At 57.0% G+C, this 461373-nt stretch carries 415 protein-coding genes, 9 tRNA genes, 1 other RNA gene, 3 pseudogenes and 1 other annotated feature (2 of these 429 cut by a window edge); of the genes and pseudogenes, 237 read left to right on the top strand and 191 right to left on the bottom strand.

Translation table 11 applies throughout. The annotated features are described in order from the left end of the window. Positions 1-632, top strand: partial view of a phosphoadenosine phosphosulfate reductase gene (gene cysH / locus N7V53_RS06020; RefSeq protein ID WP_023479475.1) — the 3' portion only. Its footprint begins 103 nt before the window's first position; only the last 632 of its 735 coding nucleotides appear in the window; the start codon falls outside the window, past its left edge; it ends in the stop codon at positions 630-632. Positions 633-1468: 836 nt separating this feature from the next. On the opposite strand, the gene hpxZ is transcribed toward cysH, so the two are convergent. From hpxZ to N7V53_RS06000, 4 genes are read right to left on the bottom strand one after another with little or no spacing between them, the layout of a single operon-like run. Next, positions 1469-1852, bottom strand: coding sequence for an oxalurate catabolism protein HpxZ (gene hpxZ / locus N7V53_RS06015; protein ID WP_094419427.1), 384 nt, complete (start codon positions 1850-1852; stop codon positions 1469-1471). After that, positions 1849-3225: an AtzE family amidohydrolase gene (locus N7V53_RS06010; protein WP_279792647.1), complete on the bottom strand. Its 1377-nt coding sequence runs from the start codon at positions 3223-3225 to the stop codon at positions 1849-1851. Before N7V53_RS06010 ends, hpxZ begins: the two co-directional genes overlap by 4 nt. Further along, complete coding sequence (gene hpxX, locus N7V53_RS06005; RefSeq protein ID WP_279792646.1) at positions 3222-3413, bottom strand: oxalurate catabolism protein HpxX; 192 nt, start codon at positions 3411-3413, stop codon at positions 3222-3224. Before hpxX ends, N7V53_RS06010 begins: the two co-directional genes overlap by 4 nt. Positions 3414-3419: 6 nt before the next feature. Continuing rightward, positions 3420-5003, bottom strand: coding sequence for a gamma-glutamyltransferase family protein (locus N7V53_RS06000; protein WP_279792645.1), 1584 nt, complete (start codon positions 5001-5003; stop codon positions 3420-3422). 115 nt (positions 5004-5118) lie between these two features. Here N7V53_RS06000 and N7V53_RS05995 point away from each other — a divergent pair, with 115 nt between their 5' ends. The 10 genes from N7V53_RS05995 to N7V53_RS05950 all read left to right on the top strand — a co-directional run bounded on the left by N7V53_RS05995 (position 5119) and on the right by N7V53_RS05950 (position 16934). Further along, a complete protein-coding gene (locus N7V53_RS05995; protein WP_042717664.1) occupies positions 5119-5958 on the top strand; it encodes a MurR/RpiR family transcriptional regulator in 840 nt (279 codons plus the stop codon). 169 nt (positions 5959-6127) lie between these two features. Then, positions 6128-7369, top strand: coding sequence for an alanine--glyoxylate aminotransferase family protein (locus N7V53_RS05990; protein WP_279792644.1), 1242 nt, complete (start codon positions 6128-6130; stop codon positions 7367-7369). Further along, a complete protein-coding gene (gene hpxK / locus N7V53_RS05985; RefSeq protein WP_279792642.1) occupies positions 7366-8628 on the top strand; it encodes an allantoate amidohydrolase in 1263 nt (420 codons plus the stop codon). Before N7V53_RS05990 ends, hpxK begins: the two co-directional genes overlap by 4 nt. A 535-nt stretch (positions 8629-9163) precedes the next feature. After that, positions 9164-9880: an FCD domain-containing protein gene (locus N7V53_RS05980; RefSeq protein ID WP_023479491.1), complete on the top strand. Its 717-nt coding sequence runs from the start codon at positions 9164-9166 to the stop codon at positions 9878-9880. Next, complete coding sequence (locus tag N7V53_RS05975; RefSeq protein WP_023479460.1) at positions 9877-10890, top strand: ABC transporter ATP-binding protein; 1014 nt, start codon at positions 9877-9879, stop codon at positions 10888-10890. Before N7V53_RS05980 ends, N7V53_RS05975 begins: the two co-directional genes overlap by 4 nt. After that, entirely contained in the window at positions 10887-11954 is a 1068-nt protein-coding gene (locus N7V53_RS05970; protein WP_187801434.1) for an oligopeptide/dipeptide ABC transporter ATP-binding protein, read from the top strand. The genes N7V53_RS05975 and N7V53_RS05970 overlap by 4 nt, the downstream gene beginning before the upstream one ends. A gap of 11 nt (positions 11955-11965) precedes the next feature. Next, positions 11966-13480 (top strand): ABC transporter substrate-binding protein, encoded by a 1515-nt coding sequence (locus tag N7V53_RS05965; protein ID WP_263753196.1) that lies wholly within the window; start codon positions 11966-11968, stop codon positions 13478-13480. A 23-nt stretch (positions 13481-13503) separates the two neighbouring features. Further along, the gene (locus N7V53_RS05960; protein WP_023479449.1) at positions 13504-14448 is read left to right on the top strand and encodes an ABC transporter permease; all 945 of its coding nucleotides are present in this window, start codon (positions 13504-13506) and stop codon (positions 14446-14448) included. Then, a complete protein-coding gene (locus N7V53_RS05955) occupies positions 14448-15323 on the top strand; it encodes an ABC transporter permease (RefSeq protein ID WP_023479468.1) in 876 nt (291 codons plus the stop codon). Before N7V53_RS05960 ends, N7V53_RS05955 begins: the two co-directional genes overlap by 1 nt. A 9-nt stretch (positions 15324-15332) precedes the next feature. Beyond that, a complete protein-coding gene (locus tag N7V53_RS05950) occupies positions 15333-16934 on the top strand; it encodes a gamma-glutamyltransferase family protein (RefSeq protein ID WP_279792641.1) in 1602 nt (533 codons plus the stop codon). A gap of 563 nt (positions 16935-17497) precedes the next feature. Here N7V53_RS05950 and N7V53_RS05945 read toward each other — a convergent pair. Both N7V53_RS05945 and fadE read right to left on the bottom strand, forming a co-directional pair. After that, on the bottom strand, positions 17498-18268 hold the full coding sequence (locus N7V53_RS05945; RefSeq protein WP_023478982.1) for an amidohydrolase: 771 nt from the start codon (positions 18266-18268) through the stop codon (positions 17498-17500). 109 nt (positions 18269-18377) lie between these two features. Next, positions 18378-20825, bottom strand: coding sequence for an acyl-CoA dehydrogenase FadE (gene fadE / locus N7V53_RS05940; protein ID WP_076769432.1), 2448 nt, complete (start codon positions 20823-20825; stop codon positions 18378-18380). A gap of 237 nt (positions 20826-21062) precedes the next feature. Here fadE and lpcA point away from each other — a divergent pair, with 237 nt between their 5' ends. Continuing rightward, a complete protein-coding gene (gene lpcA, locus N7V53_RS05935) occupies positions 21063-21644 on the top strand; it encodes a D-sedoheptulose 7-phosphate isomerase (protein WP_023479022.1) in 582 nt (193 codons plus the stop codon). Positions 21645-21784: 140 nt separating this feature from the next. Beyond that, positions 21785-22552 carry a class II glutamine amidotransferase gene (locus tag N7V53_RS05930; RefSeq protein ID WP_279792638.1) on the top strand — a complete coding sequence of 256 codons (768 nt, stop codon included), beginning with the start codon at positions 21785-21787 and terminating at the stop codon, positions 22550-22552. On the opposite strand, the gene dpaA is transcribed toward N7V53_RS05930, so the two are convergent. Beyond that, positions 22523-23260, bottom strand: a complete 738-nt coding sequence (gene dpaA, locus N7V53_RS05925) for a peptidoglycan meso-diaminopimelic acid protein amidase (RefSeq protein ID WP_023479016.1) — start codon at positions 23258-23260, stop codon at positions 22523-22525. The two genes, N7V53_RS05930 and dpaA, sit on opposite strands and share 30 nt — an antisense overlap. A gap of 350 nt (positions 23261-23610) precedes the next feature. On the opposite strand from dpaA, the gene dinB reads away from it, so the two are divergent. From dinB to prfH, 3 genes are all read left to right on the top strand, one after another. After that, positions 23611-24666, top strand: coding sequence for a DNA polymerase IV (gene dinB / locus N7V53_RS05920; protein WP_279792637.1), 1056 nt, complete (start codon positions 23611-23613; stop codon positions 24664-24666). A gap of 208 nt (positions 24667-24874) precedes the next feature. Next, positions 24875-26014 (top strand): RNA ligase RtcB family protein, encoded by a 1140-nt coding sequence (locus N7V53_RS05915; RefSeq protein WP_279792635.1) that lies wholly within the window; start codon positions 24875-24877, stop codon positions 26012-26014. Next, the gene (gene prfH / locus N7V53_RS05910; protein WP_279792634.1) at positions 26011-26625 is read left to right on the top strand and encodes a peptide chain release factor H; all 615 of its coding nucleotides are present in this window, start codon (positions 26011-26013) and stop codon (positions 26623-26625) included. The genes N7V53_RS05915 and prfH overlap by 4 nt, the downstream gene beginning before the upstream one ends. A 45-nt stretch (positions 26626-26670) precedes the next feature. Here prfH and pepD read toward each other — a convergent pair whose 3' ends face one another. After that, a complete protein-coding gene (gene pepD / locus N7V53_RS05905; protein WP_124969583.1) occupies positions 26671-28128 on the bottom strand; it encodes a cytosol nonspecific dipeptidase in 1458 nt (485 codons plus the stop codon). Positions 28129-28384: 256 nt separating this feature from the next. On the opposite strand from pepD, the gene gpt reads away from it, so the two are divergent. From gpt to crl, 3 genes are all read left to right on the top strand, one after another. After that, positions 28385-28843, top strand: coding sequence for a xanthine phosphoribosyltransferase (gene gpt, locus N7V53_RS05900; RefSeq protein WP_023478997.1), 459 nt, complete (start codon positions 28385-28387; stop codon positions 28841-28843). 100 nt (positions 28844-28943) lie between these two features. Further along, the gene (gene frsA / locus N7V53_RS05895) at positions 28944-30188 is read left to right on the top strand and encodes an esterase FrsA (RefSeq protein ID WP_279792631.1); all 1245 of its coding nucleotides are present in this window, start codon (positions 28944-28946) and stop codon (positions 30186-30188) included. A gap of 57 nt (positions 30189-30245) precedes the next feature. Next, complete coding sequence (crl, locus tag N7V53_RS05890) at positions 30246-30644, top strand: sigma factor-binding protein Crl (RefSeq protein ID WP_023479000.1); 399 nt, start codon at positions 30246-30248, stop codon at positions 30642-30644. A gap of 134 nt (positions 30645-30778) precedes the next feature. On the opposite strand, the gene phoE is transcribed toward crl, so the two are convergent. Further along, entirely contained in the window at positions 30779-31855 is a 1077-nt protein-coding gene (gene phoE, locus N7V53_RS05885; RefSeq protein ID WP_279792630.1) for a phosphoporin PhoE, read from the bottom strand. 294 nt (positions 31856-32149) lie between these two features. Here phoE and proB point away from each other — a divergent pair, with 294 nt between their 5' ends. The 3 genes from proB to N7V53_RS05870 all read left to right on the top strand — a co-directional run bounded on the left by proB (position 32150) and on the right by N7V53_RS05870 (position 34705). Continuing rightward, positions 32150-33253: a glutamate 5-kinase gene (gene proB / locus N7V53_RS05880; RefSeq protein WP_023479003.1), complete on the top strand. Its 1104-nt coding sequence runs from the start codon at positions 32150-32152 to the stop codon at positions 33251-33253. Between the two features lie 11 nt (positions 33254-33264). Next, entirely contained in the window at positions 33265-34518 is a 1254-nt protein-coding gene (gene proA, locus N7V53_RS05875; protein WP_279792628.1) for a glutamate-5-semialdehyde dehydrogenase, read from the top strand. A gap of 111 nt (positions 34519-34629) precedes the next feature. Beyond that, positions 34630-34705 (top strand) — tRNA-Thr (locus N7V53_RS05870). A gap of 101 nt (positions 34706-34806) precedes the next feature. Here N7V53_RS05870 and zorD read toward each other — a convergent pair. Genes zorD through zorA1 form a run of 4 tightly spaced genes read right to left on the bottom strand, consistent with a single transcriptional unit; the run spans position 34807 to position 42671 of the window. Beyond that, complete coding sequence (gene zorD / locus N7V53_RS05865; RefSeq protein ID WP_279792626.1) at positions 34807-38049, bottom strand: type I Zorya anti-phage system protein ZorD; 3243 nt, start codon at positions 38047-38049, stop codon at positions 34807-34809. Continuing rightward, positions 38049-39731: a type I Zorya anti-phage system protein ZorC gene (gene zorC / locus N7V53_RS05860; RefSeq protein ID WP_279792624.1), complete on the bottom strand. Its 1683-nt coding sequence runs from the start codon at positions 39729-39731 to the stop codon at positions 38049-38051. The genes zorD and zorC overlap by 1 nt, the downstream gene beginning before the upstream one ends. After that, complete coding sequence (zorB1, locus tag N7V53_RS05855) at positions 39728-40468, bottom strand: type I Zorya anti-phage system protein ZorB1 (protein WP_279792622.1); 741 nt, start codon at positions 40466-40468, stop codon at positions 39728-39730. The genes zorC and zorB1 overlap by 4 nt, the downstream gene beginning before the upstream one ends. A gap of 13 nt (positions 40469-40481) precedes the next feature. Further along, the gene (zorA1, locus tag N7V53_RS05850; RefSeq protein ID WP_279792621.1) at positions 40482-42671 is read right to left on the bottom strand and encodes a type I Zorya anti-phage system protein ZorA1; all 2190 of its coding nucleotides are present in this window, start codon (positions 42669-42671) and stop codon (positions 40482-40484) included. A 364-nt stretch (positions 42672-43035) separates the two neighbouring features. Between zorA1 and N7V53_RS05845 the strand changes: the two genes are divergently transcribed. The 12 genes from N7V53_RS05845 to N7V53_RS05790 all read left to right on the top strand — a co-directional run bounded on the left by N7V53_RS05845 (position 43036) and on the right by N7V53_RS05790 (position 65780). Further along, positions 43036-43206, top strand: a complete 171-nt coding sequence (locus N7V53_RS05845) for a hypothetical protein (protein WP_279792743.1) — start codon at positions 43036-43038, stop codon at positions 43204-43206. A gap of 462 nt (positions 43207-43668) precedes the next feature. Continuing rightward, on the top strand, positions 43669-45330 hold the full coding sequence (locus N7V53_RS05840) for a ShlB/FhaC/HecB family hemolysin secretion/activation protein (protein ID WP_279792739.1): 1662 nt from the start codon (positions 43669-43671) through the stop codon (positions 45328-45330). Positions 45331-45341: 11 nt separating this feature from the next. Further along, complete coding sequence (locus N7V53_RS05835; RefSeq protein WP_279792620.1) at positions 45342-60008, top strand: hemagglutinin repeat-containing protein; 14667 nt, start codon at positions 45342-45344, stop codon at positions 60006-60008. Between the two features lie 4 nt (positions 60009-60012). Further along, positions 60013-60366 (top strand): hypothetical protein, encoded by a 354-nt coding sequence (locus tag N7V53_RS05830; protein WP_279792619.1) that lies wholly within the window; start codon positions 60013-60015, stop codon positions 60364-60366. 908 nt (positions 60367-61274) lie between these two features. After that, positions 61275-61646, top strand: a complete 372-nt coding sequence (locus tag N7V53_RS05825) for a papain-like cysteine protease family protein (protein WP_279792618.1) — start codon at positions 61275-61277, stop codon at positions 61644-61646. Continuing rightward, positions 61621-61908, top strand: a complete 288-nt coding sequence (locus tag N7V53_RS05820; protein ID WP_279792617.1) for a hypothetical protein — start codon at positions 61621-61623, stop codon at positions 61906-61908. Before N7V53_RS05825 ends, N7V53_RS05820 begins: the two co-directional genes overlap by 26 nt. A 462-nt stretch (positions 61909-62370) precedes the next feature. Continuing rightward, entirely contained in the window at positions 62371-62853 is a 483-nt protein-coding gene (locus tag N7V53_RS05815) for an immunity 42 family protein (RefSeq protein ID WP_279792616.1), read from the top strand. Between the two features lie 58 nt (positions 62854-62911). After that, a complete protein-coding gene (cdiI, locus tag N7V53_RS05810) occupies positions 62912-63262 on the top strand; it encodes a ribonuclease toxin immunity protein CdiI (protein ID WP_279792614.1) in 351 nt (116 codons plus the stop codon). A gap of 451 nt (positions 63263-63713) precedes the next feature. Next, a complete protein-coding gene (locus N7V53_RS05805) occupies positions 63714-64109 on the top strand; it encodes an SMI1/KNR4 family protein (protein WP_279792612.1) in 396 nt (131 codons plus the stop codon). A gap of 139 nt (positions 64110-64248) precedes the next feature. Beyond that, positions 64249-64647, top strand: coding sequence for a hypothetical protein (locus tag N7V53_RS05800; RefSeq protein WP_279792610.1), 399 nt, complete (start codon positions 64249-64251; stop codon positions 64645-64647). A gap of 231 nt (positions 64648-64878) precedes the next feature. Further along, entirely contained in the window at positions 64879-65346 is a 468-nt protein-coding gene (locus N7V53_RS05795; protein ID WP_279792608.1) for an SMI1/KNR4 family protein, read from the top strand. Between the two features lie 176 nt (positions 65347-65522). Next, a complete protein-coding gene (locus tag N7V53_RS05790) occupies positions 65523-65780 on the top strand; it encodes a hypothetical protein (protein WP_279792607.1) in 258 nt (85 codons plus the stop codon). A gap of 34 nt (positions 65781-65814) precedes the next feature. On the opposite strand, the pseudogene N7V53_RS05785 reads toward N7V53_RS05790, so the two are convergent. Next, positions 65815-66012: pseudogene (locus N7V53_RS05785) on the bottom strand (integrase core domain-containing protein); the annotation flags it as partial. 362 nt (positions 66013-66374) lie between these two features. Between N7V53_RS05785 and N7V53_RS05780 the strand changes: the two are divergent. Together N7V53_RS05780 and N7V53_RS05775 are read left to right on the top strand one after the other, a co-directional pair. Beyond that, positions 66375-66671 (top strand): Imm70 family immunity protein, encoded by a 297-nt coding sequence (locus tag N7V53_RS05780; RefSeq protein ID WP_279792605.1) that lies wholly within the window; start codon positions 66375-66377, stop codon positions 66669-66671. 503 nt (positions 66672-67174) lie between these two features. Next, positions 67175-67531, top strand: coding sequence for a hypothetical protein (locus tag N7V53_RS05775; protein ID WP_279792604.1), 357 nt, complete (start codon positions 67175-67177; stop codon positions 67529-67531). A gap of 63 nt (positions 67532-67594) precedes the next feature. On the opposite strand, the pseudogene N7V53_RS05770 reads toward N7V53_RS05775, so the two are convergent. Continuing rightward, a pseudogene (locus N7V53_RS05770) lies at positions 67595-67843 on the bottom strand (IS5/IS1182 family transposase); the annotation flags it as partial. A 23-nt stretch (positions 67844-67866) separates the two neighbouring features. Between N7V53_RS05770 and N7V53_RS05765 the strand changes: the two are divergent. The 8 genes from N7V53_RS05765 (at position 67867) to N7V53_RS05730 (ending at position 72348) form a co-directional block, all read left to right on the top strand. Beyond that, positions 67867-68355 carry a hypothetical protein gene (locus N7V53_RS05765; protein ID WP_279792603.1) on the top strand — a complete coding sequence of 163 codons (489 nt, stop codon included), beginning with the start codon at positions 67867-67869 and terminating at the stop codon, positions 68353-68355. Next, the gene (locus tag N7V53_RS05760; protein WP_279792602.1) at positions 68355-68621 is read left to right on the top strand and encodes a hypothetical protein; all 267 of its coding nucleotides are present in this window, start codon (positions 68355-68357) and stop codon (positions 68619-68621) included. The genes N7V53_RS05765 and N7V53_RS05760 overlap by 1 nt, the downstream gene beginning before the upstream one ends. A gap of 222 nt (positions 68622-68843) precedes the next feature. Further along, the gene (locus tag N7V53_RS05755; protein ID WP_279792601.1) at positions 68844-69317 is read left to right on the top strand and encodes a hypothetical protein; all 474 of its coding nucleotides are present in this window, start codon (positions 68844-68846) and stop codon (positions 69315-69317) included. 135 nt (positions 69318-69452) lie between these two features. Next, the gene (locus N7V53_RS05750; RefSeq protein WP_279792600.1) at positions 69453-69809 is read left to right on the top strand and encodes a hypothetical protein; all 357 of its coding nucleotides are present in this window, start codon (positions 69453-69455) and stop codon (positions 69807-69809) included. 376 nt (positions 69810-70185) lie between these two features. Next, on the top strand, positions 70186-70326 hold the full coding sequence (locus N7V53_RS05745) for a hypothetical protein (protein WP_279792598.1): 141 nt from the start codon (positions 70186-70188) through the stop codon (positions 70324-70326). Between the two features lie 145 nt (positions 70327-70471). Next, positions 70472-71167 carry a hypothetical protein gene (locus N7V53_RS05740; protein ID WP_279792597.1) on the top strand — a complete coding sequence of 232 codons (696 nt, stop codon included), beginning with the start codon at positions 70472-70474 and terminating at the stop codon, positions 71165-71167. A 312-nt stretch (positions 71168-71479) separates the two neighbouring features. After that, on the top strand, positions 71480-71863 hold the full coding sequence (locus N7V53_RS05735) for a hypothetical protein (protein ID WP_279792596.1): 384 nt from the start codon (positions 71480-71482) through the stop codon (positions 71861-71863). Between the two features lie 77 nt (positions 71864-71940). Then, complete coding sequence (locus N7V53_RS05730; RefSeq protein ID WP_124969559.1) at positions 71941-72348, top strand: hypothetical protein; 408 nt, start codon at positions 71941-71943, stop codon at positions 72346-72348. Positions 72349-72458: 110 nt separating this feature from the next. On the opposite strand, the gene N7V53_RS05725 is transcribed toward N7V53_RS05730, so the two are convergent. Then, positions 72459-73001 (bottom strand): RNA 2'-phosphotransferase, encoded by a 543-nt coding sequence (locus N7V53_RS05725; protein ID WP_279792594.1) that lies wholly within the window; start codon positions 72999-73001, stop codon positions 72459-72461. Between the two features lie 65 nt (positions 73002-73066). Then, positions 73067-73402, bottom strand: a complete 336-nt coding sequence (locus N7V53_RS05720) for a hypothetical protein (RefSeq protein WP_279792593.1) — start codon at positions 73400-73402, stop codon at positions 73067-73069. A 228-nt stretch (positions 73403-73630) separates the two neighbouring features. Between N7V53_RS05720 and N7V53_RS05715 the strand changes: the two genes are divergently transcribed. Beyond that, positions 73631-73900, top strand: a complete 270-nt coding sequence (locus N7V53_RS05715; RefSeq protein WP_263753161.1) for a hypothetical protein — start codon at positions 73631-73633, stop codon at positions 73898-73900. A 33-nt stretch (positions 73901-73933) separates the two neighbouring features. On the opposite strand, the gene N7V53_RS05710 is transcribed toward N7V53_RS05715, so the two are convergent. Then, complete coding sequence (locus N7V53_RS05710; protein ID WP_279792592.1) at positions 73934-74311, bottom strand: Imm10 family immunity protein; 378 nt, start codon at positions 74309-74311, stop codon at positions 73934-73936. A gap of 118 nt (positions 74312-74429) precedes the next feature. On the opposite strand from N7V53_RS05710, the gene N7V53_RS05705 reads away from it, so the two are divergent. Beyond that, complete coding sequence (locus tag N7V53_RS05705) at positions 74430-75050, top strand: histidine phosphatase family protein (RefSeq protein ID WP_279792591.1); 621 nt, start codon at positions 74430-74432, stop codon at positions 75048-75050. Here N7V53_RS05705 and N7V53_RS05700 read toward each other — a convergent pair. The 7 genes from N7V53_RS05700 to zinT form a co-directional block, all read right to left on the bottom strand. Further along, a complete protein-coding gene (locus N7V53_RS05700) occupies positions 75026-75592 on the bottom strand; it encodes a nucleotidyltransferase family protein (RefSeq protein ID WP_279792590.1) in 567 nt (188 codons plus the stop codon). The genes N7V53_RS05705 and N7V53_RS05700 overlap by 25 nt on opposite strands. Then, positions 75592-76530: an XdhC family protein gene (locus N7V53_RS05695; protein WP_279792589.1), complete on the bottom strand. Its 939-nt coding sequence runs from the start codon at positions 76528-76530 to the stop codon at positions 75592-75594. The genes N7V53_RS05700 and N7V53_RS05695 overlap by 1 nt, the downstream gene beginning before the upstream one ends. 9 nt (positions 76531-76539) lie before the next feature. Beyond that, the gene (gene paoC, locus N7V53_RS05690; protein ID WP_279792737.1) at positions 76540-78729 is read right to left on the bottom strand and encodes an aldehyde oxidoreductase molybdenum-binding subunit PaoC; all 2190 of its coding nucleotides are present in this window, start codon (positions 78727-78729) and stop codon (positions 76540-76542) included. 3 nt (positions 78730-78732) lie between these two features. Then, positions 78733-79683, bottom strand: a complete 951-nt coding sequence (locus N7V53_RS05685; RefSeq protein ID WP_279792588.1) for a xanthine dehydrogenase family protein subunit M — start codon at positions 79681-79683, stop codon at positions 78733-78735. Further along, complete coding sequence (gene paoA / locus N7V53_RS05680) at positions 79680-80234, bottom strand: aldehyde dehydrogenase iron-sulfur subunit PaoA (RefSeq protein WP_279792587.1); 555 nt, start codon at positions 80232-80234, stop codon at positions 79680-79682. The genes N7V53_RS05685 and paoA overlap by 4 nt, the downstream gene beginning before the upstream one ends. 293 nt (positions 80235-80527) lie before the next feature. Beyond that, positions 80528-81199 (bottom strand): hypothetical protein, encoded by a 672-nt coding sequence (locus tag N7V53_RS05675; RefSeq protein ID WP_023479008.1) that lies wholly within the window; start codon positions 81197-81199, stop codon positions 80528-80530. A gap of 332 nt (positions 81200-81531) precedes the next feature. After that, positions 81532-82173: a metal-binding protein ZinT gene (zinT, locus tag N7V53_RS05670; RefSeq protein WP_279792585.1), complete on the bottom strand. Its 642-nt coding sequence runs from the start codon at positions 82171-82173 to the stop codon at positions 81532-81534. Positions 82174-82505: 332 nt separating this feature from the next. On the opposite strand from zinT, the gene N7V53_RS05665 reads away from it, so the two are divergent. The 3 genes from N7V53_RS05665 to hutX all read left to right on the top strand — a co-directional run bounded on the left by N7V53_RS05665 (position 82506) and on the right by hutX (position 83865). Continuing rightward, on the top strand, positions 82506-82679 hold the full coding sequence (locus N7V53_RS05665; protein ID WP_023478999.1) for a general stress protein: 174 nt from the start codon (positions 82506-82508) through the stop codon (positions 82677-82679). 489 nt (positions 82680-83168) lie between these two features. Then, the gene (locus N7V53_RS05660) at positions 83169-83246 is read left to right on the top strand and encodes a hypothetical protein (protein WP_235180437.1); all 78 of its coding nucleotides are present in this window, start codon (positions 83169-83171) and stop codon (positions 83244-83246) included. A gap of 130 nt (positions 83247-83376) precedes the next feature. After that, positions 83377-83865, top strand: a complete 489-nt coding sequence (gene hutX / locus N7V53_RS05655) for a heme utilization cystosolic carrier protein HutX (RefSeq protein WP_279792583.1) — start codon at positions 83377-83379, stop codon at positions 83863-83865. 1 nt (position 83866) lies between these two features. Here hutX and N7V53_RS05650 read toward each other — a convergent pair whose 3' ends face one another. After that, complete coding sequence (locus N7V53_RS05650; RefSeq protein ID WP_279792732.1) at positions 83867-84154, bottom strand: SelT/SelW/SelH family protein; 288 nt, start codon at positions 84152-84154, stop codon at positions 83867-83869. 205 nt (positions 84155-84359) lie between these two features. Between N7V53_RS05650 and N7V53_RS05645 the strand changes: the two genes are divergently transcribed. The 5 genes from N7V53_RS05645 (at position 84360) to N7V53_RS05625 (ending at position 90414) form a co-directional block, all read left to right on the top strand. Then, positions 84360-86714: a TonB-dependent receptor gene (locus N7V53_RS05645; RefSeq protein ID WP_279792581.1), complete on the top strand. Its 2355-nt coding sequence runs from the start codon at positions 84360-84362 to the stop codon at positions 86712-86714. A gap of 65 nt (positions 86715-86779) precedes the next feature. After that, positions 86780-87832, top strand: coding sequence for a ChuX/HutX family heme-like substrate-binding protein (locus N7V53_RS05640; protein WP_279792580.1), 1053 nt, complete (start codon positions 86780-86782; stop codon positions 87830-87832). Continuing rightward, positions 87829-88647 carry a hemin ABC transporter substrate-binding protein gene (locus tag N7V53_RS05635; RefSeq protein WP_279792579.1) on the top strand — a complete coding sequence of 273 codons (819 nt, stop codon included), beginning with the start codon at positions 87829-87831 and terminating at the stop codon, positions 88645-88647. Before N7V53_RS05640 ends, N7V53_RS05635 begins: the two co-directional genes overlap by 4 nt. Next, positions 88647-89642 (top strand): iron ABC transporter permease, encoded by a 996-nt coding sequence (locus tag N7V53_RS05630; RefSeq protein WP_279792730.1) that lies wholly within the window; start codon positions 88647-88649, stop codon positions 89640-89642. The genes N7V53_RS05635 and N7V53_RS05630 overlap by 1 nt, the downstream gene beginning before the upstream one ends. After that, a complete protein-coding gene (locus N7V53_RS05625; protein WP_279792577.1) occupies positions 89635-90414 on the top strand; it encodes a heme ABC transporter ATP-binding protein in 780 nt (259 codons plus the stop codon). Before N7V53_RS05630 ends, N7V53_RS05625 begins: the two co-directional genes overlap by 8 nt. Before the next feature lie 623 nt (positions 90415-91037). Here N7V53_RS05625 and N7V53_RS05620 read toward each other — a convergent pair. From N7V53_RS05620 to ampH, 9 genes are all read right to left on the bottom strand, one after another. After that, a complete protein-coding gene (locus N7V53_RS05620; RefSeq protein WP_279792575.1) occupies positions 91038-91877 on the bottom strand; it encodes a glycosyltransferase family 8 protein in 840 nt (279 codons plus the stop codon). Continuing rightward, positions 91874-93256 carry a D-arabinono-1,4-lactone oxidase gene (locus N7V53_RS05615; RefSeq protein ID WP_279792573.1) on the bottom strand — a complete coding sequence of 461 codons (1383 nt, stop codon included), beginning with the start codon at positions 93254-93256 and terminating at the stop codon, positions 91874-91876. Before N7V53_RS05615 ends, N7V53_RS05620 begins: the two co-directional genes overlap by 4 nt. A gap of 106 nt (positions 93257-93362) precedes the next feature. Next, entirely contained in the window at positions 93363-94319 is a 957-nt protein-coding gene (locus tag N7V53_RS05610; RefSeq protein ID WP_279792571.1) for a D-2-hydroxyacid dehydrogenase, read from the bottom strand. Between the two features lie 86 nt (positions 94320-94405). Continuing rightward, the gene (locus tag N7V53_RS05605) at positions 94406-94942 is read right to left on the bottom strand and encodes a 2-oxo-tetronate isomerase (RefSeq protein ID WP_279792569.1); all 537 of its coding nucleotides are present in this window, start codon (positions 94940-94942) and stop codon (positions 94406-94408) included. A 57-nt stretch (positions 94943-94999) separates the two neighbouring features. Continuing rightward, on the bottom strand, positions 95000-95449 hold the full coding sequence (locus N7V53_RS05600; RefSeq protein WP_023478242.1) for a YetF domain-containing protein: 450 nt from the start codon (positions 95447-95449) through the stop codon (positions 95000-95002). A gap of 10 nt (positions 95450-95459) precedes the next feature. Beyond that, a complete protein-coding gene (locus N7V53_RS05595; protein ID WP_279792568.1) occupies positions 95460-95960 on the bottom strand; it encodes a hypothetical protein in 501 nt (166 codons plus the stop codon). Between the two features lie 314 nt (positions 95961-96274). Further along, positions 96275-97993 carry a GNAT family N-acyltransferase gene (locus N7V53_RS05590; RefSeq protein ID WP_279792565.1) on the bottom strand — a complete coding sequence of 573 codons (1719 nt, stop codon included), beginning with the start codon at positions 97991-97993 and terminating at the stop codon, positions 96275-96277. 653 nt (positions 97994-98646) lie between these two features. Continuing rightward, positions 98647-99618, bottom strand: a complete 972-nt coding sequence (gene hemB, locus N7V53_RS05585) for a porphobilinogen synthase (RefSeq protein WP_034812298.1) — start codon at positions 99616-99618, stop codon at positions 98647-98649. A 118-nt stretch (positions 99619-99736) separates the two neighbouring features. Beyond that, complete coding sequence (ampH, locus tag N7V53_RS05580; RefSeq protein WP_279792563.1) at positions 99737-100894, bottom strand: D-alanyl-D-alanine-carboxypeptidase/endopeptidase AmpH; 1158 nt, start codon at positions 100892-100894, stop codon at positions 99737-99739. Between the two features lie 190 nt (positions 100895-101084). Between ampH and N7V53_RS05575 the strand changes: the two genes are divergently transcribed. From N7V53_RS05575 to N7V53_RS05565, 3 genes are all read left to right on the top strand, one after another. After that, positions 101085-101618, top strand: a complete 534-nt coding sequence (locus N7V53_RS05575) for an isochorismatase family protein (protein ID WP_279792561.1) — start codon at positions 101085-101087, stop codon at positions 101616-101618. A 120-nt stretch (positions 101619-101738) separates the two neighbouring features. Then, a complete protein-coding gene (gene sbmA, locus N7V53_RS05570; protein WP_279792560.1) occupies positions 101739-102959 on the top strand; it encodes a peptide antibiotic transporter SbmA in 1221 nt (406 codons plus the stop codon). A gap of 12 nt (positions 102960-102971) precedes the next feature. Continuing rightward, positions 102972-104081: a DUF1615 domain-containing protein gene (locus N7V53_RS05565; RefSeq protein ID WP_094419478.1), complete on the top strand. Its 1110-nt coding sequence runs from the start codon at positions 102972-102974 to the stop codon at positions 104079-104081. On the opposite strand, the gene N7V53_RS05560 is transcribed toward N7V53_RS05565, so the two are convergent. Beyond that, positions 104078-104389: a DUF2755 family protein gene (locus N7V53_RS05560; RefSeq protein ID WP_034812308.1), complete on the bottom strand. Its 312-nt coding sequence runs from the start codon at positions 104387-104389 to the stop codon at positions 104078-104080. The genes N7V53_RS05565 and N7V53_RS05560 overlap by 4 nt on opposite strands. A 268-nt stretch (positions 104390-104657) precedes the next feature. On the opposite strand from N7V53_RS05560, the gene N7V53_RS05555 reads away from it, so the two are divergent. Beyond that, positions 104658-104876 (top strand): DUF2754 family protein, encoded by a 219-nt coding sequence (locus N7V53_RS05555; RefSeq protein WP_279792558.1) that lies wholly within the window; start codon positions 104658-104660, stop codon positions 104874-104876. Between the two features lie 3 nt (positions 104877-104879). On the opposite strand, the gene ddlA is transcribed toward N7V53_RS05555, so the two are convergent. Beyond that, positions 104880-105980, bottom strand: a complete 1101-nt coding sequence (gene ddlA, locus N7V53_RS05550) for a D-alanine--D-alanine ligase (RefSeq protein WP_279792557.1) — start codon at positions 105978-105980, stop codon at positions 104880-104882. A 105-nt stretch (positions 105981-106085) separates the two neighbouring features. Here ddlA and N7V53_RS05545 point away from each other — a divergent pair, with 105 nt between their 5' ends. The 6 genes from N7V53_RS05545 to N7V53_RS05520 all read left to right on the top strand — a co-directional run bounded on the left by N7V53_RS05545 (position 106086) and on the right by N7V53_RS05520 (position 112224). After that, a complete protein-coding gene (locus N7V53_RS05545) occupies positions 106086-106769 on the top strand; it encodes an extensin family protein (protein WP_279792555.1) in 684 nt (227 codons plus the stop codon). Positions 106770-106940: 171 nt separating this feature from the next. Next, positions 106941-108137 carry a multidrug efflux MFS transporter gene (locus tag N7V53_RS05540; protein ID WP_023478935.1) on the top strand — a complete coding sequence of 399 codons (1197 nt, stop codon included), beginning with the start codon at positions 106941-106943 and terminating at the stop codon, positions 108135-108137. Positions 108138-108328: 191 nt separating this feature from the next. Next, positions 108329-108589 carry an anti-adapter protein IraP gene (gene iraP, locus N7V53_RS05535; RefSeq protein ID WP_042712200.1) on the top strand — a complete coding sequence of 87 codons (261 nt, stop codon included), beginning with the start codon at positions 108329-108331 and terminating at the stop codon, positions 108587-108589. 101 nt (positions 108590-108690) lie between these two features. After that, positions 108691-110106, top strand: a complete 1416-nt coding sequence (phoA, locus tag N7V53_RS05530) for an alkaline phosphatase (RefSeq protein WP_034812311.1) — start codon at positions 108691-108693, stop codon at positions 110104-110106. A 90-nt stretch (positions 110107-110196) separates the two neighbouring features. Then, positions 110197-110517 carry a phosphate starvation-inducible protein PsiF gene (gene psiF / locus N7V53_RS05525; RefSeq protein ID WP_042712197.1) on the top strand — a complete coding sequence of 107 codons (321 nt, stop codon included), beginning with the start codon at positions 110197-110199 and terminating at the stop codon, positions 110515-110517. A gap of 183 nt (positions 110518-110700) precedes the next feature. Then, positions 110701-112224 carry an FAD-dependent oxidoreductase gene (locus tag N7V53_RS05520; RefSeq protein WP_279792554.1) on the top strand — a complete coding sequence of 508 codons (1524 nt, stop codon included), beginning with the start codon at positions 110701-110703 and terminating at the stop codon, positions 112222-112224. 37 nt (positions 112225-112261) lie between these two features. Here N7V53_RS05520 and proC read toward each other — a convergent pair whose 3' ends face one another. Further along, the gene (proC, locus tag N7V53_RS05515) at positions 112262-113068 is read right to left on the bottom strand and encodes a pyrroline-5-carboxylate reductase (protein ID WP_279792553.1); all 807 of its coding nucleotides are present in this window, start codon (positions 113066-113068) and stop codon (positions 112262-112264) included. Between the two features lie 130 nt (positions 113069-113198). On the opposite strand from proC, the gene N7V53_RS05510 reads away from it, so the two are divergent. From N7V53_RS05510 to ppnP, 5 genes are all read left to right on the top strand, one after another. Further along, on the top strand, positions 113199-113660 hold the full coding sequence (locus tag N7V53_RS05510) for a YaiI/YqxD family protein (RefSeq protein ID WP_023478951.1): 462 nt from the start codon (positions 113199-113201) through the stop codon (positions 113658-113660). 214 nt (positions 113661-113874) lie between these two features. Then, a complete protein-coding gene (aroL, locus tag N7V53_RS05505; RefSeq protein WP_034812317.1) occupies positions 113875-114399 on the top strand; it encodes a shikimate kinase AroL in 525 nt (174 codons plus the stop codon). A gap of 50 nt (positions 114400-114449) precedes the next feature. Continuing rightward, positions 114450-114641: a protein YaiA gene (gene yaiA / locus N7V53_RS05500; RefSeq protein WP_034812321.1), complete on the top strand. Its 192-nt coding sequence runs from the start codon at positions 114450-114452 to the stop codon at positions 114639-114641. Between the two features lie 224 nt (positions 114642-114865). Then, complete coding sequence (locus N7V53_RS05495) at positions 114866-115546, top strand: AroM family protein (RefSeq protein ID WP_034812323.1); 681 nt, start codon at positions 114866-114868, stop codon at positions 115544-115546. Positions 115547-115632: 86 nt separating this feature from the next. After that, the gene (gene ppnP / locus N7V53_RS05490) at positions 115633-115917 is read left to right on the top strand and encodes a pyrimidine/purine nucleoside phosphorylase (RefSeq protein WP_023478933.1); all 285 of its coding nucleotides are present in this window, start codon (positions 115633-115635) and stop codon (positions 115915-115917) included. A 78-nt stretch (positions 115918-115995) separates the two neighbouring features. Here ppnP and rdgC read toward each other — a convergent pair whose 3' ends face one another. Continuing rightward, positions 115996-116907 (bottom strand): recombination-associated protein RdgC, encoded by a 912-nt coding sequence (gene rdgC, locus N7V53_RS05485; RefSeq protein WP_023478948.1) that lies wholly within the window; start codon positions 116905-116907, stop codon positions 115996-115998. A gap of 99 nt (positions 116908-117006) precedes the next feature. On the opposite strand from rdgC, the gene mak reads away from it, so the two are divergent. Next, complete coding sequence (mak, locus tag N7V53_RS05480; RefSeq protein ID WP_023478952.1) at positions 117007-117915, top strand: fructokinase; 909 nt, start codon at positions 117007-117009, stop codon at positions 117913-117915. Positions 117916-118600: 685 nt separating this feature from the next. Here mak and sbcC read toward each other — a convergent pair. Together sbcC and sbcD are read right to left on the bottom strand one after the other, a co-directional pair. Next, positions 118601-121741, bottom strand: a complete 3141-nt coding sequence (gene sbcC / locus N7V53_RS05475) for an exonuclease subunit SbcC (RefSeq protein ID WP_279792545.1) — start codon at positions 121739-121741, stop codon at positions 118601-118603. Then, a complete protein-coding gene (sbcD, locus tag N7V53_RS05470; protein ID WP_279792543.1) occupies positions 121738-122940 on the bottom strand; it encodes an exonuclease subunit SbcD in 1203 nt (400 codons plus the stop codon). Before sbcD ends, sbcC begins: the two co-directional genes overlap by 4 nt. 197 nt (positions 122941-123137) lie before the next feature. On the opposite strand from sbcD, the gene phoB reads away from it, so the two are divergent. From phoB to N7V53_RS05435, 7 genes are all read left to right on the top strand, one after another. Then, positions 123138-123827, top strand: a complete 690-nt coding sequence (gene phoB / locus N7V53_RS05465; RefSeq protein WP_023481914.1) for a phosphate response regulator transcription factor PhoB — start codon at positions 123138-123140, stop codon at positions 123825-123827. A gap of 21 nt (positions 123828-123848) precedes the next feature. Continuing rightward, entirely contained in the window at positions 123849-125147 is a 1299-nt protein-coding gene (gene phoR / locus N7V53_RS05460; RefSeq protein WP_124969495.1) for a phosphate regulon sensor histidine kinase PhoR, read from the top strand. Positions 125148-125554: 407 nt separating this feature from the next. Continuing rightward, positions 125555-126874 (top strand): branched-chain amino acid transporter carrier protein BrnQ, encoded by a 1320-nt coding sequence (brnQ, locus tag N7V53_RS05455; protein WP_023481943.1) that lies wholly within the window; start codon positions 125555-125557, stop codon positions 126872-126874. An 85-nt stretch (positions 126875-126959) separates the two neighbouring features. After that, entirely contained in the window at positions 126960-128309 is a 1350-nt protein-coding gene (gene proY, locus N7V53_RS05450; protein WP_124969491.1) for a proline-specific permease ProY, read from the top strand. Between the two features lie 220 nt (positions 128310-128529). Then, positions 128530-130347, top strand: coding sequence for a maltodextrin glucosidase (malZ, locus tag N7V53_RS05445; RefSeq protein WP_279792542.1), 1818 nt, complete (start codon positions 128530-128532; stop codon positions 130345-130347). Positions 130348-130402: 55 nt separating this feature from the next. Then, positions 130403-133126, top strand: a complete 2724-nt coding sequence (locus N7V53_RS05440) for a DUF2339 domain-containing protein (protein WP_279792541.1) — start codon at positions 130403-130405, stop codon at positions 133124-133126. Next, positions 133123-134490 (top strand): DUF3999 domain-containing protein, encoded by a 1368-nt coding sequence (locus N7V53_RS05435; RefSeq protein WP_279792540.1) that lies wholly within the window; start codon positions 133123-133125, stop codon positions 134488-134490. The genes N7V53_RS05440 and N7V53_RS05435 overlap by 4 nt, the downstream gene beginning before the upstream one ends. A 329-nt stretch (positions 134491-134819) precedes the next feature. On the opposite strand, the gene acpH is transcribed toward N7V53_RS05435, so the two are convergent. Further along, the gene (gene acpH, locus N7V53_RS05430) at positions 134820-135401 is read right to left on the bottom strand and encodes an ACP phosphodiesterase (protein WP_279792538.1); all 582 of its coding nucleotides are present in this window, start codon (positions 135399-135401) and stop codon (positions 134820-134822) included. A gap of 93 nt (positions 135402-135494) precedes the next feature. On the opposite strand from acpH, the gene queA reads away from it, so the two are divergent. The 10 genes from queA (at position 135495) to N7V53_RS05380 (ending at position 146743) form a co-directional block, all read left to right on the top strand. After that, complete coding sequence (gene queA / locus N7V53_RS05425) at positions 135495-136559, top strand: tRNA preQ1(34) S-adenosylmethionine ribosyltransferase-isomerase QueA (RefSeq protein ID WP_023481885.1); 1065 nt, start codon at positions 135495-135497, stop codon at positions 136557-136559. Positions 136560-136717: 158 nt separating this feature from the next. Continuing rightward, positions 136718-137845 (top strand): tRNA guanosine(34) transglycosylase Tgt, encoded by a 1128-nt coding sequence (gene tgt / locus N7V53_RS05420; protein ID WP_023481912.1) that lies wholly within the window; start codon positions 136718-136720, stop codon positions 137843-137845. Positions 137846-137866: 21 nt separating this feature from the next. After that, entirely contained in the window at positions 137867-138199 is a 333-nt protein-coding gene (yajC, locus tag N7V53_RS05415; RefSeq protein ID WP_023481946.1) for a preprotein translocase subunit YajC, read from the top strand. 27 nt (positions 138200-138226) lie between these two features. Further along, complete coding sequence (gene secD / locus N7V53_RS05410; RefSeq protein WP_279792534.1) at positions 138227-140074, top strand: protein translocase subunit SecD; 1848 nt, start codon at positions 138227-138229, stop codon at positions 140072-140074. 10 nt (positions 140075-140084) lie between these two features. After that, positions 140085-141056, top strand: a complete 972-nt coding sequence (secF, locus tag N7V53_RS05405; protein ID WP_023481942.1) for a protein translocase subunit SecF — start codon at positions 140085-140087, stop codon at positions 141054-141056. Between the two features lie 232 nt (positions 141057-141288). Further along, positions 141289-141894, top strand: coding sequence for a response regulator (locus N7V53_RS05400; RefSeq protein ID WP_279792533.1), 606 nt, complete (start codon positions 141289-141291; stop codon positions 141892-141894). 14 nt (positions 141895-141908) lie between these two features. Then, positions 141909-142628, top strand: a complete 720-nt coding sequence (locus N7V53_RS05395) for an Hpt domain-containing protein (protein ID WP_279792532.1) — start codon at positions 141909-141911, stop codon at positions 142626-142628. Between the two features lie 291 nt (positions 142629-142919). Further along, entirely contained in the window at positions 142920-144032 is a 1113-nt protein-coding gene (locus N7V53_RS05390; protein WP_279792531.1) for an ATP-binding protein, read from the top strand. Positions 144033-144200: 168 nt separating this feature from the next. Beyond that, a complete protein-coding gene (locus N7V53_RS05385; protein ID WP_279792530.1) occupies positions 144201-145769 on the top strand; it encodes a glycosyl hydrolase family 18 protein in 1569 nt (522 codons plus the stop codon). Positions 145770-145966: 197 nt separating this feature from the next. After that, the gene (locus N7V53_RS05380) at positions 145967-146743 is read left to right on the top strand and encodes a lytic polysaccharide monooxygenase (protein WP_279792528.1); all 777 of its coding nucleotides are present in this window, start codon (positions 145967-145969) and stop codon (positions 146741-146743) included. A gap of 96 nt (positions 146744-146839) precedes the next feature. On the opposite strand, the gene N7V53_RS05375 is transcribed toward N7V53_RS05380, so the two are convergent. After that, complete coding sequence (locus N7V53_RS05375; protein WP_034814117.1) at positions 146840-147523, bottom strand: response regulator transcription factor; 684 nt, start codon at positions 147521-147523, stop codon at positions 146840-146842. Positions 147524-147756: 233 nt separating this feature from the next. Here N7V53_RS05375 and gspG point away from each other — a divergent pair, with 233 nt between their 5' ends. The 13 genes from gspG to N7V53_RS05310 are packed head-to-tail and all read left to right on the top strand — an operon-like array spanning position 147757 to position 157643. Continuing rightward, positions 147757-148179 carry a type II secretion system major pseudopilin GspG gene (gene gspG / locus N7V53_RS05370; RefSeq protein ID WP_023481896.1) on the top strand — a complete coding sequence of 141 codons (423 nt, stop codon included), beginning with the start codon at positions 147757-147759 and terminating at the stop codon, positions 148177-148179. Between the two features lie 14 nt (positions 148180-148193). Continuing rightward, on the top strand, positions 148194-148649 hold the full coding sequence (locus N7V53_RS05365; RefSeq protein ID WP_279792527.1) for a transglycosylase SLT domain-containing protein: 456 nt from the start codon (positions 148194-148196) through the stop codon (positions 148647-148649). Further along, complete coding sequence (locus N7V53_RS05360; protein WP_279792526.1) at positions 148637-149815, top strand: type II secretion system F family protein; 1179 nt, start codon at positions 148637-148639, stop codon at positions 149813-149815. The genes N7V53_RS05365 and N7V53_RS05360 overlap by 13 nt, the downstream gene beginning before the upstream one ends. Then, entirely contained in the window at positions 149815-151452 is a 1638-nt protein-coding gene (locus N7V53_RS05355; RefSeq protein ID WP_279792524.1) for a GspE/PulE family protein, read from the top strand. Before N7V53_RS05360 ends, N7V53_RS05355 begins: the two co-directional genes overlap by 1 nt. After that, entirely contained in the window at positions 151430-152116 is a 687-nt protein-coding gene (locus N7V53_RS05350) for a hypothetical protein (RefSeq protein ID WP_279792523.1), read from the top strand. Before N7V53_RS05355 ends, N7V53_RS05350 begins: the two co-directional genes overlap by 23 nt. 2 nt (positions 152117-152118) lie before the next feature. Next, a complete protein-coding gene (locus N7V53_RS05345; RefSeq protein ID WP_279792522.1) occupies positions 152119-152643 on the top strand; it encodes a hypothetical protein in 525 nt (174 codons plus the stop codon). An 8-nt stretch (positions 152644-152651) separates the two neighbouring features. Continuing rightward, the gene (locus N7V53_RS05340) at positions 152652-153200 is read left to right on the top strand and encodes a hypothetical protein (protein WP_023481910.1); all 549 of its coding nucleotides are present in this window, start codon (positions 152652-152654) and stop codon (positions 153198-153200) included. Further along, positions 153197-153715 (top strand): hypothetical protein, encoded by a 519-nt coding sequence (locus tag N7V53_RS05335; protein ID WP_279792519.1) that lies wholly within the window; start codon positions 153197-153199, stop codon positions 153713-153715. Before N7V53_RS05340 ends, N7V53_RS05335 begins: the two co-directional genes overlap by 4 nt. Then, complete coding sequence (locus N7V53_RS05330; RefSeq protein ID WP_279792518.1) at positions 153712-155577, top strand: secretin N-terminal domain-containing protein; 1866 nt, start codon at positions 153712-153714, stop codon at positions 155575-155577. The genes N7V53_RS05335 and N7V53_RS05330 overlap by 4 nt, the downstream gene beginning before the upstream one ends. Continuing rightward, positions 155577-156050: a type II secretion system protein gene (locus N7V53_RS05325; protein WP_023481933.1), complete on the top strand. Its 474-nt coding sequence runs from the start codon at positions 155577-155579 to the stop codon at positions 156048-156050. Before N7V53_RS05330 ends, N7V53_RS05325 begins: the two co-directional genes overlap by 1 nt. Continuing rightward, positions 156037-156393 carry a prepilin-type N-terminal cleavage/methylation domain-containing protein gene (locus N7V53_RS05320; RefSeq protein WP_023481897.1) on the top strand — a complete coding sequence of 119 codons (357 nt, stop codon included), beginning with the start codon at positions 156037-156039 and terminating at the stop codon, positions 156391-156393. The genes N7V53_RS05325 and N7V53_RS05320 overlap by 14 nt, the downstream gene beginning before the upstream one ends. Further along, positions 156380-156895, top strand: coding sequence for a hypothetical protein (locus tag N7V53_RS05315; RefSeq protein ID WP_279792513.1), 516 nt, complete (start codon positions 156380-156382; stop codon positions 156893-156895). The genes N7V53_RS05320 and N7V53_RS05315 overlap by 14 nt, the downstream gene beginning before the upstream one ends. Positions 156896-156899: 4 nt before the next feature. Beyond that, on the top strand, positions 156900-157643 hold the full coding sequence (locus tag N7V53_RS05310) for a prepilin peptidase (RefSeq protein WP_279792511.1): 744 nt from the start codon (positions 156900-156902) through the stop codon (positions 157641-157643). Here N7V53_RS05310 and N7V53_RS05305 read toward each other — a convergent pair. The 6 genes from N7V53_RS05305 to N7V53_RS05280 all read right to left on the bottom strand — a co-directional run bounded on the left by N7V53_RS05305 (position 157631) and on the right by N7V53_RS05280 (position 163601). Beyond that, complete coding sequence (locus N7V53_RS05305) at positions 157631-158800, bottom strand: hypothetical protein (protein WP_279792510.1); 1170 nt, start codon at positions 158798-158800, stop codon at positions 157631-157633. The two genes, N7V53_RS05310 and N7V53_RS05305, sit on opposite strands and share 13 nt — an antisense overlap. Beyond that, positions 158797-159588, bottom strand: coding sequence for an outer membrane lipoprotein-sorting protein (locus N7V53_RS05300; RefSeq protein ID WP_023481889.1), 792 nt, complete (start codon positions 159586-159588; stop codon positions 158797-158799). The genes N7V53_RS05305 and N7V53_RS05300 overlap by 4 nt, the downstream gene beginning before the upstream one ends. 30 nt (positions 159589-159618) lie before the next feature. Beyond that, positions 159619-161016 carry an FtsX-like permease family protein gene (locus tag N7V53_RS05295; RefSeq protein WP_279792509.1) on the bottom strand — a complete coding sequence of 466 codons (1398 nt, stop codon included), beginning with the start codon at positions 161014-161016 and terminating at the stop codon, positions 159619-159621. A gap of 9 nt (positions 161017-161025) precedes the next feature. Then, complete coding sequence (locus N7V53_RS05290) at positions 161026-161709, bottom strand: ABC transporter ATP-binding protein (protein ID WP_279792508.1); 684 nt, start codon at positions 161707-161709, stop codon at positions 161026-161028. A 175-nt stretch (positions 161710-161884) separates the two neighbouring features. Next, a complete protein-coding gene (locus N7V53_RS05285; RefSeq protein ID WP_279792507.1) occupies positions 161885-162766 on the bottom strand; it encodes a nucleoside-specific channel-forming protein Tsx in 882 nt (293 codons plus the stop codon). Between the two features lie 292 nt (positions 162767-163058). Beyond that, entirely contained in the window at positions 163059-163601 is a 543-nt protein-coding gene (locus N7V53_RS05280; RefSeq protein ID WP_054804395.1) for a DUF3251 domain-containing protein, read from the bottom strand. A gap of 153 nt (positions 163602-163754) precedes the next feature. Between N7V53_RS05280 and nrdR the strand changes: the two genes are divergently transcribed. From nrdR to pgpA, 6 genes are all read left to right on the top strand, one after another. Then, positions 163755-164204: a transcriptional regulator NrdR gene (gene nrdR / locus N7V53_RS05275; protein WP_023481939.1), complete on the top strand. Its 450-nt coding sequence runs from the start codon at positions 163755-163757 to the stop codon at positions 164202-164204. Between the two features lie 2 nt (positions 164205-164206). Continuing rightward, complete coding sequence (gene ribD / locus N7V53_RS05270) at positions 164207-165310, top strand: bifunctional diaminohydroxyphosphoribosylaminopyrimidine deaminase/5-amino-6-(5-phosphoribosylamino)uracil reductase RibD (RefSeq protein WP_279792504.1); 1104 nt, start codon at positions 164207-164209, stop codon at positions 165308-165310. A gap of 89 nt (positions 165311-165399) precedes the next feature. Continuing rightward, positions 165400-165870 carry a 6,7-dimethyl-8-ribityllumazine synthase gene (gene ribE, locus N7V53_RS05265; RefSeq protein WP_042712118.1) on the top strand — a complete coding sequence of 157 codons (471 nt, stop codon included), beginning with the start codon at positions 165400-165402 and terminating at the stop codon, positions 165868-165870. A 19-nt stretch (positions 165871-165889) separates the two neighbouring features. Continuing rightward, positions 165890-166309, top strand: a complete 420-nt coding sequence (gene nusB / locus N7V53_RS05260; RefSeq protein ID WP_023481929.1) for a transcription antitermination factor NusB — start codon at positions 165890-165892, stop codon at positions 166307-166309. 75 nt (positions 166310-166384) lie between these two features. Next, positions 166385-167362, top strand: a complete 978-nt coding sequence (thiL, locus tag N7V53_RS05255) for a thiamine-phosphate kinase (protein WP_023481916.1) — start codon at positions 166385-166387, stop codon at positions 167360-167362. Continuing rightward, positions 167340-167861, top strand: coding sequence for a phosphatidylglycerophosphatase A (gene pgpA, locus N7V53_RS05250; protein ID WP_128483515.1), 522 nt, complete (start codon positions 167340-167342; stop codon positions 167859-167861). The genes thiL and pgpA overlap by 23 nt, the downstream gene beginning before the upstream one ends. Before the next feature lie 513 nt (positions 167862-168374). On the opposite strand, the gene N7V53_RS05245 is transcribed toward pgpA, so the two are convergent. From N7V53_RS05245 to xseB, 4 genes are all read right to left on the bottom strand, one after another. Next, complete coding sequence (locus N7V53_RS05245; RefSeq protein WP_279792499.1) at positions 168375-169349, bottom strand: aldo/keto reductase; 975 nt, start codon at positions 169347-169349, stop codon at positions 168375-168377. 61 nt (positions 169350-169410) lie between these two features. Next, positions 169411-171273: a 1-deoxy-D-xylulose-5-phosphate synthase gene (dxs, locus tag N7V53_RS05240; RefSeq protein ID WP_279792498.1), complete on the bottom strand. Its 1863-nt coding sequence runs from the start codon at positions 171271-171273 to the stop codon at positions 169411-169413. 29 nt (positions 171274-171302) lie between these two features. Next, positions 171303-172202: a (2E,6E)-farnesyl diphosphate synthase gene (gene ispA / locus N7V53_RS05235; RefSeq protein WP_023481930.1), complete on the bottom strand. Its 900-nt coding sequence runs from the start codon at positions 172200-172202 to the stop codon at positions 171303-171305. After that, entirely contained in the window at positions 172203-172445 is a 243-nt protein-coding gene (gene xseB / locus N7V53_RS05230) for an exodeoxyribonuclease VII small subunit (RefSeq protein ID WP_054804400.1), read from the bottom strand. A 204-nt stretch (positions 172446-172649) separates the two neighbouring features. Between xseB and thiI the strand changes: the two genes are divergently transcribed. After that, positions 172650-174098, top strand: a complete 1449-nt coding sequence (gene thiI, locus N7V53_RS05225) for a tRNA uracil 4-sulfurtransferase ThiI (RefSeq protein ID WP_279792495.1) — start codon at positions 172650-172652, stop codon at positions 174096-174098. A 171-nt stretch (positions 174099-174269) separates the two neighbouring features. On the opposite strand, the gene yajL is transcribed toward thiI, so the two are convergent. Both yajL and panE read right to left on the bottom strand, forming a co-directional pair. Further along, complete coding sequence (gene yajL, locus N7V53_RS05220; RefSeq protein ID WP_023481913.1) at positions 174270-174863, bottom strand: protein deglycase YajL; 594 nt, start codon at positions 174861-174863, stop codon at positions 174270-174272. Next, entirely contained in the window at positions 174826-175737 is a 912-nt protein-coding gene (gene panE / locus N7V53_RS05215) for a 2-dehydropantoate 2-reductase (RefSeq protein WP_279792493.1), read from the bottom strand. The genes yajL and panE overlap by 38 nt, the downstream gene beginning before the upstream one ends. 138 nt (positions 175738-175875) lie before the next feature. Between panE and N7V53_RS05210 the strand changes: the two genes are divergently transcribed. Next, positions 175876-176367: a YajQ family cyclic di-GMP-binding protein gene (locus tag N7V53_RS05210; protein WP_023481915.1), complete on the top strand. Its 492-nt coding sequence runs from the start codon at positions 175876-175878 to the stop codon at positions 176365-176367. 39 nt (positions 176368-176406) lie between these two features. On the opposite strand, the gene N7V53_RS05205 is transcribed toward N7V53_RS05210, so the two are convergent. The 8 genes from N7V53_RS05205 to N7V53_RS05170 form a co-directional block, all read right to left on the bottom strand. Further along, positions 176407-177768 carry an MFS transporter gene (locus N7V53_RS05205; RefSeq protein ID WP_279792491.1) on the bottom strand — a complete coding sequence of 454 codons (1362 nt, stop codon included), beginning with the start codon at positions 177766-177768 and terminating at the stop codon, positions 176407-176409. Positions 177769-177914: 146 nt separating this feature from the next. Beyond that, positions 177915-178802 (bottom strand): heme o synthase, encoded by an 888-nt coding sequence (gene cyoE / locus N7V53_RS05200; RefSeq protein ID WP_094419519.1) that lies wholly within the window; start codon positions 178800-178802, stop codon positions 177915-177917. Between the two features lie 11 nt (positions 178803-178813). After that, the gene (locus N7V53_RS05195; RefSeq protein WP_023481940.1) at positions 178814-179143 is read right to left on the bottom strand and encodes a cytochrome o ubiquinol oxidase subunit IV; all 330 of its coding nucleotides are present in this window, start codon (positions 179141-179143) and stop codon (positions 178814-178816) included. Further along, positions 179143-179757, bottom strand: a complete 615-nt coding sequence (locus tag N7V53_RS05190) for a cytochrome o ubiquinol oxidase subunit III (protein ID WP_023481905.1) — start codon at positions 179755-179757, stop codon at positions 179143-179145. Before N7V53_RS05190 ends, N7V53_RS05195 begins: the two co-directional genes overlap by 1 nt. After that, positions 179747-181738 carry a cytochrome o ubiquinol oxidase subunit I gene (gene cyoB, locus N7V53_RS05185; RefSeq protein WP_279792488.1) on the bottom strand — a complete coding sequence of 664 codons (1992 nt, stop codon included), beginning with the start codon at positions 181736-181738 and terminating at the stop codon, positions 179747-179749. Before cyoB ends, N7V53_RS05190 begins: the two co-directional genes overlap by 11 nt. Positions 181739-181754: 16 nt before the next feature. Next, positions 181755-182702, bottom strand: coding sequence for a cytochrome o ubiquinol oxidase subunit II (gene cyoA / locus N7V53_RS05180; RefSeq protein ID WP_023481938.1), 948 nt, complete (start codon positions 182700-182702; stop codon positions 181755-181757). Positions 182703-183283: 581 nt separating this feature from the next. Beyond that, positions 183284-184759, bottom strand: a complete 1476-nt coding sequence (gene ampG / locus N7V53_RS05175) for a muropeptide MFS transporter AmpG (RefSeq protein ID WP_279792487.1) — start codon at positions 184757-184759, stop codon at positions 183284-183286. Between the two features lie 43 nt (positions 184760-184802). Continuing rightward, positions 184803-185381, bottom strand: coding sequence for a lipoprotein (locus N7V53_RS05170; protein ID WP_023481890.1), 579 nt, complete (start codon positions 185379-185381; stop codon positions 184803-184805). 297 nt (positions 185382-185678) lie between these two features. On the opposite strand from N7V53_RS05170, the gene bolA reads away from it, so the two are divergent. The 9 genes from bolA (at position 185679) to N7V53_RS05125 (ending at position 196081) form a co-directional block, all read left to right on the top strand. After that, positions 185679-185996, top strand: coding sequence for a transcriptional regulator BolA (gene bolA, locus N7V53_RS05165; RefSeq protein WP_034814127.1), 318 nt, complete (start codon positions 185679-185681; stop codon positions 185994-185996). A 349-nt stretch (positions 185997-186345) separates the two neighbouring features. Next, positions 186346-187644, top strand: coding sequence for a trigger factor (tig, locus tag N7V53_RS05160; protein ID WP_023481893.1), 1299 nt, complete (start codon positions 186346-186348; stop codon positions 187642-187644). Positions 187645-187929: 285 nt separating this feature from the next. Continuing rightward, on the top strand, positions 187930-188553 hold the full coding sequence (clpP, locus tag N7V53_RS05155) for an ATP-dependent Clp endopeptidase proteolytic subunit ClpP (protein WP_007373538.1): 624 nt from the start codon (positions 187930-187932) through the stop codon (positions 188551-188553). Between the two features lie 124 nt (positions 188554-188677). Further along, the gene (clpX, locus tag N7V53_RS05150; RefSeq protein ID WP_054804405.1) at positions 188678-189952 is read left to right on the top strand and encodes an ATP-dependent protease ATP-binding subunit ClpX; all 1275 of its coding nucleotides are present in this window, start codon (positions 188678-188680) and stop codon (positions 189950-189952) included. 184 nt (positions 189953-190136) lie between these two features. Continuing rightward, a complete protein-coding gene (gene lon / locus N7V53_RS05145; protein WP_023481941.1) occupies positions 190137-192491 on the top strand; it encodes an endopeptidase La in 2355 nt (784 codons plus the stop codon). 209 nt (positions 192492-192700) lie between these two features. Beyond that, positions 192701-192973: a nucleoid-associated protein HU-beta gene (gene hupB / locus N7V53_RS05140; RefSeq protein ID WP_034814128.1), complete on the top strand. Its 273-nt coding sequence runs from the start codon at positions 192701-192703 to the stop codon at positions 192971-192973. A 209-nt stretch (positions 192974-193182) separates the two neighbouring features. Beyond that, a complete protein-coding gene (ppiD, locus tag N7V53_RS05135) occupies positions 193183-195057 on the top strand; it encodes a peptidylprolyl isomerase (RefSeq protein WP_054804406.1) in 1875 nt (624 codons plus the stop codon). 146 nt (positions 195058-195203) lie between these two features. Continuing rightward, on the top strand, positions 195204-195578 hold the full coding sequence (locus tag N7V53_RS05130) for a helix-hairpin-helix domain-containing protein (RefSeq protein ID WP_279792480.1): 375 nt from the start codon (positions 195204-195206) through the stop codon (positions 195576-195578). A gap of 95 nt (positions 195579-195673) precedes the next feature. Then, positions 195674-196081, top strand: coding sequence for a YbgC/FadM family acyl-CoA thioesterase (locus N7V53_RS05125; RefSeq protein WP_279792479.1), 408 nt, complete (start codon positions 195674-195676; stop codon positions 196079-196081). A gap of 642 nt (positions 196082-196723) precedes the next feature. On the opposite strand, the gene queC is transcribed toward N7V53_RS05125, so the two are convergent. Together queC and N7V53_RS05115 are read right to left on the bottom strand one after the other, a co-directional pair. After that, on the bottom strand, positions 196724-197419 hold the full coding sequence (gene queC / locus N7V53_RS05120) for a 7-cyano-7-deazaguanine synthase QueC (protein ID WP_023478299.1): 696 nt from the start codon (positions 197417-197419) through the stop codon (positions 196724-196726). A gap of 65 nt (positions 197420-197484) precedes the next feature. Then, entirely contained in the window at positions 197485-199182 is a 1698-nt protein-coding gene (locus N7V53_RS05115; RefSeq protein WP_279792476.1) for an SgrR family transcriptional regulator, read from the bottom strand. 98 nt (positions 199183-199280) lie between these two features. On the opposite strand from N7V53_RS05115, the gene cof reads away from it, so the two are divergent. Next, the gene (gene cof / locus N7V53_RS05110) at positions 199281-200099 is read left to right on the top strand and encodes an HMP-PP phosphatase (RefSeq protein WP_279792474.1); all 819 of its coding nucleotides are present in this window, start codon (positions 199281-199283) and stop codon (positions 200097-200099) included. A 160-nt stretch (positions 200100-200259) separates the two neighbouring features. Here cof and N7V53_RS05105 read toward each other — a convergent pair whose 3' ends face one another. Next, entirely contained in the window at positions 200260-201312 is a 1053-nt protein-coding gene (locus tag N7V53_RS05105) for a PLP-dependent cysteine synthase family protein (RefSeq protein ID WP_279792473.1), read from the bottom strand. A 115-nt stretch (positions 201313-201427) separates the two neighbouring features. On the opposite strand from N7V53_RS05105, the gene N7V53_RS05100 reads away from it, so the two are divergent. The 5 genes from N7V53_RS05100 (at position 201428) to amtB (ending at position 207384) form a co-directional block, all read left to right on the top strand. Further along, positions 201428-201886: an Lrp/AsnC family transcriptional regulator gene (locus tag N7V53_RS05100; protein ID WP_023478271.1), complete on the top strand. Its 459-nt coding sequence runs from the start codon at positions 201428-201430 to the stop codon at positions 201884-201886. Positions 201887-201938: 52 nt separating this feature from the next. Next, positions 201939-203702 carry a SmdA family multidrug ABC transporter permease/ATP-binding protein gene (locus N7V53_RS05095; RefSeq protein WP_279792470.1) on the top strand — a complete coding sequence of 588 codons (1764 nt, stop codon included), beginning with the start codon at positions 201939-201941 and terminating at the stop codon, positions 203700-203702. Beyond that, the gene (locus tag N7V53_RS05090) at positions 203695-205473 is read left to right on the top strand and encodes a SmdB family multidrug efflux ABC transporter permease/ATP-binding protein (protein ID WP_279792468.1); all 1779 of its coding nucleotides are present in this window, start codon (positions 203695-203697) and stop codon (positions 205471-205473) included. The genes N7V53_RS05095 and N7V53_RS05090 overlap by 8 nt, the downstream gene beginning before the upstream one ends. Before the next feature lie 254 nt (positions 205474-205727). Beyond that, the gene (gene glnK, locus N7V53_RS05085; RefSeq protein WP_023478250.1) at positions 205728-206066 is read left to right on the top strand and encodes a P-II family nitrogen regulator; all 339 of its coding nucleotides are present in this window, start codon (positions 205728-205730) and stop codon (positions 206064-206066) included. A gap of 31 nt (positions 206067-206097) precedes the next feature. Continuing rightward, positions 206098-207384 carry an ammonium transporter AmtB gene (gene amtB, locus N7V53_RS05080; RefSeq protein WP_023478272.1) on the top strand — a complete coding sequence of 429 codons (1287 nt, stop codon included), beginning with the start codon at positions 206098-206100 and terminating at the stop codon, positions 207382-207384. A 74-nt stretch (positions 207385-207458) separates the two neighbouring features. Here amtB and tesB read toward each other — a convergent pair whose 3' ends face one another. Then, the gene (tesB, locus tag N7V53_RS05075) at positions 207459-208319 is read right to left on the bottom strand and encodes an acyl-CoA thioesterase II (RefSeq protein WP_023478293.1); all 861 of its coding nucleotides are present in this window, start codon (positions 208317-208319) and stop codon (positions 207459-207461) included. A gap of 213 nt (positions 208320-208532) precedes the next feature. Between tesB and N7V53_RS05070 the strand changes: the two genes are divergently transcribed. Beyond that, positions 208533-209102 (top strand): YbaY family lipoprotein, encoded by a 570-nt coding sequence (locus tag N7V53_RS05070; protein ID WP_023478266.1) that lies wholly within the window; start codon positions 208533-208535, stop codon positions 209100-209102. A gap of 37 nt (positions 209103-209139) precedes the next feature. On the opposite strand, the gene N7V53_RS05065 is transcribed toward N7V53_RS05070, so the two are convergent. Then, on the bottom strand, positions 209140-209454 hold the full coding sequence (locus N7V53_RS05065) for an MGMT family protein (RefSeq protein WP_023478280.1): 315 nt from the start codon (positions 209452-209454) through the stop codon (positions 209140-209142). A 170-nt stretch (positions 209455-209624) separates the two neighbouring features. On the opposite strand from N7V53_RS05065, the gene ffs reads away from it, so the two are divergent. Beyond that, an RNA gene (ffs, locus tag N7V53_RS05060) (signal recognition particle sRNA small type) lies at positions 209625-209721 on the top strand. Positions 209722-209760: 39 nt separating this feature from the next. Here ffs and N7V53_RS05055 read toward each other — a convergent pair. Next, positions 209761-212511 (bottom strand): LuxR C-terminal-related transcriptional regulator, encoded by a 2751-nt coding sequence (locus N7V53_RS05055; protein ID WP_279792465.1) that lies wholly within the window; start codon positions 212509-212511, stop codon positions 209761-209763. 228 nt (positions 212512-212739) lie between these two features. Between N7V53_RS05055 and N7V53_RS05050 the strand changes: the two genes are divergently transcribed. The 5 genes from N7V53_RS05050 (at position 212740) to N7V53_RS05030 (ending at position 218491) form a co-directional block, all read left to right on the top strand. Then, on the top strand, positions 212740-213702 hold the full coding sequence (locus N7V53_RS05050; protein ID WP_279792463.1) for a thiamine pyrophosphate-dependent dehydrogenase E1 component subunit alpha: 963 nt from the start codon (positions 212740-212742) through the stop codon (positions 213700-213702). A 10-nt stretch (positions 213703-213712) separates the two neighbouring features. Next, positions 213713-214732 (top strand): alpha-ketoacid dehydrogenase subunit beta, encoded by a 1020-nt coding sequence (locus tag N7V53_RS05045; protein ID WP_023478297.1) that lies wholly within the window; start codon positions 213713-213715, stop codon positions 214730-214732. Positions 214733-214734: 2 nt separating this feature from the next. Next, entirely contained in the window at positions 214735-216252 is a 1518-nt protein-coding gene (locus N7V53_RS05040) for a 2-oxo acid dehydrogenase subunit E2 (RefSeq protein WP_279792461.1), read from the top strand. Next, complete coding sequence (lpdA, locus tag N7V53_RS05035) at positions 216245-217642, top strand: dihydrolipoyl dehydrogenase (protein ID WP_279792459.1); 1398 nt, start codon at positions 216245-216247, stop codon at positions 217640-217642. Before N7V53_RS05040 ends, lpdA begins: the two co-directional genes overlap by 8 nt. A gap of 69 nt (positions 217643-217711) precedes the next feature. After that, a complete protein-coding gene (locus tag N7V53_RS05030) occupies positions 217712-218491 on the top strand; it encodes an acetoin reductase (protein WP_279792457.1) in 780 nt (259 codons plus the stop codon). 51 nt (positions 218492-218542) lie between these two features. Here the strand turns inward: N7V53_RS05030 and treR are convergent, their stop codons facing one another. Continuing rightward, a complete protein-coding gene (gene treR / locus N7V53_RS05025) occupies positions 218543-219490 on the bottom strand; it encodes a trehalose operon repressor TreR (protein WP_034811805.1) in 948 nt (315 codons plus the stop codon). 244 nt (positions 219491-219734) lie between these two features. Here treR and treB point away from each other — a divergent pair, with 244 nt between their 5' ends. Together treB and treC are read left to right on the top strand one after the other, a co-directional pair. Further along, positions 219735-221156 (top strand): PTS trehalose transporter subunit IIBC, encoded by a 1422-nt coding sequence (gene treB / locus N7V53_RS05020; protein ID WP_023478274.1) that lies wholly within the window; start codon positions 219735-219737, stop codon positions 221154-221156. A 16-nt stretch (positions 221157-221172) separates the two neighbouring features. Beyond that, positions 221173-222837, top strand: a complete 1665-nt coding sequence (gene treC / locus N7V53_RS05015; RefSeq protein WP_279792454.1) for an alpha,alpha-phosphotrehalase — start codon at positions 221173-221175, stop codon at positions 222835-222837. A gap of 10 nt (positions 222838-222847) precedes the next feature. Here treC and N7V53_RS05010 read toward each other — a convergent pair whose 3' ends face one another. After that, a complete protein-coding gene (locus tag N7V53_RS05010; protein ID WP_023478298.1) occupies positions 222848-223267 on the bottom strand; it encodes a GFA family protein in 420 nt (139 codons plus the stop codon). A gap of 112 nt (positions 223268-223379) precedes the next feature. Here N7V53_RS05010 and N7V53_RS05005 point away from each other — a divergent pair, with 112 nt between their 5' ends. Beyond that, positions 223380-223973: a hypothetical protein gene (locus N7V53_RS05005; RefSeq protein ID WP_023478260.1), complete on the top strand. Its 594-nt coding sequence runs from the start codon at positions 223380-223382 to the stop codon at positions 223971-223973. Positions 223974-223976: 3 nt separating this feature from the next. On the opposite strand, the gene N7V53_RS05000 is transcribed toward N7V53_RS05005, so the two are convergent. Next, positions 223977-225398, bottom strand: a complete 1422-nt coding sequence (locus tag N7V53_RS05000) for a PLP-dependent aminotransferase family protein (RefSeq protein WP_279792452.1) — start codon at positions 225396-225398, stop codon at positions 223977-223979. 84 nt (positions 225399-225482) lie between these two features. Here N7V53_RS05000 and N7V53_RS04995 point away from each other — a divergent pair, with 84 nt between their 5' ends. The 7 genes from N7V53_RS04995 to N7V53_RS04965 all read left to right on the top strand — a co-directional run bounded on the left by N7V53_RS04995 (position 225483) and on the right by N7V53_RS04965 (position 232721). Then, positions 225483-226094 carry a hypothetical protein gene (locus N7V53_RS04995; protein WP_279792451.1) on the top strand — a complete coding sequence of 204 codons (612 nt, stop codon included), beginning with the start codon at positions 225483-225485 and terminating at the stop codon, positions 226092-226094. 87 nt (positions 226095-226181) lie between these two features. Continuing rightward, positions 226182-226727 (top strand): GNAT family N-acetyltransferase, encoded by a 546-nt coding sequence (locus N7V53_RS04990; protein ID WP_279792449.1) that lies wholly within the window; start codon positions 226182-226184, stop codon positions 226725-226727. A gap of 236 nt (positions 226728-226963) precedes the next feature. Then, positions 226964-227215 carry a hypothetical protein gene (locus tag N7V53_RS04985; protein WP_023478273.1) on the top strand — a complete coding sequence of 84 codons (252 nt, stop codon included), beginning with the start codon at positions 226964-226966 and terminating at the stop codon, positions 227213-227215. Next, on the top strand, positions 227212-227430 hold the full coding sequence (locus N7V53_RS04980) for a hypothetical protein (protein WP_023478265.1): 219 nt from the start codon (positions 227212-227214) through the stop codon (positions 227428-227430). The genes N7V53_RS04985 and N7V53_RS04980 overlap by 4 nt, the downstream gene beginning before the upstream one ends. A gap of 214 nt (positions 227431-227644) precedes the next feature. Further along, on the top strand, positions 227645-228724 hold the full coding sequence (locus N7V53_RS04975) for a LacI family DNA-binding transcriptional regulator (protein ID WP_279792446.1): 1080 nt from the start codon (positions 227645-227647) through the stop codon (positions 228722-228724). 103 nt (positions 228725-228827) lie between these two features. Then, entirely contained in the window at positions 228828-231899 is a 3072-nt protein-coding gene (locus N7V53_RS04970) for a beta-galactosidase (RefSeq protein WP_279792444.1), read from the top strand. A 105-nt stretch (positions 231900-232004) separates the two neighbouring features. Continuing rightward, a complete protein-coding gene (locus tag N7V53_RS04965) occupies positions 232005-232721 on the top strand; it encodes a GntR family transcriptional regulator (RefSeq protein ID WP_279792442.1) in 717 nt (238 codons plus the stop codon). Between the two features lies 1 nt (position 232722). Here N7V53_RS04965 and N7V53_RS04960 read toward each other — a convergent pair whose 3' ends face one another. Beyond that, positions 232723-233922, bottom strand: a complete 1200-nt coding sequence (locus tag N7V53_RS04960) for an enolase C-terminal domain-like protein (protein ID WP_279792441.1) — start codon at positions 233920-233922, stop codon at positions 232723-232725. A gap of 277 nt (positions 233923-234199) precedes the next feature. Between N7V53_RS04960 and N7V53_RS04955 the strand changes: the two genes are divergently transcribed. Continuing rightward, on the top strand, positions 234200-235570 hold the full coding sequence (locus N7V53_RS04955) for a PTS transporter subunit EIIC (RefSeq protein WP_279792440.1): 1371 nt from the start codon (positions 234200-234202) through the stop codon (positions 235568-235570). A gap of 1 nt (position 235571) precedes the next feature. Here N7V53_RS04955 and N7V53_RS04950 read toward each other — a convergent pair whose 3' ends face one another. The 4 genes from N7V53_RS04950 to N7V53_RS04935 are packed head-to-tail and all read right to left on the bottom strand — an operon-like array spanning position 235572 to position 238873. Next, entirely contained in the window at positions 235572-236231 is a 660-nt protein-coding gene (locus N7V53_RS04950) for a methionine ABC transporter permease (protein WP_164483653.1), read from the bottom strand. Further along, a complete protein-coding gene (locus N7V53_RS04945) occupies positions 236228-237019 on the bottom strand; it encodes an ATP-binding cassette domain-containing protein (protein WP_279792439.1) in 792 nt (263 codons plus the stop codon). The genes N7V53_RS04950 and N7V53_RS04945 overlap by 4 nt, the downstream gene beginning before the upstream one ends. Then, on the bottom strand, positions 237016-237822 hold the full coding sequence (locus tag N7V53_RS04940; RefSeq protein WP_279792437.1) for a MetQ/NlpA family ABC transporter substrate-binding protein: 807 nt from the start codon (positions 237820-237822) through the stop codon (positions 237016-237018). The genes N7V53_RS04945 and N7V53_RS04940 overlap by 4 nt, the downstream gene beginning before the upstream one ends. 22 nt (positions 237823-237844) lie before the next feature. Next, complete coding sequence (locus N7V53_RS04935; RefSeq protein WP_279792435.1) at positions 237845-238873, bottom strand: isopenicillin N synthase family oxygenase; 1029 nt, start codon at positions 238871-238873, stop codon at positions 237845-237847. Positions 238874-239134: 261 nt separating this feature from the next. On the opposite strand from N7V53_RS04935, the gene N7V53_RS04930 reads away from it, so the two are divergent. Together N7V53_RS04930 and ykgO are read left to right on the top strand one after the other, a co-directional pair. Continuing rightward, the gene (locus tag N7V53_RS04930) at positions 239135-239395 is read left to right on the top strand and encodes a type B 50S ribosomal protein L31 (protein ID WP_279792433.1); all 261 of its coding nucleotides are present in this window, start codon (positions 239135-239137) and stop codon (positions 239393-239395) included. 3 nt (positions 239396-239398) lie between these two features. Continuing rightward, the gene (gene ykgO / locus N7V53_RS04925; protein ID WP_279792431.1) at positions 239399-239539 is read left to right on the top strand and encodes a type B 50S ribosomal protein L36; all 141 of its coding nucleotides are present in this window, start codon (positions 239399-239401) and stop codon (positions 239537-239539) included. Here ykgO and N7V53_RS04920 read toward each other — a convergent pair. From N7V53_RS04920 to acrA, 7 genes are all read right to left on the bottom strand, one after another. Beyond that, the gene (locus N7V53_RS04920) at positions 239536-240237 is read right to left on the bottom strand and encodes a GNAT family protein (RefSeq protein WP_279792429.1); all 702 of its coding nucleotides are present in this window, start codon (positions 240235-240237) and stop codon (positions 239536-239538) included. The two genes, ykgO and N7V53_RS04920, sit on opposite strands and share 4 nt — an antisense overlap. Positions 240238-240354: 117 nt before the next feature. Next, positions 240355-240858 (bottom strand): YlaC family protein, encoded by a 504-nt coding sequence (locus N7V53_RS04915; RefSeq protein WP_279792427.1) that lies wholly within the window; start codon positions 240856-240858, stop codon positions 240355-240357. Positions 240859-240961: 103 nt separating this feature from the next. Further along, on the bottom strand, positions 240962-241528 hold the full coding sequence (gene maa / locus N7V53_RS04910) for a maltose O-acetyltransferase (RefSeq protein WP_279792425.1): 567 nt from the start codon (positions 241526-241528) through the stop codon (positions 240962-240964). 75 nt (positions 241529-241603) lie between these two features. Continuing rightward, positions 241604-241822 carry an HHA domain-containing protein gene (locus N7V53_RS04905; RefSeq protein ID WP_023478287.1) on the bottom strand — a complete coding sequence of 73 codons (219 nt, stop codon included), beginning with the start codon at positions 241820-241822 and terminating at the stop codon, positions 241604-241606. 23 nt (positions 241823-241845) lie between these two features. Further along, the gene (gene tomB / locus N7V53_RS04900; RefSeq protein ID WP_023478264.1) at positions 241846-242220 is read right to left on the bottom strand and encodes an Hha toxicity modulator TomB; all 375 of its coding nucleotides are present in this window, start codon (positions 242218-242220) and stop codon (positions 241846-241848) included. 531 nt (positions 242221-242751) lie between these two features. Next, positions 242752-245901, bottom strand: coding sequence for a multidrug efflux RND transporter permease subunit AcrB (gene acrB, locus N7V53_RS04895; RefSeq protein WP_279792421.1), 3150 nt, complete (start codon positions 245899-245901; stop codon positions 242752-242754). Between the two features lie 22 nt (positions 245902-245923). Then, positions 245924-247123 (bottom strand): multidrug efflux RND transporter periplasmic adaptor subunit AcrA, encoded by a 1200-nt coding sequence (gene acrA, locus N7V53_RS04890; RefSeq protein WP_279792420.1) that lies wholly within the window; start codon positions 247121-247123, stop codon positions 245924-245926. 142 nt (positions 247124-247265) lie between these two features. On the opposite strand from acrA, the gene acrR reads away from it, so the two are divergent. Both acrR and mscK read left to right on the top strand, forming a co-directional pair. Beyond that, positions 247266-247919, top strand: coding sequence for a multidrug efflux transporter transcriptional repressor AcrR (gene acrR, locus N7V53_RS04885; RefSeq protein ID WP_279792418.1), 654 nt, complete (start codon positions 247266-247268; stop codon positions 247917-247919). Positions 247920-248041: 122 nt separating this feature from the next. Beyond that, entirely contained in the window at positions 248042-251395 is a 3354-nt protein-coding gene (mscK, locus tag N7V53_RS04880; protein WP_279792416.1) for a mechanosensitive channel MscK, read from the top strand. A 17-nt stretch (positions 251396-251412) separates the two neighbouring features. On the opposite strand, the gene rsmS is transcribed toward mscK, so the two are convergent. Beyond that, complete coding sequence (gene rsmS / locus N7V53_RS04875; protein WP_023478300.1) at positions 251413-251574, bottom strand: pleiotropic regulatory protein RsmS; 162 nt, start codon at positions 251572-251574, stop codon at positions 251413-251415. Between the two features lie 13 nt (positions 251575-251587). Beyond that, positions 251588-252115, bottom strand: coding sequence for a primosomal replication protein N'' (priC, locus tag N7V53_RS04870; protein ID WP_270222110.1), 528 nt, complete (start codon positions 252113-252115; stop codon positions 251588-251590). Positions 252116-252182: 67 nt separating this feature from the next. Between priC and N7V53_RS04865 the strand changes: the two genes are divergently transcribed. From N7V53_RS04865 to N7V53_RS04825, 9 genes are all read left to right on the top strand, one after another. Continuing rightward, complete coding sequence (locus N7V53_RS04865; RefSeq protein WP_279792413.1) at positions 252183-252560, top strand: DUF454 family protein; 378 nt, start codon at positions 252183-252185, stop codon at positions 252558-252560. A gap of 151 nt (positions 252561-252711) precedes the next feature. Beyond that, positions 252712-253263, top strand: coding sequence for an adenine phosphoribosyltransferase (gene apt / locus N7V53_RS04860; protein WP_023478292.1), 552 nt, complete (start codon positions 252712-252714; stop codon positions 253261-253263). 109 nt (positions 253264-253372) lie between these two features. Continuing rightward, positions 253373-255304 (top strand): DNA polymerase III subunit gamma/tau, encoded by a 1932-nt coding sequence (gene dnaX / locus N7V53_RS04855; RefSeq protein WP_139965494.1) that lies wholly within the window; start codon positions 253373-253375, stop codon positions 255302-255304. Continuing rightward, positions 254637-254701 (top strand) — a sequence feature (DnaX frameshifting element). (Overlaps the previous gene by 65 nt.) A gap of 82 nt (positions 255305-255386) precedes the next feature. Further along, on the top strand, positions 255387-255716 hold the full coding sequence (locus tag N7V53_RS04850; protein WP_023478246.1) for a YbaB/EbfC family nucleoid-associated protein: 330 nt from the start codon (positions 255387-255389) through the stop codon (positions 255714-255716). Further along, positions 255716-256321 (top strand): recombination mediator RecR, encoded by a 606-nt coding sequence (recR, locus tag N7V53_RS04845; RefSeq protein ID WP_023478251.1) that lies wholly within the window; start codon positions 255716-255718, stop codon positions 256319-256321. The genes N7V53_RS04850 and recR overlap by 1 nt, the downstream gene beginning before the upstream one ends. Before the next feature lie 109 nt (positions 256322-256430). Continuing rightward, positions 256431-258305 (top strand): molecular chaperone HtpG, encoded by a 1875-nt coding sequence (gene htpG, locus N7V53_RS04840; RefSeq protein WP_094419554.1) that lies wholly within the window; start codon positions 256431-256433, stop codon positions 258303-258305. 170 nt (positions 258306-258475) lie between these two features. Further along, positions 258476-259120 (top strand): adenylate kinase, encoded by a 645-nt coding sequence (gene adk / locus N7V53_RS04835; RefSeq protein ID WP_023478294.1) that lies wholly within the window; start codon positions 258476-258478, stop codon positions 259118-259120. 112 nt (positions 259121-259232) lie between these two features. Further along, entirely contained in the window at positions 259233-260195 is a 963-nt protein-coding gene (gene hemH, locus N7V53_RS04830) for a ferrochelatase (protein WP_023478268.1), read from the top strand. Between the two features lie 61 nt (positions 260196-260256). Next, entirely contained in the window at positions 260257-261561 is a 1305-nt protein-coding gene (locus N7V53_RS04825) for an inosine/guanosine kinase (protein WP_023478263.1), read from the top strand. Positions 261562-262084: 523 nt separating this feature from the next. Here the strand turns inward: N7V53_RS04825 and ybaL are convergent. Then, complete coding sequence (ybaL, locus tag N7V53_RS04820) at positions 262085-263761, bottom strand: YbaL family putative K(+) efflux transporter (RefSeq protein WP_279792406.1); 1677 nt, start codon at positions 263759-263761, stop codon at positions 262085-262087. Positions 263762-264279: 518 nt separating this feature from the next. Here ybaL and ushA point away from each other — a divergent pair. After that, positions 264280-265932, top strand: a complete 1653-nt coding sequence (gene ushA / locus N7V53_RS04815; RefSeq protein ID WP_124969333.1) for a bifunctional UDP-sugar hydrolase/5'-nucleotidase UshA — start codon at positions 264280-264282, stop codon at positions 265930-265932. Positions 265933-265936: 4 nt separating this feature from the next. Here the strand turns inward: ushA and ybaK are convergent, their stop codons facing one another. The 4 genes from ybaK to N7V53_RS04795 form a co-directional block, all read right to left on the bottom strand. Then, on the bottom strand, positions 265937-266416 hold the full coding sequence (ybaK, locus tag N7V53_RS04810; protein ID WP_023479038.1) for a Cys-tRNA(Pro)/Cys-tRNA(Cys) deacylase YbaK: 480 nt from the start codon (positions 266414-266416) through the stop codon (positions 265937-265939). 77 nt (positions 266417-266493) lie between these two features. Further along, positions 266494-267303, bottom strand: a complete 810-nt coding sequence (locus tag N7V53_RS04805) for a TraB/GumN family protein (protein WP_279792402.1) — start codon at positions 267301-267303, stop codon at positions 266494-266496. 84 nt (positions 267304-267387) lie between these two features. After that, positions 267388-269886: a copper-exporting P-type ATPase CopA gene (gene copA / locus N7V53_RS04800; protein WP_279792399.1), complete on the bottom strand. Its 2499-nt coding sequence runs from the start codon at positions 269884-269886 to the stop codon at positions 267388-267390. A 171-nt stretch (positions 269887-270057) separates the two neighbouring features. Beyond that, positions 270058-270354 carry a TM2 domain-containing protein gene (locus tag N7V53_RS04795; RefSeq protein WP_023479055.1) on the bottom strand — a complete coding sequence of 99 codons (297 nt, stop codon included), beginning with the start codon at positions 270352-270354 and terminating at the stop codon, positions 270058-270060. A 195-nt stretch (positions 270355-270549) separates the two neighbouring features. Between N7V53_RS04795 and cueR the strand changes: the two genes are divergently transcribed. Continuing rightward, the gene (gene cueR / locus N7V53_RS04790) at positions 270550-270960 is read left to right on the top strand and encodes a Cu(I)-responsive transcriptional regulator (RefSeq protein ID WP_023479078.1); all 411 of its coding nucleotides are present in this window, start codon (positions 270550-270552) and stop codon (positions 270958-270960) included. On the opposite strand, the gene N7V53_RS04785 is transcribed toward cueR, so the two are convergent. The 7 genes from N7V53_RS04785 to tesA form a co-directional block, all read right to left on the bottom strand. Further along, positions 270914-271651 carry a DUF3142 domain-containing protein gene (locus tag N7V53_RS04785; protein WP_023479070.1) on the bottom strand — a complete coding sequence of 246 codons (738 nt, stop codon included), beginning with the start codon at positions 271649-271651 and terminating at the stop codon, positions 270914-270916. The genes cueR and N7V53_RS04785 overlap by 47 nt on opposite strands. Then, a complete protein-coding gene (locus tag N7V53_RS04780) occupies positions 271621-273828 on the bottom strand; it encodes a hypothetical protein (RefSeq protein ID WP_279792396.1) in 2208 nt (735 codons plus the stop codon). The genes N7V53_RS04785 and N7V53_RS04780 overlap by 31 nt, the downstream gene beginning before the upstream one ends. A 21-nt stretch (positions 273829-273849) precedes the next feature. Beyond that, positions 273850-274311: an NfeD family protein gene (locus tag N7V53_RS04775; RefSeq protein WP_094192980.1), complete on the bottom strand. Its 462-nt coding sequence runs from the start codon at positions 274309-274311 to the stop codon at positions 273850-273852. Further along, on the bottom strand, positions 274308-275222 hold the full coding sequence (locus tag N7V53_RS04770; protein ID WP_023479088.1) for an SPFH domain-containing protein: 915 nt from the start codon (positions 275220-275222) through the stop codon (positions 274308-274310). The genes N7V53_RS04775 and N7V53_RS04770 overlap by 4 nt, the downstream gene beginning before the upstream one ends. An 85-nt stretch (positions 275223-275307) precedes the next feature. Continuing rightward, a complete protein-coding gene (locus N7V53_RS04765) occupies positions 275308-276162 on the bottom strand; it encodes a co-chaperone YbbN (RefSeq protein WP_124969323.1) in 855 nt (284 codons plus the stop codon). A gap of 59 nt (positions 276163-276221) precedes the next feature. Further along, positions 276222-276992 (bottom strand): SDR family oxidoreductase, encoded by a 771-nt coding sequence (locus N7V53_RS04760; RefSeq protein ID WP_023479062.1) that lies wholly within the window; start codon positions 276990-276992, stop codon positions 276222-276224. A gap of 28 nt (positions 276993-277020) precedes the next feature. Then, positions 277021-277644 (bottom strand): multifunctional acyl-CoA thioesterase I/protease I/lysophospholipase L1, encoded by a 624-nt coding sequence (tesA, locus tag N7V53_RS04755; RefSeq protein ID WP_034812447.1) that lies wholly within the window; start codon positions 277642-277644, stop codon positions 277021-277023. Here tesA and ybbA point away from each other — a divergent pair. From ybbA to N7V53_RS04725, 6 genes are all read left to right on the top strand, one after another. After that, positions 277615-278301, top strand: coding sequence for a putative ABC transporter ATP-binding protein YbbA (ybbA, locus tag N7V53_RS04750; RefSeq protein WP_023479090.1), 687 nt, complete (start codon positions 277615-277617; stop codon positions 278299-278301). The two genes, tesA and ybbA, sit on opposite strands and share 30 nt — an antisense overlap. Next, positions 278298-280712 (top strand): putative ABC transporter permease subunit YbbP, encoded by a 2415-nt coding sequence (ybbP, locus tag N7V53_RS04745; protein WP_279792395.1) that lies wholly within the window; start codon positions 278298-278300, stop codon positions 280710-280712. Before ybbA ends, ybbP begins: the two co-directional genes overlap by 4 nt. 183 nt (positions 280713-280895) lie before the next feature. Further along, on the top strand, positions 280896-282038 hold the full coding sequence (locus tag N7V53_RS04740; protein WP_279792394.1) for a porin: 1143 nt from the start codon (positions 280896-280898) through the stop codon (positions 282036-282038). A 396-nt stretch (positions 282039-282434) separates the two neighbouring features. Next, positions 282435-283271 (top strand): MetQ/NlpA family ABC transporter substrate-binding protein, encoded by an 837-nt coding sequence (locus tag N7V53_RS04735; RefSeq protein ID WP_279792393.1) that lies wholly within the window; start codon positions 282435-282437, stop codon positions 283269-283271. A 62-nt stretch (positions 283272-283333) separates the two neighbouring features. Further along, positions 283334-284353, top strand: coding sequence for a virulence-associated ABC transporter ATP-binding protein SfbB (sfbB, locus tag N7V53_RS04730; RefSeq protein ID WP_279792392.1), 1020 nt, complete (start codon positions 283334-283336; stop codon positions 284351-284353). Beyond that, positions 284346-285005: a methionine ABC transporter permease gene (locus N7V53_RS04725; protein ID WP_023479087.1), complete on the top strand. Its 660-nt coding sequence runs from the start codon at positions 284346-284348 to the stop codon at positions 285003-285005. Before sfbB ends, N7V53_RS04725 begins: the two co-directional genes overlap by 8 nt. 213 nt (positions 285006-285218) lie before the next feature. On the opposite strand, the gene mnmH is transcribed toward N7V53_RS04725, so the two are convergent. The 5 genes from mnmH to ppiB all read right to left on the bottom strand — a co-directional run bounded on the left by mnmH (position 285219) and on the right by ppiB (position 289589). After that, positions 285219-286292, bottom strand: coding sequence for a tRNA 2-selenouridine(34) synthase MnmH (gene mnmH / locus N7V53_RS04720; protein WP_279792390.1), 1074 nt, complete (start codon positions 286290-286292; stop codon positions 285219-285221). 377 nt (positions 286293-286669) lie between these two features. Beyond that, entirely contained in the window at positions 286670-287734 is a 1065-nt protein-coding gene (gene purK / locus N7V53_RS04715) for a 5-(carboxyamino)imidazole ribonucleotide synthase (protein WP_279792389.1), read from the bottom strand. Next, on the bottom strand, positions 287731-288240 hold the full coding sequence (purE, locus tag N7V53_RS04710) for a 5-(carboxyamino)imidazole ribonucleotide mutase (RefSeq protein WP_279792387.1): 510 nt from the start codon (positions 288238-288240) through the stop codon (positions 287731-287733). The genes purK and purE overlap by 4 nt, the downstream gene beginning before the upstream one ends. A gap of 128 nt (positions 288241-288368) precedes the next feature. Then, the gene (gene lpxH / locus N7V53_RS04705) at positions 288369-289091 is read right to left on the bottom strand and encodes a UDP-2,3-diacylglucosamine diphosphatase (protein ID WP_023479058.1); all 723 of its coding nucleotides are present in this window, start codon (positions 289089-289091) and stop codon (positions 288369-288371) included. Positions 289092-289094: 3 nt separating this feature from the next. After that, positions 289095-289589, bottom strand: coding sequence for a peptidylprolyl isomerase B (ppiB, locus tag N7V53_RS04700; protein WP_023479044.1), 495 nt, complete (start codon positions 289587-289589; stop codon positions 289095-289097). A gap of 174 nt (positions 289590-289763) precedes the next feature. On the opposite strand from ppiB, the gene cysS reads away from it, so the two are divergent. Further along, a complete protein-coding gene (gene cysS / locus N7V53_RS04695) occupies positions 289764-291149 on the top strand; it encodes a cysteine--tRNA ligase (RefSeq protein ID WP_139965484.1) in 1386 nt (461 codons plus the stop codon). Positions 291150-291276: 127 nt separating this feature from the next. On the opposite strand, the gene N7V53_RS04690 is transcribed toward cysS, so the two are convergent. From N7V53_RS04690 to folD, 4 genes are all read right to left on the bottom strand, one after another. Further along, positions 291277-292293, bottom strand: coding sequence for a substrate-binding domain-containing protein (locus N7V53_RS04690; protein WP_279792386.1), 1017 nt, complete (start codon positions 292291-292293; stop codon positions 291277-291279). A gap of 66 nt (positions 292294-292359) precedes the next feature. Beyond that, a complete protein-coding gene (locus N7V53_RS04685; RefSeq protein ID WP_279792385.1) occupies positions 292360-293862 on the bottom strand; it encodes a PTS transporter subunit EIIC in 1503 nt (500 codons plus the stop codon). Between the two features lie 727 nt (positions 293863-294589). Further along, entirely contained in the window at positions 294590-294802 is a 213-nt protein-coding gene (gene ybcJ / locus N7V53_RS04680) for a ribosome-associated protein YbcJ (RefSeq protein ID WP_023479056.1), read from the bottom strand. 1 nt (position 294803) lies between these two features. Continuing rightward, entirely contained in the window at positions 294804-295670 is an 867-nt protein-coding gene (gene folD / locus N7V53_RS04675) for a bifunctional methylenetetrahydrofolate dehydrogenase/methenyltetrahydrofolate cyclohydrolase FolD (RefSeq protein ID WP_279792382.1), read from the bottom strand. A 515-nt stretch (positions 295671-296185) separates the two neighbouring features. On the opposite strand from folD, the gene fimA reads away from it, so the two are divergent. The 5 genes from fimA (at position 296186) to sfmF (ending at position 301578) form a co-directional block, all read left to right on the top strand. Continuing rightward, complete coding sequence (gene fimA / locus N7V53_RS04670) at positions 296186-296740, top strand: type 1 fimbrial major subunit FimA (RefSeq protein ID WP_279792381.1); 555 nt, start codon at positions 296186-296188, stop codon at positions 296738-296740. A 94-nt stretch (positions 296741-296834) separates the two neighbouring features. Next, the gene (gene fimC, locus N7V53_RS04665) at positions 296835-297521 is read left to right on the top strand and encodes a type 1 fimbria chaperone FimC (protein ID WP_279792380.1); all 687 of its coding nucleotides are present in this window, start codon (positions 296835-296837) and stop codon (positions 297519-297521) included. Positions 297522-297542: 21 nt separating this feature from the next. Continuing rightward, on the top strand, positions 297543-300068 hold the full coding sequence (gene fimD / locus N7V53_RS04660; protein ID WP_279792378.1) for an outer membrane usher protein FimD: 2526 nt from the start codon (positions 297543-297545) through the stop codon (positions 300066-300068). A 4-nt stretch (positions 300069-300072) separates the two neighbouring features. Then, positions 300073-301068, top strand: coding sequence for a type 1 fimbria D-mannose specific adhesin FimH (gene fimH, locus N7V53_RS04655; RefSeq protein ID WP_279792377.1), 996 nt, complete (start codon positions 300073-300075; stop codon positions 301066-301068). A 9-nt stretch (positions 301069-301077) separates the two neighbouring features. Further along, positions 301078-301578 carry a fimbria assembly protein gene (gene sfmF / locus N7V53_RS04650; protein ID WP_279792376.1) on the top strand — a complete coding sequence of 167 codons (501 nt, stop codon included), beginning with the start codon at positions 301078-301080 and terminating at the stop codon, positions 301576-301578. A gap of 52 nt (positions 301579-301630) precedes the next feature. Here sfmF and fimZ read toward each other — a convergent pair whose 3' ends face one another. Together fimZ and N7V53_RS04640 are read right to left on the bottom strand one after the other, a co-directional pair. Continuing rightward, positions 301631-302263, bottom strand: coding sequence for a fimbria biosynthesis transcriptional regulator FimZ (fimZ, locus tag N7V53_RS04645; protein ID WP_023479072.1), 633 nt, complete (start codon positions 302261-302263; stop codon positions 301631-301633). A gap of 612 nt (positions 302264-302875) precedes the next feature. Then, on the bottom strand, positions 302876-303601 hold the full coding sequence (locus N7V53_RS04640; protein ID WP_071789467.1) for a response regulator transcription factor: 726 nt from the start codon (positions 303599-303601) through the stop codon (positions 302876-302878). Positions 303602-303958: 357 nt separating this feature from the next. Here N7V53_RS04640 and N7V53_RS04635 point away from each other — a divergent pair. Next, positions 303959-304035, top strand: a tRNA-Arg gene (locus N7V53_RS04635). Positions 304036-304219: 184 nt separating this feature from the next. After that, positions 304220-304687, top strand: coding sequence for an Hsp20 family protein (locus N7V53_RS04630; RefSeq protein ID WP_023479051.1), 468 nt, complete (start codon positions 304220-304222; stop codon positions 304685-304687). Between the two features lie 82 nt (positions 304688-304769). Here N7V53_RS04630 and N7V53_RS04625 read toward each other — a convergent pair whose 3' ends face one another. Continuing rightward, a complete protein-coding gene (locus N7V53_RS04625) occupies positions 304770-305003 on the bottom strand; it encodes a YnfU family zinc-binding protein (protein WP_308810495.1) in 234 nt (77 codons plus the stop codon). A gap of 287 nt (positions 305004-305290) precedes the next feature. Between N7V53_RS04625 and N7V53_RS04620 the strand changes: the two genes are divergently transcribed. The 3 genes from N7V53_RS04620 to N7V53_RS04610 all read left to right on the top strand — a co-directional run bounded on the left by N7V53_RS04620 (position 305291) and on the right by N7V53_RS04610 (position 309204). Then, complete coding sequence (locus N7V53_RS04620) at positions 305291-305512, top strand: hypothetical protein (RefSeq protein WP_023479079.1); 222 nt, start codon at positions 305291-305293, stop codon at positions 305510-305512. 281 nt (positions 305513-305793) lie between these two features. Continuing rightward, positions 305794-307197 carry a 6-phospho-beta-glucosidase gene (gene ascB, locus N7V53_RS04615; RefSeq protein WP_279792373.1) on the top strand — a complete coding sequence of 468 codons (1404 nt, stop codon included), beginning with the start codon at positions 305794-305796 and terminating at the stop codon, positions 307195-307197. Between the two features lie 123 nt (positions 307198-307320). After that, positions 307321-309204, top strand: coding sequence for a glucose PTS transporter subunit IIA (locus N7V53_RS04610; RefSeq protein ID WP_279792372.1), 1884 nt, complete (start codon positions 307321-307323; stop codon positions 309202-309204). A 147-nt stretch (positions 309205-309351) separates the two neighbouring features. On the opposite strand, the gene N7V53_RS04605 is transcribed toward N7V53_RS04610, so the two are convergent. Continuing rightward, positions 309352-309756: an H-NS family nucleoid-associated regulatory protein gene (locus N7V53_RS04605; RefSeq protein WP_023479043.1), complete on the bottom strand. Its 405-nt coding sequence runs from the start codon at positions 309754-309756 to the stop codon at positions 309352-309354. Positions 309757-310282: 526 nt separating this feature from the next. Between N7V53_RS04605 and N7V53_RS04600 the strand changes: the two genes are divergently transcribed. Both N7V53_RS04600 and N7V53_RS04595 read left to right on the top strand, forming a co-directional pair. After that, complete coding sequence (locus N7V53_RS04600; RefSeq protein WP_279792370.1) at positions 310283-310546, top strand: hypothetical protein; 264 nt, start codon at positions 310283-310285, stop codon at positions 310544-310546. Between the two features lie 70 nt (positions 310547-310616). Further along, positions 310617-311708: an NADH:flavin oxidoreductase/NADH oxidase gene (locus N7V53_RS04595; RefSeq protein WP_023479049.1), complete on the top strand. Its 1092-nt coding sequence runs from the start codon at positions 310617-310619 to the stop codon at positions 311706-311708. A gap of 59 nt (positions 311709-311767) precedes the next feature. Here N7V53_RS04595 and N7V53_RS04590 read toward each other — a convergent pair whose 3' ends face one another. From N7V53_RS04590 to N7V53_RS04565, 6 genes are all read right to left on the bottom strand, one after another. After that, complete coding sequence (locus N7V53_RS04590; RefSeq protein WP_023479060.1) at positions 311768-311965, bottom strand: hypothetical protein; 198 nt, start codon at positions 311963-311965, stop codon at positions 311768-311770. 107 nt (positions 311966-312072) lie between these two features. Then, a complete protein-coding gene (locus N7V53_RS04585) occupies positions 312073-313005 on the bottom strand; it encodes a nucleoside recognition domain-containing protein (protein WP_279792369.1) in 933 nt (310 codons plus the stop codon). 130 nt (positions 313006-313135) lie between these two features. Further along, positions 313136-313234 carry a YoaK family small membrane protein gene (locus N7V53_RS04580; RefSeq protein WP_279792368.1) on the bottom strand — a complete coding sequence of 33 codons (99 nt, stop codon included), beginning with the start codon at positions 313232-313234 and terminating at the stop codon, positions 313136-313138. 125 nt (positions 313235-313359) lie between these two features. Continuing rightward, positions 313360-313767 carry a helix-turn-helix domain-containing protein gene (locus N7V53_RS04575; RefSeq protein WP_279792366.1) on the bottom strand — a complete coding sequence of 136 codons (408 nt, stop codon included), beginning with the start codon at positions 313765-313767 and terminating at the stop codon, positions 313360-313362. A gap of 62 nt (positions 313768-313829) precedes the next feature. Continuing rightward, positions 313830-315065 carry an HDOD domain-containing protein gene (locus N7V53_RS04570; protein WP_279792364.1) on the bottom strand — a complete coding sequence of 412 codons (1236 nt, stop codon included), beginning with the start codon at positions 315063-315065 and terminating at the stop codon, positions 313830-313832. Between the two features lie 621 nt (positions 315066-315686). After that, positions 315687-317939 carry a TonB-dependent siderophore receptor gene (locus N7V53_RS04565; RefSeq protein WP_279792362.1) on the bottom strand — a complete coding sequence of 751 codons (2253 nt, stop codon included), beginning with the start codon at positions 317937-317939 and terminating at the stop codon, positions 315687-315689. A 251-nt stretch (positions 317940-318190) separates the two neighbouring features. Between N7V53_RS04565 and fes the strand changes: the two genes are divergently transcribed. The 3 genes from fes to entF are packed head-to-tail and all read left to right on the top strand — an operon-like array spanning position 318191 to position 323537. Further along, on the top strand, positions 318191-319396 hold the full coding sequence (gene fes, locus N7V53_RS04560; protein WP_279792360.1) for an enterochelin esterase: 1206 nt from the start codon (positions 318191-318193) through the stop codon (positions 319394-319396). A 27-nt stretch (positions 319397-319423) separates the two neighbouring features. Beyond that, the gene (locus N7V53_RS04555) at positions 319424-319639 is read left to right on the top strand and encodes an MbtH family NRPS accessory protein (protein ID WP_279792358.1); all 216 of its coding nucleotides are present in this window, start codon (positions 319424-319426) and stop codon (positions 319637-319639) included. Between the two features lie 10 nt (positions 319640-319649). Next, the gene (gene entF / locus N7V53_RS04550) at positions 319650-323537 is read left to right on the top strand and encodes an enterobactin non-ribosomal peptide synthetase EntF (protein ID WP_279792356.1); all 3888 of its coding nucleotides are present in this window, start codon (positions 319650-319652) and stop codon (positions 323535-323537) included. Positions 323538-324092: 555 nt separating this feature from the next. On the opposite strand, the gene fepC is transcribed toward entF, so the two are convergent. From fepC to fepD, 3 genes are read right to left on the bottom strand one after another with little or no spacing between them, the layout of a single operon-like run. Then, a complete protein-coding gene (gene fepC, locus N7V53_RS04545; protein WP_279792354.1) occupies positions 324093-324890 on the bottom strand; it encodes an iron-enterobactin ABC transporter ATP-binding protein in 798 nt (265 codons plus the stop codon). Then, positions 324887-325879: an iron-enterobactin ABC transporter permease gene (gene fepG, locus N7V53_RS04540; protein WP_279792353.1), complete on the bottom strand. Its 993-nt coding sequence runs from the start codon at positions 325877-325879 to the stop codon at positions 324887-324889. The genes fepC and fepG overlap by 4 nt, the downstream gene beginning before the upstream one ends. Further along, positions 325876-326880 carry a Fe(3+)-siderophore ABC transporter permease gene (gene fepD, locus N7V53_RS04535; RefSeq protein WP_279792352.1) on the bottom strand — a complete coding sequence of 335 codons (1005 nt, stop codon included), beginning with the start codon at positions 326878-326880 and terminating at the stop codon, positions 325876-325878. Before fepD ends, fepG begins: the two co-directional genes overlap by 4 nt. Positions 326881-326992: 112 nt before the next feature. On the opposite strand from fepD, the gene entS reads away from it, so the two are divergent. After that, on the top strand, positions 326993-328228 hold the full coding sequence (entS, locus tag N7V53_RS04530; RefSeq protein ID WP_279792351.1) for an enterobactin transporter EntS: 1236 nt from the start codon (positions 326993-326995) through the stop codon (positions 328226-328228). Between the two features lie 320 nt (positions 328229-328548). On the opposite strand, the gene fepB is transcribed toward entS, so the two are convergent. Next, positions 328549-329508: a Fe2+-enterobactin ABC transporter substrate-binding protein gene (gene fepB, locus N7V53_RS04525; RefSeq protein WP_279792350.1), complete on the bottom strand. Its 960-nt coding sequence runs from the start codon at positions 329506-329508 to the stop codon at positions 328549-328551. A gap of 185 nt (positions 329509-329693) precedes the next feature. Between fepB and entC the strand changes: the two genes are divergently transcribed. From entC to N7V53_RS04490, 7 genes are all read left to right on the top strand, one after another. Beyond that, positions 329694-330869, top strand: a complete 1176-nt coding sequence (gene entC, locus N7V53_RS04520; protein ID WP_279792349.1) for an isochorismate synthase EntC — start codon at positions 329694-329696, stop codon at positions 330867-330869. 9 nt (positions 330870-330878) lie between these two features. Continuing rightward, positions 330879-332477, top strand: coding sequence for a (2,3-dihydroxybenzoyl)adenylate synthase EntE (gene entE, locus N7V53_RS04515; protein WP_279792348.1), 1599 nt, complete (start codon positions 330879-330881; stop codon positions 332475-332477). A 10-nt stretch (positions 332478-332487) separates the two neighbouring features. After that, entirely contained in the window at positions 332488-333339 is an 852-nt protein-coding gene (locus N7V53_RS04510) for an isochorismatase (protein ID WP_279792347.1), read from the top strand. Next, complete coding sequence (gene entA, locus N7V53_RS04505; RefSeq protein ID WP_279792345.1) at positions 333339-334094, top strand: 2,3-dihydro-2,3-dihydroxybenzoate dehydrogenase EntA; 756 nt, start codon at positions 333339-333341, stop codon at positions 334092-334094. The genes N7V53_RS04510 and entA overlap by 1 nt, the downstream gene beginning before the upstream one ends. After that, positions 334094-334507 (top strand): proofreading thioesterase EntH, encoded by a 414-nt coding sequence (gene entH, locus N7V53_RS04500; RefSeq protein WP_279792726.1) that lies wholly within the window; start codon positions 334094-334096, stop codon positions 334505-334507. Before entA ends, entH begins: the two co-directional genes overlap by 1 nt. Positions 334508-334672: 165 nt before the next feature. Continuing rightward, positions 334673-336778: a pyruvate/proton symporter CstA gene (cstA, locus tag N7V53_RS04495; protein ID WP_139965465.1), complete on the top strand. Its 2106-nt coding sequence runs from the start codon at positions 334673-334675 to the stop codon at positions 336776-336778. A gap of 14 nt (positions 336779-336792) precedes the next feature. Further along, a complete protein-coding gene (locus N7V53_RS04490) occupies positions 336793-336990 on the top strand; it encodes a YbdD/YjiX family protein (RefSeq protein WP_000460621.1) in 198 nt (65 codons plus the stop codon). Positions 336991-337033: 43 nt separating this feature from the next. Here N7V53_RS04490 and N7V53_RS04485 read toward each other — a convergent pair whose 3' ends face one another. Next, positions 337034-337777, bottom strand: a complete 744-nt coding sequence (locus N7V53_RS04485) for a 3-oxoacyl-ACP reductase FabG (protein WP_279792339.1) — start codon at positions 337775-337777, stop codon at positions 337034-337036. 107 nt (positions 337778-337884) lie between these two features. Here N7V53_RS04485 and N7V53_RS04480 point away from each other — a divergent pair, with 107 nt between their 5' ends. After that, positions 337885-338478, top strand: coding sequence for a TetR/AcrR family transcriptional regulator (locus N7V53_RS04480; RefSeq protein WP_279792337.1), 594 nt, complete (start codon positions 337885-337887; stop codon positions 338476-338478). Between the two features lie 673 nt (positions 338479-339151). Continuing rightward, positions 339152-340228 (top strand): Fic/DOC family N-terminal domain-containing protein, encoded by a 1077-nt coding sequence (locus N7V53_RS04475; RefSeq protein WP_279792334.1) that lies wholly within the window; start codon positions 339152-339154, stop codon positions 340226-340228. Positions 340229-340719: 491 nt separating this feature from the next. On the opposite strand, the gene N7V53_RS04470 is transcribed toward N7V53_RS04475, so the two are convergent. Then, the gene (locus N7V53_RS04470; RefSeq protein WP_279792332.1) at positions 340720-341808 is read right to left on the bottom strand and encodes an oxidoreductase; all 1089 of its coding nucleotides are present in this window, start codon (positions 341806-341808) and stop codon (positions 340720-340722) included. Between the two features lie 162 nt (positions 341809-341970). On the opposite strand from N7V53_RS04470, the gene N7V53_RS04465 reads away from it, so the two are divergent. From N7V53_RS04465 to N7V53_RS04450, 4 genes are all read left to right on the top strand, one after another. Beyond that, positions 341971-343476 (top strand): sugar ABC transporter ATP-binding protein, encoded by a 1506-nt coding sequence (locus N7V53_RS04465; RefSeq protein ID WP_279792330.1) that lies wholly within the window; start codon positions 341971-341973, stop codon positions 343474-343476. Further along, a complete protein-coding gene (locus N7V53_RS04460; RefSeq protein ID WP_023479978.1) occupies positions 343469-344464 on the top strand; it encodes an ABC transporter permease in 996 nt (331 codons plus the stop codon). The genes N7V53_RS04465 and N7V53_RS04460 overlap by 8 nt, the downstream gene beginning before the upstream one ends. An 18-nt stretch (positions 344465-344482) precedes the next feature. Further along, entirely contained in the window at positions 344483-345547 is a 1065-nt protein-coding gene (locus N7V53_RS04455; protein WP_279792327.1) for a sugar ABC transporter substrate-binding protein, read from the top strand. Between the two features lie 310 nt (positions 345548-345857). Further along, positions 345858-347102 (top strand): LVIVD repeat-containing protein, encoded by a 1245-nt coding sequence (locus tag N7V53_RS04450; RefSeq protein WP_139965461.1) that lies wholly within the window; start codon positions 345858-345860, stop codon positions 347100-347102. 31 nt (positions 347103-347133) lie between these two features. Here the strand turns inward: N7V53_RS04450 and mtnK are convergent, their stop codons facing one another. Further along, positions 347134-348333: an S-methyl-5-thioribose kinase gene (gene mtnK, locus N7V53_RS04445; RefSeq protein WP_279792321.1), complete on the bottom strand. Its 1200-nt coding sequence runs from the start codon at positions 348331-348333 to the stop codon at positions 347134-347136. A gap of 102 nt (positions 348334-348435) precedes the next feature. Here mtnK and mtnA point away from each other — a divergent pair, with 102 nt between their 5' ends. Further along, on the top strand, positions 348436-349452 hold the full coding sequence (gene mtnA, locus N7V53_RS04440; RefSeq protein ID WP_279792318.1) for an S-methyl-5-thioribose-1-phosphate isomerase: 1017 nt from the start codon (positions 348436-348438) through the stop codon (positions 349450-349452). A gap of 227 nt (positions 349453-349679) precedes the next feature. Here mtnA and N7V53_RS04435 read toward each other — a convergent pair whose 3' ends face one another. After that, entirely contained in the window at positions 349680-350108 is a 429-nt protein-coding gene (locus N7V53_RS04435) for a hypothetical protein (protein ID WP_279792316.1), read from the bottom strand. A 205-nt stretch (positions 350109-350313) separates the two neighbouring features. On the opposite strand from N7V53_RS04435, the gene N7V53_RS04430 reads away from it, so the two are divergent. The 3 genes from N7V53_RS04430 to N7V53_RS04420 are packed head-to-tail and all read left to right on the top strand — an operon-like array spanning position 350314 to position 353269. Further along, positions 350314-351432, top strand: a complete 1119-nt coding sequence (locus tag N7V53_RS04430; protein WP_279792314.1) for an ABC transporter substrate-binding protein — start codon at positions 350314-350316, stop codon at positions 351430-351432. Between the two features lie 32 nt (positions 351433-351464). Beyond that, positions 351465-352493 carry an iron ABC transporter permease gene (locus tag N7V53_RS04425; RefSeq protein WP_164483650.1) on the top strand — a complete coding sequence of 343 codons (1029 nt, stop codon included), beginning with the start codon at positions 351465-351467 and terminating at the stop codon, positions 352491-352493. Further along, positions 352490-353269 carry an ABC transporter ATP-binding protein gene (locus N7V53_RS04420; protein ID WP_279792312.1) on the top strand — a complete coding sequence of 260 codons (780 nt, stop codon included), beginning with the start codon at positions 352490-352492 and terminating at the stop codon, positions 353267-353269. Before N7V53_RS04425 ends, N7V53_RS04420 begins: the two co-directional genes overlap by 4 nt. Here the strand turns inward: N7V53_RS04420 and N7V53_RS04415 are convergent. From N7V53_RS04415 to N7V53_RS04400, 4 genes are all read right to left on the bottom strand, one after another. Next, positions 353261-354385 (bottom strand): acyltransferase, encoded by a 1125-nt coding sequence (locus tag N7V53_RS04415; protein WP_279792310.1) that lies wholly within the window; start codon positions 354383-354385, stop codon positions 353261-353263. The genes N7V53_RS04420 and N7V53_RS04415 overlap by 9 nt on opposite strands. A 153-nt stretch (positions 354386-354538) precedes the next feature. Further along, positions 354539-355018 (bottom strand): tetratricopeptide repeat protein, encoded by a 480-nt coding sequence (locus tag N7V53_RS04410; RefSeq protein ID WP_279792308.1) that lies wholly within the window; start codon positions 355016-355018, stop codon positions 354539-354541. Between the two features lie 60 nt (positions 355019-355078). Next, positions 355079-356377: a sorbosone dehydrogenase family protein gene (locus N7V53_RS04405; RefSeq protein WP_279792305.1), complete on the bottom strand. Its 1299-nt coding sequence runs from the start codon at positions 356375-356377 to the stop codon at positions 355079-355081. Continuing rightward, entirely contained in the window at positions 356374-356802 is a 429-nt protein-coding gene (locus N7V53_RS04400) for a DUF2231 domain-containing protein (protein WP_279792303.1), read from the bottom strand. Before N7V53_RS04400 ends, N7V53_RS04405 begins: the two co-directional genes overlap by 4 nt. A gap of 283 nt (positions 356803-357085) precedes the next feature. Here N7V53_RS04400 and N7V53_RS04395 point away from each other — a divergent pair, with 283 nt between their 5' ends. The 7 genes from N7V53_RS04395 (at position 357086) to N7V53_RS04365 (ending at position 364502) form a co-directional block, all read left to right on the top strand. Further along, the gene (locus tag N7V53_RS04395; protein ID WP_279792299.1) at positions 357086-359182 is read left to right on the top strand and encodes a TonB-dependent receptor; all 2097 of its coding nucleotides are present in this window, start codon (positions 357086-357088) and stop codon (positions 359180-359182) included. Positions 359183-359220: 38 nt separating this feature from the next. Continuing rightward, the gene (locus N7V53_RS04390; RefSeq protein ID WP_279792296.1) at positions 359221-360132 is read left to right on the top strand and encodes an iron-siderophore ABC transporter substrate-binding protein; all 912 of its coding nucleotides are present in this window, start codon (positions 359221-359223) and stop codon (positions 360130-360132) included. Then, complete coding sequence (locus N7V53_RS04385) at positions 360129-361115, top strand: iron ABC transporter permease (protein ID WP_279792294.1); 987 nt, start codon at positions 360129-360131, stop codon at positions 361113-361115. The genes N7V53_RS04390 and N7V53_RS04385 overlap by 4 nt, the downstream gene beginning before the upstream one ends. Further along, on the top strand, positions 361105-362136 hold the full coding sequence (locus tag N7V53_RS04380) for an iron ABC transporter permease (protein ID WP_279792292.1): 1032 nt from the start codon (positions 361105-361107) through the stop codon (positions 362134-362136). The genes N7V53_RS04385 and N7V53_RS04380 overlap by 11 nt, the downstream gene beginning before the upstream one ends. Before the next feature lie 11 nt (positions 362137-362147). Further along, a complete protein-coding gene (locus tag N7V53_RS04375; protein ID WP_279792724.1) occupies positions 362148-362945 on the top strand; it encodes an ABC transporter ATP-binding protein in 798 nt (265 codons plus the stop codon). Continuing rightward, positions 362932-363678, top strand: a complete 747-nt coding sequence (locus N7V53_RS04370) for an IucA/IucC family C-terminal-domain containing protein (protein ID WP_279792290.1) — start codon at positions 362932-362934, stop codon at positions 363676-363678. The genes N7V53_RS04375 and N7V53_RS04370 overlap by 14 nt, the downstream gene beginning before the upstream one ends. A gap of 62 nt (positions 363679-363740) precedes the next feature. Beyond that, positions 363741-364502: a helix-turn-helix transcriptional regulator gene (locus N7V53_RS04365; protein ID WP_279792288.1), complete on the top strand. Its 762-nt coding sequence runs from the start codon at positions 363741-363743 to the stop codon at positions 364500-364502. Here N7V53_RS04365 and leuA read toward each other — a convergent pair. The 3 genes from leuA to N7V53_RS04350 all read right to left on the bottom strand — a co-directional run bounded on the left by leuA (position 364492) and on the right by N7V53_RS04350 (position 369358). Further along, the gene (gene leuA, locus N7V53_RS04360; RefSeq protein ID WP_279792286.1) at positions 364492-366162 is read right to left on the bottom strand and encodes a 2-isopropylmalate synthase; all 1671 of its coding nucleotides are present in this window, start codon (positions 366160-366162) and stop codon (positions 364492-364494) included. The genes N7V53_RS04365 and leuA overlap by 11 nt on opposite strands. A 354-nt stretch (positions 366163-366516) precedes the next feature. Then, the gene (melB, locus tag N7V53_RS04355) at positions 366517-367935 is read right to left on the bottom strand and encodes a melibiose:sodium transporter MelB (RefSeq protein WP_023479944.1); all 1419 of its coding nucleotides are present in this window, start codon (positions 367933-367935) and stop codon (positions 366517-366519) included. Positions 367936-368005: 70 nt separating this feature from the next. Next, on the bottom strand, positions 368006-369358 hold the full coding sequence (locus N7V53_RS04350; protein ID WP_279792283.1) for an alpha-glucosidase/alpha-galactosidase: 1353 nt from the start codon (positions 369356-369358) through the stop codon (positions 368006-368008). 234 nt (positions 369359-369592) lie between these two features. On the opposite strand from N7V53_RS04350, the gene melR reads away from it, so the two are divergent. From melR to N7V53_RS04335, 3 genes and pseudogenes are all read left to right on the top strand, one after another. Then, positions 369593-370510 carry a transcriptional regulator MelR gene (melR, locus tag N7V53_RS04345; protein WP_034813127.1) on the top strand — a complete coding sequence of 306 codons (918 nt, stop codon included), beginning with the start codon at positions 369593-369595 and terminating at the stop codon, positions 370508-370510. 139 nt (positions 370511-370649) lie between these two features. Then, complete coding sequence (gene hipB / locus N7V53_RS04340) at positions 370650-370913, top strand: type II toxin-antitoxin system antitoxin HipB (protein ID WP_023479979.1); 264 nt, start codon at positions 370650-370652, stop codon at positions 370911-370913. Then, positions 370913-372168, top strand: a pseudogene (locus tag N7V53_RS04335) (HipA N-terminal domain-containing protein). The gene hipB and the pseudogene N7V53_RS04335 overlap by 1 nt, the downstream one beginning before the upstream one ends. Positions 372169-372652: 484 nt before the next feature. Here N7V53_RS04335 and N7V53_RS04330 read toward each other — a convergent pair. Beyond that, a complete protein-coding gene (locus tag N7V53_RS04330) occupies positions 372653-374191 on the bottom strand; it encodes a methyl-accepting chemotaxis protein (protein WP_279792279.1) in 1539 nt (512 codons plus the stop codon). Positions 374192-374582: 391 nt separating this feature from the next. Further along, complete coding sequence (locus tag N7V53_RS04325) at positions 374583-374837, bottom strand: helix-turn-helix transcriptional regulator (protein ID WP_139965446.1); 255 nt, start codon at positions 374835-374837, stop codon at positions 374583-374585. Positions 374838-374943: 106 nt separating this feature from the next. On the opposite strand from N7V53_RS04325, the gene N7V53_RS04320 reads away from it, so the two are divergent. Both N7V53_RS04320 and N7V53_RS04315 read left to right on the top strand, forming a co-directional pair. Then, positions 374944-375171 carry a helix-turn-helix transcriptional regulator gene (locus N7V53_RS04320; RefSeq protein WP_128483415.1) on the top strand — a complete coding sequence of 76 codons (228 nt, stop codon included), beginning with the start codon at positions 374944-374946 and terminating at the stop codon, positions 375169-375171. A gap of 45 nt (positions 375172-375216) precedes the next feature. Beyond that, positions 375217-375660 (top strand): DUF943 family protein, encoded by a 444-nt coding sequence (locus N7V53_RS04315; RefSeq protein ID WP_279792274.1) that lies wholly within the window; start codon positions 375217-375219, stop codon positions 375658-375660. Positions 375661-375693: 33 nt separating this feature from the next. On the opposite strand, the gene N7V53_RS04310 is transcribed toward N7V53_RS04315, so the two are convergent. From N7V53_RS04310 to N7V53_RS04300, 3 genes are read right to left on the bottom strand one after another with little or no spacing between them, the layout of a single operon-like run. Next, the gene (locus N7V53_RS04310; protein WP_124969185.1) at positions 375694-376236 is read right to left on the bottom strand and encodes an acireductone dioxygenase; all 543 of its coding nucleotides are present in this window, start codon (positions 376234-376236) and stop codon (positions 375694-375696) included. Next, positions 376233-376922, bottom strand: coding sequence for an acireductone synthase (gene mtnC, locus N7V53_RS04305; protein WP_279792270.1), 690 nt, complete (start codon positions 376920-376922; stop codon positions 376233-376235). Before mtnC ends, N7V53_RS04310 begins: the two co-directional genes overlap by 4 nt. Beyond that, on the bottom strand, positions 376919-377533 hold the full coding sequence (locus tag N7V53_RS04300) for a methylthioribulose 1-phosphate dehydratase (protein WP_279792269.1): 615 nt from the start codon (positions 377531-377533) through the stop codon (positions 376919-376921). The genes mtnC and N7V53_RS04300 overlap by 4 nt, the downstream gene beginning before the upstream one ends. Before the next feature lie 116 nt (positions 377534-377649). Here N7V53_RS04300 and N7V53_RS04295 point away from each other — a divergent pair, with 116 nt between their 5' ends. Next, positions 377650-378810, top strand: coding sequence for a pyridoxal phosphate-dependent aminotransferase (locus N7V53_RS04295; RefSeq protein WP_279792267.1), 1161 nt, complete (start codon positions 377650-377652; stop codon positions 378808-378810). Between the two features lie 4 nt (positions 378811-378814). On the opposite strand, the gene dsbG is transcribed toward N7V53_RS04295, so the two are convergent. Beyond that, positions 378815-379561, bottom strand: coding sequence for a thiol:disulfide interchange protein DsbG (dsbG, locus tag N7V53_RS04290; RefSeq protein WP_279792265.1), 747 nt, complete (start codon positions 379559-379561; stop codon positions 378815-378817). Positions 379562-379925: 364 nt separating this feature from the next. Between dsbG and ahpC the strand changes: the two genes are divergently transcribed. Together ahpC and ahpF are read left to right on the top strand one after the other, a co-directional pair. Continuing rightward, on the top strand, positions 379926-380489 hold the full coding sequence (gene ahpC, locus N7V53_RS04285) for an alkyl hydroperoxide reductase subunit C (protein WP_023479935.1): 564 nt from the start codon (positions 379926-379928) through the stop codon (positions 380487-380489). Between the two features lie 180 nt (positions 380490-380669). Next, positions 380670-382232 (top strand): alkyl hydroperoxide reductase subunit F, encoded by a 1563-nt coding sequence (gene ahpF, locus N7V53_RS04280; protein WP_023479972.1) that lies wholly within the window; start codon positions 380670-380672, stop codon positions 382230-382232. 245 nt (positions 382233-382477) lie between these two features. On the opposite strand, the gene uspG is transcribed toward ahpF, so the two are convergent. The 4 genes from uspG to dcuC form a co-directional block, all read right to left on the bottom strand. Then, a complete protein-coding gene (uspG, locus tag N7V53_RS04275; RefSeq protein ID WP_023479942.1) occupies positions 382478-382906 on the bottom strand; it encodes a universal stress protein UspG in 429 nt (142 codons plus the stop codon). Between the two features lie 145 nt (positions 382907-383051). Next, positions 383052-383462, bottom strand: coding sequence for a nucleoside diphosphate kinase regulator (gene rnk, locus N7V53_RS04270; RefSeq protein ID WP_279792261.1), 411 nt, complete (start codon positions 383460-383462; stop codon positions 383052-383054). Between the two features lie 148 nt (positions 383463-383610). Continuing rightward, positions 383611-384414, bottom strand: coding sequence for a ribonuclease I (gene rna / locus N7V53_RS04265; protein ID WP_279792259.1), 804 nt, complete (start codon positions 384412-384414; stop codon positions 383611-383613). Between the two features lie 100 nt (positions 384415-384514). Beyond that, on the bottom strand, positions 384515-385888 hold the full coding sequence (gene dcuC / locus N7V53_RS04260; protein ID WP_094193105.1) for an anaerobic C4-dicarboxylate transporter DcuC: 1374 nt from the start codon (positions 385886-385888) through the stop codon (positions 384515-384517). A 347-nt stretch (positions 385889-386235) separates the two neighbouring features. Here dcuC and N7V53_RS04255 point away from each other — a divergent pair, with 347 nt between their 5' ends. The 7 genes from N7V53_RS04255 (at position 386236) to cspE (ending at position 393979) form a co-directional block, all read left to right on the top strand. Continuing rightward, the gene (locus N7V53_RS04255; RefSeq protein WP_139965440.1) at positions 386236-386643 is read left to right on the top strand and encodes a DUF2946 domain-containing protein; all 408 of its coding nucleotides are present in this window, start codon (positions 386236-386238) and stop codon (positions 386641-386643) included. A gap of 54 nt (positions 386644-386697) precedes the next feature. Next, a complete protein-coding gene (locus N7V53_RS04250) occupies positions 386698-387024 on the top strand; it encodes a copper-binding protein (protein ID WP_279792255.1) in 327 nt (108 codons plus the stop codon). 12 nt (positions 387025-387036) lie between these two features. Continuing rightward, positions 387037-388290: a TolC family protein gene (locus N7V53_RS04245; protein WP_279792254.1), complete on the top strand. Its 1254-nt coding sequence runs from the start codon at positions 387037-387039 to the stop codon at positions 388288-388290. Further along, the gene (locus N7V53_RS04240) at positions 388290-389729 is read left to right on the top strand and encodes an efflux RND transporter periplasmic adaptor subunit (RefSeq protein WP_279792723.1); all 1440 of its coding nucleotides are present in this window, start codon (positions 388290-388292) and stop codon (positions 389727-389729) included. Before N7V53_RS04245 ends, N7V53_RS04240 begins: the two co-directional genes overlap by 1 nt. Further along, on the top strand, positions 389726-392845 hold the full coding sequence (locus N7V53_RS04235) for an efflux RND transporter permease subunit (protein ID WP_279792252.1): 3120 nt from the start codon (positions 389726-389728) through the stop codon (positions 392843-392845). The genes N7V53_RS04240 and N7V53_RS04235 overlap by 4 nt, the downstream gene beginning before the upstream one ends. Before the next feature lie 170 nt (positions 392846-393015). Further along, positions 393016-393579: a lipid IV(A) palmitoyltransferase PagP gene (gene pagP, locus N7V53_RS04230; RefSeq protein WP_279792250.1), complete on the top strand. Its 564-nt coding sequence runs from the start codon at positions 393016-393018 to the stop codon at positions 393577-393579. A gap of 190 nt (positions 393580-393769) precedes the next feature. Beyond that, a complete protein-coding gene (cspE, locus tag N7V53_RS04225; RefSeq protein ID WP_007373839.1) occupies positions 393770-393979 on the top strand; it encodes a transcription antiterminator/RNA stability regulator CspE in 210 nt (69 codons plus the stop codon). Positions 393980-394035: 56 nt separating this feature from the next. On the opposite strand, the gene crcB is transcribed toward cspE, so the two are convergent. Next, positions 394036-394419: a fluoride efflux transporter CrcB gene (gene crcB / locus N7V53_RS04220; protein ID WP_279792248.1), complete on the bottom strand. Its 384-nt coding sequence runs from the start codon at positions 394417-394419 to the stop codon at positions 394036-394038. 89 nt (positions 394420-394508) lie between these two features. Here crcB and N7V53_RS04215 point away from each other — a divergent pair, with 89 nt between their 5' ends. Both N7V53_RS04215 and tatE read left to right on the top strand, forming a co-directional pair. Beyond that, complete coding sequence (locus N7V53_RS04215) at positions 394509-395297, top strand: deaminated glutathione amidase (RefSeq protein ID WP_279792721.1); 789 nt, start codon at positions 394509-394511, stop codon at positions 395295-395297. A gap of 128 nt (positions 395298-395425) precedes the next feature. Then, positions 395426-395623 (top strand): twin-arginine translocase subunit TatE, encoded by a 198-nt coding sequence (tatE, locus tag N7V53_RS04210; RefSeq protein ID WP_023479962.1) that lies wholly within the window; start codon positions 395426-395428, stop codon positions 395621-395623. 67 nt (positions 395624-395690) lie between these two features. Here the strand turns inward: tatE and lipA are convergent, their stop codons facing one another. From lipA to leuS, 15 genes are all read right to left on the bottom strand, one after another. Beyond that, entirely contained in the window at positions 395691-396656 is a 966-nt protein-coding gene (lipA, locus tag N7V53_RS04205; RefSeq protein ID WP_034813118.1) for a lipoyl synthase, read from the bottom strand. Positions 396657-396865: 209 nt separating this feature from the next. After that, positions 396866-397819: a YbeF family transcriptional regulator gene (locus N7V53_RS04200; RefSeq protein WP_023479963.1), complete on the bottom strand. Its 954-nt coding sequence runs from the start codon at positions 397817-397819 to the stop codon at positions 396866-396868. 307 nt (positions 397820-398126) lie between these two features. Continuing rightward, on the bottom strand, positions 398127-398768 hold the full coding sequence (lipB, locus tag N7V53_RS04195) for a lipoyl(octanoyl) transferase LipB (protein ID WP_094420487.1): 642 nt from the start codon (positions 398766-398768) through the stop codon (positions 398127-398129). 87 nt (positions 398769-398855) lie between these two features. Next, complete coding sequence (ybeD, locus tag N7V53_RS04190) at positions 398856-399119, bottom strand: DUF493 family protein YbeD (protein ID WP_017455881.1); 264 nt, start codon at positions 399117-399119, stop codon at positions 398856-398858. A 103-nt stretch (positions 399120-399222) separates the two neighbouring features. Continuing rightward, positions 399223-400434: a D-alanyl-D-alanine carboxypeptidase DacA gene (gene dacA, locus N7V53_RS04185; RefSeq protein ID WP_023479926.1), complete on the bottom strand. Its 1212-nt coding sequence runs from the start codon at positions 400432-400434 to the stop codon at positions 399223-399225. A 138-nt stretch (positions 400435-400572) separates the two neighbouring features. Then, positions 400573-401799 (bottom strand): endolytic peptidoglycan transglycosylase RlpA, encoded by a 1227-nt coding sequence (gene rlpA, locus N7V53_RS04180; RefSeq protein ID WP_279792245.1) that lies wholly within the window; start codon positions 401797-401799, stop codon positions 400573-400575. 10 nt (positions 401800-401809) lie between these two features. After that, positions 401810-402922, bottom strand: coding sequence for a peptidoglycan glycosyltransferase MrdB (mrdB, locus tag N7V53_RS04175; RefSeq protein WP_023479966.1), 1113 nt, complete (start codon positions 402920-402922; stop codon positions 401810-401812). Positions 402923-402924: 2 nt separating this feature from the next. Continuing rightward, positions 402925-404826, bottom strand: coding sequence for a peptidoglycan DD-transpeptidase MrdA (gene mrdA / locus N7V53_RS04170; protein WP_023479930.1), 1902 nt, complete (start codon positions 404824-404826; stop codon positions 402925-402927). A gap of 26 nt (positions 404827-404852) precedes the next feature. Beyond that, positions 404853-405320: a 23S rRNA (pseudouridine(1915)-N(3))-methyltransferase RlmH gene (rlmH, locus tag N7V53_RS04165; RefSeq protein ID WP_003858701.1), complete on the bottom strand. Its 468-nt coding sequence runs from the start codon at positions 405318-405320 to the stop codon at positions 404853-404855. Positions 405321-405323: 3 nt separating this feature from the next. Beyond that, the gene (gene rsfS, locus N7V53_RS04160; RefSeq protein WP_023479923.1) at positions 405324-405641 is read right to left on the bottom strand and encodes a ribosome silencing factor; all 318 of its coding nucleotides are present in this window, start codon (positions 405639-405641) and stop codon (positions 405324-405326) included. Between the two features lie 244 nt (positions 405642-405885). Beyond that, positions 405886-406503, bottom strand: a complete 618-nt coding sequence (locus N7V53_RS04155) for an adenosylcobalamin/alpha-ribazole phosphatase (RefSeq protein WP_279792243.1) — start codon at positions 406501-406503, stop codon at positions 405886-405888. A gap of 25 nt (positions 406504-406528) precedes the next feature. Then, the gene (gene nadD, locus N7V53_RS04150; RefSeq protein ID WP_279792242.1) at positions 406529-407179 is read right to left on the bottom strand and encodes a nicotinate-nucleotide adenylyltransferase; all 651 of its coding nucleotides are present in this window, start codon (positions 407177-407179) and stop codon (positions 406529-406531) included. Next, a complete protein-coding gene (holA, locus tag N7V53_RS04145; protein WP_270222187.1) occupies positions 407172-408203 on the bottom strand; it encodes a DNA polymerase III subunit delta in 1032 nt (343 codons plus the stop codon). Before holA ends, nadD begins: the two co-directional genes overlap by 8 nt. Further along, complete coding sequence (gene lptE, locus N7V53_RS04140) at positions 408203-408772, bottom strand: LPS assembly lipoprotein LptE (RefSeq protein ID WP_023479965.1); 570 nt, start codon at positions 408770-408772, stop codon at positions 408203-408205. Before lptE ends, holA begins: the two co-directional genes overlap by 1 nt. A 14-nt stretch (positions 408773-408786) precedes the next feature. Next, positions 408787-411369: a leucine--tRNA ligase gene (gene leuS / locus N7V53_RS04135; RefSeq protein WP_279792241.1), complete on the bottom strand. Its 2583-nt coding sequence runs from the start codon at positions 411367-411369 to the stop codon at positions 408787-408789. Between the two features lie 233 nt (positions 411370-411602). Between leuS and N7V53_RS04130 the strand changes: the two genes are divergently transcribed. Further along, on the top strand, positions 411603-412085 hold the full coding sequence (locus N7V53_RS04130; protein WP_023479977.1) for a zinc ribbon-containing protein: 483 nt from the start codon (positions 411603-411605) through the stop codon (positions 412083-412085). A 42-nt stretch (positions 412086-412127) separates the two neighbouring features. On the opposite strand, the gene N7V53_RS04125 is transcribed toward N7V53_RS04130, so the two are convergent. The 9 genes from N7V53_RS04125 to miaB form a co-directional block, all read right to left on the bottom strand. Beyond that, the gene (locus N7V53_RS04125) at positions 412128-412853 is read right to left on the bottom strand and encodes an amino acid ABC transporter ATP-binding protein (RefSeq protein WP_023479949.1); all 726 of its coding nucleotides are present in this window, start codon (positions 412851-412853) and stop codon (positions 412128-412130) included. Continuing rightward, a complete protein-coding gene (gltK, locus tag N7V53_RS04120; protein ID WP_023479932.1) occupies positions 412853-413527 on the bottom strand; it encodes a glutamate/aspartate ABC transporter permease GltK in 675 nt (224 codons plus the stop codon). Before gltK ends, N7V53_RS04125 begins: the two co-directional genes overlap by 1 nt. Positions 413528-413529: 2 nt before the next feature. Continuing rightward, a complete protein-coding gene (gene gltJ / locus N7V53_RS04115) occupies positions 413530-414270 on the bottom strand; it encodes a glutamate/aspartate ABC transporter permease GltJ (RefSeq protein WP_023480005.1) in 741 nt (246 codons plus the stop codon). Between the two features lie 158 nt (positions 414271-414428). Further along, positions 414429-415349: an amino acid ABC transporter substrate-binding protein gene (locus tag N7V53_RS04110; RefSeq protein WP_023479987.1), complete on the bottom strand. Its 921-nt coding sequence runs from the start codon at positions 415347-415349 to the stop codon at positions 414429-414431. A gap of 803 nt (positions 415350-416152) precedes the next feature. Next, entirely contained in the window at positions 416153-417691 is a 1539-nt protein-coding gene (gene lnt / locus N7V53_RS04105) for an apolipoprotein N-acyltransferase (protein ID WP_279792236.1), read from the bottom strand. A 5-nt stretch (positions 417692-417696) separates the two neighbouring features. Beyond that, a complete protein-coding gene (corC, locus tag N7V53_RS04100; protein ID WP_124971495.1) occupies positions 417697-418575 on the bottom strand; it encodes a CNNM family magnesium/cobalt transport protein CorC in 879 nt (292 codons plus the stop codon). Between the two features lie 103 nt (positions 418576-418678). Beyond that, entirely contained in the window at positions 418679-419146 is a 468-nt protein-coding gene (ybeY, locus tag N7V53_RS04095) for an rRNA maturation RNase YbeY (protein ID WP_277170417.1), read from the bottom strand. Beyond that, on the bottom strand, positions 419143-420189 hold the full coding sequence (locus N7V53_RS04090; RefSeq protein WP_206430679.1) for a PhoH family protein: 1047 nt from the start codon (positions 420187-420189) through the stop codon (positions 419143-419145). Before N7V53_RS04090 ends, ybeY begins: the two co-directional genes overlap by 4 nt. 141 nt (positions 420190-420330) lie before the next feature. After that, complete coding sequence (gene miaB / locus N7V53_RS04085; protein WP_279792232.1) at positions 420331-421755, bottom strand: tRNA (N6-isopentenyl adenosine(37)-C2)-methylthiotransferase MiaB; 1425 nt, start codon at positions 421753-421755, stop codon at positions 420331-420333. 173 nt (positions 421756-421928) lie between these two features. On the opposite strand from miaB, the gene ubiF reads away from it, so the two are divergent. After that, positions 421929-423101, top strand: a complete 1173-nt coding sequence (gene ubiF / locus N7V53_RS04080; protein ID WP_279792231.1) for a 3-demethoxyubiquinol 3-hydroxylase — start codon at positions 421929-421931, stop codon at positions 423099-423101. A gap of 34 nt (positions 423102-423135) precedes the next feature. On the opposite strand, the gene N7V53_RS04075 is transcribed toward ubiF, so the two are convergent. From N7V53_RS04075 to nagB, 13 genes are all read right to left on the bottom strand, one after another. Then, on the bottom strand, positions 423136-423720 hold the full coding sequence (locus N7V53_RS04075) for a hypothetical protein (protein ID WP_279792229.1): 585 nt from the start codon (positions 423718-423720) through the stop codon (positions 423136-423138). Between the two features lie 122 nt (positions 423721-423842). After that, positions 423843-423917, bottom strand: a tRNA-Gln gene (locus tag N7V53_RS04070). A gap of 34 nt (positions 423918-423951) precedes the next feature. Then, a tRNA-Gln gene (locus N7V53_RS04065) sits at positions 423952-424026 on the bottom strand. Positions 424027-424070: 44 nt separating this feature from the next. Beyond that, positions 424071-424147: transfer RNA gene (locus N7V53_RS04060), tRNA-Met, on the bottom strand. A 28-nt stretch (positions 424148-424175) separates the two neighbouring features. Beyond that, a tRNA-Gln gene (locus N7V53_RS04055) sits at positions 424176-424250 on the bottom strand. 38 nt (positions 424251-424288) lie between these two features. Then, positions 424289-424363 (bottom strand) — tRNA-Gln (locus N7V53_RS04050). Positions 424364-424386: 23 nt separating this feature from the next. After that, positions 424387-424471, bottom strand: a tRNA-Leu gene (locus tag N7V53_RS04045). A 9-nt stretch (positions 424472-424480) separates the two neighbouring features. Continuing rightward, a tRNA-Met gene (locus N7V53_RS04040) sits at positions 424481-424557 on the bottom strand. A 219-nt stretch (positions 424558-424776) separates the two neighbouring features. Continuing rightward, on the bottom strand, positions 424777-426441 hold the full coding sequence (asnB, locus tag N7V53_RS04035) for an asparagine synthase B (RefSeq protein WP_128483390.1): 1665 nt from the start codon (positions 426439-426441) through the stop codon (positions 424777-424779). 256 nt (positions 426442-426697) lie between these two features. Beyond that, positions 426698-427450, bottom strand: coding sequence for an HAD-IIA family hydrolase (locus N7V53_RS04030; RefSeq protein ID WP_023479994.1), 753 nt, complete (start codon positions 427448-427450; stop codon positions 426698-426700). A gap of 42 nt (positions 427451-427492) precedes the next feature. After that, positions 427493-428713, bottom strand: a complete 1221-nt coding sequence (locus N7V53_RS04025) for an N-acetylglucosamine repressor (protein WP_023479921.1) — start codon at positions 428711-428713, stop codon at positions 427493-427495. 9 nt (positions 428714-428722) lie between these two features. Continuing rightward, positions 428723-429871: an N-acetylglucosamine-6-phosphate deacetylase gene (nagA, locus tag N7V53_RS04020; RefSeq protein WP_023479974.1), complete on the bottom strand. Its 1149-nt coding sequence runs from the start codon at positions 429869-429871 to the stop codon at positions 428723-428725. Positions 429872-429930: 59 nt separating this feature from the next. Then, a complete protein-coding gene (nagB, locus tag N7V53_RS04015; RefSeq protein WP_023479948.1) occupies positions 429931-430731 on the bottom strand; it encodes a glucosamine-6-phosphate deaminase in 801 nt (266 codons plus the stop codon). Between the two features lie 327 nt (positions 430732-431058). Here nagB and nagE point away from each other — a divergent pair, with 327 nt between their 5' ends. The 5 genes from nagE (at position 431059) to N7V53_RS03990 (ending at position 439922) form a co-directional block, all read left to right on the top strand. Further along, on the top strand, positions 431059-433086 hold the full coding sequence (nagE, locus tag N7V53_RS04010) for an N-acetylglucosamine-specific PTS transporter subunit IIBC (RefSeq protein WP_279792226.1): 2028 nt from the start codon (positions 431059-431061) through the stop codon (positions 433084-433086). Between the two features lie 115 nt (positions 433087-433201). After that, the gene (locus N7V53_RS04005; RefSeq protein ID WP_279792224.1) at positions 433202-433633 is read left to right on the top strand and encodes a membrane lipoprotein lipid attachment site-containing protein; all 432 of its coding nucleotides are present in this window, start codon (positions 433202-433204) and stop codon (positions 433631-433633) included. Positions 433634-433716: 83 nt separating this feature from the next. Then, positions 433717-435384, top strand: coding sequence for a glutamine--tRNA ligase (gene glnS, locus N7V53_RS04000; protein ID WP_279792222.1), 1668 nt, complete (start codon positions 433717-433719; stop codon positions 435382-435384). A gap of 444 nt (positions 435385-435828) precedes the next feature. Next, the gene (locus N7V53_RS03995) at positions 435829-437226 is read left to right on the top strand and encodes an OprD family outer membrane porin (RefSeq protein ID WP_279792220.1); all 1398 of its coding nucleotides are present in this window, start codon (positions 435829-435831) and stop codon (positions 437224-437226) included. A 41-nt stretch (positions 437227-437267) separates the two neighbouring features. Continuing rightward, positions 437268-439922: a beta-N-acetylhexosaminidase gene (locus N7V53_RS03990; RefSeq protein ID WP_279792218.1), complete on the top strand. Its 2655-nt coding sequence runs from the start codon at positions 437268-437270 to the stop codon at positions 439920-439922. Positions 439923-440022: 100 nt separating this feature from the next. Here N7V53_RS03990 and fur read toward each other — a convergent pair whose 3' ends face one another. The 4 genes from fur to ybfF form a co-directional block, all read right to left on the bottom strand. Next, a complete protein-coding gene (gene fur / locus N7V53_RS03985) occupies positions 440023-440469 on the bottom strand; it encodes a ferric iron uptake transcriptional regulator (RefSeq protein WP_023479956.1) in 447 nt (148 codons plus the stop codon). 289 nt (positions 440470-440758) lie between these two features. Continuing rightward, the gene (fldA, locus tag N7V53_RS03980; RefSeq protein ID WP_023480004.1) at positions 440759-441289 is read right to left on the bottom strand and encodes a flavodoxin FldA; all 531 of its coding nucleotides are present in this window, start codon (positions 441287-441289) and stop codon (positions 440759-440761) included. Positions 441290-441452: 163 nt separating this feature from the next. Further along, positions 441453-441734, bottom strand: a complete 282-nt coding sequence (ybfE, locus tag N7V53_RS03975; RefSeq protein WP_023479957.1) for a LexA regulated protein — start codon at positions 441732-441734, stop codon at positions 441453-441455. A gap of 138 nt (positions 441735-441872) precedes the next feature. Further along, positions 441873-442637: an esterase gene (gene ybfF, locus N7V53_RS03970; RefSeq protein ID WP_279792216.1), complete on the bottom strand. Its 765-nt coding sequence runs from the start codon at positions 442635-442637 to the stop codon at positions 441873-441875. Between the two features lie 182 nt (positions 442638-442819). On the opposite strand from ybfF, the gene seqA reads away from it, so the two are divergent. After that, complete coding sequence (seqA, locus tag N7V53_RS03965; RefSeq protein WP_076769558.1) at positions 442820-443374, top strand: replication initiation negative regulator SeqA; 555 nt, start codon at positions 442820-442822, stop codon at positions 443372-443374. 24 nt (positions 443375-443398) lie between these two features. Continuing rightward, positions 443399-445039, top strand: coding sequence for a phosphoglucomutase (alpha-D-glucose-1,6-bisphosphate-dependent) (gene pgm / locus N7V53_RS03960; RefSeq protein WP_279792214.1), 1641 nt, complete (start codon positions 443399-443401; stop codon positions 445037-445039). Between the two features lie 385 nt (positions 445040-445424). On the opposite strand, the gene kdpE is transcribed toward pgm, so the two are convergent. Genes kdpE through kdpF form a run of 6 tightly spaced genes read right to left on the bottom strand, consistent with a single transcriptional unit; the run spans position 445425 to position 453212 of the window. Continuing rightward, entirely contained in the window at positions 445425-446102 is a 678-nt protein-coding gene (gene kdpE, locus N7V53_RS03955; protein ID WP_094420469.1) for a two-component system response regulator KdpE, read from the bottom strand. Beyond that, positions 446099-448786 carry a two-component system sensor histidine kinase KdpD gene (gene kdpD / locus N7V53_RS03950; protein WP_279792211.1) on the bottom strand — a complete coding sequence of 896 codons (2688 nt, stop codon included), beginning with the start codon at positions 448784-448786 and terminating at the stop codon, positions 446099-446101. Before kdpD ends, kdpE begins: the two co-directional genes overlap by 4 nt. A gap of 3 nt (positions 448787-448789) precedes the next feature. Beyond that, positions 448790-449365, bottom strand: a complete 576-nt coding sequence (gene kdpC / locus N7V53_RS03945; protein ID WP_139568544.1) for a potassium-transporting ATPase subunit KdpC — start codon at positions 449363-449365, stop codon at positions 448790-448792. A 12-nt stretch (positions 449366-449377) separates the two neighbouring features. Further along, positions 449378-451426, bottom strand: coding sequence for a potassium-transporting ATPase subunit KdpB (gene kdpB, locus N7V53_RS03940; protein ID WP_279792209.1), 2049 nt, complete (start codon positions 451424-451426; stop codon positions 449378-449380). Between the two features lie 20 nt (positions 451427-451446). Beyond that, positions 451447-453123 carry a potassium-transporting ATPase subunit KdpA gene (gene kdpA, locus N7V53_RS03935; RefSeq protein ID WP_279792208.1) on the bottom strand — a complete coding sequence of 559 codons (1677 nt, stop codon included), beginning with the start codon at positions 453121-453123 and terminating at the stop codon, positions 451447-451449. Then, positions 453123-453212 carry a K(+)-transporting ATPase subunit F gene (gene kdpF / locus N7V53_RS03930; protein WP_034813094.1) on the bottom strand — a complete coding sequence of 30 codons (90 nt, stop codon included), beginning with the start codon at positions 453210-453212 and terminating at the stop codon, positions 453123-453125. Before kdpF ends, kdpA begins: the two co-directional genes overlap by 1 nt. Positions 453213-454088: 876 nt before the next feature. On the opposite strand from kdpF, the gene N7V53_RS03925 reads away from it, so the two are divergent. The 8 genes from N7V53_RS03925 to nei all read left to right on the top strand — a co-directional run bounded on the left by N7V53_RS03925 (position 454089) and on the right by nei (position 460652). Further along, entirely contained in the window at positions 454089-454295 is a 207-nt protein-coding gene (locus N7V53_RS03925; RefSeq protein WP_023478218.1) for a YbfA family protein, read from the top strand. A gap of 102 nt (positions 454296-454397) precedes the next feature. Continuing rightward, on the top strand, positions 454398-455351 hold the full coding sequence (locus N7V53_RS03920) for a 2-thiouracil desulfurase family protein (RefSeq protein ID WP_034811748.1): 954 nt from the start codon (positions 454398-454400) through the stop codon (positions 455349-455351). Positions 455352-455358: 7 nt separating this feature from the next. Next, positions 455359-456771 (top strand): deoxyribodipyrimidine photo-lyase, encoded by a 1413-nt coding sequence (gene phrB / locus N7V53_RS03915; RefSeq protein ID WP_279792206.1) that lies wholly within the window; start codon positions 455359-455361, stop codon positions 456769-456771. A gap of 9 nt (positions 456772-456780) precedes the next feature. Further along, on the top strand, positions 456781-457524 hold the full coding sequence (locus N7V53_RS03910; protein WP_279792205.1) for a type 2 GTP cyclohydrolase I: 744 nt from the start codon (positions 456781-456783) through the stop codon (positions 457522-457524). Between the two features lie 11 nt (positions 457525-457535). Then, a complete protein-coding gene (pxpB, locus tag N7V53_RS03905) occupies positions 457536-458192 on the top strand; it encodes a 5-oxoprolinase subunit PxpB (protein WP_279792204.1) in 657 nt (218 codons plus the stop codon). Further along, positions 458186-459118, top strand: a complete 933-nt coding sequence (gene pxpC / locus N7V53_RS03900; RefSeq protein WP_279792202.1) for a 5-oxoprolinase subunit PxpC — start codon at positions 458186-458188, stop codon at positions 459116-459118. The genes pxpB and pxpC overlap by 7 nt, the downstream gene beginning before the upstream one ends. Continuing rightward, entirely contained in the window at positions 459108-459848 is a 741-nt protein-coding gene (pxpA, locus tag N7V53_RS03895) for a 5-oxoprolinase subunit PxpA (RefSeq protein WP_279792200.1), read from the top strand. The genes pxpC and pxpA overlap by 11 nt, the downstream gene beginning before the upstream one ends. 12 nt (positions 459849-459860) lie before the next feature. Further along, on the top strand, positions 459861-460652 hold the full coding sequence (nei, locus tag N7V53_RS03890; RefSeq protein ID WP_279792199.1) for an endonuclease VIII: 792 nt from the start codon (positions 459861-459863) through the stop codon (positions 460650-460652). Positions 460653-461026: 374 nt separating this feature from the next. On the opposite strand, the gene N7V53_RS03885 is transcribed toward nei, so the two are convergent. Continuing rightward, positions 461027-461373, bottom strand: partial view of a citrate synthase gene (locus N7V53_RS03885; protein WP_023478210.1) — the end only. The gene runs 940 nt beyond the window's last position; the window shows 347 of its 1287 coding nt (coding positions 941-1287); its start codon lies beyond the right edge, outside the window; its stop codon occupies positions 461027-461029.

The following is a 461373-nucleotide window of genomic DNA, read 5'->3' as shown; positions in this document are numbered from 1 at the left end:
CGCGCGTGGCGTGGGCGCTGGAAAACCTGCCGGGTGAGTATGTGCTCTCATCCAGCTTCGGCATTCAGGCGGCGGTCAGCCTGCACCTGGTCAACCAGGTCTGCCCGAATATCCCGGTGATCCTGACCGATACCGGCTATCTCTTCCCGGAGACCTACCAGTTTATTGATGAGCTGACGGAGAAGCTCAACTTAAACCTTAAGGTCTATCGCGCCGAGCAGAGCCCGGCCTGGCAGGAAGCGCGCTACGGCAAGCTGTGGGAGCAGGGCGTGGAAGGGATTGAGAAGTACAACCAGATCAACAAAGTCGAGCCGATGAACCGGGCGCTGGCTGATCTCAATGCGCAAACCTGGTTCGCCGGGCTGCGCCGTGAGCAATCCGGGAGCCGCGCGGAGCTGCCGGTGCTGGGCATTCAGCGCGGCGTGTTCAAAGTGCTGCCGATCATCGACTGGGATAACCGCACGGTGTACCAGTATCTGCAAAAGCAGGGGCTTAAGTACCATCCGCTGTGGGATCAGGGCTATCTCTCGGTGGGCGATACCCATACCACCCGCAAATGGGAGCCGGGCATGGCAGAAGAGGAGACGCGCTTCTTCGGCCTGAAACGCGAATGCGGGCTGCACGAAGGGTAACTCTTCAGCCGTTGTGGCCACAGCAATTTTGCAGCTGTTGTAGGCCGGATAAGGCAAAGCCGCCATCCGGCAAACAGGCCGCATCGGCTGATGGCATCACACTGCCGGATGGCGCTGACGCTTATCCGGCCTACGAGTAATGACCGCGGTTTTGTAACACTCGGGCCACATCGCATCACACTGCCGGATGGCGCTAACGCTTATCCGGCCTACGAATAACGACCGCGGTTTTTGTAACACTCGGGCCACACCGCATCACACTGCCGGATGGCGCTGGCGCTTATCCGGCCTACGAATAACGACTGCGGTTTTTGTAACACTCGGGCCGCACCGCATCACACTGCCGGATGGCGCTAACGCTTATCCGGCCTACGAATAATGACCGTGATTTTTGTACAATTGGGCCGCACCGCATCACACTGCCGGATGGCGCTGACGCTTATCCGGCCTACGAATAATGACCGCGGTTTTTGTAACACTCGTGCCACACCGCATCACACTGCCGGATAGCGCTAACGCTTATCCGGCCTACGAATAATGACCCCGGTTTTTGTAACACTCGTGCCACACCCCATCACACTGCCGGATGGCGCTATCGCTTATCCGGCCTACGAATAATGACCGCGGTTTTTGTACAATTGGGCCGCACCGCATCACACTGCCGGATGGCGCTGACGCTTATCCGGCCTACGAATAACGACCGCGGTTTTTGTACAATTCGGCCGCACCGCATCACACTGCCGGATGGCGCTAACGCTTATCCGGCCTACGATGAAGATCCTGGTGTTGTAGGCCGGATAAGGCGCAGCCGCCATCCGGCAATCAAACCGCACCACTTACTGCATCACACTCACATGAGCGGCGACAATCCGCCATCCGAACGGGAACTTCACCCATGTCTGCATCTGGCGGCCGATGCGCTCGCTGTTTTCGCGGGTAAACTCGGTGCTCGCCACCGCCATCTCATCGCCAAAGGTGGTGATGGTGGTATTGCGTAACACCCGCTCTAATCCGGCCGACGGGCGCGCCTGGCGAAAATCGCGGATCGCCGCCATGCCGTAAAGATTCTCCGTCGCTCCGTAGCGCACCGTACGCCCGTCATCCCAGAACAGCTCATCCAGCACCGCCACATCATTACTGATCAACGCCTGCTCATAGCGATAAAACGCCGCCGTCACCTCGTTGAGGATCAGCGGGCGGTCAATATTGTCGCGATTCATGTTCCCTCCTGCGGATAAAGAAGCCCGGCCTGCTCCAGCCGCCATGCTGCCTGTAAACAGCGCGCCTCCTGCCACGGCGCGCCAATAATCTGCACGCCAATTGGCAGCCCGCGCTCACTCTTCAGCGCCACGGTCACCACCGGCAGGCCGAGAAACGAAATCGGCTGCGTCAGCATCCCCATGCTCGCTTTGACCGGCAGGTCACAGCCGTTAATGCGCATTGTTGCATCACCAATCTGCGTGGCGCTGCACGGCGTGGCGGGAGCGAGCAGCAGATCGACATCCTTAAACAGCGCCAGCGTCTCATCACGAAACCAGGCCCGGAAGCGCTGCGCCTGCGTATACCACGCCGACGGCGTCATCGCCCCCGCCAGCAGACGCTCGCGCGAGTTCGGCTCAAACTTATCCGCCGCCGTGCGCAGGGCAGGCAGGTACGCATTACCCCCTTCGGCAGCGGTCAGCACAAACGCCGCCGAACGTGCCAGCTCCGCCTGCGGCAGCGTCATCGCGCGATCCGCTGCCAGCGCGCGAGCCACCTGGCTTAGCGCGTCGCGGGCATCGTTATCGCACCAGGTGGTGAAGAACCCCTCCAGCACCGCGCAGCGCAGCGGATCGTCGCGGGTAAGCTGCGTAAGTGCCGCCTCGTTCGGGCGATCCGCCTGGGCGCGATCGTCCGGATCGCGCCCCTGCAAGGCGTCATAAACCCGCGTCAGATCGTCGACGGTGCGCGCCAGTGGGCCGATATGATCGAGGCTCGGCACAAAGGGGTGGCTGCCGCTGCGCGACAAACGCCCGAAGGTTGGTTTCAGGCCATTCACGCCGCAGAGAGAAGCAGGCACGCGGATCGAGCCGTTGGTGTCGGTGCCGAGAGCGAAATTGACCATCCCCGCCGCGACCGCCGCCGCTGAACCGCCGGAGGAGCCGCCCGCTACGCGGGTGCGATCGCGCGGGTTGCGCGTCGCGCCGTAGTGACTGTTTTCGGTGGTGAAGCCATAGGCATAGGCGTCCATATTAAGCCCTCCGGCCAGCAGCGCCCCGGCGTGATGGAGCTGGCGCAGGGCAAAGGCATCCTGCGCGGCGGGCGCATCCTGGCTGAACAACTCCGCGCCAGCCAGCGTCGTCACGCCTGCAATATCAAACAGGTTTTTCACCGCAAACGGCACGCCCGCCAGCGGCGGCAGCGTCTCGCCCTGCGCGATCCGGCGATCAATCTGGTCTGCTTCAGCAAGCAGGCGCGGGGCGGTGATTTCAGTAAAGGCATTAATGCCCGGGTTAAGTTGATCGATGCGCGATAACGTCTGCTGCGCCAGTTCGTGCGCGCTGAACCACTTCTCGCGCAGCCCGCGCTGAATATCCTCAATCGACAGATTCATAAGCGGTACTCTCCCGCCCCTTCCTGACGAGGGGGCAGGGGAAACTGCATCAGCGGCTGCGCCATCGCCGCGATGCGCGCCAGCTGCACTTCAAGCTCTGCGCGGCGCGCGTCATCAAGCGGCACATCAAGTATCTGCTCCATCAGCCGGATCCACGCCGGCCAGTCTGTTGCGTTGTTATTCATCATCGCTCCTTAGAAACCTGCCGCGCTGCCGTTGCTGCGCGGATCAAACGCCCCCTCCAGCATGCCGTTGGCATGGCGCACAATCGCACCGGCATGGCCGGTCGCCTCGCTTAAACCGGGCAGCCACTCCACTTCATGGCCCATAGCGCGCAGTGCCTGCGCCGTCTCTTCGCTAAAACGGTTCTCCAGCTTCAGGCTGTCGGAGGTCTGCCCCCAGGTGCGCCCGAGCAGCCAGCGCGGGGCGCAGACCGCTTCCTGCAATCCCATTCCCTGCAACACATGGCGGGTAAAGATCGCCGCCTGAGTCTGCGGCTGCCCGTCGCCGCCCATCGTGCCGTAGACCATGGTGCGGCCATCGTTAAGCCGCGCCGCCGCCGGGTTTAAGGTGTGGAATGGCTGTTTGCCCGGCATCAGCGCCAGCAGATGTTGCGGGTCGAGGCTGAAGGCCGCGCCGCGGTTTTGCAGCAGCACGCCGCTCTCCGGCAGCACTACGCCGCTGCCAAACTCGTGATAGATACTCTGGATAAACGACACCGCCAGCCCGTTTTTATCCACCACGCCCATCCACACCGTATCCCCCGGTCCTTTGCCTGGGCCCCAGGGGGCGGCGCGCTGCTCATTGATGCTGGCGGCGAGCTGTTCCAGCGGTGCCTGCTCCAGCAGGCTCTGCACCGGCAGCGTGACGTGGCGCGGATCGGTGATATAGCGGTCGCGCAGGCCAAAGGCTTTTTTGGTCGCTTCGACAATCCGGTGGATGGTCTGCACTTCGCTGGCCTGCTCCATCGCCAGGTGATCGGTAATGCCGAGGATCGCCAGCGACACCAGCCCCTGGGTAGGCGGCGTCATGTTGAACACCTCGCCCTGGCTGTGCGCGAGCCGCAGCGGCACGCGGCGCTGGGCGCGATGAGCGGCGAGATCCTGCGCGGTCACCGGCAGGCCTAAAGCCGCCATTTCAGCGGCGATAATGGTTGCCAGCGGGCCGCGATAAAAACTGTCTAACCCCTCGGTGGCAAGCCGGGTTAAGGTGCGCGCCAGTTTCGGCTGGCAAAAGCGGCTCCCCGCCAAAGGCGCGTTGCCATCAGGTAAAAAGGTGTCGGCAAAACCGGGGACATCGACCAGTTCAGCGTATTTCGCCTGGGTGGCGCTGGCCTGTGACTGGGTAACGGGAATGCCCTCGGCGGCGTAGCGAATGGCGTCCGCCAGCAGGCGCGAAAGGGGAAGCTGCCCGCCGCCGAGTGAGGTGGAGAACGCCAGCGCCTCCTCCCAGCCGCTCAATGTGCCGGGCACGGTTAACGCTGCCAGCGGGCCGCGATGGGGAATATGCGCATTCCCGTCATAAAAGGCGGTGGTTGCGTGCTGGCCCGCTGCGCCGCTGGCATCGATCGCCAGCGGTTCGCCGTTCGGCGGCACGATCAGCCAGAAGCCGTCGCCGCCAATGCCGTTCATATGCGGGTAGACCACCGCAATGGTGGCCGCCGCCGCGACCATCGCTTCAATGGCGTCACCGCCGTGGCGCAGCACCGAGAGCGCCGACTCGCTGGCAAGGTGGTGGGGCGTTACCGCCATACCGGAGGGGGCCATATTACTCTGCATCGTCACGCTTCCTTTTTTGCGGGTATAGCAGAGTGCTAAGCAAGAGCTGTTCCAGATTGACGCGATACGTTTCACTGTGTCAGCTTTAGCTGAAACAAAAGTTGCAGGAGGCGTTATGCAGCAGCTCGATATGCGCTTACGCGCGTGTTACGACCACCTCTCGCCGCAGGAGCAGCGGGTGGCCGCCTTTATTCTCGACCACTTCGACGACCTGGTGAGCTACAACAGCGCGGAGCTTGCCCGCTTAAGCGGCGTGTCGAAAGCGACCGTCAGCCGCCTGTTTCGCCGGCTCGGTTACGACAACTTCAAAGCGATGCGCGATGAGCTGCGCACCCTGCGCCAGAGCGGGATGCCGCTGGCGGAAAGCCGCGAGGCGGTGCAGGGCAACACGCTGCTGGCGCGCCACTATAAGCAGGAGATGGCGAACCTGACCCAGTGGATCAACAGCCTCGATGCGGAGCAGTTTGCCGCCATTATCGCCGCCCTGAGCGCCGCCCGGCGGGTGGTGATTATCGGCTTTCGCAACAGCGCGCCGGTGGCGCTGCATCTGCGCCAGCAGTTATTGCAAAGCCGCGGGCAGGTGGCGGTGATGCCACAGCCGGGGCAGACGCTGGCGGAGGAGATTGTCGATCTCACCGGGGAGGATATGGTGGTGATGGTGGCGTTTCGCCGCCGTCCGCGCGGAGTGCGTCCGCTGCTGGAGACGCTGCAAAGCCGCGGCGTGCCGGTGCTGGTGCTGAGCGAAGCGCAGGCCAGCGGGCTGAAAGCCGTTAGCCGCTGGCATATCGGCCTGCCGCTGGAGAGCGTCTCGGCCTTCGACAGCTACAGCAGCGCCATGAGCCTGGTGAATCTGCTCGCCAACGCGCTGCTGCACACCACGCTTAGCGAAGGGCGCCAGCGCATTCACACTATCGCCGCGCTCTATCAGGATCTCGACGAACTCGAGCCGCGCTGATGCACTTTTTTGGTGCTTTCGCACCACGCTGATGACACCTCGCGGGGCACGCTGTGCCCCCGATTTTGTGGTTTACCCCGCAGTCCCGTCCCCTCCGTCTATGGCACATTAGTTGCAGAAATATCAAATAAGAACCTTTTGTTTCATTGACCGGATGAAGGACGTGCCAATGTTTGATCTCTCCCACAGTTCACAAATCAACCCGCCTCAACGCCTGCTGATGGGGCCGGGGCCGATCAATGCCGATCCGCGCGTGCTGCGCGCGATGGCGAGCCAGCTTATCGGCCAGTACGATCCGGTAATGACCGGCTACATGAATGAGGTGATGGCGCTCTATCGCGGCGTCTTTCGCACCGAAAACCGCTGGACGATGCTGGTGGATGGCACCTCGCGCGCCGGTATTGAGGCGATCCTCGTCTCTGCCATTCGCCCCGGCGATCGCGTGCTGGTGCCGGTGTTTGGCCGCTTTGGTCATCTGCTCTGTGAAATCGCCCGCCGCTGCCGCGCCGAGGTGCATACCATCGAGGCGCCGTGGGGCGAAGTCTTCACCCCGGATCAGATTGAAGAGGCGATCAAGCGCGTTAAGCCGCGCCTGCTGCTGACGGTGCAGGGCGACACCTCGACAACGATGCTGCAACCGCTCGATCAACTGGGCGAGATCTGCCGCCGCCACGATGTGCTGTTTTACACCGATGCCACGGCGTCACTCGGCGGCAACGCGCTGGAGAGCGATGCCTGGGGGCTGGATGCGGTCTCTGCCGGGTTGCAGAAGTGCCTTGGCGGGCCGTCCGGCAGCGCGCCGGTCACCTTAAGCCCGCGCATGGAGGCGGCGATCCGCGCCCGCCGCTGTGTTGAGCAGGGGATCCGCACCGAGGCCCACGAAGATGGCAGCGAGGAGATGATCTACTCCAACTATTTCGATCTCGGCATGGTGATGGATTACTGGGGGCCGGAGCGCCTGAACCACCACACCGAAGCCACCAGCATGCTCTTCGCCGCCCGCGAATGCGCGCGCATTATGCTGGAGGAGGGGATGGATAACCTCATTGCCCGCCACGAACTGCACGGCCGCGCGCTGCTCGCCGGTATCCAGGGAATGGGGCTTGGCGTGTTTGGCGACATCCGCCACAAGATGAATAACGTGCTCGGGGTGGTGATCCCGCCTGAGGTACACGGTGAAGAGGTGCGCCAGCGCCTGCTGAACGATTTCCATATTGAGATTGGCACCTCCTTCGGCCCGCTACAGGGCAAGATCTGGCGCATTGGCACCATGGGCTATAACGCGCGCAAAGATTGCGTCCTGCAAACCCTTACCGCGCTGGAAGCGGTGCTCAACCGCCTCGGTTTTCGTACCGTGCAGGGCGCGGCGATGCAGGCAGCCTGGGATGTGTATGAAGGAGCGCGCGCATGATGAATCAGGAGGAGGCCGCCTGCGCCGCCGCTCGGGTAATGGCGCGCTGCGACGCGCTGGCGCAATTAAGCGAAAGCACAGAGGGGCTGACCCGCGTTTATCTCTCGTCGGAGCATTTGCAGGCCAACGCGCTGGTCGCGCAGTGGATGCAGCAGGCGGGCATGAACACCTGGCAGGATGCGGTCGGCAATATCTGCGGGCGCTATGAGGCCGCGCAGCCGGGCGCGCAGGCGCTGCTGCTCGGCTCGCATCTCGATACGGTGCGCAACGCCGGGCGCTACGACGGCATGCTCGGCGTGCTGGCGGCGATTGAAGTGGTGGATGCGCTAAATCGCGCCGGGCTTCGCGGGGCGCAGGCGATTGAGATTATCGGCTTTGCTGATGAGGAGGGAACGCGCTTTAACATCGCCATGCTCGGCAGCCGTGGAGTGACCGGTAGCTGGCCCGCCTCGTGGCTCGCCTGCGAGGATGCGCAGGGAGTCAGCGTGGCGCAGGCGTTAGCCCTTGCCGGGCTGAGCGCCGATGCGATTTTTGCCGCCCAGCGGCCAGTGGCGGATTTCTCGGCCTACCTCGAGTTGCATATTGAGCAGGGGCCGGTGCTGGAGCAGGAGGATCTCGCCCTCGGCGTGGTGAGCGCGATTAATGGCGCGCACCGTCTGCACGCCCGCTTTACCGGTGAAGCGGGCCATGCCGGGACGGTGCCGATGCGCCATCGCCGCGATGCGCTGGCTGCCGCCGCCGAATGGCTGCTGTTTATTGAGCAGACCACCCAGGCCTTCGCGCCGGATATTGTCGCCACCGTTGGTACCTTGCAGTGCGAGCCCGGCGCGGTGAATGTGATCCCTGGCGCGGTAAGCCTGACGCTTGATATTCGCAGCCCGCAGGATGAGGCGCGCGACGCGCTGCTGCAACGCCTGCTGGCGCAGGCAGAGGTGATTGCGACGCGGCGCGGCGTGAGTTTTAGCTATGAGATTTTTTATACCATTGCCGCCACGCCCTGCGATGAAGCTCTGCGTGCGCAGTTAAGCGACGCGGTGCGGGAAGTGCAGGGGCGCACGATGTTGTTGCCGAGCGGTGCCGGGCATGACGCCATCGCCATCGCCGAACGCTGGCCGTCGGCGATGCTCTTTGTGCGCTGTGCGGGCGGGATCAGCCACCATCCGGCGGAGAGCGTGGCAGAGGATGATGTCGCCCAGGCGCTGCGCGCCTTTAGCCTCGCGGTCGGGCAGCTGATCGCTCGCCCGTCAGCCGTTGCCTGATGGCGGCTGCGCCTTATCAGGCCTACAACACCCGGCTCACACACGTATCCCCCCCGTAGGCCCGATAAGCGCAGCGCCATCGGGCAATACAAACTTCGCATTCCTCTCAGGCACCGCACCCGTAGGCCCGATAAGCGCAGCGCCATCGGGCAATACAAACCCCCATCTCTCTCAGGCACCGCACCGTAGACCCGATAAGCGCAGCGCCATCGGGCAATACAAACTCCCGCCCCCCTCACAGGCACCGCGCCATCGGGCGGTGCATTTGTGAACTTTTTGCTCTTTTTTGGTGCGTTTGTTGCACAAAAACTGTGCATTGCCCGTTTTTCTTCCCCTCCGGCGCTGCTTTTCCCGCCACTTCTGGCAAAAAATAAACATCTTTAAATCAATGTATTAACAAATATTTCAAAAATATAACTGAACCAATGATCTATTGGTTCGCAAATTGCTTAATAAACCCTGAGCGGCAGCAGGCATAAAAACCATAACTTGCTGTTATGAAATAAAAAGATAACGCGAACGCGGATGAACCAATATGGAAAAACCCTCACGCTATCTGGCGAACTCCAGCACAGCGCTTGAACAGCTTCGTGGCCTTATCCACCAGTATGAGTCAACACCAGGGACTCCTCTGCCGACAGAGCGCGAGCTGGCTGAAATGTTTGGCGTCGGGCGGCGCGAGATCCGCCGCGCCCTCGACGTGCTGGAGGAGGAGGGGCGCATCTGGCGCAAGCAGGGCAAAGGGACCTTTACCGGCCCCACCGCGCCTGCCTCGCCCGTTGCGCTACAAGGGCTGGTTCAGCAGACCAATATGCTGGAAGTGATGGAGTCGCGCTTACAGATTGAGCCAGGCCTGGCGCGGCTGGCGGCACTGCGGGCAAGCCCGGAGCAGCTGGCGCTGATGCAGCGCATGCTTGAGCGCATCGATAACGTCAGCGCCGAAGATCCGGACCTCAATGAACTGTGGGACAGCGCCTTTCACCGGGCGATTGCTGAAGCGGCGGGCAACCGTCTGCTGCTTGGCCTGTTCGACACCCTCGACGCCGTGCGCCGCGAACCCGCCTGGCACCACCTGCGCGAGCTGGCGCGTACGCCGGCGAAGGTCGACCGCTACAACGATCATCATCACCGCATTATGCAGGCGATCCGCGATCGCAAGCCGGCCGCGGCCGCCATGGCGATGCGCGAACACCTGCTCGATCTGCAATACGCCCTGATCCAGGCCATCCACATTGAGGACGATATGCCATGACGACGATCCCGTTTCACGATCCCGCGCCGGTGCTGCGGATAACCAACCTGAAGGTGCAGTTTGCCGGATCGCCGGTCAGCGTATTAGATGGCATCTCTCTGAGCGTAAAACGCGGTGAGACGCTGGCGCTGGTGGGCGAATCGGGCTGCGGGAAAAGTATTACTTCGCTGGCGTTGATGGGGCTGCTGCCCACCAGCGCACAGATTGTCAGCGGCGAGATGCACTTTCGCGACCAGGATCTGCGCCAGCTTGCTCCGCGTGACTATGCCGACCTGCGCGGCAACGCGCTGGCGATGATTTTTCAGGAGCCGATGACCTCCCTCAACCCGGCGTTCACGTTAGGCGATCAGCTCAGTGAAGCGGTGATGCGCCACCAGAACGTCTCGCGCAGCGAGGCGATGGCGGCGGCGCTACAAATTCTCGAAAAAGTCCAGATCCCCGCCCCGGAGATGCGCCTCAAAGCCTATCCGCACCAGCTCTCCGGCGGTATGCGCCAGCGCGTGATGATCGCCATGGCGCTGATTAATAACCCCCGGCTGCTGATTGCCGACGAACCGACCACCGCGCTGGATGTCACCATTCAGGCGCAGATCCTTGCCCTGCTCAACACCCTGAAGGCAGAAACCGGCACGGCGGTGTTGATGATCACCCACGACCTCGGCGTGGTGGCAGAAGTGGCGCAGCAGGTGGCGGTGATGTACGCCGGTCAGGTGGTGGAGCAGGGGAGCGTCGAGGCGATTTTTGCCGATCCGCAGCACCCCTACACCATTGGCCTGATGGGCTCGATCCCCTCCCTCGGCGCACGCAAAGGCCCGCTCTCCACCATTCCCGGTGCGGTGCCGCTGCCGGAGGCGATGCCGAAAGGGTGCCGCTTCGCCACCCGTTGCCCCTTTGCGCAGACGCGCTGCCATCAGGAAAAACCGACCTTACAGCCGCAGGGGCATGGTCACCTGGTGGCCTGTTTCCGCGCGCCCCTTGAACAGCATATCGCGCTGGGAGAAACCGCATGAGCACACCGATTCTTGAAGCCCACGATCTCAGCAAACGCTTTGCCGGGCCGTCGCGCCTCTTTGCACCAAAACGGTATGTCACCGCAGTCGATCGCGTCTCGCTGGCGGTTTACCCCGGTGAAACGCTGGCGATTGTCGGCGAATCTGGCTCCGGCAAATCGACCCTCGGCCGCCTGCTGCTGCGCCTGCTTGCCGCCTCCGAAGGCGAGGTTTATTACCAGGGCGAGGCGATCACCCATGCCAGCGGCGCGCGCGTTAACCAGCTGCGCCGCGAGCTGCAAATCATCTTTCAGGACCCCTTTGCCTCTCTTAACCCGCGCATGACCGTTGAGCAGATCGTCGGCGAACCGCTGTGGCTGCACCAGAAGATGGGCAAAAGCGATCGCCAGCTGCGCGTGGCGGAACTGCTCTCCACCGTCGGGCTGCCCGCCGCCTGGGCGCGTCGCTACCCCCATGAGTTTTCCGGCGGCCAGCGCCAGCGTATCGGCATCGCCCGCGCGCTGGCCTCAGGCCCGAAACTGCTGCTCGGCGATGAGCCGGTGTCGGCGCTCGATGTCTCGGTGCAGGCGCAGGTGGTCAACCTGCTGGAGAACCTCAAGCAGCAGTTTGGCCTGACGATGATTATCGTCGCCCACGGTCTGGCGGTGATCCGCCATATGAGCGACCGCGTGGCGGTGATGTATCTCGGGCAGATTGTCGAAATGGCGACGGTCGAAGAGATCTTCGACGCACCGTTGCACCCCTACACCCAGGCGCTGATCGCCTCTGCGCCGCAAACGCAGCCTGGCCTTGAGCGGCAAACGCCGCTGTTGCAGGGCGATCTGCCTAACCCGGCCAACCCGCCGCAGGGCTGCCGTTTTCACACCCGCTGCCCCTATGTCAGCGATGAGTGCCGCCAGCTTGAGCCAATTAACCAACTGCTCGACGGCGGCCGCCAGGTGGCCTGCCATCGCTGGCAGGAGATTAACCGCGATCGCAGCGTTATCCAGATTGCTCCGCCTTCCGCCGCCTTCCTGCGCCGCCGCGCGCTGTTTGAACAGGCAGCCTCTCACTCGTCCCGTTAAAGGAAACAATAATGATTGTGCGAAATTCTCTGTTGACCGTTCTGGGAAGCGTTATGTTGCTGGGCGCGGCGCTGCCGACCCACGCTGAAAGTGTGCTGAAAGTGGGCCTCGGCGCTGATCCCGATATGCTCGATCCGCATCTGGCGCGTACCTACTACGGGCGTTTTGTCTTTGCCTCGCTCTGCGACCGGCTGGTGGATGTCGACGCCAACCTGAAGGTAGTGCCGGGCCTCGCCACGGCGTGGACATGGAGCGAAGATGGTAAAACCCTGACCATGACTCTGCGTGAAGGGGTCACCTTCCACGATGGCGAGAAGTTTGATGCCGCGGCGGCGAAATTCAGCCTCGATCGCGCCCTGACGCTGCCAGGCTCGCTGCGCAAAAGCGAACTCTCCTCGGTGGAATCCGTTGAGGTGACCGGGCCGATGCAGATCGCTCTGCACCTGAAAACGCCGGACTCGGCGCTGCTGATGCAGCTCACCGACCGCGCTGGCGCGATGCTGGCACCAGAGGCGGCGAAGAAAGCCAATTTCGCCGCGCACCCGGTCTGCTCTGGCCCCTATAAATTCGACAGCCGCGTCGCGCAGGATCGCATTGTGCTGACCCGCTTCGATAACTACTGGAACAAAGGCGCGTACCACTTCGACAAAGTGGTCTATTTGCCAATCCCGGATGCCTCCGTGCGGCTGGCCAACCTGCGTGCGGGCGATCTCGATCTGACGGAAGGCGTTGCCGCCAGCGACGTGAAAACCGTGCAGAGCGACAGCAAGCTGCAACTGGCGAAGGTGACCGGCCTCGGTTATCAGGGCATCACATTTAATATCAATAACGGCAAAGTGCCGGCCAACGATCCGTTTAAAGATGCGCGCGTGCGCGAAGCTTTCTCGCTGGCTATCGACCGCGAGGCGCTCAACCAGGTGGTATTCGAGGGGCTTTATACCCCGGCAAACCAGGCCTTCTCGCCGGTCAGCCCGTATCACGTCAAGCTGCCGGTTGCGCCGCGCGATGTGGAAAAAGCAAAAGCGCTGTTGCAGGCCGCCGGGGTGAAAACGCCGCTGACCGTCTCGCTGCTGGTGCCGAATAACCCAACCTCGCAGCAGGTGGGCCAGGTGCTGCAAGCGATGACCGCCGAAGCGGGCTTTAACATCAACCTGCAAATGACGGAATTCGCCACCCTGCTCGACAGACAGCAGAGCGGTGATTATCAGCTCAGCTTCTCCGGCTGGTCCGGCCGCCCGGATCCCGATGGCAGCATCTTTGGTTTTGTACACAGCAAAGGCGCACTCAACGATGGCCGCTACAGCAACGCTCAGGTCGACACATGGCTGACCGAAGCGCGGACGCAGAACGATCCCGCCACCCGCCAGGCGCTGTATGAAAAAGTGGTGAAACAGCTGCAAACGGATATGCCGATTGCCTACCTCTACTTTGAGCCGCGCCTGTTCGGGCTGAACAAAAAAGTGCAGGGCTTTACCCCTTACCCGGACGGCATTGTGCGTCTGGCGGGTCTGAGCTTCGCCAAATAACCCGTCAGCCGTAAGGAGAGACCATGCTGGAACTGATTTGCAAACGCCTGATGCTCGCGGTGCCGACTCTGCTGTTGGTGAGCATGATGGTGTTCGGGTTGCAGAAGCTGCTGCCCGGCGATCCGATCACCGCCATGCTCGGCGAGGAGCGCGATCCGGCGGTGATCGCTCATCTGCGCGCGGAGCTGAACCTGGATGCGCCGATTCCGGTGCAGTATTTCCACTGGTTGACCCGCGCGTTGCAGGGGGATCTGGGCGTCTCTTTACGCACGCAGGAGCCGGTGACCCATCTGATTGCCGCCAAGCTGCCGGTGACGCTGGAGATGTCGCTGCTGGCGATGATCATCGCGCTGCTGGTCGGCATCAGTATGGGCATCCTTGCGGCGGTGAATAAGAACAGCTGGATCGATCACGGCACCAACTTCGTCGCCATCTCGGGAATTTCGGTGCCGCACTTCTGGCTGGGGATTTTGCTGATCCTCATCTTCTCGGTCAATTTGCAGTGGCTGCCCGCTTCCGGCTTTGTGCCCTTTGCGGAGGATCCGCTGCAAAACCTGCGCACGCTGCTGCTGCCGTCGCTGGTGCTCGGCACCGGCCTTGCAGCGACGCTGATGCGCCACACCCGCGCGTCGATGATTGCGGTGCTGAAAGCCGATTACATCCGCACCGCGCGTGCCAAAGGGTTACTGCCGAAAGCGGTGATCATGAAGCACGCCTTTCGTAACGCGCTGGTGCCGGTGATCACCCTGACAACGCTGCTGTTCGGCGAGTTACTCGGCGGGGCGGTGCTCACCGAGCAGGTGTTTACCATTCCCGGCTTCGGCAAGATGATTGTCGATTCCGTCTTCAACCGCGACTACGCGGTGGTGCAGGGCGTAGTGCTGGTAGTGGCGATCGGTTTTCTCGCCCTCAACCTGCTGGCCGACGTGCTGTATGTGTTGATCAACCCGAAAATGCGGAGCGAATAATGGCGGAACTCACCTCTGTCGGTGCGGCGGCTACGCTGCCGCGCAATGAAAACCGGGTGCTGAAGAAATTTCTCGCCAATAAAAGCGCGGTGCTTGGCGCGGTGATTGTCGGCATCTTTGTACTTATCGCACTGCTGGCACCGTGGATCGCACCGTTTGATCCGGTCAAAGCCGATTTTCTGGCGGTGCGTAAGGCCCCCTCGGTGCTCCACTGGTTTGGCACCGATGAGCTGGGGCGCGACATTCTCTCGCGCATGGTATGGGGCGCGCGCACCTCGCTGCTGGCGGGCTGTGTCTCGGTGGTGATCGCCGTGGTGATTGGCGTGCCGCTCGGTCTGCTGGCCGGGTATTTTCAGGGGATGTGGGATGGGGTGATTTCGCGCTTTATCGAAGCGCTGCTCGCCTGTCCGTTTCTGATTATGGCGATTGCCCTCGGCGCGTTTCTCGGCCCAAGCCTGACCAACGCGATGATCGCCATTGGCCTCTCGGCGATGCCGATCTTTGCCCGCCTGACGCGCGGTCAGGTGATCGCCATTCGTAATGAAGAGTATATCGACGGTGCGCGCGCCATCGGCCTGCCGGACCGCTGGATCATCGTGCGCTATGTGCTGCCCAACGTGATGTCGCCGATTCTGGTACAGGCCACGCTTGCCATCGCCTCGGCGATCATTACGGAGGCGAGCCTCTCGTTTCTCGGCCTCGGGCAGCAGCCGCCATACCCCTCCTGGGGCGCCATGCTTAACACGGCAAAAGGGTTCCTCGAGCAGGCGCCGTGGATGTCGATTTTTCCCGGTGTGGCGATCTTCCTCACCGTGCAGGGATTCAATTTACTCGGCGACGGGCTGCGCGACGCGCTCGATCCGCGCCACGACTAAGGAGTTTGCATGACTAAAGCGATTGATTTTAGCGTCGGTTACGCCTCACGCCGCGCGCCGATGATTGGCCAAAACGCGGTGGCAACGTCGCAGCCGCTGGCGGCACAGGCCGGAATGCGTATGTTGCAGCAGGGTGGTAACGCGGTAGATGCGGCGATTGCCGCGGCGATGGCGTTAACAGTGGTAGAGCCGACCGGCTGCGGCATCGGCAGCGATGCCTTTGCCATCGTCTGGGATGGCAAAGAGTTGCACGGGTTGAACGCCTCTGGCCGCTCGCCCGCCAGCTGGCATGCGGATCTCTTTGCCGGTCTTGACGCGGTGCCGGAGATTGGCTGGGATGCGGTGACGGTGCCCGGCGCGGTCTCTGGTTGGGTGGCGCTGGCGGAGCGCTTCGGCACGCTGCCGCTCACCACGCTCGCGCAACCGGCAATTGAGTATGCCCGTAACGGTTTTCCCGTCTCGCCGCTGATTGGCCATCTCTGGCAGCGCGGCTATGACAAGCTGAAAGATCAGCCGGGCTTTAGCGAGTGCTTTGCCCCTGAAGGCCGGGCGCCGAAAATCGGCGAGATCTTCCGTAACCCGGCGCAGGCGCGCACGCTGGAGCTGATTGCCGAGACTAATGGTGAAGCCTTCTATCGCGGCGAGCTGGCGCAGAAGATCGCCGCCTTTGCAAAGCAGCACGGTGCGCACCTGAGCGAAGCGGATCTGGCGAATCATGAAGCCAACTGGGTCTCGCTGCTGTCGCGCGACTTTGCCGGTGGATCGGTGCAGGAGCTGCCGCCAAACGGGCAGGGGATTGCGACGCTGATTGCCCTCGGCATTCTTGAGCAGTGCGATATTGGCCGTTACGATCCCGATTCGGTGCAGTCGCTGCATCTGTCGATTGAGGCGATGAAGCTGGCGCTGGCGGATCTCGATCGCTATATCGCCGATGAAGATCACCTCGAGTTTGCCGCTGACCTGCTGCTCAGCGACAGCTACCTGAAAACCCGCGCGGCGCTGATCGACCCTGATAAAGCCTCCGATTTTGTCTACGGTTCGCCGACGCAAAGCGGCACGGTTTATCTCTCAACGGCGGATGCCAGCGGCATGATGGTGTCGTTTATTCAGTCCAACTTTATGGGCTTTGGCTCGGGCGTGGTGGTACCGGAGACCGGTATCAGCCTGCAAAACCGCGGCTGCGGCTTTGTGCTCGATCCGAAACACCCGAATGTGCTGGCGGGCAGTAAGCGTCCGTTCCACACCATTATTCCCGGTTTTGCGATGGGCGCAGACGGCAAGCCGCTGATGTCTTTTGGCGTGATGGGCGGGCCGATGCAGGCGCAGGGGCATATGCAGATGGCGCTGCGCATTATGCAGCACGGCCAGAATCCGCAGGCGGCGATTGACGCTCCGCGCTGGCGCGTGGTGCGCGGGCGGGAGGTGATTGTTGAGTCGACCTTCTCGCACAATGTGATCGCTGCGCTGCGCGATCGCGGGCATCAGATTACCGTTGAGGATCCGCAGGCGGGGTACAATTTCGGCGGCGCGCAGGTGATTTACCGGATGCCGGAGGGGCAGTATGTTGCCGCCACCGAGAGCCGCAAAGATGGGCAGGCATTGGTGAGTTAAGGGGGCTCCGCTCCCGGGCATTAATACCGCGGCACCGATTGCCGGATGGCGGCATACAAACCAGCGCCGTTCCCGTAGGCCGGATAAGCGTGTAACGCGCCATCCGGCATTTTATCAGCGGTAATATTGCCGGATGGCGGCTGCGCCTTATCCGGCCTACGCGGTTCCAGCAGCGACTGTTTTTCATTGGGCGTCCATCTTACAGCGGTGGTGTTGACCCCCGCTGAAATCGGCGAACCGAAGCGTGAATGACAAGGTCTGGACGCCATGGATGGCGGACAGAGGCGAACCGAGACAGGGAGCGAGTCCCGGAACGGGCGAGCAAGTCGAGTCGAGCCGGCCGCAGTCAGGCACGCGGGAGGTGAGCGCAGTGCGCAGCACCGATTTCCTCGCGGGGCCGCGGGGATTGACAAGGGGGGAGCGGTCCCCCCCTTGTCCCGTTCACCGCATAAGAGGTCAATGAAACCCCACTACGTATGGTGAACGGAACCCTTCCACCAATGCCACATGTCAGGCTCATTGCCGGATGGCGCGGAAACGCTTATCCGGCCTACGGGAGGGCATCACTCTAAGGTGAAGGGATCGGCGTCCTGCCAGGCGGGGAACTGGGTGCGGTACTCTTTCAGCGCGGTGAGTGACATCTCGGCGTCGATGCGCGTTGCCAGGTGCGCGTCGGCGCTGGCGACGATCTCCCCCTGCGGGCTAATCACCCGGCTGTCGCCGCGATAGTGGTGACCATTCCCGTCGCTGCCAACGCGGTTACAGCCTGCTACCCAGGCCTGGTTCTCAATCGCGCGGGCCAGCAGCAGCGACTGCCAGTGCAGGGAGCGCGGCGCAGGCCAGTTAGCGACATAGAGCAGCAGATCGTACTCATCGCGGTTGCGCGACCAGACCGGAAAACGCAGGTCGTAGCAGACCAGCGGCATAATGCGCCAGCCGCGCCACTCGAATATCACGCGCGTCTCACCCGGCTGATAGTGGTGATGCTCATCCGCCATGCGGAAGAGATGGCGCTTATCGTAAAAATGCACTTCGCCCTGCGGCTCGACCAGCAAAAAGCGGTTCACCGCCCCGCGATCCGTTTGCAGCGCTGCGCTGCCGGCGATCAGGGCGTTAGTCTGCCGCGCCTTGTCGCGCATCCAGCTCACCACCTCTTCCTGCGATAACGACCGCGTGGCGGCTTCCATCGCAAAGCCGGTGGTGAACATCTCCGGCAGGACAATCACATCGCGCCCGCTAATCCCTTCCAGTTGCACATCAAAATGGCGCAGGTTCGCCGGGCCATCCATCCACGCCAGCGGTTGTTGTAACAGCGTAATTTTTAAACCAGGCACAATCACCACTCCCCTTCAGACAGCATCGGCACACTGTAGCACGCCAAAAAACGAAAAAAACCCGCAGGGTTGCGGGTTTTGTCGAAGGAGGAGGGGAGCCGTCAGGCGCTTAGGCGGCTTCGGGCTTGCGCAGCTTTTCCGGCGTGTGGATCACCGGTTGGGTCGCCAGCGCATCCGGTTCAAAGTCATCGACGTTGATGGTGCGCAGACGGCTCGCTTCCGCTTTAATCAGCAGCGCCGCTTCATCCTGGTTAATCAGCCCGCTTGCCAGCGCCTGGTTAGCCAGATCGTCCAGACGGGTAAACGGCAGGTTTTTACCCAGCGATTTACAGATGCGCTGATGAATCGGGTCGGCGGCCATCACATCAACCAGCGCCTCTTCCAGCAGCCCGACCGGGTTGTGCTCGCTCGGAGTCAGGTATTGACCGCGACCGATGCGCGAACGGGTAGCATTTGGCGTTTGCAGGATCTTCGCCACTTTATGGTCAAGCCTGTCGGACGGCGCACGGTAGTGGCGACCGGTCGGGAAGATCACAAAGCTCATCATGCCCGCCACGAGACGGTTCGGGAAGTTCTCCAGCAGGTCGACCATCGCTTGCTCAGCCTGATAGAGCGCATCCTGCACGCCCCAGTGCACCAGCGGCAGATCCGCTTCCTGGCGACCTTCGTCGTCATAGCGCTTCAACACCGCCGAAGCGAGGAACAGCTGGCTTAACACATCACCCAGACGGGCGGAGATGCGCTCGCGGCGTTTCAGGCTGCCGCCGAGCACCGCCATTGAGATATCCGACAGCAGCGCCAGGTTGGCACTCAGGCGGTTCAGGTGTTGGTAGTAACGTTTAGTGGCATCCCCGGTCGGTGAGGCGCTGGTTAAACCGCGCGTCAGGCCGAGCCACAGGCTGCGCATCTCATTACTGCCGACATGGCCGATATGTTTAAACAGCAGCTTATCGAACGCATCAACGTCGTTGTTCTGCGCGGCGGCCATCTCTTCCAGTACATACGGATGGCAGCGAATTGCCCCCTGACCGAAGATCATCATCGTACGGGTGAGGATGTTAGCGCCCTCAACGGTGATGGCGATTGGCGCGCCCTGGTAAGCACGGGCGAGGAAGTTGCCTTCGCCGAGCATAATGCCTTTACCACCGGCAATATCCATCGCATCAATGATTGCCTGCTGACCACGGTGGGTACAGTGATATTTCACAATCGCCGACAGCACCGCCGGTTTTTCGCCGAGCATAATGCCGTAGGTGATCAGCGACGCTGCGGCGTCCATCACATAGGCGTTACCGGCAATACGCGCCAACGGCTCTTCGATACCTTCCATCTTGCCAATCGCCACTTTGAATTGACGGCGAATATGGGCGTAGGCACCAATGCCCAGCGCGACCGATTTCACGCCGCCCGTTGAGTTGGAGGGCAGGGTGATGCCGCGACCGACCGAGAGACACTCAACCAGCATACGCCAGCCCTGACCGGCCATTTTCGGGCCGCCGATGATGTAATCAATCGGTACAAAGATATCTTTCCCGCGCGTCGGGCCGTTCTGGAACGGAACGTTAAGCGGGAAGTGACGACGACCAATCTCCACGCCCGGCGTCGAGGTCGGGATCAGCGCACAGGTAATGCCCAGCTCTTCCGCGCCGCCCAGCAGTTTGTCCGGGTCGGAGAGTTTAAACGCCAGGCCAAGCACGGTGGCAATTGGGGCCAGCGTAATGTAGCGCTTGTTCCAGGTAAGACGCATGCCGAGCACCTGCTCGCCCTGCCACTCGCCCATGCAGACCACGCCGGTATCGGGAATAGCACCCGCATCGGAACCCGCTTCCGGGCTGGTCAGCGCAAAGCAGGGGATCTCTTGCCCACGCGCAAGGCGTGGCAGGTAGTGATCTTTCTGCTCCTGCGTGCCGTAGTGTTGCAGCAGTTCGCCCGGGCCTAAGGAGTTAGGCACGCCGACGGTGATCGACAGAATGCCGGAGACGCCGGAGAGTTTTTGCAGTACGCGAGATTGCGCGTAAGCAGAGAACTCCAGCCCGCCGTACTCTTTTTTGATGATCATCGCGAAGAAGCGGTGCTCTTTAAGATAAGCCCACAGCTCCGGCGGCAGATCGGCCATCTCATGGGTGATCTGGAAGTCGTTCGCCATGCGGCACGCTTCTTCAACCGGGCCGTCGATAAAGGCCTGCTCTTCTGCGGTCAGGCGCGGCTGCGGGTAGTTGTGCAGCTTTTTCCAGTCCGGGTTACCGCGAAACAGATCGCCTTCCCACCAGGTGGTACCTGCGTCGATGGCCTCTTTTTCCGTGCGCGACATCGGCGGCATCACTTTGCGGAAACCGCGGAACACCGGCGCGGAGATAAAGGATTTACGCATCGGCGTGAAGTTCAACGGCAGGAGGATAAGCGCCACCGGCACCAGCATCCAGAGAGACCAGATGCCCGCCAGCCCAAGGGCTGCGGTCCATGCCAGCAGGATCACGCTGCTGAGCAGCAGATTAACGCGGTGATAGAAGAGCACACCGAGCAGAACGAGCGTTGCGACAATACTCAAAATCATCATAACGAAAAGCTCCCTTCTTGTAGGAGGTCTGACCACTTGTGATGTATTGTTTGTAGTGGATGTCATTTCTTTTAGCAATGTGTTTACAAAATAATTACAACCTGGTTCACATTGTTGAGGTCGTTTTGCGCACGGAAAATGAAAACGGCGGCGGGAGCGGCGGCTTTAGCTTCTCGGCTGAAAGCCTATCCGGTACACTGCGCAGTGTTATTTACATTTATGCTGAAGGATATCCTCATGTACCAGGATCTTATTCGTAACGAACTGAACGAAGCGGCGGAAACGCTGGCGAATTTCTTGAAAGATGAAGCCAATATTCACGCTATTCAGCGCGCGGCGGTGCTGCTGGCCGACAGCTTTAAAGCCGGTGGCAAAGTGTTGTCCTGCGGTAACGGCGGCTCGCACTGCGACGCGATGCACTTCGCAGAGGAGTTAACCGGGCGCTACCGTGAAAACCGTCCTGGCTACCCGGCGATCGCCATCTCTGATGTCAGCCATATCTCCTGCGTCAGCAACGACTTCGGTTACGACTATGTATTCTCCCGCTATGTAGAAGCCGTTGGCCGCGAAGGCGACGTGCTGCTGGGGATCTCCACCTCCGGTAACTCTGGCAACGTGATCAAAGCGATTGCTGCGGCGCGTGAGAAGGGGATGAAAGTGATCACCCTGACCGGTAAAGATGGCGGCAAAATGGCCGGCACCGCGGATATTGAAATTCGCGTTCCGCACTTTGGCTATGCCGATCGCATTCAGGAGATCCATATCAAAGTGATCCATATCCTGATTCAGCTGATCGAAAAAGAGATGGTTAAGGCATAAAGCAGGCTTTTTATTTGCCCTGTTCAAGCCGGGCAGTGCTCAACGTTCCTGCGCTCAGGCGCGGTCATCGCGGCGCTGCCCGTGTCTGACGGGCTGCAACAATAACGCCTTCTCAGATTGAGGCGGTTGTGGAGGTGACTATGTGCGAACTGCTCGGGATGAGCGCTAACGTGCCGACCGATATCTGCTTTAGTTTTACCGGTCTCGTCCAGCGCGGCGGGGGAACCGGACCGCATAAAGATGGCTGGGGTATCACCTTCTACGAAGGCAAAGGCTGTCGCACCTTCAAAGATCCGCAACCAAGCTATAACTCGCCCGTCGCTAAGCTGGTGCAGGAGTACCCGATCAAGTCCTGCTCGGTGATAGCCCATATTCGCCAGGCGAACCGCGGCGAAGTGGCGCTGGAAAATACCCATCCTTTTACCCGTGAACTCTGGGGCCGCAACTGGACGTATGCCCACAACGGCCAGCTTACGGGGTATAAATCTTTGCAGACCGGCAACTTCCGCCCGGTGGGGGAAACGGATAGCGAAAAAGCGTTCTGCTGGATGCTGCACAAGCTGACGCAGCGCTACCCGCGCATGCCGGGCAATATGGGGGCGGTGTTTAAGTACATTGCGACGCTGGCGCTGGAGCTGCGTGAGAAGGGCGTGTTCAATATGCTGCTGTCGGACGGGCGCTATGTGATGGCGTTCTGCTCCACCAATCTCTTCTGCATTACCCGGCGCGCACCGTTTGGCGTGGCGAAGCTGCTGGATCAGGATGTGGAGATCGATTTTCAGCGTGAGACCACACCGAATGATGTGGTCACTGTGATTGCGACGCAGCCGTTAACGGCAAACGAAACCTGGCACAAGATTATGCCAGGCGAGTGGGCGTTATTTTGCCTCGGTGAGCGTATAGTTTGATGCCAGCTGTGGCTGCACGGAGGTAGCCAGCGGCTTGCTGACCACGTAGCGTCCATCCACCACGGCGACAATCGGCGGCTGGTGGGTGGCCGCGAAGTAGTCATACCCCGGCTTTAACTGCTTCCAGAAATCCGCGTAGGTCGAATATTTGTGACGCTGCATATTCGCATCGGTCATGCGGAACGGATAGATGTTCACCTGCACGCTCGGCTGGCCGAAAATCAGCGCCGCGGTAACAAACTGGAAGATCTCATCAATGCCGGTATCCGTCATGGCGTAGCAGCCGATGGAGACGCAGGCACCGTGAATCATCAGGTATTTGCCTTCATAACCGTGGGCGCGGTCAAAGTTGTTCGGAAAGCCAATATTGATCGCCTTATAGAAACGGCTGTCCGGCTTAAGCTGGCTGCGCTGCACCGAATAGAACCCCTCCGGGCTTTTAAAATCGCCCTGACGGCGTTTAGGCCCAAGGCCGCCGGAGTAGTTGCAGATTTTATAGCTGTCGAGCAGCTGATACTGTTCGCCCATCTTGACGTAGAGATCAAGGGTGCGCTCTTCTTTGAAGATCTGAATATAGACCGGCGACCCCATCAACTGCTGTTTAAAATCTTTGCTTACCGGCTTAGTGGCACTGTTGCTGCCAACCAGGCCAGCAAAGGAGACGCACGGGATCAGAAGCATCGCAATGAACAATGCGATTTTGCGCATACAACGTGTTTCCTTGATAAAACGGATACGACTTTGCCAGAACGGCAAAAGATGCCCAGAATTCGGACAATTCTGTTTTGAGCGCTCACATTAGCACTCCGACATTTTTTCGCAAGCCCCGAATAGCGGTGATTCCGCGCCTGTCGATCCTGTTGGTTGTCTTTTCGCCATCGCGCAAAAAGTGTTCTGTTTTGCCTTTCAACCACCTGCGCAATTTGGCGACGGCTATTATGAAAGTAAATGCTGAGAATTAAATAGCAGATTGCCCTCTTTTCAGCGGTTTCTCGGCTGGCTTCTCATTTGCCTGAAACGTGCTGTATACTTATCCAGTGTTCTGTGAGGGTGTACGCATGCGCAAAATCATACATGTCGATATGGACTGCTTTTTCGCGGCGGTAGAGATGCGCGACAACCCGGCCCTGCGCGACATTCCGATTGCCATTGGCGGCAGCCGCGTGCAGCGCGGCGTCATCAGCACCGCCAACTACCCGGCGCGTAAATATGGCGTGCGCAGCGCGATGCCGACCGGGATGGCGCTGAAACTCTGCCCGCACCTCACGCTGTTACCCGGCCGTTTTGATGCCTATAAAGAAGCCTCCCGCCAGATCCGCGACATCTTCTCGCGCTACACCTCACTGATTGAACCCCTGTCGCTGGATGAAGCCTATCTTGATGTGACCGACAGCCCGCACTGCTACGGCTCCGCGACGCTGATGGCGCAGGAGATCCGCCAGACCATCTTTAATGAGACGCAGCTTACCGCCTCGGCGGGCATCGCGCCGGTGAAGTTCCTCGCCAAAATCGCCTCCGATCTCAACAAGCCCGACGGGCAATATGTGATTACCCCGGCGGAGGTGCCGGCCTTTCTGCGCACGCTGCCGCTGAGCAAAATTCCCGGCGTCGGCAAAGTGTCGGCGGCCAAGCTGGAGACCCTTGGGCTGCGCACCTGTGAAGATGTACAGAGGAGCGATCTCGCCATGCTGCTTAAGCGGTTTGGCAAGTTTGGCCGCGTGTTGTGGGAGCGCAGCCAGGGGATTGATGAGCGGGAGATCAGCAGCGAGCGGCTGCGAAAATCCGTCGGCGTCGAGCGCACGCTGGTGGAGGATATTCATCAGTGGGAGGAGTGCGAGGCGATTATCGAGCGGCTCTACCCGGAGCTTGAGCGGCGGCTCTCGGTGGTGAAACCGGATCTGCGCATCGCCCGCCAGGGGGTGAAACTGAAGTTCAACGACTTTCAGCAGACCACCCAGGAGCATGTCTGGCCGTGCCTGAATAAAGAGGATCTGCTCGCCACCGCGCGCCAGGCGTGGGATGAGCGACGCAGCGGGCGCGGCGTGCGGCTGGTTGGCCTGCATGTCACACTGCTCGACCCGCAGCTTGAGCGCCAGCTGGTGCTGGGGCTGTAACCCTACCAGAATTTGCGGTGGTAATTTCCCGCCCGCTTCTCTATCATCCCCGGCGTTTATTCATTCCCTATTGACTGCAAAGGAGGTTCACCATGACACACCATGCCCTGATTTCTCTTTGCAGACCTCTCCAGGCTTAATTTCTTCCAAAACTTGCCCCTGGTTTCGTCTGCCAATTCCTTTTATTTCTCTACATATGGATTGGTATATGGGCAACTCTGTTTGTCATATCTCAGACGCGATCTCCTATATTGCGTCGGAAAACCTGTGGATCGAAGGTTCAGCGATCCAACAATTACACACCACTGCGGCACTGCCGGGTATGACGCGCGTCGTCGGCATGCCGGATCTTCACCCCGGCCGCGGCTACCCGATTGGCGCGGCGTTTTTCTCCACCGGGCGCTTCTACCCGGCGCTGGTCGGGAACGATATCGGCTGCGGCATGGCGCTGTGGCAGACCGACCTGGTACGGCGCAAATATAACGCCGATAAGGTCGAAAAACGCCTCAGCGCGCTGGGCGATAGCGCCTCTGCCGACTGGCTGGATGAAGCGGTGCCGGATGCGTGGCAAAACCACCCCTGGCGCGCCGCGCTGGGATCGATTGGCGGCGGCAACCACTTTGCCGAGCTGCAACAGGTCGATAGCGTGACCGATGCGGCGCTGTTCGCGCAAAGCGGCCTTGATGAGCAGCGCCTGCTGTTACTGGCCCACAGCGGTTCACGCGGACTGGGGCAGCAGATTTTGCGCCGCCACGTCGACGCCTTCTCGCACGCCGGGCTGGTGGAGGGGAGCGACGCGGCTCGCCACTATCTTGCCGAGCACGATGACGCGCTTAACTTTGCCCGTATCAACCGGGCGCTGATTGCGCGGCGCATTCTCGATCATCTCAACGCTGATGGCGAAGCGCTGCTCGATGTGGCGCACAACTTTGTTGAAGCCTGCATCGTGGGCGGTGAAGCCGGTTGGCTGCATCGCAAAGGGGCGACGCCGGACGGGCATGGCCTGGTGGTGATCCCCGGTTCACGTGGCGATCACAGCTGGCTGGTGATGCCGAAAGTGAGCGAGGTGAGCCTCTATTCGCTGGCGCACGGCGCGGGACGCAAATGGATGCGCACCGAGTGCAAAGGTCGCCTGTCCGGGAAATTCACCCCGGCACAGCTGGCGCGCACGCCGCTCGGCAGCCGGGTAATTTGCCGCGATCGTCAGCTGATCTATGAAGAAGCGCCGCAGGCGTATAAGTCGGTTGAGAGCGTGCTTGAGTGCCTGGTCGACGCCGATCTGGTGACGCCGGTTGCGCGCTTGCGCCCGGTGTTAACCCTGAAAGTGAGCGGAGGGGCGGGCGAATGAGACTGTTGCAACTCTCCTCCGCGCAGGGGCCTGATGAGTGCTGCCTGGCAGTAGGTAAAGCGTTAACGCGGCTGATGGAAGAGGCTGAGGCGCAAAAGGTATCGCTGGCGGTGATCGAAACGGAAGCGGCGCGCCAGCCGGGCGCCTACCGCTCGGTGCTGGTCTCCCTCGATGGCGAAAATGCGCAGGCGCTGAGTGCGCGTTGGTGCGGCACGGTGCAGTGGATCTGTCAGAGCCCCTATCGCGCCAATCATGCACGGAAGAACTGGTTTATCGGCGTGGCGGAGTTTATTCCGCAGACGGCGTTGCAGGATAGCGCGATTCGTTTTGAGACGCTGCGCTCATCCGGGCCGGGCGGCCAGCACGTGAATAAAACCGATTCCGCCGTGCGTGCCACGCATATTGCCACCGGCATTAGCGTAAAAGTGCAGTCGGAGCGCAGCCAGCATGCGAATAAGCGGCTGGCGATGCTGCTGATTTCACACCGGCTGGAGCAGGCGCAGGATGAAGAGCGCGCGGCGCTTAAGTCGGAACGCAGGCTGTTTCATCATCAGATAGAGCGCGGTAACCCGGTGCGCACCTTTAAGGGGCCAGGGTTTAAAGCGCAGTAAGTAAAGGAAGGAAAATGTCCGCGCCGGGCGGCGCGGACAGCAGGCTTATTTAGCCGGGATAGATTTCAGCAGTTCGGTAAGCAGGATCCAGTATTGGCCCACGCTTTCGATATGCACTTGCTCATCCGGCGAGTGCGGGCCGGTAATGGTCGGCCCAATCGACACCATATCCATCTCCGGATAGGGTTTTTTGAACAGACCACACTCCAGACCGGCGTGGATAATCTGAATGTTCGGCATCTTGTTGAACAGACGCTGATAGGTTTCACGCACCAGCGCCATCACCGGCGACTGGGCATCCGGCTGCCAGCCCGGGTAGCCGCCCTTCGGCGCAGTTTTCGCACCGGCCAGCGCACCCAGCGACTCCAGCATGCTTACTACATAATCTTTACCGCTATCGACCAGCGAGCGGATCAGGCAGATGATCTCTGCGCTCTCATCCTGCAACGTAACTACGCCGACGTTCAGCGAGGTTTCCACCACGCCTTTGGCAACGTCGGAGTTGCGGATCACGCCGTTCGGCGTGGCGTTCAGCAGGCGGACAAACGCATCGCGCGACTGCGCGGTCAGCGCCGCTTTGTCGCTGCTTACGCTGTCGACCAGCACCACCAGATTCTTCTCTTTCGCTTCCAGCTCGTTTTTCAGGATCGCCTGGTACTCATCCGCCAGGGATTTCAGCTGTGCGGCTTTATCCGCCGGCAGGGCGATCACGGCGAACGCTTCGCGCGGAATGGCGTTACGCAGCGTACCGCCGGTGAAGTCGAGCAGACGCAGATCCAGCTCGGCAGCATGGGCCGCCAGGAAGCGCGCCAGCAGTTTGTTGGCGTTGCCCAGACCTAAATGGATATCGGCACCGGAGTGGCCGCCTTTCAGCCCTTTCAGCGTCAGTTTGACGGTTTCAAAACCGGCAGGCACCGCTTCGCGGGTCAGGGGCAGGGTGGTGATGAAATCGATACCGCCCGCGCAGCCCATATAGATCTCACCCTCTTCTTCAGAGTCGGTGTTGATCAGGATATCTGCCTGTAACCAGTTGGGTTGCAGACCGAATGCGCCATCCATGCCCGCTTCTTCGGTCATGGTCAGCAGCACTTCCAGCGGGCCATGTTGCACGGTGGAATCTGCCAGCACCGCCAGCGCAGAGGCCATACCGATGCCGTTATCCGCGCCAAGCGTGGTGCCGCGCGCTTTTACCCACTCGCCGTCAACATACGGGCGAATCGGGTCTTTGGTGAAGTCGTGTTCTGTGTCGTTGTTCTTCTGCGGCACCATATCGAGGTGCGCCTGCAGCACGACCGGCTTGCGGTTTTCCATCCCGGCGGTAGCCGGTTTGCGGATCAGGATATTGCCCACCTGGTCGCGCTCTGCGTGCAGGCCTTGCTCTTTCGCCCAGCCCATAATGTGTTCGGCGAGCTGTTCTTCATGGTAAGACGGGTGCGGAATAGAGCAGATTTTGGCAAAAATATCCCACAGCGGCTGCGGAGATAGTTGAGACAGTTCAGACACGATGAGTCTCCTTAAAAGCGCCTGCGGACAGGTTGCGTGCAGGTCGCGGGTTAGATAAACGAATCGCAAGACCCTCTTGCGAGATGCGGTTGAGAATACCACTTTATGGCGACAGCGCGAGCACGGGATTGGGGAAAAAGCGGCGGCGATACCGGGTAACACTGGTTTTTAGCGCGTCAGATCTCTATAATCTCGCGCAACCTATTTCCCCCTCGAACACTTTTTAAGCCGTAAAACACAGGCTGGGACACTTCACATGAGCGAAAAATACGTCGTCACCTGGGACATGTTGCAGATTCACGCCCGCAAACTTGCTGCCCGTTTAATGCCTTCAGAACAGTGGAAAGGCATTATCGCCGTAAGCCGTGGCGGTCTGGTTCCAGGCGCGCTGCTGGCGCGTGAACTGGGTATTCGTCATGTCGATACCGTTTGTATCTCCAGCTATGACCACGACAACCAGCGCGAACTGAAAGTGCTGAAGCGCGCGGAAGGCGACGGCGAAGGCTTTATAGTGATTGACGATCTGGTGGATACCGGCGGCACCGCCGTAGCGATCCGCGAAATGTATCCGAAAGCACATTTTGTCACTATCTTCGCCAAGCCAGCCGGTCGCCCGCTGGTGAACGATTATGTGATTGATATCCCGCAGGATACCTGGATTGAACAGCCGTGGGATATGGGCGTAGCCTTCGTTCCGCCAATCAGCGGCCGTTAATCCCTCCTGTTGTACACACGCCCGGTTCTGCCGGGCGTTGTTCTTTTTGGCGCGTCACGGGTTACAATGCCCTCCGGTGAATTTTAAGGAGCTGCGCGCCATGCCCCAGTCAAATCTTAGCGAAACGCTGTTCAAACCCCGCTTTAAATACCCTGAGACCTCGACGCTGGTGCGCCGCTTTAACCCTGGCGTGCAGCCGCCCGTGCAGTCCGCGCTGGATGGCAAAAACGTGCCGCAGTGGTACCGGATGATCAACCGGCTAATGTGGATCTGGCGCGGCATCGACGCGCGCGAGATCCTCGAAGTGCAGGCGCGCATCGTGATGAGCCAGGCCGAGCGCACCGACGCGGAACTGCTCGATACGGTGGTCGGCTACCGCAATGGCAACTGGATCTATGAATGGTCCGCGCAGGCGATGAGCTGGCAGCAAAAAGCGATGCAGGAGACGGACAGTGCGCTGAGCGGCCGCCACTGGCTGCACGCCTCCAACTTATATAGCATCGCGGCCTATCCCCACATAAAAGGCGATAGCCTGGCCGAGCAGGCGCAGGCGCTGGCTAACCGCGCCTATGAAGAGGCCGCGCAGCGCCTGCCGGGCAGCATTAAAGAGCTGGAGTTCGCCATTCCCGGCGGCGCGCCGGTCACCGGCTTTCTGCATATGCCGGAAGGCGAAGGCCCCTTCCCGACGGTGCTGATGTGCGGCGGGCTGGATGGTTTGCAGATTGATTACTACACCCTCTATGAGCGCTACCTGGCCCCGAAAGGAATTGCCATGCTGACGCTCGATATGCCTTCTGTGGGCTTCTCTACTAAATGGAAGCTGACCCAGGACTCCAGCCTGCTGCATCAGCATGCGCTCCAGGCATTGCCGAACATTCCGTGGGTCGATCACACCCGCGTGGCAGCATTTGGTTTTCGCTTTGGTGCCAACGTGGCGGTGCGACTGGCCTATCTCGAAGCGTCGCGCCTGAAAGCGGTGGCCTGCCTCGGGCCGGTGGTGCATTCCCTGCTCAGCGAGCCGCTGCGCCAGGGCGATGTGCCAGAGATGTATCTCGATGTGCTCGCCAGCCGTTTAGGCATGCATGACGCTTCCGATGAGGCGCTGCGCGTTGAACTTAACCGCTACTCATTAAAAACGCAGGGGTTACTCGGCCGCCGCTGCCCGACGCCTATGCTCTCTGGTTTCTGGCAAAACGATCCCTTCAGCCCGGAGGCGGAGTCGCGCTTAATCACCTCTTCATCCAGCAATGGAAAGCTGCTCGACATCCCGTTTAACCCGGTTTATCGCAATTTTGACGCTGCGCTGAGAAAGATTGTTGACTGGATCAACCATCAGTTCGGTTAATACTTTGAGAATTTCCATTGATTTGGTAAAACAGTTGCATCACAAAAGGAGATCGCAATGACGTTACCAAGTGGACATCCGAGAAGCAGGTTGATTAAAAAGTTTACTGCGCTAGGACCTTATATCCGCGAAGAGCAGTGCGAAGAAAACCGTTTTTTCTTTGATTGCCTGGCAGTTTGCGTGAATGTGAAACCCGCGCCGGAAAAACGCGAGTTTTGGGGATGGTGGATGGAAATGGAAGCGCAGGAGAAGCGCTTTACCTACCGCTACCACTTTGGGCTCTTCGACAAAGAGGGGCACTGGAAACCCACCGCCATCAAAGACCAGGAAGTGGTCGACCGTCTGGAAAAAACGCTGCGCGACTTCCACGAGCGCGCGCGGACGCTGTTAGCCTCCCTTGAGCTGAAGCTTGAACCTGCCGATGACTTCAAAGAGAAGTTAAAACTCCCCGCATAACGCCCCCGATAAAAAATGCCCGGCTGCTCTTCGCACGCCGGGCATGAACAGGTATTAACCTGCTTTCTCCCATCTGACGGGAAAAAAATGCCCTCAACCGAGGGCATTTCATATAACGAGGGTCACTACAGGGTTTAGAACTGGTAGGTCACGCCAACGGCAACGATGTCATCGTCAGCCAGGGCCAGTTTGTTGTCGTCTTTGAGCTGGTTGATTTTGTAATCGACCATCGCCGAGAAGTTTTTGTTGAAGTAGTAAGTGGCACCAACGTCGATGTAGTTCACCAGATCTTCGTCGCCGATACCGTTTTCCATATCTTTGCCTTTGCTCAGCACGTAGCCCACGGACGGACGCAGGCCGAAGTCGAACTGATACTGCGCGACGGCTTCAAAGTTCTGCGCTTTGTTGGCAAAGCCCGAGCTAACCGTGGAACTAATCGGCGTCATGTTGTATGACACGGAGTAGAAGGTCGCCAGATAGACGTTGTTGGCGTCATATTTCACGCCAGCGGCCCAGGCTTCGGCATTCTGACCACGGCCCAGCCCCAAGGTGTTCTGCGCGTTGGTACGGTCAGAGTTGGCGTAAGCACCAATAATCGTGACCGGGCTACCACCGAAATCATAGGCCAGAGAAGTACCCCAGCCGTCGCCGTTTTGCTTGAGCACGGCGCTGCGGTCGTTTTCATTTTTACCCTGATACTGCAGGGTCATGTCCAGGCCATCCACCATGCCGAAGAAGTCGGTGTTGCGGTAAGTCGCCACGCCAGTGGTACGCTTGGTCATAAAGTTATCGGTACGGGTCAGCGAGTCGCCGCCGAACTCCGGGAACATATCGGTCACGGAGGCCACGTCGTACAGCACGCCGAGGTTACGACCGTAATCGATAGAACCAAAATCTTTGATTTTCAGACCGGCAAAGGCCAGACGGGTCCTCTGGCCCGAGGTGAGTTCGTCGTTGTTACCGGCGAATTCAGATTCCCAACGGCCGAAACCGGTCAGCTGGTCGTTAATCTGGGTTTCGCCTTTGAAGCCGAAACGCACGTAGGTTTTGTCACCGTCGTTTTTGTTGTCATCACTGAAGTAGTGCATGGCTTTCACTTTGCCGTACACGTCCAGTTTGTTGCCATTCTTGTTATAGACTTCCGCCGCGTGAACAGAAGAAGCCGATGCAACAACGCCCAGTACCATTAATGCCAGAGTGCTCTTTTTCATTTTGAATTCCTGATTGAACTAACGCGCCACTATTCGCTGGGCTCTCGCCCCGTGAAAAACAGGAAGGGTTGTAACGCTCTGAAATGAAAGATTTATGACAAAGTAAGAGTAATTTGAAAAAGTTATGTTTTTTTGTGTTTGCCATAAAATTGTCAAACTCTGCCGCTACGCTTGCTGATCCCGCGCAACAAAAAAGTGGTCGATTCACGCTGGCGGTTGGCAAGCGCGCTCACTCCTGTTACAACGTCTGATTACTAATAAACTTCTTATTTTTTCTAAAAACGGCAGAGAATCATGAGTGACAGCCAGACGCTGGTGGTAAAACTCGGCACCAGTGTTTTAACAGGCGGTTCCCGTCGCCTGAACCGCGCCCATATTGTGGAGCTGGTGCGCCAGTGCGCGCAGCAGCACGCCGCCGGGCATCGCATTGTAATCGTTACATCCGGCGCTATCGCCGCCGGGCGTGAGCACCTGGGCTACCCGGAACTGCCCGCCACCATCGCCTCAAAACAGCTGCTGGCGGCCGTCGGGCAGAGCCGCTTGATTCAGCTCTGGGAGCAGCTCTTCTCCATTTACGGTATTCATATTGGTCAGATGTTGCTGACCCGTGCCGATATGGAAGACCGCGAACGCTTCCTCAACGCCCGCGACACGCTGCGCGCGCTGCTTGATAACAACATCGTGCCGGTGATTAACGAGAACGACGCCGTGGCGACCACGGAGATCAAAGTCGGCGATAACGATAACCTCTCGGCGCTGGCGGCGATTCTGGCCGGAGCCGATAAGCTGCTTTTGCTGACCGATCAACAGGGGTTGTTTACCGCCGATCCGCGCAACAACCCGCAGGCGGAGCTGATTAAAGATGTCTACGGCATTGATGACGCGCTGCGCGCTATTGCGGGCGACAGCGTTTCCGGCCTCGGCACCGGCGGCATGGGCACAAAGTTACAGGCCGCCGACGTTGCCTGCCGCGCCGGTATCGAGACGATTATTGCCGCAGGCGGCAAGCCCGGCGTGATTGCCGATGTGGTGAGCGGCACGCCGGTCGGCACGCGTTTTCATGCCCAGACTTCGCCGCTGGAGAACCGTAAACGCTGGATCTTCGGCGCACCGCCTGCCGGTGAGATCTCCGTTGATGAAGGGGCGACCGCCGCCATTCTTGAGCGCGGAAGTTCGCTGCTGCCGAAAGGGATTAAAAGCGTGACAGGCAACTTCTCCCGTGGGGAAGTGATCCGCATTTGTAATCTGCAGGGGCGCGATATCGCCCACGGCGTAAGCCGCTACAACAGCGATGCGCTGCGCCGGATTGCCGGCCACCATTCGCAGCAGATTGATGAGATTCTGGGCTATGAGTATGGCCCTGTCGCGGTGCACCGCGACGATATGATCACCCGTTAAGGAGCAGAGGTATGCTGGAACAGATGGGCATCGCGGCGAAAGCTGCGTCGTACAAGCTGGCATTGCTCACAAGCCAGGAAAAAAACCGCGTGCTGGAGAAGATTGCCGACTATTTAGAGGCGCAGTCCGAGGCGATTTTGCTGGCTAACGAGCAGGATCTGCAGGAAGCGCGCAGCAATGGTCTTAGCGAGGCGCTGCTCGACCGCCTGGCGCTCAACCCGGCGCGGTTAAAAAGCATTGCCGACGATGTGCGCCAGGTATGCAAACTCGCCGATCCGGTCGGCCAGGTGATTGATGGCGGCGTGCTGGACAGCGGGCTGCGCATCGAGCGCCGCCGCGTGCCGCTCGGCGTAATCGGCGTGATTTATGAAGCGCGCCCGAATGTTACCGTGGACGTCGCCTCCCTGTGCCTGAAAACCGGCAACGCCGCGATCCTGCGCGGCGGGAAAGAGACCTGGCGCACCAACGCCGCGACGGTGAAAGTGATTCAGCAGGCGCTGGAGGAGTGCGGTTTACCGGCGGGCGCGGTACAGGCGATTGAGAGCCCGGATCGCGCGCTGGTCAACGAGATGCTGCGTATGGATAAGTACATCGACATGCTGATCCCGCGCGGCGGGGCAGGGCTGCATAAGCTCTGCCGCGAACAGTCAACGATCCCGGTTATCACCGGCGGTATCGGCGTCTGCCATATCCTGGTCGACGAGACGGCAGAGATCGCCCCGGCGCTGAAGATTATCGTCAACGCTAAAACCCAGCGCCCGAGCACCTGTAACACCGTCGAGACGCTGCTGGTGCATCAGGGCATTGCCAGCACCTTTTTACCGGCGCTCAGCCAGCAGATGGCGGAGAGCGGCGTGACGCTGCACGCGGACGAGCAGTCGCTCGCCCTGTTGCAAAGCGGCCCGGCGAAGGTTGAAGCGGTAAAAGCGGAGCAGTATGACGATGAGTTTCTGTCGCTGGATCTGAATGTGAAGATCGTCGCCGATCTCGATGATGCGATCGATCATATTCGCCAGCACGGCACGCAGCACTCCGATGCGATCCTCACCCGCACCCTGCGCAACGCCAACCGCTTTATCAACGAGGTCGACTCTTCAGCGGTGTATGTGAACGCCTCGACGCGCTTTACCGACGGCGGTCAGTTTGGCCTCGGCGCGGAAGTGGCGGTCAGCACGCAGAAGCTGCACGCGCGCGGCCCGATGGGTCTCGAAGCACTGACCACCTATAAGTGGATCGGTTTCGGTGACGATACCATTCGTGCGTAAATAAAGTCGGGTGATGCAAAAGTAGCCGTTTGATTCACAGGGGCATTGACGCATCACCCGCTTAGTTTTAACCTTCTAACCCGTGATTCACGCTCGTGGACACCTCGCAGGGCCGATATAGCTCAGTTGGTAGAGCAGCGCATTCGTAATGCGAAGGTCGTAGGTTCGACTCCTATTATCGGCACCACTTCAAAACTTTCCCGGTCTACCGAAATCAACCTAAGCCCGTATGCTGAGGTTTCTAATATGTTTACGCCAGCGCGAAATGTAATGGTGTTGATATCTTATTCATGCTCCTTTGAACATTTCTTCGAAATCGGCACCGCTTAAATCTGGGGAAGCACAAAGCATATCTCGCGCAAGTGCGCGCCTGCGGTTGAGTAAAGCATCCAACGTTTCTTCAAACGTTGTGACATCGTTGTCCGTGACCGTCGGATAATACACATACACATCTTTTGTCTGCCCAATACGATAGGCGCGATCGGTCGCCTGATCTTCCTTCGCCGGATTCCAACAGCGAGTGAAATGAATAACGTGATTGGCTTTCTGGACATTAATTCCGAAGCCAACTGCTACTGTGGAAAGAATAATCACGCCAAAGCCCGGTTGAGCCTGAAAATCATCAATCAACCGCTGGCGGCTATTCTGGCTCTGGCTTTTGGTACTGGTATCACCATTAATAATTACCGGACGTAAACCGAATCGCTGCTGAATAGCATGCTGAATTTCTCGTTGCAGATTGCGAAGCTCTGTAAAAATAATCACTTTGTCTTTACTGGTATGTTTTATTTCATCCAGCTTATTCAGCATCCAGTTAAGCTTCGGTGAGCTTTCTCGATAGCGTGGCTCGGGACTAACGACTGCCGGATGTGCACAAATGAGTTTTAACCGCTGTAATAACCCCAGCATCCCCGCCCCTGCCTGCTGCATTCCCTCGCTCAGGGCCTGTTGTTGCTGCCAGTTGGCAACCGAAGAGAGATACAGTTGCTTTTGAGGTGCGGAAAGAGGGAGTCGCTTACAATCGGCCACTTCAATTTTTTGCGGCAAATCCCGTGCTACCTCTTCTTTAGTTCTGCGCAATGTTTGAGGTTCAATCAACGCTCGTAAACTTTCTAGTCGTTCCGTATCACGGCCCGCTTCGTTTTCGATAGGGCGAACATAATATTTGCCAAATTCATTGAGCGCCCCTAATAAGCCCGGTTGTGCGAAATCAAACAGGCTCCACAAATCTACAAGGGTGTTTTCGACAGGAGTACCTGTACAAGCTACTTTGAACCTGGCTTGAACTGCGTTGGCGGCATGTGTGATTAACGCAGCAGGATTTTTTATTTTTTGCGCCTCGTCGCATACCATGATGGACCAGGGTTGGCGTGCCAGAGAAAACTCTTGATCGCGAAGCGTTTCGTAGGTTGTCAGTATGATTTTTGCCTCACCTTGCCAGCCAGGTTTAAGCAGATTTTTGATCCCTTGGGATTGCAGATGAACAGGAATAGCCTGTTTGGGATATTTCACCGCTTTAATGGTCTCGCCATACAACTTCAGCACCTGTATTCCTGAGGTATAGAAGAAGTTTTCCAGCTCACGTTCCCAGTTATCTAATAGTGAGACAGGGGCAACAATGAGACTTGGTGGCTCGTGGGGAAATTTTTCAATGAACCATACGAGGAAGCTTAGAATTTGCAGCGTTTTCCCCAGCCCCATATCATCCGCCAGCAGGCAGCCTGCAGTTTCCTCTGGAGAGCGCAGGAAGAGTTGTTGAAGCCAGGCCACACCCTCACGTTGATGATCTTTGAGTTGGATTTTCTCTTTAAGGCACAACGGAATTTCAGGTTCTGCATGACGGGCATTGAGGAGCGAATCGCGACGCTGTTTGATATAAGCCGCTTCTTCAATATTCTGCTCAATTTTGAGTACGGCCCGCGTCGTTTTATCTGCAACGTTATTTTGAGAGTCATCCACAGTGTTCTCTTGCTTTTGCCAATTCTTAATAAACGTTTTGGCTGCTTCAAGCGGCAGTGGTTTATCATTCCATGGGGCGATGATCTGTGCTTCACCAGCAATTTCTGCCTGAGTAATTCTTTGCTGTAGTTGATCGAGATGATGGAGATTTTCACGTTGCCAACCAGCCAGTGTTTCGACTGAAAATTTCGAGAAATCGATGTCATCGGGCAGCCAGTTTTCACTTCGCGCTTTGGTCAGCCAGGGCGAGGATATTTTTTCAAATTCACCAATACCAATCACCCGATCGCCATACTTAGCAATATCCAGCACATCGCTAAATTCTTTTCCTTCAATCTCTTGCTGCCAGCGAGTGAGTAAGGCCTGGCAATCGTGCCACTGCTGTTCAGTAAATTGGCTTAATTCCAGTTCGTAACCTTGCCAGGCGCCTGCTGGCATCTTTGCTGCGACGCTGATACCGAGTTGCTGTAGAAACTTTTCAAGCTCCCAGGGGCCGGAGAATACAAATGTGACCTCAGGCTGCGGAATCGGTGAAATAGGTTCAAGTATCAGCATAACTTCCGAGATCTTATTCTCAGCACTCTGCTGGGGTATTAACCTGAAATGATGAAAGAAGATTCTCGCATCAAACAGTGCCTGCTCATGTTCTTCCGGAGCGATAACATCCGCGGCATCTTCGCCCAAAAAGGTATAGGGATTGCGAACAAAGGAAAGCGCTTCGCTTCCCGCTACTCGACGACCGGGAATTGAATGTATGGAATTCAGGACTTCTTTCACTTCGGGAGTGATGATGACATGGCTGAGTTCGCCATTTGCTCCGGGGATGCGGTAGCTATCGTGTACCTGCGAATTCTTGTCGAAACTGCCTAGCCAGTTATCTGGCTGATCATCAAAATGAGGTTCAATTTCAATAACAGCAGTATCGGCAACCGTTGCTTTACGCAGACGTAATGACAATGAGGTGGGTTTAACGACTCGCGTTTTATCTAAATAATCATCAAATTTTGCGGCTGCTTTTTTTGCACATTTGCGGATAGTAGCCCATCCCAACTGGTTAGTAGTTTCACCAGGAGCCTGGGTTTGTTGGGCATTAAGTTGTTCTGTTGCTTGTAATAGCGCCCAGTTTTCCCGCGATAACAAATGCTGCTGATTTTCGTAGGTAAAAATGGCACCAGTCCGACTGAAATGGATGGGGCGAAGGGCAGGAAGCGTGGCCCATTCAGCAATCCAGACACGAAAGTCGTTATCGCTTAATGCTCCACGTGAACACAGGCTTGCTCGTAAAGGCAGTACATCAGGTACCCCAATAAGAGGCAAGCTACTGGCATGTTCTTCATCATCGAGCAGGCGATACATCGCTTCCCAACTTAATAACCATCTGTCTGTAAGCGATATCAGATAGTCTTCTTCAGCCAGTTGCTCCAGCCAGGATGCCAGCGCCCAAAGCTGTGAGTATTCAACTAACGACAGTGGGAAGCTGAGTCCACTCTCCTCGATTTGGTACTGATTCTTCAGATGGCGTTCTATCTGCTGACGGTTTCCCGTCAGTTTACTTAGCAGACGTTTAAGCATTATTTGATCCAGTAACGATGCTGTTCTTTAGCCACAGGGGCGAATCCGAGTCTTAGCAACTCTTTTTCCACTGTGTCGTTGGGAGATTTGAGCTGTATAGATAAACCCCCACCTTTTGGGCGATTATCGCTGACGGTGCATGAAGTATTTTCTACCAAGCGCTGTATTGCCGTATCACGCAATGGATTGATGATTTTTATATTAGATACAGAGGCGGGAGAGGGCGCTTGTTTATCAACAAATTTAACCGGTTCTTCCGCCATCCAGCGAATACCCAGCTTGCGCAGTTCATCTTCGTATTTCAGCATCCAGCCGGTGAGTCTATGTTTTGTATATTCATTGGCCGGAGGGAAATGGGTAAGAGGCTTACGGCATATATCCTTGTCCTTAAGGTGGAGTTTAATATCAAGTATTTTTGATTCGGGATTAAATGGTGCCCTGCCTACAGGGTAGTAGTACATTGCGTTACCTGTTCCAGAAAACTCCACAAAAATATAATCGTTAATCTGCATGATCATGGCGTTATCAAAACTACGACCACTACGTAAATGGCTCAACCGCCCTTTATTCTCGTCGCGGAATTTCACAAAATCGCTGCTACGATCGTGCAAGGCATCAGGCCCCATCACGATGCGGGTGAATCCCATTTGGTTGGCGAAACGCAGCCAATAGTGGAGTCGTGCCTGATCGACATCACCATTGCCACGCAATAGCTCGAAGAAATGCATCAAATCCTGTTTAGCCAGCCAGCCTCGCACCATTGCTGCGACGGCTTCTGAAACATATTGATGCCACTTATTCTGCTGGCTTTTCAGTTGCGGGTTATCCCAGTATTCCAGTGCAGCTTGTTTTAAAGCTGAATGAGCCTGATCCCGATAAGTGGAGTGATAGTAACGGGTCAGTATTGCCGTCATGATGTCATCGCGAAAACGTACCCACTGTGCCGCAAGGCCCAATAGCCAACTGATTTTCTCCAGATATTGAGGATCGTCCAGAGTATCAAGCTGCGCCAGCAGCACCGTGAAAATACGCTTCCACAACCAGCTGCTATCAGGAATTTGCGCTATTTTTTCTAATGATGACAGGGAATTGCTTTCACCGGAAAGTAGCTGCTGGGATATCACGCCGCCAGCCTGAGGCGTAAAAATGTCGTGATAAAACTCTATGGTTTTCATCCACGACTTTTCTCTGCGGATGGTGGCTTTTACCACTGAGTAACCTTGGGCAATATGACTACGCAGCACACACCAGTGCGGGTTTTTTTCAGGAGACTCGTGCCTGTAAGCAAAATAACTTGAGCAGAGTGCCGCCCAGTCCTTGCGCTTCAATTTTTTAGACTCAATCTGTTTTTTTATAGCACTGTCTACAAGGGGGAAGAATGTATCATCCTCCAGTAATACTGGCCGGTCGGGGTATAGCGGGTCATTATCGGCGAGGCCATAAAACACCATCCGCCACTCACGTTCGTTCAACTCTTCTGCAAGACGAAAACGACGCAGGGCTGCCAGGCGCATTTCATGTGGAGGTGCAGGGATTCTATCTGTTTTTTCAAAACGCTTTTCCATATCGCGGCCAGCAGAAGCTAGCGCGTCAAAATCATTACGCAGATAATCATCACCCTGTTGGCTGGAAGATAGCTTCGCTGCAATACGCTGAGATAAAGACTTCAGTGCGGGTGTCATTGTGGCATTACCAGCTGGCAAACTTCTTTATTAACGACCGGAGGAAAATCCACCTCTTCGGCCCCATTACGTTTATCCTTAAGCCCGAAGAACTGCATGCGCAATTCCACGCGGCGGCTGGCTTCTTTGCTCTCTTTCGCATTATTAAATGAGACACCACCAGCAAGGAAAAGCTTACGGATTTGTATCTGTTGCTCTGTAGAAATGTTTTTTTGCAGAGGGCTGCGGCTATCGAGCAAACTGCACATAACCCATTCAGATCGCTGGAGAGAGAGATGTAAATTGTAGAGATAAGAGCCATCAGTGTCGGTGAACCCTTCAATGACGATCTGCTTAAACCACTTTTTGCCCTCTTCACTGTCGGAAGCTTCCAGCACCAGCGGAACAACATCCTGCAGTGCTTTTTGCCCTTCAGCATTCAGAAAAAAACGGTTGTGGTCAAAACGCCCGGCTTCACCAAAGCTAATACGGTTATCATGGCAATCTACCACGATGGTTTTGTTCACAGTGCGGGCATGAAGCTCCAGGCGCTCACATAACTTGGCAATATCCTGTCCTCTGACTTTTTCTCCTTGCTCCGCACGCTGAATGCGCTGGGTAACGGAACTTAACGATGCCACCATAACCACCAGGAATAACACCATCATGGCGGTCATCAGGTCGGCATAGGAGATCCAGAATGGTTTTTCTGCTTCATCACTGCGGCGCTTTTTAACGCCAAATGCATTTCCAAACATCAGCAGTCACCCCTCAGGCACGAACGCGTGACAGAACATCGTCAAGCTCACTGACGCTTTCTCCGATCTGTTCGACAGAGCCTGCAAGCAGATTTGAGGCTTTCGCCATTTCAACGTCCAGTTTGCCCAGTGTTTTATCCAGGCTGCGTGAAACACCTTCTGAAAAGTCTTCAAAACCTTTTCCGAGCACGTCGCTGACATTTTCCATGAAAGTCTGCGCTTCCCGATTATAGCTCTGTAACCGCTCACCATGCTGCTTGAGATCGGTAATGAACTGACTGCGGGTAGTCTGTTCAGACTGGGTATTAGCTGCGAGCAATTCCAGCATGGCGATGGATTTGCTGACGGCTTCCCTGTTGTTTCTGTAATCGGCAACTACCGAGGTCAGTTCACTGGAGGCAAGGGAGAGCGATGAACCCGCCGATTGTGCTTTATTGAGTACGTCAGCAGTAAGGTGATTGGCTTTTGAGACTTCATCACCTGCGTGTTCAAAGCGTTCGGCTGCAAGGCGCATTTTGTCCGCGCCGTTTTGCATATCCTGCATCTGCCGGTTAGTTTGCTCTGCGAGCTTGTTGAGCGTTTCCGTCATCCCTTGATGCTGCATAGCAACAGTCTCAATCAGCTGTTTAATCTGATCGTCCACTTCACTCATCACTCGCTGCGTCTGTTCGTGTAGAGACTGCTGGTTCGCTTGCTGATTTGCAGATATCTGTTGCTGACCCTTATCAATTTGACCAAACAGACTGCCCAACTGCTCACCCAGTGCTTCGACAGAAGTCGCCATTTTCTCCATTGTTGCACTTTGGCCCTGCTGCACTGAATTCTGGATGGCTTCAATAAAGGCAGACATGTGTTCTGCCTGGGCTTTTTCACGCGCCTCGCTGTCGGCAAACATTTTCTCAAGCTGGCGCGCCATGCGTTCGCCAGCGCCTTCGCCTTCAGCACCAATTTTGGCGACAGAGGACTGTAAGCTGGTAAGCATGTCATTCATGCCAGCCTGCATGGCCTGTTGGCCTGATTTCATTTCAGAGAGAAGTTGTTCAATTAACTGTGCGCTACCCTGGCGGGAATCGTCGCTGACCTGACGCATATCCTGTAGCAGGGCGGAGAACCCGCTTTGCATCGTCTGGATCGCACCGACGGTTTGCCCCATCATTTCGTTGAGATTGGTAAACTGCTGACCAAAGGTGGTATCAAGCTTCGCCATAAACGCGGTCAGCACATCCTGCAGCATGTTCTGTACCATGCCACTTTGATCGCCGCTGGCGGTCTGAACTGCACCCGCAATTTTATCCAGCGGTGACTTCAGGCTATTTTCAATTGCGCCGCTCACCTGGTCGGCAAACTGTGCGCCTGATTCGCGATAAGTGTTACTCAATGTATTCGCGAGACGTTCATTTTCAACTTTCTGACTTTCGGCGAGATGTAGCAACATGTCGCGAAGATCGGTGACCAGGCTCTCTTTCAGGTGACGTGCCTGGGTTGCGCTTTCATTACTGGATTTTACTAGCGAGGCAAGGTACTCCGCACTTACGCCGCTGTCATAGAGGGAATCTAGTGCCGCGGTGAATTTTTCGAGATTTTTATAGCAACTTGCAATAGAGAACTTTTCCAGCCAAGTAATAACGATCGAGAAGAAAATGGCGAAGGCAGAGCCGAGGAAGGCGTAAAGCACATCGTGCAGAAGATTATTGACGCTGCTGGTGACTTGCTCTGGCGTGCTGGGGTCAAAGTGGTTCAGGCCAATCATCAGCCCATAAAATGTCCCTATAATACCCACACCAGTGAGAATTCCGGGTAGATGCTTAAAGAATTCGGTATTAAGAGGAATATCCACCAATTGTTGTTCAGAGAAAAAGCTGGCGCTCGGAGCAGTTGCGCGAATTTTAACAATTTTTTCTTCGCTGCCGACCAGTTCACTCTGGGGATGCAAGGATTCGGAAAACTCACTCCAGGCGTGCTTAAACTCGGGCTGAACCAATAAATTTTTTAGCAGTTCACGCTGGTTCTCAAGCTTATCATTTGCAATGTTATTAATTTCGTATGTGTATTTTTTCAAGCGGTTAACAATTTTAACCGACCTGGATAAATAAAAGATAATAAACAGGATGAAAGCGGTAATGACGAAGCCGATAACAGTTATTGGCACCATATGAGGCTGCACAGAAGTTAGTGACAATAAAATGGAATTAAGCCAGGACATAGTTTCACCTGTAAAATATTAAAAAAAAGATACGATTAAATAACCATCGACCACATTTTGATTACCTTTAATCAAAATTTATCTGCAACTTCTTACTCTTAACATCCATCCATTTTTCGTTTCTATATTGCAGAACAGCCTCTGCTGCTCGAGTGGCGGCTGCGAATGGAGGTGAAAAGGCTGATGTAAGCCAACAGAACGGCGGTCTAGTTTCCTATTATTCGCCAAACAAATGCAAATTTCTTTGTGCCGCGTCGTTTTTAATCCTATTTGTTCGGAGTATCATTTTGCGAGATAGATTCCAAAACCGAATTTGCGATAGGGTTGTTTTGCACTGTCGCTGCGATCAACGTAAAGGATTTTCATGAACAACGCTGAGCAACAGCTCCTGAACGAACTGGATAACAAATTCTGGAAGGCCGCAGACAAACTGCGCGCCAACATGGATGCAGCTAACTACAAACATGTTGTGAGCTATACGCAATCTGTTAATCAAAAATCCAACACCCAGCACAATCTCGAGCTTATTTACTGAGCGGTGCTGCTCAATTTTCGCACTTCTCCTTGCCTGGCAAAGCATCAGCCGTGCCTTCATAACCCCAATCTTCAATTCAGTCTTAAGCGTTTACCTCAATGGACATGAACCAGAAGCACATCCAATAAAGAAAATCGATATTTGATATATCTTTTTTTATATAAACCTACTAATTCAAGTAGCCAAATGACGACAAATAACCAATGCTAACACCTACCAGAAATGCTAATACCATATTATTAATTAACGCTGCCATATCACTGAACTTTTATATCTACTGCGACACACCTCAACATTCTCCAGAATATATCCTGAACTAAAGTTAAATTAAAAAGTGCATTATCTATTTGCCTCATCGAGTATTGCCTTTTTAATTAATCCATAAGAAAATACTTAGAAATCATTATTAAAAGCAACTTAACCAAAATTATATTGGTCGGGTGACCTATGTTTTCTTCAGGGATGAAAAAAGTGCGTTATTTCTTGCTGTTTATATTATTTATTTCTGCGGCACAGGCTGCGCCATTATCGCCGGCTGATCGGGATGCGGTGCGTCAGCAGCAGGAACAGCTGCTGCGCCAGAGCCAGCAGCAGCGCGATGAGCTGGAGCGAAGCACGCCGCTGCCGCAGCAGGAGGCACGCACGCCTGACGGCAAGGCTCAGGGGCCCTGTTTTACCATCCACACCATCACCCTTTCAGGCGTCACGCTTATCAGCGCGAAAGCGCAGCAGAAACTGATCTCTCCGTGGCTGAATCAATGCCTGGATATGGCAAAAATCACCGAATTAACCACCGCCATTTCTGACTGGTATATCAGCCGTGGCTATATCACCAGCCGCGCGTTTCTTACTGAGCAAGATCTGTCGCAGGGTGAATTACGCCTGGTGGTAATGGAGGGGAAGTTAAGCCATATCCGCCTCGACGGTGAATCGCCGCGCATGCTGAAAATGGTTTTCCCCGGTCTGGAAGGCAAGGTATTAAACCTGCGGGATATTGAGCAGGGGATGGAGCAAATAAACCGTTTGCGCAGCAACCCTGTGCAGATAGAAATAGTCCCGGATACCGAGCCGGGATATTCCATCGTTAACCTCACCGCCACGCCGGAATTTCCGTTAAGTGGTTCTCTCTCGCTCGATAATAGCGGGCAGAAGAGCACTGGCGAGAAGCAGTTAAACGGTTCACTGAGTGGAAATAACCTGCTGGGGCTGGCTGATAAATGGTTTGTCAGCGGCGGGCGCAGCAGTGACTTTGCCACCGGATATGATGCGCAAAGTTTCCAGACCGGCGTCAGCGTGCCTTATGGTTACGGCCTGCTGGATTACAGTTACGCCTGGAGTAACTACCGCACCACCATTATGAATCAGGGTTTTCCATGGATTTCGACGGGTGACACCAAAACCCATCGGCTGAATGGTTCATGGGTGGTGTTTCGTAATGGCGATATCAAAACCGCGCTCTCGGCGGGCGTAACCCAGCGCTCCAGCCGTAACTGGCTTAACGACGCGCCGCTGAAAAGCAGCACCCGCAACCTCTCCAGCCTTCAGCTTGGTATCAACCACACACAGAAAATGTTCGGCGGTGTAGCCACTTTCAACCCCGGTTACAGCCACGGTATGCCGTGGTTTAACGCTGAAACCGATGAAGAGAAGATCGGTGATGTGCCGCGCGCAGAGTTCCGTAAATGGAACCTGAACGCCAGTTTCCAGCGCCCGGTAACTAATGATCTTATGTGGCTTACCAGCCTGTACGGGCAGTGGTCGCCGGACCGGCTTTATGGCAGCGAACGGCTGACCCTCGGTGGCGAAAGCTCCGTTCGCGGCTTCAAAGAGCAGTATCTCTCCGGCGATAACGGGGGTTACTGGCGCAACGAACTCAACTACCCGCTGTTTACCCTGCCGGTGCTCGGGCAGATCAGCGCCACCGTCGCGCTGGACGGCGGCTGGCTGGAAAAAGATCGCTTCGACAAGTTCGCCTCGGGCACGCTGTGGGGAACGGCGGCATCGCTTAGCAGCGCCGGGCGCTGGTTCGCAAGTCAAATCACAGTAGGGACGCCACTCGCCTATCCCGACTGGCTGGGGCCGGATCATCTGACGCTTAACTGGCGTGTTGCGGTGACATTTTAAGGAAGAAGGCAATGGATACTGTCAAACCTGTTCGTTTCTCACAACGCGCGCTGAGCTGGCTGATCATCAGCCTGCTGGTCTGGCAGCCCGTTGCGCCTTCCTTTGCCGCGGCCATCACGCCGAATAGCCCGGCCACCATGGACAAGGCCGCCAATGGCGTGCCGGTGGTTAATATCGCCACGCCTAACGGCGCGGGTATTTCCCATAACCAGTTCAAAGATTACAACGTAGGTGCCGAGGGGTTAATCCTCAATAACGCCACCGGTCAGCTTACGCAGACGCAGCTGGGCGGGCTTGTCCAGAACAACCCGAACCTGCGCGCAGGCCAGGAAGCGCGCGGCATTATCAACGAAGTCACCGGCGGCAGCCGTTCCCAGTTGCAGGGTTATACCGAAGTAGCCGGGAAAGCGGCGAATGTGATGGTCGCCAACCCGTATGGCATCACCTGTAATGGCTGCGGCTTTATCAACACGCCGAATGCAACGCTCACAACCGGTAAACCGCAGTTTGACGCGGCGGGCAACCTCTCTGCGCTGGAGGTGAGAAAAGGCACCATTACGGTGGAAGGGAAGGGGCTGGACGCCAGCGCGAGCGATGCGCTGTCGCTGATCTCGCGCGCCACCGAAATGAACGCCGCGATCCATGCGAAAGCGTTAACGGTAACCGCAGGCGCTAACCGTGTCGATGCCAGCGGAAACGCCACACCGATTGCTGGCGAAGGCGCGGCCCCGGTCGTGGCGGTAGATACCGGCGCACTCGGCGGCATGTATGCCAACCGTATTCATCTGGTCTCGACCGAAAAAGGCGTCGGGGTGAACCTCGGCAACCTGGCCGCGCGGCAGGGCGATATCCGGCTTGATGCCAACGGGAAAATGGTCATCCGGGAGAGTGTCGCCAGCGGATCGTTAACCGCGAGCGGCGAGAGTGTGACGCTGAACGGCAGCCACCAGACGGGCGGCAATATGATCATTGCCGGGACGCAGGCGGTGGCCCTGAACGGCAACCAGGTGGCGAAAGGGACGCTGGAGGTTAAGGCAAATAGCCTTACCCACAGCGGAACCTCTACGGCGAATCGCATCGCGTTGACCGGCCAGCAGACGCTTACCAACAGCGGCTCGCTGGTGGCGGAAGAGCTGGCGCTGGGTGCGTCGCACATTACCAACAGCGGGAAACTTCAGGGCACCCAGGCTCTGAATCTCAACACCACTCAACTGGATAACCTGGCGAGCGGCACGCTTTACTCCGCGCAGGATCTTTCTCTTACGCTGCCGCAACTCAACAACCAGGGCACGGTGCAGGGGCGCTCACTCAACCTGACCGGCGATGTGCTGCACAACAGCGGCACGTTGCTGTCGCAAAGCAATACGCAACTGAAGATCGGGCAACTGGATAACCAGGGAACCATCGCAGCAAAACAGCAACTCACCGCCGAAACCAGCTGGCTGAATAACGGCCAGAGTGGGCAGTTGCAAAGCAACGGTAATATCCGGCTCGGCGCTGATAATGCAGTGCTGAACGGCACTCAGCAGGCGAACGGGGCGCTGGAGGTTACGGCGAACACGCTCCAGCACACCGGCAAATCCAGCGCCAGCGCGATCAACCTCAATGCCCGTGACACCCTGACCAACAGTGGTTCGCTAGTGGCGAATAACCTGACTCTCGGCGCGGCGCACATCCGCAACAGCGGGCAGGTTCAGGGCACCGACGCGTTGAACCTGAATACCAGCCAGCTGGATAACCAGGCCAGCGGCACGCTCTATTCAACAAAAGATCTCAACTTTACCCTGCCACAGCTGAACAACCAGGGCACGGTTCAGGGGCGGTCGCTGCGTATCACCGGCGACGTGCTGAAAAATGAGGGCACGCTGCTTGCCGATACCGGCCTGTGGCTGAAGGCACGGCAACTGGAAAACCAGGGCAGCATCGCGGCGAAAGGCCAGCTCACCGCCAGCGCGACTGAGCTTAATAACCGCGGGCGTCTGGAAAGCAAGGGGCGTGTAGATCTCAGCGCGGATAACGCGACGCTTGGCGGAACGCAAATGGCGCAGGACGCGCTGAGCGTGACGGCGAAAACCCTTAACCACAGCGGGCAGACCAGCGCGGCTGCCGTTGCCATAACGGCGTCAGATAGCATCAACAACAGCGGATCGCTGGTGGCGAATAACCTCGCGCTGCATGCCGCGCAGATTAACAACACCGCGCAGATTCAGGGCACCCAGGCGCTCAATTTGCAGGCGGATCGGCTGGAGAACCAGGCGACCGGCACGATCTACACCGCCCGCGATCTGATCCTCAACATTCCACAGCTGCACAACAGCGGCACCATCCAGGGGCTGTCGCTCAGCACGACGGGCGATGTGCTGCAAAACGAGGGCACGCTGCTTGCCGATACCGGCCTGTGGCTACGAGCCGGGCAGCTCGACAACCGGGGTAACATTGCTGCAAAAGGCCAGTTAACCGCTAACGCTGCACGGCTAACCAACGCCGGACGTCTGGAAAGCAAGAGCCGCATGGATCTCAGTGCGGATGAGGCGACGCTGAGCGGGACGCAAATCGCGCAGGATATGCTTAATGTGACGGCGAAAACGCTCGACCACAGCGGGCAGAGCAGTGCGGCGGCTGTCACTCTGACGGCGACAGATAGCATCAACAACAGCGGAGAGACGAGCGGAGCCGCTGTCGCCCTGACGGCGAAAGATAATATCAACAACAGCGGGACCTTGATCGCGGATAACCTCGCGCTGCATGCCGCGCAGGTTAGCAATAGCGGGCAGGTTCAGGGGACGCAGGCTCTTAATTTGCAGGCGGATCGGCTGGAGAACCAGGCGACCGGCACGATCTACACCGCCGGGGATCTGATCCTTAACATTCCGCAGCTGCACAACAGCGGCACGATTCAGGGGCTGTCGCTTAATGCCACCAGCGATGTACTGCAAAACGAGGGCAAGCTGCTTGCCGATACCGGGCTGGTGCTAAACGCGCAGCAACTGGAAAACCGCGGTAACGTGGCGGCAAAAGGTGCCCTGAATGCCAGCGCCGGGCGGTTGAACAACCAGGGAATGATGCAGGGGCTGACGCTCGGCATTGCCGGTGATGTGCTGGAAAACAGCGGGACGCTGCAAGGCAAAACCCTCGATATGCGCGGCGATCAGGTGCGCAACAGCGGCATGCTGGTCGCGGATGACGCGCTGCGTATTGATGCCGGTTCCCTGACGACAACCGCTGACTCCACGCTCAACAGCAAGGGTGGCCTCCAGCTTTCAGTAAAACGTGACGCCTCTTTGCAAGGGCAGCTCAACGCCGACAAATCGTTGCAGGTTGAGGCAGGCACGCTGACCAGCACCGCCCAACTGCAAAGCGGCGGCAAGATGGCGATCGCCGCCGACAGCGCCACGCTTAACGGCGCGCAGTGGGCGAAAGGGGCGCTGGAGGTGAAGGCCAACACCCTGAACCACGGCGGCAGAACGAGCGCGGGAAGTATCGCGCTCACCGCGCAGGATGGGCTGACCAACAGCGGCACGCTGATTTCGGATAGCCTGGCGCTGAACGCACAGCAGATCGCCAACCGTGGTCTGCTCCAGGGCACCCAGGCGCTGAACCTGAAAACCGGACAACTGGATAACGAGACCGGCGGCTCGATCTATTCGGTGCAGAGCCTGCTGTTAAATATTCCTCATCTCAATAACCTCGGCACCATTCAGGCGCTCTCCCTGGGCTTCACCGGCGATACGTTACGCAACGACGGTGAGTTGACCTTTACTTCCGACGCGCTGCTGCGCGCCAACACGCTGGACAACCACGGCGCGATCACCGCCAAAGGGCGCTTAACCACTGAAGGCGCAACGCTTGATAACAGCGGCTCGCTTGAAGGCCAGACGCTGGCGATCGCCGCTGATACGCTGCGCAACAGCGGCTCAACCTTGTCTGCGGGTGATACGCAGCTTCGCGCCGGGCTGCTGGATAACCGCGCAATGATGGCGGCAAAAGGCCAGCTAACGGCCGATAGCCAGACGCTTATCAACAGCGGCACTTTGCAGGGGCAGACGCTGGATATCGGCGGCGACGCCATACAAAACAGCGGCACGCTGAACGCAGCGGGCGCGGCGCAGATCCGCGGCGGAGAGGTAACTAACAGCGGTGCGGTGGCGGCAAAAGGCCAGCTCACCGCCAGTGTCACGGCGCTTAACAACAGCGGTACGGTACAGGGACAGGCCCTTGATCTCACTGGCAATCGGATGCAAAACAGCGGCACGCTGGCATCCGATGGCGCACTGCGCGTGCAGGCCGGAACGCTCGCCAGCAGCGCGGGCTCCACCATTACCGGTATCGGCAATGTGGCGCTGCGTGCACAAAAGCGGGCCGATCTCGACGGGCAGGTTAACGCTGGCGGTGCGCTTACTGTTCACGCCGGGACGCTGAGCAGCCAGCAACAGGCGCAGTTGCAGAGCGGGGGCGATATGACCCTCGATGCGGACAGCGTCACGCTAAACGGGACGCAGGCGGTAAAAGGCGCGCTGGATGTTAAAGCCAATTCGCTGAGCCACGGCGGCAAGTCCAGCGCGGCTGGCATCAATTTAAACGTACAAAACACGCTGGCGAATAGCGGCACGCTGGTTGCCGACACTCTTGCAATGAACGGCGGGCAGATTCACAACAGCGGCCTGTTGCAGGGCACACGCGTACTCGATCTTCAGGCCGGCAAGCTGGATAACCTCTCCGGCGGGACGATCTACTCCACGCAGGGCTTCACCCTCGCCATCCCTGAATTAACCAACAGCGGTCTGATCACCACCGATGGCGATCTGCAGATTGGTGGCAACACGCTGGTAAATGACGGCGAGATCAATGGCGTCAGCCTCTCCAGTGATTACCGAAACCTGACCAACGCCGCCAGCGGGCGTCTGCTGGCCGACAAAAACCTCACCTTTAATTCAGCCAATATCGTGAACGATGGGCTGGTCTCGGCAGATACCGGCAGCGTGACGGCGGAGAGCCTGGAGAACCGCGGTGAGCTGACTGCCACCTCGCTGCTGCTGACGCTCACGCGGCAGGCGATAAACCACGATAACGGGCGCATTATCGGCGAGAACGGGTTGACGCTCAGCTCACCGACGCTGCTTAACCAGGGCCTGATGGCAGGTAACACCCTGACGCTGAAGCAGGGCGATATTACCAACAGTGGAACGTTGCAGGGCACGAACGGCCTGACGGCAACTGGCACCAGCCTGACCAATGAGCAGGGCGGCGTCGTGCTGAGCAATGGCGCCGTCACCGTTAAAAATGGCCGCCTGGTCAATGCCGGCCAGTTGCAGGGCGATACGCTGGATTTAGCCACCGGCGAGTGGCTCAACAGCGGCACCGCGCTGGGCAAAAATGGCCTGAATGCCGAAGTTAGCGGCAAAATGGAAAACCAGGGGCGCATCATCAGCCAGCAGGCAATGACGTTCCAGGCGGCAGGCAGCGAGAATGACGGCACGCTGATGGCTAAAGCGCTCGCCCTGCACGGCGATGTGCGCAACAGCGGGTTGATTCAGGGCAGCGACACGCTCGCCTGGGATGGAACCTCGCTGGTGAATGCGGCCAGTGGTCAGCTTCTGAGCGGCAACGGCCTTACGCTTAATGGCAGCACGCTGGATAACCAGGGGCAGATGCAGGGCCGCACCGTTACTGCAACCGCCGACAATATGCACAACGGCGGCACCCTGCAGGCGCAGGACGATCTTAACGCCACCCTCAGCGGCAAGCTGGATAACCAGGGGCAGATGCTGAGCCAGGGCGCGGCGGATATTCGCACTGCGCAAACCCAAAACGGCGGCAAACTGGCGGCAAAAGTACTGCGGCTTACCGCGCCTGAACTGACCAACACCGGCCTGTTGCAGGGCAACGATGCCCTGACGCTCAGCACCCTTAACCTGCTGAATGGCAGCAAGGGTCAACTGGTCAGCGGCAACGCGCTGGCGCTGAATCTCGATCGGCTGGAGAACCAGGGGCAGCTCTATGTTAACGGCGGGCTGACCCTGAACGCGCTCACGCTGGTTAACGGGGGCAGCGTGGAGTCTGATGCTCTCGACGCCACACTGCGCGGCACGCTGACCAACAGCGGAACTCTGCTTGCCCATCAGGACGCGGTGCTGCGTGGCGATACACAGACCAACAGCGGTGACATCGCCGCTCAGTCACTGACCCTTGAGGGCAGAGCGCTCAGCAATAGCGGGCTGATGCAGGGAACGCACGGGCTGCAGGCCACGGCGGATACGCTACTCAATAATGCGGGCGGCCGTTTGCTCTCCGGCGATGCCATGACGCTCAATGCCGGCAAGCTGGAAAATGGCGGAACTGTGCAGGGTGGCACCGTCTCGTTAAACGGTTCTAGCCTGAATAACCGCGGACTGGTTAACGGCTTGCAAGGGCTGACCGGGGTTTATGGCGCAGATCTCATCAATGACGGGCAACTGGTCAGCGGCGGCGCGACCGGTTTACGCGCGCAAACCCTGACGAACAGCGGACGCATCACCGGCAATACCCTGACGTTAACGGGCCCAAGTCTGCACAACAACGGCTTGTGGCAGGGCAATAATGGCCTGGCGGTGAGCGGTGACACGCTGACTACCGGCGCAGGATCGCGCACCCTGAGCGGCGGCATGTTGACGCTGGATGGCGGATCGCTCACCACGCTTGGGACGTTGCAGGGCAGCCGGGTCAATGTGGCAGCCGATAACTGGACGCTCGGCGGCTCGCTGCTGAGCCAGGGTGAGTTGACGGCCAGGGTTGGCGACACGCTGGCCTTGTCCGGCTCGTTAACCAGCCAGGGTGGAATGAATGTACGCGCCCAGACGCTGAATAACGACGGGCAGATGCTGAGCGCTGGTGATATCACGCTGAGCGGCCAGTCGCTGACCAACACCGGTATGCTTCAGGGCAACAGCCTGGCGGCACATGAGAGCCGTATTACCAACACCGGCAAACTGATCGGGCTGAAAGGCCTGCAACTGGATAACCGTCAACCCGCTGTCACCACACTGGCGCGCATGGCGCTGGTGGCACCGGCGCTTGAGCTGAGCAACGGCGCAACGGGATCGTTACTCACTCAGGGCACGCTCGATATTACCGCCGGGACGGTGCGTAACGCCGGGAGCTGGCAAGGGAACCGGGTACTTTTGGCTGCCCAGTCGCTGGAAAATGGCGGTGCGGTGCAGAGTGCCGGGGCGCTGGACCTGACGCTTACGGGCAATCTCAACTCCACGGCGGGCAGTAAAATTACCGCCATGGGCGCGGCGGCGTTGCAGGCGCTCTCGCTTACCAACCAGGGGCAGTGGGCGGCAGCTACCCTTACGCTGAAGGGGAATACCCTTGATAACAGCGGCGCCATCAGCGGGCGCGACGGTGCGACCGCGACGCTCAACGGCGCATTCACCCAGCAGGCGCGAGGCACATTCGCCAGCAACGGTGCGCTTGGCCTTACCGCCGCCACCGTGGGCAACCAGGGCAAAATCCAGGGCGGTGATCTTACGCTTACGGCGGGCTCGCTGACCAACAATGCGGGTGCCGAACTGGTGAGCGCCAGAGGGCTAACGCTTACCGCGCCATCGTTGTTCAACTATGGGCTGATTCAGGGCGCGGGCGAAAGCCGCATTGAGAGCACCGCACAGGCAATAAATGCGGGCAAACTCCTCTCCGGCGCGCGTCTGACCTTAACCACCCCGCAATACAGCGGCGCGGGCTGGTTACAGGCCACCAATCTGATCCTCAATGCCGCCAATAACGCTGGCACCGGGACGCTGCTTGCCGACCAGATGACACTGACCGGCAACACCTTTACCAATCAGGGCACCACCCAGGCCAACAACCTGGCGCTGAATTACGCCCAGCTCACCAACAACGGCACGCTGCTGGGGAATAGCCAGTTGACGGTCAATGCCTCACAAGTGAATCAGTCTGCCAGCGGCAAGCTCTTCAGCGGCGGCGATCTGTTTGTTGGCGCAACCGGCATGAATGCGCTGGGGCAGGTGGTTGCGCTGGGCAACCTGACGCTGCAACTCGCCGATGCCTTTACCGCTAAAACGGCGCTGGCGGCGGGCAGGAATCTGAACATCAGCAGCAATGGCGCAATTGATAACCAGTCTGTGATGCAGGGCCAGGCGGTCAACCTGAGCGCAGGCGGGCAGCTGACGAACAACGGGCAAATCACCACCGGCAACGGCAGCAGCACCCTAAGCGGCAGCACGATTGTGCTGAATGGCAATGGCTCCCTGCAGGGCGGCGGTGATGTGACGCTGTTAAGCCGCGGCGGGATCGCAGTAAACGGCTTTACCGGCACCCGCGGTAGCCTGACGCTCAGCGCACCGGGAAGCATTGTTAACACCGCGCTGCTCTACGCGGCGAATAACCTGGCGCTCTATGCGAACAGTATCACCAACCAGCGCGGCGATATGCTGGCAGGAAATAACCTGTCGATGCAGCGTGATGCGGCGGGGAATGCAAATAGTGAAGTCGTTAACACGTCAGGGAATATTGAGACGCAGAACGGTGATATCACCATCAGAACCGGGCATCTGCTGAATCAGCGGGATGGTATCCAGATTGGTGAACCTACCACCATCGCTCTGACTGGAACATATTCTTGGTTAACGGAAACGAATGCCAATGTCCCTCTTGATTACTTAGGCGCGGAAAAAATTGAATATATCTTGATACCTTGTCCTAGCGGTGCTGCGAGCAGTTGCCGTGCAGGATTTCCGGTTGTTACGGATACCCCGTCAAGTCTTTATAGCAGACCTATAGAGTCTGCAAGAACGCTAGATATAGCTGTCAGTAAAACAGTCGCTACTGCAACAAGTAACGGCAGCGCAGCTCGAATCCAGGCAGCAAAAAATGTGAATATTACTGCTGCCGATCTTGAAAACAACGCAAGTTTTATTATTGCTTCCGCCAACGCAAATTTAGTTGGTAGTACCCTAAATAATCGTTCTTGGTTTCCTGGTGAATCGACCACATACAGGACATTTAAATATCTATTCTCTAGAAATACCAAGACATTTTATTATGAGGCGCAGCCCGGCCTGAAAGTTGTAAATTCTGAAGGTTCTAATCCGTTACGCGCCGTTATCCAGGCCGGTGGTAATGTAACCGCTAACTTTAGTAGCAATATCAGTAACGAAACTACCACCTCCAACGCGGGTGGTGTGAGTGGTACGATTACCGCTCCTGCACTGAATACCCTGAGCAACCAGGGTATTGGCGGTAGCGTGGCAAAACAGGCGCTTGCCGCAGGTTCTGCATCCGTTAACTCGCCGCAGTGGCAGGATCAGCTACAAAACGCGCTGCAGCAGATTAACGGCGGCGGTTCGCTGGACAATGGCACAACGGCCGGAACAGCGCTGAGCACCGTCAGCGGTCAGCAAAAAGGCAGTGTCAGCCTCGGTAATGCAGGAAGCCTGGCCAGTGCCAATGTTACCCAGGCCGCGCTGAAAAATATCGCTAACAGCGGCCCCGGTCAGCACCAGGGGAAAACCGTTGATACCAGCGCCTATCCGCTACCAACGGGTAGTAACGGCTACTTCGTGGTGTCGACTAACCCGAAAAGCCCCTATCTCATTACCCTCAACCCAAAACTCGATGGGCTGGGTGATTTAGATCCGGCGCTGTTCGGCGATCTGAATGCATTGCTGGGGCTGTCGCCTTCGGCCTCCGCGCCCGGCTTTAACACCGCGAACCTGCCGGCCGGGGTTAACCCTGCGGCGAAGCCCGCCGGGCAGAACTCTTCCGGGTTACCTGGCGGCATTACGCCAGTCAGCCAGGTCAATGGCCCGTCGCTACCGCAGGGAATGACGCCGTCGGAGGGCGTGAAGCTTGTCAGTGCGCCTGGTGGTATCGCCGGGGCTGGCGTATCAACGCCTGATTTGGCAGGCAACCCGCTCTTCGTCCAGGCTGGCATGACCACACTGGTTGCGCCGCGCGAGACCAATCCAAAGTATACCGACGAGAAGCTGTTCCTCGGTTCAGCCTACATGCTGGATCGCATCAACCTGAAACCGGATTACGACTACCGTTTCCTCGGTGATGCTGCATTTGATACGCGTTATGTCAGCAATGCCATGCTGAACCAGACCGGTAACCGCTACCTGAACGGTATCGGCTCCGATCTGGAGCAGATGCGCTACCTGATGGATAACGCCGCCAACGCGAAGCAATCCCTGGGGCTGCAGTTTGGTATCGCGCTCACCGCCGATCAGATTGCGGCGCTGGACCACAGCATCCTGTGGTGGGAGCGCGCGACCATCGGCGGCGAAACGGTGATGATCCCGAAACTTTACCTCTCGCCAAAAGATGTCACCGTTAATAACGGCAGCGTTATTGCCGGGAATAACGTCACTATTAATGGCGGCAAGGTCACCAACAGCGGCAGCACGCTGCTGGCGCGCAACGATCTCAGCGTTAATAGCGCCTCGCAGATTATCAACACCAACGATGCATTGCTGAAAGCGGGCGGCAATGTCGATCTCAGCGCCGTTGGCGATATCAACAACATCAGCTCTGCCATCAGTGGCAAAACGGTAGCGCTTGAGAGCCTCGACGGCAGCATCAACAACATCACTCTGGCCGACCAGTTTGCGCTCAATGGGCAGGGCAAGGGCGGCACGATAAGCCTGAAGGACACTACCCTTGGCAGCATCGCCAGCATTACGGCGCTGGATGGCTTATCACTCAATGCCGGAAAAGATATCACGCTCACCGGCTCTACCCTGGCGGCAGGTGGCGACCTGCGGATGGACGCGGGCGGCAATATCGCCGTCAACGCCATTGAAATTAACGATGCTTACAGCCAGTCCGGCTTCAGGCGGCAAACACCGACCAGCCGGTCCACCGTGAGCTATCAGGGCAGCGGCATCACGGCGGGCGGATCGCTCTCCATGCAGGCAGGCGAAGATTTAACGCTGACCGCAAGTGATGTTCGTGCAGGGAAAGATGCTTCGCTTGCCGCAGGCAATGACCTCAACCTGAATGCGCAGCAGACCAGCCAGAACAGCCGTAACGGCAACAGCGAAAATCATAGCACCGGGCTTGATCGCACCACCGTCAGTGCGGGCGGTAACCTGATCCTCACCGCCGGGCAGGATATCCATTCCCAGGCCGCCGGGCTGGCAGCAGAGCAGCAGGTCGGGATGCAGGCCGGTCGCGATGTCGATCTACAAGCCGCAGAGACGACGCAGGGCGACAGTTATAAAGCCCGCAAAAAAACCGTTATCAACGAGCAGGTACGCCAGCAGGGTACGGAGATTGCCAGCGGCGCGGGCACGACGATTATCGCCGGGCGCGATATGAATGCCGAAGCGGCGCAGGTGACAGCGCAGGGCGATATTGGCGTGCAGGCCGGGCGTGACATCAACCTGACGACCGCCACCGAGAGCGATTACCACTACCAGGAACAAACCAAAACCAAGAAAGGGTTCCTGAAAAAAACCACCACGCACACCATCTCTGAGCAGAGCGCGACGCGCGAGTCCGGCACGTTGCTGAGCGGCGATAACATCACCCTCAAATCCGGCAATGACCTGCTGGTGAAAGGCTCGAATGTGGTGGGTGATGGCAATGTAGCGCTGAGTGCCGGTCACGATGTCAATATTGAGGCCGCCACCAACACGGATTCGAACTGGCAGTTCAAAGAGAAGAAAAAGAGCGGCCTGATGGGCTCCGGCGGGATTGGTTTCACCATCGGTACCAGTAAAACCACGCAGGATCTGAAAGAGAAGGGCACCACCCAGAGCCAGAGCATGAGCGCCATTGGCAGCAATGGCGGCAGCGTCGCGATTAACGCGGGCGAGCAACTGCACGTGGGCGGCGCAGATCTGGTGGCGAAAAAGGATCTCTCCCTTTCCGGCGACAGCGTGGTTGTCGAGCCTGGCCGTGACAAACGCGTCAGTGACCAAACGTTCAAGCAGAAGAGCAGCGGCCTGACGGTGGCGCTCTCCGGCGCGGTCGGCGATGCGGTGAACACGGCGGCGACCACCGCCATGGAAGCCAAAGATCAGAGCGACGGACGACTGGCCGCATTGCAGGCCACCAAAGCGGCGCTTTCCGGCATTCAGGCCGGGCAGGCGAGCCGCCTGGCAGATGCTGTCAGCGGCGGCGACATGACGAAGAACGGTGCGTTCGGCGTGATGGCCTCCATCGGTGGGCAGTCGTCGAAATCCACCTCCCACTCGGAGCAGGAGACCAATACCGGCAGCACGCTTAATGCCGGGAACGATCTCACTATTACCGCCAGCGGCAAAGGGCAGGCGGCGAACAGCGGCGATATTGCTATTGCGGGCAGCCAGCTGAAAGCCGGGAAAGATCTCACCCTCGATGCCGCGCGGGACATCACCCTCACGGGCGCGGCAGATACGCAGAAAACCAGCGGCAGCAACTCCAGCAAGGGCGGCTCCCTTGGCGTCGGCATCACTGCCGGAAAAGATGGCGCAGGATTTACCGTTTCCGCCAGCGGCAACGCCGCGAAGGGCGGCGAGAAAGGTAACGGCACCACCTGGAAGGAGAGCACGCTGGATGCCGGGCAAAATGTCAGCCTGAGCAGCGGGCGCGACACCCTGTTGCAGGGCGCGCAGGTTAATGGTGACAAGGTGACGGCGGATGTTGGCCGAGACCTGACGCTGAGCAGCCTGCAGGACAGCGATAACTACAACAGCAAGCAGCAGAGCGTCAGCGGCGGGCTGAATTACACCTTCGGCAGCGGAGCGGGTGGCAGCTTCAGCTACAGCCGCGACAAGATGAAGAGCAACTACGACTCGGTGCAGGAGCAGACGGGTATCTTCGCTGGCAAAGGTGGTTTCGATGTTACGGTCGGCAACCATACGCAGCTGGATGGCGCAGTGCTTGCCAGCCGCGCAGAGGCCGACAAAAACCGGCTCGACACCGGTACGCTTGGCTTCACGGATATCGCCAACAAAGCGGATTACAAAGCCGAACACGTCGGCGGTGGGTTCAGCACCGGGGGAAGCATTGCCGGTAATGTGATCGGCAATATGGCGAGCAACATGCTGACCGGGCTCGGCGGTAGCGGGCATGCCGAAGGCACCACGCAATCGGCGGTGGCTGACGGTACGGTGATTGTGCGCGATACCGCGAATCAGCAGCAGGATGTCGGTACGCTGAGCCGCGACACGGAACATGCCAACGGCAGCATCGACCCGATATTTAACAAGGAAAAAGAGCAACGGCGGCTGCAAACGGCACAGCTGATTGGCGAGATTGGCAGCCAGGTCTCGGATGTTGTGCGCACCGACGCGAAGATCACCGCGACGGAAAACGCCAAAGCCAGCATGCAACACGCGGATGAGAAAGACCGCGCGGCAGCCATCAGCCTGCTGCAGAAGGCAGGGAAACCGGTTACTGATGAGGCCATCAGTGACCAGATGTACCAGACCTTCTATAACCGTGAGTTTGCGAAAACACAACAGGGCACAGGCGGCAGCGCTCAGCGTGCCATCACTGCCACAACCGCCGCAGTGCAGGCGCTTGCGGGAGGCGATCTCAAATCAGCGATTGCCGGTGGCGCCGCACCTTACCTGGCGAATGAGATCGCCAGGTTAATTCCCGAAACAGATTGGCAAGCACGCGTGCTGGCGCACGCCGTGGTGAATGCCGCGCTGGCAGCGGCGAGCAAAAAAGATGCAGCGACCGCAGCGGCAGGAGCCGCCACCGGCGAACTGGCAGGGATAATTGCCGTTGATGCGTACCATAAAACCGTTGGTGAACTGAGCGAGGAAGAGAAACAGACCGTTTCCGCACTGGCAACGCTGGCATCCGGCCTTGCCGGTGGCCTGGTGGGCGACAGCAGCGCAAGTGTGGTGGCAGCGGCGCAGGCCGGGAAAACGACGGTTGAGAATAATCATCTCAGCCAGCAACAGCAGCAAAGCCGCAGTGAAGAGCTTACTGCCTGCGGCGGTGATGCCTCCTGTAAAGTCAATGCCCGCGACAAATATGCCAAAGAGTTTGACAAGGTGCAGGAGCAGATAAACAACTGCTCAAGCGCAGATCAGTGCGTTGCCCTTGCTAAGGAAATGAAGCAATGGAAAGCGGATAACACTGCCCGGCTTGATGAACTGTCGTCAAAAGCCCGCAACAATGGTGTTGACTCGCTGACACCGGCTGAAGTGCAGGAATGGGCTAATCTGCGAGGTGCTCAGTCTAACTTCGACGGTTCGATCAATACGCTGATTTACCGCGCGCAAATGCTAGGCGGTTCAGAAGAAACTACGACTGAACTTACAAATATTTTTGGGCATGCGGCGATAGCGAATGCGGCCGTTGCTGCGGGTGGGATTAGTAAGGGGGGGAAAGGTAATGCTCAGAGTTCAGTTAATGTGGCTAATGACTTTACCAAGTCCCCTCAGTCTATCTGGGGCCGTTCGACCGATGATATAGTTAAAGATTTTCAAGCATCTGGTTATCAGGTCAATGTGAGACAATCTACGCGAGGCTCTGGACAGGCAACAATTATTGAAGTTAAGGGGCATCCTGAGATCAGCCAGATCCAATATCATCCGGGAGGAGGAAGGCACGGTGGTAGCTATTATAAGGTCTCAACTACAACGCAAGGTACGATCAAAGTTGTAGATCCTGGCTCTTATAAGCCAAGTCCTGGGGAAAAGGCCACGATCATAAATAGACCTAAAGAGTAGGTATATGAATAAATTTAAATGGGTTGCTCAAGCATTCTCTCAACCATATGAAATACAAAAGAACTTATTCCCTGAGTTCGTAAATGCTGCCGATCAATTAGCTGTTGAGTGGGAAATAGCCTTGGATCAAATGGATGACTCGAGACTAACGAACATTCAGAGACAGATGATTAAGGAGCTGGATGATTATATGTTATCAATTAGTGGGGCTGATAATGTTAAGTACTGGAACGACGATGCACTCTGTCACAGTCAGGAATGGGAAAAAATGAGAGTCCAGGCAAAAGCTATCCTGGATGTAATGGGATGGGATCACTCGATCCCGCCTGAAAGTGGGGTTATATATATAGGTGAGTAGTAAATCCCCGCCCTCAAAAGCCGGGATTTTAACTTTTAACGGTCGCTCTTCAACTGTGGCTCAATAATAAGCCGTCCCTTCACAGCGGTGACCACCCCGCCTGCCCGGTGCTGAATCCCAGCACCTCCTGCCTGCGACCTTTAAAAGTGAGCAGCGGTAGCGGGTTCTACTGACCCGGTTGGGCCGGTAACCGACCCTATAACAGTGCGCTTGCGGTTCGCGGACGGTGGTTGTGGTGGAGGATGCTGTTGTGACTTGGTATCGCGTTCAGCCATGATTGGCTCCGTAACAGTTATCGGGTGCAGGGCTGCTCCCGAAAGGGGATTGAGAAAAGCATATTGAATCTATAAATAATGGGAATGTTTCGATTTCTGATAAATCAGAGGGTTAAAGTAATGTTTCCTATCGGTACAAAAGAGACAATATTGTTGGACTTTATTGGCTCTTTGGGAAAATTGGAGTGGTTACATTATCAGAGCTGTATTCAAGATGAATGGATCAATGACCACTTTGAGAAGGTTGATCGTTCTAAGTATCCCCCATATTCCAGCTTCCGTTTTGAAAATGAACTTCCTGAGGTTATTTTACTTATGGAGGATGCAATTGAATCATATATAGGGAAGGTTGAATGGTGTATAACTCATCATCCCAAATAGTATGGTGCTGGGATTAATCATCGTATTTTTCCTACATTTGTTGAGAAGCTAAGGCACACTAAAAACACGCAGGACATTAATCACTATATGGAAAAATATTACCCAGACTTCGGCCCGATAGCCTATGACGATCTTGCTGGTTTAACAGAGCATATACGGTTGGTATTTAAAAAATCTGGGTATGATGTTTAAACTAAGTGTGTAAGTCACTTGATGCGTCGGCTAATTTAGTTATGTAAGTTAAGTCTCCTCATGACTTTTCTCAATACTTTGATCGACGCTGAATACTTGCCATTAATTAGGGGAATCTTTGTTGATCAAACTCAGATAGGAACTGGCCTGAAAAGTCCTGAGCAGTTAGCCAGAGATTTGAGCAAGCATAGCGGAGATAACTGGAGAGGAGGATTTGTTAGTTTTGAAGCCTATGATGGCGTGAATAAAACAGGTTCATGGGGTGCAATGATGTGGGAGCAAGGCGGTAGGATTGGACATTGGGTTGTTGTTAAAGGTACTGATAGTAAAGGAAATGTATCTATTAATGATCCATGGAAAGGCACTAGTTATAAAATGACCTATAAAGACTTTGAGGAAACCTGGAATGGAAATGCCGTCTTCAACCAGTGATTCAGTATATATAGATAATATTTTATATTCGAAAGAAGACAAGAAAGTCACCCTGTGCTTTAACTATATGAGTAGTAGAGAAATTTTTACGGCAGAAGTTAGGAGAGTTGGGGGGGTAAAATTAGTCAGTTCTGATGAGCTACATTCTTTTTTGATGGAATTTATGCCTCATGATTGTTCAGTTTTTAACAAGTTACACAAGATAATATGGGATTATATTGAAGGTGAAAAGGTAACTTTCCCTATCAAGTTGGCTCCCTAAATACCCTGGATTCCCGTTGTCACCGGGATCCTGCGGTCAGCCATCAGCCTTGGTAAGAGAGCTTATGAGGATCTTACAGCGTCCTGCCATCAGTAATGATTATGCATCAGACCGTCTATAACAGTGATTTTGAAAAAGCGTAGCAGGGGACGAGCGGCAGCCAACACCTCCATATTTGCCGCTGTACGTTAGCAATCTTTAATGTGCGATTTCAGATGGAGGAGCGCCTGAAACGGTTGAGATACATACATGTATAGAAACTTTGATTTATGCATTACAGATTTTAGTAGTGATAATGAGCCCGGGGGTTATTGGTATGATTGCGCCATCGTGGAATAGACTGAGATGTTAAGTAAATTAAAAGAGGAAGATTGGTTGTGTCTATTTTTCGACTTAGCAAATAAATCTATTTTGGCAAGCAGAGACCTGGTGATGTACCAAACAGCTTAGGGTGAAAATAAAATGATTTATGGTGATCCGTTCATTTTCGCACTTCAATTTGATGTGGTTGAAGCATTGAATGCTCCGGGGGATACGTGGAAGAATGGCCTTTTTTCATTATATATTGATGGTCAAAGACTGTTCGGTAATATTAATCCGGTTGAGTTAAAAACCACACTTGGATTTTATTCGAGTGTGCCATTGGATAAGCTTTGTGTTAATGATTCGAGTATAGATGCGCATAGTTTGTATCAAAATGCAGCGAGCTATTTTACAGGTGATGGCACAGAGCTTATTGATGGATTATTTGATATGACGTGCACTGCCATGGAAGATAATGACTGTTATCTTTACTTTATGAAAAAAAGAGAAGGTGATTTATTAATTTGGAGTTTAGATGGAGGCATGAATGTAAGTGAAAAAATTTTGCCCAAAAATACACTGAGTTGTGTTGTTAGTTTATTACAAAGGAACCCCTCGTTGTTTTCATTAGTCCCATCCTAACTTAGCAGAGTGCTTTTGGTCTTGTAAACGCGCGTTACGAAATTTTTGCGGTGGCTGAATGAATAACAAACAACTTTTCGAAGGCATAGATTATGAAAATGATCCTGAGTGGGTTATAAAAGAATTTTTTAATTCTATATATTCTCAACACAAGTTTTTATGGGCATTGCCATTTATCCTGAAAAGGTATGGATGCTGTGTTAATGAAACTGCTTGTACTTTTCCAGATTTAGATGATCCAGATCCTATGTGTCATTTTGAAGGAATTATGTTCAGTGTCTATGACGGAGAGATTATCGTACCTGAATCTGTAGTCTTTAATTACGTCAGGCTTGCATGTGAAAGATATATAAAGCTCCATCCGGATGATCAAAAAACGGTCAATGACCTGCTGATGCAAATAGACTAGAATGCCTACCCGGGAAATGGAGATAAAAATAATTTTTGGTGATCCTTATCGATTTCCAATATGGATAGAGATCCTTCCTCAATGAAGTGAAACTCATAAGAAGGGTTATTATATCGCTTGCAATCCGTTGATGTTGAATGGAAAAACGAGTTCCATGAATATTGGTTTGTCCTGGAACAAGTGTATGCAGTTTCATTATATAGAAATGAAAGTGTTAATCATGAGGATTCCTATATACAGGAGTCACTGGAAAAGCTAAGTTTTTTATTAAAAATCTAACTTTAAGTATTAATGCTTGAGCTGTTTGTTAGAAGAAAAAGAGCAGCTTTGGTCTTTGTGGCTCTTAATTAATAAAGTGAGATGAATCCATTGCTGGAGGTTTTAATAATTCGGGGTGGGTTAAATAAAAAATCTCCAACGCTTCATTCCATTCAGGGATAATAGTGAAAAAATGACTATCAGAGCTATTACGTACCATAATTATTTATACTCAGAATTCGCTTTTCCTGAAAGTTTTATCAATTACGTGTCTCAGGAAAACCTTGAGGATATCGAACCGTGGTGGCTGCTTTGCCACACACAAAGCTCTGTTGATTTTTGGTTTCAAAAAGTCAAAGAACTCTATCCTGAAAGGAAGTTAATTCCTTTTGCGAACTGGCTTTATTCTGATGATATCGCCTGCTTTGATGGTTCGGATATTTCAGGAGATCCCAAAGTCTATTATGTCCATGCCTTTGCCTCCGCAGGATGGGAAGACAGAGGTTATGTGGCTAACTTTGATGAGTGGCTAAAATCAGCTCGCCTTGACGCAACCCGTCATAAAGATGATCAGGATGACGATGAGTAACTGTCACTCCTGAATAAACTCACAGGGCACATGCTCCGTTAACTAAACTCCATTATCCCAGTCAGAGTTCACCATGTTACAAAAGAACAAGGTGATCAATTACTGCGTGAAGCAGCTGAGGCAAGGGTGAGGCACTGAAATGAATAATATTTTTGATAAAGATGAAATTATCCGATTTTTTCTACTTCAGATTGAGCTGGTTAAAGCCTTATTTAAAGCTTATCCAATGGCAAAAGACATTGAGTGGTTATTAGATTTTCCCAAAAATGGATATGTCCATATTAATGAGGTTATATGGAGTTTTTCCAAACATGGAAAGGGAATCAGGTTCTTTATGGAAGGATCACACATTGATAAAGTGGTTGATGTACATAATAATATAAGTTGTCCTGAATTGGCTGATACATGGCGATTACTTCAGTACTTTTCGCTTGATAATGAAAACCAGCTTGAGGTGCTTTTAAATAATATGGTTATCTCAGATGAATTAGAGAAAATATCGGATAAATTATACCGGTTAAAAGAAAACCCGGTCTGAATGGCCGGGATCGTGCTGTCAACCATCAGGCAAAATGCCCGTTCCCGCGCTTGTACACCGGCAGATCGCCGGTGTACAAGCGCCCCCGGAAAAACGTTAGAAAACACACAAACACCTATGAAACTGGTATATAAAATAATTCAGGAGGCAGGAAAAAATGAAAGTAAGTGATGAGAAGTTACGGCAAATTTTAGCGGGAAAAGAGAGCTAAAACTTATAGGAAATAGTCATTTGAAAAATATCACAGCTGCAGACGTTGTTGAACTGATCAATGCACACAGTGACATCGTGAATTTTGGCACTTCTGAGAATGCAGTAGATGACGATTGGATAAGAAAGGCAGAGAGTACTCTCGGAGTCAAGCTAACTCCATCGTATGTGTGGTTTTTGAAAAATTATACAGGTGGTGAGATTGGCGGAGAAGAAATATTTAGTATTTACGGAATTGAATTTGATCAAGTACGCGGGGGGGGAGATATTGTATATCAATATCTAAATGATTTTAAAAGTGGATTGAATAAAAGTTATCAACTCGTTGTTAGTCAAACTGATTTTGGCGAAACATTCTATTTTGATTATTCAAAAATTGATGGGCAAGAGTGCCCTTTGTATCTCAAATTACCTTCTGGAGAGGAGGTTTTTTATGCAAAAGATTTTTATGAGTTTTTATTTAAACGCGTTCTGGCAAATTGTGATTGAGAGCAGGTACAGATAAATTTCCGGCCAGAGAAATCGCTGTTGATTGGTGATAGAAGAACATAAGTAGTATCGCCAACATTCAGACTGAATAGTCGGATGCCATCTAACGTTTGCTGTGTTGCAGCGAAAAGGGAGGTTAGACAGTAAGTAAACCGATATTAATTGCTGAAAGTTGTATGATCTTATTGGCAGTGATGTACAGCGATTATCACCGCGGCTACTACTTCGGTCAGTGGACTAGCATGGGAAATTTTAACGCTGCGCTTGCAAAGGATGCGGTGTCGTATATCGCCAATGAAATCGGTGAAAATAACATCATTGCAGGGATTATGCAGCATATCTTAGTCAACGTCGTGCTGGCAAAAATGCACGTAAAAATTTCTCTTATCAACATGTTATCAACGTCTGCATTTGGCACGGAGCGGCCAAGCTAACTGAACCTGACTTACCCCCAGTATTAAATAATAGTCAGTTAGTAATGCTGGTTTGTTTACCTTCTTTTTTTATTCGCCAGCCCGCTGTAAACTCCGCTGGTGTCAGATAATTCAGTTAGGAATGAGGCCGACATAAGTTATAGTTCTTCCGTCGGTCATTAGTGACTTTCCTGGCATGGGGGAGATCGCTGAACTAATGTTCATCCAGGCATTCATCCCTAAATCGGCAGCTACAATAATTGATACAAGCCATTATTTAATGGGCCGGTGATGGATGGCGCGAAAAAGTTAGGTGCAAAAGTAAACAGGTTTTTTATAATACGAAAGTTGGGGCTCACTCCGATTGATGTCAGGGGAATGTTTGCAGTGTTGAAGTGAAAAAATAATATTGCGACTAATACAAATGGGTTGTTTTATATAGCACTAAACAGGCTAATGAGCGACTGAAAACTTACCTAAGGCATTGCAACAGCAAGCAGTTGTTGATATTCGCGGGCAGAGCGTTACGGCCGAAGAAAGAATGGAAGTTGTGAAAGGCATCGTAGATAAGTCAAACGTTGCAATTACATATTCCTCCATAAGGTTCAAAGCAAAATGAAAAATGTAGGAATACTTGCAGCAATGACACTGACCGAAGTTGGGTCAGCGTCTGATGTAAAACCTTTTTTTAATCTGGTAGTCTCTTTACTTGAAAACGGTATTAAAGGTAGTAAATATCCGTGGGTAACCGAGAAGCTATATAGTGGATCTTTAACTTATGATGAGGTTTATAAAATTAAATGTGAGTTGGATTCTGTTAGTGATAAATTTTCACGGTTTCCTCGCAACAATGTAGATCTACAGTCATTTGGCATGGATAAAAAATTCCCGATTGAATTTAAATGGAAATAATTTACATGCTATCTTTGACCGTTTATTTAAAGCCTTTGATGAAGCATTAGAATGCACAGAAGTTTACTATCAAGTTTTTAATGAGTATATACCTGTAAGAATTGGCTTCACCGACGCACCGTATTATATTGATGATGCTCTAGGCCCAAATGACCAGCCTTTTTGGTTACGCTGAAAATATAAATCCTCGCCGGCCGTAGGCGATCTCAAATCAGCGATTGCCGTTGGCGCTGCTCCTGATGCTCACTTTATTTCCAGAGTATCTTTTGAGGATCTTGCAGCCGCAACATCAAAAGGAAACCTGACTATCGTTACTATGAAACGGGATAGAGGTGCTCATGCTGTAGTTGTTGATGGCATTACAGTAAGGAATGATAAAATAGTTGTTGTGATACGTGATCCTGCTTTAGAAAGAAAATATTTTACACCCATTGATGAGTTTAAAATTAAAGTCATGGGGCAGGCGATAATTAAATCACCAAAAAGGTAATAAGGATGAATTTATGAATGAAAAATGGCGTTTACTATCGTTCCAGGAAGAGGTTATTGATGAGCTAGAGGGCTTCTTATTTATTTCTGCATTAGATGTTCCTGTTAAAGGGTATATAACAGATTCAAATGATATTAATAGCATTGATGGTTGTACTAAAATTATTTTATCAGAAAGTGATGTTCAGAAATTTTTTGAGCAGGATAAAACATTCGGATGCTTAGTTGGTAGTGAATACTTCTATTTTGCTATGCCTGTTAAATTGAAAGATGCTGTTGTGCTTCAGGGAAATAATGAATTTATGTTGAAAGGCAGTGGCGTATTAATTTTAATGGAAGATGGTCTGAAACAAGAAATATTTATTTCATAATGAAAATGGGGCTTCGTTGAATAATCAGATTCGCGGTAAACATTTCCGTAGTAAGAAGTGTTTTTAGGAAATAAGCAAGCTTTCTGGCATACCTGTGCTCGTCATCTTGTTCAACGCCCACACCATGGGAAAAGCATCTGCTACCTGACAGTCGTAGTGACGCATCGTCAGTGAGCCTCCGCACAGTTGTTGGACTCTGCACATCGCCGTTTCCGTTATCGCCCTACGGTTATATTCTGTTGTCCCCTTCCAGCACGCATTTCTCGCGCTCAGAAGCTGATTTGCAACGGCACGGTTACGGTCCGCATACTCGTCAGACCTATAGTGACGGAGCTATGAATGTTGGTCTCAGAACGCCGGCTACATTCGGTGGTATAACGGGTCAGAATATTACCCATAAAGCAGAGAATGCACTGACTAAGAAGCGGATAACTTATGAGTTTTATGCAAAGCCAGATAGTAATGAATTAAGGGCCGGAAGTACATTTAGTCAACCAGGCTATGGTGTCACGTATAAGACTACTGCGTCTGATAAAGGTCTGCAAAATGTCAGAATTCAAGACTTATTGGTTGATGGAGTTGGAAAATTTGATCTTTATACACCTCTCTCCACTAAACCTAAAAGCATAATAAATACCATTGAGAAGAAAGATAGTCAGACATCATCTGTTATCACACAGATAGATCTAACTGGCGAGAAAATTAGTTGTATTGCTTCCAAGGCTTGGAGTAAGCCAAATATTAACAACATTAACACTCTGTTTTTCCAATGTTGCACAGATAAAGTGTATCGATTTGAACGTCCAAAAGCAGGAGGTAACTAATGTCAAAATTATCTTGCAGATGTGGGTATGTTATGGTTGCCAGAACAATGGAAGAAAGTTTTTTATATGAGGTTGTCCCACAAAAAATTATTATTGAAATATTAAATAATTGGGATGAAAAAGGCAGCAAGTTTACAAGTGACGATTTTTTTGATTGTTATAACAAATTTAGGCGAGACGTTTACAAGTGCCCTTCCTGCAGAAGAGTCATCATTGAAGACGAACCTGGATCTAATAAATTTAGCATCTATACAGATGAGCCCTAATTAATTTTTTTGTTGAGAATAACTTCCTTGGAACAGAAGAAAATCATTTGCATGCTGTACAAAACATGGTGCGGATGTTCTCTCCTGTAATGATGCTCTGACCTGTTTCCCGTGAAAGAACACAGCTAAGTGATAAGATGACAACTACTCCGCGTCAGAGCCAGAGACAATCTGAAAGTGATGTGGGGGAAAGAACTCTTTAGAAACACAGGATGAAATATCATGATAAAAAAATCTCTAATTGACGAACCTCATGACCTTGTACGATATGATGCCTGGGAAGCTCAATGGGAGGAACCTGAGACATTAGGATTGCATGAGTATATAAGTGAAAAATGCCATCCGGAGGATGTTTTAATTTACTCACGTCTTTTTTTTCCTGAGTTCATCGTGGTTGATAACTGTGTCTTACTTTATGAAAGATACGAGGAAAACAACTTTCGGGAATGGAAACTAAAACTCCCTCAGAAAAATTCAGCTGTAGAGAAAATGTTAAACCACACTCATGTTTACGACCTCTTTGGGAGTATAGCTGATAATGTGTCAGACTCAGTTTTCAACCAATTATGTACCGTAATGAAATGCTCATGGAGAATGACGTTGAAAGAGGTCTTCCCTGAAAAGGAATTTATTATAGAGTCATCAAATGATGACGCTGAATATGGACCAACTCTTACTTTTTATCAAAAAGATTAATATATAGAGGGGGTAAATAATGGGTGGGTGTTCAGTTTTTATGCTTGTCTTTCGATAATTACCTTGCTTTCGTTAACCTGATGCAGTTCTATTACAGCAGCAAAAAGAATAAAATTTTTATTGTGAGGTAATTCCATGGGGGCAGTTATAATTTTCAGTCAGGATAATACTGCAGAGAAAATTGAGGATAAATTTAAATCTACATATGTCAATAGCAGGTATTGGGATGCATTCGGCGATCTTCTGGATGCGATTTTTTTGCCGGGCTACTCTAAATTACATGAGATGGTTAAATGTGAGGAAGGCGAGTATTTGAAGTTCTATTCATTTGCTGAACTTAGCAAGCAGGATTTTAACTTGGCTATCAGGTTAATTAGAGAATATATTTCAGAGCAAAAAAATCCAACAGAATGGCAGAGGATGGCTCAGATTGTTTGGAAAGAGATTGCTGAGCCTTATATTGTTCAGGACGACCGTTATGAACGAAGGTAATTTAATTTTTAGCCGAGTGCTATTTTTGAGAGTAATACAATGAGCGACATCATAAAGGCTGTAAGCATGTTATCGACCGTCAGGCTTACTCAGGCCCATTAGCGCAACTGTACATTGGAGGATCTCCGGGGGTGCATCATTTCTAATATATATTGTAAAAAAAACGGCGTGTTCGGGTGAGATAAATATTATTTTTGGTGTTCCTTATTGATTTACAATGTGGATAGAACTCACTTCTTAATGGTGTGAAATTTATAAGAATAATTGGTTTTATTTGCTCGTAAATTAGAATGTTTATCCTGATGATGTATGCGATTTTCACTGGATCACTAATAAGAAAATAGTGCTCATTCATGAGCAACTCCCTGAGTTACCAGTGCACGATTTAGATATTTATCTTGATATCTTAAATGATGCTATTTTGTCCTGGGTTGATGATGATAAGCATGAACCTGAAGTGTGCTTTAGCTTATCCGATAAAGGAAAAATTGAAAATATCACTATAGCTACAAAATAAAATAACAAGACACAGATTATTTGAGCGTTATGTTGACGAAAGATCGAAGAGCGTGGGAACTTTACTGGGTTTCCATAGACTGATGGGAAACCGATAAATAACTCAACAGTTACTGAATATAAATTTAAAAAAAAGGTGTCAGTAAATGATTAAGTATAATTTAAAAATAACCGATTGCTATCCCCAAGTAATTTGCTTGGATAATAACATTGGTTTGAAATCATATTTTTCAATTTTAGATATTATTAATAAAAAAGAAAACTCATCTATTTTGTTGAACGATATGGTTATAAATATTGATGATGAATCATGGTATGGCGTAATAACTAAAAAAAATAGCAATAGTATTGTGACTAGAGCTTTGAATAGCTTGGATGTTAATGATTTAGATATTTTTACTTTAATGATGCAACGAGCAGAGTTAACGATTTCAGGAATTAAATGTGTGTATATTAAGTTATCGACTCACACCGATGACTATTATCACTCCATAGGGAATGAATTTTGTGTTGGAGATAAGCACATATGGCTTGCTGGCTACTGCTCTGATTTCGAAAATACAACAATTAATACAATGCTAGTTTTTGATGGGGAAATTCATTTGAATTTCCATGAATCAGATATAGTTATTGAGTCGATTAATTTCAATAGCTATATTAATTTTGATAATGTAAATGACTTTAATAAAGCTAATGATTCTTTTATATCTTTGAAAAAAATAAGAATAGAAGATTTAGGTTTTAATAATATAAAATCTGAGCTCTTAGAGTTTAATAATAATATTAAATATTTCGATTATAGAGAAACTGGAAATGTTGCGCTCAAAAATTATAATGTTTAATAGTTGACAGTAATTATTAAAGCAAATTTAGGATAGCTTTAACTTACAGAGCTAAGATAAAATCATGAAAAAAAGAATGAATTACAAGAAATTTCTCGCAAAACAGTACCGTGCAGGTAATTTTATTCTCTGAGCTCGTTAGTGTCCCTCAATAAGTGACAGTTGATTGGGAGGTTGCACTGGATTATATTGACCCTAATGAGTGATAATTGGCAAGCTGATCTGGTTTCGTAAATTATCCTGGCGCAACCACAGAGCGTACACTGTGAATTAAAAATTTATTCTACTTCTTACAAGTCATCATTAACGCGCATGCAAAAATTAAAGTGGTTAGAAGCAACAAAAAAATATTTTTATCAAAATGAAGGTAGGGACTTATATGATATTGTTTATTTGGTTTTATCACTGAATAAAATGAGCTATATCGCCTTTTTGAAAAGAGCTAGCGAAGGATATGGATGCTCCCCATCAGAAGGATGCGGTTATGCGCTAGATCAAGACTGGGATATTCCTGAAGATTTTAACGAAGTCAGCTTTATGTTTGGGGACTATGAAAGTTCAGCAATTTCTCCTCAAAAATTTGTTGAGTTAATGTCTTTTCTTTCTCGAAGTTATATCAAGGAGTACCAGGATGATGAAGGGTTAGTAATGATTTATTTAACCAGGCTTCACGAGCGTTATCAGCCGTTTTGCTAAAAGTAGCGATCCAGGCATTAGTGGTAATAAACGCTAAATATATTCCTTTAAAGCAAAAGCAGATAAATAGCGATAGTATGACTAAATTTTTAGATGAGCTTGAAAAGAATTGTGGCGCTAAGATTGAGCGAAGTGATGCGCGTGTTGTTCCCGGCACAGAAAAAGTTGATGGTTTAGAAATCGTCTATTTCTCTGATGATGGGAAAAGTAAATTTAGCAAACAGTTCGATAACCTCACTGCCTCTGTATCACCAAGAAGTGCTAAGAGTGGAGGCAGAAATGATCGAGGCTGTTCTATCACTATACCTGAAGGCCTCACTTTCTATGCAATAGGCTATCATGGCGATCTGGAAGGCTGGCGTAAAGATATCGAAACTGGCGCGCATGGGCTTGGCCTGTTGCTCGCCCATATTGAAAATGATCGGTTTGTGATCTCTGATGGACGTTCTTTCGCATTATCTGAATGTGTGATCAAATTTACGTAGTTTTTGTCGGGTTGGTTTTCATCTCTTTGCATTTGGAATTACTCAGGTGAAAATCGGCTCGCCTTGACGCAACCCGTCATAAAGATGATCAGGATGACGATGAGTAGCCGTCACTCCTGAATATACTCACAGGGCACATGCTCCGTTAACCAAACCCCATTATCCGCCTGATAAAATTTAAAGCCCTTCTCATACATATCCACGGCTTTTATTTTTAATAACACGGGCTTTCCATAACGTTGACCGACCTGAATTGCCGTATCTTCATCAGAGGAGAGATGTACATACTGACGTGACAAAGGCAGAAGGCCTTGCTCTCTGATTTGAGCGATAAAACGAGTTGCAGTACCGTGATACAAAATATCTGGAGGTGTTTTCTCTGCGTAAGTGATATTGACCTGTTGAGTGGAGTGCCCCTGAGCTGCGCGAATGCGTAAGCCATCTTCTGAAATCGTGAAGCGTTTCTTTTCGCTGCTTTCAACAACGTTGAAAATAAGATCTTTATCGAGTGCATAGCCTTTATTACCAGCACGCAGAATAAGGTCGTCTATAACCGCCCAGCCCTCTTTATCCAGAGTTAGCTCAATGGCTTCTGGTTCATGGCGCAAGACATAACTTAAGAATTTACTGGTGTCGGTACTCTTTTTGCTCATAACTTACTCTCAAATAATCCCTGCCGTTAAACCAGAAGGCCACTGCTGCAAAGCTCATAATTTTATTATGACCGCTGTTTGTCGCTCATTATGTCGCGGCATTTCTGCTGGTTTTCTTTGATCGCTGCCTGCTGCTGCGCGCTGAGCGACGTCCAGGTATCGATCATCCGTTCGCCCAGCGCGGAGATGTAGTGATTTTTACGTAACGCGTAATCAGAATTGCCACCCTCGACAATGTTTTCCATATCACGGGCAAAATTCTGCGGATCGTCATGATCGATGGTGCAGAACACCGCGCGGTAATAGCTCTCCTCCTCTTCGGAGTAGTGGGGCGTAAGCCAGTAGGCGACAGCGCCAACCAGCGCGAGCAGAGGAATGATAAAGCGTAAGTTTTTTAACATTGTTGAATTCAGCAAGAAAAATTGAGGGAGTAGTGTAGCTGAGGCGAAAAGAGAATGTAAAAACGAAGGCCAAACAAAAGCACCACATGCGAAATGCTCTCTCGCCGCAGCAGAGGCATCCCCGGGCACGAAATAATTTATTCCCACTCCCTCAGCTAAAAACCGTCATAGCCACTGGTCACAAAGCCGTGTAGCTTACGCAAAACTTCTTCTGCTCAGGACGCAGTATTGATCACTCAAGCTGAAGCCATCGAGATCGCCAGAGCCTATGCCGCGCAGAGCCGACGCGGGTGGGATGAGCACGCTCATCACGCTACGGTCATCACCTTATACGGCGAGCCGGTGTGGATGATCGCTACCACTGATGTCGAATACTCCACGGAGCTTCCGTGGCTGATGACCCATCTGCCAAACCCCCGCTATTACTACATCAGCATGGTCGAGGCGAAATGCATCGCGGTGGGCCACCGGGTGAATCAGTATCAGCGCGTACGCTGAGCCTTGGCTGTTTGGCACATTTACACCACAGCATTATTTAAGTTGCAGCCTCACTTTGCTGCCTGCAAATAACGTCAGCAAGGCGGCTTGCAACTCCCCGCTGTTTTGAACAGCAGAAATCTTCGCGCAATACTCCCTGCAGCCTGCCTGCTGCGCCGCAGTCTCGTTCAGCCGAATCGTCAATGTATCCACGCTTAGCGTAACGGCTTCTATTGCCGCCGCCAGTTCATAGGCGGTGTCGTCGCTCTGAAACCCGATGCACTCATCAATAGCAAGATCATCTTCATCAAATCTCCCAATGATAAAAAAATGCTGCGGGTCGTGTGCATCGTCTCCTACGCCAAGGGTTAGCACCTCATCTTCGTTGGCGACATTCGCGCAAACTGCATTAAACGCTTTTATCTCAACCATCTCTTACCCATCTTCGCCGTTATTTTTTCGCTTGTATTCCCGCCACATGATAGCCACTCTTCTTCCATTCATACCCATTATAAATTTCCCGCGAATATACGGGCGAGGAGCAGGACAGATGAAAGTTATTCTCGTACGCCACGCACAAACGCAGTGGAACCGCGCGGGCATGATTCAGGGCCAGCAGGACAGCCCAATCACCAAACGCGGCGAGCGGGAAACGGCGGCATTACTCGCTGCATTAAAAGATGAAGGTTACGCCGCAGAGTCTGTCTTTAGCTCGCCGCTCGCGCGGGCGCGCAGCATGGGTGAACAACTCGCCGCGCTTTTTCAGGCCCCGCTGGCGATTGATGCCGCGCTGATGGAGCAGTCATTCGGGCGCTACGAGGGGCTTTCCACGCAGGATTTGCGGGCTGAATGTCCCGCTGAAGCAGATGCGTTATTCGCACACGATGCCGCGTTCTGCCCGCCAGGCGGCGAATCGCTGGCGCAGGCGGTGCAGCGCATGCTGGCGTTTTTACAGCTTCAGCACACTCGCGCGGCGCATAAAACCCTCTGCGTTGTCTGCCATGGGCACGTCACTCAGGGTTTGCTGGCGCTGCTGAAGGAAGGGAGCCTTGAGAACTTCGCCCGCTATGCGCAGCCCAATGCCAGCTACGCGGTGTTAGAGATGGCGGAAGGGAAATGCAGGGTGCTGCGCTGGGGCGTGGCGACTCACTTACGCACGCTGGATGCGTAAATATCGTAGTTACGTTCCGCCCGCCGCAAATCTTCCAGCGTATCAATATCCTGAATAATTCCCGCATCTGTCAGCGGCAGATCCAGCACCTCGCCGCGCGCTCTTGCCTGCTGCACAATGCTTTTCGCGCCGTTATCGCCAGTTAATGCCCGTAGGGCAGGAAAGTAGCAGCGGGAAAAGGCCACCGGATGACCCTGGCGCTGCTGATGCCACGGCATCACCAGCGGTTTTTCACCTAACCCTTCGGCGACATGCAGTAACGATTCTGGTGCGATCAGCGGCAGGTCGGCGGGCAGAATCAGCCAGCCGGATGCAGTCGAAGTGGCGTTAACGCCCAGTGAGATAGAGTCGCCCATCCCGCCCGTGCCGCCCACAGGGCGAACCAGATGCCAGGCGAGACCAGCACGCTCTACTGCATGGATAACGTGCTCTAATATCGTGCGCTCGCCGAGCAGCGTATCAAGTTTATGGTGTTGCGCGCCGGAGGCGAGAAAGCGCTCGCCGCGGCCTGCGGCAAGAATAATTACCACTGGATCAGCCATCAGCTTTCGTCCGCTGCAAGCTGCGCGGCGGCGACATCCGCCAGCACCGACAGCGCCAGCGAACGCGCATCGCGCGCTTTCGGGAAAATGCCAATCGGCGCTTTGATGCGCGCAATGTCAGAGGGCGCAAAGCCAATCTCACTGAGCTTCTGCGTGCGTTTTTGATGGGTGCGATAGCTGCCGAGCGCGCCGATGTAGAAAGGCTGCGCGCGGAGCGCCGCCTGCAACACCGGCAGTTCCCGGTGCAGATCGTGCGACAGCAGGATCACCGCCGTCTGCGTATCGATCTGTGCGCCATCCGTTAGCGTCTCGACAAGCTGCACGTCGTAGCCAGAGGCGCGGGCGAGGCTGGCGGTGGCCTGCGCTTCAATCGAGCGGCCAAACACCATAACCCGCACACGCGGGCGGTAGGCGACGGTAAAGACCTCCTCATCCCAGCCGCTTTCGGTCACACCCGTCACGCACTCAAGCTGCTCACGAGCCGGATGGTAGCGCAGCGCGGCGGGCTGGCGCTGCGCAAGCAGGTTCAGCACCGCCAGCAGCGGTTGCGCGCTGCGCAGGCGATGAATATGCAGCGTGATGCCACCGCCGCAGGGGAGCACAATGTCGAACCACGGCGAACCCTCGCCGTAGCGCACCACGCGATCTTCAACGCAGGCGATTGCCGCCATTGCTTCAAAGGCGGCGGCAGACTCCACGCAGCCGCCGGAGACGAAGCCGCAATAGCCGCCATCTTCGCGTACCACCATCTGCGCGCCCGCCGCTCGTGCTGCGCCGCCGCGAATGGCGGTCAGCGTCACCAGCGCTGTCTCCATGCCTGCGCCGAGCGCATCGACGGCGAAGCGCAAAATATCTTCGCTGTCATCGGTGAGCAGCGCCTGCTGCGGCGTCAGCAGCGCTTCATCTGCCGTGTCGGAAGCCAGAGTGGTCTGCTGCATAACGTCTCCTCAGGCAATATCCGGCAAGGCGTCGAGCAGCTTATCGAGCGTAACCGGGTAATCCCGCACCCGCACGCCGGTCGCGTTGTAGATCGCATTGGCAATTGCCGCGCTGACGCCGCACAGCCCCAGTTCGCCCACGCCTTTGGCCTTCATCGGCGAGGAGATGGGATCGGTGTCGTCGAGGAAGATCACCTCCTGCTCAGGCACGTCGGCATGCACCGGCACCTCATAGGTCGCCATATCGTGATTGACGAAGTAACCCTGGCGCGTATCGACCGCCAGCTCCTCCATCAATGCACCGCCCAGCCCCATCGTCATCGCGCCAATCACCTGGCTGCGCGCGGTTTTCGGGTTGAGGATGCGCCCGGCGGCACACACCGCCAGCATACGGCGCACGCGCACTTCGCCGGTTGCCGCATCGACGGCGACCTCAACAAAGTGTCCGGCGAAGGTCGATTGCTGATACTGCTCATCCAGATCGCCAAACTCAATGGTATCTTCCGCGCTGAGCGCGCCCGCGGCTTTTAGCGGTGCGCTGCGATCGCCCACGCTTACCGTCTCATCAGCGAACACCGCCGAAGCGGCATCAAAGCCCAGTTTTTTGGCGATGGTTTCACGCAGCTTGACGCAGGCAGCGTAAACGCCAGCGGTAGAGGTGTTGGCACCCCATTGCCCGCCGGAGCCGGCAGAGACCGGGAGGCTGGAGTCGCCAAGGCGCACTTCAACGTGGGAGAGCGGCACGCCGAGCATCTCGGCGGCGGTCTGGGCAATAATGGTGTAACTGCCGGTGCCGATATCGGTCATATCCGTCTCTACCGTTACCCGGCCAGCGTCGTCGAGGTGCACGCGCGCGCCGGACGGGGCGAGCAGGTTGTTACGAAAGCCCGCCGCGACGCCGTAGCCCACCAGCCACTCTCCGTCCCGCGTCTGGCCTGGCGTGGCATTGCGCTGCGACCAGCCAAAACGATCCGCGCCGGTGCGCAGGCACTCCACCAGCTGGCGGCGTGAGAAGGGGCGCTGTGGATCCTTCGGGTCAACCTGCGTGTCGTTGAGAATGCGAAACTCAACCGGATCGATCCCGGCTCGCTCTGCCATCTCATCAATGGCAATCTCCAGCGCCATCATGCCGGGCGCTTCACCCGGCGCGCGCATGGCGTTGCCCTCGGGTAAATCGAGGGTTGCCAGCCGTAAACCGGTATGGCGATTAGCCCCCGCGTAGAGCAGCTCGGTCTGGTTTACCGCCGTCTCCGGCGTGCCGTCCGGTAGGTTGCCGGACCAGCTGTCGTGCGCAATGGCGGTGATTTTCCCCTGCCGATCGGTGCCGATACGAATGTGCTGAATGGTTGCAGGACGATGGGTGGTGTTATTGGGGATCATCGGGCGCGGCAGCATCACTTTCACCGGGCGCTGCAAGGCGCGAGCGGCGAGGGCGGCCAGCAGCGCATCGCTGCGCAGGAAGAGTTTGCCGCCAAAGCCACCGCCGATGTAGGGCGAGATGATGCGCACGTTCTCTTCCGGCAGATTGAGGGTGGTAGCCAGATCGGTCCGGCACCAGGCGACCATCTGGTTGGAAGTCCAGACCGTCACCTTATCCCCTTCCCAGACGGCCATCGAGGCGTGCGGCTCCATCGCCATATGGCTCTGATCCGGCGTGGTGTAGATGGCGTCGAGTTTTACCTCGGCGCTTGCCCAGGCAGCGTCAAAATCGCCGCTATTTTTGTCCGGCGCGCTCTCCGGCGCGCTGTTGACCGCCGGTTTCTCCGCCGCCAGATCGTAGGCACCGCTTTCGCGCTGGTAAGTGACGTCCACCAGCCCGGCGGCAGCGCGCGCCTGCTCAAAAGTTTCAGCCACCACCAGCGCAACGGCCTGGTGATAGTGCTCAATCTGCGGGCCGCCAAGCAGCGTGGCGGCATTGCGTTCGCCTTTGCCCAGCGGGCCGGCGTTATCGGCGGTAATAATCGACAGCACGCCCGGCGCGTTGCCTGCCGCATCACAGTTAATCTCGCTGATTTTGCCTTTGGCAATGCCCGCGCTGACGATGTAGCCATAGGCGACATTGGGCAGCACATCATGCCACTCGTAAGCGTAGTGGGCGCGGCCGCTCACTTTTAGCGGGCCATCGATGCGGTCATGAGGCTGACCGACCACTTTCAGTTGATCGATCGGGTTTTCGCCTGCCGGTTTCTCAAATTTCATCATTTACGCCCTCGCTTCTGACAACACCGAGGCGAGCGTGCGCTTCGCCAGCGTCAATTTAAATGCATTCTCAGCCGTAGGCTGCGCGGTGGCAAAGAGTTTGTCATACACCGCCTGCGCCCCGTGCGGCAGTGCCGCATCCGCTTCGGCAAGCCGCCACGGTTTATGGGCAACGCCGCCGATAGCCACGCGCCCGCTGCCGTCCGGGTGGACAATTGCCGCCACGGAGACCAGCGCAAACGCGTAGGAAGCGCGGTCGCGCACTTTACGGTAGATATGCGTGCCGCCCGCGGGCGGCGGCAGGGTGACGGCGACAATCAGTTCGCCGGGCTGCAACACCGTCTCCAGATGCGGCGTGTCGCCGGGGGCGCGATAAAATTCCGCCAGCGGGATCTGGCGTTCGCGACCGTCCGGGTTGACGGTCTCAACAATTGCATCAAGCAGCTGCATGGCAACCGCCATATCGCTTGGATGAGTGGCAATGCAGGATTCGCTGGCACCGACCACCGCAAGCTGACGGCTGTAGCCGCCCAGCGCCGCGCAGCCGCTGCCCGGCTGGCGTTTGTTGCAGGGCTGATTGGTGTCGTAAAAATAGGGGCAGCGCGTGCGTTGCAACAGGTTGCCTGCGGTCGTCGCCTGGTTACGCAACTGGCCAGAAGCCCCGGCGAGCAGGGCGCGGGAGAGCACGGCATAATCGCGGCGCACGCGCCCATCGGCGGCGAGATCGGTGTTGCGCACCAGCGCGCCAATGCGCAGGCCGCCTTCAGCGGTCGCTTCAATGCTATCCAGCGCCAGGCCATTGACATCAATCAGATGGGTCGGCGTCTCAATTTCCAGCTTCATCAAATCAAGCAGGTTAGTGCCGCCCGCGATAAATTTCGCGCCCTCTGTGCGCTGCGCGCTGGCAGCCGCTTCGGCAGGGGTGGTGACCCGCTGATAGGTAAAGGTCTTCATGATTTCTCCCCGGCGGTCTCTTCAATCGCTGCCAGCATGTTGGCGTAGGCGCCGCAGCGGCAGAGGTTGCCGCTCATGCGTTCACGGATCTCATCTGCCGTCATCTGGGGCGGGGAGACGAGATCGAGGGTCAAATGGCTTGGGATCCCTTGCTCAATCTCTTTCAGCATGGCGACGGAGGAGCAGATCTGCCCCGGCGTGCAGTAACCGCACTGGTAGCCATCATGTTTGACAAAGGCCGCCTGCATCGGATGGAGATCGTCCGGCGAACCGAGGCCCTCAATGGTGGTGACGTCGGCATCCTGCTGCATTACCGCGAGGGTGAGGCATGAGTTAATGCGTCGCCCGTTAACGATCACCGTGCAGGCGCCGCACTGGCCGTGGTCGCACCCTTTCTTGGTGCCGGTGAGATGTAAACTTTCACGCAGCGCATCCAGCAGCGTGGTACGGGTATCAACCTCAAGCTGTCGGCGCTCGCCGTTAACAGTTAAGGACAGCGGGATCATTTCCGGGGCGCGGTGCGCGTCCGGGTTGTTGCCGTGGTTGCTCATACCAGGCCTCCAGTCATCAATGCGGGTGAATAAAAAAGGGGTGTGCTTATAACGGCGTTATCGTTTTTTTAAGCCTTAAGCATAGACGGCACTCTGGAGAGGATTACTCCTAAATCATCGGCGCGGGAAAAATGGGGGGAGAGCAGGATCGTAAAGTGAGTTCATAGTGGGCAGCGAAGAGCACCATAGCTGACTGAAATCTATCATTAAAATGTTATACCGATTACCTTGAATCCTGTTGATAAGGTATCCAGCCAGCAAATAGAAGTATTATACGTAAAGGACAGGAGAGATTATTTATAGTCGCTCCATTTTTTTCGGTCATTGACTATTTCCGTAATGTTACCGTTTTGTATTATTGATTGAACAATATCATCTTCCCAAGGCGCTAAAACTAATTTCCCCTCCAGCCAAAAGAATATATGGTTTTTAACATTCTCGCTCATCCTGTTACGGTAAATCCACCGTAGCTCAGCGCCAGTAATCGCTCTGTTTTTGGGTTTTCCGCCGGAGGCGGGCGCATCGGCGTTTTTACCTTTATGTTGTTTGTTTATGACATTCCCTATATTCAAATCGTCCAGTACAAAATGGACATTTCTACCCGAATTAACCGCCCACATAAGGCCAGCCTTGGCCTTTCTGCGGATATCTTGATTGTTTCCTGAGGAATCAAGTGCACTCTTATATTTCTGGTTGCCCCGTAAAAATCCACGAAACTCCTGCTCAAACTGTGCGTAACGCTGATTAGTAAAGGGGTCACTTTTCAGGATCTTTAGCTCATCAATGGTTAACGTTTTGGATTTAAAGGGTTCTTTGTGTTCGGTGTACCATCTGCGCCCCAATTCTGAATGAACGCCATATATTAAATCTCCGGGCCGAACAGGGTTATTATCAGCATCCTGCTCAGTATCGTTGGCATTCGCTGAGGACGTGGCGGTGTTTTTCTTCTTGCCAAATATACGCATATCTCCCCCTTTGTTTGACGGACGGTAGTGTTAAGCGTCAGCGAGATAAAAATGTGATAGATGGTTAATACTGATTTATTAGAGCAATAATGGGGAGTTGTAACCCGAAAAAGATTTCATTTAAGAATATTCATCAGTTTTTTTAAAGAAGAAGAACGACTCTGCTGGTTTGTTAGCATTTTATCTTGGGGCTAAGGTTTGATGGGGAATTTTATAAAAGCGGCTCGAAGGGTAACTTCAAAGCCGCTATGCATAAGTAATATCCTAATTTAATAATTGCCTATGGTGGGCAATAGCCGCGTTACGCAATCTATCGAAGCTATTATATTCATTTAATGATGCAGCATCTCGTCGACGATCTGCGCTTTAGTCATATTGTAGGGGTAGTAAGTTGGCCAGTTATCCATCTCTTTCAGCAAGGCTTCCTGGGATTCACTGCCCATGAAAATGTGGAAATGCTGGGACTGGCGCGGCGCGATGGTGTGATCGCTGAACTGCACATACTTCGGCGCTTTGGAGCTGGCGTCTTTACACTCAAACAGATAGCGCACGCCCTTTTTGCCGGAAGCGTAGGTCAGGATCTTGTAGCCAGCATAATCATAGCGGCAGCTGTTGACGGTTTTGCCGGTGTGAAACTCCATCACGTTGTTTTCAATGCCGATCGTATCGACATCGGTGGCGTAACCCTTTTTGTAATAGTCGCGGTACTCCTCCACCGTTTTATCGCCGTGCTGCGCCTTTTTCTTCAGCACCGGATCGAGATCGCCGCTCAGCAGATAAGGGTTAATGGATTGCCAGACGCCATCCCAGTCGGAGAGCGGGCGATCTTTCACATCTTTATCATCAATAATCCCTTCGCTCGCTTTACGCTCCACTTCCGTCAGCGATTTGCCGTGGTGGTGCCCATGGGCAAAGCCCTGCGTGCTCATCAGCAGCGCGCCCATTGCCAAAGCAAAAGCCGTTTTCTTCATCATCGGTATCACTCCCTGGTTACGTTTGTCATAAATTGAAATGTTATATTATAACAAAAGCAAATTCCAGCCCCGGCAGAGCCGCTCGCGGCAGGCTGTGTGATTAGTACACTAAACGCAGCCGTAAAATAAATTTGGCCTCCCGCTGCGCTATTTTTTGTCGACTAACCAGTGGGATAGGACAAATAAAAAATAGGCATGACATAAACTCGATATTAATTAACGGCTGCGCTTTGACATAAATTATGTTTATAGCCAAACTTAATCATGAAAGGCGATTGATATGACGCTGATGTCATATTGATTATATTTGAAACGACAGATGGAGAAATAACATGGCCGAGCATAGAGGCGGTTCCGGTAATTTCGCTGAAGATCGTGAAAAAGCCTCAGAAGCAGGGCGTAAAGGCGGACAGCAGAGCGGTGGGAACTTCAAAAACGACCCAGAGCGCGCGTCCGAAGCCGGTAAAAAAGGCGGACAGAATAGCAACAGCAGCAATAAAAAATAGTGGTGCCGTTGCTGTTTTAACCTGAAGTTTAAAATCTAATTTTAAACGATAGCGAGTCGGAAACGGCTCGCTTAATTATTTGTAGGGTTGCTGAAATTTCAAAATAAATAAAATTAATTTTCCTGATTAATTATTTTCTGAGCTATTGCAGGCAAAAAAAATCCCTCAGGTACAGGAAATCCGATCTGCGCCTGAGGGTATGCAAATGCATCTTCGTTACTAACAATGAGTTGGCAAGCTATGCACAATTGGGCAACAGCATAAGCTGCTAAAACCCGCATTTGTAATGAAATTTTACGCTGCTCACGAATAAATTATTTCATGAATAAATATTTGAAAATACGCCGTTTTTAGCTATGTAGGCGGCTTTTCGAACCGATTCAGCTTAATTTTTCTCCGCCAATGCCTGTTTTTTAATCCTCTGCCGCCTGGTTTAGCCTGCAAGGCTTAGCTATATTTACTAAACATTCATTCGCAAAAGGAGGTTTTGTGCTCACTATTGAAAAAGACGATCCACGCGAAGCGCCGGAGTCCGGCGACAAAAAACCGCAACCGGTTAAAAAATAGTTAAAAGGTCGCTTCGGCGACCTTTTTTATTGCGCGCTAGCTCGCAGTTTTTTCTCGAGACAAATGATAGTAATTCTCATTCATCGCTGCAGGGGAGAGGTGGCGAAGGGAAAGTCAAAAGGAGAGAGAGATGACAGAGAAGAGCTTACAGGAGTTTCTGCACACCGAGCCGGATTGCATACTTGAACATGTCGCCCGGCACTACCAGACCACGCTGCTGGAAGTGGTGCGGCAGTTACCTGGCAGCAAAATGATTGCCGGTACCCATTTTGACGAGGTGTGGCAAGAGGTGACTACCTGGGGCACGGTGCTGCTCCTGATCCACACCGAAGATGTGATCCTGGAGTGCAGCATCGCCCTGCCGCCGGGATTTTACAGCCACGGTTACTTCAACTTGCAGGGCAAAGAGCAGGTATCGGGCCATATCAAGGCCGATCACTGTCGCCATATCGCGTTTATTGAACGCAAGTTTATGGCGATGGACGCCGCCACCATCCTCTTTTTCAACGCCGCAGGCAGCGCGATGCTAAAAATTTTTGTTGCCCGTGACGATCGCCACCAGCTTATTCCACAGCAGCTGGCAGCGTTCCGCGCGCTGAGGCAGGCCTTCGCGCAGTAGGTTACTCGCTGCGCTTTTCAACATGACCAAGCGGTTTTTCCGGGAAGCAGCAGTCGCGCACGCGGCGTTTTAGCTCTGCGGCATCGGGAAAGCCGCCCTCCTGCTTGCGATCCCAGATAACGCTGCCATCGGCTTCGATGACAAAAATGCCGCTGGTGCCGGGGATCAGCGTCACGGAACCTAAATCGGTATTGAAGGTGTGGAGCAGCTCCTGCGCCATCCAGCTGGCGCGCAGCATCCAGTTGCACTGGACGCAGTAGTGCAGGGTGATGGCAGGTTTAGTGGACATCATCTCGTTACCAGAAGGGAAAAGGGTCCACAAAGTGTAAGCAATATGTTGGCATTATGAAATCGTTGCAAGTGATAATAGTTATCATTACTATCTTGACCATAACAGAGAGCTGATGCCTGGCCCGTGCGGCTGGTGTACGGTTCCGCTGATTTCTGGGAGTTGATGTGAGCCGGATGATAATAATTCAAAGGCACACACACTTATGACGACTACACCTTTTTGCCGGCTACGCTTCAGAAACCGCGTGCTGGTCACCTCATTCCTGACAACGCTTACGCCCACCGCGACCTTTGCGGCTGAAACCGCACCACGCGATGAACAAGATCGCGCCGAAGAGATGGTCATTACCGCGCCTGCGCCACGTCTCAAGGCCGGAAGCGATCGCGCCATCACTGCTGACGCTCTGCAACGCAACGGGGCGAATGATTTTGGCTCCATCATGCGGTATGAGCCGCTGATTGGTGCTACCGGGGCAGGGGGCGGTTCCGGCAACGGTAAGAGCGGCTTCGACCGCGGCGGTTACACTGGCTATAACATTCGCGGCCTTGAGAGTAACCGCGTGGGTATTGATGTTGATGGCATTCCCCAGCCGGAGGCCACCGGGCGCAGCTACGCCGGGCGCGCCGGGCTTAACACCTTCGGCATTGGCCGCGACTATATCGACCCCTACCTTTACGGCAACGTGGCGATCCAGCCGGGCGCAACGCCTGCGGAACAAGCCAACACCGCCATCGGCGGCAATGTCTCGTTCCGGCCAAAATCTGCCAATGACTACCTGCAAGGGGCGAAGCACTACTACGCGGGTTACCAGAGCGATTACGACTCCAGCGATCGCAGCTGGCACAACGGCGTAACGGCGGCGGCAGGCGATGAACGCGTGCGCGGCATTGTGGTTTACAGCCGCCGCGACGGCCAGCAAACGCGTAACAACAGCGACAGAGTCGGGGCTTACCCCGCTAACTGGCACTCCGACGCGCTGCTGCTCTCCGGGATCCTGCAAGCCTCTGAGGTGCACAAACGGACCTATACAGCGGAGTATTACAACAAAACGACCCATACCCACTTTGACGCCTGGAACCGTGACGGCAGTGCGATTATTGGCAACGCTCAGCAGAGCAGCTACTCCCGGCGCTGGGCCATCAGCCTGAAGGATGACTGGACACCGGTCGATGCGTGGGTCGATAGCGCTTCGACAAAGATCTATCTACAGCGCACCCAGGCGCACGACGCCACGTGGATGCCGGACAGCACCACCCGCATTCCGGGCACCGTCTACTCCAGTTACGACACCGACAGGATAGGCATTCAGCATGCGCTGGCGAAAAGCATCGGCCGCCACAATCTGCGCGCCGGCTTTAATGCCAGCGCCAGCAAAACAGAGCGCCCGTTCCGCCAGCAGCCAGCGCCGAACGCGCGCAATGCGATCATGCAGCCTGAAGCGGACAGTAAAAGCGAGATCCTCGGTGCATTTGTGCAGGATCAGATCAATTTCGCCGCCGGAGAGCACAACTTTGCCCTCATTCCCGGCATACGCGTAATGCACCAGTCGATGAAACCGGAGAACCTCGGCAGCCTGACTACCACCAGCAGCGTGCTGAATACCCGGGATGTCTCTGCGCTGTACCACCAAAACAGCGACACCGAGTGGTTGCCATCGCTCACCTTCCAGTATGAGCTCACGCCCCGTTTGCTGAGCTATCTGCAATACCGGCGCGGGGCGCAGTTCCCCAATGCCAGCCAGCTCTATGGCTCCTGGAATCTTGGCTCTAACTATGCCGGGCGCGCGCAGTACGCACTGATCGGCAACGCGGCGCTGAAAACCGAAACCAGCGATAACCTCGAATGGGGGCTGAAGGGCGAAGTGGCAGAAGGCGTCACGCTGCGCGGTGCGCTCTTCTACAACAGCTACAAAAACTTTATCGCCTACACCCGCTATCGCCGCGCCGACAACCCGGGCAACTTCGTCAACGTGCCGTCGAATATCTACACCAGCTATCAGGCGGAAAACCGCGATAAAGCCTTTATCTACGGGGGTGAAATCAGCGCCACGCTCGATATCGGCAGCTGGTTTGAGCAGGCTGAAGGGCTGCACGCAACCCTCGCTTATGGCTACGCCGAGGGACAAGCCAAATCGCGCTACATGGGCGACGCCTATCGCGATCTCGACAGCGTCGCGCCGATGAAAGCGATTGTCGGCCTCGGCTGGGACGATCCGGCCAAACGTTACGGCACCGCGCTCACCGCCACCTTTGTCAAAGGTAAGCGCGCCACGGCAACCAGTCGTGAAACCTATCAAAACAGCGGCGAGCCGATCGCCACCGCCAGCAGTAGCTATATGCGCGTGCCGGGTTACGGGGTTGTCGACCTGAGCGCCTGGTGGCAGGTGGCAAAGCAGGTGAAGGTCAGCGGCGGCGTCTACAACCTTACCAACCGCAAATACTGGGATTACCTCAGCAGCCGTACGCAGGAAACGCGCACTCTCCAGGATAGCTATGACAACGCGCTGGCCGTGATGCCAGGGCGCAGCTGGCAACTTGGCGTCAATATTGATTTTTGACCCGGCAGCCTCTTTACCCCCGGCGCGCGCCGGGGATGTTAAGACACATAAAGGACGTGAAAAATATGCCTGTATCTTCAAAAGATTACGCTGCCATCTGGCAGGAGTATCAGTTAATCAGAGCGCTTGAACCGGCAAAAAGCGCCAGAGATATCGCGTTCCAGCTGGCGATAAGCGAAGCGGAGCTGGCCGAAGCGCGCGTTGGCTACGATGCGGTGCGCCTGGAGGGGACGGTGCGCCATATCTTCAAGGCGCTGGAGAGCGTCGGCGAAGCCAAAAGCATCTGTCGTAATGAATATGCGGTTCATGAGATGACCGGGCGGTTCACCAATCAACATATCAGCGATCGCGCCGGGGTGGTGCTCAACCCGCGCGGTCTCGATCTGCGCCTCTTTATGAGCCAGTGGGCCTGCGCCTACTACCTGCGGGAGCAGGGGCCAAGAGGCGAGCGGCGCAGTATTCAGTTTTTCGATCACCAGGGCGATGCCCTGCTGAAAATCTACGCCACGCCCTACACCGATGGCGGCCAGTGGGATGAAGTCGTGGAGCGTTTTAGCGTGCGGCGTCAGGTACCGCTCTCCATTTACGCGCCCGAGAGCAAATTTTACGACGAAGCGCCCGATGGAGAAGCCGTTGACCACGACTGGCGTGAGATGACCGATGTGCACCAGTTCTTCAACCTGCTGCGCAAACACAACATCTCACGCCAGCAGGCGTTTCGGCTGGTGGGCGACGATCTTGCCTGCCAGGTCAGCAACGACGCGCTGCCCGCCCTTCTGCAGCAGGTTCAGCAGGAGGGGAATGAAATCATGATCTTTGTCGGCAACCGCGGCTGCATACAGATCTTTACCGGTGCGCTGGAGAAGTGCGCGCCGGTGGGCGACTGGCTGCGGGTGATGAATAAGATCTTTACCCTGCACCTGCGCGAAGCGGGGATCCACGAAAGCTGGGTGACGCGCAAGCCGAGCGCGGATGGGCATGTCACCAGCCTGGAGCTGTTTGCCGAAGATGGTACGCAAATCGCGCAGCTTTATGGTCAGCGCAGCGAAGGGGATCGCGAACAGGCCTGCTGGCGCGGGCAGATTAAAGCGCTAACGCCGTGGAGGAACGAAGTATGAAACGCGTGGTGATGCTCTTACTGCTGCTACCGCTGCTGGCGGTGGCCGCCGATCCAAAAGTTGTCGCCCTTGGCGGTGATGTCACGGAGATTGTCTATGGCCTGGGCGCGCAGAGCCAGCTGGTCGGGCGCGACAGCACCAGCACCTGGCCTGCCGAGGTAAAGCAGCTGCCGAATGTCGGCTATGTTCGCCAGTTGAATGCGGAGGGCATTTTGTCGCTGCGGCCTACCATCGTGCTGGCGGGCAGCCAGGCGCAGCCCTCGCTGGTATTGAAAAGCGTGCAGGATAACGATGTCTATATGGTGCCGGTACCGGGCGGGTATACGCTCTCGGAGATCGATAAGAAAGTGGTGGTGATCGCCCGCGCCCTCGGCAAAAACGAAGAGAGCCTGGCGCTGCGCAAAAAGCTGGCGACGGAGATTGCCGCACTGCCCACCTCGCCACTGGATAAAAAAGTGCTCTATATCCTTAGCCACGGCGGCATGGGCACGCTGGTGGCGGGGAGAGAGACGGCAGCGGATGGCGCTATCCAGGCTGCGGGGCTTAATAATGCGATGCAGGGCTTTTCCCACTACCGGGCGATGTCGCAGGAGGGGGTGATCGCCAGCCAGCCGGATCTGGTGTTGATCTCAGCCGAAGGTGTAAAGCATCTGGGCGGCGAGGAGAACATCTGGCACTTGCCGGGCCTCGCGCAAACGCCCGCCGGGCGCAACAAACAGCTGTTGGTTGTGGACGAGGCCGCGCTGCTGGGCTTTGGTCTGCGCACCCCGCAGGCATTGCTGGAGTTGCGTAAAAAAGCGGAGCAACTACCGTGATCACCCGTGCGGCTTCCCGTCTCCTGTGGGGACTCTTGCTGCTGACGGCGGCACTCACGCTCTTCGCCTCCACGCAGGGGGCGATGGATCTCTCTCTTGCCAGCTTGTGGTACGACGATGATGAGGTGCTGCGCCAGATTTGGTTCACCATTCGCCTGCCGCGCGTGCTGCTGGCGCTGCTTGTTGGCGCGGCGCTGGCGCTCTCCGGCTGCGTTATGCAGGGGCTGTTTCGCAATCCGCTTGCCGATCCGGGGTTACTTGGCATCAGCAGCGGCGCGGCGCTGGTCGTCGCCTGCTGGCTGGTGCTGCCGCTGTCGGTGCCGGTGCTGGTTGCCCTCTATGCCCCGCTGGTGGCCGCCTTTATCGGTAGCCTGGCGGTAATGGTGGTGATCTTTTTACTTAGCAAAGCGGGTGAGAGCGCGCTGTCGCGGCTGCTGCTGGTGGGGATCGCCATCAACGCCCTGTGCGGCGCGGGCGTTGGCGTGCTGGCGTGGATCAGCAACGATGCGCAGCTACGCCAGCTTTCGCAGTGGGGAATGGGTAGCCTCGGGCAGGCGCAGTGGCCGACGCTCATCGTTACGGCGACCCTGATCCTGCCCGCCATGCTCGGGATCTGGCGGGTGGCGAAACAGCTCAACTTTCTGCAACTGGGCGAGGAGGAGGCGCACTATCTGGGCGTGGATGTGCGGCGTTTACAGCGGCGGCTGCTGCTCTGTAGCGCGCTGTTGGTGGCGGCCTCTGTTGCCATCAGCGGCATCATCGGTTTTGTCGGGCTGGTCGTTCCGCACCTGATACGCATGATGTTAGGCCCCGATCATCAACATCAGATACCCGGCTCGCTGCTGGCGGGGGCGAGCCTGCTGCTGCTGGCGGATACCGCCGCCCGCACGCTGGTGGCACCTGCCGAGATGCCGGTCGGCTTACTGACCAGCCTGCTCGGCGCGCCGTGGTTTTTATGGCTTATTTTTCGCCAGCGGAGTGCGCTCTATGGATAACGGTTTTATTGCCCACCAGGTGCAATTCACGGTCGGCCAGCGGCGGCTGGTGGATGATATCTCCCTCACGCTGCCGCCTGGCGAAATGGTGGCGCTGATTGGCCCGAACGGCGCGGGCAAATCGACGCTGCTGCGCTTGCTGACCGGCTTTCTTACGCCGTCGCGCGGCGTCTGTTCCCTGGCGGGGAAATCCCTTGCCGCCTGGCCTTCACAGGCGCTGTCGCGCTACCGGGCGGTGATGCTGCAACATCACGCCCTCGGCGTTGAGTGGGCCGCGGAGTCGGTGGTGGCGATGGGGCGCGCGCCATGGGGCGAGAGGCATGCGTGCGATATCGTGCGTAAAGTGATGCGTTTAACCGGCTGCGAAACGCTGATTGGACGCCGCTTTGTCACACTTTCCGGCGGCGAGCAGCAGCGGGTGCAGCTGGCGCGTAGCCTGGCGCAACTCTGGCGTAACGGTGCGCCGGAAGGGTGGCTGTTTCTCGATGAGCCAACCTCAGCGCTCGATCTCTACCATCAGCAGCAGCTGCTGCGTTTGCTTAAATCCCTGACGCAGCGTGCCAGGCTACATGTCTGCGTGGTGCTGCACGATCTGAACCTCGCGGCGCTGTGGGCGGATCGCATTGTGCTGTTGCATAAGGGGAAGATAGTGGGGCAGGGGACGCCAATGCAGGTGCTGCAACCGGAGGTTATCACCAGGTGGTACGGCGCGCAGGTGCATGTGGCGACGCATCCGGATGGGCAGACGCCGCAGGTGTTTCTTTGTGTTTAGGGGGCGGCTGTAACGGCCCTGGCCGGATAAGCGTTTACGCGCCATCCGGCAATGGGGTTTGCTCGGTCGAATGGTTCCCGTAGGCCGGATAAGCGGTACGCGCCATCCGGCGATGGGGCTGACATTTGGCACTGGTGGAAGGGTTCCGTTCACCATGCGTGCGGCGGAATATTTTTCTCACTGGTGCGGTGAACGGGATAAGGGAAGCGGCCGCGCTCCCCTTATCAATCCCCGCGGCCCCGCGAGGAAATCGGTGCTGCGCACTGCGCTCACCTCCCGCGTGCCTGACTGCGGCCGGCTCGACTCGACTTGCTCGCCCGTTCCGGGACTCGCTCCCTATCTCGGTTCGCCTCTGTCCGCCATCCATGGCGTCCAGACCTTGTCATTCACGCTTCGGTTCGCCGATTTCAGCGGGGGTCAACACCGCCGCTGTGAGACCTGAGGTAAAAGCAATATCGGTGTTGCGGTAGGCTCGTTTTGGTAGGCCGGATAAGGCGCAGCCGCCATCCGGCAAGGGTGCGGCGGGGATATTGCCGGATGGCGCTGGCGCTTATCCGGCCTACGGATCGGTGTGGCTTTTGAACGGGGTACGCTTATCCGGCCTACGGTTTGTTTCTCAACAATTACGCTTCAACCGGGGCATGTTGCCACCACATTTTGTGCAAATCGTAATACTTATCGCCCGGTTCGGGGTATTTGTCCCACGGCTTGTCGATGATGTAATGGATATTCTTCACCCGTGAAAGATCCCACATCTGCGGATGCTGCTTCGGCAGGGTTTTCAGAGCGTTATAACCATAATGCAGCGGCAGCCAGCGGTCGCGGAACACCTCGTTGAGGAAATCCTGCTCGGCAAAGACCCACTCGGCGATATCCTCCTTCGCCGCCAGCTTCGCCATCATCGCGTCATAAACGTCGCGATCCGGCGTCAGCACCAGAAAACCGCCGTTCAGGTAGTTATCCACCGAGGCGGGCGGTGCGGCGTTCATCTGCGCGTCCTCAACCCAGCTGTAGTAGCAGTTGTCCGGCTGCCAGCTATCGGGATAGGTAGCAATATGGTTCGGATTGCAGCGGCAGGCGTGGCAGGCGGCAATCGTCCCTTTGGCGAGCGGCAGTTCGAACACCTCATCCATGTTCTGCACCACCAGCATATCGGCATCGAGAAACGCGACGCGCTGAAACTCCGTCAGCGTCCAGACCGCCAGCTTGCTCCACACCTCGGCGAAACGGGCATTGGCGTAGCGGTGGGTAAGGGCAGGGTTCGGGCCGACGATCGGCACTTCGCGCACTTCACACCCCTGCGTCTGTAACTGCTGGCGCGTGGCGGCGTCGATATTCTCTGTCACCATCACCACCAGCGGCCACGGCGAGCCGCTGTCACGCAGCGACTGTTGCAGCGCTTCGACGCCGGGAATATAACCCGGCTGCGTTAATAGCGTGACCCAGGCGAAAGCGGCGCTCATGACAGCACCTCCGCCATAAAGCGGTTCATAAACTTGCCGTCAGGATCGAAGCGGCGTCGCACGGCTTTAAACTCTTCAAACTGCGGGTAGAGCGCGGGCCAGTTGTAGAGCGACGGGTCAAAATATTTGCCCCAGTGCGGCCTGCCGCCCTCTTCGGCGAGCAGCTGTTCTGCGGCGCGTAAAAAGGCGGTGCCCTCTTCCGAGAGCGAGCCATCTTCGGCGTAGTAGACGACAAAACCGAAGAAGCAGGTCGGTTCCCCGCCGGCCGGGCTAAGCCACGCGCTGGAGGCGCCGGTGCAGCGCAGAATAATCGGGTAGTGCATATGCGGCTGCGACTCGCTGTGCCACGCTTTCATGCGCGCAATCACTGCCGCAACGCGCGACATCGGAATGCCGATCTCAATATTGATCTGCGGCGTTGCAATGCCGCGGCAGAAGACCTGGTAGATATCGCCGATCACATCCGTGAAGTCTTTAAAGCGCGTGACGGTGCGAAACGGTTTGCCGTTCTCATCGACAATGCGGGTGTCATCGCGCATCTGCGCCAGGGTTTTATCCACCGTGGCGTTCATCTGCTCATCGGTCTCCTCCATCTCGACCAGCTCGCCGTGGTTATCACGCCACAGCGCCTGCTCCTCGGCAGTTGCTTCGCGCGCGTTCCAGGTGTGAACCTTGTTCTCATCCGGGAACCACCACGCTTTGCTGAAGGTCCACTCCTCGTTCCAGGCGATCAGATCTTCCGCCAGGTTATCGGCGCTGCCCGCGCTCTTAAAGCAGGTATAGATCGTGGAAGGGCGGGTGCGCAGCGTCACGGCGGTGATCACGCCGAGGGTGCCGAGCGCCTGCTGCGCGGCGTCAAAGGCCGCATCGTTCCGCTCAATATCGTGCGCTTCACCGTGGGCATCAATCAGGCGAATGGCGAGCGCTTCGTCAGCCAGCGAGCTCTGCCCCATGCCCTGGCCGTGGGTGCCGGTCGACACCGCGCCCGCGAGGGTTTGTGAATCGATCACGCCCGGTGAGGCGTGCAGCATGCGGTTCATGCTGGTGAGGGTTTCAAACACCTCATGCAGCACGGTTCCGGCGGCAAACGTGACGCTCTCGTCGGTCACTGCCAGCACGCCGCGCAGGCGCGAGAGGTCAATCAGCGTATCGCCCGGCTCGCTTAACTTCAGCATTCTGCCCGGCGACATGCGGCTGCCCATCACGCGGATTCGCCCCTTTGCAGCAGCAATCATCTGCTGCAACTGCGCTTCGTTTTCCGGTGTTGCAACGGCCTGAGCGGGGGCCAGCGTGGCGTTTTTCGCCCAGTTTACAACTACGTTTTCATCAGAGGTTTGCTGTGGCAGGCGAGGTGGAAAAAGAGCCTGTATCGTTGTCATTGGCATCTCCTTGCGCAATATTTTTGTAATGATTTACCAAGCGTAGCTCATCATGTAAAAGTGTGACGTGCGTCGCTTATTTTCGTGCGATCGGGTCATCCTGAAGCTACTGATCGACACGATTTTGTGGTTCGTCGTTGATAAACGCCTGCACATTCTCCACCGTAGTAGTGAGAATACGCCCGCGCGCATCGACGGATGCCCAGGCGATATGCGGCGTGATGATGCAGTTTTTCGCGTTGAGCAGCGGATTGTCCGCGCCAGGTGGTTCGCTGCTCAGCACATCCACCGCCGCCCCGGCAATGCGCTCTTCGTTAAGGGCGGCAGCAAGATCCGCTTCATTAATCAGATCCCCGCGCGAGGCGTTGAGCAGCAGCGCACTGCGCTTCATCTTCGCCAGCGCCTCACGGTTGATCATCCCTTTGGTTTGCGGTGTCAGTGGGCAGTGCAGGCTGATAACATCCGCCTCGGCGTAGAGGGTGTCGAGATCGACATAGCGCAGCTGCGCGCTCTCCGGCAGCGGGCGCGAACGGGAGTGGGCGAGCACCGTCATGCCCATCGCCTGGGCGATGGCACCGAACGCCTGGCCGATGCGGCCATAGCCGATAATGCCGACGCGTTTTCCCGCCAGCTCGACCATCGGTTGCAGCCAGTAACACCAGCTTTCTGACTTGCTCCAGCCGCCAGCGTGCACATCGGCGTCGTGTTCGCCGACGCGGTTGCAGAGCGCCAGCAGCAGCGCGGTGGTAAATTGCGCCACCGTGGCGGTGCCGTAAGTCGGTACATTGGTCACAACAATTTGCCGGGCGCGGGCGGCCTCGAGATCGATAATGTTGTAGCCGGTGGCGGTGACGGCGATACATTTCAGCCGCGGGCAGTGGGCGAGCAGATCCTCGCTAAACGCCACTTTATTGGTAATGGCGATATCCGCATCGCGCAGGCGCTGCGCGGCCTTATCAGCCGGGGTAGTGTCATAAACCGTGACCTCGCCCAGCGCATGCAGTGGCTCCCAGCTGAGATCGCCGGGGTTAAGCAGACCGCCATCCAGCACAACTATTTTCATCTTTTCCCCATTCGGTCATGAACGTGTCGCAATAAAAAAGCCGGACCCCTATCGTCCGGCATTCGCACCCAGGAAGCAAATTGCAATCAATCACTTAATAGCGTAATCACGCCTGCGAGGGCATATTTCACCGCCTGCTCAATCACCTCTTTGGTGTCGCCTTCGAAGAGGCATTTGACGGTGACCGGTGCGCTATCCGGCAGGCCCCAGCCAAACCACACGGTGCCGGCAGGGGTGCCATCTTCGCCGCCGTCGGGGCCGGTATAGCCGGTCACGGCAATGCTGACCGGCTCATGGCTGGCGTCACAGGCACCTTGCGCCATTTCGAAAGCCGTCTGCTGGCTAACCGCCGTCCAGCGCGCCAGCGTCTCTTTTTTCACCTGCAACAGCGTCTGTTTCGCTTCATCGGTAAAGGTAATAAACCCGCTGCCGTAAAACTCCGGCGTGCTTTCGCAGGCGCAGAGCGCGGTGGCGATCTGCCCGCCGGTGCAGGATTCGGCGGTAGTCACGCGCAGTTTTTTATCGCACAACAGCGTGCCAAGCCTGTCGGCCAGATCGCTAATCTCAAGCTTTAACAGCGGCGCGACGCGCTCACTTTGTAATGTGGTGGTTTCACTCTTCATATCACTCCCTTCCATCCGAAAGAAAATTCTGCCTGGCAAAAGTATAGCAGCGCACTTTTAAGGCGAATTTTTTGGAATGATCGAGATATGACCATTGCGCTCCAGAATGGCGAATTTAATCTCTGCGAGATCGACAATGCCCTGGTTGTTGCGCGCCGAGAGCATAATATCGGCGCGGGAGATATCCGCCTCACGCATCTTCTCTGGCAGCATTTCGCCGTTCTCGACCAGCACCACCGGCGTGCCGTCGATAAAGTTTTCTGCCCCTTTCACGTACTTCTTCAGCTTGCCAAACAGAATATCCACCACCACCAGCGTGATGATGGTCAGCGCCGCGCCGGTGACGGAGAAGTCGTTGCCGAGCAGCGCCTGCTGCGTCGCTTCACTGATGATCAGCAGCAAAATGAGATCGAAGGAGGTCATCTGCAATAAGGCTCGCCGACCGGCGATTTTAAACACCACCATCAACACCAGATAGATCGCTACCGCGCGTAACACCATATCCATCGCCGTCTCCTCAGGGCCAGATAAACTGTTTCACCGCCACCTGCGTGGTCTCATTTAACGAGAGGCGCAATTCGCTGCTGCCAGGGGTTTGCGGTGTCAGCCCGAGCCAGACGGTAAAGGGTTGGTCGGGATGAGGACGGGCATACTCCAGCACCAGCTCGCCGTTCTGGCTGGTCATCTTTTCCGGCTGCGGTTGCAGGGTGCGGATCTCAAAATCCTGCATAAAGTCGCCGCCGAGGATAAAAACGGTGCGGCGTTCGTTTGAAGCGTGGGCGGTGAGCTGCATATCGATGTCGCTTTGCAGGCGGGCGTAGCGGTCATACTGCACCGTCAGTTTGCCATCACTGCTGTGGGCGCTTCGCGCGCTGAGCCACCCCTGGGAAAAGAGGCCGAGTAGCCCGGCAATGACCACCGCGATCAGCAGCACAGAACCAATGCGCTGCACCTTTGTTTCAACATGCAGCCAGAATGGGCTGTCAGCCACCGGATAGCGGTGCGACTTCTTCTCCATCTCTCCTCCACGGTGTCGGTGGAAACCACGTAAAGAGAGTGTAGATGAGGCGGGGGCCATGCGGTAACGAAGCCGCTCCGATCCCGTAGGCCGGATAAGCGTAGCGCCATCCGGCATTATCTCTGCGGCACCGATTGCCGGATGGCGGCTTCGCCTTATCCGGCCTACGCGGTTTCAGCGGCTGTGGTTTTGTAGGCCGGATAAGCGCCAGCGCCATCCGGCATTATCACCGCGGCACTATTGCCGGATGGCGGCTTCGCCTTATCCGGCCTACGGGATCGAGGACGGATACGCGCAGCCTGGGCGCGCGGAACTTACCCCGCTTTTTGCTGCACCTGATGCACGCCGATATAACGCTCGTAACGGTTCGCCTTCAGGCGCGTTAAATCCACCAGCACCAGTCCATCGACACAGTTATTGAAATCGGGATCGCTGCCGAAGTCGATAAACTGCACGCCGCCGGGTTCGCCCAGTTCGGAATACTGTTTATAGAGCGGGGGAATGCCGCAGCCGAGATTGCCAAGCAGCGATTTCAGCCGCGTCAGATCTTCGGTGTAATCCTCGCCGGTAAACTGCGCCAGCACCTCGGGCAGGGTGGCGGGGCAGGGGCGGCGCGACGACGCCAGCGGCCAGGCGGCAGGGAACCAGAGGCGATAGAAGGCAATCAGCAGATCGCGCGCCGCGGGCGGCAGGCCGCCGGAGATAGAGACGGGGCCAAAGAGATAGCGGTACTGCGGGTAGCGCGCCAGATAAGCGCCAATCCCCGACCAGAGATAATCGAGCCCGCGACGCCCCCAGTAGCGCGGTTGAATAAAGCTGCGCCCCAGTTCAAGACCTTCTCGCAGCACCTCCGCCATACGCGCGTCGTAGTGAAACAGGCTATGGCTGTAGAGCCCCTCCGGCCCCTGCTCGGCGATAAGCTGCGCCGTGGGCATAAAGCGGTACGCGCCGACAATCTCCAGATCGGCATCATCCCACAGGATCAGGTGCAGATAGTGATCATCGTAGCGGTCCGTATCACGCCGTTTTCCGCTCCCTTCACCCACTGCGCGAAAAGCGATCTCGCGCAGCCGCCCCAGTTCGCGCAGTAGCGGTGCATCCTCCTGGCCGTTGCGCTGCCAGAGATAGATCGTTTTGCCGTCCGGCGTGCGGCCAAGGCACTCGGCGCGGCTCAGTTCGCGGCGCAGGGTGGCCCTGTCTTCCGGGCGGGCGATGGCGCATTCGGTTTTGAACGTGCCGGGCACTCCCTTGCCAAGACGCAGAAGATGCTGGCGACACTTCTCGGCCAGCTCGCGCGGCGCGAGGGCGGTAGTGTGCCAGTTCTCCCAGGGAATGCGCTGACCGAGGGTGATCGGCAGGCTGCTGTTGCGGCGGCGAAACATCTGCTGCATCAACAGCAGCAGCGGCAGGGTGTCTGAGAGCAGGGCGCTGGCATAAAACAGCGCGCTGTTGCGGGCATCGATCCACGCTGGCAGCAGCGGGGCGCGGAACTTGTTCGCCAGCTTGATAAACCCGGCGTGCCAGCGTTTATCGCGAATCCCTTTGCGGGTCAGGCGCGACACTTCACCCGCCGGGAAAAAGATCAGCACGCCGCCGGATTGCAGCTGGCTCTCCATCTGTTGCAGGGCGGCTTTGGTGGTGCGGCCACCGATATTGTCCACTGCGATAAAGAGCGAGCTTAAGGGTTCGAGGTGGCTCAGCAGGCGGTTAGTGACCACTTTGACATCGCGGCGCACGCGCGAGACGGCATACATCAGCGCCAGCCCATCCAGCGTACCGGTCGGGTGGTTGGCGATAATCACCAGCGGGCCATGTTCGGGGATTTGTTCGAGGCAGTGAGCGGGGATGGTACAGCGAATTTGCAGATGGTCGAGGACATGTTCCACCATATCCAGCCCTTTCAGGTGGCGGTGCTGGGCGGCGAATTGCTGGAACTCCTGTTCGTAAAGCAGACGCCTGAGCAGGTTCTTTTGCCAGGGTGCCGGTCTGGCCTGCGGCCAGAGATCCTCAAGTACATTGTCGAGACTAAACATGGCGATTTCTCCTCCCGTCTTGCCGCTGACAGTAGCGGGAGAAGATGACGCTTACATTTCATTACAATGACGTTATGAGCATTTATTGTAGGCCGGATACCGGCATGGCAGCGCACAAACGCCGGGCAGGTGAACATACGGAAAAGCGTGGCACGGATCCTGTAGGCCGGATAAGGCGCAAGCCGCCATCCGGCATGGGTGCGTGCGATGAAAAGCCAGATGGCGCTACGCTTATCCGGCCTACAAAGGCAGGGCTGGTGAACGTACGGTAAAGCGAGGCACGAATCATGTAGGCCGGATAAGGCTGCAAGCCGCCATCCGGCATGGGTGCGGGCTATGAAATGCCGGATGGCGCTACGCTTATCCGGCCTACAAAGGCAGGGCAGACGAACATACGGTAAAGCGGGCCACGAATCGTGTAGGCCGGATAAGGCTGCAAGCCGCCATCCGGCAGGGGTACGGGCGATGAAATGCCGGATGGCGCTGCGCTTATCCGGCCTACAAAGGCAGGGCAGGTGAAAATACGATAAAGCGAGCCACGAATCGTGTAGGCCGGATAAGGCTGCAAGCCGCCATCCGGCATGGGTACGGGCTATGAAATGCCGGATGGCGCTACGCTTATCCGGCCTACGAGGTAGAGCGTCAGTTGCGGATCAAATCAGGCCGCGTTCGGCGAGATCGAGGGCGAAGTAGCTGAAGATCAGATCCGCGCCTGCGCGTTTGATGGCGCCGAGGCTCTCCATCACCACTTTATCTTCATCGATCGCACCCGCCTGGGCGGCAAACTTGATCATCGCGTACTCACCGCTCACCTGATATGCGCCCAGCGGCAACTCGGTGCGCTCACGAATATCACGCAGAATATCGAGGTAGGCCCCCGCCGGTTTCACCATCAGGCAGTCTGCACCCTGCGCTTCATCAATCAGCGATTCGCGGATCGCTTCGCGGCGGTTCAGCGGGTTCATCTGATAGGTTTTACGATCGCCTTTCAGCGCGGTACCGGCCGCTTCACGGAACGGGCCGTAGAAGGAGGAGGCGAACTTGGTGGAGTAGGACATGATGGCGGTATCTTTAAAGCCCGCCGCGTCCAGCGCCTGGCGGATCGCCTGCACCTGGCCATCCATCGCCGCCGATGGCGCGATAAAATCCGCCCCGGCTGCTGCGGCAACCACCGCCTGCTTACCGAGGTTCAGCAGGGTAGCGTCGTTATCGACGCCGTGTTCGCACAGCACGCCGCAGTGGCCGTGGGAGGTGTATTCACAAAAACAGGTATCGGACATCACGATCATCTCCGGTACCGTCTCTTTACAGATGCGCGACATGCGCGCCACCAGACCATTTTCCTGCCAGGCATCGCTGCCGGTGTCGTCGGTATGGTGTGAAATACCAAAGGTCATCACCGAGCGGATACCCGCTTTGGCGATACGCTCAATTTCACGGGCAAGATATTTTTCCGGAATGCGCATCACGCCGGGCATGGCGGAGATCGCCTGGTAATCATTCAGCTCTTCTTCAACAAAGATCGGCAGCACCAGGTCGTTTTTGCTCAGTGTTGTCTCTTCAAACAGGGCGCGCAGCGCAGGGGTTTTACGCAGGCGGCGAGGACGGGTGATTAAATCGGTCATGATATGCCTAAGATTTATGGAACAGATGGCGGCATTGTAGCCGAAAATATAACCCCTCGTTTTACCAAAATCGCCGTTAAGCCACAGGCAGGCGGCAATGCACCTGCCTGTTACTCCATCAGGAGGCGGGGATCGCCACCGGTTTATTGTTGCTCAGCTCGCTTACCAGATCGTTCACGCCGTCGCTCATATTGGTGAATTTGGTCAACGGTGAACGGGTGATCACCACGAACACACCAACGTTATGCTGCGGCACCATCGCCATATAGGTGATAAACCCGCCGCCGCCGCCGGTCTTCTGAATAATCCCCGGATGGCCCTCTTTCGGTGCCATATAGACCCAGCCGAGGCCGAGGGCGTCAGCTTTACCCGGCACATCCATTCCCACTACTTTCGTCAGGCGCTCGCGCGGGTAGATCAGCGTCTGCATCCGGTCAGCCTGCGTATCGCGGTGGTAGAAGTCGGAGGAGAGGAACTGCTGCATCCAGCGCATCATATCGCCGGGCGTGGAGTAGACGCCGCCGCTGCCAATCGCCGCCAGCGTGTTGTTGCACGGGCTGGCCCCTTTTTCCGCCACCATCAGCCGTTTGCACTGATCCGGCGACGGGGTAAAGGTGGTGTCCTTCATGCCCAGCGGGCGGGTAATCTGCTCTTCAAACAGCTGCGGATAGGGTTTACCCGCCGCGCGCGCCAGCGCATCCGCCAGCAGATCAAAGGCCAGGTTGGAATAGGCCGCCTGGGTGCCCGGCGCGGTTTTCAGTTTGGCGGTGGCAAGCCAGTTCCAGCGCTGCTCGCGCGTTGGCCAGACAAAGACCGGGCGCACCGCTGCGCCGCCGGGCTGTTCGCGCGGCAGGGCGCTGGTGTGCGTCGCCAGGTTAACGAGCGTGATCGGCGCGCCCTGGTAAGTGGGCACGCGCGCACCGGGCGGGGCGTATTTACTTAACGGATCGTCAAGGCGCACGCGGCCCTGATCGAGCAGCTTCACCAGCATCTCACTGGTCATCAGCTTAGAGAGCGAGGCGATGCGCACCACCGAGTCGAGCTGCGGGCGCACATTGTTGCCGGGACGGGTTTCGCCGAAACTGCGAAAGACGCGCTGGTTGCCGTCAATCACCACCATTGCCATGCCGGTCGCGCCGCTGCCATAAAAGATATGGTTGGCATAACGATCGACGATTTCAGAAGCAAACACCGGGTCGGGGGATTGTTGCGCCGCCCGGACGCTGGTCAGGCCCAGCGCACACCACATCGCGGAGAGAAGCAGACAACGTTTCAACGAAAGGATCCATTAATCACGGGGAAAGATAGAGCGTATTTATACTACTTGCGCGCCGTTGCAAAGGGGCGAAAAGCGGAATGTTTCGCCCTAATCCGTAACGCCAGGTAAATAAGAGCATTTTTTTCTGCCCGCCGCCGCCGCCGTGGGCTGTGATAAGCTCCGTTTTTCGCCAAACAGGAGGCAGGCAATGGTTGCTCAACGGGTAGTGATGGTGGTCGATATGCAAAACGGCGTGTTCGCCACGCCGCGTTATCAGCGCGCGCAGTGCGTTGCGCGGATCAATCAGCTGACGGCGGTGGCAGAGACCGTGATCTTTATTCAGCACGCCGAAGCGGGCGGGCTGGAAGAGGGGAGTGACGGCTTTGCGCTGCTGCCGGAGTTAACCCAGCCAGCGAACGCGTTTTACGTCACCAAAACCGCCTGCGACGCCTTCTATAAAACCGGGCTGGAGGCGCTGCTGCGCGAACGGGCGATTGAAAGCTTTGTCATCTGCGGCTGCGCAACGGATTACTGTGTCGATACCACGCTGAAAAACGGTGCCAGCAAAGGTTTCGCGATTACCGTCGCGGAAGATGCCCACACCACCGCTGACCGCCCGGCGGCAAAGGCGACCACGCTTATCGAGCACTACAACGAAGTCTGGCGCACGCTCATCGTGCCGGACAACCCGGTGCAGGTGAAAAGTGTCGATACAATTGTTTATGACTGGCAAAGCCACTAAACGGTTAACCTGAGGTCTGATTAAACGAGCCAGCGCCGCACCTGCGGCGCTTTTTTGTCGCTGGCCGCGAGCGTGACACAGCATACGTCGTAAAGAATAAGAAAGACCCAGGAGAGCACTATGTTTCGTTCCTTTTTCCCCCGACCGACGCCCTTTTTTGCCTCGGCGTTTATCTGGACGCTTCTCGCCATTGTTTTCTGGCTGGCGGGCGGCGAGCGCTGGTTGTTACACCTGACCGGCATATCAAGCGAGGTGCCAATCAGCGCCGCACGCTTCTGGAGCCCCAACTTTCTGCTCTTCTACGCCTACTACGCGCTCTGCGTCGGCCTCTTCGCCGCCTTCTGGTATATCTATTCGCCCCATCGCTGGCAGCGGTGGTCGATTTTGGGCACCGCGCTGATTATCTTCGTTACCTGGTTTCAGGTGGAGGTGAGCGTTGCCATTAACGCCTGGTATCAGCCCTTTTTTGATCTGATCCAAAAGGCGCTTACCGCGCCCAATACCGTGCCGCTGGAGAAGTTTTACAGCAGCAGCGGCGTCTTTTTGGGCATCGCGCTGATCGGTGTGACAGTGGCGGTGCTGAATAACTTCTTCGTCAGCCACTATGTTTTCCGCTGGCGCACGGCGATGAACGAATACTATATGGCGCACTGGCAGCAGCTGCGCCATATCGAGGGTGCCGCGCAGCGTGTGCAGGAGGACACCATGCGCTTTGCCAGCACGCTGGAGGATATGGGCACCAGTTTTATCAATGCGATTATGACCCTGTTCGCCTTTCTGCCGGTGCTGATTGCGCTCTCGCCCCACGTGCCGGAGCTGCCGCTTATTGGGCATGTTCCTTACGGGCTGGTGTTTGCCGCCATCGGCTGGGCGCTGTTTGGCACGCTGGTGCTGGGCGTGGTGGGCATCAAGCTGCCCGGCCTGCAATTTAAAAATCAGCGCGTCGAAGCGGCGTACCGCAAAGAGCTGGTCTATGGTGAAGATGATGCCGAACGAGCGCGGCCGCATACGGTGGTGGAGCTGTTTAGCGCCGTGCGCCGTAACTACTTTCGGCTCTATTTCCACTACACCTATTTCAACGTCGTGCGCATTCTCTATCTCCAGGTTGACGCCGTGTTTGGCCTGGTTATGCTCTTCCCGACGCTGGCGGCTGGGGCGATTACCTTCGGGTTGATGCAGCAGATCACTAACGTCTTTGAACAGGTGCGCAGCTCGTTCCAGTATTTGATCACCTCGTGGACGACGCTGGTGGAGCTGATGTCTATCTATAAACGTTTGCGCAGCTTTGAGCGTGAGGTCGATAATCAGGAGTTCGTTCCTGTCGCCTCTCACGGCCATTAACAAAGGAAGGTTATGTCTTACGTACCCCGTTTTAGCTGGTTGCTGGCGGCGCTGATTGTCGCCGGATGTAGTTCGCAGGGCTCGCTCTCTGATAAAGAGGCATCGAAGGAGCCTAAAAAAGCGAAGGCGCTGGATGTCGCAAGCGTGGTGCGTAACACCATTCCCGCGAGCGTTAAAGATCGCGACGGCTGGGCTGAAGATCTGGCGACCACCTTTAAAAGCCAGAAGCTGCCGCCGACGCTGGAGAATATCTGCTCCGTATTAGCGGTGGCGCAGCAGGAGTCCAACTACCAGTCCGATCCGGTGGTGCCGGGGCTGAATAAGATCGCCTGGAAAGAGATCGACAAGCGCGCCGGGCAGCTGCACATCCCTGCGCTGCTGGTACACACGGCGCTGAAAATCCCGTCGCCCAATGGCAAAAGCTACAGCGAGCGGCTTGATAAGGTGCGCACCGAGCGCGAGCTGAGCGCGATCTTCGATGACATGATCAATATGGTGCCGATGGGGCAGACGCTGTTTGGCTCCTATAATCCGGTGCACACCGGCGGGCCGATGCAGGTGAGCGTCTCGTTTGCCGAACAGCACACCGACGGCTACCCGTGGGAGATGTCCGGCACCGTGCGCCAGGAGGTCTTCAGCCGCCGGGGCGGATTGTGGTTTGGCACCTATCATCTGCTTAACTACCCGGCCAGCTACAGCGCGCCGATCTACCGCTTTGCCGATTACAACGCCGGTTTCTACGCCAGCCGTAACGCAGCATTTCAGAACGCGGTGAGTAAAGTGACGGGCATTAAGCTGGCGCTGGATGGTGATTTGATTCTCTACGGCAGCCGCGAAGCGGGCACCACCGAACGCGCGGTGCAGACGCTGGGCGCGCAGCTTGCGATGAGCGATCGGGATATTCGCCGTCAGCTTGAGCGTGGCGACAGCCAGGAGTTTGAAGAGACGAAGCTCTATCGGGAGATTTATCGTCTGGCGGACAAACGCAGCGGAAAAGCGCTGCCGCGCGAGATGCTACCGGGGATTCAGTTAGAGAGCCCGAAAATCACGCGTAACTTAACCACGGCGTGGTTTGCGAAACGCGTTGACGATCGTCGGGCCGCTTGCATGGCGCGCAATTAGCGCAGATTGTGGCTACGCCAGCGCAGGACGAGGAAGATCACGCCCAGAAACGCGCTGCCGGCGATAAACGGCACAAGACCGAAAATCGTGCCTACGCCCATACCCATTTCAACGTGGGGACGGGAGACGTCCTGCGTCTGCATCAGGTGTTCAAACACGCCAGGCGCGTGCACCAGCAGATTAAGCAACTGCGCGCCTGCCCAGAAGCAGAGCAGTACGAAGACGGCGTAAGCAATATTACCCGGTCTGGAGGTGTCTCGTTTTTTCGCGCCCTTATTAAAGGGTTTGGATAGGGTAAAATCAGCCATAAGACCTCCGGTACTCGTTACTTTTAAACGCTCAGGGAAGATAGGCTCAGAGCCGTAACTCCTGGTTAGTTTGGCACCAGTCCCGCATTGTCAACATCAGAATGGTGATAATTTCGGACCGGGAAGGATCCCAGGGAAGCGTTTTTTGTGAGTCATCACATTTTTGTAACGTATTAATTATTTCAGTAACATTTCGGAATTACCGCACAGCACACACTCTCAACCCGCGCGCTGTGCGATGATGCGCCCTTTACCTGCTGGAGTTGTCATGAAGCTGCCTGAGAAAATTCGCCGTGACTGGCACTACTACGCATTCGCGATCGGCCTGATCTTTATTCTCAATGGCGTGGTCGGGCTGCTGGGGTTTGAAGCGAAAGGGTGGCAAACCTATGCCGTCGGGCTGGTGACCTGGCTTATAGGGTTCTGGCTGTCGGGGCTGATTATCCGCCGCCCCGTGCAAGATGAGGCGGCGGAAAGCACCGAGTAACGCTTAGTCGTTCATGGAGATCTTCAGCGCGCTGCTTTGCTGATGGCGCTCAAGCGCCAGCTCAATCAGGCGAGCGATCAGCGCGCTATAGCTGATGCCGCTCGCCTGCCACAGTTTCGGATACATGCTGATATTGGTAAAACCGGGCAGGGTGTTGATCTCATTGATCACCACGTTGTTCTCCGGCGTCAGGAACACATCCACCCGCGCCATCCCTTCGCAGCCCAGCGTTTTATACGCCTCAATAGCGATCGCGCGGATCTTCTCGTTGGTTTCCGGATCGATAGCGGCCGGCACCACCACCTGCGCACCCTGATCGTCAATGTATTTGGTGTCGTAAGCGTAGAACTCGCTGTTCAGCACAATTTCACCGCAGGTGCTGGCCTGCGGCTCATCATTGCCCAGCACCGCGCACTCGATCTCGCGCCCGACGATCCCTTTCTCTACTACCACTTTTTTGTCGAAAGCAAAGGCCAGACGCAGTGCTTCAGCATACTGCGCTTCGTTAGTCACTTTGCTGACGCCGACGGACGAGCCCTGGTTGGCGGGTTTAACAAACAGCGGCAGGCCGAGCTTGGACGTCATGTCGCTAAAACTGAAGCTATCGCGGTTGGCGCGTGTAAGGGTGATAAACGGCGCGATGGACAGACCGGCGTCGCGCAGCAGGCGCTTGGTGATGTCTTTATCCATGCAGGCTGCGGACGCGAGCACATCGGAGCCGACAAACGGCAGGTTGGCAAGGCGCAGCATCCCCTGCAAAGAGCCATCTTCGCCGAGCGTACCGTGAACAATCGGGAAAATGACATCAACATTCGGCAGCGGCGAGCGGTTATCTGCCGCAATCAGTTGCTGCCCGGCGACGCCCGGCACCAGCGCCACGCTGTTGTCCGATGGATTCAGCGCGATACGCGCCGGATCGCTGGCGTTTTGCAGATAGTTCTGCGCATCGCTAATATGCCACTGCCCTGATTTATCAATACCCAGCAGCACCACTTCAAAGCGCGATTTATCCATCGCATCGACAATGTTCTTCGCCGACTGTAACGACACTTCATGCTCCGCCGATTTGCCGCCGAAGACGACCCCTACCCGCAGTTTTGCCATTTCAACAATCACTCACACTGATGAGAAAACCCATACGATATCACGTCAAAACGCACGATTCGCGGCCTTCTGCCATAATGTCTGGAGAAAAAAAGAGGAGGAGAGGTGAGCGGGAAGAGCCTGATCGTAATCGCTATTCTTATCGGCGGCGTCTATGCGGGCTACCGCGCGCTGCCCGCCTGGTATAACCCTTTTGCCCCGCTTCAGCTGAGCGATCCGCCGGGGCGCATCACCCAGTTCAAACTGCGGCGCTTAACGCCTGAAGCTTGCGCCGCGCTGCTGAAGCAGGCGAATCAGCAGCGGCTTATCTCCTCCGTGGCGGTGGTGGACAGCGGCGGCGACTGCCCGTTAACCAACGTAGTGCGGGTAAAAGATTTCGGTGCCGTGAAGCTGAGCAGCAGCTTTCTGGCGAGCTGCCCGCTGGCGCTTAGCTCGGCGCTGTTTGTCGAGCAGCAGGCGCGGCCACTAAGCCAAACGATGATGGGCAGCGCCTTAACGCGCATCGATCATGTCGGCAGCTACGCCTGCCGCAATATCTACAACCGCGCTGATGCGCGGCGCAGTGAGCATGCCAGTGCGGAAGCGCTCGATATCAGCGCTTTCAGGCTGGCGAATGGCGAGCAGGTTTCCGTTCTGCGCGGCTGGCGGCAGACGCGCACTCAGCCCTGGCTGCGCGCGATGCTGAGCGCCAGCTGCGGTTATTACGGTAACGGCCTCGGGCCGGAGTATAACGCCGCGCACGCGGACCATTTCCATCTCGGCATGCGCGGCTACGGCCTCTGTCGCTAAGCATATCGCGCTTAGCATTTGCGGTTTTCCTTCCTGCACCGCCGTTATTCGGCGGTGGTTAAGGGATAAAACGCCAAAGTGCGGCTAAGCGCATATCTGGTAACTTATCGCTGGCGCATTCTTGCTACCCTATGCGCCGTTTTTTTAAAACCTGAGTGATTACGCGTATTTATGGAATCCTGGAAGGTCAATCTTATCTCGGTGTGGTTCGGCTGCTTTTTTACCGGGCTTGCTATCAGCCAGATTTTGCCGTTTCTGCCGCTCTACGTGGCGCAACTGGGGGTGACCTCGCACGAGGCGCTGTCGATGTGGTCAGGGCTAACCTTCAGCATCACTTTCCTCGTCTCGGCAATTGTCTCGCCCATGTGGGGCAGCCTGGCGGACCGCAAAGGTCGCAAACTGATGCTGCTGCGCGCTTCGCTCGGCATGGCGATCGCCATTCTGTTGCAGGCTTTCGCCACCAACGTCTGGCAGCTACTTCTGCTGCGCGGTGTGATGGGCCTGACCTCCGGTTATATTCCTAACGCGATGGCGCTGGTCGCCTCGCAGGTGCCGCGCGAGCGCAGCGGCTGGGCGCTCAGCACTCTCTCCACGGCGCAGATTAGCGGCGTGATCGGCGGCCCGCTGATGGGTGGTTTTCTCGCTGACCACTTAGGCCTGCGCACGGTATTTATTATCACCGCGATGCTGCTGATGGTGAGCTTCCTGGTGACGCTGTTCCTGATTAAAGAGGGGGGCAGGCCGAAGGTGAAGAAGGGCGAGCGGCTCAGCGGCAAGGCGGTCTTCTCAACGCTGCCCTATCCGGCGCTGGTGATCAGCCTCTTTGTCACCACCATGGTGATTCAGCTCTGTAACGGCTCGATTGGCCCGATCCTCGCGCTGTTTGTCCAGTCACTGTCGCCCGATACCGCCAATATCGCCTTTCTTAGCGGGCTTATCGCCGCCGTTCCCGGCGTTTCTGCGCTGCTCTCGGCGCCCAGGCTTGGCAAACTGGGCGATCGCATCGGCACCTCGCGCATTCTGTTAGCGACGCTCGCCTGCGCAATTGTGCTCTTCTTCGCCATGTCGTTTGTTACCTCGCCATTGCAGCTTGGCATCCTGCGCTTTCTGCTCGGCTTTGCCGATGGCGCGATGCTGCCCGCCGTGCAGACACTGCTGCTGAAGTACTCCAGCGAGCAGGTCACCGGGCGCATCTTTGGTTATAACCAATCCTTTATGTACCTTGGTAACGTCGCTGGCCCGCTAATGGGTGCGTCGGTCTCGGCGATGGCCGGTTTTCGTTGGGTCTTCGCCGCCACGGCGGTGGTGGTGCTGATAAACCTGATACAGCTGGCACGGGCATTTCGCCGCGTACGGCAACCGCGATAAACGCAGGCCGGAAATAGATCTCCGGCCTGCGCATCCTGTTTCTATATATACTTCGCAACCCGCGATGGTGTTATTTCCCTAATGACCTTACTGACAGTGTGAATTAACGCGCAAAAATAATAGATGCATCTCCTTTGCAACTACTAGATCGAGTGCTAACTTCATGCAACATCTCAAAAGGAAATAGCGCCATGAAAAATCTCATTGCTGAGTTATTGGTCAAGCTTGCGGAGAAGGAAGAGGAGTCGAAGGAGCTGGTCGCCCAGGTTGAAGCGCTGGAAATTGTCGTCACCGCGCTGCTGCGCCAGATGGCGGCGTCAGAGCAGCAGTCGCTCATTTTAAGCGTTGAAGGCGCGCTGGCAGAGGCTCTGCCGGGCGATGAGGCCTTATCCAGAGACTCTGAATTGCTGCAACAATACGTAAAAAAGCTTTTAAGGCACCCTCGCAGTTGAGCCCGCGTTAGCATGTAACATCTGTCATCTCACTGTCATCTGGGCTGCCTATAGTCGCTCTGTTTTATTTTCTTTAAGTATTTGTACATGGAGAATATTAAGTGAAACAGAGCGCGTTATATCTTGCACTATTATCCCTGCTTGCCTCGCCTGCTATTTATGCAGAATCATCTGTAGCGCCGGTTCTTGAAAGCCGGGCGGCCCAGGGTGATATTTCCGCACCCGGCGGCGCACGCCGTTTGACGGGCGATCAAACAGCCGCCCTGCGTGATTCCCTCAACGATAAACCGGCTAAAAATATTATTCTGCTGATTGGCGACGGCATGGGCGATTCCGAAATTACCGCCGCGCGAAATTATGCCGAAGGGGCGGGCGGTTTCTTTAAAGGTATCGATGCGCTGCCGCTGACTGGTCAGTACACCCACTACTCGCTGGACAAAAAAAGCGGTAAACCCGATTACGTCACCGACTCTGCCGCCTCGGCGACTGCGTGGAGCACCGGCGTAAAAACCTATAACGGCGCGCTGGGCGTCGATATCCACGACAAAGATCATATGACCATCCTTGAGATGGCAAAAGCCGCCGGTCTGGCGACGGGCGACGTCTCCACCGCAGAATTGCAGGACGCGACGCCTGCCGCGCTGATCTCCCATGTCATTTCTCGCCGCTGCTACGGCCCGACTGTCACCAGCGAGAAGTGCGCGCTTAACGCACTGGAGAAGGGCGGCAAAGGCTCGATTACCGAACAGCTGCTGAATGCACGCCCGGACGTGACGCTCGGTGGCGGGGCAAAAACCTTCAGTGAAACCGCCACCGCCGGTGAGTGGCAGGGCAAAACCCTGCGCGAGCAGGCGCAGGCGCGCGGTTACCAGCTGGTGAATGATGCCGCGTCGCTTGCGGCAATCAGTACGGCGAATCAGGATAAACCGCTGCTCGGCCTCTTCGCCGATGGCAATATGCCGGTGCGCTGGGAGGGGCCGAAAGCCTCTCTGCATGGCAACCTGGATAAGCCTGCGGTGACCTGTACGCCAAACCCGAAACGCACCGACAGCGTGCCGACGCTGGCGGCGATGACGGAAAAAGCGATTGAACTGCTGAGCAAAAATGAGAAGGGTTTCTTCCTGCAAGTGGAAGGGGCATCGATTGATAAGCAGGATCATGCGGCGAACCCGTGCGGCCAGATTGGTGAAACCGTCGATCTCGACGAAGCGGTACAGAAAGCGCTGGAGTTTGCGCGTAAAGATGGCAATACGCTGGTGATCGTCACCGCAGACCACGCCCATGCCAGCCAGATCATCCCGGCGGATACCAAAGCACCGGGACTGAGCCAGGCGCTGACCACCAAAGATGGCGCAGTGATGGCGATGACCTACGGCAACTCGGAGGAGGAGTCGATGGAGCATACCGGCACGCAGGTGCGCATTGCGGCTTACGGCCCGCATGCGGCGAACGTGGTGGGGCTGACGGATCAGACCGATCTCTTCTACACCATGAAAGCGGCGCTGAGCCTCAAGTAAGGGCTGCCCGGCGGTAAATCTTTGCTGCCGGGTGGTTTTTTCGCCAATTAGGACCATCCTTAAAGGGTTCATTGACAGAAGGATGGCGCTATGAAAATCACTCTCCTCGTTACCCTTATCTTCGGTGTGCTGTTTATGACGGCGTTAAGTGCCGCCGAGAAAACACTGACCCCGCAACAACAACGTATGACGCTCTGCAACCAGCAGGCTAAGGCGCAGAACCTCGGCGGCGATGCGCGCAAGAGCTACATGAGCGACTGCCTGAAGAGCACCAAAACCGAGCCGGGGCAAAAGAGCCTGACGCCGCAGCAGCAGCGGATGCGCGAATGTAACGCCCAGGCGACGCAGCAATCCCTTAAAGGCGATGACCGCAGTAAATTTATGAGCGCCTGCCTGAAAAAAGCGGCGTAATCCTCCCCTCCCGGTGCGGGCGTACATCGCGCCCGCATACTCAACGCCTTTCTGCCGCTCTGTTGCTCCCCGCTTAATCTCTGCCAGGCTTAATTTGTGAGCTGTGTTGTCTTTTTTTCCTTTGCGAGTGTACGTCGCCAGACGTTACGCCCGTTTTGCCACACCAATACGGGAGCAAGAGTTATGAATTATCAATATGTTACCGATGTGAACGATCTGCCGGAAAACCAGCCGGTGAAATTCGATGTTGATGGCACCTCGCTTATCCTCATCCGCACCTTAACCCAGGTGCGCGCGTTCCAGAGCCGCTGTCCCCATGCCGGTGCGCCGCTTGAGCAGGGCGCGGTGTGCGACGGGCGGCTGGTCTGCCCGTGGCATAAAGCTAACTTTGATATCACCAACGGCGAGTGGTGCGAACCGCTGGCGCTGCAAAACCTGAAGCAGTATCCGGTGCATATTGAGCAGAACCGCGTGCTGGTTAACCCGCGCCCGCTCTCGCCGACTACCCACAACACCATTCGCGGCGACGGGCCGCAAACGATAGTGATCCTCGGGACCGGCGCGGCTGGTAGCTCGGCGGCGGTGACGCTGCGCGACGCCGGGTTTAACGGCCATCTGATGCTGATTGATAAAGAGAGCGAAGCGCCCTATGACCGCACGGCGCTAAGCAAATTTGTGCCGTCAGGCAAGATGAAGATCAGCGAAGTGCCACAGCTGCTGGATAAAGCGTTTTATGCCCAGCCTGGGGTGGAGAACATTGATCAAGAGGTGACAAAGCTTGATGCCGAAGCACATCAGTTAACCCTCGCCGACGGGCGCGAAATTACCTTCGACAAACTGCTGCTGGCCACCGGTGGACACCCCGTCTGGCCGGAGATCAATGGCAATCAGCTGGCGGGCGTGCATGTCCTGCGTGATATTCACCAGGCGCAGACGCTGCTCAGTGAAGTGGAGGATGAGCAGCAACTGGTGATCGTTGGTAATAGCTTTATCGCCATGGAGCTGGCGGCGGCGCTGCGTAACCAGGATGTCGATGTCACCGTCCTGTCGCGCCATGCTGTGCCGTTTGTGCCGCAGTTCGGCGAAGAGATTGGCCGCCACTTTATGCAACTGCATAAGCAGAATGGCGTCAAGTTTGTGACCGGCGAGCCAGCGGAGTTGCAGGGCGATGAGCACGTGCAGGGCGTGGCGCTGAAAGATGGTCGCACCATTCCGGCGCATGTGGTGGTGTTTGCTACCGGCGTGGAGCCGTCGACCGATCTGGTGGGCGATCTACCCCACGAAGAGGATGGCAGCCTGACGGTGGATGGGTATCTGCGCGCCGCGCCTGATATCTGGGCGGTGGGCGATATCGCCACCTATCCGGCACCGGAAGGGCCTCGGCGCATTGAGCACTGGCGCGTTGCGCAGCAGCAGGGGCGCATCGCGGCGCTCAATATGCTCGGGGAGTCGCAGCCCTTCGATCGGGTGCCCTTTTTCTGGACTACCCACTTCGGGACGCGTTTTGAGTACCTCGGCTATGCCCGCGAGTGGGACAGCATGAAGATGTTAGGCTCGTTTGAGAATAAACGCTTTGCCGTGCTCTACGGCCAGGAAGGGATGCTGAAAGCGGTGCTGAGCTGCGGTGAGAACACCGCCACGGCGGAGCTGGTGCTGAAAATGCAGGAGCCGCTGACCATGCGTGCGGCCAGCGAACTCCTCTCGTAACGTTCACGCCACGGTTTAATCGCCGTGGCGCTACTTTTTACGCGCTCAGTTTTTCTGACTTCGCCATACAGGCGGCCATCGCGTCCATCACCGCAGCGCGAAAACCCTTATCTTCCAGCACTTTCACCGCTTCGATGGTGGTGCCGCCCGGCGAGCAGACCATATCTTTCAATTCGGCAGGGTGTTTGCCCGTTTCCAGAACCATCTTCGCCGAGCCCATCACCGCCTGTGCGGCAAATTTATAGGCCTGCGCGCGCGGCATACCGCCCAGCACGGCGGCATCGGCCATCGCTTCGATAAACATAAACACATACGCCGGAGCCGAACCGCTGACGCCCACTACCGGGTGGATCATCCCTTCGGCAATCACTTCCGCTTCGCCAAAGCAGCGGAAAATGGTCAGCACATCGGCGGTGTCTTCAGAGGTGACCAGCGCATTGGGCGTGATAGAGGTCATCCCGGCGTTAACCAGCGCAGGGGTGTTCGGCATCACGCGGATAATTTTGCGATCGTGGCCCAGCGCGCGCGCCAGCTGATCGAGCGTAACGCCCGCCGCGATGGAGACCACCAGCGTCTCTTTATTCAGGCTGGAGGCGATATCGCTGAGGATTTTCACCATGATGTTCGGCTTCACGGCGCCAAAGACAATATCGGCGATCTGTGCCACTTCCTGCGCGCTCTGCGCGGCGTTAATGCCATACTCCTGTTGCAGGGCGGCGACCTTATCAGGCGTTGGCGTGTAAACCCAAATCTGCCCCGGTTTCACCTCGCCGCTGGCGATCAGCCCGCCGAGAATCGCCTTACCCATGTTACCGCAGCCGATAAAACCGATTTTCTTTTCCATCACGTCCCTCTCTGCTTGTTATTGCATGTGATTCATAGCTTAACGCGCTTTTCAGGCGAGGGCGAAAGGATCTCTGCTTTCCCCGGCGGGCAATTAAAGGGACAATGCGCCGAAACAAAAAGGAGTCACCATGGCGATATGGGTTGATGCGGACGCCTGTCCGAATGTGATTAAAGAGATTTTATTTCGCGCCGCGGAGCGGACACAGACGCCGTTAACGCTGGTCGCTAACCAGAATCTGCGCGTGCCGCCCTCTAAGGTGATCCGCGCGCTTCGGGTGCCGGCAGGCTTTGACGTTGCCGATAACGAAATTGTGCGCCTCTGCGCGCCCGATGATCTGGTGATCACCGCCGATATTCCGCTGGCGGCGGAAGTGATAGCAAAAGGAGCGGCAGCGCTTAACCCGCGCGGTGAGCGCTACACGGAAGCGACCATCCGCGAGCGGCTGACCATGCGCGATTTTATGGATACGTTGCGCGCCAGCGGCATCCAGACCGGCGGCCCGGACTCCCTCTCGCAGCGCGATCGCCAGCAGTTCGCCGCGCAGCTCGATAAGTGGCTGCTTGAGCGCCAGCGCCGCCAGACACCGTAACCGGGCTTGTCAGTTTTTATCACTTCCAGTAAGGTTGCCGCTACAGGTGATGCCACAGAAACTTTACAGGCACAATGGCTGCGCCAGAACGTTCTCTTACGCAAAATTGAGAGTGTGTAACGTTAATCTTACGCAGCGCGCGCCGTTGGTTTAGTGCTATCATCGCCATCTTATTGTTGTCCCCCAACCGGGGGCCTGGAGGAACAACCTGCTCATGACGCTACCCATCTTTCTCATCGGCGCACGCGGCTGCGGTAAAACCACTGTTGGCCGGGCGCTGGCGCTGTCACAGGGCTTCCAGTTTATCGATACCGATAGCTGGTTGCAGGAAGAGGCGCAACAGACCGTTGCGCAAATCGTAGAGCAGGAGGGGTGGGCCGGTTTTCGCGCCCGCGAAACGGCGGCGCTGGAAGCCGTGACCGAACCCGCTCTGGTCGTCGCCACCGGCGGCGGCATTATTCTCAGCGACTACAACCGTCGTTTTATGCGCGAACACGGGCGCGTGATTTACCTCTGCGCGCCGGTCGATGTGCTGGCAGGGCGGCTGGAAGCCTTTCCGCAAGAGGGGCTGCGCCCGACGCTGACCGGTAAGCCGATCAGCGAAGAGGTGAGCGAAGTGCTCGCCACCCGCGATGCGCTCTATCGCGATGCGGCGCACTTTGTGGTCGATGCCGCGCAGCCGCCGCTGGCGGTGGTGGCAGAAATTGAGGCGGCTTTACGCCTGGCGCGCGCCAGTTAGCGAAACGTTTGACTATACTTATCTCTCTAACTGCAAAAGGAGAATAAGCTATGCCGACTAAACCGCCCTATCCGCGTGAAGCCCGTGTTGTAGCTGTTGAGAAGGGACCCAGCGACGCAACTGTCACCTGGTATGAACTGCGCGCGGATCATCCGAAACCGGACTCATTGATCAGCGAACACCCTTCGGAGCAGGAAGCGCTGGATGCGAAAAAGCGTTACGAGGATCCCGATAAAAGCTAATTCGGCGATCCCGCCAGCATGATTTCCTGAACCTTTCAGAAAGTCGCTTGCATCACATTTTTTGACTGGCTTAATGCCAGTCACTGTTTATATTCATTGTTACTGGAATTTATTAGAACACAGGAGTGGCACATTCTCTTTACACGACGGCGGTGCTCCATCCTCCGTCGGTTGTTGTGCAGAGAATCATAACTAAAAGCAGTTTTGAAAGGCGGAAAGCGAAGATGAGTGCGACGTTGGCGATCCTCACCATAGGTGTGGTGCCGGTAAAAGAGATCCTGCCGCTTCTGGCAGAGCATGTTTCAGAAGATCAAATCACCCATGTCAGCCTGCTGGGGAAGATGGACCCGGCACAAGTTCGTATCGATTATTGCGTTGATCCCGGTGAGACCGCCATCCCGACGCGTCTGAGTGATGACAGCCTCGGCATGGTTTCGCGCCAGAAGGTGGAGCGCGATCTGCAAAGCGTGATCGAAGTGCTCGATAACCAGGGGACCTATGACGTTATCCTGCTGATGAGTACCGCCGATATCCGCGGCTTAAACGCGCGAAACGCCATCCTGATTGAACCGCAGCGCATCATTCCCCCGCTGGTTGCCTCGATTGTTGATGGTCACCAGGTCGGCGTGATTGTGCCGGTACCTGAACTGATGGCACCGCAGAAGAAGAAGTGGCAGGTGCTGGAAAAAGAGCCACTGTATGAACTCTGCCACCCTTATCAGGCGAGCGAGACGGAATTGATTGACGCCGGAAGAGCGCTGCTGGAACGCGGTGCCGATGTGCTGATGCTCGACTGTCTTGGCTTCCATCAGCTGCATCGCGATCTGCTGCAAAAAGCGCTGGATGTCCCGGTTTTACTCTCCAATGTGCTGGTGGCACGCCTGGCCTCAGAACTGCTGGTGTAGCCGCAGAACGGCGCAATTTCGCGTGACATCACTTAAGCCCGGCCTCTATAGTGGTTTTCCAGTCATTTCTCTATAAGGGCCTGTTTATGCTTCAAAGTAATGAATACTTTTCCGGTAAAGTGAAGTCCATTGGGTTTACCAGCAGCAGCACCGGCCGCGCCAGCGTCGGCGTGATGATGGAAGGGGAGTACACCTTCTCCACCGCGCAGCCGGAAGAGATGACGGTGGTCAGCGGCGCGCTGAATGTGCTGTTACCAGGCGAAACCGAATGGAAAAGGCACGCTGCCGGCGAAGTGTTCAATGTCCCGGGCCACAGCGAATTCCATCTGCAGGTCGCCGAGCCGAGTGCCTATCTCTGCCGTTATCTGTAACGCTTGCGCCCTCCGGCGACAAAAAAGCCCGGTAGCGCTGCGCTGACCGGGCCTGTGAAAAGTGAGTCGCTAAAAGCGTTAGCGCTGGGCTTCGCCGCCCAGGCCTTCCACCAGATTTTGAATCAGTGCCGCCAGCTCGCCGGTCATCAGAATAAAATCGGCATCGAACCGCTGGGCATAATCTTCCCGATCGATATCTTCATTCTGATCGCGCAGCTCATCGCTGAACTTCAGGCGTTTTACCGAGCCATCATCACAGATCATAAACTGGATGCGCTGCTGCCAGTCGAGCGCCAGCTTGGTCACCACTTTGCCCGCTTCAATGTGCACGGCAATTTCGTCGCTCACCAGATCCTGCTTTTTCGCGCGGATCACGCCGCCATCTTCCAGCATTGCTTTCAGCTCGGCTTCGTCCAGCAACTGGAACCCTTGAGCTACGGTGCCGGAGCGGACCCATTCGGTGAGCGTCAGCTCAATCGGGTTTTCCATCGTCAGCGGGACAACCGGGAGAGAGCCGAGGCTTTTACGCAGCAGCGCCAGCGTATCTTCCGCTTTTTTCGCGCTGGCGCAGTCGACCATAATCAGGCCGTTGACGGTGTCGATCCACATCATCGTCTGGCTGTAGCGGCTGAAGGCGCGCGGCAGCAGCGAGTGCAGCACTTCATCTTTCAGCGCATCTTTTTCGGTTTTTTTCAGTTTGCGCGCCTGCTCGGCTTCAAGGCGGGCGATTTTCGCTTCCAGCGCCTGTTTCACCACCGGCGTCGGCAGGATTTTCTCTTCTTTGCGCGCGCAGATAATAATCTGGCCGTTGTTGGTGTGGGTCAGCGCTTCGCTGTGTGAGCCCATCGGTGGAACCCAACCGGTTTTCGCCATATCCTGACTACCGCATGGCGTAAACGAGAGCGGGGCGAGCTGTTTTTCCATCTCTTCCGCACGGAGCGCCACATCGCGGCTGAGACGGTATACCATTAAATTTTTGAACCACAGCATGATTTTTTCCACGGCCTTGTCGTTAAATGCAGCGGGCATAATAGCGAATTGTCGCCGCGCTTGCATTGCTAATGCGTGGTCCACTACGAGGAGTTTGATGTGCGTATCGGTATCGATTTGGGTGGTACAAAGACAGAGATTATTGCGCTGGACGAGAGCGGCGAGACGCTGTTCCGCCATCGGCAGCCGACGCCGCGCGACTATCAGCAGACCATTGAGCTTATCGCTTCGCTGGTCGACTTAGCGGAAAAAGAGACCGGCCAGCGCGGCACGGTCGGCATGGGTATTCCGGGCTCTATCTCGCCCTATACCGGGGTGGTGAAGAACGCCAACTCCACGTGGCTCAACGGTAAACCCTTTGATAAAGATTTAAGCCAGCGCCTTAATCGTGAAGTGCGCCTTGCGAACGATGCCAACTGCCTGGCGGTGTCGGAAGCGGTCGACGGCGCGGCAGCGGGTGTGCAGACGGTGTTTGCGGTGATTATCGGCACCGGCTGCGGCTCCGGCATTGCGCTCAATGGCCATTCGCATATCGGCGCTAACGGTACGGCGGGCGAGTGGGGGCACAATCCGCTGCCGTGGATGGATGAGGATGAGCTGCGTTATCGCAATGAAGTGCCCTGCTATTGCGGCAAACAGGGGTGCATTGAGACCTTTATCTCCGGCACCGGCTTTGGCACCGATTACCAGCGCCTGAGCGGCCAGGCCTTGAAGGGCAACGAGATTATTCGCCTGGTAAACGAGCAGGACGCGGTTGCCGAGCTGGCGCTGAGCCGTTATGAGATGCGGCTGGCGAAGTCGCTGGCGCATGTGGTGAATATCCTCGATCCCGATGTGATCGTGCTGGGCGGCGGGATGAGTAATGTCGATCGCCTTTACCAGACGGTGCCCGGGTTGATGCAGAAATGGGTTTTTGGCGGCGAGTGTGAAACGCCGATCCGCAAAGCGTTGCACGGGGATTCCAGCGGCGTGCGCGGCGCCGCATGGCTCTGGCCGCAGGGGGAGTAGGCCGCTGAAACCGCGTAGGCCGGATAAGCGGTTACGCGCCATCCGGCAATGGGCCTGGCATATGGCATTTTGTGGAATGACTCCGTTCACCAGGCGTTGGGGAGTTTCATTAATCACTTATGCGGTGAACGGGACAAGGGGAGCGGCCGCGCTCCCCTTGTCAATCCCCGCGGCCCCGCGAGGAAATCGGTGCTGCGCACTGCGCTCACCTCCCGCGTGCCTGACTGCGGCCGGCTCGACTCGACATCCTGTCTCGGTTCGCCTCTGTCCGCCATCCATGGCGTCCAGACCTTGTCATTCACGCTCCGGTTCGCCGATTTCAGCGGGGACACAACCCCTCGCTGTCATATTGCAGATAAAAACCGCACCGGTATCGCTGAAAGCACGTTTTGGTAGGCCGGATAAGGCGAAGCCGCCATCCGGCAAGGGTGCCGCGGGGATAATGCCGGATGGCGCGTACCGCTTATCCGGCCTACGCGGTTTCAGCGGCATGATGCCGCTGCCTACTGCGCCTGGTGAACGGAACCATTCCACCCGAGCCACATACCAGGCCCATTGCCGGATGGCGGCTACGCCTTATCCGGCCTACAAAGCCTTTTCCACCGCGGCAACATGCCGCACCCATTGCTGGATGGCGCGTACCGCTTATCCGGCCTGGGCGGTTTCAGCACAACTGTGCTGCGGCCTACTGCACCGCATACTTCCCATCCAGCTTGCTGTAGCCAAGCCCGTTTATCTTCTTCACCTTAATCTGCACCGGAATTCGCTCCTTCATCGCCTCGACGTGGCTTATCACGCCGATAGTTTTCCCGGTAGCATTCAACGCATCGAGCGCATCAAGCGCAGTGTCCAGCGTTTCGCTATCCAGCGTGCCGAAGCCCTCGTCGAGGAACAGCGAATCAATTCGCGTTTTATGGCTCACCAGATCGGAGAGCGCCAGCGCCAGCGCAAGGCTCACCAGGAAGCTTTCGCCGCCGGAGAGCGTGCGGGTATCGCGCACCGCATCTGCCTGCCAGGTATCGACCACCTCCAGCTCCAGCGCGTCGCTCACTTTGCGCTTGAGCAGATAGCGCCCGTGCAGGCGGGTCAGCTGGTTATTCGCCAGCCAGACCAGGTTATCCAGCGTCAGCCCCTGGGCGAACTTACGGAACTTATCCCCCTCTTTGGAGCCAATCAGCGCATTGAGATGGCCCCAGTCATCGCAGCGGGCGCTGGCGTGCTCAATCTGCTGTAACACCGTCTGCTGGCGTTTGCGGTTATCCGTATCCTGTTTCAGCTGCTGGCGCACTTCGCCCTGGCCGGTGGTGTTCTCACGCAGCTGCCGCGCAAGCTGCTCCAGCGCCGGTGTGGTGCTCTCCACGCTGGCATCCGCCTCAAGCCCGGCGGGGCGCTGCTGCTGATGGTCAGTGAGTGCCTGCTCCGCGCTTGCCGCCAGCGCCTGTTTCTGCTGGCAATCGCTCTCCAGCGTCTGGCGCAGCTGTGCAAGGCGTTGATGCTCGCCATCATCAAGCAGGGTGCGGAGGAAGGCCTCGCGATCGTCAAAAATGCTCGCCGCCAGCGCATCGTTAAACGCCTGCTCAGATTGATGCTCACTCTCTGCCGCCTGCGACAACTGCTGATGCAGGGTTTGCCACTGGCTTTGCAGTGCCAGGCAGGCGTCGTGAACTTTGCGCCACTCCTCCAGCGCCACGCGCGCCTCGCCAACGGCGATCTCCTCTTCGGGCAGGGTCTCAAGGATTGGCGCAAGCTGCGCCAATTGTTCCTGTAGCGCGGTAAGCTGTTGTTGATGCTCCTGCCACTGCTGCGCTTCATCGGCGCGGGCGGCCAGCCACGACGCTTCATCGTCTTCGGCGGGCAGCGCCAGATCGAGTTCAGCAAGGGTTGCGGCCAGGCTTTCGCGGCGGCGCTCAACCGCCTGCTGATACTGCTCGCTCTGCTGGCGCAGCTCATTGATCTGCTGTTGCAGAGTCAGGCGCTGATTGAGCAGGTAAAGCTGATGTTCGTAGGCATCCTGCGCGCTTTGCCAGCTGTTGAGATCGCGCTGCGGCTCAAGGGTGACATTCAGCGCGGCGCAGGCTTTTGCCCACGCCTCAAGCCAGCTGCGCTCCTCGTCCTGGAGCAGTTTCGCTTCGCGTTCATCTTTCTCGTAACGCTCAGCGAGGCCTTTTAGCCGCTCGCCGAGCGCCACGCCCGCTTCTTTCATGGTGCGTACTTCGAGATCGAGTGCGTTAAAGCGCGTCTGATTGACGCCCGGCTCGATAGACTGATAGTGGGCGACCGCCGGGTGCTCCGTTGCGCCGCACAGCGGGCAGGGATGGCCGGGCTGGAGGCGTGCGCGCTCGCTTTCGAGATCCTTAATCCGGCTCTCCAGCTCGCAAATGGTGCGCACCTCGCTCAGTAACTGATTCTTCTCTTTATACTGCTCGCGTTTATGCGCCAGCTCGGCGGTCAGTTTCTCCTGCTCCGCTTTCAGATCCAGCAGGCTCTGCTGGCGCTGGCTCAACTGCTTGCGCAGCGGCGCATAGCGGGCGTGCAGGGCGGTAAGCTGCTGGCGCAGCGGGCGGTTTTGCGCGCAGAGCGCCATCGCCGCCGCTGTCTCCTCAAGGCTCATCTCAAGGGTGGAGAGTGGCAGGGCGCGCAGGCGCTCCTGCTGGCTCTGCACCCGCTGTTGCGCCGCGAGCCACTGCTTTTTCTCCTCCGCCAGCTGGCTGAAGAGCGCCCGCCAGCCGGTTAACTCACTCTGCCAGCGCTGGAAGCGGGCATGCTCGTTTAACCACGCCTCCAGCGTTTGCCGCGACGCAAGCAGGGATGCTTGCTGCTGCGCAGCGCTGGCGCGTATCTGCGCGCGCTGTAACAGGCTGGCTTGTAAGCGAGTATTCACTTCCTCGCTCTGCGTGCGGGTACGCGTCAGGGTTTTACGCTGCTCCTCAAGGCGTTCCCACAGCGGGCGAAGCTGCTGCGCCGGTTGCGCCAGTTCAAGAGCCGCAAGCTGCGGCCTGGCATCATTACGCGCCTGTAGCGCCTGTGCCAGCGTCGCTTTTGCCCGCCCGCGCGCCGCTTGTAGTTCCGCTTCGCGGGTAAGCCACTGCGCCTGGGTCTGCGCGCTGCGCTGGGCGCTCAGCAGTGTCTGCTCTTCGTCAGTCAGTACTTGCAAACGTTGCTCAAGCTGCGCCCGCTGCTCGTTGTCCAGCAGCACGACGCCCTCGGCCTGCGCGCGTAGCTGTTCCAGCTCGCCTTTGGCGCTTTTATGCTTCTCAAACACCATCGCCGAAATCTGCCCGTAGATCTCGGTGCCGGTTAGTTCCTCCAGCAGTTCGGCGCGCTCGCGCGGTTTGGCGTTGAGGAATGCGGCAAACTGCCCCTGCGAGAGCAGCATGGAGCGGGTGAAACGGCCATAATCCAGCCCGGTGAGGGAGGCGGTGAGATCGAGCTTATCTTTGACTTTATCGGCGAGGATCTTCCCCGTTTCGCAGAGCGCCAGCTCGACGCGCGGGGCCTGTAAATTGCCGTCCGCCAGCCCGCGGGCGCGCGTCTGGCTCCAGAAGGCGCGATAGGCCACGCCTTTGACCTCAAACTCCACTTCCGCCAGGCACTCGGCGGTATCGCGCGTCATCAGATCGTTTTGCGACTGTGACAGGGTGCTGAGGCGCGGCGTCTCGTGGTAGAGGGCGAGGCAGATGGCATCCAGCAGGGTGGTTTTCCCGGCCCCGGTGGCCCCGGTAATGGCGAACAGCCCGTTGCTGGCGAAGGGCTCTTCGGTAAAGTCGATTTTCCACTCGCCCTTTAGCGAGTTGATATTTTTCAGCCGTAAACTGAGGATTTTCATGCGTCGTTCTCCTCATCCAGTGCCTGGCGGGTCTCGCTGAACAGCGTATGTAAGCGCGCACTCTGCATCTCGTCGAGCTCCTCCTGCGCCAGCCTGCGGTCAAAGACCTCTTCAACTTTCAACTCGCTCAATGTTTCACGCAGCTCACCGGCGAGCAGGCGGTCGCGCAGCTCGCGGCTGCGGCGCACCAGCAGCACTTCGACCGGCAGATCTTCCGTCACCTGCTGGATTTTGCGCTGCATATCGACCAGGTAATCGCTGCTGACAATCTCAATATCGAGCCACACCGGCGGCGTGGCGGGCGCATCGCGCCACTGCTCAAGCTGACGGCAGATATCGGCAAACTCGCCCTTAATCACCGCCAGCGGCTGAGTGGCGGGTACGTCAAGCGTGGTCACCTCAGCCAGCTTGCCGTCGGCGAATGTCACCAGATTGACACCTTTACTTTTTCCGGTCTCATCAAAGCTGAGGGGGATCGGCGAGCCGCAGTAGCGAATATGCTCCGTGCCGCCGATTTTCTGCGCACGATGGATATGGCCGAGCGCGATGTAATCCGCCGGGGGAAAGTTTTGTGCAGGGAAAGCATCCAGCGTGCCGATATAGATATCACGCACCGCGTCACTTTTACTCGCGCCAACGGTGGTCAAATGGCCGCTGGCGATAATCGGTAGTGGCTTACCGCCGCGCAGGTCGCAGGCGGCCTGATACTGCTGCTGATAGTAGTCGGTGATGGCCGCCAGCAGGTGCTGCTGTTTTTGCTGCCCGGACATCCCCGCCTGGCTGACGGTAATGTCGCGCGGGCGCAGAAAGGGCACCGGGCAGAAGACCGCGCCGGGTTCGCCGTCGCGACGATAGAGGAGAAACGGCGCAACGCCCGCGCTGGCAACCACGGTGGTGTTGAGATAAGCGAGGATCTCTTTTGATTCATTCAGGGTCGCCACGGAGTCATGGTTGCCCGCCAGCACGATTAACTGGCAGCCGGTGCGCTGCAAATTAACCACAAAGCGGTTATAGAGCTCGCGGGCGTAGCTCGGCGGCGATCCGGTATCGAAAATGTCGCCGGCGACCACGATGGCGTCGACCTGCTGCTGCCCGGCCGTGGTTAACAGCCAGTCAAGAAAAGCGCTGTGCTCGGCGGCGCGGCTTTTGCTGTAAAAGTTTTGGCCGAGATGCCAGTCCGATGTGTGAAGAATGCGCATAGTGATCCCGTGGCAAAAAAGCATAACGGCGATTATAAACATTAAGCGGGTCAGGGACATCGCCTGGCGCAAATTTGCGTTGTCACATTCGCGCGGGCTGGGTCATATAGCGGTCATGTTATTCATAAATCTGTCATAAAACTGACGCATAATGGCGACGCTATTTATACTGCAGACTAATTAATACAGGGCGAATGATGGCGAGACGAATTCTGGTCGTGGAAGACGAAGCACCGATCCGTGAAATGGTGTGCTTTGTGCTCGAACAAAATGGTTTTCAACCGGTTGAAGCTGAAGATTTTGACAGCGCGGTAAACCAGCTTAATGAACCCTGGCCGGATCTGGTGCTGCTGGACTGGATGTTACCCGGCGGGTCCGGCATTCAATTTATCAAACACCTGAAGCGCGAAGCGATGACCCGCGATATTCCGGTGATGATGCTCACCGCGCGCGGTGAAGAGGAAGATCGCGTTCGCGGCCTTGAGACGGGCGCCGATGATTACATCACCAAGCCCTTCTCGCCGAAAGAGCTGGTGGCGCGCATTAAAGCCGTGATGCGCCGCATTTCACCGATGGCGGTGGAAGAGGTGATTGAGATGCAGGGCTTAAGCCTTGATCCCTCCTCCCATCGCGTTATGACCGGCGAAAATCCCCTCGATATGGGCCCCACCGAATTTAAACTCTTACACTTCTTTATGACCCACCCGGAGCGTGTTTACAGCCGCGAACAGCTGCTGAATCACGTCTGGGGCACCAATGTCTATGTTGAAGACAGAACCGTAGACGTGCATATTCGTCGTCTGCGTAAAGCGCTGGAAGGGAGTGGACACGACCGGATGGTGCAGACGGTACGCGGCACGGGATATCGTTTTTCGACCCGTTTCTGAAATTTGACAGGAGTGTGACGCGTGCTGGAAAGGCTGTCATGGAAAAGGCTGGTGCTGGAGCTCCTCCTTTGTTGTATCCCCGCCTTTATTCTGGGCGCGATGTTCGGCTATCTGCCGTGGTTTTTGCTGGCGGCAGTGACCGGGCTTCTGATCTGGCACTTCTGGAATCTGCTGCGTCTCTCCTGGTGGCTATGGGTCGATAAAAGCATGACGCCGCCGCCCGGCACCGGCAGCTGGGAGCCGCTGCTCTATGGCCTGCACCAGATGCAGATGCGCAATAAAAAGCGCCGCCGCGAGCTGGGCAACCTGATTAAACGCTTTCGCAGCGGTGCCGAGTCGCTGCCGGATGCGGTGGTATTGACCACGGAAGAGGGGATGATCTTCTGGTGTAACGGCCTTGCGCAACAGCTGCTGGGGCTGCGCTGGCCAGATGATAACGGGCAGAACATCCTCAACCTGCTGCGCTACCCCGAATTTACCCAATACCTGAAAAGCCAGTCCTTCAGCAAACCGCTCAATCTGGTGCTTAACAACGGTCGCCACCTGGAGATCCGCGTAATGCCCTACAGCGAACAACAACTGCTGATGGTGGCGCGTGATGTCACGCAGATGCACCAGCTGGAAGGGGCCAGACGCAACTTCTTCGCTAACGTCAGCCATGAGTTGCGCACGCCGCTAACGGTGTTGCAGGGCTATCTCGAGATGATGCAGGAGCAGACGCTGGAAGGCGCGCCGCGCGAAAAAGCGTTACACACCATGCGTGAGCAAACCTCGCGCATGGAGGGGCTGGTGCGCCAGCTTCTGACCCTGTCGAAAATCGAAGCCGCGCCGACGCACGGCGCAAATGAAGTGATTGATGTGCCAATGATGCTGCGCGTGGTGGAGCGGGAAGCGCAAACCCTTAGCCAGCAAAAACAGAGCTTCAGCTTTGAAATTGACAGCCAGTTGAAAGTGCTGGGCAGCGAAGAGCAGCTGCGCAGCGCCATCTCAAACCTGGTCTATAACGCGGTGAATCACACCCCCGCCGGGACACACATTATCGTGCGCTGGCAGCCGGTGGCGCACGGCGCGGAGTTCAGCGTCGAGGATAATGGGCCGGGGATCGCCGCCGAGCATATTCCGCGCCTGACCGAGCGTTTCTACCGCGTGGATAAAGCGCGCTCGCGCCAGACCGGCGGCAGCGGGCTTGGACTGGCGATAGTCAAACATGCGGTTAATCATCACGACAGCCGCCTTGATATCAGCAGCACGCCGGGCAAAGGGACGCGCTTTAGCTTTGTCCTGCCGGAACGCCTGATTGCCAAAAACGCCCACCCATAACCACCTTGTCAGCTTATCTTTCCGGCGGCTCGTTACGGCGAGCCGCTCTGCCTCGCCTCATCCCGCGCCTGCAACGTAGTTTGTACGGTTGTTGCTTTTTTGTTCGCACGATCAGCCACGTGTTTTTCTGATAAATAGAGTTTTTCACTGGCTCGATTCTACTGTTTAGTATAACTATCTGGTTTTGCGATCCCGACTTGCCTTTAAACGTTATAAGCGTTTAAATTGCGCCCCATGCATTGCCAGACCGACTGTGTTTGCGCGGTAAACCGAAAAACTATTCTTCGCCACGCAGCACATTAAGCATTTCCCGCTGATTTAACGCGTTAATGATGCGTTATTGTCCGGTGCGGAGAGGCTAATTATTCAACATTTTTACGACACCACATCCACAGGCAGTAAACATTATGACCCATCACTTAAAACCGCGTGACATCATCGCGCTGGGCTTTATGACCTTCGCGCTGTTTGTTGGCGCAGGTAATATTATTTTTCCTCCCATGGTCGGCTTGCAGGCGGGTGAATTCGTCTGGACGGCGGCGCTGGGCTTCCTGATTACTGCGGTGGGCCTGCCGGTGCTAACGGTAGTTGCGTTAGCGAAAGTGGGCGGTGGCATTGATAGCCTCAGCACACCGATTGGCAAAGTTGCGGGCGTGCTGCTGGCAACGATCTGCTATCTTGCCGTGGGGCCGCTGTTCGCTACGCCGCGTACCGCAACCGTTTCGTTTGAAGTGGGCATCGCGCCGCTGACCGGCGACGGCTCTATGGCGCTGCTGATCTACAGCCTGGTCTACTTTGCGCTGGTGATCCTGGTCTCTCTCTATCCGGGCAAACTGCTTGATACCGTTGGCAACTTCCTCGCACCGCTGAAAATCATCGCTCTGACGATTCTGGCAATCGCCGCGCTGGTGTGGCCAGCCGGCCCGATCAGCCACGCGCTGGAAGCCTACCAGACCGCGCCGTTCTCTAACGGTTTCGTCAATGGCTACCTGACGATGGATACCCTCGGCGCGATGGTCTTCGGGATTGTTATCGTTAATGCCGCCCGTTCGCGCGGCGTGACCGAAGCGCGTCTGTTGACTCGCTACACCGTCTGGGCGGGCCTGATGGCGGGTGTTGGCCTGACGCTGCTCTACCTGGCGCTCTTCCGCCTCGGCTCCGACAGCGCGACGCTGGTCGATCAGTCCGTTAACGGCGCGGCGATTCTGCATGCCTACGTCCAGCACACCTTTGGTGGTGCGGGCAGCTTCCTGCTGGCGGCGCTGATCTTCATCGCCTGCCTGGTGACGGCGGTTGGCCTGACCTGCGCCTGCGCAGAGTTCTTCGCCCAGTACCTGCCGCTCTCTTATCGTGCGCTGGTCTTTATCCTCGGCATCTTCTCCATGGCGGTCTCAAACCTTGGTCTGAGCCACCTGATCCAGATTTCGATTCCGGTGCTGACCATGATCTATCCGCCGTGTATCGTGCTGGTGGTCTTGAGCTTTACCCGCTCTTTCTGGCATTGTTCCACCCGCGTAATTGCGCCGACCATGTTTATCAGCCTGCTTTTTGGTATCCTTGACGGCGTGAAAGCCTCCGCGTTTGCTGAGCACCTTCCGCTCTGGACACAGCGTTTACCGCTGGCGGAGCAGGGCCTGGCCTGGCTGTTGCCGAGCCTGGTGATGGTGGTTCTGGCCGCTATCTGGGATCGCGCGGCGGGACGTCAGGTGACTTCCAGCGCGCATTAACAGCAGCAAGCACGGTTTGTTGAACCACGGGGTAGCGCACTCCGTGGTTTTTTATTTTTTGTGATGAATAACGGCAGTGGAAACGATGGAAAGTACGAATAAGCTGAAGCGTGGGCTAAGTACCCGCCACATTCGCTTTATGGCGCTGGGTTCAGCGATCGGCACCGGGCTGTTTTACGGCTCCGCGGACGCCATCAAAATGGCCGGGCCCAGCGTGTTGCTGGCCTACATTATCGGCGGGGTCGCGGCGTATATCATTATGCGTGCGCTGGGCGAGATGTCCGTCCACAATCCCTCCGCCAGCTCCTTCTCACGCTACGCACAGGAAAACCTCGGCCCGCTGGCCGGTTATATCACTGGCTGGACCTACTGCTTTGAAATCCTGATTGTCGCTATCGCCGACGTCACCGCCTTCGGCATCTATATGGGCGTCTGGTTCCCGACGGTGCCGCACTGGATCTGGGTGCTTAGCGTGGTGCTGCTGATCTGCGCCATCAATCTGATGAGCGTAAAAGTCTTCGGCGAGCTTGAGTTCTGGTTCTCCTTCTTTAAAGTCGCCACCATTATCATCATGATCGCCGCCGGTTTCGGCATCATCATCTGGGGGATCGGCAACGGCGGGCAACCGACCGGCATCAGCAATCTCTGGAGCCACGGCGGCTTCTTCAGTAACGGCTGGCTGGGCACGGTAATGGCGCTGCAAATGGTGATGTTCGCCTACGGCGGCATCGAAATCATTGGCATTACCGCCGGTGAAGCGGAAGAGCCGGAGAAGTCGATCCCGCGCGCCATCAACTCGGTGCCGATGCGTATTCTGGTGTTTTATGTCGGCACGCTGTTCGTGATTATGTCGATCTACCCGTGGAACCAGGTGGGCACCAACGGTAGCCCCTTTGTGCTGACCTTCCAGCATATGGGCATCACCTTTGCCGCCAGCATCCTGAACTTTGTTGTGCTGACTGCATCGCTGTCGGCGATCAACAGCGATGTGTTTGGCGTCGGGCGTATGCTGCACGGCATGGCGGAGCAGGGCAGTGCGCCGAAGATGTTCGCCAAAACCTCCCGCCGCGGCATTCCGTGGGTGACGGTGCTGGTGATGACGCTGGCGCTGCTGATGGCGGTCTATCTCAACTACATCATGCCGGAGAATGTCTTCCTGGTGATTGCCTCACTGGCGACCTTCGCCACGGTGTGGGTGTGGATTATGATCCTGCTGTCGCAGATTGGTTTCCGCCGTCGCCTCTCGGCGGATGAAGTGAAGGCGCTGAAGTTTAAAGTGCCGGGCGGCGTGGCAACCACCGTTGCTGGTCTGATCTTCCTGGTGTTTATCATCGCGCTGATTGGCTGGCACCCGGAAACCCGCATTTCGCTCTATGTCGGCTTTGCATGGATTGTGCTGCTGCTGATTGGCTGGGCGTTTAAGCGCCGTGCGTAATCTCCGGTAGCGTCGTTTTCCTTGTAGGCCGGGTAAGGCATAGCCGCCACCCGGCGTTGTGCCTGATGGCGCTGCGCTTATCAGGCCTACGATTTCTCTCACCTTTTTTCCGTCTTATCTCTGCGCCCCGTCTCTCAACCCCTTAAAAAATTTGAAAGAAGGAGGCGGGCCGGGCCGAACGTTGGCTACAGTGATCCTGATTACGTAAAGGGGATCGTTGATGTTGAATGCATGGCACCTGCCCGTCGCGCCGTTTGTCAAAGCGCACCAGCAGCAGTTAATCATTAACCTCTGGCTGCGCGGCACGGATCTACCGTCGCGCGTCACGCTGCGAATTGAGATCGATAACGAAGAGACGCCGGTTGCAATGCACCGCGCGCGCAACACCGCCAATAATGGCGTCACCCTCTGGCGCGCCGCCATTGATATCAGCAACGGCCAGCCGCGCCGCCGCTACAGTTTTAAGCTGCTGTGGGACGATCGCCAGCTCTGGTTTACCCCGCAAGGGTTTAGCCGCTTCCCGCCCGCCAGGCTTGAGCAGTTTGCCATTGATGCGCCCGATGAAGGCCCGGCGTGGGTCGCCGATCAGGTCTTCTACCAAATCTTCCCGGATCGCTTTGCCCGCAGCGAGGCGCGCACCGCGCAGCAGGACCAGCGTTACTGGCACCACGCCGCAGGCCGCGAAATTCGCTTTTGCGACTGGGATGAGCCGCTTACCGGCGAGGCGGGCGGATCGACCTTTTACGGCGGCGATCTGGACGGCATCAGCGAAAAGCTGCCGTACCTGAAAAAGCTCGGCGTCACCGCGCTCTACCTCAATCCGGTATTTGTTGCCCCCAGCGTGCATAAATATGACACCGAAGATTACCGCCACGTCGACCCGCAGTTTGGCGGCGACGAGGCGCTGCTGCGTCTGCGCCATAACACGCAGGAGAACGGCATACGGCTGATCCTCGACGGCGTTTTTAACCACACCGGCGACTCCCACGCCTGGTTCGACCGCCATAACCGCGCCACCGGCGGGGCCTGCCATAACCCCGATTCGCGCTGGCGCAGCTGGTACAACTTTGATGAGAATGGCTACGCTCATGACTGGCTGGGCTACGCCAGCCTGCCGAAACTCGACTACCGCTCTTCGTCGCTGATTGAAGAGATCTATCAGGGCGAGGAGAGCATCGTGCGCCACTGGCTGAAAGCGCCGTGGAATATGGACGGCTGGCGGCTCGACGTGGTGCATATGCTGGGTGAAAACGGCGGAGCGCGGAACAACCTGCATCACGTAAGCGGCATCACCCGGGCGGCGAAAGAGACCCAGCCGCAGGCCTATGTGGTGGGCGAACATTTTGGCGATGCGCGCCAGTGGTTACAGGCGGATGCGGAAGATGCGGCGATGAACTACCGCGGCTTTACCCTGCCGGTGTGGGCGTTTCTCGCCAATACCGATATCTCCCTCGATCCGCAAAGTATCGATGCGCAGACCTGCGCCGCGTGGATGGATAACTACCGCGCTGCGCTGTCGCACCAGCAGCAGCTACGGATGTTTAACCAGCTCGACAGCCACGATACGCCGCGGTTTAAAACCATTCTCGGCAAAGATATCGCCCGCCTGCCGCTGGCGGTGGTGTGGCTCTTCTGCTGGCCCGGCACGCCCTGCATCTACTACGGCGATGAAGTAGGGCTGGATGGTGCGAACGATCCCTTCTGCCGCAAGCCCTTCCCGTGGGATAAAGCGCAGCAGGATAGCCATCTGCTGGCGCTCTATCAGCGAATGACGAAGCTGCGCGCCCGCAGCCAGGCACTGCGTCACGGCGGCTGTCTGGTGGTCTATGCCCGGCAGGATGTGCTGGTTTTTCTGCGCGTTTATCGCCAGCAGCGGGTACTAATTGCCATTAACCGCGGCGAGGCGTGTGACGTGGTGCTGGAAGATTCACCGCTGCTGCAAGCGAAACAGTGGCGGCTTCTGGAAGGTACAGGTAACCTACAGGACGGCGTGCTGACGCTTTCAGCCATCAGCGCTTCTGTCTGGTCTGCCTCCTGAGCCTGCGTGCGGGGAGGCGGGCGTAACGTCTCCCCTTTAGCGAAGGCGAAAGTACATGGATGGTCTTCTGATATTCGGTGTCATCGTGCTGATTCTGGCGCTGGTCGTGGTGCCGATAATGGCGATTGTCGCCTGGCGGCGCAGCCTTGCCACGCAGGTCGAACTGCAACTGCTGCGCCAGCGCGTCAGCATACTTGAACAGCGGGCAATTGCGCCTGCGGTAAGCGAGGAACCGATCGTTGAGCCGATCGGCGAGACGGTCAGCGTACCGCTTGAGGCGCCCCCGCCAACTCCTGAGCCGCAGCCGCCAATCCCTGAGCCGCAGGCGATTGCGGCAAGCGAAATCACCCCTGCACAACCGCAACCCGCACCCAACGTCTGGGGGCGCAAAGTCGCGACGGCGGAGCCGACGCCTGCGCCCGTGGTGCGCGAACGTGAAGAGGCGAAAGCGCCGGACGGTGACTCCTGGGGCGTGGTTACCGCGCTGGTGCGCTGGTTTATGCAGGGCAACCCGCTGGCGAAACTCGGCGTGGTGCTGCTCTTTATCGGTCTCTCTTTCCTGCTGCGTTACAGCGTTGAATATGCACTCTTCCCGCTGGAGTTGCGGCTTGTCGCCGTGGCGGTTGTCGCGCTGGTGCTGCTGGTTCTCGGCTGGCGATTGCGGCATAAGCAGACGGTCTTTGCCCTTATTTTGCAGGGCGGCGCGGTAGGCGCACTCTATCTCACGGTATTTGGCGCGTTTCGACTCTGGCAGATGCTGCCGATGACGCTCGCCTTTGCGCTGCTGATTGTGATCTGCGCAGCGAGCGTCGGGCTGGCGGTGCTGCAACGCGCGCTAAGCCTGGCGCTGCTGGCAAGCCTCGGCGGTTATCTTGCGCCGATCCTGCTCTCTACCGGCGGCGGGAGCCATATCGCGCTCTTCTCGTTCTATCTTCTGCTCTCCGTCGGCATTCTCGCCATCAGCGTATGGCAGCACTGGCGCGAGCTGAACATCCTCGGCATGTTCTTCACCTTTGGCGTGGCCGCCCTGTGGGGCATTGCCAGCTACCGCCCGGAAGATTACCTCAGCTGCCAGCTGTTCCTGATTGCCAACCTGCTGATTTTCGGTGTCTTCAGCGTCGGGCTCTCCCTGCGCGCTCAGCGCCGGGGCGAGCGCATTATTGACGGCGTGCTGCTGTTTGCACCGCCGCTGGCGGGTTTTGGCATGCAGTACGCCATGACGCAGCACTGGACCTACGGCCCGGCGTTCAGCGCCCTCGGCTTTGGTCTCTTCTACCTGACGCTGGCCGCTGTCGCCCTTAAACGCTTCCCGACAGCCGGTAAACCGCTGGTGCTCGCCGCTCTGGCGCTGGGCGGCGCGTTCGCTACGCTCGCCATTCCGCTGGCCTTGTCCGCGCGCTGGACGGCGATGGCCTGGTCACTTGAGGGGCTGGGCGTGCTGTGGCTCGGTGTGCAGCAACAGCAGCGCCGCATGAGCTACAGCGGCACGGCGCTGTTACTGCTGGCGCTCTTCAGCGCGCTGTGGGCCGCCGCTGACGGCATCAATGCGCTATCAACGCTGATGATCTTTGCCGTCCTCAGCGCAAGCTGGCTGGTCGGCGCGTGGCTGTGGCGCACGATTCGCAGCGAGGGGAGCTGGCTGCTGCTGGCGGGCGGCATCCTCTTCTGGATTGTCGCGCTGGCAGGCGCAGCAGAGCTGATACTGCCGCAGTCGATGCAGGTGGGCTTTGGTCTGCTGCTGCTGGTGGCGCTCTCCGTGTGGCTGTGGCGCGCAGGCAGTTTACGTTTTGCCTGGCCGGAACTTGGGCTTGCCCAATGGTTGCTGTGGCCGGCGATGGCGCTGTTAATCGGCGAGCGTCTGGTTGCTCAGGGGCACTTGTTGGCCTCTGGCTGGCAAAACCTGGTCTGGTGCGTGGCGCTGCCTTCCGCGCTATTACTGCTGCGTAAAGCGGGCAGCGCGCTGTTACCGCGCCTGTCACAAGGGCTGCACATCTCCCTTTTCTGGCTGCTGTTGATCGCGGCTGGCAGCGAGTTGTGGTGGTTTGTAGACGCGCTGCCGTGGGGTAACGCGCCGTGGCGCTGGGGTCTGCCGATGGCGGCGGGCGGCGCGGTGATTATGCTGACGCTGGCGGCGGTGCGCCGTAATCTGTGGCCGTTCCGCGTCTGGCCTGCGCTTTATGGCGCGCAGGCGCTGGCACCGCTGGTGCCGCTACTCATCATCGCCTTGCTGTTTGCCAACCTGAACGACGGCAAGGTAATGGGCATGCCGTACCTGCCGCTGCTCAATCCGCTGGAAGAGGGCGCGGCGTTCGCGCTGCTCGGCGTGTGGCTCTATACCCAGTTCGCCTGGAAACACTATCCCCATTTCGCGCCCGATCTCCGGAGCGCCCGCCCGTGGGCGCTCGCTGCGCTGGCTTTCTGGTGGCTGAATGGCATCCTGCTGCGTGCGCTCTCCTGTTATGGCGAGGTGACGTGGAGTGCTGAAAGCCTGTGGGCGTCGCGGCTTATCCAGACGACGTTTGCTCTCTTCTGGATGCTGATTGCGCTGGTGGTGATGATCCGCGCGACGCGTCGGCAGGCCCGCCAGCAGTGGCTGGTGGGGGGAGGGTTACTGGGCGTTGTGCTGTTGAAACTGATGCTGGTCGACAGCGCGGGCGGCGGCGGGCTGGCGCGCGCCATCGCCTTTATCGGCGTGGCGGTGCTGGTGCTGATCGTGGGCTATTTTTCACCCCTGCCGCCCAAAGCGGCGCGGGAAGAGAACGAGGGAGAAGGACAATGAAAAGGCTGTACGGATTACTGTTAAGTACGCTGCTTTGCGCCCCGGCGAGCGCTGCAGATCTCCCTGAAAAACCGCAGGATTATGCCCGTGGCGTGATGCTCGATTCGCCGCAGCCCTCCTCCTGGTATCGCGTTGATCTGCCGCAGGAGGTCTATGCCCACAGCGCGTGGCCAGATCTGCGCGATGTGCGGGTGTTTAACCAGGATGGTGAGCGGGTACCGTTCGCTCTTGAAACGCAAAGTACCAAAACCACGACTCCTGAAGCGGTGCCGCTGCGCCTCTTTCCACTCGATGCGTCGCCCGCAGGCGGCGCGGCACAGGAGGAGAACGTTGTGCGCCTCCAGGCGCCGTCCGGGGTAGAGATTCGTATTGAAGGCGACGCCTCAAAACCGGTCGGGAAGAGCTATTTGTTGGTGCTGCCTTCTACTCTGCCCAACACGTTTACTCTTGGCGAGATCAAACTCGGCTGGCAGGAAAACGACCAGAACTGGCGCAGCAAAGTCTCCGTTCTGGTGAGCCGCGATATGCGCAGCTGGGATACGTTGCAGGATGATGCTCCGGTGATGGCGCTGGCGAGCGGGAACGACAAGCTCAGGCTCGATCGTATACAGCTCCCGGAAATGCAGTTACCCGATGGCAGCCATTATCTGCTGCTGGTGTTTGATACGCCAAACCTGCCGGTCACCATCTCCGAGGCGACAGCCATGCCTGGCCGCCAGCCTGCACCGCTAGAGAAAATGGAGATGACCGGCAACGGGCGGCAGATTTCACCGACCGAGGCGCAATATCAATGGCCGCAGCCACAGCCGTTCCGCTCACTCTCGGTTGGCTTTAACGACGATGCGGTGTTGCCGGCAGAGATTGCCATTCGCCGCACAGCTACCTCACCGTGGCAGCCGCTGACCAAAACCGTGCTCTGGCAACGTAACGGGCAGCGATCCGCACCGGTAGAAGTGCCGGGCGAGACCGTGCAGGCGGTGCGCATCACCACGCTGGACGCGCGATTGCCCGAGACACTTCCTGAGGTTTCCGGCAGCCGCGATCGGCTGGCGCTGGTGTTTAACGCCCAGGGGAAAGGGCCGTTTATGCTGGCGTGGGGAAATAAAGCGGCGCAGCCTGCCGCCGTCACGCCGGATACGCTGATCCCGCCGGATCTGCGTAAGCAGCTCGATCCCGCGTCAATTCCTGATGCCTTTGTGGGAGAAAACGTCAAGCTGGGTGGCGAGGCGCGCATGACGGCGACTTCCGCCACCGAACAGCAGGGGATGTGGAAAACGTTGCTGGTGTGGGGAGCATTAGTGCTGGGCGTCGCGGTGCTGGCGTGGATGGCGATCCGCATCTGGCGCGAAGCGCAGAGCCGATGAGTTATGCCGGATGGCGCTGCGCTTATCCGGCCTACAAAACCTGCGTTGCACCACCTTGTAGGCCGGATAAGGCGTAAGCCGCCATCCGGCAATGCAGAGCGCACTTAACCCGTAGGCCGGATAAGGCGTAAGCCGCCATCCGGCGATGCAGACCGCACTCAACCCGTAGGCCGGATAAGGCGCGAGCCGCCATCCGGCGATGCAGACCGCACTCAACCCGTAGGCCGGATAAGGCGCGAGCCGCCATCCGGCAATGCAGACCGCACTCAACCCGTAGGCCGGATAAGCGTTAGCGCCATCCGGCAATGCCATGCCAAACGTGACTGCGTTTACAACGTACCTGCACGTGCCTGTGCCATCATGCGTGGGTAAAACGCCCAGAACTGCGTCTCCAGCGCCTGATAATTGGCATCAAGGTCCTGCCATGAGTCGCGCAACGCATCGAGCCGCGGGCGGCGGCTCGCCATGCCGTTGAGCACATTCTGAATAAACGCCATCTCGCCGTAGCGCTCCATCCAGCGCTCCGACCATAAGTAATTGTTCAGATTCACAAAACGCGGCGGCGAATCGGGCAGAATGGTCGCCACCTGCGAATGGGCGTAGCGGATAAAATCCACCAGTTCAATATCGGGCGAAACCTTTGCCCAGTGGCGCGAGAGAAAGTGATCCCACATCACATCAAGCGTGATGGGCGCGACCCGCCGCGTTTCGGGGCGAAACCACTCGCGGGCGACTTTCACCTCCGGCAGGTTGTCGGTCAGCACATCAATACGGCGATGCATATGGATCCCCGCCACCACCTCCGGTGCGTAGAGGTTTTCCGGATTGCCGCGAACAAAATCCGCCAGCAGGTTACCGGCAAGGGAGCTGTTCGCCAGGTGAGCAAGGTGCAGGTGCGCTAAAAAATTCATCTCTATTATTTATCCAAAAGCGGCTAACGGTTGCAGCGAAGGGGCGTGGGCACTAGACTACCCGCCTCTTATTTTATGTCTCGAGTCAGTGTCATGCGCGTTACCGATTTCTCCTTTGAGTTACCCGAATCCCTGATTGCCCACTATCCACAGCCTGAGCGCAGCAGCTGTCGCTTACTGTCGCTGGATGGCCCAACAGGCGCGCTGACGCACGGTACTTTCACCGATCTGCTCGATAAGCTCAACCCGGGCGACCTGCTGGTGTTCAACAACACCCGCGTGATTCCGGCGCGTCTTTTCGGGCGTAAAGCCAGCGGCGGCAAGATTGAAGTGCTGGTTGAGCGCATGCTCGACGACAAACGTATTCTGGCACATATTCGCGCCTCGAAAGCGCCGAAGCCGGGGGCCGAGCTGCTGCTGGGCGACGCGGAAGATATTCAGGCTACCATGGTCGCCCGCCACGACGCGCTGTTTGAAGTGGAATTCCACGATGAGCGCCCGGTGCTCGATATTCTCAACGCCATCGGCCATATGCCGCTGCCGCCCTATATCGATCGCCCGGATGAAGACGCTGACCGCGAACTCTATCAAACGGTCTATAGCCAGAAGCCTGGTGCCGTTGCCGCGCCGACCGCAGGCCTGCATTTTGATGAGCCGCTGCTGGAGCGCCTGCGCAATAAAGGCATTGAGATGGCGTTTGTCACGCTGCACGTTGGTGCCGGGACCTTCCAGCCGGTGCGCGTTGACAGCATCGAAGATCACATCATGCACTCCGAATATGCCGAAGTACCGCAAGAGGTGGTTGATGCGGTGCTGGCGGCAAAAGCGCGCGGCAACCGCGTAGTCGCAGTCGGCACGACCTCCGTGCGATCGCTGGAGAGCGCCGCGCAGGCGGCAAAAGAGGCGATGATCGAACCCTTCTTCGGTGACACGCAGATCTTTATCTATCCAGGCTATCAATACAAAGTGATTGATGCGCTGGTCACCAACTTCCACCTGCCGGAATCGACGCTGATCATGCTGGTCTCTGCATTTGCCGGGTATCAACACACCATGAATGCGTACCGTGCCGCAGTTGCTGAAAAATATCGCTTTTTTAGTTACGGGGACGCGATGTTTATCACGTACAATCCGCAAGCGATTTTAGAGCGCCCTTAACAGGGCTATTTTATTTGCCCTTCTGGACCCGGGCAGTGCCCGCGTCCAGAGTGGCTGCGCCAATAACGCCTTGCGTGCGGATTGGCCAATTCGAGGTTGTGGAGTGAATCCGCAACAGAGAGTAATCATCAGACTGTCTATCTGGTGTTGGAGAAAAGATGAAATTCGAACTGGATACCACCGACGGACGCGCCCGCCGCGGCCGGTTGGTGTTTGAGCGCGGCGTGGTTGAAACCCCGGCGTTTATGCCTGTTGGCACCTACGGCACCGTAAAAGGGATGACCCCGGAAGAGGTCGAAGCCACCGGCGCGCAGATCATTCTGGGTAACACCTTCCACCTGTGGCTGCGCCCGGGGCAGGAGATCATGAAGCTGCACGGCGATCTCCATGACTTTATGCAGTGGAAAGGGCCAATCCTCACCGATTCCGGCGGCTTCCAGGTGTTCAGCCTCGGCGATATCCGCAAAATCACCGAAGCGGGCGTTCACTTCCGTAACCCAATCAACGGCGATCCGATCTTCCTCGATCCGGAAAAATCGATGGAGATTCAGTACGATCTCGGCTCCGATATCGTAATGATCTTTGACGAGTGTACGCCGTACCCGGCGGACTGGGATTACGCAAAACGCTCGATGGAGATGTCTCTGCGCTGGGCGAAACGCAGCCGCGACCGCTTTGACGGTCTGGGCAACAAAAACGCGCTGTTCGGCATTATTCAGGGCAGTGTTTACGAAGATTTACGCGATATCTCCGTCAAAGGTCTGGTAGAGATAGGCTTTGATGGCTACGCTGTCGGCGGTCTTGCTGTGGGCGAACCGAAAGAGGATATGCACCGCATTCTGGAGCATGTCTGTCCGCAGATCCCCGCAGATAAACCGCGTTACCTGATGGGCGTAGGTAAACCGGAAGATCTGGTCGAAGGCGTGCGTCGCGGCATTGATATGTTCGACTGCGTCATGCCGACGCGTAATGCGCGTAACGGCCATCTGTTCGTGACCAACGGCGTGGTGAAAATTCGTAACGCAAAATATAAAAGCGACACCAGCCCGCTCGATGCCGAGTGTGATTGCTACACCTGTCGCAATTATTCGCTCGCCTACTTGCATCATCTCGATCGTTGCAACGAAATACTGGGCGCGCGTCTCAATACCATTCATAACCTGCGCTACTATCAGCGCTTAATGGCTGGTTTACGCAAGGCTATTGAAGAGGGTAAATTAGAGAGCTTCGTAGCAGATTTTTACCAGCGTCAGGGTCGACCGGTTCCACCTTTGAACGTTGATTAATTTAATAATGAGGGAATTTGAATGAGCTTTTTTATTTCTGACGCGGTAGCGGCAGCAGGCGCACCGTCACAGGGCAGCCCGATGTCTCTGATCCTGATGCTGGTTGTATTTGGTCTGATTTTCTACTTCATGATCCTGCGCCCGCAGCAAAAACGTACCAAAGAGCATAAAAAGCTAATGGACTCCATCGCGAAAGGCGATGAAGTGCTGACCAACGGTGGTCTGGTTGGGCGCGTAACCAAAGTAGCGGAAACCGGCTACATTGCTATCGCACTGAACGACACCACTGAAGTGGTAATCAAACGTGACTTCGTAGCTGCCGTTCTGCCGAAAGGCACCATGAAGGCGCTGTAATTTTCGTTTTTCCCAAAGGGAACTGCCGTGTTAAACCGTTATCCTTTGTGGAAGTACATCATGCTGGTCGTCGTCCTTATCGTCGGCCTGCTTTACGCACTTCCCAACCTCTATGGTGAGGATCCGGCTGTTCAGATCTCTGGCGCGCGCGGTGTCGCCGCCAGCGAACAAACTCTGATCCAGGTCCGGAACGAACTAACAAAAGAAAAGATCAGCTGGAAATCTGTGGCGATGGAAGAGGGCACGGTACTTGCTCGCTTTGAATCGACCGACACCCAGCTGCGCGCCCGCGAAGTCCTGCTCAGCGTATTAGGCGACAAGTATGTTGTCGCGCTCAACCTCGCACCGGCAACGCCTCGCTGGCTCTCCCTCCTGAAAGCGGAACCGATGAAACTCGGCCTCGACTTGCGTGGCGGGGTTCACTTCCTGATGGAAGTGGATATGCAAACGGCGCTGGGCAAATTGCAGGAACAGAATATCGACAGCCTGCGCAGCGATCTGCGGGAAAAAGGCATTCCTTACTCCACCGTGCGTAAGGAAGATAACTATGGTCTTAGCATTCAGTTCCGCGACAGCGCGGCGCGCGATCAGGCGAATACCTACCTGACCGGCCGTCATCGCGATCTCGTCTTCTCTAATCAGGGCGATAACGTGCTGCGCGTGGTGATGAGCGATGCGCGCCTGAGCGAAGCCCGTGAATATGCTGTTCAGCAGAACATCAATATCCTGCGTAACCGTGTCAACCAGCTTGGCGTTGCCGAGCCGCTGGTGCAGCGCCAGGGCGCTGACCGCATTGTGGTTGAACTGCCGGGTATTCAGGATACGGCGCGCGCGAAAGAGATCCTTGGCGCGACCGCAACGCTTGAGTTCCGTCTGGTTAACACCAATGTCGATGCTTCCGCTGCGGCAAATGGTCGTATTCCGGGTGATTCCGAAGTGAAAGAGACACGTGATGGGCGGCCAGTTGTGCTCTACAAACGCGTGATCCTCACCGGCGACCACATTACCGACTCAACCTCAAGTATGGATGAGTACAACGTGCCGCAGGTGAACATTTCACTGGATAGCGCGGGCGGTAACATCATGTCCAACTTCACCAAGGACAACATCAATAAACCGATGGCGACCCTGTTCGTGGAGTATAAAGACAGCGGTAAGAAAGACGCCAACGGTCGCGCGGTGCTGGTGAAGCAGGAAGAGGTGATCAACATCGCCAATATCCAGTCTCGCCTTGGTAACAGCTTCCGTATTACCGGTATCGAAAACGCCAACGAAGCACGTCAGCTTTCACTGCTGCTGCGCGCGGGTGCGTTGATTGCGCCGATTCAGATCGTGGAAGAGCGTACCATCGGTCCAACCCTCGGGGCGCAGAACATCACTCAGGGTCTGGAAGCGTGTCTGGCTGGTCTGGCGGTGTCGATCATCTTCATGCTCTTCTTCTATAAGAAGTTTGGCCTGATCGCGACTTCTGCGCTGCTGGCGAACCTGGTGCTGATTGTCGGCATTATGTCCCTGTTGCCGGGTGCAACACTGACCATGCCGGGGATTGCGGGGATCGTGCTAACCCTTGCGGTAGCGGTGGATGCTAACGTACTGATAAACGAACGTATCAAAGAAGAGCTGAGCAACGGGCGATCCGTACAGCAGGCGATTCACGAAGGTTATCAGGGCGCGTTCTCGTCCATTTTCGATGCCAACATCACCACGTTGATCAAAGTACTTATCCTTTACGCGGTCGGTACTGGCTCAATCAAAGGCTTTGCAATCACCACCGGTATCGGTGTGGCGACGTCCATGTTCACCGCTATTGTCGGTACCCGTGCCATCGTCAACCTGTTGTACGGCGGCAAACGCATTAACAAGCTGTCTATCTGAGGAGTGCGTTGTGGCACAGGATTATACTGTTGAACAATTGAACCATGGCCGTAAAGTCTGGGACTTTATGCGCTGGGACAACTGGGCTTTTATCATTTCCGGCGCGCTGCTGATCCTCTCCATCGTTGTGATGGGCGTTCGCGGCTTTAACTGGGGCCTGGATTTTACCGGCGGTACGGTCATTGAGATCTCGCTGGAGAAACCGGCGGATATGGACGTCATGCGCGAAGCGCTGGAGAAAGCGGGCTTCCAGGATCCGCTGCTGCAGAACTTCGGCAGCAGCCGCGACATCATGGTTCGCATGCCGCCCGCGCAGAGCGATAACGGCGGGCAGCTGCTGGGCAGCAAAGTGGTTAGCGTGATTAACGAAGCGACCAGCCAGAATGCCGCCGTGAAGCGTATTGAGTTCGTCGGCCCGAGCGTGGGCGCGGATCTGGCACAAACCGGCGGCATGGCGCTGCTGGTGGCGCTGATCAGCATCCTTGTCTATGTCGGTTTCCGTTTCGAATGGCGTCTGGCGGCGGGTGTGGTTATCGCGCTGGCGCACGACGTCATCATTACCATGGGCGTGCTGTCGCTGTTCCAGATCGAGGTTGATCTGACCATCGTGGCATCGCTGATGTCGGTGATCGGTTACTCGCTCAACGACAGTATCGTGGTATCGGACCGTATCCGTGAGAACTTCCGTAAGATCCGTCGCGGTACGCCGTATGAGATCTTCAACATCTCACTGACGCAGACGCTGCATCGTACTTTGATTACCTCCGGCACAACGCTGGTGGTGATCCTGATGCTCTATCTCTTCGGCGGCGCGATGCTGAAAGGCTTCTCGCTGACGATGCTGATCGGTGTCTCAATCGGTACGGCTTCTTCCATCTATGTTGCTTCAGCGCTGGCGCTGAAACTTGGGATGAAGCGCGAGCATCTCCTGCAGCAGAAAGTGGAAAAAGAGGGGGCGGATCAGCCCTCGATTCTGCCGTAACAAACGAGCAATAATAAAAAACCGCAGCGTAACGTTGCGGTTTTTTTTGCCTGAAATATACATAGTGTTTATTGGTTAATTATTTTTATTTGTTATTTATATTGGTTCTGCAATTTTATTCATTTCTCTCGCGCTATTACTAATAAATATTCAACCTGCACCGGGAGGTTTTTGTTAGAGTAGCCGCCACTCTCGTAACAACGATGCCAACTCAACATCCGTAAGCATGGTAATGGAAAAAAAGATCCTGATAGCAGACGATCACCCTATCTATTTAATGGGGCTGCGCGCATTACTCTCACCGCTTGCCGGGCAATATCATATTGTTGACGAGGCGCTCACCACCGATGACGTAATAAGCAAACTCGAGAGTTTTGATATCGATATTCTGATTACCGATTTCAGTATGCCAGGGGATAAATATAACGATGGCCTCGCGCTTATCCAGCTAATTAAACGGCGCTGGCCCACACTGATGATTATTGTGGTGACAATGATCAACAACCCCGGTATTGAACGCGCGTTACGGCAGCTCGGCGTGCATGCCGTGCTCAGCAAAGCAGGTCTCTCAACGGAGCTCGTGCATTTTATCAAAGGCGTTACCGGCACAGTTGCGCCCGGCAAACCAACCGCCCCGACAGGCATCAGCCTGACGCCAAAAGAGAGCGAAGTGTTGCGTCTGCTGCTGCGCGGCTTAACGATAAGCGATATCAGCACCCGCCTTAACCGCACCAAACAGACCGTTAGCGCACAAAAGAAGAGCGCAATGCGCAAGCTCGGCGTCACCTCCGAATATGAGCTCTACCAACAGTTGCAACAGCTTGGGCTGGCCAGCTGATCGCCGACATAAAGATGACAAAGCCAGCAAACCTGCTCGTCACTTTTAACGCCTCGCAACAGCGGCTATTAACCCGGCAGTGCCGGGCGGATGTTCTTAATAAGATCGACGTCATGGATAGCGAATCCGCCCTCTGCGCGCTGCGCCGCCAGCGCTGGAACGCCTTAGTCATTGATTTAACCCATCAACCCACTCCGGGCCTGATGCTTATCGACAGGGTGCTGGCGGCCGGGCTGATCGGCACCTTCGCGCCGCCAGCGTTACTGCTGGCCTGTAGCGCGACCCCGGAAACCTTAAATCCCTCTCTGCTGCGTCTTAACGGTTTTGACAGGCTTCTTCCTTTACCGATAACCGAAACGTTGGTCTGTAGCACGCCGCCGACGGCGAACCTCAGCGAGTTGAATGCACTGGCAGGCGGGCAGCAGGCGGTGGTTGATGCGATGATCCCGGTACTTATCCAGACCCTCAAGGATGATATCCATCACCTCGACAGCCTGCCTCCCCAGGCGTCGTTCACGGCAATCGCAGATATTGCCCACCGAATGAAATCCTCGTGGCATCTGCTGGGCATGAGCCATGCCAGACGGAGCTGCATCATTATGGAACGCCTGCCCGTGCTTCTGAATAACGGTGTCATAAGCACGCATGAGAGCGAAAAGATGCGCATCAATTTTATTTCCGTGCTGTTTGCGTCGCTTCGTCAATGTAGGAGGCTGTTACCCGCGCACTGTTAACGTGATGCTGACGGTTAAATAGCTCTCCCTGATCTTAATGGTGAACCTATTTAAGCGGAGCAGATGATGCGCAGCGATCCTTGTTCTCGCCTCTTATGGCTTACTTGCGTGCCGGGGCTGTTGTTCTTCTCTCTGCCTGCACGTGCCGCTCTTCCTGCGTGCTGGCATGATGCAGGTTTGCTGAGCGCCATATGTACGGGCGTGCTTCTCCTGCTGCTGTTTTACGGGCTCGCACAGCGCAGAAAGCGCAGGCACAACCTGCCGCACGATGAGACGGCAGCCGCAAATCTTATGAAAAACCACTTTCTCGCCATGGTAAGCCATGAAATCCGCACGCCGCTTAATGCGATTCTGGGCATTCTGGAGTTACAAATTAAACAGAATGCGCAGAGGCAACATGCCCAGCCGATGCTGGAAGTGGCGCACGACGCGGCAAAAGATCTGCTGTCGTTAGTCGGTGATGTTCTTGATATGTCGCGCATTGAGTCGGGTCATATGATCCTTGAGCCGTCTGCGCAGGAGTTAGTTAACCTCACCCGCGCCGTGGTGCTGCTTTTTGAAGAAGCGAGCGAACAGAAGCAGCTTGCTCTCCACTTTTCAGTTGTCGGCGGCGAGCGCTGCCCGGTGCTGATTGACCCCGGGCGTTATAAGCAGATCCTCTCCAACCTGGTGAGTAACGCCATTAAATTCACCCGCGAAGGGGAGATCCGCATTACGCTCTGCCACCACATAATGGATGCGCAGCAGGTTGCAATTTCGCTGACCGTCACCGATACCGGGCCGGGCATTGCGCCAGAACATCAGGCGCAGCTTTTTACCCCTTTTGCGCAGTTCGGCCCCTGTGAGGATCGCGCACAAAACGGTTCAGGCCTTGGCCTCGCCATCAGTCGGGCGCTATGCGAATTAATGGCGGGGGAACTCTCCCTTACCAGTACGCCAGGCGAAGGCACCCGCGTCACCCTGCAACTTACTTTACCGGCGTCTCCCGAGCCTTATCCTGCGCAGCGAAACCTGCCCGCGATACCGGTTACGGCCGCTGCGGGCAAGCGGGTGATGATTGTTGATGACTACCGGCCAAACCTGCTACTGCTGCGCCACCAGCTCGAACTGCTCGGCCACCAGGTGACAGAAGCACAAAGCGGAGAAGAGGCGCTGGCAAAATGGCATGCCGATAAACCGTTTGATTACATTTTGATGGATTGCAATATGCCACTGCTGGATGGCTTTCAGCTTGCGAAAACCATTCGTATTCAGGAGCAGCAACAGGCTATTCCCCGCGCGACGCTGTTGGGTTTTACCGCTCTTGCTCAGGCGGAAATCATTGAACAGTGCAAAAACTCCGGCATGGATGGCTGCTTATTTAAACCCTGTAGCCAGCAGGAGATCGCCAAATGGATAATATAAACGCCGGGCTAATTAGCGAATAAAAACCCGCATCTATTATTGCCAGGAATTTTCCTTGTTAATACCTCTCGCTTCTCAACCTGCAAAAGAGGGCGCTAATAGGATTATTAATGGCAGAGATTAATATGGAGGACAGAATAATTACTTACCCTGTAACAGGAGGTTACATTGAAAAAGCTCTCTTTAGCTGCCTTGATTGGCTCGGTATTGCTGACGCAATCGGTGTCAGCAGCTGAAAATAACCGCATCATGAGTTATCTGACATCCTGGGGTCTTCCACAGGATGCCGCGACCCAGTTAGAGAAGTCCAATGTTGATACTTTCTTCCTCTCTTTTGGCGGCTGGAATCAGAATGGAGATATCTCCTCCTCTGACAACATCGTTACGCCTGCTGAGTATGACCCTTATTGGCTCTCTCCCTCCTATACCTCCTGGACACAGGCCAAGCTGGCTGCGCCATCTAAACGTATGCTGGTGGCTTTCGGTGGCGAGACCTATGAAAGAATGTGGGGCTATCTCGGGGATCCGGCGAGCCGCGAAAAGATTGCGCAGGGGCTGGTTAAACTGCTGAAAACCGACTTCCCGGTTTACAAAAAGGATATGAAGCCGGAAGAGATGGTGGGCGGCTGTTTAAGCGCCAACTGGGATAAAACCTGCAATATGGCCAGCTTCCAGAAAGCCGGCACGGTTCAACTGGATGGCATTGATTTCGACTATGAAAAAGTGGCGCGCCTGACGCTGCAGGAGAACGTAAACCTGCTTATCCTGGCGAAACGCGTCAAGGAGCTGCTTGGGCCGAACAGCGGTAAAGTGTTGAGCCTGACTACCTATCACGTCGGGGCCGATCCAGAAGCCTGCTCCAGACCGTCGGTGATGGAAAACTGCTCGTTTATTGAAGATGCCCGTTCCACCCATCACGGCGAAGTGATATGGCTGCTCACCGCCGGGCGCGATGTATTCGACTTCTTTAATGTCATGACTTATGACGCCGGTCCACGTTTCCGCTATGACGTCGCAATGGCTAACTATGCGCGTGCGGTGGGCGACAAGAAGAAGGTTATTCTCGGCAACACCATTAACTCCCAGTGGGGGCCGGAAGGCCGCTATGTTGAATCAAAAGAGAATAATTTGAAGCGTGCTGCCTGGCAGGCAGAGCAGGGATACGGCGGTGTCTTCGTCTGGGCGCTCGGCTCCAATAATGTGCAGATGAGTTTCCCTGATCAGGTGAGCTACATCAACGAGATGAAGCAGGCGGCGGGTGGTGACGTACCGCAGGTGGAGAATCACATTCCCGTGGCGAAAGCCGTTTATCCGCAAACGGTGACCGGTGCCGACACCGTGGTGCTTGATGGCTCCGCCTCAACGGATCCGGAGGGCGCAGCGCTAAGCTGGAGCTGGACGCAGGTTTCTGGCCCCCATGTGACGCTGAATAATGCTAACCAGCAGAAAGCGAGCTTTACGCTCAATGCGCCGGAGCAGGAGAGCACGCTGGTCTTCAACCTGACGGTAAACGATGGTGAGCATGACTCCCTGCCGTTGACGTTGACCATCAAGCACGTTCCGGAGGAGGGTAGCGTCACAAACCCGGATAACCCCGCCGCTGCTGATGAGTGGAAGAGCGATAAGATTTATGTTGGCGGTGATAAAGTCTCGTGGAAAGGGCTTGAATATAAAGCACGTTGGTGGACACGTGGTAATGAACCAGGCACGAATGAAGTGTGGCAAGTAGTTGAGTAAGTTCTAGTTGAGTTAATCTTTTTGATGTTTTAGCCGCAATATTTTTATTGCGGCTTTTTTTTATTTATTCTCGCTGGGAATTTTCCTCGATTTATTGCGCAGCATCTGAAGAGATAAAAGAAGGTTGATATTACTGTTGGGGCAATAAGTGATTAATTTAACGCCGTGGATTTATTTCGCTAATAAACGGAGTAGGTATGAATTATTCAAAAATAGGCCTGGCAGTTATTACATTATGTATGGCCGGCGGTGCGCTGGCGCATGGCTATGTCTCTCTCCCGGCGTCACGCGCGTATATGTGTAATGCCAATATGGGCTATCAAAATAAAGAGTGCGGTAGCGGCCCGCTGTATGAGATGCAAAGCGTTGAGGGGCCTGATGGTTTTCCTGCGGCCAGTAAAGGGCCTGCGGATGGTCATCTCGCCAGCGCGGGATTAGCCTCAATGGGGCGGCTGGATGAGCAGAATGAAACGCGTTGGGCGAAGCACCCCATTAACGCAGGTAAACATGCTTTCACCTGGACCTATACCGCACCGCACAAAACTAAATCGTGGGACTACTACCTGACGAAAAGCGACTGGGATCCCGCGAAGCCGCTGACGCGCGCCTCCTTTGAGGCAGAGCCTTTTTGTCATATCGAAGGGAAAAATATTCAGCCCAGCACCGGCCCGGATCTGCCGCATGAATGCACGGTTCCCGAGCGCGAAGGCTACCATGTGATCCTTGCAGCGTGGGATGTTGCTGATACGGGGGCTACCTTTTACAACGTGATTGATGTTGATTTCGGCGGTCATAACGCACCCGCGCCAGCACCGGACGAGGATCCCCAGAGCGATCTTCCGGCGCAGTGGCATAACGACACTGTCTATGTTGGCGGCGACAGGGTGACGTTTAACGGGAAGGAGTATCAGGCGCGCTGGTGGACGAAGGGTAACCTGCCGGGCGAGCATGAAGTCTGGAGCGAGGTGAAATAAGCGCAGCAGACAAAACAGGGCCATATAGCACGTAGATGGCCCTGTTTTATCACGCTTGCGCAGTGGCGGTGTAGAGTGAAATCGCTGGCCTTGCGGTTACATCGCGATATCAAACATTCGCGTCTGGAACAGCAGGCAGTAGAGCTGACAGTCGGTTCGCACATTCAGTTTCGCCATCGCCCGCAGTTTATGAGCGCTCACCGTTTTAATGCTGATATTCATACGTCTGGAGATGGTGGTTAATGAGAGACCACGGCAGAGCAGGCGTAATACTTCACTTTCGCGCGTTGATAACTCCTGCGGTGTAATGGCATCGCGGCGAAAAAGGGAGTCCATTAAGCCGCGCTCAATATAGACTTCGTCCATTAAGACAGTAGCCATAGCGCGCCATAATGTGCGTTCACTGGTATTACGGCTGATATACCCTTTGGCACCGGCTTCGAGGGCGATTCGAATAAGATTGGTGTTGTTGTACGGAGATAAGAAGATGATTTTTGTTTTGGGGTAACGGCCTGAAATCCATTTTACCAGCGCGATGCCATCTAATTCTGATAAGGGGCTTCCGGTTTTTATTGTTGTCAGCCCGTAGCCGAGGAAAAGAAGATCAACTTGTTTATTTGCGAGAATATTCAGCAGTTCTGTTTGTTCATGTGTGTCGCCGACAACCTCTATATCTAACCTCTCTGTATTGATATTACTGGCTTTCAGAGAGTTAATCATCGAGGTCATCCCCCGGCGTATTATCGTATGCTCATCGGCAATCAATATATTAATTGGCATTAATTATCCTCCCAACGTCCTGTAGGAATGAAGAGTACAAAAGCACCATACGGCGTTCCTGATGTTATTTCTATCTGACCAGTAAGAAAAATCAGCGGCCTTTTACCGAAAAGAGATTTCCGCGCGCGGGTAGAGCATTCTTTAATGCTGCGGGAGCAATCAGCTTTCGTCTCTTTTGCATCGGGGGAGAATAGCCACGGTGAACGGCAATTCTTTGAGTGAGCAACTGAATCATGAATTATCAACAACGCCTTAAGATTAATCAGCAGCAGGGTTTTACACTGCTCGAGCTGCTGGTGGTATTAATGATCATTGCGCTGCTGGCCGGCTTTGTTGGCCCGAAATTATTTTCCAATGTTGATCAGGCAAAAGAAAAAACCGCGTTACGCCAGATGCACGCCTTTGCGGATGCATTAACGCAATATCGGCTCGATACCGGTAGTTATCCTTCAGAAGCCGAGGGGTTAAATGTGCTGGTCGAGAAGCCCGATAACGTCAATAACTGGAACGGCCCCTATCTGGCGCAAAAAATTCCTCATGATCCATGGGGTAAAGCCTATCAGTGGCACAACCCGAGCCGACAATCGCAAAGCGTATTCGAAGTGGATATTTCTACCACCGATAATAATGGCAAGGCCATTGTCTACGGCTTTTGATAATGATTCGGCTAGTGCTGGTACTCACCCTGCTGGCGGGGCATAGCGCGCAAGCCCATTGCTGGCAACGTGCGGGCGCGCGTTACGGTATTGAGCCAGCATTATTAAAAGCGATCGCTGTGATTGAATCGGGCTTATCGCCGACGGTGGTGCACAAAAACCGTAATGGCTCCACGGATGTCGGCTTAATGCAGATTAACAGCCAGCATTTCGCACAGCTCAAGCAATATCACATCACCGCGCGCTCGCTTATTACTAACCCTTGCCAAAACGTAATAACGGGTGCCTGGGTGCTGGCCGGGCAAATTCGCCAGTTTGGTTATAACTGGGAAGCGGTTGGCGCCTATAACGCCGGGAACGCCCGTAACAAGAAAACCCATTTAGCACGCCTGCGCTATAGCCAGAAAGTGGCGCGTATTTATCAGGGGCTGAAAAGGAACGAGAAGGAGTTCGCGGCATGGGAAAAATGAGCACCTGGGAAGTGACCTATTTAGAAAAGGGTAAACGCAAAAAAATCCGCACCCAGGCCGATACGCCCATTTCAGCCAGACACCAGTTACAGCAGGCAGGTTATGTGGTGCTGCGCGTGGCACAACAGGCGCAGCACCCGGCAAAGCGCGTCTCGCTGACGCTCTTTACGCAGGAGCTGATGGCGCTGCTGGATGCCGGGCTGGTGGTGACCGAAGCGATCGAGACCCTCTGCGCCTGCTCCAGCGATGAACAGGCGCTGGAGATGCTGGAAGGGCTGCTGGAGAAGCTCTACGCCGGAAGCCAGTTATCGCAGGCGATGGCCGCCCAACCCGATATCTTCCCGCCGCTATTAGTTAACACCGTCGCCTCCTCTGAACAAACCGGCCAACTGGCCAACGCGCTGAAACGCTACCACTTCTATGAACAGCGCCTTGAGCAACTGCGCAAACGCATTCGCGGCACTTTAACCTACCCGCTGATTGTGCTGACGGTCGGCGGGCTGATTGTCTGTTTCCTGCTGGGCTTTATCGTGCCGAGCTTTTCCCAGGTGTTTGAAGGGGTGAACACGCTCAGCCGCAGCGCTGAGCTGATTTTATGGTGGGGGCAACTGGTCAAGCAGTCGGGGCCGGAGCTACTGATGGGCACCATCGTCACCATTGGCGCATTGATTTTGGTGTGTAAACAGAGCTGGACCAGACAGCAACTGATGAGAGCCGCGATGAAAATCCCCCAGCTTCGCCAGCAGCAGTTTCTCACCATTCTGGTGCGTTTCTATCGCACCCTCGGGCTGCTGCTAGATGGCGGCGTCCCGGTTACCCACGCGTTACGCCTCGCTCAGTCGGTGATCCCGGTCAGCCACCACTCACAGCTCAACACCGTGGTAGAGCATGTGATGGCGGGCAAGAGCGTTTCGGAGTCGCTGGAGAGCCAGCATTTAACCACCCCGGTGGCGATGCGTTTACTGCAAGTGGGCGAGCGCAGCGGGGAGTTAGCCGGGATGTGCGAGCGCATCGCCAGCTTTTATGACGAGGCGCTGGAGCGCGCCATCGACACCTTCACCCGCGTGTTTGAGCCGTTACTGATGATGATCGTCGGCGGCATTGTCGGGCTGGTGGTGTTTCTCCTCTATATGCCCATTTTTGAGATGGCCGGGAGTATGTCCTGATGATGTCGCAGCCGGAAGTTTCCGCCCTGGTTGATAACCTGCTGGCGGTTGATGAAGCCCAGCGCAGCGAGGCGTTTGAAAAGCTGGTTGACGCCGAGCCTGCCGCGCTGCCCGCGCTTGCTGACGCCCTCGGCATCGCCCTCTTTGCGCCGGAGGCCGAAGATGAGGTCACCGTCGATTTTCAGCATATCCCCCTCAATGAGGCGCTTTCGATGCATGTCCTTCCGGTGTGCTGGCGCGACCAGCACTGGTTGCTGCTGAGCGATCCCTTTTCGCTGGCGCTGCGTCAGTGGGCGCAGCGGCTGCCGGTTACCCTTGCTATCGCCTCGCCCGGCTGGTTACGCGAGCAGCTGGAAGCGCTGACCCGCCAGCAGCGCACGCTCGATCAGCTAGAGCAGCAGGCGAACGAAGAGGGCGAAGATGAGGTGATCCTTGAGATCACCCCCGGCAATATCGCCAGTGAAAGCAACCCGATTATCAAACTGGTTAACGCCACGCTCTATGATGCGATCCAGAGCCGCGCCAGCGATATCCACCTTAGCGCCGCGCCGGATGGCCTGGCGGTCAAATACCGCGTTGATGGCGTTATCCACGCCATCCGTCACTGCCCGGGCATTCAGGCGTCCGGCCAGATTATTTCGCGTATTAAAGTGCTGAGCAGCATGGATATTTCCGAGCGGCGTATCCCGCAGGATGGCCGCTTCAAGGCGATGATCCACCAGCGACCGGTCGATTTTCGCGTCTCGGTGGTGCCGGGTATTCATGGTGAAGATGCCGTGTTGCGCGTGCTCGACAAGTCTCACAGCAGCACGCTGAGCCTCGAGACGCTGGGTTTTGACGACCATACGCTGCGCGAGATCCGCCTGTTAACCCATCAGCCGCACGGCATGGTGCTGGTCACCGGGCCGACCGGCAGCGGTAAATCGACCACCCTTTACGCGGCGCTGAGCGAGCTGAACACCGGCGACAATAAGATCATCACCATTGAAGATCCGGTGGAGTATCAGCTTAACGATGTGCTGCAAATTCCCGTCAATGACAAAAAAGGGCTGACCTTTGCCCGCGGCCTGCGCGCGATTTTGCGTCACGATCCGGACACCATTCTGGTCGGCGAGATCCGCGACAGCGAAACTGCCGGCATCGCCGTACAGGCTGCGCTCACCGGCCACCTGGTGCTCTCCTCCGTACACGCCAACGATGTCTTCAGCGTGCTGGAGCGTTTTCTCTATATGAACGTCGATGCCAACAGCCTGCTCTCCGCGCTGCGCGGGGTGCTGGCGCAGCGGCTGGTGCGCGGCATCTGCCCGCAGTGCCTGGAGGAGGCGCAGCCGAGCGAACAGGATCTTCACCAGTGGCAGCAGAGCGCGCTCCATACGCTCACACCCGTGTGGCGTAAAGGGCGCGGCTGCCCGGCCTGCCGGCAGAGCGGGTTTCGCGGACGGCTGGCGCTGGCGGAAGTTTTGCCGTTCAGCGACAGGATGAAAGAGGCGCTCCAGATGCGGGCCTCGGTGCGCCAGATGCGCGAAATCGCTTTAGCAGAAGGCTTTGTCCCGCTGCATAACGTTGCCATTCGCGCGGTGCTGGAGGGCAAAACCACTTTTTCGGAGATCAACCGTGTTATCACTCCTCCCGCCTGAGTTGCAGTGCGACATTCATCCGCAGCGGCTGGTGCTGCGCCGGGGCAACCGGGTGCTCGGCGAACAAGCGTTAACCGCACAGACCGCGCTGGATGAGGCGCTCGATCAGTTGTTAAGCGCCCACAACCTGGCGATGCCCTGGTGGGGAAAGCTCAGTTTCTGCCTGAGCAGCAGCCGGATTCACTACTTTACCGTCCCCTGGCAGCCCGGGCTGAGCACGCCGGAGGAGTTACGCAGCTTCGCCGCCACCGAGGCCGCCAGGCAACCTTTCTGGCGCAACGTTCTGGCGTGTAAAACCGCCTTTATTTCGGTGCAGTTCGGCGCAACGGCGCTGGCGGCGGCCATTGATGAAGCGCTCTGGCAGACCTTACTGCTCACCGCCCATAAATGGAAACTGCGTGTGGGCGGTATTCATGTCGCGCTGCACCAAAAGCTTCGCGCATGGCGCGGCGCACTTCCCGCCGATGCGCTCTTCTGTCTGCGTGATGAGCAGTCGACGATCTTTGTCTCGCGCCAGCGCGGAGAGTGGCAGCAGGCGTGGTGTCTGCACAATGACGCGGGCGTGAACGCGCAGCAGCAGGTTGCCCAGACCGCGCGGCTGATGGGGCTGGACAACGCCGTTCCGCACTACTTTCTCAACAATATTGATGCCGTGGGGGAGTGAGAATGTTTTCCATATCGGCTTTTAAAGGCTGGGCCGCTCCCTGTTTTCACTATCGTCCACGCGCAGCCTTGCCGGTAATGGTGGTTGTGCTGCTGCTGACCGGCGGGCTGCTGCTGGCGAGTATGAACGATTATCAACGGCGCGACGCGCTACAGCGCCAGCATCAACACCTGCTGGAGACGGTGGCGAAGCGGGATGAGATTGTCCGTGGTCTGTCGGCGCGCATGAAAAAACATCAGCCGGACGCCAGAGCCGCCATGCAGGTGGTGGCGATGCTGAACCCGCTGGCGAAATTACTCCTGCCCGATGTGGCGATCATGAACGTCAGCGTTGAGCCGGAGAAAAAAGTGGTGCGGCTGCAGGTAAAAGCGATGTCGCTTGAGGCGCTGCTCGATTTCAGCACCCGTCTGGAGGCGATCCCGGCGCGGGTTGAGCTACAAAACCACACGCCGTCAAAGGAGCTCAGCCAGAAATGGGCGGTCAACGCCACGCTGATAGTCATCTATCCCAATAACCCCCGGCTCTGAGTGAATATATGAGATTCTCCCTCTCTTTACCCTGGCTACGCTGGTCGCTGGCCTCTCTGGTGGAAAAAACGGGCAGGGTGCCGCTGCTGGCGGCGCTCGTACCGCTGCTGATGGTCGGTTACTGGCAGTGTGCCCTTGCCCCGGAAAACCGCCTGCTGCTCAGTGAAAATGCGCAGCTGGAGCTGCAATTAGATAAACCGCTGGCGCTCTCGCCGCAGCCTGACAATAGCGCGGCTCTTTTACAGCGCACGCTGAATGATACCGAGTATCAGCAGGTGAAAGCGGTCTTCGACATTTTTCAGCAGAACCACCTGCAGGTTGACGGCAGCCGCTATCAATTCGGCAAAAACGGCAAAGGGCGTCAACGCGCTCTGGCGCTGACCATTCCGCTACAGGGCGAGTGGAAAAACCTGACGCGATCCCTCATCACCATGAGTAAAAGTCTGATCTTTCATGTCGACAGGCTCGCCATCAGCCGCGCCAGCCCGGAGAGCGGCCATCTGCTGATCACATTGCAGTTAACGCTGAGCCTGGCATCGGGTCTGGAGGCGTCATGAAGCTGCCGCGATATCTCAAACTCTTGCTGCTGTTGACCGCCGGGCTGCTTCTCTGGGTGCATCTCACCGACGAAGGTGCAGAAAACGGGCCTGAGATGAGCCAGGCTGCGCCAGATGAGATGCGGCCGCCGCGCCAGGCGAACCGCCCGCTACGCGTCGCGGATGATGCCAGCGCGATTGCCGATCTCTTCCCGGTCTATAACGCGCCGGTAACGAAAGCGGCCGCGCCCGCGCCGGTGGCAAAGGCGCAAAGCGTCACCTTTCCTTTTCGCGCGGTGGGGCTGTGGATCCGCAACGGCATGCGCATCGTCATCCTGACGGATGGCGCACGTAACTGGCTGCTCTGTGATGCCTGTCGTAAAGCGGGGTATATCCGGCCTGGCGGCCTGATCACGCCCGACTGGCGACTGCAGGCGATGGCGCAGGACAACCTGCTTTTTGAATCATTACCGGGGCATGAGCCGTACAGCATCAGCCTTAACTCTTTGACTACACAAGCCGTAACAACACAATGAAAAAACCGATTCTCACTATGGTATGTGCCCTTGCGCTGCTGACGGGCTGCGTAAGCAGCAAACCGGTTGCGCCGGAAGGTGCCACGCCCGTCAAGACGGCGTCGCTGCTTGATGCGTTGCAGCGTATCGATAGCCAGCTTAAAAACCACCCGCAGGACGTTGAGCTGCGAACGCAGCGGCAACTGCTGGTGACACAACTGGTGGAGGGCTATATCGCGACCGCCCGCCAGGCGGCGGCGAAAAATAACTATGTTGCAGCGAGCCGCGCGTGGGAAGCGGTGCTGCGCTATCAGCCGGGCCACTTTGTCGCGCAGCAGGGATTACAGAAAATCGACCGGTTGCGCGTGCTGGATAAGCTCTACCAACAGGCGCGGGCGCAGTATCAAACTGACCCGGAGCAGGCGCTAGCTAAAATCCAGCAGATCCTTGAAGAGTCGCCCGGCTGGCCGCAGGCGGCAGAGATGCGCGACCGTCTGATGCGTGAAATAGCCGTGCAGAATCAGCCGGAGAAGAAGATCAAGCGCGAGTTGCGCAAGCCCGTAAGCTTTACCTTCAGCAAACATAATCTGAAGGAGATCTTCGCCGCCATCGGCCAGATTACCGGCATCAATATCATCTACGATAAAGATGTCTCCGATGCGGCCACCGCCAGCCTGATCGCCCACGATACCAGCGCGGAGAACGCCCTCAATCTGCTGCTGCTCTCCAACCAGCTGCGTAAAAAGATCCTCAATGGCAACACGCTGTTGATCTATCCCGCCACGATGCAAAAAGAGAAGCTCTACCGCGATACGGTGGTGAAAACGGTCTTTCTTGGTTACGCCAAAGCGAAAGAGCTGAATGTGGCGCTGCGTAACTTGATTAAGCTGCGCGATGTCCATGTCGATGAGCGTACCAACTCGGTGACCTTTCGCGGCCCGCGTGAAAGCGTGGAAAAAGCCGAGCAGTTGTTGCTGACCCTCGACCGTCCGGAAGCGGAGGTGACGCTGGCGGTCGAAGTGCTGGAAGTGGACGCCAAAGATGTTGAATCCCTGGGTATCAACTTTCCCGGGCAGATTGGCATCGGCTTTAACGCTATTGAGTCCGGCAACAGCAACATCGCCATTAACGCCCTGAATAAAAATAATATGTTCGTCAATCTCGGCTCCGGCCAGGGGCTGAGCGCCAATATGCAGAAGATCCGCTCCCATGGTCGCGTGCTGGCTAACCCGCGCATCCGCGTGAAAAACAATAAAAAGGCGGTGGTAGAGATTGGCGAGCGCATCCCGGTGCTGACCAGCAGTATCTCCGAGGGCTTTTCGCAAGAGCAGGTGGAGTATCAGGATGTCGGCCTGAAACTGGAAGTCACGCCGGATATCAGCGTCGATAACACCATCTCAATGGATGTGAAGTTTAACCTCAGCACCATCGGCAGCGCCGAACACTCGAAAGATGGCGTCGCTTACTATCGTACCAACAACCGCGACGCGGCCACCGTGCTCAGCAGTCAGAATGGCGAGACGCAGATGCTGGCGGGGTTGATCAAAGAGAGTGACAGCACAGGGCTGAACGGTCTGCCGGGGCTGGCAGATCTGCCGCTGCTCGGCAAATTCTTCGGCAGCCATGAAAGCAACCATGAGCGGACGGAAGTGGTGCTGCTGATCACACCGACCATTGAGCGCAGCATTGACCTGCCGGGCTCCCATATCAACACCATTGAGATGGGCAGCGAAGATGCGCCTGGTGAAAGCGTCTACCTGCCGCCAGCCGCAGAGGAGTCGCTTGAAGCCTCGCACTTTGCGCCGCCGCCGCTGACGCCACCGGCCACCTTTCCGGCGCTGAAAAAAGTGCCGGCACCAACCCTTGCGAAAGGCAAGCAGTAATGGTGCAGCGCAACGGCTTTACGCTGATTGAGATGCTGGTATCGCTGGCGCTGCTCGCCACCCTTGCCAGCGCCGCGATCCCGATTTACCAGCGTCAGATCCAGCAGCGCAACGAGGAGGCGCTGCGCGTGGCGCTGCGCGAGATCCGTACCGCCCTCGATCGCTATGCGCAACTGAGCGAAGAGGGGATTATCGAAAAAGAGGCGGATATGTCGAACTGGCCGGTGTCGCTGAATCAGCTGGTGGATGGCGTGATCAATAAAAAGTCGGCCAACCGGGAGAAGATCTACCTGCTGCGCGCCATCCCGCGCGATCCCTTCTGTGACTGTGAAGGCAAGCCGAACAGCGAAACCTGGCGGCTGCGCGCCTCAACGCAGGCACCCGGCGAAAGCACCGGCGGGAAGGATATCTGGGATGTCAGCTCCACCAGCATGCAGCCCGGACTGAATGGAGTGCCGTATGCGCAGTGGTGAAAAGGGTTTTACGCTGATCGAGTTACTGGTGGTGATGGCGATTATCGCCACGCTGATGACGCTGGTCGCGCCGCGCTTTTTTAATCAAACCGAGCGCGCAAAAATTGTGGTGTTGCAGCATAACCGCAATGCCCTGCGCGCGGCGATTGCCGCCTGGCGTCACGATCGCCTGAGCGGGCCGGAGCAACTGGAGGAGTTGGTCGAGCAGGGATACCTGTTTGATATTCCGTTAGATCCCGTCACCCAGCGACGCGATAACTGGCAAGTGAAGCGTGATGAAAACGATCAGATTATCGATGTCACTTCGCCCTCCCTGCCGGAGCAGGAACATGCGCAGGAGTAAGATCTCAATAGAGGGCGGTTTCACCTACCTGTGGGTGCTGCTGATGCTCACTATGCTCTCGCTCTCCTTACTGAAAGAGACCCGCTCGCGCGAGGTGCACTTTCGCCAGCAGCAGGAGGAGGAGCTCTTTTTTCGCGGCGTGCAGATCCGCAATGCGATCCACAGTTATCAGAAAAACGGCAGCGGCTGCTTTCCGCTGGGCTTTGAGGATCTGCTGCAAGACAGCCGCGATAAAAAGCCCGTCGCGCATCTGCGCCAGTGGTTTGCCGATCCGCTCACCGGCTCGCGCGAATGGGGGATGAGCTATGACAAGCAGGGGCGCTGGGTGGGCGTCTTCAGCAAAGGCCGCGGTACGCCGCTGCGCCGCGAACTCTTCCCGCCTGAGATAAAGAACTTCAAACAGGCGGAGCGCTACGAACAGTGGATATTCAAAACCCCGGAGGTGCTCTCCGCACCGCTCCCTTCTGCCTGCCGCTCGCTGCTTAATAAACCGGAGCGATAAGCCTGTGGAAAGCCTCTTTTTTGCGCTGCTCGGCGCGATCTTCGGCAGTTTTATCAATGTGGTGATCTACCGTTTACCGAGGAAGATGCAGGGGGAAGCGATAAGCCTGAGCTGGCCGCCGTCGTTTTGCCCCCACTGCCGGACGCGGATAAATGCGCGCGACAATGTTCCGCTGCTCGGCTGGCTGTGGCTGCGCGGGCGCAGCCGCTGCTGTCAGAAGCGCATAAGCGTTCGCTACCCGGCTGTTGAAGCGTTGATGGCGCTGCTGTTCGCGGCGGTAATTGCCCATGATGGCATCAACCCGACGGCGCTGCTGACGCTGGCGCTGCTGAGTCTGCTGGTGGCGATGTTTTTTATCGATATCGACCATATGCTGCTGCCGGACGTGCTGACGTATCCCTTTATGCTGCTGGCGCTGCTCTGCGCCTGGCTACGCCAGCCACTTCTTCCGACGCTACAGGAGCATATGCTGGCTGCGGCAGTCGGCTTTTTTATCCTCTGGTTGCTGAATTATGGATTTGCGCGCTGGCGCGGATGCGATGGCATCGGGGGAGGGGATATGAAGCTCTTTGCCGGCATCGGCGCATGGCACGGCTTACCGGCGCTATTCGATATTATGCTAATTGCAGCACTCATCGGGCTGGCGAGCGGGCTGCTGCTCTTTCGCGCCGCGCGTCAGCAGCCCTTTCCATTTGGCCCGGCCATTATTCTCGCCTGCATCGGCTGGGCGATGGCTTACAGCCAGTAATCCAGTGAGATCTGCCAGCGGCGCTCACTCAGATTCAGCAGGTAGACCTTTTGCCACTGCAACGCCACATCCAGCGGGCCAAGATGATGGCGCAGTTCGGCAAAGCCCATATTCTTATGCCGCTGCAAATCCCGCTGTGCGATCAGGTTGAGATCGTACTGTGCGAAAAAATCCTTCCAGTAAGCCTGCAACAGCACGCTGCGGCGCGGATCCTGACCGGCCACGGTCGGCTGGGCGCTGCCGTTGTAGTGCCCTTCGAGCCGCAGCGTCAGATCGCTCTCGCCGGTCCAGGTGAGGCCCGCCGCTACGCGGTTGCGCCAGGCGATATCCCACTCGCTCTCCGGTAGCAGCGTCTCCTGCCAGCTGTAGGGCTGACGCCCGCCGGCCCACTCGCCATAAATCAGCGTTGAGCGGGAGAGCACCCGCGACAGGTTGAGACCGAACTGCGGCTCACGCTGCTGCTCTTTAAACAGCAGAAGTTGCGGGTTGAAGTTCTCCGCAAAGCGGTAGCTGGCGCTCAGCAGCAGGCGGTCGCGCGGGTTGCTGGCCTGCCAGTCGAGGCTGGCGCTGCGATCGGCGCTGCCCCTGCGGATTTTCGGTGCCCAGAGCGCGCTAACGGCGGCGTTGTCCCAAAAGTGTTGCAGGCGCACCATCCCATTGCCCATGCGGTTGTTACGCAGGGTTTCCGGATCGGCAGAGGTCATGGACCGCACCGTGCCCCGGCCGAGAAAATCCGTGGGGTTATAGCCCAGCGCGACGCCGTAGCGGGTGTTAATGCGGCCCATATCCAGCATCATTTGCGGCGTCAGGTGGTAGCTGAGCCACGCTTCGCGCAGGGTATTGGTATAACGGGTTTCGCTGAGCCGGTGAGTAAACCGGCTGTCCAGGCGGTTGGAGAGCACCAGCCGCCACTTCTCACCAAGCGGTTTGTCCAGGCGCATATCCAGCGACAGCCGCTGCTCTTTCTCCTGCTGATGATTGATGCTGCTGGCCGCTTCAAACATCATATTCAGCGCCTGATAGGCATCGGGATTGAACTCGGCGCTGTCTGCCAGATCGAGGGCAGCCAGGGTCTCATCCTCCTGCGACAGCGCGGGCGCGGCTGGCAGCGTGGCCAGCAGCATTAGCCAGAGAAGGGAAAGGGGCGATCGTGTCATGAATTCGCATCCCGGAAATGGGCGAGATAATCACGCTGTAACCAGGACTCCGGTACGTCGCGCCACTGGAAATCCTTCTGGCGCAGCACGGTAACCCAGTGCGCATTAACCCCATCAATAATCACCGCTTCGGTCGAGCGGATGCCGCCCAGCACGGGCGCATAGCGGCGATAGAAGGTGGTTTTCAGCAGGTTGCCGTTAACGGCATAGAATTCTGCTTTGCGGCTCTTAAAGTCGGTCTTATCGACCCATAAATCCATCGATGGATAGGCCGCGTCTCTGTTTTGCGCCTCCAGATGCAGGTGGTAGCAGTCGCGCATCTGCCGCTCACCATCCTGGATCCGCTCTTCCCCCACCAGCTTTGCCTGGTAATCTGCCGCCCAGTTTGCGGTAACGACATCGCCGTTAGAGGCTTGCCCCATCAGCCGCTGCTGCGGTGAAATCGGCACGCTCGCCTGGCTTGTGGGATCGTAAAGCCATAAATCGCGACCGCTTTTCAGCGTCAGTTTACCGGCGTCGCGCTGCGGGCTGATAAAGCGCAGCAGGCTGCGAAACTGGCCGCCGTCCGGCGCAACCCGGGAGTAGAGCATCAGTTCGCTGGTTTCATGCTGTTTGCCATTTTTGTAACTGATAAGCGTGGTCACCAGGCTGAAGGAGCGATCCGGGTTACGTACCTCATCGCTTTTTTTCAGGATCTGCTGGGCGTTAAGCGCCGCAGATGCCGGTGCGGCACTGACCAACAGGATGGCCAGCCACGCTGAGGTCAGGCTCTTTTTCCGTAATGACATGAATTCCTCCTTTTTATTCAGGGTGTTGCATCAGATATGGCGTAGCGCTTCAACAATCGACACACGCGAGGCGCGTCGTGCGGGCCACCAGGAAGAGAGCACGGTCACCAGCAGCAGGGTGCCCGTGACGCTGGCCAGCATGCGCCACTCGCCCCAGATACTGATGCGGATCGGCAGCGGCGAGGTGACGCCCGGCGGTTGCCATGTCATCCCGGAACGGTTAATAAGCCAGGCCAGCCCCAGCGCGATAATGACGCCAGAGATGGCGCCAATCGCGCCCAGCAGCGCCCCCTCACTCAGGAACAGGCGCTGGATATCGCCACGCTTTAGCCCCACCGCGCGCAGGGTGCCGATCTCCACCGTGCGCTCCATCACTGCCATATTCATGGTGTTGCCGACGGTGAAGAGCGCAATGCAGAGGATCAGTGCCAGCAGGAACGAGAAGATCTTGCCGAACATCGCCAGCACCTGGTTGTAGAGCGGCTGTAGCTGCGTGAAGTCATACACCGCCAGCGGTTCGCCGGAGAGCTTATTGGCGAAGATCTGCCGCAGGCGCGCCCGTGCAGCCTCCATCTCTTTGGTGCTGTGCAACTGGAGCAGGATTGCCGTTACGCCGGGCGTCTCCTGGCCGAAAAGCAGCTGCTGCGCCTGGCGCAGATGCAGGCTGACCACGGTGTCATCCAGTTCGCGCGCCTGCTGCGGCTGGGTGCCCAGCACGTTGACGCGGATAATATTCGGCGCACCGGCAGCGGAAGCGGCCAGCAGCTCAATATGCGATCCCGTGGCCGGTGGGCGCGTATCGCGGGCGCTTTGCGACAGCGCCAGCAGATCGTCAGGTAGTGCGCTGGCATTGTTCTCTTTCGACGGCGGCGGCGCGCAGGGTTGATCTTTAACAAAATCACACAGCAGCAGCAGGCGGGCCAGCCCGCGGCCAATTAAAGCCGCTTCCGGCTGGGTACCGGTCAGCGGTTTGCGGACGATAAGGTCTGCGCCTATCTGATATTCATCCCATTTATCCAGCTGCGCCTGACCGACCGCCTCTGTGCCATAGATCAACACCGGACGCGAGGTACCGACCGCATAGTGGCCTGCGAGACCGGTCAGGGAGAGAACCGGCGTAGTAACGGCAATCATCTTTTTCAGCACCGGGTCGCGGATGAGGATATCGACGATTTGTTGATAGTTATGAATGCTGTAAAGCGCAGGGTTGCTGGTGCCGTGCAGAAGATAGTCCCGCTGCTGGATCTGCAGATGGCCTTTATCGCGCACGAAGGTGGTTTGCAGGCTGTACTCAATCGACTGGTTATAGCCTGCGAACAGCAGAATGCCTATCGCCCCCACGACAATAGCGCAGAGGGTCGAGAGCGTACGTCGGCGGCTGCGCAGTAAGTTACGCAGTGCGTGTTTCATCAGCGTTGTGGTTTGCATTATCCCCCCTTACACCGTTGCCGGGCGCGTGACGCTACCGTCATGCACCACATAGAGATCGTCCGCGGCGGCAATTACCTGCGGATCGTGGGAGGAGAACACCACCGTCACGGCGTATTCACGCTGTAAATGGCGCAGCAGCTGCAAAATGGCGGCACCGGTTTTGCTGTCGAGGTTGGCGGTGGGTTCGTCGGCGACAATCAGCGCGGGACGGTGGATCAGCGCCCGGGCGATGGCAACGCGCTGGCGCTGACCACCGGAGAGCTGGTTAGGCAGCGAGTCAGCCTTATGCGCCAGACCAACATTGTCGAGCATCTCATCGATGTGCTGCTGGCGATACGCCGGGTTTTTATGCTGTATCAGCAGCGGAACTTCGATGTTTTCGCGCACGGTCAGCACCGGGATAAGGTTGAAGTTCTGGAAGATAAAACCGAGGTGGCGGGCGCGAAATTCGCTGCACTGGTCATCATCCAGCTCCGCCATCGGCTGGCCGGCAATCGTCAGAAACCCGCTGTCAGGCCGATCGATGCCGCCGATTAAGTTGAGTAAGGTTGTTTTGCCGCTGCCGGATTGCCCGGACAGGACGGTAAAGCGGTTTGCTGCAATGTTGAGCGTGACGTCTTTAAGGGCATCTACCCACACCTGGCCCAGTAAATATTTCTTACTGATGCCCTCCATTTCTACGGCCCACATGGTTCTCTTTTCCTTAGAGTAAATTCCTCTCAGGAGCGGATTTTAAAGCATGGTGATGAGCAATGGATGGGGAGGATTGGTACTGGTGTACTGGAAAGGTCTGTTTTCGGATTTTTATTCAGCGGGGTTCAGGCGAAAAAAAGCCGACTCGCGGTCGGCTTTTCAGAGAGCAGAATCAGAAGTTGTAGCCGACCACCAGGTAGCCACCCCAGCCGGTAGAGCGGGCGATAAAGTCGCCTGCGCCGAAGTTCTGGATTGAATCATCTTTGAACTGACCGCCGTCATGCCAGTAACGGGCAACAACGGAGTAGTGCCAGTGATCGTAGGTCAGCGCGAGGATGTGGCTTGATGCGATGGAGTCACTGGTACGCTGCTGCTCGCCATTGTTGTAGTAACGGCGATCGCCCAGTTTGGAGCCCCAGTCGAAGTTGGTGAAGCCGATATAGCTCAGCTGGCCGCCCCATAGCGGCGTGATCGGCACAAAGTATTTCACTTTGAAGCGATAGCCGTCCCACTCGTTTGCGTTCTCTGCGCCATAGTTCTGCCACTGGTATTTTGCATAGACGTTCAGGGAGAGGCTCATCGGCAGGCCGGTGTCGATATCGGTGCCCAGACCCATGTACCAGGTGCTCTGGCGACCACCGGCGTTACGGCCCATGTCGTAGATGTAGTTGTTGGCGAAGTACCACTCTTTGAACGGGCCGAAGCTCAGATCGGTGTTGGTCAGCTTATCAATAGAGAAGCGGGGTTCAATCTCCATAAACAGCGGAGAACCGTGGTTCCAGATCCCTTTCGCGCCGGAGTTACCGCCGAAGAAGACCGGCGCATCCAGGTAGCCGTAGAAGTCGAACCAATCTTTCTTGGCGAACGCTTCATATTCCAGGTAGGTATCGTTACGCGGAATAGCTCCGAAGCGGGTGTGATAGCTGCCCACTACGTTCACGCTCTGATGCCACCAGTCGGAGACAAATTCAGGTTTGCTGGTTTCCGCTGCGCTGGCAGAGAAAGAAGCGGTAAGCGCCAGTGCGGCACCGGCTGCGAGGAGAGTTTTTTTCATCATTACGCCACTGATTAAGATCCCAGACGGGAGTGAAAGTAAGCACGCATTAAATTGCTAAATGTTTCATATTTCTGCGCGCCTATTATAAGTATCCACGCTCACAAAAATATGTGTTGTTTCACATTATTGACATATAAGTAATCGATTGCGTTCACGTTTGCGTCGATTAAACGGCGGCGATTGTACTGACATTTATTGATAATGCCAATTGATGAATATCAACGTTGCGGTGTGGCTGAAAAACAGAGCAGCGAAAGGGCGGGCGAGAGGATCGCCCGCAGAAGAGCGGTTACTGCGCGGTAGCCGGCTGGATATCGTGAACGCGCACAAAACCGAGTTGCTCAGGCGTGATGCCATTAAGCTGCAGCGGAATGTCGACATCGCTCGGTGCCAGCGTGCTGGCCGGGGCGTTGATCAACTGATTCTGTACATTTACTTCCTGATAGTTCTCGGTGGTGCCCTGAAGCTGGCCATACTCAATGGTGCCGCTAAAGGCGGGCAGCGGATCGTTGGACTGGCCCTGAATATGCAGCACAACGCGCGTTCCGGCGGCGTTTGGCGCCATATCCTTCAGTGAGAGACGCAGTGTGCCGATCTGGCTCTTCAGCAGCGCAGGCGTATTGGCACCGGGCAGCAGGTAGGCGCCGCTGCCGGATTTGGCGTTAAGGCTATTTTGCTGTGTGATTTTGACCGTCTCTTGGTTCAGCTTGCTCATCTCTTTATTGAGCGTACTGACGCTTTGGTGGAGCTGGCGGACTTCGCTTTGCGGGGCGCAGGCGCTGAGGGTAAAAAGGCTTCCCAGCAACAGTGTTCTTAGGTAACGTCTTGTCATTGCGTCTGTTTCCTTGAAGGGGAGGATCGCTGTAATGGTAGATCGCAACTGCGGCCTTGCCATCGATCCATTGTCTCAAAAAGGGTCTGCCTTTGTTGTCATGCCACTTCAGGTTAAAATAGATTTCAGTTAACTCTCACGTCAGGACCCCGTATGCATTGCCCATTCTGTTTCGCCGTGGACACCAAAGTCATCGATTCCCGCCTGGTGGGAGAAGGTTCATCCGTTCGCCGCCGTCGGCAGTGTCTGGTTTGCAATGAGCGTTTCACCACCTTTGAAGTGGCAGAGCTTGTGATGCCGCGCGTAGTAAAAAGCAATGATGTGCGTGAACCCTTTAATGAAGAGAAGCTGCGCAGCGGCATGTTGAAAGCACTGGAGAAGCGTCCGGTAAGCGCCGATGACGTAGAAATGGCGTTAAACCATATTAAATCGCAACTTCGCGCAACCGGCGAACGCGAAGTGCCGAGTAAGATGATCGGCAATCTGGTGATGGAGCAGCTGAAAAAGCTCGATAAAGTGGCCTATGTGCGCTTTGCTTCCGTCTACCGCAGCTTCGAGGATATCCGCGAATTTGGCGAAGAGATCGCCCGTCTACAGGATTGATCATGCAGGATGAAATCTATATGGCGCGTGCGCTGAAACTGGCGCAGCGCGGCCGCTTTACCACCCATCCGAATCCGCGCGTCGGCTGCGTGATTGTTAACGATGGCGAGATTGTGGGTGAAGGGTTTCACTACCGCGCCGGTGAGCCGCACGCGGAAGTGCATGCCCTGCGCATGGCGGGCGATCGCGCGCGCGGTGGCACAGCGTATGTGACGCTGGAGCCCTGTAGCCACCACGGGCGCACGCCGCCCTGCTGCGATGCGCTGATTGCCGCCGGAGTAGCGCGAGTGGTTGCCGCCATGCAGGATCCCAATCCGCAGGTTGCCGGGCGCGGATTATATCGCTTACAGCAGGCCGGGATTGCGGTGAGCCACGGCCTGATGATGAGCGAGGCCGAAGCGCTCAATAAAGGCTTTCTCAAGCGTATGCGCACCGGTTTTCCCTATGTGCAGCTTAAGCTCGGCGCGTCGCTCGACGGGCGCACGGCAATGGCGAGCGGCGAAAGCCAGTGGATCACCTCCCCACAGGCGCGCCGCGACGTGCAGCAGCTGCGCGCGCAGAGCCATGCCATTCTCAGCAGCAGCGCCACGGTGCTGGCGGACGATCCGTCGCTGACCGTGCGCTGGAACGAATTAAACGGCGATAGCCAGGCGCTTTATCCCGAAGCGGATCTGCGCCAGCCGCTGCGCATTATCATCGACAGCCAGAACCGCGTGACGCCGCAGCATAAAATCGTCAGCCAGCCGGGTGAGACCTGGTTTGCGCGCACCAAAGCCGATGCGCGCGCGTGGCCTGAGAGCGTGCGCGAAATCATCGTGCCGGAGCATAACGGCCATGCCGATCTGGTGATGCTGATGATGATGCTCGGCAAACAGCAGATCAACAGCGTCTGGGTTGAGGCGGGCGCAGAGCTTGCCGGCGCGCTGCTGAACGCGGGCCTGGTTGATGAGCTGGTGGTCTATCTTGCGCCTAAACTGTTAGGCAGCGATGCGCGCGGGCTCTGCCAGTTACCAGGATTAACGGCGCTTGCCGATGCGCCGCGCTTTAATTTCAGTGAGATACGGCAGGTTGGCCCTGATGTTTGCCTGCACCTCACCAACGCGTGAAGCCTGCTGTAAAAGGGAAGCAGCGCGTTAAATAGTATGCTAAAATCCGCCCCCCTGCGGGGTCCGAACTGAACCTGTGAAGGAAGTGTATGAACATTATTGAAGCCAACGTTGCTGCTCCGGACGCTCGCGTCGCCATCACCATTGCGCGTTTCAACAACTTTATCAATGACAGTCTGCTGGAAGGCGCGATCGATGCCCTGAAACGTATTGGTCAGGTGCAGGACGATAACATCACCGTCGTGTGGGTTCCGGGCGCTTACGAGCTGCCGCTGGCCGCAGGCGAGCTGGCGAAAACCGGCAAATATGATGCCGTGATTGCGCTCGGCACCGTGATTCGCGGCGGCACTGCGCACTTTGAGTATGTGGCAGGCGGCGCAAGCAACGGCCTGGCGCATGTCGCGCAGGAGAGCGCCATTCCGGTCGCATTCGGCGTGCTCACCACAGAAAGTATTGAACAGGCCATCGAACGCGCTGGCACCAAAGCCGGTAATAAAGGTGCGGAAGCCGCACTGACCGCGCTTGAAATGATTAATGTATTGAAAGCCATCAAGGCTTGAATTTTGTAAGGGGAATTACGTGAAACCTGCTGCTCGTCGCCGCGCCCGTGAGTGTGCCGTTCAGGCGCTTTACTCCTGGCAGTTGTCCCAGAACGACATCACTGATGTTGAATACCAGTTCCTGGCGGAACAGGACGTGAAAGATGTAGACGTCGTGTACTTCCGTGAACTGTTGAACGGGGTGGCGACTAATAGCGCATATCTCGATGGCCTGATGAAGCCATACCTCTCCCGTCTGCTCGAAGAGCTGGGTCAGGTTGAGAAAGCGGTATTACGTATCGCGCTGTTCGAACTCTCTAAACGTGATGATGTGCCCTATAAAGTGGCGATCAACGAAGCTATCGAACTGGCTAAAACCTTTGGCGCTGAAGACAGCCATAAGTTTGTGAACGGCGTGCTGGATAAAGCCGCACCTGCGATCCGTCCCCACAAGAAGTGATCCGCAAGCCGGTGACGGGCGATGCTTTCAGCGCGCCGGTCCCGGCTTTTTCTTTTTTCTACAGAGGAATAACGTATGGCATGCGGTGAATTCTCCCTGATTGCCCGTTATTTTGACCGCGTACGAACTTCACGTCGCGACGTCGAAACCGGTATCGGTGACGATTGTGCGCTGCTCAATGTCCCCGAAAAACAGACCCTGGCGATCAGCGTCGACACGCTGGTGGCGGGTAACCATTTTCTCCCTGATATCGATCCTGCCGATCTGGCCTGGAAAGCAATGGCCTCTAATCTTAGCGATTTGGCGGCGATGGGTGCCGATCCTGCCTGGTTGACGCTGGCGTTAACGCTCCCGGAAGCGGACGAAGCGTGGCTGCAGGCCTTCAGCGACAGTCTGTTTGAGCAAATAAGTTACTACGATATGCAGCTTATCGGCGGCGATACCACCCGTGGGCCGCTGTCGATGACCATCGGTATTCATGGCTATGTGCCGGCAGGCCGTGCGATGAAGCGCTCCGGCGCGAAGCCGGGCGACTGGATCTATGTCACCGGTACGCCGGGCGACAGTGCAGCGGGGCTGGCGATTTTGCAAAACCGTTTAACCGTCAGCGACAGCGAAGATGCGGCTTACCTGAAAAAGCGCCATCTGCGCCCGACGGCGCGCGTGTTGCAGGGTCAGGCGCTGCGTAACCTCGCAAGTTCGGCCATCGATCTCTCTGATGGTCTTATCTCCGATCTGGGTCATATTCTGAAAGCGAGCGGCTTTGGCGCGCGGATCGACCTTGATGCGATCCCGTTATCGGATGCCATGCGCCGCCATGTCGAGCCGGATCAGGCGCTGCGCTGGGCGTTGTCCGGCGGAGAGGATTATGAACTCTGCTTTACCGTCCCTGAACTGAATCGCGGCGCACTGGATGTGGCGATTGGTCAGCTGGGCGCACCGTTTACCTGCATCGGGCAGATGGGCGCGGACGGGGAGGGGCTCTACTTCACTCGCGAGGGAAAAGCCGTCACCCTCGACTGGAAAGGATATGACCATTTTGCAGCGCACTAAAGATAAAGATATCGCTAAAAGCCGTCTCACTATGCGTAACCCCTGGCACCTGATGGCGACCGGGTTTGGCAGCGGTTTGATCCCGTTTATGCCCGGCACCATGGGGTCGATTGCGGCGATCCCCTTCTGGTGGCTGATGACCTTCCTGCCCTGGCAGCTCTATTCGCTGCTGGTGATGCTGGGGATCTCGCTGGGCGTTTATCTATGCCATCAGACGGCAAAAGATATGGGCGTGCACGATCACGGCAGTATCGTCTGGGATGAGTTTATCGGCATGTGGATCACCCTGATGGCGCTGCCCACTAACGACTGGCAGTGGGTGGCCGTTGGGTTTGTGCTGTTTCGCATTTTTGATATCTGGAAACCGTGGCCGATCCGCTGGTTCGATCGCAACGTGCACGGCGGCATGGGGATTATGGTCGACGATATCGTCGCCGGGATTGTCGCCGCCGGGTTGCTCTACGTGATTGGCCATCATTGGCCGATTGGGCTGATTTAGCACTATCAGGCTGCGGCGAATTGCCTGATGGCGCTTCGCTTATCAGGCCTACGGTACCGGGTTTGCATGTGGATGCGGTGGAAATGCCTGATGGCGCTGCGCTTATCAGGCCTACGACACTGAATTAACATTTGGGTGTAGGCCGGATAAGGCGTAAGCCGCCATCCGGCAATCAGCCCGGCTGCGGCGTAATGCCTGATGGCGCTGCGCTTATCAGGCCTACGACACCGTATTGGCATCTGAGCGTAGGCCGGATAAGGCGCAAGCCGCCATCCGGCAATCAACCCGGCTGCGGCGAATTGCCTGATGGCGCTGCGCTTATCAGGCCTACGGTGCCGAATTAACATTTGGGCGTAGGCCGGATAAGGCGCAAGCCGCCATCCGGCAATCAGCCCGGCTGCGGCGTAATGCCTGATGGCGCTGCGCTTATCAGGCCTACGGTGCCGAATTGGCATTTGGGCGTAGGCCGGATAAGGCGCAAGCCGCCATCCGGCAACCTATCTGCTCTGCGGACTACTTAAACCCCACCACCGGGTGCTGTTTGTAAGGCATCTCCAGCTCGGCAATTTGCTCCGGCTTCAGCGTTAACTCTACCGCGCCTAACAACTCTTCCAGCTGATCCTCACGCGACGCGCCAATAATCGGGGCGGCAACGCCAGGCTTACTCAACAGCCACGCCAGCGCTACCTGCGCGCGCGAAGCACCCAGCTCCTCTGCCACGCTCGCCAGACGTTCGGCGATCTGCGCATCGTTGGCATCCGTTTCGCTATACAGCGTTTTGCCAAACTCATCGGAGACCAGACGGGCGGTGGTTTCTCCCCACGGACGGGTCAAACGTCCGCGCGCCAGCGGGCTCCACGGAATAATCGCCACGCCCTCTTGGTAGCAGAGCGGCAGCATCTCGCGCTCTTCTTCACGGTAGATCAGGTTGTAGTGGTTTTGCATGGTGACAAAGCGCGCCCAGCCGTGCTGCTGCTGTAACTCCAGCGCCTGCGCGAACTGGCTGGCGTGCATGGAAGAGGCACCGATAAAGCGCGCTTTACCCGCTTTAACCACATCGTTCAGCGCTTCCAGCGTCTCTTCAATCGGTGTGTTGTAGTCCCAGCGGTGGATTTGCAGTAGATCGACATACTCCATGCCGAGGCGTTGCAGGCTGTCGTCGATGGAGCGCAGGATCTGCGCGCGGGAGAGGCCTTCTGCCAGATCGCCGACCTGGTGGTAAACCTTGGTAGCGACAACCACTTCGTCGCGGCGGGCGAAATCGCGCAATGCCCGGCCAACGATCTCTTCACTGCTGCCGTCGGAGTAGCTGTTGGCGGTATCAAAGAAGTTAATCCCGCCTTCCAGCGCGCGTTGAATAATCGGGCGGCTGCTCTCTTCCGGCAGCGTCCAGGCATGTTTACCCCGGTCCGGCTCGCCAAAGGTCATACAGCCAAGGCAAAGGCGGGAGACCTTGAGGTCTGTTTTCCCTAATGTGTTGTATTGCATGGTTCCACTCCTGCTGGTCACGAATTAGGCTTAAGCATAGCAGGAGCGGAAAAGGGCGGAATCAGGCGAGCCAGTTTTTGATGCGCGATTCGATACCGGCCGCGTCGAGGCCAATCTCGGCGCGCGCTTCATCCTGCGTACCCTGCGGAATAAAGAAGTCCGGCAGGCCGAGGTTGAGCACCGGCACTGGCTTGCGTTTCGCCATCAGCACTTCGTTAACGCCGCTGCCGGCACCGCCCGCAATGGCATTCTCCTCAAGCGTTACCAGCACGTCGTGCTGCGAAGCCGCCTGCAGGATCAGCACTTCATCGAGCGGCTTGGCAAAGCGCATATCGATAAGCGTCGCGTTGAGCGCCTCGGCGGCTTTAGCTGCTTCCGGCAGTAACGTCCCGAAGTTAAGGATCGCCACCTTCTCGCCTTTGCGTTTCACCACGCCTTTACCGATAGGCAATTTCGCCAGCGGCTCCAGCGTCACGCCGACCGCGTTACCGCGCGGGTAGCGCACGGCACTCGGGCCATCCGCGTAGTGGTAGCCGGTAAAGAGCATCTGGCGGCATTCGTTCTCATCGCTCGGCGTCATCACCACCATATCGGGGATGCAGCGCAGATAGGAGATATCAAACGCCCCCTGGTGGGTCTGGCCGTCCGCGCCAACAATCCCGGCGCGATCGATAGCAAACAGCACCGGCAGCTTCTGGATCGCCACGTCGTGGATCACCTGATCGTAGGCGCGCTGCAGGAAGGTGGAGTAGATCGCCACCACCGGTTTATAACCGCCAATCGCCAGACCGGCGGCAAAAGTGACCGCGTGCTGCTCGGCAATGGCGACATCAAAATATTGACCGGGGTATTTGCGCGAGAACTCAACCATGCCGGAGCCTTCACGCATCGCCGGGGTGACGGCCATTAACTTGTTATCTTTGGCGGCGGTTTCACACAGCCAGTCGCCGAAGATTTTCGAATAGCTCGGCATGCCGCCGCTGCTCTTCGGCAGGGTGCCGCTGGTCGGATCGAACTTCGGCACCGCGTGGAAAGTGATGGGATCTTTTTCGGCCGGCTCATAGCCGCGCCCTTTTTTGGTCATGATATGCAGGAACTGCGGGCCTTTCAGATCGCGCATATTGCGCAGCGTCTGCACCAGGGCCAGCACATCGTGACCGTCCACCGGGCCGATATAGTTAAAGCCCAGCTCTTCAAACAGCGTGCCCGGCACGACCATGCCTTTAATATGCTCTTCGGTACGTTTCAGCAGCTCTTTGATCGGCGGCACGCCGGAGAGCACTTTTTTCCCGCCTTCGCGCAGGGTGGAGTAGAGCTTGCCGGAGAGCAGTTTCGCCAGATGGTTATTCAGTGCGCCAACATTCTCGGAGATCGACATCTCGTTGTCGTTGAGAACCACCAGCATATCCGGGCGAATATCCCCGGCGTGGTTCATCGCTTCAAACGCCATACCTGCGGTGATGGCACCATCGCCAATTACGCAGACGGTACGGCGCTGCTTATTCTCTTTCGCAGCCGCCACGGCCACGCCGATCCCGGCGCTGATGGAAGTGGACGAGTGGCCGACGCTCAGCACGTCATATTCACTCTCGCCGCGCCACGGAAAAGGGTGCAGGCCGTTTTTCTGCCGGATGGTGCCGATTTTGTCGCGGCGACCGGTGAGGATTTTGTGCGGATAGGCCTGGTGGCCGACGTCCCAGATTAACTGATCGAAGGGCGTGTTATAGACGTAATGCAGCGCCACGGTCAGTTCAACCGTGCCAAGCCCGGAGGCGAAGTGTCCACTGGAGCGGCTTACGCTGTCGAGAAGGTAGCGACGCAGTTCGTCGCACAGTTTCGGTAAACTCTCTTTCGGCAGCAGGCGCAACTCTTGCGTGGTATCAACCAGCGCCAGCGTCGGGTATTTGGCTGTATCAAAACTCATCAGAGACTCGGACTCATCGTGTTATATCGTTATTTATCACGCTGGATTATGTAATTCGCCAGTGCTTCCAGTGCCGTCGTATCCAGCGATTGCGCCGACAGCAGGCTCAGCGCCTGGCGGGCATCGTTAATCAGATCGCGGGCTTTCGTGCGGGCTTGCTCAAGGCCCAGTAGTGCGGGGTAGGTGCTTTTACCCAGTTGCTGGTCAGCACCCTGGCGTTTGCCAAGGGTCGCAGTATCGCCGACCACATCGAGGATGTCATCCTGAACCTGAAACGCCAGGCCGACACACTGCGCGTAGCGTTCGAGCAGCGGCAGCGCGTCGCGACCGCGTTGCCCGGCGCTCAGCGCGCCCATTTTTACCGCCGCGCAGATAAGCGCCCCGGTTTTATGGCGGTGGATCTGCTCCAGCCCTTCCAGAGAAACCTGCTCATTCTCCGCTGCCAGATCCAGCGCCTGCCCGCCGCACATCCCGGCAACGCCGCTGGCGTTTGCGAGCGTGGCGACCATCGCCAGACGATCTTCGGCAGCAACGTCCGCCATCGGCGCTTCTGTCAGGATCGAGAAGGCCAGCGTCTGCAAGGCATCGCCCGCGAGAATGGCATTGGCTTCGCCAAATTTAATATGGCAGGTGGGCAGACCGCGACGCAGATCGTCGTCGTCCATCGCCGGCAGATCGTCATGCATTAATGAGTAAGCATGAATGCACTCCACCGCCGCGGCGGGCGCGTCCAGCGTTTGCTGGCTGACGCCGAACATGCGGCCGGTGGCATAAACCAAAAAGGGGCGCAGGCGTTTACCGCCTAAGAGTGCGCCATACTGCATCGCCTCAACCAGCGGAGTGTTCTGAAAGGGCAGGGGATCGATGAAACGGCGCAGCGCGTCGTTGGCCTGTTCAACGCAGGCCTGCAGTTGTTGATTGAAATCCATCTATTCAGCATCCGGAGCGAAAGGGGTTAACGGCGCCTCTTCGGTATCGGAGAGCAGGATCTGTACACGCTGCTCTGCCTGCTGAAGCTTAACCTGTCCCTGGCGGGCCAGCTGGACGCCGCGCTCGAATTCGTTCAGGGCATCTTCAAGCGGAAGTTCGCCGCTTTCAAGACGAGTGACAATCTGTTCCAGTTCGCTCAGTGCGGTTTCGAAACTGGCGGGTGCGTCGTTTTTCTTTGGCATAGTGAATGTCTGACTCTTCTATTATTCCGACTACGTTATGGTAGCGAAGTCGGGGCACATAGCAAATAACGCTCAGTGGTAATGCGTTGCACATGATCTTCGCGATGGTGGTATACTTCCGCGCCTGGATGCAGCCGCGGGTAAGGGCTGCTGTAAATTTTCCTCTACAGGCCTTTGCAGGCTTGCCAACGAACCATTGCCGCCATGAAGTTTATCATTAAATTGTTCCCGGAAATCACCATCAAAAGCCAATCTGTGCGTTTGCGCTTTATTAAAATTCTCACCGGGAACATTCGTAACGTTCTGAAGCACTACGATGAGGCGCTCGCCGTTGTGCGCCACTGGGACCATATTGAAGTGCGCGCCAAAGACGAGACTCAGCGTCTGGCCATCCGCGATGCGCTGACCCGCGTGCCGGGCATTCACCATGTGCTGGAGGTGGAAGATGTTCCGTTTACCTCTCTGCACGACATTTTTGAGAAAGCGCTGGCGCAGTATCGCGATGCAATCGAAGGCAAAACTTTCTGCGTGCGGGTAAAACGTCGCGGGCAACATGAGTTTAGCTCGATCGAAGCAGAACGCTACATCGGCGGCGGCCTTAATCAACACGTTGCGTCGGCAAAGGTTAAATTGACCCATCCGGATGTGACCGTACATCTGGAGATTGAAGACGATCGCCTGCTGCTGGTGAAGGGCCGTTATGAAGGTATTGGCGGCTTCCCGATCGGCACGCAGGAAGATGTGCTGTCGCTCATCTCCGGCGGGTTCGACTCTGGCGTCTCCAGCTATATGCTGATGCGTCGCGGCTGCCGCGTACACTACTGCTTCTTTAACCTTGGCGGCGCGGCGCATGAAATCGGCGTTCGCCAGGTGGCGCACTATTTGTGGAACCGCTTTGGCAGTTCCCATCGCGTGCGCTTTGTGGCGATCAACTTTGAGCCGGTAGTGGGCGAGATCCTCGAGAAAGTCGACGACGGTCAGATGGGCGTGGTGCTGAAACGCATGATGGTCCGTGCAGCCTCTCAGGTTGCCGAGCGCTACGGCGTGCAGGCCCTGGTGACCGGCGAAGCGCTGGGCCAGGTCTCCAGCCAGACGCTGACCAACCTGCGTTTGATTGATAACGTCTCCGATACGCTGATCCTGCGCCCGCTTATCTCTCACGATAAAGAGCACATCATCGATCTGGCGCGCAAAATCGGCACTGAAGATTTTGCCCGCACCATGCCGGAGTATTGCGGCGTGATCTCCAAAAAGCCGACGGTTAAAGCGGTTAAAGGCAAGATCGAAGCGGAAGAGGCGAACTTCGATTTCTCGATCCTTGAGAAAGTGGTCGCGGAAGCGAGCAATATCGATATTCGTGAAATCGCGCAGCAGACCTCGGAAGAGGTGGTGGAGGTCGAAACGGTAACCGGCTTCGGTGAGAATGACGCGATCCTCGATATCCGCTCCATCGATGAGCAGGATGACAAGCCGTTGCAGCTGGAAGGCGTGGAGGTGGTGTCGCTGCCGTTCTACAAACTGAGCACCAAGTTTGGCGATCTCGATCAGAGCAAAACCTGGCTGCTGTGGTGTGAGCGCGGCGTGATGAGCCGCCTGCAGGCGCTTTACCTGCGTGAGCAGGGCTTTACCAATGTGAAGGTTTATCGCCCGTAGTTTTGCGTTGTGCCAGGGTTAGCACCGTGGATTGTGCCGGATGGCGGCTTCGCCTTATCCGGCCTACGCGGTGCAACATGCCATGATTCGTTTGCCGCATAGCATTCAAACAGACCGCACCTACCCGTAGGCCGGATAAGCGCCAGCGCCATCCGGCATTCAGTGCCAGGCTTACGCTTCGTAGTAGTTATAAATCCCTGCTGCCATCACCAGCTGTGACGCCACTTCGTGGGCTTTTTCGCGCCCGACCAGCAGATCGATAATCTTCAGACCAAAATCAATCGCCGTACCCGGTCCCTGGCTGGTCAACAGATTGACGCGCGGATCCCATACCACGCGCTTATCCTGCCACTGCTCCTCCGGGATCGTCTCCTTAAGCCCTGGAAAACCGGTCATATTGCCGATCGGGAAGATCTCATGAGGCACCAGCACGGTGCCGGCCGCCGCGCAGATCGCCGCAACAATGCGCCCGGAGAGGTGAAACTGGCGCACGGTCTCTACCAGCAGCGGATTATCGCGCATGCACTCCGCCCCCTTCAGCCCACCGGGCAGCACGATAACGTCGTAATCCCCGTCTGCCACCTCAACCAGCGGCGCGTCCGCTAATAGCTTTACGCCACGCGAGCAGACGATCGCGAGTTCGCCATCGCTGGCCACGCTGGCGGTGGTCACTGAGATCCCGCCGCGCACCAGCAGATCGATAGTGGTGACCGCCTCCATCTCTTCACTACCAGGGGCGAGACATATCAGAGCTGATGCGCTCATATTCACTCTCCTTACGTTTAATCAGGTCGAACAGCCGGGCATTCTCAGGCACCGCGATACCGTGCGCGCGGGCGCGTCTGAGCAGATAGCCGGTAATGTAATCGCATTCGGTATGGCGCATCGCGCGCACATCCTGCAGCATCGATGAGATATTCTCCGCCGTGCTCTCAATCACCTGGTGGACATAGGCGATCAGCTCGTCGGCGGAGATATGGTGGCCTTCACGCTCAATCACCGCCGCCACTTCGCGGGCGATCTTCTCTATCTCTTCCGGCGCATCGCGCAGATCGCCATTCTTACAGTTGCGCAGCGCCGTTAGCGGGTTGATCACGCAGTTCACCGCCAGCTTGCGCCAGAGTGCGGGGCGAATGGTGTTGTGCCATGCGACATCCGGCAGCGCCATTTGCAGCGTGTCGGCCAGATAGCTGAACTCGCCATCCTGCGCGCGCGCCGGGCCAATATGGGTGATGCCGCTGGCGACATGAATAATCACGTTGCCATCGCGGCGCGCGGCATGGGTGGTGGTGCCCATCAGCAGCGGATTGGGCAGGGATTTCAGCTCTTCTACGGTGCCCATGCCGTTATGCAGCAGCAGCACCGGCGTGGTGGGCGAGAGCGAGGAAGCCAGCCCTTTTACCGCATCGGAGACCTGCCAGGCTTTAAGCGTGACCAGCAGCAGATCGCTGCGGGCCAGGAAATCGGGGTCGTTAGCCGTCAGGGACTCATTAAAAATCGTGCCGTCTTCTTCAACCAGGTTCACACTGCAATAAGGTTGCGGGATACGTAACCAGCCCTGTACCTCATGTCCCTGTTTGCACAGTGCCGTTAACCACAGTTGCCCTAAGGCGCCGCATCCCAGTACGGTAATTCTCATTATTCCTCCTCACCTGCAACTGCGCCAGGTGTTACAGCGATAAGTATAGCGCTGTCAGCTAAGCTTCCAGTATTCAAGATTGTGTTAATACACAGTGCGGGTATTATGCATCGCTGAAATTACAGAGGGAGAGAAAAGATGCCATCTTTCGATATTGTTTCCGAAATTGATCTGCGCGAAGTGCAAAACGGCGTCGAAAATGCGACCCGCGAACTGGCCACGCGTTTCGACTTTCGTAACATTGAAGCGACGTTTGAATTAAACGAAACCAATAAAACCATCAAAGTACTGAGCGAGTCTGACTTCCAGGTCAACCAGCTGCTCGATATCCTGCGCGCCAAGCTGTTAAAGCGCGGCATTGAAGGTACCTCGCTGGAAGTGCCGGAAGAGTTTGTCCATAGCGGTAAAACCTGGTTTGTTGAAGCCAAGCTCAAGCAGGGGATTGACGCCGCCACGGCGAAGAAGATCATCAAGCTGATTAAAGAGAGCAAGCTGAAGGTGCAGGCGCAGATTCAGGGTGAAGAGATCCGCGTGACCGGTAAAGCCCGTGACGACCTGCAGGCCGCCATGGCGCTGGTACGCGGCGGTAACTTAGGCCAGCCGTTCCAGTTTAAGAACTTCCGCGATTAATCGCTTGCCCTCTCCCGAATGGGGGAGGGCGCTTCACCTTTAACCCGCAACCACCTGTTCCACTTCAAAACGGTTGGTCACCTTGCTGTCTATCTTCACATAGACGCTGCGCTCTTCCGGCACCACCATCGCTTCGCTTACCCCATCCATTGCTAGTAGCCGTTGCTGCAACGCCGCATCCACCGCAACACCCTCTGGGATCGCGATACGCAAACTGCTTACATAAGGCGGCTCCTGCATGGTGCTGGCGACTAACAGCCAGACTACCGCCAGCAGCGCGCCGGCGAGGAAGACCGTCTGGGAGTCGAAAAAGCCATCGACCCAACCGCCGAGCGAGCCGCCAATGGCTACGCCAAGGAACTGGCTGGTGGAGTAGATGCCCATTGCCGTGCCTTTATAGCCTGCGGGCGCTTCTTTACTGATAAGCGACGGCAGCAGCGCTTCCATCAGGTTAAAGGCAAGGAAGAAGATCTGTACGCCGATCACAATCTCCCAGAAGTGCGGGCCCGCGCCCCACAGCACAATTTCCGCGATCACCAGCAGGGCGACACAGAGCAGGAAGACACGCTTCATTTTGCGCTTCACTTCGGCATAGATAATGAAGGGCACGACGGAGACAAACGACACCAGCATGGTGACGAGATAAATTTTCCAGTGCTGCGCCGCAGCAAACCCGGCAGCTTCCAGCTGGCCCGGCAGGGCGACAAAAGTCGACATCAGCAGCATATGCAGACACATAATGCCGAAGTTGAGCTTCAGCAGCTTCGGGTTCGCCATTACCAGGCTAAAACAGCCTTTCACCATCCCCGATTCACGGTTGCGTACGTGCTGGGTGCTGTTTGGTACTACCCACAGCGTTAGCGCGATACCGAGCGTGGCGAGACCGGCAATCATCCAGAAGAGCGCATGCAGACCCAGTTTATGGGTGATGATTGGGCCGAGCACCATGGCGATGGCGAAGGTGACGCCAAAACTGACGCCGATAAAGGCCATCGCTTTGGTGCGGTTCTGCTCGCGGGTCAAGTCGGAGAGTAGCGCCATGACAGCGGCGGCAATCGCCCCGGAGCCTTGCAGCGCACGGCCAAGAATAATGCCCCAGATAGAGTGGGAGAGGGCGGCAATCACGCTGCCAGCGACAAAAATCACCAGCCCGCCGACGATCAACGGCTTGCGGCCGATGCGATCCGAGAGCAGGCCGAAGGGGATTTGAAAGATGGCCTGAGCGAGGCCGTAAATACCAATTGCCAGACCGATTAATGCTTCGCTGGCGCCCTGCAGCGCCATACCGTACGTGGTCAGAACGGGCAGGACCATAAACATGCCGAGCATGCGCAGGGAGAATACAGTCCCTAAACCCCAGGTGGCGCGCAACTCGCCTGGCGTCATCTTGTAATCGTTCATTACCACCTCATGTTGAAAACCGGACATAGTGTAGTGCGGGGGCAGGGCGGGGTAAACACCAGCTTAATTAACAAATATTACCTGCGTGGATGGGATGGCGGGCATAAAAAAAGGGTGCCGAGGCACCCTTTATATGACGGTCTGGATCACCAGACGTAAGTCAGCAGGCTATGTGAATCCGGCACCATAAAGTCCACGGACATCATCACGCTGAGCGAAGTGATGGCGACAATCGAGAAGACGAACAGTTTGCGCGCCCACACTTTGTCATCCGCCACTTTATACCCGCGCAGCGCCATGCCCAGCCACCAGAGACTCACCGCGGCCGCAACCACCAGGTATTTATAACCTGCATAGCCGCCCAGCGAGAGCATCAGGGTGGCGACAGCAAACGCCACGATGTAGAGCGTGATGTGGTTTTTCGCCACGGAGATGCCTTTCACCACCGGCAGAACCGGGATGTTCGCTGCCTGATAATCCTTAAAGCGGAAAATCGCGATGGCATACGAGTGGGGCATCTGCCACAGGCTGAAAATCGCCAGCAGGATCGCCGCGCCGCTATCAAACTCGTTGGTCACGGCGCAGTAGCCAATCACCGGCGGCGCCGCGCCGGAGAGAGAGCCAATCAGCGTACCGTAGACAGAGTGGCGTTTCATATAGAGGCTATAAACCCCGACATAAACCACAAACCCCATCACCCCGAGCCAGCAGGCCAGCGGATTCGCGCCGAACCACAGCAGCATAAAGCCAGCAATACCCAACAAGGCGGCGTACACCAGCGAGACTTTTGGCGAGATCAGCCCTCTGACCAGCACCCTGTTTTTCGTCCGCTCCATCTTTTTATCGATGTCGCGGTCGATGTAGTTGTTAAAAACACAACCAGAGGCGACCACCAACGACACGCCAACCAGCGTGTAGAGGAACAGGGGGTAATCAATCTGGCCTTTAGAGGCCAGCAGGAACCCCCCAATCACGGAGATCAAATTGCCAAAAATAATGCCCGGTTTCGTTACTTGCAGGTATTGCTTGAACATACTCGCCGCTCTTAGTGAACCATCATGTTGTAGTTCAGGTTCCACATAATCCAGATGGAGCCCACTACCAGGATAGCGATGATAATCACGGTAAAGACAAAGGCGGTCAGGTTCCAGCGCTCCTCAGAAGAGGTGTTCATGTGCAGGAAGCAGACCAGATGAACCAAAATCTGTACCACTGCGGTGACCAGTACGGTCCCCAGAATTGCGGCGTGTGACGCGGTACCGCTCATCACCATCCAGAACGGAATGACCGTCAGGATGACTGACAGGATAAAACCTGTCATGTAGGTTTTTACGCTACCGTGGGATGCGCCGCTGTGATCGGTTGAATGACTCATTACATCGCCCCCATCAGATAAACAACAGAGAACACACAGATCCATACCACATCAAGGAAGTGCCAGAAGAGGCTCAGGCACATGATGCGGGTACGGTTTGTGCTGGTCAGGCCGCGACGGGAAACCTGGAACATCAGAACCGCCATCCAGATCAGGCCAGAGGTTACGTGCAGACCGTGGGTACCAACCAGCGCAAAGAACGCTGACAGGAAGCCGCTACGATCCGGACCCATACCTTCTGCAATCAGATGATGGAACTCATAGATCTCCATGCCGATAAAGCCCGCACCAAACAGGAAGGTCAGCGCAAGCCAGGAGATAACCTGGCTCTTGTTGCCCTTGTGCATGGCGATCGCCGCCATGCCGTAGGTGATGGAGCTGAACAGCAGCAGGAATGTCTCTACCAGAACGAACGGCAGTTCAAAAATGTCCTTGCCGGTCGGGCCGCCCGCTGTGCCGTTCACCAGAACGGCATAGGTCGCGAACAGACAGCTGAACAGAATGCAGTCGCTCATCAGGTAGATCCAGAAACCGAATACTTTATTCGGCCCTGCATCGTGGTGCCCGTGTTCGTGCGCATGGGCGTGCGCGTTGGTCAAAGTATCAGTTGCCATTTGTCAGCCCTGCTTTGTTGATCTCATCGAAATGCTGTTTTTCCAGTTTCTCGATTTCTGCAACCGGTACGTAGTAGTCCACGTCTTCGTCGAAGCTTTTCACAATCCAGCTGATGATGATGCCTGCGAAGCTGGCAATCGCCATCCACCAGATGTGCCAGATCATGGCAAAACCGAATACCGTTGCGAACGCGGCAATAACAATCCCGGCGCCGCTGTTTTTCGGCATATGAATCTCTTCATAGTGGGCAGGTTGCTTGTACGCTTCGCCTTTCTCTTTCATCTCCCAGAAAGCATCACGTTCGTGAATTTCCGGAACAACGGCAAAGTTATAGAACGGCGGAGGAGAGGAGGTTGCCCACTCCAGCGTACGGCCACCCCACGGGTCACCGGTCAGGTCACGGTTCTGATCGCGGTCACGAATAGAGACGTAGATCTGAATCAGCAGACACAGGATACCCAGTGCGATCAGCGCGGCACCACAAGCTGCAACAATCAGCATGCTGTGGAACTGCGGGTCAATATGCTGGCTGAGACGACGGGTCATACCCATGAAGCCCAGTACGTACAGCGGCATAAACGCAACGAAGAAGCCGATAATCCAGAACCAGAATGCGCGTTTACCCCAGGTTTCGTTCAGGGTGTAACCAAACGCTTTCGGCCACCAGTAGGTCATACCTGCGAAGCAACCAAATACCACGCCGCCGATGATGACGTTATGGAAGTGCGCAATCAGGAACAGGCTGTTGTGCAGTACGAAGTCTGCGCCCGGAACCGCCAGCAGCACGCCGGTCATCCCACCTACGGAGAAGGTGACGATAAAGCCGATAGTCCACAGCATAGAGGAGTGGAATACGATACGGCCCTGGTACATGGTGAACAGCCAGTTGAAGATCTTCACCCCGGTCGGGATGGCGATAATCATCGTGGTAATACCGAAGAAGGCGTTTACGTTCGCGCCGGCACCCATAGTAAAGAAGTGGTGCAGCCAAACGATGAACGACAGGATGGTAATACACACGGTCGCCCACACCAGCGAGGTGTAGCCAAACAGGCGTTTACGCGAGAAGGTGGCGGTAATTTCGGAGAAGACCCCGAACACCGGCAGCACCAGAATGTACACTTCCGGGTGACCCCACGCCCAAATCAGGTTGATGTACATCATCATGTTGCCGCCCATATCGTTGGTAAAGAAATGGGTGCCCAGATAACGATCCAGGGTAAGCAACGCAATGGTAACCGTCAGAATTGGGAACGAAGCGATGATCAGCACGTTCGCGCACAGAGAGGCCCAGGTGAAGACCGGCATTTTGAACATGGTCATGCCTGGCGCACGCATGCGCAGGATGGTCACGAAGAAGTTAATACCGGTCAGCGTCGTACCGATACCAGAGAGCTGGAGACTCCAGATCCAGTAATCGACCCCGACACCAGGGCTGTACTCTATTCCCGAGAGCGGCGGATAAGCCAGCCAACCTGTCTGCGCGAACTCACCGACGCCCAGAGAGATGTTAACCAGAATCACGCCCACAACCGTGAACCAGAAGCTCAGGTTGTTAAGGAACGGGAAGGCAACGTCGCGAGCGCCGATCTGCAGCGGAACCACCAGGTTCATCAGACCGATAACAAACGGCATCGCCACGAAGAAGATCATAATCACGCCGTGGGCGGTGAAGATCTGATCGTAGTGGTGAGGCGGCAGGAAGCCCGCTTCGCCCATTGACGAAATCGCTTGTTGACTACGCATCATTACGGCGTCAGCAAAGCCACGCAGCAGCATAACGACCGCTACGAGGACATACATGATGCCAAGACGTTTATGGTCAACCGAGGTCAACCACTCATTCCATAGCCATTTCCACTTACCGAAGTAAGAGAGCAGGCCGACTACCGCCAGACCACCGACGGCAATCGCAGCGATCGTAACCATGATAATCGGTTCATGGTACGGCACTGCATCCAGTGTAAGTTTTCCGAACATCGTTTTCCTCGGCCCCTTAGTGAGAGGTTTCCGCGTGGCTCATGTCCATGCCTTCCATACCTTCGTGTGACTTGTGCTCACCTTCCGGTTGGGTCATGTCCATGCTCTTGCCGTGGCCCATAAATTTGTTAATAACATCTTTAAACAAATCGGGTTTCACGCTGGAGAAGTATTCAACCTTGTTGTATTCGCTTGGTGCGGCAATTTTCTCGTACGTGGCCATATCAGACACCGTAGTAGAAGACTGTTTCGCTTTGGCGACCCACTGGTCAAATGCGGCGCGGTCCGGCGTTGCAATGGCTTTAAACTTCATGCCTGAGAAGCCCGGGCCGCTGTAGCTGGCAGAGATGCCATCATACGTACCTGCTTCGTTGGCAATCAGATGCAGTTTGGTCTGCATACCGGCCATCGCGTAAATCTGGCTGCCCAGACGCGGAATAAAGAACGAGTTCATCACGGAGTTGGAAGTCACTTTGAATTCCACCGGAGTGTTCGCCGGGAAGGCGATTTCATTCACGGTAGCGATGCCCTGTTCCGGATAGATAAAGAACCATTTCCAGTCCATGGCAACCACTTCGATAGTAATCGGGCGTTCGTCATGTACCAGTGGTCTGCTCGGCTCGAGCGAGTGGGTGGTTTTCCACGTCAGCACGGCAAGGAACAGGATGATCAGAATCGGCACGGTCCAGACCACAGCTTCCACTTTATTGGAGTGTGACCAGTTCGGGCTATACTTCGCATCTTTATTGCTCGCACGATACTTCCAGGCAAAACCTACGGCCATTAAGATGGCGGGCACCACGACAATCATCATCAGGCCAAAAGCCGTCAGGATGAGTGAACGTTGCTCCATACCAATCTGTCCTTTGGGGTCAAGAAGCGCAGAATCGCAGCCACTGAGTAATACAGTGCCGGCGATTAAGGACATCCATCCCAAACTTTTATTGTATTTCCTGAGTCTCATTTAACGACCTCAATTCCACGGGATCTGGTGGCGCTTAAAGTGTGCGGGCATTTTACGGAAAGGTTACGTTACTGTAAACATGATTGGCTTTGTGTCAGTAAGGTGTTACTGGGTTCTGCCGCATATGTCACACAGAATGCAACAATCTGTAAAACCGGCGTTCGCACAGCCAGAGAGAGCGATTATAACGAAAACCTGACATTACAATCTGCGTTGAGGGTAAATTGGTATAACCAATCGTTCAAATAAACAAATAATTAACAATTATCCAGCAACTATTAAACATCATTGGAACGAATATGAAACCCAACAATTAATAACCGTGCTGAATTGTTATAGGATAGACCTTATTTTATAAGGCACAAATTAAATAAGATTTTTATTTTTTGCCCGCTCAGGGCGATTGGGCAAAAAACAAAAAATACGCCTGTTTAATGAACGAAATAATAACGGCGCTAAATTTATTTTTCTGCTTTTTTTATTTTTATTAGCTGATTTTAAAGGGATTATTCGTTAAAAAATAACCCCGAGTTACACTATGTAAAATATATCGCCGCCCACAGACGCCCGTTTTGCGCTCGCTAGAGCAGGGCGGTCTTGCGCAGCGCCAGCAGATCCAGCGCTCCGCCGAAGAGGATGCCCACCAGCGCCAGCAGCGCGCCGCCCTCCAGCAGGAGGCCATCGACAGACCACTGCGTCAGCCCCAGTGCATTGCTGGCAAGCACCAGCAGGCCAGCGGCTAGCAGCAGCGCGCCCGCACCAAGGATGCGCAGCGCCAGCCGGTACAGCGCCGTGAACTCGGTGCGTGGCATAAAGGCTTCCGTGCGCTGCGTGTACTCCAGCGTGCGTTTACACAGCAGCAGCAGCGCCAGCCCCGGGATCGCCGCAAAGATTGAAAAGAGATAGAAGGTCGGCCAGTCATAGCTGGCAACAAACCAGCCCGCCAGCGGCCCGACATAAACGCGGCCAACCGCCGAGAGCGCCGAGAGCAGCGCGAACTGTGTGGCGGAAAAGGCGCTGTTACAGAGCGTCATCAGCAGGGCGACAAATGCCGCTGTACCCATGCCGCCGCAGAGGTTTTCGAAGAAGACCGCCGCGCCCATCGTCACAATGTCTTTATCGGTGATGGAGAGCAGCCAGTACCCGGCGTTGGAGATCGCCTGCAACACCCCGAAAATCAGCAGGGCGCGGAACAGCGTTAAACGCTGCATTAATACGCCGCCCCACAGCGCGCCGATAATCGTCGCTACCAGCCCTAAGCTTTTATTCACCATCCCGACATCGCCGGGATCGAAACCGACACCGCGTATAAGGAAGAGCGTCGTCAGGCTCATGGCAAAGGCGTCACCGAGCTTATAAAGGACAATCAGCAGCAGGATCAGCCAGGCGTTGTTGCGCCCGAAGAAATCGCGCAGCGGCGCAACCACAGCTTCCTCAAGAGATCGCGGCGCAGGAATGGCGCCCACCGGCTCCGGCGCGCGTAGCGTGGCGATAATGCAGGGGATCATCAGCGCCGCCATCAGCCAGTACATCCCTTGCCAGCCCAGCCAGCGATCCGCCAGCCACAGCGCCAGACCGCCTGAAATCAGCATTGCCAGGCGGTAGCCGAGCACGCTTATTGCCGCGCCCGCGCCGCGCTCTTCGGCTGAGAGCACATCCGTCTTCCAGGCATCGAAAACAATGTCCTGCGAAGCCGAGCAGAAGGCGATAACCACCGCCAGCGCCGCCATCCAGCGCAGATCGCTGGCAGGCTGTAAAAAGCCCATCGCGGCAATGGCGATCAGGAGCGCAACCTGCGTCAGCAGCAGCCATCCGCGGCGGCGTCCTAAAAAGGAGGGGGTATAGCGATCCATCGCCGGTGACCAGAGAAACTTAAAGACGTAGGCCTGGCCGACCAGCGAGAAGAAACCGATGGTTTTGACATCAACGCCTGCAACGGTTATCCACGCCTGTAACGTGCCGCTGGTGAGGGCAAGAGGCAAACCGGAGGCAAAGCCGAGCATCAGCAAAATCGCTGATTTGGGCTGCGTGAAAATGCGTAAGTAGTGGCTGGACATAGCGGCTCAGCTGGCCCGGCGTAACCGGGCCAGTGCAGAGAGATTAACGGGCGTTCTGCTTGATGAAATCGTGGATGGTGGTGTCCTGAGACATATCCGCGATGGTGTCGGTCAACACGCTGTTAACCGCATTGGTGATCTTTTCGTTGGTCGCCTGGAAAGCGCCTTCCACGTTATAGCTGGCGCGGTAGTTTTTCGTCAGCTTGTTGCCATTGGCGGCAGTCGCGATGATGGCGATATCCGCTTTGGTGGCGATGTTGTAACGCACGTTGCCCTGAGAGACGTCAGCGTAGAGCTGGTTAACGATGATCTGCAGGTTAACCGCGCCGTTCGGCCCAATCATATAACCGCGCGCGGTCATCTGCTTCTCCAGCACTTCCTGCAGCAGGAAGCGCAGATCGCGTGAGGCTGTCAGGGTAACCAGCTGGTTATCACGGGTGACTTTCGCCAGCGCTTGATCCGGACGCTGATCGGCACCGTTAATGCTGACCGTTACGCCCATCAGGCTCGGATCTTGTTGCGGAAGGGTAATTTTCGGTGTGACGTCAAGGGTGGTCGGCGGAGTTGCGCAGCCAGCCAGCATAAATAAAGCAACCAACGGGAAGAGGAGTTTCTTAATCATGTTCAGGCTCTCAAGGCTCTAAGCTTCTGGGAAAAATTGTCGCCATCATAACATTGCCGTTGTTAAGAGGAAGTCCTCAACGCATGTAAATTCATCGTGTTGTGCTTTTTTTCAGCGCGCCGAAGATCTTCTTATGCTATCCCGCCCCCAAATGGCCGGGTTTTCCCTTGAGATTATGCCGTTGGAGGCAAAAGCGCGACGAAGGCTAAATTTTTGTTGTCTTATTGTAACGGAGACGGTAAAAGCGGCTAACATTTAAAGGGATAGCTGGTATCTCAGCGTTGTCGGAGGCGTACCATGATGATGCGTGATCAAATAGAATCAAAACTGAAGGCGGCATTTGAGCCTGTTTTCCTCGACGTTGTCGACGAAAGTTACCGTCACAACGTTCCTGCGGGTTCGGAAAGCCATTTCAAAGTGGTACTGGTGAGTGACTGCTTCACCGGTGAACGTTTCCTCAACCGCCACCGCATGATTTACGGTACCCTGGCAGATGAGCTGGCGACGAAAATTCATGCGCTCGCGCTGCATACCTACACCCTGAAAGAGTGGGAAGGGCTACAGGATACCCTGTTGGCCTCGCCAGCCTGCCGCGGCGCAGGGACTCTCGCCTAGAAAACCGGGTTGCAACGGGCTGAACTTTTCCAGTATGTTGCATGCAGTTAATGTGAAAACGGCCTGCGGGCCGTTTTGTTTTGTCTGAAATTTGAGCGAGAAGCGCCCCTTTGTGAGCAAAATTGCTTCAGAAGTGTGAAAAATGACGCACCGTTGCGCTATTACCGTTCTCGACTCATATCTGCGATGCCGCTATAATGCGGCGTCTTATTTTTCGGAATGTCTTCGGGGTGATTCTGACGACAGGGAATGTATATCTGATTAGAGAGAGCATCCCGGTTCTGCAAAGCGAGAGGTTTGCTGCGCAGGGTAGAGTTGACCGAGCACTGTGATTTTTTGAGGTAACAAGATGCAAGTTTCAGTTGAGACCACTCAGGGCCTTGGGCGCCGTGTAACGATTACAATCGCTGCTGACAGCATCGAGACCGCTGTGAAGAGCGAGCTGGTCAACGTAGCGAAGAAAGTACGTATTGACGGTTTCCGTAAGGGTAAAGTCCCGATGACCGTTGTTGCTCAGCGTTACGGCGCCTCTGTTCGCCAGGACGTGCTGGGCGACCTGATGAGCCGCAACTTCATCGACGCGATCATCCAGGAAAAAATCAACCCGGCTGGCGCACCGAACTATGTTCCGGGCGAATACAAACTGGGCGAAGACTTCACCTACTCTGTTGAATTCGAAGTCTATCCGGAAGTTGAACTGAAAGCGCTGGACACCATCGAAGTTGAAAAACCGCTCGTTGAAGTGACCGATGCCGACGTTGACACCATGCTGGATACCCTGCGTAAGCAGCAGGCAGACTGGAAAGAGAAAGATGGCGCTGCAGATGCAGAAGACCGTGTAACTGTCGATTTCACCGGTTCTGTTGACGGTGAAGAGTTCGAAGGCGGCAAAGCGACCGATTTCGTACTGGCGATGGGTCAGGGTCGTATGATCCCGGGCTTTGAAGAGGGCATCAAAGGCCACAAAGCGGGCGAAGAGTTCACCATCGACGTGACCTTCCCGGAAGAGTACCACGCGGAAAATCTGAAAGGTAAAGCGGCGAAATTCGTCATTAACCTGAAGAAAGTTGAAGAGCGTGAGCTGCCGGAACTGACCGAAGAGTTCATCAAACGTTTCGGCGTTGAAGATGGTTCTATGGACGGTCTGCGCGCAGAAGTTCGTAAAAACATGGAGCGCGAGCTGAAAGGCGCCGTGCGTAACCGTGTTAAATCTCAGGCGATCGACGGTCTGGTTAACGCCAACAACATCGACGTACCGGCTGCACTGATCGACAGCGAAATCGACGTTCTGCGTCGCCAGGCTGCTCAGCGTTTCGGTGGCAACGAGAAACAGGCTCTGGAACTGCCGCGTGAGCTGTTCGAAGAGCAGGCTAAACGCCGCGTTGTTGTTGGTCTGCTGCTGGGCGAAGTGATTCGTACCCACGAGCTGAAAGCTGACGAAGAGCGCGTTAAAGGCCTGATCGAAGAGATGGCTTCTGCGTATGAAGATCCGAAAGAAGTGATCGAGTTCTACAGCAAAAACAAAGAGCTGATGGACAACATGCGTAACGTCGCGCTGGAAGAACAAGCGGTTGAAGCGGTTCTGGAAAAAGCGAAAGTGACGGAGAAAGCAACCTCCTTCAGCGAGCTGATGAACCAACAGGCTTAATCGTTTTCTGCGATAGCTAAAAGTAATAAGCCCGTCACCTGCTTGCTGGTGGCGGGCTTTTTTTATCGCATTGGCTTTATCAGAACTGTGCTAAAAGCGTGTTTCAGGGTTAGCGTAACAGCAAAAGATTGTTATGCTTGAAAACATGCGTGGTCATCCCCACTAAAGAGGGTGGCAGGAAAGACTCTGGCTGATAATCCGTCCGTGAGGGGTCGTAGTCAGACCTCTTTCACTCAAGTACAATCAGTACAGCAAGTTTGTTAATTTTTTATCCAGGAGACGGAAATGTCATACAGCGGCGAACGAGACAACTTTGCACCCCATATGGCCCTGGTGCCAATGGTTATTGAACAGACCTCCCGCGGTGAGCGCTCTTTCGATATTTACTCCCGTCTTCTCAAGGAACGCGTAATTTTCCTGACCGGTCAGGTCGAAGACCATATGGCCAACCTGATCGTGGCGCAAATGCTGTTTCTCGAAGCAGAGAACCCGGAAAAAGATATCTATCTCTACATTAACTCTCCGGGCGGCGTGATCACGGCAGGTATGTCTATTTACGACACCATGCAATTTATTAAACCGGACGTCAGCACCATCTGTATGGGCCAGGCCGCGTCAATGGGCGCATTCCTGCTGACGGCTGGCGCAAAAGGCAAGCGCTTCTGCCTGCCGAATTCACGCGTGATGATCCACCAGCCGCTGGGCGGCTATCAGGGTCAGGCGACGGATATCGAAATCCACGCGCGTGAGATCCTGAAAGTGAAAGGGCGCATGAATGAACTTATGGCGCATCACACGGGTCAATCCTTAGAACAAATTGAGCGTGATACCGAACGTGACCGCTTCCTTGCCGCGCAAGAAGCAGTTGATTACGGTTTGGTTGACTCAATTTTGACCCATCGTAACTAATGCTCAGTCCGCATTGGCCGCTATACTTTCCAGTGCAAGCGGCGTAATGCCTGAGTAACGTTTTGCGCCTGGAATGGCATTTGCGTCGTCGTGTGGCGCAAAGAACAGAAAAGAGGTTTTACTCATGACAGATAAACGCAAAGATGGTTCGGGCAAACTGTTGTACTGCTCTTTTTGCGGCAAAAGCCAGCATGAAGTGCGTAAACTGATCGCCGGACCGTCCGTGTATATCTGCGACGAATGTGTGGATCTGTGTAACGACATTATTCGCGAAGAGATTAAAGAAGTTGCGCCGCACCGCGAGCGCAGCGCGCTGCCGACGCCGCATGAAATCCGCCACCATCTCGATGACTATGTTATCGGTCAGGAGCAGGCGAAAAAGGTGCTGGCGGTGGCGGTTTACAACCACTACAAACGCCTGCGCAACGGCGACACCAGCAACGGTGTTGAACTGGGCAAAAGTAACATTCTGCTGATCGGGCCGACCGGTTCCGGTAAAACGCTGCTGGCGGAAACGCTGGCGCGCCTTCTTGATGTCCCGTTCACCATGGCGGACGCCACCACGCTTACCGAAGCGGGCTACGTTGGTGAAGATGTGGAAAACATCATTCAGAAGCTGCTGCAGAAGTGTGACTACGATGTGCAGAAAGCCCAGCGCGGCATCGTCTACATTGATGAGATCGATAAGATCTCCCGTAAGTCAGACAACCCTTCCATCACCCGTGACGTATCGGGCGAAGGCGTACAGCAGGCGCTGCTGAAGCTGATCGAAGGTACCGTTGCTGCGGTTCCGCCGCAGGGCGGTCGTAAGCATCCGCAGCAGGAGTTTTTGCAGGTTGATACCTCTAAAATCCTCTTTATCTGCGGTGGTGCTTTCGCCGGCCTCGATAAGGTGATCTCTCACCGTGTGGAAACCGGCTCCGGCATCGGTTTTGGCGCAACGGTGAAAGGAAAATCCGAAAAAGCGAAAGAGGGCGAGCTGCTGGCGCAGGTTGAACCGGAAGATTTGATCAAGTTTGGTCTGATCCCTGAGTTCATCGGTCGTCTGCCGGTTGTCGCTACGCTGAACGAGCTGAGCGAAGAAGCGCTGATCCAGATCCTGAAAGAGCCGAAAAACGCCCTGACTAAGCAGTATCAGGCGCTGTTTAATCTGGAAGGCGTCGATCTTGAGTTCCGCGACGAAGCGCTGAACGCTATCGCCAAGAAAGCGATGAGCCGCAAAACCGGCGCCCGTGGTCTGCGCTCTATCGTAGAAGCCGCGCTGCTCGACACCATGTACGATCTGCCGTCTCTGGAAGACGTCGAGAAAGTGGTGATTGATGAGTCGGTAATCGAAGGGCAAACCAAGCCGCTGCTGATTTACGGCAAGCCGGAAGCGCAGCAGGCATCTGGCGAATAATTCGTCAATTCATACAGTCAGTTAATCAAAAAGGGGGGATTTTATCTCCCCTTTTATTTTTCCGACTTCCCGGCGTTGAATGTGTGGGAAACATCCCCATATACTCCATTACATGTTAATGGTGCGTGTGGCACAGTCACGTCACCTTGATTACCTGGCGGACTTTAAACTAAGAGAGAGCTCTATGAATCCTGAGCGTTCTGAACGCATTGAAATCCCCGTATTGCCGTTGCGCGATGTGGTGGTTTATCCGCACATGGTCATCCCGTTATTTGTGGGGCGGGAAAAATCAATCCGTTGTCTTGAAGCAGCCATGGATCATGATAAAAAAATCATGCTGGTTGCGCAGAAAGAAGCGTCAACGGATGAGCCGGGTGTAAACGATCTTTTCACCGTCGGGACCGTGGCGTCTATTCTGCAAATGTTGAAACTGCCTGATGGCACTGTAAAAGTGCTGGTCGAGGGGCTTCAGCGCGCGCGCATTACTTCGCTTGCCGATAACGGCGAGCACTTCTCTGCGAAAGCGGAGTACCTTGACTCGCCGGCCATTGATGAGCGCGAGCAGGAAGTGCTGGTACGTACCGCGATCAGCCAGTTCGAAGGCTATATCAAGCTCAACAAAAAAATTCCGCCGGAAGTGCTGACGTCGCTGAACAGCATCGACGATCCTGCACGTCTGGCTGACACCATTGCTGCGCATATGCCGCTGAAGCTGGCTGACAAGCAGTCAGTGCTGGAGATGTCCGACATCAACGAACGTCTTGAGTATCTGATGGCGATGATGGAGTCGGAGATCGATCTGCTGCAGGTTGAGAAACGCATTCGCAACCGCGTGAAAAAGCAGATGGAGAAATCCCAGCGCGAGTACTATCTGAATGAGCAGATGAAGGCCATCCAGAAAGAGCTCGGCGAGATGGATGACGCGCCGGACGAAAACGAAGCGCTGAAGCGTAAAATCGACGCGGCGAAAATGCCGAAAGAGGCCAAAGAGAAGGCCGAGTCCGAGCTGCAGAAGCTGAAAATGATGTCGCCGATGTCTGCGGAAGCAACCGTGGTACGCGGCTATATCGAGTGGATGGTGCAGGTTCCGTGGAATGCGCGCAGCAAGGTCAAAAAAGATCTTCGCCAGGCGCAGGAAGTGCTGGATACCGACCACTACGGTTTAGAGCGCGTCAAAGACCGCATCCTTGAGTATCTTGCGGTTCAAAGCCGTATGAACAAACTCAAAGGGCCGATTCTCTGCCTGGTCGGGCCGCCGGGGGTAGGTAAAACCTCGCTCGGTCAATCCATCGCGAAAGCGACCGGCCGTAAATATATCCGTATGGCGCTGGGCGGCGTGCGTGATGAAGCAGAAATCCGTGGTCACCGCCGTACTTATATCGGTTCTATGCCGGGTAAACTGATCCAGAAAATGGCAAAAGTTGGCGTTAAAAACCCGCTTTTCCTGCTGGATGAGATCGACAAAATGTCCTCCGACATGCGTGGCGATCCCGCTTCTGCGCTGCTGGAAGTGCTCGATCCTGAGCAGAACGTGGCGTTCAGCGATCACTACCTGGAAGTGGATTACGATCTGAGCGACGTGATGTTTGTCGCCACGTCTAACTCCATGAACATTCCGGCACCGCTGCTGGACCGTATGGAAGTGATTCGCCTCTCCGGTTACACCGAAGATGAGAAGCTGAACATTGCCAAACGCCACCTGCTGACCAAGCAGATTGAGCGTAACGCGCTGAAACCGAACGAACTGACGGTTGATGACAGTGCGATCGTCGGCATTATTCGCTACTACACTCGCGAAGCGGGCGTGCGTGGCCTGGAGCGTGAAATCTCGAAACTGTGCCGCAAAGCGGTAAAACAGCTGCTGCTGGATCCGTCCCTGAAGCATATCGAGATCAACGGCGACAACCTGAATGACTACCTCGGCGTTCAGCGCTACGACTACGGTCGTGCGGATGATGAAAACCGTGTAGGCCAGGTGACCGGTCTGGCGTGGACTGAAGTGGGCGGCGATCTGCTGACCATTGAAACCGCCTGTGTGCCGGGTAAAGGCAAGCTCACTTACACCGGTTCGCTGGGTGAAGTGATGCAGGAGTCTATCCAGGCTGCATTAACCGTGGTGCGCGCGCGCGCAGAGAAGCTGGGTATCAACGGCGACTTCTACGAAAAACGCGACATTCACGTGCACGTGCCGGAAGGCGCTACGCCGAAAGATGGTCCGAGCGCCGGTATCGCCATGTGTACTGCGCTGGTTTCCTGCCTGACCGGTAACCCGGTTCGCGCCGACGTTGCGATGACGGGTGAGATCACCCTGCGTGGCCAGGTGCTGCCGATTGGCGGTCTGAAAGAGAAACTGCTGGCAGCGCATCGCGGCGGGATTAAAACAGTACTGATTCCTTACGAAAATAAACGCGATTTGGAAGAAATTCCGGAAAACGTGATTGCCGATCTGGATATCCATCCGGTGAAACGTATTGAAGAAGTACTGACGCTTGCCTTGCAGAATGCGCCGTTTGGCATGCAGGTTGCTACTGCAAAATAGTGACCTCGCGCAAAGTGCGTAGAGAAATATAAGGCTGGTGAGTGATTTCGCACTTGCCAGTCTTTTTTTGTATAGCTAATTTAGATTGCTGGCTGGCTATGTCATCATCAACTGATGTTGTAAGGGCATGACAGGCCTGTTATAACTGCTGCGCGGTCGCACTGTGAAGGATGTGGTGCGATATAAAATATAAAGAGAGGAAGAGAAGAGTGAATAAATCTCAACTGATAGACAAGATTGCCGCTGGCGCTGATATTTCTAAAGCTGCCGCCGGACGCGCGTTAGATGCGTTTATGGCTTCTGTTACTGAATCTTTGAAATCCGGGGAAGAGGTAGCATTGGTTGGTTTCGGTTCTTTCGCGGTTAAAGAGCGTGCTGCCCGTACCGGCCGCAACCCGCAAACCGGCAAAGAGATTACTATTGCTGCTGCCAAAGTCCCTGGCTTCCGCGCAGGTAAAGCGCTGAAAGACGCCGTGAACTAAGGACTTTCCCCACGCGGGGAGGGTGGCAACATACAAGGGCACATCGCGAGGTGTGCCTTTTTTATTTTCGCAAAATCAATTTCTGCGAGTTTATGCGCGATGCGGGCTAACAATTGCACCGTTTTCTTGTCAAAATACGCGCTTACATGCAGCGGGCCTCGTGCGCTGCCTGAGATCTACAGTCACCTACAGCGGAGTGTTGTTACACCATGATGGACAATTTACGCGCGGCGGCGAATCACGTCGTGCTCAAGATCATTCTGGGTTTGATTATCGTGTCATTCATTTTGACTGGCGTGGGTAACTACCTGATTGGCGGTAACAATAATTACGCCGCAAAAGTTAATGGCCAGGAGATCGGCCGCGCGCAGTTTGAAAATGCGGTAACCAGCGAACGCAACCGTATGGCGGAGAAGCTGGGTGACCAGTTCTCGGAGCTGGCCGCAAATGAAAACTACATGAAATCCGTACGCCAGCAGGTGCTCAATCGCATGATTGATGAAGCTCTGCTGGATCAATACGCGAAGAAGCTTGGCCTCGATATCAGCGATGAGCAGGTCAAAAACGCTATCTTCTCTACCGATGCTTTCAAGTCTGACGGCAAGTTCGATAATAACCGCTTCAACGCCCTCGTTAACCGTATGGGCATGAGCGCCGATCAATACGCGCAGGCGCTGCGTAACCAGCTTATCTCTCAGCAACTGATCAACGCCGTTGCCGGCACCGATTTTATGCTCAAAGGCGAGACCGACGAGCTGGCGGCGCTGGTATCCCAGCAGCGCGTCGTGCGCCAGGCGGTGATTGATGTGAACGCGCTGGCAGCAAAACAGACGGTCAGCGATGACGAGATCGCCAGCTATTACGACCAGAACAAGAGCCGTTTTATTGCGCCGGAGCAGTTCCGCGTAAGCTACATCAAGCTTGATGCGGCAGCGATGCAGGAAAACGCCACCGACGCACAGATTCAGGCTTACTACGACGAGCACAAGGATCAGTTCACTCAGCCGCAGCGTAATCGTTACAGCGTCATCCAGACCAAAACGGAAGATGAAGCGAAAGCGGTGATCGACGAGCTGAAAAAAGGCGCTGACTTTGCTGCCCTGGCGAAGGCGAAATCCGCCGACATCATCTCTGCCCGTAACGGCGGTGACATGGGCTGGCTGGAAGAGTCCACCACCCCGGACGAACTGAAAAACGCCGGTCTGAAAGAGAAAGGCCAGCTCTCAGGCCCGATTAAATCCTCCGTTGGCTACCTGGTGGCGCGTCTGGATGATATTCAGCCTGCCGTTGTCAAACCGCTGAACGAAGTACGCGATGAACTGGCGGCGAAAGTGAAGCATGAAAATGCGCTGGATGCCTGGTTCGCGCTGCAGCGTAAAGTGAGCGAAGCGGCAACTAACGATAACGAATCTCTGGCCGGTGCTGAACAGGTTTCAGGTACCAAAGCGGTGCAGACCGAGTGGTTTACCCGCGACAACCTGCCGGAAGAGCTGAACTTCAAACCGGTGAGCGATGCGATTTTCAACGGTGGTCTGGTAGGGCAGAACGGCTCGCCTGGCAACAACTCCGATATCATCACCGTTGATGGCGATCGCGCGTTCGTATTGCGTGTTACCGACCATAAAGCGGAAGCGATTAAGCCGCTGGCGGAAGTGAAAGCGCAGGTCACGGATATCGTTAAGCATGATAAAGCTGAGCAGCAGGCGAAGCTGGATGCCGACAAACTGGTTGAAGCGCTGAAAGCGGGCAAAGGCGACGACGCGATGAAAGCCGCTGGTCTGAGCTTCGGCGAAGCGAAAACCCTCGCGCGCCTCGGACAGGATCCGGTTGCAACCGCCGCCTTTAACCTGCCACTGCCGGCGAAGGATAAACCCTCCTACGGCAGCACCACCGATCAGCAGCGTAATGTTGTGATCATAGCGCTGGACGAAGTGAAAGCAGGCGAAATGCCGGAAGCGCAGAAGAAAGCGATGATGCAGGGCGTGACGCAGAATAACGCGCAAATCGCCTTTGAAGCGCTGATGAGCAACCTGCGCAAAGAAGCCAAAATCAAACTGGGCGATACCTCAGAACAGCAGCAGTAACGGGAAGCTTCTCCCAAAAAAAGGTAACGCTCTGCAATATACAAAGGCCGCTTTCGCGGCCTTTTCCATTTCTGCTGTTTGCCCTTTGTGGACTTTTTTCGCCCTGGTTATGCTCCGCTGCGAGTTAACACAACGGAGATAACAGCATGAAACATGGAGTCAAAGCCCTTTTACTGCCCCTGGCATTTGTGTGTGCGACATTCAGTTCTGCCACGCTTGCCGCGCCCGCCAGCGGTGCAAAACCACCAGCGGCACACGCCGCGGCACCGGCTTCTCACACCAAAGCCCAGGAAGCGGCAAAATCCACACAGGAAGAGGAGGGCGGCGTTAAAGTCAGCATCAACAACGCGACGGCGGAAGAGTTATCAAAGGCGCTTAAGGGCGTTGGCCTTAAAAAGGCACAGGCGATCGTCAGTTATCGCGAAGAGTATGGGCCGTTTAAGAGCATAGAAGATTTAAAACAGGTGCCGGGCATGGGCGGCAAGCTGGTGGAGCGTAATCTGGTGAACCTGAAACTGTAAGCTGCTTGCGTAGTCGCTAATTTTTGCCAGAATTAGGAGGTCATACCAGTATGGCCTCTGTCTCTATAACTATAAACAGTAAAGGTTAACGCGCTATGCAGACCCAAATAAAAGTTCGTGGATTCCACCTTGATGTCTACCAGCATGTAAACAACGCCCGCTATCTCGAATTTCTTGAGGAGGCGCGCTGGGATGGGCTGGAGCATCACGAGAGTTTTCAGTGGATGACCGCCCACAACATCGCTTTTGTGGTGGTTAACATCAATATCAACTATCGCCGTCCGGCGGTGCTCGGCGATCTGCTTACGGTCACCAGTCATGTCCAGCAGATTAACGGCAAAAGCGGCGTGTTAAGCCAGGTGGTGACATTAGAGCCGGAAGGGCAGGTGGTTGCCGATGCGCTGGTGACTTTTGTCTGCATCGATCTGAAAACCCAGAAAGCGCTGGCGCTGGAGGGGGAGTTGCGGGAGAAGCTGGAGATAATGGTTGGGGAGCGGGATTAGGTGCGCTGGAATCGCTGAAACCGCGTAGGCCGGATAAGGCGGAGGCGCCATCCGGCAATGGGGGTTTCATGTGGCACTGGTGGAAGGGTTCCGTTCACTATGCGTTGGGGAGTTTCATTAATCTCTTATGCGGTGAACGGGACAAGGGAAGCGGCCGCGCTCCCCTTGTCAATCCCCGCGGCCCCGCGAGGAAATCGGTGCTGCGCACTGCGCTCACCTCCCGCGTGCCTGACTGTGGCCGGCTCGACTCGACTTACTCGCCCGTTCCGGGACTCGTCCATGTCTCGGTTCGCCTCTGTCCGCCATCCATGGCGTCCAGACCTTGTCATTCCCGCTTCGGTTCGCCGATTTCAGCGGGGACACAACCCCATCGCTGTCATATTGCAGATAAAAGCAAAGACGGTTTCGCTGTGGGCTCGCTTTTGTAGGCCGGATAAGGCGAAGCCGCCATCCGGCAATTGTGCCGCGGAGGTAATGCCGGATGGCGCGTACCGCTTATCCGGCCTACGCGGTTTCAGGGGCTTCGTTACCGTAGGCCGGATGAGGCGTAGCCGCCATCCGGCAATGTTGTCGCGGGGATAATGCCGGATGGCGCTGCCGCTTATCCGGCCTACGGGATTGGTGCGGGTTTGTTGGCCGGGCCTATTTCAATCCGGTTTTTGCTTTCATTGTGCTCATCACTGCCGCTTTATCGGCAAGGTACTGTTGCAACCCGTTGGCGCGTAAATGGCACGCCGCGCAGTGGCCACAACCATCGCCTTTAATGCCGTTGTAACAGGTCAATGTTTCGCTGCGCACCATATCGAGCGCGCCCCAGTAATCTGCCAGCGCCCAGGTCTGCGCTTTATCGATCCACATCAGCGGCGTTTCAAAGCGGATATCTTTCGCCAGGCCCAGGCTGACCGCGTGGTTAAGCGCCTTCACAAACTCGTCGCGGCAGTCCGGGTAGCCGGAAAAATCGGTCTCGCACACGCCGGTGATCACCGCTTCTGCCTGCACCTGGTAAGCGTAAACCGCCGCCAGCGTCAGAAAGAGGATATTGCGCCCGGGAACAAAGGTATTCGGGATGCCGTCCGCGCTCTCTTCATAGTCCGGCACCGGAATGCTGTCGCGCGTCAGGCTGCTCACGGCCAGTTCGTTAAGCAGCGTCACATCCAGCACTTTATGCGCCCGTGCGCCCAGCTTTTGCGCCAGTTCGCGTGCGACATCGATCTCAGCGCGATGGCGCTGCCCATAATCAAACGTCACGCAATGGACTTCATCATACTGCTGTAACGCCTGCACCAGGCAGGTCGTGGAGTCTTGTCCGCCACTGAAGACGACAACGGCACGTTTCATAATTATTCCTGACATTTATACAAAAAAGGTATGGTAGCGCGTGAGCTATGCAGCGACCAGCTTCTTCACGGCGACGGGGCCGGAAGCCAGGCCTCGGTAAACTCAAACCAGCCGCGTCGGTTAACCTCGATCCCCTCAACCCCCGGCGGCGCGCTAATGCGGTAGTGGTAATTAAAGAGCGGCGTCAGCAGCGCCTCGTTCATCAGCGTATCAAAGAGCGCTTTTAACGCCGCAATACGCTCCTGCTCGTCGGCCTGGCGCTGCACCGCATCCAGCGTCGCCTGCAGATGCGCGAACTGCGCGCTGCCGAGCAGGTTTGGCCACAGCGGATCGCAGCGCAGCCACTGCTCAAGGGTGTACTCCGGCGCTTCGCCAATCAGCCTGTCGCCCATCACCAGATCCGCCGCTTCAAGTTCGCGGCACCCTTCCCAGCGTTTACCGTCATGAAAAATCACCGTCAGCTCGCAGCCGAGCGCAGCAAGATACGCTTTAAGCTGCTGCGCCATGGTGTGCAACTCCACCGGCAGATGGTAGATAAGCGTCAGCTTTGCAGGCAAGGCGACGTTCTCTTCAGGCCAGCCGGGAATATGCCAGCCGGGCAGTAACTCCCGGCTGGGGGTAATCAGCCCCTCATCCAGCGGCAGCGTCTGCAAAAGCGAGGTGTGATGGATAATCTGCACCAGACGGCGCGCTTGCGCCGGGCTTAGCCGCGCGCCGGAGCGCAGGGCGAGATAGCAAAAACCGAGGCTGATGCTATTACTGACCGGTTGCAGGTGGCGCAACTCCTCCGGCTCGCCGATGGCGATCTGCACCGGGTGGCGGCAACTGGTGCCTAAATCCTCATCAAACAGCTGCGGTGCAATCCAGTACTCGACCGCTTTCAGCAGCGGGTGCCCTAAGTGGTAGTGGTCGTGGCTCTCAAGGCGCACCAGTTCGTCACTGAAGGCGACAAGGCGAAACGGCCCGGTGCCAATCTGCGGATGAGCGGGGTGCGCCAGGCGGCTGCCGTAGCTCGCCAGACGGTGCGCCAGCCAGTAATCGGGGCGATGCAACTGAAAGGTAATGCACCACGGATGGGTGAGCGTAATGTGCTCGACGCTGGCAAAAAGCATCCGCAACGCGGGCAACTCAAGCAGGGCGATAAGCTGCCCATGCAACTGCGCGGCGGTGACCGCATCGCCATTGTGCCAGTGCAGGGTAGCGTGAAGGTGAAAGCGCCAGCACAGGCCATCCTCGCTACTCTCCCAGTGGTGCGCCAGGTCGCTTTGTGGTAACGCGCTGCGGCTGATAAAGCGCGTCAGCCCGCTAAAGATCTGCCCGGCCAGGTGCTGCTCCGCGCGGCCCGCGAGAAAGCCCGGCAGCAGAGGTTCCAGCGGGCGGTAGTAAGGAATGCGCAGCGTCGGCGTCTCGTTCTGCCACTGCCCGCCGAGATAGGGGTTGAGCAGCGCGCGCAGATCCGCAGGATCAAGCTCGGCGAGCGCCAGCGCGTTGTGCTGCTGCCCGGCCGTCAGTGCCTGCTCCAGCATCTCGCGCCGCAGCCGCTCGGGCGTCACGCAGAAATGCAGCGCGCCGCGTTTACCGCGTCCGGACTGCGCCTGCCACGTTAACCAGCCGGCGGCCTGCATCTGGCGCAGCAGGGTGCGCATATGGCGTTCGCTGCAATAGCAGCGCAGAGCCAGCTCGCTAATGCTCACCGCCTGATCCTCACCGGCAGAGGGCGACCATAGACGCTGAAACTGATTAAGGCGGTTGAGTAATCTCATAACCCTGAACAATAATTTTTATCTATTCACTATTACTTCCGTATATCCCACGCAATACTGAAACACAACCTAACGGCATCAGAACTGGAGAGTAGATCATGGCGCGTCTGGCCGCTTTTGATATGGACGGCACCCTGCTTATGCCCGACCATCGTTTGGGCGATCAAACGCTGGCGGCGCTGCGACGTTTACATGAACGGGAAATTACGCTGGCCTTCGCCACCGGCCGGCACGCGCTGGAGATGCAGCGCGTTGTGCAGCATATCGGGCTGGATGCTTTTCTCATCACCGGCAACGGCACGCGCATCCACTCCTTAGAGGGCGAACTCCTCCATCGCCAGGATCTCTCCCCGCAGATAGTCGAGCGCGTGCTGCACGGCCGCTGGGAGACCGGTGCTTCGCTGCATGTGTTTAATGATTCCGGCTGGCTGACTGATAAGCCGCTGCCGGAGGCGCTGCAGGCGCATCTCTTCAGCGACTTTAGCTATCAGATTACCGATCTTAAACGCCTGCCAACCAGTGAGGTTGCCAAGATCAGTTTTGTCGGCGATCACGACGATCTCTGCCGTTTGCAGCTGCAACTTGATGAGCAGCTTGGCGCGCAGGCGCATATCTGTTTTGCGGCGATGGATTGTCTGGAGGTTCTGCCGGTCGGCTGTAATAAAGGCGCCGCGCTGGCGGTACTCAGCGCATCGTTAGGGCTGACGCTGCAAGAGTGTATGGCGTTTGGCGATGCAATGAATGACAGAGAGATGTTAGAGAGCGTCGGCTATGGCATGATCATGGGCAACGCCATGCCACAGCTGCGCGCGGCGCTGCCGCATTTACCGGTTATCGGGCACTGCCGTAATCAGGCGGTGTCGCACTTTTTGACACACTGGCTGGACACTCCACATCTTCCTTATTCCCCCGAATGAAAAGATATTGCCAGCGAGCCGGGTCTTGTTAAACCCGGCTTTTTTTATATGCACATCATTCTTCACGCTGCCTCTTTGTTAGCTGCATCTGCTCACCCCAGTCACTTACTAGTGTAAGCTCCCGGGGATTCTCAGATTTGCCGCCTCGACGCATCATGAATTATTTCGTGCAGGTTAAAAGTGAGATCTGCGCGCTCCACGGCTCAATATCGCCAAGGTTCGCCGCCACCCATTGCGGGTTGTAGTAGGTTTCAAGATAGCGCTCGCCGCTGTCGCACAGCAGGGTAACGATCGAGCCATTGCGCCCTTCGTCGCGCATCTGCGCCGCAAGCTGTAGCGCGCCCCACATATTGGTACCGGTGGAGGCACCCACTTTGCGGCCAAGCAGCGTCTCCAGCCACTGCGCGGTGGCAACGCTGGCGGCATCCGGCACGCGCAGCATCTCATCGACCACATCGGCAATAAATGACGGCTCGACGCGTGGGCGGCCAATGCCTTCGATTTTGCTGCCGATCGGGCTGCGCAGCGTGCTGTCGCGCTGTTGCCAGTAATCAAAGAAGACGGAGTTCTCCGGGTCAACCACCACCAGGCGCGTGTCATAACCCTGGCAGCGAATATAGCGGCCAATGGTTGCCGAGGTGCCGCCCGTTCCTGCGCTCATCACAATCGCTTCCGGCACCGGATGCGGCTCATTTTTCATCTGGCGGAAAATGCTGTCGGCAATGTTGTTATTACCGCGCCAGTCCGTTGCGCGCTCGGCGAAGGTGAACTGATCCATATAGTGACCGTTCAGCTCTTTCGCCAGCCGCTCGGATTCGGCGTAGATCTCGCAGGCGCTATCAACAAAGTGGCAGCGGCCGCCGTAAAACTCGATCTGCTCCACTTTGCGTTTCGCCGTGCAGTAAGGCATCACGGCGATAAAGGGCAGCCCGAGCAGGCGCGCAAACCACGCTTCTGAGATGGCGGTTGAGCCGGAGGAGGCTTCAATAATCGTGGTGCCTTCCTTGATCCAGCCGTTGCACAGGCCGTAGAGAAACAGCGAGCGCGCAAGGCGGTGCTTCAGGCTGCCGGTGGGGTGCGTGCTTTCATCTTTTAAATAGAGATTGATACCCGGAAAACCCGTCAGCGTCAGGCGGATAAGGTGGGTATCCGCAGAGCGCTGCGCGTCGGCATTGATTTCATTAATCGCGTATTTGACCCAGCTGTTGTTCATGATGCTGTTCCGTTTGTCATTTTGTGCCCAGTCTAGCGAAAGGTGAAGAAAAAAAGGTTGCCATTTCGCCTTTGCGATAAACTATTTAGAGAAAAATTTTCTAACGGAGCAGGGGATGTTAGATAAAATTGACCGTAAGCTGCTCGCGCTGTTGCAGCAGGATTGTTCGCTCTCTTTGCAGGCGTTGGCTGATGCCGTTAATCTGACCACCACTCCGTGCTGGAAACGGCTGAAAAAACTGGAAGATGACGGTATCTTACTGCGCCGCGTGGCGGTGCTGGATGCGGAAAAACTCGGGCTGGGGCTGACGGCATTTGTGCTGATCAAAACCCAACATCACAGCAGCGACTGGTATAACCGCTTCGTCAGCGAAGTGACACAGCTCCCGGAAGTGCTAGGCTTTTGGCGTATGGCTGGCGAGTACGATTACCTGCTGCGCGTCCAGGTGGCGGATATGAAACGCTACGATGACTTCTATAAGAAGCTGGTCAACAGCGTGCCGGGGCTCTCGGATGTCACCTCCAGCTTCGCCATGGAACAGATAAAATACACCACGGCTTTGCCCATTGAATAACCCTTCCGGCGGTTAACCGACCGTCGGCAATTCACGTTCAGGATGTAACCGCGTGCGATTATTTGCTCAGTTAGGCTGGTATTTTCGTCGGGAGTGGCAGCGCTACCTCGGCGCCGTCGCCTTACTTATCATTATTGCTATCTTGCAGCTGATCCCGCCAAAAGTGGTGGGGATTGTGGTGGATGGCGTCACCCAGAAGCAGTTTACCCATCAGCAGGTGTGGATGTGGGTAGCAGCGCTGGTGGCGATTGCTGTCGTCACTTATCTGCTGCGCTATGTCTGGCGCGTCTGGTTGTTTGGTGCCTCCTATCAACTTGCCGTCGAGCTGCGTGAGGATTTTTACCGCCAGCTCAGCCGCCAGCACCCGGAATTTTACCTGCGCCACCGCACCGGCGATCTAATGGCGCGCGCCACCAATGACGTGGATCGCGTCGTGTTTGCCGCCGGGGAAGGGGTGTTAACGCTGGTCGATTCGCTGGTGATGGGCTGCGTAGTGCTGATCGTGATGGCAACCCAGATCAGCTGGCAGTTAACCCTGCTGTCGTTATTACCGATGCCGATTATGGCGCTGGTGATCAAGCGCTACGGCGATCAGCTGCACAGCCGCTTTAAAGCCGCGCAGGCGGCCTTCTCTGCGTTAAACGATCGCACCCAGGAGAGCATGACCAGCATCCGCATGATCAAAGCCTTTGGTCTGGAAGATCGCCAGTCGGCGCTCTTTGGCAGCGAAGCAGCGGATACCGGCGCGAAAAATATGCGCGTGGCGCGCGTTGATGCGCGCTTTGATCCAACTATCTATATCGCCATCGGCATGGCAAACATGCTGGCGATTGGCGGCGGCAGCTGGATGGTGGTGCACGGCTCCTTGACTCTCGGCGAGCTGACCAGTTTTGCCATGTACCTTGGGCTGATGATCTGGCCGATGCTGGCGCTGGCGTGGATGTTTAACATCGTCGAGCGCGGCAGCGCGGCCTATAGCCGCATCCGCGATATGCTGGCGGAAGCGCCGGTGGTGAACGACGGCACGGAAACCGTGCCCGCCGAACGCGGCACCTTAACGCTCTCAATCCGCGAGTTTCACTATCCGCAAACCGACGGCGCGGCGCTGACCAACGTTAGCGCGACCCTTGAGCCAGGCCAGATGCTCGGCATCTGCGGCCCGACCGGGGCGGGCAAAAGTACGCTGCTGGCGCTGATCCAGCGCCATTTTGATGTCGATGCAGGCGATATCCGCTTCCACGATATTCCGCTCACACAGTTGAAACTGGACAGCTGGCGCGGCCGCCTTGCTGTCGTCAACCAGACGCCATTTCTCTTCTCCGACACCATCGGCAATAACATCGCCCTTGGCAGACCCGGTGCGACGCAGGAGGAGATTGAGCATGTGGCGAAGCTTGCCAGCGTGCATGATGACATTTTGCGCCTACCGCAGGGGTACGACACCGAAGTGGGCGAGCGCGGCGTGATGCTCTCCGGCGGGCAGAAACAGCGTATCTCCATCGCTCGTGCGCTGTTGCTGAATGCCGAAATCCTTATTCTTGATGACGCCCTCTCTGCGGTGGATGGACGCACCGAACACCAGATTTTGCACAACCTGCGCCAGTGGGGCGAAGGGCGCACCGTGATTATCAGCGCGCATCGCCTGTCGGCGCTGACGGAAGCCAGTGAGATTATCGTTATGCAACATGGCCATATCGCCCAGCGCGGCCAACATGAGCAGCTCGCGCTCCAGCCAGGCTGGTATCGCGACATGTACCGGTATCAGCAGCTGGAAGCGGCGCTGGACGACCATCCGCAGGAGGCCCAGGATGCGTAACTTCTCTCGCCAGTGGCCGACGCTGAAACGTCTGCTGGTCTATGGCAAACCGTGGCGCAAGCCGCTGAGCAAAGCAGTGCTGATGCTGTGGGTCGCGGCGATTGCCGAAGTCTCCGGCCCGGCGCTGATCAGCTACTTTATCGATAATATGGTGGCGAAAAGCTACCTGCCGCTCGCGCTGATCGCCGGGCTGGCGGCGGCCTATGTCGGCCTGCAACTGCTGGCGGCAGGGCTGCACTATGCCCAGGCGCTGCTCTTTAACCAGGCGGCGGTCGGCGTGGTGCAACAGCTGCGTACCGATGTGATGGATGCCGCGCTGCGCCAGCCGCTCAGCGCCTTCGACACCCAGCCGGTAGGGCAGATTATCTCGCGCGTAACCAACGACACCGAAGTGATCCGCGATCTCTACGTGACGGTGGTCGCCACCGTGCTGCGCAGCGCGGCGCTGATTGGCGCAATGCTGGTGGCGATGTTCAGCCTCGACTGGCGCATGGCGCTGGTGGCGATGGGCATTTTCCCGGCGGTGATTATCGTAATGCTGATCTATCAGCGTTTCAGCACGCCGATTGTGCGGCGCATGCGCGCCTACCTTGCCGATATCAACGACGGCTTTAACGAAATCATCAACGGCATGAGCGTGATCCAGCAGTTCCGCCAGCAGGCGCGCTTCGGCGAGCGCATGAGTGAAGCCAGCCGCTCGCACTACCTCGCGCGGATGCAAACCCTGCGCCTCGATGGCTTCCTGCTGCGCCCGCTGCTGAGCCTCTTTTCGGCGCTGGTGCTCTGCGGCCTGCTGATGCTGTTTGGCTTCTCGACCGTCGGCACGGTGGAGGTTGGGGTGCTCTACGCCTTTATTAGCTACCTTGGCCGTCTTAACGAGCCGCTGATTGAGCTGACGACCCAGCAGTCGATGCTGCAACAGGCGGTGGTCGCCGGTGAGCGCGTCTTCGAACTGATGGATAGGCCGCGCCAGAACTACGGCGATGACGAGACGCCGCTGCACAGCGGGGCGATCGATATTGAAAACCTCTCCTTCGCCTACCGCGAAGATCAGCTGGTGTTGCAGGATATCTCCCTGCATGTTGAACCGCGCAGCTTTGTCGCGCTGGTCGGCCATACCGGCAGCGGTAAAAGTACGCTCGCCAGCCTGCTGATGGGCTACTACCCGTTAACCCAAGGGGAGATCCGCCTCGACGGTCGCCCGCTTGCCACGCTAGGCCACACCGCGCTGCGCAAAGGCGTCGCGATGGTGCAGCAGGATCCGGTGGTGCTGGCCGACAGCTTCTTTGCCAACGTCACCCTTGGGCGGGATATCAGCGAAGAGCGCGTGTGGAAAGCGCTTGAGATTGTCCAGCTCGCCGATCTGGCACGCACCATGAGTGAAGGGATCTACACTCGCCTTGGCGAGCAGGGGAATAATCTCTCCGTCGGGCAGAAGCAGCTGCTGGCGCTGGCGCGCGTGCTGGTTGATGCCCCGCAGATCCTGATCCTGGATGAAGCGACGGCGAATATCGACTCCGGCACCGAGCAGGCGATCCAGCAGGCGCTGGCGGCGATCCGCGAGAAGACCACGCTGGTGGTGATTGCTCACCGCTTATCGACCATTGTCGAGGCAGAAACCATTCTGGTGCTGCACCGTGGACAAGCGGTTGAGCGCGGTACCCACCAGCAGTTGCTGGCGGCGAAAGGGCGCTACTACCAGATGTACCAGCTGCAATTAGCCGGTGAAGAGCTGGCGGCGAGCACGCGGGAAGAGTCACTCAGCGCCTGATGCACCAAAATTAAGCACCCGCCGCGCGCCTGCGCCTGGTGGTGCAAAAATGTAACGCACTATGCACCGTCATGGTGCGTTTTTCTTTTTTCCGCCGCTTGTGCTTCATCTGCGCGCTTGCGCCGCCCATCACCGCTTCTGGTTTTGTCTCTTTATTGCGCGAAAACGCGCGCCTTCACATTTCTGGCACACCCCTTGCAATACCTTCCTCATGTTGGCTGCGTCCATTTGCGAATGTCGAGTGAGGGGAATCTATGAAGCTGGTAACCGTGGTGATTAAGCCATTCAAACTTGAAGATGTGCGTGAAGCGCTCTCTTCGATTGGTATTCAGGGGCTGACCGTGACGGAAGTAAAAGGGTTTGGCCGTCAGAAGGGGCATGCCGAGCTTTACCGCGGTGCGGAATACAGCGTCAACTTCCTGCCAAAAGTAAAAATCGACGTGGCGATCGCCGACGACCAGCTTGATGAGGTGATCGATATCATCAGCAAAGCGGCCTACACCGGAAAAATTGGCGACGGCAAAATTTTCGTTGCCGAACTCGAACGCGTGATCCGTATTCGTACCGGCGAAGCCGACGAAGCGGCGCTGTAATAGCTGACACACAGTGATAGGGATCGGAAAAATGAGAATGAAAACAGTAAAAGCTACCCTTGCCTCGCTGGCTTTGCTGCCGGGCCTGGCGCTTGCCGCGCCGGCCGTTGCGGATAAAGCCGATAACGGTTTTATGATGATTTGCACCGCGCTGGTGCTGTTTATGTCCATTCCGGGCATCGCGCTCTTTTACGGCGGCCTGATCCGTGGCAAAAACGTGCTCTCGATGCTGACCCAGGTGGCCGTCACCTTCGCGCTGGTCTGCATTCTCTGGGTGGTCTATGGCTACTCGCTGGCCTTCAGTGAAGGCAACAGCTTCTTCGGCAGCTTCAACTGGGTGATGCTGAAAAATATCGCCCTCACCGACGTGATGGGCAGCATTTATCAATACATCCATGTCGCCTTCCAGGGCTCCTTCGCCTGCATCACCGTGGGGCTTATCGTCGGCGCGCTCGCCGAACGTATTCGCTTCTCTGCGGTGCTGATCTTTGTGGTGGTGTGGATGACGCTCTCCTATGTGCCGATTGCGCACATGGTATGGGGCGGCGGTCTGCTGGCAACCCATGGCGCGCTCGACTTTGCGGGTGGTACGGTGGTGCATATTAACGCCGCGATTGCAGGCCTCGTGGGTGCGTATCTGATTGGCAAACGCGTCGGCTTCGGCAAAGAGGCGTTTAAACCGCACAACCTGCCGATGGTCTTTATCGGTACTGCGATCCTCTATGTTGGCTGGTTTGGCTTCAACGCCGGTTCGGCGAGCAGCGCCAACGAAATCGCCGCGCTGGCCTTTGTTAACACCGTGGTCGCCACTGCTGCCGCGATCCTCTCCTGGGTCTTTGGCGAGTGGGCAATGCGCGGCAAGCCTTCGCTGCTCGGTGCCTGCTCCGGTGCGATTGCCGGTCTGGTTGGTATTACCCCGGCGTGTGGTTATGTCGGTGTCGGCGGCGCGCTGATTGTCGGTCTGGTGTGCGGTCTGGCGGGTCTGTGGGGCGTGACGGCGCTGAAACGTATGCTGCGCGTCGATGATCCGTGTGATGTCTTCGGCGTTCACGGCGTGTGCGGCATTATTGGCTGTATCCTGACGGGCATCTTCGCCTCCACCTCCCTCGGCGGCGTAGGCTTCGCCTCCGGCGTCACCATGGGCCACCAGGTGCTGGTGCAGCTGGAGAGTGTGGGCATCACTATCGTCTGGTCTGCGGTGGTCGCCTTTATCGGCTACAAACTGGCGGATATGACGGTTGGCCTGCGCGTACCGGAAGAGCAAGAGCGTGAAGGGCTGGACGTCAACAGCCACGGCGAAAACGCCTACAACGCCTGATAAGTTGAGTATCTCCTGAGCATAAAAAAGCCTCCGCGTGCGGAGGCTTTTCTTTTGGCGATGACACAACCGGCTTAGTTGCGGTTACGCATCACCCCTTCCTGCACGCTGGAGGCCACCAGCACGCCATCCTGGGTATAGAATTCGCCGCGCACAAAGCCGCGCGCGCTGGAGGCGGAGGTGCTCTCCACGCTGTAGAGCAGCCAGTCGTTCATATTGAACGGGCGATGGAACCACATTGAGTGGTCGATAGTCGCCACCTGCATGCCGCGCTCAAGGAAACCAACGCCGTGCGGCTGCAGCGCCACCGGCAGGAAGTTAAAGTCCGAGGCGTAGCCAAGCAGATATTGGTGGATGCGGAAATCTTCATCCAGCACGCCGTTGGCGCGGATCCACACCTGACGCACCGGATCGGCCACATGGCCCTTCAGCGGGTTATGGAACTCCACCGGGCGGATCTCCAGCGGTTTGTCGCTGAGGAACTTCTCCTTCACGCCGGGCGGCAGCAGGTGCGAGAGATCGCGGGCGATCTCCGTTTCCGATTTGAGCGAATCCGGCGCGGGCGCGGCGGGCATCGTTTTTTGATGCTCGTAGCCCGGCTCCGGGGCCTGGAAGGAGGCGGTCATATAGAAAATCGGCTTGCCGTTCTGCACCGCCGCCACGCGGCGGGCGCTAAAGCTGTTGCCGTCGCGCAGCACTTCCACGTCATAAACAATCGGTTTCTGGCTATCGCCGGGGCGCAAAAAGTAGCTGTGGAAAGAGTGCACCAGGCGGTCTGCCGGAACGGTCTCTTTCGCCGCATAGAGCGCCTGCCCGACCACCTGGCCGCCAAAGACCTGGCGCAGACCTAAATCTTCGCTCTGCCCACGGAACAGCCCCTCTTCAATTTTTTCCAGATTCAATAATGCCAGCAGATTAGATAGCGCCTGACTCATACAATTCCTCAAATAAATAGCGGCTGACGTAGCATATATTGCCTGAGTATAACCTGGAAAATGGAGTGGTCCGATGGGTGCAATAATCTGAATGAATGGGTGTTTACAGGAATATATCGGGTATATGTGCCACACTTGTTCAGGTTACGAAGGTTTAGCCACACATCTGGCAGGCGCTGCGCCTGCAGGTGCATTGAAGATAAGGAGAGATCAATGAAACTCGTGCCCATGTTAAGTGGTTTAGCAGTCGCAGTCGCGTTATCGGCGTGCGCCCAAAAAGGCGGCGATATCCCAACGCCGGCACCTAATCCCAATGCGCCGTCCGCCACGAATAAAGCGGCGATTGCTCAGCCAAGCGTGACCGGTACGGTCTGGATCCGTCAGAAAGTGGCGCTGCCGCCGGATGCGGTGTTAACCGTTACCGTTTCTGATGCCACCCAGGCCAACGCGCCGTCGAAAGTGCTGGCGCAGAAAGCGGTACGCACCGATGGGAAACAGCCGCCGTACAGCTATGTCCTGCCGTTTAACCCGGCCGACATCCAGCCGAACGCGCGTATCCTGCTGAGTGCAGCGATCACCGTCGACAACAAGATGGTGTTTATCACCGACTCGGTTAAGCCGGTTATCAACCAGGGCGGCACCAAAGTTGACCTGACGCTGGTTCCGGTTCAGCAGACCGCGGTTCCGCTGCAGCAGAGCGGTGGTACGCCGAACACTGTACCGTCGACCTCACCAACCCAGGTTACCCCGTCTAACGCCACTCCGGCGCCGACCCAGTACTAATCTGCGTGCGTTTTGCTCCTCTCCTGCGGGGGAGGGGCTACTCGTAGCGCCAGCGATACTTGTTCAAATCAATCTCACCGCTTCCCGATACCACCACGCCTTCAGCCAGCAGTGCCTGACGTTGCCTTTGTAAATCCGGCCCGCTTAGCGAAATAACGCCATAACGATTGACCACCCGATGCCACGGCAGCGTGCTGCCCTCCGGTAAGCGCTTTAACACGCCGCCGACCTGGCGTGCCGCGCGCGGCGAACCGGCCAGTTTCGCCACTTCGCCATAGGTGGTGACATAACCCTCCGGAATGGCGGCGACGATTTGCCAAACCCGGCGGGGAAAAGAGTCTTGCGTATCCATCACATGCTCCTGAGCAGAGAAGGGGGCAGAATAAACAGCGATTTACCCGCTGTGAAGGGGCGATTGCGCAAGAAACCAGCATCCGTCAGCCTATGGGTTGCAATTGCCCTGCCGGATGGGGATAATGCGCCAGCGCGTTGGTTATCAACCTTCGCTCTCAATGGGGGCCCTGTTGGTTCTCCCGCAATGCTACTTTGTTCACCAGGTCAGGTCCGGAAGGAAGCAGCCAGGGCAAAGGACGTGTGTGCCGGGATGTAGCTGGCAGGGCCCCCACCCATTTCAGCCGCTGTTACGCAGCGCGCCGCACTACTCCACTTTCAGCAACTTCCACTCCCGCGCCTGGTTTACCGCCTGCATTCGGCTGCTGACCTGCAACTTCTCATACATCTGTTTTAAGTGCCATTTGACCGTCTCCGCCGAAATCCCCAGCACGCGGGCAATCTCCTTGTTCGAGTGACCGCTGGCGATAAGCTCAAGCGTCTGCTGCTCGCGCTCGGTGAGATAGCGCGTCTCTTCTGTCTCATCGTGCCGTCTCGGCGGTAAACCAAACAGCTCCACCGCCTGCTGTCGCAGGGTAGAAGCCTGTTGCCTGAGCGCCTCCGGCGTTGCCTGGCGGGCAAGCAGCTCGTCCAGCAGCCCTACTAATACCGCACCGAGATCGAGCAGGCTGCGCAGTAAACCTCGCTCAAGCGCCTGTTGCAGCGGCGAAGTGAAGACCATACACGCCTGTTGATACGCCCCGGCATGCCAGAGGGCAACGGCCTGCACCAGACGTAAGCGCAGGGCAGAGAGTGCCTCGCCGCGCTGCTGCTGCTCGTCGGCAAGGGTCGCAAAGGCAGCCGCAGCCTGATGAGCATGACCTTCAGCAAGGGCGATGCGGCTTTCGCTGACCCGCCGATAGAAGCCGATCGCCCCGGTTTCAGCGTGTTCACTGTGCAACTGCCGGAGCGCGTCCAGCGTTTCCAGCGCAGGGGAGAGCGCCTCATCACGCAGATGCAGTTCAACCGTTTCCGCCAGCAGCGCCGCCTGCGCGCGCAGCCACTGGCGCTGGCGCGTCAGTTCGCCGCCATAGGTGAGAAGCCGTTTCGCCTCCGCAATCTGACCGTTGAGTGCTGCCTGGCGTGAGAGCACGATAAAGCAGCGGCTCAGCCCTTCCGGCGGGCAAAAGGTCTCGATCATCTCAAGGCGCAGCGCCAGCAGCGCGTCGATATCCTGCCGCTCGTCGCGCTCCCAGGCGACCTCCGCCAGAATCGGTGCCAGCGTTGCGCCGCTGCTGGAGTTGCTGCCGGTTTGCGCCTCGGCGGCCTGTAGCGTCTGCGCCGCCACCCGTTTTGCGTCAGCCAGATTACCCTGGCGTAAATGGGCCTGGGCGATAACAAAGGCGCGCCAGACATCAACAAACAGATTGCGGTTTGCCACCTTCAGCTCCGGCAACCGGCTCTGCACCGCCAGCGCCTGACCCGGCCGGGCATTAACGAGGTGGCAGTAGCTGAGAATGTTGCACACCAGCCCGTCCACCCAGCGATCACCGCAGGGGATCTCCGCCAGCAGCGGCTCCACCAGCGCCACGCTCAGTTCAATATTCTCGGCAAAGGCTTCACAAATCGCCCGCACCACCCGCAGCTTGACCCGCACGCTGTGCGACAGCGCGGCGTCATGCGCCATCGCCTCAATGCCGTCGAGAAGTTCGCGTGAAGCCTGAAAGCGGAAGTGGTGCGCCAGCGCCCAGGCGAGATTGAGCTGCAAATCAATGCGCGACGGATCGGGCGTCAGCGGCAGAAAGTGCATCCAGCGCACCAGCGTGTCGATATCCCCCTCTTCGGCAAGGGACTGCGCGCTGGCTTCGGCATGCCGCGCGCCGCTTTTTCCCGCTGCCAGCGCGTGGCGCACCGCCTCGGCCCAGAGTTGCTGCCCGGCAAACCAGTTGCTGGCGCGCTCATGCAGCTGCCGCATGCGCGCCGGTTCGCTCTGCTGCAAGCGGGCCAGCAGCGCGTCGCGCATCAGGTGGTGGTAGCGAAACCAGCCGCCGTGCTCATCCAGAGCGGTGATAAACAGATTATGGTGCTGGATCCAGCCGAGCATCGCTTCGCCGTCCTCGCGTCCGGTCAGCGCATCGCACAGCGCCGGGGTGAGGCGGTTGAGTATCGCGGTTTGCAGCAGAAAATCGACCACCGCCTCCGGCAGCGGGGTAAAGATCACCTCGTCGAGATAGCGCGCCAGCGTGCGCGAGCCGGAAGGAATCCGCGCCAGAAAGCGTTGCGGATCGTGGTGCCAGTCCGGTGCCAGCGCGGCGATCTTGATCCCGGCCACCCACCCCTCTGTGGCCAGCATCAGCCGCTGAACATCCTGCGCGCCGGGGATCGCCGTGCGCGCGGCATCGCTGAGGTAGTCCTGCGCTTCGGCGAGGGTGAAACGCAGATCTTCGTCGTGCAGTTCGTTGAGCGCATCCTGTAACGCCAGGCGGCTCAGCGCCAGCGGCGGGCGAAAGCGGCTGCCGATAATCAGGTGCAGCGAATCGGGCGCGTGGTTGATAAGCCAGCTTATGCCCTCGTGCAGCGCGGGGTGGCTCAGGGCGTGGTAATCATCAAGGATCAACCACACCGGATGCGGGCAGCGGTGCAGCTGGTTGGTCAGCTCCGCCAGCAACACTGAGAGATCCGGCGTCATATCGCCCTGCAAAAAGGGTTCCAGCGCCTCGCCCCAGCCGCTGTAGAGCGGTTTCAGGGCGGTGACCAGGTAGCGGGCAAACTGCGCCGGATCGTTCTCATCCTCTTCAAGGCTCAGCCAGCCGATGGCGTCACCTTGCTGCTGGCGTTGGCGATACCACTGCGCCAGCAGGGTAGTTTTCCCGGAACCGGCCGCGGCGCAGAGAAGCGTCAGTGCGCCGTCGGCGGCCTCATCCAGCCTTGCCAGCAGGCGGTCACGCTCAAGCAATACGCCCGGCGAGCGGGGCGGGGTTAATTTGGTGAGGATCAGCGGCAGCCGGCGCGTGAAGCGGAAAGGTTCCTCGCGATAGCTGGCCGCAAGCAGAGAGTCTGTTGAGGTCAACGATTTCATACGAGCCTGCCCCTGTTCACGAAAGTCGCTGCTAAGTGTAAGTAACTGACACCCGCCTGTAACCTGCCAGAACTTGACCCTTATCGCATTTATCTCTTTTAGTCCCGCTCTCCCCCCCAATTGGGGGGTTATCCCCCCTTAAGACCCGCTTATAGAGTAACCCCACTTCCGCAACCCCTGCCGGTCGCCGTGCTGGCGCTCGCGGGTATACAACCTGAGGACGGAGCTATGGAGCTGAACACACAACAGCTGTTAAAGGCTTATCGCAAAATGCGTGAAATACGTGAATTCGAGGAGCGCCTGCACACTGAAAACACCAGCGGTGACATTCCCGGATTCATCCACCTGTATACCGGCGAAGAGGCGATTGCCGTCGGTGTCTGCGAGAACTTACAGCAGACGGATTACATCGGCTCCACCCACCGCGGGCACGGCCACTGCATTGCCAAAGGGTGCGACATCCACGCGATGATGGCGGAGATCTTCGGCAAAGATGCCGGTCTCTGCCGCGGCAAGGGCGGCTCGATGCACATTGCCGATCTTTCGAAAGGGATGCTCGGCGCGAACGCCATTGTCGGTGGCGCACCGCCGCTGGTGATTGGCGCGGCGCTGACCGCGAAAACACGCAATAACGGCGGCGTCGCCGTCTCGTTTACCGGCGACGGCGGCTCCAACCAGGGGCTGGTGTTCGAAGCCATCAACATGGCGGTGGTGCTGCAACTGCCCGCCATCTTCGTCTTTGAAAACAACGGTTACGGTGAAGCGACCGGGCATAACTACGCCGTTGGCGGCCGCGATATCGCCGGGCGCGCCGCCGGATTTGGCCTGCCTGCGGTCACCGTTGACGGTACCGATTTCTTTGCCGTTTACAAAGCGACGGCTGAAGCCGTGAAGCGCGCCCGTGAAGGCGGCGGGCCGAGCGTGATTGAGGCAAAAGCGTTTCGCTGGCACGGCCACTTTGAGGGCGATCCGGGGCTTTACCGTGGGGAAGGAGAGATCGAGCGCCTGCGCGCCGATCACGATCCGCTGAAGATTTTCACTAGCAAAACGGTAGAAAAGGTTACGCGCGAGGCGCTGGAGGCGATCGACGCCGAAGTAAAAGCCCAGGTCGACGATGCGGTGATCAAAGCCCGCGCCGCCGGCTACCCGGTGGCGGAAAGCCTGCTGACCGACGTTTACGTCTCTTACTGAGGAGCCCGTCATGACAATCAAAACTTACCGCGAAGCGATCCGCGACGCGCTGGCGCAAGAGATGGCGCGCGACGAAAGCGTGGTGCTGATCGGTGAAGATCTGCGCGGCGGCCACGGCGGCAACGCGCCGGAAGAGGCGAAAGTGGAAGCCTTCGGCGGCGTGCTCGGCGTTACTAAAGGGCTGTGGACCCAGTTTGGCTCGGAACGGGTGATCGATACGCCAATCACTGAATCAGCGATTATCGGCATGGCTGCTGGCGCGGCGGTGACCGGCTTACGCCCGGTGGCGGAACTGATGTTTATGGATTTCTTCGGCGTCAGCCACGATGCGCTCTACAACCAGGCGGCGAAATTTCGCTATATGTTCGGCGGCAAGGCGAAAGCGCCGCTGGTGGTGCGCGGCATGATCGGGGCTGGTTTTTCGGCTGCCGCCCAGCATTCCCAGTCCCCCTACAATATTTTCGCCACCACGCCGGGGCTGAAAGTGGTGGTGCCGTCATCGCCCTATGACGCCAAAGGGCTGCTGATCCAGTCGATTCGCGATGACGATCCGGTGGTCTTCTGCGAACACAAGATGCTCTACGACATGAAAGGCGAGGTGCCGGACGAGAGCTATACCGTGCCGCTGGGCCAGGCCAACTACACCCGTGAAGGGGAGGATGTCACCATTATTGCCCTCTCGGCGATGGTGCATAAAGCCAACCAGGTGGCGGACAAACTGCTGAAAGAGGGCATCTCCGTTGAGGTGGTCGATCCGCGCACCGTCTCGCCGCTGGATGAGGAGGGCATTCTCGAATCCGTTGCTTCTACTGGACGGGTGGTGATTGTCGATGAGTCCGCCGCGCGCTTCGGCTTCGCCCATGATGTGGCGGCGCTGATCGCCTCGCAGGCGTTCCACTTCCTGAAAGCGCCGATCGTGTTAATTACCCCGCCGCACACCCCGGTTCCCTTCTCGCCCGCGCTGGAGAAACTCTGGATCCCTGATGTGGATCGCATTGAGGCCGCCGTTCGACAACTGATGGAGGCGTAACCATGAGCACAATCCGCACGCTGGAGATCCCCAAATGGGGGCTCTCGATGGAAGAGGGGACGCTGGCTCAGTGGCTGATTAAAGAGGGGAGCGCCTTCAGCCAGGGGCAGGATATTTGTGAAATTGAAACCAGCAAGATAACCAACGTGCTGGAAGCGCCGTGGGACGGCGTGCTACGCCGGGTGCTGGCTCAGCCGGGCGATACGCTGCCGGTCGGCGCAGTGCTGGCGCTGGTGGCCGATGAAGCTGTAAGCGACAGTGAACTCGACGCTTTTGCCGCCACGCTTAACAGCGGTGCGCCGCAGCAAGCGGTAGAAAGCGCGCCGTCGCCAGCAGCGACAACCTCGCCTGAACCTTCAGCCCCTGCAGCGGCAAAACCCGCCGCGCAGGATGCGATCCCGGCGGCGCTGCGCGGCGAAACTGATGAGACGCAGGTTAATGCCACCTCGCATGCCCTGCGTCTGGCGAAAAAGCAGGGCATCGATCTGAGTAAGGTGAGCGGCTCTGGTCGCGAAGGGCGCATCTCCGTCGCCGATTTGCAGGCAGCCATTACCGCGGGCGGCGGTAGCGCCGAGTTGCAGGCGCGCGCGGCGGTGAAGGCAAAACCGCGCCACACCACGCAGGATGATAGCCAGATCCCGGCAACCCCCATCGCGCGCCGTCTGGCAAGCCAGTTGGGCATCAATCTGCACGACTGCCGCCGCTCGGGATCCGCCGGGCGCGTCAGCCGGGCCGATGTGGAAGCATTAGCCGCGCTGCGCGGTAGCGGTGAGAAGAGCGTTTCCCCAACAGCAGAAGCGGTTGAGGAGCGCGCGGCGTACGAGAGCCAGCCGCTCTCCGCCATGCGGCGCACTATCGCCAGCCGTTTGCAGGAGTCCAAGCGCAACGCACCCCATTTTCGTCTCGTCAGCGAGGTCGATCTGACGCGTATTCAGGCGCTGCGCCGGGAAGTGAACAGCGCGCTGCCGTCGCTCAAAGTGACGCTCAACGATCTGCTGGTGAAAGCCTGTGCCCAGGCGCTGATGAGCGTGCCGGAGATGAACGTGCAGTATGACGAGGCGTCGCAGACTATTCGCCGTTTTCACACCGCTGATATTGCCATCGCTGTGGCGCTGCCCGGTGGGCTTTATACGCCAATTCTGCGCGAGGCGAACCGCAAAACGGTGGGAGCCATCTCCCGGCAACTCCATGAACTGGTGACGCGCACCAAAGCGGGCACGCTGAAAGCAGAGGATTTTCAGGGCGGCACCTTCTGCATCTCCAATCTCGGCATGTTCGGCATTCGGCAGTTCGACGCCATTATCAACCCACCCCAGTGCGCGATTCTGGCGGTGGGGGCGGCGGAATCCCGCGCGGTGGTGCATGAAGGGCAGATCGTGGCGCGCGAGCGGCTGACGCTCTCGCTGTCGTGCGATCACCGGGTGATTGATGGCGCGGTCGGCGCGACCTTTATGCAGCATCTGCAACGCGCTATCGAAACGCCTTCTTTGATGCTGGTTGAGGAGGCGCGCGGTGAATAACAGCTTTGATGTGCTGATTATCGGCGGCGGGCCGGGCGGCTACGTCGCCGCCATCCGCGCCGGGCAGTTAGGCTTGCGCACCGCACTGGTGGAGAAGAGGCATCTTGGCGGCATCTGCCTTAACTGGGGCTGCATTCCGACCAAAGCGATGCTGCACGGCGCTGAGGTCGGGCATGCCATGCGCCACGCCGATCAACTGGGGTTTAGCGTCGGTGAGATCGCTTTTGAGATCCGCCGTCTGGTGGAGTACAGCCGCTCGGTGTCGCAGCGGCTGACCGACGGCGTCGCTTTCCTGCTGAAAAAGCACAATGTCACGGTGATCAATGGCGAAGGCCGCCTGCTGGAGAAGGGGCGGGTGGCGGTGCGCGGTATCGACGGCGGCGAGCAGGAGTACCGCGCCGATCACATCATTCTGGCGACCGGCGCGCGTCCGCGTGCGTTGCCGGGCATCGAGGCGGATAAAAGCCACATCTGGACTTACTTCGAAGCACTCAACCCCGCCGCGCTGCCGCGCTCGCTGCTGGTGATCGGCTCCGGTGCCATCGGTGCGGAGTTCGCCAGTCTCTATAACGATCTCGGCTGTAAGGTGACGCTGGTGGAGCTGGCAGATCAGATCCTGCCGCTGGAGGATCGCGATGTCTCGGCGCTGGTGCAGCAGCAGTTTGCGAAGCGCGGAATGCAGATCTTCACCGGGGCGCAGATCCGCTCGGCGACGGTCAACGGCGATCGCGTCAGTTGCCTGCTGAAAACCGCCGACGGCGAGCAGACGCTGGAGGTGGATCGCGTGCTCTGCGCCGCCGGTATTCAGCCGAATATCGAAAACCTTGGCCTTGAAGCGCTGGGCGTTGAGATGGCGCGCGGCTTTATTCAGGTCGACGATCGTGGTCGCACTAATGTTTTCGGCCTCTACGCCATCGGCGATGTCGCGGGCGCACCGTGCCTTGCGCACAAAGCGAGCTATGAGGGTGTGCGCTGCGTTGAGGCGCTCGCCGGGTTGCCCGTTGCGGCACCCGTCAGCCCCGATTTTATCCCCCGCTGCACCTACACCCGGCCGCAGGTTGCCAGCCTCGGTTTAACCGAAGCGCGCGCGCGTGCCAGCGGGCGCGAGATCCGCGTCGGCGTCTTCCCCTACCAGGCCAACGGCAAAGCGCTGGCCCTTGGCGAACCGCAGGGCTTTGTCAAAACCCTGTTTGATGCGCAGAGCGGCGAGTTATTGGGCGCGCATATGGTGGGCAGCGACGTGACGGAGCAGATTCAGGGATTTGGCATTGCCCATACGCTGGAGGCGACGGAGGAGAGCCTGCACCAGGCGATCTTTGCCCATCCGACCCTTTCTGAAGCGATGCATGAAGCGATCCTCGCCGCCGACGGGCGCGCGCTGCACCAATGAATAGGTAGTGAAGTTTGCCGCGGCAGCCTGTTGCGGCGTAGTTGTAAATCAAACCATAAGAGAGAAAGCATGACGATTGATAATAAAGTGGCGTTGATAACCGGCGCAGGCCAGGGAATTGGACGTGGGATTGCGCTTCGCCTTGCGAAAGAGGGGGCGTCGCTGATGCTGGTGGATATGAACGCCGCCAACCTTGAAGCCGTGGCAAAAGAGGTGCAGGCGCTGGGTCGTAAAGTGGCGACCTTTGTTGCGGATATTTCACAGCGCGACCAAGTCTATGCGGCGATCGATCACGCGGAAGAGGCGCTGGGCGGCTTTGACATTATCGTCAATAACGCCGGTATCGCGCAGGTGCAGCCGCTTGCCGATGTCACCCCGGAAGAGGTGGATCGCATTATGCGCATCAACGTGCAGGGGACATTGTGGGGCATTCAGGCGGCGGCGAAGAAGTTTATCGACCGTCAGCAGAAGGGGAAGATCATCAACGCCTGCTCGATTGCCGGACATGATGGTTTCGCGCTGTTGGGCGTCTACTCGGCGACCAAATTCGCCGTTCGCGCCTTAACCCAGACGGCGGCAAAAGAGTATGCCAGCCGCGGCATCACCGTTAATGCTTACTGCCCGGGGATTGTCGGCACCGGCATGTGGGAGGAGATTGACCGCCGCTTCTCCGATATCACCGGCGCGCCGCTGGGTGAAACCTACAAGAAATATGTCGAAGGCATTGCGCTGGGCCGCGCGGAGACGCCGGAAGATGTGGCCGGGCTGGTGGCCTACCTCGCCGGGCCGGATTCCGACTATGTCACCGGTCAGGCGATCCTGATTGATGGCGGGCTGGTCTACCGTTAAGGCGGGCGATTGACGCTTTCGTCTGACGAAGGCGTCATTTTCCGTTGGGCGTTACTGGAAAGTGCAGGGGATAACAATGTGCTCTTGCGTACGCGTTCCATGCAGCATCTCCAGCAGCAGCTGCGAGGCTTTCAGCCCCGCCTGCTGATAGCCCATTTTGACGCTCAGTACATCGGGTTGCAGGAAGGTCATCAGCGGCGTGCTGCCGATACTGCCGACTTTAATCTTCCACCCCTGCTGCTGAATGTATTTAATCGCGCCCATGGCGATGGTGTCAGAGGCGCAAATCAGCGCGCCGCTCTCGGCGGTAAGCAGCTCTTTCGCCAGGTCGTAACCGCTCTGATAGCTGAGATCGCCGAGCGCCGCGTGCGGCGTCATGCCAAACGCTGCACAACGCTCAAGGTAGGTTTGATAGCGGATATTCCCGGTGGTCGGATCGTTAGTGGTGACCCCGATATAGGAGACGCTGCGGTGGCCCGCGTCGCGCATCTTCTCCATCAGCACATTGACCGCGCCGACGTTATCGTAGACCACCGACGCTACCTCCGGCAGGGCGCTGGAGATAAGCACCAGCTTATCTTTCCACCCTTTTACCAGGTTCTTATCGACGCCGGAAAAACCAAACAGAATCACCCCTTCGACATTGCGCTGCGCCAGCACGTTAAGGTGGGAGGCAAGCAGGGTAGGGTCGAGCAGGCTCTCCATTAAAATCGCATCGTACTCATGCTGATAGATCTGCGGCAGGATGGCGCGAATGGCCTGATTTTCCGAGGCGGAATCGAGACGCGTGACGATCACACCGATGATCTTTTCCCGCTGCGAGCGCAGCGCCTGGGCGGCTTTCGACGGGGTGTAACCCTGCTCTTTGATAATCGCTTCAACGCGTTCACGGGTCGCTTTCTTCACTTTATCGCTGTTGTTAATTACCAGCGAGACCGTGGACTTTCCGACGCCGCACAGTTTGGCGATGTCGTTTAACGTTAGCTTTTTATCACTCATTCCCGCACGGGCCTCCTGAAGATCGGACCCGGCGATACTAGCATTAATGAATCCCCTAAGGCACCTCTCTGTGCCGCTGCGCTTCACCATTTATTTTGTGATCGCCTGCTAAAATTGGAACGTTCCAACTAGGCGGATGGATAGGTTGCCGCTATGGTCTTTATCGCTCGGTTTAGAGTAAGAGTTTTTGCGAAAAGCTGTAATAACAACAGCTCACTCATCAAAACCTGCTGGAAGAGAAAAGATGGCGATAAAAAGTAACCCCCAGGATATTGATAAACTTATTGAATTGGTTGGCGGCAGAGAGAACGTCGCTACCGTCAGTCACTGTATTACCCGTTTACGTTTTGTGCTTAACGATCCGAAAAAAGCCAAACCCGCCGAGATTGAAAAACTGCCGATGGTGAAGGGCTGCTTTACCAACGCCGGGCAGTTTCAGGTGGTGATTGGCACCGATGTCGGCGACTGGTATCAACTGCTGTTGCAACATACGCAGGTGAGCGGCACCGACAAAGAGAGCGCCAAGCGTGTGGCGCGGCAAAATATGAAGTGGCATGAGAGCCTCATTTCCCACTTTGCGGAGATCTTCTTTCCGCTGCTGCCAGCGCTGATTAGCGGCGGTCTGATTCTTGGTTTCCGCAACCTGATTGGCGATCTGCCGCTGTTCAACGACGCGCCGCTCACCGAAGCGTCGCCGGTGTGGAAAAGCATCTACGACTTCTTATGGCTGATTGGCGAGGCGATCTTCTTCTACATTCCGGTCGGTATCTGCTGGTCGGTGGTGAAGAAGATGGGCGGCACGCCGATCCTCGGTATCGTGCTGGGGATTACGCTGGTCTCTCCGCAGCTGATGAACGCCTATCTGCTCGGGCAGCAGATGCCGGAAGTGTGGAACTTTGGCTGGTTCTCCATCGATAAAGTGGGCTACCAGTCGCAGGTTATTCCGTCGATTCTGGCTGGCCTGACGCTGGCGTGGATTGAGCTGAAGCTTAAACGCATCGTGCCGGATTACCTGACGCTGGTGGTGGTGCCGGTGCTCTCGCTGCTGATTGCCGTATTCCTCGCGCATACCATCATCGGGCCGTTCGGCCGTGTGGTCGGTAACGGCATCGCCTGGGGCGTCAGCCATCTGATGACCGGGCCGTTTGCGCCGATTGGCTCCGCGCTGTTTGGCTTCCTCTATGCGCCGCTGGTGATCACCGGTGTGCACCAGACAACGCTGGCGGTCGACCTGCAGCTGATCCAGAACCTTGGCGGCACGCCGGTCTGGCCGATTATCGCCCTCTCCAACATTGCACAGGGTTCCGCAGTCGTCGGCATTATCCTGGTGAGCAAGAAGGTTAATGAACGGGAGATCTCCGTGCCCGCCGCCATTTCCGCTTATCTCGGCGTGACGGAGCCGGCAATGTACGGCATCAACATGAAGTATCGCTTCCCGATGCTCTGCGGCATGGTCGGCGGTGCCTGCGCCGGGCTGATCTGCGGGCTGACCGGCGTGATGGCGAACGGTATTGGCGTCGGCGGCTTACCGGCCATCCTCTCGGTGAAAACCCAGTACTGGGCGATTTATGGTCTGGCGATGCTGGTGGCGATTGTGATCCCGCTCGTGCTGACCACGGTTATCTATAAACGTAAGCAGGCAGCGGGCAAGCTGCTGGTGGTGTGAAAAAGGGATCGACGCAATGAACAAACGTAATGTTCCGTGGTGGCAAAACGGCGTGATTTACCAGATCTACCCGCGCAGTTTTCAGGACAGTACCGGCAATGGCCTCGGCGATCTTCAGGGCATTGTGCGTCGCCTTGATTATCTCCAGTGGCTCGGGGTGAGCGCCATCTGGCTGACGCCGGTTTACCTCTCGCCGCAGGTGGATAACGGCTATGACGTGGCGGATTACTACGCCATCGATCCGCTGTTTGGCACCATGGCGGATTTTGAGGCGCTGGTCGACGCCGCCCATCAGCGCGGCATCAAGGTGGTGATGGATATGGTGTTTAACCATACCTCCACGGAGCATGCGTGGTTCAAAGCTGCCGCCAGCGACCGTAACAGCCCGTGGCGCAACTTCTATATCTGGCGCGACGGCAAAGAGGGGCGGTTGCCCAATAACTGGCACTCCAAGTTTGGCGGCAGCGCCTGGTGCTGGCATGAGGAGACGCAGCAGTACTATCTGCACTCCTTCTCTGCCCAGCAGGCGGATCTCAACTGGGAGAACCCGGAAGTGCGCAACGCCCTGAAAGCGGTCTGCCACTTCTGGGCGGATAAGGGCGTGGACGGGCTGCGGCTCGATGTCATCAACCTGGTCTCCAAGCACCCCGATTTGCCGGATGATGATGAGGGCGACGGACGCCGTTTCTACACCGACGGCCCGGCGATTCACGACTTTCTCGAAGAGATGAGCCGCGATGTCTTTCAGCCGCGCGGGCTGATGACGGTGGGCGAAATGTCCTCCACCCGGCTTGAGCACTGCCAGCGCTATGCGCGGCTGGATGGCAAAGAGCTGTCGATGACCTTCAACTTTCACCACCTGAAAGTCGACTATCCGCAGGGAGAGAAGTGGCGGCTTGCGCCGCCGGATCGCGTTGCCCTGAAGCGGATCTTCGCCGAATGGCAGCGCGGAATGCACAAACTGGCGTGGAACGCGCTCTTCTGGTGTAACCACGATCAGCCGCGCATCGTGTCCCGGCTGGGGGATGATGGGGCGCTGCGCACCGTTTCGGCGAAAATGCTGGCGATGGTGCTGCACGGCATGCAGGGGACGCCCTATATCTACCAGGGTGAAGAGATTGGCATGACCAATCCGCACTTCAGCCGCATCGATCAGTACCGCGATGTCGAAAGCCTGAATATGTTCAAAATCCTGCGCCTGCATCAGGATGAAAAGGATGTGCTGGCGGTGCTGGCGCACAAATCCCGCGATAACGGCAGAACGCCGGTGCAGTGGGATGACAGCGATAACGCCGGTTTTACCGACGGCGAAAGCTGGATTGATGTGGCGGATAACTACCGACAAATCAACGTGGTCGGTGAGATGGCGGATAGCGATTCGGTGCTGCATACCTACCGGGAGCTGATCGCGCTGCGCAAAAAACTGCCGGTGCTTACCTTTGGCGACTATCAGGATCTCGACCCTGATTCGCCGACGTGCTGGTGCTACCAGCGGCACGATGAGGCGCAAACCCTGCGGGTGATTGCCAACCTCAGCGGCGAGCCGCTGGCGCTGAATGAGGCGTGTTTGCCCAATGAGGCGGGCTGGCGTCTGCTCTACGGCAACTACGCGGACGGCGCGCAATTGCCCGCCACCGGCACGCTCAGACCTTATGAGTGCGGCTGGTGGCTGCGGGAGTAGGTAAGCCGCTTCATTTCCCGGCGGGGGTGTAGCGCAGATACCCGGCAACGCCGCTGTTATCGCCCCCATCCGACGGGTGATTGACCCCTTCGGAGACCGGGATTTCGGCAAAATCGAACGGCGATACGCCTTCAATGCAGGCCGCGTTAACGCCATATTGATCGGGGTTAGAGCGGCGCTGGTGGAAGGTGTAGATGCCGCACACCGAGCAGAAGAAGTGGACGGCGACGCCGGTGTTAAAGCGGTACTCGGTAAGCTTCTCTCTGCCCTGAATAATATCAATGCCAGACAGTGGCGCGGTGACCGCCACCGCGCCGCGCATCCGGCAGTAGGAACAGTTGCAGCGCCGCGCGTTGTTAAAGCCGTCGAGCAGCGTCACGTTAAACACCACCGCACCGCAGTGGCACTGCGCCCGTTTTTTCTCACTCATCTCACTTCTCCAGCCTGGAACGGTACTTTCAACCATAGCCTTTTTTGGGGATACCGGAAGCGTCGCGCAAGCGTGTAGAATCCCTGCACTTATCGCCCTGAGGCTCAGCACTATGCGCAATCCCTTCATTTTATTAACCCTCCTTGTTTCGACATCCGGTATGGCCGCCACGCTACACTCCGGCATTTATGAAGCGTTACAGCTTGCGGTTTCGCCGCAGGGCAAGATCAGCGGTTACTACAGCGAAACCCTCGGTGTTGGCGTAACGCGCACCTGCGCCTTTGCGCTGGCGGGAGAGGTGTCGGCACAGGGCGATGCGAAAATCGCCTCCTGGTCTTCGGCAGTGCTGCCGGGGCACCTTGCGGCAACAGCCGACGGTGTGACGCTCACCGTGCCCGGCGGGCAGTCCCATGACGGCTGCGTCAATGCCATGCTGCCGCTGATTAATGATGGTCTGGGGTTGAGTAAAACCCGCGATACCGACTGGCAGTCGATGGCGCAGGTGCGCGCCGAGCGGCTCTACTTCTATCGCCAGCCTGAAGAGAAGACGCGGCGAAAAGCGTGGATCGTGCAGGATGATGTGGTCGGCGTGCTGCAAACCCAGGGGGAGTGGACGCAGGTCGAGTATGTGAGTGACGAGGGTAAAAGTACTACCGGCTGGGTGAAAAGCGAGGCGCTCGCCCCGCTGACGCCGCCCGCTTCCTGATGCTTACACCACGCTACGCTTAAACGACGGGGCCGCCGGATTGAGCGCGTGCCACAGCGGTTTTATGCGCAGTAGCGCATCCTCAAGCACTTCTGGCTCCAGCGCGAAGGGGATGCGCAGGTTGCGCTCAAACGCGCCGTCGAGGCCGAAACGCGTCCCGGCACCGAGATGAATGCCCTCGGTTTCGGCGCGCGCGGCAAAGGCCGTCGCCAGACGGTCTGGCAGCTCGACCCAGTAAGACAACCCGCCCTCCGGCGGCTGAAAATGCCACGCGGGAAAGAGATCCGCCATGAGTTCGCCGCAGCGGTCGCGGCGTGCTTTCAGCATCGCTCTGCGCGCCGGCAGAAAATCGCTTTCGTTAGCCATAAGCCACTGCGTTGCCAGCTGTTCCAGCAGCGGTGAGCCAAGCTCCAGCGAGTCGCGCGTCTGCGCCAGGTGGGCGATGGTTCGCGCAGAGGCGCGGATCCATCCGAGTCGTAAACCGCCCCAGAAGGTTTTCCCCGCCGAGCCGAGCGTGATCACCGAGTCATGTTTATCAAACGCGGCAAGCGGCGGCGGCGGGGCGTTTTCGTACCAGAGATCAACCATCGTCTCATCCACCACCAGCGTAGTACGCGTGCGGGCCGCAATAGCGGCGATCGCTTCCCGCGTCGCGCTGTCCATGCAGCGCCCGGTCGGATTGTGATAATCGGGCATCAGGTAGGCAAGGCGCGGCGCGGTCTGCGCCAGCGTGGCGGCAAAACCGTCGGTGTCCCAGCCGCGCTGCGGCAAAGAGACGCCAACCGGCCTGCATGACGCCCCCTGAATAGCCGCAATCGCCAGCGGGTAGGTGGGGTGATCGACCACCACGCGATCGCCAGGCCCGGTCAGCATACGCAACACCAGCGCCAGCCCGCTCAGCGCGCCATTGACGACCATCACTTCATCGGCATGGGTCGGTAAACCGCGCGCGGTATAGCGTGCGGCAATCGCTTCGCGCAGCGCCAGCACGCCGAGCTGACCATAGCCGGTGCGCGAAAGATAAGGCGTTATCGCCGTTAAGGCGTGGCTGTAGGCCTGGTGAATTTCTGGCCCGGCACTGAGGGCGGCGGTGGAGAGATCGAGCGCTGCGCCTGCGGTGCTGCGCGTCGGTATCGCGCGGTTATCGGGCAGGATCACCCGCGAGCCGCTGCCGTGGCGGCTCTCCAGGTAGCCCTCTTCGCGCAGGTGCGCCAGCGCGCTGGCAATCGTCGTGCGGCTCACCGAGAGCGTGGTTGCCAGCTCCCGCTCGCCGGGCAGACGGGTATCCAGCGCCAGCCGTCCATCAAGGATCAACAGGCGCAGCGCATCGGCAAGCTGACGCCAGAGCGGGGTGCGGGACGAGGGTTGTTGCCAGTGACCTAACAGGCGCAGCAACGACTGGCTACCAAAGCGACGGGATGACATAAGCAGTCCACTATCTGAAAACTGGACATTAATCATAAGTCCATTTCCGGGGAAGATGGAAGCCTGTCCAAGCGGAGAAGATCTATGCTGCGTCGATTACTGCAACTCTATTTCGGGTTATCCCTTTACGGCCTCTCTACCGCCATGTTTGTGCGCGCCGATCTTGGCGCCGATCCGTGGAATGTCTTTCACCTGGGCGTGGCGAAACTGCTGGCGCTGGATATCGGCACGGTAATGATCGCCACCGGCGCGCTGGTGCTGCTGCTGTGGATCCCGCTGCGCCAGCGCCCTGGGCTTGGCACCATCAGTAATGTGATGGTGATAGGGCTGGCGGCCGATGCCGCGCTGGCGATGATCCCAACGCTGGATCAGCTGCTACCGCGCAGCGCGCTGCTCGCCAGTGCCATTGTGGTTAATGCTATCGCCACCGCGATGTATATCGGTGCCGGGTTCGGCTCCGGGCCGCGCGATGGGCTGATGACCGGAGTGCATGCGCGCACCGGCTGGTCGGTGCGCAGCATCCGTACCGTGATTGAGTTGTCGGTGCTGCTGATTGGCTGGCTTTTGGGCGGCACGCTCGGCGTCGGCACGGTGCTCTATGCGCTGACCATCGGCCCGCTGATCCAGCTCTGCCTGCCGTGGTTTCGCTTCGCACCGCGCCCCGCTCCCGTTGCAGAAGTAAAACCGGTCGCCTAGCCATTTTTGTCAGGTTTACAGGCAGATAAAGTTAAGGGATGCTGAGTTATCACAGGCCGACGCTTTCGGCCTGAAGGGAGAGAGCCTATGACCACACCCATTCTGGAGACCGAAAGATTACGCCTGCTACCGCTGGTATCTGCCGATGCTGAGCAGATCCAGCGCATTTTTCCGCGCTGGGAGATCGTGCGTTACCTGATTGCCAGCGTGCCGTGGCCCTACCCGGAAGGGGCAGCGCAGCACTATGTTGATAACGTCGCGCTGGCGGCGAGCCGCGCCGGTGAAGGCTGGTTCTGGACGCTGCGCCGTAAAGAGGATGAGCGCGAGTTAATGGGCGTTATCTGCCTGATGAACACGCCGGATAACAACCGCGGTTTCTGGCTGGCACCGGAGTGGCAAGGGAAGGGCTATATGCGCGAAGCATGCCACGCGGTGACCGATTACTGGTTCAATGGCCTGAACCGCGAGGTGCTGCGCGCGCCAAAAGCGGTGGCTAACGAGCGGTCGAGAAAGATCTCACACAGCAGCGGTATGCGGCTGGTTCGCCGCCAGCCAGGCCACTATGTGGCGGGCGAGTTAGAGACCGAGTTGTGGGAGATCACCCGCGATGACTGGAACCGCCTGTACGGCTGATGCCCGCGCCGACAGCCCGCCTGGGCTGTCATTTAATTATCTCTTCTAAGTAATTTCTCACCCATATATTAAAATTGTCATAATATTGAAATATTAATTTAATATTTATGTCATCTTTCTCGTGCAAATTATTTATGGGGTATTTCGGCTTGTTATATTTCTGAAATATATTTGTGGATCGACCACCTAAGTTCGTGTATTAATTAGCGTGTTTATTCACACCAGAAGGGATAATCATGACCAGCGCTGTATTAAACGTAAGAATTGATGAAGCGTTAAAAGAGAAACTTCGCCATTATGCTGAAGTCAACAATGAGAATTTAGGTTCGGCGACCCAAAAGCTTCTCCTGCTGGCGTTTGAGGCAGTGGAAGAGGAGAGCGTATCAGAGGAAGAGGTCGACAGCCAGCACACGGAAGAAGAGAGCGCAACGCCACTTACAACCAAAGAAATCAAAGCACTACGCAAACTTCTGAAGAAGAGAAAATGAACCAACAACTGCTTTCCATCGCCCACAGTTACCGTGAAGCGTGCGAGCTGCTGCGCTCAGGGTTCGTTAAACAAGTTCGTCTGGACTGGAATATTGGCACAGATGAGTTCTTTCGCATTGCATCGGACTGGTGTGACGCTGGCGCTAAAATTAAAAAAGAAGGGAATAGCTTTATTATTTCGCTGAAAGGATTCCCCATTCCCCGCCAGCAGTAACACACTTGTCATGAAACCATCATTTTAATTGCAAATAAAAGTGTGATGATGGTTCAAATAATAACAGCAACCATCTCAATAAAGCATTAAGGATGATGTTTACGGCGAGCCGTTTGTGGCTCGTCGTTATTTCTTTTTGCTTCCCGTCACCGCGCGCAGGCAACGGGCGATGAAGCGGGTATACTGCCTAAAATTCGCAGTGGCCCGGAAGCTTATGAAAACCATCACTCTCTATGATGTCGCCCGCCATGCCGGCGTCTCTTACCAGACCGTCTCCCGCGTGATCAACGATGCGGCCCATGTCTCTGCGCGTACCCGTGAAAAGGTGCAGGCGGCGATGGCGGCGCTGCACTATGTACCCAACCGCGGCGCGCAGCAACTGGCGGGGAAACGCAGCAAAACCCTTGGCTTAGTGACCACCGATCTGGCACTGCATGCGCCATCGCAAATTGCTTCGGCGGTCAAGAGCCGCGCCGGGCAGGCGGGAGCCAGCGTGATGATCTCAATGGTTGAACAGCACGATGCACAAAGCTGTGCGGCGGCATTGCAGGAGCTGCTGGCGCAACGGGTTGAAGGGGTGCTGATTAACGTCCCCCTCGACGATGCGCTGGCGCAGCAGCTGGCGGCGCAGGCCGCACCGGTGCCGGTGCTGTTTCTTGATGTCAGCGACACGGCGTCGGTCAACAGCCTGGTGTTTGACGCTCTTCAGGGCGCGCGCCTTGGGGTTGAACACCTGCGCGCACTGGGTCATGAGCGAATTGCGCTGCTCGGCGGGCCGGAGAGCTCGGTTTCGGCACGCGCCCGCTTTAGCGGCTGGCTGGCGGCGCTGGAGGAAGCAAAGCTGGCTCCCTTCGCCTGCGCGCACGGTGACTGGAGCGCGGCCTCCGGTTTTGAAAAGGCGCAGCGCTTACTCGCCGGGCCGCAACTGCCGCAGGCGGTGCTGGTGGCAAACGATCAGATGGCGCTTGGCGTACTGCGCGCCTGCGCGGCAAAAGGCATTGCCGTCCCGGAGCAGATCTCGGTGGTCGGTTATGACGATACCGACGACAGCGCCTGGTTTTCGCCGCCGCTTACCACCGTGCGTCAGGCCTTCAAAGAGGCGGGCGCGCGCAGCGTGGAGTGGCTGCTGAATAGCCAGACGCAGGGCGAAGATCTTTGCCGGATGCGCCTGCCGGTCAGCCTGGTCGAGCGCCACTCCAGCGCGCCGCTGTCACAGCAAAAAGAGAGCGGTGAAGCGCTGGCCCGGCGCCTGCAACAGCTGGCGGAGCAGGTGGCTTTACTCCATCGCCGCTAAGCTTTTGTGATCCTCTTCGCTTTCAGCCGCTCTGCGCCTTTACCTATGGCCCGGTTTGCGCCATTGTGCTGAAAATTGTGAGCGCTTCGCAAAAGAGGTTGTTATGCCATCCACCCTTGCATCATTATTCTCCCGCCGCGACTGGGAAAACCCGGTTGTTACCCAGTGGCATCGCCTGGCGGCGCATGCTCCAATGCGCAGCTGGCGCGATGAAGCCGCCGCGCGCGATGAAGCGGACTCCACAGCGCATCGCTCGTTGAATGGGATCTGGCAGTTTAGTTTTTTCGCCTCACCGGAAGCGGTGCCTGAGCAGTGGCTGGAGCAGGATTGCGCCGATGCTGTGGCAATGCCGGTGCCCTCCAACTGGCAGATGCAGGGCTTCGATACGCCAATCTATACCAATGTGACCTATCCGATCCCCGTTAACCCACCGTTTGTTCCGCAGCAGAATCCAACCGGTTGTTACTCGCTCACATTTAACGTGGAGGCAGAGGCAATCGCCGAGGGGCAGACGCGGATTGTGTTTGACGGCGTTAATTCAGCTTTTCATCTCTGGTGCAACGGGCAGTGGGTTGGTTACTCGCAGGATAGCCGCCTGCCAGCGGAGTTCGATCTTAGCGCGGTGCTGCGCGCAGGCGAAAACCGCCTGGCGGTGATGGTGCTGCGCTGGTGCGACGGCAGCTATCTCGAAGATCAGGATATGTGGCGCATGAGCGGCATCTTCCGCGACGTCTCGCTGCAACATAAACCGGCGCTGCACATTGCTGATTACCACTACACCACTGCGCTCAACGCGGAGTTTACCCGCGCAAGCGTGCAGGTGACGGTGGAACTGGCCGGGGAGTTTGCCGGATCGCGCGTGACGGCGGTACTGTGGCGCAATGGCGAAAAGATTGCCTCTGGCGAAGAGACGCCCGGCAGCGCGGTGGTCGATGAGCGCGGCAACTGGGCGGAGCGCCTGAGCCTGACGCTGCCGGTTGAGTCGCCGCTGCTCTGGAGCGCCGAGACGCCGAACCTCTATCGCCTGACGCTGACCCTTTACGATGCGCAGGGCAGTTGTGTCGAAGCCGAAGCTTGCGATGTCGGCTTCCGCCACGTCGAGATCCACCAGGGTTTATTGAAACTTAACGGCCAGCCGCTGCTGATCCGCGGCGTTAACCGCCACGAGCACCACCCGGAGCGCGGCCAGGCGGTGGATGAAGCGACCATGCGGCGCGATATTGAGCTGATGAAACAGCACAACTTTAACGCCGTGCGCTGCTCCCATTACCCTAATCATCCGCTCTGGTATCGCCTCTGCGATCGCTACGGTCTCTACGTGGTGGATGAAGCCAATATTGAAACGCATGGCATGGTGCCGATGAGCCGCCTGGCGGATGATCCGCGCTGGCTGCCAGCGATGAGCGAGCGCGTGACGCGCATGGTGCAGCGCGATCGCAACCATCCGTCGATCATCATCTGGTCGCTGGGCAATGAGTCCGGGCATGGCGCGAATCACGATGCGCTGTACCGCTGGCTGAAGAGCACCGATCCAACGCGCCCGGTGCAGTACGAAGGGGGCGGGGCGAACAGCGCGGCGACGGATATCATCTGCCCGATGTATTCCCGCGTCGACCAGGATCAGCCCTTCCCGGCCGTACCAAAATGGTCGATCAAAAAGTGGATCGGCATGCCCGATGAGACCCGGCCGCTGATCCTCTGTGAATATGCCCATGCGATGGGCAACAGCTTTGGCGGTTTCGCCAAATACTGGCAGGCGTTTCGCGCCGCGCCGCGTTTGCAGGGCGGCTTTGTCTGGGACTGGGTTGACCAGGCACTGACAAAAATTGGTGCAGACGGGGAGCCGTTCTGGGCCTACGGCGGAGATTTTGGCGATACGCCGAACGACCGTCAGTTCTGCATGAACGGGCTGGTTTTCCCGGATCGTACTCCGCATCCGGCGCTGTTTGAAGCGCAGCGCGCGCAGCAGTTTTTCCAGTTCTCTCTGCTTAGCGCTTCACCGCTGACCATCGACGTGACCAGCGAATACCTGTTCCGCACCAGCGATAATGAAGTGCTGCGCTGGCGCGTCGAGCGCGACGGCGAGGTGCTGGCGCAGGGCGAAACCGCGCTGGTCATTGCGCCGCAGGGCAAGGTGCAGATCGCGCTGGACCTGCCGGAGCTGGCCGCCGCGCCGGGCGAAGTGTGGCTTAACGTCGAGGTTTACCAGCGCGAGGCGACGGCCTGGTCTGCGGCCGGGCATCGCTGCGCCTGGGATCAGTGGCGCTTGCCTGCACCGCTCTGGGTTGCAGTGCCTGCTAAACAGGGCGAGCAACCGACGCTCGAAGTTAATGATGAAACCTACACCGTTACCCAGGGCAACCAGCGCTGGGCCTTCTGCCGCCAAAGCGGCAATCTGGTGCAGTGGTGGCGCGACGGGCAGGAGACGCTGCTGACACCGGTGGCCGACTGCTTTACCCGCGCACCGCTCGATAACGATATCGGCGTCAGTGAAGTGACGCGCATCGATCCCAATGCCTGGGTGGAGCGCTGGAAAGCGGCGGGGATGTACGATCTGCACGCCGAGCTGTTGAGCTTTGAGGTGCAGGAGAGCGCACAACAGGTAACGCTGCGCACGGTGCACCGCTGGATCGGTGCCGGGAAAAGCGCCTTTATCAGCGAGAAAACGTGGCGGATTGATAGGACCGGCGGGTTACAGGCCGATATTGAGGTGGTGGTGGCAAATGATATTCCGCCACCGGCGCGCATCGGGCTGGTGTGCCAGTTGGCTGAGCGCCCGGCAGAGGTGAGCTGGCTCGGTCTTGGCCCTCATGAGAACTACCCGGACCGTAAACTCGCGGCCTGCCAGGGCCGCTGGACGCAGCCGCTGGCAGCGCTGCATACGCCCTATATTTTCCCGGGCGAAAATGGCCTGCGCTGCGACACCCGGCTGTTACAGTGTGGCGCGCATCAGCTGGAGGGGCGGTTCCACTTCTCCCTTGGCTGCTACAGCGACACTCAACTGCGGGAGACGACGCACCACCATCTGCTGCGCGAAGAGGCGGGCTGCTGGCTGCACCTCGACGCCTTCCATATGGGCGTCGGCGGGGATGACTCCTGGAGCCCGAGCGTCTCGCCGGAGTTTATTTTGCAGCAGGAGCGGGTGCGTTACCGCTTGCGCTGGCAGCAGGCGTAGACGCCGGTTCCGCACCGGGCATGTTGTTCCCGCATGACATCGGGTATCTTTACCGGTCTGAGGCTATAACATGCGCCGGTAGCGGTTCGCGTTGGGAAGGGGTGGATGAAGAAAAAAGAGTTTGTCACGCAGGATCTGCTCAGCAAAATTTACCAGAACAGCGCGCCAGGCTCGCGCAAACTCCCCCCGGAGCGGCAGCTGGCGCAGGAGTATGGCGTGTCGCGTTTCACCATCCGCCAGGCGCTGGAGAAGCTTGCCAGCATCGGCGTGGTGCGCATTGTGCAGGGTTCCGGCATCTGGATTAATGAGCAGGCGCGCAACAATCCGCTGGTCTACAACTCGATCACCGAGAAGCGTTTCGATCAGATCCGCTTTCGCATGATAAGCCTGCATAAGAAGCGGCCGAACCGCGATGAGCAGCAGATCTTTGGCCTGAACGATGAGAGCTTTATCTGGCAGTTTTGCCGCCTGCGTTTTGTTGACGAGCAGGCGGTGCAGATTGAGATTTCACGTATGCCGGTCGAGGGTTTTGCCGATCTCAATCAGCAGGTGATTGAGCGCTCATTGCAGCAGTATGTATTAAGCAAGGGGTATCAAATTTCCCACCTGCTCACCACCTACCGGGCAGTGAACGTCAGCCGCGAGCAGGCCGCGCTGCTCGGCTGCAAAAAGGGCAGCCCGGCGATGCATATCAGCAACCGCGGCATTCTCGAAGGCGGCCAGGTCTACGAGATCAGCGACATTATCGATATCAACTACAGCTGTACCTATGTCATCCCGCATAACCGCGAAAACCTGACCTTCCGCCAGGGCGGCGGCTGAATTACGGCGTGTGCATGGTGCCGTCGGTGAGGCGGCTCTGCGTCCACTCATGGGTGCGGTAGGTGACGGGCCAGGCGCGTGCCTCCTCTTCATTAAACCCAACGCCGATGCCCGGTTTCTCCGGCGCATAGACAAAGCCGGCTTTCACCTGCGGCGCACCGGGGAAAACCGCATCTGTGGTGGCGGAGCGCGGGATATACTCCTGAATCGCGGCGTTATGCAGATGGATATTGAGATGGGTATTGACCGCCACCGCGATGGGCGTCATATCGCCCGGGCCGTGCCAGGCCAGGCGCACGCCGAAGGCCTGACAGAGCACCGCCAGCTTCAGCGCCGGGGTAATACCGCCAAGCTGCGAAATATGGCAGCGGATAAAGTCGATGCGGCGGTTCACAATCAGATCGTGCCACTCCGCCGGGTTGTTAAACAGCTCGCCCATCGCCAGCGGCGCGCTGCTGTGCTGGCGCACCTGATCGAGCCAGCCGCTCTGCGCGGGCGGCAGAATATCTTCAATAAAGTAGGGCTGATAAGGCTCAAGCTGCTTCGCCAGCTGCACCGCCTGCTGAGGGAAGAGGCGCTCATGCACGTCGTGCAGGATATGCAGGCTGTCGCCATACTTCTCGCGCAGCGCTTTAAACATGGCGACGGTGTTGCGCATGTACTCCTGCTGGTCGAAATAGGCACCCGGCGTCGGGTTTTCCGGCGTTTGCAGCTGCGAAGGCGTACCGCCGTAAAAACCAAGCTGGCAGCGCACATGGCGATATCCCTGCGCAACAAGCTTATCAACCGAGGTAAAGAGTTCATCGAGGGTTTCACCGCTGGCGTGGCTGTAGGCGGCGATAGCATCGCGGGATTTCCCACCCAACAGCTGATAGAGCGGCATCCCGGCGAGCTGGCCTTTGATATCCCACAGCGCCATATCAACACCGGAGATGGCGTTATTAAGGATCGGGCCGTTACGCCAGTAGGCGTTGACGCTCATCATCTGCCACAGATCTTCAATGTTATTGGCATCGCGACCAATCAGCAGCGGCTTCAGGTACTCATCCACCACCGTTTTGACCGCCAGCGGGCGCTGCTGAAAGGTCGCACAGCCGTGGCCGATGACACCTTTATCGGTTGTTACCCGCACGACGACCAGGTTATGCCTGTCGGGGCGGGTAATAAAACAGTCGATATTCTGGATAAGCGTTGGCGTCACGGGAACTCCTTTACAGCGAAATATAAGCGGGGAATGGCCACTATCTTCACCCTAATTTCGCCGCGAGGTAAACGCTTTTTTCGAATAAATATTTTGGTCAGCTTTCGCCTGTTAATGGAATTAAAAACCAGACCAATTTGCGCTTTGTTGCGTTAATGAATGCTTGATAGAAGCAAAGTGTGACGGATTTCATATTTTATTGGTTTGTTTTGCTCCCGGCATTTCTCTACCCTTGTTAGCAATCACTAAAACAACAACACATCCGGCAGGAGTTTTTATGGGCACGCAAGAAGCCATCACCAATATTATTCGCCTGGTGGGCGGGCGGGATAATATTCATAACGTCTGGCACTGTATGACGCGCCTGCGCTTCTCGTTGGTGGATGACAATAAAGTGGAGCAGGCGGAGATTAAAAAAGTGCCCGGCGTGCTGGGCGCGCAGCTGCAAAGCGACCAGTTCCAGATTGTGATTGGCCCGCAGGTCAACAGCTGGTACGAACAGCTTCTCGCCGCGCTGGGCGATGCGCCGACAGCACCGGCTGCGAAAGAGAGGGGGCGCAAAAGCCTGGTGTCGCTGTTTATGGATACGGTCTCCGGCGTCTTTGGGCCGATTGTGCCTGCCATTGCCGGTGCGGGGATGATCAAAGGGCTGCTGGCCGGGCTGATTGCCCTCAACGTCATCTCGGCGAAAAGCGATACGGTGATCGTTATCGATCTGATTGCCAGCGGCGTCTTCTACTTCCTGCCCTTTTTCCTCGCGGTCTCGGCGGCAAAAATATTCAAGACCAATGAATATCTGGCGGCAGCGGTCGCGGCCTGCCTGATGTACCCCTCGCTTATCGAGGCGGCGAAAGCGCTGGCGGCGCATCAGGAGGGGGCGGTCAGCGCCTTCTGGCTGCTTAACGCCATCCCGGTTTCCGTCTTTAACTACTCGGCAAGCGTGATCCCGGTGATCTTCTCGGTGCTGGCGCTCAGCTATATCCATCGCTGGGTGGACAGCATTATGCCGGAGGTGCTGAAGACTGTCTTTACGCCAACATTGACGCTGTTCCTCGGTGCGCTGGCAGCGCTGGTGGTGATTGGCCCCATCGGCATCTGGCTGGGTAAAGGGCTGGCGCTGTTTATTGAAGGGCTGTTCAGTATTTCGGCCAGTTTCGCCGGACTGGTGGTGGGCGCGATTCGCCCGGTGGCGATCCTCACCGGCATGCACCACGCCATGACGCCGATAGCGCTGCAAAACTTCAGCGATCGCGGGTATGACATGCTGATGCCGATGATGTTTATGGCCAATATGGCGATTGCTGGCTCGACCTTTGCCATCTGGCGCTTGAGTAAAGATCGCCAGGAGAAGAGCGTCAGCTTGTCGGCGGCCATTTCGGCGTTGCTCGGCATTACCGAACCGGCGCTGTTTGGTGTCTTAACGCGCTACAAAAAAGCCTTTATCGCCGCCACCGTCGCCAGTTCCCTGGCCTCGGCGTTTATCGCCTTCTTCGGCGTGCGGCTCTACGGTTATATTTTGTCGAGCATCTTCAGCCTGCCGGCCTACATTGGCCCCTACTTTATCTTTGCGCTGTCGGGCGTGGCGATTGCGCTGGTGCTCTCCTTTGCGCTCACCACGCTGCTGCTGGCGAAAGAGGCGCAAAAATAGCTTAACGTCGGTGCGCCAGGCGGCGCACCAGCCTCTCTCCTGCCATCTGTACGCCCTGCACCAGCACCACCAGGATCACCACCGTTCCAACCATCACCTGATCGTTAAAGCGTTGATAACCGTAGCGGATGGCAAGATCGCCGAGCCCGCCGCCGCCAATGACTCCCGCCATCGACGAGAAACCGATCAGCATTACCACCGTCAGCGTAATGCTCGCCAGCAGCGAGGGGAGCGCTTCGGGCAGCAGCGCTTTGCCAATCACATGCCACAGGTTGCCACCCATCGAGAGGATCGCTTCGATACGGCCATACTCCACCTCATCAAGGGCGTTTTCGGTTAAGCGCGCAAAGAAGGGAAAGGCACCGATGGTGATCGGCACAATCGCCGCCGTGCTGCCCAGCGTGGTGCCAATCAACAGGCGCGTGAAGGGGATCAGCGCAATCAGCAGCACAATAAAGGGCAGCGAGCGGCCGACATTGACGATGCTGCCGAGTACGGCATTCAGCGTCGGCATCGGTGCCAGGCCATTGCGCCGCGAGATAAATAACAGCACGCCAAGCGGCAGGCCAATCAGCACCGTAAAGAGTGCCGCCAGCCCGACCATATAGAGCGTCTCCAGCGTGCCGTTCGCCAGCAGCGGCCAGAGTTCGTCCCAGCTCATGCCACCACGCATAATGGCCTCCCGTTAAAGCCGTGGCGGGCAAGAAACGCCTGCTCGCTTTGCGGATCGTGTAACAGCGACTGGCGCAGTTTCGAGCGCGGCGTCATCAGCAGATCGGCGATTTTGCCATGCTCAATCAGCTTGCCATCCTCCAGCAGTGCCGCGTGATCGCAGAGGGTTTTCACCACCTCCAGCTCATGGGTGATCAGCACAATCGTCAGGTTCAGCTTCTGGTTGATATCCGCCAGCAGCGATAGCACCGAGGCGGTGGTGTGCGGATCGAGGGCGCTGGTCGCTTCATCGCACAATAGCACCTGCGGCCGGGTAGCCAGCGCGCGGGCAATGCCGACGCGCTGCTTCTGCCCGCCAGAAAGCTGCGAAGGGTAAGCGTGTGCTTTATCGCTCAACCCCACCAGCCACAGCAGTTCCTCAATGCGTGACTGGCGCTGCGCTTTCGGCACGCCGGCAATCTCCAGCGGCACGGCGATGTTTTGCGCCACCGTGCGCGCATGAAGAAGATTGAAGTGCTGGAAAATCATGCCGGTACGCAGGCGGTGCGCGCGCAGCCCGGCGTTATCAAGCCGGGTGATATCGCAGCCGTCGACGATAATGCGGCCCGTCGTGGGCCGCTCCAGCAGATTCAGGCAGCGGATCAGCGTGCTTTTTCCCGCACCGCTGCGCCCAAGGATGCCGTAGATCGCCCCCTTCGGTACGTTAAGCGAGAGATCCTTTAATGCCGGTCGGCCTGTTCCGGCATAGATTTTACTCAGCCCTTCGATGGTAATCATGACTGCGGCGCGACCGGGATCACCGAACCGTGATAACGCTTGCGAATAAACTCGGCCACCTGCGGCGAAGTGAGATCTTTAGCCAGCGCTTTGATTCGCGGATCATTGGCAAGCTGTGGCGTGGTGACCAGAATATTGGCGTAGGGGTTATGATCCGCGCTCTCCAGCCCCAGCGCATCTTTTGCCGGCGTTAGACCCGCTTCCAGCGCATAGTTGCCGTTGATTACCGCCAAATCGACATCATCCAGCGAGCGCGGGATCTGCGGGGATTCGATCTCAAGGATCTTCAGGTGTTTCGGGTTTTCAGCAATATTTTTCGGCGTCGCCTGGGTGGTGGCCGGATCGGTAAATTTAGCGTCGAGTTTTATCAGCCCCTGGCTTTGCAGCAGAAACAGCGCGCGGCTGAGGTTGGTGGGATTATTGGGCACGGCAACGGTGGCGTTATCCGGCAGCGAAGTAAAGTTTTTGTATTTGCGCGAGTAGATGCCAAGCGGCTCGATATGCACCGTCGCCGCCACGGCAAATGGCTTGCCCAGCACTTTTTCCTGATCTTTCAGATAGGGCAGGTGCTGGAAGTAGTTGGCGTCGACGTCGCCATTCGCCAGCAGCTCGTTGGCATTGGCGCCGTTGCTCAGCTCGACGACTTGCAGATCGAGTTTCGGATCGAGGGTTTTAATGTAGTTGAGGATCTCGGCGTGCGGCACCGGGTCGGCGGCGACACGTAAGGGAGCGGCCTGGGCGGCGAAGCCCGCCAGCGAGAGAGACAGCGCGGCACCTGCCAGCGTCAATGCGACATATTTCATGGTGTATTCCTTGTAGTTAGGGTCAGGCGATCAGCTGTTCTGTGCGGCTACGCAGCACATCCCGGTAGTAACGTTCCGCCACGTCCGGGTGGGATCGCAGGCGGCCTTTCAGGTAGTTCCAGCCTACATCGCGCAGAAGCGGGTTGAGCGGATCGCTCTCCGGCCCGCGCGCCTCCTCTGCCAGATGAGGGGGGAGGGTGTAGAGCGGCACATTGGCTTCCAGCTGCGCGCCGAGGAAAAAGGCGATGGAGAGCCGCTCGCGATCGGCCGGTGGGGAAACAACCCGGTGCACCGTGGCGCGCAGATAGCCGTTAGTCGCCAGTTCCAGCAGTTCGCCGATATTGACCACGAAGCTGCCAGCTAGCGGTGCGGCATCGATCCAGCGACCGGGCGCGACCTCGACCTGTAACCCTTTTTGCTCATCCTGTAGCAGGAAGCTGAGGAAACCGGAATCTTTATGCGCCCCGACGCCCTGCGCGCTCTGCGTGGCGTGCTGGCCCGGATAGCGGATCAGTTTGATGTGCTCGTTGGGCTTGCTGCCATACAGTTCGTCAAACGCATCGGCGGGAAGTTGCAGCGCTTCGGCAAAGGCGCGCAGCAGGCGCAGCGCCATCGATGTCATGGCGCGCTGCCACTCAAGCAGGGCCGGTTTCAGCGTCGGTAAGGCCTCTGGCCATAAGTTTGGCCCCTGTAACCGCCGCCAGCGCGGATCGCTGTCGCTCAGTAACAGCGCCGGGCGCTCGGCGCCGATATCGAACTGTTCACGCCAGTCCGGCTGGCCGCGGGTGATCTCCGATGCAGCGCGGTTGTAGCCGCGAAAGTGGGGCGAGTGGATCATCGCTACCTGCTCTTTTTGCCCCTCGGTGAGGGCGAAAAAGCGGCGGGCTTCATGCTGCACGGTATCCTGTAGAACGTCGTCAACACCGTGGTTAATCAGGTAGAAAAAGCCGATGTCGCGCGCGGCGTGGCGCAGGTCGGCGAGGAAGGCATCGCGTTCAGCGCTGCTGGTATAACGGGCGAGATCGAGAACCGGTAAGGTGGCTGCGTTCACTGTTTTCTCCGCAAATAGTCGATAAAGGGGGATGTGTCAGGTTCAGGGTTGGGCGGCAACAACAACGCATGATCGTCTCCTGTTAGCGGGTTTTACTCAGCTTGCCTCAGGCGAGAAAATTGAACCAATAACCTTCTTTTCTAATTTATGACCGCGCAGGATCATGTGCTTTTGCGAAAAACGCATAACGCGCGCTGCTTGAAATGGCGACACATCTCCGATAGACTTTTGTTATGTTATAACAAAACAGATGAGTGAATTATGCGACCTGATATCCATCCCCATTACCGCACCGTGGTGTTTCACGACACCAGCGCCAACGAATACTTCAAAGTGGGTTCGACCATCCGAACGGATCGGGAAATTGAGCTTGAAGGGGTGAAATATCCCTATATCACCATTGAGGTCTCGTCTGCGTCGCACCCTTACTACACCGGTAAGCAGAAAGTGATCTCCACTGAAGGCAGCGCGGCGCGGTTCCAGCAGCGCTATGGCCGGTTCTTTAACGATAAGAAGGCGTAAACCATGCAGGTACTCAATTCATTGCGCAGCGCAAAGCAACGCCACCCTAACTGCCAGATTGTCCGGCGCAAGGGGCGTATCTATGTGATTTGCAAATCGAACCCGCGCTTTAAAGCGGTGCAGGGTAAGAAGAAGAGACGTTAAGCGCGAAGCGATGCCAGCGAAGCGCGCTGCTTGCCGTCGGCGGTAAAGTTATCGGCGGCAAGCCAGCGTTGCAACGCCTGGTCAACGGCGGGCCACTCGCCATCAATAATCGAAAACCAGTCCGTATCGCGGTTATGCCCTTTACGCACCATCGCCTGGCGAAAGCGTCCCTCAAACTGGAAGCCTAGCCGCAACGCAGCCTGGCGCGACGGTTCATTCAGGCTGTGGCATTTCCACTCATAGCGGCGATAGCCGAGCGTACTAAAGGCGTAACGCATTAACAGCCAGTGCGCTTCCGTTGACGCTGGCGTGCGGCTGAGCAGCGGCGAAAAATGCACGTGTCCCACCTCCATCACCCCATTCTCGGTATCAATACGCATCAGCGCCAGGCTGCCGACCGGTTTGCCGGTGCGCAGATCGATCACCGCAAAATGGATGGGATCGCGCAGCGCACAGTTGCTCTCAACCCAGTGAAGATACTCCGCTTCGTTTTTTTCTGGCTCGCGGGTGAGCCAGGTCCAGCTTCGGTTATCCGGCGCCTGCTGGTGCGCCTGAAACAGCGCGGCAGCATGATCGACGTTAAGCGGTTCAAGGCGGCAGAAACGGCCTTCAAAAGTGAGACGTTGCGGAAAAGGGCGGGGCTGCCAGTCGGGCAGGGCTTCGCCGACAGGTTGTTGATATTGATTCAGCTGAGTCATCGTTTCTCCTTGAGAAGGCGGGTGGCGGTCGGGTTTTATCAGACCACAAATCGCAAAGGAGAGATATTCCTGAAAAAGAGGGAGGAGCGTGCCGCGCTGTTACGCGCGGCAGCATGCTTAACCGGCAGAGTGCTGAGCCACCGACGCGGTGGGCTGCGCAGAGGCCGGGCGGGTGAGGGTGTAAATGTCGTAAAACGACAGATCGCCTTTACGCGTTATCATCTTTTCCAGCTGGGCTTTCTCTTCAGCGCTGACTTTCGGCGACTGCATAATGGCGTCGATCAGGCTTTGCGGCACAAAGCGGGTGTTATACCACTCGCCGTTGTAGCAGACGCGGAAGTCGAGCACGTCGATATCTTCAAAGTGATAGCGCGGGTAGACATCAAAGAAGAAGAAACCGTTCAGAACGATGAAAAGCACCACCAGCAGCCAGACGGAGCCGATAAGGGTGTCGGACAGCAGCATCACCGCCAGGGTCGCAAAAAAGGCCAGATACATGCCGATAAACAGACCCGGATGGTTGCGAATAAAACTGATGCTGAAGCGCGGTCGGTTGTCCCGTTTCTCGCGCTGGTTGATCTCTTCAATCGTTTCGGTGAGCAGCCGCTGTATTTCTGTCATCTTGGGCCTTTATTGATACTGATTTGCAGGTGGACACGCTATTTTAAGTTGCCGTCCAGTGTGAAAAAAGTAACAGTTCTGCCACAAAAAAAGATAACAGTTACTAAACGGTTGCTTCGGTCAGATGTTTGATAATGCGTGCCGGATTGCCGCCGACCACCACATTAGCAGGTACATCTTTCACCACCACCGCGCCGGAGGCAATCACGGCGTTATCGCCGATGGTGACGCCCGGATTAATTACCGCGCGTCCGCCAATCCACACATTGTGACCAATGTGAACGGGCTTGCCATATTCCACACCGCTGTTTCGCTCAACAGGATCGAGCGGGTGCGTCGCCGTATAGATATGAACGCCCGGGGCCAGCATGCAGTTATCGCCAATATGAATCGGGCAGACATCCAGCATTACGCAATCGAAATTAGCGTAAAAGCTTTCACCAAGGAAAATATTGTAACCGTAGTCGCAGCGGAAAGTGGGCTCGATATAAGCTCCTTCACTCTGCCCGAGCAGATCGGCAAGAATCGCTTTACGTTCTGCTTTTTCATCCGGGCTGGAGTGATTGTAACGGTGCAGCAGCTGCCGCGCGCGCAGCCGATCGGCGCGCAGAGTGTCGTCGCCCGCCCGGTAGGGAAGACCGGCGATCATTTTCTGTTTTTCATCATTCATTTTTTAGAGTGTACCTGGTACGGAGGTTGAACGATTGACTGTGGCAGAAATAACATCTCTTAACATTGAGAAGAATTAGCGAACAAATTTCCACACCGACGAGGGGATTTTGTCATAAAGCTTATTCATGGTCAGTTCAGCCAGACGATGATCGGCCGCTGAATAAAACACGGTAAGCTCATCGTCGGTCAGTTCGTATTTATTTTTTTCAATAACGCGTTCGAGCGTATCAATTGATTGGCAGCGCCTTAAACGCATCAAATAATCAATTTTTGTTAATGGTTTTTCGGACATGTCTTCACCTTAGTGTTGAAAAATTAACAAGAGTGGCTTACTGGATTAGCCTTGCTTACATTGTCGAAACTGCGAAACAGCTTACCGCCTGTTTTACGCCATTTCTGTAAGTCGTGTGTATTAATACCGTAACTGCTGAACAACATAAACGTGTCATCAAGGTATTCGTCGATCAATTCAATCAGTTTATTATCTTTATCGTGCTTAATTTTATAATTCAGCGCGAAGGTTGCAATATGCTCAATCAGCTCATTTAACTGCAGGTTGATGGCTGATGTGGGGTCGTTAACCCATCCATGATGGCTCTCTTCCAGATTGGCGAGGCACTCCTGGTGCAACGATTCGCAGAGAAATTTAAGCTGCGCAATATCATGCCTTTTCGGCGAGTATTCGTCCATAACGCATCCCCTTCTGAGTGGTAATTTTTTTACTAACCAAAGGCTGATTCAGGATGGGAACTTCTGCTCTGACCAGAGACATATGCTGATTTATGTTCGTTGATATAACTATAAGCCACTATGAATAGGATTTCATTGAGCTATCACGAAAAATTACAAATAATATCTTTTCCTGCGGTAAAAGCGGCGCGGCACAGAGAAAAGTAGCGATGCGAATCGTCTCATCAGGCTAAGTAAGTCATCTTACTGCCTTACAATTCATTAAGTTAGCATGAGTCCGATTATTCCACTTATAAGAATATTTTTCTGCCAGGATTTTTCTGACTTAAAGTAATATTAAGAGAAATTAAGATTATTACTGGAAAATATAGCACATTCGCAAATACACAGTGATTATATGCCTTAATGGTAACGCATAAATTAATCACTTAAACAATAACGTATTTAATGATCCGATGAGTTGGAAAGCACAACGCTGTAAAAAAGAAAAAGGCCGCTATGCGCGGCCTTTTCTTATATCAGCAGAGAGGATCAGTGCTGTTCAACCTTGTGGCTGTGTTCAACATCTTCGCTGCGGCGGCTGAAGCGGCGGCGAACCACCACAAAGAATACCGGAACAAAGAAGATGGCCAGCACGGTCGCGGTGATCATCCCGCCCATTACGCCAGTACCGACGGCGTTCTGCGCGCCGGAGCCCGCACCGGTACTGATAACCAGCGGCAGTACCCCAAGGATAAACGCCAGCGAGGTCATCAGAATCGGACGCAGACGCATACGGACCGCCTCAAGCGTCGCTTCAATCAGCCCTTTGCCCTCTTTATCCATCAGATCTTTGGCGAATTCGACGATAAGTATCGCGTTCTTCGCCGACAAGCCAATGGTTGTCAGCAGGCCCACCTGGAAGTAAACGTCGTTGCCAAGACCGCGGAACGTCGCAGCGAGCAGGGCACCGATAACGCCAAGCGGAACCACCAGCATCACCGAGAACGGAATCGACCAGCTCTCATAGAGCGCCGCCAGACAGAGGAAGACGACGATCAGCGAAATGGCGTACAGCGCCGGTGCCTGGTTGCCGGAGAGGCGTTCCTGATAGGACATGCCGGTCCAGTCAAAACCGATGCCGGTTGGCAATTTACTTGCCAGCTGCTCCATCAGATCCATCGCTTCACCGGTACTGCGGCCCGGTGCAGCCTGGCCCAGCAGTTCCATTGACGGCAGACCGTTGTAACGCTCCAGACGCGGTGAACCATACTCCCAGTGCGTGGTGGAGAACGCGGAGAAGGGCACCATCTGACCGTCCGTTGCGCGCACATACCAGTTGCCAATATCGTTTGGCAGCATGCGGTATTGCGCCTGCGACATAACGTAAACCTTCTTCACACGACCGCGGTCGATAAAGTCGTTCACGTAGCTGCCGCCCCAGGCTGCGCCCAGCGTGGTGTTGATGTCGCTAATCGACACGCCCAGCGCCTGCGCTTTCTCCTGATCGATATCGATCTTGAACTGCGGCGTATCTTCCAGACCGTTCGGACGCACGCCCACCAGCAGATCCGGATGCTGCGCAATCTCGCCAAACAGCTGGTTACGCGCCTGCGTTAACTTATCGTGACCGAGGTTAGCCTGGTCAATCAGCTGGAAGTCGAAGCCGGTTGCGGTACCCAGTTCAACAATTGCCGGCAGGTTAAAGGCGAAGACCATCGCATCTTTAATCTGTGAGAAGTGCGCGCTGGCACGACCTGCAATCGCCGGAACTTTGTTCTCTTCACCCGCACGCTCGTCCCAGTTTTTCAGCGAAACGAACGCCAGACCGGTATTCTGCCCGCGGCCCGAGAAGCCGAAGCCGTTAACGGTAAAGACCGAGTTAACGTTGGCTTTCTCATTCTCCAGATAGTATTTCGTCACTTCGTCCAGCACCTTCTGCGTACGCTCTTGCGTCGCGCCGGCAGGCAACTGGGCCATGGTCAGAAACACGCCCTGGTCTTCATCAGGCAGGAACGAACTCGGCAGACGAACAAACAGCACCGCCATGCCCGCAACGATAACGATATAGAGCAGCAGATAACGACCGGTGCTGCGCAGGATATTACCTACGCTGTCGGTGTAGTGGTGCGTGCTCTTATCGAACATGCGGTTAAACCAGCCGAAGAAGCCTTTTTTATGCTCGCCGTGATCGCCTTTGGCGACCGGTTTCAGCATGGTGGCGCAGAGTGCCGGCGTCAGGATCAGCGCGACAATTACCGACAGCACCATCGCCGAAACAATGGTAATGGAGAACTGACGATAGATTGCGCCGGTAGAGCCGCCGAAGAAGGCCATCGGAATAAATACCGCCGACAGCACCAGCGCAATACCGACCAGCGCGCCCTGAATCTGATCCATCGAACGCCGGGTTGCCTCTTTTGGCGGCAGACCCTCTTCCATCATCACACGTTCGACGTTCTCCACCACCACGATGGCGTCATCCACCAACAGGCCTATCGCCAGCACCATACCAAACATGGTGAGGGTGTTTATCGAGTAGCCGAAGGCATTAAGGATGGCAAAGGTACCCAGCAGCACCACCGGCACCGCAATGGTCGGGATCAGCGTCGCGCGGAAGTTCTGCAGGAACAGATACATGACCAGGAAGACCAGCACGATCGCTTCAACCAGCGTTTTAACCACTTCGTTAATCGAGATCTTAACGAACGGGGTGGTGTCGTACGGGTAAACCACTTTCAGACCGTGCGGGAAGAAAGGTTCGAGACCGGCAATGGTCGCGCGTACTGCTTCTGCGGTATCCAGCGCGTTCGCACCGGTTGCCAGTTTGATACCTAAGCCCGCCGCTGGTTGACCGTTGTAGCGTGCGACAACGTCATAGCTTTCGCCGCCCAGCTCAATCTTCGCCACGTCGCGCAGGCGAACCTGCGAGCCATCGCTGTTCACTTTCAGCAGGATTTTGCCAAACTCGTCGGTCGAGGTAAGACGGGTCTGCGCGATGATCGAGGCGTTCAGCTGCTGCCCTTTCACCGGCGGCGTACCGCCCAACTGCCCGGCCGCGACCTGGGCGTTCTGCGCTTTGATAGCCGTGATCACGTCAACTGGCGTCAGCTGGAAGTTATTGAGTTTGTTCGGGTCCATCCAGATACGCATCGCATACTGCGCGCCGAATAGCTGAACGTCACCCACGCCTTTGGTACGGCTGACCGGATCTTTAATGGTCGCGCCCACATAGTCGGCAATATCTTCCTGCTTCATTGAGCCGTCGGTACTGATCATACCAAGCACCATCAGGAAGCTACTGGAAGATTTCTCAACGCTCACGCCCTGTTGCTGCACTTCCTGCGGCAGAAGCGGCATCGCCAGCTGCAGTTTGTTCTGCACCTGAACCTGCGCGATATCCGCATCAGTACCGGAATCAAAGGTGATGGTGATCTGGACCGTACCAGAGGAGTCACTGGTTGAGGACATATAAAGGAGGTTATCGATACCGTTCATGTTCTGTTCGATAACCTGCGTTACGGTGTCCTGCACCGTTTTCGCATCAGCACCCGGGTAAGAAGCGGTGATCTGAACCGCAGGTGGCGCAATCGTTGGATACTGCGCCACCGGCAATTTGAGGATCGATAGCGCCCCCGCCAGCATGATGATAATCGCGATAACCCACGCAAATATGGGGCGATCGATAAAAAACTTAGCCATGTCTTAACGGCTCCTGTTTAAGTTAAGACTTCGGTTGCTCTGACTGGCCGTTGGCCTGGGCTTGCTCTTTCTTGTCAGATGTCACTTCCTGGGCCTTGACCTGCACGCCAGGTTTGACTTTTTGTAACCCTTCGATGATCACTCGATCGCCGCTTTTCAGGCCATCGGTAACCAGCCACTTGTCGCCAATGGCCTGGGTCGCGGTGATATTGCGGATTTCAACTTTGTCGCCTTCACCCACCACCATCGCCGTTGCGTCACCGCGCGGCGTACGGGTCACACCCTGTTGCGGAACCAGCAGGGCGTTCGGGTTAACCCCTTCTTCCAGCTTGGCGCGCACGAACATGCCCGGCAGCAGCGTGTGGTCCGGGTTCGGGAACACGGCGCGCAGGGTGATTGAACCGGTGGTCTGATCGACGGTTACGCCCGAGAATTCAAGGGTACCGGACTGGTCATACTTCATGCCGTCGTTGGTCACCAGTTCCACTTTCGCTTTGCCGTTATCCTGCTTCAGCGAACCGCTAGCCATCTCCTGCTTGAGGCGCAGGAAATCGTTGCTGGACTGGGTGACATCGACATAGATCGGGTCAAGCTGCTGCACGGTGGTCAGCGCAGTGGTTTGCCCGCTCTGCACCAGCGCACCTTCGGTAACGGTAGAGGTACCTGTACGGCCGCTAATTGGGGAGGTGACTTTGGTGTAAGCCAGGTTGATGCGCGCGTTCTCGACCGCAGCTTTCGCGGCGATAACTGAGGCGTTTGCCTGCTGCGCGTCCGCCTGCGCCGTATCGTAATCCTGTTGGCTGATGTACTTGGTGCCCAACAGTTTCTTATAACGGTTCAGGGTCATCTGCGCGATATTCGCCGCCGCCTGCGCTTTGGCTAAATCGCCTTTCGCGCTGTCGTAGGCAGCCTGATAGGTTGCTGGATCAATTTGATAGAGCGAGACACCCGCTTCGACGTCACTGCCTTCGGTGAAGTTGCGCTTCAAAATAATGCCGCTAACCTGCGGACGGACTTCAGCAATGCGATATGCAGTGGTGCGACCCGGCAGCTCGGTGGTGATCTGCAGAGGTGCCGCTTTCACTGTTACCACGCCGACTTCCGGCGCCTGGCCGGCTCCCTGCTGCTGCTGCGCAGGTTTATCGTCACATCCTGTAAGCGCTAAGCTGCCCGAAAGCATCAGAACGACCGCCAGAGGCGTTAGCCCTCTGTTTATGTTCATAAGTAAACCTCGAGTGTCCGATTTCAAATTGATCAATGGATCAAAGGCCCAAAAACCCATTGCTGCGTTTATATTATGGTCGTGCTATGGTACAAACATTCACAAATGTATGTAAATCTGACTCCTGTAAATTCACCGACATATGGCACGAAAAACCAAACAACAGGCGCTTGAGACGCGACAACACATCCTTGATGTCGCCATGCGGCTGTTTTCCCGGCAGGGCGTTTCATCAACTTCGCTGGCTGAAATTGCGCAGGCGGCAGGAGTAACTCGCGGCGCGATTTACTGGCATTTCAAAAACAAGTCAGATTTGTTTAGTGAAATTTGGGAACTGTCGGAATCCAGTATTGGAGATCTTGAAACTGAGTATCGGGCAAAATTCCCTGGCGATCCACTCTCAGTATTAAGAGAAATTTTGGTTTATATCCTCGAAGCCACCGTTGTCGAAGAGCGGCGTCGCCTGATGATGGAGATCATCTTCCATAAATGCGAGTTTGTCGGCGAAATGGCGGTAGTGCAGGAGGCGCAGCGCGATTTATGTCTGGAAAGTTACGATCGCATTGAAAATACACTCACTGAATGTATTCAGGCGAAATTATTACCCGCCAATCTTTTAACCCGCCGTGTCGCGGTGCTGATGCGCGCCTATGTCTCCGGAATTATGGAAAACTGGCTCTTTGCGCCACAATCTTTCGATCTGAAAAAAGAGGCGCGCGCCTACGTCGCCATCCTGCTGGAGATGTGTCAGTTCTGCCCGACGCTGCGCGACGAAACGCCGGCTCTCAAGGCATAAGCAGTCCGCCAGGATTTCTCCTGGAGGCCGCTCACTCTTCTAGGTAGTTGTCTGCACGCGTGATATTCTTCGCGCGTGGCCACTCCGGCCGCTTTCCCGAACAGACAACGATCGCTCAAATTATGTTGCACACCAATCGCACACCTAACCCGTTCGCAGCATTTGCCGCCGCACTGTTTCTTATTTTTATCAGCTTCTCAAGCCTGGCGGCGCCCGCGCAGAGCGGAAGTGATCTGCCTTCGCGCAGCGAAGTGCAGAATCAGCTCGACGCACTCAATAAACAAAAAGATCACTCCGCGCAGGAGAAGCTGGTTATTCAGGATCTCAATGAGACTCTTGATACGCTGGATAAAATCGACCGCGTCAAGCAGGAGACCGCGCTGCTGAAGCAGAAAGTCGCGCAGGCACCGGAACAGCTGCGTCAGGCAACCGAGGCTCTTAACGCGCTGAATGATAAAGACAGCGATGAGGAGACGCGCAAAACCCTTGCCACGCTGTCGCTGCGCCAGCTGGAGTCGCGCGTTTCGCAACTGCTTGAAGATCTGCAAACCGCGCAGAACGATCTCTCCAACTACAACAGCCAGCTGGTGTCATTGCAGACACAGCCGGAGCGCGTGCAGAACGCCATGTACAGCGCCTCGCAGCAGTTGCAGCAGATCCGCAACCGCCTGAACGGCACGGTTGCCGGTGAAGGGGCGTTGCGCCCGACGCAGCAAACGCTGTTACAGGCCCAGCAAACCCTGCTCAATGCGCAGATTGAACAGCTGCGCAAAAGCCTGGAAGGCAATACCACCTTGCAGGATACGCTGCAGAAGCAGCGGGATTACGTCACTGCAAACAGTAACCGCCTCGAACACCAGCTTCAGTTATTGCAGGAAGCGGTCAACAGCAAGCGTCTGACGCTGACAGAAAAAACGGCGCAGGAGGCGGTAACGCCGGATGACACCGCGCGCATTCAGGCGAACCCGCTGGTAAGCCAGGAGCTGGAGATTAACCACCAGCTGAGCCAGAAGCTGATTGAAGCCACCGAAAGCGGCAATGCGCTAGTGCAACAGAACATCAAAGTGAAGAACTGGCTCGACCGCGCCCTGCAATCCGAGCGCAATATTAAAGAACAAATTTCGGTGCTGAAGGGGAGCCTGCTGCTGTCGCGCATCCTCTATCAGCAACAGCAAACGCTGCCCTCAGCCGATGAACTTGAGGATATGACCAACCGCATTGCGGATCTGCGTCTCGAGCAGTTCGACATCAACCAGAAGCGTGACGCGCTGTTCCAGAACGAGAACTTCGTCGCCAAACTGGAAGAGGGCCACCAGAGCGAAGTCAACGACGAAGTGCACGACGCGCTTTTGCAGGTGGTCGATATGCGCCGCGAACTGCTCGATCAACTGAACAAGCAACTTGGCAATCAGTTGATGATGGCCATTAACCTGCAGGTCAATCAGCAGCAGTTGATGAGCGTGTCGAAAAGCCTGCAAGAGATCCTGACCCAGCAAATTTTCTGGGTGAACAGCAACAAGCCGATGGACTGGGAGTGGTTCAAAGCCTTCCCGCAAACGCTGCGTGATGAGGTCAAAGGCACCCACATTACCGTCAACTGGGAAAAAGCGCTGCCGGCGGTGGCGATCGCGTTTCTCGCCGGGCTGCCGCTGTTGCTGATTGCCGGGCTGATCCGCTGGCGTCTGCGCTGGCTGAAAAACTACCAGGCGAAGCTGGCGGAGCAGGTCGGGCAGCTACGCAGCGACAGCCAGTTACATACACCAAAAGCGATCCTCATCGATCTGATCCGCGCCTTGCCGATCTGCCTGCTTATTCTGGCGGTGGGGCTGATTCTGCTGACCATGCAGCTTAATATTAGCGAGCTGCTGTGGGCATTCAGCAAAAAGCTGGCGCTCTTCTGGCTGGTCTTTGGCCTGTGCTGGAAAGTGCTGGAGAAAGAGGGCGTTGCCGTTAACCACTTTGGCATGCCAGCGCAGCTGACCAGCCACTGGCGGCGGCAGATTGTGCGCATCAGCCTCGCGCTGCTGCCGCTCCATTTCTGGTCAGTGGTCGCGGAGCTGTCGCCGCTGCATCTGATGGATGACGTGCTCGGGCAGTTTGTCATTCTGCTGAACCTGCTGGTGATCACCGCGCTGGTGTGGCCGATGTTCCGCGAAAGCTGGCACGATAAAGAGTCGCATGCGCTGCGCCTGGTCACCGTCACGGTGCTGGCGATTGTGCCGATTGCCTTAATGGTGCTCACCGCTACCGGCTACTTCTACACCACGCTGCGCCTTGCCGGGCGCTGGATTGAAACCGTCTATCTGGTGATTATCTGGAACCTGCTCTACCAGACGGTGCTGCGCGGTTTGAGCGTGGCGGCGCGCCGTATTGCCTATCGCCGTGCGCTGGCGCGTCGCCAGAATATGGTGAAAGAGGGCGCGGAAGGCGCCGAGCCGCCGGAAGAGCCAACTATTGCGCTTGAGCAGGTTAACCAGCAGACACTGCGCATCACCATGCTGGTGATGGTGGCGCTGTTTGGCGTGGTCTTCTGGGCGATTTGGTCAGACTTGATCACCGTGTTTGCCTACCTCGACAGCATTACGCTGTGGCACTACAACGGCACCGAAGCGGGGGCGGCGGTGACCAAAAGCGTCACCCTCGGCAGCCTGCTGTTTGCGATTATCGCCTTTGTGGTGGCCTGGGCTCTGATCCGCAACTTGCCGGGTCTGCTGGAAGTGTTAGTCCTGTCGCGGCTCAATATGCGCCAGGGCTCCTCCTATGCCGTCACCACCATTCTGAACTACGTCATTATCGCGGTCGGAGCGTTAACGGTCTTCGGCTCGCTGGGCGTCTCGTGGGATAAGTTGCAGTGGCTGGCGGCGGCGTTGTCGGTCGGTCTCGGCTTCGGTTTGCAGGAGATCTTCGGTAACTTTGTCTCCGGCCTGATTATCCTGTTTGAGCGCCCGGTGCGTATCGGCGATACCGTGACCATCGGTACCTTCTCCGGTACGGTAAGCAAGATCCGTATTCGAGCGACGACCATCACCGACTTCGATCGCAAAGAGGTGATTATCCCGAACAAGGCCTTCGTGACCGAGCGGCTGATCAACTGGTCGCTCTCCGATACCATCACCCGCGTGGTGATCCGTATCGGCGTGGCCTACGGCTCCGATCTTGAGAAAGTGAAAAAGGTGCTGCTGAAGGCGGCGATGGATCACCCGAAAGTGATGCACGACCCGGAACCGGCTGTCTTCTTTACCACCTTCGGGCCGAGCACGCTGGATCACGAGCTGCGTCTCTATGTGCGTGAACTGCGCGATCGCAGCTATACGGTGGATGAGCTTAACCGCACCATCGATCGCATGTGCCGGGAAAACGACATCAATATCGCCTTTAACCAGCTCGAAGTGCACCTGCGCAATGAGAAGGGTGATGAGTTAACGGAAGTGAAGCGCGAGATAAAGGGCGACGATCCGAGCCCTGAAGCGCCTTAATAGTTAGCCCCTCTTCCTCAGGGAAGGGGGGCTGCCGGCTGTAACTGCTTCTGTTCAAAATCCCGTTTGACGATCTCCAGCGCTTTTAACACCAGATCGGGGGCGATCTCATGCTGTTCAAGCAGCATAATCAGATCGACCGCCAGCTTGACCTCATCCGGGGCATTTTCCAGCGACATCTTCTCTCCTTGGTTAACGGGTTAAACGCGCCAGCACGCGCTCAATATTCTCCAGCGCTTTGCGACAGCGGCCGAGCCGGACATCCAGTGCCTCTACTTCTTTATGCAGCTTCTGCTGTTCAGCAAGCGTAGTAACCGACGCTAAGCGCGCGTTACGCTCATTTTTCATCGCCTGCAAACGGCGCTCATACTCCTGATGCTGCAAGCGCCGCCGCTGCCAGCGCGTAATGCCGGGCGAGGCGTGATCCCACTGGCGCAGCGGCCAGACGGCGCTCTCCCGCGTCAGCGCGGCGATTTGCGCGGTTAAATGCTCCGCAAGCCAGAGCGCCTGCGGCAGATGGTTGCGCGCCACGGTCTCGCGCAGCGCCGCCAGGTTTTTATCGGTCTCATTAAGATAAGCACGCATGCGCGTATCTTTTGTCTGAAAAAGATGGCGATCAAAACGGGCGCTGACGGTGAAGTGATCCGCCAGCGGCGCGGCCTGCTGGCGTAACCGGGCAAGTTGCTGCTCCAGCCTCTCTAAAAGCGCGTCGCTTTTCATCTCTCATTCCCTCTTTTTCACGGCGATTATGGTACATTAGCCGCTTATTCCGGCAACGATTAGCACTATGCAACGCACTATTTTAATCATCATTGGCTGGCTGGCGGTAGTGCTCGGCACCCTGGGTATCGTTCTGCCCGTTTTACCGACCACGCCTTTTATTCTGCTGGCCGCCTGGTGTTTTGCCCGATCGTCGCCGCGTTTTCATCACTGGCTGCTCTACCGCTCCTGGTTTGGCAGCTACCTGCGGCACTGGCAGCAGTATCGCGCCATGCCGCCCGGCGCAAAGCCGCGCGCGATTGTTATTACGCTTTTGACCTTCGCGGTCTCACTCTATTTCGTGAAGATGATGTGGGTGCGCGTTTTGCTGCTGATCATCCTCGCGTGTCTGCTGATTTTCCTGTGGCGGATACCGGTGGTTGATGCAAAGCAACAAAAAACCTAATGCGCTGCGATGGCAGTTGCAATTCTCGCTCACTGCCAGTAAATTCGAGCGTTTTCGAGCACGGGGTCGACTGGTTAAAGCTTAACCAGGGGCCAATTGAGCCGTTATCATACGTCCCGTGAGTAATACCGTTTCTATCAGGCAAATATCCATGACAGCGACTGCGCAGCAGCTTGAATTTCTCAAAAACAGCATCAAAAGCATTCAGGATTACCCGAAGCCGGGCATCCTGTTCCGTGATGTCACCAGTTTGCTGGAAGACCCGAAGGCGTACGCCCTCAGCATTGAATTGCTGGTTGAGCGTTACAAAAACGCCGGGATCACTAAAGTTGTTGGTACCGAAGCGCGTGGCTTCCTGTTCGGCGCGCCGGTGGCGTTAGGCCTCGGCGTTGGCTTTGTGCCGGTACGTAAGCCGCGTAAATTGCCACGTGAAACTATCAGCGAGAGTTATGAGCTGGAGTATGGCACCGATCAGTTAGAGATCCATGTTGATGCGATCCAGGCTGGCGACACCGTACTGGTGGTCGACGATCTGCTGGCAACCGGCGGTACCATCGAAGCGACGGTGAAACTGATCCGCCGTCTGGGTGGCGAGGTTACCGACGCGGCGTTCATTATCAATCTGTTCGACCTGGGCGGCGAAGAGCGCCTGAAAAAACAGGGTGTTACTAGCTACAGCCTGGTCTCGTTCCCGGGGCATTGAACCCGCGTACCTTCATCCCTCACGCCTGAGGGATGAAGTGCATTCTCAGCCGATGCTGTGTTAGCATTACCCCTCGTGAATCCACCTTCCAGCGTTTCAGAGCCTGCCAATGAGTTATCAGGTCTTAGCCCGAAAATGGCGACCGCAAACTTTTGCTGACGTCGTCGGCCAGGAGCATGTGCTGACCGCACTGGCGAACGGCTTAACATCAGGACGCATTCACCATGCGTATCTGTTCTCCGGCACCCGCGGCGTCGGAAAAACCTCTATTGCCCGTTTGCTGGCGAAGGGGCTTAACTGCGAAACCGGTATTACGGCGACACCGTGCGGTGTCTGCGATAACTGCCGTGAAATCGAGCAGGGCCGCTTTGTCGATCTGATTGAGATCGACGCCGCTTCGCGTACCAAAGTGGAAGATACCCGCGATCTGCTGGACAACGTCCAGTACGCGCCGGCGCGTGGCCGCTTCAAAGTCTATCTGATTGACGAAGTGCACATGCTCTCGCGTCACAGCTTCAACGCATTGTTGAAAACCCTTGAAGAGCCGCCCGCGCACGTTAAATTTCTGCTGGCAACCACCGATCCGCAAAAACTGCCGGTCACCATTCTTTCCCGCTGCCTGCAGTTCCATCTTAAAGCGCTGGATGTCGATCAGATCCGCACCCAGCTTGAGCATATTCTCGCTGACGAGAAGATCGAATCTGAGCCGCGCGCGCTGCAACTGCTGGCGCGCGCCGCCGACGGTAGCCTGCGTGATGCCCTGAGCCTGACCGATCAGGCGATCGCCAGCGGCAACGGCCAGCTTTCCGCTGCGGTAGTCAGCGCCATGCTCGGCACGCTGAATGACGATCAGGCGCTCTCACTGGTGGAAGCGGTGATTGCCGCCAATGGCGAGCGGGCAATGGCGCTGGTCCATGATGCCGCCTCGCGCGGCGTCGAGTGGGATGCGCTGCTGCTGGAGATGCAGAGCCTGCTGCACCGCATCGCCATGGTTCAACTTACCCCGGCGGCACTCGGCAGCGATATGGCGTCGGTGGAGCACCGTCTGCGCGAACTCGCGCGCACCGTGCCTCCGGCTGATATTCAGCTTTACTACCAGACGCTGCTGATTGGCCGCAAAGAGTTACCCTTCGCCCCCGACAGACGGATGGGCGTTGAGATGACCCTACTGCGCGCGCTGGCGTTCCACCCGCGCGCGCCGCTGCCTGCGCCAGAGGTGCAGCAGGCCTCGTTTGCGCCTGTCGCACCGACGGCGGTGATGTCGCCGCAGCAGGTGGCTCCTGCACCGCAGGCGCAGCCCGCGCCCCAGCAGGATGTTCCGCTGCCGCCTTCTACCAGCCAGGTGCTGGCGGCGCGCAGACAGCTGCAGCAGGCGCAGGGAGCAGACAAAGCAAAAAAGAGTGAACCGGCAGCCGCAACCCGCGCGCGGCCGGTGAGTAACGCCGCGCTGGAGAGGCTCGCCTCTGTCACCGAGCGCGTACAGTCCCGCCCGGCGGCAGCAACGGCCGACAACAAGCCGGTGAAAAAAGAGGCCTATCGCTGGAAAGCGACCACCGTCGTTGAGACGGTAAAAGAGGTCATCGCCACGCCAAAAGCGCTGAAAAAGGCGCTTGAGCACGAGAAAACGCCGGAACTGGCGAAGAAGCTGGCGGAAGAGGCGATCGAGCGCGACGCGTGGGCAAAAGAGGTGAGTCTGCTGAAATTGCCTAAACTGGTCGAGCAGGTGGCGCTGAATGCCTGGAAAGAGCAGGATGGCGCGCGCATCTGTCTGCACCTTCGCAGCGCCCAGCGCCATCTCCACTCGCCCGGCGCGGTGAAGACGCTCGGCGAGGCGCTTAGCGAATTGCACGGTTCGGCGGTTGAACTGACTATTATTGAAGATGATAATCCGGCGGTGCGTACGCCGCTGGAGTGGCGTCAGGCAATCTATGAAGAGAAGCTCGCGCAGGCGCGCGAGTCGATTATTGCGGATAGCAATATCCAGACCCTGCAGCGCTTTTTCGATGCGGATCTGGATGAAGAGAGCATCCGCCCCCTTTGACAGGAAGAGCGATACTTCCCGTTTTCAACCCTGAATGTGACTTATCAACCTGGTGAGTCACCACAGCTAAAGAGAGAAGCCTATGTTTGGAAAAGGCGGTCTGGGTAACCTGATGAAACAGGCCCAGCAGATGCAAGAAAAGATGCAGAAAGTGCAGGAAGAGATCGCGCAGCTGGAAGTGACCGGCGAATCAGGCGCGGGTCTGGTGAAAGTGACCATCAACGGCGCGCATAACTGCCGTCGCGTGGAGATCGATCCGAGCCTGCTCGAAGACGACAAAGAGATGCTGGAAGATCTGGTCGCCGCTGCATTCAACGATGCTGCACGCCGCATTGAAGAGACGCAGAAAGAGAAGATGGCCTCTGTCTCTTCCGGTATGTCCCTGCCGCCAGGCTTTAAGATGCCGTTCTGATGCAAACCAGTCCGCTGTTAACGCAGCTTATGGAAGCGTTGCGCTGTCTGCCGGGCGTTGGCCCGAAGTCGGCGCAGCGCATGGCATTTACGCTGCTGCAGCGGGATCGCAGCGGCGGCATGCGCCTCGCGCAGGCGCTCACCCGGGCGATGTCGGAGATTGGTCACTGCGCGGATTGCCGCACCTTCACCGAGCAGGAGGTGTGCAATATCTGCACCAACCCGCGACGTCAGGAGAACGGTCAAATCTGCGTGGTGGAAAGCCCGGCGGACATCTACGCCATTGAGCAAACGGGGCAGTTTTCCGGTCGCTACTTTGTGCTGATGGGCCACCTGTCGCCGCTGGACGGTATCGGGCCGGATGATATCGGTCTCGACCGGCTCGAGCAGCGCCTCGAATCTGAAAAGATTCAGGAGGTGATCCTCGCCACCAACCCGACGGTGGAAGGGGAGGCGACCGCTAACTATATTGCCGAGCTGTGCGGGCAATATGGCGTGGAAGCCAGCCGTATCGCCCACGGCGTGCCGGTGGGCGGCGAGCTGGAGATGGTGGATGGCACCACGCTTTCCCACTCTCTCGCCGGGCGTCACAAAATTCGTTTTTAACCAGACGGGGGCAGAAATTTTTGCCTCCGCTTGAAATTCCCCACCGTTATCCCCACTTCTCCCTCAACGCTTTTTCCACCTTGTAAATGGCATTGTTGAGGTTTTCCCAATGAAAGGACAAGAAACACGTGGCTTCCAGTCAGAAGTAAAACAGCTTCTGCATTTGATGATCCACTCTCTTTATTCCAACAAAGAAATCTTCCTGCGTGAGCTTATCTCCAACGCCTCGGATGCGGCGGATAAACTGCGTTTCCGCGCGCTCTCCAAACCCGATCTCTATGAAGGCGACGGCGACCTGCGCGTGCGCGTCTCCTTCGACAAAGAGAAACGTACCCTGACCATCGCCGATAACGGTATCGGTATGAACCGTGACGAAGTGATTGACCATCTGGGGACAATTGCTAAATCCGGCACCAAAGCCTTCCTCGAGTCGATGGGTTCCGACCAGGCGAAAGATAGCCAGCTGATCGGCCAGTTCGGCGTTGGTTTCTACTCGGCATTTATCGTTGCCGACAAAGTGACCGTGCGCACCCGCGCGGCGGGCGAAAGCGCGGAAAACGGTGTCTTCTGGGAATCGGAAGGCGCGGGCGAATATACCGTTGCCGATATCACCAAAGCCGATCGCGGTACCGAGATCACTCTGCATCTGCGCGAAGGGGAAGATGATTTCCTCAACGACTGGCGCGTGCGCTCCATCATCAGCAAATACTCCGACCATATCGCGCTGCCGGTTGAGATCGAAAAACAGGAAGAGAAAGACGGCGAAACCGTTGTCACCTGGGAGAAGATCAACAAAGCACAGGCGCTGTGGACGCGTAATAAGTCTGAAATCAAAGATGACGAGTACAACGAGTTCTACAAACATATCTCCCATGATTACAGCGATCCGCTGATCTGGAGCCATAACCGCGTTGAAGGGAAGCAGGAGTACACCAGCCTGCTCTATATCCCGTCGCAGGCACCGTGGGATATGTGGAACCGCGATCACAAGCACGGTCTGAAACTCTATGTTCAGCGCGTCTTTATCATGGACGAAGCCGAGCAGTTTATGCCGAACTACCTGCGTTTCGTGCGCGGGCTGGTCGACTCCAACGATCTGCCGCTCAACGTCTCTCGTGAAATTCTGCAGGACAGCAGCGTCACCCGCAGCCTGCGCACTGCGCTGACCAAACGCGTACTGCAAATGCTGGAAAAACTGGCGAAAGATGACGCGGAAAAATACCAGACCTTCTGGCAGCAGTTCGGCCTGGTGCTGAAAGAGGGGACCGGCGAAGACAGCGGCAACCTGGAAACCATCGCCAAACTGCTGCGTTTCGCCTCCACGCACAACGACTCCTCCGCGCAGACCGTGTCGCTGGAAGAGTACGTCTCACGCATGAAAGAGGGCCAGGAGAAGATCTACTTCATCACCGCCGACAGCTACGCCGCGGCGAAGAGCAGCCCGCACCTTGAGCTGCTGCGTAAGAAAGGCATCGAAGTACTGCTGCTTTCCGACCGCATTGATGAGTGGATGATGAGCTACCTGACCGAGTTCGACGGTAAGCCGTTCCAGTCTGTGGCGAAAGCCGATGCCTCGCTGGATAAGCTGGCTGACGAAGTGGATGAGTCCACCAAAGAAGCGGAAAAAGCGCTGGAGCCGTTTGTTGAGCGCGTGAAAACTCTGCTCGGCGAGCGCGTGAAAGAGGTGCGTCTGACTCACCGTCTGACCGATACTCCGGCAGTTGTCGTCACCGATGCCGATGAGATGAGCACGCAGATGGCGAAGCTGTTTGCCGCGGCTGGCCAGAGCGCGCCGGAAGTGAAATACATCTTCGAACTGAACCCGGATCACGCGCTGGTGAAACGCGCGGCGGATACCCAGGACGAAGGGCAGTTTAACCAGTGGGTTGAGCTGCTGCTGGACCAGGCACTGTTCGCCGAACGCGGTACGCTGGAAGATCCAAACCAGTTTATTCGCCGCATGAACCAGCTGCTGGTTTCGTAAGCTGCACCAGGGAGGCCACCGTGCCTCCCTTTTTTATTCCCGCTTTTGCCGGTTAAGAAAAAGGTAGCATTACCGTTTCAGCGTCCGCGCCTTTCTTGAGCCTGCCTCCTCTTGATGGTATCTTTTAGCGCTTTTGAAAAATTGAACCAACATTTGAGGGGATTTTCGCAATGCGTATTATTCTGCTGGGCGCTCCGGGCGCAGGTAAAGGAACTCAGGCGCAGTTCATCATGGAGAAATACGGTATTCCGCAAATCTCTACGGGTGACATGCTGCGTGCCGCAGTGAAATCTGGCAGCGAGCTGGGTAAACAGGCGAAAGATATCATGGACGCCGGCAAGCTGGTCACCGACGAGCTGGTTATCGCGCTGGTGAAAGAGCGTATCGCCCAGGAAGATTGCCGTAACGGCTTCCTGCTGGACGGTTTCCCGCGCACCATTCCGCAGGCCGATGCGATGAAAGAAGCCGGCATCAACGTCGATTTCGTGCTGGAATTCGCCGTACCGGACGAGCTGATTGTCGATCGCATCGTTGGTCGTCGCGTTCACGCCGCCTCTGGCCGCGTTTACCACATCAAATACAACCCGCCGAAAGAGGAAGGGAAAGATGATGTGACCGGCGACGAGCTGACCACCCGTAAAGACGATCAGGAAGAGACCGTGCGTAAGCGCCTGGTCGAATACCATCAGCTGACGGCTCCGCTGATCGGTTACTATCAGAAAGAAGCGGAAGCGGGTAACACCCAGTACGTTAAAGTTGACGGCACCAAAGCGGTTAGCGACGTACGCGCTGAACTGGAAAAAATCCTCGGGTAATTTCCATTTCCCCCGGCTATATGCCGGGGGAAACTATCAATCACAGCAATTGGTTCCGTTTACCCGCTTTTCGGCTACAATAATCAACCAGTTAAATGGTTAAGAGGCGCGAATGAGTCAGGCAAAAACGGGCATTTTGTTGGCCAATCTCGGCACCCCCGATGCACCCACCCCCCAGGCCGTTAAACGGTATCTGCGGCAGTTCTTAAGCGACAGACGCGTGGTCGATACGCCCCGCTTGCTGTGGTGGCCGCTGTTACGCGGCGTGATCCTGCCTATTCGTTCTCCCCGCGTGGCGAAACTCTACAAATCCGTCTGGATGGAAGAGGGCTCACCCTTAATGGTCTACAGCCGCAGGCAGGAAAAGGCGTTAGCCGCCCGTTTGCCGGATGTGCCCGTCGCGCTCGGTATGAGCTACGGTTCACCGTCGCTGGAGAGCGCGGTCGAAGCGCTGATGGCGCAGGGCGTTGAACATATCGTTGTGCTTACGCTCTATCCGCAATACTCCTGCTCGACGGTTGCCGCCGTCTGGGATGAGCTGGCGCGTATTCTCGGCAAAAAACGCTTTATCCCCGGCATCTCCTTTATTCGCGACTATGCCGATAATGCAGACTACATCGCAGCGTTAGCGAACAGCGTGCGCGCCTCGTTTGCGCAGCATGGCGAACCGGATCTGCTTCTGCTCTCTTACCACGGTATTCCGCAGCGTTACGCCTCGCAGGGGGATGACTACCCGCAGCGCTGCCGCGACACCACCCGTGAGCTGGTTTCTGCTCTCGATCTGCCGCCGGAGAAGGTGATGATGACCTTCCAGTCGCGATTCGGTCGCGAACCGTGGCTGACGCCTTACACCGATGAGACGCTGAAAATGCTCGGTGAGAAGGGCGTGAAGCACATTCAGGTGATGTCACCGGGCTTTGCCGCCGACTGCCTGGAGACGCTGGAGGAGATCGCCGTGCAGAACCGCGAGTTCTTCCTCGAAGCCGGGGGTGAAAAGTATGAATACATTCCTGCGCTGAATGATTCGCCGGAGCATATTGAGATGATGGTCAACTTAACGGCCAAATATCGCTGATCGCTGCGCGGGCCGAGTGTGATACCATGCACGGCCCGAATGTATTGCACGTAGCACAAAGATGAAATTTCCCGGTAAACGTAAGTCCAAACACTATTTCCCCGTCAACGCCCGCGACCCCTTATTGCAGCAAATCCAGCCTGAGAGCGAAACCGGCACCAGCTGGGTGGTCGGTATTGACCAGACGCTGGTGGATATCGAAGCGAAAGTGGATGATGCGTTTATCGCACGTTTCGGCCTAAGTGCTGGCCATTCGCTGGTGATCGCCGATGATGTCGCTGAAGCGCTCTATCAGGAGCTGGTGAGCAATAACCTGATTACCCACCAGTTTGCGGGCGGCACCATTGGCAACACCCTGCACAACTACTCGGTGCTGGCCGATGACCGCTCGGTTTTGCTGGGCGTGATGTGCGATAACGTGCAAATCGGCGGTTACGCTTACCGTTACCTCTGCAACACCTCCAGCCGTACCGATCTTAACTATCTGCAGGGCGTTGAAGGTGCAATTGGCCGCTGCTTTACGCTGGTCAGCGACAGCGGTGAGCGCACCTTCGCCATCAGCCCCGGTCATATGAACCAGCTGCGCCCGGAAAGTATTCCTGAAGAGGTGATTGCTGGTGCCTCCGCGCTGGTGCTCTCCTCCTATTTAGTGCGCTGTAAACCCGGCGAGCCGATGCCGGAGGCGACCATGCAGGCGGTGGCCTATGCCAAAAAGCACAACGTGCCGGTGGTGCTGACGCTGGGTACCAAATACGTTATTGCTGACAACGTGCCGTGGTGGCGCGACTTCCTCAAAGAGAACGTCTCGATTCTGGCGATGAATGAAGAGGAGGGGCACGCCCTGACCGGTGAGAGCGATCCGCTGATGGCGGCGGATAAAGCGCTGGACTGGGTCGATCTGGTGCTCTGCACCGCCGGGCCGGTCGGCTTATATATGGCGGGCTTTACCGAAGATGAGGCGAAGCGCAAAACCCAGCACCCGCTGCTGCCGGGCGCGATTGCCGAATTTAACCAGTATGAGTTTAGCCGTGCGATCCGCCATAAGGATTGCGAGCATCCGCTGCGTATCTACTCCCATATCGCCCCTTATATGGGCGGGCCGGAGAAGATCATGAACACCAACGGCGCAGGCGACGGCGCGCTGGCGGCGCTGCTGCATGACATTACCGCTAATAACTATCATCGCAACAACGTGCCGAACTCCAGTAAGCATAACTTCAGCTGGCTGACCTACTCGTCGCTGGCGCAGGTGTGTAAATATGCGAACCGCGTCAGTTACCAGGTGCTGAACCAGCACTCCCCGCGCTTAACCCGCGGCCTGCCGGAGCGGGAAGATAGCCTCGAAGAGGCGTACTGGGAGCGTTAAGGAAAAGGCCGCGTAATTGTACCCATGTTGCTGAAACGGCGTAGGCCGGATAAGCGGTTACGCGCCATCCGGCAATGGGTGCGGCATGTTGCCTCGGTGGAAGGGTTCCGTTCACCATACGTGGTGGGGTTTCATTGACCTCTTATGCGGTGAACGGGACAAGGGAAGCGGCCGCGCTCCCCTTGTCAATCCCCGCGGCCCCGCGAGGAAATCGGTGCTTCGCACTGCGCTCACCTCCCGCGTGCCTGACGGCGGCCGGCTCGACTCGACATCCTGTCTCGGTTCGCCTCTGTCCGCCATCCATGGCGTCCAGACCTTGTCATTCACGCTTCGGTTCGCCGATTTCAGCGGGGGTCAACACCGTCGCTGTGAGACCGGAGGTAAAAGCAATATCGGTGTTGCGGTAGGCTCGCTTTTGTAGGCCGGATAAGGCGCAGCCGCCATCCGGCAATGATGCCGCGGGGATAATGCCGGATGGCGCGTTGCACGCTTATCCGGCCTACGTTTAAGAGCCATCGCCCCATTACGGAGCGACCACTTCCTCCGCTGGCGTATTCGCCAGAATATTCAGCATCGTGTTGGCAATCTCGCGCTCACCCATCACCACCTGGTTTGCACCGCGTTCGCTGATGTAATCCACCTCATCGTCATAATGGGCGCGGGCGATAATCTCAATGTTCGGGCACTTCTCGCGCGCGGTGGCGACAATCTCACCCGCTTCATAGCCGTTCGGGATGGTCAACAGCAGCCAGCGGGCGCAATCCAGATGCGCCAGATTCATAATCTCTTCATTCGCCGCATTGCCCAGTACCGCGCGGATACCGCGCTCGCGCAGCTCATCCACCCGCGTGCGCGAGGTTTCAATCACCACCAGCGGAATGCCCTGGGCAATCAGCTTCTCGCCGAGCAGGCTGCCGACGCGGCCAAAGCCGACCAGCAGCGCATGGTTGCAGATATCAACGGCGATCTGCTTCTCATCCTCCGTCGCCTCTTCCAGCGTCTGCTCTTCCAGCGTCTCGGTCTTATCGAGATACTTCTCGAGAATGGTAAACAGGATTGGGTTGAGCATAATCGACAGGATCGCCCCTGCCAGCACCAGGTTTTGCCCCTCCTGCGGCAGCAGATCCAGCGCCATCCCCAGCCCTGCAAGAATAAAGGCGAACTCACCAATCTGCGCGAGGCTGGCGGCGATGGTTAATGCGGTACGCGGCGAGTGGCCAAACATACGCACCAGCAGGAAAGCCGCCGCCGATTTACCAAAGACAATGATTGCCAGCGTTGCCAGCACCGCCAGCGGCTGATCGACAAGGATCATCGGATCGAACAGCATGCCGACGGAGACGAAGAAGAGCACGGCAAAAGCGTCGCGCAGCGGCAGGGTGTCGTGGGCCGCGCGGTGGCTCAACTCGGACTCATTAAGCACCATGCCAGCGAAGAAGGCACCGAGGGCGAAGGAGACATCAAACAGCTCGACCGCGCCGAAAGCGATACCGAGCGCCAGCGCCAGCACCGAAAGGGTAAAGAGTTCGCGGGAGCCGGTTGCGGCGCTGCGCGCCATGATCCACGGCACCAGGCGGCGGCCAACCAGCATCATAATGGCGATAAAGGCCACCACTTTACCGATGGTGATGCCCATATCCACCGCCAGCGAAGCAAGGCCGACATCGCCTTTTTCCATCATGCCCGCCACCGCCGGCAGCAGCACCAGCGTTAACACCATCACCAGGTCTTCAACGATCAGCCAGCCGATGGCAATCTGCCCGCGCTGGCTATCCACTAACTGTCGCTCCTCAAGGGCGCGCAGCAGCACCACGGTACTGGCGGTTGAGAGACAGAGACCAAAGACGATGCCGGTCATCAGCGACCAGCCAAGCCCGGCGGAGAGCGCCATACCCAGCAGCGTCGCGACGGCTATCTGTGCGATCGCGCCGGGAATGGCGATGGCCTTTACCGCCATCAAATCCTTCAGGGAGAAGTGCAGGCCGACGCCGAACATCAGCAGGATCACGCCCAGCTCTGCGAGTTCAGGTGCCAGTTTGGTGTCCGCCACAAAACCTGGTGTAAACGGTCCCGATAACACGCCCGCTAATAAGTAGCCCACCAGAGGGGAAATGCGCAGTTTGTTGGCAATCATGCCGAGGATAAAAGCGAGCACAAGCCCGCCGACAATGGTGGTAATAAGCGGTGTGGCGTGATGCATTCCGTCTCCTTTCGTTGATGCGTGGATCCCACGGTCGTCGACCGATAGCTGAGTAACAGTTTATGACAATTTTGCCGGTCGCGTTTGTTAATAATTGTTGAATTATGAAGAAAACAGCAATCTGGATGAAAAAAATGTCCAACCGGCTCTGCCATAACATAATTAAGGGCGCTGACGCAGATTTAAAGGATAAGTGGCTCATGAAAAAAGGGCTTTCCCCGGGCAGAAAGGCAGGGAAGTCAGCGTGATGGTGAGCGAATATGGTGATCATCCTGTGCAAACAGTGGAAGATGCGCTTTCTGCCTGGTCATGCAATGCAACCGCGCATCGCTACGCTTATTGCGCTCACGCGCCTGCAAGATTCGGGTTACGCCGTTTTTGCGAAGAGTGAAGAAGCTGGCGGGAAATAGAAAATAACGCGCAATAAAAGTTGCCCATCAAAGTCACCAGAACTTATTTGTCTATTATTGACGAGCGCTGTATTTTCTCCTTTCACCAATGGGGTCAGGAAGAGAAGCATGAGCGTGTTAAAAAAGAGCATTACGCTGAGCCTGCTGGCGGCGATGGGCGCATTAAGCCTGCCGGCGCAGGCTTACGAGCAGGATAAAACCTATAACATCACCATCCTGCACACGAACGACCATCACGGCCACTTCTGGCGCAGCGAGTATGGCGAATATGGCCTCTCGGCGCAGAAGACGCTGGTGGATGGCATTCGTAAAGAGGTGGCGGCGCAGGGCGGCAGCGTGCTGCTGCTGTCAGGTGGCGACATCAATACCGGCGTTCCGGAATCCGATTTGCAGGACGCCGAACCCGACTTTCGCGGTATGAACCTTATCGGTTATGACGCAATGGCGGTCGGCAACCATGAGTTCGACAACCCGATGAGCGTCCTGCGCCAGCAGGAGAAGTGGGCGAAGTTCCCCTTCCTCTCCGCCAATATCTATCAGAAGAGCACCAATCAGCGCCTCTTTAAGCCGTGGATGATCTTCAACCGTGAAGGGCTGAAAATTGCCGTCATCGGCCTGACCACCGACGACACGGCCAAAATCGGCAACCCGGAGTACTTCACCGATATCGAGTTCCGCAAACCGGCTGCCGAAGCGAAGCTGGTGATCGATGAACTGAATCAGAATGAAAAACCGGATGTGATTATCGCCACCACCCATATGGGGCACTACGACAACGGTGAGCATGGCTCCAACGCGCCGGGCGACGTCGAAATGGCGCGCAGCCTGCCGAAAGGGGCGCTGGCGCTGATTGTGGGTGGTCACTCACAGGATCCGGTCTGTATGGCCTCCGAGAATAAAAAACAGGTCGACTATGTGCCCGGCACGCCGTGCGCACCGGATCAGCAAAACGGTACCTGGATTGTGCAGGCCCATGAGTGGGGCAAATACGTCGGTCGTGCGGATTTCCAGTTCCGTAACGGCGAGATGAAACTGGTGCGCTACCAGCTCATTCCGGTCAACCTGAAGAAGAAAGTGACCTACGACAACGGCAAGAGCGAACGCGTGCTCTACACGCCGGAAATTGCCGAAAACGCGCAGATGCTCTCGCTGCTGACGCCGTTCCAGAACAAAGGCAAAGCGCAATTGGGCGTGAAGATCGGCAGTACCACCGGCCGTCTTGAGGGGGATCGCAGCAAAGTGCGCTTTGTGCAGACCAACCTGGCGCGGGTTCTTCTCGCCGCGCAGATGGCGCGCACCGGCGCGGATCTTGCAGTGATGAGCGGCGGTGGCGTTCGTGACAGCATCGAAGCGGGCGATATCACCTATAAAGATGTGCTGAAAGTGCAGCCGTTCGGCAACACCGTGGCCTACGTTAATCTCAGCGGTAAAGAGCTGCTTGATTACCTGACGGCGGTGGCGCAGATGAAGCCCGATTCCGGCGCCTACCCGCAGTTTGCCAACGTCAGTTTTGTGGCGAAAGGCGGCCAGCTGAGCGACGTGAAGATCAAAGGCGAACCGCTGGATGAGGCGAAAAGCTACCGTCTGGCAACGCTGAGCTTCAACGCCACCGGCGGCGATGGCTATCCGCGCCTGGATGATAAAGCCGGATATGTGAACACCGGCTTTATCGATGCTGAAGTGCTGAAAGAGTTCATCCAGAACAACTCACCGCTGGATGTGAATGCTTACGAACCGAAAGGCGAAGTGAGCTGGCAGTAACGCCTCACTCGCGGCGGGCGATATCGGCAAATTGCGCACCCAGCAGTTTCGCCAGATCGCTCGCCGCCAGTTCAATATCCAGCCCGCGCTTGCCGCCAGAGATATAGATGGTGTCGAAGGTTTGCGCGGGCGCATCGATCAGCGTCGGCAGGCGTTTTTTCTGCCCGAGCGGGCTGATGCCGCCCACCAGATAGCCGGTGGTACGCTGCGCCACCATCGGGTCCGCCATATCGACCTTTTTCGCACCCAGCGCTTTGGCGACCTTTTTCAAATCGAGCATCCCGGCCACCGGCGTCACCGCCACGGCCAGCTGCTTCATATCGCCATTGACCGCCACCAGCAACGTTTTATAAACCCTGTCGGCATCCAGCCCCAGCTTGCGCACCACTTCATCGCCGAAGTTGGTCTCGTTAGGGTCGTGATCGTAGCTGTGGAGTTGAAAAGCGATGCCATTTTTTTCCAGTAACTTTACGGCGGGCGTCATAATAATCCTTCTTATCAAGCGGTTTCACGCCGTAAGCATACGCCTGCACCCACCGGGGAAAATAGTAGCATCTTGCGCTAATGGGCCATTTTTTCCGTTAACAGTGCGGGAAGATTGCCGTCGCCATAGAGATGCAGTGCGCCCGCGGCCACCACATAGCGCCCCGGCGGCAGGCGGAACAGATAGTCACACCATGCGCGGTTACGCTGATGCATCAGCACATCGTGCAGCGGCTGGCTAAAGGTTGAGGGCAGACTCAGGTTCTCATCTCGCGGCGGGCTCTCCAGCCACCAGCTCATCATCACCTGTAACAGGCGCGCATTCTCATGCCAGTGGGTGAGGGTGTCCTGCAACAGTTCAGTACCGTCGTCCGGCAGCTGGCGCAAAATATCGAGCTGGCTGGTGGTGCCTTCCAGTTCCATGATCGCCACGTTAAAACGCTGCGCGGCCTGGAGTAACTGGTAGTCGATGCCGTAGTCGGATCGCAGCCCGAGCCGCTGCGCCTGCGTTGCCTGTAACACCAGCGCGATGTGCCAGGCCGGGCGCGTCTCAAACGCCGCACGGCTTAACGACAGGCTCGCCAGCGTGCGCTCTAACGCCTCAAGCAGAGCAGGGCTGAGGCGGGTGTCGAGCGGGTCGGCGTCAGGAAGGTTAGCAAACGGCGAGTCGGAACCGGCGATATCCGCCTCGACGATCAGCGCATCGGCCTCGCGCACCTTTTGCAGCAGCGCTGCTGGCAGCGGTGCCATGCCGTGCGTGCCCATATGAATGCTGCCGACCAGGTGAAGGTGCCGGTCGCCGGGCAACTCAACGTCTAATGCAGGCCAGGGGTAGCGGCGCTGACGAAGCGCGAAAAGAAAAGCTTTCAATCGTTGAAACAGGCTCATACGCGCTTCCTGAGAGTAAAAAGGCATGCTAACGCGCGAAGCGGGAGGGTGTAAACCCCGCCGCAGGTGGCGGCGGGGCGGGGCTTAGTCGCGCGGGGTAAAGCGCAGCAGCCGGTTGGCGTTACTCACTACGGTAATTGAGGAGAGCGCCATTGCCGCGCCGGCCACCACCGGGTTGAGCAGTGTGCCGGTCAGCGGCCAGAGAATCCCGGCGGCAATCGGGATGCCAAGCGAGTTATAGATAAACGCCCCGAGCAGGTTCTGCTTCATATTGCGCAGTGTGGCGTTGGCAATCGCCAGCGCATCGGCCACACCCATCAGGCTATGGCGCATCAGCGTGATCGCCGCTGTTTCTATCGCCACATCGCTGCCGCCGCCCATCGCAATACCGACATCGGCCTGCGCCAGCGCCGGAGCATCGTTGATGCCATCACCAATCATCGCCACCTGGCGACCCTGCTGCTGGAGCTGTTTAATCGCCTCGGCTTTGCCATCCGGCAATACACCGGCAATCACCTCATCAATGCCCGCCTCTTTGGCAATCGCATTTGCGGTGGTCGGGTTATCGCCGGTCAGCATTACCAGCCGGTAACCGGCGCGGTGCAGGCGTTGCAGTGCCTGCACGCTGTCGTCACGCAGCGGATCGCGAATGGCGAACAGCGCCCGCGCTTTGCCCTCTACTGCCAGCAGCACTGGCGTCGTGCCACGGCTGGCCTGGGCGGCAATCTCCTCATCCAGCGCGCGCGTATCAATCTGCTGTTCCGCCAGCAGCGCCTGGTTGCCGAGCAGCACGCGCTGCCCGTCAATCTCGCCGCTGACCCCCAGCCCGCGCAGAGTGCGGAACTGCTTCACTTCCGCCAGCGCCTCAGTTGCGGCTTTTTCCAGGATCGCGTGCGCCAGCGGGTGGCTGGAGCCCTGCTCAAGCGCTGCTGCCAGGCGCAGGGCGCTCGTTTCATCCCCCTCCAGCGCGGTTATACTCACCACTTCCGGTTTGCCGCGCGTCAGGGTGCCGGTTTTATCAAACACCAGCGTATCAAGGGTGCTGGCGCGTTGCAGCGCATCGGCATCGCGTACCAGCACGCCAAACTCAGCCGCACGCCCGACGCCGGAGATAATCGACATCGGCGTCGCCAGCCCGAGCGCGCAGGGGCAGGCGATAATCAGCACGGTTGTAGCGATCACCAGCGTATAGACAATCTGCGGTGCGGGGCCGAAGAGATACCAAATGACACCGCTCAGCAGAGCGATGGCGACGACCACCGGAACAAACACCGCTGAAATACGGTCAGCGAGCTGGCCAATCTCCGGTTTACTACTCTGTGCCTGGCGCACCATGCGGATAATGCGCGACAGCGTGGTGTGGCTGCCCACGGCGCTGGCGGTAAACAGGACGCTGCCGTCCTGCACCACGGTGCCGGCGTGGATCGTCTCGCCCGCGCCTTTTTGCTGCGGCACTGGCTCGCCGGTCAGCATCGCTTCATCAAACCACCCCTCGCCGTCGCGGATCTCACCATCCACCGGCACGCGATCGCCGGTGGTCAGGCGCAGCGTCATGCCCGGCTGCACTTCGGCCAGCGGAACGCTTTTTTCGCCCTCAGAGGTAACCACTCGCGCCGTTGGCGGGGTTAAATCGAGCAGGCGTTCCAGCGCTTTTGATGAACGCTGGCGGGCGCGCGCTTCCAGCATATGGCCGAGGTTAATCAGACCGATAATCATCGCGCTGGCTTCGTAATAGAGGTGGCGGGCTTCCATCGGAAACCACTGCGGCCAGATATTGACGCTCATCGAGTAGAGCCAGGCCGCGCCGGTGCCAAGGGCAACCAGCGTGTCCATCGTCGCGGTGCCGTTACGCAGGCTTTTCCACGCGCTGGTGTAGAAGTGTCCACCGGCAAACACCATCACTGCCAGAGTGAGCATGCCGATGCCGAGCCACAGCGAGCGGTTGGCCTCGGTGACCATCATATTGTCGCCGAGCATCCCCCAAAGCATGATCGGTACGCCGACCAGCAGGGCGACAATCGCCTGCCAGCGAAAGCGCTTCAGGGTGGCGAGCGCCGTCTCCTGCTGGCGCTCGCGCCGCTTGATATCATCTTCAATCGCTTCCGCGCCGTAGCCTGCCTGCTCAACGGCGCTGACTAATTCTGCGGCGGGCGCACTGCCCATCACCAGCGCAGTGCGCTCCGCCAGGTTTACCCGTGCCTGCGTGACGCCCGGAACCGCCTGTAAGGCTTTTTGTACCCGGGAGACACAGCTGGCGCAGCTCATGCCGTTGATCAACAGCTGCTGGCTGTCATCAAGCGGGTCTGCTGCCGGAAGCTCTGGAGTGGCCGCTGTCAGTGCTTCCGACGGGAGTGATGACTCTGCCAGCGGTTTAGCCTTTGGGTGGCTGACGCTCGCGCCGTACCCGGCCTCTTCAACAGTTGCGATAAGCGCTTCGGCGCTGGCGCTGCCCGTCACCTGGGCATGCTCGATGGTGACATCGGCCGCCTCGACGTCGGGGCGTTTTTCCAGGCTCTCTTTTACACGTTTAACGCAATGGCCGCAGGAGAGGCCATTCAGGTTTAGCTCTATGGTTTGAGACATACGCGTTCTCCTCAGGGATGAGACGTTTGATAACACGCAATAAGCTTAAACCTTCCCGCGAGGGGAAGGTCAAGTTCAGGGCGGCACAAAATAGCTCACGCGGCAAAAAACGTCGTCAGAAATAAAAAACCCCGCATTGAGCGGGGTCTGACATCATTTGGCGGTTAATACTCAGCCATATTTACGCGCGAATTCCTCGTCGGAATTACACAGGTAAATAATAAATTCGATAAAGGAGATGATTGCCGGAATACAGGTCCAGAAGAACAGCAGATAAAGAATGCCCTGGCCCGGTTTACCTAAATAGAATTTGTGCGCGCCGAAGCCGCCAAGGAAGAAGGCGAACAGCGCAGCGGAGATGCGGCTTTTCTTGCCAGCAGTGCTCTGCGGCGCGCCGCAGCTCGGACATGCAACCGCTTCTTTATGTATCTCCTTTCCGCAACCGCGGCAAAAAGCCATATCACTCATAAACAACTCCTGTGTGTCGAACTTTTATCATTATTTGAAAATCCCGCGCTATGGTATAGCGAAGCGGCGGATCGGCAAATAGAAATATTTACAACATGTATATATTTGTTTTGCGGTACCGCAAGGATTAATATCATTCTCCAGCCTCATAACAGGCGTCGCACTATTTGCCGTGTGTAAATAATGGGGAAGATGATGAATATCAGCGATGTGGCAAAAAAGACCGGTTTAACCAGTAAAGCGATCCGTTTTTATGAGCAGAAAGGGCTGGTGACGCCGCCGCTGCGCGGGGAAAACGGCTATCGCAGTTACAACCAGCAGCATCTCAATGAGCTGACGCTGCTGCGCCAGGCGCGCCAGGTGGGATTTAACCTTGAGGAGTGCGGCGAGCTGGTGAATCTGTTTAACGATCCCGCCCGCCACAGCGCGGATGTAAAAGCCCGCACGTTACAGAAAGTGGCCGAGATCGAGCGCCATATTAGCGAATTGCAGGCGATGCGCACCCAGTTGCTGACGCTGGCGGAAGCCTGCCCCGGCGACGAGGGGGCCGACTGCCCGATTATGGACAACCTTTCTGGCTGCTGTCATCACCGCGCGAAGGGTTAAGCAGAAAGGTCACCGTACCGCGATACCAGCGCGAGGCGGCAAGCTTCGCAATCTCTTGCTCATCGCAAATCCCGCCCGGTACGACGCCCAGTTTAAACGGAATGCGCAGGCCAGCCAGTGCTGGCAGATAATCGGTAAAATTCGCCACTGTACGGCGTCCCTGATAGCTCTGCACCACCAGTTCATCCACCGGCAAGGCATTCAGCGTGGCGACGCTGCCGGTTTTCGCCCAGTCCAGCAGCCCGGTTACCCCCAGCGCATAGTGCGCGGGCAGCGTGTGCCGCAGCCGTTGCAGAAAGCGGGCGTACTCATCCAGCCGCCAGGTAGCGGCATCGAAATCGATCTGCAAGCCAATAACCTCGTTTCCCGCCGCCTGCCAGCGCGCCAGCAGGCTGTTCAGGCGCAGCAGCAGCGTATCCGGCACATCGAGGGTGGCAAAGCGCACCGTCAACCAGATGCGCGGAAAGACCAGCCGGTTAACGGGCAGCCCTTTGCGCTCAAACACCGTTTTACCGCCGTGGATCACCACCTCGCCCTGATGGAGATAGACCACATCCGCCTGGCGCAGCGCGTCGCCGGGGCGCACGCCGGACCAGAGCCAGAACGCCTGCTCCTGCGCCTTCGCCGGGCTTAATGAAGCGAGCAGGGCAGCAAGCGCGATTACCAGTAGTAGCGGAGTTCGTTGGCCCATACGCTTCCGGGGTAACGGCTCTTCAGTTGCTGGAACCAGGCTTTGCGCACCGATTTATCTACGTCCTCGCCGCCGCAATCGTTATAGCCCGACGGGGCGTAACACATCACCGCGCGGTAGAGGGCGTAACTCTTATCTTCCGGCTCCGCTTTCGGGTCGTTAATTACCTGCTGATAGGCGGCCAGCCGCTGCGGCACGCCGGGCAGCGCTTTAGTGGTGGTGGCACCGTCGAGGGCATCATTGCCGCCGAGTTCGACGCCCAACGAGACTCTCGCCTGCGTAGTGCGGAAAAATTCGCCGAGACAGTTCAGCGCATGCCCGTCCGTTGGTGTTTTGCTCAGCGTAGTGACGGTCTTCTCCAGCGGAGCACAGGTGTAGCGGCTCGTCTCATCGCTGCCTTGCCAGTTAAAGACGTTCAGATCGACATCCGAGAAGGCCTCGTCTTTTACCGGCGGCGTAATGGCGGCGATCAGCTTTTTATCCTGTAACCAGTCGGCGTAGTTTCCGGCGGTCAAATCGCGCATCAGCAAGGTGTGCAGGGCGATTGTGCGCTCTTCGCTGTTCGGCCCGTGTTGTGCCTGCGCAAGCAGCAGCGGGCGCGAGGCTTTGGTTTTCAGCACCAGCGAGCGAAAGCGCAGGTTAGTGACCCGGCTCTTCGCTGCGAAGATCTCATCGACTTTTTCACTGGCCACCAGCGTGGCCGCCAGTTTGGCCTGCAACAACTGCTGCTGTTCGACGTCGCGGCTCAAATCGAGCAGGCGCAGCCAGTGGCTTTGCGCCTCCGGCCAGGTTTTTTGCGCCATCAGCGCATCGCCATACAGCACCTGTTCGCTGAAGGCGAGTACGTCATGCTCCGCCAGCGCTTTTGCCGGGGTGATACCGCTGACCACCGCAGCGTAATCCTGCGAGCTGTAAGCCAGTTGCAGACGAAGATAGTTCCATAACGCGCCGCGCTGGTTGTTGTCGAACTCCGCTTTATGGCTCTCAAGCCAGGCGTTATCGATACAGGGCATATTTTCCCGGCAGGGCGATTCGCGCATCCAGCGCAGGGCGGCAATAAAGGTCATCAGCGAGGCATTCGGCGCGCTGACAAACGCATCGCCTCCCCAGCTAACATCCTTACTCAGCAGCTTGTTGTCGCTCTCATTGATCAGCGTCACCAGCGCATCGCCGCTGGTGGCGGCTGAGAGCGCTTTTTCATAGCGCACCGCGAGGCTGTCCCACTGCTGAAGATACCAGTCAATACGGCGCAGCATCCCCTGGGTCGAGGCGGCATAGCGCCCCTGCGGCCACTGCTTCAGGTAACTTTCCGCCGCGCTTCGCGCCTGCTCAGCGTGGGGCTTATCAATTTTCGCAACGTCAAAATCGCCATATTCGCCGTTGGCGTTTTCGCTGCTGGCGTTGAGCGCATTACGCATCAGCATGTAACTCGCCGTCTCGGCAAGCCACGGCTGCGTGCTCTTTGTCAGCGAAGTGAAAAGCGGCTCGGCGGCGGCATAATCACCGGCATAAAAGCTATTGGCGGCCTGAAGATAGGTGCGAAAACCCGCCGCGGCTGAATTCTCCGGGAAGGAGAGGGCGCTGATCGCCTCTATACTCTGCGAAGATTCATTAGCCGCGATACGTGCGGTCGCCAGCGCCTGGCGCTGCGGCGCGGTCAGGGATTTATCCTCAAGCAGGGCGGCGAAGAAGGCTGAAAGCGTCTCGTTATTTTGTGAAACAAAACGGGTTTCACCGTCGTTGCCCGCGTCATCAACCGCTGTTGCGGTTTGCGCGTCATTGCCGTCGGCAATCAGGCGCAGCAGGGCAGGCGGCAGCGTGTTGTCGCTCGCGATGCCCAGCGCATTCATCTGCTGGCTCAGCGTGGCGGCCAGCGGGGAAGCCTCTGTCGCGGCGGCAGGCGGCGCGTCATCGTGATGCACGCCGAAGTAAACATTGCGGCTGCGGGTAACATCTGCCGGCATCGGCTGGCGCAGCGGATAGAGGCCTTTGCTGTCGCCCAGCAGGCGCAGCAGGTTATCGCGGGTATCGGTGTGGACAGCGATAACCGGCGGCGTGGAGAGGTAGCAGCCGGGGCTGCCCCATGTGCAATCATCAATATCGGAAGAGGCCAGCGCGGATGCGCTGGCGCCAAGCGCGAGCAGGATGCCCAGCGCGAGCTGTTTTTGCGGGCCCATAGCCGGGATCCTTGGGTTAAGTTAGTCGCTTACGGGTGTGATACGCAGCGTAATACCTTCAATGGCGATGACCTCGACGCGCGTACCGGCGGCGAGATCGGTATCGGCGCAGACCGGCCATGAGCTGTCGCCCACGCGCATATGTCCGCGACTGTTGACCAGCGCATTATCCAGCGTGAAACGGCGACCGAGCAGCTGTTGCCCGCGCAGGTTAAGCGAGGCGTCGGCGGGGTTTTGCTGTTTTACGCGTTTTGACAACCACAGCCACCAGAGCCAGGCGGCCAGCAGCGTCAGCAGGGCGAAGAGCACCCCTTGCCACTCCCAGCTAAACGGGATGACCCACGCCAGCAAACCGGTGGCAACCGCCGCGATGCCGCTCCATAACAGATAGCCGTTACCGCCGAGCATTTCGGCGGCGAGCAGCAGCCCACCCAGCGTCAGCCAGGCGAGGTAGGTATGTTCAAGCAGCAGTTCGGCGATCATTTTTTACGCTCGTTGGCGCTATCTTTCACCAGCTCAGCAATACCGCCAATGGCACCCAGCAGGCTGCTGGCGTCCAGCGGCATCATCACCACTTTGCTGTTGTTGGCGGAACCAATTTGTTGCAGCGCTTCGGTATATTTCTGTGCCACAAAGTAGTTCACCGCCTGGATATCACCGGAGGCGATCGCTTCTGAAACCATCTGCGTGGCGCGGGCTTCCGCTTCCGCCGAACGCTCACGCGCTTCCGCCTGCAGGAAGGCAGACTGACGCTCACCTTCAGCTTTGAGGATCTGCGACTGTTTATCCCCTTCGGCTTTCAGGATCTCCGCCTGGCGGATCCCTTCGGCTTCAAGGATATAGGCGCGTTTGGTACGTTCCGCCTTCATCTGCGCGTTCATCGAGGAGACCAGCTCCGCTGGCGGGCGCACATCGCGGATCTCAATACGCGTTACCTTGATGCCCCACGGGTTGGTGGCTTCATCGACAATGTGCAGCAGGCGGGTGTTGATGCTGTCGCGCTGCGAGAGCATCTCATCCAGCTCCATCGAGCCGAGCACGGTACGGATGTTGGTCATGGTCAGGTTGACGATCGCCAGCTCCAGATTGCTCACCTCATAGGCGGCGCGCGGCGCGTCAATAACCTGAATAAAGCAGACGGCGTCAATGGTGACGTTGGCGTTATCTTTGGAGATGATCTCCTGGGAAGGGATGTCGAGCACCTGCTCCATCATATTGATCTTGCGACCAATGCGATCCATAAACGGCACGACAAGGCTAAGACCCGGTTGCAGTGTGCGGGTAAAGCGGCCAAAGCGTTCCACGGTCCACTGGAAGCCCTGGGGGACAATTTTTACACCGGAAAAGACAATAACCAGCGCGACGACGATGAGAACGATAATGACGATTGGCATCAAAAAAAACCTCCTGTTTAATTTGATGCCATCTTAGCCCGAATTGGCGACGAAAGCAGCCCGATCGCCAAATTTAGCAGGGTGATCAGTAAAGCAGCGAGTAGAGCTGACGACGATATTTCGACGCCAGCGCATCGCCGGTACCGAGCGCGGCGAGGATCTCTTGCAGCGTTTTACGCGCGTCGCCGTTAGCCGCACCGAGATCTTTACGCAGGTGGTTAAACAGCAGCTCCAGCGCCTCTTCGTTACGCCCTACCTGATGCAGTTGCAAAGCCAGCTGGGTTGCCAGCGCCGCATCCTCCGGGTTGTCAGCAACCTGCTGTTGCAGCTGCTGGATCTCCGGCGTGTCGGCCGCTTTGCGCAGCAGATCGATCTGCGCGATCAGCCCCTGATAGCGGGTGTCCTGATCCTGCAACGGGACGGCTTTCAGCACCGTTTCCGCTTCGTCGGCGCGGTTTAACACAATCAGCGTTTCCGCCAGCAGGAAGCCGATTTCGCTCTGCTGGTTAGAGAGCTGCCACGCCTCTTTCAGCAGCGGCAGCGCTTCTGTGTGGTTGCCTGCCTGCATCAGTTCCATCGCCTGCTGCGCTTTCAGCTCCTCTTCACGCGGCAGCACTTTGTCGAGCAGGGCGCGGATCGCCTCTTCCGGCTGCGGGCCCTGGAAACCATCGACCGGCTGGCCGTTCTGGAAGAGATAGACCGTTGGAATGGCGCGCAGGCCAAACTGCGAAGCGACCATCTGCTCGGCATCGCAATCCACTTTCGCCAGAATAAACTGCCCGTTGTACTGCGCGGCCAGCGTTTCCAGGACCGGCGTCAATTGCAGACAGTGTTGGCTGCGCTCGGACCAGAAATAGAACAGCACCGGGGTCGCAACGGACTGTTCCAGCACCTGTTGCAGGTTCGCTTCGGTAATATTGACGATATTCTGTACGGACATGGCAATTTCTCTGTTTAAACAAGTAAGAATGAGATGGGGACGCGACACGCGCCTTCAACTCATCCGTGCAAAATTTTATCCATCATGCGCGCCGGCAGCAGCCGTTTCAGCAGGCTGACCGCCCAGGTTACCAGCGTGACGGGGTAGCGTAATTTCGGCCGTTTACTCTCAAAAGCATGGCGCACTTTGGCGACCACCGCCTCCGGGCCGAGGGTAAAGCGCGCGGCGATGCCGGGATTTTCTACCGGTTTATCGCGCTGCGTCTGGTTGACGTTATCGGTAAAACGGGTGCGGATGGGGCCAGGCTCAATCAGGCTCACTTTAATGCCGGTGTGGCGCAGCTCCATGCGCAGCGCATCGGACCAGGCTTCCAGCGCATATTTACTCGCGGCATAGGCACCGCGACCGGGCGTGGAGATCAGGCCCATCACCGATGAAGTCATCACAATGCGCCCTTCGCCGTGCGGCAACATGGCCGGGAGCAGGCGCAGCGTGAGCTGGTGAGTGCCGAAAAAGTTGCTGGAAAACTGCTGCTCCAGCTGTTCACGGCTGATGGCGTCAAGGGATCCGTAGACGCCGTAACCGGCGTTATTGAAGAGGCCATAGAGGCGATTGCCGGTCAGGGCGATCACCTCATCCGCGGCGCGATCCACGCTCGCTGCGTCATCAAGATCGAGCAAAACGCCGGTGAATCCCTCCTGATCCATCCGCGCCACATCGTCGGCTTTGCGGCAGGCCGCTAGCACGCGAAACCCCTGACGCTTTAGCTCGCGCGCGCTCTCCAGACCAATACCGCTGGAACATCCTGTTATTAAGACCGTTTTTTGCATAACTTTACCTGGGGACGCGCCTGAATATTCAGGAGGCGTGATTAACTAAAGGAGCCAGTCGCGTGGCCATCCAGTCGGCAATAAACGGCTGGGCATCGCGATTGGGGTGAATACCATCATCCTGCATCCACTGCGGTTTCAGATAGACTTCTTCCATAAAAAAGGGCAGCAGAGGAACATCCAGCTCGCTGGCGAGCTTCGGGTAAATGGCACCAAAGGCCTCAGTATAACGACGACCGTAGTTGGCGGGCAGCCGTATTTGCATCAGCAGCGGCTTCGCATCGGCGCTCTTTACCGTCTGGATAATCTGGCGCAGCGTCTGTTCCGTTTGCTGCGGCGGAAAACCGCGCAGGCCGTCATTGCCGCCGAGTTCGACCAGCACCCAGCGCGGTTTATGCTCTTTTAACAGCGCGGGCAGGCGCGCCAGGCCCTGCTGCGAGGTGTCGCCACTGATACTGGCGTTCACCACCACAGGCTGCTGCTGCCACTTGTTATTGAGCAGCGCAGGCCAGGCCGCTGTTGCCGCCATCCGATAGCCCGCACTCAGGCTGTCGCCAAGAATCAGTAGCGTGTCCGCCGCCGCGGCGCGAAAGGTTAACAAAAGCAAAAACAGGAAGGGCAAATGCCAGCGGAAAACATTGTTGAAGTTCATCATCTTAAGAAGTCCGTCGGTCAGGGGGAGCAGGAGCTTTCAATCCTTACCGGAGTTGAGCTGGTTGTCAAACCAGCTGAAACCATTGCGCTGATTGGCGAGTCCGGTTCCGGGAAGTCGACGCTGCTCGCCATTCTCGCCGGGCTCGATGATGGCAGCAGCGGCGAAGTGCATCTGCTCGGCAAACCGTTACACAAAATGGACGAAGAGGCGCGCGCGCAGTTACGCGCACAAAATGTCGGGTTTGTTTTTCAATCCTTCATGCTGATCCCGACCCTTAACGCGCTGGAAAACGTGGAACTGCCCGCGCTGTTGCGCGGTGAAAAGAGCAGCGAAAGCCGCAGCAGTGCCAAAGCTTTACTCGAGGAGTTGGGGCTGGGCAAACGCCTCGATCATCTCCCGGCACAGCTCTCCGGCGGCGAGCAGCAGCGCGTGGCGCTGGCCCGCGCCTTTAACGGTCGCCCGGCAGTGCTCTTCGCCGATGAGCCGACCGGCAATCTCGATCGACAGACGGGCGACAAAATCGCCGATCTGCTCTTCTCAATGAATCAACACTACGGCACTACGCTACTGCTGGTGACCCATGACGCGCAGCTGGCGGCGCGCTGTGACAGACGCCTGCGGCTGGTCAACGGCGAACTGCGGGAGGAAGCATGATTGCCCGCTGGTTCTGGCGCGAATGGCGCTCGCCGTCGCTGCTGATTGTCTGGATGGCGCTGAGCCTCGCGGTCGCTTGTGTACTGGCGCTCGGTACCATCGGCGATCGCATGGAGAAGGGGTTAAGCCAGCAGAGCCGCGATTTTATGGCGGGCGACCGCGCCCTGCGCAGCTCGCGTGAAATTCCGCCTGGCTGGCTGGAGGAGGCGCGTAAAAGCGGCCTGCAAGTGAGTGAGCAGGTCAGCTTCAGCACCATGACTTTTGCCGGCGATACGCCGCAGCTGGCGAGTGTGAAAGCGGTGGATAATCGCTACCCACTCTACGGCGAGCTGGAGACGCAGCCCGCCGGGCTGAAGCCGCAGCCGGGCACGGCGCTGCTCGCTCCGCGCCTGATGGCTTTACTGAGTGTTAAACCGGGCGACACGATTGAGGTGGGCGACGCCACGCTGCGCATTGCAGGCGAAGTGACGCAGGAGCCCGATTCCGGCTTTAACCCCTTCCAGATGGCGCCGCGCCTGCTGATGAACAGCGCCGATGTGGCAAAAACCGGTGCCGTCTTACCGGGCAGCCGCGTCAGCTGGCGGGTGAAGTTTGCCGGCACACCCGCGCAGTTAGAGAAGTATGAAACGTGGCTGCTGCCGCAGCTTGGCGCGGATCAGCGCTGGTACGGGCTGGAGCAGGATGACGGCGCGCTGGGCAAATCCTTACAGCGTTCGCAGCAGTTCTTGCTGCTATCGGCACTGCTGACGCTGCTGCTGGCGGTCGCCGCCGTCGCGGTAGCGATGAGCCACTACTGCCGCAGCCGCTACGATCTGGTGGCGATTCTGAAAACCCTCGGCGCCGGTCGCGCGCAGTTGCAAAAGCTGATTGTCGGCCAGTGGGCGCTGCTGCTTGGGCTGGCGGTGATCACCGGCGGCGCGCTGGGGCTGCTGTTTGAAAAGGTGTTAATGCTCCTTCTCAAGCCGGTGTTGCCCGCCGTGCTACCGCCTGCAAGCTACTGGCCGTGGCTGTGGGCCATCGGCGCAATCGTGGTGATCTCGCTGCTGGTGGGGCTGCGTCCCTATCGTCTGCTGCTGGCGACGCAGCCGCTGCGGGTGCTGCGCCGCGATGCGGTGGCGAATGTCTGGCCGCTTAAGATCTATCTTCCGGCGGTAGCGATTATCACCGTGCTGCTGCTCGCCTGGCTGATGGGTGGCAGCATGTTGCTGTGGGCGGTGCTGGCGGGGGCGGTGGTGCTGGCAATGCTCTGCGGCGCGGTCGGCTGGCTGCTGCTTAATGTGCTGAAGCGCCTGGCTCTGAAAGCGCTGCCGCTGCGCCTGGCGGTGAATCGCCTGCTGCGCCAGCCGTGGTCGACGCTGAGTCAGCTGTCAGCCTTCTCCCTCTCGTTTATGCTACTGGCGATGCTGCTGGTGCTGCGCGGCGATCTGCTTGACCGCTGGCAGCAGCAGTTACCGGCCGAAAGCCCGAACTACTTTCTGATTAACATCGCCCCGGAGCAGATTGCGCCGCTGAAAACCTTCCTTGCTGAGCATCAGGTGATCCCGGCGGCGTTCTACCCGATTGTGCGGGCGAGGATGACGCAGATTAACGGCCAGTCGACGGAGGGCAACGCCGACGAGGCGCTGAACCGCGAACTTAACCTCACCTGGCAGCAGCAGCGGCCGGATCACAACCCGCTGACCGCAGGCAGCTGGCCGCCAAAAGCGGGCGAGGTTTCGGTGGAGGAGGGGCTGGCTGAGCGGCTTGGTCTGAAGCTGGGCGACACGGTGACTTTTACCGGCGATACCCAGGCGTTCAGCGCAAAAATCTCCAGTCTGCGTAAGGTGGATTGGGAGAGCCTGCGGCCCAACTTCTTCTTTATCTTCCCGCCGGGCGCGCTCGACGGGCAGCCGCAAAGCTGGCTGACCAGCTTCCGGCTGGAGGGGAACAACGGCATGTTAACGCAGCTTAACCGCGCCTTTCCGACCATCAGCCTGCTTGATATTGGCGCGATTTTAAAACAGGTCGGCCAGGTGCTGGAGCAGGTGAGCCGGGCGCTGGAGGTGATGGTGGTGCTGGTTACCGCCTGCGGCGTGTTACTGCTGCTGGCGCAGGTGCAGGTCGGTATGCGTCAGCGTCACCAGGAGCTGGTGGTCTACCGCACGCTGGGGGCGGGCAAACGGCTGCTGCGCACCACCTTGTGGTGTGAGTTTGCGCTGCTGGGGCTGGTCTCCGGGCTGGTTGCCGCTATCGGCGCGGAAACGGCGCTGGCGCTGCTGCAAACCCGTGTGTTTGACTTCCCGTGGCAGCCCGACTGGCGGCTGTGGATCACGCTGCCGCTCTGCGGCGCACTGCTGCTCTCCCTGTGCGGCGGGTGGTTAGGTAGCCGATTATTAAAAGGCAAAGCGCTGTTTCGTCAATTTAGTGGTTAATCCTGCCTGAAAAAGCGGCACCGATAATTCAATCGGTGTCGCGCTGTTTCAACGTGTAAACAAGTAATCGATAGTTGTTTAGTAGCACAAAACATTAAAAAAACTTCGCCCACCAGAATCTTATAAAAGCTATGATGCCCGCGCTAATTAACAGTTAGTTGTATCTATTCCCAAGGAAAAACAATGAAAATAAAAACAAGCGCCCTGGCGACAGCCATTGGCGCAGCAGTGGCGTTGGCGTCTTTCACAGCACAAGCAGAAATTACTGTTCTGAAACAAAACCCGCAGGCGGGCGATCCCCTTAGCCGCCTGAACTTCACTGTCGGCGGCTCGATTCGCCCGCAGTTCCAGAATATGACCGGTAACGATGGCAAAAACGCCTTTAAACGTAACGGTTTTGACGGCGGCTCCCGCTTCCGTTTCGCAGCGGATTACTACCTGTTCGATGACATCAGCTGGGTCAGCTACTACGAGCTGGGCGTTGATATCCCGAAACTGCTCGACTGGGATAACCACTACGCGGAAACCGCGCACAACACCACGCGCCGTATGCTCTACACCGGCCTGAAAAGCCAGACTTGGGGCACGCTGACATTCGGTCAGCAGAACAGCGTTTATTACGATGTGGTCGGCGCGAAAACCGATATCTGGGACTACGACATGCTGGCGCAGGCACCGGGTAACGGCATCAAAGGCGATTACGACGGCTCTTATCGTTCACGCAAAATGCTGAAATATAAGAAAACCGAGGGTGACGCGGATATCTATGCTTCTTACCTCTTCAGCGATGATTACCTGGCGACCGACGGCAACCGTTACAAACGTAAGAGCGGCGGTTCACTGGGTCTCGATTATCACCTGACCGACGATCTGACCTGGGGCGCGGCGTGGAACTACACTCGTGCGGATATGCGTCAGCCTTCTACCGGCGACAGCAAAACCTACGATCAGAACATCCTTGGTACCGCGTTGAGCTGGACCCCGGATAACTGGACCTTCTCCCTGGGCGGCGGCTGGTATCAAAACTTCATGCTGACCAAGAAGAAGGATGTGCATAACTACTTCGCGGGCGATGCGTGGGGCGTTGAGTATTTTGCCGGGTATAAATTCCCGATCGCACAGTACGCGGTGAAATACATTCAGCCGTACGTGATGGGTGACCGTCTGGAGTTCACCAGCGGCCGTAATTATCAGCGTATCGATAATGGCGTGGGTGTAACCGTGCAGCTGGATTATGGTTTCCGTGTCGATTACGAACACGTCTTCACCTCCAGCACCGACAACCTGGGCGATATGAACCTGGTTCGTCTGCGTTACGATTTCTAATCGACACCTTTGCGGCCTGCCTCTGATGCGCAGGCCGCACAGCACGCTGCAAATGCCTGATGGCGCTTCGCTTATCAGGCCTACGAAATGTACCCACGTAGGCCGGATAAGGCATCGCCGCCATCCGGCGATCGGTCTGGCATTGTGCACGGTTGCCGCAACTGCCTGATGGCGCTTCGCTTATCAGGCCTACGAAATGTACCCGCGTAGGCCGGATAAGGCATCGCCGCCATCCGGCGTTTCTCCTCTCTCTCCCTGACAAGTTGAATTTTTTTCAATTACCGCTGCGCTGGCTTTGTGCCATCTTATTCCCCGGCCTTATCGACAAGGCATACACCGAACGCGACGCACTGCACGCCGCGTCACACAGCACATCATTACCATCAGGGAGAATATATGGGACCTCGTCTCGGTTTACGCGCGCTTTTTGGCGCACTACTTCTGGTTTGCGGTCTGCCTTTCGCGCAGGCCAACAGCGATCCACACACCATCGTTTTCGGCGTCGCGCCGGGTCCGTATGGCGATATGGTGAAACAGGCGATTGCCCCTTCGCTGAAAGAGAAGGGCTATAAAGTTGTGGTACGCGAATTCAGCGATTACGTGCAGCCAAACATGGCGCTGGCTAACGGCAGCATCGACGCCAATCTCTTCCAGCACAGCCTCTATTTCGACAAATTCACCGCCGATAAAGGCCTCAAGCTCAGCAAGCTGATCGCCGTGCCGACCGCCGGGATGGGTTTTTACTCTCACAAAATCAAAAGCCTCGATGAGCTGAAGAAGGGCGATATCATCACCCTCTCAAACGACCCTACCAACCTGGCGCGCGGGCTGCGCTTCCTGCAATCGCTGGGGCTGATTACTATCAAAGAGTCTATCGATCCGACCAAAGCCTCCGAGCGCGATATCGCCAGCAACCCGAAAGGGCTGGTGTTTAAGCCGCTGGAAGCGGCTCAGCTGCCGCGCACGCTCGATGGCGTCACCGCCTCGCTGGTAAACGGCAACTTTGCGGTTGCTGCCGGGATGGATCTCGCTTCGGCGATCAAGCAGGAGAAGCTCGACGAGAACCTGAAAAACATCATTGCCGTGCGCAGTGAAGATGCCGACAAGCCCTTCGCGAAAGATATCGTGACGGCGGTGAAATCACCGGCTTACCGCGCGGTGATCGACGATCCGAAAAATATCTTTGCCGCTTTCCAGAAACCCGACTGGATGCAGAGCGCGGATAAACAATAACAGCGGATTGATGATCAGGCAGGCTGCGGCCTGCCTTTTGTTTTTTGCCGTTTGAGGTTGGCATGATTGAACTAGATAACGTTTGCGTCGATTTTCCGGCCGGGCGCGGTGGCAGCGGCGCGACGCGCGCCGTCGAGGCGGTCTCGCTGCGCATTGCTGCCGGAGAGATTTTCGGCATTGTTGGTACCAGCGGTGCGGGCAAAAGTACCCTGCTGCGCACGCTTAATGCTCTGCAACGCCCAAGTGAAGGGCGGGTCAATATTAACGGCGTCACCATTTCTGATTTAGAGGGCGTGACGCTGCGCCAGGCGCGCCAGCGCATTGGCATGATTTTCCAGCACTTCAACCTGATGCACACCCGCACGGTGGCGCAGAACGTCGCCTTCAGCCTGAAGGCTGCGGGGTGGGAGCGGAGTAAAATTGCGCCACGCGTGGCGGAGATCCTTGCGCTGGTGGGCTTAAGCGATAAAGCGAACCGCTACCCGGTGCAGCTTAGCGGCGGGCAGAAGCAGCGCGTTGGCATTGCACGTGCCATCGCCAACCACCCGGATGTGCTGCTCTGCGATGAGCCAACTTCCGCGCTGGATTTGGAAACCTCTGCCACCATTCTGGCGCTGCTTAAAGAGATTAACGCGCAGATGGGGATCACCATTGTGCTGATCACCCATGAGATGGACGTCATCAAAACCATCTGCGATCGCGTTGCGGTGATGTCGGCGGGCAAAGTGGTGGAAGAGGGTGAGGTGTTCGATATTTTTGCCCATCCGCAGCACCCGTTTACGCAGCAACTGGTGTCGCACACCCTGAACCTGACGCTGCCTGCGCGGCTGCATGAACATCTTCCCGGCCAGCTGCTGAAGGTGCTGTTTATTGGCGACTCCGCCGAGCAGCCGGTACTTTCGGACGCGGCGGTGAAATTCGGCGTGGCGGTCAATATTCTGCACGGCAAAATCGAGTATATCGGCGAGCGCGCGCTGGGCATTTTAGTGGTGCAGCTGACGGCGGAGAACCCGCAGGCAGTCAGCGATGCCGTGGCGTACATTCACAGCCGGACGGCGCAGGTGGAGGTGATCCGTGGATGATTTACTGGCTGATTTGAGCCTCGCGTTTGGCGAAACGTTCCAGATGCTCAGCATCTCAACGGTGCTGGCGATTGTCGGCGGCCTGCCGCTCGGCTTTCTGATTTTCGTCACCGACAGGCATCTGTTCTGGCAAAACCGCGCGGTCTACCTGTTGAGCTCAATTCTGGTGAACATTATCCGCTCGGTGCCGTTTGTCATTCTGCTGGTGCTGCTTTTGCCGCTGACGCAGTGGCTGCTCGGAAACACGATTGGGCCTATCGCGGCGTCGGTGCCATTATCGGTGGCAGCCATCGCCTTCTATGCACGGCTGGTGGACAGCGCGCTGCGCGAAGTGGATAAGGGGATTATTGAGGCGGCGGAGGCTTTTGGTGCCAGCCCGCTGCGCATTATCTGCACCGTGCTGCTGCCGGAAGCGAGCGCCGGTCTTCTGCGCGGCTTAACCATTACGCTGGTTAGCCTGATTGGTTATTCGGCGATGGCGGGGATTGTTGGCGGCGGCGGGGTCGGCGATCTTGCGATCCGCTTCGGCTATTATCGGTATGAGACCCAGGTGATGATCGTCACCGTCGTGGCGCTGATTATTCTGGTGCAGATTGTGCAGGTCGTCGGCGACTGGCTGGCAAAACGGGCCGATAAACGCGACCGGCATTAAGATCCGAAGAAAGAGTGCCTGATGGCGCTTCGCTTATCAGGCCTACAAACCCATCGGTATCTCGATATGTAGGCCGGATAAGGCAACGCCGCCATCCGGCAATTGAGTGCGGTTGCGGCAAACGCCTGATGGCGCTTCGCTTATCAGGCCTACAAAACCCATCGGCATCACGGTACTTAGGCCGGATAAGGCAACGCCGCCATCCGGCGCTTTTCACTGCGCTGTCAGCCAGGCTGAAACCTCTTCAAACGTGCCGCGAAAACGGACGATCGGGGCGCGTTTCTCCAGCTGATAGCGATACATCGGATCGTAATAAACCTCCAGGAGCGGAGCGAGCCAGACGAAATGCGCCTCTGTGGTGCCGCGGCTTCGCTGCTCAATCAGCGCCGCTTCCAGATGCAGAGTCAATTGTTCATAACGCTGTAAACCGAGCCGGCGGCGAATGGCAAACAGCCCGTGGCGCAGATACTCCGCATAAGTCTCCCATCCTGCCTCTTCACCGTCACGGTCAATAAAAGCCTGTAGGGTCTGGACAAAATACTCCTCGCGCAGCCGCTCAAGGCGCAGCTCAAAAGGATCGTCGACAATCACCAGCGGCGATTGCGCCATACGCTCTCGCAGAGCTTCGGGCAGATGGTTCGCGCCAATCGCCCGGCCTTCATCTTCCAGCAGCCAGAACGGCGGCGACACTTTTAGCAGCGCTGCCGCCAGGTGGTTTTCAAACGTCGCCTGCGCGTGCTGCGCGTGGGCTGTGCGGCCAAACGACGAACCGCGGTGGTGGGCAAGCCCCTCCAGATCGATTCCGTTGCGGTGCTCGCGCACCAGCAGGGTTTTGCCGCTGCCGGTACAGCCGCCGACCAGCAGTAGCGGGCGCTGAATGCGCGCCTGCGTCGCTTCCATCGCCGCCTGGCGCAGCGCTTTATAGCCGCCTGCGACCAGCGGCAGGTTAATCTGCCGTTCGCGCAGCCACTGCTGCACGATGTGCGAGCGCTGGCCACCGCGCGCGCAGCAGAGTAGGGCTTGTGGCGCGGCTTTATGGGCTGCGATCCACGCCGCAATTCGCTGCTCGCGGGTGTCGCAGTTAACCAGTTTGTGGCCGAGCTTCAGCGCGGCATCTGCACCGTCGCGTTTATAGCAGGTGCCGACGGCAGCGCGTTCACTGTCGTTCATCAGCGGCAGGTTGATGGCGGCGGGCATCGCGCCTTTGGCAAATTCAACCGGCGCGCGGAGATCAATAAGGGGCGTGTTATCCCGCAGGATGGAGAGATAATCGGTGGCGTCGTTCATCGGGCGTCCTTCTGCAAAAACTGGGGCCGATTTTACGCCGGAATGTAGCGAGCGTGGGAGAATTTTGCCGGATGGCGCTAACGCTTATCCGGCCTACAAAATCATCGGCATCACGGAATGTAGGCCGGATAAGGCGCGAGCCGCCATCCGGCAATCGAGAGCGATGCGGCAAACGCCTGATGGCGCTTCGCTTATCAGGCCTACAAAACCATCGGCATCACGGAATGTAGGCCGGATAAGGCGTGAGCCGCCATCCGGCAATCGAGTGCGGTGCGGCAAACGCCTGATGGCGCTTCGCTTATCAGGCCTACAAAATCATCGGCATCACGGAATGTAGGCCGGATAAGGCGCAAGCCGCCATCCGGCACTTGTTACCCTTACAGCTTCGACTGCGCCCACGCAATGCCGCTGGCGTACTCGGGAGAGAGTAACGGCACCAGCGCTTCCAGCGTCGCGCTGAGGCGGCCGGTGTCGCTGTCGTTCAGGTTGAGATGGCCCACTTTACGCCCGGCGCGCACCTCTTTGTCATACCAGTGCAGGTGCACCAGCGGCAGCTTCAGCCAGTCGTAGTTAAGATCGCTGCCGATCAGGTTGATCATCACCGACGGGCTGTTGACCACCGGCGGCGGCAGGGGCAAATCGACTATTGCGCGCAGATGCAGCTCAAACTGGCTGATCGAAGCACCATTTTGCGTCCAGTGACCGCTGTTGTGCACGCGCGGTGCCAGCTCATTAATCAGCAGCCCGCCAGGGGTAACGAAACACTCCATTGCCATCACGCCGACATAGTTCAGCTCATGCATAATCGCCGACAGCATCGCTTCCGCCTGCTGCTGCTGTTTGGCATTTGGCTGCGGGAAGACCACGCTGGTGCGCAGGATCCCGTCCTGATGCAGGTTGTGGGTCAGCGGATAAAAAACGGTGCTGCCATCGTGGGCGCGGGCACCGACCAGCGACACTTCACCGGAGAAGTTGATCCCCTGCTCAACGATGCACTCGCCGTAGCACTCATCCGGCAACTGATCGGTATCGGCTGCGCGTAAACGCCACTGGCCGCGACCGTCGTAACCGCCAACGCGGCGCTTCACGATGGCGAGTTCGCCCAGGCGCTCGAACACGCCTGGCCACTCGCTTTTATCGGCCAGCAGCTGCCACGGCGCGGTAGCGAGGTTAAGTTTGTCGAACAGCTGCTTTTGCGTGAAGCGATCGGCTATTACCGGGAACACGTCGCGGTTCACAAACGCCGGGTGGCGCGCCAGCTCGCGGGTTAATGCGGTTTCCGGCCAGCGCTCAATCTCGGCGGTAATCACGCTCTGCTGAAACGGCACCGCTTCCGGCGCGTCGTCCAGACCGACCGGCCAGACGGCAATGCTCAACGGCTCGCCCGCCTGGCGCAGCATGCGCCCAAGCTGACCGTTGCCTAATATACAGACCTGTTTCATGCCGCACCCCGTGGATCCGGGTTATCCAGCACTTCGTCCGTTTGCCCCTGGCGCCATGCTGCCAGGCGTTGATGCAGCTCTGCATCATGCTGGGCGAGGATCTGCGCGGCCAGCAGCGCCGCGTTTGACGCGCCCGCTTTACCAATCGCCAGCGTACCAACGGGAATACCGCGCGGCATCTGCACGATGGAGTAGAGGCTGTCGACGCCGCTTAATGCTGCGGTCTGTACCGGCACACCCAGCACCGGCACCAGCGTTTTGGCAGCAATCATGCCCGGCAGATGCGCCGCGCCGCCGGCACCGGCGATAATCACCTGAAAGCCGTTTTGCTCAGCCTGTTCGGCAAAGCTGAAAAGCTTATCGGGCGTACGGTGGGCAGAGACGATTTCAACGTGGTGCGGGACATTCAGGGTATCGAGGATTTCTGCGGCGAATTGCATGGTGGCCCAATCGCTTTTAGAACCCATAACAATGGCGATGCGCGCCGGTTGGTTGCTTAAAGACATGCGTCTCAAAACTCCTGTGGGTGTGCTTCAGACTACTTCAGAGGGCAGAGAGAATAGCATGGAAAAAAGGCAAGGAAAACGGTTGCGCAATGAAGTTTGCCTGATTTATCGGTAAGCCAATTCGTATGTCAGAAGGGGAATTGCACGAGTTCTACGTCGCTTTCGCTGACGCGAATCATTGAGCCTTCGCTGTGCCAGGCACCCAGTACAGCGCGCCAGGCGGGCGCATCATTTGCGGTCAGTTGATGAACGGCCGGGCGGTGGGTGTGGCCGTGGATCAGCCACTGGACGCGATGTTTTTCCATCGCCTCGATAACGGCCTGCTGGTTGACGTCCATGATCGCCAGCGATTTGCTGCTGTTGGCTGCACGGCTGCCAGCGCGCATTTTTGCCGCCACGCGGTGGCGAATAAACAGCGGCAGGGCGAGAAACAGGGTTTGTAGCCACGGCTGATGCACTTTGGCGCGGAAAGCCTGGTAGCCAGCATCGTCGGTGCAGAGCGTGTCGCCGTGCATAATCAGCACGTTACGCCCATAGAGGTTGAGCACTTTTTCCTGCGGAAGAAGCTGCATACCGCTTTCGCGGGCGAAGCGCTTGCCGAGCAGGAAATCGCGGTTGCCGTGGATGAAATAGCAGGGGACGCCGCTGTCGACAAGGGCGCGGATGGCACCTGCGACACGCTGGTGTAGCGGGTTGGGATCGTCGTCGCCAATCCAGGCTTCGAACAGATCGCCCAGAATGTAGAGCGCATCGGCCTCACGGGCAACGCCGTCTAAAAAATGGAGAAAACCGGCGGTGATCGCCGGTTCTTCAGTATGCAGATGCAGATCTGCGATAAAGAGTGTTGCCACGAATTACTCGCTGACGTCCACGCTTTCGATGATCACATCTTCTTTCGGAACGTCCTGGTGCATGCCGCTGCGACCGGTAGAGACCGCTTTGATTTTGTCGACTACGTCCATACCTTCAACCACTTCTGCGAAGACGCAGTAGCCCCAACCCTGCAGGTTTTCACCGCTGAAGTTCAGGAAGTCGTTGTCCGCGACGTTGATGAAGAACTGTGCGGTTGCGGAGTGCGGAGCCTGGGTACGCGCCATTGCCAGCGTGCCACGGGTGTTTTTCAGACCGTTGTTAGCTTCGTTTTTGATCGCGTCTTTCGTGACTTTCTGGTTCATGCCCGGTTCAAAACCGCCGCCCTGAATCATAAAGCCGTTGATCACACGGTGGAAAATCGTGTTGTTGTAGAAACCTTCACGGCAGTAGTCCAGGAAGTTTTTAACTGTTTCAGGCGCTTTGTCATCAAAGGTTTTGATTACGATATCGCCGTGATTAGTGTGGAAAGTAACCATTATTGCATCCTGTTCTGATAGTGTGGTGCGTAGACCCGCGTTTGGGTCAGAGATAGTGGCTTGTTATAGCATAACCGCGAGGCTGGATCACCTTGCAAAGTGAGCTGCTTCGGGTTTGAATTACAGGTAATATATACGGTTTTCACGCACACACACGTCTACATGGAATCTTCGATGTTAAAAATTTTTAATACACTGACGCGCCAAAAAGAGGAATTCAAACCTATCCATGCCGGGGAAGTCGGCATGTACGTGTGTGGTATCACTGTTTACGATCTCTGTCACATTGGTCATGGCCGTACTTTCGTCGCCTTTGACGTTGTCGCGCGCTATCTGCGCTTCCTCGGCTATAAGCTGAAGTATGTGCGCAATATCACCGATATCGACGACAAGATCATCAAACGTGCCAATGAGAACGGCGAAGATTTCGTTGCGCTGGTCGATCGCATGATCGCCGAAATGCACACCGATTTTGACGCACTCAATATTCTGCGCCCGGATAACGAACCGCGCGCGACGCACCATATTCACGAAATCATTGAGATCACCGAGAGCCTGCTGGCGCGCGGTCACGCCTATGTGGCGGATAATGGCGATGTGATGTTCTCCGTGCCAAGCGATCCGCATTACGGCCAGCTTTCGCGCCAGGATCTTGATCAACTGCAAGCGGGCGCACGCGTTGAAGTGGCAGATATCAAGCGCAACCCGATGGATTTTGTGCTGTGGAAGATGTCGAAGCCGGGCGAGCCGAGCTGGCCGTCGCCGTGGGGCGAAGGGCGTCCGGGCTGGCACATTGAGTGCTCGGCGATGAACTGCAAGCAGCTGGGGTCGCATTTTGATATTCACGGCGGCGGATCGGATCTGATGTTCCCGCACCATGAGAACGAAATCGCTCAGTCGACCTGCGCCCATGATGGCGAGTACGTTAACTACTGGATGCACTCTGGCATGGTGATGGTAGACCGCGAGAAGATGTCCAAATCGCTGGGCAACTTCTTTACCGTGCGCGACGTGCTGAAGTATTACGATGCGGAAACCATTCGCTACTTCCTGATGTCCGGCCACTACCGCAGCCAGCTTAACTACAGCGAAGAGAACCTCAAGCAGGCCCGCTCGGCGCTGGAGCGTCTCTATACCGCGCTGCGCGGAACCGATGCTTCGGTGGCGGCTGAGGGCGGCGAAGCCTTTGAAGCGCGCTTTATTGAAGCGATGGATGATGACTTCAACACGCCGGAAGCCTACTCGGTGCTGTTTGATATGGCGCGTGAGGTGAACCGCCTGAAAACGGAAGATGCTCATTCAGCAAACGCGCTGGCGTCACATATGCGTAAACTCGCGGGCGTGCTGGGTCTGCTGGAGCAGAACCCGGATCTCTTCCTGCAGAGCGGCGCGCAGGCGGATGACGGTGAAGTTGCAGAGATTGAGCAGCTTATTCAGCAGCGCCTGGACGCGCGTAAAGCGAAAGACTGGGCGGCGGCCGATGCCGCGCGCGATCGCCTGAACGAGATGGGCATTGTGCTGGAAGATGGCCCGCAGGGCACCACCTGGCGCCGTAAGTAATCCCGCAAAACGGACAGCCGCTCGCGCTGTCCGCTTATCGAAGCCGCCATCCGTGCTGTGCCGGATGGCGGCTTTGCTTTATCCGGCCTCAGTTATTCACTGGCTTTATTTTCTCCCGCCGCTTGCGTCAGGCGGATTCACGCACGATAAGCTGCCCGGAGAGAGTAATGCGCTGCGTCTGTAACTGCGGCTCTTTGAGCTTGCGCATCATCAGCCCGGCGGCCTGGCGACCGCTCTCTTCGCTGGCGGAGGAGACGTAGGTAAACGCTGGCGAGGTGAGATTGATGTGCAGCATATCTTCAAAGCCGACCAGCGCCACCTGCTGGGTCAAAAAAAGATCTTTCCCGACGGTGCGCCCGGTGTGATGGATGCCGCTTATTGAGCCAATCATCGCATCGGGTGAGTGGCAGAGCAGGGCGGTAATGGTGTTGTGCTGTTCAAGCAACTGCCGGGTCGCGCGGCTGGCGGCCTCGGTGTCGCCGTGGCAGGCGGGCGTCGCGCCGTCGCGCAACATCAGGCCATGCTGCGCCATCGCGTGGCGAAAACCGAGCAGCCGCTGCTGGCGGATCACATCCCCTTCAATACCGCCAATATAGGCAATATTGCGATGACCGCGTTCAATCAGATAGCGGGTCGCCAGCGCGGCGGCCTGGCGGTTATCACGCATCACCAGATCGCAGGGCTCCTCCAGCAGCGATTGCGAGACCACCACCAGCGGCAGCGCGCACTGTTGCAGCTGCGCGGGCAGAGTGAGTGACCGCGTATCACACGAGAGGTAAATCACGCCCGCCACACCCTGCTGTTTAAAGGAGAGCAGGCTGCGTTCAAGATGCTCGCCATCATTCAGCGGCTGGCCGAGAAAGACCATAAAGCCGTGCTTTTCCAGCTCCTGCACGATGCTGGCCATCACTTTGATTGAGAAGCTGTCGCTGAAGTCGCGCAGGATAAGCCCGATAAGATTGGAGGTGTTGGCGCGCAGGTTCGCCGCCGCGACGTTATGCACATACCCGAGTGCGGCAATCGCTACCTGCACTTTTTCGATGGTCGCGTCAGAGATTTTCCCTTTTTGGCGCAGCACCAGCGAGACCGTGGAAACGGAGACGCCCGCGTGCTTTGCCACATCAATAATGCTGACTTTCTTCAACGCTGCTCCCTGTCGTTAATGTTGCTCAGCCGGGCCTGACACGCCGGTGCGTGCCAGGCCGTTATCTTATGCTTTGCCGATCTGCGTGGACATGCTCTGGGCAATAAATTGTGCCCTTGCGCCAAAAATGACCTGGATGCCGCTGTCGCCGACAAACACCACGCCGCGCGCGCCAAGATTATTCAGCCCATCTTTATCCACTTTCTGGCTATCTGCTACTTCCAGACGCAGACGGGTGATGCAGGAGCCGACAGAGGCGATATTGTGCGCGCCACCCAACAGGCCAATGATTTCGCCCGCCAGTTCGTTGTCGGTTTTATCATCTGCCGTTGCCGTTACGTCCGTGCGCCCCGGGGTTTTGACATCAAAACGACGGATCACAAAGCGGAAGGTGAAGTAGTAGATCACCGCCATCGGGATACCGACAATTACCGCATTCAGGTAGTTAGTTTGATAGCCGTTAAACGACGGCAGGATGCCGAACGACAGGTAGTCGATAAAGCCTGCGGAGAAGGATTTGGCGATATGCGCATGCAGCAGGTACATCGACATATAGGCCAGGCCCGCCATGATGGCGTTAAAGACGTAGAGGATTGGTGCCACAAAGATAAAGGTGAACTCAACCGGCTCGGTGATGCCCGTCAGGAAACAGGTCAGCGCGGCGGAGAAGAGAATACCGAAGGCGATCTTTTTGTTGCGCGTATGCGCTTCGTGATACATCGCCAGACAGGCCGCCGGCAGCGCAAACAGCATCAGCGGGAACTCGCCCTGCATAAACTTACCGGCGTCGTGGTAGCTGTCACTGCTGAAGGATTTCACACCCTCTTCCAGCATTTTGAACCAGATTGTCTGATCGCCGTGGATCACCTGGCCTGCCTGAGTGGTGTAATCGCCAAATGAATACCAGAACGAAGGGTACCAGATATGGTGCAGGCCCAGCGGGATCAGCGCGCGTTCGACCAGACCGAAGATAAAGGTCGATGCCGCCTGGTTATCGCCATTGACCACCACCGACAGCGCATCAATACCGGCCTGAATATGTTGCCAGACATAGGGCAGCAGCAGGCCGAGCAAGAACGAGAGAAAGGCGGTGGCGATAGCGACAAAACGCTTACCGGAGAAGAAGCCGAGAAACTCCGGCAACTGCAAAGTATGGAAGCTGTTGTAGCACCAGGCGGCGAGAATACCGCAGATAAGACCGCCAAAGACGCCCATCTGTAAGGTCGGGATGCCGACCACCATCGCATATTTGCCGCCCTGCGAGGCCATCTCTGGGGTAATGCCGAGCATGGTGCCGATGGTGATATTGGTGATAAATACCGAGACCGCCGCCGAAAGCGCAGCAATACCCGATTCCGAGGCCAGGCCGACCGCAGAGCCAATGGCGAAGAGCATTGGCAGGTTGTCAAAGATGACGCCACCGGCATTCATCATTAACGGTAGGTGGAATTTATCGCCGAAGGCCAGTAACAGACCCGCAGCGGGTAGTAGCGAGATGGGCAACATTAATGCGCGACCAATCATCGACAATTTAGAGAGCGATTTAACAAATCCAGATATCAGACTCATGCTGACTTCCCCCGAAGTTGCGCGTTTTGCGCGTTATTTTTGTTAGTAGAACGTTTTAGTAGAACGTTCTACTTATCGTGAGATAACTCTTAAAACGCCGCAACAGAAATTTAGTGTTCAGCCAGAGGAATTGGTGATTCTTTGAGGTTGATCGGTAATTGACCGTTATCGATGAGGGGTATTGGATGGGCGTTGGGTGGGCATTGCCGGATGGCGGCTGCGCCTTATCCGGCCTACGCAGATCGAATCACCATGCAGAGATCGTAGGCCCGATAAGCAAAGCGCCATCGGGCAGAATCGCCGCAGGATGCAAGCGGGGAAATTGTCGGCCCGATAAGCAAAGTGCCATCGGGCAGAATCGCCGCAGGATGCAAGCGGGGAGTTGTAGGCCCGATAAGCAAAGCGGCATTGGGCAGGATCGCCGCAGGTTGCAAGCAGGGGAGTTGTAGGCCCGATAAGCGCAGCTCCATCGGGCAGAATCACCGCAGGATGCAAGCGGGGAAATTGTAGGCCCGATAAGCGCAGCGCCATCGGGCAGAATCGCCGCAGGATGCAAGCAGGGAAATTGTAGGCCCGATAAGCAAAGCGCCATCGGGCAGAATCGCCGCAGAGGGCAAGCAGGGAATTGTCGGCCCGATAAGCAAAGCGCCATCGGGCAGAATCACCGCAGAGGGCAAGCAGGGAAATTGTAGGCCCGATAAGCGCAGCGCCATCGGGCACAGAAGGGTTACGCGGTTACGGTGACGCTCTGTCCGTCAAAGGTCACGGTTTGCCCGGCGACAATTTTGCAACGCTTACGCGTTTCAACCACGCCGTCGACCTTCACATAACCGTCGGCGATAACGATCTTCGCCTGCGCGCCGCTCTCGCTCCAGCCTTCCAGTTTCAGCAGATCGCACAGCTCAACGTGCGGGTGTTTACCAAGGGAAAATGTTGCCATCTTAATTGCCTTTTACATCGTGATATTCTTCACACGCCTGCAGCGTGTTCTGGATCAGGGTTGCCACGGTCATCGGACCGACGCCGCCGGGAACTGGCGTAATGTAAGCGGCACGCGCAGCGGCCTCTTCAAACACCACATCCCCGACCACTTTGCCATTTTCCAGCCGGTTGATGCCGACATCCACGACAATCGCGCCCTCTTTAATCCACTCGCCGGGAATAAAGCCCGGTTTGCCCACCGCGACAATCAGCAGATCAGCATTTTCCACATGCTGGCGCAGATTTTTAGTAAAGCGGTGCGTTACGGTGGTCGTACAACCGGCCAGCAGCAGCTCCATGCTCATCGGGCGGCCAACAATGTTCGACGCGCCAATCACCACGGCATTCAGGCCGAAGGTGTCGATGTTGTAACGCTCAAGCAGGGTGACGATCCCGCGCGGCGTGCAGGGACGCAGACGCGGCGCACGCTGACACAGACGTCCGACATTGTAGGGGTGAAAGCCGTCTACGTCTTTATCGGGCGCGATACGTTCCAGCACTTTAACGTTGTCGATGCCCGCAGGCAGCGGCAGTTGCACCAGAATGCCATCGATTGCGCTATCGGCGTTGAGCTTATCAATCAGACCCAGCAGTTCGGCTTCGCTGGTGGTTTCCGGCAGATCGTAAGAGCGGGAGACAAATCCCACCTCTTCGCACGCTTTGCGTTTACTGCCGACATAAATTTGCGATGCCGGATTGCTGCCAACCAGAACGACGGCCAGGCCCGGCGCGCGAAAACTGGCGGCAACGCGGGCACGAACTTTTTCAGCAACCTCAGAGCGCACCTGCTGCGCAATCGTTTTACCATCAATAATTTTTGCTGCCATCAGGGAGAAAATCCATCTGTTAAATTGACTAAAGGGGATGCGCGCTATTCTGTCAGAAGCACGCCGCGCTGTCAGTTACCGTTTGTGGATTTCACTTGCGAAGCAGCAACAAGGGAAAGGTCCTGGGCTTGATTTAACAAAAAACAAACAACTCATCACCCCTAAGAAACATAAGGTTAAGCCTGCATCTATGCGGTACTCGCCCCTATTTCAGATGACATAAATAAAATATGGCAGGGCTGTTTCTTATATCTTCTTAAGAAACCACTTAGGGGAAATGCAGCATTTGTGTCTATTTTAAAATTTGCCACAGGGCTAATTTAATAGGGCAGCAAGTAATCATGATAATTAAATAACTTTACTTCATTTTACTTGACCAGGTGAAAATACGAAATAAGGACTATTTCGTATATATTTTCATGGAAGAGAATATCTTTTGGGCATTAAATGCCTTCGGTTATCAGCGAGATTTGTCAGGATGATGAAAATTGCTGGACGAATTATAAGGATATGATATGAAAACAAGACCCATAGTTATTTCGCTTGCAGCGAGCATGATGCTGTTTTCCGGCTTAGCGCAGGCCCGCGCACCGGTCGTTATTCCGGGAGGTAATATTCATTTTGAAGGTGAACTGGTACAGGTTGCCTGCGCGATTAGCGTGCAGTCGAACAGCCAGACCGTTGCCATGGGCCAATATCACACGACCTTGTTTAGCAATGTCGGTGACACGACGCCTCCGGTGCCGTTTACCCTGACGGTGAATGATTGCGATCGCAGCGTTGCCACGCAGGCCTCTGTCGCGTTTGCAGGCAAGGCCGATACTGTCGATCCGACGCTGTTAGCGCTCACTGCGGGTGCCAGCGGTACTAGCGCGACGGGAATTGCCATCGAGATCCTCGACAGTAATTCCGAAACGCTGAAGCCCGACGGCGCAACTTACTCCGTTGCGCAAAATCTGGCGAGTGGAAGCAATACGTTGCAGTTCGCCGCCCGTTATAAAGCGACCGCGGCAGAGGTGACGCCAGGTTCGGCCAATGCTGACACGATGTTTATTATGAAATACGAATAAGAAATGGGGGACAGGAGGCTACACTCTCAGGGATGAGTTCTTGTGGACATCTGTTTATTTTGTCTTGAATGTTCTTATTACAAGAAAGTTGACCATGCAGAATTTATTACGAATGGGTATTGCGGCTATTTTTTTTATTTCCAGTACCGTAAGTGCTGAAGGTGGAATTTCTTTAGGCGCTACGCGTGTTATATATCCTGCCGAAGCGAAACAGACCTCGCTCGCGGTGAATAATAGTGATAACAAATCCCGGTTTTTGATTAATTCATGGATTGAAGATGAGCAGGGGCAGAAAATAAAAACATTTGCTGTTACCCCGCCATTATTTGTCAGTGAACCAAACAGTGAAAATACGTTACGAATTATTTATGTCGGTCCACCGCTTCCCGGCGACCGCGAATCACTGTTCTGGCTCAATGTCAAAGCGATTCCCTCGGTGGAAAAGGAGAGCCTGGCGGGCAAAAACGTGCTGCATTTGGCGATTTTGTCACGCATCAAGCTCTTTGTGCGCCCCTCAACGCTCACCGATCCGGTGCAAGAGGCACCGGAGGCGCTGAGCTTTGCGCTCGAGGGGAACACCCTGAAGATCACCAATGCCTCGTCCTATTATCTTTCGCTGGTGAATATGCATATCAACCAGCGGAAGGTTAACAACGTCATGGTCGCGCCAAAAAAGAGTACGCAGGTGGCGCTGCCGTCCGATGCGCGGGGCGATCTCACTTTTCAGACAGTCAATGACTACGGTGCCGTTACGCCAGTCAGAACAGTTAGCCTGCGTTAGACGGGCGAGTGGTAAACCTTTATGACCATAAAATTTCCTCCGCGCCGGTTCGCGCTCTCGGTGCTGGCCGCGCTATGTCCGCTGGATCTCTATGCTGAACGCTACTTCAATCCGGCTTTCTTATCTGACGATCCCGGCTCGGTCGCTGATTTGTCGCTGCTGGAAAAAGGGTATCAGCGCCCGGGCAGTTACCGCGTCGATATCTGGCGCAACGATGAATTTATTGCCACGCAGGATATCCGCTTTGAGCGCAGGGCGAACAGCGCTGCAGGCGAGGCATCGGGCGGGTTAATGCCCTGTTTTTCAGCAGCGCTGTTAGAGCGGATCGGCGTCAATATGGCTGCATTTCCTGCGATGAATTTACAGCAGGATCGCGACTGTATTGACATAAGCCAGACTATCCCCGGGGCACAAACCGCCTTTACCTTTTCAACTATGCGGCTCGATATCGGCCTGCCGCAGGCATCAATGCATCTTCGCGCCCGCGACTACATTCCACCGGAATCCTGGGATGAAGGCATTCCCGCTGCATTGTTTAATTACAGCTTTAGCGGCAACCACGGCACGCAGAGTGACAGCTATTTTTTTGCCCTGCAGAGCGGGCTGAATTATGGCCCCTGGCGGCTGCGTAATAATGGGGCCTGGCGCAGCGCAGGCGCTGGCAGCAGGCGCTGGGAAAATATCGCCAGCTGGTTACAGCGGACAGTTGTACCGCTGAAAAGCGAGCTGGTGATGGGTGACAGCAACACGCAAAATGCGCTGTTTGATAGTATTGGTTTTCGCGGGCTGCGCCTCTTTTCGGCAGACGCCATGTACCCCGATAGCCAGCAGGGCTATGCGCCCACCGTACGCGGCATTGCGCGAACGCCTGCGCGGCTCACCATTCGCCAGAATGGCTATGTCATCTATCAAAGCATGGTTGCCGCCGGGCCTTTTACCATCACCGATCTCAATCCAACCTCCTCCAGCGGCGATCTTGACGTGGTGCTGGAGGAGAAAGATGGCAGCCAACAGCGTTATAGCGTGCCCTATTCGACGCTGCCGCTGCTGCAGCGTGAAGGACGCATCAAATATGATGTGGTGGCCGGGCGCTATCGCAGCGGTAATCGTCAGTACGCTTCACCCTTTTTTACCCAAGGGACAATCGTTGCGGGTCTGGCAGATGGCTATACCCTTTACGGGGGGACGCAGCTTGCCGGGGATTACGCTGCGTTTGCCAGCGGTGCAGGCGTGAATCTGGGCGATCTGGGGGCACTCTCACTCGATCTGACCCATGCGCGCAGCCGCCTTGCCGAAGACCGTAAAGAGCAGGGCGAGTCGCTGCGCTTTATGTATGCCAAATCTCTCAATCAACTTGGTACGCACTTTCAGTTTCTGGCGTGGCGCTACTCCACGCGCGGTTTTCACACCCTGGATGAGGTGGCTTATCCGGCCAGCAAAACCGCGGGCGGCGAAGTGAGGCCATCGGGAGAAGAGAGTGCGAACAAAAAACGGCGCGTGCAGGCCAATATCACCCATAGCTTTACTGATTACGGATCTCTCTATCTCTCCGGTATGCAGCAGACATATTGGGATAAATCGAGTAGCCGACGCTGGTTGCAGCTTGGCTATGCCGACGGCTGGCGAGGGATGAGCTACGCCCTGTCGTGGTCATGGAGCTACGCTTCCGGCGACAGGCGGGCGGAACGTATCGCAGCGCTCAATATCTCTGTTCCTTTTAGCGCCCTGGGCTTTGGAACGGGCGGGGGGGCGGCGCAAAACGTCTACGCCAGCGCCAATTTCAACCGCAGCAGCAGCGGGCAGTCCAGCTGGCAGACCGGCATTGGTGGGACACTGCTGGACGACGGTAACCTCAGTTACAACCTTAATCAGGGGAGCAGCAATTCCCGCGGCTATAACGGCAGTGCCAACGCGCACTGGCAGGCAGCATGGGGCAGGCTCAATCTCGGCTACAACTACGATAAACAGCAGCGTGACTATAACTGGCAATTCGGTGGCGGCGCGGTAGCCCATGCCGATGGCCTCACGTTTGCCCAGCCGCTTGGTGATACTAATGTGCTGATAAAAGCGCCGGGCGCGCAGGGGGTAAGGATTGAGAATCAGCCCGCCATTACGACCGACTGGCGCGGTTACGCCGTCGTCCCTTATGCCACCGTTTATCGCCATAACCGCGTGGCGCTCGATACGGCTACGCTCAGCGATCACACCGATATTGAGAGTAATGTCGGTAGTGTTGTCCCCACCCAGGGCGCGTTAGTGCGCGCCAGTTTCACCACCCGCATCGGCGTGCGTGCACTACTTACCGTCATGCTTGCCGACCGGGCGGTTCCCTTTGGATCGCTGGTCACTGAGCGCGACAGCGGCGTCAGCAGCATGGTGGGCGAGGAGGGACAGGTCTTTTTAAGTGGATTACCGCTGCGTGGGGAGCTAATGGTGCAGTGGGGGGAGCGCGATCATGAACGCTGTTTCGCCCCATACGCCTTACCAGAAGCCAGCCTGCAGCAGCCCATCACCCTCGCCAGTACATACTGTGTCAGTAAAGGATAACGCGATGCGATCGATTTTTGCCGGCGTGTTATGGCTTGCGGCAACGCAGGCCTTCGCCGCCAGTTGTTACAACGCCAAAGGCACACCTACCGATATTTCTTACGATTTGTCGGACAGCTTCGATAGCAGCAGTAACCAGTTAAATAAAGTGCTTACGCGATCGGAGAAATCAGCGTGGATCGGCGTACGGGCAATCTGCCCGGCGGGTACCCGACAAACCCATACCTACCGCAGTTACGTGACGCGTTTTCCGGTGGAATTTACTGCGCACGGTTATCGTTATCTGCAAATTTCCCCGCATTTGCAGGCGGCAATGCGCATTCACGATAGCTACGCCGGTGAGTTTTATCCGCCGGGTAACTATATCCGCATGGGGAGGGAGCCGAATGTGGCGAAGCAGCGCCCATTTGGCGTGATGGATTCGCAGCTGACGCTTAAGCTCCGGGTAACCGAGCGCTTTATGAACCGGGTGACTATTCCGCAGCAGACCCTCTTCACTGTGTATGTCACCACTGGCGTAAACGATCCGCTGATCACGCCGGTCTACACCATTAGCCTTGGCGGCGTGGTGGAAGTTCCGCAGCGCTGCGAGGTGAATGCCGGGCAGGTGGTAGAGTTTGATTTTGGCGATATTCGTGCCGCGCTGTTTAGCGAGGCCGGAGCAGGGAATCGCCCGCGCGGCGTGACGCCGCAAAGCCGCACGGTTTCCATCAGCTGTACCAATGTTAACGCCCAGGCAAATATCTCGGTGCGGCTCGAAGCGGAGAAGTCGGACAATCACATTCTGCTCTCAGATAATCCGGATTTAGGCTTTGTCGTCGCCAATGAATCTGGCCAGCCCTTTACGCCCAATAATATTTTCAGTGTGATCCCGCTTCAGCTCGATAAGAACGCTGCGGCACGGTTCGGCATTCGTGCCTGGCCCGTCAGCGTTACCGGCAATAAACCGGCGGAGGGGCCCTTCAGCGCCCGCGGATTTTTACGCGTGGAATATAATTAAGGAGCCGTAATGTCCCGCTTTTTACACGTTGTCTTGCTGCTCGGCTACGGGCTGAATGCTGCCGCTGCGCAAACCAACATTGAGTTGCGCGCCAGAGTTATTAACGCCGGATGTGCGGTGGAAAGCAGCGATAGCCAAAAAACGGTCTCGTTAGGACGCTGGCCGATCAGGCAGTTGCAAATGGCAGGACATATCACCACGCCGGTCGCTTTTTCGTTGAAATTGAAGGGGTGTCCGCCGGGAAGTGTTTCGATAACATTTTCGGGAAAAGCCGCCAGCAATCCTGCATGGTTAGCGCTTAGCGACAGTAAGATGGCGCATCAGGTGGCGATTCAACTGCGTGACCACGATCTGTCGCCTTTAGATCTTGAGGTGCCCAGCCAGGCAATTATCGTGGATGGTAATGGCAATTCGCTTTTGCAGTTTTTTGCCAATTACATTGCGCTGGTGAATAATCCCACGCCTGGTATTGCTAAATCAGATGCCACGTTTACCATTAATTATTATTAAGCTTTCTTTTTAAAAGAGTGTCTAAAAAAGGCCGCATCTGTTGCGGCCTTTTTTATAACAGCTCGTGCGCCTTGGCATAATCAATCAACTCAACGATGGTATGAACGCCAAGCTTAGAGAAGATATTTGATTTATGGGCGCTAATAGTTTTGTTGCTAAGTATCAATTGCTCCGCAATCTCTTTGTTCGAAAAACCGTTAGCCAGGTAGCGTAATACCGTGACTTCGCGATTAGAGAGCGGCATATCCCGTGTTTCCCCTTTTCGTTTGCCGGGATGATTAATGTAATTAAGAGTTTCAGAAGGAAAGAAAGAGTATCCGGCAAGAATCATCTTTACCGCATTATAAATATCATTGAGATCTTTTCTTTTGCTGACGAAACCATTCGCGCCTGCGCGGATTGCACGTGCGGCATAAAACGACTCTGATTTTGAAGAGAGAAAAAGCACGTTGACATCTTCTCTTACTGCTTTGATTTTTCTTAATAAAGTAAAACCATCAGTCTTCGGTAATTCAATGTCAAGAATAACCAGATCCACCTTATTGGCGCGAATAAAATCAAGCGCACTGCGGCTGTCATCTGTTTTCAGAACGACGTTCACATTCTGGCTTTTCTGCAACAGAACTTCTATCGACATCCTGACGATAGGATGTTCATCCATAATAATGACGGAAGCCGGTTTCATCTTTTTTAGCCTCTGATTGTTTTTTTATGCCTCGTCTACGCAGGTGTGCCACAGACGTTAAGAGGAGTAATTGCCGTTGACGTTTTCTGTGACGAAGATAATTTTCATGGGAAAACCGGTAGCATCCTTGTGTCTGCCAGACTATTTTCCCTCGCAGACTGCGAAGGGGAAAAATAATCTATTCCGGATTAACGCAAGAGAAATGGCATGCGAGTTAATGCGCTAGATCAATTATACCTGGTAAGTATGTATGGAGAGGTCTTATGAGTTAGCGTGAGTTATTTGCCGACAGGAAATCCTGAGGAATAAAAGAGCATAAAAGATATTTGAATCTATCTGTTATCAATTTTTCTTGTTTTAGGGAATTATGATTTTTACGGCGAGCAAAACAAAATAACAAACTAATTGTTTTCGACCTGTTAAGAAGATGAGCGGCATATTATTCGCAGCTGGCGTGAGCAAAGCATTGTGGAGAGCGGATACCAGAGAAAGACGGGTGCTTTCTCTGGTCCCAGGATTAGTTTTAATTGTGATCTTTTTGTTAAAAAAGATCTGACCAGGTGCGCTTTCTGCTCTCTTTTACCCATAAGACAAGCTGAGGAGAGGCTTCATTCATAGCGTCGGGTGATGCCTGTTGAGGGTCAGACGATGCAGGAGATGAATAAGACTTTGTCGATCGGGGAGGCCAAGCAGCTTAAGTTGGGTATTGAGTCGGTAAACAACGCGATGGTAAGGGAGGTTAAGTTGTCGTGCAATGCGTTTCATGGTTAGTCCTCGCGCCAGAGAAGAGAGAATTTTCCACTCTGTGGCTGGAAAGAGCGGAGCGTGAATACTTCTTTCAGGGGGCACCAGCAGTGCCTGGCGGAACGGAACAACGGAGAGATCGCGAGCAATGACATGAAAAGGGCCTGCTGCGCGCAGAAAGCTCATTTGTGCCGGATCGTCTTTTGAGGTTAAGAGATAGATATGCAGACCGCGATTACATAAGTTGGGCTGCCGCAGGGTTTCCAGCGCCTCCAGCCGGGAGGTAGTCAGGGTCTCCATATCCACAATTAAGTGCGACAGATAGGGTTCACAAAGCTGATGGTTTGCCATCTCAAGCGATGGAAAGACTGCATTTCGTTTACCGGAGAAGAGGCAACTGCGCCAGGCATAACTCAAATAGTGATCGGTGGAGATTAGCGTCTGGCTAATCATATATTCCGGCAGTGCGAAATTGAGTTGCTGGACGAGTTGTTCCAGCGTATCAAAAAGGGGAGGCGTTGCGCCCCGGTAAGGTAGAACCCGATGTGTCGGTTTATCGCTGCGATGTTTTTCTCTACGGATACGTTTTCGCATTTTTCCCTCGCCAACGTATTTTATTCTTCGGCTAAAACGCCCTGTCCATTCAGGCTTTGCCAGCAGCAAACACACACTGCATGTCCTGTTTTATGCCCTGTTAAGATCAACATTTTTACAATCTGATTCATGCAGAAACAGGTACAGATACTTAAAGCTTCCTGAGACATTTCCCAAGAAGTAAGGCAGGGTTAAGGCGGGGACGTAGGCGTAACGTCGCATAAACTGGCGGATTGCCGGGAAAACGCGCAGGCGCGTTCACTTCGCAGGCAACCAGCCTAAAATACATTGACTCACCTGGTGCTCACCGTATAATTCCAGGCGTTTCCACCGTAAAGGTGGTGGCATTCGCGTAATGCGCCCTTAGCTCAGCTGGATAGAGCAACGGCCTTCTAAGCCGTAGGTCACAGGTTCGAACCCTGTAGGGCGTACCATCTTCCCGCCGCTCCCGGCACCGCGTACTGTTTTCCCCCACTGCTTTTTCTGCACATCGCGCAGCCGCAAAAAAATTTTTTACCCACTCTTGAAAAACGTGCCGTCGGCATTATTTTTATTAGCGGACAAGCAAGGCTTGCCTGTAACTTGAGCTTTTGAATTGATTATTCAGGAGGTTAACTTATGGCACTCAGAACCTTGTCAGCACTCCCTGGCTTTTCAGATTCGCTTTTTGCCGATCGTTTTAATCGTATTGATTCGCTTTTTAGCCAGCTCACCGGCAACACGCCTGTGGCGGCGACGCCTGCCTACGATCTGAAAAAAGTCGATGCCAATAACTACCTGTTGCACGTCAGCGTGCCTGGCTGGAAGGAGGAGGAGCTGGAAATCGAGACGGTAGGGGGCAACCTGCATATTTCCGGTAAGCGCAGTGAAGAGGCTTCCGAGGAGGAGCAGGGCTGGATCTATAAAGGCATACGGCGTGCGGATTTCCGCCTCAGCTTCTCGCTGCCCGATCATGCCAAAGTGAGCAACGCGAAATTAGAGAGCGGCATTCTGGAGGTCTCCATTTACCAGGAGATCCCGGAGAGTGAAAAACCCCGCAAAATCGCTATTGAGAATAGCCAGAAGGTGATTGAGCACCAGGCATAATCGTGACGTTTTTTTCTTAAATCACATGTTTTAAGGCCCGCCCGTGCGGGCCTTATTTCTCTCACCAAAGGTGAGAGAAGACTCAGCTTGTCGCCTGAGCGAGGGCGTTTTTATCTTGATGGAAAATTTTGCTGCAGTGCGGGCACATTAACATTGCCCCTTTCTGGACGCGGGAGAAACTGTGTTCGGAATGTTGTGAGCAGTGAGGGCAGGAACATTTTACGAGGTAGTTACGGCGGCTTTTGGCATCTTTGCGTTGTGACATAGATTTTTTCCTGATGAATGGCCGGCAACCATACACGATTCTGCTGCGCATAGCTCGATATCATTATCTTTATTAATAATTTAGCGCTCAGACGCCTCCAGGATAAATCCCAATATTGCGCCAGGGTTTTAATATAACGCTATGATTTGACTAGCTATCATCATTAACCCCTATTAACCCTGATAATGTTTCTGCGCCGCTCTGCCCGAGCGGCTTTTTTTTACTCCTTTACCTGCCAGGCGGTATTTTTATTCACATCTTAAAGGGATGTGATTGCATCCTGCTGCACCTGATGGTGTTATATCCGACCACTGGAAATGAAATTTGAGGAGCAAACAGTGTTAGAAGGATATTTTGATCTCGATGGCGCGACCGGCAATGACGCGCTGGAAAACAGAAAACGGTTACTGGCCGTACAGGCAGCGCTGGAAATTTCGAAAGCGGCTGTCTCTGCAACCACGGCAAATTCCGGTATTCGCAGCCAGATGGATTTACGTAATGTTTCGCAAGAAGTCGCTACGCTTGCCGATGCTATCCAGGATGCGTTAGAAGCAGATTAACGCTTTACCCCCGCATTGATGAAGCAGCCCGAATGGGCGTCTTCATCAATTTATCGTTATTTTACTCTCTCCCCTTATCCTTGATTATCATCACATTTCCCGTTTTGAGCGCTTGAGCCAAATAATGGGATTCGTTATAAAAGTCCACCCGGATCGTCATCAATAAACCGAGCGAAACCTGATCCCCTTAATGCCTGCTGGCGTTAAGGGAATCAGGTTTTTTTTCGCCTGTCGTTCGACGTTCCGCGTCGAGGCGCTATGACAACAAGGAGAGAGAAGCGATGAAAATGGTATTTCCCGACGGGTTTTTATGGGGGGGAGCGGTCGCTGCCAACCAGATCGAGGGTGCCTGGAATAAGGGGGGAAAAGGCGTCTCAACCGCCGATCTGCAACCCGGGGGAATCGATAGCGAGATTGCCGTGCGTCCGGGCACAAATGGCAATCTCAAAGATATCGCTATCGATTTTTACCACCGCTACCCGCAGGACATAAAACTCTTCGCTGAAATGGGATTTACCATCCTGCGTACCTCGATTGCCTGGGCGCGAATATACCCGAACGGTGATGAAACGGAGCCGAACGAGGAGGGGCTGGCATTCTACGATCGGCTTTTCGATGAAATGGCGCAGCATGGAATTCAGCCGCTGATCACCCTTTCACATTATGAAATGCCCTTTGGCCTGGTGAAAAAGTATGACGGCTGGAGCAGCCGGCAGGTTATCGATCTTTTTGAACGTTACGCGCGCACGGTGTTTACCCGTTACCGCCATAAAGTGAAATATTGGCTCACCTTTAACGAGATCAATATGACGCTGCACGCCCCTTTTACCGGCGCAGGCTTGATGGGTGAGCGCAGTAAACAGGAGATTTATCAGGCGCTTCATCATCAGCTGGTCGCCAGTGCGCGGGCCGTCAAAGCGTGCCATGAAATCATTGAGGATGCGAAGATCGGCTGCATGCTGTTGGGGGCGGTACGCTACCCCATCAGCTGTAAACCGGAGGATCTTTTGCAAGCGCAGCAGGAGAACCGCGAGTGGCTTTTCTTCGGCGATGTTCAGGTGCGAGGGGAGTACCCGGCGTGGATTGCGCGCTATTTTCGCGAAAATAACATTACGTTGTGTGTGACACCGCAGGACAGGGACGATCTCAAAGAGACCGTCGATTTTGTCTCCTTCAGCTATTACATGAGCGGCTGTGCGGCGGCACGGCCCGACCTCTATCAGCGCGGCCACGGCACGCTCCTCAATATGATCCCCAACCCCTTTCTCCCTGCGTCGGAGTGGGGGTGGCAGATCGACCCTAAGGGCCTGCGTTTTCTGCTCAACGAACTCTACGATCGCTACCGTAAGCCGCTCTTTATCGTGGAAAACGGCCTTGGTGCGAAAGATGTACCGGAGCTGGATGGTTCGATTCAGGATGACTATCGCATTCACTATCTTCACTCCCACCTGGTGGAGGTTCGCGAGGCGATTGAAGATGGCGTTGAACTGCTTGGTTACACCAGCTGGGGGCCGATCGATCTGGTCAGCGCCGGAACGGGACAGATGTCAAAACGCTACGGCTTTATCTACGTCGATCGCGACGATGGCGGTAACGGCAGCCTGACGCGTCAGCGCAAGAAAAGCTTTTACTGGTATCGCGATGTGATCCACAGCAACGGTGCCACGCTGAGCGAGCCGATTTAGTCAGGTATCCCTTGTTACGCTACAACGGCCATCGCTGCACTGCGATGGCCCTTTTGCTCACTCGTCAACGGACAGCGGCGACAAACGACGTTTCAGGTTGTTTGATAAAACGGAAGAAGAAGAATGAATTGCACGGTTCTCGCAGACAATATTCTGCGGATGGTGGGGGGCGAAAGTAACGTCGTAACGGTAATCCATTGCGCAACGCGCTTACGCATCACTGTTATCGATAATCGCAAAGTGAAACTGGCGGAGCTCAGGGCGCTGGATGGCGTACTTACCGTTGTGAGTGAGGGCGATCGGTTACAGGTCGTTATTGGCAATCGCGTGGCGAAAGTGTTCCACGCCCTGAGCGTGCGCTGCGGTTTAATCAGCACTGAAAAAAAGAGCGGGCAGTATGAAGGGGCGGGCTGCGCGCAGCTGGTGAGGTGGCTCGATGGTCTGGCCGATATAACGATGCCGCTTCTGGGCATCATGATGGCCGCAGGGATCCTGAAAGGTATTCTCATCATGTGTGTCGATGCCGGATGGCTGAACCCTGGCAAACAAAGTGCCGTAACCCTGTTTGCCATTGCCGAAAGCCCTTTCAACTTTCTGCCCATCTTTCTCGCTATCCTCTGCGCGCGTAAATTTAAGGCCAATCTGTTTATTGCCGTCGCGATGGCGGGCGCTTCTCTCTCGCCGCTGGGCATCGGGCTTTCGGCAGGCGGGCAACAAGAGGCTTTTCCAGGGCTACCGTTCAGGATAATGAACAGTAGCGGGGCGGTGATCCCGGTCATTGCCAGTGTCTGGTTAATATCGCGCGTTGAGCGGGCCATCGATCACTATGTTGACGCGGCAAAAAGCGCCACAGTGACGCCCTGTTTCCTGATTCTTATTGTCGTGCCCTTAATCTTACTGCTCCTCTTTCCGGTGGGGGTGAGTATAAGCCAGGCAATTAGCGCACTATTTAGTGCGCTTTATAACTTCAGCCCCATTTTTACCTGCGCGCTAATGGCGGCCGCCTGGCCGCTGCTGGTGATGTTCGGTATTCATCAGGCATTTATTATGCTTTTTATTAATGATATTTCGGTGATGGGGCAGAGTTTTTTGCTGGCGGCGTGCGGCCCGGCAATATTTGCCTGCTCCGCTATGTTGCTGGCGGTCAATCTGCGTACCCGTAACACTCAATTGAAAGCATTGACCCGCAGCGCAATTATTCCTTCGCTTTTTGGTTTCAGCGAACCGGCTATTTATGGCGTAACGTTAAAACGTAAGAAAATGTTTATATGCGTGCTGGTGGTCACGGCATTTGGCGGTGCAATGGTTGGCTACGGCAAAAGTTTTGCTATCACTATGGCAATGCCTGGGCTACTGACATTCCCGGTTTTTTATGGCGAAGGCTTTATCACCTTTATTCTTGCGTGCAGCCTCGCATTTGTAGGCAGCCTGGGATTAATCCTGCTGACAGGGGTTGAAGAGAGTTCGCTGCCGGTGAGTCAGGTGGAATCTTCAGGCGGGGAAAATATAGCGGTAAGGCCTCCTCCGCCTCCACCGAAACCGGTTTCTGATATTACAGAGCAAATTATCGCCCCGGTTTCAGGCGAGGTGATCTCACTTGCCCAGGTCAATGATGGCGTCTTTTCTGCAGGAAGTGTTGGGCCGGGTTTTGCGATTATTCCGGATGAAGGACGCGTTTATTCGCCGGTGGATGGTTATATCGCCACCACATATGCCAGCAGGCATGCAATACGCATCTGCTCTAACGCCGGGGCAGAGATCCTGATTCACGTCGGGATTAATACCGTACAGCTGGGCGGGAACTATTTTTGTGTCGAGGTACAAACGGGAGAGGCGGTAAAACAGGGACAACTATTAATGACATTCGACCTGCTGGCTATCGCCGCGGAAGGTTATGACACGGTAACGCCTGTCATCATCACCAATAGCGAAGCCTGGCGCACATTAGATGCCAGCGAAAAACCGCGCTCGCGTAGCGGTGAGCGAAGCTCTGCATTATCGGTATAAATTTTTGGCACAGGGAAAGAGGGAGATCTGCGCAGGCGCTATTTACTACAACCCTGATAAAAACAGGTGTAATGCCGTATTTGCAAAGGAAATGAGGACGTTGCAGAGCAGATAAAAAAGAGGGCGATATTATTATCGCCCTGCCTTTTAGATGGAGAAGTCTTCCAGCTTTTTGCCTTCTTCCAGCGCCTTCGCGATGACTTTCGGCGTACGGCCCTGGCCGGTCCAGCTTTTTTCGGTGCCGTCTTCGTCAATATACTTATATTTAGCAGGACGCGGTGCGCGAACGGATTTGGTTTTAGTCGCCTGACCTTTCAAAGAGGATAAAAGTTCGGTTGGGTCGATACCTTCATCCAGCAACTTCTGACGGAATGCCGCCAGTTTAGCTTCTTTCTCTTCCTGCTCTTTACGTAAAGAAGATTCTTCTTCGCGGCGCTCTTCTACAACCACGGACAATTTTTCCAGCATTTCTTCCAGCGTTTCGAGCGTAACTTCACGCGCCTGAACTCGCAGAGTGCGAATGTTATTTAACGATTTAAGTGCTTCTGACATGATGTCACTCCGTGTGCGGGTAAATGAAAATCGATCGGAATTAATTTTTAGTGATAAAGAGATAAAAATCAACTTAGGATTATGTGTTTTATCAAATAGCGTGAGGAAATTGCAACCCTTGATGTTGGGTAGCTATGTCGCCTTAAGAAATTTAGTAAGATCGGACCGTGATAAAGGCAGGGTCATTTAAGGGTTATTTTTAAGTTAAGCCCTGGTTGAAACTTAAGTGGTATTAAGAAAATAGCTTATAGGTTAGAAGGGCAGCGATTTCAGCAACACTGTAGGATTACTTAAACATTGCGCATGCGCTTTGTTCAACAACGTCGCAATAAGCGACAGAAAGTTTCACTTATATCGATCCTAACTGAGAATATTCTCAGTTAGCGGCAAAATCTCACTTTCAGATCTTTCTTCGCTGAGAAACGGCTCAGGTTAATGGGCAATAGTCAGCGTTAATACTTCGTACTGCCAGGCTGAAGATATTTGCTCGCTGCCTTTTAATGACCATTGCAATAAAGATCGCTATATGATTGCGCTGATGCTGAAAAAAATTCAGGCAATCTTTTGCCTTGCGCTGGCGGTTAAAAAACGACTCAGCGCAATAATAACCCCCTCAGCGGCAGGATATCGTCCCCTTGTGCGTCGCGATATATGCGGTTTTATCTCAAAAACAGAAAATTATTTTCAACTTAGCTTTCATAAAGTTAACCAACCCATTGATTGCCTGAATATCGTTCAGCCTGCCGCTAACGGCACATCCCGCCAAAGACAAGCTATGGTAATTGGCTGACAGTTTCTTCTCTTTACTGCGCGCAAATGCTTGCAGTTGTGCAGTAAACGAAGCCGGAAAAGGATGAGATATGAGCAAATTATTTTCAGAAGTGACTCTTGGGCGTGTGACGCTGGATAACCGTATTGTGATCGCACCGATGTGTCAGTATTCGGCTGACGAAGGTAAAGCGACCGCCTGGCATCGCATTCATCTCGGCAACCTTGCGCTCTCCGGGGCGGGGCTACTGATTATTGAAGCCACCGCCGTTGAGCCGGAAGGGCGCATTTCGCCAGAGGATCTTGGGTTGTGGGACGATGCCACCGAAGAGGCGCTGCGCGTGGTGCTGGAGGATATTCGCCGCTACTCACCGATCAAAATCGGTATTCAGCTCGGTCACGCCGGGCGTAAAGCCTCGACCAGCGCGCCGTGGCTGGGCGGTAACCAGCTATCGCTGGAGGAGGGCGGATGGGAAACACTCTCCGCGTCTGCCCAGGCTTATGACGAAACAGAGCGACCACCGCATGCGATGAGCAAAGCGGATCTGGCGCGCGTGAAGCAGCGTTTTGTCGACAGCGCGCTGCGCGCGGTGAAGCTTGGCGTTGAGGTCATTGAGATCCATGCAGCGCACGGCTATTTACTGCATCAGTTCCTCTCGCCGCTCTCTAATGAACGCGACGATGAGTATGGCGGCAGCCTTGAAAATCGTCTGCGTTACACCGTGGAAGTGTTCCGCGCAGTGCGCGAAGCGGTACCGGCTTCCGTGGTGGTGGGGATCCGCTTGTCGGCTACCGACTGGGTGGAAGGCGGCTGGGATATCGAGCAATCCGCAGCGCTCACCGAACAGATCGAAGCGGCCGGCGGCGACTATGTGCACGTCTCCAGCGGCGGTCTTTCGCCGTTACAGCAGATCAGCGTAAAAGCGGGTTATCAGGTGCCGTTTGCCAAAACGCTGCGTGAAAGGACAAAGATGCCGGTTATCGCCGTGGGGCTGATCACCGAAGCAGAGCAGGCGGAAGCTCTTCTGCAACAAGGCGAGGCGGATCTGGTGGCGCTGGCGCGCGGCATGCTTTATGACCCGCGCTGGCCGTGGCACGCTGCCGCAAAACTGGGCGGTGCCGTGAATATTGCCCCGCAGTATCAGCGCGCTGAGCCGCATGGTGTTAAAGGGACGGTGAAATAGAAACAAACAGGCGAGTTTGCCGCTGTGACAAACTCGCCTGTTGTGATTAAAGGGCGTGGCTACACGCCTTTACTGACCAGCTCCGCGGCTTTGAGAAACACCTCTTCCTCAACGCCATCTCCCCGGCCCCGTCCTTGCCGCTCAATTTCACGCACAATATTGTCCCGATTGAGAGGCTCACGCGCCGCAACCAGGCCAATCACCGCTGCACCAATGGCTAATCCAATGAGTCCCGTGAGCTCATCATTGAACTTCATACCCTGTCCTCCCCTCTTGCCCCTCCCAAAAATAGCACAACCTGCTTCATTTGTAGCCAGCCTGACGGTAAGGGGAGAAGGTCTAAGTTTTAACGGCCAGGTGAGTTTTAAAACAGCAGCGCGTGCAGCAGCGTACGCAGCAGAATGCCCACAATCGCGCCCGCGAGCGCGAAGCGGAAGAGGCGTACAAAGCGGCTGGCGATACCGAGAAAAATCCCGATCCCCGGCAGGTCCAGGGTTTGTACCAGAAAGCCTGCCGAGGCGTTAATCTGCGCCGCCGTCAGTTGGCCGTGCTGCGCCATTTCTGAGGCAACGCCAAAGTAAGCGGTGCCGCCAGCCAGGCATTTGGTGAGCGTCAGCAACACGTAGACCGTCGAAATGTGAAAGAAAGACATCAGCGGCGTCAGTAGCGAAGTTAACGCCTCCACCACGCCCGCTGCTTTTAATATCCCGACCACCGTCAGCGACAGCAGCAGCATCGGCAACGAGCCGAGCGATAGGCGAATCGCATCTGCGCCCGCGCCGTTAATCACCGCGATTAACCCGGCGCGCGGCTTCTCCTGCGCCAGCTCACCCTCTTCGTCACGCAGCGTGGCGCTGGAGAGGTTGCGCCCGGCAAGGTAATAGGTAAACGACGAGGCCGCCAGCCCGCCAATCAGCGAAATGCCAATTGCCGCGCCCCAGTGCAGACCAAAGGGGGTAAGAGGGTAGAAGACGTTTGCCTGGCCCATGGCAAAGACCATGGCCAGCGTCGCGGCGAGATGACGATCGGAGGTTCCGCGTCGCTCCATAATCGCCAGCGCGGCGAGCGGAGCAGCAAAGCTGACAAAGTTAAGCTGAATAAGGGCAAAAATGCCCATCCCGCTAATGCCAAAAGGTTTGAGAGCCGGGGAGGTGAGGCGGACAATCGCGTCCAGCACGCCCTTCTCCTCGAGGTATTTCATAATGATGAGCATCACCACCATGATTGGCAGCAGGGTATAGAGGGCGACATCTACGGATACCCGACCCGCCGACATGATGATTTCGATGATATTCATTAACCGCTCCGGTGAACTTGCGTGCCCGGCATTCTACACCCGTCAAAAGGCGAGCAGGATCACAAATTAAGGTGGTTGAGCGGCAAGTGATGCGCTGTATTAAATAACGCAGCCGGGAGAGCTCTTAATATTAAACGCCCGGTGTAGCGTAGCCGCCTGCAATAAACCAGGTCAGAAATATCACGGCGACAATAAATACCAGCACGGGAAACGCGATACCAATTCTCATAAAGCCTCATTCAATTTTGCCAGCAGGGGAGTGGAGGGCGCCGCATCGCCTGCGGCGGCACAACGTTAGCATAAATGGGCAGATAAGGCGGATAAAAATAGGGGGCATCGTCGGCTATTAACGCATCACGCCCGCGAGCCGTGTTCGCAGGCGGTAAAAAAGGTCCGGCGGCAGTAGAGTTGCAGCACTCTCTCTTCGGGGATCAGGTAGCCTCTGCCCTCGACGCGCAGAATAAAATCCTCGGGCAGATCAAACGCCGCCAGTTTACGCTTCAGGTTATTCATCACTTGCCACAGCCGCTGGCTGGAGCAGCTCAGGCCGTTATTTTCCCACACCTGCGTTTGCAGCGTTCTGTCTGCCACCACGCGACCGACGGCGTGGGTCAGCAGAAAGTGGAGCAGGTTTGCCATGGTGGCGCGTAAATAGTCGGCCTGGCCTGGCGAAGCGTGATTAATCAGGCGTTTTTTAAACGGCAAATATTCCACCTCATGATCGTTGCCGAGGCGGTAGCCATATACCGAGAGTGATTCCATCGTGTTCGTCCAAAGAGATGCGTTCTGCTAATTACATCGGCCTTTTGACGAAGAAACTAAAATCAGCGGCGGGTTGAGGGGATCGCCTGCGTCCATTCGGTCGCGGTTTTGACCAGCTCCGCCACCGTGCCGCGATGAAAACCGAGGCGATGGCCCAGCGCGCTGACCTCTTCCCACTGATGGTTTTCATACAGCTCAATCAGGCGCAAATAGGGATAGAGCGGCCCTTTTTGTGCTTTCAGCGCCATCATCACATTGTCGGAAATATCAATCTGGCCTATCAGATCGGCCATTGGCATTTCAAAAATGCTGTCGAGTTGCGAAAAAAGACCGACGATAAAGGCATCATCCGCCGAGTGGCGCGTAATGGAGTGGGATGACGCAAGCTCGCAGAACTTAGCGCGGATCAGGCTCTGCTGATAAATCTCGCCAATCTCCTCTTTATTTACCGAGGTCAGGCAGGAGACCAGCACGAAGCGGCGCAGCTCATTGGCACCGAGGTAAAAAATAATATCTTTTAACGACTGGCTGCGGACGTTTTTAATCCCGCGCGCGTTAAAGACAATATTTTGCGCATAGCGCATCAGCTTGAAGGAGAGGGCAAGATCCTGTTTTAACAGCGCCTCGATGCGGGTGAAATCGGGCTTATCGGCATTCACTTCTTTCATCAGCCTAAAGGTGATCGCCTGATTCTGGATCAGCTTGTTGGCTGCATGGATCACCGGGCGGCTGAAGAAGTGGCCCTGAAAAAGGGTGCAGCCGAGGTTTCGGTAGCACTCATACTCCTGCTGCGTCTCCACCTTTTCAGCGAGAAACAGCGTGTCACGCAACAAATGTGCTTTTCCCTGAATATAACCGCCGATCTCTTCCGGCGTATTATTGCGCACGTCAAATTTAATAATGTGAATAAAGGGCAGGAAGTCGTTCCACGTATCACCGAGCGCGAAATCATCCAGCGCAATGCGAAAACCCTGCGCGGAGAGTTTTTTGATACTTTCCAGCAGCAGCGGCGTCGGCTCGGCGGTTTCGAGGATCTCAACAATTACCCGATCTTTCGGCAGCGTTTCCGCCATTCCCTGCACCAGCAGTTCATAGGGGAAGTTAACGAAAATCGCACTGTACTCTTTTAACCGCCCCAGCGGTGCGCCAAGAAACTGTTCAACAATAATTTGCGCAGTGGCGTACTCCGGTGTGACGTCAGGAAACCGGTTGGTCATACTGTCCCTGAACAGCAACTCGTAGCCGACTGTGTTCATATTTGCATCAAAAATCGCCTGGCGGGCGACAAAAGAGAACATTCGATACTCCACTCACAGATGCCTGCAAATTATAGAAACGTCGGTGGCGCGCAAACCTGAACCGGGCGGCTCCTTGCTAATTTTCCAGCGCCTGAAAAGGAAGCCTGGACGAAAACCGCAAAGACGCAAGTCGGATAGGGGAAAGGCGGTATCTTTTGTAAACTTCCGCAGAATTTAAGTCAAATTCCGCAGTGCAAAATAATATCTGCTGCTGCATTTCCAGGCAACTCAAGCAAAAAATAAGCACACTTGCGGCGATCGTGCTGAGAGATGGGCAGAGTGTCTGTTTAACCGGCCCACCATTTTTACGCCTGTAGAAAGGTTGACGACTGGATAAAAAATAATCGTGACGCTCATCACGCCAGGATATGAACAGCAGCAAGAAAGTATGATCGAAATCATATATTCACGTACAGGTATTATTTTTCTCTTGTTAGGAATTTTCCGATGGCTTATTGTGGATTCACCCCAGCGAAGAGCTAACACCACCTCAGAGTGAGTGCCGGAGATAAGCGCCGGGCGGGGTATAACAGTTTCAGATATTCAACACCCAGGTAATCAGTAATAAAAGGCCCCGCCAGCAATGACGGGGCCTTTTCTTTTTAGCAGGTCAGGCTCTCATCAGAAATGGGTGTTGATACCCATAAACCAGGTACGGCCCGATTCGTTATAGGTCTCTGCGCCCGCGCCATACATATAGCCGGTAGTGCCGCCGGTGCTCTGGGCATTGCCCGCGCGCCAGTGGCGTTTATCAAACACATTATCGACACCGGCAGTCAGGCTGACGTTTTTGTTCACATCCCAGGTGCCGCTGAGTCCGACAATGCTGTAGGGGCTCACTTCGTTCGTCGCAGAGCCGGTCACGCGCTGGCCTTTGTAGTCATACTTCTTCGGCTGCTGCTTGCCGTACCAGGTAAAGGTCGATTGCAGGGAGACATCCTGCGTCACCTGCCAGCTCAGCGTTGAGTTCAGCGTATATTCCGGAATAATGGAGAGCCGCTCGCCGGTGGTTTTGTTCTTGCTTTGCAGCATATAGGTGAAGTTGTTGCTCCAGGCCACCGTTTCAGAAACCGGCACGTTCAGCGTACCTTCCAGCCCTTCAACCACTGCTTTTGGCACATTTTCCCACTGGTAAATATCGGTTTTGGTCGCACCCGCCGCCGTTTGCGCCATCGGTGAGTAACCCGCTTCAATCTTATTGCGGTAATCGTTACGGAACCAGGTCACACCGGCCAGCCAGTCATCATGTTTGAACTCAAGACCGATCTCTTTATTGATACTGGTCTCCGCTTTCAGATCGTCATTACCCATCATGTAACAACCGACGCCATTACCGCTGGCGTAGCACCCCTGGCCCTTGCTGTAGAGAATGTAGTTCGGGTTGGTCTGGTAGAGGCTCGGCGCTTTATACGCGCGGCCAATGCCCATTTTCAGGGTGAAATCGTCGCCTAATCCCTGCGATAGGTTCAGTGACGGGCTCCAGTTATCGCCAACAATGGTGTGGTGATCGAAACGCAGCGCCGGGGTCAGCATGGTGCTGTCGGTCAGCTCCATATTATCTTCGGCAAAAATAGAGTAGATGTCGGCGCTGGAGTAGGGGCTGCGGTTGGTGCTGTTCAGCCCGCTAATCGCCCCGCCCTGGAAGGCCTGGGTATTGGAGCCGAGATCTTTCATCCGCTGCTGGTTCCACTCGGTGCCCAGCGTCAAGGTCTGGTTAACCAGCAGATCCAGCGGCAGGTTCACTTCGTTGTGCAGCATCACATCGGAGAGGTCGATATCGGTGAATTTATTGCTGTTAAACAGCCCTTCCGTCCCCCCGGCCAGCCCTTCGCCGAGGCGCGAGTTACGCGTGTGCTCGTACTGGATCCAGTTGCTGGTGGTGATGCCGTTATCCCAGCCGCCATTCCAGGTGACGGAGTAGTTCTGGCGATAGAGACGGTTGGTCTCTTTGCCATAATTCTCGCGCACGTAGTTATTGCTGCTGCTGTCATTATTGGTGTTTTGCGTATCGCCCGCGTAGAGGTTGCCCTGGCGGCTATAGCCCGCCTGGAACTCCAGCGACTGCATCGGCGCGAAATCCCAGCGCACGACGCCATTAATATCTTTATTGATCGAGCCTTCGCGCCCGGCGGCGAGGGTATTAGCGTAAATCCCGGTGCGTTCAGACTGGTGATCGCGGTTGATATCCCACGCATCGGCCTGGGTTTTCGCCAGGTTGCCATAGAGACGGAAGCTGACATCATCCCCCAGCGGGCCGCTGAGGCTAAAGTCGGTGCGTTTGGTGGCACCTTCCGCTTTATGCTCCGGCGCGTTGACGTAGGCGTTCCATGACCCATGCCACTCCTGGGCACTATCTTTTTTGGTGATGATATTCACCACGCCGCCCGCCGCGCCGTTACCGTAGCGCACGGCCGCCGGGCCGCGGATCACTTCGATACGCTCAATCATCTCTGCCGGTACCCAACTGGTGTCGCCGCGGCTGTCGCGCTCGCCGCGCCAGCCTAAGCGCACCGAGTTACGGCTGGTGACCGGTTTGCCATCCACCAGGATTAAGGTGTTTTCCGGGCCCATACCGCGAATGTCGATCTGGCGGTTATTACCGCGCTGACCGCTGGTGGCGTTGCCGGTTAAGTTAACGCCCGGCATCTTGCGGATAATTTCCGACACATCGCGCGCAGGCGGATTTTTGCGGATCTGATCGGCGGTGATGGTCGACACGCCGGGTGCCTGGAGGTTCTGCTGTGCCGCCGTGACGACGATAGTGTCCGCGCTGCTGGCGTCGCTGCTTTTCTCCTCCGCCGCCATCACGGGCATTGCCGCGCCGTAGATCCCGAGGTTGACCAGCAAGGTCAGGGATTTCATCTTCTTATTCATTATGTTACCTGCGTTCCTTTGCCGTATCCCCGTAACTCTCCATTCCCAGGGGAGAGGAGACGGCAGTGATGAAGCCCGCGCGCGGCGATTCTCTCAGCCCTGAGAAAAAAGGCCTGCGACAGGCAGAGTTAGGTGAAAGACGCGCTTCCCACAGCGCGCCAATACGCTATTGCAAATAAGAATAGTTATCAATAATATTATCTATAAATTTGATCGATAAATATAAGTCCGCAGCGATTTGGGGTTAAACCGTGACGTCAACGACGGGAAGCGATGCCTGGTGGGCGTCAAAACAGGGGCCGGAATGGGTTAAAACCGCCGACGGGCGCTATGAAGTGGCCTTCTGGTGGCGCGATCCGGCCGGTACAGAGCAGACTTCGCGCCTGCGTCGGGTCTGGATTTACATCACTGGTGTTACCGATCACCATCAACAAGCGCAGCCGCAATCGCTGGCACGCATCGCCGGAAGCGATGTCTGGTGCTGGAAAACCACCCTCGAAGCGGGCTGGCGCGGCAGCTACTGCCTGATCCCCTCTGAACAGGATAACGACTTTGCCGACGCCGTATTCGCCAGCGTGCCGCCGGATCGCGCGGCGCTGCGCGAAGGGTGGCGCAAACTGCTGCCGCGTGCGGTTGCCGACCCGCTGAATGCGCAAAGCTGGCGCGGCGGGCGCGGTCATCCGGTCTCGGCGCTGGAGATGCCCGACGCACCGGCTCAGCCTGGCTGGCAGGCAACCAATATCCCTTTTACCCCTCCTCATCTGCTGCACTGGCAGAGCCAGCGGCTGCAAAACCGCCGCCGCGTCTGGGTCTATGTCACCGGCGAGGCGCAGGATGCTGAACGGCCGCTGGCGATCCTCCTCGACGGCCAGTTCTGGGCCGAAAGCATGCCGGTGTGGCCTGCGCTGGCAGCGCTGACTAACGCCCGCCAGTTGCCGCCCGCGGTCTATGTGCTGATTGACGCCATCGATAATGCTCAGCGCAGCCAGGAGTTGCCCTGTAATGCCGATTTCTGGCTGGCGGTGCAGGAGGAACTCTTGCCGCAGGTAAGCGAAATTGCGCCCTTCAGCGATCGCGCCGATCGCACGGTGGTGGCGGGGCAGAGTTTCGGCGGGCTTTCGGCGCTCTATGCCGCTCTGCACTGGCCGACGCGCTTTGGCTGCGTGCTGAGCCAGTCCGGCTCTTACTGGTGGCCCCATCGCGGCGGCGAGGGCAATGGCCTGCTTATCGAACAACTCAAACAGGGCGAAATACGCCCGCAGGGGCTGCGCATCGTGCTTGAAGCCGGGGTGCGCGAGCCGCTGATTTTTCGTACCAACCAGACTCTTTTTTCCCTCTTACAACACATACAGCAGCCGGTTTTCTGGCGTCAGGTTGACGGCGGACATGATGCGCTTTGCTGGCGCGGTGGGCTGACGGCGGGGTTAATCACCCTCTGGCAGCCGCTGGAACGCTAGTGCGCTTTTCCACGACAGGAGTTTGCTATGGAGTTCACCAACCCCTTCGATCATCCGCAAGGGCGGTTTTATATTCTGCAAAACAGCGCGCAGCAGTGCAGCTTGTGGCCCGCGCAGTGCGCGTTGCCCGCAGGCTGGCGCGTGATCTGCGAGCCGCAGTCGCAGGCGGATTGTAACAACTGGCTGGCCGCACACTGGCAGAGCTTAACCCCGGCGCACTATGCGCACCCCAACGCGCAATAAGGAGCGGAAGATGAGCGAACGTTTACCGCTGGTCGCCGCCCAGCCGGGGATCTGGATGGCAGAAAAACTCTCCTCGCTGCCCAATGCCTGGAGCGTGGCGCACTATGTTGAGCTTGAGGGCGATATCGACGCCGTGCAGCTTAGCGAGGCGATTGTCACCGGCCTGATGCAGGCTGACACGCTGCGCATGCGTTTTACTGAAGACAACGGCGAGGTATGGCAGTGGGTCGATGAGACGCTGACCTTTGCCGCCCCCGTGATTGCCGACCTGCGCCAACATGACGATGCACACAGCGCCGCGCTGGCGCTAATGCAGGCCGATCTGGCGCAAAACCTGCGCGTGGAGAGCGGCAAACCGCTGGTGCATCACCAGCTGATGCGCGTCGGCGAGCGGCGCTGGTACTGGTATCAGCGTTATCACCATTTGCTGGTTGATGGCTTCAGTTTCCCCGCTATTACCCGCCAGATTGCCGCCATATATACCGCCTGGCGACGCGGCGAGCCGACGCCCGCCTCGCCATTTACCCCCTTTGCTGAGGTCGTCGAAGAGTATCAACGCTATCAGAGCAGTGATGCCTTTACGCGCGATGCCGCTTTTTGGGCAGAGCAGCGGCGCGCGCTTCCGCCGCCGGTGTCGCTCTCCAGCGAACCGCTACCGGGGCGCGCGGCAACTACCGATATTCTTCGCCTCAATGTCGCCCTGGAGAGCGCAGCCTTTCGCCGCCTGAGCCAGGCGATGGCAAACACGACGCCCGCCGATCTGGCGCTGGCCTTAGTCGCGCTCTGGCTGGGCAGGCTGTGCGGACGCACCGATTATGCCGCCGGGTTTATCTTTATGCGCCGCATGGGATCGGCCGCGCTCACCGCCACCGGCCCGGTGCTCAATGTCCTGCCGATGGGTATTCATCTTGATGGCACGCAAACTCTGCCGGAGCTGGCAAACGCACTTGCCCGAACGCTTAAAACCATGCGCCGCCACCAGCGCTATGACGCAGAGCAGATCGTGCGCGACGCCGGGCGCGCGGCGGGCGATGAGCCGCTGTTCGGCCCGGTGCTGAACGTCAAATTGTTTGATTACCAGCTCGATCTCGACGGCATCCCGGGCATTACCCACACCTTAGCCACCGGGCCAGTGAACGATCTGGAGATCGCGATCTTTCCGGATGAAACGGGTGGGCTGTCGCTGGAAGTGCTGGCGAATCGCAGCCGCTACGACGAGGCGACGCTCAACACCCACGTTGCGCGCCTTGCCCAGCTGTTGCAGCAGTTTGCCGACAACCCGGCGCTGCGCTGTGGCGATGCGGAACTCTTAACCGCGAAAGAGGCGGAACAACTCTCGCAGATCAACGCCACCGCCGTGTCGCTGCCCGCCACAACTCTGAGCGAGCTGGTGGCACAGCAGGCGGTGAAAACGCCCGATGCCCCGGCGTTATCCGATGCCCGCTGGCGCTTTAGCTACCGGGAGATGCGCGAGCAGGTGGTGGCGCTGGCGAACCAGCTACGCGCACTGGGCGTGCAGCCTGGCGACAGCGTGGCGGTTGCGCTGCCGCGCTCGGTTTTCCTGACGCTCGCGCTGCACGGTATTGTTGAAGCGGGTGCCGCCTGGCTGCCGCTCGATACCGGCTATCCCGACGATCGCCTGCGCATGATGCTGGAGGATGCCCGCCCGCGTCTGTTGATCACCACCGACGATCAGTATGCGCGCTTCGCCGATATTCCTGGGCTGGCGCACTTCTGCTACGACGCGCCGCTGGAGAGCAACGGTGCTGAGCCACTTAACCTGGCACGCCCGGAGCAGACGGCTTATATCATCTTCACCTCCGGCTCTACCGGGCGACCAAAAGGAGTGATGGTCGGGCACACCGCCATCGTCAACCGTCTGTTGTGGATGCAGGCGGCGTATCCGCTTAGCGCTGACGATGTGGTGGCGCAAAAAACGCCGTGCAGTTTTGATGTCTCGGTGTGGGAGTTCTGGTGGCCGTTTATCGCCGGAGCCAGCCTGGTGATGGCCGAGCCGGAGGCGCACCGCGATCCGCAGGCGCTACAAGCCTTCTTTGCTGACGTGGGGGTAACGACCACCCACTTTGTACCGTCGATGCTGGCGGCGTTTGTCGCCTCGCTGACGCCGGAAAGCGCGCAGCAGAGTTGCCGCACGCTGAAGCAGGTTTTCTGTAGCGGCGAAGCGCTGCCGGCCGATCTCTGCCGCGAGTGGGAAGCCTTAACCGGCGTGGCGCTGCATAACCTCTATGGCCCGACGGAAGCAGCGGTGGATGTCAGCTTCTACCCTGCGTATGGCGAGACGCTGGCGCAGGTGCGTGGCAACAGCGTGCCGATTGGTTACCCGGTGTGGAACACGGGGCTGCGCATTCTGGATGCGATGATGCGCCCGGTGCCGTTCGGCGTGGCGGGCGATCTCTATCTCACCGGCATTCAGCTGGCGCAGGGCTATCTTGGCCGCCCGGATTTGACCGCCAGCCGCTTTATTGCCGACCCCTTTGCGCCGGGCGAGCGCATGTATCGCACCGGGGATGTTGCCCGCTGGCTGGAGAATGGCGCGGTAGAGTATCTGGGGCGCAGCGACGATCAGCTAAAAATTCGCGGCCAGCGCATTGAGCTTGGCGAGATTGACCGGGCAATGCTGGCGCTGCCGGATATCGCTCAGGCGGTGGCCCATGCCTGCGTCTTTAATCAGGCGGCGGCGAGCGGCGGCGATGCCCGCCAGCTGGTTGGCTACCTGGTCTCTTCATCTGGTCAGCAACTGGATACGGCTGCACTGCTGGAGCAGTTGCGTGCGCAGCTACCGGCGCATATGGTGCCGGTGCTGTTAATGCAGGTGAGCGCGCTGCCGCTCAGCGCCAACGGTAAGCTCGATCGCAAAGCGCTGCCGCTGCCCGCGTTGCAGGCAGAGCAGGGCGGGCGCCCGCTCAATGCCGGGATGGAAACGCAGGTGGCACAGGCTTTTGCCGCGCTGCTGGGGTGTGAAGTGAATGATGCGCAGGCGGATTTCTTCGCCCTGGGCGGCCACTCGCTGCTGGCGATGCGGCTTGCCGCGCAGCTTAGCCGCGAGTTTGACCGCCAGGTGACGCCGGGGCAGATTATGGTCGCGCCGACGGTAGAGAAACTTGCGGCGTTGCTGGAAAAGCCGCTCTCAAACGAGCAGGCCGGGCGGCTCGGGCTGGAAGCGGTGTTGCCGCTGCGCGAAAGCGGGGGGCCGACGCTCTTCTGCTTCCATCCGGCCTCCGGTTTTGCCTGGCAGTTCAGCGTGCTGGCGCGCTATCTTGCGCCGCGCTGGTCGATTACCGGCATTCAGTCTCCGCGCCCGGATGGCCCGTTGCAACAGGCGGCAACGCTGGATGAGGCCTGCGATCAACAGCTGGCGACGCTGCTGGCGCAGCAGCCGCACGGGCCTTATTACCTGTTCGGTTACTCCCTTGGCGGGACGCTGGCGCACAGCATTGCGGCGCGGCTGCGACAGCGCGGCGAAGAGGTGGCGTTCCTCGGGCTGCTCGATACCTGGCCGCCGGAGACGCAAAACTGGGCGGAAAAAGAAGCCAACGGGCTCGATCCTGCCGTACTGGCGGAGATTGAGCGCGAGCGCCAGGCGTTTCTCGCCGCGCAGCAGGGGCAGGCCTCCACAGAACTCTTCTCGCAGATTGAGGGCAATTACGCCGATGCGGTGCGGCTGTTGACCACTGCGCACAGCGTGCCGTTTGATGGTAAAGCCACGCTGTTTGTCGCCGAGCGCACCCTGCCGCCGGGCACCGACCCGCAACGCGCCTGGGCACCCTGGGTGCGTGAGCTGGCGGTGTACCGGCAGGATTGCGCCCATGTCGATATCATCTCCCCGCAGGCGTTCGGGCAGATCGGGCCAGTGTTGAGGGAGTTATTGGAGAGGTAAAAAACCATGTAGGCCGGATAAGCGTTTACGCGCCATCCGGCATTAATACAGCGGCACCGATTGCCGGATGGCGGCTACGCCTTATCCGGCCTACCAAAACGCGCCTACAGCGACATCGGTGTAGCTTTTATCTGCGGTTTCACAGCGAGGGGTTGTGTCCCCGCTGAAATCGGCGAACCGAAGCGTGAATGACAAGGTCTGGACGCCATGGATGGCGGACAGAGGCGAACCGAGACAGGATGTCGAGTCGAGCCGGCCGCCGTCAGGCTCGCGGGAGGTGAGCGCAGTGCGCAGCACCGATTTCCTCGCGGGGCCGCGGGGATTGATAAGGGGAGCGCGGCCGCTTCCCTTATCCCGTTCACCGCATGAAAGATTAATGAAACTCCCCAGCGCCTGGTGAACGGAATCATTCCACCAATACCACATGAAAATCCCATTGCCGGATGGCGGCTTTGCCTTATCCGGCCTACGCGGTTTCAGTGGCTCTGTTTTCTGGGGGGATCATGTCGGATGGCGCATAAACGTTTATCCGGCAATGGGATTTGCCAACAACGTTCAACCGCTGCGCCCCAGCGGCACTACCAATGGTGTATGCGCCACCGGATCGTCAATGATCATGCAGCGCAGCCCGTACACCTCCTCGATCAACCCGGCGGTGACAATCTCTTTCGGTGCGCCCTGCGCCACAATCTTCCCGTCGCGCAGGGCAATCAAATGGGTGGCGTAACGGCATGCCTGATTCAGATCATGCAGCACCGCCGCCAGCGTATACCCCTGCTCGCGGTTCAGTTCGCTGAGCAGCTCCAGCAGATCGATTTGATAACTGATATCAAGCCAGGTAGTCGGCTCATCAAGCAGCATAATCGCCGTCTCCTGCGCCAGCACCATGGCGATCCACGCCCGCTGGCGCTGGCCGCCGGAGAGCGTATCGACGCTCTGCTGCGCCAGGCTCTCCACGCCGGTGGCTTTCATCGCTCGCTTCACCGCTTCGTCATCCTCTTTGCGCCAGCGGGTAAAGAGCGGCTGATGCGGGTAACGCCCGCGCGCCACCAGCTCCTGCACCGTAATATCGCCAGGCGTGGTAGCGTTTTGCGCCAGCAGACCAATGCGCCGCGCCACCTCTTTGCTGGCAAAGCGCTGGATCTGCTCGCCATCAAGGTAAACGTGCCCTTCGCTCGGCGTCATCAGGCGGCTGAGGGTGCGTAAAAGGGTCGACTTCCCGCAGCCATTCGGGCCGATGATGGCGGTGAAATGGCCATCCGGAATGGCGACGCTCAGCTGCTCGGCAATCACTTTTTTGCCGTAGCCCAGGGTTAACGCTTCGCCGCGCAGACGGGGAAATAAGGCGCTCATTTCTTGCGGGACTCCTGAATTAACAAGGCGATAAGGTAAATACCGCCGAGGCTGACGGTGACCACGCCAACCGGTAGCTGATAAGGCGTAAAGCCGCGCTGGGCGATCATATCCGCCAGCAGCAGCAGCAGCGCGCCGCAGAGCGCCGACTGGGTTAACCCCCAGCGCGCCGTGCCGCTCAGGCGGCGGGCAATATGCGGCGCCACCAGCGCGATAAAGGAGATCGGCCCGGCAAGCGCCGTGGCGGCTGCGGTCAGCGCCACCGCTACCAGCATCAGCAGCAAACGCGAGCGCTCAACGTTGACGCCTAACGCACAGGCGCTGTCGTCGCCCATCTCCAGCAGGCGCATGCGCCGTGCCAGCAGGGCGGCGAAAAAAAACATCGCCAGCATAATCGGCACCGACGGCAGCGTTTTTGCCCACGTCAGGCCATTGAGCGATCCGGCGTTCCACAGTCCGGCGGAGAGCGCCGTTTCAAGCGACGCTTTCAGCAGCAGCCAGGTGTTAAAGGCCACCAGCATCGCGCGTACGCCAATGCCGACGATAATCAGGCGGAAGGTTTCAATACCGTTGCGCCAGGCCAGCAGCCACACCACCAGCGACGTAAGGATGCCGCCCGCCATCGCCGCCAGCGCAATCGCCGTCAGATGCTGACCAAACATCACCATCGCCACCAGCACGCCGCTCCAGGCACCAGTGTTAAAGCCCATGACATCCGGGCTGCCGAGCGGGTTACGCATCAGGGACTGGAAAATCGCGCCGCTGACGCCAAGCGCGGCGCCAACCACCAGCGCCATTAACACTCGCGGCAAACGCCACTCCATCACCACCAGCTGCATCGCGCGCGGCGCAGCACCACTTAGCGCGTCGAAAACCTGCGTGGAGGTGAGCATCACCGTACCGCTGCGCAACCCCCAGGCTGCGAGCAGCAGGGCGGCGACAACCATCAGCAGGCAACTGGCCACTAAACGGCGTGAGGGGGCGATCATAAGCCGCCTCCGCGCGCGCGGCGCACCAGCAGGATCAGCATCGGCGCGCCAATAAAGGCGCTCACTACCGAAACGCGCAGCTCGCCGGGCACAATCACGCGGCCAATGATATCGGCAAACAGCAGCAGAGCAGGGGTGGCAATCAGCGTGACAGGGAGCGACCAGCGGTGATCGGCCCCGACCAGCCCGCGCGCCAGGTGGGGCATCATCAGACCGATAAAGGCAATGGGCCCGACGACCGCCGTGGCGCTGCCGCAGAGCACGGTTATCGCCAGCAGACCCAGCAGCTGGGTGCGTGCCACTTTGCTGCCGAGCGCCGTCGCTGTATCACTGCCGAGGCTCAGGCTGTTAAGCGCACGGCTAAGCAGTAATGCCACGCCCGCAGCCAGCAGCACCGGGATCAGCACCACGCGCAGGGTTGCCAGCGTGCGGATATCAAGGGAACCGGCCTGCCAGAAACGCAGCTGATCGTAGACATCAGCATTGAGCAGGGAGATGCCGCTGGAGAGACCATCGAGCACGGCGGTGAGCGCCACGCCCGCGAGTGTTAAGCGCACCGGGCTAAGCTGGCCACCGCCCTGGCTGCCGGTAAACGCCACCAGCAGCGAGGCGGCAAATGCGCCGCAAAAGGCGAGCAGCAGCTGCTCCGTTGGCGTGGTCGCGCCCAGCAGCGCAGCGCCGAGCACAATGGCGAAACTGGCACCCGCATTGACGCCTAAAAGGCCCGGGTCGGCCAGCGGGTTGCGCGTCAGGGTTTGCATCAGCGCACCGGCAAGGCCAAGCGCGCCGCCGGCGAGTAAGCCTGCCAGCGTGCGCGGCAGGCGCGCATCGCGAATGATGGTGCAATCTGCGCTGTGGCAAGCGCCAAAAAGGGCGTCGGAGATGATCGCGGCAGGCATCGGTTTTGCGCCAATAAACAGGCTCAGTGCCGCAGCAAATATAAGCAGTATCAATAGCCCGACGAGAACCAATACGCGCGCCGGGGAAGCAGAAAACGGCATAAAAATCCCAATTTTGATAATGATAGTAATTATCGTTATCGATCCTGTTTTGTTATGTTACCATGCGCAGCCTGAGATTGGACACAGAAAGTATGGAATACAAGGTCTTGTAATGAAGCAACACTCCTGGCTGCTGAATCTCAGCCTGCTGCGTACACATCCGGCTTATCGCGCCGTTTTCCTCGCGCGTTTTATCTCAATCTTATCGCTGGGCTTACTGGGCGTGGCAGTGCCGGTGCAGATCCAGGCGATGACCCACTCCAGCTGGCAGGTCGGGCTCGCGGTCACGCTGACCGGCGGCGCGATGTTTGTTGGCCTGATGCTCGGCGGCGTGCTGGCGGATCGCTTTGAACGTAAAAAGCTGATTTTGCTTGCGCGATCCACCTGCGGTATCGGCTTTATCGGCCTTTTTCTCAATGCACTGTTACCCGCGCCATCGCTCTCGGCGATCTATCTGCTTGGCGTGTGGGATGGCTTTTTCGGCGCGCTCGGCGTGACTGCTTTGTTGGCGGCAACGCCTGCGCTGGTCGGGCGGGAAAACCTGATGCAGGCGGGGGCGATCACCATGCTCACCGTGCGCATCGGTTCGGTGATTTCACCGATGGTCGGCGGCCTGCTGCTGGCCTCCGGCGGCGTGGCGTGGAACTACGGTCTGGCGGCGGCGGGCACCTTTATCACCCTGTTGCCGCTGCTGACGCTGCCCTCCCTCCCGCCGCCACCGCAACCGCGCGAACACCCGCTTAAATCCCTCGCCACAGCGCTGCACTTTCTGTTGCGTAACCCGTTAGTTGGCGGCATTGCGCTGCTCGGCGGCCTGCTGACGATGGCCAGCGCCGTGCGCGTGCTCTACCCGGCACTGGCGATGAGCTGGCAGATGTCGGCGGCGGAGATTGGCGTGCTGTACGCCGCTCTGCCGTTCGGTGCGGCCATCGGCGCATTGACCAGCGGCAGGCTGGCGCACAGCGAGCGGCCCGGCATCATCATGTTGCTGACCAGCGTCGGCGCGTTTATCGCCATTGCGCTCTTTAGCCTGATGCCCGTCTGGCCGCTCGGCGTGCTCTTTCTCGCGCTCTGTGGCTGGCTGACGGCGGTGAGTTCGCTGCTGCAATACACCCTGCTGCAAACCCAGACCCCGGAAGCGATGCTGGGGCGCATTAACGGCTTGTGGACGGCGCAAAACGTCACCGGCGACGCCATCGGCGCGGCGCTGTTGGGCGCAATGGGATCGATGCTGACGCCCGCTGCCTCGGCGAGCTTCAGCGGGCTGGCGTTAGCGATTGTTGGCTTAGTACTGGTTCTTATACTCGGCGAGCTGCGCCGTTTCCGACAGGTTCAGTCCGGCGCATAAAACGCACCGGTGGCGTTAATGTCACCGGTGATTCAGCGTTACGGCGATCTGATCACCCCTTGACTGCAAACGGGATGCCTTCACAGGCCGGATAAGTCACGGCCCTTATCCGGCAATACTGAGGTTTTTGTAGGCCGGATAAGCGTCAGCGCCATCCGGCAATACCGAGGTTTTGTAAGCCGGATAAGCGTCAGCGCCATCCGGCAATGGTGAGGATTTTTGTAGGCCGGATAAGCGTCAGCGCCATCCGGCAATGCCGAGGATTTTTGTAGGCCGGATAAGCGTCAGCGCCATCCGGCAATCAGGCCTGCGGCAAACCCTCAGCCAAACAGCGCAGACAAGCGCTGCAACACGCGGGTTGCGCTGTAGTAATCAAGCCGGAAGGTCTCGGCACCTAGCGCATAAACCCGCTTATTGTGTACTGCGGGAAGGTGCGCCAGCAGCGGATTAGCGCTCAGGGCATCGGCCTCTTTTTGATCGCCGGCGAAGAGGAACAGCGCTTCGCCATTCAGCCCGGCAGCCAGGTTTTCACCGCCGAGTTGCACGATGTCATGGCGCTTACCCTGGCTCTGGCTCGCCTGAATGCCCGCCGGCAGCGGCGCGAGGGTAAAACCGAGTTGCTGCATTAACTGGCCCTGCGCAGAGTCGCGGGTCCAGAGATTCGCGCTGTGCGCGGCGGGCGTATAAACCAGCGCGCTGACCGGCTGCGGCGGCAGTTTCATGTGCGCTTTTGCTGCTGCAAGTTGCTGGTTGAATTCAGTAATGCGCGCGGCGGCCTGCTTCTCGTGGCCGGTGATCTCGCCAAGCTGGGTAAGCAGCGCCTGCCAGCTCTTATCGTCGTAATTGATGATTAGCGTCGGCGCGATCGTAGAAAGCTGGTCGTAGAGCGCCAGCGCCGAGTCGCCGCCGGTAGCGCTGATCAAAATCAGATCCGGCATCTGCGCGGCAACCGCTTCGGCATTCGCTTCGCCGATGTAGAGACGCGCGACGTTGCGCTGTTTGGCAATGTCGCCCCACTGGCGCAAAAAGCCCTGATCGTCAGCAAAACGGTTATTTGGCGTCGTTGCGCCGCTGGCGACCACGGGCGCATCAATCGCCAGCAGCGAGCCGGTGAGGGTAACGCTCGTGGAAACAATGCGCTGCGGCGCGCTGGCAAGCTGATGCACGCCGCGGCTGTCGGTCACCTGGCGCGGCCAGTCGGCGGCGCAGGCTGAGTTAAGTCCTAAAACGAAAACGCCCACTAAAAGAGCGTGTTTACGACACCAGCTAAGAAAATTCACAACGTGAGTCCTGTTTCTGTTGAAGTTAATGCTTCTCATTTTCATCGTTGCGCGTCATGGATGCAAGTTGTGGCAGTGTGAGAGGAGATTCTGCTGTTGACATCACCGGCAATAACTTTTTATCTTACTGCACCAAACAAAAATGATAATCATTCTTAATACATTTATCATTGCCGGAGGATGATATGGATACGTCATTGGCTGAAGAGATCCAGCTGTCTGCAACGACACTGGCCGCCGATCAATTTTTCTTTATGTCGCCATACCGCAGTTTCACCACGTCGGGGTGTGTTGCGCGTTTCTCAGAGCCGGCAGCGGGGGGCGATGCGTCAGACAGCGCCTTCCAGCAAAAACTGGCGCAGGCGTTTGCCGATGCCAAAGCGCAGGGCATCGCGCGGCCAATTATGGTCGGCGCTATCCCGTTTGATACCACGCAGCCTTCGGCGCTCTTTATCCCTCAACACTGGCAGAGCTTCTCCCGCCCGGAAAAACAGCGCGCCGCGCGCTACTTCAACAGCGGCGCGATGCCGAATGTGAAAGCGCAGACAGCGGTGCCCGAGCAGGATCTGTTTATGGAGATGGTGGCGAATGCCTCCGCGCGCACCGCAACGCCGGAAGTGGACAAAGTGGTGCTCTCACGCCTGATTGAGATCGCAACTGACCGCCCGGTCGACAGCGGCGTGCTGCTTGAGCGCTTAATTGCGCAGAACCCCGCCAGTTTCAACTTCCACGTTCCGCTGCCCGATGGCGGCGCGCTGCTGGGCGCCAGCCCCGAGCTGCTGCTGCGTAAAGAGGGCGATCACTTCAGCTCTCTGCCGCTGGCCGGTTCGGCGCGCCGTCAGCCCGATGACATGCTCGATCGCGAAGCGGGCAACAAACTGCTGGCCTCAGAAAAAGATCGCCATGAACACGAGCTGGTGACCCAGGCGATGAAAAAAGTGCTGCAACCGCGCAGCCGTATGTTGACGCTGCCTTCATCGCCGCAACTGGTGAACACGCCAACGCTATGGCATCTGGCAACGCCGATTGAGGGCACGGCAAAAGAGGGTGAAAACGCCCTGACGCTCGCCTGTCTGCTCCATCCGACGCCCGCGCTGAGCGGCTTCCCGCACCAGATTGCGAAGAAAATCATCGCCGAGCTTGAGCCGTTTAACCGCGAACTCTTCGGCGGCATTGTCGGCTGGTGCGATGCCGAAGGAAATGGCGAGTGGGTGGTTACCATCCGCTGCGCGCGCATCCGCGACAACAACGTCCGCCTGTTTGCCGGAGCCGGGATTGTCCCCGCTTCGTCGCCGCTGGCTGAGTGGCGCGAAACCGGCGTCAAACTCACCACCATGCTGAACGCCTTCGGTTTGCATTAAGGAGCCACAGTGACCATTCCTTTTAGCCGCTGGCCGCAAGAGTTTGCCCGTCGTTACCGTGAAAAGGGCTACTGGCAGGATCTGCCGCTGAGCGATATTTTGACCCGCCACGCTGCCAGCGAAGCCGTTGCGGTGATCGACGGCGATCGTGAGTTGAGCTACCGCCAGCTGCATGCCGCCTCGGACAACCTCGCCTGCGCGTTACAGTCGATGGGCATTGCGCAAGGCGATACCGCGCTGGTGCAACTGGGCAACGTCGCCGAGTTTTACATCACCTTTTTCGCCCTGCTGAAGATCGGCGTCGCGCCGGTGAATGCGCTCTTCAGCCATCAACGCAGCGAACTTAATGCTTATGCGGCGCAGATCAAACCCGCGCTGCTGATTGCCGATCGCGCCCACGGGCTGTTTGCCGATGACGCTTTCCTCAGCGCGTTGAAAAACGATCAGCCGTCGCTGCGCGCTATTTTGCTGCGCGGCGAGTCGCTGGAGCAGGCGATTGCCCGCCCGGCAGATAACTTTACCGCTTCGCCAACTCCGGCAGATGAGGTGGCCTTCTTCCAGCTCTCCGGCGGCAGCACCGGCACGCCGAAGCTGATCCCGCGCACGCACAATGACTACCTCTACAGCATTGTGCGCAGTAATGAGATTTGCCATTTCACGGCGCAAACCCGCTACCTCTGCGCCTTACCGGCGGCGCACAACTACCCGCTAAGCTCGCCCGGCGCGCTCGGTGTCTTTCTTGCCGGTGGCTGTGTGGTGTTGGCGAGCGACCCGAGCGCCACGCTCTGTTTCCCGCTGATTGAAAAACATCAGATTAACGTCACCGCGCTGGTGCCCCCGGCGGTCAGCCTCTGGTTGCAGGCGATAGCCGAGTGGGGCAGCAATGCCCAGCTGGCGTCGTTGAAATTGCTTCAGGTGGGCGGCGCGCGGCTCTCAGCGACGCTTGCCGCGCGTATTCCGGCGGAGATTGGCTGTCAGCTCCAGCAGGTGTTCGGCATGGCCGAAGGGCTGGTGAACTACACCCGTCTCGACGATCCGCTGGAGCGCATCATCAACACCCAGGGGCGGCCGATGTCGCCGGATGATGAAGTGTGGGTCGCCGATGAGAACGGCAATCCGCTGCCCGCAGGCCAGACCGGACGCCTGATGACGCGCGGCCCGTATACGTTCCGCGGCTACTTCAACAGCCCGCAACACAACGCCAGCGCTTTTGATGCTGAGGGCTTCTACTGCTCGGGCGATCTCATCGCCATTGATGAGCAGGGCTACATCACCGTGCAGGGACGGGAAAAAGATCAGATCAACCGCGGCGGCGAGAAGATTGCCGCCGAGGAGATCGAAAACCTGCTGCTGCGCCACGACGCGGTGATCCACGCTGCGCTCGTCAGCATGGAGGACAGCCTGCTCGGCGAGAAGAGCTGCGCGTACCTGGTGGTGAAAACCCCGCTGCGCGCGGTGGCGATCCGCCGCTTTTTGCGCGAGCAGGGTGTGGCGGAATTTAAGCTGCCGGATCGCGTCGAGTGCCTTGAAGCGCTGCCGCTGACACCGGTAGGAAAAGTTGACAAGAAACAGTTACGCCAGTGGTTAGCACAACGCACCCCGGCGTAAAGGAGAGAAGATGGCAATCCCAAAACTACAGGGCTACGCGCTGCCCGCAGCGGCTGATATCCCGGACAACAAAGTGAACTGGTCGTTTGAGCCTGCCCGTGCAGCGCTGTTGATCCATGATATGCAGGACTATTTTGTTAATTTCTGGGGCGATAACTGTCCGATGATGCAGCAAGTGGTGGCGAACATCGCCGCGCTGCGTGACTTCTGCAAGCAGCACAATATTCCGGTCTACTACACCGCGCAGCCGAAAGAGCAGAGCGATGAAGATCGCGCGCTGCTGAACGACATGTGGGGGCCGGGCCTGACCCGCTCGCCGGAGCAGCAGCAGATCGTCAGCGAACTGGCACCGGACGAAGCCGACACCGTGCTGGTGAAGTGGCGCTACAGCGCATTTCACCGCTCGCCGCTGGAGCAGATGCTGAAAGAGACCGGCCGCAATCAGTTGCTGATCACCGGTGTCTACTCGCATATCGGCTGTATGACCACCGCCACCGACGCCTTTATGCGCGATATCAAGCCGTTTATGGTGGCCGACGCGCTGGCGGATTTCAGCCGCGAAGAGCACTTAATGTCGCTCAACTATGTCGCCGGGCGTTCCGGCCGTGTAGTGCTGACGCAAGAGTTGCTGCCGCTGCCGGCAAGTAAAGCGGCGCTGCGCGAAATCATCCTGCCGCTGCTGGATGAGTCTGACGAGCCGCTGGATGACGAAAACCTGATTGATTACGGCCTCGACTCGGTGCGCATGATGGCGCTTGCCGCCCGCTGGCGCAAAGTGCATGGCGATATCGACTTTGTCATGCTGGCGAAAAAACCAACCATCGATGCCTGGTGGGCGCTGCTCGCGCGCGGGGTGCAGTGATGGCGAGCCTCGATTTCAGCGGGCGCAGCGTCTGGGTGAGCGGGGCAGGGAAGGGGATCGGCTATGCCACTGCGCTCGCCTTCGTCGAGGCGGGCGCGCAGGTGACCGGCTTCGATCTCGCCTTTAACGGCGACACTTACCCGTTTGCCTGCGAAACGCTGGATGTCGCCGACGCCGCGCAGGTCGCCGCCGTCTGCGAGCGCCTGCTTTCAAACAACGCGCCGCTGGATGTGCTGGTCAATGCCGCAGGCATTTTGCATATGGGCGCAACGGATACGCTTTCTGACAAAGAGTGGCAGCAGACGTTCACTGTTAACGTCGGCGGTGCCTTTAACCTCTTTCGCCAGACGATGGCGCACTTTCGCCGCCAGCAGCGCGGGGCGATTGTCACCGTCTGCTCTGACGCCGCGCATACGCCGCGTATCGGCATGAGCGCTTATGGCGCGTCGAAAGCGGCGCTGAAAAGCCTCGCCCTGACCGTCGGTCTTGAGCTGGCCGCCAGCCACGTACGCTGTAATATCGTCTCGCCCGGTTCGACGGATACCGATATGCAGCGCACGCTGTGGGTGAGCGACGATGCGGAGCAGCAGCGCATTCGCGGCTTTGGCGAGCAGTTTAAGCTCGGTATTCCGCTGGGGAAAATCGCCCGTCCGCAGGAGGTGGCGAACACCATTTTGTTCCTCGCCTCCGATCTCGCCAGCCACATCACGCTACAGGATATTGTGGTGGATGGCGGCTCGACGCTGGGGGCATGATGATCTGGAAACGTCACTTAACGCTGGAGGCGCTGAACGCCACCAGCGATAACACCCTGATCGGACATCTGGCGATTACCTACACCCGCATCGGGGATGATTTTCTCGAAGCGGAGATGCCGGTCGATAGTCGTACGCATCAGCCGTTTGGCCTGCTGCACGGCGGCGCGTCGGCGGCGCTGGCGGAGACGCTGGGGTCTATGGCTGGTTTTATGATGACCAGCGACGGGCAGTGCGTGGTCGGCACCGAGCTGAACGCCACCCATCACCGCGCGGTGGCGCATGGCAAAGTGCGCGGCGTTTGCCAGCCGCTGCATCTTGGCCGCCAGAATCAGAGCTGGGAGATCGTGGTGTTTGATGAGCAGGGGCGGCGCTGCGCAACCTGTCGTCTCAGCACCGCAGTGCTTGGCTAACCCTTCGCCCTCCGGCTCAGGAGGGCATTCTTGCGATCCCGTTAACACAATCAACCAAATGCCGTGCGGCAGGCCGCCTTTCCTGTGTTTCAAAGTTGTTAAGTTCTTTGAGTTGATATAGAAACAAAATGTAACATCTCTCTGTCTCTCAAACGGATAACCGCTATGAACAACCCAGGGAAATACCTTGTTTGGGGCGCGCTCTCGCTTGTTGGCGCGTTTGCCCTCGGCTATATCGCTCTGAATCGCGGCGAACCGATCAACGCACTCTGGATCGTGGTCGCAGCCGTCTGTATTTACCTCATTGCTTACCGTTTTTATGGTCTCTATATCGCCAAAAATGTGCTGCAGGTTGACCCGACGCGCATGACCCCGGCGGTGCGCTACAACGACGGCCTCGACTATGTGCCGACAGACAAAAAAGTGCTGTTCGGTCACCATTTTGCAGCGATTGCAGGCGCAGGCCCGCTAGTAGGCCCGGTGCTGGCGGCGCAGATGGGTTATCTGCCCGGCATGATCTGGATCCTCGCAGGCGTAGTGTTAGCCGGTGCGGTGCAGGATTTTATGGTGCTCTTTATCTCCACCCGCCGCGATGGGCGCTCCCTTGGCGAGATGGTGAAGGCAGAGATGGGGCCGACCGTCGGCGTGATCGCACTGGTGGCGACCTTTATGATCATGGTGATTATCCTCGCGGTGCTGGCGATGATTGTCGTCAAAGCGCTGACCCACAGCCCGTGGGGCACCTATACCGTGGCGTTCACCATTCCGCTGGCGGTGTTTATGGGCATCTATATTCGCTACCTGCGCCCGGGGCGCATTGGCGAAGTGTCGGTGATTGGCCTGGTGCTGCTGGTGTTCGCCATTATCTCCGGCGGCTGGGTCGCCGAAAGCCCGACCTGGGCACCGTGGTTTGATTTTACCGGCGTGCAGCTCACCTGGATGCTGGTCGGCTACGGTTTTGTCGCCTCGGTACTGCCGGTGTGGCTGCTGCTGGCCCCGCGCGATTACCTCTCTACCTTCCTGAAAATCGGTACCATTATTGGCCTGGCGATTGGCATTCTGATTATGCGCCCGACGCTGACAATGCCCGCGCTGACCAAGTTTGTCGATGGCACCGGCCCGGTGTGGACCGGTAATCTCTTCCCGTTCCTCTTTATCACCATCGCCTGCGGCGCGGTCTCTGGCTTCCATGCGCTGATTTCCTCCGGCACTACACCGAAGATGCTCGCCAGCGAAGGGCAGGCCTGCTTTATCGGCTACGGCGGCATGTTGATGGAGTCGTTTGTGGCGATCATGGCGCTGGTCTCGGCGTGCATTATCGATCCGGGCGTCTACTTTGCGATGAACAGTCCAATGGCGGTGCTGGCCCCGGCGGGCACCACCGATGTGGTCGCGTCTGCGGCGCAAGTGGTGAGCAACTGGGGCTTTACCATTACGCCGGATGCGCTGCGGCAGATTGCCGATGAAGTGGGTGAGCAGTCGATCATCTCGCGGGCGGGCGGGGCACCGACGCTGGCGGTCGGCATGGCCTATATTCTGCACGGCGCGCTCGGCGGCCTGATGGATGTCTCCTTCTGGTATCACTTTGCGATTCTGTTTGAGGCGCTGTTTATTCTGACGGCGGTGGATGCCGGAACCCGCGCGGCGCGCTTTATGTTGCAGGATCTGCTGGGGGTCATCTCCCCGACGCTGAAACGCACCGAATCGTTGCCCGCTAACCTGCTTGCTACCGCGCTTTGCGTGCTGGCGTGGGGCTACTTCCTGCATCAGGGAGTGGTCGATCCGCTGGGCGGTATCAATACGTTATGGCCGCTGTTTGGCATCGCCAACCAGATGCTGGCAGGCATGGCGCTGATGCTCTGCGCGGTGGTGCTGTTTAAGATGAAGCGCCAGCGCTATGCGTGGGTGGCGTTAGTGCCAACGGCCTGGCTGCTGATCTGCACGCTGACCGCTGGCTGGCAGAAGACCTTCAGCCCGGACAACAAAGTGGGCTTCCTGGCGATTGCCAATAAGTTCCAGGCGATGATCGACAGCGGCAATATTCCGGCGCAGTATACCCAGTCACAGCTGGCGCAGCTGGTGTTTAACAACCGTCTCGATGCCGGGTTAACGCTCTTCTTTATGGTTGTGGTAGTGGTACTGGCGTTCTACTCGCTGAAGACCGCGCTGGCGGCGCTGAAAGCGGATCACCCGACGGCGCAAGAGACGCCTTACGAAGCGATGCCGGACAACGTTGATCAGGTTGTGGCGCGCGCCAAAAACGCGCACTAAGCGAAGGAGCAAATATGTTCGATACGCTCTCAAAAGCGGGAAAATACTTAGGCCAGGCGGCAAAGATGATGATTGGCGTGCCGGATTATGACAACTACGTTGAGCATATGCGCGTCACTCATCCGGATCAGACGCCGATGACCTATGAGGAATTCTTCCGCGAGCGCCAGGATGCGCGCTACGGCGGCAAAGGCGGCGCACGCTGCTGTTAACGCTCAAAAAGCGGCACAATGTGCCGCTTTTTTTTGCCTCTTATCAGGCGTTGGTCCCGCCATCCACCACAATATCCGCGCCGGTGATGTGCTTCGCCGCCGGGCTGGCAAGAAACGCCACCGCTTCGGCAATATCCTGCGGCTCGCCGTAGTGGCCTAACGCGGTAAAACTGCGCTGCTCGTCTGCCTGCTCGCCATCTGCCGGGTTCATATCGCTGTCCGTCGAGCCGGGTTTCACCATATTCACCGTGATGCCGCGCGCGCCCAGATCCCGCGCCAGACCGCGCGTCAGGGAGTTGAGCGCCGATTTGGTCATCGAATAAATCGTGACGCCTTTAAACGGCACCTGGTCGGAGAGGTTACTGCCGATGTTAATAATGCGCGCGCCATCCGGCAGGTGTGCCAGCGCCGCCTGGGTGGTATAGACCACGCCGCGAATATTGACGTTGATCAGCGCGTCGATATCCTCTTGCGACATTGACTCCAGCGACCCGCCGCGCGCAATCCCGGCGTTATTGACCAGAATATCCAGCCCGCCCAGCTGTGAAACCGCCTGTGCAACGGAGTCCTGCGCCGCCTGCGGATTGGCGCTGTCGGCCTTGATGGCGACGCCGTTGCGCCCAAGCGCGCGGATCGCTTCAGCAACCGCTTCGGCTTTCTCTGCCGATTTTTCATAGGTGATGGCGACATCCGCCCCGGCGCGCGCCAGCGTTAAAGCGATGGCTTTGCCGAGACCCCGGCTTGCGCCAGTGACCAGCGCGCGTTTACCTGACAGTGAATATGACATGATGACTCCTGGATTATGTGTCGATTGATACATAATTAAAATAATCAGGCTTCCATCTATTCGTCAATATTATTAATATACCGATCAGCACAAAATGTGAGGAGCTGATGATGAGCCGGGGAAGACCGCGCGAATTTGATCGTACAGAAGCGCTGAACAAGGCGATGTTGCTCTTCTGGCGCAAGGGGTATACCGCCACCTCGATGAGCGATCTCTATGAGGCGATGGGCATTAAGTCGCCGAGCCTCTATGCGGCGTTCGGCAGTAAAGAGAACCTCTACGATGAGGTGTTGCAGCACTACGAGCAGTGCGTTGCGCCGCTGATTTGGGGCGATATGGAGCAGGAACCGTCGCCAAAATGCGCTGTTGCAAGCTGGCTTGAACGCTCAGCCGACATGCTGACGCGCTGCGATCTGCCGCACGGTTGCATGGTGACGCTCTCGGCTGTCGCCAGCGAAGGTAACGATCGGCTTGGTCAGCGCGTACAGGCTATGCGCAACGGCGGGATGGCGTTACTGAAGGCGCGTCTGGCGCAGGCACAAGCGCAGGGCGAACTGCCCGCCGATACCGATATTGATGCCCTGACCCGGCTTTACACCAGCATCCAGCAGGGGATGTCGATCCAGGCGCGCGATGGCGCCAGCCGAGAAACGCTGCTCGGCATCGCCCGCATGGCGATGGGGCTATGGCCGAAGGAATAAATACCGGTGGTTTGTAGGCCGGATAAGCGTGAGCGCCATCCGGCGATGGGGGCGGCATGTTGCCGCGGTGGAAGAGGTTCTGTAGGCCGGATAAGGCGCAGCCGCCATCCGGCAATGGGCCTGGCATGTTGGATTGGTGGAAGGGTTCCGTTCACCAGGCGTTGGGCGGAATGTTTTTATCACCGGTGCGGTGAACGGGACAAGGGAAGCGGCCGCGCTCCCCTTGTCAATCCCCGCGGCCCCGCAAGGAAATCGGTGCTGCGCACTGCGCTCACCTCCCGCGTGCCTGACTGCGGCCGGCTCGACTCGGCTTGCTCGCCCCTACGGACTCGCTCCATGCCTCGGTTCGCCTCTGTCCGCCATCCATGGCGTCCAGACCTTGTCATTCACGCTTCGGTTCGCCGATTTCAGCGGGGACACAACCCCTCGCTGCGAGACCGCAGATAAAAGCAAAAACGGTATCGCTGGAGCTGCGTTTTGGTTGGCCGGATAAGGCGAAGCCGCCATCCGGCATGTGATCTCGTCTCCATTTCCGAATAGCGCGAAAGCGCATATGCTGCCAAAAATGTTAAACACGTCGATAAAATCGCATTTATTAAACATGTCATCGTGACAGGTCGATCGCATCGACATATTATCAGTATATGTCGATAAAAATGGATTTTGTAAACATATGAGCTGGGATCCGACCATACCCTACAACGCTTTACCGATGCTGCCGCCCAACGTGGAGGAGATTGAAACTCGCAAGGTACTTAAGGCCTGCATAACTGCACGTGCCGCTCTGGCAGAGTTGAACACGGCAGGAGAGTTAATTCCCGATCAAGGGTTATTGATTAACCTCCTTCCTCTACTTGAGGCAAAAGACTCCTCGCGCATCGAAAATATCGTGACCACCAGCGATCAGCTCTTCCAGTATGCCGATCAGGCCGAGAACGCCGATCCCGCAACAAAAGAGGCGTTACGTTACCGGACCGCATTGCACGATGGCTTTACTTACCTGAGCAGCTACCCGTTGTGTACTAACACTGCGATCGCCATTTGCACCACGCTGCGCGGCGTAGAAACGGATATTCGTAAAACCCCCGGAACGGTATTGCGCGATCAGAACAGTGACGTGGTTTATACCCCGCCGGTAGGTGAAGCGGCTATTCGCAATCTGCTGGGAAATTGGGAACGTTTCATCCATGCCGATGATGACCTGGATCCGCTGATAAAAATGGCGATTTCACACTATCAATTCGAGTGTATTCACCCCTTTTCGGACGGAAATGGCAGAACAGGTCGAATCCTGAATATTTTGTATCTGATTCAGAGTGAATTGCTTTCGCTGCCCATTCTTTACCTCTCCCGGTTTATCCTGGAAAGGCGCGATCGCTATTACACGCTCCTGCGTGACGTGACAGCCGAAGGTCGGTGGGAGGCGTGGATCTTATTTATGCTGGAAGCGATAGAAAACACCGCGCGCTGGACCAAGAAAAAAATCGCCATCATTCGTCAACTGATGGTGGATACAACACAATTTGTGCGTGAACGACTGCCAAAAATCTACACCCATGAGTTGATGCAAATACTTTTTGCACAGCCCTACTGTCGGATAGATAACCTTGTAAAAGGGCAAGTGGCTAAGCGCCAGACTGCATCGCTCTACCTGAAGCAACTTGCAGAAATAGGCGTGCTGGAGGAGATGAGCATGGGGCGCGAAAAGCTCTACCTCAATACACGGCTATTGCAGGAGTTAAGCCACTAATTGCCGCGAGTCATCTCTCACGCTGTTCTCCTGCCGGATGGCGGCTGCGCCTTATCCGGCCTACAAATCCCTCCGACCCCATAGGCCGGATAAGCGGTACGCGCCATCCGGCGATGGGTCTGGCATATGGCATTTTGTGGAATAGTTCCGTTCACCAGGCGTTGGGGAGTTTCATTAATCTCTTATGCGGTGAACGGGACAAGGGAAGCGGCCGCGCTCCCCTTGTCAATCCCCGCGGCCCCGCGAGGAAACCGGTGCTGCGCACTGCGCTCACCTCCCGCGTGCCTGACTGCGGCCGGCTCGACTCGACATCCTGTCTCGGTTCGCCTCTGTCCGCCATCCATGGCGTCCAGACCTTGTCATTCACGCTTCGGTTCGCCGATTTCAGCGGGGATACAACCCCCGCGCTGTCATATTGGAGATAAAAGCAAAGACGGTGTCGCTGATACATTGCCGGATGGCGCTGGCGCTTATCCTGCCTACGGGATAATTTATCGCGCGAAGGTCTCCACCTTCTCAAACGCCGCATAGAGTTTGTCGGCGGTGACAGCCACCGGCAGCGCATGAATCGACTCCACCGGGCGCAGGGTATGGGCGATCACCTTATCCAGCTCGGCGCGGTTATGAATATCCACCTCCAGCTCCGCAAGCGTGGTCGGTAGGTTGAAACGCTGATAGGCCGCCACAAGCTGCGCCAGCACGTCGTCCTGGCCGAGCAGGGCGCTCTGCACCAGAATGCCGTAGGCGACTTTCGTGCCGTGGAGGAACTTCTCCGTCTGCGGCAGCACCGTCAGCCCGTTATGCACCGCATGCGCCGCTGCCACGCGGGTATAGCGCTCGCCAAGCCCGCCGACCATGCCGCCACCGGCGATAATCGCATCCACCACATCACGAAACGCCTGCGTTACTTCCCCGCGCTGTTGATCGGCAAGCGCCGCTTCGCTGCTCTCCAGCAATACATCGCGGATCGCCAGCGCGTTGTTAATACCCAGGCGCACCGTCAGCGGTAAGTTTTCCGGCTGCGGTGCCAGAACCACCGCTTCATACCACTTCGCCAGCGTATCGCCGATGCCCGCCAGCAGGTACTCCACCGGGGCATCAAGGATAATCTGCGGCTCGACCAGCACCAGAAAGTTAGCGTCATCAAAGATCTCAAAATGGAGCGCCTGACCGGCGTCGTTATACCAGACCGAGAGCGGCGTCCACGCCGCGCAGGTAGCGGCAATGGTCGGGATCGCCACCACCGGCAAGCCGAGGCGGCGCGCGACCGCTTTTGCTGTATCCAGCAGTGCACCGCCGCCAACGCCGATCACCACGCTGCGATCCGCACCCGCCTGCTGAGCCAGCTCCGCCACATCATGCTCGCTGCAATGCCCTTTAAACAGCAGATGCGTGGCGCCAGGCGCGTTAACCCCTTGTGGTAGAAACGGTTTTGCGGCGGCAAAGGCGCGCTCGCCGTAGATCCACACCGCGCGGGAAAGCTGCTCAGCGGAGTAAAAATCCTCCAGCCGCGCAAGGCTGCCTGCGTGGGAGTAGTAGTTGGCGGGGCCGGGTACAACGCGGATATCGGTGCTGCTCATATGAGGTGTCCTTGTGTGTAATCGCTAACCCGATGTTATGTCTGGACATCCGGATGGCTAATATTATTTCGCTTTAACTTATGCCTTTTCTGTCGTTGCCAGTCAAGCGAGGCTGTGAAAAATTCGCTAAATCAATCTATTAATCGCAGGTATTCACGCGCTATGGGAAGCAACCTCCTCGAAATGCGTGGCATGCGCCTCGCCTTTGGCGGCTTCAACGCACTGTCGAATGTCGACCTCACCTTACGGGGCGGTTCAGTCCATGCCTTAACCGGCGCAAATGGCGCAGGCAAATCGACCCTGATGGCGGTGCTGTGCGGCACCTATGATCATTACGAAGGGGAGATCGCCATTAACCATCAGGTGGTGTCGATCCGCTCCCCGCGCGATGCGAAACAGCTCGGTATTCACCTCGTACAGCAGGAGGTGGACGTTGCGCTGGTGCCGGGGCTGAGCATCGCCGAGAACATCATGCTGGATAAGCTGGCAGAGGGCGGGCACCGCTTTCGCTGGGGTGAGATCCGCCGCCAGGCGCGCGACGCGCTGGCACAGCTCGATGTAGAGTTTGATGTCACCCGCGCTATCGACAGCTGCACGCTGGCGGAAAAACAGCACATCTTACTGGCGCGGGCGCTCTCCCATCACTGCCGCTTTTTGATCCTCGACGAGCCAACCGCGCCGCTCGATCAGCACGAGAGTGAGCGCCTGTTTACGGTGGTCAGACGCCTGCAACAGCAGGGGATCGGCGTGGTGTTTATCTCCCATCGCATTCATGAAGTGAAAGCGATTTGCGACACCCTGACGGTGCTGCGCGACGGCAGGCTGGTGGAGTCCGGGCCGATGACGGCGCTCAGCGGCGAAGAGATTGTTGAGAAGATGCTCGGCCATGAACTGAGCGATATCTACCCGCCCGCGCGGCCGCCGCATAGCGATGAACTGCTGCTCAGCATTGATGGCCTGCACGACGAAGGGCTGCTGAAAGATATCTCGCTGCGGTTGCGTAAAGGCGAAATCCTTGGCATTGCCGGTCTGGCGGGCGCGGGCAAAACCGAGCTGTGCAAAGCGCTCTTCGGGGCGAGTAAAAGCCGTGTTACGCGCGGCGAACTGAATCATCAGCCGTGGCGTCCGCGCGATCCGGCTGATTCGGTGACGCGCGGCATGGCGCTGGTGCCGGAAGAGCGGCGCAAAGAGGGGATCTTTATCGATGAGCCGGTCAGCATGAACCTCGCCGTCAGCGCCGATCGCACCTTTTCGCGCTGGGGGATCTTTGCACATCACCAGGCGTGGCGCTGGGCGCAAGAGGTGATTGCCCGCGTTGGCGTGCGCGCCAGTGGGCCAGGCCAGATACTGCGCCGTCTCTCCGGCGGCAATCAGCAGAAGGTGGCGATTGGCAAGTGGCTGCGCGGCCAGGCGAACGTGGTGATTTTTGACGAGCCGACCAAAGGCGTCGATGTAAAGGCGAAAACCGACCTCTTCCAGCTGATCGACGGGCTGGCGCGCGAAGGCAAAGGCGTGATTTACGCGTCGGGTGAATTCGCCGAGCTGGTGGGTTTGTGCGACCGGATTTGTGTGCTGTGGGATGGGCGCATTGTGGCAGAAGTGCAGGGCGAGGATGCCCGCGAAGAGACACTCCTTTACTATTCCACCGGAGGAACGGCCCGTGAGTAAGGCCCTTTCAGTCAGTGCGGCGGCATCACCGCGGCAGCAATTTTTCGATTTCCTTTATAAGTGGGGCATGTTGCTCACCGTGGTGGCGCTGGTGGCTATTTTTGGCATCGCCTCGGACAACTTCCTCGATCCCAATAACATCATCAATATCCTGCGCTCGATCGCCATCGTCACGGTGATTGCCGTTGGTGTGTCGATCTCGCTGACCATTGGCGGGTTTGATCTCTCCGTCGGTTCTACCGCATCGCTGGCGAACGCGCTGGTGATCTCGCTCTTTGTCTGGCACGGCTTTGACACGACGGAGGCGATCCTTGTGACGCTGGCGCTCTGTACGCTGGTCGGCCTGTTTAACGCCTTTCTGATTGTGGTGCTGCGCATTCCCGACATGCTGGCGACGCTCGGCAGCCTGTTTGTTATTCAGGGTGTGGCGATGACCTACAGCTACGGCGGATCGATTACCGAAAATATGGTGCTGCCGAGCGGTGATATGGCGGAAGGCACCATTCCGGCGGCGTTTTCGCTGCTCGGCCAGGTGCCGACCATCGTCATCATTATGCTGGTGGTGACGGTGGTGGCGCAGCTTGGCCTCTCGTTGACTACCCACGGCCGCCGGATGTACGCCATTGGCGGCAACCCGGAAGCGGCGCGCCTCTCCGGCATTCGCACCACGCGCTACAAAGTGGCGGCTTATGTCATTGCCTCGCTGCTGGCGGGGCTTGGCGGGATTCTGCTCGCCTCGCGCATTGGCTCCTCGCAGGTGAATGCGGGCGGCGGGTATTTGATGGATGCGGTCGCTGCGGCGTGGATCGGCTTCTCGCTGGCGGGCTCGGGCAAGCCGAACGCGCTCGGCACGCTGGTCGGAGCGGTGATCCTTGGCGTGCTCTCGAACGGGCTGGTGATGCTGTCGGTGCCCTATTACGCGATGGACATTATTAAGGGGCTGGTGCTGGCCGGTGCTCTTGCGTTGACTTACTTCCAGCGTCGTTAACTTTCAGGGGAAACAGAGATGAAAAAAATAGCACTTTCACTGCTGGCGCTGGGATTACTCAACGCCCTGCCGGGCCACGCCGCCACACCTGCGCCGGTTCCGGATGCCATCGCCAACCATAACGGCCCGGTGCGCATTGCGCTGATCCGTAACCTCGGCTCTGATGACAACACCACCCAGTTTGTCGCCGGTGCTTTGCAGCAGGGTAAAAAACTTGGCTTTAAAATCAGCACCTTTTTAAGCAACGGTGATGACGCCAAATTCCAGGACTTCGTTAACCAGGCGATCAGCCAGAAGTATGACGGCATTATTCTTTCGCAGGGGCGCGATCCCTACTCGACGGATCTGATCAAAAAAGCGGTCGCCGCCGGGATCAAAGTGGCGGTGTTTGATACCGCCGTTAAGGGCGAAATTCCGGGCGTTACCGTGACGCAGCAGGATGACGCCTCGCTGACCAAACTCTCCTTCGGCGAGCTGGTGAAAGATTTCAACGGCAAAGCCAACATTATCAAGCTGTGGGTCGCCGGTTTCCCGCCGATGGAGCGCCGCCAGGCGGCTTATGCGGAACTGCTGAAAGCAAATCCGGGCATTAAAGAGCTGGAGTCGATTGGTGCCGTTTCCTCCGATGTGCAGGGCGACACGGCCAACAAAGTGGGCGCGGTGCTGGCGAAATACCCGAAAGGGCAGATTGATGCCATATGGGGCACCTGGGATGCCTTCAGCCAGGGGGCCTATAAAGCGCTGAAAGAGAATGGCCGCACCGAGATCAAGCTCTACAGCATTGATGTCTCGAACCAGGATCTGCAATTGATGCGTGAAGCGGGCAGCCCGTGGAAGGTGAGCGTGGCGGTGGATCCGAAGCTGATTGGTGCCACCAACGTACGCCTGATCGCCAATAAGATTGCCGGTGAACCGACGCCTGCGACTTACGATTTTAAAGCCGCCGCCATTCCGCAGGCGCTGCTCGCCAGCCAGCCTGGCGCGGTGAATGTGGCGTCGCTCGGCAAAATCATTCCCGGCTGGGGCCAGACGCAGGACTTTATCGCGCCGTGGTTTGCGACGCTGGAAGCGAAGAATAAGTAGTTTTGCAACGCGAGCCGGTTTTGTCGGCCGGTGCGGCATTGATTGCCGGATGGCGCTGGCGCTTATCCGGCCTACAAGGGCGTATTGCAATAAACAATTGCGGCGAACCCGTTTGCCGGATGGCGCTTCGCTTATCCGGCCTACAAGGGCGTATTGCAACAAGCAATCGCGGCGCACCCGTTTGCCGGATGGCGCTAACGCTTATCCGGCCTACAAGGGCATATCGCAATAAGCAATTGCGGTGAACCCGTAGGCCGGATAAGGCAACGCCGCCATCCGGCAGTGCGCCGATCTTTAACAAGGATAAATCATGGCAACTGAACTTCCACGCCCGGACTACAGCCGCAATATGCGGTTGATTGGCCACAGCGACCAGGGCGGTCGCCCGGACGGTGTCCAGCTGATGGTGCACCGCGGCTTTGCCTATATCGGCCATATGGTGTCGCAGGGCTTCTCCATTGTGGACGTCCGCGACCCAAAGAACCCGAAACCTGCGGGCTATATCGCCGCGCCGCCCGGCACCTGGAATGTACATCTGCAAGCCCACGACGATCTGCTGCTGGTGATCAATGCCCGCGATCTCTTTGCCGACGCCCGCTTTGCCGATGAAAAGGTCTACTACACCCGCTCGGTCGGCGAAACCGTAAGCGATGTGCAGGATAAAGGCTGGAGCGCCGGGCTGCGCATTTTCGATATCTCCACGCCGGACAAGCCGCGCGAAATCAGCTTCCTGTCGCTCGATGGCATCGGCATTCACCGCATCTGGTATGTCGGCGGGCGCTGGGCTTATGTTTCTGCGCTGATCGATGGCTTTACCGACTACATCTTCCTGACCATCGATCTCAAAGACCCGCGCAAACCTGAGGTGGCCGGGCGTTGGTGGCTGCCGGGCATGAACCAGGCCGCAGGCGAAACGCCGGGCTGGGAAGAGGGCAAACGCTACGCGCTGCACCACGCGATTATTGCCGGTGATACCGCCTATGGCAGCTGGCGCGACGGCGGCCTGACGCTGCTGGATGTGAAAGATCGCACTCAGCCGACGCTTATCAGCCACCGCAACTGGAGCCCGCCGTTTGGCGGCGGCACCCACACCGCGCTGCCGTTGCCGGATCGCGATCTGCTGGTGGTGCTGGATGAAGCGGTGCTCGACAATCAGGAGGATGGCGAAAAGCTGATCTGGCTGTTCGATATTCGCGAGCCCGCTAACCCGGTCAGCATCGCCACCTTCCCGCAGCCGGATGAGATCGATTATGTGGCGAAAGGGGCGCACTTTGGCCCGCACAACCTGCATGAGAACCGCCCCGGCAGCTTTATCAGCTCAACGCTGATTTTCGCCACCTACCAGAATGCCGGTGTGCGCGCGTACGATATCTCTAACCCCTATCGCCCGGTTGAGACCGGCGCGCTGGTGCCAGCGGCACCGGAAAAAATGATGGATACCCGCCCCGGTCGCCCACGCGTGATCCAGTCCTGCGATGTGTTTGTTGACGCGCAGGGGATCATCTACAGCACCGACTACAACGGCGGGTTGTCGATTATTGAGTATCTGGGGTGAGCGAAGCGCCGGAGGGCGCTTCGTTATCGGCTTACGAGTATTGCCGCACGCGGGCAATTAACTCATCGACGTTATCAATGCGATCGGCAATCACAATCAGCGCTTTGCCAAGGGAGAGGGCATGACGGAGGCAGGCGTGGCGCATCTCCTCATCTTTGATGGTGTCGATATCTGCCACGTGCGATAGTCCAACGCTGCGGCGGATAAGCTCAGTGCCGCAAAAACCAATCGCATCGGTCCACACTTTTTTCAGAAATGCCGAGGCGTAGCCCGGCTGCGCCAGCGCCGCGTCCTGCGTCTTCTCGGTTGCTAACGCCTGGAAGCGCTCGGCAAAGGTGGCCCACAGGGTCTGAATATCGATCAGCCGCTGCTCGCGTGCCGCCGCCGCATCGCGAATACCGAGGTGACCCGGCAGGCCGCAGTAGTTGAGCAGCAGGTTGCCGATAGCGGTACCGATATCAAAACCAATCGGGCCGAAGTAGCCGAACTCGGCGTCAATCGCTTTCAGGCTACCGTCGGCAACAAAAATAGAGCCGCTGTGAATATCGCCATGCAGCAAGGCTTCAGCGTGAGAGAAGAAGCGGTGCTTAAGCGACGCGACTGCGACTTTCAGCTGCGCATCATCGCGCAGAGCGGCGACGTCCGCTTCCAGCTCGGCCGGGTAGTTATTGCGCTCGTGGATCTGGTAGGGATCGTTGAAGAAGAGATCTTCGGTGATCTCGCACATCGCCGGGTTAATAAATTTAGCCACCTGCGCTTTTTTAACATGTGGGTGGAGGTAAAAATCACTGGTGTGAAACAGCGTCTGCGCCAGGTATTCACCTAACTGCGTCGCTGCCTGCGGATAATAGACATTGCGAATCAGTTCGCCGCGCCAGATGTGGTGATCGGAGAGATCTTCCATCACCATCACCGCCAGCTCCGGGTTGAAATGGAGGATGTTAACGGTGTGCTGCGGGCAGTGCTGGTAGTGTTCGACCAGCGTTTGTGCTTCGAGACGCGCACGATCGAGGGTCAGCGGCCAGGACTCACCGACGCAGCGCACATAGGGCAGCGCCTGTTTGACGATGACGCGGCTTGTGCCGTTGCGGTCAAAAATTTTAAATACCAGATTGAGGTTACCGTCGCCCACTTCCTGCGCGTCAACCAGTTCGGAGGGATCGCGAAGGCCGCCAAATTGTTGTGCATATGCCACGGCATCACGGGCGGAAAAGGTATGGTATTGCGACATTGCCTCGATCCTCTTTTTGCGATTTAAGCCATTTAGACGTCTATACATCCGCTTTGCATCCTGACACAATACGCCACATTAACGCAACAGGGATTTAACGATATGCCGTCATTACAGACCACCAGCCTGCGCATCGCCGAAAATCGTTTATTTATTCTCGATCAACAGGCGTTACCGCAGGAGAAACGCTGGCTCGCCGCCGATTCGGTAGATGAACTTGTCGGCCATATTCACGCGCTGCGCGTGCGCGGTGCGCCGCTGATTGGCCTCTCTGCCAGCCTGCTGCTGGCGCTGCTGGCCGCGCGCGGTGAGAGCCGTGAACAGCTGGCGCAGGCGCTGGAAACCCTGCGCGCGGCGCGCCCGACGGCGGTGAATCTGATGAACAATCTTGACCGCATGAAGCAGGCGCTGGCGCAGGAGACTTACTCTAACGCGCTGATGACGGAGGCGCTGCGGCTGGTGGACGAGGATAAACAGCTCTGCGACAACATTGCGCAAGCGGGTGCCGCGCTGGTTAAACCCGGCAGCCGTATTTTGACCCACTGCAACACCGGCGGGCTGGCAACGGCGGGCGTCGGCACGGCGCTCGGCGTGATTGCGCTGGCGCATCAGCAGGGCAACATCAGCAATGTGTGGGTGGATGAGACGCGCCCGCTGTTGCAGGGCGGGCGGCTGACCGCCTGGGAGCTGGGCGAGCTGGGCGTGCCGTATCAACTGATTACCGATTCGATGGCCGCCAGCCTGATGGCGAAAGGGGAGGTGGATGCGGTGTGGGTCGGCGCGGACAGGATCGCGGCGAATGGTGATGTGGCGAACAAGATAGGCACCTATTCGCTGGCGGTGCTGGCGAAGTTCCACAACGTGCCGTTTTATGTCGCCGCGCCGCAAACCACCCTCGATCCCCATTGTCCGAACGGCGAGGCGATCCCGATTGAGCAGCGCGCCGCCACGGAAGTGACCGGCGTGGCGGGAAGTTTTGGTGCGGTGCAGTGGGCGCCGGAAGATGCGCAGGTGTATAACCCGGCGTTTGATGTTACCCCCGCCGCGCTGATCAGCGGTTGGGTGCTCGATAGCGGCGTGGTAACGAAGGCCGCGGATCTTTTTACGCACAGTGCATAAGAACGTTGCCGGATGGCGCGTAAACGCTTATCCGGCCTACGGGTAGGGAGCCGCTGAAACATCATTGCCGGATGGCGGCTGCGCCTTATCCGGCCTACGGGTAGGGAGCCGCTGAAACATCATTGCCGGATGGCGGCTGCGCCTTATCCGGCCTACGGGTGAGGAGCTGCTGAAACGGCGTAGGCCGGATAAGCGCCAGCGCCATCCGGCAATATCAAACCGCTGCATCACGCAAACGGATGCTGCAAAACCACTTCACACTCTCTTCTGTTGGCCTGCACCTGCGTGGCGGTGTCATCCTGCCCTTTTTCATACCGCGGTGGGGTGATTGCCGGGTAAACAAAGCTGCCCACTTCGCTGCACTGCTCCGGATCTTCATCCCCCGCATAAAAGAGATAATACTGGTTCGAATCCGGGAAGAAGGCCAGGCTGTCGCCGTTGCGAAAGGTGGTGCTCCAGAAGGGCACGCCCGCTTTGGTGTGCGCCTTCTCTTTGCCCGCCGCGATTTGAAAATGGTCGCCCCACTTCATGGTCGTCAGGCTGTAATCAAAAAAAGAGATGGTCAACGCGCCGCGTGTCGGGCAGTTCAGCCTCACCGCATCGTCGGCGCGGGCGGTGGCAATAAACATCAACAGCAGAAAGAGGGTGTATTTCATGGCAGCGGGTCCGGCAAAAGCAAAGCATGAGGGTAAAGCATTGCCGCGTATAAACCCGTAAGAAAATATGTCAGAAAAAGAGAAAGGGAATCAGGATGTTAAGAAAGGGGTGTATTTGTTGAAACCGTATAGGTTTTGTTGAGCTAAATATGATAATAATTATCAAAACCATAATATTCTCATTACCATCAGGGCTCCTCTTTCTATGCATGGAAAAATCCGCACTACGCTGCTTCTCGGCGCGCTTCTCACGCTGCCCGTTCTCGCTCAGGCCACGCAATATCCCCTTACGGTGACCGATTTTAGCGGCCGTAAAGTGACGCTGGATCACGAGCCGCAGCGCGTGATTTTGCAGGATGGCCGCGACATCATGACCCTAGCGCTGCTGGATCGCGATAACCCGTTCAAACGCCTGGTGGCGTGGAACAACCTGGCGAAAAAGCAGGATGTCGAAAGCTGGAAGATGCTGAAAACCCGCTGGCCGGAATCCGCCAATATTCTCGATATGGGCTTTAGCGACAAAGGCAATGTCGACCTCGAAAGCGTGCTGGCAAAGCAGCCGGACCTGATGATTGCCCAGCTGCGCGCGAAACCGTCGCTGACGGACAGCGGCGTGCTCGACAAGCTGACGGCGCTGAAGATCCCGGTGGTGTTTGTCGATTATGAAGTGAACCCGGCGAAAGATACCGCGCCGAGCGTCGATCTGCTGGGCAAAGTGCTTAACCGTGAAAGCAACGCTGAAGCTTACACCACTTACTATCGCCAGCATCAGCAGGCGATCACGCAGAAAACCGCCGCCATTACGCCGAAGCCGAAAGTGTTTGTCGAAGCGCTGGCGGGCAGAGCCGACAGCTGCTGCTTTACCCACGGCCACAGCGGCTGGGGCGGTCTGGTGGAAGCGGTGGGCGCAACCAACCTCGGTTCAGAACTGCTGCCGGGCGCAACCGGCTTTATCTCTCTTGAGAAGATCATCAGCGTCAGCCCGGATGTCTACATCATGACCGGCTCCAAACGCGGTAACAGCCAGGTGCTGCCGCTTGGCCTGAATGTCTCGGCAGACGATGTGAACAAGCAGGCGCAGGTGCTGCTGAGCCGTACCGGCATCAGCCAGATCCCGGCGGTGGCGCAGAAGCACGTTTATGGTGTTTATCACCACTTCTATAACCACCCGTATAACATCGTGGGTATGGAGTACCTGGCGAAGGATATCTATCCGCAGGCGTTTGCCGATCTCGACCCGGATGCGACTTATCATCACATCATCAAAAACTTCACCAAATTGCCGGATGACGGCTTTGTTTACAGCTGGCAGCAGGGCAAATAAACAGAATGAGTACCACTCTTGACGCGGGCGCGTTGATGGACAACTACCGCGCGATAATGCGTCGTCGCGTTGGCCTGCTGGCGCTGCTGGTGGGGTTGATTATCGCCTCAATGCTGCTCGACTTTACCCTCGGCCCCTCCGGCCTGTCGCTGGATGTGCTGGGGCAAACGCTGCTGCATCCGCAGAGCGTCGACGCCGGAATACGGGTGATTGTCTGGGATATCCGCATGCCCTATGCGCTGATGGCGATTGTCGTCGGCTTAACGCTGGGGCTGGCGGGGGCTGAGATGCAGACCATCCTCAATAACCCGCTCGCCAGCCCGTTTACCCTCGGCGTTTCGTCAGCGGCGGCCTTTGGCGCGGCGCTGGCGATCGTGCTTGGCATCGGCATTCCCGGCATCCCCGCCCAGTGGTTTATATCGGCCAACGCCTTTATCTTTGCGCTGCTGGCGGCGCTGCTGCTGGATGGCATTACCCGCTGGACGCAGGTGGCGACTTCCGGCGTGGTGCTGTTTGGTATTGCGCTGGTCTTCACCTTCAACGCGCTGGTGTCGATGCTGCAATTTATCGCCAATGAGGACACCTTGCAGGGGCTGGTTTTCTGGACGATGGGCAGCATTGCCCGCGCCTCGTGGGAGAAGCTCGGCATTCTGCTGCTGGCGCTGGCGGTGATTATGCCGCTGTCGATGCTCAGCTCCTGGAAGCTCACTTCCCTGCGTTTAGGCGAAGATCGCGCCATCAGCTTTGGTATCAACGTGCGCCGCCTGCGGCTGACAACGCTGCTGCGCATCAGTATTTTGTCGGCGCTGTCGGTGGCATTCGTCGGGCCGATTGGCTTTATCGGCCTCGTAGCCCCGCACATAGCCCGCATGCTGTTTGGCGAGGATCACCGCTTCTATCTTCCGGGCAGTGCGCTGATTGGCGCGCTGGTGCTGTCACTGGCGTCGATTGTCTCCAAAAACCTGATTGATGGCGTCATCATCCCGGTCGGCATCGTCACCTCGCTGGTCGGCGTGCCGTTCTTTATCACCATTATTGTGCGCCACCGGGGGAGTGTATGAGCCCGCAGTCCGGTTTATCCCTGCGCGGCTTCAGCGCGGGTTACCACAAACAGCCGATTATTCAGGATCTGGCGATTGACCATCTGCCGCGCGGCAAAGTGACGATCCTGCTCGGGCCGAACGGCAGCGGCAAATCGACGCTGCTGCGCGCCATGGCCGGGCTGAACAAAGCTCAGGGCGAACTGCGGCTCGATGGCGATGATCTGCTGACGCAACCCTTCGCCAGACGCGCCGAGCAGGTGGTTTACTTGCCGCAGTCGCTGCCGGCGGGCGTGCATCTGCATGTGCTGGAGTCAATTATCGTGGCGCAGCGCGCGTCTGGCGGCCTGCACAGCGCCGAGCAGCAGGCGCAGGTGATGACGCTGTTGCGCCAGCTGGGCATTGAGCACCTGGCGCTGCACTATCTTGATCAGCTCTCCGGCGGGCAGAAACAGCTGGTCGGTCTGGCGCAGTCGCTGATCCGCCAGCCCACCTTGCTGCTGCTCGATGAGCCGCTCAGCGCGCTGGATCTTAATTATCAGTTCCACGTGATGGATCTGGTGAAGCGCGAAACTCAGCGCCGCAATATCGTTACCGTGGTGGTGGTGCACGATATCAATATCGCACTGCGCCACGGCGACCATGTGCTGATCCTGAAAAAGGGCCAACTGGTAGCCGACGGCGATCCGGGTGAGGTGATCACCCCGCACACGCTGGCAGAGGTGTACGGCGTGCGCGGGCGGGTGGAGCCCTGCTCGCAGGGGATGAAACAGGTGATTATTGACGGTTTAGTTTGAGGGGTGTTGTTGCACAGCAGGTGCAGATTTCCACATGCACTTGCTCTCAACCCATTTATACATCACCGGGGCAATCACGCCTGCCGCGACCAATGCGCAAACCTGCCAGAGATAATGACCGGCGCTGTAGAGATAGTGCTTGGCGACGGTTTGCGTAATGCCATGCACCAGATAGAGCGAAAAGCTACAGGTGCCGAGCATTCGTAGCGGAAGAGAGGTCAGCAGGCCGAAATAGTCACATCCGCATTTCACGGTATAGAAGACCACCAGCATGTAAAGCGCGGTAGTCGGATTATAGGCATGGCGGGTAAAGGCGATTGCGGCAATAAGCAGTGCCAGACAAATGAGATCCGACGGGCGTTTATCCGACTTGATAGTGGCAACCAAAAAGCCCACCAGAAAATACATCACATACGCCAGCCGTTCGTCACTGCCGAGCAGATACTTTCCGCCCATTACCAGCGCCATTAAGAAAATGACAAAGAGCGTCGCGTGCTTAATGTGGCGCATGAGCAGGTATAAGAAAGGGATCGCAAGGTACAAGCGAAGCTCCCACACCAGCGTCCAGAAGATACCCGAGGTAGCGATTTGCAGCGTGGTGCCATTGATCACGGCGCCAGGCGGCTCAAAAAGGAAGGGCAGCGACGAGATAAACCACTCGTCCGGCGACGTATGGCTGCCTGGATGCATAATAAACGTCGCGGCATAGATAAGCGCCAGCGTGGCGATAACCGGCGGGTAGATCCTTGCCAGTCGTGACAGCGCGAATCCGCGATAATTAAAGGTGGGGGCGAGGGCTTTCTTAAAAAAAAGAAAGCCGGAAAGCATAAAGAAAATACCGACGGGGAGCTGTCCGGTGATGAAAATCGCGCTTTTAATCTGGCTGAAAGAGATATAGTCGAGCGACCAGTAATCGTCTGCTGCGCCGCCATTTCGCCAGAAGAGATGAAATATCGCCACCAGCGCTGCGCAAATACCGCGTAGGCCGTCGAGGGCAAGGTATTTTTGCTCGGGCGGCTTAATCCCGATAAGGGAAGATGTAGCTGTAACCGTTGCGACAAGAATGCCGAAATAGACTAAATATTCAAGGATATAAGCAGTATAGGTATAAAGCACAAGACGATCTCTTGCCTCGAAGGCAACGGAAGCAGAAAAAATAAGAGTGCGCGTAATCTACACATAGCTGCCTTAAATGGAAAGTCTGCAAATTTGGCAGGTTTCTGTTCGCGCAGCCCTTTTTTACAGTCAGACGCTGCCAGCATGCACTTGTTACCAGCGCTGATGCGGGTTCTGCGCGTAGTTGCGCAGCACTTCCGCGTAGGGTGCTGTGCGGGTATCGGGATTTCGCACAATAGACTCCAGCAGGACGGCAAGCGCGGCGTCGTGCTCGCCGAGGTTGTGCAGGCAGAGGGCATAGAAGGGCGGCACTTCGGTTGCCAGCGGCCAGCGGGCGATAATCTCCTTAAACTGCGCTTTTGCCTGCGGGTATTTCCCGAGACAGCGCCAGGTTGAGGCGAGGCCAAAGCGCGCTTCAAACTCATCCTCATCGCCAAGGCCAGCCTCAATCGCCGCCAGGTAATACCCTTCGGCATCCCGCTCGCGGCCCTGGTTATCAAACGACCAGGCGATATTGAGCAGCGCCTGCGCGCGCAGCGTCGGTTCATCGGCAAGTACCTTTAACGCTTCGCGGCTCTGCTCATGCTCGCCCGCTTTTCGCAGCGCAATCGCTGCCTGCAACCTGCTCTCCATTCGCCTCTCCTTAAAAATGTTGAGGCTATGTTATAAGCGAGGCGGCAGGCAGCCACAAGGTTAGCGCGCGCTGACCCGCCAGATGGTGTTGCCCGCATCGTCGGCAATCAGGACGCCGCCCTGCTTATCCATCGCCAGGCCGACCGGCAGACCGCGCACCTGCTTCTCGTCATCGGTAAGAAAACCGCTCACCACCGGCTGCGGTTGCCCGACCGGTTTGCCGTTTTCAAACTTCACCCACACCACCTGATAGCCGTTAAGCGGCTTGCGGTTCCAGCTGCCGTGCTCGCTGACAAACGCGCCGCCGCGGTATTGCGGCATATTCTCGCCGGTGTAGAAGAGCAGGCCGAGCGGCGCGACGTGGGAGCTGAGCGCGTAGTCAGGCTTAATCGCCTGCTTCACCAGATCCGGGCGCGGCGGCTGGACGCGCTCATCCACATGCTGACCGAAATAGCTGTAAGGCCAGCCGTAGAAGCCTTTATCCTGCACCGAGGTCATGTAATCCGGCACCAGATCGGAGCCAATCTCGTCACGTTCGTTGACGATAGCCCACAGCGCGCCGCTTTCGGGCTCCCACTGCAACCCAGTCGGGTTGCGCAGGCCGCTGGCGAATATGCGGCTCGCTCCGGTTGCGGCATCCACCTCCAGCACCGCCGCACGGCGGTATTCCGCGCCGATACCGTTCTCAGTGATGTTGCTGTTGGAGCCAACACCGACATAGAGCTTGCTGCCATCAGGGCTGGCGAGCAGGGATTTGGTCCAGTGGTGGTTAATCGGCCCGCCCGGCAGTTCCGTCACCACTTCACCCGGTGCGGTAATGGTGGTTTGCCCCTCCTGATAGGGGAATTTCACCAGGCTGTCGGCATTCGCCACCCACAGGGTGTTGCCAATCAGCTGGATACCGAACGGCGAGTGCAGGTTTTCAATAAAGGTGTGCTTCTGCCATTTGCCGTCGACATTGCGCAGCAGGGTGATGCGATTGCCGCCTGGGCCACCTTTGCCGGAGGCTTTTTGCACAATGCCCATAATCAGCTGTTTCGGGCGCGTGGTCGGCTTCGCCGGGCCGTTGGCTTCCGCCACCAGCACATCGTTATTTGGCAGCACATAGACCTGACGCGGGTGTTGCAGGCCATCGGCGACTTTCTCAATCTTCAGCCCCTGCGCCACTTTTGGCATCTCGCCCTCTTTCCACGCCACCCCTTCCGGCACCTGCATCGGCGGCATCAGGAAGTTTTGCGCTTTCGGCAGTTCAGGGTTTGGCCCCATTTGTTTGGCAGGATCGAGGCTCGCGCCCTGATCGCAGCCGGCCAGCAGTGCGGTGAGCGTAAAGGCGAGGAGTGTTTTGCGGTGGATTCTCATGCGATCACTCCTTTGCGGGTACGAAGGGCAAGCTGGACGTTAGCAATCAGCAGCAGCGCCACGACGGCGGTGGAGAGGATCACCCCCAGCGGCACCACGGCGTAGGCGTCGCGGCTGTGAACAAAGGCGTTGAAAATCGCCAGCACAATGGCAAGCAGCCAGAGCCAGAAGTGGATTTTCACCGCCGCCGTTGCCAGCGTGCGTTGGGTGAACCACACCTGCACCAGATTTATTAGCCGCGGCACAATCGCCAGCACCAGCCCGATGGCGATGAGCCAGCTTGCCGCGTCGGTCCACATGATTTGAAAAGATTTGAGATAGAGAATATCGAAGATCCACGCGGCGGTGAAAAAGCCGAGCGGCAGGGGGTTTAACAGTTCATAGAGCGCAATGGCGACCCGCGATGGTCCGGAGGTAGTTTGCATTGGTCTTCCTTAGTAAACGGGGGATCGGGAAGTGACCACGACTCAAGCCACAGAACGTGCCTGATAAAGGGTAGACAAAATAATGTGAAACGGCGGTTTGTTAGCAGCCTTGTGCGCCATAACGCATTCTGCATAGTTATAAGTTTCGAGACGGGAATATTCACTTTACATTGAGTTATTGATAATGATAATCGGTCTCAAATTGTTTCTTATTGTTCTTATTTGATGTTGTTACGGATGATCTTCGCCCGTGCGGCGAGATATTACATTGAGGGTTGTTTGCATGCGATTTTCCCCCTTATATGGCGCGCTTACTCTGGTCATCGCGTCGCCGCTTTATGCGCAGGATGCGACAAGCAGTGAAGAAGATGTGGTTGTAACGGCTACGCGCACCGACGGCTCGCGCAATGACTCCCCGCAGGTGATCAAAGTGATCACTGAAAAGGAGATTGCCCAACAGCGCCAGCTCACCTCCGATACCTCGCAGATCTTAAGTAACCTGCTGCCGTCGTTTTCGCCGTCGCGACAGAAGATGTCCGGCAGCGGTGAGACCCTGCGCGGGCGTACGCCGCTGGTGATGATTGACGGTATTCCGCAATCCAACCCGCTGCGCCCGACCGGGCGTGAAATGCACACCGTCGATGCCTCCATGATTGAGCGCATTGAGGTGATCAAAGGGGCAAATACCAGTAACGGCGTGGGCGCGACGGGTGGGGTGATCAACATCATCACTAAACGGGCGAAGCCGGGCACCGCCAACCAGCACTTCAGCATCGAAACCACCACGCCGACCTCTGAACTTAATCACGATACGCTGGCCTACAAAACTAACTACAGCATCAATGGCAGCGAGGAGTATCTCGACTACCTCTTCGCCCTCAGCTATGAAGATCAGGGGTTGTTCAAAGATGCGAATAATCACGCCATTGGCGTCGATAACACCCAGGGCGATTTGATGGATTCTCGGGCGTGGGATCTGCTGGCGAAAGTGGGTTACTGGCTCGATAACGACCAGCGTGTGCAGTTAAGCCTTAACCGCTACCGGCTGAAAAATAAAGATAATTATGTCAGCGTCACCGGCGATCGCGACGCTGGCAGGTTGACCACCTCACGCAAAGGTACGCCGGAAGGCACCGCGCCGCATAACGATGTCTGGACCGTGGGCACCACCTACGACAACTACAATCTCGCCGGGATGAAGCTGACTGCGCTGGCCTACTATCAGCGCTACGAAGCGCTGTTCGGTGCCACCAACTCCTCCTCCTTCCAGGACCCGCAGATTGCGCCAATTGGCACGCTCTACGATCAGAGCCGCGCGTATACCGATAAGTACGGCAGCAAAATCGCCCTGACAAAAGATGATATCTGGGACGATCGCATTAAGGCGACGGTGGGCTTCGACACGCTGTTTGATAACTCGAAACAGGATCTCTGGAGCACCGGGCGCACCTACGTGCCGGAGATCAACTACACCGATCTCTCGCCTTTCCTGCAACTTGAGTACGCGCCGGTGGAGTCGGTCAAACTGAGCGGCGGCATTCGCTACGAATATGCGCGCCTGAAGATCGACAGCTACCAGACGGTGTGGGCCAACGATCGCGTCACGGTCGAAGGGGGCACGCCGTCGTTCGATGAAACCCTCTACAACGCCGGTATTGTCTGGACGCCGGTCACGCCGCTGAGCCTGTTTGCCAGCTACAGCGAAGGCTTTACCGTGCCGGATGTTGGCCGCGTGCTGCGCGGCATCGACACGCCGGGGGTGAAGCTGAGTGATTACGACAGCCTGCAACCGATCATTACCAAAAACAGTGAAGTCGGCTTCCGCGTCCAGCAGGCGCCGTTCGATTTTGAGGCCAGCTACTACAAATCGACCTCTAAACTGGGCAGCCGCGTCGAGTTGCAAAACGACGCCTTTGTCGCGCGGCGTGAAAAGACCGAGATCGATGGCGTTGAAGTGAGCGCAGGCTACGCGCCGAACGCTGACCACAAGCTGAACCTTGCGTGGTCGCATATGCGCGGCCGCTACGACAGCGATGATAACGGCAGTCTCGATGCCAAACTCGACGGTCTTAATATCGCCCCGGATCGCATCATCGCCAGCTGGTCGGCAAACTGGAATGCCGAACTGAGCACCTTCTTACAGGCTAACTGGGCGCTGAGTAAGAAGTTCGACGACGAAGACAAGGATTTCTCCGGCTATGCGATTGTCGATGCGGCGGTGGGCTACAAGCTGCCTTATGGTCAGCTGAGCCTTGGCATCTCTAACCTGCTCAACAAGCAGTACGTCACCTATTACTCGCAAAGCGCCTCGGTCGATCCGGATCGCTACTTCGCCGGGCGGGGCCGCACGGCCACACTCGGTTACAGCCTTGACTTCTGATGGTCACCGCTCCCCTCGCGGGAGCGGCAACGTAACGGATGAATAGCCTGAATATCTCACTTTCCCGGCGGCGCGGCCTGCAAGCGATGCTGCTTTATGGCATCGCCCCCGGCCTGTTTGCCGCGCCGCCCGCCGCGCCGCCCGCCTTGCCGCGCGCCATCTCACTTTTTCAGGGGGCGACGGACAGCCTGGCAGCGCTCGGCGTGACGCCCTGCGGCATGGTGGAGTCATGGGCGGAAAAGCCGGTCTATCGCTACCTGCGCCCGCGCTTCTCAAACGTGCCGCAACTCGGCCTGGAGACGCAGCCGCAGCTGGAAAAGATGGTGCTGCTGAAGCCCGATATCATCTTCGCCTCGCGTTTTCGCCACCAGGATGTCGCGCCGCTGATGGCGAAAATCGCCCCGGTGGCGTTGCTCGATGATGTCTTTGAATTCAAAAAAACACTCAGCGTGGTTGGCGACAGGCTCGGTCTTGCTGACAGCGCCAGCGCGCTGTTGCACCAGTGGCGGAGCCGGGTGGTGACGCTACGCGGGCGCATTGCGCAGCGCTTTGCCGCACCGCCGACGGTGTCGGTTATCGAAGTGCGCCCCGATCATATTCGCAGCTACGTCGCCGCCAGTTTTCCCGGCTCGGTAATGAGCGAACTGGGTTTTGGCTGGAACAGCGCGGCGCAACAGGCGCGCAGCACCTCGCTGCGCTTCTCCGGCTTCGAGAATATTCCGCTGCTTGATGCCGATCTCTTCTTCATTTTGCTGCGCACAGAGAGCGCGGCGATCATGCGCCACTATCGGGCGCTAACCGCACATCCGCTCTGGCGGCAGTTGCGGGCGGTGAAGGCGCAGCGGCTGTGGACGGTGGACAGCGTGCCGTGGAGTTTGTCCGGCGGCATTCTTGGCGCTAATCACATGCTTGATGATGTCGACGCCGCGCTGCGCGGGGAGGGGGCATGAAGGGGCGCTTTCTGCTCTGCTTTGCGCTGCTGCTGGTGATGGCGGCACTCAGCGTAATGGTCGGCACGCAAATTTATACGCCGGGCGAGATTGCGCGCGCGCTGTGGCAGCCGGATGCCACCCTCGCGCGTGATGTAATTATTCACACCTCGCGTTTACCGCGCACGCTGTTGGCAGCGGCCGTCGGTGCCTTCCTCGCGGTGGCAGGGGCGTTAATGCAGGCACTGACGCGCAACCCGCTCGCCTCGCCAGGGCTGTTTGGCGTCAATGCGGGTGCGGCGCTGCTGATTGTGCTGGCGGGTGCGCTGTTCAGCATTGGCGAGGCGTGGATCACGCTGCTGCTGGCATTTACCGGCGCGTGCCTCACCGGGTCGCTGGTGTGGTTTGCCAGCCAGAGAAGCAGCGGTCAGCTTAACCCGCTGCGGCTGGTGCTGGCGGGCGTGGCGATCACCGCCCTGTGCAACGCGTTTACCCAGGCGATCCTGGTGATGGATCAGGAGAGCCTCGACACCATGCTCTTCTGGCTGGCAGGGAGCCTTGCGGGCAACGATCTCGCGCATCTCTACCCGATGCTGCTGCCGGGCGGGTTGCTGCTGATTGTCGCCATGCTCTGCGGCGGGCAGATGGGAGTGCTCAACGCGGGTGAAGAGATTGCCCGCGGGCTGGGGCAGAACATCGCCCGAGTGCGCCTGCTGGCAAGTATGCTGGTGGTCGGGCTGGCGGGCTGCGCGGTGGCGCTGGCGGGCAATATCGGCTTTGTCGGGCTGATTGTGCCGCACATCGCCCGGCAACTTTTTGGCAGTGATGTGCGCACTTTGCTCCCCGCCTGCGCGCTGCTGGGGGCGTTGCTGCTGCTGGCGGCGGATATCGCCGCGCGGGTGGTGATCCTGCCGCAGGAAGTGCCGGTCGGGGTGATGACCGCGCTGCTCGGCGCACCCTTTTTTATCCTGCTGGCGCAGCGCCGGGGGCAGCATGCCGGATAGCCAACTCTTTCGCTGCGGCGCGTTTGCCCGCCTCTACTCGCGTCGCCAGTTGCTGATCCTTATGAGCTGCACGCTGATCGCCGCGCTGATTGTGCTTATCGCACTGAGCGTCGGCGATGTGCCGATCCCGCTGCTGCATACTCTTCGCTTACTGGTGTTGGCCGATAACAGCGCTGAGCATTTTATTCTGCATGAGCTGCGCCTGCCGCGCGTGGCGCTGGCGCTGCTGGCGGGCGGCGGGCTGGGGCTTGCCGGGTTGATTTTGCAAACCCTCGTGCGCAACCCGCTCGCCTCGCCGGACACCCTAGGCGTCACCGCCGGTGCCAGTGCTGGTGCGCTGCTGTGGCTCACCTTTTTTAGCCTGCGTTACGGCAGCGCGGGCATGCCTTATGCCGCAATGGCCGGTGCAGCCTGTGCCGTCGGGCTGATCTTTCTGTTAAGCGCGCGGCGCGGGTTAACGCCGCTGCGCATGATCCTCACCGGCGTAGGGGTTTCGGCGCTGGCGGGCGCGGTGGTGACGCTGATCCTCGTCTTCAGCCCGCTGACCACCACCTTTTCCGCGTGGGTGTGGCTGAGCGGCAGCGTCTATGCCGCCAGCTGGCCGAAGGTGCTGCACTTGCTTCTCTTCTACCTGTGGGCGATCCCGCTGCTGGTCGTTCTGCTGCGCTACCTGAAGGCGCTGCAGCTTGAGGATGCGCTGGCAACCGGGCTGGGTGTGCGGGTGAATGCCATTCGCCTCCTGCTGTTGCTGGCCTGCGTGACGCTCTCCGGCAGCGCGGTGGCGCAGGTCGGAGCGATGGCCTTTGTCGGGCTGGTGGCACCGCATCTTGCTCGCCTGGTGGTGGCGCAGGGGATCTTCAGCCAGGCATATGTCGCGGTGTGCAGCGGCGGCAGTATGGTGGTGGCCGCCGATCTGCTGGCGCGCACGCTGTTTCGCCCCGCCGATCTGCCCGCCGGGATCTTTGTCGCGCTGGCCGGCGCGCCGCTCTTTCTTTGGTTGCTGATAAGGCAGCGTTCGTAAGCAATGGGGAAATTGTGTCTCTGATAACGGAAAAACTGAGCGTCAGCTACGCGCAGCGGCAGGTGATCGACGGGCTCGATTTAACCCTGCCGACGGGCAAGGTTTCGGTGCTGATTGGCAGCAACGGCTGCGGCAAAAGCACGCTGTTAAAAGCGATGGCGCGCCTGATCACGCCGCAATCCGGCGTGGTCACTCTCGACGGAATGGATATTCACGCCACTTCCAGCGCGAAAGTGGCGCGCAAGCTGGCGATTTTGCCGCAAACGCCGGTGGCACCGGAAGGCATCTCCGTGCGCCAGCTGGTGAGCCTTGGGCGCTTCCCCTATCAAAACTGGCTGCGGCAGTGGTCAGTTGAGGACGATCGTCATGTTGATGAGGCGCTGCGCTTAACCGCGACCACGGCGTTGCAGCACCGCCCGGTCGAAGCACTCTCCGGCGGCCAGCGCCAGCGGGTGTGGATTGCAATGACATTAGCGCAGGCCACCGACACGCTGCTGCTTGATGAGCCGACCACCTGGCTCGATCTGGCGCACCAGGTGGAGATCCTCGAACTGCTGCGCGATCTCAACCGGCGACAGGGGAAAACCATCATTATGGTGCTGCACGATCTCAATCTTGCCTGCCGCTACGCCGATCACCTGGTCGCTATCCGCGAAGGGCAGGTTGTTGCCGAGGGCGTGCCGCAGCAGATCATGACTGAAGCCCTGGTGAGACACGTCTTTAACCTGCGCTGTCGCATTATTGACGATCCCTTTTTCCATACGCCGATGTGCATTCCTTTTCCGGGTGAACACCATGCTGAACCCTGACGAACTCGCCTACCTGCGTAAGGCGTTTCGCCTGCGCGCGCTGGAGGAGGCCGATGCACGCAGCGTGATAAGTGCCGGGATGCTGGAACCCGGCATCTGCGCCGACGTGCTCGATACGATTATGCCGCTGATTGGCGCGCCGGATCGCGCCATCGCCGCGTCGCTGCTGACCAAGCGGCTCTCCTTTCTGCTGACCGGAAACGTGCTCTATGGGATGAGCGTGTTTGATAAAGGGCTGCATCTCACCCTTGACGCCAGCCATCTGGAGTATGCCCATGACAACGGCTTGTGGACCTCGTCACTGCCCGCCGCGCTTACCGTTAGCGGCTATGCGCCCGGCGCGCGGGACGCGTGGCGCGAAAAGGTGGTCGGCGGGCTGTTTCGTGATTTTATCGCCCCGATCTGGCAACGCCTTTCAGCGGTGAGCGGCCTGCCTGCGCAAATCCTCTGGGAGAACTGCGCGGTGCGCGTCTACTCGCTCTATGAAGGGCGCATGGCGGGGCTGAACGAGGCGCAGGCCGCGCGTCAGCAGGCGGATTTCGCCTGGCTGATTGCTGAGGCCGACCCGGCGCTGTTCGGCCTTGGCTGGAACCCGCTTAAGCGTTTTCGCCGCCCGTCGCAGCGCAATGGCGCAGGCGAGGCGGTGCGTTTTCGCCGCACCTGCTGCTTCTACTACAAAGCCTCACAGCCGGTGGAGTATTGCCTCAACTGCCCGCTCTGCCGGGTTAAGTAGGTGACAGCGCGGGCGGCGGTGATTATGGTAAAGCTTCCTGATCAATCGCCAACGGTCACGCCGTGAAACAGACATTTGCACTCGATTTCTCCCACCGCGCGTTGATCCCCTACGCTCATGACTACCGGCACGGGGAGCATGAGCCGTGGCATTCGCACCCCTGCGATCAGTTGATCCACACGTTGAGCGGTGTGATCCGCGTGGAGACGGAGCAGGGGATCTGGATCGTGCCGCCAGGACGCGGGGTGTGGATCCCGGCGCAGGTGGTGCACACGCTCTTTATTGAGGGCGATGTGCAGGCGCGCGGGGTGTTTGTCGAGCCGCTGGCGAGGGCCGATTTACCGGTAGTATGCCAGGTGGTGCGCGTCAACGATCTGCTGCGCGCCCTGATGGTCGAGGCCCCGCGGCTGGAGGAGAGTTACCAGCCCGGCAGCCGTGCGGAGCGCATCTATGAGCTGATTCTGGATGAGATCCGGCTGATGAATACGCTGCCGTTTTGCCTGCCGGAGCCGACGTCGGCGCGCTTAAAGCCGCTGTGCGACGCGATACGGCAAACGCCGACGCAGGCGTGGACGCTCGAGCACGCCGCGCGGCAGGTAAACATGAGCGGGCGCACGCTCGCGCGCCACTTCTACCAGCAGACCGGGTTGCAGTTTAGCGAATGGGTGCGCCGCGCGCGGTTGCTGATCGCCCTGACGCGGCTGGCGAACGGCGAGCCGGTGACGCAGGTGGCGCTGGAGTGCGGCTATGCCACCCCCAGCGCCTTTAGCGCCATGTTTCGCCGGGTGATGGGCGTGCCGCCCGGCGACTACTTTACCCAGTGATAAAGGGCTGCGCGGCGTTAAGCACCGCCTGCAGTGAGGCGCGGGTGATATCGCTGTCGATACTGACACCCCATGCGCGCTCGCCGCGCGCGTTGGCGCAGCAGACATAGGCTACCGAGCGGCTGTCGCTGTGCTTGCCAAGTGTGTGTTCGTAGTAGCTCTCAATATTGATCTCAACGCGCAGGCTGCGGCAGAGCGCGGTTAACGCCGCCGAGAGAAAACCGTTGCCCGTCGCATCCAGCTTCAGCGTCTCATTATGCCAGCGGATCTCCGCTTGCAGAGTGGTGCGCTGCCCCGGCTGGTTGGTGCAGACATACTCAATCAACGCCAGCGGTGGCTGATCCACCAGGCCGTAGGTCTGGCGAAACAGATTCCAGATCGCCATTTGCGACATCTCTTTGCCCGCGCTGTCCGCCGCCTGCTGCACATGCCCGCTGAACTCCTGCTGAAGCTTGCGCGGCAGTGTCAGGCCGTGGTTCTGCTCCAGCAGCCAGGCCGCGCCGCTCTTGCCCGACTGGCTGTTGACGCGAATAACCGCTTCGTAGCTACAGCCAATATCCGCCGGATCGAGCGGCAGATAGGGCACCTGCCAGACGTCCGCCGGGCTGGTTTGCCGCGCGGCGAATCCTTTCTTAATCGCGTCCTGGTGCGAGCCGGAAAAGGCGGTAAAGACCAGCTCACCGGCGTACGGGTGGCGCGGCGCAACCGGCAACTGGTTACACTCCTCGACCACCTCCACCACCTTTTTCATCTGGCTAAACTCAAGGCCCGGTGCGATGCCCTGGGTGTAGAGATTGAGCGCCAGCGTCACCAGATCGGCATTGCCGGTGCGCTCGCCGTTGCCAAACAGGCAGCCTTCAACCCGCTCTGCACCTGCCAGCAGCGCCAATTCGGCGCTGGCAATGCCGGTACCGCGATCGTTGTGGGTATGCACGCTGATGCACACCTGCTCGCGGCGCGAGAAGTGGCGGCAGAAGTGCTCAATCTGGTCGGCATAGACATTGGGCATGCTCACTTCAACGGTGGCCGGCAGGTTGATGATCATCGGCCGCGTGGAATCGGGCTGCCAGACATCGGCCACCGCTTCGCAAATCGCCAGCGCGAATTCCGCTTCGGTAAAGCAAAAAGTTTCCGGTGAATACTGGAACACCCACTGCGTTTCGGGTGCGGCTTCGCACTGCGCGCGGATTTGCCGCGCCGCGTTGACCGCCAGCGCGACAATCTCCTCTTTGCTCTGGCGAAAAACCTGCTCGCGGAACACCGGCGCGGTGGCGTTGTAGAGGTGCACCGTTGCGCGGCGTGCGCCCTGCAAGGATTCAAAGGTGCGGCGAATCAGATCGTCACGCGCCTGGGTTAACACCTGAATGGTGACATCTTCGGGGATGCGCTGCTCCTCGATCAGCTGGCGCACAAAGTTAAAGTCCGTTTGCGACGCGGAAGGGAAGGCGACCTCAATCTCCTTAAAGCCGCACTCCAGCAGTAACTCCCAGAATTTCAGTTTGCGTGCCGCGTCCATCGGCTCGGCGAGGGCCTGGTTGCCGTCGCGTAAATCCGTCGACAGCCAGCGCGGCGCGTGGATCAATACGTTATCCGGCCAGCGGCGATCGCGCAGCGGCAGCGGGGCATGGGGGTGATATTTATCAGCAGGGTTAGTTAACATTTTCGGCTCTCCACAGGGTGTGGTTTTAGTTTCCACACCGCAGCGGTTGCGCGCGCCCGCGCAGCTGACAACCTGTTGCGTAAAAGTGACAACCCGCAGGGAAATGATGACCGGATAAGGCCCGGTGCATTGCCCGATGGCGCTGCGCTTATCGGGCCTACGGGGAGCGTTGGTCGGATAAGGTCCGATGCATTGCCCGATGGCGCTGCGCTTATCGGGCCTACGGGAGCGTTGGTCGGATAAGGTCCGATGCATTGCCCGATGGCGCTACGCTTATCGGGCCTACGGGAGCGTTGGTCGGATAAGTGCGTAGGCCGGATAAGGCGTTAGCCGCCATCCGGCAATAACGCGCACTTACGCCTGCACCCGGTCGCCTACCACCGGCGGCGTCTGCGGTGCATTGGCCTTGCCGACGTGGCGATACTTATCCAGCAGATGGATCTGGATGCGGCGCAGCATATCGCCATTGAGTTTGTAGAAGCGGAAGTAGACCAGCAGCGAGATGACGAAGAAGCAGGCGGGGAGCGCCAGCATAATCAGCTGCATGCCCATTAAGGTGCTGGCAGACTGCGCCACGTTCGGCACATAACCAATCACCCCGAGCACCACGGCGATAAAGTAAGCTGCAAAGGCCGCGCCCGCTTTCACCACCAGCGTCTGCACCGAGTAGGCGATGCTCTCACAGCGCACATTGAGTTTGTATTCGCCGTAATCGACGGTGTCGGCAACCATAATTACCTGGAGCACCCAGAAGAAGGCCTTGCCGATGCTGAACAGCACGCCCGCCAGCAAAATCACCCACGCGTGGGTCTGACCCAGCAGCGCCATCCACAGCAGCACGCCGCCGCTGATAATTGGCAGCACCGACGCGCCCGCCCAGAGTACGCGGCGCGAGAAGAGTTTTACCAGCTTCGGGAAGAGCATCAGGATCAGCAGGTTCGCAACTCCGGCATAAGACATGTAGTAGGGGAAGAGGTCGACATCGCCAATCACATAGGTGAAGTAGTAGATCGCAAAACCTTCGATGACGTTGGCTGCGGTGTTGTAGGCCAGCGCCATCACCAGCAGACAGGCGAGCTGATCGTTCTTAATAATCAGTTGCAGCATCGCTTTCAGGTTCATTGGCGCGCTCTGTTCGCCGCCCTGTTTATCAGAGGAGTAGACCTCATGCACATTGCGCAGGGTGACGATGGTCGAGAGGATAAAGAAGGCGATCAGCACTAGCGTCAGCATCTGAAAGCCAAACCCGCGATCCGCTCCGCCGACGGCGTTCACAAACGGCAGCGCGATCCCTGCGGTGACAAACCCGGCGAGGCTGGCGAAAAAGCGCGGGTAGGGCACCAGCTGTTCGCGCTCGCGCTTGTCCAGGGTGATGGTCGGCACCAGCGACCAGAACGGCACATCCATAATCGTGTAGGTGAAGCCCCACAGAAGATAGGTCGCCCACACCCACACCAGCTGCGTGGTACCGGTAAAGTGGTGGGCGCTGAAGAGCATATAGAGCACCAGCGAGTTGGTCAGCGTGCCGACTAAAATCCACGGCTTGAATTTGCCCCAGCGCGTGCGGGTGCAGTCGACTATCCAGCCCATGATTGGGTCGGCCAGCGCGTCGAGAATGCGCGCCACCAGAAAGAGCGTGCCGACCATGCCGACCGACAGGCCGACAATATCGGTGTAGTAATACATCAAGTACATGTAGACGATGCCGATCGCAAAATCCTTACCAAATGCACCAAATCCGTAGCTGAGCTTTGTTGTGATTGAAATACTCATAGGGTACCGATTGCCTCTTTCAGTGTCGGAAGGGTTGCAAAACCGCCGGGCGCGCGGCCCGGCTAATGCGTTAGCGATGCAGCCACGCGGGCAGCCACTCGCCGTGGCTTGCGATCAGGTCATCCACCAGCGCATAGATTTCATCGATACCAAGCACCGCCGCAGTGTGCGGGTCCATCAGCGCGGCGTAATAGACATAATCCCGGTTTTCGGTCAGCACTGCTTCGGTGAGCAGCGTCTGCACATTGATGTTGGTCTGCATCATCGCCGCAAGATGGGCGGGCAGCTTGCCGGCTTTGGTTGGCTGAATGCCGTTAGCATCGACCAGGCAGGGCACTTCGACGCAGCACCCTTCCGGCAGGTTGTCGATCAGGCCATCGTTGCGCACGTTGCCATAGATTACGCTCGGCTCGCCGGTCCAGATGGCGTTCATAATGGTGCTGGCATACTCCCGCGAGGCTTTCACCTCAATGCGATCGGCGGTTTTGTACTCCGCCAGCTCCTTCTGCCAGGTTTCCAGCTGTTCCACGCAGCGTTTCGGGTACTCATCGAGCGGCACCTGGTAGCGTTCAAGTAAATCCTCGCGTCCCGGCTTGATAAACCACGGCGTATATTCAGCAAAGTGTTCCGAGGATTCGGTAACGAAGTAGCCGAGCTTTTTGAACATCTCATAGCGCACAATGTTCTGGCAGCGCGGGTTGCCGTGCATGTTTGGCTTCGGTGCGCGTTTCTCGTCCCAGGCCTGCAACAATTCGGGATAGAGGCTGACATAGCTGCCATCCGGCTGCTTTTTCTCCAGCGACAGGTAAAAGGCCATATGGTTGATCCCGGCGCAGCGGTAGCGCAACGAGGCCGGGTCGAGATCGAGATCGCGCGCCAGTTCTTCCGCGGTGCCCTGCACCGAGTGGCACAGCCCAACCTGCTTGATATGCGGGTAGCGGGCATAGATCGCCCAGGTGTTCATCGCCATCGGGTTGACGTAGTTCAAAAGCGTCGCGTTCGGGCAGACGTCGGTCATATCCTCACAAATCTGCCACAGGTGAGGGATGGTGCGCAGGGCGCGCATGATGCCGCCGGGGCCGAGGGTATCTGCGATGGTCTGCTCAAGACCGTGGCGTTTACACACTTCAAAATCGGTGACGGTGCAGGGTTCGTAGCCGCCAATCTGGAACGCGACGACCACAAAATCGGCCTCTTTTAACGCCGTTTTTTGATCCGTATGGCAAGTGATGTTCCCGTAAGCGCCGACCGAATCCATCAGTTTGCGCACCACGATGTGCGACTCCTCAAGGCGCGTGGCATCAATATCCATCAGCGCTACCTGCGCGTTTTTCAGTGCCGGGCGCTGAAAGACGTCGCCGAGGATGTTTTTGACAAACACCGTTGAACCGGCGCCGATAAAGGTGATTTTTGGTACAGACATGAACCTTTCTCCCAGATGTGGTTGTACGTTCTGAGCGTGGCACGGCAGGCCTGCGCCATCTGCCTTCTTCCCGGCGGGAGATTCCCGAAAACTCAGATCGCGTAATGCGCCGCGCGCGATCTGAGTTTCCGGGAGAAAATGGGCGCTTAAGCAGAGTTAATGGCAACGGCTTTCACTAAACTAGAGCAGGTGAGGGCGCGGTGAAGCGCGAAAGTGATGATGCGGGAAGGATCGATGGCAAAAGAACTTATCAGAGCAGATATGTGCAGCGGGGATGAGAAAACCACGCGCGGCCCGCTGTCGCTCTACTCCGAATACCAGCGCATGGAGATTGAGCTGCGCGCGCCGCTGGCGATGCCCGCCAGCCACTGGCACGGACAGGTGGAAGTAAATGTGCCGTTTGATGGCGACGTCGAGTACCTGATCAATAACGAAGTGGTGCGCATTAAGCAGGGGTATATCACCCTGTTCTGGGCCTGTACCCCGCACCAGCTAACGCGCCCCGGCGACTGTACGCAGATGGCGATTTTCAACCTGCCGATGCACCTGTTTCTCTCGTGGCCGCTGGATCGTGAACTGATCAACCACGTCACCCACGGCATGGTGATCAAATCCCTCGCTGCCCAGCAGCTGAGCGCGTTTGAAGTGCAGCGCTGGCAGAATGAGCTCAACAGCGACAACGAGCAGCTGCGCCAGCTGGCGATTGAGGAGATCGCCCTGATGCTCAAGCGCTTTAGCCTCTCCGGCTGGCAGCCGATCCTCGTCAATAAAACCTCGCGCACCCATAAAAACAGCGTCTCGCGCCATGCGCAGTTTTACGTCAGCCAGATGCTGGAGTTTATTGCGGTCAATTACGATCAGGTGCTGACGATTAACGCCATTGCCGAGCATGTGAAGCTCAATCCCAACTATGCGATGGGCATTTTTCAGCGCGTGATGCAGCTGACCATGAAGCAGTACATCACCGCCATGCGTATCAACCATGTCCGCGCGCTGCTAAGCGATACCGATAAAACGATCCTTGATATCGCGCTCACCGCCGGGTTCGGCTCCAGCAGCCGCTTTTACAGCACCTTTCAGAAGTATGTCGGCATGCCGCCGCAGAAATACCGCAAGCTCAGCCAGCTGCGACGCCAGCAGCATGCGGGGTGAAAGGGCGTTTATCCCCACTAAGGGATATTGAGAGAAATATCCCTTAGTGGGGATAATGGCGACGTTGACAATATCCCCTCCAGGGTATAAAACGCTTTTTATCCCTTACTGCGGATAATCTGCGAAAAACGAGACGCCTATGACCACGCCAGCGATCTACAGCCCGGTACAACTTGCCAATGCCATGAAGCTTATCCGCCAGAAAAATGGCTGGACGCAAAATGATCTGGCCCAACGGATTGGTATCAAGCAGGCCACGATCTCGAACTTCGAAAATAACCCCGATAAAACCACGCTGACGACCCTGTTTAAAATTCTCCAGTCCCTTGAGATGTCATTAATTTTGCAAGAGAAAAAGGAAGCAGGCGTCGATAACCTCCATCAACAGGATCTGGACTGGTAATGCGCAAGTTAAGTACATGGATGAACAACGAACGCGTCGGCGAGTTGACGAAGCAAAGCAACGGCGCGCATACGTTCAAATATGATGAGAGCTGGCTGCAAAGCGCACGCGCACGGCCTCTCTCGTTATCATTACCGCTACAGTTTGGTGCCATCACCTCTGACGCCGTCTTTAACTACTTTGATAACCTGCTCCCCGATAACCCGCGTGTGCGCGATCGCATCGTGAAGCGTTATCACGCTGCCTCTAAACAACCTTTTGATCTGCTGGCAGAGATTGGCAGAGACAGCGTTGGCGCGGTGACATTACTGCCTCCTGAGGAGGAGAGTGCTTCCCGGGCATTAAGCTGGACAACGCTTGATGGGCCGAGGCTGGAAAAAGTGCTGACCGCCTATCAGGCTGATATTCCGCTGGGCATGATTGAGGATGAAGATGATTTCAGGATTTCAGTTGCGGGCGCGCAGGAGAAAACAGCGCTGTTAAAAATAGAAGATGCATGGTGCATTCCAAAAGGCATGACCCCCACAACCCACATCATTAAGTTACCGATTGGCGAAATTCGCCAGCCGAATGCGACGCTGGATTTAAGCGAGAGCGTCGATAACGAATTCTTTTGCTTAGCGCTGGCCAGGGCGTTGGGTTTCGCCGTGCCGCTAGCGGAAATTGTTCGCGCGGGCGCGATCCGGGCGCTGGCCGTTGAGCGCTTCGACAGGCGCTGGGGCTGCCCTCTTCCCTGAAGTATGAAGCGGATAACGGCCCGGGGATTGCAAGAATTATGTCGTTGCTGTCCGGTTCGCGTGACGCGCTAAAAGATCGTTATGATTTTATGAAGTTTCAGGTTTTTCAGTGGCTGATGGGCGCTACAGACGGCCATGCAAAAAACTTCTCGATCTTTATTTATGCCGGCGGAAGCTACAGCCTTACGCCTTTCTACGACATTATTTCGGCGTTTCCTCTACTCGGTGGCACGGGGTTACATATGAGTGACCTGAAGCTGGCCATGAGCCTGAAGGCGACGAAAGGCCGGAAAACGGCTATTGATAAAATCTTGCCGCGTCACTTTCTGGCAACCGCCAAAGAGGTCAATTTCCCCCAGCAATATATGGAAGAGATCCTGCACTCTTTCGCGGAAAACCTGCCGACAGCCCTTGAGCGAGCAAGGCTCTCTCTGCCGGAAGATTTTTCTTCGCGCGTAGAAAAAGCGATATCGGCAAATGTGCTCAGGTTACATGCAAGGCTGGTTAAACATCTTTAATTTGCTGTGCGCTCAGGTGAGCCGGACGCACTGCCCGATGACGCTGCGCTTATCGGGCCTACAAAATGCCGGAGTGATGTTGGGCACCATCCGGCGGGTGTTGCGTAGGCCGGATAAGGCGTGAGCCGCCATCCGGCGCACTGCCCGATGGCGCTACGCTTATCGGGCCTACGGTTATGCCGGAATAATGTTGGGCACCACCCGGCGGGTGTTGCGTAGGCCGGATAAGGCGTGAGCCGCCATCCGGCGCATTGCCGATGGCGCTGCGCTTATCGGGCCTACGGATATGCCGGAATAATGTTGGGCATTATCCGGCGGGGAATTACGTAGGCTGGATAAGGCGTGAGCCGCCATCCGGCGCATTGTCCGATGGCGCTGCGCTTATCGGGCCTACAAAAATGCCGGAGTGATGCTGGGCATCATCCGGCGGGGAATTACGTAGGCCGGATAAGGCGTTAGCCGCCATCCGGCAATGGCTTTCAGGTTACAGCTTAAAGGCGTTCACATCATTCAACAGCTTGCCGGCCTGGTGGCTGAGGGAGTTGGCGGCGGTGGCCATCTCTTCCACCATCGCGGCGTTCTGTTGCAGGTTGCCTTCCATCTGGCTGACGGCGACGTTAACCTGCTCAATACCGTAGCTCTGCTCGGTGGATGAGTTATTCACCTGGTTTATCAGCACTGTGGTTTCATCCACTGCGCCGAGGGCATCGTTCATGCGCGTGGTGACATTGGCGGCGTAATTCACCCCCTGGCCGACATTCTTAATCGCTTCATCAATCAGACCACGAATATCGCGCGCTGCAACGGATGAGCGCTGAGACAGCGATCGCACTTCGCCTGCTACCACCGCAAAGCCTTTACCTTGCTCACCCGCGCGGGCGGCTTCAACGGCGGCGTTAAGCGCCAGGATATTGGTCTGGAACGCAATGCCGTCAATGATGTCTGTAATTTCCGAAATCTTCGCGGAAGAAGCCGAAATATCATCAATCGATTTTTGCAGCGAACTGAGTTCGCGGTGGCTCTCATTGACCATCGTCTGCACGCGGCCGATATAGGTGTTCGCCTCTTTGGCGTTGTCCATATTGTGTTTCACTGTTACCGACAGCTCATTCATGCTGGCTGCGGTCTGCTCCAGCGACGACGCCTGCGACTCGGTGCGCGAAGAGAGGTCATCATTGCTTTTGGCGATCTCGCTGGCGGCGGTATCTACTTCGTTACTGGCATCTTTTACGCTGGCTAATACGTGGCGGATTTTATCCGTCAGCGCGTTAAAACTTGCTGCCGTCGCGCCGAGTTCATCGTTATTATTCAGCGCCACTTTATGGGTTAAATCGAGGGAGCGGCTGATTAATCCCATGCTCTCCTGCAAACTTTTTAAGCCCTTACTTAAGTAGCGCAGAATAACCGTGGCGAATACCGCGACCAGCGCAACCAGAAAGACAATCGTGCCCACTAACAGCCAGAAGGTATTGATATATTGCGTATGGTTATTTTCGGCATACTCTTTCGCAATACTGTAATTATGCGCCAGCATCTCTTTTAAACCGGCACTTAATGCCACTGATGCATTGGCAGTAACACCACCGTCAGAGACCATCAGACGCGCCGCTTCTATTCCCTGGTTATGGTAGGTATCAGACATAGCCTCGGTTTTTTGCACATAATCATCAAAAATATCACGCGTTTTTTTCAGTAATTGGCCGTCGACGGGATCGCTGACCAGATTGGCCTGGTACTCATCAAAGATCTGGCGAGTTTTATTTAACTCATCTTTCGCCTGCGCCATATGTTTGGTAAACACCGCTTCATCGGTCACCAGCAGCGACATCAGGATCTGGCGTCTTGCCTCTTCGCGGTGCTGCACCGCTTCGCTCAGCTTGCTGATGCTCGGCAGACTATTTGACACAACATAGTCAAAACGGGTTTGCGCATTATCTAATGCCCTGATGCTTAATCCGCCCAGCACAAGCATCGCAATAAAGGTGATGGCAAAAACAATAATTAACTTTCTTAAAATAGTCATAACGGCCTCAGGTGCAATCCATATCCAATGCGGATGCTATTTTTATCGGCGACTAAAGTGAAACCTTCAGCCAGAACATTATAAAAAGAAGAGTCTTTTAAGCCTTTTTTGATCTGGACACGGATTGCGGAGGAATAATGATTAAATACAAAGGTTAATAAAGCTAAATAAATGTGTTGTGAATGCTTTATATAATATATTCCGCCTGCTTTTATGATGGCTTATGGATATATTGTACATTCTAAATCTTTATTGGCTTGAGAGTTTAGTGTGTATAAATTCTTATTAATTTAAACTTAATAATAAAGTTGGAAAATCAAAAGAGTGACTGAATAGACTACTGCCCAAAAATTGGGCAGTAGGAAGAAAACCTCTGTTTTATATCCAACGCTTAGCAAGGAATCTGACGCAAACGACGCCTGATTTTGTTCCCTTGAGCATCTTTGTAGCGCTCCGGCCAGATGGCGTCGGGAGTGAGATCGAGAGCATGGGCAATGATGTATTCACCCTTCGGCCAGGGGCGATACAAGGTGTTAGCTAACGTTGACGATGATAATCCTGCTGAACGCGATAACGCCGCCAGGCTCATCCCGCGCTTTTTCAGCGCGGCGAGAATGTCAGCATGGTGCCAGTTCTGATGTTCCATAGTGTTCTCCTTACACGTGGCTGTTATGCACTCAATTATCCTGTTTTGGGATAAAATGGCAATGGGTAGATATTCGATTTCAGGATATTTTTAAGGGATCGAATTTATGGCTTCTGTCTACTCAGACGAGTACCAGCGCGTTATCGCGGCACTTAAGCAAGCGCGTAAAGCGCAGGGCATCACGCAGATGCAGCTTGCTGAGGCGCTCGGGCGACCACAATCCTTTATCGCCAAAATCGAGAGCGGCGAAAGGAGGCTGGATGTGGTGGAGTTTGTACATCTGGCGAGGTTGGTGGGGCTGGCGGTGGAAGACGTACTAAAAATCATTAAGTGAATGGCATGACACAAGATTCATTGCCCCTCCATATGGAGTTTTTGCATGAAAAAGGGAATATCGATTTGCTGCTTTATGGCGGGTGCTTTACTCATTTTTTACTATGTATTCATCACCGTTCCCGTAAAAATCATTGCCATTCATAAAGATAACTACGCCCCGGTTGTTGTCGTTGACCAGTTGCCACTATCAGATGCGAAGAAAATTGCGTGGTGGCGGGATGAAAGCAAAAATATCCTCGCCAACGAAGATGACGCGCAAATCCATAATCGCGCTTTGAATTACTACATCTACCGTTTTGGCGAAGGCTATCAGGAGTCAGGCAAAGAGGATCGCCTCTGTTTCGACGATATGAAGGAACCAAAGAATTGCCTTGATAAAGATATTTTAATGATTGTCCGTTACCGAAAAAATGGCGATATCCAGTTCGATATTGATGACGATGCGTACATTCTCAGGCAAAGCGGTGGGCTGAAGAAGGTCGATTAAAAGATTAAAGGCTCCCTGCGGAGCCTTTTTTGTTTACGCCAACCTTGGATACCCGTCCGCAATCGCATCACCGGTAAACTGCGCGATCCATCCCTCGGGATTATCAAAAATCCTGATCGCCGTGAAGTTGGGTTCTGAACCCATATCAAACCAGTGCGGTGTGCCGGCGGGGACGGAGATAAGGTCGTTCTTCTCGCACAGCACCTGGTAGACTTCGTTGCCGATATGCAGGCAGAAGAGCCCGGCACCTTCAACGAAGAAACGCACTTCATCTTCGCCGTGGGTGTGTTCGCTGAGGAACTTGCTGCGCAGCGCCTCTTTTTGCGGGTTGTCGGCGCGCAGGCTGATCACATCCCAGCTCTGGTAGCCTTTCTCCTCCACCAGCTTGTCGATAGCGTGCTGATAGGCGTTGATCACCGTTTCCGGTGTTGGGTTAGCGCCCAAATCGCGGTCGGCCTGCCAGCGCTCAAAGCGCACCGCTTTCGCATTCAGCTTCTGCTGAATCTCTGTGGCGTCGGTGCTGTGCCATACCGGCGTGCTGGCATCGGTGTCGGTGTAAATCGTCAGTGCGCTCATGAGGGGATCTGCTCCGGCTTGATGGTGCTGAATGAGTTAACCTGGTGATGATGGCTGGCTGCGTCATCATCATCGCGAATCAGTTGCGTGGTGCGAAAACCGGCCTCTTCGGCAGCGTCCAGCTCCTGATGAATATCGGAGAGGAAGAGAATAGAAGAGGGCGGGAGCGCAAGCTGTGCGGCGATATTGCGATAGGATTGCACTTCGCGCTTCGCACCGACCAGCGTGTCAAAATAGCCGCTGAAGAGATGAGTAATATCACCTTCGTCGCTGTAGCCAAATAACAGTTTTTGCGCAGCAACGGAGCCAGAGGAATATACATAGAGATCAATGCCCTGCGCTTTCCAGTTCTCCAGCGCGGGCAGTACGTCCGGGTAGAGATGGCCGGTAAAATCGCCGTTCACGTAGCCATCGCGCCAGATAATGCCCTGAAGTGCTTTTAACGCCGTCGATTTGCGGTCTTCATCCATAAATGAAAACAGGACTTCGATAAGCTCGGCGCTGGTGGCGTTCGGCTGCGCAATCTCTTCTCGCAGATTATCAAGAATAGTATTGACCGGCTCCTGGTACTGCTGCGCGGTGACAAAACCCGCCAGCCGCTCGCGGGCGTAGGGGAAGAGAACGTTGTGCACAAAGCGGATATCGCTGGTGGTGCCTTCTATATCGGTGACAATCGCGCGGATCATAATCTCTCCAGCAGTCGGCGTTGCAATTCGCATTCAAATAAAAACTCCAGCCCTTCGAGGTGGCGGCGCGCTTCGGCGACGTCGCGCCCCCAGCAGGTTAACCCGTGGCCGCGCAGCAGAAAACCATAACGTAACGGGTTTGATTCGGCATAAGTGGCGATGCGCCCGGCGAGCGCGTCGATATCCTGATCATTGTCGAAAATAGCAATCGGCACGCTATCGAGGTGCGTCTGCTGCCCGCTGAGGGATTTTTGCATCTCATACCCGCTCAGTTGCAGCGCGGCGCTTTTCTCCACCCGCGACAGCACGGTGGCGTTGACGGTGTGCACATGCAGCACCGCGTTAGCGTCAGGGTAGAGGCGGTAAATCAGGGTATGGAGACCGGTTTCGGCGGAGGGCTTGCGCCCGGATGGCGCATGGTTATCGGCGATGGAAACCTGCAAAAAATCCTCCGGCGTCAGGCTGCCTTTATCTTTGCCGGACTCGCTCAGCCAGCACCATTCGGCACTTTGGCGCAGGGACATATTACCGCCCGTCGCGGGTGCCCACCCTTTGGCGCCGATCCAGTGGCAGGCAGAAACAAGTTGCTGGAGTTGCAGGTTGTCGGTCATCGCGTTTCCTTATCAGGAATATCGTTGTGATATAGACGTCTAAGCGTCTTGATTGCCAAATACTAGCATCGTGTTATAGTGGCGGCAACTTGAGTCTCGACAGCAGGCACGAAAAGATGCGCAATAACCCTTTGATTCCTGAGAGTAAACTCCCCGCTTTAGGCACTACCATATTCACGCAAATGAGCGCGCTCGCCCAGCAACATCAGGCGATTAATCTTTCACAAGGCTTCCCGGATTTTGACGGCCCGCGCTATTTGCAGGAGCGGCTGGCGTATCACGTTGCGCAGGGCGCAAATCAATATGCGCCGATGACCGGCGTGCAGGCATTGCGCGAAGCGATTGCCGAGAAAACGGCAGCGCTTTATGGCCATCAGCCAGACGTGAACAGCGACATTACCGTCACCGCCGGGGCGACGGAAGCGCTCTATGCGGCGATCACTGCGCTGGTGCGCGAGGGCGATGAGGTTATCTGTTTCGATCCGAGCTACGACAGCTACGCGCCTGCGGTTGAGCTTTCTGGCGGGGTGCTGAAGCGCATCGCCCTGCAACCACCGCACTTTCGCGTTGACTGGCAGGCTTTTGCCGCGCGGCTCAGCGATCGTACCCGGCTGGTGATCGTTAATACGCCGCACAACCCGTCGGCGACGGTGTGGCAGGAGGCAGATTTTGCCGCGCTGTGGCAGGCGATTGGTGATCGTGAGATCTACGTGCTGAGCGATGAAGTCTACGAGCATATCTGCTTTGCCGACGGCGGCCATGCCAGCGTGCTGAAGCATCCGCAACTGCGCGAGCGCGCGGTTGCAGTATCTTCGTTTGGCAAAACCTATCATATGACCGGCTGGAAAGTGGGGTACTGCATTGCGCCTGCCGCCATCAGCGCCGAGCTGCGCAAAGTGCACCAGTATTTAACCTTTTCGGTGAACACCCCGGCGCAGCTGGCGCTGGCTGATATGCTGCGCGCCGAGCCGCAGCACTACCGCGAGTTGCCGGAGTTTTACCGCGAACGCCGCGATGTGCTGGTCAATGCATTACGCGAGAGCAAGCTGGAGATTTTGCCCTGCGAAGGAACCTACTTTTTGCTGGCGGATTACAGCGCCATCTCCGATCTCGATGATGTCGCTTTTTGCCAGTGGCTGACGAAAGAGGTGGGCGTGGCGGCCATTCCGCTGTCGGTGTTCTGCGCCGCTCCCTTCCCGCATAAGCTGATTCGCCTCTGCTTTGCGAAACAGGAATCGACGCTGCTGGCGGCGGCAGAGCGTCTCTGCACGCTGTAACGGCTTACTTCTCGCCCATAATCGTTTTGAGCTTTTCTGCATCCGGCAGGCCGACCGCCTGCTGGAGCACATTATCTTCATTCATATAGTAGATAGCGGGTGTGGCGTTGGCCCCGAGATCGTCCATGATTTTCTGATTGAGATTGAGCGAGCGCATAATCGCCGGCGGGATGGTTTTCGGCAGCGCCAGCACCATTTTGCCGTTCGACTGCTCATACTCATGCCAGTTTTTGGCCGGATCTTTCGCGCTGAGGATCGCCGCTGCGGCCGCCGGGCTTTCCGGTTTGATTACGCCGACCATTAAGGTGCGGATCTGCACTTTGCCGGACTCCACCCACGGGCGCGCCTGCTGCCAGAACTGTTTGCAGTAGGGGCAGTAGGGGTCGGCAAAGACGTACACCACGCGCGGCGCGGTTTTTTGCCCGTCGAGGATCCAGTCTGCTTTCTCCATCCGCTGCCAGAGTTCGCGCCCGGCCGGGCCATAAAGCTCCTGATTGAACAGCTTTTCGCTGAGATTGGTGCCCGCTCCGTCATACATATAGCCAGAGATGGCGTGTTTGCCGTCCGGCGTGACGTAGATGGTGACGCCCATCTCCTGATATTTACCCAGATAGCCCTTCATACCGCCCGGCGCGTCAAAGGATTTAATGATGGTAATGCCTTGCTTTTCAATGGCTTTAACCGGCGCGGGCAGATCTTCGGCGTGCAGGGTCAGCGGCAGCAGGGTGAGCATTAACAGGCGTTTAAGCATAAAAATCCTTATCAATTCAGGGGCTAAAGGTAACAAAGGCTAAACCTATCACAGCCATAGGCAAGAGACAGGGAATAATGATTGTCGAAGTCGCAGGGGAGTGGTGTAATCAACCCTGTTTGCCGTCGACAGATGGCAGGCGTATCGCACAGCCAGCGTGCTGGCACTGAAGTCACCCGCGGGTATTTCAGATATTGAGGCCACCCGTACCGGTGGCCTTTTTACTTTTGGCTAATGTCTGTTCACAGAGTTGTTCGTTGGCGTTTGTTAGCTAACGCTTATTGATTTGATAATGCAAACGCATTAGCCGTCGTAAGCAAAGTTCGTTAACTTATGCCCCAACGAAAACACGGAGGAAGTATAGATGTCCTTAATTAACACCAAGATCAAACCTTTCAAAAACCAGGCGTTCAAAAACGGTGAATTCATCGAAGTAACCGAGAAAGATACCGAAGGCCGCTGGAGCGTCTTCTTCTTCTACCCGGCTGACTTCACCTTCGTATGCCCGACCGAACTGGGCGACGTGGCTGACCACTACGAAGAACTGCAGAAACTGGGCGTTGACGTTTACTCTGTTTCCACCGACACCCACTTCACGCACAAAGCATGGCACAGCAGCTCTGACACCATCGCGAAAATCAAATACGCGATGATCGGCGACCCGACTGGTGCCCTGACCCGTAACTTCGAAATCATGCGTGAAGACGAAGGTCTGGCAGACCGCGGTACCTTCATCGTTGACCCGCAGGGCATCATCCAGGCTATCGAAGTGACCGCTGAAGGCATCGGCCGTGACGCATCTGATCTGCTGCGTAAAATCAAAGCGGCTCAGTATGTTGCTTCTCACCCAGGCGAAGTGTGCCCGGCTAAGTGGAAAGAAGGCGAAGCGACCCTGGCTCCGTCCCTGGACCTGGTTGGCAAAATCTAAATTTCCGGCGGCGCAAAGTCTCTCCCGGTCTGCAAACGTAGGCCGGGTAAGCGTAGCGCCACCCGGCGTAAAACGGGTGCAATGCACCCGTTTTTCTTCCACACACCATGATTCAAGTTGCATCCAGGCGGCTCCAATGAGGCAGCTTGCATGATGATGTTTTAAGAGAAGGATACCGACATGCTCGACACTACAATGAAAACCCAGCTCAAGGCTTATCTTGAGAAACTGACCAAGCCTGTTGAGTTGATCGCGACGCTGGATGACAGCGCAAAATCTAATGAGATCAAAGAGCTGCTGGGCGAAATCGCCGAGCTCTCTGACAAAGTGACCTTTAAAGAGGACAACACCCTGGCGGTGCGTAAGCCCTCGTTCCTGATCACCAACCCAGGCTCGCACACTGGCCCGCGCTTTGCTGGCTCTCCGCTGGGGCATGAATTTACTTCGCTGGTGCTGGCGCTGCTGTGGACCGGCGGTCATCCGTCGAAAGAAGCGCAGGCGCTGCTGGAGCAGATCCGCGATATCGACGGCGACTTCGAATTCGAGACTTACTACTCGCTCTCCTGCCACAACTGCCCGGACGTGGTGCAGGCGCTGAACCTGATGTCGGTGCTGAACCCGCGCATCAAGCACACGGCGATTGACGGCGGCACCTTCCAGAACGAAATCACCGATCGTAACGTGATGGGCGTTCCGGCGGTCTACGTTAACGGTCAGGAGTTTGGTCAGGGTCGTATGACGCTGACAGAGATCGTGGCGAAAATTGATACCGGCGCGGAAAAACGTGCGGCGGAAGAGCTGAACAAACGTGACGCTTACGATGTGCTGATTGTTGGCTCCGGCCCGGCCGGCGCAGCGGCCTCCGTCTACTCTGCCCGTAAAGGCATTCGTACCGGTCTGATGGGCGAACGCTTCGGCGGCCAGGTGCTGGATACCGTTGATATCGAAAACTACATCTCCGTGCCAAAAACCGAAGGCCAGCAGTTTGCGGGTGCCCTGAAAGCGCACGTTGCGGATTATGATGTTGACGTGATTGACAGCCAGAGCGCCAGCAAGCTGGTTCCGGCGTCGGTTGAAGGCGGCCTGCATCAGATTGAAACCGCGTCTGGCGCGGTGCTGAAAGCGCGTACCGTCATCATTGCGACCGGTGCGAAATGGCGCAACATGAACGTGCCGGGCGAAGATCAGTATCGCACCAAGGGCGTGACCTACTGCCCGCACTGCGACGGCCCGCTGTTTAAAGGCAAGCGCGTGGCGGTGATCGGCGGCGGTAACTCCGGCGTCGAAGCAGCTATCGATCTCGCCGGGATTGTTGAACACGTAACGCTGCTGGAGTTTGCTCCGGAGATGAAAGCGGATCAGGTGTTGCAGGATAAAGTTCGCAGCCTGAAGAACGTCGATATCGTTCTGAACGCGCAGACCACCGAAGTGAAAGGCGACGGCACCAAAGTGACCGGCCTTGAGTACCGCGACCGCGTGAGCGGCGATGTACATCAGGTTGCGCTGGCGGGGATCTTCGTTCAGATCGGTCTGCTGCCGAACACCACCTGGCTGGAAGGCGCGATTGAGCGCAACCGCATGGGCGAAATCATTATCGACGCCAAATGCGAAACCAGCGTGAAAGGCGTGTTCGCGGCGGGCGACTGCACCACGGTGCCGTACAAACAGATCATTATCGCTACCGGCGAAGGTGCCAAAGCGTCACTGAGCGCGTTTGATTACCTGATCCGTACCAAAGCGTAAGTAAAAATAAGAAAGTAAGAGTCACCTGCATATAAAAAGCTGCCGCAAGGCAGCTTTTTTTTGTCCGGATGGAGCCGGGTTGCGGGTTGGGTGCCCCTTTTTTGCCGGATGGCGCTAACGCTTATCCGGCCTACGGGGTTGTGCCTCTTTTTTGCCGGATGGCGCTGGCGCTTATCCGGCCTACGGGGATCGCCGCCGTTTGTAGGCCGGATAAGGCGGAGCCGCCATCCGGCAATAAGCCCCCTCTACCGCACGACCAACACCGGAATATGCGCATGGCGCACCACGCTTGAGGCGTTGGAGCCGAGCAAATGGGTGCTGATGGACGGGTTGCGCGAGGCGATCACCACCATATCCGCATGCAGCTCTTCGCCAAGCTCATTGACCATATCGCGCACGCTGCCGAAGCGAACGTGGGTATGAATACGCGAGGGATCGATGGAGAAATGGCTTCGCATACTCTCCAGGCGGGTTTGCGCCTCCTGGTGCAGATGCTCTTCGAAGCGGCGTAAATCGGCGGCGAAACGGTGCAGGCTGAGGCTCGCGGAAGCGGGTAACACATGCAGCAGGTGAATGACACCTTCGCTCTGGGCGAGGAATTCGGCGTGACGAACGGCTTTATCACTTAACTCCATTTCGAAAATATCGACCGGCATAATGATTGTCTGGTACATAAACGCGTCTCCCTGTGGGTTATGTCCCGGGAATTGAAGCACAAAGAGAAGGGGGATTTTGCTGCATGGGTGGCAAATCTGAACAATGGCGGGCGCCGGAAAGAGGATGCGGGCGCATCCTCTGCAAAACAAAGCAGGGCGGGGATCAGAGCATGAAATCGCCAGCGGCTTCGGGCTGGTATAGCAGCTCCAGCACTTCAAGGTCGGTGGTGGTTCCCCCCGGCAACGTCCAGTGAATGGAATCACCAACACGTAAACCTAACAGCGCCGCGCCCACCGGGGCCAGTACCGACAGCTGCGTGGCGCTGTCTGTCATCTTCGCCGGGTAGACCAGCGTACGTACGCGGATTTCACCGCTTTTCAGCTCGCGGAATTTTACCGTGCTGTTCATCGTCACCACATCATGCGGCATCGCTTCTGGCGCGCACATATTGGCGCGATCTAACTCCTCATTCAGCGCATCGGCGACCGCAAGGCTGGCATGTGCAGGCTGCTCCAGCAAGCGGTCAAGGCGCTCAGCGTCTCGCTCATTAATGATAATGGCAGGTCTGGACATCTCTTACTCCGTGTCAGGTGATTGATCCAAAGAAAAACCCTCGCCGACGGGCAGCGAGGGTTTGTCAGAAGCTGATGATACTAACCCGGCCCCATGCTGTGAAGTGACCAGGCGCACATTTGCCTCAATTATGATTATTCCGCAGCAATCAGTAACCCGCGCTGTCGAGGATAAAGTGATCCCCACAGTTGCCGGGGTGCGGCTGTGGCAGCAGCGAGCGGCCAGAGAGCGGCGCGTTAATCGCTTCGGCTTTGATGGCAACCTGCATCTCGGTCAAATAGGCCGGATTGCCGTTACAGGTGAGTTTCACCGCTTTCACGCTCTGCTTGCCGTAAGCCTCGGCGACGGCAGCATCAAAGGCGGTGCGGGTGATCGCTTTGCCGTAGTTATTGGCGAGAAACACTCCGAGCGGGCTGGTTTTGATCTCATGATTCAGACGCACCATCGCGCCAAAATAGTCATCGGGATCGAAGCCGAAACAGACGCCGTGCTTGGCGTATTCGTAGCGCTCGAGGCAGGAGTTACCGCCGGAGCCGGGCATGGCAGCGTTGAGTTTATCTGCCATCTCCAGCGATAAACCGGTCTCTGCCGCCGCGCATTTCTGGCTGGTCTTCGCTTCCGGCATATCGGGGATCGGGCGCGTGGCGCAGCCAAAGCGCATCCAGCGGCGGTTATCGACGCCGCGCGCGGCGATCGATTTAGGCAGGCCCGGCCATAAACCGTGCACCGTCAAATTATCGGCTTTGTCGTCCGGGGATTTTTGCAGACGGCACTCGTCAGGCTCGTCGCGCCCGTTGTCGTGCATGCTCTGGCAAAAACCGGTCTGCCAGGAGAGCGCCAGCACGTAGCGATCAAAATCGCCATACTGCTTCGGTTGCAGCGGTGCGGCATAGGCAGAAGTAAAGAGTAGCGCGGCAATGCCTGTGCTGATGAAGAGTCCCTTTTTAAACATTTCAGTTCCTGATTAATGGGTCCAGATAATTGCCATAGGTTATTAAACCATAAAAAAAGCGCCGGGCAGGCGCTTTTTCAACTTCTGAAACCCGACAGCGTTAGTGAACTGCTGCGCCAGGCACGAGGATTTCGGTAGCCACAATTACTACCACCAGGCCAACCAGAATCGGTACGGAGGTGCGTTTTACCACTTCAAATGGCGAAATGTTTGCCATCCCGGCCACGGCAACCACCACGCCAGAGACCGGCGAAATGGTGCGACCAAGGTTGGAGGCCTGCAACATTGGAATCGACAGATAGGCCGGGTTAATGCCCGCTTCGCGCGCCAGTTTTGGGATCATCTCCACAAACGCGTAAAACGGTGCGTTACCGGAACCCGTCGTCATCGCTGCCAGCATGGTGAGGATCACCAGCACCAGCATCAAAATAATGCTAGCGGAGCCGAACGAGGTAGCAATGGAGATCAGGCTCTGGATAAAGCCGATGGTGCTCAGCCCCTGGGCGAAGACGCCCGCGGCAACCAGCAGCATCACGACACCGGCAAAGGCATCGGCCATGCCGCGCCAGGCCACTTCCAGCCCGCTGAAGACATTCTGCGTATTAAAGCCGCGCAAAAACTCCAGCACTGCGGCAATCAGCATACAGATCACGAGGATGGTAATAATGTGCAGCTCCGGGCCCCATTTACCGTCAAAAATCAGCACGCCGATGATCGGTGTAAAGGGCAGGATGGCGTAAAACGCGGGCGCGCGGGTGGTGATCTCTTTCACATCCAGCATTTCGCTAACAATATTCTCTTTCTTATCGAGATAGCGCTGCCAGAAGAAGTGGGCGATGGCCATGGCGATAATCGCGGCGATAGAGATAGGCAGGGTGGTTTTAAAGGCGAAATCAACCAGCGGCATCTCTGCGGCTTTCGCGGCCAGCACTACGTCGCCGGAGGTGGGCGAGAGAATAATCGCTGCCGGGGAGGCGCAAATCGCCGCCGCCGCGCCGCGGCTGATGCCGACGTTAACCATCACCGGGAAGAGCGTTGCCATCAACAGCACGCCAAGGCCGGTTGCCGAAGAGACCGCCAGCGACATCAGGCAGGCGACAAAATAGGCGGCAATCATCAGGATATAGGGCGAGTTGATAAAGCGCAGCGGGCGCGAGGCCAGCTTGACCACCATATCGTTAGCACCAATGTGCGTCATGTAGGCAGCAAAACCGCACAGCATCATGATCATCATGCCGAGATCGCCGCCGCGGCTCATCAGCAGGATTTTTATATATTCGACAATGTCGGTGGCGCGATAACCGGTGCTGGTGGCGCTGGAGGGTAATATTGAGTGGCCCATCAGCGCGCTGACGATCAATAACGCCAGACCGCCGACAAACAGTACGCCGGTGGCGGAGTAGCCTTTAATGATGTAGCGGGCGACGCCGACAATTACCACGACGCCGATCAACAGCTCAATCAGGGTTGAAATCATATTGGGTCCCGGAGGTTGGACAAAAAAAAAGTAAAGTAAGCAAAAGGCTGCACCGCAATGTGCCGAATAACGACGGCGTGATAGCTGATTAAAATCAACAAAGCGCTGCATTGCGCGCAATATTACGTGAATTGTTATAAATCAGAAAAATAAATACGGGCGAAACGATAATTCAGGCTAATGAATTTCGGCAGTTATGTTTTATTCGTGATAACGGCTGGTTAATTGTTTTGGCGTTTTTCGTTTCAGTTTGATTTGACAGCAAAATTCACTAAAAAAGCCTTTAAAAATAGAAAGCGGGCTGCTTATACTCGCCGTTACCTTCACTCACCCATGGCGATGTTATGCACGCAGCCTGGCTCTACCGATTGCGCTTTATTAAGCGGCATTTATTAATGCTGCTTATCGCATTGGGTTGGCTGCTGATCCAGAGCCAGATGGCGATTGCCTCCCACGGCTGTGCGCTCCCGGTACCAAGTGAAGCGATGGCGCAGCAGCATCTGCACCATCTGGCAATGGGTGACGACGCGCCAAAAGCCCACGCGATGAAAGCGCCGCTCTGCGAGAAGCACTGCGTGCCCGATCAGGTGCAAAAAGAGAGCCATTACCCTTCACTGGCGGCGCTGCCCGCCACGCTGACGCTGGCGATTGCCGAACCTGTTTGTTCTGCTATCACTTCGCGCAGCTGGGTATTAACCCCGCCTGCCGCCGGGCCCCCTGCCACCATCCGCTTCTGCCGCTTTCGCGAATAGAGACCTGTTAACACATTGATTTTACTTTCATTAATGTTTAACAGGAGATTTTCTATGCGTAGCTATTTACTCTGCCTGCTCTCAGGCATCCTGCTTTTCCCGCACCTCAGCGCTTACGCGCAAACGCATGACATGGCGCACCATCACGCGATGCCCGTTCAGGTTTATCAAAGCCAGGGCAGTGTCAAAAAAATCACCCCGCAGGCGATCTCTATCGCCCATCAGGCTATTCCCGCGCTGCACTGGCCGCCGATGACCATGCAGTTTACGGTTGCGCCGGAGCATCCGCTGCCGCAGGTGAAGGTGGGCGATAACGTTCGCTTCAGCTTTAGCCAGAGCGATCAGGGTTACACCCTTATCTCTGTAACGCCGTTACCGTAAGCGGGAGTAGTCATGAAACGATACTCGCTGAGCCTGCGGCTCGGCGGGGTTTGCCTTGCGCTTATCTGCTCCGCCGCGCAGGCGGAGTCGCTAACGCTGACGCAAACCCTCGCCGCCGCAGAGCGCTACTCTGCTGAGCTTTCTGCCAACCGTAACGAAGCCCGGGCGCTGGATGCGATGGCCGATTCCGCCCGCCAGTTGCCCGACCCCAAACTCAAATTCGGCATTGAGAATGTGCCGGTACAGGGCAATAACGACCGCCGTTTGACCCGCGAAGGCATGACCATGCAGCGCATTGGCGTGATGCAGCAGTATGTCAGCACGGAAAAACGCGATCGTAAGGCCGACACCTTGCTGGCCGAAGCGCGCAGCATCGAGGCCAAATCCCACGCGGTGCGCGCAGCGCTCCAGCGCGATACCGCCCAGGCGTGGCTTGAGCTGGCGCTCTCACAGCGGGCGCTGCACACCGCCCGGCAATTAGTGGCGGAAACCGCGCGTCAGCAGGGCGCGCAACGCGCCAGCGTCGGCACGGGTAATGCCCTGCCGGACAGCGTGCTCGCCTTTCAAATCGGCCTGAGCGCGATGCGCGATAAAGTCACACTTGCCGAGCGGGATGTGCAGCTGGCGCAAACCCGGCTGATGCAGCTGACCGGGCAGCCAGTCACCGCCGTCAGCGGCGAACTTCCCCGCTATCAGCGCCTTCCCGCCGATAAAAAAACGCTGGAAGAGGCGATTCGCCAGCATCCCGATATCCTGGCTGCCGCAAGCGTTGCCAACCGCGCCAAAGCCCGTTCGGCAGAATCGGCGATTGCCGCACTGCCCGATGTCGAGGTGGAGGTGTGGTATGGGCGGCGTGCCGAGGGGTATGAAGATATGGCCGGGGTGATGTTTACCGTCGATTTGCCGCTGTTTCAGTCCCGCCGCCAGGATAAAGATCACGCCGCCGACGTCTCCCGTACCTTGCAGGCCAATGACCAACTGGCGCTCGCCGAACGTGAGCATCTCGCCGAACTTCACACTCTGATTGCCCAGTACAACGCTGCGCAAACCCTCTGGCAGCGCCAGCGGGATGACGTGCTGCCGCTTTTGCGCAGCCGCGCCGCGCTGTTAGCGGCTCAGTACCGCGCCGGGCAGTCCGATCTTCCGGCGCTGCTTGAGGCGCGCCGCAGCGTGCTCGACGGTGAACTGGCGCTCAATCAGGCCGAAAAAACGATGGCGCAGCAGTGGGCGGCGATCCGCTGGCTTATCCCGCAGGAGGTGATGTGATGAAACGAACTCTGTTAGCCGTGGCGGTTGCTGCCTGCGTGGCGGCAACCACCGGTTACGTGGCTGGTCGCCACGTGAGTGTGCCCGCTGAAAACAGCCAGCCGTCGCAGGCGCGCAAAGTGCTCTACTGGTACGACCCGATGGTGCCGGATCAGCGCTTCGATAAACCGGGAAAATCGCCCTTTATGGATATGCCGCTGGTGGCGAAATATGCCGATGATGCGCCCGCTGACGGCGGCGTGCGCATCAGCGCCCAACAACAGCAAAACCTTGGCATGACCACCGCGAAGGTGGAGAAACGGCTGCTCGCCAGCGCTTTCAGCGCGTTTGCCACCGTCACTACTGATGAGCGTGCGATGCAGATCGTGCCGTCACCAGCGGCGGGCGTGGTGGAGAAACTCTTTGTCCGCGCGCCGCAGCAGTGGGTGAAAAAGGGCGAGGCGCTGGCGCAGCTCTGGATCCCGCAGTGGACCAGCGCGCAGCAGGAGTATCTGGCCGTGCGGCAACTTGGCGACAGCGAACTGACACGCGCCGCCCGCGAACGGCTGGCGTTGCAGTTTATGCCGCAAGAGGTGATTCGCGCGGTGGAGCGCAGTGCCAAAGCGCAGACCCGGCTGATCATTCGCGCCGCGCGCGATGGCTACGTCAGCAAACTCGATACTCGGGAAGGGGCGCAGGTCGCCGCCACGCAAACGCTGTTTGAACTGGCGAGCCTCGATCCGGTCTGGCTGCTGGTCGATTATCCGCAAAGCCAGGCGCAGGCGCTGACGGTTGGCAGCGAGGTGGCAGCGACCAGCGAAAGCTGGCCGGGCGTGCGTTTCCACGGTCGCGTCAGCGAGCTGTTGCCGCAGTTGGCTAGCGCCACGCGCACGCTGCAAGCGCGCATTGTGCTGGAAAACCCGCAGCAGAAGCTGAAACCCGGCATGTTCCTGACCGTCACCCAGCCGGAAGCGGCGCAGCAGCCCGCAGTGCTGGCAATCCCGGAAGAGGCATTGATCGAAAGCGGGCGCGCCAGCCGCGTGCTGCTGGCAACCGGCGAGGGGCATTTCCGTGCGGTGAATGTGACGGCCGGACGGCGCGCGCAGGGTTGGCGCGAGATCCTCTACGGGTTGCAGGAGGGCGATGTGGTGGTCACCTCCGGGCAGTTCCTGATCGACTCTGAAGCGAGCCTGCGCAGCGCCTTGCCAGGGCCATCGCCTGTCGTCAAAAAAACACCGGAATATCGCGCCAGCGGCGTGGTGCAGGCGGTAGATAACGGCACCATCACCCTCAGCCATCAACCGATCCCCGAACTGAACTGGGGAGCGATGACGATGGACTTTACGCTTACAGATCCCGATCCGCAGGTGAAAGTGGGCGATAAGGTGATGTTCAGCTTCACGCTGGATGACGAAGCGGGCGCGGTCATTACCCATCTGATGCCGGAGGCGACGAAATGATTGCTGCCGTGATTCGCGCCTCATTACGCAACCGCCTGCTGGTTCTGCTGGCGGCGCTTGTCCTCACCGGCTGGGGCATCTGGTCGTTGCAGCGCGCGCCGCTTGATGCGCTGCCCGATCTCTCGGATGTACAGGTGATTATTCGCGCCAGTTATGCGGGCAAAGCGCCGCAGCTGATTGAGGATCAGGTGACCTATCCGCTGACCACCGCCATGCTCTCGGTGCCGGGGGCGAAAACGGTGCGCGGCTACTCAATGTTTGGCGATGCCTATGTCTATGTGCTGTTTGACGATGACACCGATCTCTACTGGGCGCGCTCGCGGGTGCTGGAGAGCCTGAGCCAGATTCAGGCATCGCTCCCCGCCGGGGTGGAGGTGGGACTCGGGCCGGATGCCACCGGCGTCGGCTGGATCTATGAGTATGCGCTGGTGGATCGCAGCGGTCAGCATAACCTCGCCGATCTGCGCGCCTTGCAGGACTGGACGCTGAAATTTGAGCTGAAAACTGTGCCCAATGTCGCCGAGGTCGCCAGCGTCGGCGGCATGGTGCGCCAGTACCAGATTGTGCCGGACCCGCAAAAGATGCGCGCGCTCAATATCACCCATCAGCAACTGGTAAGTGCGGTGCAGGCGGCGAATCAGGAGAGCGGCGGCGCGCTGCTGGAGATGGGCGAGGCGGAGTTTATGCTGCGCACCAGCGGCTACTTGCGCCAGCCGGAGGATTTTCGCCAGACAGTGATCGCCAGCCGCGACGGTGTGCCGGTAATGCTTTCTGATATCGCGACTGTACGCCTCGGGCCGGAGCTGCGCCGGGGCGTGGCGGAGTATAACGGCGAGGGTGAAGTGGCGGGCGGCGTGATTGTGATGCGCTACGGCAAGAATGCGCTGGAAACCATTCATGCGGTCAAAGTGAAGCTTGCTGAGATACAAAAAACGCTGCCCGCTGGCGTGGAGATTGTGCCGGTTTACGACCGCTCAACGCTGATTGAGAGCGCCGTCGGCACGCTGACCCATAAGCTGATTGAAGAGTTTATCGTTGTCGCGCTGGTCTGCACGCTGTTCCTGTTCCACTTTCGCTCGGCGCTGGTGGCGATCGTCTCGCTGCCGCTGGGCATTCTCGGTGCGTTTATCGTCATGCACTACCAAGGGATCAACGCCAATATCATGTCGCTGGGCGGCATCGCGATTGCCATCGGCGCGATGGTCGATGCGGCGATTGTGATGATCGAGAATATGCACAAGGTGATGGAGCAGTGGCGGCACGATAACCCTGGCCGCCTGCCGGAGCGGAGCGATTACTGGCGCTTCTCTGAACAGGCGGCGGTTGAAGTTGGCCCGGCGCTCTTTTGCAGCCTGCTTATCATCACGCTGTCGTTTATACCGGTCTTCTCACTGGAGGCGCAGGAGGGGCGGATGTTCTCGCCGCTGGCGTTCACCAAAAGCTGGGCGATGGCGGTCGCCGCCGGGCTTGGCATCACACTGGTGCCGGTGCTGATGGCGCTGTTTATTCGCGGCAACATTCCTGATGAGAAGGCCAACCCGATTAACCGCGTGCTGATCCGGTTTTATGAACCGCTGCTCGATAGGGTGCTGGCGTGGCCGAAAGCGACGCTCGCCATCGCGCTGCTGCTGTTGCTGGCGACCGCCTGGCCGCTCAGCCGCCTTGGCAGTGAGTTTATGCCGCCGCTGGATGAGGGCGATCTGCTCTATATGCCCTCGACGCTGCCGGGGATTTCCGCCCGTGAAGCGGGGCGCTTACTGCAACAAACGGATCGTTTGATCAAAAGCGTGCCGGAGGTGGAGAGCGTGTTTGGTAAGGCGGGCAGAGCAGAGAGCGCGACCGACCCTGCACCGTTGACCATGCTGGAGACCACCATTCGCTTTAAACCGCGCGCGCAGTGGCGGCCCGGTATGACGCCGGAAAAACTGATCGATGAGCTGGATAGAAGCGTCAGCGTGCCGGGCATCACCAATGTCTGGGTGCCGCCGATCCGCAACCGCCTCGACATGCTGGCGACCGGCATTAAGAGCCCGGTGGGGATTAAGGTGAACGGCAATAATATTGCCGATATTGAGCGCGTGGCGCAGCAGATTGAGCAGGTGGTGAAAACCGTGCCGGGCGTCACCTCCGCGCTGGCGGAGCGGCTGGCTGGCGGACGCTATGTTGATATCAATATTAACCGCCAGCAGGCCGCGCGCTATGGCGTATCGGTACAAGAGTTGCAGTCGCTGGTTTCAACCCTGGTGGGCGGCGAAAAGATTGGCGAAGTGTTGCAGGGACGCGAGCGGTTTCCCATCAATGTGCGTTACCCGCGGGATCTTCGGGCAAACGTCGACGATCTGCGCGCATTACCGGTGATCACCGCCAGCGGCAGCCAGATTGCGCTCGGCGATCTGGCAGAAGTGGTGATTACCGAGGGGCCGCCGATGCTGAAGAGCGAAAATGCGCGCTTATCGAACTGGATCTACGTCGATCTGCGCGGGCGTGATTTGAAATCGGCGGTGGAAGAGATGCAGCAGCGAGTAGCGCAGCAGGTGGCACTGCCGCAGGGCGTTACGCTCAGTTGGTCCGGGCAGTTTGAGTATCTCGAACGCGCGACGGCGAAGTTGAAAATTGTCCTGCCGGTGACGCTGATGATTATCTTTGTCCTGCTGTTTATTACCTTCAAAAGAGTGAGTGATGTCTTATTAATTATGGGGACATTGCCCTTCGCATTAATAGGCGGCGTCTGGTTGCTCTGGCTGCTGGGATATAACTTATCGGTGGCAGGCGCCGTCGGGTTTATTGCGCTGGCCGGTGTGGCGGCGGAGTTCGGGGTTATTATGGTGCTCTATCTCAATCATGCCCTTGAGAAATATCGCATCTCTGAATCCGATGAACCTAATAAACGACTGCTTCTCGCAATACATGAGGGGGCGGTATTACGCGTGCGCCCAAAAGTGATGACGGTGGCGACCATTATGGCCGGGCTGCTGCCGATCATGTGGGGCGGTGGCAGCGGTGCTGAGGTGATGAGCCGTATCGCGGCACCGATGATCGGCGGGATGGTTACCGCACCGCTGCTCTCAATGCTGGTGATTCCTGCGCTCTATTATTTACTCCATCGAAAACGCTGACGTTAATATGCGCTCCGGCAACGGGGCGCTTGATACTTTATTAAGTTTTGTAACCAGCCAGCAAATGGGACTCTTCCTGGCCGGTTTAAGAACAACACTAATTTCGTTAAGGAACTATTAAGGTAAGGTGTCGGAAAATAGAAGTTGATTTGTAATATGGAAAACCTGTTGTGGCTGTTTATAAAAAATTTAAATATTTCGCTGTCTTTTTGTGTTTACAGATTTCACTGATTTCAACACTTCACGCAGCAGACAAACCCTGGTACACCGTTTTCGCTGACAACGTTAAGCAAACGTGGCAGCAGCCGGATAACTACGATCTCTATGTGCCAGCCATCACCTGGCATGCGCGTTTTGCCTATGACAAGGATAAAACCGATCGCTATAACGAGCGTCCTTGGGGCGCAGGCTTTGGCCAGGATCGCTGGGATGAGAAGGGGAACTGGCACGGGCTCTACCTGATGGCGTTCAAAGACTCCTTTAACAAGTGGGAGCCGATTGGCGGCTACGGCTGGGAAAAGACCTGGCGCCCGCTGGCGGATGAGAATTTCCATCTGGGTCTTGGTTACACCGCGGGTGTCACCGCGCGCGATAACTGGAAGTACATCCCGATTCCGGTGCTGCTGCCGCTGGCCTCCATTGGCTATGGACCGGCGACCTTCCAGATGACCTATATTCCTGGCACTTACAACAACGGTAACGTTTACTTCGCGTGGATGCGGTTCCAGTTTTGATCGCCGCGTTGATGGGTATAGTGAACAAAGAGTAAACAACGCAAAAAACGCGGAATAATGCGGCGTTGGAAAAAAAGTTCGCGACATTTATCACTTTTTCGCTAATAACGACTGGACAAAACTCGCGACAATTGTTGTACTGATACCCGACACAGCATTTGTGTCGTTTTTTCATGTAAAGGTAATTTTGATGTCTAAGATTAAAGGTAACGTTAAGTGGTTTAATGAATCCAAAGGATTCGGTTTCATTACTCCGGAAGATGGCAGCAAAGACGTGTTCGTACACTTCTCTGCAATCCAGAGCAATGGTTTCAAAACCCTGGCCGAAGGTCAGCGCGTTGAGTTTGAAATCACTAACGGTGCCAAAGGCCCATCTGCTGCTAACGTAATGCCTGTTTAATCAGCGCGTACAGCAAGAATTCCAAAACCCGCCGCAAGGCGGGTTTTTTATTGCCTTCAGTTCGCGTTAGCGGTTGAGAAGAGCCAGAACGCCAGCGCGGTCATGACAAACGAACCCAACAGGTTAACGGCGACATTCAGCAGCGCCCAGCCTGCGCGCCCCTCCTGCAGTAAAAAGACTACTTCCGCCGAAAAGGTAGAGAAGGTCGTCAACCCGCCGCAAAACCCGGTGGTGACCAGCACTTTCCATACCGGATCGATATGCGTCATACGGTTAAACCACGCCAGCCCGGCACCAATAATAAATGCGCCAATTAAGTTCGCCGTCAGCGTACCGAGCGGAATGATTTGATGCACCGGGTTGAGTTTCATACTCAGCATCCAGCGCGCCACGCTGCCCGTGCCTCCGCCGATAAATACCGCTAAAAGGAGTTGTAACACTGAGCTATCCTGCTATCTGATAAGTGAATGTGTCGAGTTTACCGTCGTGGTCGAAAACTGGCTATGGCAATACTGTAAGGAGAAACGTGATGATTGTTGCTGCCGGACAATTTGCTGTCACACCCGCGTGGCAAACTAACGCTCGTACGTGTGTATCCTTAATGGCGCAGGCCGCGCGTCAACAGGCCTCGCTGCTGGTGCTGCCAGAGGCGTTACTGGCGCGGGATGATAGCGACCCGCATATGTCGGTGAAATCTGCTCAGCGGCTTGATGAGGGCTTTCTGAGCCTGCTTTGCGAAGAGAGCCGCCATAATACCATGACCACTGTGCTGACCGTCCACGTTCCGTCCACGGCGGGCAGGGCGGTTAATACGCTGGTGGTATTGCGCGGCGGGGAGATCATCGCGCAGTATGCCAAGCTGCATCTTTATGATGCGTTCAGCATGCAGGAGTCTGCGCGGGTAGACGCCGGAAACTCGTTGCCGCCGCTGATTGAGGTGGAGGGGATGCAGGTGGGGCTAATGACCTGTTACGATCTGCGTTTCCCTGAGCTGGCGTTATCGCTGGCGTTGCAGGGTGCTGAATTGCTGGTGCTGCCCGCCGCGTGGGTGCGCGGGCCGCTAAAAGAGATGCACTGGGCGACGCTGCTTGCCGCGCGGGCACTGGACACCACCTGTTATCTGGTGGCTGCCGGCGAGTGCGGCAACAAGAATATTGGTCAAAGCCGGATTGTCGATCCGCAAGGTGTTACGCTTGCGGCAGCAGCCGAGGAGGCACAGTTAATTTTTGCCGAGGTGACGGCTGAGCGCGTGGCGCAAACGCGGGAGAAGCTGCCCGTTTTGCGCAACCGACGTTTTGCGGATCCGCAATTATTGTGATGTTTTTTTAATCAATGCTTGATTCATCTCGTTACAGATTGCTATTGTGTGCGCGCACTGCATGACCGTTAATGGTGTCAGGTTATCAACGGTGCTTTTTACAGCCTGTTTTATGAAAGAAGGTATCTATGGGTGAGATTAGTATTACTAAACTGCTGGTCGTGGCCGCGTTAGTGGTTCTGCTGTTTGGGACCAAGAAACTGCGTACACTGGGCGGCGATCTTGGTGCAGCGATCAAGGGCTTCAAAAAGGCCATGAACGATGATGACGCCGCGAAGAAAGACGCAGACGTTGTCACAGCAGAGAAACTCTCTCACAAAGAGTAATCGCGCCACGACAGGCGAAAAAAAACCGGCTATCAGCCGGTTTTTCTGTTTTTAGTGTAAGTAAGTGTTACTTCACTTCCATACCTTTGGCTTGCAGATCCGCATGGTATGACGAGCGGACAAACGGACCGCAAGCGGCATGGGTAAAGCCCATCGCCAGCGCTTCCTCTTTCATCTCTTCAAACTCATCCGGGCTGACGTAGCGCTGCACCGGCAGGTGGTGACGGCTCGGTTGCAGATACTGGCCCAGCGTCAGCATGGTCACGCCATGGCGACGCAGATCGCGCATCACTTCAATAATTTCCGCATTGGTTTCGCCTAAACCGACCATCAGGCCCGATTTCGTCGGGATCTCCGGGTGCGCCTCTTTAAAACGCTCCAGCAGTTTCAGCGACCAGTTGTAATCCGCGCCCGGGCGCACCTGGCGGTAGATACGCGGTACGTTTTCCAGGTTGTGGTTGAAAACGTCCGGCGGCGTGGCGGTCAGAATATCGAGCGCGCGATCCATACGGCCGCGGAAATCCGGCACCAGGGTTTCGATTTTGATCGTCGGGCTCTTCTCACGAATCGCGGTAATGCAGTCAGCAAAGTGCTGAGCGCCGCCGTCGCGCAGATCGTCACGGTCAACGGAGGTGATCACCACATAACGCAGCGCCATATCAGCGATGGTCTGCGCCAGTTTCAGCGGTTCGTTGGCATCCGGCGCAACAGGACGGCCATGCGCCACATCGCAGAACGGGCAGCGACGCGTACAGATCGCGCCAAGGATCATAAACGTGGCGGTACCGTGGTTGAAACACTCAGCGAGATTCGGGCAGGAGGCCTCTTCGCAAACAGAGTGCAGCCCGTTTTTGCGCATGGCAGCTTTGATACCCTGGATACGGGAGGAGTCGGCCGGGAGTTTGATTTTCATCCATTCCGGTTTTCTTAACAGGGCTTCACGCTCTGTTGCCACGTTTTTTACCGGGATAAGCGCCATTTTATCGGCGTCGCGATACTTTACACCGCGTTCCATCACAATGGGTTTACTCATAGCGTGCGTGTTCCAGTTGCGGGTGACGAAGAAGGCATTCAATTCAAGGAGAAGTTGTATTTATCAACTATTTTTGAATTAACGTAGGCGCAGTATACCATCTCTGGCGGGGATAAAGCAGCCTGACGGACTGCCAAATTGTGAAATAGTTGTTGTTTTGTGCTAAAGGCCCGCAGGCCATTTATCACTTGTCCTGGTGCCAGCGGGCGTTAAAACGCCCGTCTGATCACATCTACCACGCTCTCCAGCACCGGGTCGCGCAGGCTTAACTTGTTGTAGTAAAGCGAAATATCCAGGCGCTCGTTGTTGACCGGCGGGAAGGGGATCTCGACCAGCGGCCAGCAGTGTCGGAACAGTTCGTATAAACGGTAGGGCATCAGCCCGAGCAGATCGCTGTTACCAATCAGTGCAGCGATTGTGAACATATTGTAACTGCTAAACGAGACCTGGCGTTCGGGGAAGAGATCCTGCATCCGCTGGCGCAGCGCGCTCAGGTTTTGCCCCTCAAGCATCAGCAGCGTGTGCTCATACTTCTGCAATGCCAGCTCATTAATCGGTTCGTTCAGGCAAGGGTGATCTTTGCGGCACACCAGCATCAGCCGGTCGGAGAAGAGCACATGGTGATTGATGGTGCGCGAACTGGCGATATGGGTATCAATAATCAGATCGGTCTGGAACTGGCTGAGTTGGCTCTCAGCATCGTTTATCGGGATGTTACGCATCATCAGATGCGGAGCGCTCTCTTTAATCGCCTGAAAGACCACCGGGATCACCAGCGCGCCGATAGAGGGCGTGGTACCCACCGTTATCGTGCGCTGCTTATCGTAGCTGCCGGTTAAATCGAGCGCGCCGAGAATGGATTCCAGCCCCTGGCTGATATATTCATGCAGATGGGCGGCATAAGCGGTCGGTGTGACGCCCTGACCTTTGCGAATGAAAAGAGGATCGGGAAATATTGAACGCAGTTTTTGAATTGACTGGCTAATAGCAGACGGCGTCAGGTTCAGCACTTTTGCGGCGTTTACAATCCCTTTATGGACATATACCGCCTCAAAAATGGTCAATAAATTGAGATCAATATTGCGCAGGGTTCGGAAGACTTGCGGCTTATCATCCTGGGGACGCACTGTTATTCGCTTTTCCGGCAGGCTCTTATTATCCACGCTTGTGCTCCGTTTTCATTCGCAATATGAATGATAGTTGAATTTGTTTTTTTTGTTCATCAGCAAACTGAGTTAACGTCCTGTCTCGTCTCATCATTACGTAGATTTTTTCATCACGATGCCGGGCAATGCAGTCGGAAAACAATTGGCCTGAAGCATATGTAAGAAGTCTGGCGAAGCATGGTAACGCATATTAGCCAGAGAGGGCAGGCAGGTTGAAAATAGAGAATATGGCTTCTATTGTAAAGCGTTAACAGGGCAAATATATAACGACCCGCACAAATTGCGGGCCGTGATACATCATACATTAAGCGCTCATATATTGATGAGGCGGATTGTTTAGTAACGCTAAAAAGTGCTGGATAAGAATTGTCCTTATTTTATCCATGCTGGCGTTTTCAACAAGTTTGCTGACCTGGGTCATTTCCATTCCGGCATAACCGCACGGGTTGATGCGCATAAACGGCGCGAGGTCCATATCAATATTCAGCGCCAGGCCATGGAATGAGCAGCCTTTGCGGATGCGTAAACCGAGCGAGCAGATCTTCTTGCCATCGACATAGACACCCGGCGCATCCGGCCGTGCATTTGCCACAATATCGAGCTGCGCCAGGGTATTGATCACCGTATTTTCCAGCAGCGTAACCAGTTCACGCACGCCAATTTTGCGGCGCTTGAGGTTAATCAAGACGTACATAACCTGCTGACCCGGCCCGTGGTAAGTCACCTGGCCGCCGCGATCGCTCTGAATAACCGGAATGTCACCCGCGGCGAGCACATGTTCGGCTTTACCGGCCTGGCCCTGGGTAAAAACGGGCGGGTGTTCCACCAGCCAGATCTCGTCGGGCGTATCATCATCGCGACGATCGGTGAAGTCGTGCATCTCCTGAGAAACAGGCGCGTAGGGCTGTAATCCAAGATTGCGGATAAGAATGGTGTCCTGAGACAAAACGGCATCTCCGGCGGAGAAAAGAGTGCGGGGAGTATATCACAGCGAAAACGTTACCCGAATGGCTCCGGGTAACGTCACTAATTTTTACAGCACCATACGAACAATTTCGATATTGCCAAGCTCTTCGTACAGCGTTTCAACTTGTTCAATATGCGTCGCGTTGATGGTAATTGAGACCGAGTGGTAATTGCCTTTGCTGCTCGGTTTTACCTGCGGAGAGTAATCACCTGGCGCATGGCGCTGTACCACTTCAACCACCAGATCAACCAGCTCAGGCTTCGCCAGACCCATCACTTTGTAAGTAAAAGGTGTCGGGAATTCAAGCAGTTCTTTAAGATTGGTTTTCATGTCAGCTCCGGCGTAAAAAATAACAACTCCTGCCGCAGGGGCAGGAGTTTTTTGAGATATTCAGTATATGGGGGCAAAGATCACACTTTCAAGTGCGCAATCTTTAGCCAAACCAGTGGTGGAACATCAATTTAATGTAATCAATGATTTTGCCGAAGAAGTTCCCTTCCGGGATCTCCTGCAACACCACCAGCGGACGCTGTTCAATGGTTTTCCCATCCAGCTGGAAGTTGATGCTGCCGACCACCTGGTTTTTCTGCAGCGGCGCATGCAGCTCGCTGCTGTTCAGCACATAGCTCGCTTTCAGGTCTTTCATACGACCGCGCGGAATGGTCAGGTAGACATCTTTATCCACGCCCAGCGAGGCGCGATCGCTGTCGCCGAACCATGCAGGCTCAGAGGCGAACTCTTTCCCGGCTTTCAGCGGGCTGACGGTTTCGAAGAAGCGGAAGCCCCAGGTGAGCAGTTTTTTGCTCTCGGTTTCACGCCCTTTAAAGGTACGACCACCCATCACGGCGGAGATCAAACGCATCTGGCCTTCGGTTGCCGAGGCCACCAGGTTGTACCCGGCGCGATCGGTATGACCGGTTTTGATGCCGTCAACGTTCAGGCTGTTATCCCACAGCAGACCGTTACGGTTGGTCTGGCGGATGCCGTTGAAGGTGAACTCTTTCTCTTTGTAGATGGAGTATTCGTTCGGTACATCGCGGATCAGCGCCTGGCCAATCAGCGCCATATCACGGGCGGAGCTGTACTGACCTTCAGCGTCCAGGCCATGTACGGTCTGGAAGTGGCTGTTTTTCAGACCCAGCGCGTTGACGTAGCTGTTCATCAGGCCAACAAACGCGTCCTGGCTCCCGGCGACGTAGTCGGCCATCGCCACGCAGGCGTCATTGCCTGATTGCAGGTTAATACCACGGATAAGCTGGGAAACCGGCACCTGCATGCCTGGTTTCAGGAACATCAGCGAGGAGCCGCGGAATACCGGGTTGCCGGTGGCCCACGCGTCATTACCGATGGTCACCACATCGCTCTCTTTGAACTTGCCCGCTTTCATCGCCTGGCCGATAACGTAGCTGGTCATCATTTTGGTCAGGCTTGCCGGATCGCGACGCGCATCGGCGTTTTGTTCCGCCAGCACTTTGCCGGAGTTGTAATCGATCAGGATATAGGACTCCGCATCGATCTGCGGAACGCCTGGGATCATGGTTTTAATGTTCAGGTCATCGGCATGCGCAGCGGAGAGGGCAGCTGCGGTCAGCGCCGTGGTGAGCGCCAGGCGCTGCACGAAACGAGCGGAAAAAGTGGTCTTCATGGTCGAACAACGACATCCGTGATGGAGTTAAAAAAAGTGCCTTACTATAGCAAAAGCTATACCGGCAGGCATCTGACTTTGCGCGTGAGAGTGTGAATCATACTTACACAAATTGACAAAATCAGACACCTTTCCCGACTACTGAGCGCGCGTTACAAAAGATTGTAACTGCGCTTCGCTCTGCAGACGCTGCTGCAGCGCGCTGGCCTCAGACTTATTGCTGAACGGCCCTAACTGGATACGCCACACCGCCCCATTCTGCGTCACGCGGCCCGGCACGGAGAACTGCTGCGCCAGACGCTGCTGATACTGCTGCGCGCGGGTCTGATCGCTTACCGCGCCAACCTGCACCACGTAGCTTCCGCTGGCTGCTGCTGCTGCGGCAGGGGCACTGGCGGCAGGTGCCGCGCTGTGAACGGTGCCCTGCACCGAACCAGGTGCCGTCACCGGGGAGTTACGCGTGGCAGGCGCAGCTGTCTGCGTGACCGGCTCTGTCTGGTTTACCGGCGTAGCGGCAGCAGGCTGGGTGGCTGTATTCATTGCGGGCTGTGCGGCCTCGCTGCTCTCCAGCACGCCAGAGGCGAGCGGCGTTTGCGCGCCGAGGAAGCCGCCGCTGCGCACCGGGGCACCGGTCGGATCATCGCTTTTCAGCGTATCGTTACTGATCGGCTGCACGTTAGCTTGCGTTTCCGCTGGCTGTGCGGCAATCGGCTGCATCGGCTGGGCGGCGTTCGGCTGCGGCGCGGCACTCATGCTACCCCCGCTCAGATCCGGGCGCGCGGGCAGGGCATAGGTCTGCTGCGCCACTTTGGTACAGGCCATTCCCGGGCCGGAGAGCGAGCCATCCTGCGCGACGATAATCGGATCGATGCGCACTTTGGTGTTATTCGAGGTGTTCAGGCGATCGGCAGAGGCACGCGACAGCGAGATAACCCGGTCACTGCCGTACGGGCCACGGTCATTGATGCGCACCACAATCATGCGGCCGTTCGCCAGGTTGGTGATACGCGCATAGCTTGGAATCGGCAGCGTCGGGTGCGCGGCGGTGAGCTGCATCGGATCGAACGCTTCACCGGAGGCAGTCAGATTGCTGCCCGGCTCGGCGTCATAAATGGCGGCAAAGCCCGCCTGGCTGAAGCGGGAGGGATCCTGCACGATGGTGTAGCGTTTACCATCGCGCTCATAATCCTGATTCGCCGTGGCATTAGGCGCTTCATAGCGCGGCTCCGCGCCGCTGATCTCCACCACCGGGCCGTTGCAGACCGCAGGCTGTGGCGCAACCATCGTCTGTTGCTGATTATCATTACTCGTACAGGCCGCCAGTAACCCTGCTGCTATACAGATCCCAGGCCAAAGCTTATGCATTGCGCACCTCTTAAACGTTCTTGGACAACATTTTTCTGTGGGTATGGATCGACATCACGATACCAAACCCGGCCATGAGTACGATGAGGGCGGAACCCCCGTAACTGATCAGCGGCAGCGGAACGCCTACCACCGGCAAGATACCGCTTACCATACCAATATTTACGAACACATATACGAACAGAATCAGCATCAAACCGCCGGCCATCACCCGGCCAAAGGTGGTTTGCGCCCGCGCGGCGATCCACAGCCCGCGCATAATCAGCAGCAGGTAGAGCGCCAGCAGGATCAAAATCCCCACCAGGCCCAGCTCCTCCGCCAGTACGGCGAAGATAAAGTCCGTATGGCGCTCCGGCAGGAACTCCAGCTGCGACTGAGTGCCGTGCAGCCAGCCTTTGCCGCTGAGGCCGCCGGAACCAATAGCGATTTTCGACTGAATAATATGGTAGCCCGCGCCGAGCGGATCGGTTTCCGGATCGAGCAGCATCATCACGCGCTGGCGCTGATAATCATGCATCAGGAAGAACCACATTATAGGAATAAAGGCGGCGACAAGCAGCGCGGCAATGCCGATAAGCCGCCAGCTCAGGCCGGAAAGGAACAGCACAAACAGCCCGGAGAGCACCACCAGAATCGAGGTGCCGAGATCCGGCTGCGCCGCCACCAGCAGGGTAGGGACGAAGATCAGCACCAGCGCGATGCCGGTATTTTTCAACGACGGCGGGCAGACATCGCGGTTGATAAAGCGCGCCACCATCAGCGGTACGGCGATTTTGGCAATCTCCGAGGGCTGAAAACGCACGACGCCGAGATCGAGCCAGCGCTGCGCGCCTTTGGAGATAGCGCCGAAGGCGTCAACGGCAATCAGCAGGATAACGCAGAAAACATAGAGATAGGGCGCCCAGCCTTCATAGACGCGCGGCGGCACCTGCGCCAGCACGACCATGACCACCAGCCCCATAGCGATTTGGCCGATTTTACGTTCGGTCATGCCGATATCCTGGCCGCTGGCGCTCCAGATAACGATCGCGCTGTAAAACAGCAGCGCGAGAATGATCAGCAGCAGCGCTGGGTCGAGATGGATCTTATCCCAGAACGATTTTTTGTTCGGATTATCCGTCATGATTATTGGTCCTCTGCCGCGGCCGTGGAGGGGTTTTCCGCCGGCAATTCGGTGTTGTTGTCGCCAAGCATAATGTGGTCGAGGATCTGCCGCATGATGGTACCCACGGCCGGACCTGCGCCGCCGTTTTCCAGAATCATGGCGACGGCGACCTGCGGATTGTCGTACGGGGCGAAAGCGGTCATCAATTTATGGTCGCGCAGACGCTCGGCAATACGGTGGGCGTTATAGGTTTCGTTCGCCTTCAGGCCAAAGACCTGCGCGGTACCCGATTTCGCCGCCGCTTTGTAAGGCGCGTTAGCGAAGTATTTGTGACCGGTACCGTTAGGGCGGTTCGCCACGCCATACATGCCATCTTTGGCAATCTCCCAGTAGCCGGAGTGAATATCACCCACTGGCGGCTGCGTAGGCTGCTTCCACGGCACTTTTTTGCCGTTCTCAACGGTGCTCATTAACAGGTGCGGCACTTTCACGATGCCGTCGTTAATTAGCGTCATCATCGCTTTGTTCATCTGGATCGGCGTCGCGGTCCAGTACCCCTGGCCAATGCCGACCGGGATGGTATCGCCCTGATACCAGGGTTTCTTAAAGCGCTTCAGTTTCCATTCGCGGGTTGGCATGTTGCCGGAGCGCTCTTCCGAAAGGTCGATGCCGGTATAGTGACCGTAACCAAACTTGCTCATCCACTCGGAAAGGCGGTCGATGCCCATGTCGTAAGCAACCTGGTAGAAGAAGGTATCGGCGGACTCTTCCAGGGATTTGGTGACATTCAGATGCCCGTGTCCCCATTTTTTCCAGTCGCGATACCGTTTTTCGGAACCCGGAAGCTGCCACCAGCCGGGATCGAACAGGCTGGTATTGCGGGTGATCACCCCGGCGCTGAGCGCGGAGACTGCAACATAGGGTTTAACCGTTGACGCTGGCGGGTAGACGCCCTGAGTGGCGCGGTTAATCAGCGGCGTGTTCGGATCATTGAGCAGCCCGGAGTAATCCTTGCTGGAGATACCGTCAACAAACAGGTTCGGGTCGTAGCTCGGCGTTGAAACCAGCGCCAGAATACTGCCGGTGCGCGGATCGGTCACCACGACCGCCGCACGGCTACCGGCGAGCAGGGTTTCAATATACTGCTGCAGCTTGAGATCGAGCGTCAGGTAGATATCGTGTCCCGCCTGTGGCGGCACCTCTTTCAACTGGCGGATCACGCGGCCCCGGTTGTTCACTTCCACTTCTTCATAACCGGTCTGGCCGTGCAGCACATCTTCGTAGTAGCGCTCAATACCGAGTTTGCCGATATCGTGAGTCGCGGCATAGTTGGCGAGTTTGCCATCTTTATCCAGCCGCTCGACGTCTTTATCGTTGATTTTCGACACATAGCCGATCACGTGGGTCAACGCGGAGCCGTAGGGGTAGTAGCGGCGCTTATAGCCTTTTACTTCCACGCCGGGGAAACGGTACTGGTTAACGGCGAAGCGCGCCACCTGCACTTCGGTGAGGTTGGTTTTCACCGGAATCGAGGTAAAGCGGTGCGAGCGCGCACGCTCCTTTTTGAAGTTGGCTATATCGTCATCGTTCAGATCGACCACATCGCGCAGCGCGTCGAGGGTTTGCTGCACGTTATCGACCTTCTCCGGCATCATCTCCACCTGGTAGATGGTGCGGTTAAGGGCCAGCGGCGTGCCGTTGCGATCGTAAATAATGCCGCGACTGGGGGCGATGGGCACCAGTTTGATGCGGTTTTCGTTGGAGCGGGTTTGATAGTCCGCAAAGCGGACGATTTGCAGGTTATAAAGGTTGGCGATCAGCACGCCGGAAAGCAGCAATATCCCCGTAAAAGCGACAACTGCCCGGCGCACAAACAGCGCGGACTCAGCCGTATAGTCGCGAAAAGAGTTCTGTAATTTCATCCGCTGCTAAATCCGCCTAAGACTCGTTACTCACGGTGATAAGGATGGTTGGTCGTGATACTCCATGCGCGATACAGGCTTTCGGCAACCAGCACACGCACCAGCGGGTGAGGAAGTGTCAACGCAGAGAGCGACCAACTTTGTTCAGCTGCCGCTTTGCAGGCGGGAGATAACCCTTCCGGGCCGCCGATCAGCAGGCTGACGTCGCGTCCGTCCTGCTTCCAGCGCTCCAGCTCATGTGCCAGCTGCGGCGTATCCCAGGGTTTACCGGGGATATCAAGGGTGACGATGCGGTTTTTGCCGGCGGCGGCCAGCATCAGTTCACCCTCTTTATCGAGGATCCGCTTGATATCCGCATTCTTGCCGCGCTTACCGGCGGGAATCTCCACCAGCTCAAACGGCATATCTTTCGGAAAACGGCGCAGATACTCGGTAAAACCTGTCTGTACCCAGTCCGGCATTTTGGTGCCGACGGCGACGAGTTGCAGCTTCACGCATCAACCCCAGAGTTTTTCCAGCTCGTACAGACGACGGCTCTCTTCCTGCATGACATGGACCATCACATCGCCCAGATCAACGACCACCCAATCGGCGGCGCTTTCGCCCTCTACGCCCAGCGGCAGCATGCCCGCGGCGCGGGACTCCTGAACCACGTGATCCGCAATAGAGGCAACATGACGGCTTGAAGTGCCGGTACAGACGATCATGCAATCGGTGATGCTCGATTTGCCCTGAACGTCAATGGCGACGATGTCCTGACCTTTCAGGTCGTCAATTTTGTCGATAACAAAATCCTGGAGTGCTTTACCCTGCAAGTGTTCCCCCTGGGTGAGTAAAAAATGTACTGGTCATAAACAGCCTGACATTATACCTGAAAGACGGCGAATGTCGGGACAAAAGTCCAGGCTTCGCGACATGAAAAGTGGGCTATCATCCCATCCTGGCCGCGCGATTGCATCGCCAATTTTGTAAAACAATTTCTGCGCGCGGAGAATAGCAGCCTGCGGGGTCCTGTCAATCACCGAATCACAACAGCTTAAGAGATGGATAAAAAAGCGGCTACTTCTCGTCAGGATGCCAGACCGCGCGGCTGTTTAGCACCCGCAGCGTGGCAAAATCGTCGCGCATATCCACCCGGCTCCAGCAGCCCTGGTCAATATGGAAATGCCACAGCGACGAGGCGGGCATACTCAATAAACGGGCAATCAGCAGGCTGATAACCCCCTGATGGCTGGCAATGAGCACATTTTTTTGCGTCTGTTTCAGATCCTGCAATAGCGTCACCACGCGCTCGATCCTCGCCGAGAAATCCTGAAAACCTTCGCCATTGGTCGGAACCGCATGCTGCCAGTCGGTACACCAGGCGGCGTAGCGCTCGGGATCTTCGTGCGTTAAATCGCGGTGATGGCGCATCTCCCAGTCACCAAAAAACATCTCATTAAGCAGCGGCGTGGTGTGAATGTCGATATCCCGTGATGCCAGCACGCGCGCAGCCGTCTGCCGGGCGCGATCCAGTTCGCTACAGAGCACATAATCGAAGGGCACGGCGTGGAGCAGGTCGTGAAGGGTTTGTGCCTGCGCGACGCCTTTTGGCGTTAAGGGCGTCGGGGCATGTCCGCTGTAGAGCCCGGCCACGTTCGCTTCGGTTTCGCCGTGGCGTATTAACCAGAGTCGCATGCACTTCTCCTGTTGATCGCGCGGTTTAGCGGTAGAGTCCCTGCTGATAGATGTAATCGAGCACGGCGGCAGGCAGCAGATCGTCGCACGGCTCATTATGAGCCAGCCGCTGGCGAATCTGCGTGGCAGAGATATCAAACCACGGCGTTTCGGCAAGATAGATTTTGCCGGCGGGCAGAGTGTGCAGATCCTCCACTCGGGTGGTCAGATGCACGTCCAGCCAGCGCTGATGCGCCTCTTCGCTCATCGTCAGGGCATAACCCGGGCGGCGGCAGACAATCAGGTGGCAGTTATCAAGAATGGTGTCGTAGCGATGCCAGCTGTGGAAAGTGAGCAGCGAGTCCTGGCCAATAATAAAGGCCAGCGATGCCTGCTCGCCGTGCTCCTGTCGCCACGCCTGTAGCGTATCCGCGCTGTAGGAGGGCTCATCGCGCATCAGCTCGCGCTCATCAAGGGCGAAGAGCGGTTTATCAGCGATTGCCAGCTCGACCATGGTTTTGCGCTGCTGGCTGTTCGCCTCCGGCTGCGGGCGATGGGGCGGCACATTATTGGGCATGATCGTCACTTTGGACAGGCCAATAAGATTTGCCAGCGCTTCTACCGGTTTCAGGTGACCGTAATGGACAGGATCGAAGGTGCCGCCAAACAGCGCGTGTAACTGTTTCATATCAACCATCAATAAAGATGTCTGCGAGGGCTTTGTGACAGAGTAGCAGAGAAAGCCCCTCCAGCTCCGCCCACACCGACTGACCGTAATCCTGCTTGACGATCAGCTCAATGCGGCTCAGCAGATGTACTGCCTGGCGAAGCTGATCGGCACTCAGCCGGTTTAGCGCCTCAGTGGTCGCGCCGCGACGGTTTTGCCACACCCGGTGTTTATCAAACAGCGCGCGCAGCGGCATCTGCGTCATCTGGCGTTTCAGCGTGACCAGCAGCAGCAGCTCGCGCTGCACGGTACGTAGCAGGATCACCGGCTCGCACGCCTCCAGCCGCAGCTGGGTCAGAATATGTAACGCGCGCTTGCTCTTACCGGCCAGCAGGGCATCGACCCAGTGAAACGGCGTGAAGTGCGCGGCATCGTTAACCGCCTGCTCGACGCGGGGCAGGGTGAGTTTGCCATCGGGCCACAGCAGCGCCAGCCGCTCGAGCGCCTGCGCCAGCGCCAGCAAATTGCCTTCGTAGCAGTAGCAGAGCAGCTGATTGGCGGCGTCGTCCAGTTCCAGCTTGTTCTGTTTTGCCCGGGCGGCAACCCAGCGCGGCAGGTTCGCCTGTTCGGGCGTCTGGCAACTGACCTGCACTACGTGCGTATTAAGCTGGGTAAGCCAGGCGGCGTTTTCCTGCGCTTTGGTAAGCTTATTGCCACGCACAATCAGGATCAGATCTTCATGAAGCAGGCCAACCAGCTTTGCCAGCTGTTCGTTCATCGCGGCGTTCGGGCCGTTGTCCGGCAGCTGTAACAGCAGGGTTTGTCGACTGGCAAAAAGGCTCAGCGCCTGGCAAATAGAGAAGATGGCATCCCAGTCGGTGCTGGCATCGAGCGAGAAGGTGTGATGTTCAGTGAAGCCTTGCGTAGCGGCAACCTGCCGCACCGCATCCTGGCTCTCTTGCAGCAGTAACGGATCGTTACCGAGCAGCAGATAGGCCGCGCGCAGCCCTTCATTGAGCTGCGCGCGGAGTTGTTCCGGATAAAGCCTGAGCATCAGCTACCTGGCGTTGCCGGGGCGGACTTCACGCGTGAAGATGAAGAGATCTCATTTTGCGTGTTTTTTTCGTCCGCCGTGCGCACGCTCGGCAGCTGGCGAATCAGCTGCTCTGCGGCTTTGCTATACATCTCCTGGACGATAATCTCCTGCTCGGCCGCTTTTGCCAGCGCCTTTTGCGGGTTATCGAAGAACGACCGGTACACTTTGGTGCTGATCGGGTAGATATCGTGACCCGGGATCAGTACCGATGCGTTAACGGTCAGCACCATCTGGTACTCCGCCGTCTGGCCATTCTGGAAGACGGAGGCGGTGTCATTCCCCATAAACACTGAACCCAGACGCAGCGACGGCACATCCTGACGCGTTGTGCTGTCATCGAGCAGCGTGACGCCGTTGAGGCGCAGCTGGCTACGGATAGCGCGGCTCAGCGGTCCATTGGGATCGCCGGAGTTAAAGATCATGGTTTTCATTTCCGGCGGCACCTGGGTTGTGCTCCGCAGATGCCAGCCGCATCCGGCGGTGACGAGCACCGCCAGGGTTACGAACAGTGTTGCCAGATATCGCACGCTTCCTCCCGCGCTTAACCAACGACCAGATTGAGCAGTTTGCCCGGTACATAAATCACTTTACGTACGGTAACGCCCTCAAGATATTTCGCCACCAGGTGCTCCTGGCCTGCGCGTTCACGAACCTGTTCTTCTGTCGCATCGACAGCGACGGTGATTTTACCGCGCACTTTGCCGTTAACCTGCACGACGACCAGCGTGGTGTTCTCAACCATCGCTTTCTCGTCGGCAACCGGCCACGGCGCGTTATCGATATCGCCTTCGCCGCCCAGCTCCTGCCACAGCGTGAAGCTGGCGTGCGGGGTGAACGGGTTGAGCATACGCACCACTGCCAGCAGCGCTTCCTGCATCAGAGCGCGATCCTGCTCGCTCTCCTGCGGCGCTTTCGCCAGCTTGTTCATCAGCTCCATGATCGCCGCGATGGCGGTGTTGAAGGTCTGACGACGGCCGATATCATCGGAGACTTTGGCGATGGTTTTATGCACATCGCGGCGCAGCGCCTGCTGATCGTCATTCAGCGCAGCCAGATCCAGCGGCGCAACGGCACCCTGGGCGGTGTGTTCGTAGACCAGTTTCCAGACGCGTTTCAGGAAGCGGTTTGCCCCCTCAACGCCAGACTCTTGCCACTCCAGCGTCATATCTGCCGGGGAGGCGAACATCATAAACAGACGCACGGTATCCGCGCCGTAACGCTCTACCATCTCCTGCGGGTCGATGCCGTTGTTTTTCGACTTCGACATCTTGCTCATACCGGTGTAGACCAGTTCATGGCCCGCAGCATCGGTCGCCTTCACGATACGGCCTTTTTCGTCACGCTCAACGATAGCGTCCTTAGGTGACACCCAGTTACGCTCACCGCTTTCGCCGAGGTAGTAGAAGGCATCTGCCAGTACCATGCCCTGACACAGCAGCTGTTTAGCCGGTTCGTCAGAGGTGACCATGCCCGCATCACGCATCAGTTTGTGGAAGAAGCGGAAGTAGAGCAGGTGCATGATGGCGTGTTCGATACCGCCGATATAGATATCAACCGGCAGCCAGTAGTTCGCCGCGTTCGGATCCAGCATCCCTTCGTTGTACTGCGGGCAGGTGTAGCGCGCATAGTACCAGGAGGACTCCATAAAGGTGTCGAAGGTATCCGTTTCGCGCAGTGCAGGCTGGCCGTTAACGGTGGTTTTCGCCCACTCCGGATCGGCTTTGATCGGGCTGGTAATGCCGTCCATCACCACATCTTCCGGCAGGATCACCGGCAGCTGGTCTTCCGGCGTCGGCATTACGGTGCCATCTTCCAGGGTCACCATCGGGATTGGCGCGCCCCAGTAACGCTGACGGGATACGCCCCAGTCGCGCAGACGGAAGTTCACTTTACGCTTGCCGACGCCTTTCTCTGCCAGCTTGTCAGCAATGGCGTTAAAAGCGGCGTTGAAGTCGAGACCGTCGAACTCGCCGGAGTTAAACAGCACGCCTTTTTCGGTCAGCGCCTGGGCGCTGAGATCCGGCTCGCTGCCGTCGGCATTCAGGATGACCGGTTTGATATTCAGCTGGTATTTGCTGGCAAACTCGTAATCACGCTGGTCGTGACCCGGAACGGCCATTACCGCGCCAGTGCCGTACTCCATCAGCACAAAGTTTGCCGTCCAGACCGGAATCGCTTCGCCGGTCAGCGGATGAATCGCTTTCAGGCCGGTATCGACGCCTTTTTTCTCCATCGTCGCCATTTCGGCTTCCGCGACTTTGGTGTTGCGGCATTCGTCGATGAAGCTCGCCAGCTCCGGGTTGCTCTGGGCAGCCTGCTGCGCCAGCGGGTGACCGGCAGCAACGGCCAGATAGGTCACGCCCATAAAGGTGTCCGGGCGGGTGGTGTAAACGGTCAGCTTCTCGTCGCTGTTCTGCACATCAAAGGTGATCTCCACCCCTTCAGAACGGCCGATCCAGTTACGCTGCATCGTTTTGACGGTATCCGGCCAGTGATCCAGTTTATCCAGATCGTTCAGCAGTTCGTCGGCATAAGCGGTGATTTTGATAAACCACTGCGGGATCTCTTTACGCTCAACTTTGGTATCGCAGCGCCAGCAGCAGCCGTCGATAACCTGTTCGTTGGCGAGTACCGTCTGGTCATTCGGGCACCAGTTCACCGCGGAGGTTTTTTTGTAGACCAGCCCTTTTTTATAGAGCTCGGTAAAGAATTTTTGCTCCCAGCGGTAATATTCCGGGGTGCAGGTCGCCACTTCACGGCTCCAGTCATAACCGAAGCCCAGCATTTTCAGCTGGTTTTTCATGTAGGCGATATTGTCGTAGGTCCACGGCGCAGGGGCGGTTTTGTTTTTTACCGCGGCGCCTTCAGCCGGCAGGCCAAACGCATCCCAGCCAATCGGCTGCAGCACGTTTTTGCCCAGCATGCGCTGGTAGCGGGCGATCACATCGCCAATGGTGTAGTTACGGACGTGGCCCATGTGTAGTCGGCCAGAAGGATAGGGAAGCATCGACAGGCAATAATATTTCTCTTTGCTCTCGTCTTCGGTGACCTCGAATGTGCGCTTTTCTTCCCAGTGACGCTGTACGGTGGATTCTATCTCTTCCGGGCGGTATTGCTCTTGCATGGCAGCCAGTAGTCCTGTTTTTGCTACAGCTACAAATGTAGCGTTAATAGGTGGTTTTTAGTCGGCATAGCATAGCCCAAACGCCAGCCTCAAAACAGCCTTTCCGAAAAGCGCCGTCGAAATAGCCCTTCTCTGCGCCACATCACTTTTTCATCACGCAACAGGCGGCTCGGCACAGGCGGGGGAAATTAACGTCTATCATTAAAATGAATCACTTAACCGGAGGCGAAACGATGAGCAAGGTTGCGCAATTTTACCGTGAACTGGTCGCGTCACTGACCGAGCGCCTGCGTAATGGCGATCGCGATATTGATGCATTAGTTGAACAGGCTCGCCTGAGGGTCACACAGACCGGTGAGTTAACGCGAACCGAGACGGATGAGTTAATGCGCGCCATTCGTCGCGATTTGGAAGAGTTTGCCCGTAGCTATAACGAAAGCCAGAGTGAGGTCACCGACGGCGTCTTTATGCGGGTAATCAAAGAGAGCATCTGGCAGGAGCTGGCAGATATCACCGATAAAACCCAGCTGGAGTGGCGCGAGGTGTTTCAGGATCTCAACCACCACGGTGTCTATCACAGCGGGGAAGTGGTTGGGCTGGGGAACCTGGTCTGCGAGAAGTGCCATTTCCATCTGGCGGTCTACACGCCGGATGTGCTGCCATTATGCCCGAAATGCGGTCACGATCAGTTCCAGCGCCGTCCGTTCGAACCTTAACAACAAGCGCCTGCCCACATAGCGCGGGCAGGCGTAAGGGGATTAATGCAGGATCTTGGCGAGGAAATCTTTTGCACGATCCGATTTTGGATCGTTAAAGAAGGCATCCTTCTCTGAGTCTTCGACGATTTTCCCTTCATCCATAAAGATCACGCGGTTCGCCACTTTACGGGCGAAGCCCATTTCATGGGTCACCACCATCATCGTCATCCCTTCGTTTGCCAGTTCGACCATTACATCCAGCACTTCGTTGATCATCTCTGGGTCGAGCGCCGATGTCGGTTCATCAAACAGCATTGCCACCGGATCCATGCAGAGCGCACGGGCAATTGCCACGCGCTGCTGCTGACCACCTGAAAGCTGCGCCGGGAACTTATTGGCGTGTGCCGTCAGCCCAACGCGTTCCAGCAGCTTCAGCCCTTTGTCGCGCGCGGCGGCTTTATCGCGTTTCAGCACTTTCACCTGCGCCAGCGTCAGGTTTTCGATAATCGACAGGTGCGGGAAGAGCTCAAAGTGCTGGAATACCATCCCGACGTGGGAGCGCAGCTCCGCGAGGTTGGTCTTCTTGTCGTTCACTTTGGTGCCGTTGACCAGGATCTCGCCTTTCTGTACCGGCTCAAGGCCATTGACGGTTTTGATCAGCGTCGATTTACCGGAGCCCGACGGGCCGCAAACTACCACCACCTCGCCCTTTTTCACTTCGGTGGAGCAGTCGGTCAGCACCTGAAAGTGGCCATACCATTTCGAAACATTTTTCAGGGAAATCATTAGACGGTCCTTTTCTTCAGCCAGCTGACCAACAGCGAAGCACTCAAACTGATAACAAAATAGACAGCGCCGGCAAACAGGATCATCTCGACCTGCGTACCGTCACGCTCGCCAATCGTGGAGGCCGTGCGGAAGAAATCCGCCAGGCTCAGGACATACACTAACGAGGTGTCCTGGAATAAGACGATGCCCTGGGTAAGCAGCAGCGGCACCATGGCGCGAAACGCCTGCGGCAGGATAATCAGCTTCATCGACTGCCAGTGCGTCATGCCGAGCGCCAGCGCCGCGCTTGACTGCCCGCGGGAGATACTCTGGATCCCGGCGCGGATAATCTCCGAGTAGTACGCCGCCTCAAACATCGAGAAGGCGACCATCGCGGAGATAAGCCGGATATCGGTTTTCGGCGACAGGCCCAGCACGTTTTGCAGGAAACCCGGCACGATCAGATAGAACCACAGCAGCACCATCACCAGCGGAATCGAGCGGAAGACGTTAACGTAGCTTTTGGCGAACCAGCGCAGCGGCGCGAAGGTCGACAGACGCATCACTGCCAGCAGCGTGCCCCAGACGATACCGAACACAATAGCAATGGCGGTGATTTTCAGCGTCACCAGCAATCCCGCCCACAGATAAGGCAGGGAAGGGACGATTGAACTCCAGTCAAACTCATACATCGTTATTTGCCTCCCATATTGCCCGGCAGGCGGATTTTGCGTTCAACCAGGTTCATCACCAGCATAATCACGGCGTTAATCACCACGTAAGCGAGGGTAATGGCGGTGAAAGATTCCCATGCGTGGGCGGAGTAATCGAGCAGCTTGCCCGCCTGCGCCGCCATATCCACCAGGCCAATGGTCGAAGCGATGGCCGAGTTTTTCACCAGGTTCATCATCTCCGAGGTCATCGGCGGGACGATCACGCGATAGGCATTGGGCAGCAGCACGTAGCGGTAGGTTTGCGGCAGCGTCAGGCCCATCGCCAGCCCGGCATTTTTCTGCCCGCGCGGCAGCGACTGGATCGCGGCGCGCACCTGCTCGCAGACGCGAGCGGCAGTAAACAGACCAAGGCAGACCATCGACGAGAGGAAGAACTGGATGTTGGGATCCAGCTCCGCCTTAAACCACATGCCGATATCTTCCGGCAGCAGCTCCGGCACCACGAGATACCAGGTAAAGAACTGCACAATTAGCGGCACGTTACGGAACAGTTCCACATATAAGGTGCCGATTCCGGAGAGGAAACGGTTGGGAACGGTGCGCAGGATGCCAAACAGAGAGCCGACCAGGAAGGCGATGATCCAGGCCGTCACCGACAATGCGATGGTGACCTGAAAACCGCTCCATAACCAGCCGAGATAGGTGGTGTTGCCGAACGGGGCCTGTTGCAGGAATATTCCCCAGTTCCAGTCTATGGACATAAATCTACTCCAGAAAAAAAAGGGTAGCAGCGCTACCCTCGAAGATTGTGTGAAGTGCGAATGTTCACGCTGAGTGGGGAACGGCCACTCAACGCATAGTCTGTCCGTGCAGCTTCGACAATCGAGAGGGCAGGTAAACCCGCCCCTAATGGTTTTAATTAGTTCAAAGCTTTGTCATTCGGTTCTTTGAACAGCGCTTTCATGTCGTCAGAAAGATCGAAGTTCAGGTTCATGTTTTTCGGTGGAATCGGGTTTTTAAACCACTTGGTGAACGATTTTTCCGCCGCGCCGGAGGTCTGGTACTGCGCGATGGTCTCATCCATCAGCTTTTTAAATTCCGGGTCGTTTTTGCGCAGCATACAGCCGTAAGCTTCTTTCGACTGCGGGGTGCCGACAATCTCCCAGTTATCCGGTTTCTTCGCCTTCGCGCGCTCACCGGCCAGCAGGGCATCATCCATCATAAAGGCTACCGCGCGGCCGCTCTCCAGCGTACGGAAGGAGTCGCCGTGATCTTTCGCGCTGATGATGCGCATATCCATCTTCTTCTCGTCGTTCAGCTTGTTAAGCAGGATCTCGGAGGTCGTGCCGGAGGTCACAACCACGGCTTTGCCTTTCAGGTCGGCGAAATCTTTGATCGGGCCGCCTTTTTTGGTCAGCAGACGGGTGCCGACCACGAAAATGGTGTCAGAGAAGGCCGCCTGTTTCTGGCGCTCGACGTTGTTGGTGGTGGAGCCACACTCAAAGTCGAAGGTGCCGTTTTGCAGCAGCGGAATACGGTTCTGCGAGGTGACAGGGATCAGCTTAACGGCCAGATCCGGCTTGTTGAGCTTCTTCTTCACCGCTTCAACGATAGCGTTGGAGTAGTCTTGTGAATAACCGACAACTTTCTGTGCGTTGTCGTAATAGGAGAACGGTACGGAAGATTCACGGTGACCGACGACGATAACGCCGTTTTTGGCAATTTTATCCAGCGTCGATTGCTGAGCCGCTGCGTCGGCAGGCTTCGCCTCCTCGGCGTGTGCCAGACCGGCGGACAGTCCCATCACCAGCATGGCGGCGGCCAGTTTACGTAATTGCATATCCAGACTCCTTTATCGTCAGTGCGTAAAGCACAGTGATACCCGTTGTGTTGTTGTTATGTGCTGCTACATATTCGTGCAGTGTCGTGTGTGTTTGTTACATTTAGTCTGGCTTAATGTAAAGAATTTGCTGCGGTATTGTTTATTTTTGCGAGGCGCGCCGCACCGTTTAGAGGCAAAAATCTCACATTGCACCAGAATAGTGCTGCGACCGATCCCTGCCGGTGCGACCCGTTTACGCACGGGCAGATTTGGTCGTCACGGGGTAGATATAAGCAAGCGGCATGCCAGTTTGGTGGATGCAGAAGAAATTGCCGGATGGCGGCTTACGCCTTATCCGGCCTACGGGGGAGTGCGAAATTTTGTAGGCCGCATAAGCACAGCGTCATCCGGCAAAGATATGAGGTCGCTGCCGGATGGCGGCTTACGCCTTATCCGGCCTACGGGGAAGTGCGAAGTTTTGTAGGCCGGATAAGCACAGCGCCATCCGGCAAAGATATGAGGCCACTGCCGGATGGCGGCTTACGCCTTATCCGGCCTACGGGGAAGTGCGAAATTTTGTAGGCCGCATAAGCACAGCGTCATCCGGCAAAGATATGAGGTCGCTGCCGGATGGCGGCGTACGCCTTATCGGGCCTACAAGGGAAGTGCGAAATTTTGTAGGCCGGATAAGCGCAGCGCCATCCGGCAAAGATATGAGGTCGCTGCCGGATGGCGGCTTATGCCTTATCCGGCCTACAAGGATAGTGAGGAATTTGTAGGCCGGATAAGCGAAGCGCCATCCGGCATTCAGCGGCGAAAAATTAACGGCGGCGTTGACGCAGGCCCAACACCAGCGCGGCAAAGCCCAGCAGAACCGTGATAATCCACACCGGCCAGTTACCCATTCGCGCATACGGCGTCAATCCGCTGGTGGGCGTTACTTTCGCCGTCAGCACCTCGCGGGTGAACTGCGGCAGCATCGCCTGGATCTCACCCTGCGGCCCAATCACTGCGGTAATGCCGTTATTGGTGCTGCGCAGCAGCGGGCGCGCCAGCTCCAGCGAACGCATACGCGCCATCTGGAAGTGCTGCCATGGCCCAATCGATTTCCCAAACCAGGCATCGTTGGAGATGGTCAGCAGGAAGTCGGTGTCCGGGCGGAAGTTATCCCGCACCTGCTCGCCGAGGATAATCTCGTAGCAGATCGCTGCCGTCAGTTTCAACCCATGAGCCGAAAGCGGTGCCTGCACATAAGGCCCGCGGCTAAAGGAGGACATTGGCAGATCGAAGAAGGGCGCTAATGGCCGCAGAATCGACTCCAGCGGCACAAACTCGCCAAACGGCACCAGGTGATTTTTGTTGTAGCGATCCGTTGAGCGATAGCTGTACGGGCTGCCGGTTCCCAGCGTAATCGCCGTGTTGTAAGTGTCGTAGCGATTCTGCTGATTGAGGCGCGCATCGACAATACCGGTGATCAGCGTGGCATTGTTCGCCCGCAGGGTTTTATCCATCTCGTTGAGAAAGCCCTGCTGATTAATCTCCAGATCCGGGATTGCCGACTCCGGCCAGATAATCAGCTGCGACTTGCCCAGCACCTGCTCAGTAGCGCCAGCGTAAATCTTCAATGTATTGAGCAACTCACCCGCGTCCCACTTCATCGACTGCGGAATATTGCCCTGCACCATCGTCACCTGAGTGGTGCGATCCGGCAGCAGCTGATACCACTGAATAAAACGCAGCGGGAAGGGGAGGGCGAAGAGCACAACCGCCGCCACCAGCGGACGCCAGTTACGGGTTGCCAGCGCCAGCACCAGCAGTCCGCTCACTACCATCAGCAGGATGTTAATTGACTCGACGCCGAGCACCGGTGCCAGGCCTTTCAGCGGGCCGTCAATCTGGCTGTAGCCAAACTGCAGCCACGGGAAGCCGGTCAGCACCCAGCCGCGCAGAAACTCGGTGATCTGCCACACCACCGGCGCGGCAACCGCTACGCGCAGCCAGCTGGTTTTCGGCCACAGGCGCGCGAGCAGGCCGGCAAACAGGCCGGTATAGAGCGACAGATAAGCTGCCAGCAGCACGACGATAAAGACATTGATGGGGCCAGGCATACCGCCAAACTGCGCGATGCTGACATAGACCCAGTGCACGCCGCTGCCAAACAGGCCAAGCCCCCAGGCGTAGCCAATCCAGGCGGCCTGTAACGGACGGCGGTTAAGGGTTAAGCCCTGCAGACCCATCAGGGAGAGAAGCGCGGCGGGCCAGAGGTCATAAGGTGAAAAAGCCAGCGTTCCGCTGGCTCCGCACAGTAACGCCAGCAGCAGACGGACGCGCTGGCGCTCAAACAAGGCGGCAAATACCATTTACATTACTCATCCAGTTTCGGTTGCGGAGAATCATCCGGCATTCTGACATGGACCTGAATAATACGTCGACTGTCTGCCATAGCGACTTTGAATTGGTAACCATCAATGTCGATAGATTCGCCGCGCGCGGGGAGGTGCCCAAACGCCTGCATCACCAGACCGCCAATGGTATCGACCTCTTCATCGCTGAAGTGGGTACCGAAGGTGTCGTTAAAGTCTTCAATCGGCGCCAGCGCGCGCACCGTCCAGGTGTGACGGCTCAGCTGGCGGAAATCGATATCCTCTTCTTCGTCATACTCATCTTCGATTTCGCCGACGATCAGCTCAAGAATATCTTCGATAGTGACCAGACCGGAGACACCACCAAACTCATCAATAACGATAGCCATGTGGTAGCGCTGGGAACGGAACTCTTTCAGCATGCGGTCAACGCGCTTGCTCTCCGGTACCACCACTGCCGGGCGTAACACTTTTTCCATGCTGAATGCTTCGGCATCGCTGCGCATAAACGGCAGCAGATCCTTAGCCATCAGAATCCCTTCGATGTGATCTTTGTCTTCGCTAATGACCGGGAAACGCGAGTGGGCGGACTCGATAATGACATCGAGACACTCGTCCAGCGTCTGGTTGCGTTTCAGGGTGATCATTTGTGAACGGGGGATCATGATGTCGCGTACGCGCTGGTCCGCAATATCCATCACCCCTTCGAGCATGTCGCGCGTATCTTCATCGATAAGCTCGTTCTGCCCGGAGTCTCGGATCAGAGCCAGTAATTCATCACGGTTTTTCGGTTCGCCGTGAAAGAGCTGGCTGAGTAAAAGGGAGAAGAATCCCTTTTTGCTGGTGGTGTTGTCGCTACTGTGTGAGTTATCGTCGCTCATGGCGTCGTGTGGGTTCTCATGTTGGTTGAATTGTCGCTCGTCACGCGTAAACTCAGCGCCGGACGGCATTTTGTGCCAATGCGCCAGCGAACTGGCGCACAGACTACTCCTTCTCGGAAATGTACGGATCCTCATAGCCCAGAGCAAGCATTATCTCTGTCTCGATCCCTTCCATCTCTTCCGCTTCCTCATCCTCGATATGGTCATACCCCAGCAGGTGTAAGCTGCCGTGGATCACCATATGCGCCCAGTGGGCTTCGAGGGGTTTAACCTGTTCGAGCGCCTCCTGCTCAACCACCTGGCGGCAAATGATCAGATCGCCCAGCAGAGGCATTTCGATGCCGGGCGGCGCTTCGAACGGGAAAGAGAGCACGTTGGTCGGCTTATCTTTCCCGCGATAGGTCAGGTTCAGCTCGTGGCTCTCTGCGCTATCGACCAGACGGATGGTCACTTCCGCTTCCGGCTGGAACTGCGGGATCACCGCATCCAGCCAGGCCTGAAACTGCGCTTCATCCGGCAGGCCGCTGTTATCTTCGCAAGCCAACTGTAAATCGAGGATCACCTGACTCATTTCTGCTCCTGATCCTGGGCTTCGCGCTTACGCTCGGCGGCCAGTTCTGCTTTCCGTTTCTGCTCCGCCTCTTCCCAGGCTTCATAAGCGATAACAATGCGTGCCACCACCGGGTGGCGCACCACGTCTTCGCTGTGGAAGAAGTTAAAGCTGATCTCATCGACATTTCCCAGCACTTCGATAGCATGGCGCAGACCCGATTTGGTGCTGCGCGGCAGGTCAATCTGCGTGACGTCGCCGGTGATCACCGCTTTTGAGTTGAAGCCGATACGCGTCAGGAACATCTTCATCTGTTCGATGGTGGTGTTCTGGCTCTCATCAAGAATGATAAAGGCATCATTCAGGGTGCGACCGCGCATATAGGCGAGGGGGGCAACCTCAATGACGTTGCGCTCCATCAGCTTCTCAACGCGCTCGAAGCCAAGCATCTCAAACAGCGCGTCATAGAGCGGGCGCAGGTAAGGGTCGACCTTCTGGCTGAGATCGCCGGGCAGGAAGCCGAGCTTTTCACCCGCTTCCACCGCCGGGCGGGTCAGCAGAATGCGGCGTACTTCCTGACGCTCAAGCGCATCCACGGCGGCTGCGACCGCGAGGTAGGTTTTACCCGTACCCGCCGGGCCAACGCCGAAGGTGATGTCATGATCGAGCACGTTAGCGATGTACTGCGCCTGGTTCGGCGTGCGTGGCTTAATTACGCCGCGCTTGGTCTTGATGTTGACCGCTTTACCGTACTCCGGCACGCTCTCAGCGCTCTGCTCCAGCACGCGGGCTTCTTTAATCGCAAGGTGGATCTGGTTCGGCTCGATATCCTGGGTCTGACCGCGCATCGGCGCAGTGTCGACATACAGCGTGTGCAGAATATCGGCAGCCGCGTTGACGCAAATTTCGCGTCCGGTGAGTTTGAAGTGATTATCGCGGCGGTTGATTTCGATGCCCAGTCGCCGCTCCAGTTGTTTGATGTTGTCGTCAAACGGGCCGCACAGACTTAGCAGACGTGCGTTGTCCGCTGGCTCAAGGGTGATTTCACGCGTATCTATGTTCAAACTGTTCCTCTTTGATATGTGTCGCCGTCGCGACCCTCTGGCAAGTATTTACGTCAACGCCAGAAGTCGCAAGCATCAGACAGCATGTTGGGGTGATTGCGGGGAAAAGCAAGGCCTGCCAGAAATGGCAGGCCTGAGGTTTTACGGCTGATACGTGCCTACGCCAAGCTCGTTCTCTTTACGGGTACGGGCGATCACCGAAGCCGGAGATTCTGCAACACGCAGCCCCATCTCCTCTTCGGTACGCACCAGTACGCCGCGCAGGGAGTTGGTATAAACATCCACAATCTCGACGTCGACAAACTTGCCGATCATCTCCGGCGTGCCTTCGAAGTTCACCACGCGGTTGTTCTCGGTACGGCCGGACAACTCCATGATGCTTTTACGCGAGGTACCTTCCACCAGAATACGCTGCGTGGTGCCGAGCATGCGGCGGCTCCAGGCCATCGCCTGCTGGTTAATACGGTCTTGCAGGATATAGAGACGCTGCTTTTTCTCTTCATCCGGCACGTCGTCAACCATATTGGCAGCCGGCGTACCCGGACGCGCAGAGAAGATAAAGCTGTAGCTCATGTCAAAATTGACATCGGCAATCAGCTTCATGGTCTTCTCAAAGTCATCGGTGGTTTCGCCCGGGAAGCCGACGATAAAGTCAGAGCTGATCTGAATATCGGGACGCGCCTCGCGCAGCTTACGAATGATCGCTTTATACTCCAGCGCGGTGTGGGTGCGCCCCATCAGGTTCAGCACGCGGTCGGAACCGCTCTGCACCGGCAGGTGCAGGAAGCTCACCAGCTCCGGCGTATCGCGATAGACATCAACGATATCGTCGGTGAACTCAATCGGGTGGCTAGTGGTAAAGCGAATACGGTCGATGCCGTCAATCGCGGCGACCAGGCGCAGCAGATCGGCAAAGGTGCCGGTTGTGCCATCATAGTTTTCACCGCGCCAGGCGTTAACGTTCTGGCCAAGCAGGTTCACTTCACGCACGCCCTGCGCCGCCAGCTGGGCGATCTCAAACAGGATGTCGTCGGAAGGACGGCTCACCTCTTCGCCGCGGGTGTAAGGCACCACGCAGTAGGTGCAATATTTGTTGCACCCTTCCATGATCGAAACAAAGGCGGTCGGGCCTTCGGCGCGCGGTTCCGGCAGGCGATCGAATTTTTCAATTTCCGGGAAGCTGATATCGACGACCGGGCTGCGGTTGCCGCGCACGGAGTTGATCATCTCCGGCAGACGGTGCAGAGTTTGCGGCCCGAAAATGATGTCGACATAGTGGGCGCGCTGGCGAATGTGATCGCCCTCCTGCGAGGCCACGCAGCCGCCGACGCCAATAATCAGCTCCGGGTTTTTCTCTTTCAGCAGCTTCCAGCGACCCAACTGATGGAAAACTTTCTCCTGGGCTTTTTCGCGGATTGAGCAGGTATTGAGCAGCAGCACATCCGCTTCTTCCGCAACCTCGGTCAGTTGATAGCCGTGGGTGGCATCCAGCAGATCGGCCATCTTTGATGAATCATATTCGTTCATCTGACAGCCCCAGGTTTTAATATGGAGTTTTTTTGTCATCGACTTGCTCTTGCGTAAGTTCGTATACCCGGAGTATGACGGGTATAAGCCAGGATTGCAGGCCGCGTATTGTAATGCTTTGGTTGCGCCCTGACCAGTATGACGGTTGGCGGGGCGGCAAGAGCGCAAAAATCCGGTAGACTTAGGCCATTCATCTAAAAGGACACTTCGCCATGACAAATCACTCCACAGAGGTCGCTATTGTTGGCGGCGGTATGGTCGGCGGGGCGCTGGCGTTAGGGCTGGCGCAACTGGGTTTTGCCGTCACGGTTATCGATAAACAGATCCCAGCCCCCTTTGATGCCAGCGCGCCGCCGGATGTGCGCATCTCGGCGATCAGCGCCGCCTCGGTCGAGCTGCTGCGCGGATTGGGCGTCTGGGAGAGCATCGAAGCTATGCGTTGCCACCCCTACCGGCAGCTGGAGACGTGGGAGTGGGAAAACGCCCACGTGCTGTTTGACGCCCGCGAGCTGAAGCTGCCGCTGCTCGGGTATATGGTGGAAAACAGCGTTCTGCAGTACGCCTTATGGCAAGCGCTGCAGGCGCATCCGCAGGTGACGTTGAGTACAGAGACGCTGAGCGGGCGTGAAGCCAGTGATGAGAGGCAAACCATCCGTTTTGAAAATGGCGATACGCTGACGGCGCAGCTGCTGATTGGCGCGGATGGTGCCAACTCCTGGGTGCGCCAGTCTGCGGGCATTGGTATTCATGCCTGGCAGTACGATCAATCCTGCATGCTGATAAGCGTCGAGTGCGAGCAAGACGCGGGCGATTCGACCTGGCAGCACTTTACGCCGAACGGGCCACACGCCTTTTTACCGCTTTATGAGCGCTGGGCGTCGCTGGTGTGGTACGACAAGCCTGCGCGCATCCGCCAGTTACAAACCCTCTCCATGACGCAGCTGGAGCAAGAGATCGCCCGCAACTTTCCGCCGCGGCTGGGGCGCGTTAAAGCGGTCTCTGCGGCGTCGTTCCCGCTGGTGCGTCGCCACGCGCTGCAATATGTGCAGCCGGGGCTGGCGCTGGTGGGCGATGCGGCGCACACCATTCATCCGCTGGCGGGGCAGGGGGTGAATCTTGGTTATCGCGACGTTGATGCGCTGCTGGATGTGCTGTCACGCGCTCGCAGCCACGGAGAAGCCTGGGCCAGCCGTGAGGTGCTGCAACGCTACCAGACGCGGCGCAGGGCGGATAACTTCATTATGCAGAGCGGAATGGATCTCTTTTATGCCGGGTTCAGTAACGATCTCGGGCCGCTGCGCGTGTTACGCAATATTGGCCTGATGGCGGCAGAGCGCGCCGGAGGGTTGAAACGCCAGGCGCTGAAATACGCCTTAGGCCTGTAAGAAAGCGCGAGCGACAGGTCGCTCGCGCACACTGTTACGGCACCGCGAGCATCCTGTCGAGTGCCGTCTTCACCTGTTTGTTGTCAACGAAATAGGCCTGATAGCCCGTCGCCGCGTCAATCTCCTGCAACGCCCATTTTCCTGCATGCACGTCACTGATGGCACGCGCTGTGCGATAGAGCGGTATCAGCAGCAGAACCAGCATGGTGCCCGCCGCCAGGCCTTCATAACTTATCAGCGGATTGGCGCGCGCCTGGTCGATCAACATAGCGATGGCCACGAGTTGGATCAGCGCTCTGGCGATAAAACCGCGCATAAAAAACTGGCGCAGCCGCTCAGGCGTGGGAAAGCAGGGGTTTTTCAGCGAGGCGCGCTTCTCATGCACTGGTATCCCCTGCACGTAGACCATCCACTCCTCGCGCTCTTTCATCAGTGTCGCCTTGCCGTTCTCGCTCAGGATATGCAGGCGCATCGAGACCAGCACCGGAAACAGCAGCCCGATAACCAGAAAATAGAGGATTGGCGCGGTCAGGCCGAGGAATGTTGCGGCAATAACCGCGAACACCAGCAGCAGGTGATAGGGGGAGTAAAACCACAGAGCCGTAGTTTGATAATTCATGGTGCGCACCCGACGGGAAGAAGATGGCTCAAATTAGCATGCCATTCAGGCGCTTAACAGCTACTGATTGTCAGGAGGCAGAAAACAAAAAAGCCCGCCGAAGCGAGCTTTTTTGTTTTGATTGGCTGGGGTACGAGGATTCGAACCTCGGAATGGTGGAATCAGAATCCACTGCCTTACCGCTTGGCGATACCCCAAAAGTGCGTTTGCCGAAGCAAGCGTCTTTGAAGTTGGCTGGGGTACGAGGATTCGAACCTCGGAATGGTGGAATCAGAATCCACTGCCTTACCGCTTGGCGATACCCCAACAAATCTTTTTCGGTTTAATGCCTGAGCATTACGCCTTGAATATGGTGGCTACGACGGGAATCGAACCTGTGACCCCAGCATTATGAGTGCTGTGCTCTAACCAGCTGAGCTACGTAGCCAAATTTTACTGCTTACCCAGTCATCGACTGGCTGGGGTACCTGGATTCGAACCAGGGAATGCCGGTATCAAAAACCGGTGCCTTACCGCTTGGCGATACCCCAACGACTAACGCGTTAAAACGCAGGAGTCGAAGAAGAGATGGCTGGGGTACCTGGATTCGAACCAGGGAATGCCGGTATCAAAAACCGGTGCCTTACCGCTTGGCGATACCCCATCCGTGCAACGCTTCTTTGGGAATGGTGCGGGAGGCGAGACTTGAACTCGCACACCTTGCGGCGCCAGAACCTAAATCTGGTGCGTCTACCAATTTCGCCACTCCCGCAAAAAAAGATGGTGGCTACGACGGGAATCGAACCTGTGACCCCAGCATTATGAGTGCTGTGCTCTAACCAGCTGAGCTACGTAGCCATCTTTTTTTCGCGTTACCTTATCGGCGTTGCGGGGCGCATTATGCGTATTGAGCCTGAGAGCGTCAACACCTTTTTCATCGAAAATTGCCGGAATGTGACTGTTTGGTTAGGTTGCGAACAGCATGTTGCTTTATTCAACAAAAAACGATTTTCTGCGTGAAATCAGCCACACAAAAACAACAGGCCCCGCAGGGCCTGTATGCATAACCATCGCTTATCAGTAGGCTGACTGGTGCACACCGATTGCGCGGCCCGATGGATCGTTCATGGTTTTGAACGCTTCGTCCCATTCGAACGCTTTAGCCGATGAGCAGGCCACGGACGGACCGCCCGGCACGCACTCGGCGGCGCTGGCGACCGGGAAGAGCTCTTCAAAGATTTCACGATAGAGATAAGCCTCTTTCGACGAAGGTGTGTTGTACGGGAAGCGGTAGCTGGCGGTCGCCAGTTGCTGATCCGTCACCTGCTGCGCCGCCACCTCTTTCAGGGTGTCGATCCAGCTGTAGCCCACGCCATCGGAGAACTGCTCTTTCTGACGCCATGCCACGCTTGCCGGCAGGTAGGATTCAAAACATTCGCGCAGGATATGTTTTTCCATCTTACCGTTGCTGCCGCACATCTTATCCTGCGGGTTAATGCGCATCGCCACATCGAGGAAGTTCTTATCGAGGAACGGTACGCGTGCTTCCACGCCCCAGGCGGACATCGCTTTGTTGGCGCGGGCACAGTCAAACATATGCAATGCCTGCAATTTACGCACCGTCTCTTCGTGCAGCTCTTTAGCATCCGGCGCTTTATGGAAGTAGAGGTAGCCGCCGAAGACTTCGTCAGAACCCTCACCGGAGAGCACCATTTTGATGCCCATCGCTTTGATTTTGCGCGACATCAGATACATCGGCGTCGAGGCGCGAATGGTAGTCACGTCATAAGTTTCAATGTGATAGATCACATCGCGGATCGCATCCAGACCTTCCTGCACGGTGAAGTGAATTTCATGGTGCACGGTGCCAAGGTGGTTCGCCACTTCCTGCGCCGCTTTCAGATCCGGCGCGCCTTTCAGACCGACGGCGAAAGAGTGCAGCTGCGGCCACCAGGCTTCTGATTTCTCCTGATCTTCCACGCGGCGGGCGGCGAATTTTTTGGTGATCGCGGAGATAACCGAGGAGTCCAGCCCGCCGGAGAGCAGCACGCCGTAGGGCACGTCGGACATCAGGTGGCTCTTCACCGCATCTTCCAGCGCCTGGCGCAGCGCCTCTTTGTCGGTAACGTTATCTTTTACGGCGTCATAAGAGAACCAGTCGCGCTGGTAGTAAGAGCGGATTTCACCCTCTTTGCTCCACAGATAGCTGCCCGCCGGGAACTCTTTAATGGTGCGGCAAACCGGCACCAGCGCCTTCATTTCAGAGGCGACATAAAGGTTGCCGTGTTCGTCATGACCCATATAGAGCGGGATGATGCCGATATGGTCGCGGCCAATCAGGTAAGCATCCTGTTCACTGTCGTAAAGCACGAAGGCAAACATACCCTGTAATTCGTCGAGGAAGGCTGGCCCTTTTTCCTGATAGAGCGCGAGGATCACTTCGCAGTCGGAGCCAGTCTGGAAGGCGTAGCGGTCGCCATACTCTGCGCGCAGCGCCTGGTGGTTATAAATTTCACCGTTAACGGCCAGCGCATGTGTTTTTTGTTGGTTATAGAGTGGTTGCGCACCGGCGTTGACGTCGACAATCGACAGACGCTCATGGGAGAGAATCGCTTTGTCACTGGCATAAACGCCGGACCAGTCCGGACCGCGGTGGCGCATCAGACGGGATAATTCCAGCGCTTTTTTACGTAATTCGCCTGCGTCGGTTTTGATATCCAGTACGCCAAAAATTGAACACATAGACTTCTCCGTTAACCTTGAGGGCATTGCTGTAATGTTGTGTGCTTATAGCCAAAATGCCGCAAAAGACGGGCTGGGCGCAAGCCTTTTAGCCGCACGAAATGAAAAAGTGCAACGGTGATTGAGGAATGCTGAAAATTGCTTATGTATTGCGCTGGTTTATTGATGATTGTTCAAAATTAAGCGCTGTTTATTAAACGAAGTGGCTTTTTGATGCGGCAAAAATGAAAAACCACGCCCAAAGGCGTGGTTACGTTCAGATCACATCAATTTCGGCGACCGAAGGGTAAATCCACGATGGCCGGAACGGCATGCTGTCGATATCGTCGAGCCGCGAGACGCCGGAGAGCACCAGGATGGTCTCCAGACCGGCCTGGAAGCCAGCCAGAATATCGGTGCGCAGGTTATCGCCAACAATCACAGTCTGCTCCGAGTGCGCCTGCATGGTGTTCAACGCGGCGCGAATGATCCACGGGCTCGGTTTGCCAACATAAAAAGGCTTGCGGCCGGAGATCTTCTCAATACCGGCGCAGAGCGCGCCGCAGGCGGGGTAGAAGCCGCGGCCGTGCGTGTCCGGGTTGGTGGCGATAAAGCGCGCGCCATTGGCGACGAAGAAGGCCGCGCGGTGCATCATCTCCCAGTTATAGGAGCGGGTTTCGCCGACGATGACAAAATCCGGGTTGATATCGGTAATGGTGAAGCCTGCTTTATAAAGCTCATGAATCAATGCACCTTCGCCGACCACATAGGCTTTTTTCCCCTCCTGGCGCTTGAGGAAGTCCGCTGTTGCCATCGCCGAGGTGTAAAAGACGCTGGCGGGCACATCAATCCCGGCGGAGGCAAAGCGGTTAGCCAGATCCTGACCGGTCTGAGAAGGATAGTTAGTCAGCAATACCAGCGGCATCTCTTTCTCAAGGATGCGGGTAACAAACTCGGCGGCGCCGGGAACGGCAACGTTATCGTGCATCAGCACGCCATCAATATCGCAGATTACATTCTGAATGGTCATGGAGTGTCCGGATAAAAAAATAAGTGTTAACTATAAACCCTGTCAGTTTTCCAGCAACCGCTGTAGCAGCAGACCGTTCAGCATCGCCCGTTTCACCAGCGCGAAGGCGCCAATCGCAGAGCGGTGATCGAGGGTAGAGGGCACAACCGGCAGATTTTTGCGAAACGCCTTCAGTGACTGCGTATTGATACAGGCTTCAATGGCGGGCAGCAGGATTTTTTCTGCTTCAACGATCTCACCGGCGATAACCACTTTTTGTGGGTTGAAGAGGTTAATGGCGATAGCGATGGTTTTGCCGAGGTGACGCCCGACATACTCAATCACTTCGCAGGCCAGCGCATCGCCTTTGTTGGCGGCTTTGCAGATGGCTTTGATTGAGCAATCCTCCTCTTTCAGGCGGCTCTGATAACCCTGCTGTAACAGATGGCGGACCCGCTGCTCAATGGCGGCATTGGCGGCTATCGTCTCCAGGCAACCAAAGTTACCGCAGTGGCAGCGCTCGCCGAGGGGTTCCACCTGCACGTGTCCAATTTCGCCGACATTACCGTTGCGACCGATAAAGATACGACCGCTGGAGATGATCCCCGCGCCGGTGCCGCGGTGCACGCGCACCAGAATGGAGTCTTCACAATCCTGGCTTGCGCCAAAATAGTGCTCGGCCAGCGCCAGGCTACGGATATCGTGACCGACGAAGCAGGTCAATTTGAAGCGTTTTTCCAGCGCCTCAACCAGCGCCCAATTCTCCACCTGAATATGCGGCATATAGCGGATCACACCGCTTTCCGGATCGACCAGCCCCGGCAGGATCACCGAAATGGCGATCAGTTCGCGGATTTTACGCTGATTGGCATCGATAAACTGGCTGATGGTATTGAGCAGGGCGTGCTCCAGCGTCTCCTGCGTGCGCTCCGGCAGCGGGTAATGCTCTTCCGCCAGCACTTTGCTGCTCAGATCGTAGAGCGTAAGGGTGGTGTCGGTGCGCCCGAGGCGCACGCCGATAGCCTGGAAATGGCGGGTTTCGGTAATGATGGAGATGGCGCGGCGGCCCCCGGTGGAGGCCTGCTGATCGACTTCTTTGATCAGCCCGCGTTCAATCAGCTGACGCGTGATTTTTGTCACGCTGGCGGGAGCAAGCTGGCTCTGCTCGGCAATCTGTATGCGTGAGATGGGGCCGTGTTGGTCAATCAGGCGGTAAACCGCCGCACTGTTAAGCTGTTTTACGAGGTCAACGTTACCAATTTGAGCTTGTCCGCCTGATGTCATACCGTCTCTTTATGCAGTGGCGACCTCGTTACCATTAACGATGGTCTTGATAATTTCATAATCACGCGTAAATGCGGTCAGGTTCGCCACCTTGCCTGCGGCGAGAGTGCCCAGCTTTTTGTCAACGCCAATGGCGCGAGCCGGGTAGAGCGTGGCCATACGCAGCGCTTCATCGAGCGCAATACCGACATGCTCGACCAGGTTACGCACCCCTTCGATCATCGTCAGGGCCGAGCCGCTCAGCGTTCCGTTTTCATCTACGCACAATCCATTTCGGTAGTATATTGTTTTGCCAGCAAAAATGAACTGATCAATCTGTGCACCTGCGGGTGCGGTAGCATCGGTGACCAGACAGAGCTTGTCTCCCTTCAGCCGCTTCGCATTGCGAATATTAACGTAGTCGACATGCAACCCATCGGCAATCACGCCACAGTAAACATCTGTGTCATCAAGCACTGCGCCCGCCAGGCCCGGCTCGCGTCCGGTGATGTACGGCATGGCATTATAGAGATGGGTAGCGAAGGTGATACCGGCGCGGAAACCGGCTTTCGCCTCGTTCAGCGTGGCGTTGGAGTGACCGGCGGAAACCACAATCCCCGCGTCGGCAAGCTTGCGGATCACGTCGCATCCCGCTACTTCCGGGGCTAAGGTGATTTTTGTGATCACATCCGCGTTTTGACATAAGAAATCGACCAGCGCCGCATCCGGTTTACGCACGAAGTCCGGATTGTGGGTCCCTTTCTTGATGATATTGAGCCACGGCCCTTCCAGATGCAGGCCCAGCGCCTGGTTCGGGTATTTTGCGAGGTAGTCGCGCATCACCTGCACGCCCTGTTTCATCAGGTCATCGCTGGTGGTAATCAGCGTCGGCAGGTAGCTGGTGCAGCCGGATTTCTCGTTAGCACGCTGCATGATCTCCAGCGTCTCAACGCTGACGGCCTCGGCGGTATCGTTAAACTGCACGCCGCCGCAGCCGTTGAGCTGCACATCAATAAAACCAGGGGCGAGGAGGGCACCATTCAGCGATCGTTGTTCAATATCCGCTGGTAGCTCAGCCTGTGGGCAAAGGCGTTCAATCAGGCCATCTGCTACAACGAGCGCATGGTCATCCAAAATTTCATGGCCGGTAAAGATTCGGCAATGGGTTAAAGCATACATAACAACCCCCGGTTAACGATGAGTGCCGCTCCGCAGTTGCCTGCGAAGCGGATACAGACTTACAGACCTTTAATATTTTCCGCTTCTAACTCGTTGAAGTACTTAAGCGTTTTGACTTTCAGCTCCATCGTGGACGGCTCGTCGCAGACGATAACCGCTTTCGGATGCAGCTGCAGGCAGCTGATGGTCCACATATGGTTGACGTTACCCTCAACGGCAGCCTGCAGCGCCTGCGCCTTGACGTTGCCCAGCACCAGAATCATCACCTCTTCGGCATCGAGCAGCGTGCCGACGCCAACTGTCAGGGCATATTTAGGCACCTGATTGACGTCACCGTCGAAGAAGCGCGAGTTCGCTACGCGGGTATCGTGGGTCAACGTTTTAATACGGGTACGCGATGCCAGCGACGATGCCGGTTCGTTAAAAGCGATATGACCATCGTTGCCTACGCCGCCCATAAACAGGTGAATTTTGCCGTAAGCGCGAATTTTTTCTTCGTAACGACGGCATTCTGCGTCAATATCGGGCGCGTTTCCATCGAGCAGGTTAATGTTTTCAGCAGGAATATCAACGTGATCGAAGAAATTACGGTGCATAAAGCTGTGGTAACTCTCCGGATGATCCTTCGCCAGGCCAACATATTCGTCCATGTTAAAGGTGACGACATGCTTAAAGCTGACCTGGCCCGCTTTGTGCATTTCAACTAATGCTTTGTAGGCCGTAAGCGGCGTTCCGCCGGTTGGCAGGCCAAGTACAAAAGGACGATCGGCGGTGGGGTTGAATGCGTTAATGCGGTTGACGATATGGCGGGCGGCCCATTTACCGACCTGTTCAGCTGTCGCCAGGGGAATCAGTCTCATTGTTCACCTCAAAGTTTAATGAAAAGCATTGGCGGTGCGCCTTCTGGCTCAGCGTTAAGCGTAACCTGGTTTCGTCATAAGAAGGGAGCGATCCGCTTTGATATTTTTGATCTTAAAATAAGTTTTTGTTGTTTGCCAGTATTGAGGAACGGTGATAACGATAGTTAGTGATTTTTATCACAGAAAATGCGCGTTTAATTTGCGAGGCGAATTAATTTTGCAGACACTTCGTCAGGTAGTGGAAAAACAGGCATCAGTTCAGGGTTCGTTACACAATAAAAAACAACTGTTTCAGTGGGCTCACGTTGAGCTCATAGGGGGAATAAAGTGAGTATTTTAGGCTATTTACAGAAGGTTGGCCGCGCGCTGATGGTGCCGGTCGCCACGCTGCCCGCGGCAGCGATTTTGATGGGGGTCGGCTACTGGATCGACCCTGTTGGCTGGGGGAGCCAAAACGCCCTGGCCGCGCTGTTTATCAAATCCGGTTCAGCGATCATCGACCACATGGGCGTCTTGTTTGCGGTCGGCGTCGCTTATGGGATGTCCAAAGATAAAGATGGCGCTGCGGCGCTGGCCGGCTTTGTCGGCTTCCTGGTGTTAACGACCCTCTGCTCGCCTGCCGCGGTGTCGATGATTCAAAAAATTCCGCTGGATCAGGTTCCCGCGGCCTTCGGCAAAATTGAAAACCAGTTTGTCGGTATTCTGGTCGGGATCATCGCCGCTGAGCTTTACAACCGCTTCAGCACCGTCGAACTGCCGAAAGCGCTCTCCTTCTTTAGCGGCCGCCGTCTGGTGCCGATCATCACCTCATTTGTGATGATCGCTGTGGCCTTTATCATGATGTTTATCTGGCCAGTGGTCTTTAGTGGCCTGGTCAGCTTTGGTGAACATATTCAGAAACTCGGCTCTGTCGGCGCGGGTGTTTACGCCTTCTTCAACCGTCTGCTGATCCCGGTCGGTCTGCATCACGCCCTGAACTCGGTCTTCTGGTTTGACGTGGCGGGTATTAACGATATCCCTAACTTCCTCGGCGGCGCGCAGTCTATTGAAGCCGGTAAAGCGACGGTGGGGATCACCGGGCGTTATCAGGCGGGCTTCTTCCCGATCATGATGTTCGGCTTGCCGGGTGCGGCGCTGGCGATCTACCAGTGCGCGCGTCCTGAGAACAAAGCCAAAGTGCTGGGGATTATGATGGCCGGTGCCTTCGCCGCCTTCTTTACCGGCATCACTGAGCCGTTGGAGTTCTCCTTTATGTTCGTGGCGCCGGTGCTGTATGTCATTCACGCCATTCTGACCGGTATCTCCGTCTATATCGCAGCCAGCATGCACTGGATTGCCGGTTTCGGCTTCAGCGCCGGGCTGGTGGATATGGTGCTCTCTTCACGTAACCCGCTGGCGACCCAGTGGTGGATGCTGATCCCGCAGGGTCTGGTGTTCTTTGTTATCTACTACGTGGTATTCCGCTTCACCATTAAGCGATTCAACATGCTGACCCCGGGTCGCGAACTGGCTGTCGCCGGGGATGAAACCGATGGTCAGGATGTCAATATCAGCGCGAATAGCGAGCAGGATGTCAGCGGCCTGGCGCGTCAGTACATTGCTGCCGTCGGCGGCTCGGCGAACCTGACCGGTATTGATGCCTGCATCACCCGTCTGCGTCTTAACGTGAATGACTCTTCCCTGGTCAACGAAACGATGGCGAAACGCCTGGGCGCAACCGGCGTGATTCGTCTCAACAAAACCAGCGTGCAGATTATTGTCGGCTTTGTGGCTGAGAAAATTGCCAACGCGATGAAAACGGCAGGGGATGTCCCGGCCGCAGCAAGCAGCAATGCAGCACCGACTCAGGCAGCACCAGCCGCCGCGGCGAAACCGCAGGCGGTGCCGAATTCAGTCGTGATTGCCGAACTCTTATCGCCGGTTACCGGTGAGGTGGTGGCGCTGGAGCAGGTGCCGGACGAAGCCTTTGCCAGCAAAGCGGTAGGCGACGGCGTGGCGGTAAAACCGACGGATAAAACCGTAGTTTCTCCGGCGGCCGGTACGATTGTGAAAATCTTCAATACCAATCATGCCTTCTGCCTGGAGACCGAAAAAGGTGCCGAGATCGTTGTCCATATGGGCATTGATACGGTTGCGCTGGGCGGTCAGGGCTTTACCCGTCTGGTTGAAGAGGGCGCGGAAGTGGTTGCCGGTCAACCGATCCTCGAAATGGATCTGGCGTACCTCAATGCCAATGCCCGCTCAATGATTAGCCCGGTTGTCGTCAGCAATATTGATGATTTCAGCGGCCTTGTCATTAAGGCGCAAGGCCATGTCGTTGCGGGTCAGACACCGTTGTACGAAATTAAAGGCTGATTGCTCCTGAGTCGGCACATTAGCCTTAAGCGGCGGGGGATCTCCTCCGCCGCTTTTTTTTACCCGCCGTTTAATGAATGCCATACTGGTGGCCGCTATTTTACAGAGGTGAATAATGAAAAGGATTTTATACGCGCTGGTGATGACGACGGCGCTAAGCGGCTGTATTCCGCGTTACGCAACTATTCGCCCGCATTATGAATTGGATGTACGTAATCCAGCCGGAGAGCCGCTGCCAACAGCGATGATGTGGGTCAGCACCGGACGTTCCCCACCGGGATACTATCCCGCACCGGAGGAGTTCCGCGCCGACAGGCAGGGCCATATTGATGTCGAGAAAAAATCCCAGTGGGAAAATATGATCTTCTTTCTTCACGGCACCAATTTTTACTCGTGGGGCTGGTGTATTGAAGCGCCCGGTTATCTTCCTCGCAGTGGAAGAGGTGATGAGATCGTCAGCCCTGTGATCCTCACGCCGACCACGCAGGATCTCCGCTGTCGGCAGGCACACTATGCGGAAGAATACCTTTCCCCTGAGCATCAGTGATTTGTATAAGTAAAGGTTGTTTCCTGCGTCCTCTTATTAGATCATATGCCGTTATACGTTGTTTACGCCTTGAGGAACCTGTGATGAGTGAGGCTGAAGCCCGCCCGACTAACTTTATCCGCCAGATCATTGATGAAGATCTGGCCAGTGGTAAACACACCACCGTCCATACCCGTTTTCCGCCGGAGCCGAACGGCTACCTGCACATCGGCCACGCGAAATCCATCTGCCTGAACTTCGGTATCGCACAGGATTACAACGGCCAGTGCAACCTGCGTTTCGATGATACCAACCCGGCAAAAGAAGATATCGAGTACGTTGAGTCAATCAAAAACGACGTACAGTGGTTGGGCTTTCACTGGTCTGGCGACATCTGCTACTCCTCAGACTACTTCGATAAGCTGTATAGCTACGCGGTTGAACTGATCAACAAAGGCCTGGCCTACGTAGACGAACTGACCGGCGACGAAATCCGCGAATACCGCGGCACTCTGACGCAGCCGGGTAAAAACAGCCCGTACCGCGATCGCAGCGTAGAAGAGAACCTGGCGCTGTTTGAAAAGATGCGTGCGGGTGGTTTTGAAGAGGGTAAGGCCTGTCTGCGTGCGAAAATCGATATGGCTTCGCCGTTTATCGTGATGCGCGACCCGGTTATCTACCGTATTAAATTTGCTGAACACCATCAGACCGGCAACAAGTGGTGCATCTACCCGATGTACGACTTTACCCACTGCATCAGCGATGCGCTGGAAGGGATCACCCACTCCCTCTGTACGCTGGAGTTCCAGGACAACCGTCGTCTGTATGACTGGGTGCTGGATAACATCACCATTCCGGTTCACCCGCGCCAGTACGAATTCTCGCGCCTGAATCTAGAATACACCGTGATGTCCAAGCGTAAGCTTAACCTGCTGGTGACCGACAAGCACGTTGAGGGCTGGGACGATCCGCGTATGCCGACCATCTCTGGCCTGCGCCGTCGTGGCTATACCGCTGCTTCTATCCGTGAATTCTGCAAGCGCATTGGCGTGACCAAGCAGGACAACACCATTGAAATGGCGTCGCTGGAATCCTGCATTCGTGAAGATCTCAACGAAAACGCGCCGCGCGCGATGGCGGTTATCGACCCGGTGAAACTGGTTATCGAAAACTACCCGCAGGGCAGCAGCGAAATCGTCACCATGCCGAACCATCCGAACAAGCCGGAGATGGGCACCCGTGAAGTGCCGTTCAGCGGTGAGATCTGGATCGATCGCGCTGATTTCCGCGAAGAAGCCAACAAGCAGTACAAACGTCTGGTGCTCGGCAAAGAGGTGCGTCTGCGTAACGCTTATGTGATCAAAGCGGAACGCGTTGAGAAAGATGCCGAAGGCAACATCACCACCATTTTCTGCTCTTACGACGCCGAGACGCTGAGTAAAGATCCTGCCGATGGCCGCAAGGTTAAAGGCGTGATCCACTGGGTCAGCGCGCAGCATGCGCAGCCGGTTGAGATTCGTCTCTACGATCGTCTGTTCAGCGTGCCAAACCCGGGTGCAGCCGAGGATTTCCTCGTCACCATCAACCCGGAATCGCTGGTCATTAAGCAGGGTTTTGCCGAGCCATCGCTGAAAGAGGCGCAGGCGGGCAAAGCATATCAGTTTGAGCGCGAAGGCTACTTCTGCCTCGATAGCCGCTATGCCACCGCGGACAAACTCGTGTTTAACCGCACGGTAGGCCTGCGTGATACCTGGGCTAAAATCGGCGACTGATTACATCAATCAGTGACCACTATAAAAAAACGCCGCTTCTTGCGGCGTTTTTTTATTATTAACCTGCGCATTACAATTAATACATATTTGTGCCGAAAATTAATATCTTCCCTCTGTTGGTGTTCTGCTTTTTTATTTCTCAAATGTTGCGGAAGCAGTAATCAGAATAGTGATAAAACCCTCTCGCTGATAAAGAATTAAATATCGAATGAATACAGATGGGTTATTTATTTGCGTGGTTTATCAAACAATATTTAATCCTCATTTAATTCTGTGCACTTCGTCATACTCCATTATTTTTGCTTAAAAACACGTTGATAATTCACAACGCGAAAAATAGGCTTTGTGCTGTTGTTTACTTAGGGAATATCTATAACAGACTTCCTGTTGTTAATTTTTATCGCCGCCGCGGCGGGGATTTTTACATTTAAAAGGAATCAATGTATGTGCGCGTTTGCAGGTAAACGGAGTTCGCTATCGCTGGCTATTGCCGCCGTTACCGCCATGTCAGGCCTGGCGCTTCCCGCGCAGGCGAAGGCAAGCGGTTTTATTGATGACTCAACGCTCACCGGCGGGATCTATTACTGGCAGCGTGAGCGCGACCGTAAAGATATTCTCGATAATAAATATAAAACGAACCTCTCTCACGCTACGTGGAATGCCAGTCTGGATTTTCAATCAGGCTATGCGGCAGATATGTTTGGCCTGGATATCGCTGCTTTTACGGCGATTGAAATGGCGGAAAACGGAGATAGCGCCCATCCCAATGAAATCGCTTTCTCCGGCAGCAATAAAGCTTATAAAGAGCGCTGGTCCGGCGATAAGAGCGGCATCAGCCTCTATAAAGCCGCAGCAAAATTCAAATATGGCGCTCTCTGGGCGCGCGCCGGTTATATTCAGCCTACCGGGCAGACGCTATTAGCGCCGCACTGGAGTTTTATGCCGGGCACCTACCAGGGCGCGGAAGCGGGCATTAATAACGACTATGGCGATGCTGGCGCGCTGAGCGTTTCGTATATGTGGGCCAATGGATATAAAGCGCCCTGGCATATCGAGATGGATAAGTTCTGGCAAAATGACAGAGAGCACCGGGTCGATTATCTCCATTCGCTCGGCGCAAAATATGATTTCAAAAATAACCTCGTGCTGGAGGCTGCGTTTGGCCAGTCGCAGGGCTATGTCGATCAATATTTTGCAAAAGCCAGCTACCAGCTGGATGTGGCAAATCAACCGTTCAGCACCAGCTATCAGTTTTATGGTGCCCGCGACAAAGTCAGCGATCGCGGCATCAACGATCTTTACGACGGCACCGCCTGGCTGCAGGCGCTGACCTTCGGTTACACGGTCGGACCACTCGCGCTGCGCCTCGAAGGAACATGGGTAAAAGCAGAAGGCCAGCAGGGCTACTTTTTGCAGCGCATGACGCCAACCTATGCCTCCTCCAATGGTCGTCTCGATATCTGGTGGGATAACCGCTCCGACTTCAATGCCAATGGCGAAAAAGCGCTCTTCCTGGGGGCGATGTACGATCTGGAGAGTTGCAACTTGCCCGGCTTACAAATTGGCGCCTCTTACGCCTACGCCTGGGGCGCAAAACCGGCCGAAATGGCCGTGCCGGATGCGTGGTACAGCGCCGATTATCGTCTGAAAGAGTCCGCGTATAGCCTGGATGCCATCTATACCCTGCAAGAGGGGCGCGCCAAAGGGACGATGTTTAAACTGCACTTTACCCAGTATGACAACCACTCCGCTATCCCGAGCTATGCCGGCGGTTACGGCAACATTTTCCAGGATGAGCGCGACGTGAAATTGATGGTCATCGCGCCGTTTACCCTTTTCTAATTAATTTGTTGCCGGGCATTGGCAACCCTAAGGAACAGAGAATGCATACAGCACGTTTAAGCCTGCTGGCGGGCGCAGTTGCAGCGCTGCTTGGTAGTGTCGCTGCACTGGCAAGCCAGAGCACGGTTGACGCCATCAGCCAGTTCAATCTGAACTACGCCGTAAAAGATAACTTTGCCGCACAGCATGGCGTTGATTGTGCGAAGCTCGGCGCAGACTGGGCCTCATGCAACAAAGCGGTGATCACGCTCACCAATAAAGGCGAGGCGGTGACCGATAATGAGTGGGCGATCTACTTCCACAGTATTCGCCCCGTTCTGCAAGTCGCGAACCCGCAGTTCAAAGTGACCCATATCATGGGCGACCTGCATAAGCTTGAGCCTACCGGGCAATTTACTGGTTTTCCGGCGAATCAGTCCGTTGAGATCCCAATCATTAATGAGTACTGGCAACTCTTTATTACCGATGTGCTGCCGCGCTGGTATGTCACAGGTGAGGAAGCGACGCCAAAAACCATCGCCAATACGAATACGGAAGATCTTGCCCAGTTCGTCACACCGCTTGGCGAGCAATGGCAGCGGACGCCGGACGATAAAAATATCCTGATGACCGCTGAAGCGCGCTTTGCGCAAAACAGCGATATCAAAGCGATGAACCTCGCCTCGCTGCGCGGACAGATTGTGCCGACGCCGCGCGAGGTAAAAATTTACGGTCGGGATATCGATCTCAGCCAGGGGGTGAAATTTGACCTTTCAGCGCTGATGCCTGATGCGCAAAACGCCATTAAAGCGCGCTTCGCCATGCTCGGCGTGGAAGAGGGGAGTTATCCGCTACGTACCGAAATTGTGCGTAAAGCGTTCAAGAGTGAGGAGGCGATCAACGGTGCCTATCAGCTGCGTATCAGTGATAAAGAGGCGGTGGTGACCGGTTTTGATCAGAGCGGCGTCTTCTATGGCCTGCAATCCCTGCTTTCGCTTCTCCCCGCGCAGGGGGCGATGACTATCCCCGCTCTGATGGCGAAAGATGCACCGCGCTTCGACTATCGCGGTATTCATCTGGATGTCGGGCGTAATTTCCACAGCAAAGCGGCGGTGCTACGCCTGCTGGATCAGATGGCAGCTTACAAGCTGAATAAATTCCACTTCCATCTGACGGACGATGAAGGGTGGCGCATTGAAATCCCCGGGCTGCCGGAGCTAACTGAGATTGGCAGCCAGCGCTGCCACGATCTGAGCGAGAAGCAGTGCCTGCTGCCGCAGTTGGGATCCGGGCCGGATCGTGATAACAACGGCAGCGGTTACTTTACCCGCGCCGACTATATCGAGATCCTCAAATATGCCAAAGCGCGGCACATTGAGGTGATCCCGGAGATCGATATGCCCGCCCATGCGCGCGCGGCGGTCATTTCAATGGAGGCGCGTTACCATCGCCTGATAAAAGAGGGTAAAGAGAGCGAGGCGAGCCGTTACCGCCTGCTCGATCCGACGGATACCTCTGTTACCGCTGGCGTACAGTTCTACGATCGCACCGGTTATCTCAATCCATGCCTGGACTCCTCGCGCAACTTTGTCGATAAGGTGATGGGCGAAATCCAGCAGATGCACAGAGAAGCGGGTCTGCCGCTGCACACCTGGCACTTCGGCGGCGATGAGGCGAAAAATATCTATCTGGGGGCTGGCTATACGGATATGAAAGATCCGCAGCCGGGTAAAGGCGTCATCGATCAGAGCAGGCAGGATAAGCCGTGGGCGAAATCCGAGGCCTGCCAGGCGATGATCAAAGCCGGGAAAGTGAGCGACGTTGAGCACCTCTCCAGCTACTTTGGCGCTGAGGTGAGCAAGCTGGTTAAGGCGCACGGCATTGATGTGATGCAGGCGTGGCAGGATGGGCTTAAAGATGCCAAAGACGCCTCTGTTTTTGCCACCAGACATGTGAATGTCAACTTCTGGGATGCGCTCTACTGGGGCGGTTTCGATTCCGTCAATGACTGGGCGAACAAAGGCTTCCGCGTGGTGGTCTCCAACCCGGACTACGTCTATCTCGACTTCCCGAGTGAAGTTCACCCGGATGAAAGCGGTTACTACTGGGGGACGCGTTTCAGCGATGAGCGCAAGATCTTCAATTTTGCACCGGACAACATGCCGCAAAATGCGGAAACGTCGGTCGACCGTGACGGCAACGCGTTCAGCGCCAAATCAGACAAGCCGTGGCCTGGCGCCTACGGGCTTTCCGCCGAGCTGTGGAGCGAAGTGGTGCGCACGGATGAGCAGATGGAGTATATGATCTATCCGCGTCTGGTCGCCGTCGCTGAGCGGGCATGGCACCGCGCAAGCTGGGAGCTGGATTACCAGGCGGGGCGTGAATACAAAGGCGGCGAGACGCAGTGGGTCGATCAGAAGGCCTTAACGGCAGACTGGCAGCGTTTTGCCAATCTGCTGGGACATCGCGAGCTGGCGAAGCTGGATAAAGCGGGCATTAATTATCGTCTGCCGGTGCCGGGGGCGCGAATTGTTGACGGTGTGCTTGAGGTCAACACTCGCTTCCCGGGGCTGGTGGTCGAGTACTCCCTCGATCGCGGCAAAACATGGCAGTACTACGAAGCGAAATCCCGTCCACAGGTTAAAGGAGAAATTCAGCTACGCAGCGCAAGCCCTGATGGCAGGCGTGTCAGCCGTGTCGATAGCCTGAAAGCCTGATCGCTTTCCTCTCTGAGCGGCGTAACCTTTTAACGCGCCGCTCAGCCGGCAGGCATAAAAAAAGCCAACCTGACGGTTGGCTTTTAACGTTCAGAAGAACTTATTTTGCGTCGTGCGCGTGTTCATCTTCGCGGCAGTCACCTTCGGCGCAGTGGCCGTAAAGGTAGAGACTGTGGTTCGTCAGGCGGATGCCGTGTTTAGCGGCGATTTCGCGCTGGCGCAATTCGATGGAATCATCACTGAATTCGATGACTTTACCGCAGTCGAGGCAGATAAGGTGATCGTGGTGATGCTGCTGCGTCAGTTCAAAAACGGACTTGCCGCCTTCGAAGTTGTGACGGGTGACAATCCCGGCGTCATCAAACTGGTTCAGCACACGGTACACCGTTGCCAGACCAATCTCTTCACCCATGTCGATCAGACGCTTATAAAGATCTTCCGCACTGACATGATGGTTATCCGGCTCCTGAAGCACTTCCAGAATTTTTAAACGTGGAAGCGTGACTTTCAGGCCGGCCTTCTTTAATGCGGTATTGTTGTCAGTCATGCGGAATCTGTCCTGTTGCTATACGATTCACTTCCTTCTCGGAAGTTATAAGGAATGCACCCGGGCGAATGCGTATCATTATAGAACTGCCATGTATAAATGAAAACTGCAAGCCCTCAAGTAAAGTAAGCTTTTAAAACGTGGTATCGCCGACAACTCCCGGTCGGGCGTACTGCGTTAAGCAGCGCTTATTGTACAGGGATGAGTAGGAAAGTTAAAAAAATGTAGCAATTATTTCGATTGCTTTTACCTATTGATACGGCGCAACCAGCAGATTGCGCCATAAAAATCAGGCATTCAGGATTTCATCCAGATGCAGCTCTTCAGAAACCTGCTTCACCCACTTCTGCACGCGCTCGGCGGTCAGTTCTGGCTGGCGGTCTTCGTCAATCGCCAGACCGACAAAGTGATCGTCATCTGCCAGGCCTTTTGAAGCTTCGAAATGGTAACCGGCAGTCGGCCAGTGACCCACAATCGTCGCGCCGCGCGGTTCAATAATGTCGCGAATGGTGCCCAGCGCATCACAGAAGTACTCAGCGTAATCTTCCTGATCGCCGCAGCCGAACAGCGCCACTAACTTACCATTAAAATCAATCTCTTCCAGCGTCGGGAAGAAGTCATCCCAGTCGCACTGCGCTTCACCGTAATACCAGGTCGGAATGCCGAGCAACAGGATGTCATACCCTTCGATATCTTCCTTACTGCTCTTGGCAATGTCATGAACATCGGCGACGTCTTTACCAAGCTGGCTTTGGATCATTTTGGCGATGTTTTCGGTGTTGCCGGTGTCGCTGCCGAAGAAAATGCCTGTAATTGCCATGAGTAAAATAACCTCTTGAATCTTAATGAGTATAGGGGGAGCGCTAAGCCCACAGATAAGGGCAATCATAGCAGAACAGAGAAGAACGCGGAAACTGCTATTGCCGCGGACTGCACTGTATGCCACACGAAAAGGGGAATTTGATGAGGATTCAGAAGAATCGCTATCCGCGCAGGGCTTTAAGCTGCGCCAGCAGCATCTCTTCGATAAGTTCGCTGCGGCTTATCTCACGCGCTTCGGCCAGCTCATTTAAGGCTTCCACCGCTTCCGCATTCAGTTTCAGTTCGACGCGCTTAAGCCCACGAACCTTATCGCGTTTAAGCTGGTTGCGTTTATTAATGCGCAACTGTTCATCACGCGAGAGCGGGTTGGTCTTCGGCCGTCCCGGGCGACGCTCATTCGCGAAGAGATCTAGTGTCGTACGGTCCGTTTGTTCTTTAGCCATGATATGAATACTACGGGAAAACACGCAATCGGGCCGCTGCCCGGGCTGAATAGCGCGCCATCATACATCACCAACATCGGCACGCCAACGACCGGGCGCGTTGAAACGACCGGTCGCCGCCTTTTTAATCAGTTGGCCTTACTCTGCCAGATAACGGCGGATGGCCCGCAGTACCGCATCAGGTTTTTCTGCATGCACCCAGTGCCCGGCACCGGCAATGACATACGCCCGCGCCTGGGGAAATTGCGCCAGCAGCGCATCGCGGTAGGCATCGGTGACGTAAGAGGAGTTGCCGCCGCAGACGAAGAGGGCAGGCTTATCCCACGCCGGAATGGTCTCCCAGCCAACAATATTGGCATATTGATCCCACAGCACCGGCACGTTGAAGCGCCACTCACCATCCACGAAGGATTTCAGTAAAAACTGAACCACGCCCTCTTCATCAAGCTGCTCGCGCATCAGCGCCGCCGCCTGATAACGTGACGAAACGTTCGCCTCGCTGACGGCGTTGATAGCGGCAAAGATCTCATCGTGACGGCGCACCTTATAATCCACGGGCGCCATATCAATCGCCACCAGGCGATCGATGCGATCGGGTGCCAGTGAAGTTAGCGCCATCACCGCTTTGCCGCCCATGGAGTGGCCGATAAAGGTCGCTTTTTCAATCTGATGGGCATCAAGCGTATCAAGCAGGTCCTGCGCCATCGCCGGGTAGTTCATCTCCGGTGAGCGGGGCGACACGCCGTGATTACGCATATCCACCTGCAGCACATCGTGATCCTGCACCAGGTCACGGGCGAGCACGCCGAGGTTATCGAGGCTGCCGAAAAGGCCGTGAACCAGCACAATCGGGGAATTGTTGTGCGGATGTTGTGCAGTTTGCGCGCGCGTGTTCAATTTCATGGCAAAGTTCTTTTTTTCACTCCAACGGGTTAGGTTATTATGGTGAACATTCTGCCGCCCGGCTGCAAGGCTAAGCATTACTCTGAGTTTTGCCGCCATCCTGGGGTGTACCTATCCGCTGTTGGGATTTCACTTTATAATCCCAATACTTGTATTCAGATTTTATATAGCACTGGATTAAGATGAAAACGATTGAAGTTGATGATGAGCTCTACAGTTACATTGCCAGCCATACCAAGCACATTGGCGAGAGCGCATCCGAGATTTTACGGCGTATGCTGAAGTTCTCCGCCGCATCATCGTCTCCCTCTGCAGCGCCCGCCGCGCCGGTGAAAGAGACACGCGCTGCAAGCGTCGTCGAAGAGGTGAAACCGGCCAACACCACCCGGGATAAGGTCCGCGCTGTTCGCGAGCTTCTGCTCTCGGACGAATACGCCGAGCAGAAAAAAGCGGTTAATCGCTTTCTGCTAATCCTGTCTACACTCTATTCACTCGATGACAAAGGGTTTACGGAATCCACTGAATCTCTGCACGGTCGCACGCGCGTATACTTTGCCGCTGATGAGCGCACCCTGCTGCAGAACGGCAACCAGACCAAGCCGAAGCAAGTGCCGAACACCCCTTACTGGGTCATCACCAACACGAATACGGGCCGTAAATGCAGCATGATTGAACACATCATGCAATCAATGCAGTTCCCGGCGGAGCTGATTGAGAAAGTTTGCGGCACAATTTAATCCTTGCATTAAAAGGACGAAGCAATGGCAAACCATCCGCGCGCGGGCCAACCTGCGCAACAGGGCGATTTGATTAACGTCGCGCAGCTGACTGCGCAGTACTATGTGTTGAAACCGGAAGTTGGCAACGCTGACCATGCGGTGAAATTTGGTACCTCAGGTCACCGTGGTAGCGCATGGCGTCACAGCTTTAACGAGCCGCATATCCTTGCCATTGCGCAGGCGATTGCCGAAGAGCGTGCAAAAAACGGCATCACCGGGCCGTGCTATGTCGGTAAAGACACGCATGCCCTCTCTGAGCCGGCGTTTATCTCCGTGCTGGAAGTGTTGGCTGCCAACGGCGTCGATATCATCGTGCAGGAAAATAACGGCTTTACGCCTACGCCTGCCATCTCTAATGCAATCCTTGTGCACAACAAAAATGGTGGCGCGCAGGCGGATGGTATCGTGATTACGCCGTCCCATAACCCGCCGGAAGATGGCGGCATCAAATACAACCCGCCGAACGGCGGCCCGGCCGACACCAACGTCACCAAAGTGGTGGAAGATCGCGCTAACGTGCTGCTGGCCGACGGTCTGAAAGGCGTGAAACGCATTTCGCTGGATGCGGCGATGGCTTCCGGTCATGTCACTGAAAAAGATCTGGTGCAGCCGTTTATTGAAGGGCTGGCGGAGATCGTCGATATGGCGGCGATCCAGAAAGCGGGCCTGAAACTGGGCGTCGATCCGCTGGGCGGCTCCGGTATTGAGTACTGGAAACGTATCGCCGAGCACTACAAGCTCGACCTCACCATCGTGAATGATGAAGTCGACCAGACTTTCCGCTTTATGCACCTCGATAAAGATGGCGCGATCCGCATGGACTGCTCCTCCGAGTGCGCGATGGCCGGTCTGCTGGCGCTGCGCGATAAGTTTGACCTCGCCTTCGCCAACGACCCGGATTATGACCGCCACGGCATTGTGACCCCGGCTGGTCTGATGAACCCGAACCACTACCTGGCGGTAGCGATCAACTATCTGTTCCAGCATCGTCCGCAGTGGGGCAAAGATGTTGCAGTCGGTAAGACGCTGGTCTCCTCTGCAATGATTGACCGCGTGGTTAACGACCTTGGCCGTAAGCTGGTGGAAGTGCCGGTGGGCTTTAAGTGGTTTGTTGATGGTCTGCACGACGGCAGCTTCGGCTTCGGCGGCGAAGAGAGTGCGGGCGCTTCCTTCCTGCGTTTCGACGGCACGCCGTGGTCTACGGATAAAGATGGCATCATCATGTGCCTGCTGGCGGCGGAGATCACTGCGGTGACCGGTAAAAACCCGCAGCAGCACTATGACGAACTGGCTGCCCGCTTTGGCGCGCCAAGCTACAACCGTCTGCAGGCTGCGGCCTCTTCCGCACAGAAAGCGGCACTGTCCAAACTCTCGCCTGAGATGGTGAGCGCCAGCACGCTGGCGGGGGATGCGATCACCGCTCGCCTGACCGCAGCACCGGGCAACGGCGCCTCGATTGGTGGCCTGAAAGTGATGACGGACAACGGCTGGTTTGCCGCGCGTCCGTCCGGCACCGAAGACGCCTACAAAATCTACTGCGAAAGCTTCCTCGGCGACGAACACCGTAAGTTGATTGAGAAAGAAGCGGTGGAAATTGTCAGCGAAGTGCTGAAAAACGCGTAAATCGCGGCACAATAAAAAAGGCTCCCTCGGGAGCCTTTTTTGTGTCGGATGGCGGCTGACGCCTTATCCGACCTACAACTGCATCAAACAATAAACCCGAAACCCCGTAGGCCGGATAAGCGTAGCGCCATCCGGCAGTCAAACCGCGCAGAACACGTAACCCGTAGGCCGGATAAGCGCAGCGCCATCCGGCAATCAAACCACGCGGAACATATAACCCGTAGGCCGGATAAGCGCAGCGCCATCCGGCAGTCAAACCGCGCAGAACACGTAACCCGTAGGCCGGATAAGCGCAGCGCCATCCGGCAATCAAACTGCGCGGAACACGTACCCGTAGGCCGGATAAGCGTAGCGCCATCCGGCAATCAGACGTGCAAATCACGCCTCATAACATAAACCGATACCCGATCCCGGTCTCGGTCAACAGATGACGCGGGCGCGCCGGGTCGCTCTCCAGCTTCTGGCGCAAATGCCCCATATAAATTCGCAGGTAATGGCTATGCTCAACGGCATTCGGCCCCCACACCTGGCTTAACAATTGCCGCTGGGTCAGCACTTTGCCGTGGTTATTGAGCAGCACCGCCAGCAGGCGAAACTCAATCGGCGTCAGGTGGATCTCCTCGTCGCCGCGCTGGATGCGGCGGCTGGCGAGATCAACGCGGATATCGCCAAAGGTGATCACCGGTTCGCCCGGCGTGCTGGCGGCATGGCGGCGCAGCGCAACCCGCAGCCGCGCCTGTAATTCGCCAATGCCGAAAGGTTTACTGAGGTAATCATCCGCGCCGGCATCCAGCGCGGCGATCTTGTCGCTCTCTTCGATGCGTGCCGACAGAACAATAATCGGCATCTGGCTCCACTGGCGCACATCGCGGATAAAATCGAGTCCGTCACCATCTGGCAAACCGAGGTCGAGGATCGCCAGATCCGGCTTGCGCGTTGCCGCTTCAATTAACCCGCGCTGCAGCGTCTCTGCTTCGTGCACGCGCAGCCCCTCAGCCTCCAGCGCGGTGCGCAGAAAGCGGCGGATGGCCTGTTCATCTTCGACAATCAGAACGTTAATCACAGATCCTCGGGTAATTCATCCAGTTGCGGGGGCGTTTCCTGCGCGAGTGTAACATAAAAGCGCGCGCCTCCCTGCGGGCGGTTTTGCGCGTCGATGGTGCCGCCATGCACCTCGACAATCGCCTGGCAAATCGCCAGCCCCAGGCCAACGCCGGGAATGGCCGACTCTTTGGTGCCGCGCGCAAATTTTTCAAAAATGGCGTGCTCCTGGCCCGGCGGGATCCCCGGCCCGTTATCCCACACCTCCAGCGTCCACTCGCTCGGTGTGCTGTGCGATTCAATACCAATCTGCGCACCGGATCCGGCATATTTCACCGCGTTTTCCAGCAGGTTGATCAACACCCGCTCAAACAGCGGGCCATCAACGTGCACCAGCATCAGCGGGTCGGGCAGCGACAGCGCAATGTGCCGCCCGCCCATCACTGGCTCTAGCGTGCGCAGCGCACTGCCGACGACTTCTTCAAGCGTCAGCCACTCACGTTTTAAATTAAAGCCGCCAGACTGAATGCGCGCCATATCCAGCAGGTTATTAACCAGCCGGGTGGTGTTGAGCACATGCTGGCGGATCTCGTTGGCCTGCGGGGCATGTTTCGACCCTTCGCTGGCGAGATCCAGCGTCAGGATCTCCGCCTGACCAAACAACACCGTCAGCGGGGTGCGCAGATCGTGGGAGAGGGCGGCCAGCAGCGAGTTGCGCAGGCTCTCGCGCTCGCTGGCAAGCCGCGCCTGCTCTTCGCGCGTCGCCAGCGCCTGGCGCTCAAGCGCGTTCGCCACCAGCAGGGTGAAGGTCTCCAGCAGACGCTGCTGCTCCGGGATCATCAGCTGGCGCAGATTCGCCGGCTCGACAATCAGCAGGCCATACACAGTGTCATCATTTTTCAGCGGCAAGATTTGATAGGGCACGCCGGGCAGCGTATCGGTGCCTGCGCCCGCAGGCTGTCCCTTATCAAAGCTCCAGCGGGCGATGGCATCATCCCACGGCGTCATGCCCTGGTTTTCCGTTACCGCCGCCAGTTTACCTTCGCTGTTCGGCAGCAGCAGTTTGCTGCGCGCCTCAAAGGTGGAGTGAATAAACGTTTCGCTGGTGGCGGCGATATCCTGATTATTGCGTCCCGCCGCCAGCGCTTTCGACATCTCATAGAGATGACGCGTGCGCCGCTCACGGTAACGCGCCACCCTTGCCTGGTAACGCACCCCGGCGGTAAGGTTACCAATCACCAGCCCGACGGTCAGCATCACGCCGAAGGTGAGCAGATACTGCACATCCGACACCGCCAGCGTGCCGCGCGGCGAGATAAAAAAGAGATCGAAGCTGATGACGTTAATCACCGTGGCGAAGGCCGATGGCCAGCGGCCATAGAACAGCGCCACCAGCACCACGCCCAGCAGATAAATCATCACCAGGTTGGTGGCCTCAAAGGCCGTCAGCCACTGCAAAGCGATAAAGGTGATCGCCGCGCAAAGCGCCAGCGCAACCGCGCAACCAGTGAGCTGCACGCGCCAGCGGTCGAAAAAAGGGCGGGAATCGCCGCTACGCGCAGGCAGCGGCTGGGTGATCTCCTGGAGGGCAATAATCACCAGATCAAGATCCGGCGCGCGGCGCGCCAGACGGTCGGCAAAGGATTCGCGGTGCCACCAGCGGCGGTTATCGCGGCGGCCAATCAGGATTTTGCCGAGGTTATGTTCCCGGGCGTAGCGCAGTATCGCGCGGTCTTCCGCCGGATCGGCGAGCGTCGCGGTCTCTGCGCCCAGCTCCTGGGCCAGCCGCAGGGCGCTTAAGATCGCCCGCCGCTGTGACTCCGGTAATTTGTGCAGGGTCGGGGTTTCAACATAGACCGCATGCCAGGCGCTACCGAGTTTGGCTGCCAGCCTCGCTGCGGTGCGAATCAGTTTCTCGTTACCCGCGCCGTGACCGACGCAGAGCAGAATGGCGTCGCGCGTATGCCACACCTTCTCTTCACCGAGGCGATCGCGCCAGGCGCGCATCTGGTCATCCACCCGGTCGGCGGTGCGCCGCAGCGCCAGCTCGCGCAGCGCAATCAGATTGCCTTTGCGAAAGAAGTGCTCAATGGCGCGCTCCGCCTGGCCGCCAATATAGACTTTGCCTTCATGCAGCCGCTGGCGCAGATCGTCCGGCGGCAGGTCGACCAGCACAATCTCATCAGCGCTATCAAAAAAGGGATCGGGCACCGTTTCGCGCACCTGAATGCCGGTCACGCCACTGACTACATCATTCAGGCTCTCCAGATGCTGAACATTGACGGTGGTAAAAACGTCGATGCCGGCTTCCAGCAGCTCCTCTACATCCTGCCAGCGTTTCGGGTGACGCGAGCCGGGGGCGTTACTGTGCGCCAGCTCATCCATCAGGATCAGCGCTGGACGCCGCGCGAGGGCCGCGTCCAGATCAAACTCATGCACCACGCGCCCGCGATGGGCGATGCGCCGCACGGGTTGCAGGGGCAGGCCCGCCATCAGCGCGGCGGTCTCTTTGCGCCCGTGCGTCTCTACCACGCCCGGCAGCACATCCAGCCCCTGCGCCCGCAGCCGCTGCGCTTCCTGCAACATGGCAAAGGTTTTACCTACCCCGGCGCAGGCACCAAAGAAGATCTTCAGCTTGCCCCGGTGTGCCGTAGCGGCATGCTCCAGCAGGCGGTCGGGATCGGGGCGCAACGGCTCATCACTCATGCGTTATTTGTCCTTCAGCGCATCCAGCGCCAGATTAAGTTCAACCACATTCACCACCGGCTGACCGAGGAAATTAACCAGCGGTGTTTCGGTGTATCTATTAACCAAATCATTGACCGTCTGCACCGACAAGCCGCGCGCTTGCGCCACACGCGGGATCTGCCAGCTGGCCGCCTGCGGCGAGAGTTGACCATCCAGCCCGCTGGCGGAAGTGGTTAACAGCTCCACCGGAATCGCTTTTGGTGAGTGCGGGTTTGCCGCGCGCAGCTGCGCCACGCGTTCGGCCACCTGCTTATCCAGCTCCGGGTTGCTGCCCGCCAGATTACTGCCGCCCGAAGCCATCGGATTATAAGGCGCATCGGCGGTCGCGGAAGGGCGACCGTGAAAATAACCCGGCGCGGTAAAATCCTGGCCCAGCAGACGCGAGCCGCGCACCGTGTCGCCTTGCTCGATCAGCGAGCCGTTCGCCTGGTCGTGAAACCACCACTGCCCAAGGGCGGTGGTCAGCAGCGGGTAAAGCCCGCCGGTAATAAACGTCAGCAGTATTAAAAGCAGAAAGGCGGGACGTAATAAAGCCATCTTTTTCACTCCTTAAACCAGACCGAACAGCGTGAGCAACAGATCGATTGCTTTGATACCGATAAACGGCACCAGCAGACCGCCCAGCCCGTAAATCCACAAGTTGCGACGCAGCATCGCCGAGGCGGTCAGCGGCTTGTAGCTCACGCCTTTCAGCGCCAGCGGGATGAGGAACACAATCACCAGCGCGTTAAAGATCACCGCACTTAAAATCGCCGAAGAGGGGGAGTGCAGGTGCATCACATTCAGCGCGTTGAGCTGCGGATAGGTGGCAGCGAACGCGGCAGGGATGATGGCAAAATATTTCGCCACGTCATTGGCAATACTAAAGGTGGTGAGCGATCCGCGCGTCATCAGCATCTGTTTGCCGATATGCACTACCTCAATCAGCTTGGTCGGGTTCGAGTCGAGATCGACCATATTCCCCGCCTCTTTCGCCGCCTGGGTACCGGAGTTCATCGCCACCGCCACATCCGCCTGCGCCAGCGCTGGCGCATCGTTGGTGCCATCGCCGGTCATCGCCACCAGCCGACCTTCGGCCTGGTATTGACGAATCAGCGCCAGCTTCGCTTCCGGCGTCGCTTCGGCAAGGAAGTCATCCACGCCCGCTTCGGCAGCAATCGCCGCGGCAGTTAAGCGGTTATCGCCGGTGATCATCACCGTTTTGATGCCCATCTTACGCAACTGGGCAAAGCGCTCTTTAATGCCGCCTTTGACGATATCTTTCAGCGCAATCACGCCCAGCACGTTGGCCCCTTCCGCCACCACCAGCGGCGTCGCGCCCTGGCGGGCCACATTTTCCACCCCCGTCTCAACATCTGCCGGGAAGGTGCCGCCATTAGCCTCGATATGGCGACGAATCGCATCCACTGAGCCTTTGCGGATCATGCGATCCTGCACATTAATCCCGCTCATGCGCGTTTGCGCGGTAAAGGGGACGAAGGTGGCTTGCAGGCTCTGCATATCCCGCTCGCGCAGGTTAAAGCGCTGCTTGGCGAGGATCACAATGCTGCGCCCTTCCGGGGTTTCATCGGCTAACGAAGAGAGCTGAGCCGCATCGGCCAGCGTCTTCTCATCGACGCCGCGCGCGGGCAGAAAGTCCGACGCCTGGCGGTTGCCGAGAGTGATGGTGCCGGTTTTATCCAGCAACAGCACATCGACATCACCTGCCGCTTCCACCGCACGGCCGCTGGTGGCGATCACGTTCGCACCCAGCATGCGGCTCATCCCCGCCACGCCAATCGCCGATAGCAGGCCGCCAATGGTGGTCGGGATCAGGCAGACCAGCAACGCAACCAGCACCGTGACGCTGACCGCCGTGCCGCCGTAAACGGAGAAGGGCCACAGCGTGGCGGTCGCCAGCAGGAAGACAATGGTCAGCGCCACCAGCAGAATGGTCAGCGCGATCTCGTTAGGCGTTTTGCGGCGCTGGGCGCCCTCAACCATGGCAATCATGCGATCGAGAAAGGTTTCGCCCGGGTTGACGCTGCACTGGATCACCAGCCAGTCAGACAGAATGCGCGTGCCGCCGGTGACGGAGGCGAAATCGCCGCCGGACTCGCGGATCACCGGTGCGGATTCACCGGTAATGGCGCTCTCATCCACCGACGCGCCGCCTTCGATCACCTCGCCGTCGCAGGGAATAATATCCCCCGCTTCAACCAGCACGATATCCCCTTTGCGTAACTCATCTGCCGGAACATGATCCATCGGCGCATCGTGCTGCGGCGCGCGAAGCTTGCGGGCAAAGACGGTCTTTTTCACCCCTTTCAGGCTGTTGGCCTGTGCTTTACTGCGCCCCTCCGCCAGCGCTTCGGCGAAGTTGGCAAACAGCACCGTCACCCAAAGCCAGAGGCTGATTGCGCCGGTAAACCACGCGTCACCGACCAGGTGACCAGTTGCCATGGCGATTGCCAGCAAGGTAGTGAGCAGGCTGCCGATCCAGACGATAAACATCACCGGATTACGCCACTGCACCTGCGGGCTTAGTTTGGTTAAGGAACCCATCAGCGCCTGGCGAACAAGGTTCGCGTCAAACAGGGCCAGTTGTTTGCGACTCATAATTGTGGTCTCCGCCAGACTCAAAACTGAAGGTATTCCGCCACCGGGCCGAGGGCCAGGGCAGGAATAAAGGTCAATGCGCCAACCAGCAGCACGGTGCCGATCAGCAGGCCGATAAACAGCGGGCCGTGGGTCGGCAGGGTGCCGGAGCTGGTGGGCTGAATTTTTTTACTCACCAGCGAGCCTGCAATTGCCAGCACCGGCACGATCACGCCGAAGCGGCCGACAAACATGCAGAAGGCGAGCAGACAGTTCCAGAAAGGCGTGTTGGCGCTCAGGCCGCCAAAGGCGCTGCCGTTGTTGTTGGCGGCGGAGGAGACGGCATACAGCACTTCACTGAAGCCATGAATGCCGGGGTTGAACATGCCGCTGCGCCCGGCATCGGTCATCATCGCCAGCGCCGTGCCGATCAGCACCAGCGCCGGGGTGACAAGGATCGCCAGCGCGGTCATTTTCATTTCGCGGACATCAATTTTTTTACCGAGGAACTCCGGTGTACGGCCAATCATCAGCCCGGCGATAAACACCGCCAGCAGGACAAACAGCAGCATGCCGTAAAGGCCGGAGCCGACGCCGCCAAACACCACTTCGCCAATCTGCATTAACCACATCGGGATCATGCCGCCCAGCGCGGTAAAGGAGTCATGCATAGCGTTGACCGCACCGCAGGAAGCGGCGGTAGTCACCACGGCATAGAGGCTGCTGGCGAGAATGCCGAAGCGGCTCTCTTTACCTTCCATGTTGATGGTGCTGTCGCCGCCGAGCGTCAGGAAGTGCGGGTTACCTAGCCACTCGGCCCGCATCACAATCGCCACGCAGACGACAAAGATTATCGACATCGCCCACAGCAGCATCTGCCCCTGGCGGCGGTCGCTCACCGCTTCACCAAAGGCGAAACAGAGCGCGGCAGGGATGAGGAAGATCGCCAGCATCTGCACAAAGTTGGTCAGCGCCGTCGGGTTTTCAAACGGATGGGAAGAGTTGGCGTTAAAGAAGCCGCCGCCATTGGTGCCCAGCATTTTAATCGCTTCCTGCGAGGCGACCGGACCCATCGGCATCAGGTGCTGAACCCCTTCGAGGGAGGTATAGGGCTGGTAGGGGAGCAGGTTTTGCAGCGTGCCTTGCTGGATGAAAAAGAGGGCGATCAGCAGTGCCAGCGGCAGCAGCACCCAGAGCGTAATGCGCGTCAGATCGACCCACGCATTGCCCAGCGTCTCCATGCTGCGGCGGGCGAAGGCGCGGATCAGCGCAAACACCACCGCAATGCCGGTGGCGGCAGAGAGGAAGTTCTGCACCGTCAGGCCGACCATCTGGCTAAAGTAGCTCAGCGTGCTTTCACCGGCATAGGATTGCCAGTTGGTGTTGCTGACAAAGCTGACCGCAGTGTTGAGCGCCAGGTGCCAGGAGAGGCCAGGCAGGTTCTGCGGGTTCAGCGGCAGGATGCCTTGCAACATCAGCAGGGCAAACAGCAGGGCGAGGCCCAACAGGTTGAGCCACAGGATCGCCAGCAGGTAGTGTCGCCAGCTCATTTCACGGGTGTCGATTCCCAACCCGCGCCAGAGCAGGTTTTCCACCACGCCAACGCCCGGCAAAGGCTGACCGGCAATCAGCTTTGCCAGTAGCGATCCAAGCGGGCGCGCCAGCAGGAACAGCACCAGCAGAAAGCCGGCAACCAGAAGAAACGCTTGAGCGGCCATTAAAATGCCTCCGCGTTTAACAGGGCGTAAATCAGGTAGCCCAATAACAGGAAAACCAGCACGATGCCGATTAGCACGCCTGCACTCACAGTTCACCTCCGGGGTGATTTAAGGATGTGCAGAGAGGCTAATTTTTCAGGCGCAAAGATTTCGCAAAAATCTCCGGGCAGGGTGTAAAAAAAGTATAAAAATGCCGAACAAATAAGCGGTTTTGTCGTTGTAGGCCGGATAAGCGCGAGCGCCATCCGGAATATTCCGCGGCACCGATTGCCGGATGTTGGATTGGTGGAATGGTTCCGTTCACCAGGTATTGGGCGGAATGTTTTATCACCGGTGCGGTGAACGGGACAAGGGAAGCGGCCGCGCTCCCCTTGTCAATCCCCGCGGCCCCGCGAGGAAATCGGTGCTGCGCACTGCGCTCACCTCCCGCGTGCCTGACTGCGGCCGGCTCGACTCGACATCCCGTCTCGGTTCGCCTCTGTCCGCCATCCATGGCGTCCAGACCTTGTCATTCACGCTTCGGTTCGCCGATTTCAGCGGGGGTCAACACCGCCGCTGTGAAACCGGAGGTAAAGGCAATATCGGTGTTGCGGTAGGCTCGTTTTGGTAGGCCGGATAAGGCGAAGCCGCCATCCGGCAATGGTGCCGCTGATAAAATGCCGGATGGCGGCTCCGCCTTATCCGGCCTACACGGTTTCAGCGGCTCCATTTTGAAAATGCAACATTCAAAACCATCATTTAACGGATGGTTATTATTAATTTAACCGTTTTGTAACTTATTTACGGATTGCGTGTAAATAAATGCGCATCAGCTAAAAATAGTGGTCGGATGAGTAGTAAAATTACAAACAAAGCGGTATTATTTTGAGCATATTTCAGTCTCGCAGTGTTTTTTCGTTACTCACTTACCGCTGCGGTAACTTTTTTCCGGTGACCGATACCGGCCTGACAAAGGGGAGAGATTTATGAATACATACAAAATGTTTCCAGCGCACATTGTGCTGATGCGTCGTGCTTTCGCCGTTGCGGCGGGTCTGCTGGCACTGCCGGTGATGTTGTTCTGGAAGGATCGCGCACGGTTCTATAGCTATCTGCACCGCGTCTGGGCGAAAACCAGCGAAAAACCGGTATGGATGGATCAAGCAGAAAAAGTAACCTGCGACTTTTATTAATCGGGCTACACACAGCAACCCGATCGCGCCACCGCAATTGCGGTGGCTTTTTTTTACCTGCGCCCTTTGACTACAATGACTATGTCTAATCAAGGAGTCGCTATGAGTGAGAAAATCCCTGTCGGCATCAGTGCCTGTTTATTAGGGGAACAAGTCCGTTTTGACGGCGGCCATAAGCGGCTTGCCTTCGCAGTTGAAGAGCTATCACCGTGGATGCGTTTTGAGCCGGTCTGCCCGGAGATGGCCATTGGCCTGCCGGTGCCACGTCCGGCGCTGCGGTTGGTCAAAGAGGAGAGCGGTGTATCGCTGCGCTTTAGCGACAAACGGGAAGGAGATTTAACCGAGCAGATGGCGCACTTCTCCCGCGAGCGCGTCAGCCGTCTCGACCATTTGTGCGGCTACATCGTCTGCGCCAAATCCCCCTCCTGCGGCATGGAGCGGGTGCGCGTATACGACGCGGATGGCAAAAACAACCGCAAAGCCGGGCGCGGCATCTTTACCGACATTCTGATGGAGACCCATCCGTGGCTGCCGGTGGAAGAGGATGGTCGCCTGCACGATCCCCATATTCGCGAGAACTTTGTTGAGCGTATTTACGCCCTGCATGAACTTAACAGCGTGCGCGAGCGTGGCCTGACGCGTGGCGAACTTATCGCCTACCACAGCCGTTACAAGCTGCTGCTGCTGGCGCATTCGCAGCCGAAATACCGCGAACTGGGGCGTTTTGTCGCCGCCATCCATGAGTGGGCCTCTCTCGACGAGTGGTTTGTGGAGTATCGCCAACGCCTGATGGATCTGCTCTCACACCAGGCCACTCGCCGTAACCACACCAACGTGCTGATGCATGTGCAGGGCTACTTCCGCAAACAGCTTAATGCCCGCCAGCGTGAAGAGCTGTCGAAGCTTATCGACAGCTACCGGCAGGGCATTCAGCCGCTGCTGGCGCCCGTCACCTTACTGAAACACTATATGGCAGAATTCCCGGACGCTTATCTCTCCGGACAGCGCTATTTTGACCCCTGGCCGGAAGCGCTGCGCTTACGTTACGGACATTAGGAGCATTATGACCACTCATCTGGTCTGGTTTCGCACGGATTTGCGCGTGCACGATAACCTCGCGCTGGCGGCGGCCTGCCGCAGCGCGAACGCAACAGTAAAAGCCCTCTTTATCGCTACGCCGAAGCAGTGGCAGCAGCACTTGATGGCACCGCGTCAGGCTGCACTGATTGAGTCCCATCTTAATGCGCTGCAGCAGGCGCTCGCCGAGCGCGGCATTGAGCTTATCTACCGCGAAGTGGATGACTTTGCCGCCAGCGTGCAGGCAGTCGCTGAGGTCTGCGAGCAGGAGCAGGTCAGCCATCTTTTTTACAACTATCAGTACGAGCTAAATGAGCGCCAGCGCGATGCGGCGGTGGAGAAAGCGATCGCCAACGTCGCCTGCCAGGGCTTTGATGACAGCGTGATGCTGGCACCCGGCAGCGTAATGACCGGCAATCGCGAGATGTTTAAAGTCTTCACCCCCTTTAAAAACGCCTTTTTGCGCCGTCTAAAAGAGGATCTGCCGGAGTGCGTCGCTGCGCCGCAGCCGCGCGAAGGCGGAGCACTGCAGGTTGAGCCGCTGTCGCTCAACTACCCGCAGCAGCCCTTTGACGAAAAGCTCTTCCCGCCTGATGAGAAGCAGGCCATCGCCCGACTACGCCACTTCTGCCAGCACCAGGTGGCAGAGTATGAGCAGCAGCGCGATTTCCCCGCCATCGAGGGCACCAGCCGTCTCTCCGCCAGCCTCGCCATCGGCGCACTCTCGCCGCGCCAGTGTCTGCACCGCTTGCTCGCTGAGCAGCCGGGTGTGCTGGAGGGCGGGCCGGGTGCGGTGTGGCTGAGTGAGCTTATCTGGCGCGAATTTTATCGTCATCTCATTACCTACTATCCGGCGCTGTGCAAGCACCGCCCGTTTATCGCGTGGACGGAGAAGGTGCAGTGGCAGGATAACCCGCAGCATCTGGAGGCGTGGAAAAAGGGGATCACCGGCTATCCGATTGTTGATGCAGCGATGCGTCAGATGAATGAGACCGGCTGGATGCATAACCGTCTGCGTATGATTACCGCCAGCTTCCTGATCAAAGACCTGCTTATCGACTGGCGGGTGGGAGAGCGCTATTTTATGGCTCAACTGGTGGATGGCGATTACGCGGCGAATAACGGCGGCTGGCAGTGGGCGGCCTCAACCGGCACCGATGCCGCGCCGTACTTCCGTATCTTCAACCCGACCACCCAGGGCGAGCGCTTCGATGCGGAGGGTGAGTTTATTCGCCGCTGGCTGCCGGAGCTGAAAAACGTGCCGCCGAAGGCTATCCATCAACCCTGGGTCTGGGCAGATAAGCAGGGCGTTAAGCTCGATTATCCGCGCCCGATTGTCGATCATAAACAGGCGCGAAGCGCCACGCTGGCGGCCTATGAAGCCGCGCGAAAAGGGTAGAGAGTGAGCATGAAAAATACCGACCTGGAAAAATTGATTAACGAAAAACTCAACAGTGCGGCGTTCAGCGATTACGGCCCGAACGGCCTGCAGGTTGAGGGGCGAGAAGAGATCCGCAAAATCGTCACCGGCGTCACCGCAAGCCAGGCGCTGCTGGATGAAGCCGTGCGCCTTGAAGCTGATGCGGTGATCGTCCATCACGGTTACTTCTGGAAAAACGAAGCGCCGATCATTCGCGGCATGAAGCGCAACCGCCTGAAAACCCTGCTGGCGAACGATATCAACCTCTACGGCTGGCATCTGCCGCTCGACGCCCATCCGGAGCTGGGGAATAACGTGCAGCTTGCCGCACTGCTTGGTATTACGGTGCAGGGGGAGATTGAACCGCTGGTGCCGTGGGGCGAGCTGTCGATGCCGGTTCCCGGTCTCGAACTGGCGTCATGGATCGAAGCGCGTCTCGGGCGCAAGCCGTTGTGGTGCGGCGATACCGGGCCTGCCACCATCAAGCGCGTGGCGTGGTGTACCGGCGGCGGTCAGGGCTTTATTGATAAAGCCGCGGCCTTCGGCGTCGATGCCTTTATCACCGGCGAAGTGTCGGAGCAGACCATTCACTCCGCGCGCGAGCAGGGGCTGCACTTTTTCGCTGCCGGGCACCACGCCACCGAGCGCGGCGGCATTCGCGCCCTCGGCGAGTGGCTCACCGCCAATACCGATCTGGATGTGACCTTTATCGATATCCCTAACCCGGCGTAAGGAGCAGGCAAGTGCAGCGAGCGCGTTGTTATCTGTTAGGCGAAACCGCCGTCGTGCTGGAGCTGGAGCCGCCGGTGCAGCTGGCGACGCAAAAGCGTATCTGGCGGCTGACGCAGCGGCTGGCGACATTCCCGGAGGTAGTGGAAGCGATCCCGGGGATGAATAACGTTACCGTGGTGCTGCGCGATCCGACTACGCTGGCGCTGGATGCGATTGAGCATCTGCAACGCTGGTGGGAAGAGAGCGAGGCGCTGGAGCCGGAGTCGCGGGCGATTGACATCCCGGTGGTCTACGGTGGCGAGGCCGGGCCGGATCTGGCGCGGGTCGCCGACCACTGCGGCATGAGCGAAAAGCAGGTCGTGGAGCTGCACGCTTCCATCGAATACCGGGTGTGGTTTATCGGCTTTCAGCCCGGTTTCCCCTATCTCGGCGGCATGCCGGAGGCGCTCACCACGCCACGCCGGGCGGAGCCGCGCATCAGCGTGCCTGCCGGGTCGGTCGGCATTGGCGGCGCGCAAACGGGGATTTACCCGCTGGAGAGCCCCGGCGGCTGGAACCTGATTGGGCGTACCGATCTGACGCTGTTTAACTCGCGCTTAGCGGAGCCGTCGTTGCTGCGGCCTGGCGATACGCTGCGCTTTATCCCGCGCAAGGAGGGCGTATGTTAAAAATTCTTCGCGCGGGGATGTATACCTCGTTGCAGGGCGGCAAACGCATCGGCCTGCGTCAGTCCGGCGTCAGCTACAGCGGCGCGCTCGATGGCCCGGCGCTGGAGATTGCCAATGCGCTGGTCGGCAACGCGCCGGATGCTGCCGCACTTGAGATAACCCTCGGCCAGTGTGAAGTGGAGTTCGCCCGTGATTGCTGGTTTGCTCTCACCGGCGCGGGCTGCGATGCGACACTCGATGGCACTGACGTCTGGACCGGCTGGCGCTTTGCGGCGAAGGCCGGGCAGCGGCTGGTGCTGAATCGCCCGCGCTTTGGCGTGCGCAGTTATCTCGCAGTCGCAGGCGGTTTCGATCTGCCAGAGGTGATGGGGTCGGGCAGTACCGATCTGAAAACCGCTATCGGCGGGCTGGAAGGGCGCTTGCTGCGCGATGGCGACACGCTGCCGCTCGGCACACCTGCGCGGGACTTCAGCGCGCAGCAGGGCGTGAAACAGCTATTGTGGACAAACCGTATCCGCGCCTTGCCGGGGCCGGAGTATCACGAATTTGATGCCGCCTCCCAGGAGGCATTCTGGCGTCTGCCATGGCATATCAATCCGCAGAGCAACCGCATGGGCTACCGCCTGCAGGGCCAGCCGCTGGTGCGCACAACCGAGCGGGATCTGCTCTCCCACGGGCTGCTGCCCGGCGTTATCCAGGTGCCCTCAAATGGTCAGCCGATCGTGTTGATGAATGACTGTCAGACCACCGGCGGTTACCCGCGTATTGCCTGCATTATCGAAGCCGATCTCTACCGTCTGGCGCAAATTCGCCTCGGTCAGCCTGTGCACTTTGTGCAGTGCTCGCTCGACGAAGCGTTGCAGGCACGGCGCGAACAGCGCCTGTTCCTCGATCAACTGGCGTGGCGGCTGCGCGATGCGGATTGATTTAAACGCCGATATCGGCGAAGGCTTTGCCGGGAATGACCGCGAGCTGATGCAGGTGGTGAGCTCGGTGAATATCGCCTGCGGCTTTCACGCCGGTGATGCTGCGACCATGCTCACCTGCATTGATTTGGCGTTGGCGAATAACGTCGCTATCGGCGCGCACCCGTCATTTCTCGATCGCGAGAATTTTGGCCGCAAGAGAATGTCCACTGCGCCGGACGTGGTCTATAGCGAAGTGCTCTATCAGTGTGGTGCGCTGGCGGCGCTGGCGAATTCCCGCGGCGCGAGCCTTTCACATGTAAAACCCCACGGCATGCTCTACAACCAGGCAGCGCAGGACGCGGCGCTTGCCGAGGCCATTGCCCGCGCGGTGCGGGATCTCAATCCCGGTTTAATGCTGGTCGGGCTGGCGGGCAGCGAGCTGATCCGCGCAGGCGAGCGGCTGGGGTTAGCGACGCGTGAAGAGGTGTTCGCCGACCGTGGTTATCAGCGCAACGGCCAGCTTGTGCCGCGCGGTGAGCCGGGCGCGTTAATTGAAGATGAGCAACTGGCGCTGGCGCAAACGCTGGAGATGGTGCAGCGCGGGCGCGTCAAAAGCGTTGAGGGTGACTATGCGCCCGTCAACGCGCAAACGGTCTGCCTGCATGGCGATGGCGCGCATGCGCTGGCTTTTGCCCGCCGTTTACGCGCCGCGTTTATTGCCGAAGGCATTATCGTTTCATCACGCTGATAAGGAGTTTTCATGCCGGAAGGACCGGAGATCCGCCGCGCGGCGGATACGCTGGAAGCCGCGATTAAGGGCAAACCGCTGACCGAGGTCTGGTTTGCCCAGCCGCATCTTACTGATTATGCCGCCGGGCTGGTGGGGCAGCAGATCGATGCCATCGAGACACGCGGCAAAGCGCTGTTAACGCACTTTTCCGGCGGGTTAACGCTTTATAGCCACAATCAGCTTTACGGCGTCTGGCGCGTGGTGAAGGCGGGCGAGATACCAGAAACCAACCGCGTGCTGCGTGTGCGCTTGCAGGCGGCGGATAAAGCGATTTTGCTCTACAGCGCCTCGGAGATTGCGCTGCTGACGCCGGAGCAACTGGCGCAGCATCCGTTTTTGCTGCGCGTAGGGCCGGATGTGCTGGATATGCGCCTGACGGTAGAGGAGGTGAAAGCGCGTCTGCTCTCACCGCGCTTTCGGCGTCGGCAGTTTGCCGGGCTGCTGCTCGACCAGGCGTTTCTCGCGGGACTCGGTAACTATTTGCGCGTCGAAATTCTCTGGCACAGCGGGCTGACCGGGCAGCGCAAAGCGGAGCAGCTTAGCGAGAGCGAGCTGGAGCTGCTGGCAGAGGCGCTGCTGGCGATCCCGCGTCTCTCATATCAGACCCGTGGACGTGTCGATGAGAAGAAGCATCACGGGGCGCTGTTTCGCTTTAAGGTGTTTCATCGGGCCGGGAAGAAGTGTGAGCGTTGTGGCGGAATCATTGAGAAGACGACGCTCTCCTCAAGGCCCTTTTATTGGTGCCCGGGGTGCCAGCGGTAAACGAGTCAGCGATAAACGAGAACGTGCCGGATGGCGGCTGCGCCTTATCCGGCCTACGGGATCGAGCCATTTCAACCATCGGGCAATTGTTCAGGTGCATGCCAGTGCAATCGTAGGCCCGATAAGCGCAGCGCCATCGGGCAATTTGTTCAGGTGCATGCCGGTGCAATCGTAGGCCCGATAAGCGTAGCGCCATCGGGCAATTTGTTCAGGTGCAAGCCTGTGCATCGTAGGCCCGATATGCGCAGCGTCATCGTGTAAGTGAGCGGGGAAGTGTAATCGTAGGCCCGATAAGCAAAGCGCCATCGGGCAATATAACGGGGTGGGGCAGGTGCAGGCCCGGTAAGCGGAGAGCCACCGGGCATTAGCGGGGATTAATCTTTTTTCAGATCTGACGAAAACTCGCGTTTTTCGTAACCGGTATAGAGCTGACGCGGACGGGCAATCTTAATGCCGTCATCGTGCATCTCGTTCCAGTGCGCAATCCAGCCCACGGTACGCGCCATCGCGAAGATCACCGTAAACATGGACGACGGGATCCCCATCGCTTTCAGAATAATGCCAGAGTAGAAATCGACGTTCGGGTAGAGTTTGCGTTCGATGAAGTACGGGTCGTTGAGCGCAATGTGCTCCAGCTCCATCGCCACTTCCAGCAGATCGTCTTTGGTGCCCAGTTCACGCAGCACTTCATGGCAAGTTTCACGCATTACGGTAGCGCGCG

It is taken from the genome of Kosakonia sp. HypNH10 (assembly GCF_029850615.1).
In the GTDB taxonomy this organism is placed as follows: domain Bacteria; phylum Pseudomonadota; class Gammaproteobacteria; order Enterobacterales; family Enterobacteriaceae; genus Kosakonia; species Kosakonia cowanii.
This window is presented reverse-complemented; position numbering and strand designations above follow the sequence as displayed.

Bases quoted from the DNA above. Each gene is read 5' to 3' on its own strand.
- hpxZ (WP_094419427.1), bottom strand. From the start codon at position 1,852: ATGAATCGCGACAATATTGACCGCCCGCTGATCCTCAACGAGGTGACG.
- N7V53_RS06010 (WP_279792647.1), bottom strand. From the start codon at position 3,225: ATGAATCTGTCGATTGAGGATATTCAGCGCGGGCTGCGCGAGAAGTGG.
- hpxX (WP_279792646.1), bottom strand. From the start codon at position 3,413: ATGATGAATAACAACGCAACAGACTGGCCGGCGTGGATCCGGCTGATG.
- N7V53_RS06000 (WP_279792645.1), bottom strand. From the start codon at position 5,003: ATGCAGAGTAATATGGCCCCCTCCGGTATGGCGGTAACGCCCCACCAC.
- N7V53_RS05995 (WP_042717664.1), top strand. From the start codon at position 5,119: ATGCAGCAGCTCGATATGCGCTTACGCGCGTGTTACGACCACCTCTCG.
- N7V53_RS05990 (WP_279792644.1), top strand. From the start codon at position 6,128: ATGTTTGATCTCTCCCACAGTTCACAAATCAACCCGCCTCAACGCCTG.
- hpxK (WP_279792642.1), top strand. From the start codon at position 7,366: ATGATGAATCAGGAGGAGGCCGCCTGCGCCGCCGCTCGGGTAATGGCG.
- N7V53_RS05980 (WP_023479491.1), top strand. From the start codon at position 9,164: ATGGAAAAACCCTCACGCTATCTGGCGAACTCCAGCACAGCGCTTGAA.
- N7V53_RS05975 (WP_023479460.1), top strand. From the start codon at position 9,877: ATGACGACGATCCCGTTTCACGATCCCGCGCCGGTGCTGCGGATAACC.
- N7V53_RS05970 (WP_187801434.1), top strand. From the start codon at position 10,887: ATGAGCACACCGATTCTTGAAGCCCACGATCTCAGCAAACGCTTTGCC.
- N7V53_RS05965 (WP_263753196.1), top strand. From the start codon at position 11,966: ATGATTGTGCGAAATTCTCTGTTGACCGTTCTGGGAAGCGTTATGTTG.
- N7V53_RS05960 (WP_023479449.1), top strand. From the start codon at position 13,504: ATGCTGGAACTGATTTGCAAACGCCTGATGCTCGCGGTGCCGACTCTG.
- N7V53_RS05955 (WP_023479468.1), top strand. From the start codon at position 14,448: ATGGCGGAACTCACCTCTGTCGGTGCGGCGGCTACGCTGCCGCGCAAT.
- N7V53_RS05950 (WP_279792641.1), top strand. From the start codon at position 15,333: ATGACTAAAGCGATTGATTTTAGCGTCGGTTACGCCTCACGCCGCGCG.
- fadE (WP_076769432.1), bottom strand. From the start codon at position 20,825: ATGATGATTTTGAGTATTGTCGCAACGCTCGTTCTGCTCGGTGTGCTC.
- lpcA (WP_023479022.1), top strand. From the start codon at position 21,063: ATGTACCAGGATCTTATTCGTAACGAACTGAACGAAGCGGCGGAAACG.
- N7V53_RS05930 (WP_279792638.1), top strand. From the start codon at position 21,785: ATGTGCGAACTGCTCGGGATGAGCGCTAACGTGCCGACCGATATCTGC.
- dpaA (WP_023479016.1), bottom strand. From the start codon at position 23,260: ATGCGCAAAATCGCATTGTTCATTGCGATGCTTCTGATCCCGTGCGTC.
- dinB (WP_279792637.1), top strand. From the start codon at position 23,611: ATGCGCAAAATCATACATGTCGATATGGACTGCTTTTTCGCGGCGGTA.
- N7V53_RS05915 (WP_279792635.1), top strand. From the start codon at position 24,875: ATGGGCAACTCTGTTTGTCATATCTCAGACGCGATCTCCTATATTGCG.
- prfH (WP_279792634.1), top strand. From the start codon at position 26,011: ATGAGACTGTTGCAACTCTCCTCCGCGCAGGGGCCTGATGAGTGCTGC.
- gpt (WP_023478997.1), top strand. From the start codon at position 28,385: ATGAGCGAAAAATACGTCGTCACCTGGGACATGTTGCAGATTCACGCC.
- frsA (WP_279792631.1), top strand. From the start codon at position 28,944: ATGCCCCAGTCAAATCTTAGCGAAACGCTGTTCAAACCCCGCTTTAAA.
- crl (WP_023479000.1), top strand. From the start codon at position 30,246: ATGACGTTACCAAGTGGACATCCGAGAAGCAGGTTGATTAAAAAGTTT.
- phoE (WP_279792630.1), bottom strand. From the start codon at position 31,855: ATGAAAAAGAGCACTCTGGCATTAATGGTACTGGGCGTTGTTGCATCG.
- proB (WP_023479003.1), top strand. From the start codon at position 32,150: ATGAGTGACAGCCAGACGCTGGTGGTAAAACTCGGCACCAGTGTTTTA.
- proA (WP_279792628.1), top strand. From the start codon at position 33,265: ATGCTGGAACAGATGGGCATCGCGGCGAAAGCTGCGTCGTACAAGCTG.
- zorD (WP_279792626.1), bottom strand. From the start codon at position 38,049: ATGCTTAAACGTCTGCTAAGTAAACTGACGGGAAACCGTCAGCAGATA.
- zorC (WP_279792624.1), bottom strand. From the start codon at position 39,731: ATGACACCCGCACTGAAGTCTTTATCTCAGCGTATTGCAGCGAAGCTA.
- zorB1 (WP_279792622.1), bottom strand. From the start codon at position 40,468: ATGTTTGGAAATGCATTTGGCGTTAAAAAGCGCCGCAGTGATGAAGCA.
- zorA1 (WP_279792621.1), bottom strand. From the start codon at position 42,671: ATGTCCTGGCTTAATTCCATTTTATTGTCACTAACTTCTGTGCAGCCT.
- N7V53_RS05845 (WP_279792743.1), top strand. From the start codon at position 43,036: ATGAACAACGCTGAGCAACAGCTCCTGAACGAACTGGATAACAAATTC.
- N7V53_RS05840 (WP_279792739.1), top strand. From the start codon at position 43,669: ATGAAAAAAGTGCGTTATTTCTTGCTGTTTATATTATTTATTTCTGCG.
- N7V53_RS05835 (WP_279792620.1), top strand. From the start codon at position 45,342: ATGGATACTGTCAAACCTGTTCGTTTCTCACAACGCGCGCTGAGCTGG.
- N7V53_RS05830 (WP_279792619.1), top strand. From the start codon at position 60,013: ATGAATAAATTTAAATGGGTTGCTCAAGCATTCTCTCAACCATATGAA.
- N7V53_RS05825 (WP_279792618.1), top strand. From the start codon at position 61,275: ATGACTTTTCTCAATACTTTGATCGACGCTGAATACTTGCCATTAATT.
- N7V53_RS05820 (WP_279792617.1), top strand. From the start codon at position 61,621: ATGGAAATGCCGTCTTCAACCAGTGATTCAGTATATATAGATAATATT.
- N7V53_RS05815 (WP_279792616.1), top strand. From the start codon at position 62,371: ATGATTTATGGTGATCCGTTCATTTTCGCACTTCAATTTGATGTGGTT.
- cdiI (WP_279792614.1), top strand. From the start codon at position 62,912: ATGAATAACAAACAACTTTTCGAAGGCATAGATTATGAAAATGATCCT.
- N7V53_RS05805 (WP_279792612.1), top strand. From the start codon at position 63,714: ATGACTATCAGAGCTATTACGTACCATAATTATTTATACTCAGAATTC.
- N7V53_RS05800 (WP_279792610.1), top strand. From the start codon at position 64,249: ATGAATAATATTTTTGATAAAGATGAAATTATCCGATTTTTTCTACTT.
- N7V53_RS05790 (WP_279792607.1), top strand. From the start codon at position 65,523: ATGATCTTATTGGCAGTGATGTACAGCGATTATCACCGCGGCTACTAC.
- N7V53_RS05780 (WP_279792605.1), top strand. From the start codon at position 66,375: ATGAAAAATGTAGGAATACTTGCAGCAATGACACTGACCGAAGTTGGG.
- N7V53_RS05775 (WP_279792604.1), top strand. From the start codon at position 67,175: ATGAATGAAAAATGGCGTTTACTATCGTTCCAGGAAGAGGTTATTGAT.
- N7V53_RS05765 (WP_279792603.1), top strand. From the start codon at position 67,867: ATGAATGTTGGTCTCAGAACGCCGGCTACATTCGGTGGTATAACGGGT.
- N7V53_RS05760 (WP_279792602.1), top strand. From the start codon at position 68,355: ATGTCAAAATTATCTTGCAGATGTGGGTATGTTATGGTTGCCAGAACA.
- N7V53_RS05755 (WP_279792601.1), top strand. From the start codon at position 68,844: ATGATAAAAAAATCTCTAATTGACGAACCTCATGACCTTGTACGATAT.
- N7V53_RS05750 (WP_279792600.1), top strand. From the start codon at position 69,453: ATGGGGGCAGTTATAATTTTCAGTCAGGATAATACTGCAGAGAAAATT.
- N7V53_RS05740 (WP_279792597.1), top strand. From the start codon at position 70,472: ATGATTAAGTATAATTTAAAAATAACCGATTGCTATCCCCAAGTAATT.
- N7V53_RS05735 (WP_279792596.1), top strand. From the start codon at position 71,480: ATGCAAAAATTAAAGTGGTTAGAAGCAACAAAAAAATATTTTTATCAA.
- N7V53_RS05730 (WP_124969559.1), top strand. From the start codon at position 71,941: ATGACTAAATTTTTAGATGAGCTTGAAAAGAATTGTGGCGCTAAGATT.
- N7V53_RS05725 (WP_279792594.1), bottom strand. From the start codon at position 73,001: ATGAGCAAAAAGAGTACCGACACCAGTAAATTCTTAAGTTATGTCTTG.
- N7V53_RS05720 (WP_279792593.1), bottom strand. From the start codon at position 73,402: ATGTTAAAAAACTTACGCTTTATCATTCCTCTGCTCGCGCTGGTTGGC.
- N7V53_RS05710 (WP_279792592.1), bottom strand. From the start codon at position 74,311: ATGGTTGAGATAAAAGCGTTTAATGCAGTTTGCGCGAATGTCGCCAAC.
- N7V53_RS05705 (WP_279792591.1), top strand. From the start codon at position 74,430: ATGAAAGTTATTCTCGTACGCCACGCACAAACGCAGTGGAACCGCGCG.
- N7V53_RS05700 (WP_279792590.1), bottom strand. From the start codon at position 75,592: ATGGCTGATCCAGTGGTAATTATTCTTGCCGCAGGCCGCGGCGAGCGC.
- N7V53_RS05695 (WP_279792589.1), bottom strand. From the start codon at position 76,530: ATGCAGCAGACCACTCTGGCTTCCGACACGGCAGATGAAGCGCTGCTG.
- paoC (WP_279792737.1), bottom strand. From the start codon at position 78,729: ATGAAATTTGAGAAACCGGCAGGCGAAAACCCGATCGATCAACTGAAA.
- N7V53_RS05685 (WP_279792588.1), bottom strand. From the start codon at position 79,683: ATGAAGACCTTTACCTATCAGCGGGTCACCACCCCTGCCGAAGCGGCT.
- paoA (WP_279792587.1), bottom strand. From the start codon at position 80,234: ATGAGCAACCACGGCAACAACCCGGACGCGCACCGCGCCCCGGAAATG.
- N7V53_RS05675 (WP_023479008.1), bottom strand. From the start codon at position 81,199: ATGCGTATATTTGGCAAGAAGAAAAACACCGCCACGTCCTCAGCGAAT.
- zinT (WP_279792585.1), bottom strand. From the start codon at position 82,173: ATGATGAAGAAAACGGCTTTTGCTTTGGCAATGGGCGCGCTGCTGATG.
- N7V53_RS05665 (WP_023478999.1), top strand. From the start codon at position 82,506: ATGGCCGAGCATAGAGGCGGTTCCGGTAATTTCGCTGAAGATCGTGAA.
- hutX (WP_279792583.1), top strand. From the start codon at position 83,377: ATGACAGAGAAGAGCTTACAGGAGTTTCTGCACACCGAGCCGGATTGC.
- N7V53_RS05650 (WP_279792732.1), bottom strand. From the start codon at position 84,154: ATGTCCACTAAACCTGCCATCACCCTGCACTACTGCGTCCAGTGCAAC.
- N7V53_RS05645 (WP_279792581.1), top strand. From the start codon at position 84,360: ATGACGACTACACCTTTTTGCCGGCTACGCTTCAGAAACCGCGTGCTG.
- N7V53_RS05640 (WP_279792580.1), top strand. From the start codon at position 86,780: ATGCCTGTATCTTCAAAAGATTACGCTGCCATCTGGCAGGAGTATCAG.
- N7V53_RS05635 (WP_279792579.1), top strand. From the start codon at position 87,829: ATGAAACGCGTGGTGATGCTCTTACTGCTGCTACCGCTGCTGGCGGTG.
- N7V53_RS05625 (WP_279792577.1), top strand. From the start codon at position 89,635: ATGGATAACGGTTTTATTGCCCACCAGGTGCAATTCACGGTCGGCCAG.
- N7V53_RS05620 (WP_279792575.1), bottom strand. From the start codon at position 91,877: ATGAGCGCCGCTTTCGCCTGGGTCACGCTATTAACGCAGCCGGGTTAT.
- N7V53_RS05615 (WP_279792573.1), bottom strand. From the start codon at position 93,256: ATGACAACGATACAGGCTCTTTTTCCACCTCGCCTGCCACAGCAAACC.
- N7V53_RS05610 (WP_279792571.1), bottom strand. From the start codon at position 94,319: ATGAAAATAGTTGTGCTGGATGGCGGTCTGCTTAACCCCGGCGATCTC.
- N7V53_RS05605 (WP_279792569.1), bottom strand. From the start codon at position 94,942: ATGAAGAGTGAAACCACCACATTACAAAGTGAGCGCGTCGCGCCGCTG.
- N7V53_RS05600 (WP_023478242.1), bottom strand. From the start codon at position 95,449: ATGGATATGGTGTTACGCGCGGTAGCGATCTATCTGGTGTTGATGGTG.
- N7V53_RS05595 (WP_279792568.1), bottom strand. From the start codon at position 95,960: ATGGAGAAGAAGTCGCACCGCTATCCGGTGGCTGACAGCCCATTCTGG.
- N7V53_RS05590 (WP_279792565.1), bottom strand. From the start codon at position 97,993: ATGTTTAGTCTCGACAATGTACTTGAGGATCTCTGGCCGCAGGCCAGA.
- hemB (WP_034812298.1), bottom strand. From the start codon at position 99,618: ATGACCGATTTAATCACCCGTCCTCGCCGCCTGCGTAAAACCCCTGCG.
- N7V53_RS05575 (WP_279792561.1), top strand. From the start codon at position 101,085: ATGGTTGCTCAACGGGTAGTGATGGTGGTCGATATGCAAAACGGCGTG.
- sbmA (WP_279792560.1), top strand. From the start codon at position 101,739: ATGTTTCGTTCCTTTTTCCCCCGACCGACGCCCTTTTTTGCCTCGGCG.
- N7V53_RS05565 (WP_094419478.1), top strand. From the start codon at position 102,972: ATGTCTTACGTACCCCGTTTTAGCTGGTTGCTGGCGGCGCTGATTGTC.
- N7V53_RS05560 (WP_034812308.1), bottom strand. From the start codon at position 104,389: ATGGCTGATTTTACCCTATCCAAACCCTTTAATAAGGGCGCGAAAAAA.
- N7V53_RS05555 (WP_279792558.1), top strand. From the start codon at position 104,658: ATGAAGCTGCCTGAGAAAATTCGCCGTGACTGGCACTACTACGCATTC.
- ddlA (WP_279792557.1), bottom strand. From the start codon at position 105,980: ATGGCAAAACTGCGGGTAGGGGTCGTCTTCGGCGGCAAATCGGCGGAG.
- N7V53_RS05540 (WP_023478935.1), top strand. From the start codon at position 106,941: ATGGAATCCTGGAAGGTCAATCTTATCTCGGTGTGGTTCGGCTGCTTT.
- iraP (WP_042712200.1), top strand. From the start codon at position 108,329: ATGAAAAATCTCATTGCTGAGTTATTGGTCAAGCTTGCGGAGAAGGAA.
- psiF (WP_042712197.1), top strand. From the start codon at position 110,197: ATGAAAATCACTCTCCTCGTTACCCTTATCTTCGGTGTGCTGTTTATG.
- N7V53_RS05520 (WP_279792554.1), top strand. From the start codon at position 110,701: ATGAATTATCAATATGTTACCGATGTGAACGATCTGCCGGAAAACCAG.
- proC (WP_279792553.1), bottom strand. From the start codon at position 113,068: ATGGAAAAGAAAATCGGTTTTATCGGCTGCGGTAACATGGGTAAGGCG.
- N7V53_RS05510 (WP_023478951.1), top strand. From the start codon at position 113,199: ATGGCGATATGGGTTGATGCGGACGCCTGTCCGAATGTGATTAAAGAG.
- aroL (WP_034812317.1), top strand. From the start codon at position 113,875: ATGACGCTACCCATCTTTCTCATCGGCGCACGCGGCTGCGGTAAAACC.
- yaiA (WP_034812321.1), top strand. From the start codon at position 114,450: ATGCCGACTAAACCGCCCTATCCGCGTGAAGCCCGTGTTGTAGCTGTT.
- N7V53_RS05495 (WP_034812323.1), top strand. From the start codon at position 114,866: ATGAGTGCGACGTTGGCGATCCTCACCATAGGTGTGGTGCCGGTAAAA.
- ppnP (WP_023478933.1), top strand. From the start codon at position 115,633: ATGCTTCAAAGTAATGAATACTTTTCCGGTAAAGTGAAGTCCATTGGG.
- rdgC (WP_023478948.1), bottom strand. From the start codon at position 116,907: ATGCTGTGGTTCAAAAATTTAATGGTATACCGTCTCAGCCGCGATGTG.
- sbcC (WP_279792545.1), bottom strand. From the start codon at position 121,741: ATGAAAATCCTCAGTTTACGGCTGAAAAATATCAACTCGCTAAAGGGC.
- sbcD (WP_279792543.1), bottom strand. From the start codon at position 122,940: ATGCGCATTCTTCACACATCGGACTGGCATCTCGGCCAAAACTTTTAC.
- phoB (WP_023481914.1), top strand. From the start codon at position 123,138: ATGGCGAGACGAATTCTGGTCGTGGAAGACGAAGCACCGATCCGTGAA.
- brnQ (WP_023481943.1), top strand. From the start codon at position 125,555: ATGACCCATCACTTAAAACCGCGTGACATCATCGCGCTGGGCTTTATG.
- proY (WP_124969491.1), top strand. From the start codon at position 126,960: ATGGAAAGTACGAATAAGCTGAAGCGTGGGCTAAGTACCCGCCACATT.
- malZ (WP_279792542.1), top strand. From the start codon at position 128,530: ATGTTGAATGCATGGCACCTGCCCGTCGCGCCGTTTGTCAAAGCGCAC.
- N7V53_RS05440 (WP_279792541.1), top strand. From the start codon at position 130,403: ATGGATGGTCTTCTGATATTCGGTGTCATCGTGCTGATTCTGGCGCTG.
- N7V53_RS05435 (WP_279792540.1), top strand. From the start codon at position 133,123: ATGAAAAGGCTGTACGGATTACTGTTAAGTACGCTGCTTTGCGCCCCG.
- acpH (WP_279792538.1), bottom strand. From the start codon at position 135,401: ATGAATTTTTTAGCGCACCTGCACCTTGCTCACCTGGCGAACAGCTCC.
- queA (WP_023481885.1), top strand. From the start codon at position 135,495: ATGCGCGTTACCGATTTCTCCTTTGAGTTACCCGAATCCCTGATTGCC.
- tgt (WP_023481912.1), top strand. From the start codon at position 136,718: ATGAAATTCGAACTGGATACCACCGACGGACGCGCCCGCCGCGGCCGG.
- yajC (WP_023481946.1), top strand. From the start codon at position 137,867: ATGAGCTTTTTTATTTCTGACGCGGTAGCGGCAGCAGGCGCACCGTCA.
- N7V53_RS05400 (WP_279792533.1), top strand. From the start codon at position 141,289: ATGGAAAAAAAGATCCTGATAGCAGACGATCACCCTATCTATTTAATG.
- N7V53_RS05395 (WP_279792532.1), top strand. From the start codon at position 141,909: ATGACAAAGCCAGCAAACCTGCTCGTCACTTTTAACGCCTCGCAACAG.
- N7V53_RS05390 (WP_279792531.1), top strand. From the start codon at position 142,920: ATGAAAAACCACTTTCTCGCCATGGTAAGCCATGAAATCCGCACGCCG.
- N7V53_RS05380 (WP_279792528.1), top strand. From the start codon at position 145,967: ATGAATTATTCAAAAATAGGCCTGGCAGTTATTACATTATGTATGGCC.
- N7V53_RS05375 (WP_034814117.1), bottom strand. From the start codon at position 147,523: ATGCCAATTAATATATTGATTGCCGATGAGCATACGATAATACGCCGG.
- gspG (WP_023481896.1), top strand. From the start codon at position 147,757: ATGAATTATCAACAACGCCTTAAGATTAATCAGCAGCAGGGTTTTACA.
- N7V53_RS05360 (WP_279792526.1), top strand. From the start codon at position 148,637: ATGGGAAAAATGAGCACCTGGGAAGTGACCTATTTAGAAAAGGGTAAA.
- N7V53_RS05355 (WP_279792524.1), top strand. From the start codon at position 149,815: ATGATGTCGCAGCCGGAAGTTTCCGCCCTGGTTGATAACCTGCTGGCG.
- N7V53_RS05345 (WP_279792522.1), top strand. From the start codon at position 152,119: ATGTTTTCCATATCGGCTTTTAAAGGCTGGGCCGCTCCCTGTTTTCAC.
- N7V53_RS05340 (WP_023481910.1), top strand. From the start codon at position 152,652: ATGAGATTCTCCCTCTCTTTACCCTGGCTACGCTGGTCGCTGGCCTCT.
- N7V53_RS05335 (WP_279792519.1), top strand. From the start codon at position 153,197: ATGAAGCTGCCGCGATATCTCAAACTCTTGCTGCTGTTGACCGCCGGG.
- N7V53_RS05330 (WP_279792518.1), top strand. From the start codon at position 153,712: ATGAAAAAACCGATTCTCACTATGGTATGTGCCCTTGCGCTGCTGACG.
- N7V53_RS05325 (WP_023481933.1), top strand. From the start codon at position 155,577: ATGGTGCAGCGCAACGGCTTTACGCTGATTGAGATGCTGGTATCGCTG.
- N7V53_RS05320 (WP_023481897.1), top strand. From the start codon at position 156,037: ATGCGCAGTGGTGAAAAGGGTTTTACGCTGATCGAGTTACTGGTGGTG.
- N7V53_RS05315 (WP_279792513.1), top strand. From the start codon at position 156,380: ATGCGCAGGAGTAAGATCTCAATAGAGGGCGGTTTCACCTACCTGTGG.
- N7V53_RS05305 (WP_279792510.1), bottom strand. From the start codon at position 158,800: ATGACACGATCGCCCCTTTCCCTTCTCTGGCTAATGCTGCTGGCCACG.
- N7V53_RS05300 (WP_023481889.1), bottom strand. From the start codon at position 159,588: ATGTCATTACGGAAAAAGAGCCTGACCTCAGCGTGGCTGGCCATCCTG.
- N7V53_RS05295 (WP_279792509.1), bottom strand. From the start codon at position 161,016: ATGCAAACCACAACGCTGATGAAACACGCACTGCGTAACTTACTGCGC.
- N7V53_RS05290 (WP_279792508.1), bottom strand. From the start codon at position 161,709: ATGTGGGCCGTAGAAATGGAGGGCATCAGTAAGAAATATTTACTGGGC.
- N7V53_RS05285 (WP_279792507.1), bottom strand. From the start codon at position 162,766: ATGAAAAAAACTCTCCTCGCAGCCGGTGCCGCACTGGCGCTTACCGCT.
- N7V53_RS05280 (WP_054804395.1), bottom strand. From the start codon at position 163,601: ATGACAAGACGTTACCTAAGAACACTGTTGCTGGGAAGCCTTTTTACC.
- nrdR (WP_023481939.1), top strand. From the start codon at position 163,755: ATGCATTGCCCATTCTGTTTCGCCGTGGACACCAAAGTCATCGATTCC.
- ribD (WP_279792504.1), top strand. From the start codon at position 164,207: ATGCAGGATGAAATCTATATGGCGCGTGCGCTGAAACTGGCGCAGCGC.
- ribE (WP_042712118.1), top strand. From the start codon at position 165,400: ATGAACATTATTGAAGCCAACGTTGCTGCTCCGGACGCTCGCGTCGCC.
- thiL (WP_023481916.1), top strand. From the start codon at position 166,385: ATGGCATGCGGTGAATTCTCCCTGATTGCCCGTTATTTTGACCGCGTA.
- pgpA (WP_128483515.1), top strand. From the start codon at position 167,340: ATGACCATTTTGCAGCGCACTAAAGATAAAGATATCGCTAAAAGCCGT.
- N7V53_RS05245 (WP_279792499.1), bottom strand. From the start codon at position 169,349: ATGCAATACAACACATTAGGGAAAACAGACCTCAAGGTCTCCCGCCTT.
- dxs (WP_279792498.1), bottom strand. From the start codon at position 171,273: ATGAGTTTTGATACAGCCAAATACCCGACGCTGGCGCTGGTTGATACC.
- ispA (WP_023481930.1), bottom strand. From the start codon at position 172,202: ATGGATTTCAATCAACAACTGCAGGCCTGCGTTGAACAGGCCAACGAC.
- xseB (WP_054804400.1), bottom strand. From the start codon at position 172,445: ATGCCAAAGAAAAACGACGCACCCGCCAGTTTCGAAACCGCACTGAGC.
- thiI (WP_279792495.1), top strand. From the start codon at position 172,650: ATGAAGTTTATCATTAAATTGTTCCCGGAAATCACCATCAAAAGCCAA.
- yajL (WP_023481913.1), bottom strand. From the start codon at position 174,863: ATGAGCGCATCAGCTCTGATATGTCTCGCCCCTGGTAGTGAAGAGATG.
- panE (WP_279792493.1), bottom strand. From the start codon at position 175,737: ATGAGAATTACCGTACTGGGATGCGGCGCCTTAGGGCAACTGTGGTTA.
- N7V53_RS05210 (WP_023481915.1), top strand. From the start codon at position 175,876: ATGCCATCTTTCGATATTGTTTCCGAAATTGATCTGCGCGAAGTGCAA.
- N7V53_RS05205 (WP_279792491.1), bottom strand. From the start codon at position 177,768: ATGAACGATTACAAGATGACGCCAGGCGAGTTGCGCGCCACCTGGGGT.
- cyoE (WP_094419519.1), bottom strand. From the start codon at position 178,802: ATGTTCAAGCAATACCTGCAAGTAACGAAACCGGGCATTATTTTTGGC.
- N7V53_RS05195 (WP_023481940.1), bottom strand. From the start codon at position 179,143: ATGAGTCATTCAACCGATCACAGCGGCGCATCCCACGGTAGCGTAAAA.
- N7V53_RS05190 (WP_023481905.1), bottom strand. From the start codon at position 179,757: ATGGCAACTGATACTTTGACCAACGCGCACGCCCATGCGCACGAACAC.
- cyoB (WP_279792488.1), bottom strand. From the start codon at position 181,738: ATGTTCGGAAAACTTACACTGGATGCAGTGCCGTACCATGAACCGATT.
- cyoA (WP_023481938.1), bottom strand. From the start codon at position 182,702: ATGAGACTCAGGAAATACAATAAAAGTTTGGGATGGATGTCCTTAATC.
- ampG (WP_279792487.1), bottom strand. From the start codon at position 184,759: ATGTCCAGCCACTACTTACGCATTTTCACGCAGCCCAAATCAGCGATT.
- N7V53_RS05170 (WP_023481890.1), bottom strand. From the start codon at position 185,381: ATGATTAAGAAACTCCTCTTCCCGTTGGTTGCTTTATTTATGCTGGCT.
- bolA (WP_034814127.1), top strand. From the start codon at position 185,679: ATGATGATGCGTGATCAAATAGAATCAAAACTGAAGGCGGCATTTGAG.
- tig (WP_023481893.1), top strand. From the start codon at position 186,346: ATGCAAGTTTCAGTTGAGACCACTCAGGGCCTTGGGCGCCGTGTAACG.
- clpP (WP_007373538.1), top strand. From the start codon at position 187,930: ATGTCATACAGCGGCGAACGAGACAACTTTGCACCCCATATGGCCCTG.
- clpX (WP_054804405.1), top strand. From the start codon at position 188,678: ATGACAGATAAACGCAAAGATGGTTCGGGCAAACTGTTGTACTGCTCT.
- lon (WP_023481941.1), top strand. From the start codon at position 190,137: ATGAATCCTGAGCGTTCTGAACGCATTGAAATCCCCGTATTGCCGTTG.
- ppiD (WP_054804406.1), top strand. From the start codon at position 193,183: ATGATGGACAATTTACGCGCGGCGGCGAATCACGTCGTGCTCAAGATC.
- N7V53_RS05130 (WP_279792480.1), top strand. From the start codon at position 195,204: ATGAAACATGGAGTCAAAGCCCTTTTACTGCCCCTGGCATTTGTGTGT.
- N7V53_RS05125 (WP_279792479.1), top strand. From the start codon at position 195,674: ATGCAGACCCAAATAAAAGTTCGTGGATTCCACCTTGATGTCTACCAG.
- queC (WP_023478299.1), bottom strand. From the start codon at position 197,419: ATGAAACGTGCCGTTGTCGTCTTCAGTGGCGGACAAGACTCCACGACC.
- N7V53_RS05115 (WP_279792476.1), bottom strand. From the start codon at position 199,182: ATGAGATTACTCAACCGCCTTAATCAGTTTCAGCGTCTATGGTCGCCC.
- cof (WP_279792474.1), top strand. From the start codon at position 199,281: ATGGCGCGTCTGGCCGCTTTTGATATGGACGGCACCCTGCTTATGCCC.
- N7V53_RS05105 (WP_279792473.1), bottom strand. From the start codon at position 201,312: ATGAACAACAGCTGGGTCAAATACGCGATTAATGAAATCAATGCCGAC.
- N7V53_RS05100 (WP_023478271.1), top strand. From the start codon at position 201,428: ATGTTAGATAAAATTGACCGTAAGCTGCTCGCGCTGTTGCAGCAGGAT.
- N7V53_RS05090 (WP_279792468.1), top strand. From the start codon at position 203,695: ATGCGTAACTTCTCTCGCCAGTGGCCGACGCTGAAACGTCTGCTGGTC.
- glnK (WP_023478250.1), top strand. From the start codon at position 205,728: ATGAAGCTGGTAACCGTGGTGATTAAGCCATTCAAACTTGAAGATGTG.
- amtB (WP_023478272.1), top strand. From the start codon at position 206,098: ATGAGAATGAAAACAGTAAAAGCTACCCTTGCCTCGCTGGCTTTGCTG.
- tesB (WP_023478293.1), bottom strand. From the start codon at position 208,319: ATGAGTCAGGCGCTATCTAATCTGCTGGCATTATTGAATCTGGAAAAA.
- N7V53_RS05070 (WP_023478266.1), top strand. From the start codon at position 208,533: ATGAAACTCGTGCCCATGTTAAGTGGTTTAGCAGTCGCAGTCGCGTTA.
- N7V53_RS05065 (WP_023478280.1), bottom strand. From the start codon at position 209,454: ATGGATACGCAAGACTCTTTTCCCCGCCGGGTTTGGCAAATCGTCGCC.
- N7V53_RS05055 (WP_279792465.1), bottom strand. From the start codon at position 212,511: ATGAAATCGTTGACCTCAACAGACTCTCTGCTTGCGGCCAGCTATCGC.
- N7V53_RS05050 (WP_279792463.1), top strand. From the start codon at position 212,740: ATGGAGCTGAACACACAACAGCTGTTAAAGGCTTATCGCAAAATGCGT.
- N7V53_RS05045 (WP_023478297.1), top strand. From the start codon at position 213,713: ATGACAATCAAAACTTACCGCGAAGCGATCCGCGACGCGCTGGCGCAA.
- N7V53_RS05040 (WP_279792461.1), top strand. From the start codon at position 214,735: ATGAGCACAATCCGCACGCTGGAGATCCCCAAATGGGGGCTCTCGATG.
- N7V53_RS05030 (WP_279792457.1), top strand. From the start codon at position 217,712: ATGACGATTGATAATAAAGTGGCGTTGATAACCGGCGCAGGCCAGGGA.
- treR (WP_034811805.1), bottom strand. From the start codon at position 219,490: ATGAGTGATAAAAAGCTAACGTTAAACGACATCGCCAAACTGTGCGGC.
- treB (WP_023478274.1), top strand. From the start codon at position 219,735: ATGGCGATAAAAAGTAACCCCCAGGATATTGATAAACTTATTGAATTG.
- treC (WP_279792454.1), top strand. From the start codon at position 221,173: ATGAACAAACGTAATGTTCCGTGGTGGCAAAACGGCGTGATTTACCAG.
- N7V53_RS05010 (WP_023478298.1), bottom strand. From the start codon at position 223,267: ATGAGTGAGAAAAAACGGGCGCAGTGCCACTGCGGTGCGGTGGTGTTT.
- N7V53_RS05005 (WP_023478260.1), top strand. From the start codon at position 223,380: ATGCGCAATCCCTTCATTTTATTAACCCTCCTTGTTTCGACATCCGGT.
- N7V53_RS05000 (WP_279792452.1), bottom strand. From the start codon at position 225,398: ATGTCATCCCGTCGCTTTGGTAGCCAGTCGTTGCTGCGCCTGTTAGGT.
- N7V53_RS04995 (WP_279792451.1), top strand. From the start codon at position 225,483: ATGCTGCGTCGATTACTGCAACTCTATTTCGGGTTATCCCTTTACGGC.
- N7V53_RS04990 (WP_279792449.1), top strand. From the start codon at position 226,182: ATGACCACACCCATTCTGGAGACCGAAAGATTACGCCTGCTACCGCTG.
- N7V53_RS04985 (WP_023478273.1), top strand. From the start codon at position 226,964: ATGACCAGCGCTGTATTAAACGTAAGAATTGATGAAGCGTTAAAAGAG.
- N7V53_RS04980 (WP_023478265.1), top strand. From the start codon at position 227,212: ATGAACCAACAACTGCTTTCCATCGCCCACAGTTACCGTGAAGCGTGC.
- N7V53_RS04975 (WP_279792446.1), top strand. From the start codon at position 227,645: ATGAAAACCATCACTCTCTATGATGTCGCCCGCCATGCCGGCGTCTCT.
- N7V53_RS04970 (WP_279792444.1), top strand. From the start codon at position 228,828: ATGCCATCCACCCTTGCATCATTATTCTCCCGCCGCGACTGGGAAAAC.
- N7V53_RS04965 (WP_279792442.1), top strand. From the start codon at position 232,005: ATGAAGAAAAAAGAGTTTGTCACGCAGGATCTGCTCAGCAAAATTTAC.
- N7V53_RS04955 (WP_279792440.1), top strand. From the start codon at position 234,200: ATGGGCACGCAAGAAGCCATCACCAATATTATTCGCCTGGTGGGCGGG.
- N7V53_RS04950 (WP_164483653.1), bottom strand. From the start codon at position 236,231: ATGAGCTGGGACGAACTCTGGCCGCTGCTGGCGAACGGCACGCTGGAG.
- N7V53_RS04945 (WP_279792439.1), bottom strand. From the start codon at position 237,019: ATGATTACCATCGAAGGGCTGAGTAAAATCTATGCCGGAACAGGCCGA.
- N7V53_RS04940 (WP_279792437.1), bottom strand. From the start codon at position 237,822: ATGAAATATGTCGCATTGACGCTGGCAGGTGCCGCGCTGTCTCTCTCG.
- N7V53_RS04930 (WP_279792433.1), top strand. From the start codon at position 239,135: ATGCGACCTGATATCCATCCCCATTACCGCACCGTGGTGTTTCACGAC.
- ykgO (WP_279792431.1), top strand. From the start codon at position 239,399: ATGCAGGTACTCAATTCATTGCGCAGCGCAAAGCAACGCCACCCTAAC.
- N7V53_RS04920 (WP_279792429.1), bottom strand. From the start codon at position 240,237: ATGACTCAGCTGAATCAATATCAACAACCTGTCGGCGAAGCCCTGCCC.
- N7V53_RS04915 (WP_279792427.1), bottom strand. From the start codon at position 240,858: ATGACAGAAATACAGCGGCTGCTCACCGAAACGATTGAAGAGATCAAC.
- maa (WP_279792425.1), bottom strand. From the start codon at position 241,528: ATGAATGATGAAAAACAGAAAATGATCGCCGGTCTTCCCTACCGGGCG.
- N7V53_RS04905 (WP_023478287.1), bottom strand. From the start codon at position 241,822: ATGTCCGAAAAACCATTAACAAAAATTGATTATTTGATGCGTTTAAGG.
- tomB (WP_023478264.1), bottom strand. From the start codon at position 242,220: ATGGACGAATACTCGCCGAAAAGGCATGATATTGCGCAGCTTAAATTT.
- acrB (WP_279792421.1), bottom strand. From the start codon at position 245,901: ATGGCTAAGTTTTTTATCGATCGCCCCATATTTGCGTGGGTTATCGCG.
- acrA (WP_279792420.1), bottom strand. From the start codon at position 247,123: ATGAACATAAACAGAGGGCTAACGCCTCTGGCGGTCGTTCTGATGCTT.
- acrR (WP_279792418.1), top strand. From the start codon at position 247,266: ATGGCACGAAAAACCAAACAACAGGCGCTTGAGACGCGACAACACATC.
- mscK (WP_279792416.1), top strand. From the start codon at position 248,042: ATGTTGCACACCAATCGCACACCTAACCCGTTCGCAGCATTTGCCGCC.
- rsmS (WP_023478300.1), bottom strand. From the start codon at position 251,574: ATGTCGCTGGAAAATGCCCCGGATGAGGTCAAGCTGGCGGTCGATCTG.
- priC (WP_270222110.1), bottom strand. From the start codon at position 252,115: ATGAAAAGCGACGCGCTTTTAGAGAGGCTGGAGCAGCAACTTGCCCGG.
- N7V53_RS04865 (WP_279792413.1), top strand. From the start codon at position 252,183: ATGCAACGCACTATTTTAATCATCATTGGCTGGCTGGCGGTAGTGCTC.
- apt (WP_023478292.1), top strand. From the start codon at position 252,712: ATGACAGCGACTGCGCAGCAGCTTGAATTTCTCAAAAACAGCATCAAA.
- dnaX (WP_139965494.1), top strand. From the start codon at position 253,373: ATGAGTTATCAGGTCTTAGCCCGAAAATGGCGACCGCAAACTTTTGCT.
- N7V53_RS04850 (WP_023478246.1), top strand. From the start codon at position 255,387: ATGTTTGGAAAAGGCGGTCTGGGTAACCTGATGAAACAGGCCCAGCAG.
- recR (WP_023478251.1), top strand. From the start codon at position 255,716: ATGCAAACCAGTCCGCTGTTAACGCAGCTTATGGAAGCGTTGCGCTGT.
- htpG (WP_094419554.1), top strand. From the start codon at position 256,431: ATGAAAGGACAAGAAACACGTGGCTTCCAGTCAGAAGTAAAACAGCTT.
- adk (WP_023478294.1), top strand. From the start codon at position 258,476: ATGCGTATTATTCTGCTGGGCGCTCCGGGCGCAGGTAAAGGAACTCAG.
- hemH (WP_023478268.1), top strand. From the start codon at position 259,233: ATGAGTCAGGCAAAAACGGGCATTTTGTTGGCCAATCTCGGCACCCCC.
- N7V53_RS04825 (WP_023478263.1), top strand. From the start codon at position 260,257: ATGAAATTTCCCGGTAAACGTAAGTCCAAACACTATTTCCCCGTCAAC.
- ybaL (WP_279792406.1), bottom strand. From the start codon at position 263,761: ATGCATCACGCCACACCGCTTATTACCACCATTGTCGGCGGGCTTGTG.
- ushA (WP_124969333.1), top strand. From the start codon at position 264,280: ATGAGCGTGTTAAAAAAGAGCATTACGCTGAGCCTGCTGGCGGCGATG.
- ybaK (WP_023479038.1), bottom strand. From the start codon at position 266,416: ATGACGCCCGCCGTAAAGTTACTGGAAAAAAATGGCATCGCTTTTCAA.
- N7V53_RS04805 (WP_279792402.1), bottom strand. From the start codon at position 267,303: ATGAGCCTGTTTCAACGATTGAAAGCTTTTCTTTTCGCGCTTCGTCAG.
- copA (WP_279792399.1), bottom strand. From the start codon at position 269,886: ATGTCTCAAACCATAGAGCTAAACCTGAATGGCCTCTCCTGCGGCCAT.
- N7V53_RS04795 (WP_023479055.1), bottom strand. From the start codon at position 270,354: ATGAGTGATATGGCTTTTTGCCGCGGTTGCGGAAAGGAGATACATAAA.
- cueR (WP_023479078.1), top strand. From the start codon at position 270,550: ATGAATATCAGCGATGTGGCAAAAAAGACCGGTTTAACCAGTAAAGCG.
- N7V53_RS04785 (WP_023479070.1), bottom strand. From the start codon at position 271,651: ATGGGCCAACGAACTCCGCTACTACTGGTAATCGCGCTTGCTGCCCTG.
- N7V53_RS04780 (WP_279792396.1), bottom strand. From the start codon at position 273,828: ATGGGCCCGCAAAAACAGCTCGCGCTGGGCATCCTGCTCGCGCTTGGC.
- N7V53_RS04775 (WP_094192980.1), bottom strand. From the start codon at position 274,311: ATGATCGCCGAACTGCTGCTTGAACATACCTACCTCGCCTGGCTGACG.
- N7V53_RS04770 (WP_023479088.1), bottom strand. From the start codon at position 275,222: ATGCCAATCGTCATTATCGTTCTCATCGTCGTCGCGCTGGTTATTGTC.
- N7V53_RS04765 (WP_124969323.1), bottom strand. From the start codon at position 276,162: ATGTCCGTACAGAATATCGTCAATATTACCGAAGCGAACCTGCAACAG.
- N7V53_RS04760 (WP_023479062.1), bottom strand. From the start codon at position 276,992: ATGCAAAAAACGGTCTTAATAACAGGATGTTCCAGCGGTATTGGTCTG.
- ybbA (WP_023479090.1), top strand. From the start codon at position 277,615: ATGCCAGCGGAAAACATTGTTGAAGTTCATCATCTTAAGAAGTCCGTC.
- tesA (WP_034812447.1), bottom strand. From the start codon at position 277,644: ATGAACTTCAACAATGTTTTCCGCTGGCATTTGCCCTTCCTGTTTTTG.
- ybbP (WP_279792395.1), top strand. From the start codon at position 278,298: ATGATTGCCCGCTGGTTCTGGCGCGAATGGCGCTCGCCGTCGCTGCTG.
- N7V53_RS04740 (WP_279792394.1), top strand. From the start codon at position 280,896: ATGAAAATAAAAACAAGCGCCCTGGCGACAGCCATTGGCGCAGCAGTG.
- N7V53_RS04735 (WP_279792393.1), top strand. From the start codon at position 282,435: ATGGGACCTCGTCTCGGTTTACGCGCGCTTTTTGGCGCACTACTTCTG.
- sfbB (WP_279792392.1), top strand. From the start codon at position 283,334: ATGATTGAACTAGATAACGTTTGCGTCGATTTTCCGGCCGGGCGCGGT.
- mnmH (WP_279792390.1), bottom strand. From the start codon at position 286,292: ATGAACGACGCCACCGATTATCTCTCCATCCTGCGGGATAACACGCCC.
- purK (WP_279792389.1), bottom strand. From the start codon at position 287,734: ATGAAACAGGTCTGTATATTAGGCAACGGTCAGCTTGGGCGCATGCTG.
- purE (WP_279792387.1), bottom strand. From the start codon at position 288,240: ATGTCTTTAAGCAACCAACCGGCGCGCATCGCCATTGTTATGGGTTCT.
- ppiB (WP_023479044.1), bottom strand. From the start codon at position 289,589: ATGGTTACTTTCCACACTAATCACGGCGATATCGTAATCAAAACCTTT.
- cysS (WP_139965484.1), top strand. From the start codon at position 289,764: ATGTTAAAAATTTTTAATACACTGACGCGCCAAAAAGAGGAATTCAAA.
- N7V53_RS04685 (WP_279792385.1), bottom strand. From the start codon at position 293,862: ATGAGTCTGATATCTGGATTTGTTAAATCGCTCTCTAAATTGTCGATG.
- ybcJ (WP_023479056.1), bottom strand. From the start codon at position 294,802: ATGGCAACATTTTCCCTTGGTAAACACCCGCACGTTGAGCTGTGCGAT.
- folD (WP_279792382.1), bottom strand. From the start codon at position 295,670: ATGGCAGCAAAAATTATTGATGGTAAAACGATTGCGCAGCAGGTGCGC.
- fimA (WP_279792381.1), top strand. From the start codon at position 296,186: ATGAAAACAAGACCCATAGTTATTTCGCTTGCAGCGAGCATGATGCTG.
- fimC (WP_279792380.1), top strand. From the start codon at position 296,835: ATGCAGAATTTATTACGAATGGGTATTGCGGCTATTTTTTTTATTTCC.
- fimD (WP_279792378.1), top strand. From the start codon at position 297,543: ATGACCATAAAATTTCCTCCGCGCCGGTTCGCGCTCTCGGTGCTGGCC.
- fimH (WP_279792377.1), top strand. From the start codon at position 300,073: ATGCGATCGATTTTTGCCGGCGTGTTATGGCTTGCGGCAACGCAGGCC.
- sfmF (WP_279792376.1), top strand. From the start codon at position 301,078: ATGTCCCGCTTTTTACACGTTGTCTTGCTGCTCGGCTACGGGCTGAAT.
- fimZ (WP_023479072.1), bottom strand. From the start codon at position 302,263: ATGAAACCGGCTTCCGTCATTATTATGGATGAACATCCTATCGTCAGG.
- N7V53_RS04640 (WP_071789467.1), bottom strand. From the start codon at position 303,601: ATGCGAAAACGTATCCGTAGAGAAAAACATCGCAGCGATAAACCGACA.
- N7V53_RS04630 (WP_023479051.1), top strand. From the start codon at position 304,220: ATGGCACTCAGAACCTTGTCAGCACTCCCTGGCTTTTCAGATTCGCTT.
- N7V53_RS04625 (WP_308810495.1), bottom strand. From the start codon at position 305,003: ATGCGCAGCAGAATCGTGTATGGTTGCCGGCCATTCATCAGGAAAAAA.
- ascB (WP_279792373.1), top strand. From the start codon at position 305,794: ATGAAAATGGTATTTCCCGACGGGTTTTTATGGGGGGGAGCGGTCGCT.
- N7V53_RS04610 (WP_279792372.1), top strand. From the start codon at position 307,321: ATGAATTGCACGGTTCTCGCAGACAATATTCTGCGGATGGTGGGGGGC.
- N7V53_RS04605 (WP_023479043.1), bottom strand. From the start codon at position 309,756: ATGTCAGAAGCACTTAAATCGTTAAATAACATTCGCACTCTGCGAGTT.
- N7V53_RS04600 (WP_279792370.1), top strand. From the start codon at position 310,283: ATGATTGCGCTGATGCTGAAAAAAATTCAGGCAATCTTTTGCCTTGCG.
- N7V53_RS04595 (WP_023479049.1), top strand. From the start codon at position 310,617: ATGAGCAAATTATTTTCAGAAGTGACTCTTGGGCGTGTGACGCTGGAT.
- N7V53_RS04590 (WP_023479060.1), bottom strand. From the start codon at position 311,965: ATGAAGTTCAATGATGAGCTCACGGGACTCATTGGATTAGCCATTGGT.
- N7V53_RS04585 (WP_279792369.1), bottom strand. From the start codon at position 313,005: ATGAATATCATCGAAATCATCATGTCGGCGGGTCGGGTATCCGTAGAT.
- N7V53_RS04580 (WP_279792368.1), bottom strand. From the start codon at position 313,234: ATGAGAATTGGTATCGCGTTTCCCGTGCTGGTATTTATTGTCGCCGTG.
- N7V53_RS04575 (WP_279792366.1), bottom strand. From the start codon at position 313,767: ATGGAATCACTCTCGGTATATGGCTACCGCCTCGGCAACGATCATGAG.
- N7V53_RS04570 (WP_279792364.1), bottom strand. From the start codon at position 315,065: ATGTTCTCTTTTGTCGCCCGCCAGGCGATTTTTGATGCAAATATGAAC.
- N7V53_RS04565 (WP_279792362.1), bottom strand. From the start codon at position 317,939: ATGAATAAGAAGATGAAATCCCTGACCTTGCTGGTCAACCTCGGGATC.
- N7V53_RS04555 (WP_279792358.1), top strand. From the start codon at position 319,424: ATGGAGTTCACCAACCCCTTCGATCATCCGCAAGGGCGGTTTTATATT.
- entF (WP_279792356.1), top strand. From the start codon at position 319,650: ATGAGCGAACGTTTACCGCTGGTCGCCGCCCAGCCGGGGATCTGGATG.
- fepC (WP_279792354.1), bottom strand. From the start codon at position 324,890: ATGAGCGCCTTATTTCCCCGTCTGCGCGGCGAAGCGTTAACCCTGGGC.
- fepG (WP_279792353.1), bottom strand. From the start codon at position 325,879: ATGATCGCCCCCTCACGCCGTTTAGTGGCCAGTTGCCTGCTGATGGTT.
- fepD (WP_279792352.1), bottom strand. From the start codon at position 326,880: ATGCCGTTTTCTGCTTCCCCGGCGCGCGTATTGGTTCTCGTCGGGCTA.
- entS (WP_279792351.1), top strand. From the start codon at position 326,993: ATGAAGCAACACTCCTGGCTGCTGAATCTCAGCCTGCTGCGTACACAT.
- entC (WP_279792349.1), top strand. From the start codon at position 329,694: ATGGATACGTCATTGGCTGAAGAGATCCAGCTGTCTGCAACGACACTG.
- N7V53_RS04510 (WP_279792347.1), top strand. From the start codon at position 332,488: ATGGCAATCCCAAAACTACAGGGCTACGCGCTGCCCGCAGCGGCTGAT.
- entA (WP_279792345.1), top strand. From the start codon at position 333,339: ATGGCGAGCCTCGATTTCAGCGGGCGCAGCGTCTGGGTGAGCGGGGCA.
- entH (WP_279792726.1), top strand. From the start codon at position 334,094: ATGATCTGGAAACGTCACTTAACGCTGGAGGCGCTGAACGCCACCAGC.
- cstA (WP_139965465.1), top strand. From the start codon at position 334,673: ATGAACAACCCAGGGAAATACCTTGTTTGGGGCGCGCTCTCGCTTGTT.
- N7V53_RS04490 (WP_000460621.1), top strand. From the start codon at position 336,793: ATGTTCGATACGCTCTCAAAAGCGGGAAAATACTTAGGCCAGGCGGCA.
- N7V53_RS04485 (WP_279792339.1), bottom strand. From the start codon at position 337,777: ATGTCATATTCACTGTCAGGTAAACGCGCGCTGGTCACTGGCGCAAGC.
- N7V53_RS04480 (WP_279792337.1), top strand. From the start codon at position 337,885: ATGATGAGCCGGGGAAGACCGCGCGAATTTGATCGTACAGAAGCGCTG.
- N7V53_RS04475 (WP_279792334.1), top strand. From the start codon at position 339,152: ATGAGCTGGGATCCGACCATACCCTACAACGCTTTACCGATGCTGCCG.
- N7V53_RS04470 (WP_279792332.1), bottom strand. From the start codon at position 341,808: ATGAGCAGCACCGATATCCGCGTTGTACCCGGCCCCGCCAACTACTAC.
- N7V53_RS04465 (WP_279792330.1), top strand. From the start codon at position 341,971: ATGGGAAGCAACCTCCTCGAAATGCGTGGCATGCGCCTCGCCTTTGGC.
- N7V53_RS04455 (WP_279792327.1), top strand. From the start codon at position 344,483: ATGAAAAAAATAGCACTTTCACTGCTGGCGCTGGGATTACTCAACGCC.
- N7V53_RS04450 (WP_139965461.1), top strand. From the start codon at position 345,858: ATGGCAACTGAACTTCCACGCCCGGACTACAGCCGCAATATGCGGTTG.
- mtnK (WP_279792321.1), bottom strand. From the start codon at position 348,333: ATGTCGCAATACCATACCTTTTCCGCCCGTGATGCCGTGGCATATGCA.
- mtnA (WP_279792318.1), top strand. From the start codon at position 348,436: ATGCCGTCATTACAGACCACCAGCCTGCGCATCGCCGAAAATCGTTTA.
- N7V53_RS04435 (WP_279792316.1), bottom strand. From the start codon at position 350,108: ATGAAATACACCCTCTTTCTGCTGTTGATGTTTATTGCCACCGCCCGC.
- N7V53_RS04430 (WP_279792314.1), top strand. From the start codon at position 350,314: ATGCATGGAAAAATCCGCACTACGCTGCTTCTCGGCGCGCTTCTCACG.
- N7V53_RS04420 (WP_279792312.1), top strand. From the start codon at position 352,490: ATGAGCCCGCAGTCCGGTTTATCCCTGCGCGGCTTCAGCGCGGGTTAC.
- N7V53_RS04410 (WP_279792308.1), bottom strand. From the start codon at position 355,018: ATGGAGAGCAGGTTGCAGGCAGCGATTGCGCTGCGAAAAGCGGGCGAG.
- N7V53_RS04405 (WP_279792305.1), bottom strand. From the start codon at position 356,377: ATGAGAATCCACCGCAAAACACTCCTCGCCTTTACGCTCACCGCACTG.
- N7V53_RS04400 (WP_279792303.1), bottom strand. From the start codon at position 356,802: ATGCAAACTACCTCCGGACCATCGCGGGTCGCCATTGCGCTCTATGAA.
- N7V53_RS04395 (WP_279792299.1), top strand. From the start codon at position 357,086: ATGCGATTTTCCCCCTTATATGGCGCGCTTACTCTGGTCATCGCGTCG.
- N7V53_RS04390 (WP_279792296.1), top strand. From the start codon at position 359,221: ATGAATAGCCTGAATATCTCACTTTCCCGGCGGCGCGGCCTGCAAGCG.
- N7V53_RS04385 (WP_279792294.1), top strand. From the start codon at position 360,129: ATGAAGGGGCGCTTTCTGCTCTGCTTTGCGCTGCTGCTGGTGATGGCG.
- N7V53_RS04380 (WP_279792292.1), top strand. From the start codon at position 361,105: ATGCCGGATAGCCAACTCTTTCGCTGCGGCGCGTTTGCCCGCCTCTAC.
- N7V53_RS04370 (WP_279792290.1), top strand. From the start codon at position 362,932: ATGCTGAACCCTGACGAACTCGCCTACCTGCGTAAGGCGTTTCGCCTG.
- leuA (WP_279792286.1), bottom strand. From the start codon at position 366,162: ATGTTAACTAACCCTGCTGATAAATATCACCCCCATGCCCCGCTGCCG.
- melB (WP_023479944.1), bottom strand. From the start codon at position 367,935: ATGAGTATTTCAATCACAACAAAGCTCAGCTACGGATTTGGTGCATTT.
- N7V53_RS04350 (WP_279792283.1), bottom strand. From the start codon at position 369,358: ATGTCTGTACCAAAAATCACCTTTATCGGCGCCGGTTCAACGGTGTTT.
- melR (WP_034813127.1), top strand. From the start codon at position 369,593: ATGGCAAAAGAACTTATCAGAGCAGATATGTGCAGCGGGGATGAGAAA.
- hipB (WP_023479979.1), top strand. From the start codon at position 370,650: ATGACCACGCCAGCGATCTACAGCCCGGTACAACTTGCCAATGCCATG.
- N7V53_RS04330 (WP_279792279.1), bottom strand. From the start codon at position 374,191: ATGACTATTTTAAGAAAGTTAATTATTGTTTTTGCCATCACCTTTATT.
- N7V53_RS04325 (WP_139965446.1), bottom strand. From the start codon at position 374,837: ATGGAACATCAGAACTGGCACCATGCTGACATTCTCGCCGCGCTGAAA.
- N7V53_RS04320 (WP_128483415.1), top strand. From the start codon at position 374,944: ATGGCTTCTGTCTACTCAGACGAGTACCAGCGCGTTATCGCGGCACTT.
- N7V53_RS04315 (WP_279792274.1), top strand. From the start codon at position 375,217: ATGAAAAAGGGAATATCGATTTGCTGCTTTATGGCGGGTGCTTTACTC.
- N7V53_RS04310 (WP_124969185.1), bottom strand. From the start codon at position 376,236: ATGAGCGCACTGACGATTTACACCGACACCGATGCCAGCACGCCGGTA.
- mtnC (WP_279792270.1), bottom strand. From the start codon at position 376,922: ATGATCCGCGCGATTGTCACCGATATAGAAGGCACCACCAGCGATATC.
- N7V53_RS04300 (WP_279792269.1), bottom strand. From the start codon at position 377,533: ATGACCGACAACCTGCAACTCCAGCAACTTGTTTCTGCCTGCCACTGG.
- N7V53_RS04295 (WP_279792267.1), top strand. From the start codon at position 377,650: ATGCGCAATAACCCTTTGATTCCTGAGAGTAAACTCCCCGCTTTAGGC.
- dsbG (WP_279792265.1), bottom strand. From the start codon at position 379,561: ATGCTTAAACGCCTGTTAATGCTCACCCTGCTGCCGCTGACCCTGCAC.
- ahpC (WP_023479935.1), top strand. From the start codon at position 379,926: ATGTCCTTAATTAACACCAAGATCAAACCTTTCAAAAACCAGGCGTTC.
- ahpF (WP_023479972.1), top strand. From the start codon at position 380,670: ATGCTCGACACTACAATGAAAACCCAGCTCAAGGCTTATCTTGAGAAA.
- uspG (WP_023479942.1), bottom strand. From the start codon at position 382,906: ATGTACCAGACAATCATTATGCCGGTCGATATTTTCGAAATGGAGTTA.
- rnk (WP_279792261.1), bottom strand. From the start codon at position 383,462: ATGTCCAGACCTGCCATTATCATTAATGAGCGAGACGCTGAGCGCCTT.
- rna (WP_279792259.1), bottom strand. From the start codon at position 384,414: ATGTTTAAAAAGGGACTCTTCATCAGCACAGGCATTGCCGCGCTACTC.
- N7V53_RS04255 (WP_139965440.1), top strand. From the start codon at position 386,236: ATGCACGCAGCCTGGCTCTACCGATTGCGCTTTATTAAGCGGCATTTA.
- N7V53_RS04250 (WP_279792255.1), top strand. From the start codon at position 386,698: ATGCGTAGCTATTTACTCTGCCTGCTCTCAGGCATCCTGCTTTTCCCG.
- N7V53_RS04245 (WP_279792254.1), top strand. From the start codon at position 387,037: ATGAAACGATACTCGCTGAGCCTGCGGCTCGGCGGGGTTTGCCTTGCG.
- N7V53_RS04240 (WP_279792723.1), top strand. From the start codon at position 388,290: ATGAAACGAACTCTGTTAGCCGTGGCGGTTGCTGCCTGCGTGGCGGCA.
- N7V53_RS04235 (WP_279792252.1), top strand. From the start codon at position 389,726: ATGATTGCTGCCGTGATTCGCGCCTCATTACGCAACCGCCTGCTGGTT.
- cspE (WP_007373839.1), top strand. From the start codon at position 393,770: ATGTCTAAGATTAAAGGTAACGTTAAGTGGTTTAATGAATCCAAAGGA.
- N7V53_RS04215 (WP_279792721.1), top strand. From the start codon at position 394,509: ATGATTGTTGCTGCCGGACAATTTGCTGTCACACCCGCGTGGCAAACT.
- tatE (WP_023479962.1), top strand. From the start codon at position 395,426: ATGGGTGAGATTAGTATTACTAAACTGCTGGTCGTGGCCGCGTTAGTG.
- lipA (WP_034813118.1), bottom strand. From the start codon at position 396,656: ATGAGTAAACCCATTGTGATGGAACGCGGTGTAAAGTATCGCGACGCC.
- ybeD (WP_017455881.1), bottom strand. From the start codon at position 399,119: ATGAAAACCAATCTTAAAGAACTGCTTGAATTCCCGACACCTTTTACT.
- dacA (WP_023479926.1), bottom strand. From the start codon at position 400,434: ATGAAGACCACTTTTTCCGCTCGTTTCGTGCAGCGCCTGGCGCTCACC.
- rlpA (WP_279792245.1), bottom strand. From the start codon at position 401,799: ATGCATAAGCTTTGGCCTGGGATCTGTATAGCAGCAGGGTTACTGGCG.
- mrdB (WP_023479966.1), bottom strand. From the start codon at position 402,922: ATGACGGATAATCCGAACAAAAAATCGTTCTGGGATAAGATCCATCTC.
- mrdA (WP_023479930.1), bottom strand. From the start codon at position 404,826: ATGAAATTACAGAACTCTTTTCGCGACTATACGGCTGAGTCCGCGCTG.
- N7V53_RS04155 (WP_279792243.1), bottom strand. From the start codon at position 406,503: ATGCGACTCTGGTTAATACGCCACGGCGAAACCGAAGCGAACGTGGCC.
- nadD (WP_279792242.1), bottom strand. From the start codon at position 407,179: ATGGTTGATATGAAACAGTTACACGCGCTGTTTGGCGGCACCTTCGAT.
- holA (WP_270222187.1), bottom strand. From the start codon at position 408,203: ATGCTCAGGCTTTATCCGGAACAACTCCGCGCGCAGCTCAATGAAGGG.
- leuS (WP_279792241.1), bottom strand. From the start codon at position 411,369: ATGCAAGAGCAATACCGCCCGGAAGAGATAGAATCCACCGTACAGCGT.
- N7V53_RS04130 (WP_023479977.1), top strand. From the start codon at position 411,603: ATGAGCAAGGTTGCGCAATTTTACCGTGAACTGGTCGCGTCACTGACC.
- N7V53_RS04125 (WP_023479949.1), bottom strand. From the start codon at position 412,853: ATGATTTCCCTGAAAAATGTTTCGAAATGGTATGGCCACTTTCAGGTG.
- gltK (WP_023479932.1), bottom strand. From the start codon at position 413,527: ATGTATGAGTTTGACTGGAGTTCAATCGTCCCTTCCCTGCCTTATCTG.
- gltJ (WP_023480005.1), bottom strand. From the start codon at position 414,270: ATGTCCATAGACTGGAACTGGGGAATATTCCTGCAACAGGCCCCGTTC.
- N7V53_RS04110 (WP_023479987.1), bottom strand. From the start codon at position 415,349: ATGCAATTACGTAAACTGGCCGCCGCCATGCTGGTGATGGGACTGTCC.
- lnt (WP_279792236.1), bottom strand. From the start codon at position 417,691: ATGGTATTTGCCGCCTTGTTTGAGCGCCAGCGCGTCCGTCTGCTGCTG.
- corC (WP_124971495.1), bottom strand. From the start codon at position 418,575: ATGAGCGACGATAACTCACACAGTAGCGACAACACCACCAGCAAAAAG.
- ybeY (WP_277170417.1), bottom strand. From the start codon at position 419,146: ATGAGTCAGGTGATCCTCGATTTACAGTTGGCTTGCGAAGATAACAGC.
- miaB (WP_279792232.1), bottom strand. From the start codon at position 421,755: ATGACAAAAAAACTCCATATTAAAACCTGGGGCTGTCAGATGAACGAA.
- ubiF (WP_279792231.1), top strand. From the start codon at position 421,929: ATGACAAATCACTCCACAGAGGTCGCTATTGTTGGCGGCGGTATGGTC.
- N7V53_RS04075 (WP_279792229.1), bottom strand. From the start codon at position 423,720: ATGAATTATCAAACTACGGCTCTGTGGTTTTACTCCCCCTATCACCTG.
- asnB (WP_128483390.1), bottom strand. From the start codon at position 426,441: ATGTGTTCAATTTTTGGCGTACTGGATATCAAAACCGACGCAGGCGAA.
- N7V53_RS04030 (WP_023479994.1), bottom strand. From the start codon at position 427,450: ATGACCATTCAGAATGTAATCTGCGATATTGATGGCGTGCTGATGCAC.
- N7V53_RS04025 (WP_023479921.1), bottom strand. From the start codon at position 428,713: ATGACATCAGGCGGACAAGCTCAAATTGGTAACGTTGACCTCGTAAAA.
- nagA (WP_023479974.1), bottom strand. From the start codon at position 429,871: ATGTATGCTTTAACCCATTGCCGAATCTTTACCGGCCATGAAATTTTG.
- nagB (WP_023479948.1), bottom strand. From the start codon at position 430,731: ATGAGACTGATTCCCCTGGCGACAGCTGAACAGGTCGGTAAATGGGCC.
- N7V53_RS04005 (WP_279792224.1), top strand. From the start codon at position 433,202: ATGAAAAGGATTTTATACGCGCTGGTGATGACGACGGCGCTAAGCGGC.
- glnS (WP_279792222.1), top strand. From the start codon at position 433,717: ATGAGTGAGGCTGAAGCCCGCCCGACTAACTTTATCCGCCAGATCATT.
- N7V53_RS03995 (WP_279792220.1), top strand. From the start codon at position 435,829: ATGTGCGCGTTTGCAGGTAAACGGAGTTCGCTATCGCTGGCTATTGCC.
- N7V53_RS03990 (WP_279792218.1), top strand. From the start codon at position 437,268: ATGCATACAGCACGTTTAAGCCTGCTGGCGGGCGCAGTTGCAGCGCTG.
- fur (WP_023479956.1), bottom strand. From the start codon at position 440,469: ATGACTGACAACAATACCGCATTAAAGAAGGCCGGCCTGAAAGTCACG.
- fldA (WP_023480004.1), bottom strand. From the start codon at position 441,289: ATGGCAATTACAGGCATTTTCTTCGGCAGCGACACCGGCAACACCGAA.
- ybfE (WP_023479957.1), bottom strand. From the start codon at position 441,734: ATGGCTAAAGAACAAACGGACCGTACGACACTAGATCTCTTCGCGAAT.
- ybfF (WP_279792216.1), bottom strand. From the start codon at position 442,637: ATGAAATTGAACACGCGCGCGCAAACTGCACAACATCCGCACAACAAT.
- seqA (WP_076769558.1), top strand. From the start codon at position 442,820: ATGAAAACGATTGAAGTTGATGATGAGCTCTACAGTTACATTGCCAGC.
- pgm (WP_279792214.1), top strand. From the start codon at position 443,399: ATGGCAAACCATCCGCGCGCGGGCCAACCTGCGCAACAGGGCGATTTG.
- kdpD (WP_279792211.1), bottom strand. From the start codon at position 448,786: ATGAGTGATGAGCCGTTGCGCCCCGATCCCGACCGCCTGCTGGAGCAT.
- kdpC (WP_139568544.1), bottom strand. From the start codon at position 449,365: ATGGCTTTATTACGTCCCGCCTTTCTGCTTTTAATACTGCTGACGTTT.
- kdpB (WP_279792209.1), bottom strand. From the start codon at position 451,426: ATGAGTCGCAAACAACTGGCCCTGTTTGACGCGAACCTTGTTCGCCAG.
- kdpA (WP_279792208.1), bottom strand. From the start codon at position 453,123: ATGGCCGCTCAAGCGTTTCTTCTGGTTGCCGGCTTTCTGCTGGTGCTG.
- N7V53_RS03925 (WP_023478218.1), top strand. From the start codon at position 454,089: ATGAATACATACAAAATGTTTCCAGCGCACATTGTGCTGATGCGTCGT.
- N7V53_RS03920 (WP_034811748.1), top strand. From the start codon at position 454,398: ATGAGTGAGAAAATCCCTGTCGGCATCAGTGCCTGTTTATTAGGGGAA.
- phrB (WP_279792206.1), top strand. From the start codon at position 455,359: ATGACCACTCATCTGGTCTGGTTTCGCACGGATTTGCGCGTGCACGAT.
- N7V53_RS03910 (WP_279792205.1), top strand. From the start codon at position 456,781: ATGAAAAATACCGACCTGGAAAAATTGATTAACGAAAAACTCAACAGT.
- pxpC (WP_279792202.1), top strand. From the start codon at position 458,186: ATGTTAAAAATTCTTCGCGCGGGGATGTATACCTCGTTGCAGGGCGGC.
- pxpA (WP_279792200.1), top strand. From the start codon at position 459,108: ATGCGGATTGATTTAAACGCCGATATCGGCGAAGGCTTTGCCGGGAAT.
- nei (WP_279792199.1), top strand. From the start codon at position 459,861: ATGCCGGAAGGACCGGAGATCCGCCGCGCGGCGGATACGCTGGAAGCC.